The organism is Gracilibacillus kekensis (assembly GCF_900143085.1).
In the GTDB taxonomy this organism is placed as follows: Bacteria; Bacillota; Bacilli; order Bacillales; family Amphibacillaceae; genus Gracilibacillus; species Gracilibacillus kekensis.
Genome location: NZ_FRCZ01000004.1, coordinates 1 through 425,670, shown reverse-complemented (window position 1 = coordinate 425,670; position 425,670 = coordinate 1). Strand labels below are relative to the sequence as shown.

At 35.3% G+C, this 425,670-nt stretch carries 433 protein-coding genes, 1 other RNA gene, 2 pseudogenes, 3 riboswitches and 2 other annotated features; of the genes and pseudogenes, 161 read left to right on the top strand and 275 right to left on the bottom strand.

What is annotated here, in order from left to right:
• From BUC25_RS12380 to BUC25_RS12370, 3 genes are all read left to right on the top strand, one after another.
• The coding region (locus tag BUC25_RS12380) for an IS30 family transposase (protein WP_139251822.1) at positions 1–336 on the top strand (336 nt) is incomplete at its 5' end.
• A gap of 37 nt (positions 337–373) precedes the next feature.
• Positions 374–1,003, top strand: coding sequence for a transporter (locus BUC25_RS12375; RefSeq protein ID WP_073202171.1), 630 nt, complete (start codon positions 374–376; stop codon positions 1,001–1,003).
• 2 nt (positions 1,004–1,005) lie between these two features.
• Complete coding sequence (locus tag BUC25_RS12370) at positions 1,006–1,644, top strand: trimeric intracellular cation channel family protein (RefSeq protein WP_073202170.1); 639 nt, start codon at positions 1,006–1,008, stop codon at positions 1,642–1,644.
• Here the strand turns inward: BUC25_RS12370 and BUC25_RS12365 are convergent.
• Complete coding sequence (locus tag BUC25_RS12365) at positions 1,634–2,335, bottom strand: TerC family protein (RefSeq protein ID WP_244535177.1); 702 nt, start codon at positions 2,333–2,335, stop codon at positions 1,634–1,636. The two genes, BUC25_RS12370 and BUC25_RS12365, sit on opposite strands and share 11 nt — an antisense overlap.
• 190 nt (positions 2,336–2,525) lie before the next feature.
• Between BUC25_RS12365 and BUC25_RS12360 the strand changes: the two genes are divergently transcribed.
• From BUC25_RS12360 to BUC25_RS12350, 3 genes are all read left to right on the top strand, one after another.
• Positions 2,526–3,509, top strand: a complete 984-nt coding sequence (locus BUC25_RS12360; RefSeq protein WP_073202169.1) for a BMP family ABC transporter substrate-binding protein — start codon at positions 2,526–2,528, stop codon at positions 3,507–3,509.
• A 27-nt stretch (positions 3,510–3,536) separates the two neighbouring features.
• Positions 3,537–5,345 (top strand): sensor histidine kinase, encoded by a 1,809-nt coding sequence (locus BUC25_RS12355; protein WP_073202168.1) that lies wholly within the window; start codon positions 3,537–3,539, stop codon positions 5,343–5,345.
• Positions 5,346–5,429: 84 nt separating this feature from the next.
• Positions 5,430–5,861 carry a BrxA/BrxB family bacilliredoxin gene (locus BUC25_RS12350; protein WP_073202167.1) on the top strand — a complete coding sequence of 144 codons (432 nt, stop codon included), beginning with the start codon at positions 5,430–5,432 and terminating at the stop codon, positions 5,859–5,861.
• 119 nt (positions 5,862–5,980) lie between these two features.
• Here BUC25_RS12350 and prli42 read toward each other — a convergent pair whose 3' ends face one another.
• Complete coding sequence (gene prli42 / locus BUC25_RS19395; protein ID WP_156416115.1) at positions 5,981–6,085, bottom strand: stressosome-associated protein Prli42; 105 nt, start codon at positions 6,083–6,085, stop codon at positions 5,981–5,983.
• A 96-nt stretch (positions 6,086–6,181) separates the two neighbouring features.
• On the opposite strand from prli42, the gene BUC25_RS12345 reads away from it, so the two are divergent.
• Complete coding sequence (locus tag BUC25_RS12345; RefSeq protein WP_073202166.1) at positions 6,182–7,288, top strand: M20/M25/M40 family metallo-hydrolase; 1,107 nt, start codon at positions 6,182–6,184, stop codon at positions 7,286–7,288.
• A 163-nt stretch (positions 7,289–7,451) separates the two neighbouring features.
• Positions 7,452–8,558 carry a DNA polymerase IV gene (locus BUC25_RS12340; protein ID WP_073202165.1) on the top strand — a complete coding sequence of 369 codons (1,107 nt, stop codon included), beginning with the start codon at positions 7,452–7,454 and terminating at the stop codon, positions 8,556–8,558.
• A gap of 320 nt (positions 8,559–8,878) precedes the next feature.
• Here BUC25_RS12340 and rnz read toward each other — a convergent pair whose 3' ends face one another.
• Positions 8,879–9,793 (bottom strand): ribonuclease Z, encoded by a 915-nt coding sequence (gene rnz, locus BUC25_RS12335; protein ID WP_073202164.1) that lies wholly within the window; start codon positions 9,791–9,793, stop codon positions 8,879–8,881.
• A 16-nt stretch (positions 9,794–9,809) separates the two neighbouring features.
• Entirely contained in the window at positions 9,810–10,541 is a 732-nt protein-coding gene (locus BUC25_RS12330) for a glycerophosphodiester phosphodiesterase (RefSeq protein ID WP_073202163.1), read from the bottom strand.
• 164 nt (positions 10,542–10,705) lie between these two features.
• On the opposite strand from BUC25_RS12330, the gene BUC25_RS12325 reads away from it, so the two are divergent.
• Positions 10,706–11,494, top strand: a complete 789-nt coding sequence (locus tag BUC25_RS12325) for an SDR family NAD(P)-dependent oxidoreductase (RefSeq protein WP_073202162.1) — start codon at positions 10,706–10,708, stop codon at positions 11,492–11,494.
• A gap of 11 nt (positions 11,495–11,505) precedes the next feature.
• Complete coding sequence (locus tag BUC25_RS12320; RefSeq protein ID WP_073202161.1) at positions 11,506–11,832, top strand: iron-sulfur cluster biosynthesis family protein; 327 nt, start codon at positions 11,506–11,508, stop codon at positions 11,830–11,832.
• A 159-nt stretch (positions 11,833–11,991) separates the two neighbouring features.
• Here the strand turns inward: BUC25_RS12320 and BUC25_RS12315 are convergent, their stop codons facing one another.
• A complete protein-coding gene (locus tag BUC25_RS12315) occupies positions 11,992–12,906 on the bottom strand; it encodes an aldo/keto reductase (protein ID WP_073202160.1) in 915 nt (304 codons plus the stop codon).
• A 185-nt stretch (positions 12,907–13,091) separates the two neighbouring features.
• Between BUC25_RS12315 and BUC25_RS12310 the strand changes: the two genes are divergently transcribed.
• From BUC25_RS12310 to BUC25_RS12235, 16 genes are all read left to right on the top strand, one after another.
• On the top strand, positions 13,092–13,637 hold the full coding sequence (locus BUC25_RS12310) for an NUDIX hydrolase (RefSeq protein WP_073202159.1): 546 nt from the start codon (positions 13,092–13,094) through the stop codon (positions 13,635–13,637).
• Position 13,638: 1 nt separating this feature from the next.
• Complete coding sequence (locus BUC25_RS12305) at positions 13,639–14,805, top strand: endonuclease Q family protein (RefSeq protein WP_073202158.1); 1,167 nt, start codon at positions 13,639–13,641, stop codon at positions 14,803–14,805.
• A 116-nt stretch (positions 14,806–14,921) separates the two neighbouring features.
• A complete protein-coding gene (gene spoIIM, locus BUC25_RS12300) occupies positions 14,922–15,566 on the top strand; it encodes a stage II sporulation protein M (RefSeq protein ID WP_084543460.1) in 645 nt (214 codons plus the stop codon).
• A gap of 104 nt (positions 15,567–15,670) precedes the next feature.
• Positions 15,671–16,150, top strand: coding sequence for a ferric iron uptake transcriptional regulator (gene fur, locus BUC25_RS12295; protein WP_073202157.1), 480 nt, complete (start codon positions 15,671–15,673; stop codon positions 16,148–16,150).
• A 65-nt stretch (positions 16,151–16,215) separates the two neighbouring features.
• Complete coding sequence (locus BUC25_RS12290) at positions 16,216–16,434, top strand: DUF4227 family protein (protein WP_073202156.1); 219 nt, start codon at positions 16,216–16,218, stop codon at positions 16,432–16,434.
• A 12-nt stretch (positions 16,435–16,446) separates the two neighbouring features.
• Entirely contained in the window at positions 16,447–17,334 is an 888-nt protein-coding gene (xerD, locus tag BUC25_RS12285) for a site-specific tyrosine recombinase XerD (RefSeq protein WP_073202190.1), read from the top strand.
• 334 nt (positions 17,335–17,668) lie between these two features.
• Positions 17,669–18,865, top strand: coding sequence for a D-alanyl-D-alanine carboxypeptidase family protein (locus BUC25_RS12280; protein ID WP_073202155.1), 1,197 nt, complete (start codon positions 17,669–17,671; stop codon positions 18,863–18,865).
• 133 nt (positions 18,866–18,998) lie between these two features.
• Entirely contained in the window at positions 18,999–19,352 is a 354-nt protein-coding gene (spoIIAA, locus tag BUC25_RS12275) for an anti-sigma F factor antagonist (RefSeq protein ID WP_073202154.1), read from the top strand.
• The gene (gene spoIIAB / locus BUC25_RS12270) at positions 19,349–19,789 is read left to right on the top strand and encodes an anti-sigma F factor (protein WP_073202153.1); all 441 of its coding nucleotides are present in this window, start codon (positions 19,349–19,351) and stop codon (positions 19,787–19,789) included. The genes spoIIAA and spoIIAB overlap by 4 nt, the downstream gene beginning before the upstream one ends.
• Before the next feature lie 3 nt (positions 19,790–19,792).
• Positions 19,793–20,545: an RNA polymerase sporulation sigma factor SigF gene (gene sigF, locus BUC25_RS12265; RefSeq protein ID WP_073202189.1), complete on the top strand. Its 753-nt coding sequence runs from the start codon at positions 19,793–19,795 to the stop codon at positions 20,543–20,545.
• Between the two features lie 675 nt (positions 20,546–21,220).
• Complete coding sequence (locus tag BUC25_RS12260) at positions 21,221–21,838, top strand: stage V sporulation protein AA (RefSeq protein WP_073202152.1); 618 nt, start codon at positions 21,221–21,223, stop codon at positions 21,836–21,838.
• 4 nt (positions 21,839–21,842) lie between these two features.
• Entirely contained in the window at positions 21,843–22,262 is a 420-nt protein-coding gene (locus BUC25_RS12255) for a stage V sporulation protein AB (protein ID WP_425292871.1), read from the top strand.
• Between the two features lie 18 nt (positions 22,263–22,280).
• Complete coding sequence (locus BUC25_RS12250; RefSeq protein ID WP_073202150.1) at positions 22,281–23,747, top strand: spore germination protein; 1,467 nt, start codon at positions 22,281–22,283, stop codon at positions 23,745–23,747.
• A gap of 195 nt (positions 23,748–23,942) precedes the next feature.
• Positions 23,943–25,241, top strand: coding sequence for a diaminopimelate decarboxylase (lysA, locus tag BUC25_RS12245; RefSeq protein WP_073202188.1), 1,299 nt, complete (start codon positions 23,943–23,945; stop codon positions 25,239–25,241).
• A 12-nt stretch (positions 25,242–25,253) separates the two neighbouring features.
• Positions 25,254–25,688 carry a peptidylprolyl isomerase gene (locus tag BUC25_RS12240; RefSeq protein ID WP_073202149.1) on the top strand — a complete coding sequence of 145 codons (435 nt, stop codon included), beginning with the start codon at positions 25,254–25,256 and terminating at the stop codon, positions 25,686–25,688.
• 293 nt (positions 25,689–25,981) lie between these two features.
• Positions 25,982–26,347 carry a GNAT family N-acetyltransferase gene (locus BUC25_RS12235; protein WP_073202148.1) on the top strand — a complete coding sequence of 122 codons (366 nt, stop codon included), beginning with the start codon at positions 25,982–25,984 and terminating at the stop codon, positions 26,345–26,347.
• Positions 26,348–26,627: 280 nt separating this feature from the next.
• On the opposite strand, the gene BUC25_RS12230 is transcribed toward BUC25_RS12235, so the two are convergent.
• A complete protein-coding gene (locus BUC25_RS12230; RefSeq protein ID WP_073202147.1) occupies positions 26,628–26,711 on the bottom strand; it encodes a YjcZ family sporulation protein in 84 nt (27 codons plus the stop codon).
• 138 nt (positions 26,712–26,849) lie between these two features.
• Between BUC25_RS12230 and BUC25_RS12225 the strand changes: the two genes are divergently transcribed.
• From BUC25_RS12225 to BUC25_RS12160, 14 genes are all read left to right on the top strand, one after another.
• Complete coding sequence (locus tag BUC25_RS12225) at positions 26,850–27,584, top strand: segregation/condensation protein A (RefSeq protein WP_073202146.1); 735 nt, start codon at positions 26,850–26,852, stop codon at positions 27,582–27,584.
• A gap of 14 nt (positions 27,585–27,598) precedes the next feature.
• Entirely contained in the window at positions 27,599–28,180 is a 582-nt protein-coding gene (gene scpB / locus BUC25_RS12220) for an SMC-Scp complex subunit ScpB (protein WP_073202145.1), read from the top strand.
• A gap of 262 nt (positions 28,181–28,442) precedes the next feature.
• Positions 28,443–29,549, top strand: coding sequence for a D-alanyl-D-alanine carboxypeptidase family protein (locus BUC25_RS12215; protein ID WP_073202144.1), 1,107 nt, complete (start codon positions 28,443–28,445; stop codon positions 29,547–29,549).
• Positions 29,542–30,126, top strand: coding sequence for a nucleoside recognition domain-containing protein (locus BUC25_RS12210; RefSeq protein WP_073202143.1), 585 nt, complete (start codon positions 29,542–29,544; stop codon positions 30,124–30,126). The genes BUC25_RS12215 and BUC25_RS12210 overlap by 8 nt, the downstream gene beginning before the upstream one ends.
• Positions 30,127–30,149: 23 nt before the next feature.
• Positions 30,150–30,680, top strand: a complete 531-nt coding sequence (locus BUC25_RS12205; RefSeq protein WP_425292874.1) for a spore maturation protein — start codon at positions 30,150–30,152, stop codon at positions 30,678–30,680.
• A 158-nt stretch (positions 30,681–30,838) separates the two neighbouring features.
• Positions 30,839–31,555 carry a pseudouridine synthase gene (locus tag BUC25_RS12200; RefSeq protein WP_073202141.1) on the top strand — a complete coding sequence of 239 codons (717 nt, stop codon included), beginning with the start codon at positions 30,839–30,841 and terminating at the stop codon, positions 31,553–31,555.
• A 66-nt stretch (positions 31,556–31,621) separates the two neighbouring features.
• On the top strand, positions 31,622–32,197 hold the full coding sequence (gene resA / locus BUC25_RS12195; RefSeq protein ID WP_073202140.1) for a thiol-disulfide oxidoreductase ResA: 576 nt from the start codon (positions 31,622–31,624) through the stop codon (positions 32,195–32,197).
• Positions 32,198–32,214: 17 nt separating this feature from the next.
• Positions 32,215–33,840 carry a cytochrome c biogenesis ResB family protein gene (locus tag BUC25_RS12190; protein ID WP_073202139.1) on the top strand — a complete coding sequence of 542 codons (1,626 nt, stop codon included), beginning with the start codon at positions 32,215–32,217 and terminating at the stop codon, positions 33,838–33,840.
• A 25-nt stretch (positions 33,841–33,865) separates the two neighbouring features.
• A complete protein-coding gene (gene ccsB / locus BUC25_RS12185; protein ID WP_139251820.1) occupies positions 33,866–35,056 on the top strand; it encodes a c-type cytochrome biogenesis protein CcsB in 1,191 nt (396 codons plus the stop codon).
• A 332-nt stretch (positions 35,057–35,388) separates the two neighbouring features.
• Positions 35,389–36,108, top strand: coding sequence for a response regulator transcription factor (locus tag BUC25_RS12180; RefSeq protein ID WP_073202138.1), 720 nt, complete (start codon positions 35,389–35,391; stop codon positions 36,106–36,108).
• A gap of 2 nt (positions 36,109–36,110) precedes the next feature.
• Positions 36,111–36,291: riboswitch (cobalamin riboswitch) on the top strand.
• 98 nt (positions 36,292–36,389) lie between these two features.
• The gene (locus BUC25_RS12175; RefSeq protein ID WP_073202137.1) at positions 36,390–36,764 is read left to right on the top strand and encodes a DUF4430 domain-containing protein; all 375 of its coding nucleotides are present in this window, start codon (positions 36,390–36,392) and stop codon (positions 36,762–36,764) included.
• A gap of 4 nt (positions 36,765–36,768) precedes the next feature.
• The gene (locus BUC25_RS12170) at positions 36,769–37,257 is read left to right on the top strand and encodes an ECF transporter S component (RefSeq protein ID WP_073202136.1); all 489 of its coding nucleotides are present in this window, start codon (positions 36,769–36,771) and stop codon (positions 37,255–37,257) included.
• Between the two features lie 211 nt (positions 37,258–37,468).
• Entirely contained in the window at positions 37,469–38,011 is a 543-nt protein-coding gene (locus tag BUC25_RS12165; protein WP_073202135.1) for a sigma-70 family RNA polymerase sigma factor, read from the top strand.
• Positions 37,998–39,203, top strand: a complete 1,206-nt coding sequence (locus tag BUC25_RS12160; RefSeq protein WP_073202134.1) for a hypothetical protein — start codon at positions 37,998–38,000, stop codon at positions 39,201–39,203. The genes BUC25_RS12165 and BUC25_RS12160 overlap by 14 nt, the downstream gene beginning before the upstream one ends.
• A 136-nt stretch (positions 39,204–39,339) precedes the next feature.
• On the opposite strand, the gene BUC25_RS12155 is transcribed toward BUC25_RS12160, so the two are convergent.
• Complete coding sequence (locus BUC25_RS12155) at positions 39,340–39,594, bottom strand: ferredoxin (protein ID WP_073202133.1); 255 nt, start codon at positions 39,592–39,594, stop codon at positions 39,340–39,342.
• 161 nt (positions 39,595–39,755) lie between these two features.
• Between BUC25_RS12155 and BUC25_RS12150 the strand changes: the two genes are divergently transcribed.
• Genes BUC25_RS12150 through BUC25_RS12135 form a run of 4 tightly spaced genes read left to right on the top strand, consistent with a single transcriptional unit; the run spans position 39,756 to position 43,405 of the window.
• Positions 39,756–40,811, top strand: coding sequence for a YpbB family protein (locus BUC25_RS12150; RefSeq protein WP_073202132.1), 1,056 nt, complete (start codon positions 39,756–39,758; stop codon positions 40,809–40,811).
• On the top strand, positions 40,808–42,337 hold the full coding sequence (locus BUC25_RS12145) for a RecQ family ATP-dependent DNA helicase (RefSeq protein WP_073202131.1): 1,530 nt from the start codon (positions 40,808–40,810) through the stop codon (positions 42,335–42,337). Before BUC25_RS12150 ends, BUC25_RS12145 begins: the two co-directional genes overlap by 4 nt.
• Positions 42,334–42,921, top strand: a complete 588-nt coding sequence (locus tag BUC25_RS12140) for a CPBP family intramembrane glutamic endopeptidase (protein ID WP_073202130.1) — start codon at positions 42,334–42,336, stop codon at positions 42,919–42,921. The genes BUC25_RS12145 and BUC25_RS12140 overlap by 4 nt, the downstream gene beginning before the upstream one ends.
• Positions 42,905–43,405: a LysM peptidoglycan-binding domain-containing protein gene (locus BUC25_RS12135; RefSeq protein ID WP_073202129.1), complete on the top strand. Its 501-nt coding sequence runs from the start codon at positions 42,905–42,907 to the stop codon at positions 43,403–43,405. Before BUC25_RS12140 ends, BUC25_RS12135 begins: the two co-directional genes overlap by 17 nt.
• Positions 43,406–43,636: 231 nt before the next feature.
• On the opposite strand, the gene BUC25_RS12130 is transcribed toward BUC25_RS12135, so the two are convergent.
• Genes BUC25_RS12130 through BUC25_RS12120 form a run of 3 tightly spaced genes read right to left on the bottom strand, consistent with a single transcriptional unit; the run spans position 43,637 to position 44,703 of the window.
• On the bottom strand, positions 43,637–44,206 hold the full coding sequence (locus BUC25_RS12130) for a manganese catalase family protein (RefSeq protein ID WP_073202128.1): 570 nt from the start codon (positions 44,204–44,206) through the stop codon (positions 43,637–43,639).
• A gap of 18 nt (positions 44,207–44,224) precedes the next feature.
• Positions 44,225–44,494 carry a spore coat protein CotJB gene (locus BUC25_RS12125; protein ID WP_073202127.1) on the bottom strand — a complete coding sequence of 90 codons (270 nt, stop codon included), beginning with the start codon at positions 44,492–44,494 and terminating at the stop codon, positions 44,225–44,227.
• Complete coding sequence (locus tag BUC25_RS12120) at positions 44,491–44,703, bottom strand: spore coat associated protein CotJA (RefSeq protein ID WP_342039398.1); 213 nt, start codon at positions 44,701–44,703, stop codon at positions 44,491–44,493. The genes BUC25_RS12125 and BUC25_RS12120 overlap by 4 nt, the downstream gene beginning before the upstream one ends.
• A gap of 172 nt (positions 44,704–44,875) precedes the next feature.
• Between BUC25_RS12120 and BUC25_RS12115 the strand changes: the two genes are divergently transcribed.
• Both BUC25_RS12115 and BUC25_RS12110 read left to right on the top strand, forming a co-directional pair.
• A complete protein-coding gene (locus tag BUC25_RS12115) occupies positions 44,876–46,111 on the top strand; it encodes a Glu/Leu/Phe/Val family dehydrogenase (RefSeq protein WP_084543456.1) in 1,236 nt (411 codons plus the stop codon).
• A 38-nt stretch (positions 46,112–46,149) separates the two neighbouring features.
• Complete coding sequence (locus tag BUC25_RS12110; protein ID WP_073202125.1) at positions 46,150–47,136, top strand: YpdA family putative bacillithiol disulfide reductase; 987 nt, start codon at positions 46,150–46,152, stop codon at positions 47,134–47,136.
• An 88-nt stretch (positions 47,137–47,224) separates the two neighbouring features.
• On the opposite strand, the gene BUC25_RS12105 is transcribed toward BUC25_RS12110, so the two are convergent.
• A complete protein-coding gene (locus tag BUC25_RS12105) occupies positions 47,225–48,187 on the bottom strand; it encodes an asparaginase (protein WP_073202124.1) in 963 nt (320 codons plus the stop codon).
• A gap of 89 nt (positions 48,188–48,276) precedes the next feature.
• Between BUC25_RS12105 and prsW the strand changes: the two genes are divergently transcribed.
• The 54 genes from prsW (at position 48,277) to nth (ending at position 98,615) form a co-directional block, all read left to right on the top strand.
• A complete protein-coding gene (prsW, locus tag BUC25_RS12100; protein WP_073202123.1) occupies positions 48,277–48,930 on the top strand; it encodes a glutamic-type intramembrane protease PrsW in 654 nt (217 codons plus the stop codon).
• Between the two features lie 340 nt (positions 48,931–49,270).
• The gene (gene sleB / locus BUC25_RS12095; RefSeq protein WP_073202122.1) at positions 49,271–50,188 is read left to right on the top strand and encodes a spore cortex-lytic enzyme; all 918 of its coding nucleotides are present in this window, start codon (positions 49,271–49,273) and stop codon (positions 50,186–50,188) included.
• Between the two features lie 17 nt (positions 50,189–50,205).
• Positions 50,206–51,540, top strand: a complete 1,335-nt coding sequence (gene ypeB, locus BUC25_RS12090; protein WP_073202121.1) for a germination protein YpeB — start codon at positions 50,206–50,208, stop codon at positions 51,538–51,540.
• A gap of 238 nt (positions 51,541–51,778) precedes the next feature.
• Entirely contained in the window at positions 51,779–52,414 is a 636-nt protein-coding gene (locus tag BUC25_RS12085) for a flagellar brake protein (protein ID WP_073202120.1), read from the top strand.
• A gap of 28 nt (positions 52,415–52,442) precedes the next feature.
• Positions 52,443–53,105 (top strand): (d)CMP kinase, encoded by a 663-nt coding sequence (gene cmk / locus BUC25_RS12080; protein WP_073202119.1) that lies wholly within the window; start codon positions 52,443–52,445, stop codon positions 53,103–53,105.
• A gap of 12 nt (positions 53,106–53,117) precedes the next feature.
• Positions 53,118–53,696, top strand: a complete 579-nt coding sequence (locus BUC25_RS12075; protein ID WP_073202118.1) for a lysophospholipid acyltransferase family protein — start codon at positions 53,118–53,120, stop codon at positions 53,694–53,696.
• A gap of 96 nt (positions 53,697–53,792) precedes the next feature.
• Positions 53,793–54,938 (top strand): 30S ribosomal protein S1, encoded by a 1,146-nt coding sequence (gene rpsA, locus BUC25_RS12070; RefSeq protein ID WP_073202117.1) that lies wholly within the window; start codon positions 53,793–53,795, stop codon positions 54,936–54,938.
• A gap of 625 nt (positions 54,939–55,563) precedes the next feature.
• Entirely contained in the window at positions 55,564–56,211 is a 648-nt protein-coding gene (locus BUC25_RS19880; protein WP_425292873.1) for a YphA family membrane protein, read from the top strand.
• Positions 56,208–57,089 (top strand): YIEGIA family protein, encoded by an 882-nt coding sequence (locus BUC25_RS12060; RefSeq protein ID WP_073202115.1) that lies wholly within the window; start codon positions 56,208–56,210, stop codon positions 57,087–57,089. The genes BUC25_RS19880 and BUC25_RS12060 overlap by 4 nt, the downstream gene beginning before the upstream one ends.
• An 18-nt stretch (positions 57,090–57,107) precedes the next feature.
• On the top strand, positions 57,108–57,293 hold the full coding sequence (locus BUC25_RS12055) for a capping complex subunit for YIEGIA (protein WP_073202114.1): 186 nt from the start codon (positions 57,108–57,110) through the stop codon (positions 57,291–57,293).
• Between the two features lie 133 nt (positions 57,294–57,426).
• Entirely contained in the window at positions 57,427–58,737 is a 1,311-nt protein-coding gene (gene der / locus BUC25_RS12050; protein ID WP_073202113.1) for a ribosome biogenesis GTPase Der, read from the top strand.
• An 11-nt stretch (positions 58,738–58,748) separates the two neighbouring features.
• Positions 58,749–59,789: an NAD(P)H-dependent glycerol-3-phosphate dehydrogenase gene (locus BUC25_RS12045; RefSeq protein WP_073202112.1), complete on the top strand. Its 1,041-nt coding sequence runs from the start codon at positions 58,749–58,751 to the stop codon at positions 59,787–59,789.
• Between the two features lie 58 nt (positions 59,790–59,847).
• Entirely contained in the window at positions 59,848–60,108 is a 261-nt protein-coding gene (locus BUC25_RS12040; RefSeq protein WP_058307573.1) for a stage VI sporulation protein F, read from the top strand.
• A 333-nt stretch (positions 60,109–60,441) separates the two neighbouring features.
• Entirely contained in the window at positions 60,442–60,639 is a 198-nt protein-coding gene (locus BUC25_RS12035) for a DUF2768 domain-containing protein (protein ID WP_073202111.1), read from the top strand.
• Between the two features lie 23 nt (positions 60,640–60,662).
• Positions 60,663–61,391 (top strand): hypothetical protein, encoded by a 729-nt coding sequence (locus BUC25_RS12030; protein ID WP_073202110.1) that lies wholly within the window; start codon positions 60,663–60,665, stop codon positions 61,389–61,391.
• 832 nt (positions 61,392–62,223) lie between these two features.
• Positions 62,224–63,702 (top strand): stage IV sporulation protein A, encoded by a 1,479-nt coding sequence (gene spoIVA, locus BUC25_RS12020; protein WP_073202108.1) that lies wholly within the window; start codon positions 62,224–62,226, stop codon positions 63,700–63,702.
• A 351-nt stretch (positions 63,703–64,053) separates the two neighbouring features.
• Positions 64,054–64,326, top strand: a complete 273-nt coding sequence (locus BUC25_RS12015) for an HU family DNA-binding protein (RefSeq protein WP_058307577.1) — start codon at positions 64,054–64,056, stop codon at positions 64,324–64,326.
• 274 nt (positions 64,327–64,600) lie between these two features.
• Positions 64,601–65,383 carry a heptaprenyl diphosphate synthase component 1 gene (locus tag BUC25_RS12010; protein ID WP_073202107.1) on the top strand — a complete coding sequence of 261 codons (783 nt, stop codon included), beginning with the start codon at positions 64,601–64,603 and terminating at the stop codon, positions 65,381–65,383.
• A complete protein-coding gene (locus tag BUC25_RS12005) occupies positions 65,380–66,090 on the top strand; it encodes a demethylmenaquinone methyltransferase (RefSeq protein ID WP_073202106.1) in 711 nt (236 codons plus the stop codon). Before BUC25_RS12010 ends, BUC25_RS12005 begins: the two co-directional genes overlap by 4 nt.
• Before the next feature lie 18 nt (positions 66,091–66,108).
• Positions 66,109–67,080 carry a heptaprenyl diphosphate synthase component II gene (hepT, locus tag BUC25_RS12000; protein WP_073202105.1) on the top strand — a complete coding sequence of 324 codons (972 nt, stop codon included), beginning with the start codon at positions 66,109–66,111 and terminating at the stop codon, positions 67,078–67,080.
• A 13-nt stretch (positions 67,081–67,093) separates the two neighbouring features.
• Complete coding sequence (gene ndk, locus BUC25_RS11995; RefSeq protein ID WP_073202104.1) at positions 67,094–67,540, top strand: nucleoside-diphosphate kinase; 447 nt, start codon at positions 67,094–67,096, stop codon at positions 67,538–67,540.
• Positions 67,541–67,573: 33 nt separating this feature from the next.
• Positions 67,574–68,344, top strand: coding sequence for a CheR family methyltransferase (locus BUC25_RS11990; RefSeq protein ID WP_073202103.1), 771 nt, complete (start codon positions 67,574–67,576; stop codon positions 68,342–68,344).
• Positions 68,345–68,419: 75 nt separating this feature from the next.
• Entirely contained in the window at positions 68,420–69,586 is a 1,167-nt protein-coding gene (gene aroC, locus BUC25_RS11985; RefSeq protein ID WP_073202102.1) for a chorismate synthase, read from the top strand.
• The gene (aroB, locus tag BUC25_RS11980) at positions 69,587–70,663 is read left to right on the top strand and encodes a 3-dehydroquinate synthase (RefSeq protein WP_073202101.1); all 1,077 of its coding nucleotides are present in this window, start codon (positions 69,587–69,589) and stop codon (positions 70,661–70,663) included. It abuts the gene before it with no gap.
• A complete protein-coding gene (gene aroH / locus BUC25_RS11975) occupies positions 70,663–71,028 on the top strand; it encodes a chorismate mutase (protein ID WP_073202100.1) in 366 nt (121 codons plus the stop codon). The genes aroB and aroH overlap by 1 nt, the downstream gene beginning before the upstream one ends.
• 29 nt (positions 71,029–71,057) lie before the next feature.
• Positions 71,058–72,155, top strand: a complete 1,098-nt coding sequence (gene hisC / locus BUC25_RS11970) for a histidinol-phosphate transaminase (RefSeq protein WP_073202099.1) — start codon at positions 71,058–71,060, stop codon at positions 72,153–72,155.
• 2 nt (positions 72,156–72,157) lie between these two features.
• Complete coding sequence (locus BUC25_RS11965) at positions 72,158–73,258, top strand: prephenate dehydrogenase (RefSeq protein ID WP_170862692.1); 1,101 nt, start codon at positions 72,158–72,160, stop codon at positions 73,256–73,258.
• A 12-nt stretch (positions 73,259–73,270) separates the two neighbouring features.
• Entirely contained in the window at positions 73,271–74,566 is a 1,296-nt protein-coding gene (aroA, locus tag BUC25_RS11960) for a 3-phosphoshikimate 1-carboxyvinyltransferase (protein WP_073202097.1), read from the top strand.
• 672 nt (positions 74,567–75,238) lie between these two features.
• A complete protein-coding gene (locus BUC25_RS11955) occupies positions 75,239–76,513 on the top strand; it encodes a tetratricopeptide repeat protein (RefSeq protein ID WP_244535176.1) in 1,275 nt (424 codons plus the stop codon).
• An 18-nt stretch (positions 76,514–76,531) separates the two neighbouring features.
• Positions 76,532–77,095 carry a ReoY family proteolytic degradation factor gene (locus tag BUC25_RS11950; RefSeq protein ID WP_073202096.1) on the top strand — a complete coding sequence of 188 codons (564 nt, stop codon included), beginning with the start codon at positions 76,532–76,534 and terminating at the stop codon, positions 77,093–77,095.
• 84 nt (positions 77,096–77,179) lie between these two features.
• Complete coding sequence (locus BUC25_RS11945) at positions 77,180–77,638, top strand: DUF2487 family protein (protein ID WP_073202095.1); 459 nt, start codon at positions 77,180–77,182, stop codon at positions 77,636–77,638.
• A gap of 139 nt (positions 77,639–77,777) precedes the next feature.
• Positions 77,778–78,290, top strand: coding sequence for a QcrA and Rieske domain-containing protein (locus BUC25_RS11940; RefSeq protein ID WP_073202094.1), 513 nt, complete (start codon positions 77,778–77,780; stop codon positions 78,288–78,290).
• Complete coding sequence (gene qcrB, locus BUC25_RS11935) at positions 78,290–78,964, top strand: menaquinol-cytochrome c reductase cytochrome b subunit (RefSeq protein WP_058307593.1); 675 nt, start codon at positions 78,290–78,292, stop codon at positions 78,962–78,964. Before BUC25_RS11940 ends, qcrB begins: the two co-directional genes overlap by 1 nt.
• A gap of 26 nt (positions 78,965–78,990) precedes the next feature.
• Positions 78,991–79,779, top strand: a complete 789-nt coding sequence (locus tag BUC25_RS11930) for a menaquinol-cytochrome c reductase cytochrome b/c subunit (RefSeq protein WP_073202093.1) — start codon at positions 78,991–78,993, stop codon at positions 79,777–79,779.
• Between the two features lie 79 nt (positions 79,780–79,858).
• Positions 79,859–80,446 (top strand): lipoprotein heptaprenylglyceryl N-acetyltransferase LhaT, encoded by a 588-nt coding sequence (lhaT, locus tag BUC25_RS11925; protein ID WP_073202092.1) that lies wholly within the window; start codon positions 79,859–79,861, stop codon positions 80,444–80,446.
• Positions 80,447–80,522: 76 nt separating this feature from the next.
• Complete coding sequence (locus tag BUC25_RS11920; protein WP_073202091.1) at positions 80,523–81,239, top strand: sporulation protein YpjB; 717 nt, start codon at positions 80,523–80,525, stop codon at positions 81,237–81,239.
• Positions 81,240–81,310: 71 nt separating this feature from the next.
• Positions 81,311–81,988: a zinc metallopeptidase gene (locus BUC25_RS11915; RefSeq protein ID WP_073202090.1), complete on the top strand. Its 678-nt coding sequence runs from the start codon at positions 81,311–81,313 to the stop codon at positions 81,986–81,988.
• A gap of 568 nt (positions 81,989–82,556) precedes the next feature.
• Positions 82,557–82,904, top strand: coding sequence for a nucleotide pyrophosphohydrolase (locus tag BUC25_RS11910; RefSeq protein WP_073202089.1), 348 nt, complete (start codon positions 82,557–82,559; stop codon positions 82,902–82,904).
• Positions 82,901–83,701, top strand: a complete 801-nt coding sequence (gene dapB / locus BUC25_RS11905; protein WP_073202088.1) for a 4-hydroxy-tetrahydrodipicolinate reductase — start codon at positions 82,901–82,903, stop codon at positions 83,699–83,701. Before BUC25_RS11910 ends, dapB begins: the two co-directional genes overlap by 4 nt.
• An 11-nt stretch (positions 83,702–83,712) precedes the next feature.
• On the top strand, positions 83,713–84,105 hold the full coding sequence (gene mgsA, locus BUC25_RS11900) for a methylglyoxal synthase (protein ID WP_073202087.1): 393 nt from the start codon (positions 83,713–83,715) through the stop codon (positions 84,103–84,105).
• 131 nt (positions 84,106–84,236) lie between these two features.
• Entirely contained in the window at positions 84,237–85,367 is a 1,131-nt protein-coding gene (gene bshA, locus BUC25_RS11895) for an N-acetyl-alpha-D-glucosaminyl L-malate synthase BshA (protein ID WP_073202086.1), read from the top strand.
• Entirely contained in the window at positions 85,360–86,541 is a 1,182-nt protein-coding gene (locus BUC25_RS11890) for a CCA tRNA nucleotidyltransferase (protein WP_073202085.1), read from the top strand. The genes bshA and BUC25_RS11890 overlap by 8 nt, the downstream gene beginning before the upstream one ends.
• Positions 86,534–87,511: a biotin--[acetyl-CoA-carboxylase] ligase gene (locus tag BUC25_RS11885; protein ID WP_073202084.1), complete on the top strand. Its 978-nt coding sequence runs from the start codon at positions 86,534–86,536 to the stop codon at positions 87,509–87,511. The genes BUC25_RS11890 and BUC25_RS11885 overlap by 8 nt, the downstream gene beginning before the upstream one ends.
• Positions 87,512–87,523: 12 nt before the next feature.
• A complete protein-coding gene (gene panB, locus BUC25_RS11880; RefSeq protein ID WP_073202083.1) occupies positions 87,524–88,360 on the top strand; it encodes a 3-methyl-2-oxobutanoate hydroxymethyltransferase in 837 nt (278 codons plus the stop codon).
• Between the two features lie 2 nt (positions 88,361–88,362).
• On the top strand, positions 88,363–89,235 hold the full coding sequence (gene panC / locus BUC25_RS11875) for a pantoate--beta-alanine ligase (protein ID WP_073202184.1): 873 nt from the start codon (positions 88,363–88,365) through the stop codon (positions 89,233–89,235).
• A gap of 11 nt (positions 89,236–89,246) precedes the next feature.
• On the top strand, positions 89,247–89,630 hold the full coding sequence (panD, locus tag BUC25_RS11870; RefSeq protein WP_073202082.1) for an aspartate 1-decarboxylase: 384 nt from the start codon (positions 89,247–89,249) through the stop codon (positions 89,628–89,630).
• 697 nt (positions 89,631–90,327) lie between these two features.
• Entirely contained in the window at positions 90,328–92,973 is a 2,646-nt protein-coding gene (dinG, locus tag BUC25_RS11865) for an ATP-dependent DNA helicase DinG (RefSeq protein ID WP_073202081.1), read from the top strand.
• A gap of 59 nt (positions 92,974–93,032) precedes the next feature.
• Complete coding sequence (locus BUC25_RS11860) at positions 93,033–93,839, top strand: ComEC/Rec2 family competence protein (RefSeq protein ID WP_073202080.1); 807 nt, start codon at positions 93,033–93,035, stop codon at positions 93,837–93,839.
• Positions 93,840–93,956: 117 nt separating this feature from the next.
• Positions 93,957–94,130 (top strand): YpmA family protein, encoded by a 174-nt coding sequence (locus BUC25_RS11855; RefSeq protein WP_244535181.1) that lies wholly within the window; start codon positions 93,957–93,959, stop codon positions 94,128–94,130.
• Positions 94,096–94,623, top strand: a complete 528-nt coding sequence (locus tag BUC25_RS11850; RefSeq protein ID WP_073202078.1) for a cell wall elongation regulator TseB-like domain-containing protein — start codon at positions 94,096–94,098, stop codon at positions 94,621–94,623. The genes BUC25_RS11855 and BUC25_RS11850 overlap by 35 nt, the downstream gene beginning before the upstream one ends.
• 19 nt (positions 94,624–94,642) lie before the next feature.
• Entirely contained in the window at positions 94,643–95,824 is a 1,182-nt protein-coding gene (locus tag BUC25_RS11845) for a pyridoxal phosphate-dependent aminotransferase (protein ID WP_073202077.1), read from the top strand.
• Between the two features lie 20 nt (positions 95,825–95,844).
• Complete coding sequence (gene asnS, locus BUC25_RS11840; protein WP_073202076.1) at positions 95,845–97,137, top strand: asparagine--tRNA ligase; 1,293 nt, start codon at positions 95,845–95,847, stop codon at positions 97,135–97,137.
• A gap of 134 nt (positions 97,138–97,271) precedes the next feature.
• The gene (locus tag BUC25_RS11835; protein WP_073202075.1) at positions 97,272–97,949 is read left to right on the top strand and encodes a DnaD domain-containing protein; all 678 of its coding nucleotides are present in this window, start codon (positions 97,272–97,274) and stop codon (positions 97,947–97,949) included.
• A 9-nt stretch (positions 97,950–97,958) separates the two neighbouring features.
• Positions 97,959–98,615, top strand: coding sequence for an endonuclease III (nth, locus tag BUC25_RS11830; RefSeq protein WP_073202074.1), 657 nt, complete (start codon positions 97,959–97,961; stop codon positions 98,613–98,615).
• Between the two features lie 22 nt (positions 98,616–98,637).
• Here nth and BUC25_RS11825 read toward each other — a convergent pair whose 3' ends face one another.
• From BUC25_RS11825 to BUC25_RS19490, 3 genes are all read right to left on the bottom strand, one after another.
• Positions 98,638–101,412, bottom strand: coding sequence for a penicillin-binding protein 1A (locus BUC25_RS11825; RefSeq protein ID WP_073202073.1), 2,775 nt, complete (start codon positions 101,410–101,412; stop codon positions 98,638–98,640).
• On the bottom strand, positions 101,402–102,019 hold the full coding sequence (recU, locus tag BUC25_RS11820) for a Holliday junction resolvase RecU (protein WP_073202072.1): 618 nt from the start codon (positions 102,017–102,019) through the stop codon (positions 101,402–101,404). The genes BUC25_RS11825 and recU overlap by 11 nt, the downstream gene beginning before the upstream one ends.
• Before the next feature lie 234 nt (positions 102,020–102,253).
• Complete coding sequence (locus tag BUC25_RS19490) at positions 102,254–102,367, bottom strand: spore protein (protein WP_244535175.1); 114 nt, start codon at positions 102,365–102,367, stop codon at positions 102,254–102,256.
• A 153-nt stretch (positions 102,368–102,520) separates the two neighbouring features.
• On the opposite strand from BUC25_RS19490, the gene BUC25_RS19390 reads away from it, so the two are divergent.
• The 8 genes from BUC25_RS19390 to BUC25_RS11785 all read left to right on the top strand — a co-directional run bounded on the left by BUC25_RS19390 (position 102,521) and on the right by BUC25_RS11785 (position 107,589).
• Positions 102,521–102,673 (top strand): hypothetical protein, encoded by a 153-nt coding sequence (locus tag BUC25_RS19390; RefSeq protein ID WP_170862691.1) that lies wholly within the window; start codon positions 102,521–102,523, stop codon positions 102,671–102,673.
• Between the two features lie 165 nt (positions 102,674–102,838).
• Positions 102,839–103,222, top strand: coding sequence for a DUF1798 family protein (locus BUC25_RS11815; RefSeq protein WP_244535174.1), 384 nt, complete (start codon positions 102,839–102,841; stop codon positions 103,220–103,222).
• A gap of 88 nt (positions 103,223–103,310) precedes the next feature.
• Positions 103,311–103,613 carry a CotD family spore coat protein gene (locus BUC25_RS11810; protein WP_073202071.1) on the top strand — a complete coding sequence of 101 codons (303 nt, stop codon included), beginning with the start codon at positions 103,311–103,313 and terminating at the stop codon, positions 103,611–103,613.
• 787 nt (positions 103,614–104,400) lie between these two features.
• Positions 104,401–104,961, top strand: a complete 561-nt coding sequence (locus tag BUC25_RS11805) for an SLOG family protein (RefSeq protein WP_073202070.1) — start codon at positions 104,401–104,403, stop codon at positions 104,959–104,961.
• Between the two features lie 62 nt (positions 104,962–105,023).
• Positions 105,024–105,311 (top strand): cell division regulator GpsB, encoded by a 288-nt coding sequence (gene gpsB, locus BUC25_RS11800; protein ID WP_170862690.1) that lies wholly within the window; start codon positions 105,024–105,026, stop codon positions 105,309–105,311.
• Positions 105,312–105,392: 81 nt separating this feature from the next.
• An RNA gene (gene rnpB / locus BUC25_RS11795) (RNase P RNA component class B) lies at positions 105,393–105,773 on the top strand.
• A gap of 102 nt (positions 105,774–105,875) precedes the next feature.
• On the top strand, positions 105,876–107,006 hold the full coding sequence (locus tag BUC25_RS11790; protein WP_073202069.1) for a THUMP domain-containing class I SAM-dependent RNA methyltransferase: 1,131 nt from the start codon (positions 105,876–105,878) through the stop codon (positions 107,004–107,006).
• Positions 107,007–107,313: 307 nt separating this feature from the next.
• Positions 107,314–107,589 (top strand): DUF6123 family protein, encoded by a 276-nt coding sequence (locus BUC25_RS11785; protein ID WP_073202068.1) that lies wholly within the window; start codon positions 107,314–107,316, stop codon positions 107,587–107,589.
• Here BUC25_RS11785 and BUC25_RS11780 read toward each other — a convergent pair.
• The 3 genes from BUC25_RS11780 to BUC25_RS11770 all read right to left on the bottom strand — a co-directional run bounded on the left by BUC25_RS11780 (position 107,586) and on the right by BUC25_RS11770 (position 109,095).
• Positions 107,586–107,978 (bottom strand): ribonuclease HI family protein, encoded by a 393-nt coding sequence (locus tag BUC25_RS11780; protein WP_073202067.1) that lies wholly within the window; start codon positions 107,976–107,978, stop codon positions 107,586–107,588. The two genes, BUC25_RS11785 and BUC25_RS11780, sit on opposite strands and share 4 nt — an antisense overlap.
• Positions 107,979–108,028: 50 nt before the next feature.
• Complete coding sequence (locus BUC25_RS11775) at positions 108,029–108,718, bottom strand: queuosine precursor transporter (protein WP_073202066.1); 690 nt, start codon at positions 108,716–108,718, stop codon at positions 108,029–108,031.
• A gap of 176 nt (positions 108,719–108,894) precedes the next feature.
• On the bottom strand, positions 108,895–109,095 hold the full coding sequence (locus BUC25_RS11770; protein WP_058307618.1) for a cold-shock protein: 201 nt from the start codon (positions 109,093–109,095) through the stop codon (positions 108,895–108,897).
• Between the two features lie 336 nt (positions 109,096–109,431).
• Here BUC25_RS11770 and BUC25_RS11765 point away from each other — a divergent pair, with 336 nt between their 5' ends.
• The gene (locus BUC25_RS11765) at positions 109,432–110,280 is read left to right on the top strand and encodes a DUF72 domain-containing protein (protein WP_073202065.1); all 849 of its coding nucleotides are present in this window, start codon (positions 109,432–109,434) and stop codon (positions 110,278–110,280) included.
• Positions 110,281–110,299: 19 nt separating this feature from the next.
• Here the strand turns inward: BUC25_RS11765 and BUC25_RS11760 are convergent, their stop codons facing one another.
• Entirely contained in the window at positions 110,300–111,337 is a 1,038-nt protein-coding gene (locus BUC25_RS11760; RefSeq protein ID WP_244535173.1) for a C40 family peptidase, read from the bottom strand.
• Positions 111,338–111,461: 124 nt separating this feature from the next.
• On the opposite strand from BUC25_RS11760, the gene BUC25_RS11755 reads away from it, so the two are divergent.
• The 6 genes from BUC25_RS11755 (at position 111,462) to BUC25_RS11730 (ending at position 114,479) form a co-directional block, all read left to right on the top strand.
• A complete protein-coding gene (locus tag BUC25_RS11755; protein WP_073202063.1) occupies positions 111,462–112,415 on the top strand; it encodes a thymidylate synthase in 954 nt (317 codons plus the stop codon).
• A 16-nt stretch (positions 112,416–112,431) separates the two neighbouring features.
• Positions 112,432–112,923: a dihydrofolate reductase gene (locus BUC25_RS11750; protein WP_073202062.1), complete on the top strand. Its 492-nt coding sequence runs from the start codon at positions 112,432–112,434 to the stop codon at positions 112,921–112,923.
• 95 nt (positions 112,924–113,018) lie between these two features.
• On the top strand, positions 113,019–113,198 hold the full coding sequence (locus tag BUC25_RS11745) for a twin-arginine translocase TatA/TatE family subunit (RefSeq protein WP_073202061.1): 180 nt from the start codon (positions 113,019–113,021) through the stop codon (positions 113,196–113,198).
• A 32-nt stretch (positions 113,199–113,230) separates the two neighbouring features.
• On the top strand, positions 113,231–113,404 hold the full coding sequence (locus tag BUC25_RS11740) for a twin-arginine translocase TatA/TatE family subunit (RefSeq protein ID WP_058307624.1): 174 nt from the start codon (positions 113,231–113,233) through the stop codon (positions 113,402–113,404).
• Positions 113,405–113,480: 76 nt separating this feature from the next.
• Entirely contained in the window at positions 113,481–114,236 is a 756-nt protein-coding gene (tatC, locus tag BUC25_RS11735) for a twin-arginine translocase subunit TatC (protein ID WP_073202181.1), read from the top strand.
• Between the two features lie 21 nt (positions 114,237–114,257).
• Positions 114,258–114,479, top strand: coding sequence for a YozE family protein (locus BUC25_RS11730; protein ID WP_073202060.1), 222 nt, complete (start codon positions 114,258–114,260; stop codon positions 114,477–114,479).
• A gap of 19 nt (positions 114,480–114,498) precedes the next feature.
• Here the strand turns inward: BUC25_RS11730 and BUC25_RS11725 are convergent, their stop codons facing one another.
• The gene (locus BUC25_RS11725; RefSeq protein ID WP_073202059.1) at positions 114,499–114,837 is read right to left on the bottom strand and encodes a YolD-like family protein; all 339 of its coding nucleotides are present in this window, start codon (positions 114,835–114,837) and stop codon (positions 114,499–114,501) included.
• A gap of 110 nt (positions 114,838–114,947) precedes the next feature.
• Between BUC25_RS11725 and BUC25_RS11720 the strand changes: the two genes are divergently transcribed.
• The 12 genes from BUC25_RS11720 (at position 114,948) to BUC25_RS11665 (ending at position 126,797) form a co-directional block, all read left to right on the top strand.
• Positions 114,948–116,099: an exonuclease SbcCD subunit D gene (locus tag BUC25_RS11720; RefSeq protein WP_073202058.1), complete on the top strand. Its 1,152-nt coding sequence runs from the start codon at positions 114,948–114,950 to the stop codon at positions 116,097–116,099.
• A gap of 1 nt (position 116,100) precedes the next feature.
• On the top strand, positions 116,101–119,205 hold the full coding sequence (locus tag BUC25_RS11715; RefSeq protein ID WP_073202057.1) for an AAA family ATPase: 3,105 nt from the start codon (positions 116,101–116,103) through the stop codon (positions 119,203–119,205).
• Between the two features lie 562 nt (positions 119,206–119,767).
• Complete coding sequence (locus tag BUC25_RS11710; RefSeq protein WP_073202056.1) at positions 119,768–120,772, top strand: serine hydrolase domain-containing protein; 1,005 nt, start codon at positions 119,768–119,770, stop codon at positions 120,770–120,772.
• Positions 120,773–120,885: 113 nt separating this feature from the next.
• Positions 120,886–121,362, top strand: a complete 477-nt coding sequence (locus BUC25_RS11705; RefSeq protein WP_073202055.1) for a P-loop nucleotide/nucleoside kinase family protein — start codon at positions 120,886–120,888, stop codon at positions 121,360–121,362.
• Positions 121,363–121,415: 53 nt separating this feature from the next.
• Entirely contained in the window at positions 121,416–122,165 is a 750-nt protein-coding gene (locus BUC25_RS11700; RefSeq protein ID WP_073202054.1) for a class I SAM-dependent methyltransferase, read from the top strand.
• A gap of 83 nt (positions 122,166–122,248) precedes the next feature.
• Positions 122,249–122,614: a hypothetical protein gene (locus BUC25_RS11695; protein ID WP_073202053.1), complete on the top strand. Its 366-nt coding sequence runs from the start codon at positions 122,249–122,251 to the stop codon at positions 122,612–122,614.
• 70 nt (positions 122,615–122,684) lie between these two features.
• Positions 122,685–123,155, top strand: coding sequence for a VrrA/YqfQ family protein (vrrA, locus tag BUC25_RS11690; protein ID WP_073202052.1), 471 nt, complete (start codon positions 122,685–122,687; stop codon positions 123,153–123,155).
• A 261-nt stretch (positions 123,156–123,416) separates the two neighbouring features.
• Entirely contained in the window at positions 123,417–124,379 is a 963-nt protein-coding gene (gene msrA / locus BUC25_RS11685) for a peptide-methionine (S)-S-oxide reductase MsrA (protein WP_073202051.1), read from the top strand.
• A 63-nt stretch (positions 124,380–124,442) separates the two neighbouring features.
• Positions 124,443–125,492, top strand: coding sequence for an AbrB family transcriptional regulator (locus BUC25_RS11680; RefSeq protein WP_073202050.1), 1,050 nt, complete (start codon positions 124,443–124,445; stop codon positions 125,490–125,492).
• A gap of 80 nt (positions 125,493–125,572) precedes the next feature.
• Positions 125,573–125,776, top strand: coding sequence for a DUF6501 family protein (locus BUC25_RS11675; RefSeq protein WP_073202049.1), 204 nt, complete (start codon positions 125,573–125,575; stop codon positions 125,774–125,776).
• A 96-nt stretch (positions 125,777–125,872) separates the two neighbouring features.
• The gene (locus BUC25_RS11670; protein ID WP_073202048.1) at positions 125,873–126,448 is read left to right on the top strand and encodes a histidine phosphatase family protein; all 576 of its coding nucleotides are present in this window, start codon (positions 125,873–125,875) and stop codon (positions 126,446–126,448) included.
• Positions 126,449–126,557: 109 nt separating this feature from the next.
• Positions 126,558–126,797 carry a ferredoxin family protein gene (locus BUC25_RS11665; protein ID WP_073202047.1) on the top strand — a complete coding sequence of 80 codons (240 nt, stop codon included), beginning with the start codon at positions 126,558–126,560 and terminating at the stop codon, positions 126,795–126,797.
• A gap of 34 nt (positions 126,798–126,831) precedes the next feature.
• On the opposite strand, the gene BUC25_RS11660 is transcribed toward BUC25_RS11665, so the two are convergent.
• Positions 126,832–127,113, bottom strand: a complete 282-nt coding sequence (locus tag BUC25_RS11660; protein ID WP_073202046.1) for an acylphosphatase — start codon at positions 127,111–127,113, stop codon at positions 126,832–126,834.
• A gap of 64 nt (positions 127,114–127,177) precedes the next feature.
• Between BUC25_RS11660 and BUC25_RS11655 the strand changes: the two genes are divergently transcribed.
• On the top strand, positions 127,178–128,149 hold the full coding sequence (locus tag BUC25_RS11655) for a P1 family peptidase (protein ID WP_073202045.1): 972 nt from the start codon (positions 127,178–127,180) through the stop codon (positions 128,147–128,149).
• A gap of 105 nt (positions 128,150–128,254) precedes the next feature.
• Positions 128,255–129,754 (top strand): FAD-dependent oxidoreductase, encoded by a 1,500-nt coding sequence (locus BUC25_RS11650; protein ID WP_084543453.1) that lies wholly within the window; start codon positions 128,255–128,257, stop codon positions 129,752–129,754.
• Between the two features lie 160 nt (positions 129,755–129,914).
• On the opposite strand, the gene BUC25_RS11645 is transcribed toward BUC25_RS11650, so the two are convergent.
• The 3 genes from BUC25_RS11645 to BUC25_RS11630 all read right to left on the bottom strand — a co-directional run bounded on the left by BUC25_RS11645 (position 129,915) and on the right by BUC25_RS11630 (position 133,458).
• Positions 129,915–130,136, bottom strand: coding sequence for a hypothetical protein (locus BUC25_RS11645; protein WP_073202043.1), 222 nt, complete (start codon positions 130,134–130,136; stop codon positions 129,915–129,917).
• Between the two features lie 192 nt (positions 130,137–130,328).
• Positions 130,329–131,258, bottom strand: coding sequence for a prenyltransferase (locus BUC25_RS11640; protein ID WP_073202042.1), 930 nt, complete (start codon positions 131,256–131,258; stop codon positions 130,329–130,331).
• Positions 131,259–132,702: 1,444 nt separating this feature from the next.
• On the bottom strand, positions 132,703–133,458 hold the full coding sequence (locus BUC25_RS11630; RefSeq protein WP_073202041.1) for a hypothetical protein: 756 nt from the start codon (positions 133,456–133,458) through the stop codon (positions 132,703–132,705).
• Positions 133,459–133,763: 305 nt separating this feature from the next.
• Between BUC25_RS11630 and BUC25_RS19705 the strand changes: the two genes are divergently transcribed.
• Positions 133,764–133,889 carry a hypothetical protein gene (locus tag BUC25_RS19705; protein ID WP_280174057.1) on the top strand — a complete coding sequence of 42 codons (126 nt, stop codon included), beginning with the start codon at positions 133,764–133,766 and terminating at the stop codon, positions 133,887–133,889.
• Between the two features lie 82 nt (positions 133,890–133,971).
• On the opposite strand, the pseudogene BUC25_RS11625 reads toward BUC25_RS19705, so the two are convergent.
• The 8 genes and pseudogenes from BUC25_RS11625 to BUC25_RS11590 all read right to left on the bottom strand — a co-directional run.
• Positions 133,972–134,464 (bottom strand): annotated as a pseudogene (locus tag BUC25_RS11625) (DUF4256 domain-containing protein); the annotation flags it as partial.
• Between the two features lie 106 nt (positions 134,465–134,570).
• Positions 134,571–134,936 (bottom strand): DUF1360 domain-containing protein, encoded by a 366-nt coding sequence (locus BUC25_RS11620; protein WP_170862689.1) that lies wholly within the window; start codon positions 134,934–134,936, stop codon positions 134,571–134,573.
• Between the two features lie 64 nt (positions 134,937–135,000).
• Positions 135,001–135,741 carry a succinate dehydrogenase iron-sulfur subunit gene (gene sdhB, locus BUC25_RS11615; protein ID WP_073202040.1) on the bottom strand — a complete coding sequence of 247 codons (741 nt, stop codon included), beginning with the start codon at positions 135,739–135,741 and terminating at the stop codon, positions 135,001–135,003.
• Positions 135,683–136,075 carry a hypothetical protein gene (locus tag BUC25_RS11610; protein WP_073202039.1) on the bottom strand — a complete coding sequence of 131 codons (393 nt, stop codon included), beginning with the start codon at positions 136,073–136,075 and terminating at the stop codon, positions 135,683–135,685. Before BUC25_RS11610 ends, sdhB begins: the two co-directional genes overlap by 59 nt.
• Before the next feature lie 278 nt (positions 136,076–136,353).
• Complete coding sequence (locus BUC25_RS11605; protein WP_073202038.1) at positions 136,354–136,617, bottom strand: hypothetical protein; 264 nt, start codon at positions 136,615–136,617, stop codon at positions 136,354–136,356.
• Between the two features lies 1 nt (position 136,618).
• Complete coding sequence (locus BUC25_RS11600; RefSeq protein WP_073202037.1) at positions 136,619–137,689, bottom strand: hypothetical protein; 1,071 nt, start codon at positions 137,687–137,689, stop codon at positions 136,619–136,621.
• Positions 137,689–138,108 carry a hypothetical protein gene (locus tag BUC25_RS11595; protein WP_073202036.1) on the bottom strand — a complete coding sequence of 140 codons (420 nt, stop codon included), beginning with the start codon at positions 138,106–138,108 and terminating at the stop codon, positions 137,689–137,691. Before BUC25_RS11595 ends, BUC25_RS11600 begins: the two co-directional genes overlap by 1 nt.
• Positions 138,108–138,620, bottom strand: a complete 513-nt coding sequence (locus BUC25_RS11590) for an RNA polymerase sigma factor (protein WP_280174058.1) — start codon at positions 138,618–138,620, stop codon at positions 138,108–138,110. The genes BUC25_RS11595 and BUC25_RS11590 overlap by 1 nt, the downstream gene beginning before the upstream one ends.
• Before the next feature lie 208 nt (positions 138,621–138,828).
• Between BUC25_RS11590 and BUC25_RS11585 the strand changes: the two genes are divergently transcribed.
• Both BUC25_RS11585 and BUC25_RS11580 read left to right on the top strand, forming a co-directional pair.
• Complete coding sequence (locus tag BUC25_RS11585; protein WP_073202034.1) at positions 138,829–139,173, top strand: YuzC family spore coat inner layer protein; 345 nt, start codon at positions 138,829–138,831, stop codon at positions 139,171–139,173.
• 91 nt (positions 139,174–139,264) lie between these two features.
• On the top strand, positions 139,265–140,389 hold the full coding sequence (locus tag BUC25_RS11580) for a CAP domain-containing protein (protein WP_073202033.1): 1,125 nt from the start codon (positions 139,265–139,267) through the stop codon (positions 140,387–140,389).
• A gap of 34 nt (positions 140,390–140,423) precedes the next feature.
• On the opposite strand, the gene BUC25_RS11575 is transcribed toward BUC25_RS11580, so the two are convergent.
• The 6 genes from BUC25_RS11575 to tenA all read right to left on the bottom strand — a co-directional run bounded on the left by BUC25_RS11575 (position 140,424) and on the right by tenA (position 145,143).
• A complete protein-coding gene (locus tag BUC25_RS11575) occupies positions 140,424–140,735 on the bottom strand; it encodes a DUF2680 domain-containing protein (protein WP_073202032.1) in 312 nt (103 codons plus the stop codon).
• 74 nt (positions 140,736–140,809) lie between these two features.
• Positions 140,810–141,541, bottom strand: a complete 732-nt coding sequence (locus BUC25_RS11570; protein ID WP_073202031.1) for a YkgJ family cysteine cluster protein — start codon at positions 141,539–141,541, stop codon at positions 140,810–140,812.
• 93 nt (positions 141,542–141,634) lie between these two features.
• Positions 141,635–142,429 carry an energy-coupling factor transporter transmembrane component T family protein gene (locus BUC25_RS11565; protein ID WP_073202030.1) on the bottom strand — a complete coding sequence of 265 codons (795 nt, stop codon included), beginning with the start codon at positions 142,427–142,429 and terminating at the stop codon, positions 141,635–141,637.
• The gene (locus BUC25_RS11560) at positions 142,419–143,864 is read right to left on the bottom strand and encodes an ABC transporter ATP-binding protein (protein ID WP_073202029.1); all 1,446 of its coding nucleotides are present in this window, start codon (positions 143,862–143,864) and stop codon (positions 142,419–142,421) included. Before BUC25_RS11560 ends, BUC25_RS11565 begins: the two co-directional genes overlap by 11 nt.
• Before the next feature lie 4 nt (positions 143,865–143,868).
• Positions 143,869–144,459, bottom strand: a complete 591-nt coding sequence (locus BUC25_RS11555; RefSeq protein ID WP_073202028.1) for an ECF transporter S component — start codon at positions 144,457–144,459, stop codon at positions 143,869–143,871.
• Positions 144,460–145,143: a thiaminase II gene (gene tenA, locus BUC25_RS11550; protein ID WP_073202027.1), complete on the bottom strand. Its 684-nt coding sequence runs from the start codon at positions 145,141–145,143 to the stop codon at positions 144,460–144,462. It lies immediately after the preceding gene.
• A gap of 78 nt (positions 145,144–145,221) precedes the next feature.
• A riboswitch (TPP riboswitch) is annotated at positions 145,222–145,328 on the bottom strand.
• 160 nt (positions 145,329–145,488) lie between these two features.
• Positions 145,489–145,671, top strand: a riboswitch (Lysine riboswitch).
• A gap of 138 nt (positions 145,672–145,809) precedes the next feature.
• Here tenA and dapA (BUC25_RS11545) point away from each other — a divergent pair.
• Positions 145,810–146,700 (top strand): 4-hydroxy-tetrahydrodipicolinate synthase, encoded by an 891-nt coding sequence (dapA, locus tag BUC25_RS11545; RefSeq protein ID WP_073202026.1) that lies wholly within the window; start codon positions 145,810–145,812, stop codon positions 146,698–146,700.
• Positions 146,701–146,915: 215 nt separating this feature from the next.
• On the opposite strand, the gene BUC25_RS11540 is transcribed toward dapA (BUC25_RS11545), so the two are convergent.
• Entirely contained in the window at positions 146,916–147,611 is a 696-nt protein-coding gene (locus BUC25_RS11540; protein WP_170862688.1) for a CTP synthase C-terminal region-related (seleno)protein, read from the bottom strand.
• Between the two features lie 92 nt (positions 147,612–147,703).
• On the opposite strand from BUC25_RS11540, the gene BUC25_RS11535 reads away from it, so the two are divergent.
• On the top strand, positions 147,704–148,567 hold the full coding sequence (locus BUC25_RS11535) for a LysR family transcriptional regulator (protein WP_073202024.1): 864 nt from the start codon (positions 147,704–147,706) through the stop codon (positions 148,565–148,567).
• Positions 148,568–148,929: 362 nt separating this feature from the next.
• Here the strand turns inward: BUC25_RS11535 and BUC25_RS11525 are convergent, their stop codons facing one another.
• Complete coding sequence (locus BUC25_RS11525) at positions 148,930–150,075, bottom strand: M20 family metallopeptidase (protein WP_073202022.1); 1,146 nt, start codon at positions 150,073–150,075, stop codon at positions 148,930–148,932.
• Between the two features lie 106 nt (positions 150,076–150,181).
• On the opposite strand from BUC25_RS11525, the gene BUC25_RS11520 reads away from it, so the two are divergent.
• A complete protein-coding gene (locus tag BUC25_RS11520; RefSeq protein WP_073202021.1) occupies positions 150,182–150,613 on the top strand; it encodes a YaiI/YqxD family protein in 432 nt (143 codons plus the stop codon).
• 7 nt (positions 150,614–150,620) lie between these two features.
• Here BUC25_RS11520 and BUC25_RS19385 read toward each other — a convergent pair whose 3' ends face one another.
• Complete coding sequence (locus tag BUC25_RS19385; RefSeq protein WP_170862687.1) at positions 150,621–150,770, bottom strand: hypothetical protein; 150 nt, start codon at positions 150,768–150,770, stop codon at positions 150,621–150,623.
• A complete protein-coding gene (locus tag BUC25_RS11515; protein WP_073202020.1) occupies positions 150,767–151,570 on the bottom strand; it encodes an alpha/beta hydrolase in 804 nt (267 codons plus the stop codon). Before BUC25_RS11515 ends, BUC25_RS19385 begins: the two co-directional genes overlap by 4 nt.
• Positions 151,571–151,749: 179 nt before the next feature.
• Here BUC25_RS11515 and BUC25_RS11510 point away from each other — a divergent pair, with 179 nt between their 5' ends.
• Both BUC25_RS11510 and BUC25_RS11505 read left to right on the top strand, forming a co-directional pair.
• A complete protein-coding gene (locus BUC25_RS11510; RefSeq protein ID WP_139251817.1) occupies positions 151,750–152,031 on the top strand; it encodes a hypothetical protein in 282 nt (93 codons plus the stop codon).
• A 261-nt stretch (positions 152,032–152,292) separates the two neighbouring features.
• Positions 152,293–152,628, top strand: a complete 336-nt coding sequence (locus tag BUC25_RS11505) for a DUF3221 domain-containing protein (protein ID WP_073202019.1) — start codon at positions 152,293–152,295, stop codon at positions 152,626–152,628.
• Positions 152,629–152,762: 134 nt separating this feature from the next.
• Here the strand turns inward: BUC25_RS11505 and cysK are convergent, their stop codons facing one another.
• From cysK to BUC25_RS11455, 10 genes are all read right to left on the bottom strand, one after another.
• The gene (gene cysK / locus BUC25_RS11500) at positions 152,763–153,677 is read right to left on the bottom strand and encodes a cysteine synthase A (protein WP_073202018.1); all 915 of its coding nucleotides are present in this window, start codon (positions 153,675–153,677) and stop codon (positions 152,763–152,765) included.
• Positions 153,678–154,211: 534 nt separating this feature from the next.
• Positions 154,212–154,916 (bottom strand): LutC/YkgG family protein, encoded by a 705-nt coding sequence (locus BUC25_RS11495; protein ID WP_073202017.1) that lies wholly within the window; start codon positions 154,914–154,916, stop codon positions 154,212–154,214.
• On the bottom strand, positions 154,903–156,342 hold the full coding sequence (locus BUC25_RS11490) for a LutB/LldF family L-lactate oxidation iron-sulfur protein (RefSeq protein ID WP_073202016.1): 1,440 nt from the start codon (positions 156,340–156,342) through the stop codon (positions 154,903–154,905). Before BUC25_RS11490 ends, BUC25_RS11495 begins: the two co-directional genes overlap by 14 nt.
• Positions 156,342–157,067 carry a (Fe-S)-binding protein gene (locus BUC25_RS11485; protein WP_073202015.1) on the bottom strand — a complete coding sequence of 242 codons (726 nt, stop codon included), beginning with the start codon at positions 157,065–157,067 and terminating at the stop codon, positions 156,342–156,344. The genes BUC25_RS11490 and BUC25_RS11485 overlap by 1 nt, the downstream gene beginning before the upstream one ends.
• 115 nt (positions 157,068–157,182) lie before the next feature.
• Positions 157,183–159,249, bottom strand: coding sequence for a bifunctional aldolase/short-chain dehydrogenase (locus BUC25_RS11480; protein ID WP_073202014.1), 2,067 nt, complete (start codon positions 159,247–159,249; stop codon positions 157,183–157,185).
• A 101-nt stretch (positions 159,250–159,350) separates the two neighbouring features.
• Positions 159,351–160,604 carry an L-rhamnose isomerase gene (gene rhaA, locus BUC25_RS11475; protein WP_073202013.1) on the bottom strand — a complete coding sequence of 418 codons (1,254 nt, stop codon included), beginning with the start codon at positions 160,602–160,604 and terminating at the stop codon, positions 159,351–159,353.
• A 16-nt stretch (positions 160,605–160,620) separates the two neighbouring features.
• Positions 160,621–162,012, bottom strand: coding sequence for a rhamnulokinase (rhaB, locus tag BUC25_RS11470; RefSeq protein WP_073202012.1), 1,392 nt, complete (start codon positions 162,010–162,012; stop codon positions 160,621–160,623).
• Positions 162,013–162,216: 204 nt separating this feature from the next.
• On the bottom strand, positions 162,217–163,197 hold the full coding sequence (locus tag BUC25_RS11465) for an AraC family transcriptional regulator (RefSeq protein ID WP_073202011.1): 981 nt from the start codon (positions 163,195–163,197) through the stop codon (positions 162,217–162,219).
• 119 nt (positions 163,198–163,316) lie between these two features.
• Positions 163,317–164,576, bottom strand: coding sequence for a threonine ammonia-lyase IlvA (gene ilvA, locus BUC25_RS11460; RefSeq protein ID WP_073202010.1), 1,260 nt, complete (start codon positions 164,574–164,576; stop codon positions 163,317–163,319).
• 159 nt (positions 164,577–164,735) lie between these two features.
• Positions 164,736–166,745, bottom strand: coding sequence for a beta-galactosidase (locus tag BUC25_RS11455; protein ID WP_073202009.1), 2,010 nt, complete (start codon positions 166,743–166,745; stop codon positions 164,736–164,738).
• 152 nt (positions 166,746–166,897) lie between these two features.
• Here BUC25_RS11455 and BUC25_RS11450 point away from each other — a divergent pair, with 152 nt between their 5' ends.
• Positions 166,898–167,422, top strand: a complete 525-nt coding sequence (locus BUC25_RS11450; protein WP_073202008.1) for a DUF6944 family repetitive protein — start codon at positions 166,898–166,900, stop codon at positions 167,420–167,422.
• Here the strand turns inward: BUC25_RS11450 and BUC25_RS11445 are convergent.
• The 5 genes from BUC25_RS11445 to BUC25_RS11425 form a co-directional block, all read right to left on the bottom strand.
• A complete protein-coding gene (locus BUC25_RS11445; protein WP_073202007.1) occupies positions 167,419–168,195 on the bottom strand; it encodes a class I SAM-dependent methyltransferase in 777 nt (258 codons plus the stop codon). The genes BUC25_RS11450 and BUC25_RS11445 overlap by 4 nt on opposite strands.
• Positions 168,196–168,550: 355 nt before the next feature.
• The gene (locus BUC25_RS11440; RefSeq protein ID WP_073202006.1) at positions 168,551–169,474 is read right to left on the bottom strand and encodes a manganese-dependent inorganic pyrophosphatase; all 924 of its coding nucleotides are present in this window, start codon (positions 169,472–169,474) and stop codon (positions 168,551–168,553) included.
• A gap of 74 nt (positions 169,475–169,548) precedes the next feature.
• Positions 169,549–170,793, bottom strand: a complete 1,245-nt coding sequence (locus BUC25_RS11435) for a glutamate-5-semialdehyde dehydrogenase (RefSeq protein WP_073202005.1) — start codon at positions 170,791–170,793, stop codon at positions 169,549–169,551.
• Positions 170,786–171,913, bottom strand: a complete 1,128-nt coding sequence (gene proB / locus BUC25_RS11430) for a glutamate 5-kinase (RefSeq protein ID WP_073202178.1) — start codon at positions 171,911–171,913, stop codon at positions 170,786–170,788. Before proB ends, BUC25_RS11435 begins: the two co-directional genes overlap by 8 nt.
• A 55-nt stretch (positions 171,914–171,968) precedes the next feature.
• Positions 171,969–172,188 (bottom strand) — a binding site (T-box leader).
• A gap of 57 nt (positions 172,189–172,245) precedes the next feature.
• Positions 172,246–173,322, bottom strand: a complete 1,077-nt coding sequence (locus tag BUC25_RS11425) for a branched-chain amino acid aminotransferase (protein WP_073202004.1) — start codon at positions 173,320–173,322, stop codon at positions 172,246–172,248.
• Between the two features lie 133 nt (positions 173,323–173,455).
• Here BUC25_RS11425 and BUC25_RS11420 point away from each other — a divergent pair, with 133 nt between their 5' ends.
• Positions 173,456–174,190: a CBS domain-containing protein gene (locus BUC25_RS11420; RefSeq protein ID WP_073202003.1), complete on the top strand. Its 735-nt coding sequence runs from the start codon at positions 173,456–173,458 to the stop codon at positions 174,188–174,190.
• 8 nt (positions 174,191–174,198) lie between these two features.
• Here the strand turns inward: BUC25_RS11420 and BUC25_RS11415 are convergent, their stop codons facing one another.
• From BUC25_RS11415 to gltB, 3 genes are all read right to left on the bottom strand, one after another.
• A complete protein-coding gene (locus tag BUC25_RS11415; RefSeq protein ID WP_073202002.1) occupies positions 174,199–174,546 on the bottom strand; it encodes a DUF4260 domain-containing protein in 348 nt (115 codons plus the stop codon).
• Positions 174,547–174,664: 118 nt separating this feature from the next.
• Positions 174,665–176,161, bottom strand: a complete 1,497-nt coding sequence (locus BUC25_RS11410) for a glutamate synthase subunit beta (RefSeq protein WP_073202001.1) — start codon at positions 176,159–176,161, stop codon at positions 174,665–174,667.
• A gap of 16 nt (positions 176,162–176,177) precedes the next feature.
• A complete protein-coding gene (gltB, locus tag BUC25_RS11405) occupies positions 176,178–180,731 on the bottom strand; it encodes a glutamate synthase large subunit (RefSeq protein ID WP_073202000.1) in 4,554 nt (1,517 codons plus the stop codon).
• Between the two features lie 127 nt (positions 180,732–180,858).
• Between gltB and gltC the strand changes: the two genes are divergently transcribed.
• Positions 180,859–181,761, top strand: coding sequence for a glutamate biosynthesis transcriptional regulator GltC (gltC, locus tag BUC25_RS11400; protein ID WP_073201999.1), 903 nt, complete (start codon positions 180,859–180,861; stop codon positions 181,759–181,761).
• Between the two features lie 353 nt (positions 181,762–182,114).
• Here gltC and BUC25_RS11395 read toward each other — a convergent pair whose 3' ends face one another.
• On the bottom strand, positions 182,115–183,005 hold the full coding sequence (locus BUC25_RS11395; RefSeq protein ID WP_073201998.1) for a 5'-3' exonuclease: 891 nt from the start codon (positions 183,003–183,005) through the stop codon (positions 182,115–182,117).
• A 97-nt stretch (positions 183,006–183,102) separates the two neighbouring features.
• Between BUC25_RS11395 and msrA (BUC25_RS11390) the strand changes: the two genes are divergently transcribed.
• Positions 183,103–183,630: a peptide-methionine (S)-S-oxide reductase MsrA gene (gene msrA / locus BUC25_RS11390; RefSeq protein ID WP_073201997.1), complete on the top strand. Its 528-nt coding sequence runs from the start codon at positions 183,103–183,105 to the stop codon at positions 183,628–183,630.
• A 223-nt stretch (positions 183,631–183,853) separates the two neighbouring features.
• Here the strand turns inward: msrA (BUC25_RS11390) and BUC25_RS11385 are convergent, their stop codons facing one another.
• The 18 genes from BUC25_RS11385 to BUC25_RS11300 all read right to left on the bottom strand — a co-directional run bounded on the left by BUC25_RS11385 (position 183,854) and on the right by BUC25_RS11300 (position 197,405).
• Entirely contained in the window at positions 183,854–184,351 is a 498-nt protein-coding gene (locus tag BUC25_RS11385) for a P-loop nucleotide/nucleoside kinase family protein (protein ID WP_073201996.1), read from the bottom strand.
• A gap of 220 nt (positions 184,352–184,571) precedes the next feature.
• Positions 184,572–185,141 carry a hypothetical protein gene (locus tag BUC25_RS11380; RefSeq protein WP_170862686.1) on the bottom strand — a complete coding sequence of 190 codons (570 nt, stop codon included), beginning with the start codon at positions 185,139–185,141 and terminating at the stop codon, positions 184,572–184,574.
• A gap of 96 nt (positions 185,142–185,237) precedes the next feature.
• Positions 185,238–185,723 carry an NUDIX hydrolase gene (locus tag BUC25_RS11375; protein ID WP_073201994.1) on the bottom strand — a complete coding sequence of 162 codons (486 nt, stop codon included), beginning with the start codon at positions 185,721–185,723 and terminating at the stop codon, positions 185,238–185,240.
• A gap of 68 nt (positions 185,724–185,791) precedes the next feature.
• The gene (locus tag BUC25_RS11370) at positions 185,792–186,397 is read right to left on the bottom strand and encodes a hydrolase (protein WP_073201993.1); all 606 of its coding nucleotides are present in this window, start codon (positions 186,395–186,397) and stop codon (positions 185,792–185,794) included.
• A 123-nt stretch (positions 186,398–186,520) separates the two neighbouring features.
• Entirely contained in the window at positions 186,521–187,435 is a 915-nt protein-coding gene (locus tag BUC25_RS11365; RefSeq protein ID WP_073201992.1) for a phosphotransferase family protein, read from the bottom strand.
• Between the two features lie 100 nt (positions 187,436–187,535).
• Positions 187,536–187,694 carry a hypothetical protein gene (locus tag BUC25_RS19380; protein WP_170862685.1) on the bottom strand — a complete coding sequence of 53 codons (159 nt, stop codon included), beginning with the start codon at positions 187,692–187,694 and terminating at the stop codon, positions 187,536–187,538.
• A 22-nt stretch (positions 187,695–187,716) separates the two neighbouring features.
• Complete coding sequence (locus tag BUC25_RS19375; protein ID WP_170862684.1) at positions 187,717–187,869, bottom strand: hypothetical protein; 153 nt, start codon at positions 187,867–187,869, stop codon at positions 187,717–187,719.
• A gap of 441 nt (positions 187,870–188,310) precedes the next feature.
• Positions 188,311–189,093: a GNAT family N-acetyltransferase gene (locus tag BUC25_RS11355; RefSeq protein ID WP_073201990.1), complete on the bottom strand. Its 783-nt coding sequence runs from the start codon at positions 189,091–189,093 to the stop codon at positions 188,311–188,313.
• 40 nt (positions 189,094–189,133) lie between these two features.
• On the bottom strand, positions 189,134–189,844 hold the full coding sequence (locus tag BUC25_RS11350) for a nucleotidyltransferase domain-containing protein (RefSeq protein WP_073201989.1): 711 nt from the start codon (positions 189,842–189,844) through the stop codon (positions 189,134–189,136).
• A gap of 63 nt (positions 189,845–189,907) precedes the next feature.
• Complete coding sequence (locus BUC25_RS11345; RefSeq protein WP_073201988.1) at positions 189,908–190,702, bottom strand: alpha/beta hydrolase; 795 nt, start codon at positions 190,700–190,702, stop codon at positions 189,908–189,910.
• Between the two features lie 692 nt (positions 190,703–191,394).
• The gene (locus BUC25_RS11335; protein WP_073201986.1) at positions 191,395–191,604 is read right to left on the bottom strand and encodes a hypothetical protein; all 210 of its coding nucleotides are present in this window, start codon (positions 191,602–191,604) and stop codon (positions 191,395–191,397) included.
• A gap of 186 nt (positions 191,605–191,790) precedes the next feature.
• Entirely contained in the window at positions 191,791–192,438 is a 648-nt protein-coding gene (hisIE, locus tag BUC25_RS11330; RefSeq protein WP_073201985.1) for a bifunctional phosphoribosyl-AMP cyclohydrolase/phosphoribosyl-ATP diphosphatase HisIE, read from the bottom strand.
• Entirely contained in the window at positions 192,428–193,186 is a 759-nt protein-coding gene (hisF, locus tag BUC25_RS11325; protein ID WP_073201984.1) for an imidazole glycerol phosphate synthase subunit HisF, read from the bottom strand. Before hisF ends, hisIE begins: the two co-directional genes overlap by 11 nt.
• Complete coding sequence (hisH, locus tag BUC25_RS11320; protein ID WP_073201983.1) at positions 193,183–193,800, bottom strand: imidazole glycerol phosphate synthase subunit HisH; 618 nt, start codon at positions 193,798–193,800, stop codon at positions 193,183–193,185. Before hisH ends, hisF begins: the two co-directional genes overlap by 4 nt.
• The gene (gene hisB, locus BUC25_RS11315; RefSeq protein WP_073201982.1) at positions 193,797–194,384 is read right to left on the bottom strand and encodes an imidazoleglycerol-phosphate dehydratase HisB; all 588 of its coding nucleotides are present in this window, start codon (positions 194,382–194,384) and stop codon (positions 193,797–193,799) included. Before hisB ends, hisH begins: the two co-directional genes overlap by 4 nt.
• On the bottom strand, positions 194,384–195,667 hold the full coding sequence (gene hisD / locus BUC25_RS11310) for a histidinol dehydrogenase (RefSeq protein ID WP_073201981.1): 1,284 nt from the start codon (positions 195,665–195,667) through the stop codon (positions 194,384–194,386). The genes hisB and hisD overlap by 1 nt, the downstream gene beginning before the upstream one ends.
• The gene (hisG, locus tag BUC25_RS11305) at positions 195,664–196,284 is read right to left on the bottom strand and encodes an ATP phosphoribosyltransferase (RefSeq protein WP_073201980.1); all 621 of its coding nucleotides are present in this window, start codon (positions 196,282–196,284) and stop codon (positions 195,664–195,666) included. The genes hisD and hisG overlap by 4 nt, the downstream gene beginning before the upstream one ends.
• Positions 196,281–197,405, bottom strand: coding sequence for an ATP phosphoribosyltransferase regulatory subunit (locus BUC25_RS11300; RefSeq protein ID WP_073201979.1), 1,125 nt, complete (start codon positions 197,403–197,405; stop codon positions 196,281–196,283). The genes hisG and BUC25_RS11300 overlap by 4 nt, the downstream gene beginning before the upstream one ends.
• A 179-nt stretch (positions 197,406–197,584) precedes the next feature.
• Here BUC25_RS11300 and hisJ point away from each other — a divergent pair, with 179 nt between their 5' ends.
• Positions 197,585–198,391, top strand: a complete 807-nt coding sequence (gene hisJ / locus BUC25_RS11295) for a histidinol-phosphatase HisJ (protein ID WP_084543450.1) — start codon at positions 197,585–197,587, stop codon at positions 198,389–198,391.
• Between the two features lie 48 nt (positions 198,392–198,439).
• On the opposite strand, the gene BUC25_RS11290 is transcribed toward hisJ, so the two are convergent.
• The 4 genes from BUC25_RS11290 to BUC25_RS11275 form a co-directional block, all read right to left on the bottom strand.
• Positions 198,440–202,027 carry a dynamin family protein gene (locus BUC25_RS11290; RefSeq protein ID WP_073201978.1) on the bottom strand — a complete coding sequence of 1,196 codons (3,588 nt, stop codon included), beginning with the start codon at positions 202,025–202,027 and terminating at the stop codon, positions 198,440–198,442.
• Positions 202,028–202,412: 385 nt separating this feature from the next.
• On the bottom strand, positions 202,413–204,869 hold the full coding sequence (gene parC / locus BUC25_RS11285; RefSeq protein ID WP_073201977.1) for a DNA topoisomerase IV subunit A: 2,457 nt from the start codon (positions 204,867–204,869) through the stop codon (positions 202,413–202,415).
• A gap of 21 nt (positions 204,870–204,890) precedes the next feature.
• The gene (parE, locus tag BUC25_RS11280) at positions 204,891–206,846 is read right to left on the bottom strand and encodes a DNA topoisomerase IV subunit B (protein ID WP_073201976.1); all 1,956 of its coding nucleotides are present in this window, start codon (positions 206,844–206,846) and stop codon (positions 204,891–204,893) included.
• A gap of 74 nt (positions 206,847–206,920) precedes the next feature.
• Positions 206,921–207,334: a CoA-binding protein gene (locus tag BUC25_RS11275; RefSeq protein ID WP_084543448.1), complete on the bottom strand. Its 414-nt coding sequence runs from the start codon at positions 207,332–207,334 to the stop codon at positions 206,921–206,923.
• Positions 207,335–207,555: 221 nt separating this feature from the next.
• Here BUC25_RS11275 and plsY point away from each other — a divergent pair, with 221 nt between their 5' ends.
• The 3 genes from plsY (at position 207,556) to yidD (ending at position 209,470) form a co-directional block, all read left to right on the top strand.
• Positions 207,556–208,140, top strand: coding sequence for a glycerol-3-phosphate 1-O-acyltransferase PlsY (plsY, locus tag BUC25_RS11270; RefSeq protein WP_073201974.1), 585 nt, complete (start codon positions 207,556–207,558; stop codon positions 208,138–208,140).
• Positions 208,141–208,304: 164 nt separating this feature from the next.
• Positions 208,305–209,228 (top strand): GTP cyclohydrolase FolE2, encoded by a 924-nt coding sequence (gene folE2, locus BUC25_RS11265; protein WP_073201973.1) that lies wholly within the window; start codon positions 208,305–208,307, stop codon positions 209,226–209,228.
• Positions 209,229–209,236: 8 nt separating this feature from the next.
• The gene (yidD, locus tag BUC25_RS11260; protein WP_073201972.1) at positions 209,237–209,470 is read left to right on the top strand and encodes a membrane protein insertion efficiency factor YidD; all 234 of its coding nucleotides are present in this window, start codon (positions 209,237–209,239) and stop codon (positions 209,468–209,470) included.
• Positions 209,471–209,554: 84 nt separating this feature from the next.
• Here the strand turns inward: yidD and BUC25_RS11255 are convergent, their stop codons facing one another.
• The 6 genes from BUC25_RS11255 to BUC25_RS11230 form a co-directional block, all read right to left on the bottom strand.
• Positions 209,555–209,854: a hypothetical protein gene (locus tag BUC25_RS11255; RefSeq protein WP_073201971.1), complete on the bottom strand. Its 300-nt coding sequence runs from the start codon at positions 209,852–209,854 to the stop codon at positions 209,555–209,557.
• Positions 209,854–210,279, bottom strand: coding sequence for an acyl-CoA thioesterase (locus tag BUC25_RS11250; RefSeq protein WP_073201970.1), 426 nt, complete (start codon positions 210,277–210,279; stop codon positions 209,854–209,856). Before BUC25_RS11250 ends, BUC25_RS11255 begins: the two co-directional genes overlap by 1 nt.
• Positions 210,276–212,561, bottom strand: a complete 2,286-nt coding sequence (locus BUC25_RS11245; RefSeq protein WP_073201969.1) for an AAA family ATPase — start codon at positions 212,559–212,561, stop codon at positions 210,276–210,278. Before BUC25_RS11245 ends, BUC25_RS11250 begins: the two co-directional genes overlap by 4 nt.
• Before the next feature lie 20 nt (positions 212,562–212,581).
• Complete coding sequence (locus tag BUC25_RS11240) at positions 212,582–213,178, bottom strand: TlpA family protein disulfide reductase (RefSeq protein ID WP_073201968.1); 597 nt, start codon at positions 213,176–213,178, stop codon at positions 212,582–212,584.
• A 305-nt stretch (positions 213,179–213,483) separates the two neighbouring features.
• Positions 213,484–216,186: an aconitate hydratase AcnA gene (gene acnA, locus BUC25_RS11235; RefSeq protein WP_073201967.1), complete on the bottom strand. Its 2,703-nt coding sequence runs from the start codon at positions 216,184–216,186 to the stop codon at positions 213,484–213,486.
• A 173-nt stretch (positions 216,187–216,359) separates the two neighbouring features.
• Positions 216,360–217,451: an ATP-binding protein gene (locus tag BUC25_RS11230; protein WP_073201966.1), complete on the bottom strand. Its 1,092-nt coding sequence runs from the start codon at positions 217,449–217,451 to the stop codon at positions 216,360–216,362.
• 201 nt (positions 217,452–217,652) lie between these two features.
• Here BUC25_RS11230 and BUC25_RS11225 point away from each other — a divergent pair, with 201 nt between their 5' ends.
• Complete coding sequence (locus tag BUC25_RS11225; RefSeq protein WP_073201965.1) at positions 217,653–218,138, top strand: DUF2621 family protein; 486 nt, start codon at positions 217,653–217,655, stop codon at positions 218,136–218,138.
• Positions 218,139–218,160: 22 nt separating this feature from the next.
• Here BUC25_RS11225 and BUC25_RS11220 read toward each other — a convergent pair whose 3' ends face one another.
• From BUC25_RS11220 to BUC25_RS11195, 6 genes are all read right to left on the bottom strand, one after another.
• Positions 218,161–218,586 carry a Na(+)/H(+) antiporter subunit B gene (locus BUC25_RS11220; RefSeq protein ID WP_073201964.1) on the bottom strand — a complete coding sequence of 142 codons (426 nt, stop codon included), beginning with the start codon at positions 218,584–218,586 and terminating at the stop codon, positions 218,161–218,163.
• A 41-nt stretch (positions 218,587–218,627) separates the two neighbouring features.
• Positions 218,628–219,332: a cytochrome c biogenesis CcdA family protein gene (locus tag BUC25_RS11215; protein ID WP_073201963.1), complete on the bottom strand. Its 705-nt coding sequence runs from the start codon at positions 219,330–219,332 to the stop codon at positions 218,628–218,630.
• A 111-nt stretch (positions 219,333–219,443) separates the two neighbouring features.
• A complete protein-coding gene (locus BUC25_RS11210) occupies positions 219,444–219,668 on the bottom strand; it encodes a YneF family protein (protein WP_058307724.1) in 225 nt (74 codons plus the stop codon).
• 128 nt (positions 219,669–219,796) lie between these two features.
• Positions 219,797–221,797 carry a transketolase gene (gene tkt / locus BUC25_RS11205; protein WP_073201962.1) on the bottom strand — a complete coding sequence of 667 codons (2,001 nt, stop codon included), beginning with the start codon at positions 221,795–221,797 and terminating at the stop codon, positions 219,797–219,799.
• Between the two features lie 162 nt (positions 221,798–221,959).
• Positions 221,960–222,187, bottom strand: coding sequence for a DUF896 domain-containing protein (locus tag BUC25_RS11200; protein WP_073201961.1), 228 nt, complete (start codon positions 222,185–222,187; stop codon positions 221,960–221,962).
• Positions 222,188–222,304: 117 nt separating this feature from the next.
• On the bottom strand, positions 222,305–222,967 hold the full coding sequence (locus tag BUC25_RS11195; RefSeq protein WP_073201960.1) for a YneB family resolvase-like protein: 663 nt from the start codon (positions 222,965–222,967) through the stop codon (positions 222,305–222,307).
• A gap of 260 nt (positions 222,968–223,227) precedes the next feature.
• On the opposite strand from BUC25_RS11195, the gene lexA reads away from it, so the two are divergent.
• Positions 223,228–223,848, top strand: coding sequence for a transcriptional repressor LexA (gene lexA, locus BUC25_RS11190; protein ID WP_073201959.1), 621 nt, complete (start codon positions 223,228–223,230; stop codon positions 223,846–223,848).
• A 138-nt stretch (positions 223,849–223,986) separates the two neighbouring features.
• Here lexA and BUC25_RS11185 read toward each other — a convergent pair whose 3' ends face one another.
• Positions 223,987–224,820: an AraC family transcriptional regulator gene (locus BUC25_RS11185; protein ID WP_073201958.1), complete on the bottom strand. Its 834-nt coding sequence runs from the start codon at positions 224,818–224,820 to the stop codon at positions 223,987–223,989.
• Between the two features lie 110 nt (positions 224,821–224,930).
• Between BUC25_RS11185 and BUC25_RS11180 the strand changes: the two genes are divergently transcribed.
• Together BUC25_RS11180 and BUC25_RS11175 are read left to right on the top strand one after the other, a co-directional pair.
• The gene (locus BUC25_RS11180) at positions 224,931–225,923 is read left to right on the top strand and encodes a Gfo/Idh/MocA family protein (RefSeq protein ID WP_073201957.1); all 993 of its coding nucleotides are present in this window, start codon (positions 224,931–224,933) and stop codon (positions 225,921–225,923) included.
• 11 nt (positions 225,924–225,934) lie between these two features.
• On the top strand, positions 225,935–226,867 hold the full coding sequence (locus BUC25_RS11175) for an aldo/keto reductase (RefSeq protein WP_073201956.1): 933 nt from the start codon (positions 225,935–225,937) through the stop codon (positions 226,865–226,867).
• Between the two features lie 524 nt (positions 226,868–227,391).
• Here the strand turns inward: BUC25_RS11175 and BUC25_RS19370 are convergent.
• Positions 227,392–227,547, bottom strand: a complete 156-nt coding sequence (locus BUC25_RS19370) for a hypothetical protein (RefSeq protein WP_170862683.1) — start codon at positions 227,545–227,547, stop codon at positions 227,392–227,394.
• Between the two features lie 179 nt (positions 227,548–227,726).
• Here BUC25_RS19370 and BUC25_RS19700 point away from each other — a divergent pair, with 179 nt between their 5' ends.
• Both BUC25_RS19700 and BUC25_RS11170 read left to right on the top strand, forming a co-directional pair.
• A complete protein-coding gene (locus BUC25_RS19700; RefSeq protein WP_280174056.1) occupies positions 227,727–227,861 on the top strand; it encodes a hypothetical protein in 135 nt (44 codons plus the stop codon).
• Positions 227,862–228,136: 275 nt separating this feature from the next.
• Entirely contained in the window at positions 228,137–228,640 is a 504-nt protein-coding gene (locus BUC25_RS11170; protein ID WP_073201955.1) for a CotY/CotZ family spore coat protein, read from the top strand.
• Positions 228,641–229,231: 591 nt separating this feature from the next.
• On the opposite strand, the gene BUC25_RS19570 is transcribed toward BUC25_RS11170, so the two are convergent.
• Entirely contained in the window at positions 229,232–229,354 is a 123-nt protein-coding gene (locus tag BUC25_RS19570; protein WP_244535179.1) for a DnaB helicase C-terminal domain-containing protein, read from the bottom strand.
• 107 nt (positions 229,355–229,461) lie between these two features.
• On the opposite strand from BUC25_RS19570, the pseudogene BUC25_RS11160 reads away from it, so the two are divergent.
• Positions 229,462–229,671: pseudogene (locus tag BUC25_RS11160) on the top strand (site-specific integrase); the annotation flags it as partial.
• A 96-nt stretch (positions 229,672–229,767) separates the two neighbouring features.
• On the opposite strand, the gene glnA reads toward BUC25_RS11160, so the two are convergent.
• From glnA to smc, 113 genes are all read right to left on the bottom strand, one after another.
• Positions 229,768–231,099 (bottom strand): type I glutamate--ammonia ligase, encoded by a 1,332-nt coding sequence (gene glnA, locus BUC25_RS11155; RefSeq protein WP_073201954.1) that lies wholly within the window; start codon positions 231,097–231,099, stop codon positions 229,768–229,770.
• Positions 231,100–231,125: 26 nt separating this feature from the next.
• On the bottom strand, positions 231,126–231,521 hold the full coding sequence (locus tag BUC25_RS11150; protein ID WP_073201953.1) for a MerR family transcriptional regulator: 396 nt from the start codon (positions 231,519–231,521) through the stop codon (positions 231,126–231,128).
• Between the two features lie 281 nt (positions 231,522–231,802).
• Positions 231,803–233,026, bottom strand: coding sequence for a methionine gamma-lyase family protein (locus tag BUC25_RS11145; protein WP_073201952.1), 1,224 nt, complete (start codon positions 233,024–233,026; stop codon positions 231,803–231,805).
• Complete coding sequence (gene hflX, locus BUC25_RS11140; RefSeq protein WP_342039397.1) at positions 233,023–234,276, bottom strand: GTPase HflX; 1,254 nt, start codon at positions 234,274–234,276, stop codon at positions 233,023–233,025. The genes BUC25_RS11145 and hflX overlap by 4 nt, the downstream gene beginning before the upstream one ends.
• Positions 234,277–234,405: 129 nt before the next feature.
• Positions 234,406–234,630, bottom strand: coding sequence for an RNA chaperone Hfq (gene hfq / locus BUC25_RS11135; protein WP_058307736.1), 225 nt, complete (start codon positions 234,628–234,630; stop codon positions 234,406–234,408).
• A 121-nt stretch (positions 234,631–234,751) separates the two neighbouring features.
• Positions 234,752–235,687 carry a tRNA (adenosine(37)-N6)-dimethylallyltransferase MiaA gene (gene miaA / locus BUC25_RS11130; protein WP_073201951.1) on the bottom strand — a complete coding sequence of 312 codons (936 nt, stop codon included), beginning with the start codon at positions 235,685–235,687 and terminating at the stop codon, positions 234,752–234,754.
• Positions 235,688–235,758: 71 nt separating this feature from the next.
• Positions 235,759–237,585, bottom strand: coding sequence for a DNA mismatch repair endonuclease MutL (mutL, locus tag BUC25_RS11125; RefSeq protein ID WP_073201950.1), 1,827 nt, complete (start codon positions 237,583–237,585; stop codon positions 235,759–235,761).
• A gap of 6 nt (positions 237,586–237,591) precedes the next feature.
• The gene (gene mutS / locus BUC25_RS11120; protein ID WP_073201949.1) at positions 237,592–240,186 is read right to left on the bottom strand and encodes a DNA mismatch repair protein MutS; all 2,595 of its coding nucleotides are present in this window, start codon (positions 240,184–240,186) and stop codon (positions 237,592–237,594) included.
• Between the two features lie 226 nt (positions 240,187–240,412).
• The gene (locus BUC25_RS11115; protein WP_073201948.1) at positions 240,413–240,976 is read right to left on the bottom strand and encodes an outer spore coat protein CotE; all 564 of its coding nucleotides are present in this window, start codon (positions 240,974–240,976) and stop codon (positions 240,413–240,415) included.
• 823 nt (positions 240,977–241,799) lie between these two features.
• Positions 241,800–242,219 carry a YlbF/YmcA family competence regulator gene (locus tag BUC25_RS11110; protein ID WP_073201947.1) on the bottom strand — a complete coding sequence of 140 codons (420 nt, stop codon included), beginning with the start codon at positions 242,217–242,219 and terminating at the stop codon, positions 241,800–241,802.
• The gene (miaB, locus tag BUC25_RS11105; RefSeq protein WP_073201946.1) at positions 242,220–243,797 is read right to left on the bottom strand and encodes a tRNA (N6-isopentenyl adenosine(37)-C2)-methylthiotransferase MiaB; all 1,578 of its coding nucleotides are present in this window, start codon (positions 243,795–243,797) and stop codon (positions 242,220–242,222) included.
• A gap of 110 nt (positions 243,798–243,907) precedes the next feature.
• Positions 243,908–244,825: a dipeptidase gene (locus tag BUC25_RS11100; RefSeq protein ID WP_073201945.1), complete on the bottom strand. Its 918-nt coding sequence runs from the start codon at positions 244,823–244,825 to the stop codon at positions 243,908–243,910.
• A gap of 317 nt (positions 244,826–245,142) precedes the next feature.
• A complete protein-coding gene (locus BUC25_RS11095) occupies positions 245,143–245,403 on the bottom strand; it encodes a stage V sporulation protein S (RefSeq protein ID WP_003468886.1) in 261 nt (86 codons plus the stop codon).
• Between the two features lie 234 nt (positions 245,404–245,637).
• Positions 245,638–246,435: a TIGR00282 family metallophosphoesterase gene (locus BUC25_RS11090; RefSeq protein WP_073201944.1), complete on the bottom strand. Its 798-nt coding sequence runs from the start codon at positions 246,433–246,435 to the stop codon at positions 245,638–245,640.
• 324 nt (positions 246,436–246,759) lie between these two features.
• Complete coding sequence (gene rny / locus BUC25_RS11085; RefSeq protein ID WP_073201943.1) at positions 246,760–248,322, bottom strand: ribonuclease Y; 1,563 nt, start codon at positions 248,320–248,322, stop codon at positions 246,760–246,762.
• A 451-nt stretch (positions 248,323–248,773) separates the two neighbouring features.
• Complete coding sequence (recA, locus tag BUC25_RS11080; RefSeq protein WP_073201942.1) at positions 248,774–249,814, bottom strand: recombinase RecA; 1,041 nt, start codon at positions 249,812–249,814, stop codon at positions 248,774–248,776.
• A 192-nt stretch (positions 249,815–250,006) separates the two neighbouring features.
• Positions 250,007–251,254: a competence/damage-inducible protein A gene (locus BUC25_RS11075; RefSeq protein ID WP_073201941.1), complete on the bottom strand. Its 1,248-nt coding sequence runs from the start codon at positions 251,252–251,254 to the stop codon at positions 250,007–250,009.
• Entirely contained in the window at positions 251,254–251,832 is a 579-nt protein-coding gene (pgsA, locus tag BUC25_RS11070) for a CDP-diacylglycerol--glycerol-3-phosphate 3-phosphatidyltransferase (protein WP_073201940.1), read from the bottom strand. Before pgsA ends, BUC25_RS11075 begins: the two co-directional genes overlap by 1 nt.
• A gap of 161 nt (positions 251,833–251,993) precedes the next feature.
• Positions 251,994–252,893 (bottom strand): helix-turn-helix domain-containing protein, encoded by a 900-nt coding sequence (locus BUC25_RS11065; RefSeq protein WP_073201939.1) that lies wholly within the window; start codon positions 252,891–252,893, stop codon positions 251,994–251,996.
• A 280-nt stretch (positions 252,894–253,173) separates the two neighbouring features.
• Positions 253,174–253,431 (bottom strand): DUF3243 domain-containing protein, encoded by a 258-nt coding sequence (locus BUC25_RS11060; protein ID WP_073201938.1) that lies wholly within the window; start codon positions 253,429–253,431, stop codon positions 253,174–253,176.
• An 82-nt stretch (positions 253,432–253,513) separates the two neighbouring features.
• Complete coding sequence (ymfI, locus tag BUC25_RS11055) at positions 253,514–254,233, bottom strand: elongation factor P 5-aminopentanone reductase (protein WP_073201937.1); 720 nt, start codon at positions 254,231–254,233, stop codon at positions 253,514–253,516.
• 9 nt (positions 254,234–254,242) lie between these two features.
• Complete coding sequence (gene yfmH, locus BUC25_RS11050) at positions 254,243–255,526, bottom strand: EF-P 5-aminopentanol modification-associated protein YfmH (protein WP_073201936.1); 1,284 nt, start codon at positions 255,524–255,526, stop codon at positions 254,243–254,245.
• A complete protein-coding gene (gene yfmF / locus BUC25_RS11045) occupies positions 255,516–256,802 on the bottom strand; it encodes an EF-P 5-aminopentanol modification-associated protein YfmF (RefSeq protein ID WP_073201935.1) in 1,287 nt (428 codons plus the stop codon). Before yfmF ends, yfmH begins: the two co-directional genes overlap by 11 nt.
• A gap of 416 nt (positions 256,803–257,218) precedes the next feature.
• The gene (locus tag BUC25_RS11040) at positions 257,219–257,941 is read right to left on the bottom strand and encodes a GntR family transcriptional regulator (protein WP_073201934.1); all 723 of its coding nucleotides are present in this window, start codon (positions 257,939–257,941) and stop codon (positions 257,219–257,221) included.
• A 201-nt stretch (positions 257,942–258,142) separates the two neighbouring features.
• Entirely contained in the window at positions 258,143–260,461 is a 2,319-nt protein-coding gene (locus tag BUC25_RS11035) for an FtsK/SpoIIIE family DNA translocase (RefSeq protein WP_073201933.1), read from the bottom strand.
• Positions 260,462–260,612: 151 nt separating this feature from the next.
• Positions 260,613–260,831 carry a YlzJ-like family protein gene (locus BUC25_RS11030; RefSeq protein WP_244535171.1) on the bottom strand — a complete coding sequence of 73 codons (219 nt, stop codon included), beginning with the start codon at positions 260,829–260,831 and terminating at the stop codon, positions 260,613–260,615.
• Complete coding sequence (locus BUC25_RS11025) at positions 260,831–261,556, bottom strand: ClpP family protease (RefSeq protein ID WP_073201931.1); 726 nt, start codon at positions 261,554–261,556, stop codon at positions 260,831–260,833. The genes BUC25_RS11030 and BUC25_RS11025 overlap by 1 nt, the downstream gene beginning before the upstream one ends.
• A gap of 624 nt (positions 261,557–262,180) precedes the next feature.
• Positions 262,181–263,056 (bottom strand): 4-hydroxy-tetrahydrodipicolinate synthase, encoded by an 876-nt coding sequence (gene dapA, locus BUC25_RS11020; RefSeq protein ID WP_073201930.1) that lies wholly within the window; start codon positions 263,054–263,056, stop codon positions 262,181–262,183.
• Between the two features lie 216 nt (positions 263,057–263,272).
• Positions 263,273–264,487: an aspartate kinase gene (gene dapG / locus BUC25_RS11015; protein ID WP_073201929.1), complete on the bottom strand. Its 1,215-nt coding sequence runs from the start codon at positions 264,485–264,487 to the stop codon at positions 263,273–263,275.
• Between the two features lie 13 nt (positions 264,488–264,500).
• Positions 264,501–265,553 (bottom strand): aspartate-semialdehyde dehydrogenase, encoded by a 1,053-nt coding sequence (locus tag BUC25_RS11010; RefSeq protein ID WP_073201928.1) that lies wholly within the window; start codon positions 265,551–265,553, stop codon positions 264,501–264,503.
• A gap of 97 nt (positions 265,554–265,650) precedes the next feature.
• On the bottom strand, positions 265,651–266,241 hold the full coding sequence (locus tag BUC25_RS11005; protein ID WP_073201927.1) for a dipicolinate synthase subunit B: 591 nt from the start codon (positions 266,239–266,241) through the stop codon (positions 265,651–265,653).
• A 94-nt stretch (positions 266,242–266,335) separates the two neighbouring features.
• Complete coding sequence (gene dpaA, locus BUC25_RS11000) at positions 266,336–267,217, bottom strand: dipicolinic acid synthetase subunit A (RefSeq protein WP_073201926.1); 882 nt, start codon at positions 267,215–267,217, stop codon at positions 266,336–266,338.
• A 740-nt stretch (positions 267,218–267,957) separates the two neighbouring features.
• Positions 267,958–268,197, bottom strand: coding sequence for a YlmC/YmxH family sporulation protein (locus BUC25_RS10995; protein WP_082631288.1), 240 nt, complete (start codon positions 268,195–268,197; stop codon positions 267,958–267,960).
• An 18-nt stretch (positions 268,198–268,215) separates the two neighbouring features.
• A complete protein-coding gene (locus BUC25_RS10990; protein ID WP_073201924.1) occupies positions 268,216–269,436 on the bottom strand; it encodes a M16 family metallopeptidase in 1,221 nt (406 codons plus the stop codon).
• A gap of 105 nt (positions 269,437–269,541) precedes the next feature.
• The gene (gene pnp / locus BUC25_RS10985) at positions 269,542–271,659 is read right to left on the bottom strand and encodes a polyribonucleotide nucleotidyltransferase (RefSeq protein WP_073201923.1); all 2,118 of its coding nucleotides are present in this window, start codon (positions 271,657–271,659) and stop codon (positions 269,542–269,544) included.
• A gap of 223 nt (positions 271,660–271,882) precedes the next feature.
• Positions 271,883–272,152, bottom strand: coding sequence for a 30S ribosomal protein S15 (rpsO, locus tag BUC25_RS10980; protein ID WP_058307768.1), 270 nt, complete (start codon positions 272,150–272,152; stop codon positions 271,883–271,885).
• Between the two features lie 124 nt (positions 272,153–272,276).
• Positions 272,277–273,221, bottom strand: coding sequence for a bifunctional riboflavin kinase/FAD synthetase (locus BUC25_RS10975; protein ID WP_073201922.1), 945 nt, complete (start codon positions 273,219–273,221; stop codon positions 272,277–272,279).
• Positions 273,222–273,232: 11 nt separating this feature from the next.
• On the bottom strand, positions 273,233–274,144 hold the full coding sequence (gene truB / locus BUC25_RS10970) for a tRNA pseudouridine(55) synthase TruB (RefSeq protein WP_073201921.1): 912 nt from the start codon (positions 274,142–274,144) through the stop codon (positions 273,233–273,235).
• A 739-nt stretch (positions 274,145–274,883) separates the two neighbouring features.
• Entirely contained in the window at positions 274,884–275,237 is a 354-nt protein-coding gene (gene rbfA, locus BUC25_RS10965; protein WP_073201920.1) for a 30S ribosome-binding factor RbfA, read from the bottom strand.
• 21 nt (positions 275,238–275,258) lie between these two features.
• Positions 275,259–275,537 carry a DUF503 domain-containing protein gene (locus tag BUC25_RS10960; protein ID WP_073201919.1) on the bottom strand — a complete coding sequence of 93 codons (279 nt, stop codon included), beginning with the start codon at positions 275,535–275,537 and terminating at the stop codon, positions 275,259–275,261.
• Positions 275,534–277,615 (bottom strand): translation initiation factor IF-2, encoded by a 2,082-nt coding sequence (gene infB / locus BUC25_RS10955; protein WP_073201918.1) that lies wholly within the window; start codon positions 277,613–277,615, stop codon positions 275,534–275,536. The genes BUC25_RS10960 and infB overlap by 4 nt, the downstream gene beginning before the upstream one ends.
• A gap of 4 nt (positions 277,616–277,619) precedes the next feature.
• A complete protein-coding gene (locus tag BUC25_RS10950; RefSeq protein ID WP_073201917.1) occupies positions 277,620–277,940 on the bottom strand; it encodes a YlxQ family RNA-binding protein in 321 nt (106 codons plus the stop codon).
• 1 nt (position 277,941) lies between these two features.
• Entirely contained in the window at positions 277,942–278,211 is a 270-nt protein-coding gene (gene rnpM / locus BUC25_RS10945; RefSeq protein ID WP_073201916.1) for an RNase P modulator RnpM, read from the bottom strand.
• A gap of 12 nt (positions 278,212–278,223) precedes the next feature.
• On the bottom strand, positions 278,224–279,372 hold the full coding sequence (gene nusA / locus BUC25_RS10940; RefSeq protein WP_073201915.1) for a transcription termination factor NusA: 1,149 nt from the start codon (positions 279,370–279,372) through the stop codon (positions 278,224–278,226).
• A 14-nt stretch (positions 279,373–279,386) separates the two neighbouring features.
• Complete coding sequence (rimP, locus tag BUC25_RS10935; protein ID WP_073201914.1) at positions 279,387–279,860, bottom strand: ribosome maturation factor RimP; 474 nt, start codon at positions 279,858–279,860, stop codon at positions 279,387–279,389.
• A gap of 378 nt (positions 279,861–280,238) precedes the next feature.
• A complete protein-coding gene (locus BUC25_RS10930) occupies positions 280,239–284,525 on the bottom strand; it encodes a PolC-type DNA polymerase III (RefSeq protein WP_073201913.1) in 4,287 nt (1,428 codons plus the stop codon).
• 179 nt (positions 284,526–284,704) lie between these two features.
• On the bottom strand, positions 284,705–286,405 hold the full coding sequence (locus BUC25_RS10925) for a proline--tRNA ligase (protein WP_073201912.1): 1,701 nt from the start codon (positions 286,403–286,405) through the stop codon (positions 284,705–284,707).
• Positions 286,406–286,511: 106 nt separating this feature from the next.
• Complete coding sequence (rseP, locus tag BUC25_RS10920; protein ID WP_073201911.1) at positions 286,512–287,768, bottom strand: RIP metalloprotease RseP; 1,257 nt, start codon at positions 287,766–287,768, stop codon at positions 286,512–286,514.
• Positions 287,769–287,794: 26 nt separating this feature from the next.
• On the bottom strand, positions 287,795–288,940 hold the full coding sequence (dxr, locus tag BUC25_RS10915; protein WP_073201910.1) for a 1-deoxy-D-xylulose-5-phosphate reductoisomerase: 1,146 nt from the start codon (positions 288,938–288,940) through the stop codon (positions 287,795–287,797).
• A 26-nt stretch (positions 288,941–288,966) separates the two neighbouring features.
• Positions 288,967–289,749, bottom strand: coding sequence for a phosphatidate cytidylyltransferase (locus tag BUC25_RS10910; protein ID WP_073201909.1), 783 nt, complete (start codon positions 289,747–289,749; stop codon positions 288,967–288,969).
• Between the two features lie 14 nt (positions 289,750–289,763).
• Positions 289,764–290,531 (bottom strand): undecaprenyl pyrophosphate synthase, encoded by a 768-nt coding sequence (locus BUC25_RS10905; protein ID WP_073201908.1) that lies wholly within the window; start codon positions 290,529–290,531, stop codon positions 289,764–289,766.
• A 127-nt stretch (positions 290,532–290,658) separates the two neighbouring features.
• A complete protein-coding gene (gene frr, locus BUC25_RS10900; RefSeq protein ID WP_073201907.1) occupies positions 290,659–291,216 on the bottom strand; it encodes a ribosome recycling factor in 558 nt (185 codons plus the stop codon).
• A gap of 2 nt (positions 291,217–291,218) precedes the next feature.
• Positions 291,219–291,941 carry a UMP kinase gene (pyrH, locus tag BUC25_RS10895; protein ID WP_073201906.1) on the bottom strand — a complete coding sequence of 241 codons (723 nt, stop codon included), beginning with the start codon at positions 291,939–291,941 and terminating at the stop codon, positions 291,219–291,221.
• Between the two features lie 184 nt (positions 291,942–292,125).
• Complete coding sequence (gene tsf, locus BUC25_RS10890; RefSeq protein WP_073201905.1) at positions 292,126–293,013, bottom strand: translation elongation factor Ts; 888 nt, start codon at positions 293,011–293,013, stop codon at positions 292,126–292,128.
• 79 nt (positions 293,014–293,092) lie between these two features.
• The gene (gene rpsB / locus BUC25_RS10885; RefSeq protein ID WP_073201904.1) at positions 293,093–293,842 is read right to left on the bottom strand and encodes a 30S ribosomal protein S2; all 750 of its coding nucleotides are present in this window, start codon (positions 293,840–293,842) and stop codon (positions 293,093–293,095) included.
• Between the two features lie 155 nt (positions 293,843–293,997).
• A complete protein-coding gene (locus BUC25_RS10880) occupies positions 293,998–294,477 on the bottom strand; it encodes a DUF6115 domain-containing protein (protein ID WP_084543445.1) in 480 nt (159 codons plus the stop codon).
• A 16-nt stretch (positions 294,478–294,493) separates the two neighbouring features.
• Positions 294,494–294,799, bottom strand: a complete 306-nt coding sequence (locus tag BUC25_RS10875; RefSeq protein WP_073201903.1) for a hypothetical protein — start codon at positions 294,797–294,799, stop codon at positions 294,494–294,496.
• 124 nt (positions 294,800–294,923) lie between these two features.
• Positions 294,924–296,300, bottom strand: coding sequence for a flagellar assembly protein A (locus tag BUC25_RS10870; RefSeq protein ID WP_244535170.1), 1,377 nt, complete (start codon positions 296,298–296,300; stop codon positions 294,924–294,926).
• A 2-nt stretch (positions 296,301–296,302) separates the two neighbouring features.
• Positions 296,303–297,085: a FliA/WhiG family RNA polymerase sigma factor gene (locus BUC25_RS10865; protein ID WP_073201902.1), complete on the bottom strand. Its 783-nt coding sequence runs from the start codon at positions 297,083–297,085 to the stop codon at positions 296,303–296,305.
• Positions 297,086–297,116: 31 nt separating this feature from the next.
• Complete coding sequence (locus BUC25_RS10860) at positions 297,117–297,608, bottom strand: chemotaxis protein CheD (RefSeq protein WP_073201901.1); 492 nt, start codon at positions 297,606–297,608, stop codon at positions 297,117–297,119.
• The gene (locus BUC25_RS10855) at positions 297,608–298,231 is read right to left on the bottom strand and encodes a chemotaxis protein CheC (RefSeq protein ID WP_073201900.1); all 624 of its coding nucleotides are present in this window, start codon (positions 298,229–298,231) and stop codon (positions 297,608–297,610) included. The genes BUC25_RS10860 and BUC25_RS10855 overlap by 1 nt, the downstream gene beginning before the upstream one ends.
• Positions 298,232–298,234: 3 nt before the next feature.
• Entirely contained in the window at positions 298,235–298,699 is a 465-nt protein-coding gene (locus BUC25_RS10850; protein WP_073201899.1) for a chemotaxis protein CheW, read from the bottom strand.
• A 10-nt stretch (positions 298,700–298,709) separates the two neighbouring features.
• A complete protein-coding gene (locus tag BUC25_RS10845; RefSeq protein WP_073201898.1) occupies positions 298,710–300,743 on the bottom strand; it encodes a chemotaxis protein CheA in 2,034 nt (677 codons plus the stop codon).
• A 7-nt stretch (positions 300,744–300,750) separates the two neighbouring features.
• Entirely contained in the window at positions 300,751–301,800 is a 1,050-nt protein-coding gene (locus tag BUC25_RS10840; protein WP_073201897.1) for a protein-glutamate methylesterase/protein-glutamine glutaminase, read from the bottom strand.
• Positions 301,801–301,806: 6 nt separating this feature from the next.
• The gene (locus BUC25_RS10835) at positions 301,807–302,661 is read right to left on the bottom strand and encodes a MinD/ParA family protein (protein ID WP_073201896.1); all 855 of its coding nucleotides are present in this window, start codon (positions 302,659–302,661) and stop codon (positions 301,807–301,809) included.
• 3 nt (positions 302,662–302,664) lie between these two features.
• Positions 302,665–303,774: a flagellar biosynthesis GTPase FlhF gene (gene flhF, locus BUC25_RS10830; RefSeq protein ID WP_073201895.1), complete on the bottom strand. Its 1,110-nt coding sequence runs from the start codon at positions 303,772–303,774 to the stop codon at positions 302,665–302,667.
• Positions 303,771–305,804 carry a flagellar biosynthesis protein FlhA gene (gene flhA, locus BUC25_RS10825; protein WP_073201894.1) on the bottom strand — a complete coding sequence of 678 codons (2,034 nt, stop codon included), beginning with the start codon at positions 305,802–305,804 and terminating at the stop codon, positions 303,771–303,773. Before flhA ends, flhF begins: the two co-directional genes overlap by 4 nt.
• 88 nt (positions 305,805–305,892) lie before the next feature.
• Positions 305,893–306,972 (bottom strand): flagellar biosynthesis protein FlhB, encoded by a 1,080-nt coding sequence (flhB, locus tag BUC25_RS10820; protein ID WP_073201893.1) that lies wholly within the window; start codon positions 306,970–306,972, stop codon positions 305,893–305,895.
• Positions 306,973–306,974: 2 nt separating this feature from the next.
• On the bottom strand, positions 306,975–307,745 hold the full coding sequence (gene fliR, locus BUC25_RS10815) for a flagellar biosynthetic protein FliR (RefSeq protein WP_073201892.1): 771 nt from the start codon (positions 307,743–307,745) through the stop codon (positions 306,975–306,977).
• A gap of 3 nt (positions 307,746–307,748) precedes the next feature.
• Positions 307,749–308,018, bottom strand: coding sequence for a flagellar biosynthesis protein FliQ (gene fliQ / locus BUC25_RS10810; RefSeq protein WP_073201891.1), 270 nt, complete (start codon positions 308,016–308,018; stop codon positions 307,749–307,751).
• 25 nt (positions 308,019–308,043) lie between these two features.
• A complete protein-coding gene (fliP, locus tag BUC25_RS10805) occupies positions 308,044–308,718 on the bottom strand; it encodes a flagellar type III secretion system pore protein FliP (RefSeq protein WP_073202173.1) in 675 nt (224 codons plus the stop codon).
• The gene (locus BUC25_RS10800) at positions 308,711–309,352 is read right to left on the bottom strand and encodes a flagellar biosynthetic protein FliO (RefSeq protein ID WP_073201890.1); all 642 of its coding nucleotides are present in this window, start codon (positions 309,350–309,352) and stop codon (positions 308,711–308,713) included. The genes fliP and BUC25_RS10800 overlap by 8 nt, the downstream gene beginning before the upstream one ends.
• A 4-nt stretch (positions 309,353–309,356) precedes the next feature.
• The gene (locus BUC25_RS10795) at positions 309,357–309,719 is read right to left on the bottom strand and encodes a response regulator (RefSeq protein WP_073201889.1); all 363 of its coding nucleotides are present in this window, start codon (positions 309,717–309,719) and stop codon (positions 309,357–309,359) included.
• A gap of 23 nt (positions 309,720–309,742) precedes the next feature.
• A complete protein-coding gene (fliY, locus tag BUC25_RS10790) occupies positions 309,743–310,942 on the bottom strand; it encodes a flagellar motor switch phosphatase FliY (RefSeq protein WP_084543444.1) in 1,200 nt (399 codons plus the stop codon).
• Positions 310,932–311,933 carry a flagellar motor switch protein FliM gene (fliM, locus tag BUC25_RS10785; protein ID WP_073201887.1) on the bottom strand — a complete coding sequence of 334 codons (1,002 nt, stop codon included), beginning with the start codon at positions 311,931–311,933 and terminating at the stop codon, positions 310,932–310,934. The genes fliY and fliM overlap by 11 nt, the downstream gene beginning before the upstream one ends.
• 27 nt (positions 311,934–311,960) lie before the next feature.
• Positions 311,961–312,377 carry a flagellar basal body-associated FliL family protein gene (locus tag BUC25_RS10780; RefSeq protein WP_073201886.1) on the bottom strand — a complete coding sequence of 139 codons (417 nt, stop codon included), beginning with the start codon at positions 312,375–312,377 and terminating at the stop codon, positions 311,961–311,963.
• Complete coding sequence (locus BUC25_RS10775; RefSeq protein ID WP_073201885.1) at positions 312,367–312,591, bottom strand: flagellar FlbD family protein; 225 nt, start codon at positions 312,589–312,591, stop codon at positions 312,367–312,369. The genes BUC25_RS10780 and BUC25_RS10775 overlap by 11 nt, the downstream gene beginning before the upstream one ends.
• 43 nt (positions 312,592–312,634) lie before the next feature.
• Entirely contained in the window at positions 312,635–313,558 is a 924-nt protein-coding gene (gene flgG, locus BUC25_RS10770) for a flagellar basal body rod protein FlgG (RefSeq protein ID WP_073201884.1), read from the bottom strand.
• A 78-nt stretch (positions 313,559–313,636) separates the two neighbouring features.
• The gene (locus BUC25_RS10765; RefSeq protein WP_073201883.1) at positions 313,637–313,999 is read right to left on the bottom strand and encodes a TIGR02530 family flagellar biosynthesis protein; all 363 of its coding nucleotides are present in this window, start codon (positions 313,997–313,999) and stop codon (positions 313,637–313,639) included.
• Between the two features lie 11 nt (positions 314,000–314,010).
• The gene (flgD, locus tag BUC25_RS10760; protein ID WP_073201882.1) at positions 314,011–314,466 is read right to left on the bottom strand and encodes a flagellar hook assembly protein FlgD; all 456 of its coding nucleotides are present in this window, start codon (positions 314,464–314,466) and stop codon (positions 314,011–314,013) included.
• A 9-nt stretch (positions 314,467–314,475) separates the two neighbouring features.
• Positions 314,476–315,825: a flagellar hook-length control protein FliK gene (locus tag BUC25_RS10755; protein ID WP_073201881.1), complete on the bottom strand. Its 1,350-nt coding sequence runs from the start codon at positions 315,823–315,825 to the stop codon at positions 314,476–314,478.
• Between the two features lie 35 nt (positions 315,826–315,860).
• Entirely contained in the window at positions 315,861–316,493 is a 633-nt protein-coding gene (locus BUC25_RS10750; RefSeq protein WP_139251812.1) for a MotE family protein, read from the bottom strand.
• A complete protein-coding gene (gene fliJ / locus BUC25_RS10745; protein WP_073201879.1) occupies positions 316,450–316,896 on the bottom strand; it encodes a flagellar export protein FliJ in 447 nt (148 codons plus the stop codon). The genes BUC25_RS10750 and fliJ overlap by 44 nt, the downstream gene beginning before the upstream one ends.
• Complete coding sequence (gene fliI / locus BUC25_RS10740) at positions 316,893–318,212, bottom strand: flagellar protein export ATPase FliI (protein ID WP_073201878.1); 1,320 nt, start codon at positions 318,210–318,212, stop codon at positions 316,893–316,895. The genes fliJ and fliI overlap by 4 nt, the downstream gene beginning before the upstream one ends.
• Positions 318,187–318,948 carry a flagellar assembly protein FliH gene (gene fliH / locus BUC25_RS10735; protein ID WP_170862682.1) on the bottom strand — a complete coding sequence of 254 codons (762 nt, stop codon included), beginning with the start codon at positions 318,946–318,948 and terminating at the stop codon, positions 318,187–318,189. Before fliH ends, fliI begins: the two co-directional genes overlap by 26 nt.
• The gene (gene fliG, locus BUC25_RS10730; RefSeq protein WP_073201876.1) at positions 318,941–319,951 is read right to left on the bottom strand and encodes a flagellar motor switch protein FliG; all 1,011 of its coding nucleotides are present in this window, start codon (positions 319,949–319,951) and stop codon (positions 318,941–318,943) included. Before fliG ends, fliH begins: the two co-directional genes overlap by 8 nt.
• 15 nt (positions 319,952–319,966) lie before the next feature.
• Complete coding sequence (gene fliF / locus BUC25_RS10725; protein WP_073201875.1) at positions 319,967–321,562, bottom strand: flagellar basal-body MS-ring/collar protein FliF; 1,596 nt, start codon at positions 321,560–321,562, stop codon at positions 319,967–319,969.
• A gap of 43 nt (positions 321,563–321,605) precedes the next feature.
• A complete protein-coding gene (fliE, locus tag BUC25_RS10720) occupies positions 321,606–321,908 on the bottom strand; it encodes a flagellar hook-basal body complex protein FliE (RefSeq protein ID WP_073201874.1) in 303 nt (100 codons plus the stop codon).
• 28 nt (positions 321,909–321,936) lie between these two features.
• Positions 321,937–322,392 (bottom strand): flagellar basal body rod protein FlgC, encoded by a 456-nt coding sequence (flgC, locus tag BUC25_RS10715; RefSeq protein WP_073201873.1) that lies wholly within the window; start codon positions 322,390–322,392, stop codon positions 321,937–321,939.
• Positions 322,393–322,394: 2 nt separating this feature from the next.
• Positions 322,395–322,787, bottom strand: coding sequence for a flagellar basal body rod protein FlgB (gene flgB / locus BUC25_RS10710; RefSeq protein WP_073201872.1), 393 nt, complete (start codon positions 322,785–322,787; stop codon positions 322,395–322,397).
• Positions 322,788–323,386: 599 nt separating this feature from the next.
• A complete protein-coding gene (gene codY / locus BUC25_RS10705; RefSeq protein WP_073201871.1) occupies positions 323,387–324,163 on the bottom strand; it encodes a GTP-sensing pleiotropic transcriptional regulator CodY in 777 nt (258 codons plus the stop codon).
• Positions 324,164–324,179: 16 nt separating this feature from the next.
• Positions 324,180–325,580: an ATP-dependent protease ATPase subunit HslU gene (gene hslU / locus BUC25_RS10700; RefSeq protein ID WP_073201870.1), complete on the bottom strand. Its 1,401-nt coding sequence runs from the start codon at positions 325,578–325,580 to the stop codon at positions 324,180–324,182.
• Positions 325,581–325,594: 14 nt separating this feature from the next.
• On the bottom strand, positions 325,595–326,137 hold the full coding sequence (gene hslV / locus BUC25_RS10695; protein ID WP_073201869.1) for an ATP-dependent protease subunit HslV: 543 nt from the start codon (positions 326,135–326,137) through the stop codon (positions 325,595–325,597).
• A gap of 20 nt (positions 326,138–326,157) precedes the next feature.
• Entirely contained in the window at positions 326,158–327,063 is a 906-nt protein-coding gene (xerC, locus tag BUC25_RS10690; protein ID WP_073201868.1) for a tyrosine recombinase XerC, read from the bottom strand.
• A 484-nt stretch (positions 327,064–327,547) separates the two neighbouring features.
• Complete coding sequence (gene topA / locus BUC25_RS10685) at positions 327,548–329,626, bottom strand: type I DNA topoisomerase (RefSeq protein ID WP_073201867.1); 2,079 nt, start codon at positions 329,624–329,626, stop codon at positions 327,548–327,550.
• Between the two features lie 147 nt (positions 329,627–329,773).
• On the bottom strand, positions 329,774–330,670 hold the full coding sequence (gene dprA / locus BUC25_RS10680) for a DNA-processing protein DprA (protein ID WP_073201866.1): 897 nt from the start codon (positions 330,668–330,670) through the stop codon (positions 329,774–329,776).
• Between the two features lie 121 nt (positions 330,671–330,791).
• Positions 330,792–331,694, bottom strand: a complete 903-nt coding sequence (gene sucD, locus BUC25_RS10675; RefSeq protein WP_073201865.1) for a succinate--CoA ligase subunit alpha — start codon at positions 331,692–331,694, stop codon at positions 330,792–330,794.
• Between the two features lie 38 nt (positions 331,695–331,732).
• Positions 331,733–332,899, bottom strand: a complete 1,167-nt coding sequence (gene sucC / locus BUC25_RS10670; RefSeq protein ID WP_073201864.1) for an ADP-forming succinate--CoA ligase subunit beta — start codon at positions 332,897–332,899, stop codon at positions 331,733–331,735.
• A 654-nt stretch (positions 332,900–333,553) separates the two neighbouring features.
• Positions 333,554–333,841, bottom strand: a complete 288-nt coding sequence (locus BUC25_RS10665) for an EscU/YscU/HrcU family type III secretion system export apparatus switch protein (RefSeq protein ID WP_073201863.1) — start codon at positions 333,839–333,841, stop codon at positions 333,554–333,556.
• Positions 333,838–335,898, bottom strand: coding sequence for a hypothetical protein (locus BUC25_RS10660; RefSeq protein ID WP_073201862.1), 2,061 nt, complete (start codon positions 335,896–335,898; stop codon positions 333,838–333,840). The genes BUC25_RS10665 and BUC25_RS10660 overlap by 4 nt, the downstream gene beginning before the upstream one ends.
• A 3-nt stretch (positions 335,899–335,901) precedes the next feature.
• Entirely contained in the window at positions 335,902–336,678 is a 777-nt protein-coding gene (locus tag BUC25_RS10655) for a ribonuclease HII (protein WP_073201861.1), read from the bottom strand.
• A 423-nt stretch (positions 336,679–337,101) separates the two neighbouring features.
• Complete coding sequence (gene ylqF, locus BUC25_RS10650) at positions 337,102–337,956, bottom strand: ribosome biogenesis GTPase YlqF (protein ID WP_073201860.1); 855 nt, start codon at positions 337,954–337,956, stop codon at positions 337,102–337,104.
• Positions 337,957–337,982: 26 nt separating this feature from the next.
• Complete coding sequence (gene lepB, locus BUC25_RS10645; protein ID WP_073201859.1) at positions 337,983–338,534, bottom strand: signal peptidase I; 552 nt, start codon at positions 338,532–338,534, stop codon at positions 337,983–337,985.
• Positions 338,535–338,629: 95 nt separating this feature from the next.
• Entirely contained in the window at positions 338,630–338,974 is a 345-nt protein-coding gene (gene rplS / locus BUC25_RS10640) for a 50S ribosomal protein L19 (protein ID WP_058307835.1), read from the bottom strand.
• A gap of 121 nt (positions 338,975–339,095) precedes the next feature.
• Positions 339,096–339,839, bottom strand: coding sequence for a tRNA (guanosine(37)-N1)-methyltransferase TrmD (gene trmD / locus BUC25_RS10635; protein ID WP_073201858.1), 744 nt, complete (start codon positions 339,837–339,839; stop codon positions 339,096–339,098).
• Complete coding sequence (gene rimM / locus BUC25_RS10630; protein ID WP_073201857.1) at positions 339,839–340,345, bottom strand: ribosome maturation factor RimM; 507 nt, start codon at positions 340,343–340,345, stop codon at positions 339,839–339,841. Before rimM ends, trmD begins: the two co-directional genes overlap by 1 nt.
• Before the next feature lie 19 nt (positions 340,346–340,364).
• A complete protein-coding gene (locus BUC25_RS10625) occupies positions 340,365–340,751 on the bottom strand; it encodes a YlqD family protein (protein WP_073201856.1) in 387 nt (128 codons plus the stop codon).
• 707 nt (positions 340,752–341,458) lie between these two features.
• Positions 341,459–341,686, bottom strand: coding sequence for a KH domain-containing protein (locus BUC25_RS10615; protein ID WP_073201854.1), 228 nt, complete (start codon positions 341,684–341,686; stop codon positions 341,459–341,461).
• Positions 341,687–341,705: 19 nt separating this feature from the next.
• The gene (gene rpsP, locus BUC25_RS10610; protein ID WP_073201853.1) at positions 341,706–341,975 is read right to left on the bottom strand and encodes a 30S ribosomal protein S16; all 270 of its coding nucleotides are present in this window, start codon (positions 341,973–341,975) and stop codon (positions 341,706–341,708) included.
• A gap of 78 nt (positions 341,976–342,053) precedes the next feature.
• Entirely contained in the window at positions 342,054–343,415 is a 1,362-nt protein-coding gene (gene ffh, locus BUC25_RS10605) for a signal recognition particle protein (RefSeq protein ID WP_073201852.1), read from the bottom strand.
• Between the two features lie 12 nt (positions 343,416–343,427).
• Complete coding sequence (locus BUC25_RS10600; protein WP_073201851.1) at positions 343,428–343,751, bottom strand: putative DNA-binding protein; 324 nt, start codon at positions 343,749–343,751, stop codon at positions 343,428–343,430.
• Between the two features lie 78 nt (positions 343,752–343,829).
• Entirely contained in the window at positions 343,830–344,825 is a 996-nt protein-coding gene (ftsY, locus tag BUC25_RS10595) for a signal recognition particle-docking protein FtsY (protein WP_073201850.1), read from the bottom strand.
• 16 nt (positions 344,826–344,841) lie between these two features.
• Complete coding sequence (gene smc, locus BUC25_RS10590; RefSeq protein ID WP_073201849.1) at positions 344,842–348,408, bottom strand: chromosome segregation protein SMC; 3,567 nt, start codon at positions 348,406–348,408, stop codon at positions 344,842–344,844.
• A gap of 141 nt (positions 348,409–348,549) precedes the next feature.
• Here smc and BUC25_RS10585 point away from each other — a divergent pair, with 141 nt between their 5' ends.
• Entirely contained in the window at positions 348,550–348,777 is a 228-nt protein-coding gene (locus BUC25_RS10585) for a DUF1128 family protein (RefSeq protein WP_342039396.1), read from the top strand.
• A 595-nt stretch (positions 348,778–349,372) separates the two neighbouring features.
• Here BUC25_RS10585 and rnc read toward each other — a convergent pair.
• From rnc to BUC25_RS10540, 9 genes are all read right to left on the bottom strand, one after another.
• Positions 349,373–350,059, bottom strand: a complete 687-nt coding sequence (gene rnc / locus BUC25_RS10580) for a ribonuclease III (protein ID WP_073201847.1) — start codon at positions 350,057–350,059, stop codon at positions 349,373–349,375.
• 151 nt (positions 350,060–350,210) lie between these two features.
• The gene (gene acpP / locus BUC25_RS10575) at positions 350,211–350,444 is read right to left on the bottom strand and encodes an acyl carrier protein (RefSeq protein ID WP_058307847.1); all 234 of its coding nucleotides are present in this window, start codon (positions 350,442–350,444) and stop codon (positions 350,211–350,213) included.
• Between the two features lie 38 nt (positions 350,445–350,482).
• Positions 350,483–351,223, bottom strand: a complete 741-nt coding sequence (gene fabG / locus BUC25_RS10570) for a 3-oxoacyl-[acyl-carrier-protein] reductase (protein WP_073201846.1) — start codon at positions 351,221–351,223, stop codon at positions 350,483–350,485.
• The gene (gene fabD, locus BUC25_RS10565; RefSeq protein ID WP_073201845.1) at positions 351,223–352,170 is read right to left on the bottom strand and encodes an ACP S-malonyltransferase; all 948 of its coding nucleotides are present in this window, start codon (positions 352,168–352,170) and stop codon (positions 351,223–351,225) included. The genes fabG and fabD overlap by 1 nt, the downstream gene beginning before the upstream one ends.
• Positions 352,171–352,173: 3 nt before the next feature.
• Positions 352,174–353,178 carry a phosphate acyltransferase PlsX gene (plsX, locus tag BUC25_RS10560; RefSeq protein ID WP_073201844.1) on the bottom strand — a complete coding sequence of 335 codons (1,005 nt, stop codon included), beginning with the start codon at positions 353,176–353,178 and terminating at the stop codon, positions 352,174–352,176.
• Entirely contained in the window at positions 353,175–353,756 is a 582-nt protein-coding gene (fapR, locus tag BUC25_RS10555) for a transcription factor FapR (protein WP_073201843.1), read from the bottom strand. Before fapR ends, plsX begins: the two co-directional genes overlap by 4 nt.
• Before the next feature lie 98 nt (positions 353,757–353,854).
• Positions 353,855–355,888, bottom strand: a complete 2,034-nt coding sequence (gene recG / locus BUC25_RS10550) for an ATP-dependent DNA helicase RecG (protein WP_073201842.1) — start codon at positions 355,886–355,888, stop codon at positions 353,855–353,857.
• Positions 355,889–356,588: 700 nt separating this feature from the next.
• Positions 356,589–358,253 carry a DAK2 domain-containing protein gene (locus BUC25_RS10545; RefSeq protein ID WP_084543443.1) on the bottom strand — a complete coding sequence of 555 codons (1,665 nt, stop codon included), beginning with the start codon at positions 358,251–358,253 and terminating at the stop codon, positions 356,589–356,591.
• A gap of 47 nt (positions 358,254–358,300) precedes the next feature.
• Positions 358,301–358,663, bottom strand: a complete 363-nt coding sequence (locus BUC25_RS10540) for an Asp23/Gls24 family envelope stress response protein (protein ID WP_073201841.1) — start codon at positions 358,661–358,663, stop codon at positions 358,301–358,303.
• A 684-nt stretch (positions 358,664–359,347) separates the two neighbouring features.
• Here BUC25_RS10540 and rpmB point away from each other — a divergent pair.
• The gene (gene rpmB, locus BUC25_RS10535; RefSeq protein ID WP_058307859.1) at positions 359,348–359,536 is read left to right on the top strand and encodes a 50S ribosomal protein L28; all 189 of its coding nucleotides are present in this window, start codon (positions 359,348–359,350) and stop codon (positions 359,534–359,536) included.
• 56 nt (positions 359,537–359,592) lie between these two features.
• Here rpmB and spoVM read toward each other — a convergent pair whose 3' ends face one another.
• The 14 genes from spoVM to BUC25_RS10465 all read right to left on the bottom strand — a co-directional run bounded on the left by spoVM (position 359,593) and on the right by BUC25_RS10465 (position 373,546).
• Positions 359,593–359,670, bottom strand: coding sequence for a stage V sporulation protein SpoVM (spoVM, locus tag BUC25_RS10530; RefSeq protein ID WP_139251824.1), 78 nt, complete (start codon positions 359,668–359,670; stop codon positions 359,593–359,595).
• Positions 359,671–359,782: 112 nt separating this feature from the next.
• On the bottom strand, positions 359,783–360,436 hold the full coding sequence (locus tag BUC25_RS10525; protein ID WP_073201839.1) for a thiamine diphosphokinase: 654 nt from the start codon (positions 360,434–360,436) through the stop codon (positions 359,783–359,785).
• 562 nt (positions 360,437–360,998) lie between these two features.
• On the bottom strand, positions 360,999–361,652 hold the full coding sequence (rpe, locus tag BUC25_RS10520) for a ribulose-phosphate 3-epimerase (RefSeq protein ID WP_073201838.1): 654 nt from the start codon (positions 361,650–361,652) through the stop codon (positions 360,999–361,001).
• Position 361,653: 1 nt separating this feature from the next.
• Positions 361,654–362,535, bottom strand: coding sequence for a ribosome small subunit-dependent GTPase A (gene rsgA / locus BUC25_RS10515; RefSeq protein ID WP_073201837.1), 882 nt, complete (start codon positions 362,533–362,535; stop codon positions 361,654–361,656).
• Positions 362,536–364,524: a Stk1 family PASTA domain-containing Ser/Thr kinase gene (gene pknB / locus BUC25_RS10510; protein WP_073201836.1), complete on the bottom strand. Its 1,989-nt coding sequence runs from the start codon at positions 364,522–364,524 to the stop codon at positions 362,536–362,538.
• Positions 364,518–365,267 (bottom strand): Stp1/IreP family PP2C-type Ser/Thr phosphatase, encoded by a 750-nt coding sequence (locus BUC25_RS10505; protein WP_073201835.1) that lies wholly within the window; start codon positions 365,265–365,267, stop codon positions 364,518–364,520. Before BUC25_RS10505 ends, pknB begins: the two co-directional genes overlap by 7 nt.
• Before the next feature lie 24 nt (positions 365,268–365,291).
• Positions 365,292–366,647 carry a 16S rRNA (cytosine(967)-C(5))-methyltransferase RsmB gene (rsmB, locus tag BUC25_RS10500; RefSeq protein ID WP_073201834.1) on the bottom strand — a complete coding sequence of 452 codons (1,356 nt, stop codon included), beginning with the start codon at positions 366,645–366,647 and terminating at the stop codon, positions 365,292–365,294.
• Entirely contained in the window at positions 366,644–367,582 is a 939-nt protein-coding gene (fmt, locus tag BUC25_RS10495; RefSeq protein WP_073201833.1) for a methionyl-tRNA formyltransferase, read from the bottom strand. Before fmt ends, rsmB begins: the two co-directional genes overlap by 4 nt.
• A gap of 14 nt (positions 367,583–367,596) precedes the next feature.
• On the bottom strand, positions 367,597–370,005 hold the full coding sequence (gene priA / locus BUC25_RS10490) for a primosomal protein N' (protein ID WP_073201832.1): 2,409 nt from the start codon (positions 370,003–370,005) through the stop codon (positions 367,597–367,599).
• Position 370,006: 1 nt separating this feature from the next.
• Positions 370,007–371,206: a bifunctional phosphopantothenoylcysteine decarboxylase/phosphopantothenate--cysteine ligase CoaBC gene (gene coaBC, locus BUC25_RS10485; RefSeq protein WP_073201831.1), complete on the bottom strand. Its 1,200-nt coding sequence runs from the start codon at positions 371,204–371,206 to the stop codon at positions 370,007–370,009.
• Positions 371,207–371,515: 309 nt separating this feature from the next.
• A complete protein-coding gene (rpoZ, locus tag BUC25_RS10480; RefSeq protein ID WP_073201830.1) occupies positions 371,516–371,731 on the bottom strand; it encodes a DNA-directed RNA polymerase subunit omega in 216 nt (71 codons plus the stop codon).
• Entirely contained in the window at positions 371,728–372,348 is a 621-nt protein-coding gene (gene gmk / locus BUC25_RS10475) for a guanylate kinase (RefSeq protein WP_073201829.1), read from the bottom strand. The genes rpoZ and gmk overlap by 4 nt, the downstream gene beginning before the upstream one ends.
• Before the next feature lie 14 nt (positions 372,349–372,362).
• Positions 372,363–372,623 carry an extracellular matrix/biofilm regulator RemA gene (gene remA / locus BUC25_RS10470; RefSeq protein WP_058307871.1) on the bottom strand — a complete coding sequence of 87 codons (261 nt, stop codon included), beginning with the start codon at positions 372,621–372,623 and terminating at the stop codon, positions 372,363–372,365.
• 44 nt (positions 372,624–372,667) lie between these two features.
• Complete coding sequence (locus BUC25_RS10465; RefSeq protein WP_073201828.1) at positions 372,668–373,546, bottom strand: YicC/YloC family endoribonuclease; 879 nt, start codon at positions 373,544–373,546, stop codon at positions 372,668–372,670.
• A gap of 127 nt (positions 373,547–373,673) precedes the next feature.
• Here BUC25_RS10465 and BUC25_RS10460 point away from each other — a divergent pair, with 127 nt between their 5' ends.
• From BUC25_RS10460 to BUC25_RS19365, 5 genes are all read left to right on the top strand, one after another.
• Complete coding sequence (locus BUC25_RS10460; protein ID WP_073201827.1) at positions 373,674–375,389, top strand: Rqc2 family fibronectin-binding protein; 1,716 nt, start codon at positions 373,674–373,676, stop codon at positions 375,387–375,389.
• Positions 375,390–375,646: 257 nt separating this feature from the next.
• Entirely contained in the window at positions 375,647–376,423 is a 777-nt protein-coding gene (locus BUC25_RS10455) for an AraC family transcriptional regulator (protein WP_073201826.1), read from the top strand.
• A 144-nt stretch (positions 376,424–376,567) separates the two neighbouring features.
• Entirely contained in the window at positions 376,568–377,005 is a 438-nt protein-coding gene (locus BUC25_RS10450) for a VOC family protein (RefSeq protein ID WP_073201825.1), read from the top strand.
• Between the two features lie 54 nt (positions 377,006–377,059).
• Positions 377,060–377,509 (top strand): DUF1569 domain-containing protein, encoded by a 450-nt coding sequence (locus BUC25_RS10445; protein WP_073201824.1) that lies wholly within the window; start codon positions 377,060–377,062, stop codon positions 377,507–377,509.
• Positions 377,510–377,657: 148 nt separating this feature from the next.
• Positions 377,658–377,831: a hypothetical protein gene (locus BUC25_RS19365; protein WP_170862681.1), complete on the top strand. Its 174-nt coding sequence runs from the start codon at positions 377,658–377,660 to the stop codon at positions 377,829–377,831.
• A gap of 649 nt (positions 377,832–378,480) precedes the next feature.
• Here BUC25_RS19365 and pyrE read toward each other — a convergent pair.
• The 13 genes from pyrE to BUC25_RS10380 all read right to left on the bottom strand — a co-directional run bounded on the left by pyrE (position 378,481) and on the right by BUC25_RS10380 (position 392,376).
• Complete coding sequence (pyrE, locus tag BUC25_RS10440; protein WP_073201823.1) at positions 378,481–379,104, bottom strand: orotate phosphoribosyltransferase; 624 nt, start codon at positions 379,102–379,104, stop codon at positions 378,481–378,483.
• Positions 379,097–379,801, bottom strand: a complete 705-nt coding sequence (pyrF, locus tag BUC25_RS10435) for an orotidine-5'-phosphate decarboxylase (RefSeq protein WP_073201822.1) — start codon at positions 379,799–379,801, stop codon at positions 379,097–379,099. Before pyrF ends, pyrE begins: the two co-directional genes overlap by 8 nt.
• A complete protein-coding gene (locus BUC25_RS10430; protein WP_073201821.1) occupies positions 379,794–380,708 on the bottom strand; it encodes a dihydroorotate dehydrogenase in 915 nt (304 codons plus the stop codon). The genes pyrF and BUC25_RS10430 overlap by 8 nt, the downstream gene beginning before the upstream one ends.
• A complete protein-coding gene (locus BUC25_RS10425) occupies positions 380,705–381,466 on the bottom strand; it encodes a dihydroorotate dehydrogenase electron transfer subunit (RefSeq protein WP_073201820.1) in 762 nt (253 codons plus the stop codon). The genes BUC25_RS10430 and BUC25_RS10425 overlap by 4 nt, the downstream gene beginning before the upstream one ends.
• Positions 381,463–384,663, bottom strand: coding sequence for a carbamoyl-phosphate synthase large subunit (gene carB / locus BUC25_RS10420; protein ID WP_073201819.1), 3,201 nt, complete (start codon positions 384,661–384,663; stop codon positions 381,463–381,465). The genes BUC25_RS10425 and carB overlap by 4 nt, the downstream gene beginning before the upstream one ends.
• The gene (locus BUC25_RS10415; protein ID WP_073201818.1) at positions 384,663–385,754 is read right to left on the bottom strand and encodes a carbamoyl phosphate synthase small subunit; all 1,092 of its coding nucleotides are present in this window, start codon (positions 385,752–385,754) and stop codon (positions 384,663–384,665) included. The genes carB and BUC25_RS10415 overlap by 1 nt, the downstream gene beginning before the upstream one ends.
• A complete protein-coding gene (locus BUC25_RS10410; protein WP_073201817.1) occupies positions 385,751–387,031 on the bottom strand; it encodes a dihydroorotase in 1,281 nt (426 codons plus the stop codon). Before BUC25_RS10410 ends, BUC25_RS10415 begins: the two co-directional genes overlap by 4 nt.
• Complete coding sequence (locus tag BUC25_RS10405) at positions 386,991–387,920, bottom strand: aspartate carbamoyltransferase catalytic subunit (RefSeq protein WP_073201816.1); 930 nt, start codon at positions 387,918–387,920, stop codon at positions 386,991–386,993. Before BUC25_RS10405 ends, BUC25_RS10410 begins: the two co-directional genes overlap by 41 nt.
• Before the next feature lie 30 nt (positions 387,921–387,950).
• The gene (locus BUC25_RS10400) at positions 387,951–389,330 is read right to left on the bottom strand and encodes a solute carrier family 23 protein (protein WP_073201815.1); all 1,380 of its coding nucleotides are present in this window, start codon (positions 389,328–389,330) and stop codon (positions 387,951–387,953) included.
• 198 nt (positions 389,331–389,528) lie between these two features.
• A complete protein-coding gene (pyrR, locus tag BUC25_RS10395) occupies positions 389,529–390,074 on the bottom strand; it encodes a bifunctional pyr operon transcriptional regulator/uracil phosphoribosyltransferase PyrR (RefSeq protein ID WP_073201814.1) in 546 nt (181 codons plus the stop codon).
• 201 nt (positions 390,075–390,275) lie between these two features.
• Positions 390,276–391,190, bottom strand: a complete 915-nt coding sequence (locus BUC25_RS10390) for an RluA family pseudouridine synthase (RefSeq protein WP_073201813.1) — start codon at positions 391,188–391,190, stop codon at positions 390,276–390,278.
• Positions 391,187–391,660: a signal peptidase II gene (lspA, locus tag BUC25_RS10385; protein WP_073201812.1), complete on the bottom strand. Its 474-nt coding sequence runs from the start codon at positions 391,658–391,660 to the stop codon at positions 391,187–391,189. The genes BUC25_RS10390 and lspA overlap by 4 nt, the downstream gene beginning before the upstream one ends.
• A 131-nt stretch (positions 391,661–391,791) precedes the next feature.
• On the bottom strand, positions 391,792–392,376 hold the full coding sequence (locus tag BUC25_RS10380; protein ID WP_073201811.1) for a TetR/AcrR family transcriptional regulator: 585 nt from the start codon (positions 392,374–392,376) through the stop codon (positions 391,792–391,794).
• Between the two features lie 140 nt (positions 392,377–392,516).
• Between BUC25_RS10380 and BUC25_RS10375 the strand changes: the two genes are divergently transcribed.
• Positions 392,517–393,116 (top strand): HD domain-containing protein, encoded by a 600-nt coding sequence (locus BUC25_RS10375; RefSeq protein WP_073201810.1) that lies wholly within the window; start codon positions 392,517–392,519, stop codon positions 393,114–393,116.
• Between the two features lie 172 nt (positions 393,117–393,288).
• On the opposite strand, the gene ileS is transcribed toward BUC25_RS10375, so the two are convergent.
• From ileS to BUC25_RS10335, 8 genes are all read right to left on the bottom strand, one after another.
• The gene (ileS, locus tag BUC25_RS10370; RefSeq protein WP_073201809.1) at positions 393,289–396,048 is read right to left on the bottom strand and encodes an isoleucine--tRNA ligase; all 2,760 of its coding nucleotides are present in this window, start codon (positions 396,046–396,048) and stop codon (positions 393,289–393,291) included.
• 151 nt (positions 396,049–396,199) lie between these two features.
• Positions 396,200–396,417, bottom strand: a binding site (T-box leader).
• Positions 396,418–396,477: 60 nt separating this feature from the next.
• Positions 396,478–396,999 (bottom strand): DivIVA domain-containing protein, encoded by a 522-nt coding sequence (locus BUC25_RS10365; protein ID WP_073201808.1) that lies wholly within the window; start codon positions 396,997–396,999, stop codon positions 396,478–396,480.
• A gap of 87 nt (positions 397,000–397,086) precedes the next feature.
• Positions 397,087–397,860 carry a YlmH family RNA-binding protein gene (locus tag BUC25_RS10360; protein WP_073201807.1) on the bottom strand — a complete coding sequence of 258 codons (774 nt, stop codon included), beginning with the start codon at positions 397,858–397,860 and terminating at the stop codon, positions 397,087–397,089.
• 8 nt (positions 397,861–397,868) lie between these two features.
• A complete protein-coding gene (locus BUC25_RS10355; protein WP_073201806.1) occupies positions 397,869–398,132 on the bottom strand; it encodes a YggT family protein in 264 nt (87 codons plus the stop codon).
• An 8-nt stretch (positions 398,133–398,140) separates the two neighbouring features.
• Positions 398,141–398,578 carry a cell division protein SepF gene (locus tag BUC25_RS10350; protein ID WP_073201805.1) on the bottom strand — a complete coding sequence of 146 codons (438 nt, stop codon included), beginning with the start codon at positions 398,576–398,578 and terminating at the stop codon, positions 398,141–398,143.
• Between the two features lie 10 nt (positions 398,579–398,588).
• Entirely contained in the window at positions 398,589–399,269 is a 681-nt protein-coding gene (locus BUC25_RS10345) for a YggS family pyridoxal phosphate-dependent enzyme (protein WP_170862680.1), read from the bottom strand.
• A gap of 19 nt (positions 399,270–399,288) precedes the next feature.
• Complete coding sequence (gene pgeF / locus BUC25_RS10340; protein WP_073201803.1) at positions 399,289–400,083, bottom strand: peptidoglycan editing factor PgeF; 795 nt, start codon at positions 400,081–400,083, stop codon at positions 399,289–399,291.
• A gap of 64 nt (positions 400,084–400,147) precedes the next feature.
• On the bottom strand, positions 400,148–400,441 hold the full coding sequence (locus tag BUC25_RS10335; RefSeq protein ID WP_073201802.1) for a YlmC/YmxH family sporulation protein: 294 nt from the start codon (positions 400,439–400,441) through the stop codon (positions 400,148–400,150).
• A 142-nt stretch (positions 400,442–400,583) separates the two neighbouring features.
• Between BUC25_RS10335 and BUC25_RS10330 the strand changes: the two genes are divergently transcribed.
• The gene (locus BUC25_RS10330) at positions 400,584–400,769 is read left to right on the top strand and encodes a YfhD family protein (RefSeq protein WP_073201801.1); all 186 of its coding nucleotides are present in this window, start codon (positions 400,584–400,586) and stop codon (positions 400,767–400,769) included.
• Positions 400,770–401,429: 660 nt separating this feature from the next.
• On the opposite strand, the gene sigG is transcribed toward BUC25_RS10330, so the two are convergent.
• From sigG to BUC25_RS10220, 21 genes are all read right to left on the bottom strand, one after another.
• A complete protein-coding gene (sigG, locus tag BUC25_RS10325; RefSeq protein WP_073201800.1) occupies positions 401,430–402,209 on the bottom strand; it encodes an RNA polymerase sporulation sigma factor SigG in 780 nt (259 codons plus the stop codon).
• A 94-nt stretch (positions 402,210–402,303) separates the two neighbouring features.
• Positions 402,304–403,023 (bottom strand): RNA polymerase sporulation sigma factor SigE, encoded by a 720-nt coding sequence (gene sigE, locus BUC25_RS10320; RefSeq protein WP_073201799.1) that lies wholly within the window; start codon positions 403,021–403,023, stop codon positions 402,304–402,306.
• 24 nt (positions 403,024–403,047) lie between these two features.
• Positions 403,048–403,941, bottom strand: coding sequence for a sigma-E processing peptidase SpoIIGA (gene spoIIGA, locus BUC25_RS10315; protein WP_073201798.1), 894 nt, complete (start codon positions 403,939–403,941; stop codon positions 403,048–403,050).
• A gap of 823 nt (positions 403,942–404,764) precedes the next feature.
• On the bottom strand, positions 404,765–405,904 hold the full coding sequence (gene ftsZ / locus BUC25_RS10305) for a cell division protein FtsZ (protein ID WP_073201796.1): 1,140 nt from the start codon (positions 405,902–405,904) through the stop codon (positions 404,765–404,767).
• Between the two features lie 68 nt (positions 405,905–405,972).
• The gene (ftsA, locus tag BUC25_RS10300) at positions 405,973–407,268 is read right to left on the bottom strand and encodes a cell division protein FtsA (RefSeq protein WP_073201795.1); all 1,296 of its coding nucleotides are present in this window, start codon (positions 407,266–407,268) and stop codon (positions 405,973–405,975) included.
• Positions 407,269–407,402: 134 nt separating this feature from the next.
• Positions 407,403–407,792: a small basic family protein gene (locus tag BUC25_RS10295; protein ID WP_073201794.1), complete on the bottom strand. Its 390-nt coding sequence runs from the start codon at positions 407,790–407,792 to the stop codon at positions 407,403–407,405.
• A complete protein-coding gene (locus BUC25_RS10290) occupies positions 407,792–408,517 on the bottom strand; it encodes a DUF881 domain-containing protein (protein WP_073201793.1) in 726 nt (241 codons plus the stop codon). The genes BUC25_RS10295 and BUC25_RS10290 overlap by 1 nt, the downstream gene beginning before the upstream one ends.
• 5 nt (positions 408,518–408,522) lie before the next feature.
• On the bottom strand, positions 408,523–409,209 hold the full coding sequence (locus tag BUC25_RS10285; RefSeq protein WP_073201792.1) for a DUF881 domain-containing protein: 687 nt from the start codon (positions 409,207–409,209) through the stop codon (positions 408,523–408,525).
• Positions 409,199–409,990: a cell division protein FtsQ/DivIB gene (locus BUC25_RS10280; RefSeq protein ID WP_073201791.1), complete on the bottom strand. Its 792-nt coding sequence runs from the start codon at positions 409,988–409,990 to the stop codon at positions 409,199–409,201. The genes BUC25_RS10285 and BUC25_RS10280 overlap by 11 nt, the downstream gene beginning before the upstream one ends.
• Positions 409,991–410,096: 106 nt before the next feature.
• A complete protein-coding gene (gene spoVE, locus BUC25_RS10275) occupies positions 410,097–411,200 on the bottom strand; it encodes a stage V sporulation protein E (protein ID WP_073201790.1) in 1,104 nt (367 codons plus the stop codon).
• An 84-nt stretch (positions 411,201–411,284) separates the two neighbouring features.
• On the bottom strand, positions 411,285–412,631 hold the full coding sequence (murD, locus tag BUC25_RS10270) for a UDP-N-acetylmuramoyl-L-alanine--D-glutamate ligase (protein ID WP_073201789.1): 1,347 nt from the start codon (positions 412,629–412,631) through the stop codon (positions 411,285–411,287).
• Complete coding sequence (mraY, locus tag BUC25_RS10265) at positions 412,628–413,614, bottom strand: phospho-N-acetylmuramoyl-pentapeptide-transferase (protein ID WP_073201788.1); 987 nt, start codon at positions 413,612–413,614, stop codon at positions 412,628–412,630. The genes murD and mraY overlap by 4 nt, the downstream gene beginning before the upstream one ends.
• 45 nt (positions 413,615–413,659) lie before the next feature.
• Entirely contained in the window at positions 413,660–415,120 is a 1,461-nt protein-coding gene (locus BUC25_RS10260; protein ID WP_073201787.1) for a UDP-N-acetylmuramoyl-L-alanyl-D-glutamate--2,6-diaminopimelate ligase, read from the bottom strand.
• Between the two features lie 208 nt (positions 415,121–415,328).
• On the bottom strand, positions 415,329–417,254 hold the full coding sequence (locus tag BUC25_RS10255; protein WP_073201786.1) for a stage V sporulation protein D: 1,926 nt from the start codon (positions 417,252–417,254) through the stop codon (positions 415,329–415,331).
• Positions 417,255–417,333: 79 nt separating this feature from the next.
• Entirely contained in the window at positions 417,334–419,502 is a 2,169-nt protein-coding gene (locus BUC25_RS10250) for a penicillin-binding protein (RefSeq protein WP_073201785.1), read from the bottom strand.
• A gap of 10 nt (positions 419,503–419,512) precedes the next feature.
• On the bottom strand, positions 419,513–419,893 hold the full coding sequence (gene ftsL, locus BUC25_RS10245) for a cell division protein FtsL (RefSeq protein ID WP_073201784.1): 381 nt from the start codon (positions 419,891–419,893) through the stop codon (positions 419,513–419,515).
• Between the two features lie 24 nt (positions 419,894–419,917).
• Positions 419,918–420,868 (bottom strand): 16S rRNA (cytosine(1402)-N(4))-methyltransferase RsmH, encoded by a 951-nt coding sequence (rsmH, locus tag BUC25_RS10240; protein WP_073201783.1) that lies wholly within the window; start codon positions 420,866–420,868, stop codon positions 419,918–419,920.
• A 25-nt stretch (positions 420,869–420,893) separates the two neighbouring features.
• On the bottom strand, positions 420,894–421,325 hold the full coding sequence (mraZ, locus tag BUC25_RS10235) for a division/cell wall cluster transcriptional repressor MraZ (protein WP_073201782.1): 432 nt from the start codon (positions 421,323–421,325) through the stop codon (positions 420,894–420,896).
• 824 nt (positions 421,326–422,149) lie between these two features.
• A complete protein-coding gene (bshC, locus tag BUC25_RS10230) occupies positions 422,150–423,772 on the bottom strand; it encodes a bacillithiol biosynthesis cysteine-adding enzyme BshC (protein ID WP_073201781.1) in 1,623 nt (540 codons plus the stop codon).
• A 105-nt stretch (positions 423,773–423,877) separates the two neighbouring features.
• Positions 423,878–424,231 carry a DUF3397 domain-containing protein gene (locus BUC25_RS19875; RefSeq protein ID WP_425292872.1) on the bottom strand — a complete coding sequence of 118 codons (354 nt, stop codon included), beginning with the start codon at positions 424,229–424,231 and terminating at the stop codon, positions 423,878–423,880.
• Positions 424,232–424,445: 214 nt separating this feature from the next.
• Positions 424,446–424,895, bottom strand: a complete 450-nt coding sequence (locus tag BUC25_RS10220; protein WP_073201779.1) for an RsfA family transcriptional regulator — start codon at positions 424,893–424,895, stop codon at positions 424,446–424,448.
• Positions 424,896–425,670: the final 775 nt, after the last annotated feature.

The window sequence follows — 425,670 nt, the reverse complement described above, 5'->3', positions numbered from 1 at the left end:
CAAGCTATTAAAACGCTAAATGAACAATTACCCTCTGGTGCCTTTCAAACAGCCACAGTAGACAGAGGCAAAGAGTTCGCTTGTTATCGTACCATTGAACAAGATACCGACATCAAAGTGTATTTTGCGGATCCTTATTCATCTTGGCAACGTGGTAGTAATGAGAATGCGAATGGGCTTTTAAGAGAGTTCTTCCCTAAGCAAACGGATTTAGCCAACGTTTCCAATGATGAGTTAGAAGGAGCTCTATCTTTAATTAACAATAGACCAAGAAAATGCTTGAATTGGAAAACTACACACGAAGCGTTTCAGGAAGAACTGTTGCACTTAATTTGACAAAAGGTCAATGATAATAAGATTTGGTGTGATATACATGCAACAGAAAGCTCGTATAATGTATGATATAATAATGATTTTATTGGTGATACTTACGATCCTGACACTTTGGGTTGACCATACAGTAAATTCAACTATAAATTTCATTGTCTGGATCATATTTTTAGTAGATTATATTATTCGCATTTTTCTAGTTAAAAACAAATGGGATTTTATTAAGAAGAATCCGTTATTACTACTTGCTGTAATACCTTTAGATCAGTTGTTTCAAGTTGCTCGTATCGTTAGAATCGTGTATTTGTTTCGAATTAAAACCATTACTAAATACTATATTAGCCCTTATCTTAGAAAGCTTAGTTATACGAAGAAATTAATAATACTATTAGCGGTTCCGGTCTTGTTGTTCATCGAAACGGTTGTTATATGGCAATTGAATAACAACTTATCCTTTTGGCATGAAGCATTTATTATTGTATCTCAACATTTATTTATTTTTGCAAATAGTTTAGAGACGATTAATCATTTTCCTAGTATCATATTATTAACGATAACTTCAATTTTTGGAGTGATTATCCAAGGATTAGTCTTGCAATGGCTATTTGATAAATTAGAAAAATTTTGGCATGAACGTAAAAAGATATTCTCATCAATGAAAAGTGGGGGATAATCATGTTTTTAATAGAAGCATTTGTGTATATAGGAACTATTGCATTTGCGATTTCAGGTTCTTTAATTGCGATAAAGAAAAATCTAGATGTATTTGGTGTGATACTATTAGGTTTAACTACCGCCTTGGCAGGTGGTGTCATAAGAGATCTAATGATTGGGAATATTCCACCTACTAATTTAGCGGATCCGCAATATTTTTTAGTTAGCCTGTTAGCGAGTATCGCCACCATACTATTTTATGATAAAATCAACCGTTTTGAACATGGTATTTTGTTTTCTGATGCTATTGGATTAGGTGTTTTTACTGCGGTTGGTGCAAATGCAGCAATTAATTTAGATTACTCACAACCGTTTTTAATTGTTGCCATGGGCTTAGTTACTGGAATTGGCGGTGGTGTGTTGAGAGACGTTTTTGTAAGAGAAGTGCCATTAGTGTTTCGTAAAGAGATTTATGGGATTGCTTCTATTGCTGGTTCGATAGCATTAATTAGCACTTATGAACTCTTATCTCCGATAATAAGCTTGTATATATGCTTAACGATCACGCTAAGCATTCGTATCCTTGCAGTAAAATGTAAATGGAATGTACCAATTGTTCATAAAAAGACTGGGGTAAACAAACGAACCATCAATTCATAGCTTTATGGTTCGTTTGATTATTTGTAATGTATCCTGAAATAATAACTCCTAAGGTAATAATAAGGCTCATTATGATTGTAATCCATCCAGATTCCAATAGAAAAAATTGATGAACGATAGGTTCATGTACCATCATATCTACACCTGTATAGACTAATATTGCTGAACCTATATACATTAAATAAGGATAACGTTTTAGTAAATGCACAATAAATTTTGCTCCAAAAATCATTAAGGGAATACTGATCATAACACCAATTGCTAACAACGTTACATTACCTTTAGACGCACCAGCAATCGCTACTACATTGTCTAAACTCATAATGATATCTGCCATGATAATTGTGAACACGGCATGATATAGCGATTGATGTGATGTAATGTTTTGTACTTCTTCATCCTTAATCAATATCTTATAACCAATCCAAATCAACAGTAAACCACCTACTAAATAAATGAACGGGAACTTTAAAAGAAATATTATTCCGCTTGCAAATATAATACGTAAAATTATGGCACCTGCCACACCAATTAAGATGGCTTTATTCTGAAGATTTTTATTTAGATTTTTGGTTGCCATAGCAATAATAAGAGCGTTATCTCCTGAAAGAACAATATCAATAGTAATAATATGTAACAAACTCATCCAATCTATATTTGCCCAATTTAGCGCAATTAAAAAGGTAGTCACCGGTTAATCCCCCTTTACAATCCATCAATTATTGTACGTCTTCACTTTACTATATGCTTGTCTAATATTTAATTATTACTACTTTTTATATGCAATACATGTCGAAATATAATGAAATTTGTAAAAGTGTGTTCAAATCTTGTCTTTTTATGTATAATGAAAATGTTACTAATTACTAAGGAGTAGGCGTATGGAAGCAAAAAAGCAATTAAAATACATAATAGCAGTAACATTAGCAGTAACTTCTATTTTTATTGTGTTTCTGTTATTTAAATCAAATCAAATCATGAATAATATGAATGCTTCTGAAACAGACCCAATTAAAGTCTTAATATTATCTGGTGATACTTTAAATGATCAAAGTTGGGGAAGTTTAGCATATAAAGGTAAACTATTAGTAGAAGAAGAATATAATGCCGAAGTTGAAGTACTAGGTGAGATAGAAATAAGTACTGAAGTTTCTCCTACAGTTGAAGAATATGTAGCGGAAGGATATGAACTGGTAATTGGTCATGGCAGAGAATTTTCAGAACCATTTTACAGAATTGCAAACCAGTTTAAAGATACGCAATTTGCCACATTACATGGAGATTATTTGGAGAATAATTTGGCTGTTTATACGTTTAATCAAAATGAAATAGAAGTTGTTGCTGGAATGGCAGCAGCTTTAAAAACAGAGACCAAAAAAATAGGCTTAATTGATGCAGTAGATAATGAGCACTCTGATTGGGGATTTCCAAAAGGTATAAAAAAAATAAATAAAGATATTGATCTTATTTATGAAGTAGTTCCTGAAAGAACAGATAAGTCAACAGCAAAAAATGTAGCATCTGAAATGATTGACAATGGTGTGGACGTTATCTACTCAAAAGGAAACAGTTACAATCAAGAAGTAATTAACTATGCAAAAGAAAAAGGCATTTATGTTATTGGTTATCTTGAAGACCAATCCTATATGGCTAAAGATGCAGTGTTGACTAGTGTACTAAATAATGTTCCTCAAGCTTACATGGCAATCGTTAAAAATTATTTGAATGAAGATGAAATGATATCTGAGAAAAGAATACTAGACTCTAATGATGGGGTATATGGACTTGCTCCACTTGGCCCGATGTTTTCAGAAGAAGAAATATCGATTATGGAAGACTTAACAAATCAAATTATTGAATATTAAGGAATCAAGTAGGTTAGGAGAAATGTAATGGTAACCTTTTTTAATAAATTATCTTTTCGCAACAAATTATTGAGCATTCTCCTTATCGTTATGTTTATTTTTAGCGGTTTTTCTCTTTTATTAATACAGTCTATTGAAGACGTAAGTAAAGTAACAAATGCAATTAAAGATGAAAATATTCCAACCTTAATATGGTATAATCAGTGGGAAAAAGAATTAGAGATAAAAAAGCAGCTCGTTACAAATCACGTTAATGATAATTTTACTTCAGACTTTCAAGCTGATTTTTCGGAGCATGACATAGTTAAGAATAATACATCTTTACAAGAGGAATATCCAATCCCCAAAAATGTGGAGTCTTTACATAATCAATTGATGTTACTAGACTTTATTATTACAAATAAAGTCTTTGGATTACTCGAGTATAATGAAACTGAGGCAGCTGAAAATGTAATTAATAGTGAATACTTACCTAAATTAGAACTTTTAAAAGAACAAATTATTACGAAACGTAACTCGGAATTTAATGCACTTCAAAATAACACGAACACATATCCGAAGATAATTGAAAAATCACTTTATTTTTTATTGCTCATTACTGTTTTAGGTATTCTATTATCATTATATTTCTCTTTTAAAATGAGCAAAAGCATAACGAAACCTATAGAAACTATGGTAGGTAAAGTTAATAAAATTGCAAATGGAAACTATGGCGAGACTATAGGCAGCTCAACGCAAATAGAATTACAAAGTTTAGCTACCTCTATTAATCAAATGTCGACTAGTTTGCAACAGTCCTTCCAACAAATTGTTGAAGATAAGGTGAAGCATGAACAAACGTTGAACTCTTTACCAATTGGCATTATTACGTATGATAATAACGCAAAAGTATATTTAGCAAACTCCTTTGTTCGAGGATTATTTCACTTTGAAGGGGAAAAAATAAATGATAGTGATTTAATGGAGAAACAAGGTCAATATCCTATTTTTCAAATGTTATTGTCAGATGAATCGATTATAAATAAAAAGATTAATCTTACTATTGATGAAACGGATTATGTCTTTTTGGTATCACAAAGTAACTTAAAAGATCATAATCAGATAACTACTGGAAAGATCCTTTACTTTGTCGATATTACAGAATCGGCTATTTTAGAAAATCGAATAATTCAATCTGAGAAATTGGCATTAGTAGGAGAGATGGCAGCTAGTTCAGCCCATGAAATACGCAATCCATTAACTGTTATACATGGCTTTTTAACTCTTATGAAAGAGTCAATGTCATCTGAAGAAATGAAAAAATATAATTTCCATTTAATGATGAAAGAGATTGATCGATTATATTCAATCGTGGAACAAATGTTGTTGATGTCTAATCATCAAAAACCCGAAAAAGACATGATAATATTTTCTGAACTATTAAATGATTTATTACCGTTAATGTACAGTTCATTGGAAGCAAAAAATATAAAAGTTATTACAGATATACGAGATGAATATATACTAGCTGATCAAAAACAATTAAAACAAGTTTTCTTAAACTTATTTAGAAATAGCAAAGATGCTATTGGGGATAATGGTTTGATCACGATTGAGACACAGGTTGAGGATGATGAGTATGTTATTTATTTCTCTGATAATGGATCAGGTATTCCAAAATCAATCAAAAAAGTACTGTTTGAACCATTTTCAACCTCAAAATCGAATGGTACAGGTTTAGGTTTAAATGTAGTTCGTCGAATAATTAAGAATCATCAAGGAAAGATAATGTTAGATTCAAGCAATCCCAAAGGTACAGTCTTTAAAATTACTTTGCCTTTAATTAAAAATCAATAAAGAACTAGGCATTCGAATTGAAAATAGTTTCTAATGTTGTTACTATTTAGAAAAGGTATTTCCAAAAGAAAGGATTGATTGATAATGGAATTTAATCTGTTTATGGGTGATATAGTAGATTCGGCAAGAAATGAAATCAGACAGGCTGGCTTTGATGAGTTAACTACTACGCAAGATGTTAAAGAAGCTTTAGAAAAAAAAGGAACAACTTTAGTTATGGTAAATTCAACTTGTGGTTGTGCGGGTGGAGTTGCGAGACCAGCAGCTGCAAGTGCTATCCATTATGATAAGCGACCAGATCAATTAGTAACAGTTTTTGCAGGTCAAGACAGAGAGGCTACAGAATTAGCGAGACAGTATTTTGAAGGATATCAGCCTTCTTCACCATCTTTCGCTCTATTAAAAGATGGTAAAATTCAAAAAATGGTGGAAAGACACGAAATTGAAGGACATAGTCCTGTAGAAGTTGTAAATAAGCTTCAAGAAATGTTTGATCAACATTGTGAGGAATTATAAGAAGAAGGAAAAGACATCCAATCTATGGATGTCTTTTCCTGTTATTTTTTGAACAAACTATTACGTGTCTTAATAACTGCTACTAGTATATGTTCTACTTGATAGACAGAAATTCTGAATTAGTTTGCAAACATTGCTAAACCTGCGGTAAAAGTAGATAATACCATTGCAAGAATCATTATATATATAATTACTTTTATTCTTTTTTCACGTTTTGATGCCATTTCAAATCCTCCTTTATGCGCACACTACTCATTTATATTTTACATGTAATTAATCAAGAGGACAAGTAAATAATAATTAAAAAAGGAGCAAACATTGTGATTAATCGAGATAGAATAATTCAACAATTTCTAGAATTAGTACAAATTTCCTCTGAAACTAAAAAAGAAAGAAAAATAGCAAATTATTTAATTAAACTGTTTAAAGAGAATAATTTAGAAGTAATGGAGGATAAATCCCATCAAAAAACGGGCCATGAAGCAGGGAATATTATTGCAAAATTAAAAGGTTCAAATGTTGAAAAACCAGCTATCTACTTTACAGCTCATATGGATACTGTCGAACCAGGGAATGGAGTAAAACCGGAAATATATGATGATGTTATTTATTCAGATGGTTCGACCATATTAGGTGCAGACGATAAAGCAGGTATTTCAGCGATTATCGAATTGATTCATCTAATTAAGGAAAAACCTGTGGATCATGGCGATATATATTTTGCTATTATGAGTGGGGAGGAATCAGGTTTAGTTGGTTCTAAACATTTTAATATAGCTCATCTTCCTGTTCAGTATGGTTATGCATTAGATAGTGATGGGGATGTCGGCACCATCATTACGGGGGCACCAGCCCAAGTGAAAGTTTATGCTACTATTAAAGGAAAAGCAGCGCATGCTGGTGTTAATCCCGAAAAAGGTGTTTCAGCTATCAGTATGACGGCAAAAGCCATTACAAAAATGCCTTTAGGGAGAATTGATGAAGAAACAACAGCTAATATCGGTAGCTTTGAAGGGAAAGGACCAACGAATGTCGTCTGTGAACAAGTTTTATTAATTGCTGAAGCACGTTCATTATCAATAAAGAAATTAGATGAACAGGTAGAAAAGATGTGTGTTGCATTGAAGCAGACTTCTGAGCATATGGGTGGCGAGGCAGAGATTGATTTAAAATATATGTATCCCAATTATCAATTTAACGAATCTGATCAAGTAGTACAAATAGCAATGAAAGCTGTAAAAGCTATTGGAAAACAGCCTTACTTGAAAATTAGTGGCGGAGGAAGTGATGCTAATCACCTTTCAGGTAAAGGTATTCCAACTGTTAATCTTGGCGTGGGATATGAAAATATTCATACTAAAAATGAACGGATTCACATTTCCCACTTAACTGAGTTACCAGCCTTGTTATATGAGATAATAAAATGAGATACTTTATTAAAGGGATTTATAAACAGCCACAATGTTTGATGAAACATATCAGGTAGTTGTCGTCTGTTTATTGCCACACCAATTAAAGTTTAACTCTGAAGGTAGCGATATTACGGACGATGACACCGAATAAAAGAATCAATAAAATGAGTGTGATGAAATGAAAGAATGGTATCCAAAAAGTGGACGAGTCATTTTACACGTCGATATGAACAGTTTTTATGCTTCTGTGGAAATAGCAGATGATCCTAGCCTTAAAGGGAAACCTCTTGCGATTGCAGGAAACCCAGATGAAAGAAAAGGAATTATTGTAACGAGTAGTTATGAGGCGAGGAATAAAGGAGTAAAAACGACGATGTCTCTTTGGCAGGCAAAAAAGTTGTGTCCAAACTTAATTGTAAAGAGACCAAATTTTGAGCGTTATCGAGAAATATCGAGTCAAATATTTCGTATATTAGAAGAATATACCCCTTATGTTGAGCCTGTTTCAATAGATGAAGCCTTTATGGATATCACCGATAGTTATGAGTTGGGAAACCCGCTTGATATAGCTCGTGATATTCAAATACATCTAGCGAAGCAATTAGATCTCCCCTGCAGCATTGGTGTTTCACCAAATAAGTTTTTGGCGAAAATGGCTTCTGATATGAAAAAACCAAATGGGATTACCATATTAAGAAAGCGAGATGTAGCTACTAAGCTCTGGCCACTTCCGATTGAAGAAATGTATGGTATCGGTAAAAAAACAGCAGATAAGTTAAATAAATATCAGATCGAGACAATCGAGGACTTAGTCGAAACAGATACAATGTTATTAAAAGGCTTATTAGGAGTAAACGGAGAAAAGTTAAAAACAAGAGCTTTAGGGGAAGATCCAAGACCAGTGGATCCTGAAAGAGCAAGCAGCTTTAAAAGTATCGGTAGTTCTCAAACTTTCCCTATGGACATCCATCAATATGACATATTAATTGAACAATTAAAAATCCTATCCGATAGTGTGGAGAAACGTTTAAAACGGAAATCAGCTGTAGGCGATACCGTCCAATTAATGATTCGCTATAGTGATAGAAAAACCATTACCAGGAGAATGAAGTTAAATCGTTTCATAGAACTATCACAGGATATTTTATATTACGGAGAAATATTATTGGAAGAACATTGGAATGGTGAACCTGTTAGGTTGTTAGGCATTACCATACAGCATGCGATTCCTAAAGATAATCTAACGTATCAACTGGATCTGTTTCGGTATAAAGAAGAACTTTAGTTAAAACTCACTAAAATGGCTTGTAAGATTCAATGATGCTTGTACAATGCAATCGTGCTATCTTGCCCATTTCTTTTACCACTGACAGAAGTACAACATCTACAAAAGTAAAGCCTTAGAAGTGATTGCCATACAGTAAAATTTCCAGTCAGCTAACGATGTTAAGCACCGAACACAGCAAATAGCTGAGGGAATAACGTGAAAAGGCGAGAAGTAGTTGTAACTTTTGTTACTTCATTATAATTTCTCGACATTACTACTACTATGTAGAATGGTTCAGTGCACAGTAGATTCCTTACACAAGTTAATTAAGCCTAATTTTACAATTGATAAGAATAAAAGTCATAGGCTATGGTCGTGTTCTGAAAATGTTCTTTTGCTTCTGCTACTAATTGATCGATATCATCTGCTTGAAAACGTGAAGAGATATGGGTCAGTATTAATTTTTTTACATTCGCTTTTGCTGCAATCGATGCTACTTGTTCTGTCGTTGAATGAAAATAGTCTAAAGCGAGTTGCTCTTGATTCTGTGCAAAAGTTGCTTCATGAACAAGTAAATCTATTTTAGACAAAAAGGTAATTAATTCGGTTTTTGGTCTTGTATCCCCAAAGATGGCTACACTTTTACCTTTTTTCGATTCTCCTATATAATCGGCTGATCGGACGATTGTACCTGATTGTAATTCCACATATTCCTCCTTTTTAAATAACTGATAAACAGGACCGGGATCTATTCCATCCGCTTTAAGTTTATCAACTAACAGAGGTCCAATTGTATCTTTTTCATCAATTCGAAAGCCGAACGATTCAACACCATGATCTAGCTTCCTGGCAGTCACTATAAATTGCTCGTTTTCAAAAATAATGCCTTCGTCAATTTCTATGATATTGATAGGATAGGAAAGTTTAGATTCACTAAGTAATATAGTGGTTTCGATAAATTTTCTTATTCCAGTCGGACCATAAATCGTGATCGGTTTCTCTCCACCTTGAAACGAGCGACTACTTAACAGACCAGGAAGGCCGAAAATGTGGTCACCGTGAAGATGAGTTATAAAAATCCTTTCTATTTTCCTAGGCTTTATCGTAGTATGTAGGATTTGATGTTGAGTTGCTTCCCCACAGTCAAACATCCACATTGTATTATTCTCTTGTAATAAGTCTAATACGATGGAAGTGACATTTCTATTTTTGCTTGGTAAGCCTGCCCCAGTTCCTAAAAAGGTTACCTTCATATCTATAATCTCCTTTCTATTTTTTTCTTTGTTTTATTTCAGCCGCTAGTTCAGGCACATCGGTAAACATTGCGTGACATTCTAAACGCAGTACTTTAGAAATGGACAACGGGTTATTAACCGTATAAACTGCAACATATAAGCCATTTTGTTTAGCATTAGTTACTAAACGATTGGATAAAAGCCGGTAGCGTATATGTATTCCTTTTGCATGTATCTCTTTACTAAATGAAATTATACCAGAGGTTCGTTTACTGGTTAATAGCGCATAATCAATTTTAACGTTGAGTGAATCAAGCAAAGCAATGCTTTTATGATTAAAGCTAGAAATAACTGTATTTTCTACCATGTTATAACTCTTTAATTTTTCAATTACAATTTTTTCAATGTCGGGATAAGAAATAATATTATTTTTCAATTCTACATTTAATTTTAAGTTTTTTTCTTTATTCCATGCAAGTAAATCGTCTAAAGTCGGAATTTTTGTACCTTTATAAGAAGAGGATTTCCAGCTTCCTGCATCTAAAGTAAGTAATTCCTCATATGTAAAGTCTTTTACAGAACCAGTTCCGTTTGTTGTTCTATTGACAGTCTCATCATGGATTAAGACCGGTATACCATCCTTTGTTAACTGTACATCTGTCTCAATGCCATCAGCTCCCTGTTTGTAGCCAAGTTCAAAAGCTGGCATAGTATTCTCAGGCGCATGTTTGCTAGCCCCTCGATGTGCATAAATAATTGTAGACATTCTTTCACCCCATAATAGTTTATTACTTATTGATTGTCATTAACATCTAGTAAAAAGTCAACAATGGAATCTTTAATTCATAAAAAATATACAGTATCTTAACAATATGCAAGTTATTCTTTAAATTTTTTCGGATGTGATATGATGGAATTGGAGATGATCTTATGAATAAATTAAAAGGAAAACATATACTAATTACTGGTGCATCAAGTGGTATCGGCGAAGCTTTAGCATATAGAGTTGCAGAAAAAGAAGCTATACCCATCTTAATAGCCAGATCTGAAGAAAAATTGGCATCCATATCCAAACAAATGGAAGATCATTTTCATATAAAAGCGAGATATTATTCGGTTGATATTACCGATAGGGCTCAATGGAGCAATGTATTGGAAGAAATTCTAAGATCGGTGCAAACGATTGATGTATTAATTAATAATGCAGGTATTGGATACTTTGAGACATTTGAATCTTCCGATTGGAAACAAGTAGATAATATGTTGCGCCTCAATTTGGACGCTTTATATTATACTACATATCGATTGTTACCGATTATGAAAAAACAAACTCCTGCGCATATAATTAATATTGGATCACAAGCAGGAAAAGTTGCAACACCTAAAGCAGCGATTTATAGTGCTACTAAAGCAAGTGTAATAAGTTTTTCCAATGCATTACGAATAGAATTAAAAAACAGAATTTATGTAACATCCGTTAATCTCGGCCCAGTTAAAACAGCTTTTTTTGAAACTGCAGACCCCACTGGCAGATATCAATCAAATGTTGCCAAGTACATGTTAAATCCTGATGAAGTTTCTACTAAAATTATTAAACATTTGTTTACTGGAAAAAGGGAAATTAATTTGCCCTTTTGGATGCACGTTGGAAGTAGAGTCTATCAATTCTTCCCAAGATTAATGGAATTTATATTAAAAACTGCCTTTAATAAAAAATAAGGAGAGATAATATGAGATTAACTATTACTAATCAAGCGCTTGACAAATTAACAGAACTAGACAATAAAGACAATACTATTCTAGCCCTTTCATATGATACCGAAGGGTGTGGTTGTGGTGTAAACGGTATGCCTACAATTGCACTAATAGATGAAAAGGAAGAAAATCATCAACAAGTGATATGTGATCAAAGAGAAGTAGTGGTCCACAAACAGCAAGCCACTTTTTTCGCTAATGAAATGACCCTTGATTATAATGGTGCTACTTTCCGACTTACTAGCCCGAATGAAATGTTGAATCCGTTTATTCATGTCAGCACTGTGTCTGCAACTTTATAAAAATGCCTTGGTATATTGGCAGAGTATTATCATATGGTAATGCACCTCATGGGAACAGCTCTTTCTTCGCAGAAAATCACTAAAATTTTCTGCGAAGAACATGAACCCAATGGTTTCATTATATTAAGAGTAATGTACATTTACTTACTATTCTTAGCATTATCGATGTTGCTGGTACTTGTTAGCTATTGAAATATTTTGCACTTGCTTAAATTGCTCGGGTTCGAAGTTTTGATTTAACGCATTTACATTCTCTTTTAATTGTTCAATCGAGCTAGCACCTGTTACAACGGAACTTATTGCACTATTCTGTAGTACATATTGTAATGCTAGACCTGTTAACGTTTGGTTCCCTTGTAACACCTCTTTTAATTGTTTCACAGTTTGTATTAACGACTCTTTGTCGTAATCCAAATATCCTTTTTGTGCTTTCGTATTAGTAACTTCTAATCCGTTATTACTTAACATTCCTTTCGCAAGCGATCCTCTAGTTACAACACTGATATTATGCTGATCAAGTAACTGGAACATTTCTTCTTCCGGTCGCCTGTCTAATATGCTGTACTGCATCATTACACTAACAATTTTAGATCTTTCAATATATTGTCTAATAACATTTGGTCGAATTGAGGAAATGCCATAATATCTGATAATGCCTTCAGCTACCAACTCATCAAACGCTTCAATTGTTTCATCTATTGGATCTTCGATAGTCCCACCATGAAGTTGGTATAAATCGATATAATCAACTTGCAATCTTCTTAAACTATCTTTTACCTGGTCTTTGATATAAGATTTACGAGGATCCCAAAACCAACTTCCATCTTCTTTTAAATGATTTCCAACTTTTGTTCCTAAGATTACTTGATCGCGTTTATGCTTTATTGCCTTTCCGACTATTTCTTCGTTTTTTCCCTGGTCATATAAATCTGCTGTATCAAGATAATTTATCCCGAGATCTAATGCTTCATCAATAATATTAGTAGCTTTCGTTACATTCGTCCCTAACGACATACACCCCAGAGAGAGGGGAGATACATGTAATTTAGATTTTCCTAATTGATTTTTATTCATTTGTGGTACATCCTTTCTATCTGTGCTTAGTATATATCCATTGTACAAATCGCAAGAAAGAAATACAATAAAGAGAGACTTCTACTTAGTAGTTTTAAATATCCTACTAGTAATTACAAATATTAACAGAATGTTATAGAACTGGTTGATAAGAGGAATTGAAGTGAAAGAAGGGATGAAAATATATGAAGCATTTTGAAGAAAAAACAACGAATACGCAATCTATCTTTAACGGGAAAGTGATAGATGTTCAAGTAGATGACGTACTTTTGCCGAATGGAAAAAATTCTAAAAGAGAAATTGTAAAACACCCTGGAGCAGTTGCTATCATTCCGATTACACAGGATAATAAAATCATTTTTGTCAAACAATATCGTAAGCCATTAGAAAAGACGTTAATAGAAATTCCTGCCGGTAAATTAGAAGAAGGAGAATCACCTGACATAACCGTTTTAAGAGAATTAGAAGAAGAAACCGGATATACCACTAATCAATTACAATATATTACATCATTTTATACATCGCCAGGATTTGCCAATGAAATTATTTATTTATATGAAACCAATTCCTTAGAAAAAGTACTGGAACCTAAACCTTTAGATGAGGATGAATTTGTAGAATTAATGGAATTGTCCATCGGAGAAGCGGAAAAGTTGATTGCTACACAAGAAATTCATGATGCAAAAACGATGTATGCAATTTTATACTTAAAAAATAAAGGTATGAGATAAAATGTTAAAAGATTATTTTGTAGATTTACATATTCATGTTGGTCGCAATTTTCTAGATAAACCCGTAAAAATCACCGCTTCGAAAAATCTTACGATAACCAATATAATGGAAGAAGCGAGTGAGAGGAAGGGGATTGATGTTGTCGGTGTAATTGATTGCCATGCTCCTGCTGTTCAAACAGAAATTAAAAACGCAATTTCACAAGAAAAAGCACTAGAGCTGGAATATGGTGGTATTCGATACCGTAATACCACTTTGATTCTTGGTGCCGAAATTGAGGTGTATGACGATAATTGTAAGGGGCCAATCCACGTACTATGTTATTTTCCTTATTTGAAAAACATGGAACAGTTTACTAATTGGCTTTCGCAACGCATGAAAAATATCGAACTTAGTTCTCAGCGATATTACGGTAGTGCCATCGATTTGCAAAAGAAAACCCGCGATTTGGATGGTTTGTTTATTCCTGCCCATGTATTTACCCCTTTTAAAAGTTTGTTTGGTAAAGGTGTGTCTCGTTCTCTGGAAGAAGTACTTGACCCTAATTTGATTGACGCTATTGAATTAGGGCTTAGCTCTGATACAAAAATGGCTGATCAAATTACTGAATTACATTCCTTTCCTTATGTAACAAATTCTGATGCTCATTCATTAGGGAAAATGGCCAGAGAGTATCAACTAATGTACTTAGAGAAACCTAACTTTAATGAACTAAAATTAGCCTTAACTAAACGTTCAAACCGAAAGATTAAAGAAAACTTTGGTATGAACCCAAAATTAGGTAAATACCATGCAACCGCATGCGCAAACTGCTTATCTAAAATGGAGGAAGGTAAACCTTGCCCATCTTGTAATTCTATGAAGTTTGTGAAAGGTGTGTCAGATCGCATTCAAGAATTAGCCTCTAGTAAAAAAGTGGTAACAGACAGACCAAATTATACGTATCAAGTTCCTTTAGAATATTTACCGGGATTAGGACCAAAAACAATGGAAACACTATTGCAACACTTTGGAACTGAAATGAATATCATTCATTATGTTCCAGTAGAAGCTCTAATAAAAGTAGTAGGGAATAAATTAGCTGCAATGATTATAAATTTACGTGATGGTAAGGTGAATCTTTCAGAAGGGGGAGGAGGTAGGTATGGGAAAGTGTTAAAGAATTAATTGCCTACTGGTATGTACACAGTTCCGGCGATATTTCTTGATCTTCTTAATTAGTTCTATTTCTATTAATCGATTCATAGATTGTATGGAGAACTAAGTTGGAGGATGTGAAGCTATTGAAACCAGTTAAAAATAGAAAACCAATTACAACTCATTTCACTAAGTATCACACTATTTATATTTTTACAATAATCCTTTTTATAACAGGTATAATTTTCGGGGCGATTATTGTAAATAGTATGAATTTTGTACAAAAGACAGACCTATACTTTTATCTAGAACGATTCTTTCTTAGTTATTTACAAGAAGATACGGTTACACACCAAAGTTTATTTAAAAATGCTTTTTTTTATCATATACAGTTTTTATCTTTGCTCTTTTTTCTTGGAATAGCTGTTATTGGATTGCCTATTATTTGGGTGCTTTTATTCGTAAAAGGAGTTGCTATTGGGTTTACTGTAGGATTTTTTGTTAACCAGCTCGGCTTAAAAGGCTTAATATTTTCATTTTCTGCAATAGCTCCACAAAATTTAATTATTATTCCTATTTATATAATAGCCAGCAGTTTTGCCATGATCTTCTCACTAACATTATTGCAAAGCATGTTCTCTAAGCGATATAAACAACCTATTTTGCAAATATTCTATCGTTATATTATTGTGTTTACCGGTTTACTGGTAATAGTCAGCATTGCTGCTTTATTGGAATCATTCGTTTCATTTGAAACGATGAGAATAATATCTGACCGTATTATTAAATGATAATAATTATTAAGAAATAACACAAAAATCCCTTTTTTATAATAATTTTAATTGACACCTTACATTTGTCTCTTTATAATTATTAATGTAAGGAGGTCTTCGTTATGGAACATCGATTAGACCGGGTTAAAAAAGAATTGCACGCTCAAGGTTATAAATTAACGCCTCAACGAGAAGCGACAGTTCGTGTATTGTTGGAACGTGAAGAGGATCATCTTAGTGCTGAAGATGTTTATTTATTAGTTAAAGATAAAGCACCTGAAATTGGTTTAGCAACTGTATATCGAACTTTAGAATTACTTACTGAAATAAAAATTGTAGATAAGATAAATTTTGGTGATGGTGTATCTCGTTATGATTTGCGGAAAGAAGGTGCGAAGCACTTCCATCATCATTTGGTATGTACTGAATGTGGATCTGTAGAAGAAATTATGGATGACCTTTTAGAAGATGTTGAAACTATTGTACAAACAGATTGGGGTTTCTTAGTTAAAGATCATCGCTTGACCTTTCACGGTATATGCCAAAAATGTCAAGATAGAATATGTCGAAATTGTGAAGCAAAAAAATTAGCTGCAAAATAGGTATATTTTCGGATATTCTCGGTATAAATTCTAATAGAATCTAATTTTTATTAGGAGAATGCCGAATGCCATCCGTTTTTAAACTATTTGGAGAAATGATCAAGTTTTTTATTATATTTATTTTGTGTACCGTTTTATTTTATTATGTAATTAAAGCGGTACACAGTGAATATGAGAAATTAGATCGATACGAGTATCCACAAGGAAACGCAGTGAAAGTATTTCAACAAGAAGATCCAGATGTATGGGAGCGTTTAAGTATATTTTTTCGATTGGGTGAATAATACATGGAAGAGATGCAATATCCTATAGAAGAATTCTTTCATTTTTTGAGGATTGAGAGAGGATTGTCTACCAACACTATCCAAGCATATAAACGGGATCTATTGTTATATGTTGAATATTTGAAAGAACATCGTAGTATCACTCAATGGGAAGACGTTGGTCGCCAAGATGTAATGCACTTTTTGTATATGCTAAATGATAAAGGAAAATCCTCTGCAACCATTGCTAGAATGTTATCTACTTTACGCTTGTATCATCAATTTTTAATTAGAGAATATCAGTTGAAAGAGGATCCTAGCTTGCATATAGAAACACCGAAAGCTAATCGTAAATTACCAAAAGTTCTTTCACCAAAGGACATAGATAAATTACTAACTATACCAGCGACAGATAAATATACAATAAGAAATAAAGCCATGCTTGAAACTTTATATGCTACGGGTTTGAGAGTAACGGAATTAATTAGCCTGACAATGAACGATTTACATTTGACAATGGGTTTTGTTCGTTGTTTTGGAAAAGGTTCAAAGGAAAGAATTGTACCTTTAGGAGATATTGCAAAAGATTCTTTAGAGACGTACATAGGACAAGCCAGATTGCAATTTGTAAAACAGAAGTCAACAGAAACAGTCTTCGTTAATCATCATGGTAATCCATTATCACGACAAGGTTTTTGGAAAATCATTAAAGATGTTGCAAAAACTGCTGGTATAGAAAAAGAATTATCCCCCCATACACTAAGACATTCATTTGCCACTCATTTGTTAGAAAATGGTGCAGACCTTAGAGCTGTTCAGGAAATGCTCGGTCATGCAGATATCTCCACGACTCAAATATATACCCATGTATCAAAGTCAAGACTTAAAGACATTTATAAATCACATCACCCTAGAGCCTAAAAACGTCACTTGTAACATAGTGACGTTTTTTTTATTGCGCGGAAAATATATAACCGGTAGTATTTTGGTATTCAATTACCGTTTTAAATTTAACAACTAACTTGTCGGGATTTATGAACAATATGAAATGAAACGTCGCCCATATTAACACTTATCTCCATTTTAGCGGAAGCACTTTATATGGTGTAGAAAATGTAATTGACTCTATCTTTCAGATAACCTTTTAGAAATATACCACAGAGAATTTAAGTCTATTTATAAGTTTACTTTAAAAATGGTTATACTTTTCAGCTAATTTGGGAAAAATAGAAATGTTATTAATCGGAGGTGACGAATGTTGAAAAATAAAATAAGTTTAATGTTAGTATGCGCGCTGAGTATATTGTGTATCTTTAGCGGGAATGTACTTGCACACCATGAGGAGAATCATGTTTCAATGGAGGTTAATGAGAATAAATCTCTTGATCTTGCTAAACATTCTCAATCAGCAATTTTAATAGAACGAGATACAGGTAATATCATTTTTGATAAGAATGCAAATGAAAAATTACCACCAGCAAGTATGACAAAGATTATGACTCTATTATTGATCATGGAGGCTATCGAGAATGCTCAACTATCTCTTGACGAGTCAATTAGAATCAGTGAAAATGCGGCATCTATGGGTGGGTCGCAAATCTTTTTGGAAACAGGAGAAGAAATGTCTGTAGAAGATTTATTAAAAGGTATTGCCGTAGCATCAGGAAATGATGCAAGTGTCGCTATGGCCGAAAGAATTGCAGGCAGTGAACAAGCATTTGTAGAAATGATGAATAAAAAAGTGGAGGAACTAGGGTTAAAATCTACTAAATTCCAAAATTCCACAGGATTACCAGCAGATGATCATTACAGTACTGCACATGATATGGCGATCATGGCGAAAGCATTATTAAAATATGAAGATATTACCAAGTACACAAGTATCTACGAAGATTATTTACGTAAAGGTCAGGATAATGAGTTTTGGCTGGTGAACACAAATAAACTGGTTCGATTTTATGATGGAGTAGATGGTCTGAAAACAGGTTACACAAATGAAGCAAAATTTTGTTTAACAGCAACCGCAGAAAAGAATGAAATGCGGACTATTGCTGTTGTATTGGGTGCAGGAAGTACAAAAGAACGTAATAGTGACGTAAGCCAGTTACTTGATTATGCCTATGCAAAATATGAAACGAAACCACTTTATGAAAAAAATCAAGCTGTCACTTCTTTTGAATGGTTAAAAGCAGATAAGCAAAAAGTGAATGTCGTAACTAATGATTCGGTTTCCATTTTATATCAAAAGGGAACTGATTTGAACAAAATAGAAACAAAAATAACCATTAATCAAGATATAGATCTACCAGTCGAAAAAGGAAGTATGGTAGGTAAACTGCAAGTTATGGAAGAAGGAAAGGTGATCAGTGAAACAGATTTGATTGTGAAAGATGATATCAAACATGCGAATGTGTTTCAATTATTCAAGCGAACCTTTCAGTCTTTTTTTTAAGTATTAATTTTTCGACATCTATGTAAAAAATCAGCTTTTTAAGCCGATATTGTTCTAGTTTTGTCAATAAGCAGGATTGTTTTAAAGAGATATAGAAAATAGTACTACAGAAATGAATTGGGAGGGATTTTTGATGCAATTGCATTCACAATTTAATATTGTAGAGGATGTACTTATCGTTCGTTTAGATGGAGAATTAGATCATCATTCTGCTGCTCGATTAAAAATAGAATGGCAAGAATGGTTACAAAAAAAAGAAATAAAACATGTTATTTTAAATTTAAGTCAATTACACTTTATGGATAGTTCAGGATTAGGTGTAGTGTTAGGTCGTTATAAGGAAGTAAAACAGTTAGGTGGAGAAATGATTGTTTGCTCAGTCAATCCGGCAGTAAAAAGACTTTTCGACATGTCCGGCTTATTTAAAATTATTCGCTTAGAATCTGATGAAGTATTTGCTTTGACTAGCTTGGGGGTGGCGTCATGAATAATTCAATGGAATTGAAATTTAAAAGTGTAAGCGATAATGAGGCATTTGCTAGGATTTCGGTTGCTGCCTTTGTGTCTCAAATCGACCCCAATATGGATGAGCTTACAGAGATAAAGACAGTTGTATCAGAAGCCGTTACTAATGCAATCATTCACGGATATGAAGAAGATCCGACACAATATGTCTTTATTTCCTGTACTTTAACGGATAACAGTTTATCTGTATTAATAGAAGATAAAGGGTTAGGAATTGAAAATGTAGATTTGGCAAAAGAACCACTATATACTTCAAAGCCAGAATTGGAACGATCAGGAATGGGTTTTACGATCATGGAGAACTTTATGGATAAAGTTGAAATCATTTCTTATCCAGGTGAAGGTACCAAAGTGAAAATGACGAAAGATTTTCAAACTTCGAAAAGCATGTGTAATTAGGTGATGCCGATGAAAACAAAAATGTCGAATGCATCACCATTAGAGGATAAAGAGGTCAAACGGTATATTGCATTAAGTCAAGAGGGAGATGAAGAAGCAAGATCCTTATTGGTTGAGAAGAATATCAGGTTAGTTTGGTCCGTTGTTCAACGATTTATGAATAGAGGTTATGATCAAGATGATTTATTTCAAATTGGATGCATAGGCTTAATAAAATCAATTGACAAATTTGATTTAGCTTATGATGTAAAGTTTTCTACTTACGCAGTACCAATGATAATAGGCGAGATTCAGCGATTTATTAGGGACGATGGTACAGTAAAGGTTAGTCGTTCCTTAAAAGAAGTAGGTAATAAAATCAGGCATGCTACGGACGATTTAACTAAGGAATATTCCAGAGCACCAACTATCCAGGAAATTGCAAATAAACTAGACTTATCTCCCGAGGATATTATCCATGCTCAAGAAGCAACCAAGAAACCACAATCGATTCATGAAACGGTTTATGAAAATGATGGGGATCCCATTACTTTATTAGATCAAATTGCAGATGTAAATGATAATTGGTTTGACAAAATGACGATCGAACAAGTAATAAATGAATTAGATCAACGTGAACGGCTTATCGTTTATCTAAGATACTATAAAGATAAGACACAAACAGAAGTAGCCACTCGCCTTGGTATTTCTCAAGTACAAGTATCACGCATTGAAAAGAAAATACTAGAGAAAATCAAAGAGGAAATAAGCAATTAAGACTATCCATTCGGGTAGTCTTAATTGTTTTAAAAATCAGAATTAATTCATAAAAAAACTAAACTGCGAAGAAAGAGTCGTGATAATTTTGAAATGAATTGTTTATTAGTTATCCGCTCCGGCTGCCCACTTCCCTTTCCGTGGGGTTTTCCCTTCAGCTAACTTTTTCAAGCATAGACCGCTTGAAAAAGTGGATCTTCAGGTAAAACATTCCCACAGGAGTGAAAGTGGGCGGCCTACGCTATAAATAGATTCTACAACGGTTTTAACAGTTATAAATTCGGCCATTCCAGAAATGCTGAGATAGTAGTCATTATTTTAACTCTTGCATTCTCTGTAGAAATTTATCTAGCGCAGGCGTCCACTTCGACTCCTGGGGGATTAGCATGTTCTGAAGATCCACTTTGAAAAGTGTTTTTCTTTTCAAAGTTAGCTGAAGAGCATGCCCCCGGAAAGCGAAGTGGGCAGGCCGTAGCGGCTGTTACGCACATACTTTCATTCAAAATTATCACTTGCATTCATAAATAACCATCAGTTACTTCGCAGTTTGGTCTAATGTATACGAGTGATTTTTTTATGCATGTTTATGTGAAAAGTTCTCATACTAGAAATATATCATTATAAAATTACATTACCCTACATAAAAAAGGTCTGCTCAGAAAAAGGATGAGAAATATGCAGGATGAGAAGGTGTATCTTCGTCTAAAAAAGAAAATATCTGTTGATTCAAATCAACTTTTACGGCTGGGTGATATTTCTTATTTAACTGGAAATATAAGTTACTTAAATAAAGTTGAAAATTTAAAAATTTATCAAATCACTGAAGCAGATAAAAATGTGTCTGTAATTGATGGATTTCAGTTATTAACTACATTGGTGGATACGTATCCATTTTTAACGGTAGAACTAGTCGGAGCAAATCAAGTCATAGTGGAAATAAAAAAAAATCAGAAGAAAGCTAATGTTCTATTAATTCTTATCATCTGGTTACTTCTTTGTATAGGTTCTGCAATGGCAATAATGAATTTCCATTATGATGTCAGTATGGAAGAAGTACATAAAGGATTGTATTACTTATTAACAGGTGATCAAATTGAAAAACCGCTATGGATCCAAATACCTTATTCTATTGGCCTTGGTCTAGGGATGATTCTATTCTTTAATCATATTTTCAAAAAACGCTTTAACGAGGAACCGAGCCCATTAGAAGTAGAGATGTTTAATTATCAGCAAGATCTCGATAATTATTTAATTTATCATGAGAATACTTTAAATAATCAAAATGAAAATTGAACTTATGTATATATTGATCCAAACAATAGTGGGCTTTGGCTCAGGATTAATAGTCGGTTCAGGATTTGTAGCATTTCTAACGGTCTTAGGAATCATCCCTCGACTCGTACAGCTAAGTAAATCAATTAATTGGATGAATTACTACCAGGCAAGTGTGATCATAGGTGCTTTAACAGGCACTTATCTAACCTTCACAGATATGACGATCGACTTACCTAATCTTGTGCTAGTTTTTTGGGGTTTATTACACGGAGTTTTTGTTGGAATGCTAGCTGCAGCACTGACTGAAGTATTAAATGTATTTCCAATATTAATGAAAAGACTAGGTATTGATAAAGAATTATTATGGTTTCTAATGGCTATCGTCATCGGAAAAATAATGGGTTCCCTGTTTCATTGGCTTATTTTTGTAGATATTATTTAGAGGAGGAAGTAATTACTAGTGAAAAATAAAAATGCAACAAAAATATATCCGTCTATCGAAAAAAATCAAGAATTTCTTAAATCAAAACTTGGCATAGGAGTGTCATTTGATGTTGGGTTCCGCGAATTAGTTGTACTTAAGAAAAAAATCCAATTATATTATGTAACAGGATTAGTTGATACGAGTTTTATAATTGAAATTATGAAAAAGTTAGTCTCAATTAATGATGACGAGAATGTACATAGCAATTTATATGATGAATTAAATAATCGTATTGTTCATCAACAAATCGAAAAAGCAAAAACAATGGATGAGGCAATTGACCAAATGTTATCCGGACTGCTTGTAATCTTTTTGGATGGCGAATCTGAATGTTTCATTATCGACGTTCGTCATTATCCGGGAAGGGCGCCACAAGAGCCTGACACCGAGAAAGTTGTAAGAGGTTCCAGAGATGGATATACAGAAAATATTATCGAAAATACAGCACTAACCAGGAGAAGAATTAGAGATGAACGATTGCGACATGAAATTATACAAGTAGGTGAACGTTCGAAAACCGATATTTGTATTTCCTATTTGCAAGATGTAGCAGATCAAGGACTTGTAAAATTAATAAAAGATGAATTAAGCCAAATAGATGTAGACGGTATATCCATGGCAGATAAAACTGTTGAGGAATATTTGGTAAAACAAGGATTAAATCCTTATCCATTAGTACGTTATACAGAGAGACCAGATGTTGCTTCCACACATTTATTGGAAGGGCATGTGCTAGTAATGGTAGATACGTCTCCAAGTATGATTATAATGCCAACGACATATTTTCATCATGTTCAACATGCAGAAGAGTATCGAGAGGCTCCAGCAGTAGGTACTTTTGTTAGATGGGTTCGTTTTATAGGAATTACTGCATCGTTGATTTTACTGCCTATGTGGTTGTTACTAGTGTTAGATCCTACATTATTACCTGAGAATTTACAGTTCATTGGCCCTAATGAGACAGGTAACATTCCAATTATAGTTCAAATATTATTGGCAGATATTGGTATTGAATTTTTAAGGATGGCTGCTATACACACACCTACTCCGCTTTCAACAGCGATGGGTTTAATTGCTGCGGTTCTAATAGGTGAAATAGCAATTGAAGTTGGCTTGTTTAGTGCGGAAGTTATTTTATATGTCGCAATAAGTGCGATTGGAACGTTTGCCACACCTAGTTATGAATTAAGTGTTGCCAATAAGATGGCAAGAATCTTATTAGTAATTTTGACATTTGTTTTTCAAGTTAAAGGATTAATTATTGGAATGACACTATTTTTATTATTATTGATTTCTACCAGATCGTTACAGACTCCGTATTTGTGGCCGTTAATACCGTTTAATGACAAAGCCTTGTGGCAAATATTATTTCGGGTATCTATGCCGTTGTCTAAGACTAGACCAAGTATTGTTCATCCGAAAAATAATCAAAAACAATCATGAACTAGTAAACAAACACTTGAACTACGGAAGCGGCTGTGATAAATTTACTTTATACTTTGTAATGCTTTGTTGAAATGGGAATGAATATATCCCTTGTCCCCCCGTTTTTTGTGAAAAAAAGACGAGGATAAGGGATTTTTGTTTGAACAATCATTAACTGTGAAATTTGTTAAAGGTAGAAGGCGAGGTCAGAATATGTTACACCCGTTCAATGTCAATGCTCAAGGACATCTAACAATAGGGGGTCTAGATTCTATTGAGTTAGCTAATAAATATGGCACCCCCTTGTTCGTATATGATGTAGAAAAAATCAGACAAAACGCGAGGGCATTTGTTGATACTTTTCGAGAACAAGGTATAAAAGCACAAGTTGCTTACGCTAGTAAAGCTTTTTCGTCAATTGCTATGATCCAAGTTGCAAAACAAGAAAACTTAAGTTTAGATGTGGTATCGCAAGGAGAACTATACACAGCTCTAAAAGCAGATTTTCCTGTAGAAAAAATACATATGCATGGAAACAACAAGAGTATTGAAGAAATTGAGATGGCAGTTGAACATGATATTGGTTGTATTGTGATTGATAATTTCTATGAGATTGATCTGCTAGCAAAAACGCTACAAGACAGGCAAAAAGAAATGAATGTTTTGATCAGAGTTACACCTGGAATTGAAGCACATACCCATGATTATATTTTAACGGGTAACGAGGATTCAAAATTTGGTTTTGATTTATCAAATGGACAAGCAGAAGAGGCTATACAAAAACTAATGAATATTAATTCTATTCACATTTTGGGACTTCATTGTCATATTGGCTCTCAAATCTTTGAAACAGATGGTTTTACAATGGCGGTTGAACGTTTGTTTCAAACTCTAAGTGATTGGAAAAGTCGTTTTCAATTTGAATCAGAAGTTTTGAATCTTGGAGGTGGATTTGGTATTCGTTACACGAAAGATGACGATCCACTACCATTATCGATTTATGTTCAATCCTTAATTGATACGGTTAAAAAGCAAGTTCAAACGTATAGAATGGAATTTCCTGAAATTTGGATTGAACCTGGCCGTTCCATTGTAGGAGATGCCGGTTTAACATTATATACATTAGGATCTGTTAAAGATATTCCAAATGTAAGAAAGTATGTTTCAGTTGATGGTGGCATGACCGATAATTTAAGGCCTGCCCTTTATAACGCAGAATATGATGCAGTAATTGCGAATAATGTCTACAGTAAGAACAAGGAAGAAGTTTCAGTAGCAGGAAAATGCTGTGAATCAGGTGATATGTTAATATGGAATATAGAATTACCTATTGTTAAGAATAATGACATTTTAGCCGTTTTCTCAACAGGTGCATATGGTTATTCGATGTCCAATCATTACAACCGATTTCCTAAGGCGGCTGTCGTGTTCGTAGAAAGTGGACAAGATAAACTAGTAATAAAACGAGAATCGTTTGAAGACATGGTCCAAAATGACCTGTCCTACGAATAGGAGGAAAAAATAATGAAACAAGCTGTAATAGAATTTGAAAATGGTGAAAAAATTGAAATTGAATTATATGAGGAAGCTGCTCCAAAAACAGTAGAGAACTTTGAAAAGCTAGCAAATGATAAATTTTACGATGGTGTGATATTCCACAGGGTTATTCCTGGCTTTGTTGCACAAGGTGGGGATCCTACTGGAACAGGAATGGGAGGACCTGGCTATACAATTAAATGCGAAACAGAAGGAAATCCTCATAAACATGTGGCAGGATCATTATCTATGGCACATGCTGGTAAGGATACGGGCGGAAGTCAGTTTTTCTTAGTTCATGAAGCACAACCACATCTTGATGGTGTTCATACTGTATTTGGTCAAATCACAGAAGGTTTGGATATGATGCTTCGTATTCGCCAAGGAGATATGATGAAGTCTATACGTGTTACCGAAGTGTAAACTATTACTGCAATGGCATATTTAGATAAAGATTGACATCACTATGGGAATATACTATTGTAAACATTAGGTATGAGACGTAAAAAGACTCAAAGGAACGATCAAAATGCGCAAAAAAAATAGTATACTCTTTTTAGTATTATTGGTGTTGGCAATTGTATGGGGTTGTTATTATTGGTTTGAAATTGTATTATCATCCTAGTTTATGGAAAGAATATATAAATAGTAACTACTTTTGGATGAAAACATAACATATTCTATATATGATTGTTATGAATAATGAGGGGTTCAATATGTTAATTCGTTTTAAAAAAAGGTTTGAGAAAATTGCAATGGGTTTACTTTCTTTCATGCCAGATGAAAAAGAAGTGAAAAAACTGCAAGATACCATTAATGAGTACGAATCAAATGATAAATGGCAACTATTTTTGTGGAAGCATGAAGAAGATGTCTTAGGTGCTATTGGTGTTTATTTAGATGAGGACTCACAAACCGCAGTAGTGCAACATATCACTGTAAATCCTTCCCATCGAAACATGGGTATTGGAAAAGATATGGTCAATGCTCTTAAAAATCATTACGGTACATCTTATGAAGTGATTCCGAATGACTTAACAGATAAGTTCCTGCAAAAATGTTCGGAGAATTCAAACGAGTGAAAAAGAACCTTTGCTAACCTTATCTAGCAAAGGTTCTTTTATATAATTTACTAGTAATGAGATATTGCAGACGGGATAATTAATTGTCTTCACGGGATAAGTCCACTTATCCTGTGAAGAGAACCTATTATCCCGTTAAGCGCAGGGAATATCCCGTTAAGAAAAATCGATATCCTGTAAAGAACCTCTTCAAATGCTCCAATAACTTCACAGTCTAGTTTAATATTTCGTTATATTAAAAAAGCTTATCGTCATATGACGATAAGCTAGCAATTTCTTTCTAGAACCAAGCTGCACCTACGATAATTAATAAAATAAACAACACAACTATTAACGCAAAACCACCGCTATAAGAATATCCCATTTTAAAACCTCCTGTTGAGTTTAATTTAATCAATTTATAATTGATCTTTCTAGATTAATGTATGCATCATCGCTTAAAGGGTATAGGCACTTATAACAGATAGCCTATAAATTTGAATATTTAGTTGGAGGAACCGGTATGTCAGACCATTATCAAGTTAAATTAGAAACATTTGAAGGCCCTCTTGATCTATTGCTACACCTGATCAATAAATATGAAATCGATATTTATGATATTCCAGTCTCTGAAATAACATCTCAATATATGGCATATATCCACACGATGCAACAATTGGAGTTAAATATTGCTAGTGAATATTTAGTGATGGCAGCCACTTTACTTGAGATTAAAAGTAAATTACTTTTGCCGAACCCAACTCTGGAAATAGAAGAGGAGTATGAAGAAGACCCTCGAGAGGAACTGATGAGAAGACTTATCGAATATCGTAAATACAAAGAAGCTGCTGAACATTTAAAAGAACGAGAAATGGAACAGAGCCAAGTACATACTCGCCCTCCTATGCAAATAAGTAAAGAGGAAACACAAGAGTTGCCAGCAGGGGCTGCAAATATTTATGATATAATTGAAGCTATTGGAAAAGTGATGGAGAGAAGAAAATGGAATAGACCTATGGAAACATCTGTGAAGCGTCAGGAAGTATCCATTGATCAACGAATGGGTGAGATCATGGAAAAGATTAAAGATATCAAACAGCCAATATCTTTTTATCAACTTTTCCCTAATAAAACACGAACTTATATAGTAGCGACATTTATAGCTATACTAGAGTTAATGAAACAGAAACAAATTAATTGTAAACAAGAGAGTAATTTAGACGAATTAATTGTTTTTCGCTACGATGATATACGTTGATGGAGGTTAGCAATGTGGACATTAATGATATAAAGGCAATAATGGAAGGTTTAATTTTTGCTGCCGGAGATGAAGGTATACATAAAAAAGACTTGCGGAAAGTATTAGATTTGGATAAAGATATGGCAAACCATCTCTTAGAGGAGTTGAAATTTGAATATGAACATGCAAAAAGAGGTTTAATGTTAATGGAGTCACAGCAAGTTCTCTTTTTGACTACGAAACCTGAACATAGCGACTATTTTACGAAATTCAAGGAAACCAAAGTTCACTCTAAACTTTCGCAAGCAGCTTTAGAAACATTAGCGATCATAGCTTATTTACAACCAATTACTCGAACGGAGATTGAGCAGATTAGAGGAGTAAAAAGCGAAAGACCAACACAAACACTTGTAGCAAGAGCGCTGATTGAAGAAATAGGAAGAAAAGAAGGTGTGGGAAGACCAATACTGTTTGGAACTACAGTAGAATTTCTAACCTATTTTGGGTTAAGTTCGATTGAGGATTTACCACCACTCCCAGAAGATGTAAACGAAATCGAAGTAGAAGAAGAGGCAGATTTATTCTTTAGTCGCTTACAAGATATTAATAACTAGAAAATCGGACATAAGTGTATCGTAATTATTGAAATCCAAACGATTCGAATAGCTTTCGTTTGGATTTATGTGTATTTATCAGACAAAGTGGATCTTTGGATAAAACAATTCGCTGGAATGAAAGTTACCAAAAAGTATAAATAGATTCCACAATCACTGGAGAAACATAGAGTGTCTTAAACTGTTTTACATTTTTGGCATATGCATAGCCTGTCTGCATACAATGATACAAACGTAGTTGTCATGTGAGAAGAGGTGTGTCATGCGAAAAATCATCTATAGTATTTGTCTTATAACATGTTTTGTTATTTTCCCGAATGTGACTAAAGCTAATGTGCAAGTATCGGCCGAAAACGCCATATTAATGGATCAGAGTACAGGTAGGGTCCTTTTTGAAAAAGAGGCTAATACTCCCACACTTATTGCCAGTATTACAAAAATAATGACTGCGATTATTGCGATAGAATCCGGGAAATTAGAGGAAAAGGTGAAAATAAGTGATAAAGCAACAATAACCGAAGGTTCATCCATTTATTTAAAACAAGATGACGTCATTACCTTAGAAGAACTAGTCTACGGTTTGATGTTACGTTCGGGAAATGATGCGGCAGTAGCTATCAGCGAGCATGTTGGTGGCAGTGAAGAAGGATTCACGTATTTGATGAATGAGAAAGCAAAATGGATTGGTATGAATAACAGTCATTTTGATAATCCTCATGGACTTGATTCAGAAAATCACTACTCAAGCGCATATGATATGGCGATTCTAACAAAATATGCAATGGAAAACCCTGTTTTTCGTGAAATATCTTCTACATCTTCCTATTCAGCTAAATCTAGAGACTATCCTTGGATAAACAAAAACAAATTATTAACACATTTATATAAATATAGTAATGGAGGAAAAACCGGCTATACACGTGCTGCAGGTAGAACATTAGTATCAACAGCTGAAAAAAATGGACAAACACTGATTGCTGTGACTTTAAACGCATCAAATGACTGGCAAGATCACATTCAATTATTCGAGTGGGGATTTAAAGAATTCCCGCTTTATAAATTACAAGAACCAATTACATTTACACTGCCTTCACCTAGTAATCATTCTGAAGTAATCGAAGCTAGTATAAAAGAAGAAATATATTATCCATTAGCAGAGGAAGAACTAAATCAAATTCACCAAAAAAACTATGTAGTAGAAGAACCTTTATCATTTCAACAGATTGGCAAACGAGCATTCTATTTGAATGGAAAATTAATAATCGACACGGCTATTTATCAAACTTCCTCAACTGAAGATAATAGTCAAGGATTTTGGGAAAACTTTTGGCAACAGGTGCATCGATTCTTAGGTGATACTAGTGATTAATATTATTTGGGCAATGATGGCTATCATCGGAATTGTCTATGCTATGTTTAATGGTACAATGGAACAAGTAAATGAAGCCTTATTTAAAGGTGCTAATGATGCAGTGACACTTGTTATCAGTCTAACGAGTGTTCTGGTATTTTGGGTGGGAATTATGAGGGTTGCGGAACATGCAGGAATCTTAAGAGGCTTTGCGAAAGTTTCAAGACCAGTTGTTAGAAGATTGTTTCCAGAACTTCCTGCAGATCATCCGGCTATGGGTTATATCCTTGCAAATTTTTCTGCTAATTTATTCGGATTAGGTAATGCAGCTACGCCGATGGGGATAAAAGCAATGGAAGAAATGAAAAAAATAAGTCAATCTGATCGTGCAAGTAATTCGATGATAACCTTTTTAGTAATCAACACCTCCAGTATTACACTTGTTCCGACAACTGTAATTGCAATTCGAATGGAATATCAATCTGTTGCTCCGACAGAGATTGTTGCAAGCACAATTTTGGCTACCTTAATTACCACTGTTGCAGCAATTACAGTGGACCGTTTGTTAAGAAAAAGAAGAGATTCATTACTTTGATTACGAAGGGAGCGTCCAAAATGGTGGAGTGGTTGACAATCATCAGTATCTGGTTGGTTCCAATAACAATTATGATGATATTGCTTATTGCAATAATCAAAAAGGTCCCAGCATATGAAGTATTTGTTGAAGGAGGGAAAGAAGGCTTAAAAATGTCTATTTCTCTTCTTCCTTTTTTATTAGGAATGTTAGTAGCAATAGCCATTCTTAGAAGTTCAGGTGCTTTAGATGCATTTATTACTTTTCTACAGCCAGTACTATCAAAAGTAGGATTTCCAGCTGAAATTGCCCCGCTTGCCATTTTACGACCTATTTCAGGTACAGCAGCATTAAGTGTCACCTCTGAGATTATTAAAATTTATGGACCTGATTCTTTTCTAGGGAGATTGGCATCAACCATGCAGGGAAGTACTGATACCACACTTTATATATTAACCGTATATTTTGGTGCGGTTGGTATAAAAAAAATGGGGGATGCGCTAAAAGTTGGACTGATTGCCGATTTTATTGGTATAATGGTCTCGGTAATGATTGTTACGTGGTTATTTTTGTAGTAGCGTTTTTATAGCGCTACTCCTTTTCATGTAAAGATCATAAATGGATATGGACATAAGTATTTAAATAAAGTCAAACTTCAGTTAACGGGCTTTTGACTCGATGAAACTCTTCAGGAAGTTAATGATAGATAAATTATTAGAGAAAGTGTGAGAAGATGGAACGATTACAAAAAGTGATCGCAAAAAGTGGGATCACGTCGCGAAGAAAAGCAGAAAAATTAATTGAAAAAGGCTTGGTAGAAGTTAACGGTAAGACTGTAACCGAATTAGGAACAAAAGTTTCTGAACAGGATGAAGTGAAAGTAGAAGGAGTTCCAATCGAAAAAGAAAAGCATCTTTATTTTCTTTTTTATAAACCTAGAGGTGTAATTACAAGTGTTAGTGATAACAAAAATAGAAAAACGGTTATTGACTATTTTGAAGAATACCAGGAACGAATTTATCCAGTCGGTAGACTTGACTATGATACTTCCGGGTTAATAATTTTGACAAACGATGGGGATTTTACTAATTTATTATTGCATCCAAGCCATGAATTCAATAAGGAATATGTAATTAAGACAAAAGGTATTCCATCGAAAGAAAAATTACAGCTATTTAAAAAGGGAATTCGTTCTGAAGGCGACCTTCTAAAGGCTAAATATGTAAAAACAATGTCTGTTGATCCACAAAAGAAAACAGCTATTATTAAACTGGTCTTACATCAAGGTAAAAATAGACAGATCAGACGAATGTTTGAAGCTATTGGGACCCCAGTACAAAAACTGAAACGAGAAAAATTTGGATTTTTAACTTTAGATGGATTAATGCCAGGCGAACATAGAGAATTAACACCACACGAAATAGCGGAATTAAAGAAATTGGCGAAATAATTGTTAAATAACTGTCACAATTTTTGATCACTGTAAATGATACAATGATCGGAGGGAGTGAGTCTTATGAATAAAATTGAAAAAGCGAAACAAACAAAGAAAAATAAAAAGAGAAATCGCTTAATATTTCGCTCTTCTATATTAATTATATTATTCGCAGCATTATTATTTGCTGTAGTTTCCAACCTAACAGCAGAAGAAGATGCAGTTGTAAACATTGGAGATCAAGCACCGAATTTTCAATTGAAACAAGTAGCAACTAATAATGAAACAGCTATGAAATTATCTGATTTGGAAGGAAAAGGCGTCATGCTCAACTTTTGGGCAACGTACTGCGAACCTTGTGAACGTGAAATGCCTTATATGGAACAACTATACCCTGAATATAAGGAAAAAGGGGTAGAAATCGTAGCGGTCAGTGTTGATGCTACCGAAATAGTTATCGATAATTTCGTAGACCAATATAATTTATCGTTTCCTATTCTTCATGACAAAAAAAGTCAAGTTTTGGATGCGTATGGTATACGGCCATTGCCTACCACATATTTCATTGATGAAAATGGTGTAGTAGTGGAAAGGGTATTGGGAGAGTTAACACTTGAGAGACTAGAAGGTTACTTGAAGCAAATTGAACCGAAATGATGGTTAGGGGTTTTTGAATGAACACTATAACATGTAATACATGTGGTCATCTTAATAAAGAAGGCACCACCATTTGCGAAAAATGTGGAAATCCGCTAGATAATGACCAAAAAGGTAAATTGTTAAATATGCGTTATGATGGTAGTTCGATACGTTCCAAAACAAAAAACCGTTCTATCATTGATAAAATATGGAATTTTTTCTCTTCCGTTAAAATAGGAGTTACGTTAATTGCAATTGCACTGGTCGCTTCAGCGTTAGGAACTATTTATCCACAGCAAATGTACATTCCAAGATCAGTGGATCCGTCTGTGCATTATCGTGACCAATATGGAATTACTGGACAAATTTACTATCAACTTGGCTTTCATAATTTATATGGTTCGTGGTGGTATATGATTTTAATAGCTTTAATAGGTATTTCAATTTTTATTGTGAGCATTGATCGTGGGGTACCACTATATAAAGCTTTAAAACACCAAGCGGTAAAACGACATCCTAATTTTCTTAAAAGACAAAAATTGTTCGGGGAATATAAAGATTACTCAGTTGATGAAAAAAAACTATTGATCAGTAAATTAAAGGAAAATCGTTATAAGATTGCTGAGAAAGACGGCCACATACTAGCTGAGAAAGGCAGATTTTCCAGGTGGGGACCATATGTAAATCATCTAGGACTTATTATCTTCCTATTAGGTACGATCTTCCGTTTTGTGCCTTTTATGTATATTGATGATTATGTGTGGGTACGAGAAGGTGAAACGACCGTAATACCAAGTACGAACCAAGAATACTACATAGAAAATCAGGAATTTATCTTCGAAACATACGGTGAAGATGAAGAAGATGCTGTATTTGAAGAAGCTTTACAAAACAATAGTGGTCCTGTACCAAAACATTTTGAGACAAATGCTGTCATCTATCAGGATGTATCAGATGATATTGTCGGAACTGAAGCAGAATTGGAAGAAATAAAGCGTGGAGAAATAATTGTAAACGAACCATTGAAAATTAATGGGTTAGCACTCTATCAAGATAGTTATCAACTAAGTGAATTTGAAAGCATGTCCTTCAAATTACATGAAACAACAGATGAGGAAGAAGAAGCTATTGTAGAATTCACAGTTGATTTAACGGATCCTAAGCGTGAGTATAAGTTCGAAAACGGCTACCGTATCGAGTTAAATAAATATTATCCAGAATATGAATTAGATGATGGACAACCTAGATCAATTTCGAATTATCCTCGGAATCCAGGTTTTGTATTTTTTGTTTATGGACCGGATATAGAAGAACAAGAAGCAAGCTTTTTGGCAATTGGCCAAAATATCCCCTCAGGTGATAATCAGTATAAAATTGGTTTGACTGATTTTAGTGTCAGGGATGTAAGTGGTTTGAAAGTAAGGAAAGATTTAACATTACCTATATTAGGACTAGGTGCGTTTATTTTTATGATTGGTGTTATTCAAGGAATGTATTGGCAACACCGGAGGATTTGGATCCATCAAGGTGACGAAAAACTTTTAATTGCCTGCCATACAAACAAAAACTGGTATGGACTCACAAAAGAAATAGAAAAAGTAATCGAGGGTACGTCATTTAAAATGGTAGAAGATCAAGAAAATAAGCAAAAACAGGACTAAAATTAGGTGATGGAAGGAGGAGAAAATGTTGGATTATATTTCAATTAGTGGTGGGTTATTATATACTGCGTTTGTGATTTATTTAATTTCGATTGTCTTTTTCGCAGCAACTATTAGAGATAAACGAAAAGAGAAACAATTTACACTTGTTAATAAACTTGCTATAGGTACTACGATACTAGGATTTGTTGCGCAAGTAGGTTATTTTATCACAAGATGGATAGCAAGTGGGCATGCCCCAGTAAGTAATATGTTTGAATTTGTAACATTTTTCGGTATGATGCTAGTGTTCGCTTTTATCATTTTGTATTTGATCTATCGAATTGAACTACTAGGATTATTTGCTTTGCCGATAGCTTTATTAATTATTGCATATGCAAGCATGTATCCTACAGAAATATCACCATTAGTTCCTTCTCTCAAAAGTCATTGGTTATATATCCATGTGACAACCGTTGCTTTAGGAGAAGCTATATTAGCAGTTAGTTTTGTTGCAGGAATTATTTACCTTATCCGTCAAATCGATCAAACCAAAATAACATTGAAAACAATAGGGTTAGAGATAATCATGTATTCCGTGTGTGCAACCATTGGATTTGTGCTTATTACCAGTACATTTTCGGCAATGGATTATAATGCTTCTTTTTCTTATTCCGTAGACGGAAATGAGTCAACATTAAATTATCATTTACCTGCAATTTTTGGACCTGGTGATGGTGAATTATTAACAGAAAATAGAATGGAAGCTATGATTCCGACACCAGAGTGGATGCATGGAGCTGAAGCCCCACGTAAACTAAATACATTAGTTTGGTCTTTATTGATTGGTTTAGGTTTATATTTAGTAATGAGATTAATATTGCGTAAACGAATTGCAGCGGCGATACAGCCTATCTTGAAGAAGGCTAATCCAGAATTATTAGATGAAGTTTGTTATCGAGCAGTAGCTATTGGTTTTCCTGTCTTTACATTAGGTGGTCTGATTTTTGCAGCAATCTGGGCACAAGAAGCTTGGAACCGATATTGGGGTTGGGATCCGAAAGAAGTTTGGGCGTTAATTACGTTTTTCTTCTATGCTATATTTTTACATCTTCGTCTATCAAAAGGATGGCACGGAGAACGTTCTGCATGGTTAGCAGTTGTCGGCTTTACGATTATTATGTTTAATTTAATTGTAGTTAATTTAGTATTAGCTGGATTGCATTCTTACGCATAATCTACATCAACTTTTTTAATAAGGTAAGAAAGTGTAAAAATTCACAATGTCTAACTTCGAGCAACCAAAAACTAGGCGACCTTATGAAATAAAGAAGACTTGCCGATTGGAATACCTGTAGGCGAATGTCATTCGGTTCGTGATGGAAGAGCATTTGCTAAGTACACCTATGTCCTGTAGGCAACACAGGTGTTAACACTTTCTGTGTAGTCCGTCATTCCTTTATATCAGTTGATTCTGAAGTCGTAACGGTTCAAAATAAAAGTACAAGAGATAATTGTCTCTTGTGCTTTTTATAGATATACTATAGAAAGAGATAGGGGGGGAGAAGGGTGGAAAATGAAATAAAAAAAATATTAGTAGTAGATGACGAAGAACGTATTAGACGCTTGTTAAAAATGTATTTAGAGCGTGAAGGTTATCAGGTAGATGAGGCAGAAGATGGTGAAGAAGGCTTAAAACTTGCTCTATCTGAAGAATACGAAGTAATACTTTTGGATTTAATGATGCCTGGGAAAGATGGACTCGAAGTATGTAAGGATTTGCGCGCAAAAAAATCCACACCTGTCATTATGCTAACCGCTAAAGGTGAAGAATTAAGTCGGATTCATGGATTTGAAGCAGGGACGGATGATTATATTGTCAAACCTTTTAGTCCCAGAGAAGTTGTCTTACGAGTAAAAGCATTATTAAGAAGATCGAATAGTTCCACAATCATGAATTCTTCCAACCGGTCAAAGGATATGATTGAATTCCCACACCTTATGATCGACAATGACGCACATCGTGTTTTAGCTGATAATAAAGAAGTGAATTTAACTCCTAAAGAATATGAATTATTACTGTTTTTGGCTAAATCACCTGACAAAGTATTTGATAGAGAAGAATTATTAAAAGAAGTTTGGAAGTATGAGTTTTTTGGAGATTTAAGAACAGTTGACACTCATGTCAAGAGACTCCGGGAGAAATTAAGCAAAGTCTCAACAGATGCAGCGAAAATGATTGTAACCGTATGGGGCGTTGGCTACAAGTTCGAAATATCACAAACATAAAAAAATGAATTATGTTTAATGGTGACAATTTCTTAATAGGGAATCTGGTGTAAGTCCAGAACTGTCCTCGCAACTGTAAGTGCAGACGAAATAGCTGATATCACTGTACGTATTACGTATGGGAAGAGGCTAAAGTAGAAGTAAAGCACAAGTCAGGAGACCTGCCATTATTCATCTATATTCATGCTTCGAGGAATAAGCATGTGGTCTAGGTGTATACAGAAATACATACTATAACATAGCTTTTATCCTCAACTAATTTAAATTGAGGAGAATTATAAATGAAAAAAATAACACAAATATTATCTATTATTGTCTTAACAATATTATTAGCAGCTTGTGGTGAAGATGAAGCAATAACAGAAGAAGTAAATGTACAAATAACAATTACAGATCAAACGAGTGATACACAAATCAGTAATGAAAATATTACGGTCGAATCTGAAACAACACTCTTAACTGTATTAGAAGAAAATTATAATGTAGAAGTTTCAGAAGAAGGTTTTTTGACTGCAATTGAAGGACATCAACAAAATATCGAAGAAAAGCATTACTGGATGTATGAAATAAATGGTGAGATGGCGAATGTAGGAATAGCTGATTATGAGGTAAAGGATGAAGATCATATTACATTTGATTTGAAAGCAACTGAATAATCCAATGAATACTTACAAGTTGACATTAATCTCCTTATTGGCAGCACTATGCGTAATTGGAAGAATCAGTTTTCAATTTCTACCTAATGTCCAACCAGTAACAACAATAATTATCATAGCAAGTGCTATGCTGGGTGTTTTGCCTGGAATATTTATCGCAATTATAAGTACCTATCTGACTAACCTTTTTTTAGGAATGGGGATATGGACAATATGGCAAATGATAGCATGGACAGTTATTGCGATGTTATCAGGTTTACTGGGTAAATATGAAAAATCTAATAAAATGATAGCATTCCTTTTATTTTCTATATTGGCAGCTTATATCTATGGATTAGTAGTGAATATAGGGTCGTTTACTTATGCTGGGAGTTTTCTTGCGTATTATTTGGCTGGTATTCCATTTGATACTATGCATGCCATAGGTAATGGGGCTTTTATGCTCATATTGTATCCGATCTTAGTTAGACTATTTCAACATCAAAATGGATAATGTAACTTCAGTAAGAAATCGAATACGAAAAAATAATACCTGTAGTTGGCCAAGATTAATATATAAAATTAACACTACCACAGTATCTATTACTGTGGTATTTTAATTCTGTAAGCAAAAAAAGATATGGAATTCTTTTGTCAGTGTACAAAACTTTCGTAACTTTTTTTATAAATGTACGACAAATATTATATGAATAGGGGGTCTTATAGTGAAGACCACTTTTGAGAACTTATATGATAACTACCATCAGGATTTATTTCAATTCGTCTTTTATATGGTAAAAGATATACAACAAACAGAAGATATTGTGCAGGATGTATATATTAAAGTTCTTCACTCCTATGATAACTTTAAAGGTGATAGTACTGAAAAAACGTGGTTATTTTCAATAGCTAGGCATGTTACGTTCGATCACTTTCGAAAATTAAAACGGAAAAGAAACAAGTTTTTGGAATTTTTTAATTGGAGTGAAGATGGTGAACAATTGCGATCCTCACAGTTCGAACCAGAAGAATATTTACTGTTAGATGATCAAATGAAACAAATATATCACTGCTTGGAACAGTGTAGTGATGACCAAAAACAAGTGATCATTTTACGATACATACAAGATTTTAACATTAATGAAACAACAGAAATACTAGGATGGTCAACCAGCAAAGTAAAAACCACTCAACATCGTGCATTAAAAATCCTGCAACAATGTGTAAAAACATCGGAAAGAGAGGAGGATGATTATGGTGAAGTTTAAAAACAACGAAGAACATCTAAAAAAGCAATTACAGAAAATGCCCAAAGTAGCAGATGGTCGTTCAAAAGATGAAGTGTATCAATTAATCAAAAATAAATTAAACCACAGTGAAAATATCGCTATTAAAAAGCGAAGAAACAAATGGATTCCAACAATCGCATCTGCATGTGCAATTGTTATACTCTTTATTATTGTTTTAAGTCAAGAAAACTTCTCTAACCAATTTGATCAATCATCCTCTAACAAGGAAGATACTGCAATGGACAGTGCAGAAATGGAAAATTTCGATCAATCAAATGAAGCAACTGTAACGGGAGAGAACAGTGACCAAACATTAAATGATTTAGATGATAATGAAACTGTTGAAGAAGAAAGTATTAGCGCATTAGATCAAACGTATAACTACTTACTAAATAGAAAATTAGTTGATTCTGTTGTACGAACTGCTTTTGTTACAGAGCAAGCGCAATATATTGTTCCACTAACACTTACGAACACGGCGGATAAAGATTATTCAACCAATATTGATCTATTAAATACACATATCAATTTACAGAAAAATGGTTTATATGATATTGGAATAAGTGATATGGAATTTGAAACCGAAGATAACATAGTCCATGTACGATTTAAAGATTCATTTCAACTTGAATCAAGTGGTTCGAATGTTTCTAACTTTGAGAAAGTATTATCCTTTATGTTTAGACCATTAGAAATTAGAAATGTTAATTTTGAGGATAATCACCCAATTGTGGAACAAATAGGAGGAAATACTGACAACTATTCGTTACCAGACATTAGTCAAATACCTTATAAATACTTTCAAATGGAAAATAATACTATGAAGTGGTTAGTAGCTATAACAAATAACCAATATAAAACACTATCTTCCGCTTTAAAAGAGATGAAAGAAAATGAAGCAAATAATCAAGTGAGTGCAAGTATACCTACAGATGCAAATCTAAAAGTAGAAGATATGTCTGAAGATCACGTGTTTATTTCGGTTTCTTCCTCACAAATAGCTAATAACCAATTAACAGTATTCATGATTGAAGCAATTCTTGCAACGGCTAATTCGTATGGTTATCAACAAGTAACATTTGATATAGGGGTAGAGCAGGTAGGGAGATATGATTTAACCAAGCCATTAAAAACGACAAATCAAATCAATGTAATTGACTTTAACAAATAATGCTAGGTTAACGAAGACCGCCCGCCTCACTTCTGGAGATAAACCTACAGAAAGTGAAGCGGGCAGCTATAGCCGATATAAGATCTCAATACTATTATCACAAGTTTAATGTTGAAACAATAGAAAATACAATCATTTAGCTAGTATTAAGTGAGTATAGAAAGTGGTTAAGTTTTTTTTCTATTACTTTTACTGATTCTGTTGGACAACCTTCTTCTGCATCTAATAAATCATCTTCATATTGACGGGGAACTATTTCTCTAGCAGAGTTCTTATCACGTTTCGCGAAAGCTATTCCTTCTTCATCATAATCAAATAGTTCTGGAGCAGTCGCCCCACAGACACCACAAGCTATACATGTTTCTTTATCTATATAAGTGTAATAGGGCATGTTGAAGTCACTTCCCTTTATTTTAGTTTTCTATTATAAGAGTACCAAATCACTCTGCCTCTTACAATGAACTAGTATTAATTCTTGTCAATGCTTGTTAAAATAGACATAGAGACTTCACTTTATAGTTAAGAAATCAAAGTAGTGATAGAGGTGAATAAATGTTTAAATATCTTATATTAGACTGTATAAAACAATTAAATGGAGAGCGAACAATATATAATGTTTACCATTTACTAACAGCAAAAAAATCCGCACAGACTGTACAAGACAGTAATATATTTGGGTTAAAAAGTTATTTTGGTATATACAAGACCCTTACGAGAGAAAAATTCGACCGTTTCATTTTCCAACTAGAAAAAGAGCAATTAGTTGAATTTTCAAATAATCAAGCAATGTATCTTACCAAACGCGGAAGCAAATTATTGGATTCTTTACACAGGAAATTATCACCATTCTTATATTTCGATGGTGTTCGATTCTACGATACTTCCGATACTTTTTCCACACGATTAATTTTATTCATTCAAACACTAACTCAAATGCATCAGAAAAATTCTACATTTATTCCAATTATAGAAGATGTGTATGTTCAGAAGTTTGTCAAAAAAGTGTGGAAAGAGCGGAAGGAAAATTCATTAGTACTCCTTGAATTTATCTATCATGATCTGTTCAACGTGTTGCAGACTTTTCCTAGTGTGTACAGTGCCATTTTTGTAGAACATTTAACCACAGCCGAAAAAGTAGGATTAAGTAAAAAACAACTATCTGATAAATATAATCTTCCTATTCATGATGTATACTTATCATTGATCAATATCTTTCACTACATATCACATAAAATTGAAGAAGGAGAAAATCTCAAGGTTTTAACAAATTTGTATCCAGACCATATTGGTAACGGTATGCTTAGTGATTCCGCTACTAAAACATTGCATTTGCTAAATAAGGGTCTTGGTATTGATGAAATCGTTACGATTCGAAACTTAAAAGAAAACACCGTAAAAGATCATATCGTGGAAATCGCTTATATGGATAAAATGCCAAGCTGGGATCAATATATCTCCAAGCAACAGTATCTCTTAATAAAACAAGTACTGGATATTACTTCGACTAAGAGATTAAAAGATATTAAATCTCAATTAGCTGAATCGGTTACATATTTTCAAATTAAGCTCGTAATGGCATTGGAGCAAAGTGAGGGCTATAAATCATGAGAAAGTACACATTAGAAAATTATTTACAATTATATTTTGGTTATGCATCATTTCGACCAGGACAACGTGAAATTATTGAGAACGTATTAGCTAACCAAAACGTCTTTGCCGTTTTGCCTACTGGATCAGGGAAATCTATCTGTTATCAATTACCAGCAATCATTAATACAGGAACGGTCATAATAATTTCTCCTTTACTCTCACTTATGACAGATCAGGTGAAACAATTAAAATCTACGGGTTTTAAACAAGTAACAGCACTTAATAGTATGCTTAAATGGACAGAGAAAGAAGACATATTAAATAATTTAGAAAATTACCGATTAATATACCTATCACCTGAAATGATACAGAATGAAAGGGTTTTACAGAAATTATCTCTCTTACAGATAGATTTGTTTGTAATTGATGAGGCACATTGTATTTCTCAATGGGGGCATGAATTCCGTCCTGACTATTTAAGAATTAAACAAGTGTTTGATCACTTGAATAAACCTACCATTCTGGCCTTAACAGCGACAGCAACACCAGACGTTCAGCAAGACATCTTGAATACGTTAGAGATAGAAGATGCTAAAAGGATCATTTATCCAATGGATAAGCCTAATATTTCCTTTGTAGTCGAGAAGGTGGAACAGTTGAAAGATAAAGAAAATAGAGTCACTAATCTGGTGCAGGAATACAAAGTTCCAACACTTATCTATTTCTCTAGCCGGGATGAAGCTACAAAAGTTGCAACTATTCTCCAGACGAAAGTCCCGAATCGAAATATTGCTTATTATCATGCAGGCCTGGACAATCAAGATCGATTATTGATTCAACAGCAGTTTATGAATAACCAATTAGATGTTATATGTTGTACGAACGCATTTGGAATGGGGATTAATAAGAAGGATATTCAACTGATTGTTCACTATCATATTCCTACTCAAATAGAATCATTTATTCAAGAGGTTGGCAGAGCGGGAAGAGAAGGTCAGCAATGTGTCAGCGTAGCACTTTATCATGAAAATGATTCATTTCTTGCTTTACGTCTTCTAGAAACAGAACTCCCCGATATATCACTAGTAGATTATTTTTTGAAAAGAATTTATCAATCTGACATATCATTGAAGCAATTTAAAGAAGATTTCATTACACGCTCTGGTGGTATGGAGCCTCATTGGCGCTTTTTTCGTTATCAATTAGAACGGATGGGGATTCTAAAAGAGCGAGAAATTGTAAAAGAAGTGATAGATTATGAAGAAGCATTATCAACAATTGGGAATATAATAAACAGGCGGCTAACATATAAACATAAAAAAAGACTTGAAATGCTGCAATGGGTTCATACAGATACCTGTAGGAGAACAAAATTATTTTACCATTTCCAAGACGAGATTCAGACACCGACTTATATGTGTTGTGATTATTGTGATTTTAAATGGAATAACTGGAAACCAAAGGATATAAACAGTATTGAAAATAATAAAGATTGGAAATCACTATTAAAGGGTATATTGTATCAAGGTGACACACAAAAATGAAACAATCTGAAATCATAAGACATTTAACCAGTAAACAATTAAAACAACAGGTCTGGTTCTCACAATTATTATTGATCGTAATCGCTATCCTCTTAACTAATATTTTATTTCAGGATTGGTCGACTTTTTTGTCCTTGTTGAATGCTTCGTTAGATGAGATCCTATTATTTGGAGTGGGAGTTGCAATAGTTGTTGTAACCATTGATATTATTCTGATGAAAGTTCTTCCATCTAGATGGTGGGATGATGGAGGTATCAATCAAAAAATATTTCAAGAGGGATCTTACTTTGAAATTATAAGTATTTGTTTTGTCATTGCCATGAGTGAAGAATGGTTGTTTAGAGGTGTAATTCAAACTAATTTTGGTATAATTATAGCAAGTACCATTTTTGCTGTAATACATGTACGATATTTATCAAAAATCATTCTTTTTGTCGCTATTATCGGATTAAGCTTTTTGTTAGGCTTCGTTTATGAGTGGACAGACAGTTTAACAGTTGTTATAGTTTTGCATTTTTTTATCGATGTGTTGTTAGCAATTATGATAAGAACAGGGAGGTTTCGTAATGCAGCAGGATTATAAGGAAGATCAAGCAGAATCTCTAAGAAATCAAATTAATAAGGATCAAACTAAACATGAAGTTGATTCACTACCATCCAGAAAGGACGTTCATAAGTCAACTAAGAACAAAAATAAGTGGAAGCTATCCTTTCCTTTTATTCGCTTAATATTATTATTGTTTATTGTTATTATCCTTTTATTTTTAACGATTAAGTTTTGGGGAGAGGAGTATCTATCATCAGCCGAAACAACAAATTCTGATCATCGAGTAGAACAAGTGTTTATCAAATTAAATCAATCGAACACTAGTATTGATAGCTTCGAGAATGAAGAGGCGACCATTACTACACATGTAGTAGAACGCATGGATACGTTATTCTCCATTTCAGAAGAGTACTATGGGTCAAGCGAATATGTAAAAAAAATCATAGAGGCTAATCAATTAGAAAACGATACGCTGATAGTAGGAGAAGAAATAATAATTCCAAACATTGATGAACAATAAAAAATATCACTGTGACTTTCCTTTCCGTGGTAAAAACCGGTGGAAGCTGAAGGTCGTAGCTTTACTTATTTATCACTTTTTAATATTTTAAAAACAAAGGCGACTAATAATTGCGGTGTATGTTTCTTATATGTAAGTTAAATCCAAACGAAATCGAATCGATTCGTTTGGATTATTTTGATTAAAATCTTTTGTTATTTTCTCACTCGATATGCTTCTATTGTTCTTACTTTAAAATACTTTTTTTCGATCACGTTCTTCTTTTAAAATCTCGACTGCTTCATGGAATCGCTGGGAATGAACAATTTCTCTTTCACGTAAAAATTTTAGTGAATCATTGATCCAGGGATCATCTGAAATATCAATGATCCATTGGTAAGTAGCTCTAGCCTTTTCCTCAGCTGCAATATCTTCATACAAATCTGCTATTGGATCACCTTTAGCTTGTATATAGGTAGCAGTCCATGGTGAACCCGCTGCATTTTGATAATATAGTGCATGATCGTGGTTAACAAAATGAGGGCCAAGTCCAGCTTCTACAAGTTGTTCAGGTGTTGCATCTTTCGTAAGTTTATAAATCATTGTGGCAATCATTTCCAAATGAGCAAATTCTTCCGTTCCAATATCATTTAATAAACCCACTACTTTATCAGGAATCGTATACCTCTGATTTAAATAACGTAATGCTGCCGATAATTCTCCATCAGCACCACCGTATTGTTCGATTAAATACTTAGCTAACCGAGGATTACATTCACTAACTTTTACTGGATATTGCAGTTTTTTTTCATAATACCACATCGATTATTCCCCTCCTTTCTATACTTGCCAAGGCCATGGTGCTTCTTTCCAATCCCAAGGATAATTAGAAAAACTCTGTCCAAATTGCATTAAAGGGCCAAACTGTTTTTCAAATGTATTTTTCAATTGTCTACTTTCATATGCAGCTTGATTAAACTGTTTAATTGCGTCTAAGTCATCAGGGTGTGTGTCGAGATATAGAGTAAGTTCAACCAAAACAAAATCTACCGCTTGTATTTGTTCTAATAATTGGTAATAACTATCGGGCATTTGTTTTTGTTGTGTCATTCGATTATGTCACCTCGCTTCAGCAAATATGGGTCATATAAACAAGTCCACAAGGTGCCTGCATAAAGAGCATCCCTTGCGGTGGGGAATTGTTCTGTATTTCTTGGTTGGAAGGTTATATATAAATTTGGAGGGGTCGAATAACATTTCTTTAATACTGGTTTACAAGGGTCGAATCTGCTAACATATGGCGAGTAACATTTAACCATTGTATATGTCATGATGGTCTCCTTTCGGTTATACGAACTAAGTTATATGCTTCATTTACATATTATGGTTCCAAAACCTGTCCTATTCCATGTACAAGGATGTTAATTTCACTTTATCTCTTGTTCGTTGTATACTGTTTTTAGCATTTGTAAGTGGTGAGGAGTGAAAAAGGTGCAAAAAGGATATATCGATTTACAAGAAATGATGTTGGAGTTATTAAATAAAATGGGTTATCCACGTGAAATATATGAACTTTTAAAGGAACCAACAAAATCAATTAAGGTAAGAATTCCTGTCAGAATGGATGATGATTCTATTAAGATATTTACTGGTTATCGAACTAAACATCATAATGTGTTTGGGATAACTCAAGGAAACGTGCATTTTCGACCTGACTTAACAGAAGAGGAAATCTCACAATTAGCGATTTTAAGAAGTGTGAAAACAAGTAATATGCAAATACCATTAGGCGGTAGTAGTGGCGGGGTTATTTGTGATGTAAGAGAACTATCTTTTCGGGAACTGGAACGAGTTTGCAGAGGATACATAAGAGCTATACAAACTGTGATTGGTCCTGACATGGATGTATTATCCTCTGATGCTTCCATAGATCCGCAAATTATGGCATGGATGATGGACGAATACAGTCAGTTAAATACACAAGCGAATCCGAACTTTATAACTGGTAAGCCTGTTGTATTGGGTGGGATTAAAAATAAAGATACGGCAATTGAAAAAGGAATACTTTCAACAATTCAATCCTTATTACAAGATGATAAGAAGAAACATCAAGAGCAAGGAATTATGATACATGGCATTGGGCGCATTGGAAGTTATTTGGCGACATCGCTTCATCGATTAGGTTATAAAATCATCGGTATTTCTGATCCTCAGGGTGCAGTATACAATTCAGCTGGACTGGAGGTACCAAATATCCTAAAGAAGAAGGATAACTTCGGATTAGTTACTAAATCGATACCTGAAAGCATTGATTTAGATTCTTTCCTGCAAAAAGAATGTCATATGATGGTGTTAACAGCAAAAGGTGAACAAATCACTAATAAATCTGCAAGTCAAATAAACGCGAATTTACTATTAGAAAGCATTGCAAATTCAATTGAAAAATCCGCTTTAGAGGTTTTGTTTGAGAAACAAGTGTCTGTTATTCCCGAAGTTATAACAACCACTGGTGGTATTATATATGCTTATTTAGAGTGGCTTGAATATAAACAGGGAATTAAATATACAGCAGAAGAAGTGGATAAAAGATTGCATAACATTATCAATGAAGCAATTAGAGAAGTTCGCTATATTTCTGAAAATAAACATGTTAATATGTATATGGCGAGTTATATGGTCGGGTTAAAAAATCAAGCAGAAGCCATTCGTTTTAGAGGATGGATATAATTTTTAAGAATGTAAACATTGAAGGAGTGTCGTAAATAATGCAACAAGAAAAGGCCATTATTATTGGTGCAGGACCATGTGGCATGTCTGCAGCTATTGAATTACAAAACATTGGCATTGATCCATTGATCATAGAAAAAGGTAATATAGTAGAGTCAATCTATAAATATCCTACACATCAAACTTTTTTTAGTTCTAGTGATAAATTAGAAATCGGCGATGTAGCATTTGTAACAGAAAAAAATAAACCGGTACGAAATCAGGCTCTTGCCTATTATCGAACGGTTGCCATGAGAAAAAATTTAAGAATTAATAGTTTTGAAGAAGTTACCATCATAACTAAGGAGAAAAATCATTTTAAACTAGAAAGTGTAAATCAATTTAATGAGAAACAAACGTATTATTGTACGTATTGCATTTTTGCAACAGGGTATTATGGACAGCCAAATTATATTGGAATTAAAGGAGAAAAATTAAATAAAGTATCTCATTATTTTAAAGAGGCACACCCTTTTTACCAACAAGAGGTGACGGTAATTGGAGGCAAAAATTCTGCTGTCGATGCGACGATAGAGTTACATAAGGCTGGCGCTAATGTGACCGTATTATACCGTGGAAGTGATTATTCACCAAGTGTAAAACCATGGATACTGCCCGAATTTGCCTCTTTAGTGAAACATGGTAAAGTAATAATGGAATTTAACGCAACAGTTGAAGAAATCAGAGAACATGAATTAGTTTATCAATCAGATAATGAAAGAAAAACGATAAAGAACGATTACGTATTCGCTATGACAGGTTATCAACCAAATCAAAAATTTTTAAATCAAATAGGAATTGCCATCGATACAGAAACTGGAAAACCAGAATTTAATGACCAGACAATGGAAACTAATGTCGATGACGCATTCATAGCTGGTGTAATTGCCGCTGGATATGATAATAATGGAATATTTATTGAGAATGGACGATTTCATGGTGGGTTAATTGCTAAAGCAATCAAAGAGAAAGAACAAGTTAATTAATGCTATGAATTCTATGGGAGCAACTGGAAAATTAGAACGCTAAATCAATCCAGTTGCTTCATTTTCAGCTTTTAATACGGAGGATGCTTTAGTCTCTAAAAGCTCTCATTATTTCTTGTTGTGTGGCGTTGTTCTCAAGTAAAAGCATTAATTTCAGTCGTGCTTTTGGTCCATTTAAATGATTGGCAAAAATGACGCCTTCTTCAAGCAATGCTCGACCTCCTCCTATATAATCATAGGTTGGTTGAACAATACCTTTGTAACAACGAGACACAAATAATACCGTTACTCCTTGGTTTATAAGTTTTTTGATAGTGGGGACTATCATCGGCGGAATATTCCCTTGCCCTAATGCTTCCAGAATAATACCTTCAATGTTGGCAGACAAAAGATGTTCTATTGATTCATTGTCCATTCCCGCATAAGCTTTTAACAAAAGTACTTTTTTTGAAAGTGAAGCAACAGGAAATACTTCCTCATGATAGGTTTTTTGATAGAAGTATATATCCTGTTTCGTCACCATTCCAACAGGACCAAATTGTGGACTCTGAAAAGTGGAAACATTACTAGTAGAAGTTTTCGTTACATATTGTGCTGTATGTATCTCATCGTTCATCACGACCAAAACCCCGCGATTACTTGCTTTTGGATTTGATGCTACCCGAATAGCACAAATTAAATTATATAATCCATCAGAGCCAATCTCGTTGCTTGAACGCATTGCACCAGTAAAAACAATCGGAATGAAAGATTTAATAGATAAATCTATAAAATAAGAAGTTTCTTCTAGTGTGTCTGTCCCATGAGTTACAACGATACCATTATATAGTTGGGTTTCGACCTTCTCGCTGATAAAGTTGGCTAGTTGCAACATGTGATTAGGTGTTATATGTGGTGAAGGCAAATGGAATAGTTGCACCTCATCAATTGGAAATCTGTGTAAGGCTTCTAATTTCGATAATGGATGTGCTTCCGTTTCAACAACTCCTCCATCATGATTTTCTTTCATTGAAATAGTACCGCCAGTGTGAATAATTAGTGTTTTTTTCAAGATGTGACCAACTTTCTTAATAGTGTTTTTTACAGATGTCTATGGTTAGTATCCCATATTTTAGTGAAGTTAGAAAGTAGGTGGATGATATGTTTGCTCTAATCTCAGTTTCTATTGCTCCGGCATTTGCATTGCTCTCATTTTTTTATTTAAAAGATGAATATGAATTAGAACCAATTTTTTCTATATTTCGAACATTTTTATATGGAGCTTTATTAGTATTTCCTATTATGTTTATTCAATATGCATTTCAAGAAGAAGGGGTTGCTCAATCACTTTTTTTACAATCATATTTCGTATATGGTCTCTTTGAAGAGTTCTTTAAATGGTTCATATTCATTTTTACAACATATAAATATTCAAGGTTTAATACGGTTTATGACGGAATTGTCTATGGGGTTTCAATAAGTTTAGGATTTGCGACAGTTGAGAATATTCTTTATTTGTTTGCACATGGTATTGAGTTCGCCATTGGTCGAGCCATATTTCCAGTTTCATCCCATGCATTATTTGGAGTGATTATGGGCTATTATTTGGGAAGAGCAAAATTCAAAAATAATCGTGGTATTTCTTATTTATTACTTGCATTACTTTTACCTACTTTTCTTCACGGTACCTATGATTTTATTATTGAGAGTATCCGTGGGCAATGGATTTATGGTTTAGTTCCATTTATGGTATTACTCTGGTTATTAAGTTTAAGAAAGGTGAAAATAGCAAATGAAATAAGCCAAACTCAATGAAGAAAAAATATTGTGAAAATCTCATTCTTTAGAGAAATAAATAGGACTAAAATGAAATCCAAAAGATGATAGAAATTCTATGGTTAGAATTCATCATTTTTTGGATTTTTTTATGGATTCCAGAGGTTAAATCCTAAAATTAAAGTGGTATTTCAGGAAAATGTAATTGCTACGGTGTTATCTCTTCTCAACTTTTTATTAATGTCTAAGTTTATTTAATCTAGATTAAATGATGGTATCAAATATATTGTTTTCTAAGTTTTAATGAATAATTTTCACTATTTATTAAAAGCTATCCATAATAAGAAGTCTTTCAAAGAAAGTTTGGAGGTTAACTTTCATGGTAAAAAAGATATCCATTTGTATACTCACCTTTGTGATTTGTTCTGTTTTCTTTATGAATGCGGAAGAAAATAAGGTTAAGGCCTTCTCTGATCAAGTTATTCAGCAGGGTGCTACAGGTGATGATGTAATTGAGTTACAGGCGAGATTACAGTTTTTAGGTTTCTATAATGGCGATATTGATGGTGTATTCGGATGGGGAACATATTGGGCGTTGCGTAATTTTCAATATGAATTTGGTATGGAAATTGACGGAATGGCTGGACAATCAACTAAACAAAAACTAGAAAAAGCTAGCGAATTCGATAAAAATTATGTACATCAGCAAATCCAACAAGGAAAAGATTTCACACATTATGGTGGAGTGGATAAGCAAAAGCAAACAGAGCCAAGTCAAAATAAGACAGGTCAATCAGAATCAGATAAAGCGTCACCTAAGAATAATAAACAAGGCCAACAAGAGGCAGATCAACAGCAACAGCAAAATCAAAAAAATCAAGGACAACCGACAGCTACTGAAGAAGATTTAGAGCCAACTGCTGTAAATGTACCACAGGGATTTTCTCAAAACGATATTCAGATAATGGCAAACGCAGTATATGGAGAGGCTAGAGGTGAACCTTTTGAGGGGCAAGTAGCCGTTGCTTCCGTTATTCTAAATAGAGTTGAAAGTTCAACCTTTCCTAACACAGTTTCAGGCGTTATTTTTGAACCTCGTGCTTTTACAGCAGTAGCCGATGGTCAAATATGGTTAACACCGAATGAATCTGCAAAAAGAGCAGTTTTAGATGCGATTAATGGTTGGGATCCAACAGGAGAGGCATTGTATTATTTTAATCCAGATACTGCAACATCAAGTTGGATTTGGTCACGACCACAGATTAAACGAATAGGAAAACATATATTCTGTATGTAACATTTGGAGGTGAAAAAATGTATCGTTGGACACTTATTACGATTCTGAGCATAGCAATCATTGGTGTATCTGTATGGGGCTATCAAGAACATCAAGAAAAGAATGCGATTTTGATCCAAGCAGAGAATAATTATCAACGATCCTTTCATGGTTTAACGTATAACTTAGATTTGCTTCATGACAAGATTGGTTCAACTTTAGCGATGAATTCTCGAAAACAATTATCTCCTCAATTAGCAGAGATATGGCGTTTAACGTCAATGGCACATAATGATGTGGGTCAGTTACCGCTGACCTTGATACCTTTTAATAAAACGGAAGAATTTTTATCTGAAATTGGTGATTTTAGTTATCGGACAGCGATTAGAGATCTAGATAAAGAACCGCTTTCAGAAGATGAATTAGCCACATTAGAATCGTTATACGAAATGTCTGGTAATATTGAATCAGAACTTAGAAAAGTTCAAAATATGGCATTAGAGGAAAACCTAAGATGGATGGACGTTCAATTGGCATTAGTAAATAATGATGAGCAAGCAGATAATACGATCATTGATGGGTTTAAAACGGTAGAAAAAACAGTTGAAGGATATTCGGAGGGAAAATTAAATACAAGTTTAATGGGAACATCAAGTAAAAAAGATGGTTTTACTAGCCTTGGTAAAGAAAAAATAACGGAAGAAGAAGCAAAAAGAAAAATGCGAAAATTACTCCAAATTGACGAAAATACGGAATTAACCGTTGCAAGTACAGGAAAAGGTGCAAACATACCATTATTTAGTGGTTCCTTTAAAGAAGAAAATAAGACAGGATATATTGATGTAACACAACAAGGTGGCCATCCGATTACTTTAATGATAAATCGAGAAACGTCTGAATCAAAAATAAGTTTACATGAGGCTATGAAAAAAGCAAAAAAATATTTAAAGGATATTGATTATACTACCGATTTAGCTATGGTAGAAAGTAATCAATATGATCATGTTGGTGTCTTTCAATTCGTACCACAGATTGAAGATGTTTGGATTTATCCTGATGCCATTCAAATAAAAGTTGCATTGGATAATGGCGAGATTTTAGGATTTGTGGCAAAAGACTATTTAGAAAACAATCACAAGAGAGAAATTACTACTCCTGAAATAACGGAAAAAGAGGCACGCGAAAGTGTAAATTCTAATTTAAAAATTGAGGAACATCATTTAGCTATTACAGAAAATGATCTCGGAGAAGAGTTGCTAACTTATGTTTTTCTAGGGACTTTAAATCAAGACACCTATAAAATATTTATCGATGCTTCCAATGGAGATGAAGTTAGAGTCGACAAATTAAAACAAGCAGAAATCAAATATTAAAAAAGTAAGAAAGAAGGACTTCCCCTTCTTTCTTTTTTTTGAGATAATATAGTGAGATTTTAATAAAAAGATGGTTAAGAGTTCCACTAAACTCTATATATGAATTTTATCTGGAAGATAGCAGATGTTTATATCTATCTTGGGGTATTACAGAAGATACTATGTGTTACATAGGCTTTTTTCTATTATTTGTTCTAAATTTAATGCATAATTCCTAACAAAGAAAAGAGGATGAACATTGATCAAAATAGGTACATTCTTACAAATCGAAGAAAATAAGATATTTTATAAATGTCGCGTTGTTCATACAAAAAGCAATAAATTGTATATAGATTATCCAATTAATGAAAATACCAATCGGACAGAGTTGTTTTCAGTAGGTACTTTGTTTCGGATTAGTTTTATTGAAAAGAGCTCCGTTTATAGTTTTAGAAGTGAAATTATCGGTAAGGGAAAAATGAAAAATATTCCTACTTTAATATTATCCTTTGAACCAGAGAACCTTAAAAAAATTCAAAGAAGAGAATTTGTACGAATCGAAGCATTATTAGATCTTTCCGTAAAAACTAAAATAAGCTCTCAATCATTTACTACTGTTACACATGATATAAGTGGTGGAGGTTTATCCTTTATTGCTGATTCGGACAGTTCTATAATGGAAAATGAAGAAGTTGACTTAATGTTAATATTACCTCTTGATAATAAAATAGAGTATTTACATATCATAGGAAAAACAGTTAGAATACATGAGAGAAAAGAAGAAAATAATCTGGTATCGATTAAATTTGAAGAAATTAATCCTCATGATCAACAATTAATTGTGCGCTTCGGATTTCTCAAACAATTACAAGCACGTCAAAAAGGATTGTCGTAGTAAAAGTAGTGGAAGGATTGAAATAATAATGAGCAATAAGAAATTAGCCATCGCAATTGATGGACCTGCCGCAGCAGGAAAAAGCACTGTGGCGAAGATAGTAGCAAAAAAATTAGGTTATGTATATATCGATACAGGAGCTATGTATCGAACCTTAACCTATTCAGTACTTCAGCACAAGATTGACATCAGTAAGTCGAAAGCAGTTGTGCAACATTTAGAAGAAATTTCAATTGATATTAATGCACAACAAGAAGTATTCCTAAACTCTAAAAATGTAACGGAAGCAATACGATCTGATGCAGTTACGCAAAATGTTTCTGCGATTGCCTCTATTGCTGATGTAAGGTCGATCATGGTGCAAAGACAACAAATCTTAGCTAAAAATAGAGCAGTCGTGATGGATGGAAGGGATATTGGAACACATGTTATTCCAGATGCAGAGATTAAAATCTTCTTAATTGCCAGTGTCTCAGAACGCGCAAAAAGAAGACATGAAGAAAATGAAAAGAAAGGTTTTCTATCCAATCTTGAACAGATAAAAAATGATATTAAACAGAGAGATAAGATGGATTCAGAAAGAAAAGTATCCCCTTTAAAAAAAGCAGAAGATGCAATTGAGATTGACACTACTTCTATGTCTATTCAAGAAGTTGCAGAAAAAATATTAGCCTTTGTAAATACAAATTAAGGAGTTAAAGAAATGAGCTTTTATCGATTCGCTAAAACCGTGGTTAAGCTAGTTCTAAAACCTAAATACAAAGTAATAGGAAAAGGTTTAGAAAACATCCCTAAAGAAGGACCGGTAATTATATGTTCTAATCATATCTCCAATTATGATCCACCTATCGTTGGAATTACTTGTCCAAGACCTATTCACTTTATGGCGAAAGAAGAATTATTTAAGAATAAGATTTTTGGTTTTATCTTAAAGAAAGTCAATACGATTGTTTTAAAGCGAGGGGCAAGTGACCGTACTGCCTTGAAAAAAGGACTGGAAGTTTTAAAAGATGGAAATGTTTTAGGTCTGTTTCCAGAAGGAACAAGAAGTAAGACAGGAGAGTTAAAAAAAGGTTTGGCAGGAGCTGGTTTTTTCGCATTAAGGTCAAAAGCAACAGTTATCCCTTGTGCAATCGTGGGAAATTATCAAAGTAAAGAACCATTAATGGTTATCTTCGGCAAACCTGTCGAAATGGATATTTTAAGGGAAAACAAAGCATCTGCGCAAAAGGTGACAGATACAATAATGAATGAAATCAAAATGATAAAAGAAAATCATTAAGTTTTTGGTTATAACTTGACAAATCACGCTAAATGTTAGAAGTTAGAAAAAAGCACATTTATGTTTTTGTGTTGTAAATCGAAGGAGGTCTTTGTCATGGACGAAATGAATCAAGAAATTTCTGAAATTAAGGAGCTTTCAGTAGGTGATATCGTACAGGGAAAAGTAGTAAAGGTTGAAGAGAAACATGTCCTTGTAGATATCGGATATAAAGTCGAGGGAATAGTTCCAATTAGTGAACTTTCAGCATTGCGCATTGAAACTGCCAACGATGTTGTTAGTGAAGGAGATGAATTGGAATTACAAGTGAAAAAAGTAGAAGACGAAGAAATTGTTTTGTCTAAAAAAGCGGTTATTGCTGAAAAAGCTTGGGAAGATCTTAAAGAAAAATTCGAAAATGATGAAATTATTAATGCTACCGTCCGAGATGTTGTTAAAGGTGGACTTGTTGTAGATGTTGGTGTTAGAGGATTTATTCCTGCGTCACTAGTGGAAACACACTATGTAGAAGATTTTGCAGATTATCAAGACCAATCTTTGACATTAAAAATTGTTGAATTAGATAAGGAACAAAACAGAATTATACTTTCTCATCGTGCTGTTGTTGAACAAGAAGCACAAGAGAAAAAGAAAACATTACTAGATTCCATCGAAGAAGGGCAAGAAATGGATGGAACGGTTCAGCGAATTACTGATTTCGGTGTGTTTGTAGATATTGGTGGATTAGATGGGTTAGTACATATTTCACAATTAGCACACTCACATGTTGAAAAAGCTTCTGATGTTGTAAGTGAAGGAGATAGTTTACGAGTAAAAGTACTATCTGTAGATAAAGAAAACGAAAGAGTTTCTTTATCCCACAAAGCAACCCAGCCAGGCCCATGGGATCATATTGAAGAAAAAGTAGCAATAAACGATGTAGTAGAAGGTACAGTGAAGCGATTAGTAAACTTCGGAGCATTCGTTGAAGTTTTACCTGGTGTTGAAGGACTTGTCCATATTTCTCAAATTTCAACGGAACATATTGGAACACCTGGTGAAGTTTTAGAAGTCGGTCAAAAAGTAAATGTTAAAGTTTTAGATGTAAGTGAAGCAGATAAGCGAATATCTTTAAGTATTAAAGAAATTGAAGAAGAGCGTAACCAACGTGAAATAAAGAAATATGAGAACGATGACGATCAATCAGGATTTCAACTAGGAGATATGATCGGTGATAAACTAGACAAATACAAGAACGATTAATAGTAAAAACATGCTACTGTTACGTAGCATGTTTTTTTTGTGCAAAACTCAGTTGATGAACTAAAGAAGGATTATGCGACACTATTGTAGTGGTAATTATGACATTTTAGTACTGCGTAACAACCGTTACGGCTTGTCCGTTTCCCTTTCTGCGGGTTTTTCTCCTCAGCTAACTTTTTAAGCAAAGGTCGCTTAAAAAGTGGATCTTCGGATAAAAACTTCCCACAGGAGTGGAAGCGGACGCCTGCGCTTTTTGATGCTCTACAACTAAAGCAAGAGGATGCATTTTTGCTATAATCACAATCTTTTATGGAAATATTCATAGAGATAATCCAAAATATTAGCATTTACAAAAATGTAGAATCTCATTAAGCGTAGGCGTCCACTTCGACTCCAAGGGGATCAGCGCGATCTGAAGATCCACTTTGCGAAGCGATCCTCTTTACAAAAGTTAGCTGAAGACGCGCTCCCTGGAAAGCGAAGTGGGAATGCCGGAGCGGATACCACACTCATATATAATGTCAAAATTACCATCAGATTATGTTGCATTGTCCTTGTTTTGTTCATTACTTATTTCTTTATAGATAAATAGGTCTGTATAGTTTTGTGCGTTTTTTTATATGTGATGGTTAAAATGTTGCTAGTCGGTCCATACTGTTTAAAGGTGATGGAAATGTATCAATTTTTAATTGTCTGGTCATGTTGGTTGTTATGGTGTATTGCTACCTTTTTTCTGTCAAACAACAAAATAAGATTATTGTATTCGACAGGCTTACTCTTATGTTTGATTTTACTGCCATATCAAGTCATTATTATCGATTTACCATTGAACGTTTGTTTTATTTTTTTATTATTATATACAAGTTGTGGTGTCATATATCAGAAGCTTCCTATAAAAAAATATTTATTTATACTTTTTATAAGCTACATGTATGCAATATATTTTCTATGGCGTTTGACTAGTCCAGTATTAAATGATTTTGCATTTATATTAATTGCTGTAGTGAGTGTGTTTTTATTAACTCAGTTCACTTCTAAAAATAAGTATAATCAGATCATTATTTTAATTACAGGATTAACATTCGGACAACTCTTATTTGGTTTAATATGCCTTAATTATTTTCTTCAGTATACCATTAATTATTTTCATTATTTTTTAATATTATTCGCTGTTCTTCTACTAGTAGCTATCCAACATAGTTGGGAATTTGTAATAGAAAAAATAGAGAGTATTGTGAAGGTTATTGAATTTAAAAAGAGGTGGAATTCGTGAATGAATATACCTACCCCATTCTATTTGGCGTAACAATAGGGACATTTGCAAGAATGATTATGTTAAAAACAGATTATAGACAATATCCTACATATTTACATGGCAAAATTATACACCTTGCCCTCGGATTTATCGCTGCTGGTTTGGGATCTGTTGCAGTACCGGCAATTATGGAAAAAGAATTCACTGCTATCACGTTTTTAACGATAGCTGCATCACAATTTAGAGAAGTGCGTAATATGGAGCGAAATACATTATCTGAAATGGATAGTTATGAATTAGTACCAAGAGGGAATACCTATATAGAGGGTATCGCTGTGGCATTTGAAAGTAGAAATTACCTAGTAATTTTCACTTCACTCTTAACAACGATGGCTTATTTAGTATGGAACATTTACTTAGCACTAGTAGTAACCGTCATTTGTATTTATGTCCTTAGAAAATATATGAGTGGCTCAACACTGGGTGATATTGTTAGCGTTGAAGAAGCAGAAGTATCATTTGATGGGGCTGGTCTCTATGTAGATAATATATATATTATGAATATAGGATTACCGATTAGACAAAAAGAGATCATGAAATACGGAATGGGTTTTGTTTTAACTCCTAAGAACTTTGATGTTCGATCTACTATAGCAAACCTTGGACAACGACAAGCTATTCTACATGATGTATCTGTTTCTTTAGGAGTGATCCGCGATTCGGGAACACCTGCATTAGTACCATTGATTAAGCGGGATTTAGATGATGGTCGGATTGGAGTTTTTGTCTTGCCTCAAGACAAAGATGCTAAAAAGGCGATAAAAGTAATTAGGTCTGTACCGGTCCTGGAAAATGCAATTCGTATGCCATCGGAATCAAAAGCTCAAAATAAGTAATTATAAGGGGTGAAGTAGATGGTACTTGAAAAAGCCATATTAGCTACAATAACAACAAATGCAAATAAAGTAACTGCTGGTGCTTCGATTTTTATTTGTGATGACAAAGAAGAAATGGAAAAAGTAGCTGCCAACCTCGAAGCTATATTAGACGGTATCAGTCATGCCTTAAGTGATGAGTTGTATATTATAGTGAAACACTAAATGTTAACAATAATTATATTATGTTAACTATATTGAATTAACTTGTCTTCATTAGCTGAGTTGTGGTAATTTAGTAAAGTGACACTTTAGGAACAATTTTGAAATCAATACATTTTAGGAAGGATGTGCCTTCATGAGAAGTTCTGTAGTTGCTATAGTTGGAAGGCCGAATGTAGGGAAATCAACGATCTTTAACCGATTAGTTGGTGAAAGGATATCTATAGTAGAAGATATACCTGGAGTAACCCGAGACAGAATTTATGCAGAAGCAGAATGGCTAAATACAAATTTTCGCTTAATTGATACAGGTGGAATTGAAATTGGTGATGAGCCTCTTCTAATACAAATGAGAGAGCAAGCTGAAGTTGCCATTCGTGAAGCCGATGTAATTGTTTTTCTAGTAAATGGTAGAGAAGGAATTACTGCAGCGGACGAAGAAGTAGCAAAGATCTTATACAAATCAAATAAACCTATTGTTTTAGCTGTAAACAAGGTTGATAATCCAGAAATGAGAGAACAAATATACGAATTCTATGCACTTGGTTTTGGGGAACCTTATCCGATATCAGGTACACATGGTTTAGGATTAGGTGATTTGCTCGACGGTGTTGTTAACTTATTTCCGGAAAAGGATAATGAACCGGTTGATGAAGATGTAATTCATTTCAGTTTGATTGGAAGACCAAATGTAGGAAAGTCTTCTCTAGTAAATGCAATTTTAAATGAAGAACGGGTAATTGTTAGTGATATTGCAGGAACAACTAGAGATGCAATTGATACTAATTTCACCAAAGAAGATAGGGAATTTGTAATTATTGATACTGCTGGTATGAGGAAAAGAGGAAAAATCTATGAATCTACCGAAAAATACAGTATTCTAAGAGCTTTAAAAGCGATTGAGCGTTCAGATGTCGTTTTAACACTGATAGACGCTGACGCAGGAATTATTGAACAAGATAAAAAAATAGCTGGTTATGCACATGAAGCTGGTAAAGCGGTAATCATCGTCGTAAACAAATGGGATACCATTGCACAACACGATCAAGCAATAAAAGAATTTGAGGAAAAAGTAAGAGCACATTTCCTATTTTTAGATTATGCTCCGATTATTTATCTATCAGCAAAAACGAAGAAAAGAATCCATACTCTTTTGCCTAAAGTTATTGAAGCTAGTGAAAACCACACAAAACGTGTTGAAACAAATATCTTAAATGATGTAATCATGGATGCCCTTGCAATTAATCCAGCTCCTACTAAGCATGGAAAAAAACTTAAGGTCTTATATGCGACACAAGTAGCTGTGAAACCACCTACATTTGTTGTTTTTGTAAATGATCCAGAATTAATGCATTTTTCCTATGAGCGCTTTCTTGAAAATCAGATTCGTGATGCATTCGGTTTTGAAGGAACTCCTATAAAAATATATGCCCGTAGAAGAAGTTAGAGGTGAAATAAATGAAAAAAGTAGCTGTATTAGGTGCAGGAAGTTGGGGAACTGCGCTTGCGATGGTACTATGTGATAATCAACATGATGTCCGCTTATGGACCCATAATTCCGAGCAAAAAATAAAAATGGAAAAAGACAGAAAGAATCTAAAATATTTACCTAATATAGATCTGCCAGATTCATTACGATTGTTTGATGATCTAGCTAAAGCAATTGAGGATGTAGAAGCAATTGTTTTGGTGGTACCAACGAAAGCAATACGCGAAACATGCCAGAAGTTAAACAAAGTACTTAAACAAAAAATTCCGATTATTCATGGAAGTAAAGGGATTGAGCCGGATAGCCACTTTCGAATATCTGAGATGATTAAAGAAGAAATGTTGCCAGAATTAGTTGACGAAGTTGTAGCCTTATCTGGACCAAGTCATGCAGAAGAAGTCAGTGTCAAACATCCGACCACATTAACAGCGGCTTCTAAAAGCGAAAGGAATGCCATTTTTACACAGGATTTATTTATGAATGATTATTTCCGCGTATATACAAGCACCGATATTATTGGTGTCGAGTTAGGCGGGGCATTAAAAAATATAATTGCATTAGGTGCTGGTATATCAGATGGTTTAGGATATGGTGATAATGCTAAGGCTGCATTAATTACCAGAGGGTTAGCAGAAATCACTCGCCTAGCTACAATGAAAGGGGCAAATCCTTTAACTTTTATTGGACTGTCAGGAGTTGGAGACCTTATCGTAACATGTACAAGTGTACATAGCAGGAATTGGCGAGCAGGCAATATGTTAGGTAAAGGTTTGCCATTAAACGAAGTATTAGATCAAATGGGAATGATTGTGGAAGGAATTCGTACAACAGAAGCAGTGAATCAGATGGCAAAACAGGAAAAAGTAGAAATGCCCATTACTGCTGGCATATATAATGTTATTTTTGAGAAAAAAACACCAAAAGAAGTAGTGGATCATCTAATGACACGAAATCGCACAAATGAAATTGATGATATCTCTACTTTGCTAATTGATAGGTTTAAGCATTAACTGTTTAACTCCTCCATGCATACTATAAACATGACTATAGTAGTTAGGAGGAGTTATTTTGAGTGATTTTAAACAAAACATGTTTGATCAAATTCAAAAAAAATCTAATGTTCAACCAGATGATATTTTTAAAGTAGCACAATCTGTTCAAAATGCTGATTTTTCAGATGAAAAAACAGTACGACAACTGGTTAAACAATTAGCAAGACTTTCGGGAAAATCCGTTTCGAAGCAAAAAGAAGATAAAATTGTGAAAGCAATTACCAACAATAACATGCCGAAAGATATGAATACGTTAAGCAAATTATTTAAAAATTGACTTTATAGGCACATGAGGATGCAAGGTATTATTGCTTCGCATACTATAAATCGCACAAGCATTCACTTTCAGGGTGATTACGGGTACATTATTTAGTCATAACCGAAGTAGATTTTGCCCCTTCTACTTCGGTCTTTTAAATTTTTATAACGGCGCAGTCACATTTTATCAAGATATTATTAGTTGCATGCTAATGGAAAGAGTCTGTTCGTGGAATAAACGGAACCTACATTTCTTTTCGTACGGCTAATAATAATGATAGTGTACTGAATGCAGTCTCACTTTATGTTATAATGTAAGAATTAAGAATGTACTAGAGAGGATGGAGTACTGTTGTCTGATGCATTAATGAAAATGTGGATATCATTTGGTGGGATGGGGGCGCTAATTTTAGCCATGGTCCTTATACTACTAAGTAGATACAAATTAAAAGGAATGATTTCAGGGATCGTCGCGTTTGTCGCATATATATGTTTAGTTGTTGGAGGTCTCATTATTTTCTTAGTTGTGCTAAGTGGACCATCGGCCTAAATAAGAAGGAGATAAGATTCAGAATGTTACATAAAAGAATGATTCTAATACTTAGTATTTTCATTTTATCAGGATGTATGTATCCTTCCGAAAATCTAAGTCAAAATAAAATATCAAATGATGCACAATTGCAAATGGTTCAACAAGCCATTGAACAATATGCAGAGCAAAATAATGGATTGCTACCAATTTATACAAAAGAAAATGAAACACCACTATATCAGAAATATATGATTGACTTTAGCATGTTGAAGAGAAATGGACTTTTACAAACTGTACCAGGAACTGCTTTTGAAAATGGTGGCAGTTATCAATATGTTTTAGTGGATGTAGAAAAAAATCCAACCGTTAAAGTGATTGATTTGAATGTAGCTGATCAAGTACGCACGATCCAACAACGGTTAACCATTTATCGAGATGAACACACTTATCCTCCTTTTGGAGACATGGTAGAAGGTAGTGTGTATGAATTAGACTATGAAGAACTTAATTTAGAAGAACCTCCTCATGTGAAAAGTCCATATTCAGGTGAAAATTTGCCTGTATATATTGATACTGACGGGGAATTATTGATTGATTATCGCATCGATCTTTATCAAAAATTACAAGAAACAGACCATAATTACAAGAATGGTGAGGATATAAGGCCGATTCTGATAAAAGAACATCCAGTAGTACCAGCATATAGTATACCATTTACCGTAAAAGATAACGAACCAATTTTAGCGCCAGAAATCGAAGAAAGTTGGTAGCCTCAAGAAATGAAAGAAACTCGTTTTTATAATGCGAGTTTCTTTTTTATTCTAAATGTTGAATACGTTAAAAAACTAAACTGCGAAGTACCTGAAGTGGTAATTTTGAATGAAGGAATCTGCGTAACAACCGCTCCGGCTTGTCCACTTCGCTTTCCAGGGGGCGCGTCTTCAGCTAACTTTGTAAAGAAGATCACTTTACAAAGTGGATCTTCAGATCGCGCTAATCCCCTAGGAGTCGAAGTGGACGCCTGAGCTAGGTCAAATTCTACAATGAATGCGAGAATTGAGATAATGGCTTTTAAATCATTATCCCGAATAAATTCTTATAAACAGCTCAGAATGATCACTGTCGCAACCGTTGTAGAATCTATTTATAGCGTAGGCCGCCCACTTTCACTCGTGTGGGAATTTTTTCTCTGAAGATCCACTTTTTCAAGCGATCTTTGCTTGAAAAAGTTAGCTGAAGGGAAAAACACACGGAAAGGGAAGTAGGCAGCCGGAGCGGAAGTCTAGTAAATAAATCGTTTCAAAATTACTACTTCAGCAAATAAATATACAACAATTTACTTCGCAGTTTGTGTCAAATAAGAATTTGTGGTCACTATTTGGTTTAATGGGATCATTCGTCTTCGTATAAATTAAAATGGTATATAAACTTCATTCCTGACATATGGATGAGGTAGAGCTTGATTATTCGTTTTTGTTTGGGAAAGTATGAAAGTTTATTTAATGTGCGAATATTTAGCATAATTTAATAGGACAACATCATAGAATAGAATTGTCAAAGATTTGTAGGATGATGAGGTCGAATAGATCGGGAGGGGATCACTTGGAAAGGGTAGATATCTTTAAAGATATTTCAAAACGGACGAATGGTGATATTTATTTGGGTGTTGTTGGAGCGGTCAGAACTGGTAAGTCCACATTCATAAAAAAGTTTATGGAGAAAACGGTATTACCAAACATTACGAATGAAAGTGATCGTTTAAGAGCACAAGATGAATTACCACAAAGTGCAGCAGGTAAAACGATTATGACAACTGAACCAAAATTTATTCCAAATCAAGCTGTCTCATTAACAGTAGAAGAAGGTTTGGATGTAAACGTAAGATTAGTGGATTGTGTTGGTTATACAGTAAAAGGTGCTCAGGGATTTGAAGATGAAAATGGTCCACGCATGATTCATACACCATGGTACGAGGAACCTATACCGTTCCACGATGCGGCTGAAATTGGGACTAGAAAAGTAATTCAAGAACACTCCACCATGGGTATTGTTGTAACTACTGATGGAAGTATTGGTGAAATTCCTAGAGAAGACTATGAAGATGCAGAGGATCGAATAGTTAATGAACTAAAAGAAGTTGGCAAGCCCTTTATTATGGTCATTAATTCGGTTCGACCATATAATCAAGACACTGAATTATTACGCCAAGATCTAACAGATAAATATGATATTCCTGTTTTATCAATGAGTGTCGAAAGTATGACTGAACATGATGTTAACAACGTTATGAGAGAAGTACTTTATGAATTTCCTGTATTAGAGGTTAATGTAAACTTACCGAGTTGGGTATTGGTTTTAGATGAAACGCATTGGTTAAGACAAAATTACCAGATTGCGATAGAAGAGACTGTAAAAGATATCAAGCGGCTAAGGGACGTGGATCATGTCATTGGACAATTTGATCAGTTTGATTATATTCAACAAGCCTCTCTTGCAGGGATAGAAATGGGTGAGGGTGTCGCAGATATTGATCTGCATGCACCAGATGAGTTATATGATCAAGTATTAAAAGAAATCGTAGGCGAAGAAATAAGAGGAAAAGACCATCTTTTACAATTAATGCAAGAGTTTACGAATGCAAAAAAAGAATATGATCAAATAGAAGATGCTTTAAAAATGGTTAAGCAAACCGGATACGGTGTAGCTGCACCGGCATTAACTGATATGGCCCTGGAAGAACCTGAAATCATTAGACAAGGTCCAAGGTTTGGTGTTCGACTAAAAGCAGTGGCCCCATCCATTCATATGATTAAAGTAGATGTAGAATCTGAGTTTGCCCCAATAATAGGTACCGAGAAGCAGAGTGAGGAATTAGTACGATATTTAATGCAAGATTTTGAAGATGATCCTTTATCCATTTGGCAATCAGATATCTTTGGCCGATCACTAAGTTCTATTGTAAGAGAAGGAATACAAGCGAAATTGTCATTAATGCCTGAGAACGCTAGATTCAAATTAAAAGAAACGTTGGAAAGAATAATTAATGAAGGATCTGGTGGGTTAATAGCTATAATTCTATAAGGATTTTCTAAAAGCGTTGATGCCAAAGCATTGCGCTTTTTTTGTTGAATAAAACATCTAACTTTTGGTAATAATAGGTAACAAAACAATACAAACATCCTAATCGACCAAAGTATTATTATATCAACGTTTGAAAACACTTGCATAGACAAATGACATATGATAACATTCTTGATAACTTGGTAATTACTTAGCAGAAAAAAAATTTTTTCTGCAGAAACACGAATAATTGTTGAATTATCTTTAATTCTCAGTTATTATAAGCCTTGTCATCCTTTGAAAGATGGCAACTAGCTATATATATTTCATTCGATTGAAATATATAGCTTAAATTGGGAGGAGGTGAATATCATGAACAAGACAGATCTAATTAATGCAGTTGCAGAAAAAAGTGAACTTTCTAAAAAAGATGCAACCAAGACTGTTGACGCAGTTTTTGAATCTATCATGGATTCACTTAAAGATGGCGAAAAAGTACAATTAATTGGTTTTGGTAATTTTGAGGTACGCGAGCGTGCTGCACGTAAAGGGCGTAATCCACAAACTGGGGATGAAATCGAAATTCCAGCTAGCAAAGTGCCTGCTTTTAAACCAGGTAAAGCCCTTAAAGATATCGTAAAATAATATGATATTACATATGGGCAAAAAAGGGTGCAGATTGCACCCTTTTTTCATATCATCTATTCTGAATAACCCTCTGATTGTTTTCCTGCCATAAAGTAAGAGTTATCAGTTTGTAAACGTCCGTTCATTCTTCCATCAGCTTCTATCCTCATGTGTTGCGGATAATTATAATAACACCGTGATAAAACCAAAACTTTATCTATCCCGTAAGATGTAAACTTATGCTATACTATGTTAATATAGAATAGGATTTTGAAGAATTGTGGTGAGCCTAATGAAATATATAGAAATAATAAAGTATTATGAAAAACTGATAACAAAATCCATTAAGCAGGTTTATCTCCAAGAACATTTAAAACATCCTCTTATCGAAATACATAAAATAGTCGCGCTTAATGAATTAATAAAATCTGACAAAAAACAGGAAAACCTTGTACTAACTACTATGCTGGTGCAAATAGCTTTAAATACGCATGATCAAATTGGCAATCATTTTGATGAACGGCATAGTGAGAAAGAACAACAACTCACTGTCTTAGCAGGAGACTATTATTCAGGAATTTATTATCACATTTTAGCCTCTAACAATAATTTATCTTTTATTCGATTATTAGCAGATGGAATAAATGAAATTACTCAAAAAAAAATGCATGCATACTATAATACATATGAAAATATAGACATTTTTCTTAATGATTACGAACTAATAGAAGCAAAATTAATATCTAAAGTCGCAAGCTATGTAAATGAAAAGAATGCGATTCCGTACATAAGTAAATGGTTAATGTATAAGAAACTACAATATGAATTAGTTCAAATTAACAATGATAGAAAAACGTTCTATCAACAATTAATAATAGAAACTGTAATTGGTATAAACGGTAAAAAACAATTAAAGAACACACTTACTTATAGTCTTGAAAAGTTAGACCAGGATTTATCGGTAATGAATAAACATCAGTGGTCAAATACTCTCGAAAAAGATTTAGATCTTTATCACATTTCACTATTACAAAAAAAAGGGAATATGACGTTGGAAGAAGGATTATCAAAATGACGAAACAAACAAAAGAAGAAAAAGTACATCAAGTTTTCGAAAAAATTTACAGTAATTATGATAATATGAATTCTATTATTTCATTTCAAAGACATAAAAAGTGGCGGAATGATGTAATGAAAAAAATGAATGTGAAATCAGGTACGAAAGCCTTAGACGTATGTTGTGGTACTGGCGACTGGTCTTTTGCTTTGTCAGAGGCAGTAGGAGTAGAAGGGGAAGTAATCGGTTTAGATTTTAGTCAAAATATGTTATCAGTAGCCAAAGAACGCAAGGAAAATCATGATTTAAATAATCTGCAATTTGTTCATGGTAATGCCATGGATTTGCCCTTTGAAGATAATTCATTTGACTATGTAACAATTGGTTTCGGCTTGCGAAACGTCCCTGATTATTTGCAGACATTAAGAGAAATGCAACGTGTTGTAAAACCAGGCGGCATCGTTGTTTGCTTAGAAACTTCGCAGCCAGAAGGGACAGCGTTTCGGAAATTATATTATTTTTATTTCAAAAATATCATGCCATTGTTTGGCAGATTATTCGCCAAAAGCTACCAAGAATATGTCTGGCTACATGAATCAGCAAAAGATTTCCCTGGTAAAGAGCAATTAAAAAAAATATTTGAAGATGCAGGTTTAATAAATGTGGAATATAAAAGCTATACCGGTGGAGTAGCTGCCATGCATCAAGGTGAAAAACAAGTGTAGAAATAAAGGTGACGACAAATGAAGCTTGCTAAAACGTATGCATTTTTAAAAAAAGATTTATCACTCATAGAGGACGCCTTAGAAGTGTCGGTCTACGCAGATCAAGAAATATTGAATGAAGCCTCCCTGCAATTATTAAAAGCTGGAGGCAAAAGGTTAAGACCAGTATTTGTCTTACTCGCATCTAAATTTGGTGACTATAATCTGGAAAAGATTAAAAACGTCGCCAGCTCATTAGAATTAATTCATATGGCTTCACTTGTACACGATGATGTAATAGATAATTCTGATTTAAGACGTGGTAAGCCAACAGTGAAAGCGAAATGGGATAACCAAGTAGCCATGTTAACTGGTGATTACATATTCGCAAAAGCTCTACAGCAATTCACCGAGATTGAAGAGCCAAGGGCACATCAAATCCTGTCACACACTATGATTGAACTAACAATTGGTGAAATTGAACAGATCAAAGATAAATATAAAGTAGATCAAAACTTTCGAAACTATTTAAAAAGAATAAAACGGAAGACTGCTTTATTAATATCTTCCAGTTGTCAATTAGGAGCTATAGTTGCTAATACCGATAACAAATCAGAGAAAGCTTTGTTCAGATATGGTTATTATATGGGAATGTCATATCAAATAATAGATGATATTTTAGATTTTACAGCTTCTGAAAAAGAATTAGGCAAACCGGCAGGAAGTGATCTCATCAATGGAAACATCACATTACCGGTGTTATATGCATTAGAAGATCCACTGATTCATAAAGAATTAACAAATTTGTTCTCTAATAAAAAGCAAGTGACTAGTGATGCAATTAAACCTATTATATCTAAAATAATCTCTTCAAATGCGATTGAAAAAGCAAAAAAAGTAAGTGATATGTATTTACAGAAAGCATATGAATCACTTCAATTATTACCAAATAATCAAGCTAAAGAATCATTGGAGAATATAGCTAATTATATAGGCAACCGAAAAATATAAAGAGGTGAAGCAAATGGAAAAAACTTATGTAATGATTAAACCAGACGCAGTTCAACGTAATTTAGTAGGAAAAATAATAGCTAGGTTTGAACAAAAAGGTTATAAACTTGTTGCCGCTAAACTTATGACAATTTCTGAATCTCTTGCTAAAAAACATTATGCAGAACATGACGGTAAACCATTTTTTAAAGACCTGGTTTCTTTTATAACTTCAGGTCCTGTTTTTGCAATGGTCTGGGAAGGCGATAATGTTATTGAAGTATCTCGGAAAATGATGGGGAAAACAAATCCTCAAGAGGCTGCTGTTGGTACAATCAGAGGAGATTACGGCATTGTTACTCATCGGAACATTATTCACGGATCCGATTCAGTGGAAAGTGCCGAACGCGAAATTAATTTATTTTTCACACAAGAAGAACTACAAAACTACAGCAAAAATATCGACGATTGGTTATCATAATTATTAAACCATCTATCTTGAGGGAGAAGAGACATGTCAGAATATCAAGCTTTCATCGGTCACATACATAAAAAAACCGGCTTAGACTTATCACTATATAAAGAGGTCCAAATGAAACGACGCCTTACATCCTTACGTAATAAACGTGGATATGGCACGTTTCAGGAATATTTTACCGCTATTAATTCTGATCAACAATTATTACAAGAATTTCTCGACAAAGTAACTATAAATGTATCTGAATTTTATCGAAACCCGACAAGATGGAAAGTATTGGAAGATAATATTTTACCTTCATTTCAAAAGGAAAAACGAAAGATAAAGATTTGGAGTGCAGCATGTTCAACTGGTGAAGAGCCGTATACACTTGCTATAATTGCTAACCAACTATGGGACTTGAAAGATATTGAGATTATTGCTACAGATATTGATCCTAATGTGTTAGCAAGAGCCAAGCAGGGCATTTATAACGAACGAGCACTGCAAGAAGTTCCTGCCGCGATTAAAAAGAAATACTTCCACCAAGAAGGTGAAACATTTAAAGTGGATGAAAAATTAAGAAATGCTATAACCTTTAAACAGCATAACTTATTAGCAGATTCATATCCTAATAATGTAGACCTAATAGTTTGTCGAAATGTATTAATCTATTTCACAGAAGATGCGAAAAGTAAAATCTATCATAATTTTAACAAATCATTAGCCAGTCAAGGTGTCTTCTTTGTTGGAAGTACCGAACAAATTTTCAGTCCGGAAAAATATGGGTTTAAAGTTTTGGATACATTTTTTTATGGAAAGTTATAAAAACAGCAAATTTCTACACACATTTTTTGTGAGCTGTGTTATAGTAATACAAAAAATAAAATAAGGGGGATTACAATGCGTTATTTAACTGCAGGCGAGTCGCATGGTAAACAACAAACAACGATCATAGAAGGCCTTCCGGCGAAAATGCCAATTACTAAAGATGATATTAATGATTCACTTTTGCGTCGCCAAAAAGGACACGGTAGAGGTAAAAGAATGCAAATAGAAAAGGATTTGGTAGATATTGTTGGTGGAATCCGTCATGGATACACTTTAGGATCACCAATCGCCCTTGTAGTACATAATGATGACTTTAAACATTGGATAGATGTGATGGGTGAAGACCCAGTGACTGAAGATCAAAAAATCAGAAGAGTGGTAACTCGACCACGTCCAGGTCATGCAGATTTAAACGGTGCCTTAAAATATGGACATCGTGATATGCGAAATATTTTAGAACGTTCTTCTGCACGCGAAACTACTGCAAGAGTAGCTGCAGGAGCTGTAGCAAAAACATTATTAAAAAATCTTGATATTAAAATTGTAGGGTATGTTAAAGAAATTGCTGGCATTAAAGCAGAAGAAAATACGGAATTATCGATCGACGAAAAGATTCGTATTTCAGAGGAGTCTCCTGTACGTAGTCTGGATGAAGTAGCAGGAAAAAAAATGATGGACGCTATCGATCATGCTAAAAAGGATGGAGACTCGATTGGTGGAGTTTGTGAAGTTGCCATTGAAGGTCTTCCAGCTGGACTTGGGTCGTATGTACACTATGATCGCAAATTAGATGGTCGTATAGCTGGAGCTGTACAAAGTATTAATGCTTTCAAAGGAGTAGAATTTGGTATTGGTTTTGAAGCTGCTCGCAAGAATGGCAGTCAAGTACATGATGAGATCCTTTGGTCCGAAGAAAAAGGTTATTATCGTCGAACCAATCGTCTTGGTGGTTTTGAAGGTGGTATGACAACAGGAATGCCTGTAATTGTAAAAGGTGTAATGAAACCAATTCCGACTCTTTATAAACCATTGCAAAGTGTTGATATTGAATCGAAAGAACCTTTTAATGCCAGTATCGAACGCTCTGATTCATGTGCAGTTCCAGCAGCAGCTGTTGTTATGGAGCATGTTGTAGCATTTGAAGTAGCAAAAGCTATTCTAGAACAATTCCCTCATGATCAATTTCCAAAACTAAAAGAAGCAATTGATCAATACCGAGAGGAAATTAGGTGCTTCTAAATGCATAAGCAAACTATAACAACAAGTACTAATCAATATGATGTTATTGTTGGAAACGGCATTATTGATAAGATAGATGAATTTTTACCAAAAGAATATCACAACATTTTAATTATTACGGATACTATTGTAAATGATTTGTATTCGGACAGTGTAAAAAAGAATTTGCCGAGTTCTGCTCATATCTCAGTAAGTGTGGTACCTGCAGGAGAAGCATCTAAGAGCATTGATCAGTATTATCGTTTATTAACAGCTGCTATTGAACATCAGCTAGACCGCCAATCTCTCATTATTGCTCTTGGCGGTGGGATGATTGGTGACTTAGCAGGTTTTGTAGCTGCAACATATATGCGAGGCATCCACTTTATTCAAATACCTACTACAATCTTAGCTCATGATAGCAGTGTTGGTGGAAAAGTAGCAATTAATCATCCTGAAGGGAAGAATTTAATTGGTAACTTTTATCCTCCAGTAGCTGTAATTTATGATACAGATACATTGATTTCTTTACCAGATAAAGAAAAACGATCAGGCTATGCTGAGGTAGTAAAACATGGTTTTATAAGTGATCAAGACTTTTTGCATGATGTACTACAAACAGACATTACTTCACAGCTTCATGCAGCAAAACTTATTGATCACTTACAAAAAGGCATCGCTGTTAAAGCTAATGTAGTAGAAAAAGATGAAAAGGAATCAAATATTCGGAAATTTCTGAATTTTGGACATACTTTAGGTCATGCGATTGAATCCGAACTGGGATATGGTAAAATCACACATGGTGAAGCGGTTGCCATTGGAATGCTGTTTGCTATTCAAGTAAGTGAAAAAACGTATGATATTACGTTACCCTACCATCCATTAAAAAATTGGCTAGAAAAGAATGGATATCCTTTGAATATACCTTCTTTACAAGTGGAAAGATTAGTGGAGCGGATGAAAAAAGATAAAAAATCAGAAAATGCCACGGTTCAAATGGTATTGTTAAAAGGAATTGGAGAGCCGATAACAGAAAATATCACGGATCAAGCTTTATCCAATCTTTTAGAAAACTTTTTGAGAGAGTTGGGTTCATAATGATAAGAGGAATACGTGGAGCAACCACTGTCAGCAACAACGAGGCAGAAGAAATCATTGAACATACAAAAATAATGATTGAACAAATGGCTAAGAAAAATAATGTCGAACCGGACTCCATTGCCTCGGTGATAATTTCTGTGACAGCAGATCTAAATGCAACATTTCCTGCGAAAGCTTTACGCTTAATCGATGGATGGAAGTACGTTCCCGTAATGTGTATGCCAGAAATTGATGTTCCAAATAGTCTGCCACTTTGTATTCGTGTTATGATGACGGTGAATACTTCTAGATCACAAAAAGACATTGAGCATATATACTTAAACGAAGCAATAAAGTTACGACCTGATTTAGTAGAGGAATAGAAGCTTGATATATCAAGGGGGTATTTAATTTGAAAGCAAAGCAAGTATTTCAGGATATGTCACCATACACACCTGGTAAACAGATAGAAGAAGTCAAAAAAGAATATGGGTTAACTAAAATTATCAAATTAGCATCTAACGAGAACCCATTTGGTTATTCAAACAAAGTAAAAGAAGAGATTCCGAAAATGATTGATCACTTAGAGATTTATCCTGATGGTTATGCTGCAGCCCTCAGAAAATCACTCGCTCATAAATTAAATGTCGGTGAAAAACAATTAATTTTCGGATGTGGTTCAGATGAAGTAGTCGATATTATATGTCGTACCTATTTAGAAAAAGGAACAAATACGATAATGGCTACACCTTCGTTCCCACAGTACAAGCATAACGCTTTAATACAGGGTGCAGAAATTGTAGAAATCCCTTTAGTAAACGGGTATCACAATTTACCTGAAATGCTTAAGGCTGTAAATGAACAAACAAAAGTAGTGTGGTTATGTTCACCAAATAATCCAACTGGATCTTTAATCAATAAAGATACGTTAGTTTCCTTTTTAGAAAAATGTCCCTCCAATGTGATGGTTGTATTGGATGAAGCCTACTATGAATATATAGAAACTAGTAATGATCCGAATAGCATAAATTTATTAGGAAAATATAAAAATTTAGTCATTTTACGTACCTTTTCAAAAGCATATGGATTGGCTAACTTACGGGTAGGTTACGGTGTAGCATCAGAAGAAATTGCTACCTATCTCAATATTACACGCGGACCTTTTAATACTACATCAATTTCACAAATGTCAGCACTTACGGCTTTAAAAGACGAAACCTTTTTACAAAATACGTATCAAGAAAATCTTGTGAATAAAAAAGCCTTTATGTCTGCTTGTGACAAAATGAATTTAAATTATTATGATTCTGAAGCCAACTTTTTATTCGTTCAGTTACCTACTACAGGTGACGAATTGTTTGAATACTTATTAACAAAAGGATTCATTGTTCGCTCAGGTGAGGCGTTAGGTCATCCTAATGGCGTTAGAATTACAATTGGTTCAAAAGAGCAAATGGATGAATTACAAAGTTATATGAGACAATTTTTAGCATCACATAAAGGAGAATAATCGTGAAGCAAACGGTTTTAATAGCGGGTCTCGGACTAATTGGAGGCTCGCTTGCTTTAAGTATAAGAGAAACGGAAGATATCCGTTTGATCGGATTCGATTCGAATTATAGCAGCTTAGAATATGCCAAAATGAATAAAATTGTTGACGATGTATATAGTGACTTTGGTGAAGCGGTTGTACAAGCTGATATTTGTATACTAGCTGCACCTGTTTCAGTTACAGTGGAATTAATTCATCAACTGAATCATCTTTCATTCACTAATCCACTTATCATTACCGATGTAGGTTCAGTCAAAGGACCGATTATGGAAGCTGCTAATCAAATTAAATCAGAAAATATCGCATTTATTGGTGGACATCCGATGGCTGGTTCTCATAAAAAAGGAATCCAGGCAGCAAAAAAAAACCTGTTTGAAAATGCTATATATGTTTTATCGCCTACTACAAGTAGCTCGGAAGAAGATTTAGAGAAGTTACAAGCATTATTAACCCCAACGAAATCTAAATTTCTCATCCTAGAACCTGATGAGCACGACGAAATGACAAGTGTAATATCACACTTCCCTCATTTAATCGCCTCATCTCTCGTTCACCAAGCACGTAAATGGCAGACGACACATCCTTACATACCTAAATTAGCAGCTGGTGGATTTCGGGATATTACTAGAATTGCATCAAGTAACCCCTTGATGTGGCGAGATATTTTCTTTCAAAACCGGTCGAAAATAAGTCGTTTATTAGCTGACTGGATTGAAGAGATGATGCACCTGAAAACACTGATTGATGCAGGTGAAAAATCGCAAATTCAAGAATATTTAGAACAAGCAAGGGAATACCGAGATGGACTTGATAGTAGAAAACAAGGGGCAATTCCATCATATTATGATATTTACGTTGATATTTTTGATCAGCAAGGTGCAATATTAAAAGTAATTGAATTATTGGCTAAACATGATATTAGTATAAAGAATATCGAAATCTTAGAAATAAGAGAAGGGATCACAGGTGTCTTACGATTAAGTTTCCAAAACAAGAATGATCAGGAACTAAGCCAAGCTGTCTTAACGAAAAGTCGTTATGACACAGTGATTGAAGAATAGGAGAGGGTTATCTTGTCTAGCAAAGTATTAAAGTATCAACATGCATCACTTTCTGGTCAAATAACTGTACCAGGAGATAAGTCTATTTCTCATCGTGCAGTGATGTTTGGCTCTTTAGCAAAAGGTAAAACAAACATTACAAATTTCTTAGCTGGTGAAGATTGTTTATCAACAATTTCTGCCTTTCAATCAATGGGTGTTTCTATAAAAAGAGACGAGAATACAGTTTGGATCGAATCTGACGGTATCGAAGGATTAAAAGAGCCTACAGAGCCAATTGATTTAGGTAATTCTGGAACTACAGCTCGTTTATTAATGGGAATATTATCAGGTTTACCTTATCACTTCACATTGTTTGGTGATGAATCACTTTCAAAACGTCCTATGGATCGAATTGCTAATCCTTTAAGAGAAATGGGTGCAAAAATAGACGGTCGTAATAATGGTCGGCTACTGCCTATGTCTATCAGAGGTGGTAATCTTTCATCGATCGATTTTAAACCACCTGTAAAAAGTGCACAAGTGAAATCCGGTGTCTTATTGGCAGGGCTATTTAGCGAAGGTTTTACAACTGTGGAAGAGGAAACGAAAACGCGTGACCATACGGAGAATATGTTAAAAGCATTTGGAGCAGAAATTGACGTAGAGGGTACCACAGTTAAGATTCACGGCAAACAAAAACTCCACGGTTGCGATATTGAAGTACCTGGTGATATTTCTTCTGCTGCCTTCTTTTTAGTAGCTGCCGCAATTACTAAAGGCAGTAGTGTCACTGTAGAAAATGTAGGGTTAAATCCTACTCGAACAGGAATTATTGATGTTTTGGAATTAATGGGAATTTCCATTGAGGTAGTCGAAAAGAGAACAATCGGCGGTGAGCCAATCGGTGATATTAAAGTTGCATCCTCGACACCAAAAGCTGCTGTAATAGAAGGAGATGTCATTCCACGTATTATTGATGAAATTCCTATTATTGCATTATTAGCTACCCAAGCTGATGGCCAAACCATCATCCGGGACGCTGAAGAACTACGTTTTAAAGAAACGGACCGAATTGACTCAGTCGTTTCTACTCTTACGAAATTAGGGGCTTCTGTTAAAGGAACAAAAGACGGTATGATTATTGAAGGTAATACTTTATTACATGGGGCCGTAACAGAATCATTTGGCGATCATCGTATTGGTATGATGATTGCGATCGCCTCATTATTGACGGATGAGCAGGTGGAACTCCATGATGATGAGTGCATCGCTGTATCATACCCCACCTTCTTTGAAGACCTAGACAAATTAACGTCAATCAACTAAATGACACCCAAGAAATATCCAACAAGAAACTTTTGTTGGATATTCTTTTTTTAAAAAACCCACTTCTGTAACATAAAAACTAAACTGCGAAGTAACTGACATAGGATTATTGACAAAAGGATTGAGATGAATGCTAATCCTACGCTACGGAAAAACACTCCCTTTCCGGGGGCACGGCTGAAGCTAACTTGGTAAAGAAAAGCACTTTACCAAGTGGATCTTCAGCTCGTGCTGTTCCCCCAGGAGTGTCGCATTTTTCCTCCGCTTTGTTAGATATCTGTTGAAGTACGAGAAAATATGCTGTGATATCAACATTCTAGCTGATTATAAATGTGTAGAACACTATAGAAGCGTAGTCCATTTACGTAGACTCCAGCGGGAACAGCTACTTCCGAAGACCCGCAGGCAGTGATTTTCTGCCGAGGAGGCTGAGGTGACGCCCGCGGAAAGCGAAGTAAATGGACGGAGCTTTTGCCTAGCATTCATCATACTTTCAAATTTGTCACAACTTCGCAGTTTGTGTCAAATGTCTGGGATATTTTTTGTTATTGATTATGTTTAATATCACAATATACATCCTTATAAAGCTTTCTTAGTTGCTCGTGTTATGTTATTTCGTTACTATGGAGATGAGAAATATAAGATTATTGATTAGTAGAAAGGTTGAAACCATTGGAAAATCCTATCGAACAAGCGATCGAAATGATACATATAGGTGAAATAAAGGAAGCATTAACGCTCTTACAAGAAGCATCAATCACTGCTGATGGTAATACAAAATTAGAAATTGCCCAACTATTTATAGAATTAGGGAATCAGGATCTTGCAGAATCCGTATTAGAAGATATACTAAAACAAGAACCAGCTAATAGTGATGCAAAATTAATGTATGCAGATATAATGATCGACGATAATAAAGATGAGCAAGCAATAGAGTTACTTAACGAAGTTCAGGAAGACGATGATAATTATTTACAAGCATTGGTTCAATTAGCTGATCTGTATCAAGCTCAAGGTTTATTCGAAGTGGCAGAAAGGAAACTATTAACCGCCAAGAACATTGCACCGGAAGAACCAATAATAGACTTTGCTTTAGGGGAATTATCATTTTCAGCTGGAGAATATCATAAATCAGTCATCTACTTTGAAAAGTTATATAAAAACCATAAAGAATTCGCTGGTGTAGAAATTGCAGGACGATTAGCTGAGGCTTATGCTTTAAATGGAGAGTTTGAAGAATCTCTCTACTATTATCAGACAATCGACACAGAAGATCCTGAAATACTTTTTCGTTATGGTTTCTTAGCTTACAAATCAGAAAGGTATGAAATAGCGATACAAGCATGGGAGAAGTTATTAGAGGAAGAATTGGAATATCCATCCGTCTATTTATACCTTGCTAATGCATATGAAGAAGAAGGACTCGCTAAAGAAGCAATCGAAGCCGCGATGAAAGGTGTAGAGATGGACCCATTCAATAAGGAAATATGGTTCACCGCTGCCAGGCTAGCTTTGAAAGCAGGCGAAGCTGAGAAGGCTTTTGAATATGCCGATAAAGCAATCTCCCTGGATGGCGAATACCAAGAAGCATTATTATTTCTGATTGAAGCATATAAGACTCAAGAAGAACATTCTGAAATCATCACTCTGCTTACAAATAAAGTAGATATGGATCCATTGGATGGAATTTTTTATTGGGAACTAGCAAAAGCCTATAATGAGGAAGAAGCGTTTAAACAGGCATTAAATGCTTACCAAAATGCATACAATAAAATGAAGGATGATACGGACTTCTTAAAAGATTATGGATACTTTTTAATTGAAGAAGGGAGGAGCAAAGACGCCGTCACGGTCTTTGAAGAATATATAGCTGCTGAGCCATCTGATTTTGAGATTCAACATTATGTTCAACGTTTAAAGGAACAAAATAACGATACTCTCTTTTAAATGGAGGGGAAGTGGAAAGTGGAAACTTCTATTAGAACTGAAGATAAGAAAACATTTATTCAATGGTTTTTAGGTCATTATCAATTAAAAAAGCGTGAAAGTGTATGGATATTAAATTATTTATTGAATCATGATGCGATCCTACAACATGTACATTTTGTTCTAGAAGCTCGTTTTTGTCCAAGAGCTATGATTATATCCACACATTGTTCGAAAGAGATTGCATTTCGTTTTTATAAAAAACATATCGTAACAACTGATGCCGATAAGTCTTTTCATGATATTCGCTTACATTCGAAAGAACCAATCTTTATCCAGCTAAACTTTAAAGGTTCTAATCAAAGTATTCCTTATATGAAAGTATTAGAAGATAATCCATATATACCTGATGATTACTTTTTAACAAAAAGTGATAAAAAAATGGCAGAAGAATGGTTGGAATATGCTTTATATGAATACAAAAAAGAAGAGTTGGCTAACAAGATTAACGAAGCACTTGACCAAAAAGACCAACAATTATTTGAATATTATTCTGATCAATTGAAGGATTTGGAAAATTCCTATATCATAAAAAGTGAATAATACTTTTTAGCGGGAGAACCAACAGAATTTTGGTGAATTCCGTTTCTTTTTGTGTTAAATTCAACAGGGGCAGGAGGTGTGGCGATGAAATGGCAAACTAAAAACTTAGCATTGTATTTTCAATCACAGGAATATGTTGACACGCTCTGTATTCCTCTTATACCAATTGAACTTAAGAATGAATTAGAGGCTATAAAATTAGCAGATCAACAGAAATCCTTGCAGCTTATTTCAGATGAATTAGAAAGGAATTTTACGGGAAGAATATTTCTAAGTCCTTCATATACATATATTAAGGAAAGCGATTTTGATGCTGAGTCAAAGCGACTAAACCAATGGACAAGCTCTTTGTCGCAAAATAAATTTCAACATATTTTTTTCCTGACTTACGATGTGAATTGGAAAAAATACGAAAATAACCTAGAAGGTAGTTTAATATGGCTTACTGCTAACTCGATAGATGATTATCAATCCGATCAAACAAAGAATTGGATAAAAAGCCAAATAAATCAAATTAGTGAATTAATAAGAAGCTATTGGTAATAACAATTTTCAATAGAAATAAATAGAATAGATTAGATTTTATTGACCCTAGCTTTAGTTTACGCTATCATAGTAATGTCCTAGTAATATATGAGATATGAATCCATGAAGTCGGAATATGTGTAGAGGGGGGTAAACGATGTCAGAGAAAAAGCAACAAGTGTCCCGTCGCCAATTTTTAAATTATACATTAACAGGTGTTGGAGGATTTATGGCTGCAGGTATGCTTGCACCTATGGTTCGTTTTGCAATTGATCCTGTACTACAAGCATCTAGTGGCGGTGATATGCATGCAGTAGTTGACGTATCAGAAATTACAACTGAACCACAACGCTTTGATTGGACAATTGAACAAGTAGATGCTTGGTATACGTCAGATGTTACACATAGTGCTTGGGTTTATAAAGATGACAATGACGAAATTGTAGCTTTATCACCTACGTGTAAACACTTGGGTTGTGCAGTAAACTGGGCGGGTGATCCAGATCATCCAGATCAATTTTTTTGTCCGTGCCATGAAGGACGTTATTACAAAGATGGGGTAAATGTTCCTAACACACCTCCAAATGCAGCATTAGATTTGTTTGAATTTGAGGTAAGAGAAGGTACATTATATCTTGGAAATGCTATCGAAAGAGGGGGGGATAATTAATGCTACAGAAGGTTTATGATTGGATTGATGAACGTGTAGACATTACTCCACTCTGGCGAGATATAGCAGATCATGAAGTACCAGAGCATGTTAATCCTGCACATCATTTTTCCGCATTCGTTTATTGTTTTGGAGGCTTAACATTTTTTGTTACAGTCATTCAAATTCTTTCAGGGATGTTTTTAACCATGTATTATGTTCCAGATATTGAAAATGCTTGGCGATCTGTATATTATTTACAGACGGAAGTTGCACATGGTCAAATCGTAAGAGGTATGCACCACTGGGGAGCAAGTGTTGTTATTGTAATGCTATTTTTACATACGTTACGTGTTTTCTTCCAAGGGGCTTATAAGAAACCAAGAGAACTTAACTGGATGGTTGGAGTATTAATATTCTTCGTTATGCTTGCATTAGGTTTAACTGGTTACTTATTACCATGGGATAATAAAGCATATTTTGCAACAGTCGTAACACTTGAAATCGCAGAAGGTGTACCTGTTATCGGTGAGATGGCAAAAACCTTATTAAATGGTGACCCAAATATAGTAGGGGCCCAAACATTAGCTAGATTCTTTGCGATTCATGTGTTCTTCTTACCAGCAGCACTATTTGCACTGATGGCTATTCACTTTATTATGATTCGTAAACAAGGGATTTCAGGCCCACTATAGAATTTTGCTAAAAAGGAGGGATAGCAGTGAAAAGAGGTAAAGGAATGACGTTTGTTGGTGACTCACGTATACCTTCAGACAAAAAGAAGTTTATTCCAAAAGATTATTCAGAATATCCTGGTAGAACGGAAGCGTTTTGGCCAAACTTTCTTTTGAAAGAGTGGTTGGTTGGGGCAGTATTTTTAGTCGGATTTTTATGTCTAACCATTGCACACCCAGCACCATTAGAGAAAATGGCTGACCCAACAGATACTGCTTATTTACCGCTGCCAGACTGGTATTTCTTATTTTTATATCAATTATTGAAATATAAATTTGCAAGTGGTCCTTTCTTTGTATTAGGAGCGATGGTTATTCCTGGACTAGCATTTGGTGCGCTTTTCTTAGCACCTTTCCTAGATAGAGGGAAAGAACGTCGTCCACATAAACGCCCAATTTCAACAGGACTAATGCTGTTAGGTTTCATTGGAGTTTTCTGGTTAACGTACGAAGCTGCTGCACATGTAGATTGGGAAGCGAAAGCTGAAAATAATAAGCCCGTCTTACCAGAAGAAACGAGTGTTGAGATAGATACCGAGGATCCTGGTTATGCCGTTTATGAAAACAGTTGTTTACAATGTCATGGTGGAGAATTAGAAGGTGGCGCAGCTGCTCCAACATTAGTTGGTATAGAATATAGCGTAGATGAGATTAAAGATATAGCTGTAAATGGTATTAATACAATGCCAGCAGATCAATTCCAAGGTTCTGATGAAGAATTACAACAACTTGCAGAATTTATTGTTTCGGTAAATGAACAAGCTGCAGAAGAATAAGTTTGGTTCACCCTCGCTCGTGTGTTAAATGAGCGGGGGTTTTTATCTAGATGAGATGGAGGGAGCTCAGTCAATTAAAATGCTAAAAAATATATTGTTTCATCCTCAATTTATCATGATCCTATTTATCATTAACCTGGTTGGAACGATTTATGGTTATTTTTGGTATGGAAATCAGTTAGCCAATACGCCACTATATTTTTTACCATTCGTTCCAGATAGTCCTACTGCAAGTTTATTTTTTGCGATTTTTTTATTTTTTATTTTACAAGGAAAAAATGTCCCAATAATCGAAGCTTTAGCCTTTACAACACTTGTTAAATATGGTGTATGGGCTGTAGTAATGAATATCTTAACTTTACTTATTAATGGCAGCCTCAGTTGGCAGAGTTATATGTTAATTGCATCACACGGAGCAATGGCGATTCAGGCGTTCCTTTATGCACCACTTTATAAAATTAAATTATCCCATTTAACAATTGCAGCAATATGGTTATTACATAATGAAATCATTGACTATGTATACGATATGATGCCTACATACGGAAGCTTATCAGATTATCAAAATCATATCGGTTATTTTACTTTTTGGTTATCAATCCTAGTGATCATTCTTGTTTATCACATATCAGTAAAAAAACAGAATCAAGCTAAAAGGCTTGCTTAATAATTGAATTCAATGCATATCTAATTAGCACATTTCATACATTTAAAGAAAAAGCAAGATGGAAGAAGGGGTATGTGTGCGCATTAGAATGTACATTGGCATTTTATTGATTCTATTTGTTATACAAGCATTCCATTCAATTAGTATCACAGCACAGTCCAACAATAATTATATGCATACTTTTGAAAGACTTGTAGAAGAAAAGCGATATAAAGTTGCTGCTCAATTACTAGAAAACAATAAAACAACCATATTAGAAAATGTTAAAAATGAAAAGGATGCTTACCAGCCTATCATGGCACAATACTTGAATAATACTATCGCTAAACTAAAAGATGATACTTATTCATCAACTGATAAGTTAATCGCTACACAACAAACAGTTATCCTTTGGGATGCAATCATATATGAAAATGCACCACTATGGACAACATGGAAAAGGGAATTAGAAAATAAAATGGAAGTAGTATTAGAACAGAAGGAAGTTAGCACAAAAGATCTAGATGAAATTGCATATTATGTGAAAGTAATCTCCCCAGTTGCTCACTTACATTTAGATGATCAACAATATAAATCGTATCAAAAGTCATTAAACCTGCTAACTAATAATCAAAATGAATATTCTGAAATTGAACTTGAAGAAACATTTTCTCAAATATCTAAGTTGAATGTTGATACATGGAATCAGGCAAATTCGCAATACACCAATTGGTTGATAATGATTGTAATTGGATTTATTTTCTTGAGTTTATCTTATGTGGCCTGGGCAAAGTATAAAGGTGAAGCTAACTAATCATATCGATTGACATTTTTAAAAATTTGACTAAAATTGACCTTAGAAAGAGAATAGATGGAGGAATGGAAATGCTGGGTTATCTAATATATTTTGCCTTGTTGATGATCATTCCATTATGGGCGCAGTCTAAGGTGAAAAACACGTATAAAAAATATTCAAAAGTTATGAATTCGAATATGGTAACAGGAGCACAAGTCGCTCGTAAAATTCTAGATGATAATGGTCTTTATCATGTAACAATTGAAGAGACAAAAGGGACATTGTCCGATCACTACGATCCACGAAAGAAAACGGTTCGCTTATCAACTGATAATTTTCATGGCTATTCCGCTGCAGCAGCTGCTATTGCAGCACATGAAGTAGGACATGCCATTCAAGATGCAGAATCTTATGCATTTTTGCGATTTCGTCACAGTTTAGTACCTATTGCAGGTTTTGGGGATAAGATGTCTTTTATCTTCATCATCGCAGGTATTTTTTTACAAGCAACAAATTTAATTCTAATTGGTGTCATTTTCATGTCGTTTGCAGTGTTGTTCCAGCTTGTTACTTTACCAGTAGAATTCGATGCTTCGAACCGTGCAATGAATCAACTCGTTTCTTCTGGTATTATTCGTAACAATGAAGAACGTCAAACAAAAAAGGTGTTAAATGCCGCTGCCTTAACTTATGTCGCAGCAGCTTTAGTAGCAGTAGCCGAATTAATCCGCTTTGCTTCGATGTTTTTACTTGCAAACGATGAATAGTTTTAATTAAGATGTAAGAGAATGGGACAAAAATAATTATTGTAAATACAAAATCCAAACGATCAGGATTGAATCGTTTGGATTTTTATGCATAGTTGGAAAATACTCTGTAATAAACTTGCTACGGCTTGCCAACTTCGCTTTTACCACGGGCATAAGTCAACATCTGCTAAAGCAAGCTTTCGCAGTGTATCCTATACCAGGGGGCGCGTCTTCAGCTAACTTTGTAAAGATGATCACTTTGCAAAGTGGATCTTCAGATCGCGCTGATCCCCCTGGAGTCGATGTGGACGCCTTCGCTAATTTGATATTCTACAACGCTAGCATGAGGAAGCATATTGGTATTTTTATCATTTGAAAAAGTTAGCTGAAGGGAAAAACCCCACGGAAAGGGAAGTGGGCAGCCGGAGCGGGTGTTAACCAGGTGGATCAATTTCAAGATTACTACATCATTTACTGCACATTTTCCTTGTATTGTGCAAGAATAATTATTGCGTCGTTCGTATTTGAGGTTAGATTAATTATTTATGTCCCAGTTTCTTTTTATTTTGTCAATGGAGGGTGTGCAATGTATAATAAAGAAAGTATCCAAGATATGCAAGAGAGAGTAGATCAGTATATCTCACAGTTCAAGGAAGGTTATTTTTCTCCTCTAAGTATGATGGCTCGTTTCACGGAAGAAATTGGTGAATTAGCTCGAGAAGTAAATCATCAATATGGTGAAAAGCCTAAAAAGAATACAGAAGAGGAAAATACAATTGAAGATGAATTAGGAGATCTATTATTTGTTATGATATGTTTTGCTAATTCACAAGGATTTAGTTTAAGTGAAGCATTTGAAAAATCAATGAATAAAATAGAAACTCGAGACAAAAATCGATGGACAAGATTGGAACGACAGGAGGATAAAGAATGAGTAAAGTAAGAGTAGTAGTAGCTGGACCTCGAGGAAAAATGGGAAGTGAAGCACTAAGAATGATTGAAAAACAAGAGGATCTTGAATTGGTTGCTTGTTTAGATCATAAGTATGAAGGCAGAAAAGTTAGTGATTTTGAAGAACTTCCTAATTTGGATGCAATCTTTTATAGCGATATCAACAATTGCTTTCAATCAGTGAAAGCTGATGTGTTAGTGGATCTAACTACGCCTGAATTCGGATATTTACATACAAAGACTGCCATTCATTATGGAGTAAGGCCGGTAGTAGGTACCACTGGCTTTACGGAAGAACAACTTCAAGAATTAACTGATTTATCTGAGGAAAAAGGGGTCGGAGTCATTATTGCTCCAAACTTTGCTTTAGGAGCAGTTTTAATGATGCAGTTCGCTAAATGGGCAGCAAAGTACTTTCCAGATGTTGAAATTATTGAAAAACATCATGATAATAAGTTAGATGCACCGTCTGGAACTGCAGTAAAAACTGCAGCATTAATTAAAGAAGTAAGAGAAACTAAAACACAGGGACACCCAGAGGAGAAAGAAACGATATCAGGTGCAAGAGGAGCTGATGTTGACGGAATGAGAATACATAGTATGCGATTACCTGGTCTTGTTGCACATCAAGAAGTAGTTTTCGGATCATCTGGTGAAAACCTAACGATTAAGCATGACTCCTTTCACCGTGAATCATTTATGACAGGTGTAAAGCTTGCAATAGACAATGTTATGAAATTAGATATTTTAGTTTATGGATTGGAGAACATATTAGAATAGGAGCGAATGATATGAATATTGCTTTAATTGCACATGATAAGAAAAAAGTAGATATTGTAAATTTTAGTGTTGCATATTCTACTATCTTAAAAAATCATACACTTTTTGCTACAGGTACTACGGGGAAAAAAATAAGTGAAGCGACAGGACTTAAAATCGAACGTTTCCAATCTGGACCACTCGGTGGGGATCAACAAATCGGTGCAAGAATTGCAACCAATGAAATGGATTTAGTCATCTTTTTTCGTGATCCTTTAACAGCTCAGCCACATGAGCCTGATATAAGCGCTTTAATGCGTCTGTGTGATGTTTATCAGATTCCACTTGTCACAAATATAGGTGGAGCAGAAGTGATGATAAGAGCACTTGATGCAGGCTTTTTCGATTGGCGCAACATACAATAAATAAGCGCTTCAATCAAAACCATATTACCCCGTATAACTTCTTTGTTAAAGCTCGATTTTTGAAGCAGGGTAGTATAATACGAACGATTATAACGTGATAACAATCACGTAGAGTTAGGTGGGTAGCAATTATGTTAAAAATAGGAATTTTATGTTATCCATCTGTTGGTGGATCTGGTATTATTGCAACTGAATTAGGAAAAATGCTCGCAAAACAAGGACATGAAATTCATTTTATTACATCAAGTATGCCTTTCAGACTGGACTCATGTTATCCTAATATATATTTTCATGAAGTAGAGTTAAATCACTATCCTGTTTTTCAGTATCCACCGTATGACTTAGCATTAGCTACTAAAGTAGCTGAAGTAATTGATACAGAGAAACTAGACATCATTCATGCACACTATGCCGTGCCTCACGCCATTTGTGCTATATTAGCGAAACAAATGGCCCAGCATCCGGTTAAGATTGTGACAACACTTCATGGAACAGATATTACTGTCCTTGGAATAGATTTAAGTTTAAAGAAAATGATCCTTTTTGGTATCGAGCAATCAGATGCAGTAACTGCTGTTTCTCATAGTTTAGTAAAGCAGACACAAGAAATGTTAGAAACGAAGAAAAGTATCCATGTCGTTTATAATTTTGTTAATGAAATAGAGTACCAAAAAGAAAATAGAGATTTAAAGCAAAAATACGGAATTTCAAGTGAAGAAAAAATACTTATCCATATTTCGAATTTTCGAAAAGTAAAACGCTTAGAGGATGTTTTACATACTTTTGCTATTGTTAATAAACAGGAAAGCACCCGCTTATTATTAATCGGTGATGGTCCGGAATACGGTAGAATTCATGAAATGGTCAAAGAGCTTAAGTTAGACAAAGTGGTTCACTTTTTAGGAAAACAGAAGAATATTCCTGAACTATTATCCATTGCTGATATTAAGCTTCTTTTGTCAGAAAAAGAAAGCTTTGGTCTTGTATTGTTAGAGGCGATGGCAGCTGGTGTTCCTTGTATTGGTTCCAACGTAGGAGGTATCCCTGAAGTTATTGAACATGGTGTGACGGGATATATCGAAGAACCAGGGAATATTAAGGCTTTTGCAGCAAGGGTGTTAGAATTGTTAAATGATCCTGTTAAATGGGAGAATTTTTCTACTAAAGCAAAAAATCGTGTGATCGAACATTTTTCTTCGGATACAATTCGAAGGGAATATGAGACGATATACCAAACTGTATTAGGTGAAACCAATGATTAATAGTTATTTTCGGTTAGCACAACAAGTCCTGCTTCAGCTCGAAAAGAAAGGATTTCAAGCATATATAGTTGGTGGAGCTGTTAGGGACTCTATATTAAATCGAAAAGTAGTAGACATCGACATAGCAACGTCAGCACTTCCAGAAGAGGTACAGAGTATTTTTTCAAAAGTAATACCTACAGGAATACAACATGGGACAGTTTTAGTTCGTTACCAAAATGAATCATTTGAAGTAACTACTTTTCGTACAGAATCGACTTACAGTGATTCCAGACACCCAGATAATGTATCGTTTGTTTCTAACTTAAAGGAAGATCTTGCAAGAAGAGATTTTACAATGAATGCGATTGCGATGAACCGATCTTTTGATTTAATAGACCCTTTTCAAGGTCAACATGATATCGAATATAAATTGATTCGAACTGTTGGCCAAGCGAAGGAACGCTTTCTGGAAGATGCATTACGAATGATGCGTGCGATTCGTTTTCAAAGTCAGCTAGGTTTTAAAATAGAAAAATCAGCATTCATGGCTATAGAACAGAATAGACAAGGCTTATCGAAGATTGCAGTTGAACGAATCGCTGCGGAGTGGGAAAAAACCATTAAAGGGAATTATTTTAATGAAGCCATAAAAACCTTATTTTCTACAAGACTATATCAGAACCTTCCACTTATAGGCAATAACAAACAGCTGATACAAGCAATTAAAGAATTACATAAACCAATACCTAGTTTTGCCGCTTTTATAGCATATATGAATATATCTGTCCAAGAGATAGAAGTTACGGATTGGATAAAAGAGTGGAAATTATCGAATCAAATAAAAAAAGAAAGTAAGAAACTCGTTCAACTATTATCTCAATATCCGACAGAAGCATTGCGATGGGTTGTATATCAATTACCATATCATTTAATAGAGGACTTTAGTGTATTAACAGATTTGTGTTCAAGGAAGACTATTTCACAGCAAGAAGTGATAAAACTCCGAAAATCACTAAGCATTCAAAGTAGAAAAGAACTTGCGATTGACGGAAATGACGTAATTAGTTTCTTCCCTGAGCGCAACAAAGGTTCATGGATTCAAGATTTACTTTCTCAAGTTGAACATGGAGTTGTATTAGGAAAGATTGATAATACAAAAATAGCAATAAGAGAGTGGTTGAAATATGGTTAATAAGAAACGCCATGAATTAATAGCTATCTTGTCTCAAAATGAAAATCAATTTATTTCAGGACAAACGCTATCAGAAAAACTAGATGTTTCACGTACTGCGATATGGAAACACATCAATGAACTAAAAAAAGATGGATATCAATTTGAATCAGCTCCAAAAAAAGGCTATCGTCTGCTTACTAAACCTGACCAACTGAACGAAACCACCATCAAGTGGGGACTAGAAACCGAATGGTTAGGTAAATCCATTATTTTTAAAGAGAAGATCGATTCAACACAAGACGTAGCTCATAGATTAGCAAGAAAAGGTGCTGAACATGGAACGATTATTATAGCAGATCGACAATTGTCTGGGCGGGGAAGAATGGAGAGACAATGGATTTCTGATGATTCTGGCGGAATATGGTTAAGTATGATCTTGAGACCTCCCATTCCACCGCATCAAGCATCACAAATGACATTATTCGTTGCAGTTACATTGGTTGAAGCACTAGAACGAGCAACAGGACTGTCTATTCAAATAAAATGGCCAAACGATTTATTTATTAACGGGAAGAAAATAACAGGAATTTTAACCGAAATGCAGGCTGAATTAGAAGCAATTCAATATCTAATTATTGGCTTTGGAATCAATGTAAATCAAAATATAGACCATTTTCCAGAAGAAATTCGTGATTTAGTTACTTCATTACAGATAGTCTCAGGTAAAGAATGGAACAGGACGAATCTAGTTCAAACTATTTTGCAAGAGTTTGAAGAAGCATACCAAAACTATATTGATAACGGTTTTGAACTTGTTAAAAAAAAGTGGATTGCCCATGCTTACAAATTGCACGAGAAAATATGGATCAAAACGACACAAGCTTCCTTTTATGCAACCGTTCAAGGAATATCAAATGAAGGTGCTTTAATCGTAAGAAATGAGAATGGTGAGGAAAAATTGATTTATAGTGCAGAAATTAACTGGTAAGGAGTAATTTGTGTGAAAAATACAATACAGTTTCAAAAGATGAAACAAGAAAATGAAAAAATTACGATGCTTACTGCCTATGATTATCCTTCCGCTAAAATGGCAGAAGATTCGAAGATCGATATGATTTTAGTAGGCGATTCATTAGGCATGGTAGTACTTGGCTATAATTCAACCATCGAAGTCACAGTTAATGATATGATTCATCATGGAAAGGCAGTTACAAGAGGAGCTCCTAATACTTTTACAGTGGTAGATATGCCTTTTATGTCTTACCATTTATCGTTAGAAAAAGCGATGGAAAGCGCACAAAAAATGATGCAACAAACAAATGCACAGGCATTAAAAGTTGAAGGCGCTTCTAAGGAGACGCTACGTTTAGTAGAACGACTTACAGAAGCGGGCGTTCCAATAGTAGGTCATCTCGGTTTAACACCACAATCTGTTCATGTGTTAGGCGGTTATCGAATACAGGGTAAAGATAAAAAAACAGCTGAAAAATTAATTAGTGATGCTAAATCATTAGAAGAAAGTGGAGCATTTTCAGTAGTATTGGAATGTGTACCAGATCTTCTTGCAGCTCATATTTCTAAAAAGCTATCTATTCCCACTATTGGCATTGGAGCTGGTAAAAGTTGTGATGGACAGGTATTAGTTTTTCATGATATTTTACAATATGGAGTAGAATTCAAACCCTCTTTTGTAAAAGTTTATCATGAGCTTGATAACGATATAAAAAAAGCGGTTGAACAATATCATAATGAAGTGAAAAGCAAAACGTTTCCTGACTCCTCTCATACATTTGCCATGGATAAACAATTAGCAAAAGAGTTAAAATTGGAGGATTAATGGTGAAAGTAATAAGAACAATAAATGAGCTAACAAATATCACCAATCAATTAAAACAAGCAAACGAAACCATAGGATTTGTTCCTACAATGGGGTACTTACATGAAGGTCATACCACTTTAATGGAAGAATGTAAGAAATATGCAGATACTTTAATAGTTAGTATTTTTGTCAATCCTCTTCAATTTGGACCGAATGAAGATTTTGAACGCTATCCTCGTGATGAAAAACGCGATCAAACCATTGCGATGGAACATGATGTTGATTATTTATTTATGCCTTCCGTAGATGAAATGTATCCTGGGAATGATATTATTACACTCCACGTAACTGATCGTGTCGATGTATTATGTGGTAAGAGTCGCCCAAATCACTTCGATGGGGTTGTTACAGTTTTAACCAAATTATTTCATCTCACAAGAGCTGATTATGTATGTTTTGGATTAAAAGATGCTCAACAGGTAGCAGTTGTAAAAGGTCTTATTGATTCTTTCAATTTCACATTAAAAATAATTGCTGTACCTACAGTAAGAGAAATGGATGGCTTAGCTAAAAGTAGTCGTAATGTCTATTTATCAGATAAAGAAAGACATGAAGCTACATATCTATTTAAAGCCTTAAAAGAAGCGAAACAATTAATGATTGACGGTGAAAAAAATCCTGTTATGATAAAAGAGAAAGTAAAAAAATATATTAAACATCATACTAATGGTGAAATAGATTATGTTGATATTTTAACTTTCCCATCGTTAGATACCGTGGAGACGATTGATCAACAAATCATTATTGCAGTCGCTGTTCAATTTACTAAAGCTAGACTGATTGATAATATCATAGTGGACCATAGTGGTACAGTGCCTAATGCAATCATTTAGGGGGAAAGAAAATGTTACGAACTATGATGAAATCGAAAATTCATCGCGCTCGTGTAACAGAAGCAAATTTAAATTATATAGGTAGTATTACCATTGATCAGGATATCATAGAGCAGGTCGGCATTTTGCCGCATGAACAAGTACAAATTGTCAATAATAATAATGGCGCTAGATTAGAAACATATGTCATTGCTGGGGAACGTGGTAGTAAAGTGTTCTGTTTGAATGGAGCAGCAGCTAGACTAGTCCAAACAGGTGATATTATTATTGTTGTTTCATATGGTATAGTATCAGACGACGAACTTAAAACTTTTAAACCAAAAGTGGCAGTAATGGATGAAGATAATAATGTAAAACAGCTATTAGAGCAAGAATCACCATTCACCAGCCTCTAATTACCAAACTCTTATCCTTAACCGATAAGAGTTTCTTTATTAAAATCAACACATAATATCTAAACTGCGAAGTACCAAATGTGTAATTTTTAATGAAAGTGTATGCGTAACAGCCACTACGGCTTGCCCACTTCGCTTTCCGGGGGGGGCGCGTCTTCAGCTAACTTTGTAAAGAAGATCACTTTACAAAGTGGATCTTCAGATCGCGCTGATCCCCCAGGAGTCGAAGTGGACGCCTGCGCTAGGTGAAGTTCTACAATGAATGCGAGAATTGAAATTTCGACTATTTAACTCATTATTTAAATTAAATTCATATAGTTAGCTTAGAATGATAACTGTCGCAACCGTTGCAGAATATATTTATAGCGTAGGCCGCCCACTTTCACTCCTGTGGGAATGTTTTACCTGAAGATCCACTTTTTCAAGCGATCTGTGCTTGGAAAAGTTAGCTGAAGGGAAAACCCCACTGCATAGAAATCACTACGAAAGCTTGCTTGAGTAGATGTTGCACTTGTGCCCGTGGTAAAAGGGAAGTGGGCAGCCGAAGCGGATATCTAGTACACAACACATTTCAAAATTACCACTTAGGCTAATGAATTTTAAACAGTTTACTTCGAAGTTTGTGTCTTTTGTGTAGTTTTAGTTGGTTTTTGGTGAGATATGGTTAGAGTAATTTGAAAAAATCGGGGATGATCTTTTGCAAAAATTTGTTGTTATAGATGTAGAAACAACAGGACAATCTGCAACAAAAGGGGATCGAATTATCGAACTTGCTCTTGTTGTTATTGAAAACAAAGAAATTACAAAACAGTATAATCAGCTCATCAACCCAGGTAAATCAATCCCAACTTTCATATCCCAATTAACATCGATCACTGATGAAGATGTATTGGCTAAACCGATGTTCGAAGAGGTTGTTGATGACTTTAGTGAATTACTGGATGAGGCTATTCTTGTCGCACATAATGTCCCATTTGATTTGACATTTCTTAATGAAGAATTAGAGCGAGTAGGCAAAGATAAAATTAATCCATATGTTGTCGATACTGTAGAGCTAGCAAGAATACTACTTCCGCAAGCACCTAGTTATAAATTGAATGAGCTTGCAGAATTTTTATTAATTACTCATAACAATCCTCATCGAGCAATATCAGATGCACTAGTAACAGCTGATTTATTAATACTGTTAGTAAACAAATTAGAAGCATTACCACATAATGTGATTGAACAATTACTAGATCTATCCTCACCGCTAAGAACAGATCTATCGTTAATATGTAAACCAGTGGAGGAAAATTATAGAGATGATCTTGAAGAGTATCGAGGGTTTTCACTTAAGAAACCAAAAGAGTTTGATCAGGAGGAACAGGCAAAGATAAGTGAGGATTTTAACACCTATATAGAAAGTATGTATCATGAAAATGGAAATTTGGCACAAGCATTTCCTTCTTATGAAATCCGAAAGGGACAAGTATTTATAAGTGAGACGATCTATGATCATTTTCGAAAAAAAGAGCATGCATTAATTGAGGCAGAAACAGGTATTGGCAAGACGATCGGCTACTTAATTCCTTCAATATACGAGGCATTAGCTCACAATGAAAAAGTGGTTATTAGCACCACTAACACTAATTTGCAATCACAATTAATCGATCAAGATCTAAGAAAACTTAATATTCCAATTTCCACGAGTATAATTAAAGGGAAAAATCACTATTTAAGCTTGCAAAAATTCGAGGAATTTTTTCACGATTCCAGTTATCGTTCCTATCAAGATACATTATTAAAAGCAATGATCTTAATTTGGTTAACAGAAACTACATCAGGAGATTTAGATGAGATCCAATTTCCAATCGAGAAATACCCTATTTTTCATCAAATCGTCGTCAGTAACGAAAAAGCTAATGAAATATGGCAAGACTACTGCTTTTATATGAGGATGATTGATCAAGCTAATCACGCTAATATCATAGTAACCAATCATGCATTATTGGCAATTGATATGTTGGCCGAGCAAAAATTATTGCCTAATTATCAACGATTGATTATTGATGAAGCGCATCAATTAGATCAAGTCGCTACCAATTTCTTAGGCGCTTCATTAAGTTATTTTGAACTAACTGCTCTTTTTCAACAATTAGATAGAAATCATACGAATTACCCAGATTTTTTAAACTTATTAGTAGATGTAAAATATGAAATTGATTTATTGTTTCGAAACTTATTCCAATTTGTAAAAAATGAAAATCTACAAAAGAAAGCTGTGACAGATGTTGGAAGGCTAAAATCAGTGTGGGAAATCAACAATCAATCCGAAATTAAAGAAGTGATCGATCGTGTCAGTTTAATGGTGAGACAGTTATCAGCATTACTAAATGAAGACAACCAGCAGCACGATCAAGAACAGCTTATTCACTTGGAGAAACTTTTACAATTGCTACTAATTAATAATAAGGCAGAAGCAGTTACATGGCTTGAAATTGATCAAAATGGTGCTGAAAATGCGGTTTTTATTCACCGAGAGCCATTCTCCATCCAAGACGAATTACGCAATTATTTGTTTCAGTCGAAAGAGTCCATTATTTTGATAAGTTCGACACTTACAATGAATGAATCATTTGATTATATTAAAAGAAAAGTTGGTCTGGATTCATTAACGTCTAGTGAGTATATCGTTGATCATCATTTTGATTATCAAAATAATGTACAATTACTAATTCCAAAAGATCTTCCAGCCATACAGTACCCTAATAACGATCAATTTATTTATGCAATTAATGAGGCGATTATTTCAATATCCGAACAAACAAAAGGAAGAATGTTAATATTATTTACGTCTTATGATATGTTACGAAAAAGCTATTACATTCTAAAGGAATCAGAATTATTATCAGATTACATGATTATTGGTCAGGGTGTAACAACAGGAAGTCGCAACCGTTTAATAAAACAGTTTCAGGCATTTGATCAATCTATATTATTAGGAACAAATGCCTATTGGCAGGGGATTGACATTCCTGGAGATGATTTATCCTGCTTAGTAATTGTCAAATTACCTTTTCAATCACCACAAGACCCTATTTTCATGAAAAAAGCTGATTATCTAAAAAGAAAAGGCATCAATCCTTTTATAGAATTAGCATTACCACAAGCTGTGTTACAGTTCAAACAAGGTTTTGGCAGATTAATACGAAAAGATAGCGATCATGGAATAATATTTGTGTTTGATGAAAGATTAATGACCAAAAAATATGGTAAAACTTTCATAAATTCAATCCCCACCATCCCAATCAAATATGATAATATGCAAAACTTGTTAAAACATGTTGATAAATGGATTTGATAAAGTGACACCTTTTGTGAAAACCTATTTATATCACGAGATAGAAAGTAGGTTTCCGTATGCGCAGATTAACTATTCTCCTTAGCACTATATTCTTAAGTTACCTAATACTAATAAAATCAGTAAGTGCCATTCCAGATATTCCCGAATTGCAATCTGATCAATTAGATATTATTTTCTTTAATGTACCTCATGGGGAAGCAAGCTTAATAAAAAATAACAGAGGAGAGCATATATTAGTTAATACAGCAAGCAAACGAAGTCAAAAAACATTATATCAACAACTAAGTAAGCTTCAAGTAGACCAAATAGATACAATTATCATTACGAACCAATCAGAGGAATACACAGGTAATTTATTGTATTTTTTGGAGCATTACCAAGTCAATAATATTATTATTCCAAATCACATGAATGAAAGTTTCTCGGAAGATCTCAATGTGAATAAGTGGACAATGGATAGTGAAGTTGAATTATGGGAGGATCTCTATATTCAAACTCTTGATCAAACAAAAGATGGTGATATTTCATTTTTAATGGGCTATGGTAAACAATCGATTTTATTTTTAAATGATAAGGATATTGCAATAGAACAGAAGCTGATTAACCAAACGGTAAATGTTGATATTTTAAAAGTTGCAGCATTTGGAAGCGGTCATTCTCCGTCACAAGAATTTTTGGAACATATAGATCCGTATATGAGTATTATTTTTCCTAGTCAAACACACAAAATTAATGAATCCTTAATAGAGCGATTAAATGCAACATGGATCGATGTTTATTTTTTAAAACAGTCAGGTACTGTATTTGTGCGCTTAAGTAAGGATGATTACGAAATTCTAACGGAAAATAGCTCTGTAAGTTAAACACCTCGAAATTTGCGCATATATATTTGAATATCTTGCAAGTTTTTAGTTGAAAAAAAAACGAAAGTCTATCAAAATAAAGTATGGAATGTTTTATGAAAGTTGGAGGTGTCCCAAATAAATCACTCAAAAATAACCACATTATCCACTGTTCAATTAGATTATTCAGAAGATTTGTATAAAATTGTCGATAATTTAAATCGTACACTTAAAGAAGATGATCTCATGTTTGGACTAACATTAAGTGAGGAAAATGATGAAAAAGCTATCTTTACCATTTATCGAACATAATAAGCTAGTAGCAATTGCCGTTATCAGTATTATTATATTATTAGGAGTAAGTTATTATTTTTTTTCTCTTTATCAAGATGTTATGGAGAGTAAAACAAGTGAATATAAAGAGATGGAACTAATGGTCATTGATAATACTAATCTCTCGGAAGTTCATAGCATTGAAAGGTATCATGGTGACCAATTATACTATGTATTAGATGGTGTTACTGACAATAATGAGGAATCTTTCGTGTATGTGTCACAGAATGATCAGGACTGGAAATTCGAAACTTTTAATAAGGAATCTTTACATTCTGAAGATGTATTACTTAAAGAATGGGAAAATCGATGCCAAAATTGTGAATATTTAGGGTCAACAATTGGATTGGATAACAATACTCCCATACTAGAAATTAAATACTTAGATTCATCTGAAAGACTGGTTTATGAACATGTCATATTAGAGGATAAATCGCATTATCGATTAACATTAACGCCATCATTTCAATAATAGAAAGGTGATAAAAACAATGGAATTAGCAAACAGAGTACAAACATTAACTCCTTCTGCCACTTTAGCGATTACCGCTAAAGCGAAAGAATTAAAACAAGCTGGACATGACGTGATTGGCTTAGGCGCGGGTGAACCAGATTTTAACACCCCTGAGCCTATTCTAAAAGCAGCAGCTACAGCAATGTATGATGGCTTCACAAAGTATACTCCAGCTGGGGGAACAGCAGAATTAAAACAAGCAATCCAGAAAAAAATGAAAGATGATCAAAAACTTTCCTATGACTTAGATCAAATTATTGTTACTATTGGTGCCAAACATGCACTATACACTCTTTTTCAAGTAATTTTAAATAAAGAAGACGAAGTGATTGTACCTACACCCTATTGGGTAAGCTATCCAGAGCAAATTAAATTAGCTGAAGGCAAGCCTGTGTTTATCGATGCAATGGAAGCTAATGAATTCAAATTAACTCCAGAGCAATTAGAACAAGCAATTACTAAAAAAACTAAAGCAGTTATTTTAAATTCTCCAAGTAATCCTACAGGTGTAATGTATGAAAAAGAGGAACTAGAAGCATTAGGCAAAGTATGTCTAAAACATAATATTTTAATTGTTTCAGATGAAATTTATGAAAAACTTACTTACACATCAACAGATCATGTATCTGTAGCAGAAATATCTCCTGAATTAAAAGAACAGACCGTAATTATCAATGGTGTATCTAAATCTCACTCGATGACAGGGTGGAGAATTGGTTATGCAGTTGGAAATAAACAAATCATTAAATCAATGACCAGCTTGGCTTCTCACTCTACCTCAAATCCAACATCCATTGCACAGGTAGCTGCGGAAGCGGCATATACTGGTTCACAAGAACCTGTGCGTGAAATGAAGGAAGCATTTAGTGAAAGATTAGAAAAATTATACGAATGGTTAGTGGCCATTCCAGGAATTGAGTGTGTAAAACCAAAAGGAGCATTTTATTTATTTCCAAATGTGAAAAAAGCATCGGAAATGAACGGGTTTGATTCAGTTGATGATTGGGTTAAGGCATTATTGGAAGAAGAAAAAGTAGCCCTTGTTCCTGGTTCCGGTTTTGGTGCGCCAAATAACGTAAGACTTTCTTATGCTATTTCACTAGACCAACTAGAAGATGCAGCAAACCGCATTAAACGTTTTGTTGAAAATCATCAGTAACAGGTTGTGGAGGATGACAAATGAAAACAACAATTAGCCAATCAGAGACATATCTAAATCAAGAGGTAACGTTAGGAGTATGGCTTGCTAACAAACGCTCAAGTGGTAAAATTGCCTTTTTACAACTCCGTGATGGTACAGGTTTTATTCAAGGAGTAGTAGTAAAAGCAGACGTTACTGAAGAAATTTTCAGTTTAGCTAAATCATTAACTCAAGAATCTTCTCTTTATGTGACTGGAAAGATTGTAGAGGATACTCGTTCACCGTTTGGATATGAAATGCAAGTGAAGCATATTGAAGTCATCCATGAATCAAGTGATTATCCTATTACACCAAAAGAACATGGACCAGAGTTCTTAATGGACCATCGTCATTTATGGTTACGTTCTAAGAAACAACATGCTATTATGAGAATCAGAAATCAAATTATTCAAGCGACATATCAATTTTTCCAGCAAGAAGGTTTTGTTAAAATTGATCCGCCTATATTAACAAGTTCAGCAGCTGAAGGTACGACAGAGTTATTCCACACTCAATATTTCGATGAAGAGGCTTATTTATCTCAAAGTGGACAGTTATATATGGAAGCAGCTGCAATGGCTCTCGGACGCGTTTTTTCTTTTGGTCCAACATTTAGAGCTGAAAAATCAAAAACGAGAAGACATTTGATTGAATTCTGGATGATTGAACCAGAGATGGCATTTGTGACACATGAAGAGAGTCTTGCTATACAAGAAAGCTATGTTCAATTTATTGTAAAGTCTGTTTTAACACATTGTAAATTAGAACTGAGCACGTTAGATCGCAATATCGACATGTTAAAAAATATATTAAAACCCTTTCCACGTATTACTTATGACAAGGCGATTAACATGTTAAAAGAAAAAGGTTTTACAGATATAAAATGGGGGGAAGATTTTGGTGCCCCACACGAAACAGCAATTGCGGAAAGTTTTGAACAACCAGTGTTCATTACCCATTATCCAAAAGACATTAAAGCATTTTATATGAAACCTGATCCTAATCGTGAAGATGTTGTTTTATGTGCAGACTTGATTGCTCCAGAAGGCTATGGTGAAATCATTGGTGGATCCGCTCGGATAGACGATCTAGCATTAATGGAACAACGGTACCAAGAGCATCAACTATCAACCGAAGCGTATGGTTGGTATCTTGATCTACGTAAATATGGCAGTATTCCACATGCTGGTTTTGGTTTAGGATTGGAAAGAACCGTAGCTTGGATTACTGGTGTAGAGCATGTTAGAGAAACAATCCCTTTTCCAAGGTTATTAAACCGATTATATCCATAAGTTGATTTGACTGAACTGTTCGTCGTACAGTCTTTTAGCAGCAAGAGAGTATACCGTATAATCCTTTGCAATTTGTTGTAAAGGATTATACTATTTTAGTATGTTATTTATTCAATAGAAGGTGGCTTTATACGATGAATCAAAAGTTACAATATATACTTCAGGATCAGATTAATATACCAATGTTACTGATTGAAAAACATGCAGCATTAGGTATTACAGAGAGTCAATTAGCAATTATTTTACAAATTCATGTCACACAACAAAAAGGAAACTTTTTTCCTACACCAGAAGAAATTTCAGAGCATTTAACCATTTCAAGTGAGGAATGTTCTTCTTTATTAAGACAGCTTATTCAAAGAGATTTATTATCGCTTGAAGAAGACAAAGGGGACGAAATGATTAAAGAATCGTATTCATTAGAGCGATTATGGCTAAAGTTATACAGTGAGAAAGAATCCGATGTAAAAGATGAGCAGCATATGGGAGAAGTGTTTCAAAAGTTCGAAAGAGAGTTCGGTCGTCCATTATCTCCATTTGAAATTGAAATGATTAATAATTGGTTAGATGAAGACCAACATGACACTTCTATGATTTATGCAGCCTTAAGAGAAGCCGTACTAATGGGTAAAGTGAATTTTAAGTACATTGATCGGATATTAATGGAATGGCAACGAAAAGGGGTTAAATCTGTTCAACAAGCCCAACAAACAAGTAAAGCTTTTCATCATAATCGTCAAACGGTCAGTGCTGAGAATAAGAAAGACCATCCATATGATAAATCATTATATTATAATTGGTTAGAAGAGTAGGGGAGAGTAATGTTAACAAAAAGAGAAATAAATATTGTACTAGACCAAATTGAAAAAATGTTTCCAGATGCAGAATGTGAACTTGTACATGACAATCCATTTGAATTGTTAATTGCAGTTGTCTTATCGGCTCAGTGTACAGATGCATTAGTGAATAAAGTAACAAAAGATTTATTTAAAAAGTACAAAACACCTGAAGATTTTTTGAGTGTTTCATTGGACGAATTACAACAGGATATTCGATCCATTGGATTATATCGTAACAAATCCAAAAATATCAGAAAACTCTGTACAACGCTGATTGAAAAGTATAGGGGAGTTGTGCCAAATACAAAGGCAGAGCTCGAAAAACTCGCAGGAGTTGGACGCAAAACAGCCAATGTAGTAGCTTCAGTAGCGTTTGATGAGCCAGCAATTGCAGTGGATACACATGTTGAACGCGTATCAAAACGTTTGGGAATATGCAAATGGAAAGACAGTGTTTTAGAAGTAGAAAAAACACTGATGAAAAAAATACCCAAACAAGAGTGGAGTAATACACATCACCGATTGATTTTTTTTGGCAGATATCATTGTAAAGCGAAAAGTCCCCAATGCGACATATGTCCATTACTAGACTTATGTCGAGAAGGAAAGAAAAGAATGAGAAAAAGCAGCAAGGTATAAAAACCTCGCTGCTTTTTTGTTCTTACTGATTTCCCTGTTCCTGATTTTGATCGTCTTGTTCATGTTGTTCCTGATCATCATTACTGTCTCCATCTTCATTATTATCATTTGGCGTTTCATCATCATCTTGCTCATTTTGCTGTTCTTCTTGATCTTCTTGATTGCCATCTTCATTCTCATTCTCTTCTTCATTGCCAATTCCTTGAGTCGACACTTCGATACTTGCTGATGGACCACGGACATCATTATTTTTTAAGAAAGGTGTCACACTAATTGTATAACTCTTATTGTTTTGTAGTTGTTTAATATTTACTGATTTCTTATTTGTATTGAATTGATCAATAGTCTGACCGCCCTCTTGAACGGTAATTTCAAATTCAATTGGACCATCTTCATTATATTCCCAACTAATTAATGCTGAACGATTTGCAGGGTCAAAGGTTTGATGCAGCTGACTAACCTGTGGTAAATCTTCAGGTTCATCTTCTGGTACTTCAACGGTAACGGTAACTGGATCACTTTCCATATCATCATTTACCGCAATAACTTCAATAGTATATGTTGTTCCTTTATCCACATTTGAAATTTCCACTTGCTTATCATCAGTTTCTGTTAGTTCACTTAGTGAACCATCAGTTCCTGCTGAAACGTTAAATTGAACGTCATCTTCCTCATATTCCCATTTCGCCGTAATCATCTCTTCTTCTTCATCATACGAAGCTGATAAGTTGGAAACAGGATCTAATTTATCATATTTCTCTGACACTTCATTTTTACCAGGTTCTGTTCCTTTGACAAATAACTCTGTAACGATTTCGGAATCAGGTGTGAATTCACTTGGGCGCTTGGCCGGATTGGACCCTTTTTCCACTTGTACCTCAACTACGGAATCTGGTTTAACAAAATCCGCTGTTTCCACATCTTGAGAAATGAATGACATTGTTTCTCTAAACAGATCTTGCGCTACCTTGGTATTGTTAAGTGCTTTACGCTCTTTATCAATCCCTGTCCATACAGCAATCGTATAATTGGTGGTATAACCAGCGAACCAAGCATCAGGACTCCCACCGCCTTCTTCATCCGTAAGGTTTGTTGTACCCGTTTTCCCAGCAAGTGGTAAGTTAGATACATTAGCTCGTGTACCCGTTCCCTCAGTTACAACTGTTTTTAACATATCTGTAACCATATATGCCGTAGAATCTGACATGGCAACAGTAGATTCAGATTGTAATTCTTCTGATCTTCTATCCGCATAATCTACTCTTAAGACGGAAAATGGTTCATTGTACATTCCTTCATTCCCAAAAGCAGCGTACGCACCTGCCATTTCAACAGGAGTGACACTTGAACCAGCCCCACCTATAGCGTCTGTTATTGTAAAGTCAGCCTCAAAATCCATTCCAATTCCTTCAGCAAATTCTTTTGCAGTACTATAGCCTACTTCTTCTAGCGTTTTGACTGCTGGTACATTTAATGATTCTTGTAGGGCATATCGAATCGACATCCATCCTTGATAACTTCGATTCCAATTTCGGATGGATTCATCAGTCCCTGCAATTGGGTATGGCTTATCATCGTTGATTTGATGATAGGTAGACCATTGTAATTCCTCAATAGCAGGGCCATAAGAGATAATTGGTTTCATGGCAGAACCACCTTGCCGCCCATCACCGTCAATTGCATAATTCCATCCGTTATTACCACGATTTCTACCAGGACCAATCGCTCTAATAGCACCTGTTTTAGTATCTAATACAGTAAGACCCACTTGCATATCTTCATCTTCACTATAATCAATAGGATTATCCTCTGCATCACTTAATAACAACTCAACATGTTCTTGTGCTTCTGGATCTAGCGTAGTATACACATTTAGACTATCTTTATAAATGTCTGCACCTGTTTTTTCCTGTACTTCTTTTCTCACTTGTTGGATAAACCCTTCATATTTTACAAAGTCCGGTTTTTTCTCTGTTAATAACTCTTCAATATTTACTTCTCTAGCTTCATCAGCTTCTTCTTCGCTTATTTTGTTATGTTGCACCATTAGATTTAAAACTGTGTTCATTCTTTCTTTCGTTAAATCTGGATTAACAAAAGGATCATAAGCGCTTGGACGTTGGGGGATACCTGCTAGTATTGCAGCCTCAGCTAAAGTAAGTTCTTCTAAATCTGTTTTTCCAAAGTACACTTCGGCAGCCATCGCAACACCATACGCACCTGCTCCATAATAAATTTTATTTACATACATTTCCATAATTTCTTCTTTGCTAAACTCTCGATCTAATTTAAGCGCTAACCATTGTTCTTGTACTTTTCGTTTTAATTTTTTATCATTTGATAAAAAAGAGCCTTTTACTACTTGCTGGGTAATCGTACTGGCACCTTGAGATCCAAAGCCATCCCTAAAATTAGCGATCACAGCACCACCAATGCGTTTTAAATCAATTCCCATATGATCATGGAACCTTACATCTTCAGTAGCTAAAATAGCATCCTCTAAAACTGTAGATAACTCACTATATTGTATTTTTGTACGTTTTTCAGCTCCTAATTTTGCAAAAACTTCTTCGTTTATATCATATAAATTTGTTGAAGCAGGATCTGAAAGTAACTCAGCATCCAAAGGAGGGGCAGTACTAATATAATAAGTGAAGAGCACTCCGACTCCTAAACCTATTAAAAGAATAGCTATTAATGCATACTTCATTATTTTTTTTCCGATTGGTTTCTTTTTGGATTTATTTTGCTTTAATTGTTCTCTTCTGGCAATTCTGGATCGACTTTTATCTGCCATCTGTTGTTCCTCCGTTCTCCATATAATACTGATCAATAACAGCTAAATAATCCACTTTCGCTTGATATCGAATAGGTATTATATAACCTTGCTTTTTCACAGTTTCATAACGTAATGATTTTCTTCCATTATTCTTAAATTGCTGTTCCCAATATTTGAATAGATTCTCAGCAGGGAACAAATAGGTTTCCTGATAGACGCTAAATCGAATTAAGATAAAGCATATACCGTAATGGTCTATCACTTGTTTCATATGATCAATTTGATGTTGATGAATATTATGAAGTGGAAAGGAATGTTTATTTTTAGTTTCCTTTGCTTCAAAATCGATATATTTCCCTTTGTACACTCCATTATAATCTGTAGTCGAGGCTTGCTTAAAATATGCCTCTTTTATAACTGCTGCACTACGTTTTGGATAGTCAACTTGTACTATTTGAACAGGTGTTGGCTTCTTATGAATGATAGCTACATTATGTGATAAGTAATATTGATTTGTATCATTAATATCTTTTTCCAGTGACATCCCACGGTTACTGTATACTGTTTGTTTAACATTACCTTTGTTTCTAATTTGTGATGACTTTTTCCCATTTGGATATTGCATAAAACTCCCTCCTACATCACCTGAAAACCATTTTAATCAATCAATAATGGATAGATCCATCATACGCTAACCAACCAAATTCTTCAATCAAAACGGATGTTAAAGCTTGCTATAATAGGAATGTCCTAACTTTAATATTCGATATTTTGTAACATTTATATGGGGGGAGTTTCATAAATTGCATCTATATTTAGTTGAAAGTCGACATTACGGGAGGCAATGTCGACTTTTGTTCTAGGTTGATGGGCGATTTGGTCCATTAAGTTTTTTATCGTTTTGCGTAGGAATTTCTTTGTTTTGCTGTTTCTCACGTTTGTTATTCATTTTTCGCTTATTATTTACTCGCAAAATAAATCCCTCCTTCATAATTTAGTTTGACTCATTTTGTTTAAATAATACGTATTATGCACCGCTGTGTCATGTTATTTCTAGTTTTGTCAATAACAAGGTATTTCAAACCTTAAACTCGAATAATATAAAAAAAGAAATGGAGGGATTCAGATGGACAGCAATGATTTTATTTTTACTAAAGAAATATGTGAAAACAAGTTAGATCATTTGATCAATATAGTAGAAAAGATGGAATACACATTAGAAACAAAAATTTCCCCTGATAAGACCTATTCCTTTTGGAAGAATAAAGAGGGGGCTTAACAGTATTATTTTCTTTCGAATCATGTTACAGTAATGATGGTTATTAAGTGAGACTTCAATCAGTGGAAGTTTTCCTTCCTACTGATTGTTAGCGAAACTTATTAGGTCGTTATTTCTTCACCTATACGAAAAACGGACTTGGAGGGTATTACGAACGGTTATGCCATGATAACTGAGAAGAAAGGCGGTAAGTCATTGTTACTGTTAACATATATGGAAGAATTAGAAAAAGAGCTATCCTCGTTACAAGAATATTATCTTACACATGAAAAGCCAGAAAATAAACGTGATCCGGAATTTTTTGCATTTGTAAAAGAACAAACGGAACCTATATTTATTAAAGTAGATAAGTGGTATGAAGAAGCTTTAGTATTTGTGAAAAATCGAGATGTGCAAGTCCATCCCCAACAAATTGAGTCGACCGAAGAAAATATAAAATTATTGTTGCTCCATAGTTATTACATTGACGTACGAAAAAAACGGTATATGGAGTTATATCAATCTGTATTATATGTATTTGACTTGTTAAAGAATGACATAAGTTTATAAAAATTCGGACTAATAGGTTGATGTCTTAGACAATCTTCACTAGTATGACATACGCTAGTATAGAATAATATTAGTGAGGTGACTATTTATGAGACATCGAAGACCTTTTGGCTGTGGAATGCCAACACAAACAGTTGTCCATCCAACGAAATATAATCAAGTGAACACTTGTACCGAAAGTGAAGTAAAGCATATTCATCCATCACATACGAACTGTGTTAATCATCACCTTGTGAAAAACACTCATTATTTCCCACACACGACCTCTTATCAAAATACGGTAGATCAAGTTAACGTATATGGTGGACCAATGCAAGGACCAGGGCAATTCGGGGGTTTTAGTCAACCCGGACCAGGGCAATGGAACCCGCAAAACAATATGCCGCGCTAAATCAACAAAACTGTCATGATCCAATCATGACAGTTTATTTTTATTTGAAAAAAATATACTTATTTAATGAACAAAAGAAGGATTATAAGACACCACTTAGGTGGTAATTATGAGATTTTACAACTGCTTAACAGTCGCTCCGGCTTGTCTGTTTCCCTTTCCGCGGGTTTTTCTCCTCAGCTAACTTTTTAAGCGCAGTTCGCTAAAAAAGTGGATCTTCGGATAAAAACTTCCCGCAGGAGTGGAAACGGACGCCTTCGCTTTTTATATTCTACAACTTAAGTAACAATAATCATGTTGACTAATTCACTTTTTCCTAACAAATTGTAATTAAATTACTCATCATTGTTATTAATTTAATCTGATTTATTGTCTAATTGTAACCATCCAAGATATTAGCATTTGCAATAGTTGTAGATTCCCAATAAGCGGAGGCGTCCACTTCCACTCCTGTGGGATCGTTTTCCCTGAAGATCCACTTTTTTATGTGGTTTTTGCATGAAAAAGTTAGCTAAAGGGAAAACCCCACGGAAAGGGAAGTGGACAAGCCGAAGCGGTTACTACGCACATATATCCTTTCAAAATAACCTCTAGAGTTATGGCATTGTCCTACTTTTGTTCACTAAGTATATTTTTCAACTAATATATTTAGTGAGAGGGATCGAGGTTTATTCTTATAAATATTGCTATATACACATAGAAATTTTGACGATGACTAGAATATCATGGTGATATGTTTTATACTAGTACATAAAGTTTCTTCCTTTCGAGAAAGTAGTGTATAAAATTGAAGGTCATAACAATAGCAGGTAATAAACCGATGGAATTGAATATAAAAAATGAGAAGGATACGCGCATCGAATTTATTAAAACTGCTTTTAAACAAAGATTATTATCCCTAATCGATGAAGGCTTAGAATGGGTTATATTGTCCGGACAAATGGGAGTTGAGTTATGGGCGGCACAAGTGATCCTGGATTTAAAATTGATGTATCCGATAAAATTAGGAATATTTCCTCCATTTCTAGAATATGAATCTAGATGGCCGGAGGTTTATCAAGAAGCTTTTTTACAGGTAACTGAACAAGCCGATTTCTATCAGCCTTTATACAATGAAAATTACAAAGCACCATTCCAATTTATTAATAAAGATTATTGGCTATTAGAAAAATCAGAAGGATGTTTAATGCTTGTAGATGAGGATTATCCAGGTAGTGTTAAGTTTTTTTTGGATAAGGCTAAGAAGGAACAAGAATCTAATAATTATGTGATATTGTTTATTACACCAAATGACCTTGAAGACATCGTTAGAGATCAGCAGGAGAATAATGACATAGAATTAGATTAAAAATTGACAACTTATATCTTTTTTGAAAAAATGAGTAGTAATGATTAAATGAGGTGGAAATAATGGCAAATCAATTGAATGGAAAAGATATTTTAGAGAAAAGCTTTAAAACATCAATGAGAGGTTATAATCAAGAAGAAGTGGATGAGTTTTTAGATGTTATTATTCAAGATTACGAATTCTTTCAACAGGAAATTGTAAGACTACAACAAGAAAATGATCGTGTGAAAAAGCAATCCGACAATACAAGGATCAGACCCAGTACTTCCAATCATCAAGTTAATTATGATATTCTGAAACGACTTTCGAATTTAGAAAAAGCTGTTTTCGGAAAAAAGTATGAAGATTAAATTGGAAAGTTAAGATATGTTTTCCATTGACTAATAAAGGATACATGTTACAATAATGAAGGCTTAATCAGCGAAGGAATGAATGTTGAGTAATCGCTGCATATATTGAATATGTAGAGGAAAGTCCATGCTCACACAAGCTGAGACGCTTGTAGTGTTCGTGCTTGACGAAATCATAAGTCAAGGTAACCTAATATGGTTAACGGCAGGGAAAACACCTACGTCTTTTGATATGGTGTTACTACCTTGAAAGTGCCACAGTGACGTAGCTAAATAGGAAACTATTCAGGTGGAACGAGGTAAACCCCTCGAGTGAGCAACCCAAATATTGGTAGGGGCATCTTCTAGTAGGGAATTCAACCGAAAGAAGGACAAGTTTTTGCTTGTAGACAGATGATTACACCTTTGGTACGAGGCTGACCACCGTTTGGAGTACGAAAGAACAGAACATGGCTTACGGACATTCATTCGGTCATTTAATTGATGAAGAAGAAACCCCTTTTTTAATAAAAGGGGTTTTGTTATACATAAAGTGACACACATCAGAAAGAAAGGGATGCAGATATGAAAACGGTGAAATTAATAGCAACTGCAGCAATGGGACTTGAATCACTCGTCGCAAAAGAAGTACGTCAGTTAGGATATGACGATGTAACAGTAGAAAACGGGAAAGTTATCTTTAATGCTGATCATCATGCAATTGCCAGATGTAATTTATGGTTACGTACCGCAGATCGAATTAAATTAATTGTTGGAGAATTTGAAGCGACAACGTATGACGAGCTCTTTGAAGGAACCAAAGCATTAGATTGGGAGCAATACATTCCTGAGAATGGTAAATTTCCAGTTGTCGGCAAGTCACACAAATCCAAATTATTCAGTGTGCCCGACTGTCAATCCATTGTAAAAAAAGCGATTGTTGAAAAATTGAAGCAGAGGCATGGGATTGCAAACTGGCTAGAAGAAACCGGTGCTGAGTATAAAGTGGAAGTTGCCTTATTGAAAGATAAGGTGACGTTAACATTAGATACCTCTGGTGCTGGACTCCACAAGCGTGGATACCGTATTGGACAAGGGGATGCGCCATTAAAAGAAACACTAGCGGCAGCACTTGTTCAATTAACAAATTGGCGAGTTGATGAACCGTTTCATGATCTCTTCTGTGGTTCTGGAACAATTCCCATTGAAGCAGCCTTGATTGGACAAAATATTGCTCCAGGTTTTAATCGTTCATTTGCTGCAGAAGAGTGGGAATTTATCTCTTCCTCTGTTTGGGATAAAGCTTTAGAAGAAGCTGAAGATTTAGCTAATTATGATCAGCCGCTTGCCATTTATGGAACAGATCTTGATCCAAAAGTAATTGAAATTGCAAAAGACAATGCTATTGAAGCTGGATTAGCTGATCTGGTTAGTTGGAAGCAAATGCAAGCAACAGATTTTCATTCCCAAGAGGAGGGAGGATACATTGTTAGTAACCCTCCCTATGGCGAACGTTTAGGAGATAAAAAACAAGTAGAAGCTGTCTATCAAAAGCTTGGAAAAGTACTAAAAAATTACCCAACCTGGAGTATTTACATTCTAACAGCAAACGAAAATTTCGAATCATTATTTGGCCAAAAAGCTTCAAAAAAGAGAAAGCTATTTAATGCTTTTATTAAAACCGATTACTATCAATATTTCGGTAAAAAACAATAAATTAATTATGAATAATAAACTGCACCTCCCAATCAAAAACATTGGAGGTGCAGTACTTTTTTACATTTTTCTACCCGAATCTAGTATTAAGTAAGAGGGTATCCACTAGACTTCTAACTTAAAAAAATCTATACTAACATTAGAATCATTTTAAATCTGAGATAAAGTATAGTACCAACCAGTTGTTTTTTTACTACTGGTTGTTTGCGGATCTTACCAAGATGTTTTCGTCCATTTATCAACTTGAAGTATGAAATACGGACGGTTTGTACTGTATAAATAGTTTTACACGAGCGAGGGATTAGTAGTGAAGGACAGTGAAATATTGGCTCATTTTTTAGAAAAATTATGGTCAAAGGGATTTAAGCTTACAGATGAAGAAGTTCATTTTATTTATTTTGGACAAAAATATACAAATACTTCAGTTGATCATGTTGAATTGGCATTACTGTACACCTTACAATTACAAATGACATTTGATCGAAGCTTTTACATAAGTTTGTTAGAATTATTTGCACGTCACAATGTCAAAAATAGAAAGCAAGCCATTTTGATTCTTAAACAAAATGACTTGATGGATTAATTTTGATTCATTAAAGCTTTCCGTGCCAATATATCTGCACGTTTATTTTGTTTTTCTGGAATCCATTTAATAAAAAAATAGGGAAATATATTTGTTAAACTATTGATTCTATCTAAATAGATTTGATAACTTTTATTCTTTACATAATTTTTATCAATAGCATCAACTACTACTTTAGCATCCGAACGACAAGAAATTATTTCGGTAGAGAAATGTTCTCTACAATATTCTAAAGCTTTGATAACAGCAATAAATTCCGCTTCGTGATTCGTATATTCCCCAATATACTGTAATTCTTCTTTTTGTATTTTGCCATATTTGATATAGATGCCCACACCACTAGGCCCGGGATTTCCTCTACTGGCACCATCCGTATATACTTCAATCATAGCAGCCCTACCTCCTAAAAGATAAGAAAAATAGTTATTCATCTTTTACTTTATACATTTTCTTTAAGCTTTGGTTTCATTCTTTTTGCTATATATAAAAATGGTGTATCTAAGGCTGAAACTACAAATTTTATAACATAAGTGGTAAATAATATGCTAAGCCAAACATCAAACTCATACTCACTATAAAAAGCAATAGAGCAAAATATTAAAGTGTCTACAAATTGACTTATCATCGTACTACCATTGTTACGAATCCATAAATGTTTATTAGATGGGAGCAGTTGCTTCAGTTTCCCGTATATCCACACGTCTAAATACTGACTGACTACATAGGCTAGCATACTGCCAATTGCGATATTCGGTATTAGTTCAAATATTGTTTCTAATGCGCCTTGTGCAAAATCATCTGCATGTGGTGTAAATCTAATCGCAACTTGCATGACAATTGTCATTATCAGAAGGGAAGAAAACCCCATCCAGACTGCTTTTTTCGCTTCCTTCTTACCATGATTCTCGTTTAAAATATCGGTTGCTAAAAAGACGGTCCCGTAAGTGATATTACCGAGAGTTGCGACAAGTCCCACCATTTCAACGGCTTTTAATACTTGAATGTTTGCAAGTACGGTTGACATCCCAATCCATACGAATAAACCTGCTTTACCAAATAATCGGTACATAACAATTAAAAGTGCAAAATTTATAAGGGCAAAAATTAGCCATAAAAGTTCATTTTCCAAAAATATCCTACCTTTCTGTGCTGTATCTAAATTGATATGATATCTGTGTATACAGTCAATAAATAAAAATACCATAAATCGTGTAAATATGTAAGTGAAACATTTATATAAATTTTAAAAAAATTTCCAAAGCATTATAAAAGGCGATGAATAGATCATCGCCTTGGTCTTTATATTTATTTTTTCTCTACATTTGCAGCTTGTGGACCTCTTTCGCCTTCAACGATTTCAAACGTTACTTCTTGACCTTCCTCTAACGTTTTGAAACCTTCCTGTTGGATAGCAGAATAATGTACAAACACATCATTTCCTTCTTCCAATTGAATGAAACCATAGCCTTTCTCTGCGTTAAACCATTTTACTACACCGTTTTCCATGTTATCTTTCCTCCTAAAACCTTTCACGCAAAAACGTGGTAATACAAAAAAGATGATGACTAATGAAAAAGGTAGCAACTACAGAAGTTAAGGATCATCATTCCATAGACTTCCAGAGAAGCTACCTGATAATAATGAAACCAAAACATCTTCTTTGCTTGTAACCAATATAGCTTATTTTACCAATATCGTCAAGATTTCTTGTATGTAAAAAGCCCTTTATTGTTAAGGGAACAATCCTTTTCATATCATAAAAAAAATGGTATCTTATTAGCAGTAATTTATCCAAGTATGCTCTAATAGTTCACTATAGAAATCACAAATGAGGTGTCGAAATTGTCGATTTTAGTAGGCTTAACCGGGTGGGGAGATCATGCTTCCTTATATCAAAATGCTAAAGATAGACAAAATAAGCTATATACATATAGTTCCCAATTTCCAGTAGTTGAAATTGATAGTTCGTTTTATGCTATACAGTCGAAGGAAAATTACCAAAAATGGGTAAATGAAACACCCGAAAATTTTTCGTTTGTGATTAAAGCGTTTCAAACCCTTACTGGACATGACCGCAAGTCCCTAACAAATAGAGAAGCTAAACAAATAGTAGATGACTTTATCGAATCCATTACACCTGTGATTCGTGCGAATAAGTTAAATACAGTATTATTTCAGTTTCCACCTTGGTTCTCTGTGAAACAACGAAATCTTCAAAAAATTAAAAAAATTAAGCATTGGATGGGGGATATACCAGTCGCTATAGAATTCCGTAATCGTACCTGGTTTGAGGGATATCAAAATGAAACCCTTTCTTTACTAAAAGAATTAGGCGTTACACATGTAATATGTGACGAACCACAAGCGGGAGAAGGATCTGTCCCTATAGTAGAAGATAGTACAAATGATCATGTATTAATTCGTTTCCACGGTAGAAATGTCCATGGCTGGAATAACCATGGACAGGAAAACTGGCGAGAAGTTCGATTTTTATATTGCTATAATCAAAATGAATTACAGGAATGGGCGCATCGTATTCAAACATTAACCAAGAAAGCAAAATCAGTCACAGTACTGTTCAATAATAATTCAGGAGGGGATGCTGCTGACAATGCTAAACAATTATTAGAATTATTGGATATAGATTATAAAGGTTTAAATCCAAAGCAGATTGATTTATTTGATTTTTAATGTCATCTAACATTTTCACTTATTGAAAAGTTACGCGCTTTGCTCCTAAGTATCTTTCAGACCAATAACTGTTATCTACACTTGTAATTTCGACACCATTTGACTCTCCCGCATGAATAAATTGTCCGTTCCCTAAATAGATGCCGGCATGAGATGGCCCTGGTTTATATGTTTCAAAAAAGACAAGATCTCCCACAGAAGGCTGGTTTACTTTTTTAGTAGCATTCCATATGTCACTAACGGTACGAGGTAGTGCTACACCAATCTGTTGAAAGACATATTGTAAATAGCCACTACAATCAAACCCTGCAGTTGTAGTTCCTCCCCAACGATAAGGAGTTCCTATAACTGCCTTTGCATTTGTCAGCAATCCACCAAGATTTTCAGTATTAGTTGTTTTTTGCACTGATTCAGCTGTGGTTTTTTGCTCTTCTTTATCAGGTGACTCTGATGTATTTTCCTCCTGCTTTACTACTTCAACAGAAGCAATTTGTGGTTCAACTGTTTTTTCTTCTTTGATTTCTGCTTCAATGTGATGGATCTCTAAGCCTTTATCTTGCTTGTAAGCACGTAATGCCTGATCCGATTTTTCTCCAAATATACCATCGATATTTGCACGGTAATAGCCAAAATAGTGTAATGCTTCTTGTAATTCCTTGACCTCATCACCTGTGTCACCGATTGAAAACTCTAATTCATCATTTAACTGTTGAAGGTAGTATTTTTCTTCCTTGTCAATAATCGATTTGACTGTTTGCTGATCCGCCTTTCCATTTTGATCGAGTACTTGATCTTCTTGAAATTTCTTTAAGGCGTATTCCGTCAGGATACCAAACTCTCCATCAATCGATGAATCGTAGTAGGATAGCTTTTGTAATTTATGTTGTAGCATCCGAATTGATTCATGCTGCATGCCGTATTTGAGCATGTTCGACTGTTCCAGTATTTCATTTTGCATCATGGGATATGCGTCGACATAAAAAGAAAAAGGTTGACTAAATGCAAAGCTGTAAGCGACGGAGTGTTTTACTACTCGTGATATTTGATCTTGTAACATCATAAAACCACCCCTTGCGAATAGTATTACTTACAAAAAATTTATGTTAAAATGATAAAAATATGATTTTTTGTTAGTATTGTTACGAATTTGTAATAATTATGCACTAGGAAGGAAGAATAGAATGTCAATGAGTGAGAAAGCTTATTTGGATTTATGTGAAAAAGTCTTGGCAGAAGGCACAAAAAAAGATGATCGAACGAACACTGGTACATTATCTATATTTGGTCATCAAATGCGCTTTAATTTAGCGGAAGGCTTTCCTTTGTTAACAACTAAGAAAGTTCCATTTCGATTAATTGTCAGTGAATTATTATGGTTTATCAAAGGAGATACCAACATCCGTTATTTATTGCGTCATAATAATAATATTTGGAATGAATGGGCCTTTAAAAAGTGGGTGGAAAGTGAGGACTATAATGGTCCAGATATGACCGATTTTGGTCATCGTTCCACAAAGGATCCAACATTTAAAAAAGATTATGATAAGCAAATGGCAATCTTTAAAAAGAATATTCTTGAAGATGATGATTTCGCCGAAAAATTTGGTGACCTTGGCTCTGTGTATGGTTCACAATGGAGGGCATGGAAAACAACTCAAGGCGAAACAATCGATCAATTAAAAGAGGTTATTGATTCCATAAAACATAATCCTTATTCAAGAAGACACATTGTTTCAGCCTGGAATCCCGAAGATATACCAACAATGGCATTACCGCCATGTCATACGATGTTTCAATTTTACGTAGCGGATGGTAAATTAAGCTGCCAATTGTATCAACGAAGCGGAGATATCTTTTTAGGTGTACCATTTAATATAGCCAGCTATGCATTGTTAACTTATCTTATTGCAAAAGAATGTGGTTTAGAACCAGGGGAATTTATCCATACATTCGGTGATGCACATATTTACACGAACCACTTAGAACAAGTACAAACACAACTAGAGCGTGAACCTAAAGCATTACCTACACTTTCTATTAAAGATGGTGTGTCTGTTTTTGATGTAGAAATCGAGGATATTGATCTAAAAAATTATGATCCACATCCAAGCATTAAAGCGCCAGTAGCAGTGTAAAAGGAGGAGAAGTTGAATGATTTCGTTACTTTTTGCAATGGATAGAAATCGAGTCATCGGAAAAGATAATACATTACCATGGCATTTACCAAAAGACTTAAAATTTTTTAAGGATCTTACATTAGGTAATTCCATTATTATGGGTCGTAAAACATTTGAATCGATGAACGGTCCTTTGCCAAAACGAGATAACATTGTATTAACTTCAAATACAGATTTTCAACATGGAAATTGCAAGGTAATTCACTCGATTGAAAAGATAAAAGAATGGGACAGTGAAAACCCTGAGAAAGAATGGTTTGTGATTGGTGGGGAAGTAATATTTAAGCAAGTGATTGACTTTGCTGATCGCATTTATATGACCTATATTGATGAAGCGTTCGAAGGAGACACTTTTTTTCCTGACTTTGATGAATCCAACTGGACGGTGACATCTAAGGAAAAAGGGGAAAAGGACGACAAAAATAAGTATGATTATTATTTTATCCAATATGACCGTAAAAAATGATACTAATTTCATCGTTTGTAAAGACAAGCATGTTAAATCATGATAAGATGAGAGTAATTATGTTTTGACTTTTTATTAAAAGGGGCGCAATATATATGTTATCTCAAATTGGAATTCCTGGTTTAATTTTAATATTAGTGATTGCTTTAGTTATCTTTGGGCCGAAGAAATTACCTGAAATCGGCAAAGCAACAGGTGAGACATTACGCGAGTTTAAAAAATCAGCAAAAGATATCACAGAAGATGATACTGAACCAAAAGAAAATAAATCATAATAACTTTATGAATAATAATCGAGGTGAAAGTTATGTTATCTAATATTGGCTTTCCTGGTTTAATGTTAATATTAATCATTGCTTTAGTTATCTTTGGGCCATCTAAATTACCTGAGATTGGCAAAGCTGTTGGTAGTTCATTACGTGAATTCAAGAAAGCAACGAACGACCTTATGAATGACGACAAGGATAAATCAAGCAAATAATTTGAAAAAGGTGTAAAAGGACTTCTTTTACATCTTTTTCATGAATGCAAGTGTTTTTAATGAAGGGACGTTAATTATGGAGCAAGACAAGTCAATGCCAAATGAAAAAGAGATGGGGTATGTAGACCATTTCGCTGAACTTAGAAATCGATTATTATGGACCGCGTTTGTATTTGTCCTTTTCTTTGTGGGTGGTCTTTATTTTGTAGAGGATATTAGGAATTTCTTCTTGGATGACATTGATATAACTTTAAATCTAATTTCTCCTGAAGAAATCATCTGGATTATCTTTATGATTGCATTTGTTGTTGCGTTTGCGGCAACACTTCCATTTTTATGCATCCAATTATGGCTTTTTGTTAAGCCGGGGCTGACCAAGAGAGAACAACGGGTGTCATTGGGATATATCCCAATCGTTTTCGTGCTTTTTCTATCTGGTTTAGCATTTGGTTATTATATTTTTATTCAGCTTATTTTACCTTTTGTCTTATCTTTAAATGATGGCATGTTCGATACGATGTTTACGGTAGAAAATTATTTCCGTTTTATCTTCCGCGTTACATTACCGTTTGCGATTTTTTTTGAAGTGCCTGTGATCACGATGTTTTTAACCAGCCTTGGGATAGTAACACCGCATTTTTTAAGTAAAACTAGAAAATATGGCTATTTTATTTTAATTATTATCGGGACCATGATTTCGCCGCCAGATTTTATTTTGCAAATTGTTGTAGCGATTCCCTTAATCGTTCTATATGAAATTAGTATCGTACTTTCACGAATCGTCTATCGCAAAAAAGAAGAGAAGCATCAAGAATTTATGGAAAACCAATAAAAAAAGGAATGTTTGCACACAATGAAGTCTTTTTATCATTTTATGATGCAATATAGAGGGAATAAACAATTAGATGACCCAAAAAAGCTGGCAGATTGGATGTTTTATGATCACAGCTTTCCAAAACATGCGAAGGATTATGATGAAATTAGCGATTATATGGAGTGGCATACGCCATTTCCTGAAGCAATTGTAACGTTTGATCAGCTATGGGAGCTTTATATCGAAGAAGTAAGGCCATGAGTGATCCAACTCATGGCTTTTACTGATCATTTAGTATCTCAACAGCAACGACGTCTTTAAGCTGTATTACTCTATGCTCCTGCTCATTATAAAGACGGATAACTGAAGTTTGGTTATTTTTTATTTTATCTATTTTTCCAAAGAATGCCTTCAGTTTACCAGCCGAATGATACTCTATTTTAATTTTTTGTTTAACGCGTATTGCCTTTTGTAACGAATATTCCATTTCCAACAAATAATCTTCACTTAATATAGGTTTTTCAACTGGTCGTTCTTCTTCAAATAACTCCTGTAACATTGTGACGTGTTCTGGTAACATCAAAGATGCCCATTTAATTTTTCCTCGGTCGTGTACCACACTTATCACCTCATCAACAGTATACACAAACATACGTTCTATTTCAATAGACTTCGATACTTGTTCGTGTATAATATATTTAAAATTATGGAAGGGATGGTGAATGCTTCATGAAGATTTTACATACAGCTGATTGGCATTTAGGAAAGATTGTCCATGGCTTGCATATGACAGAAGAACAGGATCTTGTTTTACAACAATTGATAGATATCATTCAACAAGAAAGGCCTAACGTAATTATTATTGCCGGTGATTTATATGATCGAGCGGTTCCACCTCGGGAAGCAGTAGAAATATTAAATCGTTTTTTTACGAAAGTATCTGTAGAATTAGAAATCCCGATTCTAGCTATCGCGGGAAATCATGATAGTCCAGACCGATTAGGTTTTGGTACTAGTTTATTTCGATCTCAACAATTATATTTAGCGACATCGATCAAAGAAATATTTGATCCAATCCAATTTACCGATCAGGACACAGATTATTATTTTCACTTAGTACCTTACTTAGAACCAGAACAAGTGAAAAACTATTTTGAAGATGATTCCATTACCACGCATCACGATGCGATGAAACGTATTATTGAAGAAATAAAAAAAGACATGTCAGAAGATGAGAAGCATATTTTAATTGGACATGCTTTTATTGCTGGCGGAATGGAATCCGAATCAGAAGAAAGGTTAACGATGATTGGTGGATCACCATATATCGAGGCAGACTTATTTCGTTGTTTCGATTATGTAGCACTCGGACACCTTCATCAAGCCCAACGCATAACAAATGACTTTATCCGCTATAGCGGCTCTATTATGAAATATTCGTTCTCAGAAGCACATCATAACAAATCCATCACCATTATTCAACTCGATAAAGATGAAAAACAACTGAGAACAATACCGTTAACATCTCCACGAGATTTACGAATAGCGGAAGGCTATTTTAATGATTTATTAGAAGGAAAAGTTATCGAACCAACGGAAGACTATTTACAAATACAACTATTGGACGACGGACAGATTATAGACCCCGTTTCAAAACTTAGAAAACATTTTCCGAATGTCTTACGGTTAGAAAGAAAACACCAACTGGTCCATCAATCATTAAAAGAAATTGAATCTATTAGAGAAAAGCAAGAAATGACCCACGAACAGTTATTTGCGGCCTTTTATCAGGAAATTAAAGGAACTGAGTTAACAGAAAAACGTGCAAAATATCTTAAAGAAGTCATCCAAGACGTAATTGTCGACGAAAGGGGGAAATAACATGCGCGCATTAGAACTAGAGTTAACGGCATTTGGACCTTATAAAAACAAACAGCAAATCGACTTTACACAACTTGGCGATGAACCGATCTTTTTAGTAACAGGACCAACAGGTGCCGGTAAAACAACGATTTTTGATGCTATTTGTTTTAGTTTGTATGGAAAAGCTAGCGGAACTGAACGTGATCAAGACGCATTTCGCAGTCATTTTGCCCCTCTGTCTGAACTTACAACGGTTACTTTCACCTTTGAATTGCACCAAAAAAAATACCGTATAACAAGAAGCCCAAAACAACAAAAACCGAAAGCAAGGGGAGAGGGGTATACGGAAGAAGTAGCTAGTGCTAGCCTATATCGCGAAAATGAAAATAATCAATGGGAATTACTTGTTTCAAAAATAAAAGAAGTAAATGAAACAATAGAAGAGATGATTGGTCTTGATTATGAACAATTCAAGAAAATGATCATGATTCCACAAGGTGAATTCAGAAGGCTTATCTCTGAAAACAGTAAGGAACGAGAAGAAGTGTTACAGAAAATATTTCGAACTTATTTCTATAAAGATATGACAGATAAATTAAAGGATAAAGCTAAAGCATTAAAAGAACAAATGGAAAAATTAGAATGGCAATACAATCAGGAAAAAGATAAGCTACCTGAAGGATATGTTGATGAAGAATCAGAACAAGAAGTTAATGTTCAATTAGAAAATCAACTAACAGAGCTTTCTGAACAAAGAGAAAACTTAAAAGCCGATTTTAACAATGTCGCAAATCAATTAAGCTCCTTACAAGAAAAATATTATTACCAGAAACAGCTCGTTGATTATTTTAATGAGTATGCACAACAAATCGAGAAAGAGAAGGAATTCGAAACAGGCGAACAAAAAATAAACCAACTTCACAGACGGTTAGAACTAGCCAAAACAGCTGATAAAATAAAACCAGTAGAAGATTTATTGAATACTAGAAAACGAGAATGGTATGAACTACAAACGAACTATAGAAAATTAGAATCGGAAAAACAAAACCAGCAAGAAATGTTTGAAAAAGCAAAACTACAATATACAGAAGAAAAGCAAAATGAAAAAAAACGAGAGCAACAACAATTCGATCTAAAGGAACAAAAACAGTTATTATCGAAATTGGACAACTTCCAAACCACCACAAATCAATTAAAAAATGCAAAAGAAAATATCCAACAAACAGAAACAAACCTGTCAACCTTAGAGCAAAAAGTCACTGAATTAGAAAAAGCGAAAGAAGAAAGTTATCAAATTCGGGATCAAATACATCAAAAGAACGAAGTGGTTCAAAAAGCAATTTATGACTTAGACCAGTTAGAAAACAAGTTAGATAATGTAAAAGAATTACTAGCAGAATTTCATTATTTATTAGTCCTAAGAAAAGACTACCAGCAATATAACAAAGTAGTCGATAAATTAAATAAAGAAACTACTCATCAAAAGGAACTTTGTGAAACATTAGAACAAGAACGTAAAAACCATTTAGCTAGTCATCTTGCACAACAAATACAAGAAGGAGACGCTTGTCCTGTTTGTGGTTCAGAACAGCATCCTAATCTTGCTAACTTTCCCAAACAAGCTACTTCCGATGAGAGAATAGAAAAAGAAACAAGAAAATTAGCTTCGTTGCAAGAAGAAACGAAAGAAATGGAAATGAAAGTATTACAGATTAAGGAACAGGGAGAGGGAAAGAATCAGCTAGTCTCTCGCTTATTGAAAACGATCAAACTTGAGAAAGAACAGTTATCCGAAGATGCCTTAAGTAACTTAGCAGTATCCTTAACAAGTGAAGTATATTCGAAGAAACAATTAAAGCAGACTCAAATGAGTGAGTTAGAAAAACTACAAAGGAAATTAAAACAAACTGAGGAGATGCTTACAAAACTTGAACCTTTGAAAGTGGAACAGAAAAAATTACAAGCAAACTATCAACAGTTTTCACAAGAATATCATCAGCTTGATGCTACCTATACACAACTAAAAGCACAATTACCGAATGATTTTGAATCTGTTCAAGCCTTTCAAGGCAAAGTAGCTCGATTAGAAAAAGAGGTCCAAGCTGCAATTCAATATTGGAGAGACGTACAAGATTATTATGAGAAGGCATTAGAACAAAAAAATACAACAACAACCAAGAGTGATGAAGCAAAACATTACATGATTCAAGCTCAGCAAAAGTTTAAGGAACAAGAAGATAAATTTAAAGAAGTTCTGGATCAATATCAATTCTCATCGCTTGAATCGTATCAACAAGCCGTGTTGGTGAATGAACAACAGAAAAAAATAGAAAACGAGATTAATTACTTTTACGAACAGAAACATTTAGTGGAAGATCGTTTAAAAAGATTAAAAAATGAAATTAAGGATGCTACTAAACCAAACTTAACGATCGTGGAAGAAGCTATCCGAACGAAAACGAAAGAAAAAGAAGAGATAACCAAACAACAACAGACAAACTCGATTCATCTAGACCAATTAATGAACTCGATCAAACGACTAAAGACAATAGAACAACAGATGCAGGAAATTAATGATGACTATTACCATGTTGGCGAATTAGCAGACCTTGCCAAAGGCGACAATACAGCAAGACTTTCATTTGAAAGATTCGTTTTATCTACTTTCTTAGATGAAATTCTACTACAGGCAAATATCCGCCTCGCTCAAATGAGCGATCATCGCTATCAACTCATTCGCAGTGATGAGATCGCCAAACGCGGAGCTCAAAGCGGGCTTGACTTAGAGGTTCTTGATCATTACACAGGCAAAAGGAGATCTGTTAAAACATTATCGGGAGGAGAAGGCTTTAAAGCGGCCCTCAGTCTTGCACTTGGAATGGCGGATATTGTCCAAGCACATGCTGGTGGTGTACAGTTAGATACTCTATTTATTGATGAAGGGTTTGGAACTCTTGATGAGATCTCCCTTGAGCAAGCAATCAAATGTTTAAAAGATTTACAACAAGACAACCGGATTATCGGTGTTATTTCCCATGTAGCGCAATTAAAAGAGGAAATAAAAGCCAAATTAGTAGTAGAAACCTCTCCAAATGGATCTACTGCATCCTTTAAAATTGGTTAGACAGTCAAAAGCTAACAAAATCCAACATGAATCTTTTCAATACTGTCAAATCATGCGCTTGCCCAGGAAATATTATTAACCAAGCCTGTTGATCTTTATTTTAATTAATAAACATAGCTATAACTGTTGATCTTACAGATAAAAAAGATAAATTAACACCATGAGTAGTTCAATTTTTGAGAGCAACTGCATAGTTTGCACTCTTAAATAGAACTACTCTTTTTATGTAAAATTCTTTTAAATTATAATTAGATTTGCATTAAAGCCCTCACAAATCATAAGAGTATTTAAGGGCACATGGTGTTTTTATGGTAAAATAAGTTAAGGAAATAATGTTCAATGAAAAAGGTTATTTAAAGTAGTTAAATTGAGGACAAGGTAACAGAAGAAAATTGATGAAGATCTACATGTTCGAGAGGAATGAATTTAAGAGAATTAATAAAGAAACGAATTATAGTCACCGAAGACGAAATAAAAGAGGTAATTCCTTTGCCCATATGAACATTGTAACTTCATTAAGTGAACTGATTCATCTTAATATTAGGTAAAGGATGTAGAGAGCGTGCAAAACAAATTTCTAAAATTAATTTCATACGTTGAGGATATAAAAGAACGCAATAATAGCAGTGCTTCGTCTTTAGTTATAATTAAAGATAACAATATTATATTAGAACACTATAGCGGTTATCACTCTAACTCACTGGATTCACTACCAATTACTCCAATTTCACAATTTAATATAGCTTCTGCTCGAAAAAGTTACTTAGGTCTAGCGATATCTTATGCCTTATATGAAGGTAAAATTAGGGATATTGATGATCTAGCAATAGACTATTTAGAAACTCCCTATAAGAAAATATTTGCTGGTACAACAATAAGGCATTTAGTTACGCATTCACACGGATTAAATCAGAAAGAAGACGGAACGATTTACCGTGAATTTAATCCTGGAGAGAGTTGGGTTAATAGAGGAATTAATGTTTTAATGATGTCTCAGCTTATAAACGAACTGTATGGTAAAAGCTATCCTTTATTATTAAAAGATAGGATATTTTCACAACTTGGATTTAAAGAAACCTTTTGGCACATAAAACCTAATGAAAATTTAGTGCCAGTAATAGAAAATCCTGAGGTCAAAGCAAATTTTAAACTGGGTAAATCTATTGATGGAACTGAACCCAACCTACATACCTCAACTCGTGAGTTTGCGTTATGGGGCAACCTTCATTTAAATAATGGATTTGTGAATGGAAAACAACTTGTTCCAAAAGAAGTTATACAAATGGCGACTACACTTCATAGTCCAAATTATAAAGATAATCAATTACCGAAAAATGGATTTTTTTGGTATGTACAAGACAAGCCATCGTTAAAAAGCGAAATTGGTGAAAGAGTTCCTAAAGGTTCATATCAAATACTGGGAATTACAGGACCAACATTGTTAGTAATTCCTGAGTATAACCTTGTCGTATCAAAAATGTACAATAAAATGTATAACTATGGAGGTGACAATTATCTTCATTACTTAAGAGAATTCAGTAATCTAGTAGTTGATATTTTTAAATAAAGGTATTACCAGGATATTATAGGTATATATATCGTAAAAAAAATTGTTGGTTCAACACATGATTGTTCTAATTAGCACTCAATAGTTTAAATAAGAATAGGGTTTGGTATAACATGACAACTCTCCACCTAATGGTCGGGCTCCCTTGCAGCGGCAAGACTACCGATGCTCAGAAACTCGAAAATAAATATTCAGCTTTACGACTTACTCCTGATGAATGGCATACGCGATTAGGTCATGATTTCGGATATAACATGACAGAAGTGGATGAGGCTATCCACAACAAAAGACATGATGCGGTGGAATCTCTAATGTGGGATATTGCAGCTAGAATGTTAATTCTTGGTGTTGATGTTATCTTAGATTTTGGATTTTGGACTAAAAAGGAGCGGGAGGAATTTCGTTTTCGTGCTAATACATTAGGAGTTACATTAAAAATCCATTATAACGATATTTCAAAGGATGAATTATTTGAACGTTTAAGATCTAGAAATGCTCAGAAACCTGAAGCGACTTTTATTATTCCTAAAGCAAAACTAGAGGAATGGATAAAAATCTTCGAACCACCTTCAGCAGACGAGCTTGACTAATACAAAACTAGTGCATGTTGTTTTATATTTTGAAGTTTAAAGGCGGTTACGTTATGAATGAATTTAATTATGAAAGTTTCTACAATAAGATCGGAAAAGTTAATGGTTGGGATTTTAGCAATGTAAAGTCTTTCACTGAAGGTGTTACGTGGGACTTTTATGATGAAGTTCAGAAAAGAAGTAAACAAACGGATGTACTATTAGATATAGGTACTGGTGGAGGAGAAAATTTAATACGAATTTCATCTTCATTATTGTTCTCAATTGGAATAGATTTATCAAAAGGAATGTTAGAAACTGCAGCAACCAACCTTAAAAATGCTGATGTTTCGAATGTGAAATTTTTTCATATGTCATCTGACTATTTGCAATTTCCCTCTGGCTTTTTTGATGTCGTTTCAAGTCGCCATGCACCATTTTCTTCTACAGAATTATTTAAGGTATTAAAAAGTGGTGGATGGTTTCTGACACAACAAGTAAGTGAAGCAGATAAATTAAATATAAAAAACACCTTCGGTCGCGGGCAAGCTTATGATAAAACGGACGGAACATCAAAAGGAAGATATATTCGTGAACTTAAAGAAGCAGGCTTTTCTGAGGTTCAATCTGTTGAGTATGATGCCATTGAATATTTTCAACGACCAGAAGACCTACTCTTTTTACTGACTAACACACCAATTATTCCTGGTTTTGGGGAAGATAGGAAAGACTATAAAATATTAAATGAATTTATTAAAAACAATCAACATGCAAAAGGGATACGAACAAATTCTAAGAGGTTCCTCATTATTGCCAAGAAGTGAATTAAATAAATATATTAATTAGAGGATAAAGACTTATTTTACTATAAGTCTAGAAACGGCTGATCATTAGGGAGGAAAACTTTATGAATAAATTAATTAAGGTTCTTTTAGTTGTGACCATAGGGGTATGTTCTATATTTATTTTAATTGGAATAGTTTCTTTTTCTTCGATTTCCAAGACTGAAAACCAACTGCCAATTGAGATGATCGCCTTCAATAGTCTGTCTGATGAAGAAAGTGATTTAATACCAGCAAGCCCAAAGGATTCCATCGTAAAAAATATACCCGTGAATAACGAAATAAAAAAATCTATTTCAAAAACTTATAATAAAGACAAGGTTTATTCTGTTACTTTTAACCATACGGAGACAGATACTACTGGAAACCTTGTAATTTTTGTTGGTTTAGATAAAAAAACGGTTGTCGGCAGTAAATATCAGCCTAAATGACGATGCCTATACACATAATGGTCTTCCTACATAGACTATAGCAACATGTATACGGAAAGGAGAATGAGTCATGTTTCGACCACCTAATCAACCACCGTTTTTTTCCCAGCAACAAATGCCACCACAGTCATTCCTTAATGGGTTCCCGCAACGATCAGCTCTACCAAGCCAAATGACAAATCCAACAGGACTACAAGGAATGCTTCAGAGAATTTTTCCTTCACAAGCTGCTAACGTAGCTTCAACTGCTGGTGGAGGCTCAAATTTAATGGGTACGTTGAATAATGTGCAGCAAGTTTTAAAAGTTGCACAACAAGCTACACCGTTAATAAAAGAATATGGTCCAATGATTAAAAATGCCCCAAAATTAATTAATATGATGAAAGCTTTAAATGATATAAATAATGAAGATGACGCAGAAGAGGAAGCATCAATGAATACAGAAGAAAAAGCTGAAACATCATCTGAAAAACAAACACAAACGAACTCCACTCCTCAAAAGATAGAAACAAAAGGGTCACAACCAAAACTTTTCATATAATAACCTAGAATAGCGCAGAGCCCCCACTTAGAAACGTAGCGACTAAAGCAGAAATAAAGGAATCACGGTGAGCTTTCGAGCCGATGATTCCTTTCACCAATTGTCAAGTCTTCTTTATCGTAGATTGATTCGTGAAGGCTCGGAACTAGACACCAGCTAAAATTTTATACTTTTCAAATGTAATACTAAAAACAGAGCACTTGCATTTTTTTACTGTGAAGAGCACAATAAAAGTAAATAGATAAATAGGAGGCTTTTTCTATGACAAAGCAATCTTTAGAAACTGCAATATTCGCAGGTGGCTGTTTCTGGTGTATGGTGGAACCATTTGATCAACAACCAGGTATTGAACAAGTTGTTTCAGGTTATACAGGAGGAGACAAGCCTAATCCAACATATGAAGAAGTTTGCACCAATACAACCGGCCATCGCGAGGCCGTAGAAATCACTTATAATCCTAATGTTTTTCCATATAAAAAATTATTAGACCTCTTCTGGCAACAAATTGACCCTACAGATCCAGGTGGTCAATTTCATGACCGTGGTGAGTCCTACAAAACCGCAATCTATTATACAACGGAGCAACAAAAACATTTGGCAGAAACATCGAAGCAACAATTAGAAGAAAGTGGAAAATTTAATAAACCAATTGTAACTGATATTTTACCAGCTAAAACGTTTTATGAAGCAGAAGAGAAACATCAAGATTATTATAAAAAGCAACGCTTTCATTATCAGATGTATAAAAAAGGTTCAGGACGAGCGGATTTTATTAAAAAAAATTGGAGTAAATCCTTCACAAAAGAAGATTTAAAAGAAAAGTTAACCCCCATCCAATACCATGTTACACAAGAAAATGGAACGGAAAGACCTTTTGACAACGAGTATTGGAATAACCAAAAAGAAGGTGTCTATGTAGATATTATTAGTGGTGAACCTCTTTTTACAACTAAGGATCAATATGATGCTGGATGTGGTTGGCCAAGCTTTACCAAACCATTAAATCGGAATGCGATTGAAGAGAATATGGATACTTCACATGGTATGCGTCGAATTGAAGTAAGAAGTGAAGATTCAGATTCTCATTTAGGTCATGTCTTTGACGATGGTCCAGTCGATAAAGGTGGAATGCGTTATTGCATTAATTCAGCTGCTCTCCGATTTATCTCAAAAGATAAATTAACAGAGGAAGGGCTTGACCACTATTTATCATTATTTGAATAACTTCCCGTCCAAGCGGGGAGTTTTCTCTATTATAGAGTGATCCGTTTAAAGGGTGTGCGACAAATGATCAAAAATATATACTATCTGTTATTAATGTATGCCGTTTCATTGATTACAACTGGTTTGTTTATCGTATTACATATTCCGTTGCCGTGGATATTAGGGCCATTAGTTGCTGTATTCTTATTAAATTTTCTGACCAAATTTCACTTGGAACAAAATAAAACCATCTTAAATGTAAGTTTTCTACTAACGGGTGCTCAAATTGGTTCTACTTTTACGTCTACCACATTAAAAGGAGTAATTCCTTATTTTATTCCATTTTTAATAATTACCATATTATTAATAGTCATTTGCATTCAAAGTGGAACACTCTTAGCTAAATATGCGAATATAGAAAAAACGACTGGCATTTTAGGCAGTGTTCCCGGTGGTTTATCGGTGATGGTTGCTATGAGTGATTCGATGAAAGCTAATACAGGTTTAGTTGCTATATTTCATACAATCCGCTTAATGGCTGTCTTATTTATCGTACCCTTACTAGCTTCCTTCTTCTTTACTGATAATCATGCAGAGCTAGCTTTACCAAATGAAACACCTTCAGAGTTCAGTGGGTGGACATTTGTAATATATGTATTACTTTTTGGTTTAGCCTTTTTATTGCGTTTTAAAATTCCTGCTTCATATGTTTTGATACCGATGATGATTATTGCCGTAATCAAACTATTATCACTGCCAATAAGTGATGTACCAATAAGTTTGTATCATTTTGCTCAGTTATCTATCGGAATACATCTGGGATTGTCTATCAGAATGGCAGACTTAAAAAAAGCGGGTAATTTTTCCTGGATTTTCTTCTTATTTACTTGTTTTATTATTTCAATATCTACCGGATTAGGATATATATTTGCGCTATTTTCCGAATTAAGCTTTGCTACAGCTATGTTAAGCTTAGCACCTGGAGGTTTAGTGGAAATGGCAATTACTGCCGGGGAAGTTAATGCAGATCCTGCTATTGTTGGTTCACTTCAGTTAGTGCGAATGCTTTTTATTATTTTACTATTGCCATTTTTGTTAAAGAAAATGTACATCCTTCCAATAGATAGACAATAATAATATTATGTTAACTATTATAGAAATCCTTGTATAATCAACGATTAATGTTTATGATAAAAGAGAGGAGGGAAGTTGGCATGATTCATCAAAATTGGGAGAATAACGAAACAATTAAGAAAATAAAATGTATCCACACAAACGCAAAAAAATACAAAGTGAATTCTGTTCTTACAGAAGGAAAAATATATGATGTAAAAAATGAAACAGATGAGTTTTATTTTGTAATCGATAATACAAATCGCATAGCTGGATTTAAAAAGGACTATTTTCAACATGTATAATCTTGTTTATACCTGCAAATTGTTGGGAATAAATAGATAATAGACTTATTCGTATCTTTCTAAACTTTTCAAAGATTCTCCATAGGAGCTGATAAAATGAAAAGAATTCTTATGATCCGTCATTGCCATGCCATAGGTCAGCACAGTGATTCACCTTTAACAAAAAAAGGAAATCAGCAGGCTTATGAATTAGCAAGAAAATTAGAACAACTTAGTTTTCCAATACACCGTATTATTACTAGTCCGTATTTACGTGCGCAAGAGAGTATAAAACCATTTGCCACTCGTCAAAATATATCTATAGAAATAGATGAACGTCTCAAGGAACGCTTATTAAGCGAACAACCAATCGATGACTGGATCGATATTTTAGAAGAGTCTTTTCAAAATTTCCATTTTAAATTACCTGGGGGAGAATCTTCGAGTGATGCCTATAGTCGATCAGAGGCATTATTAAAAGAATGTATGGAAGATGTAGAAAATGAGAACATTATAATCGTAACACATGGTAATCTACTTGCTTTAATGTTGCAAAGATTTAATATTGATTTTGGATTTCAAGAGTGGAAGACCCTTACTAATCCTGATGTGTTTCTTATCCAACGAATTGGCGGAGAATATATAACAGAGCGTATTTGGGAAGAAAATCAAACAAATGATTTTAAATATTGATTGCAATCTCTAGGAAATGAGCTATAATGGTATTCGAACTTTCGAAATTATGATAGAATAACTATGTATAGAGATACATAACGATGAATCGTTAAAGGAGGGGATCGTCTTGGCATTTGTAATAACATCGCCTTGTAAAGAAGAAAAAGCAGGAGAATGCGTAGAAGTATGTCCTGTAGATTGTATAGAGGAAGGGAAAGATATGTTTTATATCGATCCGGATATTTGTATTGATTGTGGGGCATGTGAAGCTGTATGTCCTGTAGAAGCAATCTACATGGAAGATGAAGTTCCGGATAATGAAAATGAATATATTTCATTAAACCGCAAATTTTTCGAGGAAAAATAAGATATAAAAAAAACCGCTATGAGTTAGCGGTTTTTTAATACACAATTTCGAATTTTTGATAATTATGAACTGTTTCACACTCAGTTACTTCTATATTTTTGACCTTAGCAAAAAATGAAGGACCTTTCTTCACTTTTTTTATAAATTGATCTACTTGTTTATCTTCACCTACTGCTTCAACCTCAACTGCGCCATCAGCGAGATTTCTTACCCATCCAACAATATCGTTTTCAATAGCTGCTTGTTGCGTATAAGCCCGAAAACCTACACCCTGAACTCTACCTGACACAACTAGATGTATACGTCTCACTAACATCACCTCTTAGGAAAATACTATCATTCTTTCCATTGAATTTCAAAGCTTAGAAAGGAGTATTATTTTGAAAAAACTATTTGTAGATGAATTACAAGACTTTAGAATTGGCCATCAACAAGATACCGATGCTCTAACTGGCTGCACAGTTATTATTTGTGAAGAGGGTGCTACAACTGGAGTTGATGTGAAAGGTGGTGCACCTGGCACAAGAGAAACGGATCTATTAGCATCAGAGAATACCGTAGAGAAAGCACATGCCACATTTCTATCAGGTGGCAGTGCCTTTGGGTTAGATGCAGGCAGTGGTGTTATGTACTTTTTAGAGGAAAGAGATATAGGATTTGATGTTGTATTTGCAAAAGTTCCAATAGTACCAGGTGCGATACTTTTTGATCTTGGAGTTGGTTCTCCATCAATAAGACCAGACAAAATGATGGGATATCAAGCATGTGTAAATGCTTATGAAAATACAAGTGTATTCGGAAATGTTGGAGCTGGATGTGGCGCGACCGTTGGAAAAGCTTTGGGAAATGATTATAGTATGAAATCTGGTATTGGATTTGCAGCATATCAGTTGGGTTCATTACAGGTCGCAGCAGTAGTTGCTGTAAATGCGATCGGTGATATTGTGGATCCTATCACAAATCAGACGATAGCTGGATTATATGATAAAACAAAACGACAATTTTTATCATCAGAGGAAACTTTAATTTCACAGGCGGAAAAGAAATTATTAGCTCAAGATCGCTATTCGGGAAACACTACAATCGGTACTATTATGACTAATGCTAACCTAACAAAAGCACAAACTAATAAGATAGCTAGTATTGCTCAAGATGGAATTGCAAAAACAATAACCCCTTCTCACACTTTAATAGATGGGGATACCTTATTTATGATGGCTTCCGGTAAGGTAGAAGCAGATCCAAACGCAATAGCAATAATAGCAACAAAAGTAATACAGGAAGCAATTATTGATGGTGTAAAAAAAGCAACATCAGTTGCAGGAATTCCCAGTTATAATGATATTTTTTAATGATGAGCAGATAAACACTGCAAATAGTTCATATATTCAACCTTCTTGGGTAAAGCTATTATAAAAGGAGACTTTATAATCTTATCTAAAAGGAAGGGTATGACGATGCATAAAACAATCTGGCAAGATACTTATAACCTTACTCCATTTTCAGCTTTAAATAAAAGTTTATCAACAGAAATAACCATCGTTGGAGGAGGTATGACCGGCATCCTTACTGCTTATCTTTTAAGTGAAAGGGGTGTAAAAGTTATATTAATAGAGAGAGATCGGCTGGCGCTAAGTACTACGGGACATACTACTGCTAAAGTTACGGCGCAACATGGATTGATTTATCATGAATTAATCGAGCACATGGGGTTAGAAAATGCTCAACATTACTACCAAAGTCAGTTGGATGCCATAACCCTTATTCAAAAGTTAATTGAGGAAAATGAAATACATTGCAATTTCGAAGAACAGCAGGCGATATTATATACCAATGATGATAAAAACAAAAAGAAGTTATTACAAGAAGCAGAAGCATATCAAAAATTAAAAATAAGTGGTCAATTGAAAGATAATATTCCTTTCCCAATCCCAGTAAAACAGGCATTGGTAATGAATAAACAAGCACAATTTCATCCATTAGCATTTTTAGAAGTGATCATCAAGAAACTGATGAGAAATGGAGTGGAAATTTACGAAAATACCACTGCAGTTGATATTGATGTACAAGAACAAACGATTGTCAGAACTGCTCGAGAATATAACATTATATCAGAAAAAGTGATCGTTGCTACTCAATTTCCGTTCTACGAAGGTCAGGCATTTTATAGTACAAGAATGTATCCTTCAAGATCGTATTGTTTAGGATTTACTTCAGAAGATAATTATCCGGGTGGAATGTACTTAGACATAGACCAACCAAAGCATTCCTTGCGATATGTAAAGCATAACGAAGAAAACATATGGTTATTGGGTGGAGAATCACACAAAACAGGGCAATATAATAAAGAAAACCATGATCCATATAGTGACTTAGAGAAATACGCTTACAAATATCTACCTGTTAAGGAATGGAAATATCAATGGTCTGCACAGGATTTTACAACTTTAGATAAAGTTCCTTATATAGGAATTTTAAATAAGAAACATCCAAATATTTTTGTAGCGACTGGATATCGAAAATGGGGTATGACGAACAGTGCGGTTGCCGCACAAACATTAACAGATTTAGTTACAAATAAAGACAATCCGTATCAGGAATTATATAAGCCACAAAGATTCCATGCAGATCCTGACTTAAAAAAGTTTGTCAGTAATAATACGAATGTAGCGAAAGAATTTATTAAAGGAAAAGTGATGAAAAAGCCAACAGAACAAATAGAACGGAAACAAGCAACAAAAACAAAAATAGATGGACAAACAGTTGGCTTATACAAAGATAATAATAATCAAATTTATGCCGTCGATACAACATGTACACATTTAGGCTGTGAATGTAATTGGAATCAAGTTGAACTAAGTTGGGATTGTCCATGTCACGGTTCGAGATTTTCATTTGATGGTAAAGTAATCGAAGGTCCAGCAACCAAAGATTTAAAACAAGTTGACTATAAATAATAAATTGTCTCAATATCTCAAGTATACTTTGAATTTGAGATGTTGAGACCAATTCTATATTTAACTTCCGATAATATATATTATGTAAACTAGAAATAAAACTGAACAAAATAATAACGAGCCGTACGAATCTAATAATTATGGTGGATGACCCTATAACCTATTTGATTCGATAATAAATGTATGATCGGAACAATTTTTTTTCTACTTTCATAAGTACTAGGTACTCGTCAATTGCATCAATAAGTGTACGGAGCTGATTGATTTTACGTTGATCCCGCCTTAAATAATACCAGAATACATTCAATTCCTTACTATTCACTGAAGCAATATCATTGTTTTTAAATTGTTCTTCTAAATAACTTAAATCAATAATTAACATTATGCGGATTTGTTCTAGTATTATGTTAATGGTCCTATGAATAGAGAGATTAGGTCGGATATATATCATGAGAATAATAAACAATCAAGAGTAACTGGAATCACTTCTTCCACTGCCTTTGATTCATCTACCTTACTCCTTTAATCACTTACTTAACAGGCCTAAACCCCCACCGATGGAAGTCTCACTTTATTATAAAAAAATACCTAACCATATTGCGATAGCAAGAGCGAGGCAAAGCAGCCGCTTCTCAACTGCTGTTAATTCCTCTACATTCTCTCCATTTACTCTTAAAACAATCCAGATTGCATAAACTAAGATAATACCAACACCTATTGCGGCAACCGGACGCGTACAAGCAATCCAGATGAATAGCAATCCTACAATCATAAAGTAAAGTAAAACAGGAAATTTGGCTCCTTTAGTTCCCATACGTTCTACTGCCCATACGACAGACGTTCGTTTCATTGGTTTTGCTTTTTGGTCTGCATGTCTGTCAGGAATATGATGAAACATGACCCATGCCATGCACCAAACGGCATTAACGAGCGCATTTTGCCATGCCCAAGCTGGTATAGATTCTAGCATTATCCATGGCAAGGCAATGGCTATCGCTAGCATGGTAGGAAATAAGCTGAACCATTCTCCTATAAAAGGAATATAAGCAAATTGAAATGGCTTCAAAGAATACGACACTGCACCCCATATACCAACTAAGGTTAAAATGGCGAATTCTAGATAACCGAATACAGTAAAGAGAAATGCCATGAAAATTAAGAAAACACTCATCAATGTGCCAAGCTGCTTTAGCATGGTTACCGTCATTGCATTCGTTTGGATCACTCTACTTCCACCAGAAAGTATGCCTGGACTATATTGATCTGTTCCCGATTGATGGTCCGCTATATCATTTAACACATGCGTTAATACACCATGAATCAAAATAGCACCTACCAAAAGCACAGAGGTGGTTCCCAATAAGGTTAACCACGAAACTTGATAATAGAAAATCAGTGGCAGGAGCATAGATAAAATCGTTGCTACACTGGAGAATACAACGGCAACTAGACGTAATAACATAGCAAATCCTTTTAGACTAAATGCTGATTGAACTGGAATCATAGCAAACATCCTTTTTATTTTTAATTATGGGGTACAGACAACATTTTAACGAAAATATACGCTAAGACGATATTTTGAACAAATTTTAATATATCAACCAGTACCAGGTCATGAAGAATACATATCGCAGCACCTGGACCCATTTATGAACCAGCAATAGAACCAGCAGCTCCAAATACGGCTTTCCCCATCCTATTCGTAATTTAACCAGGTTTCAGCATACGTTCAGCACGAGTCGTTGTACCAGTATCCGTTCCAGTATTTACGCCAACCGTTTTCTTTACATCTGGACTATCTTCGTTTCCATCCTAAATCTCCTGAAATCACCTTTTCTAGCTTTGCGATGACTTTGATGACTTCTTTCATATTAGGTTCAATCATGAATACAACTCCCTTATTCCAAATAAGCCCCCCGTTAGTGACTACTTTAAATCGTTTGAGGGCTTTATTTTCTCTTCATAATCGTCCTTAGTAATCTCCCAAATGTCGAAGTCCACTTTCTGAAGACGATTTTTAAATATGTATTTCATACCCTCACCCACTTTATAATTTTAGGTCTTAAATATTATTCTACAAACACCCAATCACTTCTTTCTTCAATTTACTGCTAGTTAGCTCAATATCTGTGTAATTTAATTTTAACATAACATTCCCTCGAATCATCCACAAAAAGAAAAGACCATCATGTTAATGATAGTCTTGGTTCAACTCTTGCCCCCGTTTGTTTAAGTACATTCTTTCACAAACATAACCCATAATCTTCATTTGTTACAGTAATGCTTCACAGTATGTTTTCACTATAACTAGCACTAAGTATAATCCACCAGAAATCAGTTTTCTCTGTTTTTAAGTTGTAGACGATTTAGAATTGGAAATCCCCATCCTTCTTTAGCAAGACTTCAGTTCCACCTTCTTTAATGCCCACTACTTTCATATCCTCGGTACCAAAGGTCACATTGACTAACAAAAGCGAAGTATTAGACCCGCTGCCTTCAACTCTTCTTCAGATTGGTCAATGCCATTCTGAATATTGGGAGGAGATGCATTTCCGATTCAATATGACGGGCTTACGTAAAAAATGGATTCAATTTGATTTTACGGAATATTTAATGCGTTCAAAAAGCAAATAATTGGCCAGTGAAAAAGATTAACCCACACTTCGTTCTCCCTACATATTTTTTTGTAATAGTGTCTACTGTTATATTAGGTATGACAACTATCTACTTCTATATTCCCATCCAAAAGCAAAAGAGGACAGAAATCTCTGCCCTTCTTTTCAAAGACTTATACTTTTGTAAGGTTACAATAACAACAGAAATTATAATTTTTTTGAAGCCAATAAATAAGTTCTCGTCTAACTCTAGCCCTTTATTCCATACAAAAATGCTACAACAGTTGACTACCCTAAGGAAAATTTCCTCACTCTTTTTTTACTCTAATATTATTATTGTGAAATAATATGTTTAATCGCTTCCTTAGATGTTCCGAATTTAGGGACGTTATACAAACCTTTTTCAATTGCTAGACTTTGAGCTAATTCAGGTTTAACCCCCACCATAAAAGCTTCAATCCCCATAAGAGATAAACAGCTGCTCATTTCATTAATTTTATTGGGTAGTTCTTTATTCCATTTCTTTATCCCACTAAAATCAATGATTACATATTCAGTATCTTCTTGTTCACACTGTTTTATTAATTTCTTTAATATAATTTTAAAACGGCTTTTATCTACAATTCCTAATATAGGGATAGCTAGAGTATTATCCCATACATGTAGAATAGGAGCTGATAGTTCTTGAATGATTTCTTCCTTTCTTTGCTCTTCTTCTACAACAGTAGTCACGTCCATTAACATAACAACATAACCAACAATGGTTTTATCACTTTTAATTGGGTTAATAATTATATCAGCGACATATTCATTTTTTATATTTATTCTTGAGGAATGAGTATCAAGTAAGTTGTCCATAATTTTTTTTTGATAATCTGGATTTCGGTGGAAGTGACTCATATTAATTCCTATTATGTCTTCTACCTTTTCAACATCAAAAAATGAAATAACCTTTGTTAACAAGTTAACTGCTTTAGGATTAATCCAAACTATATTATAATTCACATCAGCAACGATAATATTTTCTCCAATAGCTTCTAATATTTTTTTTGCGTCACTAAAAGAGGATAAGGTTCCAATTGAAGTCATTATATAAATCCTCCTCGTTTTTTTAAAATCTCATAATATTAATTTCATATTATATCATTTTTAAACAAGAATTTCGATTGAGAATAATTCGCTATAAGAAAAACATTAACTTGCTTCGAATACTTCACCCGTTATTTGCCTACAAAACGATTCCTTTATTGTGTATGTAGGCTTTTTTATTCATAACACACCCGAAAAGGTGGTGATGTGGATAAAAACATTAAAAGAGTGCTTTTACTATTCTATATTTAATTATCATGTAGTTGCTTTCGAGGATAATTGTTGGGTGGAAGATAGGGGTAAATATGAAAATAGAGCTACAGTTATGTGCTTTACGAATGGCGATTATTGCACGTCAACTGGAAGCGAGCTTAATACACCATTCAGATGAAAATAAGCATGAGTCGGACAGGCACTATGTAAATAACTGAATGGTTCCTAAATATATAAGGCTCTTTAAATTGATTTTTTTGTGTTTATACTCAAATTCGAGATTAGTTCTCTGCGTAAATTTTAGACCCTTAGAGAGCCGTGTAAACCTCTTGAAGCATAATAAGGATTCTGCTCCATTGTGGTACATAAAAACCGTGTCATAGCGACGATCACAAAAGATGGCAGCGCCTAGTTCTCTAATATTACCAGGCGTTTTTACCCAGCTCGATGTTTTTCTATCAAAGCTATCAAATTTCTGTGGCTCACGGTATTGTTCTTCCGTTAAAAGTTCAATTCCCATGTCATCTGCCATATCAATAGCGCTATTTTCTGGTTTGTGTTTTTTCCTTGATTCTAGAGCTTCACGATCGTAACAAACACTTCTACGGCCCTTAGGACTTCCCTCTGCACAATCATAAAAAATGAACTCATCATTCTTCTTATCATAACCAACAACATCTGGTTCACCGCCAGTTCTTTCCATTTCACTAAGTGCCCATTTCTTGTCCGGATTGGCTTCCAGTTTTGCTTGAACTTTGGCCCATTCAACATCTTTAGGGCGGTGCGTGTTTTTTTAAAAACCGATCTTTCAATGCTAATGCTTTATTATAACATGAAGAAGAACGAATCACCTTTATTATCTCAAGTGCCTTCTATTATTAAATAATTGTACAATACTATCAATGATCACTAAACCATTTCGTAACCTTGGTCCCGACACCTACAAAGGTTTCTAAAATAGCTTGTGCTCCTGCAATAGATAATATAAAAATTACTGGCCATGCTAAATCTGGAATCATCATAAAAGCAATAGTTATAATAATTGCACTCCAAACTCCAGCACACCAATAACAATTAAGAAGATAGCCGAATTTAGATGTTGGAACGTTTTTTGTATGCTCCAATCCACTACCATCTTTTGTTTTCTCTTTTTTTAAAAATGGTTTTCTGATAAATTCTGTTATTTTGTCAAATACAATCAAGTGTGTAAAGCGATAGCTTGCTAATATAATAATTAAATAAGTTAGCCAATCCATGTTTTGCAACTATTATCTATCCTTTCAAACGTTCATTAGTAAATAGTTTACATAATAATATTACTGTAAATTATTAACCGAAAAACTCTTTAAAGGCCTGCTTAGTAGCTTCACGATTTATTTTTGCGATTGAAGTAGTTAACGGAATTCCTTTAGGACAAACTTGTACACAATTTTGCGAATTACCACATGATCCTAGTCCTCCGTCTCCCATAAAAGATTTTACACGCTCACCTTTCTGCATTTCTCCGGTTGGATGAATATTTTTCAAGTCGATTTGTGCAAACACAAATGGGCCTAAAAAGTCAGAGCTATCATTCACATTCGGACAAGCTTCTAAACATACACCACAAGTAAAGCATTTCGATAATTCATAACCCCATTGACGTTTTGTCTCAGCCATTCGTGGACCAGAACCGATATCATATGTACCATCTATTGGAATCCATGCTTTTACGCGTTTTAAGGCGTCAAACATTCTCTGCCTTTCTATCACTAAATCGCGAATCACTAGAAAAGTTTCCATCGGTTTCAACCGAATTGGCTGCTCTAATCGATCAACTAACGTAGAACATGCTTGTCTTGGTCTATCGTTAATGATCATAGAGCATGCTCCACACACTTCCTCTAAACAGTTCATATCCCATTGTACAGGAGCCGTGTGTTTACCTTGTTTATTAACCGGATTTCTTCTAATCATCATTAATACAGAAATGATATTCATATTAGGTCGATATGGTACAACAAACTCTTCCTCATACGGATTTGATTCTGGATTGTCTTGTCTTTGAACGGTAACTTGTAAGTTTTCCATTGTGTCTCTCCTTATTGACCTTATATATAAACCAATCATCCCAGTTTAACGAAATTATCTCGGAAGCAGAAAGTTGGCCTGATCTTGCTTTCTCCATCTCCTGATCTGACAGTCTGATGTTTAAAACGCCAAATACTTTCTGTTCTGTTTTTTCTTCCTTCCAATCACCAAACACTTGGATCAGATTATATAATGTGTATACGGATAAGCTCTCAGCGTAAAATTCCCAATAAGTATAATGTTGTTGATCACAATCTCTTTTAAAACGAACCCTATTCTGCTTAGTAAACTTTTCATGAGGTTTGAATGGGATATCTAAAGGTTGAATATGCATGGTCCGCCCTCCTTTGCTTCTTCATAGTGTGAGACAAATAATTCCATATTATTCATCTTTTAAGAAGTAAGACGGAAAAAACAGCTATAAAAATAAAAAACCTAAAATGAAGATACTACTCGTCGTTTTAGGTTTGAGGGAATACTTATGCTATTTGTCCATTTTGTAACCGTAAGTAATACCTTTGCAGTATACGATTAAAAAAATCTATAGAAAAGCTTGATCTATTGGGAAGAAATCTCTTTTAAATGATACATATTTCCAAATTTTAATGAATGCTAATAGGCTCCAATAGAACCAAATCCAATAAAAAGGATAATCAGTATTGAAAAAAAATCATATTTGACAATTGGTTGTTCTTTCTTTGAAAAAATTAAATAGATCATGATTTCAGCACCTAATATTATAATTAAACTCGAAAGCCACAATTGGAATAGCATCACGATATCCCAACTAGTATTGAATTGAGACAATAATAAAATAATTCCTAAGCCTATTAATGTCATTCCCATTGATATCGATCCTACCCGCCATTGTCTCATTCTACATCCTCCTTCTTGGTTTTTTTGAACCAATAATCAATTTGAAACCACCACCAATTAATAATAAAGCAACAATAGTTACTTGGAAATATTGGTGGTAATAATGCCAAATATCCACGTTAAACAGCTCTCTAATCGTATCTGCCATAGTTGGTAATAGAACGGCATCAAATAAGTAAAAGAAACCTAATACCAGTAAACCTATCCCGATCCATTTTTGCTGATTTACTAAGTATTTTATTACAGGTACATCATCCACAATTTCATATTCTAATTTGTTTGCTAATTGGAGCGCATCAAAAAAACTGAAAAACCATATGATTGGAATTAAAAACAAGAAAATAGATAGATTTAATACATCCAAAATATAGATCGATAGTAAAAAGGCCACCATTAATTGCAGACCACGTTTTTGCAAACCTAAGTACATATGTCCAGCCCCAGGAAAGATAGATAATGCGGTAGCTAACATTTTACTTTTCTTACCTTCTTCTCTAAAGTCATCAAAATCATCCATGATCGTTTTATCTTTTACTGGATCTCCTATTTGCTTTTTATTTAAAAGTTGTATTGCGTCAAACATACTATAGACCCATATTATTGGGAGTGCTAATAAGAAGATTAAAAATACAGCACTCGTTATGAAACTCACAAAAAATACCATCGTTATAATACCGAAGAATGCTGTCACAATCGTTAATCCCCTATGTGTTAAACCTAAATAAAAGTGGCCAACACCAGGGATTAATGATAATAAAATGGTTGAAAAACGCTCATTTTGCTGTAGTTTTTCTTCACTAGAATCTGCTTGTTTAAGTTTAGAATCTATATTGGACCTTGTTATCAATGTGAGGACAATGTCAATCATATTTACAATCCAGATTAAAGCTGCTACTGCAAAAAAGAATAGAAATATAGTATCGCTATATACCAATACTCCTGTTATAAAGGCTAAGCCTAACACACCAATAAAGAAAAATGGATACAGTACACCACGAACTTTAAAACCTAGATATAAATGGCCGAAACCAGGGAAGATCGCTAAGAAAAATGCTAATATTGGTGATTTCATTAATTATCTACCTCCTTAATTTGATCTAATAATTGATTTGTTTGATGCATGAGTTGTTCAGTTATGGATGGTCTACCTTCCAACTGTTGATCATTTGTTACCTCTATAAACACCTGAAAGACTCCCGTTAACATTAATACAACAGTCAAACCGGCCGCTATAATGTAATTAGCAATTACTTTTTTTGGACTTAATTGGCGAGGATTACTTTTGGGATGTTGCTTTTCAGCTTTTTCTACTACTTGATTAGTAAAATCATCAGATAAAGTAATAGATAGTGAATGATTTTCTAAAAATGCAAAATAAGTATCCATACAACCTTCACATTCATATAAATGATTTTCTATGATTTCTTGATGATCAGCATCTAAATCTCTACTAATAAACTTCCTCAAGCAACTCTCCTTAATATGACTCATCAAAAATCCTCCTCCTTCCAATGTTGCTTCATCCAATTTCTCGCTCGATATAAACGCATTTTAACAGTAGACTCTTCTAGCATTAGCTTTTCTGAAATTTGCTTATAACTATATCCTTTTAAGTAGTAATAATGAACAACTAATCGTAATTTTTCTGGAATTTGCTCGAGTGAATCTCGAACACGCATTATTTTTTCCTTTTCCAAAACTTCCTTCTCAACATGGTTTCCTGTACTCCATTGATAGTCTTGATCAAAAGCGGTAAGCTCTTCTTTTTGACGTTGTTTTTTTCTTTTATAATCGATTGCTTTGTGGAGTGCGATTCGGCTTATCCATGTTTTAAATCCTTGTGACTGATAGGTGGAGAGTGCATCGATCATCTTTATAAATGCTTCCTGTGCAAGATCTTCTGCATCTTTTTCATTATGTACAACACTTAGAGTTACTTTAAATACATGATGTTTATATCTTTCGATAAGCATTCTTAATGCTTGCTTATTTCCTGCTTGTATTTTTTTAATTAACAGCTCATCGTGAATAGCACTCTCCCCCCTTTCATTTTATTCCCACTTCTATAGACGATATAAAATTAAAAACTACTACAAATTTTCAGTTATTTTTTTAAAGTTCACCATAAAACTCGCCACTATAGTGAAGAGAGGTTCATAAACACACATCTAGAACATGAACATACACTATCGATAATAAAGGAGAGATTACATGTATTATCATAAATATCAGCCCTTTTATAATCCGACTTATTACAGATCCTATCCGGATATCGATTTAACTATGTTTGAACAATCTATTCAACAATCACAAAAAATCGCAAATGATTGTCTCATTATGTTAAATACATTTTCCAACAAGGAATTCGCATATCAGGTAATGTCAGCTGCGCAAAATGGGAATCAACAAGAAGTTGATCGACTCTTAGAATCAATTGGAGTTGACTCCTCTATTACTTCCACATACACTCCTAGTGGAATATCGCTAAAATTGCATACAAATGCTTATGAATCTCCCTGCTGTTTCTTTACGATCTTTTTAAAGTGGGGCGAATAGCTTGAACAGGTACAATTCTTCGGTTAAACTTATAAATTATCTTAAACATGCTATAATGTAGTAATAGTAAAATGACGTCAGGAGTGAGGAATTGCCTAGAATAAGAAATCTACTATTTCTATTAATAATTGTGGGATTTATTTGGTTTCGTTATGGTGATAATTATCAGACAGCAGGAATTGATAATGTCTGGCAGGAGATGCAAAGTGATTTTCAAGCTGTCAAAGAAAGCCCTGTTGTTACAAGTGCAGTTAACAATATTCGATTTCAAATCGAACGTTTATATAGTATGATTACGGACGATCAAGAAGAGATATCCGCTCCTCCACAAGTCGAAACCCCGAAATTAGATCAACCTGATAAACAAAGATTTTCTATTCATAATGTAGAAATAACGGATACTAAAGATGAAGTAGAAAAATTACTTGGAGAAGCTAAGCGTACTTCTATAAATGAATATGGAGTTGAATGGCATACTTACCATGAACAGTATCAAAACTTTATAATGGTTGCCTATAACTCTGACAATCAAGTGGCTGGTCTATTTACTAACCAGGATCTGATTCGTTCAACCAGCGATATTCGTTTAGGAAGTACGAAGGATGAAGTAAATAATCAATTAGATGAACCACTTGATTCTATTCAAAAAGGTTTTGTGAAATATCGAATTAATGATGACAGCGAACAGGATACCTATTTAATCGACGAAAATTATGTGACCATCTTCTATGATGTTCATCAAAATAATAGCGTAGCTGCAGTTCAAATCATATCGAAACAATTAGAAAATCAAAAAGAAGATTATTTTGCCAAAGCAAGCAGCGATTTAGCGGATGGTTTGGAATATCAATTATTTGATTTAACTAATGCGGCACGAACTAAGTTTGAACAACCATTGCTAGATTGGCATGAAGAATCTCGCAACACTGCTGAAAATCATAGTAAGGACATGGCAGTACAGAATTATTTTTCTCACACCAATTTAGATGGCCAGTCTCCTTTCGATCGACTGGAAGAGGACAACATCACTTTCCGTATGGCTGGAGAGAATTTAGCAGCTGGACAGTCAAGCAGTATTTTTGCCCACCAAGGTTTAATGAATTCAAAAGGGCATCGAGAAAATATCTTAAAAAGCGAATTTCGTTTAATGTCTGTTGGTGTAGCATTTAATGAAGATGACCAGCCTTTCTACACGGAAACATATCTCACAAAATAATGCTTACTTGAAAAAGTAAGCATTATTTTAATCATTAATTATCTCTCTTTTTGTGATGCTTACGATCCCACTTCGGAATAAAATTGTTTTCTTCTAAAGTTTGATATCTTTCCTCGATGTGTTGGATAATTTTATCACCTTTTTCTTTAGAGAAAACACCGTATTCAACATATTTAGAGATGATCGATATTTCGTTTTCAAGTGCTTGTTGTTGTAAGATTTTCATTTCTTCTACCTGTGCCTCTGTTAATGTCACCTCATCACTTTTTTCAGCATAAACGGTATTAATTGCTCCAACAGACAACATTAGTGTGATGCCTATTACCAATAGTTTTTTGGAACGCATAAAATCACTCTCCTTTTATGATTAATATGTGCTGCATTTGTAGCACTATACACTAAAAGAGAGTGATTTTATGTTTAAGAATGGAGTTGCACATCCTTCATCCAATTTATCAGTAGATCCTCACGATATAAATCATCTGGATAGGTCACCATACCAGTATCCTCTTCTTCATATAGATATTGCAAAAATTCATTGAGTGCTCCCATATATTCTTGATAAAAAAATTCATAACTAATGGTTTCTTTAGGCATCAGATTAACTTCGCAAACTTTAGGAGTAATATAGTTTACATACGTTCTACATGGTATCGGTCTTATTTCATAGGCTAAACACTTATTTTCCTTCGTATCTAACATGACACAAGGTAACATTTTTTTCTTATAGCTATATTTAAAATCATCATCCACTTCATCAACGGCATTAACTTGTTGTAACTCACTTTTATACGTTTTATAGTAGTCATTAAAATGTTTCTGTAATGCTTGTTGACGTTCTTCTGGAAACTGTTTCATAGACGCTTTCATTATTTTTGCTTCCATCTCATTAATAACAATTGGAAAATAACAGCAAAAAGCACATCCCATTTGACAGGTTGGCTGTAAATCTACCATTTTTTCGATTGCCTTGATTTCATTGCTAACCACTTGTAATAGTTGCTGATAACTAGCAATTAACTTTTGATCTGTCGACAAATCTGTGTTTGCTAAATTTTCAATTACCGAATAAAACTTTTCCTCTTCTATTTGGTATTTCTCATTTAATTGCTGACATTTATCGATCACTTCCTGATAATCCATATAACGCATTCTAAAATCCCCTATTTCTAATGATTGAATTTGCACGTCCGCTTTCACGTATTCTCTATTATAGCAAAAAAGCCACCACTTAAGTGGCAGCTTTTAATCCATTCTAACATTATCGACCGGAAATACTGGATAGATAGTACTTAACCAAATAGAAAACACAATAATAGTTACTATCAAAGTAATGAAATAAAGATCCTTAAGAGAATATGACACCTGATAATAATACGTTCTGTCGTTAGAAAATTGCTTGGCTTCCATGGCGATCGCCGTTCGGTGAGCTCTACGTATACTTTGAGCCAGTAAAGGAATGGAAAAACGTTGGATTCGTTGATAGAAACCTTTTACCCCTCTATCGTACGTAACACCCCTCACCTTTAAAGCATTGCGTAAGTTTTGAAATTCACTCACCATAATCGGTAAAAGGTTGATAGCGGCCATAAATGCATACGCATATTTTGGATTTAATTTAAGACTTTGCATAGAGGAATAGAATAATAAAACGGGTCTAGTTGTTAATGCAAAAAGTAAACCCAATAAACCAAAGAGTATACCTCTGAATCCTAAATGAAGACCACGGTAGAAACTTTCCTCTGTGATATGAATCAATCCGAATTGATACCATGTTGTATTACCCTCCCCGAAGAACATCATGGATGTGGCGGAAGACACAAATATAATAAAAAAAGGTATCGACAATAAGCTAATCAATTTGAGTGAATGACCAGTCCAACCAATGTATAAAACTCCAAAACCTATTAGCAAATATAACAAAATAGTAGGATTATGGATGAATAATATCGCAATAAACAGTACAAGCACTATGATAAACTTCAGAACCGGATGAAGCAGATGTAGCCAGGTTTGTTGATAATTTAATTCAAAGTGCATGACTGCTTACACCTACCTTTTCAGATTGAAACAGATCATGGTACTTTTCCTCTACTAATTGCCCTTGATCTATTTTCCATTCCTTAGTAGCAAAATGATCGACAATTTGCTGATCATGTGTGACCATCACTATGGTAATACCTTTTTGTCTCAGTTCTTCTAAACAATCTAGCATCATAAACGTATTGATAGCATCTTGTCCGAAGGTTGGTTCATCTAAAATTATGATATCATCTACCTTAATCGTCGCTGTTGCCACACTAAGTCTGCGTTTTTGTCCGACCGATAACTGATATGGATGATGATCATTTACTTGTTCCAAACGATATCGCTTTAAATGTTCTTTTATTTTCGCTTTTTTATCGGTATCTTTCGATGTTAGAGAAAAAGCCAATTCCTGATAGACGCTATTTGTTACAAATTGCAATTCTGGATTTTGAAAAACAAATGCTATTTTTTGATAAATAGGAAGGTTTTGTTCAGCAAAAAAGTAATGTATCGAACCTTTTGTATTGATTAATTGCATGATCATCTGTACTAAGGTGCTTTTTCCAGACCCATTAGGCCCTGTTATCGCAATCCAATCACCTTTGTTTATGACAGCTTTATCTACTAAGATTTCTCTGTTTTTATGATAGTAACCACTAGCGGAATCTAATTCTATTAATGTATGAGCTGTTCGGTCATTTCCTTTGTGTTGTGGAGTTCGAGAAACAAGATAATCGCTCCATGATGATGGATGCCAAATACCAAATTGATCAAACATTTGTTTATGATCTTGGAACACACGAGTTGGTGAACCATCTGCGACCAACTCCCCCTGATCATCCAACATTATCACACGATCAACGATATCGCTGACAAACTCGATTTTATGTTCAATAATTACGATGGTTTGTTCATCTTGAATTGATTTGATCGTATCCCATACCTGTTTGGTTCCTTCAGCATCTAATAAAGCAGTAGGTTCATCCAAAAATAATACATCTGGTTGCAATGCTAGTGCACAGGCGATAGCCAGTCGTTGTTTCATTCCTCCAGATAATTGATTGATCGGCGTATGGATATCCTCAAGCTGTAAATCCACACGTGCTAGTATTCGCTGAATCTTTTCCTTCATCTCTCTAGAAGGAACCTGTCTATTTTCAAGAACAAAAGCAATTTCTTCATCTACATATGGCATACAAAATTGTGAATCAGGATCTTGAAAAACCATGCCATAATTAGAATCTACCTGTAATCTGTCCGCTTTTAACGGAACTTCTATCACACTCGGTATAAGACCTGCCAGTATTTGTAGTAATGTTGATTTCCCTGACCCAGAAGGACCGACAATCAAAACTTTCTGACCAGAAGGAATCGAGAGTGATAGATCTTTAAATATAAAGTTTTTCCTATCCGGAAATATGACTCGAAGTTTCTCAATCTCTAACATATACTCACCCTGTTTCTTTTTCTAATGATTGATAGTCCTTGGATGACAATGGACGGATTAATTTTGTTACGCCTGTTTTTTCTAAAGCTTTGACAATATAGAATGCAAATACGCCTGTAATCAAAATCGCACCAATCAAACGAGCCACAATTAATAAGGTTAAATTCCATAGTGCAAGTTGATCAATATAGCCATAGAAAATGTCTAACACTAACGAACCAATGGTCGCACCAACTGCTGCTAAACATACGGTTAGCAAATGGTAGCTTTTATATTTAAAAATAGCGAAAACGACTTCACAACCAATACCCTGTACGAAACCATAAAGTAATAAGGAAACACCCCATTGACCACCAAACAAGAATTCTCCTTGAGCGGCTGCAAGTTCTGCAAGTAATGCAACACCAGGTTTTCGAATGATTAAAAAAGCAACCGTTGCTGCCATAAACCACATACCGTAAATTAATTGATCGATATGTAAGCCAAATACAGAGAGTACATTATATAAAGGACCCCATATTTTATAAATCACACTAAATATCAACGCAATCATGATGGTTACTAAAATATCAGTTCTAGTAAGTCCTTTTCTCATTTATTTTCTCTCCTTTGTTATGAGGGAATGCCAATCTTCTTGTTGATAAGCCATTTCCCAAAACATTAATTCATAGTGGCTACTTAACAAGAAATGTTCTTTCATTCTATCTTTATCTTTGTCGTTCACTTGTTCTGCTATATCATCTAATCGATTAATTTGTTCTTCCACAAGCATTCTAAACCAATCTTCTCCATATGCTTCTATCCATTTTTGATAAACTGGATGATCCGGTTCACAATGCTTTAATTGTTCACCCACTTCATAATAAACCCAATAACAAGGTAATATCGCTGCAATTACGTCTCCTAAGTGTCCTTGATATGCTGCACGATACATATGTGACGTATAGGCATATGCGGTTGGAGACGGCTTAAAGTTTCGTTTCTCTTCTTCCGTAATCCCAAGCATATCTGTAAAGGTTCGATGTAAAGCTAGTTCCGCTTCATATGTTCCTTGTGCATGTGCTGCCATACTTTTTGTTACTTCTAATGTTTCTGCTTTTGCGGCACCAAGAGACTGAATACGAGCAAAATGGGATAAATAATACGAATCTTGTAGTACATAATACTTAAAATTTTCAATTGGCAAGGTTCCATCACCTATCCCTTGGACAAATGGATGAGTTAAGCTAGCTTGCCAAATTGGATCCGCTTCTTGTCTAATTACTGTCGAAAATTTCATGAAAAAGTTCCTCCTAAAAACGCAAAAAACCACTATCCATACGCAGACGTAAAGATAGTGGCTATACTTATATATAAGTATCACTTCTTGCCACTTCCCTACGCTGGTATAAACCAGATCAGGTTCTAAGGGTCTTAAAGTAATACTTTAATCTCAGTCTTTAAAAGACACCCCTAGTGGTTTCTCGCTTTATTATTTTATTCCCATTCATCATATCAAAATTTTCCAGTATGTCAAGAAAGAATTTCATTTAATCTAAAACCCTCTTGCGTAGCAATAAAATATTTGTTACAATTCTACATAACGTAAAACAATTTCATAATATTTTACTTCAATATTAATTGAAGTGAGAATAGAGGTGCAAAAACCATTAGTAAATAATCGGAGGACGATGTAGCCTGTGATGATTATTGAAAGGGGAATTTGCCGAAGTGATTTAGAATTACATTCTTCTCTGTCACTGGTCCTACATTGAAAAAATGTCGGGCTGTCATATAGTGCTACACTATATGGAGGGCTATCTCACGCATCGATACCATGTGAATCCAAGATGCAGCAATGAGACCCTCATTGTTGCATCTTTTTGTTTGCAATGGTGATGAGATACCCTCTATTCAAACGAAAATTTCGAATTGTTTTAAATCTTTGAATAGAGGTGGATATAACATGAATTTTGGTCGTGTATTAACAGCAATGGTAACTCCATTTGATTCGAACGGAGAGATTGATTACGGAAAAACAGAAAGATTAATTCATCATTTATTACAAAATGGAACAGATGCATTAGTTGTGGCTGGAACTACCGGTGAGTCACCAACTTTATCAAAAGAAGAAAAAATATCTTTATTAAAATTTGTCGTAAAAATAGTAAATAATAGAGTTCCGGTGATTGCTGGTACAGGGACAAACAATACGAGAGAATCGATCGAACTTACCAAAAAAGCCGAGCTCATTGGTGTAGATGCGATTATGCTTGTTGCACCATATTATAATAAGCCGTCACAAGAAGGTTTATACCAACATTTTAAAGTAATTGCAGAAGCCACAACATTACCAGTGATGATCTATAATATTCCTGGTAGAACGAGCGTGAACATTGAACCGGCAACTATTATTGATTTATCTAAAATTGAAAATATCGTATCTGTTAAAGAAGCTAGTGGAAACTTAGATGCAATGGCTACGATCATTCGTGAGACAGACGATAATTTTTCTCTATACTCAGGTGATGATAATCTAACACTACCTGCAGTGGCAATTGGGGCAAACGGAATTGTATCAGTATCGTCCCATGTTGTTGGCAATGAAATAAATGAAATGGTAGCTGCTTGTCAACAAGGTGATATGCTTCGAGCTCAAAAACTACATCAGTACTTATTGCCTATTATGAAAGCTCTTTTTATGGCTCCAAGTCCCTCACCTGTCAAAGCTGCATTAGCGATGAATGGAATCGATGTCGGAAGTGTTCGGTTACCATTAGTAGCATTAAATGAACAGGAAATGAGCTTATTACGTCATGAATTACATTTTACTCATGAGAAATATAATGTAGGATAGAATAAAAAAGACGCAGATTAGTATCATAACGGGTTCGGTTTTGGAGTACAAAACAATAAAAAACCGTGGAAATAGATCCTTAAATGGTTAAGAACTAATGAAAATGACATATCAATTAACAGTGAAAATAACACAATAAAAAGGAGCTTGATTATCCAAGCTCCTTTTCCTATGTTTTTAATTGTCGCCTTCTTCCACTAACGCAGCTCGTTAGCTTAAGAGGATAAAATTTGTTTTATAAATTCAGTAATTAAAGGGTGGGGATTTTCAACAGTTGATTTTATTTGTGGTACAAATAATGTACCAATAAAATATTTGTGATTTTTTAACTCTAAAATTCTTGTTTCACCGTTTTCATCTTCACCAACAGTTAACAAGCCCGATTCATCTAATGCACCCTTGTATTCATGGTTTAAGCCAAAATTACAATAGTATTGTTCTACAATTTTATTTGAATTGTAAATTTGATGAGTTTTAGATAGTTTGTCTGTCAAATTAATTTCTAAAGATTTTCCAGCAAGAGAACACACCAAATGATTTATTACCAATTTTGATCCATAAGGGTCATATTCAGCGTGTTCTGCATCAGTTATATTTAATACATTACGTGCAAATTCAATAACAATATGTTGAAACCCTCCACATGTACCAAACAAAGGTACATTATTTTTTCTGGCAAATTCTATGATTTTTAATGCACCTTTCATACTTTTGTAGGGGCTACCAGGCGAAATCCAAAATCCTTTATACTGCTTAGTTATATCCTGAAAATCGGATTCAGCTATTTCGGTAGGCACCCATTCTCCTTGAAGTTCTGCATTCAACAGTTGACAAGAATGTACTATTGCTTCATTTGTTGTTACATGCGGAATAAAATCAGGATTAAAATCACCAATAATTCCAAATTTCACTAATATCACCCCATCCTTTTCTTTAATCATAAAAGTAGTTTATAATATTAGTCAAATTAATGTTTTTAATATTAAGAATGAGGAGAATTCATATGAACATTACTCATCTACAAATATTATGTGCAGTTATTGAAACTGGTACTTTTACAAGAGCAGGGGAAAAACTTAATATTACTCAATCTGGAATTAGTCATGGTGTTTCTGCATTAGAACAAGAATTAGGAGTTTCATTATTAGTGAGAGATAGGAGTGGAATATATCTAACTGAAAGTGGAGAAAAGGTTCTAAAACATGCAAAAGAAATTCTTAACCATATAGATGGTATTAAAGAAGAGACAAAATTACTGTCTAATTTAGAATCTGGTAAAATTCGAATTGGGAGCTTCCCCAGTGCTTCAAGCAGTTTTTTACCAAAATTATTAGCTTCTTTTCAAAGGAAATATCCCAAAATTGAAATTGTATTATTTGAAGGAACTGATCAAGAGATTATAGAGTGGATTAATAATCGAATAGTTGATGTAGGTTTTACGACACTTCCACAAGACAATTTAGATACTTTTCCAATTGGTAAAGACCGTTTTTTTATTATTTTGTCTGATAAACACCCTTTAAAAAATAAACAAGAATTATCCATCCAAAGTGTAATTAAAGAGCCATTTATATTATCTAAGGGAGGTTGCGAACCATTAATTACTAAGGTATTCAAAGATAGAAAAGTTTCTCCTATCATTAAATATGAAGTAAAAGATATGGCAACAATTTTGGCTATGGTTAAAGAGGAGATTGGGTGGACGTTGGTTCCAGAAAAGGTTCTACCAAATGAAATTATTGAGTATCATGCGATTCCTCTTGATCCACCTTTTTGGAGACAATTAGGATTAGCTGTAATTTCCTTATCAAAATGTTCTAATGCCGTTCGAACATTTATTAAAGAGAGTCAAGTTTTATATCCATAAAATTTGCTAACAAGTATTTTCTTATTGTAGTATCCTGCTTCGTTAGTTGAGCAAGCTTATTCAGTTCTTATATATTCATTTTAACATAAAATTTCCATTTACCTTCAAAAAATAGAATAGTCCACATTCCTTCCAGTGAACTATCTAAGATATATAATATCTTCCAAAGAAAATTCTTTATCTGTTATCCCTAATCTTTGGGCAGGGGTTTTTACGGTTGTCTGTTTACCTTCCTTGGTTTTGAAAGGTAAACAGAAGTTGCGGGTTTTAAAGCTATAATCCATTCCAAAATTACTACTAAAAAGATCGGGTGGGCTTTCCCAGTTTTTCTTAGTATAGTTATCTATGAAAGACATTACCGATTATTCTTTTTTCGCTAATTCATCTATCACATAAGCAAGCAGTACGGTTCTAGGTACAAATGAGTTTAATTCTAAATATTCACTTTCACGATGTGCCCGTCCTCCAATAGGTCCTAAGCCGTCAACGGTTGGTATACCAAGTGCAGATGTAAAAGAAGCATCCGACCCACCGCCTGTTTCGGTATCTTTAATAAAAATATCGAGTTCATCCCCTACTTTTTTGATAATACGCAAAAGTTGTTCGGTTTGCTCTGTTTTTTCCATTGGCGGACGATTAATATCGCCTTCGATCTTTACTTTCGTTCCATCGACTTCCGTGCTTTCAATGATTGATTTTATTTGCTCTTTAATTTCGACTACTTGTTCTTGTGTTCGAAAACGCACATCGATTTGAGCGGTGGCATGATCAGAAACCGTATTTACCGAAGTTCCACCTTCAATCAAGCCTACATTAACATGAATACCTTCTTCCTCATCGGTAATCTCATAAAATTGAATAATTTTATGTGCTAGTTCTTCGATCGCACTTCTCCCCTTCTCGGGTTCAATTCCTGAATGAGCTGCTTTACCAATCACTTCTAACGTGTAAAGCCCCTTACCCCTACGCGCTGAGACAATTGCTCCATTTTTACGAGCTGGTTCCATTACTAATGCATATTTTTTATCCGCTGCACGTTTCTCAATTATTTCCCTTGACGTTAACGAACCTATTTCTTCATCACTTGTTAATAAAATTTCTACTTGATAAATTGAATCTTTTTCACTATCTAACAATGCTCTGATAGCAAAATAGACAGACACAAGGCTTGCTTTCATATCAATCACACCTGGCCCATATGCACGACTTTCATCCATTCGAAAAGGTCTTTCATTTACTGTACCTTTTTCAAATACGGTATCCATATGAGTCATAATTAAAATGGTTGGTTTTGTATTGTCTGTGTTTTTCTTTTTTATGATTAAATGATTACCAAACTCTTCTTGTTCTATTTCCGTAATATCAAAATCAAGCTCTTGATATAATTTTTTCATAAAGTTACCTACTTGATCTACACCTGCTTTATCGTAGGAACCACTATCAATATTTACTAATTTTTCAAGCATTTGTACCATTTCATCGTGATGTTTCTCTATATACGTTTTCATTATGTAATATCCCTTACTTTCTTTATGGATTAACAAAATCATACTATAATTTGCTTGTTTTTGCTATACTAATCGTAACTCTACTATTAAAGAAGGAGATTTCCAAATGCACATTTTTGTAGATGCTGATGCTTGTCCGGTTGTAGATATTATTATCGCGGAAGCTAACGCAAAGGAAATTGAGGTAACATTAGTAAAAAGCTATAACCACTTTTCCATGAAAGAGCATCCAGCTCATGTTACGGTTAAGTATGTAGATGATGGCGCAGACTCAGCAGATTATCGCATTGTCCAAATGATTCAGAAAAATGACCTTGTAATCACTCAGGATTATGGATTAGCTTCTTTATGCTTAGAAAAAGGATGCTTCTGCATGCATCATAAAGGTTTTCGTTATACAAAAGAAAAAATGGATCAAATGTTGCAGGAACGACATATAAATGCAAAAGCCAGAAAAGCTGGATACCGAACGAAAGGACCAAAAAAATTTACAGAAGAGCAAAAAGAAAACTTCCGTAACAAATTACGAAGGTTTTAATGAATCATTAGTTATCTTCCTTATTCTGTGAAACAATCTCAGCAATTCTGCTTACTTGCCAGCGTTTTGCTGTTTCCTCGTTCACTTCATAAATTTTGCCTACGCGCAATAATTCTTTGTTATACGTTGATTGAACCAACATTTTTACTTTTGTCATTCTGAATCCTCTCCTTGATGTATATAACCATTTAGCCAATCAAGACAAGCATTCTTCCATTCTCTTGTGTTTGGGTGTTCATCTGCAAGACCTAAGCCATGTCGGCCATCTTGATAAATATGTAATTCATAAGGAATGTCATGCGCTTGCAATGCTTCTGCATATTTTAAACTATTAAATGCAGGTACTGCTTCATCATTAGCCGTTGTCCAAATAAATGCTTGTGGTGTATCTTTATGCACAATTTTTTCGCAAGAGTACTTATCAATTAAATTCTGCTCAGGATTTGAACCTAATAAATTCTCTTTACTGCCTTGATGCGTATGTTTTTCCATTGTGATCACAGGATAACATAAAATTTGAAAATCTGGTCTAGAAGAATATGTATTAGACTGATTATCATTAACAGAATTTTCGTTATAATGATTACTAATAGTTGCCGCTAAATGACCACCAGCTGAAAAGCCTAGTACACCTACTTTAATATCACTGAATAATCCCCATTCTCCTAAACTAGAACGAATCATCTGGATTGCAATTTGTCCTTGTTCAATGGTTATTTGATTTTGTATCGGCGCTATCTGATACCTTAAAACACAAGCATGATAACCATTTAAGTTAAGCCACTCGGCAACAGGCTCTCCCTCGTGATAAGCACGATGCTGATAACCACCGCCAGGAATCACTAAAACTAGAGGAGCATCTGGTCGATTCTCTAATAAGTAAGGTGTAATACTCGGACAATTTTGATGTAATGCATCCTCTTCCCAATTAACTTCTTTTTTATCTAAGATATTCAATGGAACAAACCACCTTTATATACCATTTTGTACTAGTATATCATAAGGGATCTTAAGATGTATCTAGTCAAAATCATTATAAACTTCTCGTTATATAGGTGAATACCCTATCCATTTTGATAATGTTGCATAGGCTACTATCAAGTGATGAAAGTTTATTGCAGGAAGGAGAATTCATCATGTATCATCAGCAACCAATGAGACCACAACAATTCAGGCATCAACCACACCCGCAAGAGAGGTTTTTTGGCCCAATTGGCCCCTTAGGTGCAGGTTTATTAGGGTTTGGTTTAGGCTTTTTAGGTGGAGAATTAATCGATGGACCACCTGGCCCCTATCCATATCCACCTTACCCACCCTATTACAATTATCCACCATACGGACCACCTTTTCCTCCAGGACCAGGTATAGGTCCGGGGCCAGGCCCATATGGACCGGGACCTTATTTTGGACCTTTTTAGTCTGTCATGATAAGAAAAGTGCTCAGATTTTGTTCATCTGAGCACTAATTCATTTCTTTTCATAAAGTACCTCATTATTGGTATTTAACCCTCTTTATTTTACCGCATATGTATTCTCCACCTCAAAATTCTTTTAGCTCGCATACTGGTGCTCTGCTCCCTTTTCAAAATCATACTAGAAATAAACACTGACAGACAATCTAATAACGAAACCTATTTAATGTTAAATTCGTCTTAACATGTAATGGGAGGAGTGTATCTATGAAAAGAAAGCTATTCATTGTTTTTACTGTTCTATTGTTAAGTATTTCAATAGTAGGGTGTGGTAATTCTGATATGGAAGGAATTATTTTAGAAGTAACAGAAAATGAGTTATTACTTTCAAAGAATCTTTCTCTGGACAAGTATGAAGATATGAAAAACAAATCAATTTCAGAGATACAGGAAGAAGAAAAGGGTATTTTTTTAATTTATTTAACACATGACAATACAAAGGAATGGTCAAAAGGTGATGAAGTAAAAGTATGGATTGATGGAGATATACTTACCTCCTATCCTGAACAAGCTAAGGCTAAAAAAATCCAATTTAAAAAATAAGTTTCTCAACAGTCCGGGGTAATTAGCCAGTAAAAATCGTATAGCATTAACTATACGATTTGACATTAATTATTTAATTAAGTGAACTATTTAACAAAATAACCTGTCCACATATACGTGCAACAATCTAATTTCTAAAACAAATGCATGCTTAAATAACGTTCTCCTGTATCAGGTGCGACACAGACAACTTTTTTGCCTTTACCAAGTTTTTTAGCAACTTGTATCGCTGCAAATACTGCTGCACCTGCTGAAGGTCCGACAAAGATACCTTCCTCTGATGCTAATCTTTTGAAGGTATTAATCGCATCTTCATCACCTATTTGAATGATTTCATTATAAATAGACGTGTTTAAAATATCTGGCACAAAACCTGGACTTGTGCCCACTAATTTGTGCTTACCTGGTTTACCTCCTGATAATACAGGTGAACCTTGAGGCTCGACAACTGCTATATGTAAGTGTGGAAGCTTTTCTTTTAAGGTTTCACCAGTTCCGGTAATCGTACCACCTGTACCTGCAGTTGCTACAAAACCATCTAGTTGTGCATCCATTTGTTCTAGAATTTCTAATGCAGTTGTTTTTCGATGAATATCTGGATTTGCTTTATTTTCAAACTGTTGCGGTATAAAACTATTAGGAATTTCATCCACTAGTTCTTTTGCTTTTTTTATCGCTCCTGGCATTTTTTCACTACTAGGTGTTAATACCACCTTTGCACCAAAAGCCTTTAAAATATTTATTCGTTCCTGTGTCATGTTATCCGGCATTACCAAAATTGCCTTATATCCTTTTGCTGCCGCTGTCATCGCTAAACCGATGCCAGTATTACCACTGGTAGGCTCAATAATGGTTGAATCTTCTTTTAATAAACCCAATCTCTCTGCTTCTACAATCATATTATAAGCGGCACGATCTTTGACGCTTTTCGAAGGATTAAACATCTCTAATTTTACATATATATCTGCTGCATCTTCAGGTACGATCCGATTTAATTTAACCATTGGTGTATTTCCAATCAACTCTGTCATATTTTGATATACATTCATATTTTGAACCCCTTCCTAACCATATAAGCCCATCTTACCAATAATTAAAGATAATACCAACGATCATGCTTTGATACGTTCAAAAGAAAACACTACAAATGCTTGCTTGGGAAGATGTTGCACTTGTGTGCACACTTCTCCTTTTAGGCGATATATATTCTTTTATCGGACACTTGGGTAGGTGCGCACTTCTCCTTTTGGGCGATATATTCTTTTATCGGACACTTGAGCAGATGCACACTCCTCCTTTTGGGCGATATATTCTTTTATCGGACACTTGGGCAGGTGCACGCTTCTCCTTTTGGACGATATATACTTTTAATAAACTATTTCGGTTAGTGCACAGTAATTTAGGAAAATGGGGATACCCATGGTAAATGGAAAGTGGACAGCGGGAGCGGAGGTTAACCATTTAAGACTATTCCAAAATTACCGCACAGTTTATTGCTAGTATCTTCCTTATACGCAAGAAAATCCAAACGATAATAATCGTTTGGATTCTTCTAATTCCAGGTTCTTTTTTGCTGTATTCTTTTAAATGTCGTCTACTACAATGTAAGCAGCTCTGATCGGTCCGTGTACTCCGACGACAAGATTCATCTCAATATCGGCACTATTACTAGGTCCTGTGATGAAATTTATACAGGATGCGATATTCTCGTCATTCTCAACTTTTTGATGAATGTAATCTGTCGCTTGGGTCATTCTTTTGACAATTGTTGATTTAGGTATAATCGCGATATAGTTAGCCGGTAATAAACTAACGGATCTGCCCTGGCCCTTATCATTTAACAAAACCACTGTACCCGACTCTGCCAAAGTTATATCACTAAAAGTAATACCAATTTCTGCACGCTCTGCAAATTTAATAGAAGACTCTCGATCCAGTCGATCCCACTTAAACGAATCTAATTGTGCCAAAAAATCAGAAATATTGGTTTCTTCAAATCGTTTATCTTCAGAATACACCACTGTTTTTGATTGGTATTGATTCATAATTGACTCGATAGTTGCGGATAGTTCATTTACATTAGTCTGAAAAAAATCGGTATGGATATTGTCACACTGATCTTTTAATACTGTAATTAACTGATCTTGGTCATAGCCTTCTAATACATTACGTTGTGGGGTAACAGACCATGTTGGTTTCTCCACTGGTTTGTCAGAAGCTATTCCACCAATTTTTGCTCTAATATTTTCTAAAAAACGATCACGATTGATAATATTACCTTTTGGCATCTTGTTCACCTCGTTTCTCGCGATTCTTAAACCAATCACGAAAACGTTCATTCTCCGGTTTTGGAAAATCTCTTGCATGTGTCCAGTGTTTAAGTGGACCCGGTCCTTTGGTGATCATTTGTTTCCTAGCAAATGGTGTGGACATAAATGGCGCCATTTTTGTTGCTGTCCGATAAAGACTTGCTGAATTCATTAGCTGTTCAAATCCTCGCATAGCAACTCGCTCTGACAATGTTGTTCTTTTCTCATCCTCAACCATTTTACGTCGATGCATGATCAGTTGTTCATGAAGTGGAATTTTAACTGGACATACTTCCGTACAAGCTCCACATAATGAGGAGGCATAAGGCAACTCTTTATATTCGTCATAATCCGATAAAAGTGGTGACAGTACAGCACCAATTGGTCCGGGATAAATCGATCCGTAAGCATGGCCTCCTACATGACGATAAACAGGACATACATTAATACAGGCGGCACAACGAATACAATGTAATGCTTCTTGAAATTCTGTACCTAAGATTTTCGAGCGACCATTATCGACAATCACTAGGTGAAACTCCTCAGGGCCATCTGCTTCTTCTAATTGTTTTGGTCCGGTTAAAGCTGTAATATAACTTGTCAGCTTTTGGCCAACAGCTGCACGTGTCAATAAACTGACGACGACATCTAGCTCTTCCCAACCAGGTACAATACGTTCCATCCCCATCACCGTAATTTGTGTTTTCGGTAAAGCAGAGACCATTCGTGCGTTTCCTTCATTGGTTACCAAAGCAAATGAGCCTGATTCTGCGACAGCGAAATTACATCCCGTGATGCCCAGATCAGCCGAAAGAAACTCTTCACGTAGTTTCTCACGTGCAAATAGTGCTAATTCTTCTGGTTTTTCAGTCTTCAAATAACCTAATTTCTCATTAAATACATCCCGTATTTGCTCTTTATTTTTATGAAGTGCTGGTGCAACTATATGTGATGGAGGATCATGATCATCTATTTGCAGAATGTACTCTCCTAAGTCTGTCTCTATCACTTCACACCCTATTTCCTCCAGTGCCTCATTCATCGAAATTTCTTCGGTTACCATCGATTTCGATTTCGCTATTTTTTTTGCTTCTTTTTCTTTTGCTATTTTTTGGATATACTCATTTGCCTCTTCGCCTGTTTCAGCAAAAAAGACATGACCACCTAATTCCGCAACTTTTTCACTTAATTGATTTAAATAATAATCGAGATGCTCAATCGTATGGCTACGAATCTCTGAACCTAGTGTACGCCAATCCTCCCAATCTCCTAACTCATCTGCAGCTGTTGCACGCTTATCCTGTAATCTCCCTTGAGCTGAGCGCACAGCACCACGCATGAAGTCATCTTCAATTCCTTTTGTTACTCGTTTTTTAAAATCTTTTTCACCAATGTGCATCGGCATTATACGTCACCTCTGCTATTCAGAATTTCTGCAATATGCTTCACTTCAACTGGACTTCCATTTCTGGATAAACGCCCTCCGATATTCATCAAGCAACTGCCGTCAGCACCTAATAAAAGATGTGCCTTCGTCCCTTCAATATGTGCTACTTTTTCATCTACCATTTGTTCCGAAATATCACTCATTTTAATTGAAAAAGTTCCACCAAATCCACAACAATCATGACGATTCGGCAGGTCAACTAATTCCAAGCCTTTTACATTTTGTAATAATCGAAATGGTGCTTCCTTCACACCTAATAAGCGAGTCATATGGCAAGAAGTATGATAGGTCGCCACACCTTGATAACTTGCACCGACATCGTCTACCCCTATAACATCTACAATAAATTGTGTTAATTCATAGGTTTTGTCTTTTAAAGCAATCGCTCGTTTTTGCCAATCTGATCCTTCTTCAAATAACTGCGTATATTCATGTATCATATAAACACACGAACCGGAAATACCAACAACATATTCCGCATGTTCGAATGTTTCGATCAAATGTTTTGCTACTTCAATCGTTTCTTTTCGGTAACCGCTATTATAAGCGGGTTGACCACAACATGTTTGGGCTCTCGGAAAATCCACCTCACATCCAAGACGTTCCAATAACTCAACCGCTGCTTTTCCCGCATTCACATAAAACATATCCCCTAAACATGTAATAAAAAATGACACCTTCATTTTGTTTACTCCCCTTTTAGGAACAAGCCTTAGCCTTTTGTCTATTCTAGCACGTTTTAGCTATATAGTAGAATGGATAAACCCTCTAAAACGAGAGTTTATCCATTCTCTTTTACTATCGTGTGAATGCTGCTGCAACTCCGCCATCTACTGTCACCATACAACCTGTCGTTTTAGCAGATTTTGATGAAGCAAGGAATGCAATTGATTCTGCAATATCCTCTGGTAAAATGTTCACATTTAATATCGTACGTTTACGATAATGCGCTTCTAAGTCTTCTGTTCCAATACCATAGGAAGATGCACGTTCTTTTTTCCATGAAGAATCCCAGATCTTAGATCCTCGAATAACCGCATCTGGAAGTACAGAGTTAACACGGATTCCTAAAGAACCTCCATCCGCTGCAATCGTGCGAGCTAAGTGCACTTCAGCAGCTTTTGCCGTACTGTATGCTGCTGCATTTTTTCCAGCATAGATTGAATTTTTTGAACCGATGAATACCATATTCCCACCAATATCTTGCTCCTTCATCAGTTTGAATATTTCGCGAGCTACCAGGAAGTATCCTGTTACTAGTACATTGATATTTAAGTTCCATTGATCGATTGTCGTTTCTTCAAATGGACTGGAACTTGCAAGACCTGCGTTATTTACTAATATATCGATACCACCATATTTACGGACCGATGCTTGGATTGCGGCTTGTACTTCTTCTTCTTTTGTTACATTCATCTTGACTGCGAATGCACGATTTGCTCCATATTTTTCATTGACTTCATTCGCTAAATTCTCAGCACCTTCTAGGTTAATATCTGCAATAACAACATGTGCTCCTTCGTCTAGCAAACGATACGTTGTAGCAGTACCAATTCCGCCTGCACCACCGGTTACAAAAGCTACCTGACGTGAGAACTCTACTTCAGGGGGAGCTAAGCTTAGCTTATAAAGCTCAAGTGGCCAATATTCCACACCATAGGATTCTGCTTCATCTAATGACACAAAGTTCCCTAAAATAGTAGAACCTGTCATTACCGCAATCGCACGGTGATAAAGTTGCTCACTAATATTAGCAGCAGTCCAGCTTTTACCGGTATTGACCATTCCAAGACCAGGTATCAGAATAATACGTGGTGCTGTCTCTACTAGTTGGTCACCTTCATTTTTGTTTCTTTCAAAATAGGCTGTATATTCTTCTTTATATGTTGCAAGACCTTCTTTTATTTTTGATTTCAGTGAGTCTAGGTCTCCAGATTGTGGATCCCAATCGATAAATAATGGTACTCGTTTCGTGTGTACTAAATGATCCGGACAAGCTGCACCAACTTGTGATAATTCTTTGGCATCGTTACTATTAACGAATTCTAGAACGCTATCATTATCATTATAGGTTGTTAGCATTTTTTTATCTTGACTAACCTGTCCACGAATAACAGGCATAACTTCAGCAAATAAAATTTCTCTTTTTTCAGGGGAAAGAGATTGGTATTTAGCGCCACCAAATAGGGTTTTAGCGGCAGCTTTTTGATTAATATAGCTCTCTGCTTCATTAATAATATCAATCGTTTTATTGTAGCTTTCTTTAGAAGTTTCTCCCCATGTAACAAGACCGTGCTTCTCCATAATCACTAATTCTGCATTCGGATTGTTTTGAACACCTTCCGCAATCATTTTCGAAAGTTTAAAACCTGGGCGGATATAAGGAACCCACACATAACGATCGCCAAAAATCTCATTTGCAATTTCTTTTCCATTATCTGCACAGGCAATGCTAATAATTGTATCTGGGTGAGTATGGTCCACTTGTTTATAAGGTAAAAATGCATGTAAAAGTGTTTCTATCGATGAGCGAGGGTGTTTCGCATCAATCATACAATGTGACAGGTATTCCACCATTTCCTCATCTGACATATCATCACGCTCAAGAAGTGGACGTATATCATCCAATTTTAAGCCAGTAAAATTGGATGATTTCATGGTAGCCAAATCTGATCCACTACCTTTCACCCACATTACCTCCACATCGTCTCCTTTAAAATCTTTCTCGATCGTTTTTGAAGAAGTATTGCCTCCGCCAATATTTACGACAGAACGATCTGAACCTAATAAATTTGAACGGTACACTAACGATGCTAACCCATCATCTTGTTTGATTTTACTATCATCCCATTTGTTTTGAACCAAAGGAATTCCTCCTCTTAATCTTTGTTTATTTTTATATTATACTACTAAACAAAAATAAATCAACACAAACAAATGTTTATATGTTGATTTATTTGTGAATTTTATCGTTGTGATAAAACTTCCTTCTCATAAGATTTTACTTCATCCAACCATTTCTCCTGTGCGGGCACTTCCATTTGTTCACAATAATAGTCCCAGATCGCACCGAACGGATAGGTTTTGAATTCTTCCAATAATGCTAAACGGTCGGTGAAATTTCCTTCCTCTTGAAGTTGTTTCAAATGAGTGTTAGGTAATAATAGAGCATATAATAATGACTTAATCATATTCCTTGTACCTATTGTCCATGCTGCGACACGGTTGATACTCGCATCAAAGAAATCCAAGCCAATCATTACTTTATCCAGTGCATCGTTGCGTACGATCTCAAGACCGATTTCACGTAACTCATCATCCAATATCACCACATGGTCACTATCCCAACGAACTGGTCGTGATACATGTAAAGCTAATTGATCACTAAATAAAAGCATGGCAGAGATTTTATTAGAAACCACTTCTGTTGGGTGGTAGTGACCTGTATCAAGTAAACACAATTTATTGTTCTTCAAAGCATAACCCATATAAAATTCATGTGACCCTACGACGTAAGCCTCTGAACCGATACCAAATAGCTTACTTTCAACAGCATCTACGTTTAGTGACTCATCAACATCAGCTGCAAAAATCTCGTCTAGAGAATCTTTTAATCGTTTTCTTGGTGTTAGACGGTCACTCGGGATATCTTTATATCCATCGGGAATCCAAATGTTTGTTAATGCCTGCTGTCCTAATTCTTTTCCAAAATACTCTCCGATTTTGCGTGATTGGATACAATGTTTAATCCAGAAATCACGAATTTCTTTATCAGGATTTGTTAGAGTTAAACCATCTTCTGCTTTTGGATGGGAAAAAAGCGTAGGGTTAAAATCCAATCCTAAGTCATTTTCCTTTGCCCATTTCACCCAATTCTCAAAATGTTTTGGTTCTAGTTGATCACGGTCAACCACTTCGCCTTCCGTTTCTGCATAAATCGCATGTAAATTTATTTTATGTTTTCCAGGGATTAACGATAACGCTTTTTCCAAGTCACTTCTCAGCTGTTCAGGAGTAGTCGCTTTCCCGGGATAATTACCAGTAACGTCAATGCCGCCTGATAACTCTTGTTGGTTCACTTCAAATCCTCCAATATCATCACCTTGCCAACAATGAATGGAAATCGGTACTCTTTTTAATTGTTCAAATGCCTCCTCGATGGAAACTCCCCATTTTTCATATTGTTCTTTTGCTCTTTTAAAATTATCTTGTACACTCATTATCTTCACCTCTTGATTAAAATTTTTGAATATCAAACGATTGATTAATAATTTGTTTGGATTCTGCGATCGATTTAATCTGACCTGTTGCTATCATTTGAGCTAATAGATTCCCTATCGCTGTCGCTTCACCTGGACCAGTGTAAATTTGCTTACCTGATATATCAGCTAACTTTTCATTCATATAATTGTTTTTACTGCCACCCCCAATAATATGAATCGTGTCGTAGCTTTTACCTGTTAATTGTTCAATTTCTCTGGCAGTTTGATCGTAGCTGTAAACTAAGCTATCAAAAATACATTTTGCAAATTCACCAGCTGTTTCTGGTATGGGTTGATCTGTCTCTTGACAGTATTCCTGAATAGCCTGCTTCATGCTAGATGGACGTAAAAATCGTTGATCATTGACATCGACTGTAGATGAAAAGTCTTTCGTTTGGTAAGTCATATCCACAAACTCGCTGAAGCTGATCTCCTCATTCCATTCTCGTTTTACTTCTTGAATCATCCATAGTCCCATGATGTTTTTCAAGAAACGAATGTTACCATTTGCACCACCTTCATTGGTGAAATTGTAGTTAAATGCCTGAGGTGTACTGATCGGTTCGTCAAGTTCAACTCCCATTAAAGACCATGTCCCAGAGCTGATGTAAATCGTTTCATTGCTAGGTACCGCCATAACAGCTGAAGCAGTATCATGTGTACCTGGAAGCACTACTTTAAGGTTACATTCTAGTTCCTCTTGTAACTCTTTTGTGAGCGTGCCGATTTGTTGTATTGGTTCTTTGGGTTCTGCAAACAAATCGTTTGGAATCCCTAATAAGTCTAAAAAGGAAGTATTCCATTTTTTGTCTTTTGCGTTTACTAATTGCGTGGTAGTAGCATTCGTATATTCATTCGTTATCGTGCCTGTTAATAAATAATGGAGATAATCTGGAACCATTAAAAAATGTGCCGCTTTATTTAAAATGTCTGGATTTTCTTTCTTCAAGGCAAATAATTGATAGATAGTATTAAATGGTTGGAATTGTATGCCTGTCTCTCGATATAGTTTCTGCTTATCAATGTGTTGAAGTACTTCTTCCATCACACCATCTGTCCGGTGGTCTCTATAAGCGACAGCATCTGTTATCCTTTTCTTCTCTTGATCTAATAAAACAAAGTCAACCGCCCATGTGTCTATACCAATGGAGACTGGTTGATAGTGAAGAACCATGCTTTGTTTTATTCCTATCTTTATTTCTTGAAATAGCCGATCAATATTCCAACATAAGTGACCTTTCTTTTCTTCCATTTTGTTTTCAAAACGATGAATTTCGTCTAAAATAAGTTTACCATTCTCGAGATAGCCAGCAATCACTCGACCACTAGATGCACCGATATCCACTGCCAAGTTACATTTTTGCAACTGTATCACTTCCTTCTTGTAAGCGATTTATAAACTTATCATATCGTGTTTTCTGCTTTATATTAATATCGAAAATTACCTATTTATTGTCCTTTTTTGCAAGTGTTTTACAAATGAGATCTATAAAATTCGATGGATCAATATAAAAAACACTATGAAAGACATGTGTGTGCACTCTTTCATAGTGTTTTTGAATCTAGAATGTTATTCTTTTTTAAGGAGTTGAGTTTGGTATACTTTTGGAGTCATTTTATATTTTTGTTTGAAAATTCGGTAAAAATAACTGATATTTTCATAGCCTATTTCTTCAGCAATTGCTTGCATAGACAACTCACTGTATAGCAATAAGTTCTTCGCCACTAACAATCTTTTCTCCTGAACCAGGTCCTTAAAATTTTGATTCGTTAATGCTTTAACTTGTTTACTTACCCAATAGGCAGTTTGATTAAATTGTTTGGCTAATGCTTGTAAGTTTGCTTCTCGATAGTTTTCTTCTATATAGCGAAATACTTCCGTTAGAAACGTATGTTTTTCCGTATAGAAATTATTTTGCTGTGTCTGCTTCTGTTGCTCAATCAATTCTAAAATTAAAAGTCCCATAAGAAATTTTATTTTTGATTTAGACAGAATCGATTCCTCAAACATCTCTTCTAATAATTGGCTCATAATCTCCTGAATTCGAATCGAATCGGAAACTGGATAATACAAAAATTGACCGGTCTGATTATAATCAAATATGCTATTCATTAAAAAATGGATCATCTGACTCTGAATAAAACCTGTAGAAAGATTGGATAGGATATAATCAAAAAAAGCCGGGTGAATAATAAAGTTAATAATAATATCCTCTTTTTTACAAGCTGTTAGCTCATGTTCAATGTGCTGATTGAGTAGCAATATATCTCCCTGTCTTAAAGTCATTGACTGGTTTGCGACTTTTTGATGAAATTGACCATTAAACACATAATTCATTTCAATATAATCATGCGAGTGTTTCGGAAAATCGATATATCTAGGATGCTTACGAATCATAATTAAATCATCTTTTAAAAATTTCTCGCTTTGGATGATAAAATCTGAGGTTAAGTTTGTATAGATTTCCTTATTAACCGCCTTATCGCCCCGCAAGATCCCACGTTCCTCATCTGTTTCCAACATCAGCTCATTTAGTAAAGTCTTATTCAAAACGAGTCTCCCCCAAACCATACCTTATCCTTTACTTTCAAAAAAAGCTCATCACCATATCGAATGGCGACAAGCCTGTCATTTAATTTCAATTTTTCATATCGTAAATTAACGCAAAATCAGATTAATAATTGGAATAGTTGTTCATCTTTATTGATTTCGATATAAGTAAATCCTTTTTTCTCCATACGCGATATAATCTGATGATAATCTTCAGCTCTTTGCAACTCGATGCCTACTAAAACTGGCCCCTTATCACGATTATTTTTCTTGGTATACTCAAAACGAGTGATGTCATCGTCTTTTCCTAGTACTTCATCCATAAATTCTCTTAGTGCACCTGCGCGTTGCGGAAAATTAACGATAAAATAATGTTTAAAACCTTCGTAGATTAACGAACGTTCTTTAAATTCCTGCATACGATCGATATCATTATTACCGCCACTTACAATACATACAACGTTTTTCCCTTTTATTTCATCACGGTAGTCATCTAGTGCTGAGATTGGTAACGCTCCTGCCGGTTCTGCAACAATCGCATTTTCATTATATAAATCTAATAGGGTAGTACATAGTTTACCCTCTGGTACAACTGCGATATCATCAATAAAATCTTTGGCAATATCAAACGAAATATCCCCAACTCTTTTGACGCTTGCACCATCCACAAATTTATCAATTTTATCTAATTTAACAACTTCATCTTTTTCTAAAGCAGCTTTCATTGATGCTGCTCCTTCAGGCTCTACTCCGACAATCTTCGTATCTGGACTGATACTATTTAGGTACGAGCCGACACCCGAAATCAAGCCGCCACCGCCAACTGCCATAAAGACATGGGAAATCGGCTCTTCCATACAATCTAAAATTTCAAGACCAATAGTACCTTGTCCCGTAATTGTCCGTGTATCATTAAAAGGGTGAATGAATGATGCATCATGTTCATTACAGTATTCCATTGCTTGATCGAATGAATCATCGAAGGTATCCCCGATTAAGCGAATTTCAACAAATGGTCCGCCGAAAAATTCGACACGGTTTACTTTTTGCCGAGGAGTTGTACTCGGCATGAAAATGACACCTTTCACTCCTAATGCCTTACAAGAATAGGCAACACCCTGCGCATGATTTCCCGCACTAGCACAAACCACTCCATTGGCCAGTTCTTCCTGGGTCAATCCTTGCATCAAATTATACGCCCCTCGAATTTTAAAGGAACGTACGACTTGAAGATCCTCTCTTTTTAAATATACATTACAATCATACTTATCAGACAGAATCGGATCACGCTGTAATGGTGTTTTAACTACCACATCTTTTAAAACTTGATTTGCGATAATAATATCTCTAACTTGAATTGGATTAACTTTTGTACTCATAATTTGAACCCTTCCTACTTCAATTGTTAGATTTATACTAACATAAACAAGCAAATTAGAAAATATTTTTATCCTAATATGTAAAGCTTCTTAAAGTTGAAGTTAACAAACCTCCGCTTCCATTACTTATGAAGCGGAGGTATATTAAGTCCAATCTTTTCAATAGGTTAGGATTGCTACATCCGTATGACCTATATGAATTTCATCTGTAACTTTTTGTTTGTTTAAGCAATTCGTGTAGGTCACACCTTTATCCAGAGAAATCGTTACCGGATCCGTATTGTGATTTAAAATGAACAGGTAAGTTTCATTACTATTTTTCCTTTCCACAACTTCCACATTAGTTGGCACTGAAAGAGGTGCGGAAATACTTAATTGTTGCAAAATCCCCTCAAATAAATTATCTACATACGCTTCAGATGGATTGGTACCAATATAAATCGAACTACCTTTACCATACTGATGAATCGTCACTGCTGGAGAGTCTTGATACCAATTTTCTTTAAATGTTGCAATTGATTTAGCACCTTCCAATCTAATAATATCAGCCCATGTATCAACAGTTGACGGTTCTCCATTTGCAACAATCGTATTAGTTTCTTCATCAGCCATTGGAGCAAACTCCTCAACCGTTAAGCCCAATAACTTACGAAGAGGTGCCGGGTATCCACCTAAGTGAATATGGTCCTGTTGATCAGCAATTCCACTAAAAAAGCTTACTACTAGTGTACCCCCTTGATCGACAAATTGTTCTAAATTTTTTTCTTCTCCGTCTCGAATCATATATAGCATCGGAGCGACAACTAATTGGTAGTCTGAGAGATCACTTGTAGGATCTACAAAGTCTACTGCAATATTTTTCTCATAAAACACGCGATAATATTGATAAACTTGATTTAAATAGGATAATTTATTATGTGGCTTTCCTTCTAATTCCACTGCCCACCAATTTTCCCAATCAAATACAATGGCCACTTTCGCATTAGTTCTAGCATCAACTAGTCCATCAAGTTGCTTTAACTCGTTCCCTAATTGTTTAACCTCCTGATACGTACGACTCTTAGGGTTATTCGAGTGCGGGACCATTGCACCATGGAATTTTTCTGCCCCAGCTCTACCTTGTCGCCATTGGAAATACATGACCCCGTCACCGCCTCTTGCAACGGTTGAGTAACTCCACAGTCGCATTTCTCCTGGTTTTTTTGTCAGATTAATATCTCGCCAATTCACATGAGAGGTTACCTGCTCCATTAAATAAAAAGGTTGACCATGCTTCAAACTTCTCATTAAGTCATGATGCATTGCATGTCGATATGGTTTTCCTTCTCTTGGATCTGGGTAGGAATCCCAGGTTACTAAATCCATATCTTTCGCCCATTCAAAGTAATTAAGTGGTTTAAATTCATACATGAAGTTAGTGAAAACAGGGATCTCTGGTGTAATATCTCTAAGTACTTCTTTTTCTGTTTTATAAAGTTCAAAAATCGCTTCATCCATAAAACGCTTGTAATCTAACTTCTGACTCGGGTTATAAAAAGTTGGTAAATTTGCTGGAAATTGAATCTCATCCCAAGCATTATAGCGTTGACTCCAAAAATTTGTACCCCATTTCTTGTTCAAGTTATCCATTGTATGATATCTATCTTTTAACCAAGTACGGAACGCTTGCAAACTTTCCTCACTATAGCACTCAGCTAGATGGCATCCATATTCATTATTTATATGCCACAATTTAACTGCAGGGTGATCTTTATACCGGTTGGCCATTTCTGTAACTAACTGTTTAACAGCATATCTAAAACGCTTACTATTTGGCGAATAATGCTGTCTGGATCCAACTTGGAAAGGTACACCATTTTCTTGTACAGCTAATACTTCTGGGTATTCTTTGGATAACCATGCTGGTGGAGAAGCAGTTGCAGTCGCCAAAGCCACTCCGATTCCATGACTATGTAAGATATCTAAAACCTTATCTAACCAAGCAAAATCAAATTGACCTTCCTTTCGCTCGATAACAGACCAGCTAAATATCGCAACAGAAACAAGGTTTACCCCTGCTTCCTGCATTAATTTTGCATCCTCTAGCCAAACCTGTTCATCCCACTGTTCTGGGTTGTAATCTCCACCAAAGGCTATATGTGGCATGACCTCTTTGATTTGCTTTACCATATATATCTCTCCTATCTTTATTAATTATATTTATTAACTATTACGTACATCTTATAAGAAAACGTTGTCATAATCAACTATTTATTATTTTTCAATTTTGAATCCAAGGCAATTTGAGATAATTTTCATATTATAATTTTTGAGGTGATCTTATGTCAGAGGATAATGATAATCTATTATTTGGAGGATGGGTAGTAGCAATCGGCACCGTTATTTCTGCTTTAGCAAATACACCTAGTTTTTCGATCACACCTTCCGCAACAAAAGATTTAAAAATCATTGGAAATTCTCTACAAGCAACCGGAAACGCTATTCAAGTTGAACGACTTACTTCAGTACAGTTAGAAAATATCGCAAATGAAATCCAGGCAATAGGTAACACCACCGTTATAAGTTCACTAATACTACAATTAGATAAACAAACAAAAAATGCACTTAATAAAAAAGGTAACCTGCTTCAAGCACTCGGAGGAAGTATCAGCTTTTCGGAGGACTGGAATAAAAAACGAACAATTAATGTTTTGTATAGTGGTATCGGTAATTTGTTACAAGTAATCGGTAACAGCATGCAAGCTTTGTCAACACAAAGAAACAATAGTGAGATGGAGTGGAATACAATTGGCAACTGGATTCAAGCAACGGGAGCACTAATGACAGCAATAGCTGTTACAATTTAATGTAATTCAATCGTCCCGTAATGAAACTGTGCCGTTTTGCGAATATGCCGGGTAAAGCCGTAATGCCTAAAACGTTCACTTTGCCAATGATCTTTTAGAACAATCCGTTGTTTTGCGACACGTCTTGCTTCTGACAATATTTTATTCGTAAGATCTGTATTTACGGCAATCATTCGTAAAGGAGCTATACCATCAGATTCTTTGATTTCTTGTTGAAACATAGGGTCAAAATAAATGACATCGATACTTTTAGTTGCTGCATTTTTCAAAAAATGATAATGGTCCTCATTATGTACTTCAATATTCCTCATTGCTTGATCAAAAAAATCTAACGAACTTTCGAATCGCATTAATCCTTCCTTCACAATCATAGATATCATTTTACTTGCTTCCACTCCAATAACTCTTCCAGAATTTCCAACAGCTATACTGGCTATGATACTATCAGCTGCTAAACCAAGTGTGCAATCTAAAAAACTCATCCCTTGCTTTAACTTTGTAACTTCCAAAAATGGTTCCCTTTCTCCTTTAATAAAACGTTTAGCACGAATCATGGAGAGGTTAGGATGGAAGAAGATTTTTTCATCGGAATCGATAGGTGATATGTATAATTCGTCATGACTAAACACAAGAATATCTGTTTTATATTCTTGCTTTAATTTTCTTAAAGAACGTTGATTTCTCACTACATATTGCAAGTGATACTGATTCGCTAATGCTTTTGCATCTCTTTCCAATTTAAACTGTTTGCGAGAAGCTGTTGTTATAATCATTGTTTTTCATTCCCATATGTCATTTCTTTTAAGATAAACCAGGTAATTCCCTGTTCCTTTTAGTAGTAATTTTGAAATGGATAATAGACTTAATACTCGCCATGGCTTACCCACTTCGCTTTCCAAGGGAAAACGCCACTGCATAGAAAACACTACGAAAGCTTGCTTGAGTAGATGTTGCACTTGTGCCCGTGGTAAAAGGGAAGTGGACAGCCGGAGCGGTGGGTAACATCTACTATATTTCAAAATGGCTACATTTAAAAAGCGTTGTTACCGCAGATTATCTTTCCTTGCTTATGAAAAAGGATGTTAACCAATACATGATTAACACCCTTTAATGCATTAACTTGCCGGTTTAAAATACATTTTGCAAATTCGGTACGACTTGTTTTTTACGTGATACTACGCCTTTTAATGTTGCTGTTTTGTTCTCAAGTGTTACATCAAATGCTTTTGCTACTTTGTCTTCTGCTTCCCCTACTGCAAGAACAACAGAGTCATTGTTAAGAATGTCGGTAATAACAAAGACAAATAGCTTTAAGCCTTTATCTGCAACAGTTTTCTCAATAGCCGGTTCGATTTCGCTGCGAAGTGCTAATACATCGTCAACTTCCACTGTATTTACCTGAGCGATTTCTACTTTACTTCCATTCATATCGAATTCCTTAGCATCCATAGTGATTAAGTCTTGCGCTGATTTGTCACTTAAGTCTGCACCTGCTTTTAACATATCCAGACCGTATTTTTCAATGTCGACACCTGCAATTTCCGCTAGTTCTTTGGCTGCTGCTACATCTTGATCTGTACATGTTGGAGATTTAAATAATAATGAGTCGGAAATAATTGCTGACAGCATTAGTCCTGCTGTTTCTTTCTTTATTTCTACATTGTTCTCTTTATATAGCTTATTAAGAATCGTTGCTGTACAACCAACAGGTTCTGCACGATAATAGACCGGATCTTTTGTTTCAAAGTTCGCAATACGATGATGATCAATTACTTCTAATACTTGCACACGATCAATGTCTTCTGCACTTTGTTGTCGTTCATTATGGTCTACCAAAATAACTTGGTCGACTTCATCTGACACATTCTCTACCATTCGAGGTGCAGATTGATTAAAATGATCTAATGCATATTGGGTTTCGTTATTAACTTCTCCTAATCGAACTGCTTCTACTTCTTCACCTAAACCAGTTTTTAACTCGGCATAGGCAATTGCAGAACAAATTGTATCTGTATCCGGGTTCTTGTGTCCAAAAATTAACGTGTTTGCCATGTTTAAAACTCCTTTTTTTACCATTTATATGTTCCAGTTTTATTATACAGGAATTATCCTCAAAGAAAAATTATTTACTTAATTTGACCAGTTCCATGCAATAGGTATTTTGTAGACGTCAATGCTTCTAACCCCATAGGTCCACGTGCATGCAATTTTTGCGTACTAATGCCGATTTCAGCCCCAAAACCAAACTCAAAACCATCTGTAAAACGAGTGGAAGAATTATGATAGACTGCAGCTGCATCTACCTCATTCATAAACGCTACCACATGTTCCTCATTCTCTGTAATAATTGACTCTGAATGATGGGTACCATATTTGTTAATGTGATCAATCGCTTCTTGAACAGAATCAACAATCTTTAGAGCAACTATGTTATCCAAATACTCGGTTTCGTAATCTTCTTCTGTCGCTTCAATAATATTTTCGCCTTTTGAAACAGCAAAATCGTCACCATGGATTTCCACATCTGCTTTTTGTAAGGAAGTAATTAATGATTCCAAGTTATTTTCTGCCCATTTCTTCTCGACTAGTATCGTTTCTATTGCATTACATACAGAAGGTCTTTGTGTTTTGGCATTAATCGCTATATCAATGGCCATTTGTTTCTGCGCTGTTTCGTCAATAAATAAATGACAATTTCCTGCTCCAGTTTCGAGAACAGGAACAGATGCATTGGCTACAACAGTGTCAATCAACTTCTTGCCACCACGTGGAATTAAAACATCTAAATAGTCATTTAATTTAAACATTTCAGATGCTGTCTCGCGGCTTGTATCCTCAATTAATTGGACTGAATCATTTGGAAGTTCAGATTGTTTTAAGGCATCATGAATTACTTTTACTAAAGCTGTATTGGAATGAATGGCAGACGAGCTCCCACGCAGTAGTACAGCATTTCCAGTCTTTAAACAAAGACTAGCTGCATCAATCGTGACATTTGGTCTTGCTTCATAGATCATTCCAACTACTCCAATTGGAACTCGTGCCTTCTGTATATTTAATCCATTTGGACGTGACCATTCTTCCATAATTTCACCGATAGGGTCCTGTAATTCAACAAGCTCTAATAAAGCATCGGCCATATCATCGATCCGTTCTTCATTTAAAATCAAACGGTCGATTAACGATTCATGTAACCCGTTATTTCTTCCTTGTTCAATATCACGATTATTTTCTTCGATAATAAACGTCTTTTGTTCCTTTAATTGTGCAGATAATAGTTCCAGTGCTCTGTTCTTTTGTTCTGTCGTATTGGTAGCTAAAGCTGTTGTTGTTGCACGTACTAATTTAGCTTTTTGCAATAAATCACTCATAATTATAGGCCTCCTTAATTGATAAAACGAGTCGGTCACGATGAATGACTTCCGGTCGTTTTCTTGCTGATTGTTCCATCGCAATCTTACTCGATTCTCCTTTTGATTTAATTAATTCCTCTGAGGAATAATTCACCTGTCCTTTTGCTATTACATCATCATCAAAGACAATTTCAACAACCGAACCTACGTTAAACTCTCCATCCACCCATTTAATACCTGCTGGTAATAGGCTTTTTCCTTGATGTAAGATAGCTTCACTTGCGCCTTTGTCAACATGTAGTTTTCCAGAAACGGAAGAATGGAAAGCAATCCATTGTTTTTGTTTGCGAAAACTACTGGTAAGTTCTTCGCCAATATAGGTACCATCACCTTGGTTATTGATAATTCTGACAAGCTTATCCTCTCCTTTACCTGTTCCGACAAATACGCGAACACCTAAAGAAAGAGCAGTTTTGGCTGCAAGAAGTTTGGACTTCATACCACCTGTTCCAAATTTAGAACCTGATTCATGTTTGGTTTGTTGCAGAATTTCAGCTGTTAATTTTGGTAGTCGATGATATTTTTTAGCAGTTGGATCTGTCTTAGGATTCTTATCATATAAACCGTTAATATCGGTTAGCATCATTAAAAAGTCTGCATGTACCAGCCCGCTTACTAAAGCGGACAACATATCATTGTCGCCAAACGTTAGCTCATCGATGGCTACTGTGTCGTTTTCATTAATAATCGGTATCACGTCTCTTTTTAATAATTCGGTTAAGGTGGCGTAAACATTACTGTACTGCATTTCATTACTAAAGACATCTTTCGTCAAAAGTAGTTGCGCAGTCACCATGCCATATTGACGAAAGGCATCTGTGTATGCTTGCACTAATAATCCTTGGCCCACTGCCGCTGCTGCTTGTTTTCCTGAAACGGTAACAGGTCTTGTTGGGTAACCGAGATCAAAGAATCCAGCAGAAACTGCTCCCGAGGAAATTAATATGACTTCATAGTTCTCTTTTTTTAAGGCGGCAATCGCTTGAGCATGCTCTTTTAATTGAAGCAAATCTAAACCACCATTTTTATTTGTTAGTGAACTACTCCCTATTTTGACTACGATTCGCTTTTTTGCCATCCTATTCACGCCTTCGTTTATTTCATCTATCAAAAAAGACCCTCTCATCCTTCATACAAAGGACGAAAAGAGTCTTTTCCGCGGTACCACCTTAGGTTGATCATATTTTTAGATACGATCCACTTACCTCTTTAACGCAGAGCGACGATTAAGTTTATTCTTAACAGTTCTTAGAGTAGGTTCATTCGTGTATTGGGTGTTGGAATTTCCCAGCCTTTGAATTCCAATCTCTTATCACCATTTCACCAACTACTGGCTCTAATCATAACTTTTTTATTTATTCTATTGCTATTATAGAAAATAGTTGCCAGAAACTCAAGTGTTTCCGCTTATTAATATTTCACTTTAACAATCCAGTTAAATGGATCTTTTTCTTCCCCATATTGGATGCCTGTTAATGTATCATACAACTTTTTGGCAATCTCACCTGTTTCACCATTGTTAATATGCATCTTCTTGCCTTCCCAGGCTAATTCTCCAACTGGTGAAATGACAGCTGCAGTTCCGGATCCAAACGCTTCTTCTAATTCACCTTTTTGATAATGATCATAAAGTTCATCCATGGTAATTTTTCGTTCATTAACCGTGATATCCCAATGTTTTAATAATTCGATAACAGAATTCCTCGTAACACCTTCTAAAATACTGCCGTTTAAAGCTGGTGTAACGATTTCTCCATTAATTTTGAAGAATACATTCATGCTACCTACTTCTTCAATGTATTTTTTCTCGACACCATCTAACCATAAAACTTGAGCATAACCTTCGTCAGCTACTTGTTCTTGCGCTTTTAAACTTGATGCATAGTTACCAGCTGTTTTCGCTTCCCCTGTACCACCTTTTACGGCACGTACAAATTGATTCTCAACTGCAATTTTTACAGGATTAATCCCTTCTTCATAATACGCACCAACCGGTGATAAAATCACAATAAACTGATAGGTAGCAGATGGTGATACTCCTAAGTATGGTTCAGTAGAAATAACAAACGGTCTTATGTATAAAGAAGTGCCAGGTGCATTTGGTACCCATTCTTGATCAATATGTACAAGATGTTTAATCGCATCAATCGCAAACTCTTCATCAATTTCAGGGATACACATTCGATCATTGGAACGATTCAAGCGTTCCATATTTTTATCAGGACGGAATAATTGAATCTTATCACGTTTGGTACGATATGCTTTTAATCCTTCAAAAACGGTTTGACCATAATGGAAGACGATCGCAGCAGGATCTAGCACTAATGGCTGATAAGGTACGATACGTGGATTATGCCAACCCTTCTCCGGATTATAGTCTTGAATAAACATATGATCCGTAAAATATTTTCCGAAAGAAAGCTGATCTGATTGCGGCTTTTCTTTTGGTTGTTCGTTTTTAATATAAGTGATTGTGTACTCTGACATAAAAAGACTCCTTATTTGAATGAATTCGATACATGTTTGGCAAAATAACCTATAACCTATATTTTATTACTAAACAAGTCAATATGACAACCATTAAATTTGAAAATTTTCAAACAATTGAAGGAGTATGACCATGGCGTTTGAATTATCCGAAAGATTTGAAACAGCATTTAACCAAATACACGACAAATTATGTGATTATGTTAATGAACATAATAACCATGCTTCTTTTACAGAAGTCTTAACTAAAGCAAAAATTCAACATCCGGTCATCGAGCAATATTTTGACCTTTTAAAACAATGCAGCAAATTAAGAAATGCAATTGTGCACCGTAAAATTAAGGAGGATTTCTATATTGCAGAGCCGCATCAAGAAGTGGTCCATGAATTAGAAACATTGGCTAAACTTTTAAGAGAGCCTCCTTCTGCACTCTCCATTGCATCTAAACCAGTAGAATTTTTCTCCTTAGATACTCCATTTAAAAAAGTAATGGATTGTCTAATAAAAAAAGGTTATTCCCAATACCCAATATATCACGAAGATCGATTTGTTGGGCTTTTAACTGATGGAGATATAGCTCACTGGTTTGCTGAAAATATGGATAGCGGCAAAAAAATATCATCCGATCAAGCAATAGGAGACTTTTTTAAAATGGAAAATAATGTGCACACAGTCATAACCCGAAAAGAAACAAGTGTGATAGAAATTGAAAGCATGTTTAAAAAATATATAGAAAACAATCAAAAATTAGAAGCAATCATCATTACTGAGACAGGTAATAGTAAGGAATTGCCGATTGGACTTATTTCCTCATGGGATTTAGTCCGACTGAGAAAACACTCATTTCCGCTATTAAGACATACTTAGGTAATATTTTATACACGATTTAAATGAGTATCTTTAAAGTGAGTAGGATATTTTAAGCCATAACCAAACATTCTGTCCATACCAATGTGAGATGACAAGATTAATCCAGCAGCTAAAAAGATTGAATTTGATAAAAATATTCCAATCAGAAAAATGAGTATTGCGACGCTTAAGGTATGTATGAAGTTATAAACCATCGAACCCACCTTATTATTGATCAGATATCCCAGCATAAAAATATCCGGGCTTAACAACAAAATAAAAAACCAGATCCAGCTAAAACCAAAATAAAAGTAACCATACAAACTTAATAATAATATTGCCAACCCTTCTACATGTAATAGAATTTTATTCATATTAATCATCCACTTTCCATTTACTTATATATTAGCACAAACCTCATATTATTTTACTTCGAATTTTTCCAAATAAAAAGGATACAAATTAACTTGCAATTTGTATCCTTTACTTTATTTACATATTCGCAACCGATGGCAATGCTGTCTCTCCCATTAGGAACTCATCAACATGACAAGCTACTTCTCGGCCTTCGTTGATTGCCCATACGATTAGACTTTGACCACGTCTTGAATCACCTGCAGCAAAAACATGGTCTACATTCGTGCGGAAGTCTCCATATGCTGCATCCACTCGATTTCTTTCTGTTTTCACATTGAATGCCTCAAGTACTGGATGTTCAGCACCTTCAAAGCCAATTGCAATTAATACTAATTGTGCTGGCCATACTTTCTCTGTTCCAGGAATTTCTTCAAATACAAACATTCCATTCTCATCACGTGTTTTCTTCATTTCCACTGTGTGTAATTCTTTCAATTTGCCATTATCATCAGTAACGAATTTCTTCGTTTGGATCGAATACTGACGAATATCCTCTCCAAATTTCTCTTTCGCTTCTTTGTGAGCATACTCTAAACTGAAAACTTGTGGGAATGCTGGCCACATATTATCATCTGAGCGTTTAATCGGTAATTGTGGGTGTTTACCGAACTGGACAATACTCTTTGCTCCTTGACGAAGTGCTGTCGCTATACAGTCAGCACCTGTATCTCCACCACCAATTACAATAACGTCTTTTCCGTCTGCATCCAATTCACCTTCAACAGTAAAACTGTCATCTAAAAGCGATTGCGTTGCTTTTGTTAAATAATCCATCGCAAAACGGACACCTTTACTGTCACGACCTTCGATAGGTAAGTCACGGTGCTTTTGAGCTCCTGTACATAAAATAACGGAGTCAAACTGCTCTTTGATTTCGTCAGCAGCAATATCTTTACCCACTTCCGTATTTAATATAAAGGTAACTCCTTCATCACGCAATAACTGCACACGTCGTTCTACTACATCCTTATCTAACTTCATGTTAGGGATACCGTATGTTAAAAGTCCCCCTGCGCGATCGGCACGTTCATATACCGTTACCTTGTGTCCTGCTTGGTTCAATTGATCTGCAGCAGCTAAACCAGCAGGTCCAGAACCGATAATCGCTACGGTTTTGCCTGTACGTTTAACTGGTACACGAGGTTGAATCCAGCCGTTTTCAAAACCTGTATCAATGATTTTCTGTTCAATATTTTTGATCGTAATTGCCGGGTCGTTAATGGCTACTGTACAAGAGCCTTCACATGGTGCTGGACAAACTCTCCCGGTGAATTCCGGAAAGTTATTTGTTTTCATTAAACGATCCAAAGCTTCTTTCCATTTCCCTTTGTACACCAAATCATTCCACTCAGGGATGAGGTTATAGACAGGGCAACCAGAAGTTGCCCCATCAATATCCATCCCAATATGACAGAATGGTGTACCACAATCCATACAACGTGCTCCTTGTGTTTTTGCTACTTCATCTGAGAAAGGAGCAGAGTATTCTTTCCAGTCATGAATTCTTGTTAACGGATCACGCTCATTTGCCGTTTGTCTTTCAAACTCCATAAAACCTGTTGCTTTCCCCATATCATCTGTCTCCTTTCTATTTCATCACAATTTCTTCTCTATTTATTTCTACTGTCATTTTGTTTTCTTTTTTTGCCGTAAATGCTTCTAATCTCGCTTCTTCCTCAGAAAAACCTTGAGCTTCAAACCATTCGATTTGTTGTAACATTAATTTATAATCAGTAGGAATAACTTTTACGAAATTGACTACTTCTTCCTCCCAGTTTTGTAAGGTAATCATAGCCTTATCACTATTTGTATACTCTTGGTGATTCATAATTAATTCTTTCACTTCCTCAATTTCATCTGGATCTGTAAGTGATTCAAACTGTACTAATTCATCGTTACATAGACGTTTGAATTTTTCGATATTATCAGGTTTCACGTAAGCAATCCCGCCAGACATACCTGCTGCAAAGTTTTTACCTACATTTCCTAAGATGACAATGCGTCCACCTGTCATATATTCACAACCATGATCTCCAACACCTTCGACTACAATGTTGGCTCCACTGTTTCTTACAGCAAATCGTTCTCCTGCATATCCTTGAATATAAGCTTCCCCGCTAGTTGCACCATAGAAGGAAACATTACCAGCGATCACATTGTTACCAGGATCAATGGTAGACTTTTCGGATGCACGTACAATCACCTTTCCACCCGATAAACCTTTACCAACATAGTCATTGGCATCTCCTGTTACGGTTAGTGTCATACCAGAAGGAATAAAGGCACCAAAACTTTGGCCTGCTGAGCCTCTGAAATGAAGATTAATCGTATCCTCCGGCAATCCTCTTTCACCATATTTTTTCGAGATTTCACTACCAACAATCGTACCCACTACTCGATCTGTATTTTTAATCGGGAAAGAGGCTTCTAATGCTTCTCCTGTTTCGATCGCATGTTGTACAGTCGGTAAAATGTATTTAAGGTCTAATGATTGATCAAGCTTATGATCTTGTTTTGTTGTATTGGTACGAGTACCCTCTGCTTGATATAATAAGGTGGTTAAATCAAGATGTTTTGCTTTCCAGTGTGCCTCCGCACGTTCAGAAACCTCCAAGACATCTGTTCTTCCAACCATTTCATCTATCGTTCTAAAACCAAGTTCAGCCATGATTTCACGAACTTCTTCGGCAAGGAATGTCATGTAATTGACGACATGGTCAGGGTTTCCGGTAAATTTCTTGCGTAGTTCAGGGTTTTGGGTTGCTACCCCTACTGGGCATGTGTCATTATGACAAACACGCATCATGATACATCCAACAACAACCAATGGTGCTGTTGCAAATCCATATTCCTCTGCACCAAGTAGTGCAGCCATCACGACATCTTTACCTGTTAATAATTTTCCGTCTGTTTCTAAAATGACTCTATCTCTAAGGCCATTTAACATTAATGTTTGATGTGCTTCTGCAAGACCTAATTCCCACGGTAAGCCTGCATGTTTAATACTTGTTTTAGGTGAAGCACCAGTACCACCGTCATAACCAACAACAGAGATAACATCTGCACTGCCTTTTGCCACACCTGCAGCGATCGTACCTACACCAGATTTTGCTACTAGTTTGACACTGACACGTGCATCACGATTGGCATTTTTTAAATCATGAATAAGTTGTGCTAAATCCTCAATCGAATAGATATCATGGTGTGGTGGAGGTGAAATTAAGTCAACGCCTGGTGTGGACCCACGAACATCTGCTACCCATGGGTATACTTTCATGCCTGGTAACTGTCCACCTTCACCTGGTTTTGCCCCTTGCGCCATTTTTATCTGTAATTCTTTGGCATTCACAAGGTAATGGCTTTTGGCACCGAAACGTCCTGATGCTACCTGCTTGATTGCACTAGAACGTAAGTCACCATTCTCATCAACCGTAAAACGATCCGCATCTTCGCCACCTTCACCACTATTACTTTTTCCACCTAAACGGTTCATTGCAATAGCCAATGCTTCATGGGCTTCCTTGCTTATCGAACCAAATGACATTGCCCCTGTTTTAAATCGTTTGACAATCGAATCAACGGATTCCACTTCTTCAATTGGAATACTATTCGATTTCTTGAAGTCGAATAAATTACGCAAAAAGCCAATTCGCTCTTCATTCGCCGTTTTCGAGAATTTTTTAAATAACTTGTAATCGCCACGACGGCATGCCCATTGTAATGTATGAATCGTTGTTGGATTAAAGGCATGGTGCTCACCTACTTGACGCCATTGGAAATCACTTCCTGATTCTAGTGACTGTTCAATCGCTTTTTTATAACCGTCTTTATGACGTTTTTCTGTTTCTTCTTGAATCACGTCTAGATCAATACCATCGATTTGTGAAGCCGTACCTGTAAAATGATCTGCAATCACTTGTTTGCTGATCCCTACTGCTTCGAATATCTGTGCACCACGGTAACTTTGAACTGTTGAAATACCGATTTTTGACATTACTTTGATAATACCTTCTGTTGCCACACTAATAAATTTATCTTGAACCTGTGCTAAATTCATTTTTAGTTGATTGTTTAAAATCGTTTCATAATAGGTTTGGTACACTAAATACGGATGAATCGCATCAACACCATAACCCAGCATTGTCGCAAAATGGTGTACTTCACGGGCTTCACCAGTTTGTGCTATAATACTTGCCTTTGTACGCAGTCCTTCACGCACTAAATACTGATGTAAACCACTAACAGCTAATAGAGTAGGAATCGCCTTAGAACTTGCATCCATATCTTTATCACTAAGAATAATGATATTGCTTCCTGCTTTTATCGCTGCTTTTGCATCTGTAAACACTTTATCAAGGGCTTTCCCCATATCTTTTGTAAAAAGTGTGTCGATCACAGTCGCCTGAAATCCTTCGATTTTATTGCTCTCTAATTTTTCGATCTGAGAATTAGATAAGATTGGCGAATCTAATCGAATTCGATATCCCTTTGTATTTGTCGGGTCAAGAATATCTCCCTCTCCACCTATCCATGTCAACATTGATGTAACTAATTGCTCACGGTAAGCATCGATTGGTGGATTTGTCACTTGTGCAAATAATTGTTTAAAATAATTGAACAAGCTTTGCGGACGTTCTGATAAAACAGCTAATGGCATATCATTTCCCATTGCACCAATTGGATCTTTTCCACCTTCAATCAGCGGAAGCAAGTATTTCTCGACATCTTCTGTTGTATAACCAAATGCTTTTTGTTTTTGTAGAAGCTGAGGATCTAAATACGCATCATCTTCCGCATCCACTTCTAATGGCACAATTTGTTCCTCTAACCATTCTTGATAAGGATGAGCTTCTGAAATTTCCTCTTTTATCTCTTTATCTGAGATAATTCGTCCTTCTTCAATATCTACTAATAGCATTTTGCCTGGGCTTAAACGTTCTTTTAATAAAATATTTTCTTCTTCGTAATCAATGACACCAACTTCTGAAGAATAGATAATATAGTCATCTTTTGTCACATAATAACGCGCAGGTCGCAACCCGTTACGGTCAAGGATTGCACCGATTTGCTTGCCATTTGTGAATGTAATCGAAGTTGGTCCGTCCCACGGTTCCATCATCATACTATGGTATTGATAAAAGGAACGTTTGTTGGGATCCATGTGTGGATTTTTCTCCCATGGTTCCGGAATCAACATCATGGCAGCATGAGCTGGCTTACGTCCGGCTAAAGTGAAAAATTCCAGTGCATTATCTAATGTTGCTGAGTCACTGCCCCCGCCATTAATAATCGGCATAACTTTTTGCAAGTCCTCACCAAACGCTTTCGAAACAAATTGTTGTTCTCTTGCACGCATCCAGTTTACATTTCCTCGCATCGTATTAATCTCACCATTATGAATGAGATAACGGTTAGGGTGAGCTCTTTCCCAAGATGGAAATGTATTCGTACTAAATCGTGAGTGTACTAACGAAAATGCTGATACAAAATCTTTCTCTTGAAGATCTAAATAAAATTTATCAACTTGATCCGGCGTTAGTAGCCCTTTATAGACAATCGTTCTACTTGATAAACTTGGGAAATAAAAACGATATTCTTTTTCATTTGCCCAATTTTCAGCTTGTTTACGGATAATATATAACTTTCTTTCAAATGCAAGATCATCTTCTAATTCGTTTGCCGCCTCAATAAATACTTGACGTACATTCGGCAATGTATCAATCGCACCTTTACCAATGTCTGCAGGATCTACAGGCACATCTCTCCAGCCGATTAGTTTTTGTCCTTCCTGTTCAATTAATTGATTGATTTTATCGATCGCTTCTTCTTGTTCTTTTTTATTTTGAGATAGAAATAACATACCAACTCCATAACGACCTACAGCTGGTAGTTGAAAGTCTTTACATACTCTTCTAAAATAAGAATCAGGGATCTGTACCATTAATCCAGATCCATCACCTGTAAGTGGATCACTCCCTTGTCCACCACGGTGTTCTAATTTGCATAACATGTCTAAACCTTTTTTTACGATATCATGTGTTTGTTTCCCTTTTATATGCGCATATAAGCCAATACCACAAGCATCATGTTCAAAATCCGGATGGTATAACCCTTGGGCACTAGGCAAATCTTGATACGTCATATATGTCGCCCCCATTCAAATATACTTTAAGGTGTCTATTAACATTGTAAGTTTTATTATTGATCGAAACAATATATAATAAATATGATATTGTTCTAATTCTGATATATATTATGAGGTGAAACCTGTGGAGTTACGTCAATTGCGTTATTTTGTTGAAGTAGCGGAGCGTGAACACGTATCAGATGCGGCAGCGGAATTGCATGTTGCTCAATCTGCTATAAGTAGACAAATTGCTAATTTAGAGGCAGAGCTAGGTGTGGAGCTCTTTGAAAGAGAAGGAAGAAATGTGCGTTTAACACATATAGGGAAGATATTTTTAACACATACCAAAACGGCATTAAAAGCAATCGACCATGCAAAAAAACAAATCGATGAATATATCGATCCAGAACGTGGCTCGATTAAAATTGGTTTTCCTACCAGTTTAGCAAGTAATTTGTTACCAACAGTGGTATCGGAATTTAAAAAGAAACATCCTAAAATTGCTTTCCAATTGCGACAGGGATCGTATAACTTTTTAATTGAATCAGTCGAAAACCGTGAAATTGATGTTGCATTTTTGGGACCTGTACCAACAGAGCATCCCGATATCTTGGGTGATATTTTATTTACGGAGAGCTTTTATGCATTAGTTCCAAACTCACACCCTATCGCCGAACAGAGTAGTGTGAACTTAAGAGACTTACATGATGAATCATTTGTTTTATTTCCAGAAGGGTATGTTTTGCATCAATTAGTAATAGATGGATGTAAACAAGCTGGATTTACACCAAACATATCATCACAAGGGGAAGATTTAGATGCGATTAAGGGGTTAGTCGCTGCAGGTATTGGTATCACATTATTACCGGAAAGTGCTTTTAACGATTTGAATCCATATTACAGTGCAAAAGTAGCAATACAGAATCCAGAATTAAAACGTACTGTAGGAATTATTATTCCAAAAAACAGAAAGCTTGCTCCATCTGAACAAGTATTCTATGAGTTTATTAAGGAATTCTTTTCTATTTTACAACGGTTTCAATAAGCGGAATAAAAAAACAGAGTTATTTAGCCAAAATAAAAAACCGAACTTTTTGTAGTTCGTTTTTTGGGTATTTTCTACATTAAATGTCGTGGTTAATTCTACAACAATATGTGATTGATATGTTCACGGGATAATACCCTCTCTTGACGGGATAAGACTCTCGCTTAACGGGATAATTAGAGTTATCCCGTTAAGCGAGAGTCTTATCCTGTGAAGAATATTCTTACATTAGATCAAAGCTATTTTATCATTTTCACGATTTAATGACTTAACTCTAAGAAGAGTTACAACGATTCTTTCCTCTGTCGTAAGTGATGTCCCATCCTCTTTCGTAGAACATATATATTATTCGTTTACTTCGCCATTTGTAATTTACCTAACCAGCGTTCAGGATTCTTAAATTCTAAGTCTTCTAATAAAAAGGTGTGGATACTACTGTGATCTTTATTCCATAAGGCATCCTCAATCGAAAATGTTAATGGTACCTCTGTATATATTTCTGCTAGTTTGCGAGAAATTTCAAGATCTTCTGCATATTGATCCAATTTATTTTGCATCCCTTTTGTTAAATTATCTTTATCAGCTAGCATGTTATCAATCGTTTCATACTGCTGTAGAAGCTTTAATGCAGTCTTTTCACCGACACCTTTAATGCCTGGATAATTATCGGAGGAATCGCCCATTAACCCTTTCAATTCAATAATTTGAGCTGGGGTAAGCCCTCTTTTTTCATAAAAGTTATCAATATTAAACACATCATAATTGCCTTGTCCTTTCTTCATGATGGCAATATTGATCTGCTGGTCTACAAGCTGCAGTAAATCTTGATCCCCAGTTACTACTGTCACTTGATGATCTGCTTGTAGTTGTTTTGCTAAAGTACCAATACAATCATCTGCTTCATACCCCACAATTCCTACATTGGGGACTTGAAATGCAGAGACAATATCTTTTGCCAAATCAAACTGTGGAACCAACTCCTCTGGTGGTGCATCACGGTTTGACTTATAGCCTTTGTATAAATCATTTCTAAAAGTTTGACTTCCCATGTCCCAGCAACAGATAACATGTGTAGGCTGAAACGTTTCTATCGCATTACAAAAGTAATTTAGAAAACCAAACAATCCGTTTCTTGGGATCCCTTTACTATTTACCATAAAATTACCGGTAAATGCTGTTGCAAAGAAACCTCTAAACAGCAACGCCATTCCATCTATAATTAAAACATTTGATTTGTTTGTCATTCAATTCACCTTCTAAGATTAATTAATTTACTTCTACATACATAATTAGTATATTAAATGCTAGACTTAGATTTTGCAATATAAAGGAGAAAGATTGATGGATAAAAAATTCGAAAAAGCGACATTTGCTGGTGGCTGCTTCTGGTGCATGGTAAAGCCTTTTGATCAGTGGGATGGTGTCGAAAGTGTTATTTCAGGTTACACTGGTGGCCATATCGAAAATCCCGTATATGAAGAGGTCAAAAAAGGAACAACAGGACATTATGAAGCTGTTCAGATAACATATGAGCCAGAAAAAATTAATTACCAACAAATATTAGATTTATATTGGCCACAAATCGACCCAACTGATGATGGTGGTCAATTTCACGATAGAGGTCCTCAATACCGGACAGCCATTTTTTATCATAATGAAGAGCAACGATCACTTGCGATAGATTCCAAAAAAGCATTAGAAAACGAAAATAGATTCCAGAAAGAGATTGTTACTGAAATTTTACCAGCAGCTACCTTTTATCCTGCAGAGGAATATCATCAGGAGTTTTATAAGAAAAATGAAAAGGAATATAAATTAGATCGTGAACAATCTGGTAGAGACGAATTTATTGAGAAGCATTGGGATTAATGATATATACAGCCAAAGTTTAATTAGTATGCCGTATTTTAGGCATACTATTTTTATAAAATAGAGCTGCCATAATCGACTCTCTCTGTTTAACTATTGTAGCCTTAAATCGATTTTAACATATATATTTGAGACTTTTCGTACTCACATTTCATTTTATATCTTATTGAGTACCATACAGTAATAGAAGGTACTCTATACACAGGAATCATTGAACTCATTGTTATTCTCGTCCGCTTAATTCCAAAATATTTAAACCCTCGGATGGCTCTGGTGCTTCAAAAAATTTAGTAACATGATTAAACACCTCTTCCGTGTCAAAAGCCCTTCTTTCGGGTTGTTCGTTACGTCTTTGTGCAATATGACGTAAGCATTTCTCGTTATTTAGATTAAGGAAAATTAGTTGATGGCTTGCATTTATCTCTGACACCATATCCAAAAACCACTTTCGCTGTTTTTGAGTGTTAGCCGGAAAATCCATCACTACATCTGTACCAACACTTAATATGTTTTGGACATGCTTTTTCACCAACGGTTTAAGCTGTGCTGAGAATTTTAGATAGTCTTCAAATGTTTCAATCTGATTTGGATAAAGAAATGACAGCCATTCATCCTCAGACATCAGTACTGCATGTTTTTCTATAGTCAATTGTTTTGATTTAGTTGATTTTCCTGCACCCATTTTTCCACAGAAAAAGTATAGCTTTCCCAATCGTTTCATATACTAACCTCCCAGGCTTATTTATTGGATAACTCTGTCCATTAGCTCAAAAAGCAATAAAACACGCGACATCAACAACACCTCGTTCCACTAAAACATTCCGTTAGCTTAATAGTCCAGTAGATTCAAAATCTCTATTAAACATTACATACCCTAAACTTGCACCGACAAAAAAAGGGAATATTTCAGGAATTATATACACCTTTAGTTGAAGAGTATCTTATATTGAATTAGCTATTTTAATTAACTCGTCTTCTAATTCCTTAGTGTCCTCACTATAATACATTATTTGTAAATTATATTCTATCTTTCCATCAAACCAATGTAATTCAGCTCCACTGATTTCTTTGTTTAACTTAAACAAACCAGTTATATCATCACCTATTTTAATTTCATCATATCCATTCATATCTGCATACTCGCTATAATACCTATCGAAATTTGCCACAGTATAATTAACATTCGGTATAGCTGGTTGATAGATGGAACCTTCATTCCATCTATCATCTTCTTCTATCGAAGGGTATCTAATAGATGTGACAATCTTTTCATTGCTGTCTTCCCATCCCACAATAGCTACATTTGTTTCTTCGTGCTCAAAAGGGAAATATGTCGGGTACTCAATTTCATATGGCAATACTACTTCTGCTTTTTTCTTATCTACGGGTTTATATAATATGTTTACATCTTCTTCTGCCACTTCAAGTTTCCTTGTGTCCAGTTTTTTTTCAGATGTACAAGCACTCATAATAAGCAGTAGGAACATTATCCAAACAAATCTCTTAAACAAAATTACACCCCATTAAAAATATACTTCTTATTGTACTAAATTGCCCGTTAGTTGAATACTGATGAATAAATAACCTAATTAGTTAATTCATTGTTCTTATATATTTTTCTTAAATTTTAATTCAAACTTTGGCTTAGTTATATAGTCCATATAATGGACACTTCCGTTATAATCTAAATATGCTTGATAGCGTGTACGCAATGCAGGAGCTGAGACCATATCTAGAACTTGCTCTTTACTAATCCAGCAACTTTCTGATGTTTCATCCGATGTTGTCAATTCCCCTCCTATGGGTTCACATACAAAATCAAACATAACTTTTGTAGGTACTATCTTTACCCCACTATGTCCCTCATATGGTGCTCTATTAGAGAAAACTCCTACCAAATGAGATACTTTAACATCAATTCCACTTTCCTCTTTAACTTCTCTTCTTAACCCATCTATTAAATTTTCCCCGACCTCCACTTGACCTCCTGGAAATACCCAGTGACCATCTCGACGGGTTTTTACTAATAATATTTCGCCTTTGTCATTTTCTACAAAGCCTCCCGCAGCAACAATATGTACTGGCATTTGCATTGAATATTCCCCCATTATAATATGAATTTCTTCCACAATCCTGCCCGCTAGTTCAATAATAACCAACTTTAACTTAAGGATTTAATGCAGATTAAACCCTTATCAGCTGAAGTCTCAATATAACCGATAATCTGTTCAAGTGTGAATACATTTAGTGGCTGCTCAAGTTCATCCTTACCATAATTCATATCGCCTATAACATATGGGATAAATTTGTTTATATCACTAGATTTTACCTCTTCTGTTTCAATGATAGTACCATGTTTACTTAATGCTTCATTTAGTTGTTGAGTGAAGTCATAATAATCTAATAATTTTCCATTTAGTAATCGAAAATCATTGTGATACCTATTGAATACGTTTTCATCTTCCTCCATTCTGTTTTTTAACCAAGGTAAATAAAAACCTTTCAGCCATATATCATCGGCAATTAGGTGAGTATAATATCCCTGTATAAAGTGAGAATTCATATTATAGTTATGTTTATGTATGAATTCTTTGTAGTCAATATATCGTGAATAGTCTTTTACGTCACCGTTGTAAAAATGAGATTTGTTTTTATGTGAAACTGCATCTGCTGCAATGCCCCCTAATAGAAATGATGTTTTATCTTTTATTGATAGGTCATCAGCAATTCTATTTGCAATAACCAGGTGCATAATTCTCGAACCCAATTTAATTCCTCCTTCACTAACTTTTATTACTAGAACAAACTGTCCGTTAGTTGAAACTGTAATTAGATATGCTATATCGATACCCCTTTATTACTATCCCTTTTAATCTCAAATTTTAATTACCTATAATTCTTTCATAAGTTTATCAAGATCGTTAACCAATCCAGGAATCCATTCACGTGCAACCGAGATAGCTTTAACACCATACTCTAAAAGCTGCCGAAGTACATAAATTATCCAGCAGATACCACCAATATTTATTTGCCACTCAATATCCTGTGACAAATTATCATCTATCCCCTCACAATAAGCATCAATCAAATCGGTTGATTCTATATTGCTTTCTGATGCGGAAGAAATTAAGCAGTATAGATCACCGAGGTGGGGACTAAGTTTTGCTGATGCCCAATCAATCACTGCTATTCCGTTATTGTTTTTTATTATATTTTTAGAATGATAATCATTATGTGTAAGTGTTACTGGAAGAATTTCATACAACTTACCGATATGATACGGTAAAACTTTTAGAGCTTTCTTTAAAATATTAACTTGACTAGTTTCTATATATTCACATTGTTGAATTATAAATCTTAAATCGTCTATTATATTTTCTTCTGAAATGTAGTTCTCCAAATACGTTTCATTAGTTAGCCTTTTATCTATAATTCCTAAGTTTGCCTTGTTACGAATTTTTGCTAAATGTTTCGCAGCCTCTACAAAGTCTTTATGCTGAGGGTCATATTCTAACGTCTTTCCCTTTAAATCTTTCATAATTAATATACCAGTAGCAATATCTTCATAATATTTATATATGGTTGGTATATCCAATCCAAGCGGAGTCAATAAATGTTTATAGACTGAAACTTCACGTGAATTTTCTCTTGTTCCCTTTTTGACAATAAAAGAACTTCCATCCAGCTTGCCTACTCTCCACACTTCGGAAAGTGACCATTGGCGCAGCAGTTCCCAAGAAGTTGCCTCTTTCCAAAACGGAAGTAAGTCTGTGTATTCAACAAGTGACGAAGGAATCTTGTCCATTTCTTCCTCCTCGGCAAACCTGTATTCAAAAGAGTAGCTTATACATTTATACTTATACAGTTATAATATAAAATTGCATTTTTCACTTAACCGATATCCCCTATTTGTATAATATGATTTTTTCACGAATGCACATTGCAGTTAATCCATTCATTTCTGTAGAAAATCCAAATTTCTCGTAAAATTTTACATTTCCTGGAGTTGCTACTAAAGTAGGCATTAATTTATTTTCAGCCAATAGACACATAAACTCTTCCATTACAGCTGTTCCAATTCCTTTTCTACGGGTACTGAGGGTGAATAAGCAAATGTAATACATATGCATGTTGCAAGCTATCAGAAAATGCACGTACAAAGCCAACTAGCATCCCATCCTCATCTCTAGCAGTAACCCATCCCCATGTTTTATTTATTGATGTTTCTAACTTATTCAAAGGCATTCCATTTTTGTGTAGCTAATAACTCATTTAGCTCAACAGGATTTATTGGTTCATTTCTAACAATCTGCATAAGTATATCGCCTCTATCTTAATAATTTGAGATAAATCGGCATCCATCTGGACATGAGAACTTTTGTTCCATCCTTGCAAATTTCAATGACATTTTTGTGTAATTGTTCACCAAAATGTCCAACACATCTTCAGCATCATTATATAATTATCGTTCGTTCCAAATATGCACTCCACCAATTTAAGAATTAATTATTTTTTAATAGCCTTTAATATAAACACTCCTATTCCAACAAACATTGCTAATATAATCAATATGAGTAATAATCCAGGCACTCCAAAACTACTTATCATATTAATCCTTCCACTATAATTGTTTAATTTACTCTTAAAGTTCTATTTACCAAAATATAACTATAATTTATTTTATTCAAGAAAAAATAACAGCTCCGTTTTTTCACCTATTTTCATAAAACCATTCTTTTTGTACATTTCTTTTGCAGTATCCGCACTATCAGTAATAAGATAAGCAATTTCGATATTATCGTTATAAGCAATTTCTAATAAGTGCTTTAAAACGAATGTTCCAAATCCTTTCCTTTGGTGTTCCTCTATGATATCGAAATCCTCTAATTTTATCATTCCGTTAAATGGCATATACTCGATACTACCGATAGGAACCCCGTCACAATAGCAAACAAAAAATTGTATCTCTTTATTATTATCACTATAAACTTTAGCTTTCCTATTAATTCGTCTTTGTGCAAAATCAAGACCCATCTCTGTTTGATTGGCTATTATATCCACGTTCATTCCATCTTCTAAAACCTTATGATCTTCTGCACTGAATATATTACAAGCTAGGTTTCCTTTCAGTTGTGAGAATTTATTAGTTTCAATATACATTAAATCATAGGTACATATTTTGGGTTTAACAGGGAAACTTTCAATTAGTTTGCTACTTATCGGATATGGTGTCTCTATCCTGAAAAATCCTTTTTCTTTTGTATCGTGTTTCTCTATTTGTTCAGTGACAAATTCACCCAAACCTTGTTTAGAGTTATACCATATAAAATTGTGCGTATGCATATCCGGCAACGCAGAGTCAATGTATCTCATCGTTCCATCGTTTTCAATTGCTCCAGAAAATAAACCCACATATTCCTTTTCCAATTCTAACATTTGATCTAACAAAGGACTTTTATGCATTTCGAGCTCTCCTAATCTATCAAATTTTAATTTTTTAATTTTAATGTTTCCCTAAAGAAAAACCTTCAAATAAACGTCCACCATAAAGCTGTAATACATTATCAACCAATTGAATCACTGTCTTTTTCTCTTCAGTTTCGTAAAAAGCATTAAATGCTACTATAAATTTTTCAGTAAATTTCTCATCATACTGTTTCAAAGCACGAACAATCCATTTTGAGGAACCTATCCACTGACAATTTGTTCGTAAAACAAATTCATGGACTAGTTCTGCCAAATTGTTAGCAATAAAGATGTCTTCAGCTCGGTTAGTGCTGCCTATGAAATCATCTAAAGCATCGGTGATAAAATATCGCTTCTGTGTAATCATTTCATCAGACCATTTTTCAGGACCTTTCTCTAATTTCTCTTTCGCTTCCTTTTTTATAGCTACTAAGATTCCTTCATCTTTTAATATAATACCTTCAGAAATCATTCTCGCCATTGAGGGTTTCCCTGCTTTGCAGTCCATTTCGATAAAATATTTATAGGAAGTTAAATTATGAACGAAAATCTCTATTGGCCATCCATAATCAATCATAGACTCCCTATATGAAGCAGTAAGGTTTTTATCAAAAATCACAATATCAAGATCCGATGTTGCTGTTTCTTCCCCACGGACAACACTTCCAGCTAATAGAGCACCCTGGCTATGTGAAAAATTCTGATTCATAAATTGCTTAGCTGCTTCCATTGAACTTATTTTTCGCATTCAATTCCCCCTTTAATCTCATCTATTTTTCTAATAGTCGTTTCCCAACATTTTATCAATTAACTACATAATAATCTTTATTTCGTGTAAATATTTAACAATTTCATAGTTTGTTAAATGGAAATATTGGTTCAGATGTCTCCCATAGTTAAAAAAACCATGTTCCATTCCTTTAAATGTTTTTAATTTTATTTCGTTACCTTCTTGCTTCATCAGCTTAATAAACTCTTGATTATTTTCATAATCTAAATCCGATGTTCCGCATAACCATAATGTTTGAGGTAAACACTTCTTAATATTATGTATTGGTGAAATATCAATCGCTATGTCAAGTAATTCAGGATAGCGTCTGCTCATTATATCCACACCATCCATGACTCCTGCAAAAACAACTAAAGCGTCGGGAACATGTTTAATCCTTTTATTATCATATTCCTGTTCATCATTTAAATCATCAAACATAATAGAAGACACAGCAATATATGCACCTGCAGATGAACCACATACAACTATCTTGTTCGGGCTTACTCCCCATTCAGAAGCATTTCTCCTTATCCATCGTACAGCAGACTTAACATCACAAATTGCTTGGGTTGGTAAGAAACCTTCATCCGACCCATTTCGATAATCAACACATATAGCAACCATGCCTTCAGAAGAAAAGTAATTTGCTTGATGTTGGAATTGTACTGGTGATTTTGGGTCTTTCTTAAAGCTAGCTCCATTAAAAAATAAAATTGCTGGCCTGTCTACTTGTTGCTTTAATTCAGACTCAAATATAAATAATTTTAATTCTCTTTTCTCTACTGTTTTATAAATTTTTTCCGTCACAGGATAATCAAAATTAAATTTCTTCATTTCAATCCCCCTCTACAGTATCGTAATTAATTTATAATGGGAATTTTGCAAATCATGTTTTAGTTCCACAACAAGCTAAAAGAAATACCATCATAGCATATGAATCAAGGTTACTTATAAATTATCATACAATTTTTAAACAGCTGAAAGTAATTGTAAGATAACATTCTGATAAAAACCATCACCTATTTTTAGATTGAATTAATCCTTTAACCCTTCTTTTCCTAATAATTAACTATGAATCGAAATCGCAACCAAATCGATGGTAAAAATTCTGCCATTTACATTAATCTCCGTATGGTTGGTCAACTTTTACTTAATATACTCTAATACCATCATGAATACGGATACACTAATGATAAAAGCCGCAGTGAATGTTGATAGAACAAAATATTCTTTTTTACCGGTAACTATCATTTCAATTACTCGAACTACATAAGTTAGCCCTAGACAAAAAAACATGACGCTCGATAACAAAGTCGGAGAATCATCGGTTGTATTTGGGTTGACTAAGCCAGATATAGAAATGAATAAAACGTGAATGGCCAAGTACAACACTAATAGAGTTAATAGTATATCCAAAACTAAAAATTTCTTATTTCTCTCACTAGCTTTTTTACGAATCTTCGCTACTATGTTCAACTTTTATCACTCCCGATCTTAAGATCAACATACAATATGAGTGCAGATTCTTATCTGTTACTTAATTTCCTTCGTTTCCAAGTATATAAGAAGGTAATACACGAACCTACTAAGATTCCTATTAAAGCAAATAAGGACAGATTCCACATTTCTCCGAACCAATTACGCGTAATGTCCTCTGTAAAGAGCATTATCAAGACAATAATGAACCCAAACCATTCCATTAACTTGTAGTCATTTATTTTAGTAGATTCTTTCACTTATAACCCTCCTGATCAAACATTTGAAAGGAAACATTGCATTTTATTAAGATGCCTTCATTATAACAAAACTAGAAAAATATGTATAAGGTAATTTATATTACATAAGATTTTAATTATGAATATCCATATCTTCTCGTGCAAAACAAAAAAACACCCAGATAGTCTGGGTGTTTCTCACGCATATTACCATTTTTCAATTTCTGCACGGTCGCCTTTGTTGTTCCCTTTTTTAGCGAATCGATTGGATAATTCTTGTTTGACATCTTCTAATGAAACTCCTTGATTCGCCATCATCACGAAGGTATGGTAAAGCAAGTCACTTACTTCGTTTGTTAATTCTTCTTTATCCTCATTTTTAGCGGCAATTACTACTTCGCCGGCTTCTTCAATTACTTTTTTACCAATCTTATCGACACCTTTGTCATATAAATAATTGGTATAGGAATTTTCAACACGTTCTTGTTTCCGTTGTTCCACCTCTAGCATCACGTTATCAATAATCGAAGCATCATAGTTGGTTTCCTTTTCAGCCACTCTGTTATAAAAGCATGAGACCTCTCCCGTGTGACAGGCTGGACCTGCTGGTACCACTTGAATCAATAATGTATCCTGATCACAATCTAAATCAATTGATTGGACTTCTTGTGTGTTACCAGACGTTGCACCTTTGTTCCATAATTCATCACGTGATCTGGAATAAAACCATGTTTGTTTTGTTTCTAATGTCTTTTGATACGCTTCTTCGTTCATATAGGCAAGCATTAATACTTCTTTTGTATGATAATCTGTTACGATTGCTGGTACTAACCCTTTCGAAAAATCAGGCTTCACGAATATTCACTCCTTGCTGTCGGCATACATCTTTTACTTGTTGTACCGTAAAGGTGTTCTCGTGGAAAATAGAAGCTGCTAAGCCTGCAGATACGTCTGTCTTTTTAAATACTTCAGGAAAATGCTCAGGCTTTCCAACTCCACCAGAAGCAATCACTGGTATTCTTACCGAATTTACTACTGCCTCCGTTAGAGCAATATCAAATCCATCCTTTACACCATCTGTATCGACACTGGTTAGCAAGATCTCTCCTGCTCCCCTTTTTTCTGCTTCTTTTACCCACTCAATCGCATCGATACCAGTATCTTTACTGCCACCGTGGGTCATTACATGCCATTTATCACCGACTCTTTTGGCATCAACAGCAACAACCGTGCATTGGGCACCGAACCGATCCGATGATTCTGTTATTAATTGGGGGTTTTGAACCGCAGCAGAATTCATACCGACTTTATCTGCTCCTGCTTTTAATAAGCGATTGACATCTTCAATTGTTTTAACGCCGCCACCGACTGTAAATGGCACAAATACTTGCTCTGCAGTTTGCTTTACTATATCCACCATGGTTTGGCGCCCTTCATTGGTTGCTGAAATATCTAAAAAGATGATTTCATCTGCCCCTGCTTTGGAATAGTTGGATGCCATGGCAACAGGATCACCTAATTCACGTAATCCGACAAAATTTGTACCTTTTACCACTTTTCCTTCCTTGACATCAAGACAAGGAATTATCCGCTTTGCAATCATGCTTCCAGCCCCCTAACAGAAGTGGTTTGTTCCATAAATACTTTCAACAAGTCTACGCCAACTTCTCCACTTTTTTCTGGGTGAAATTGCATGCCGTACACATGGCCATTCTGAACAATAGCAGGAACCGTAGTACCATAATCTGACGTGGCGACCAGATAATTTTGTTCAGTACGCGCTTGAAAAGTGTGTACAAAATAGACATGCTTATCTTGAAAAACTTGAAAAGCTTGATTATTATTCTCTATTTGCAGCTGGTTCCAACCAATATGAGGTAATATATATTCAGTTTCTATTACATTTACATCACCTGGAATTAATCCTAAACCATCTGAAATGCCATTCTCATAACCTTTTTCAAATAATAATTGCATGCCTAAACAAATACCCAGAAAAGGTTTTTGCTGTGCTAATTTTCTTAGTGGTTCAGCCAAATTACGTTGATTGATCTCCTCTACGGCTGCTTGAAAAGAACCAACACCAGGTAAAATAATGTGCGAGGCTTGCTCTAATCGTTCAACGGAGTCGGTTATTTCTACTTCATACCCTAGACGTAAAAAAGCGGTTTTAACACTTGCGACATTACCCATGCCGTAATCTACAATAGCTATCATTCGATTAACCCCTTTGTAGAATTAACCCCTTCAATATCCGGATTAATTCGGACTGCTTCACCTAAGGCTCGACCTAATGCTTTAAAAATAGCTTCAATTTTATGATGTGTGTTGTCCCCATATAATACTTTAGCGTGAAGTGTAATCGCTGATTGGAAAGCAAAAGCTTGTAGGAACTCCTGAACTAATTCTGTATCAAAATTGCCTAATTTCTCGTTTGAAAATTCTGCATCAAATACAAGAAAAGGTCTTCCACTAATATCTAATGAAACAAATCCTAATGCTTCATCCATTGGTACGTAAGCAGTTCCGTAACGATTGATTGACTTTTTATCACCTAATGCTTCTTTTACTAATTGACCCAGTACAATTCCGACATCTTCTACCGTATGGTGACTATCAATGTGCAAGTCACCTTCTGCTTTGACCGTTAAGCCAATGCGACCGTGACGAGCAAAAGCATTTAGCATGTGATCGAAGAAGCCAACCCCCGTATCAATGCTTACTTGACTTGGATCATCTAAATTAACGGCTACTTCAATTTTAGTTTCAAAAGTTTCTCTTTTTTTAGTCGCAGTTCTCATTATTTCTCCTCCAAACGTTTACTTACCGCTAAGCCGTGTCCTTCTAGCTGCTCTTGGTTTGCAATCTGAATGACGTCCTGACTTGCCTCACGTAATGCAGATTCAGAATAATATAAATACGTTGTTTTCTTAACAAAATCATCGACAGATAAACCAGACGAAAAACGAGCTGTACCTGAAGTCGGTAAGACATGATTCGGTCCTGCATAATAATCACCGAGTGCTTCAGGGGTATAGTGTCCTAAAAAGACAGAGCCTGCATGTCTTACTTTGCTTAGATAACTTAAAGGATCAGCTACCTGAATTTCTAAGTGTTCTGGCGCCAACTTATTGGAAACGGAAAAAGCCTCTTCCAGTGACGGTACAACAACACTTGCTCCTTTATCTTGGAGAGATTGGGACGCAATTTCTTTTCTTGGTAGCACGTCACATTGCTTTTTAAGTTCTTTATTCACTTTCTCAACTAACGCTTCCGAAGTTGTAATTAAAAAGGCGCGAGCAATCGTATCGTGTTCTGCCTGAGCAATTAAATCTGCAGCTACATATGTCGGGTTAGCTGTATCATCTGCTACGATCGCTACTTCACTTGGTCCAGCAATCATATCAATTCCTACATCACCGTAAACTAATTTTTTGGCTGCGGCCACATAAGCATTACCCGGACCGACAATTTTATCTACTTTCGGAATCGATTCAGTTCCATATGCTAAAGCAGCAACGGCTTGCACACCACCAACTCGATAAATATTGGTTACACCAGCTATATCAGCTGCTACCGCCAATATCGGTGCAAGACCTTCCCCGTCTTTCACTGGTGTAGTCATATTTACTTCGCATACTCCAGCTAGTACGGCCGGGATGGCGTTCATTAATACCGAAGAAGGATAAACAGCGGTGCCGCCAGGGACATAGATGCCGACACGGTCTATCGGACGATATAATTGCCCAGAAATAATATCACCTTCTGCTTGCATCATACGGGAATTTGTTAATTGTTTGCGGTGAAAAGCTCTGATATTGTCTGCTGCACGTTGTAACGATTGAATTACGTCATTATCGACTATATCCCAAGCAGCCTTTCGTTCTTCTTCTGAAACAAGAAAAGATGCTGGTGCTTTTCCATCGAATTTTTCAATATACTTAACGACAGCTTGATCACCATCTTCTTGCACATCTGCAATAATACTACTGGCAGCTTGCAAGAATTTTTGTTGGTCGCCACTGTTTGTTTTCTCAGGTGCTGCTTTTTCTAAAAACTTCTCGATTGTTAATAAAGGAATCATGCTTTTTTTGCTCCTTCCTTAAATCGCTCAATGACAGGAACTAATTGATCTCTCTTAATTTTTAGTGAAGAACGGTTGGCGATTAATCGTGCACTAAAGGATATAAATTCGTCTTCAATTACTAAGCCGTTTTCTTTTAATGTTGTACCTGTTTCAACAATATCAACGATGGCATCTGCTAAGCCTAGTATTGGTGCAAGTTCAACAGATCCTTCTAGCTTAATAATATCAACGGACTCTCCTTTATCTTTAAAATAGTTCTTAGTGATATTGGTAAACGTACTTGCAATTCTTTTCTTCTGTTCAGGCCACTGATAGTTTGCTTTTGTCGCCAAGGCCATCCGACAATGACCAAATGGTAAAGGAAATAAATTATATACATCCGGTTGGTGCTCAATTAAAATATCGCCACCCACAATTCCGATATCGGCAATTCCATTTTCAACGTAAGTGGTGACATCGACTCCTTTTGCGAAAAAGAAGGAAAATTCACTCGTTTCAATTTGAAGTTTTCTCCCCTTTTCTAATAATGGGTCTACTTCAAATCCTAACTCAGCAAAAAATTTCAAGAATTGTTTTTCTAATCTGCCTTTCGTTAGTGCTATTACCGGCTTCATTTTTCAACCACCTTATACTGACTGTCCTCTTCGACAACTTGATAGATTTTTTGATAATTCGCATCACTTTTTAATTGGTATTGGATATCGACCACTTGTTCTTCCATGTCGATTCGAAACTGTTCTGCAACTGCATGAGTAGCAGGAGTTGCAAGAATACAAATTTTTTCCGGCTCTTGTTCTGCATTCATATGCTTTGCTAAAGTATCAACATCAAATGCTAACCCGACTGCCGATGTTTTTTGTTGGAATTGTTCATATAATCGGTCATATCTTCCGCCAGAAAAACAGGTGGAACCATCATTTGTTAGAAAACCTCTGAACATAATGCCATCATAATATGGCAAATTTTTAACGCGACCAAGATCGACAATTACTTCTGTTACACCTGCAGATTCTAATAAATCCATTAGTTTTTCTATATGACTCAATATATCTAATAAATCTTGATGTTTCTTCCAGCGCTCACGGTAAGTATTTATGATTTCTCTAGACCCGTATGCATCAATCAGAGCTACCAATGGTTCTGCTAATGCTGGATGTCCTGCTTGTGTAACAATCTCTTCGACAAGGTCAGATCGCTTATCATGCATAGCGTCGAGTAGCACTAACTCTTGTTTTTCATCAAAATGATACGGTCCAACAATCGCATCAAAAATACCAGTATGACCAAGTTCGATTACGTAAGTATCAATCGTTAAATTTTTCAGGTAAGCAATCGCTGTAAGAAGGCTTTCTGCTTCACCTAAAAATTGATCTGCATGAACAATTTCGATGCCTGCTTGTCTATTCTCTGTTTCGTCCTTATCAAAGCGAAAGACACTGCCTTGATAGGACCATTTTTGTTCGGATGGGTGTTGCCCTGCAATGGCTCTTGCAATAGCTGCTGTCCAATCTGGACGCAATACTTCGATTTCACCCTCGGCATTAAACCATTTTAACATCGAGTGTAAATCCATCCCTGCCATTTGATTCGTGAATGTATTAGCATATTCCACAACAGGTGTGGAAATAGTTTTAAAGTTACGTTTTTTGGTCACTAAGCGAAAACTCTCCGCCGCTCTTAAACGGTTAGAGATTTGAATTCCCGTTTCATCTTGACTTCCTGCTGGTAAAAACATCTCGTTCACATCCTATTTACACTTTATCAATTTACCACTCTACCGTGGTAAAGCGTTTGTTTGTAATCTAACCTTATCATATCATTTTGTTGTCTGTCAATCCTCACTTTTAAATTATATCACTTCAGTTTACAATAGAATAAGTATCTAACTGAAAATAGACGAGAAGGAGTAGTGTCATGACAATCAAAGGAGATTATCACATCCATACACCATTTTGTCCGCATGGATCGAATGATGCCATTTTTATGTATATCGAACAAGCGATAAAAAAAGGACTGACGGAGCTTTCATTTACTGAACATGCTCCATTACCTAAAAGCTTTACTGATCCAACACCTGAAAACGATAGTGCAATGGCTTTGGAAGATCTTGCAGCCTATGTCCAATCAATTAAAACAGCCAAAGAAAAGTATCAATCGAACATAAAAATAAATCTTGGATTTGAAGTAGATTATATTGAAGGCTATGAAAAAGAAACAACTTCTTTTCTTAACGAATATGGAAATGTGATCGATGATGCAATTTTATCGGTACATATGCTCCAAAGTCCTGATGATGGTTATGTATGTATCGATTTTAGCAGTGATGAATTTGCCCGTATTATTCAACAATTTGGCAGTGTAGAAGCGGTCTATGATCAATATTATAAGACGTTAGAAAAAGCTGTTTTATCTGATCTTGGACCTTTCAAGCCTAAGCGTATTGGTCATCTAACATTGATTCAAAAATACCAAAAAAAATATGCAGTTGATCAAAGTTATCAAGCTACCATTGATCACCTGCTAAATCTGATACGACAAGAACAATTAGAGTTAGATATAAACACGGCTGGTCTCTATAAAGAAGATTGCCAAATGCTTTATCCAACAGAAGAAATTATCGAACAAGCAATCGCAAAAGGCATTGTACTTAAGCCAGGATCTGATAGTCATGAATCCAAAACAATTGCTAGAGGATTCGATCTTATTGCTCGTTTTTTTTAGAGAAATAATTCACGAGATAAAAGAAAAACTTATCTCGTGGTTTTTATTCTAAGTTAGCATTTCTTTTAATGTTTTGTTGATTTTTTCTAATTGTTCTTTATTTTCCTCTTGCTCTTCAATGCCATCGATCACTTGACGGTAGTAGCTTTGAACTTCTTCTAGATAATCGTTGAATACTTTTTGTTCGTGATGATTCCATTGTTGATGATAAAAATTCAATAATTCTTTTTCAATCTGAAAGATTTTCTCTTGCCATTTAACGCTCAAAAAGGCAGAGACCTGCTCTTCTAATTGCTTTCTGCCATCTTCTGCAAAAAAGCTTTTCGTGTCTTTGTAAAACTGGCTCCATTTAGATAACAGTGATTCATCCGTACTTATTGCTTGTAGTTCGACTTCTGGTGGATCAAGGCGAATATCCTCGAACTGTGACAAGGAAAAGGTCGAATCGATCTGGATTAATTGGCGTTCGATATCTTTTTTCATTTCATGCAACGATTGATTCCATGTTTGTTCAATGCGAATGGAGATCGCTTCAAATTCATGCTTCATACGATTATGAATCGTTTTGAACAAAGCCCGAATCGCTTCTTCCAATTCCTTCTTTCCTTTTCTTCCATTGGTTTGAATAGCACCTGGATGAATATGATCTTTCCAAAGATCTGTAAACTGAATCGAGAATCGTTGTTTGGCATAGAAAGTTTGCTTATTTAATTTTTGGGCTACCATTTCTAGATAGTCTTCTGATTTGCGCGCATGTAGCACATTTTTCATTTCTGTCTGATATCGTTTGTTTTGTTCAATCAGTCGATCTTTTTCCTGCTGGTCACTATTAATCATCGATAACCAGTTAGAGACTAAGCTATTAGCTCTTGCTAAATCGGTATAAATGGAACGCATCGACATTTGTGTTAACTCTTCCTTAACAAAACGATAGAAATGATCTTCGAATTGTGGGAGTCCACTGCGCTCACTCTTATCGTCGATTGCCAGTTTACTTGAGACAGGGAACATTCTTGGATTTTTGATATCAAATCGCTGCAATTCATTACGAACATAATCAACGACTAGATTTTTTTCGTCTTCATTTTTAGCAAGATCAATCGCATTTATCATAAAGAACATTTTATCTAATTCAAAGGCATCCTTCACTCGACCTAAACGCTCCAAAAACTGTTGATCTGGTTTCGAGAATGGATGATTATAATACGTTACAAATAAAATAGCATCTGCGTCTTTGATATAAGAGAACGCCAAATCTGTGTGTCTAGCATTGACTGAGTCAGCACCTGGTGTGTCGACTAAAGTGACATGATTGTTTGTCAGTGGACAATCATAAAAAAGTTCCATTTCTTTCACAAAACATGCGATCGTTTCCTCACGAATGTAGCGCTCGAATTCTGTAAATCCAATGATATAAGACGTTCCAATTCGATCTTTTATTTCTTGATAACCTTGATAAAATGCACTAAGGAAAGACTTATGTTGATCCGGAATATCTAATTTTGCTAGTTTTGTTTTTTTAATCCACCGATATCCCTCATCTAATTGGAGAAAGTCTTTTTCGGTAATATCATTGATATCCGCTACTAATTCTTCTTTATTTTTCAATATTACGTATACATCTTTATGCTGATAGCCATCCCTTACAGGACTAATTTTATTAATAGCGGCAGTCGTTGGGTTTGGTGAAACCGGCAACACTTTTTCACCAATAAGTGCATTAGCAAACGAAGATTTTCCAGCACTGAATGCACCAAATAAAGCAATCGTAAAATGGCGATCCGTTAGCCTGTCTTTTTTGTTAGTAAGTTCTTGTCTGAGCGAGTCCAAGCCATTAATTGGTTCCATTTGCCGATTAGCATTCTCTGCATCCGTTAATGTTTGTTGATAAGAGTATGTCTTCGCTTGTTCGATGTTGTTTTCTATATTTTCTACCTTCGTTTCTTTTGTATCATTCGATGTAATGGCATTTATATCGACTATTTTGTCTACTTTTCTTTCTCTTAGCTTTTCCTGTATTGCTGTGAGTTCAGCTTGATTACCTATCAATTCCCTATCACAAATGGATTCCAATTGATTCTTATATTCAATAAATGCTCGTTTAACTTCTGAAATTTCGTTCTCTATATTGGTGTATTGTTGATAAAACTCTAAATAGGTTTTGTATTCTTTTAGTTTTTCATCAAGTGGTGATAATACGCTTTGTTGGATCTCTTGCCATTTATTCTTATAAAATTGACGATACATTTTCTTAATCGAAGCGGCTACCTGATCTGTGTAAACTAAGATGTATTCACCATTAACTGTAGCACCCTCTTCTATTAATACGATTAAATGCTCCGCCTGAAATTGCTGTTCAAAGAGTGATTCCGATACAGTAAAAGAAATGTAAGGATTCAAAAACTCTGATACCTTATCGCGTAACTTCCATTCTAAGCTAATTTCAGCCTTTTCTTTCAATACTTTATATAAATTGTTTAATCGTTTTTCACGCTCTTCCTCTATTTTTCTGCGGTTACGAAACATGCCGGTTTTAAATTTTGGTTCATAAGATTCCAGTAAAATTCTCGCCTTTTCACGAATTTCAAAAGGCATGATTTGGGCATTTTTTGTAGTTTGCTCGATCATATGCATGAATTCTTTTTCAATATTATCTCGCTCTTCTTTTAGTGAATCATAAGTAGACTGAATGGAATTAACGTTAACATCACTAGGTAAATCAATACTCTTTAATCTTGCATCAAGTTCTTCTATTGCATCATCCATTTGTTTTTGCTGTTCCTGAATACTGGATTGTACCGTATGGTTCGTTCCGTGTATCAAAGTCTCTTCTAAGGTCATTTGATGGTTATTACTTACAATTTGATGAACACGTGCTTGTAATGAAGCGAATTCATTAATTCCTGTGTCTCTACTATTAGCCATGGATGTATAAAAAACATGTTTTGGGCGGATATGCCATTGCTCAAATACACTTTCTAAACTACGCTGGAATTCAGTGAAAGTTATTTCCGTTTCATCGTGTTTATCCATTTGATTGATAATGACATAATATGGCTTGTTCATGGCATCTATCTGCTTAAGGAATCTGGCGTTTACTTCTGATTGAACATGATTATAATCCATAACATAGAACAAAACATCGACTTGATGAAGTGCTGATTCTGTCATTAATCGATCTGCATCATTTGCCGCATCAATGCCTGGCGTATCCATTAACGTTACACCATTAGGTAATTCAGCCATTTCTTTATAAATTTCGACCTTTTTAACTTCATCACCGTCTCTGCATAATTGGTGCAATTTTTCCATTGATGGCAGAGTCTCCATTTTAATCGCTGTTTGATGGTTAAAATGAACGATTACCTGCTCTTTACCTTGTTTAATTTCAACAATATTTGCACTTGTTGGAATAGGACTCTGAGGTAATAGTTCCTCCTTCATCAAATTATTGATTAACGTTGACTTTCCTGCCGAGAAATGTCCACTAAAACAAATATGAATCATTTTTTTTTCTAATTTCGCATAATAGTCTACGATTTGTTCCTTGTATTTTTTTTCGTTTTTTTGATCATAAAAATGGTGCAAGTCTGCTAATTGCTGTTTATCTACAGCTTTTTTACTCGTTGTCAACATTATATAAACTCCTTGATTGATCATTCTATTTTCCCATTATACGGTTTTTTTCTTATTATTGCTATATGTAAGGGGTTAGAATTTTAGTTTGGAGAAGCTAAGTAATCTGAATGTAGAGTATTTTTATAGATTTCTTATTTATCTTACACGAGCACTATCAGGCTTAGCTTCTATTGGGTGATATATTCATTTATCGGACAGAAGCACCTTCCATTTTTACTTCTTTTGGGCGATATATTCATTTATCAGACAAAAGCACCATCTGGATTCCTTCCTTTTGGGCGATATATAACTTAATATAGCATAATCGTTTAAAATAAAAAAAAGTAGCTCAATTAAGTGTACAAAATGTCTTCTGTACAACAAAACTGAACTACATTTTCGATTATTCATTTGATTGATGATCAAATGCTTTCGAAAGGCCTCTTTTCTGATGAATCGATGTTACTTCACCAGTAAGATCTGTATCAATTACGTACGAGCCATTGCTATAACGATCACTAATTGGAAGATCCATCGGTTTTACTGTGTGGTGTTCTCCTTTTATGGTCATTAATTTGATCACATCATCTGTCTCGACCAGATCAAAACCAACTATACGGTGAGGTTTTGATTTTAACTCACGTAACATTACTAAACCTTTCTTAGCACGGGAGGATTTTTCAAAACGGTCGATCGTCATTCTCTTACAGGCACCACGTTGAGTAGTAACGAATAATTGCCTTTTCTCCTGTAACTCATCCATCAAAACACCATTTACGACAAATTCATCTGATTTTAACTGGATCGCCTTAACCCCAGCTGCTCTTTGACCGATCACCGATACTTCTGTTTCATGGTACCAGAGGCCGTATCCTTTACTCGTTGCAACAAATATATCTTGATTACCATCCGATAAATGGACATTAACCAACTGGTCCTCTTTTTTTAGATTCAGTGCAATTAGCGGTCTCGTATAGCGTTGAGAATAATATAAATCTAGTGTACTTCGCTTCACCATCCCATTTTTAGTAAAGAATACCAGATATTTATCTTTTGAAAACTCTCTAATTGGGATTGCTTTAACGATCGTTTCTTCTTTATCGAGTGAAGCTATATTAGATAAGTGCTGACCAAGATCTTTCCAGCGAATGTCCGGCATTTGGTGTACTGGAATAGGGATATACCTTCCTTTATTCGTGAATAAAAGGAGGTGGTCTGTGGTATTTAGTTCGTATAACGAAATTAAATGGTCATTATCTTTCATCGTAAAGTCGTCATCCGTTGAAGCTGTATAAGATCTAATACTTGTTCGCTTCACATAGCCTTGTTCTGTAACAGACGTAATAACATCTTCACTAGCTATCGTAACTTCGACATTAAATGTTAATTCTTCGATTTTTTCTTCGATTTTTGTTCGACGATCCTCTGCATAAAGCTTTTTCATTTGTTTTAAATCTTTTTTAATTACAGATAATAATTTATTCTCATCTGCCAAAATGGCTTGATAACTGGCAATCGCCTTTTGTAATTCCGCTGCTTCTTTTTCTAAAGCGGTAATATCCGTATTGGTTAATCGATATAGCTGCAAGGTTACAATTGCTTCTGCTTGTGTTTCGGTAAAACCATACGCATCCATAATTCTGTTTTTTGCGTCTTGTTTATCATTCGATGCTCTGATAGTTTGAATTAACTCATCCAGTATCGAAACAGCCTTGATAAGGCCCTCTACAATATGTGCTCTTCTTTCCGCTTTGTTTAAGTCAAAACGTGTTTGACGAGTCACCACTTCTTTCTGGTGACCAACATATGCATCGATCATTTCAGTTAAACCGAGCAATTGTGGTGTCTTGTCTTTAATCGCAACCATGTTGAAGTGATACGTGATCTGAAGATCTGTGTTTTTATATAAATAATTTAAAACACCTTGGCTATCTGCTTCTTTCTTTAATTCAACAACTATACGTAAGCCAGTTCGATCCGTTTCGTCGCGAACTTCTGCAATACCTTCCACTTTTCGATCTAAACGTAATTCATCCATTCGCTTCACAAGGACAGCCTTATTCACTTCATAAGGAATTTCATCAATAACAATTTGTTCCCTGCTACCTTTTAACGGTTCAATCTTTGCTCGACCTCGAACTACTACTTTCCCTTTACCAGTTTCATAAGCTTTCTTAAGTCCCTCATAGCCTTGAATAATACCGCCAGTAGGAAAATCTGGTCCTTTAATGATTTGAAGCAATTCTTCGACCGTGACAGATGGTTTATCCATCCGCTTTATGACAGCTTCAATTACCTCAGCTAGATTGTGTGGAGGAATCTCTGTCGCATAACCAGCAGAAATCCCTGTCGAGCCATTAATTATAAGGTTAGGAATTCTAGCAGGTAAAACAACAGGCTCATCAATCGTATCGTCAAAGTTCGGAATATAATCGACGGTTTCTTTATCAATATCTCGGATTAATTCGGATGAAATTGCAGAAAGTCGCGCTTCCGTATAACGCATTGCAGCTGGTGGATCGCCGTCCACACTACCGTTATTTCCATGCATTTCAACTAAAACGTTGCGAACTTTCCATGTCTGACTGAGACGAACCATCGCTTCATACACAGATGAATCACCGTGTGGATGATAGTTACCGATTACCGTACCCACCGTCTTTGCAGATTTACGAAAGCCTTTATCGTGCGTGTTTTTTTCTTCATGCATCGCAAAAAGGATACGGCGCTGTACGGGTTTTAACCCATCTCGTGCATCTGGCAAGGCACGATCTTGAATAATATATTTACTATAACGTCCAAATCGATCACCCATCACGTCCTCAAGCGGGAGATCTAAATACTTCTCTTCTACTGCCAACGGTATTCCTCCTATAAAGCACTAAATTTGTATATTCTCATTGTCAATAATATTTTCGTCTTCTTCTAGGCTAAACTGCACATGTGACTCAATCCACTTACGACGCGGTTCAACTTTGTCGCCCATTAAAGTAGTCACTCTTCGCTCTGCTCGTGCCAGATCATCAATCGTAACACGAATTAGCGTACGAGTATCAGGATTCATGGTTGTCTCCCATAACTGGTCCGCATTCATTTCCCCTAGACCTTTATAGCGCTGTAACTGATATCCATTTTTGAATTTTTTTGTTATATCTGATAATTCGTCTTCTGTCCAACAGTATTCAATCCTTGCTTTAGCACCTTTCCCTTTCGATATTTGGTATAAAGGCGGCAATGCAATAAATACTTTACCCGCTTCGATTAATGGTCTCATATAACGATAGAAAAAGGTAAGCAATAATACTTGTATATGAGCACCGTCCGTATCAGCATCAGTCATGATCACAATCTTTTTATATTGCACATCGTCTAGTGAGAATTCACTTCCAACTCCTGCACCAATGGTATGGATAATTGTTGAGATTTCTTCGTTCTTCATAATATCTACTAATTTCGCTTTTTCAGTATTAATAACTTTACCTCTTAATGGCAAAACAGCCTGGAATTTCCGATCTCGACCTTGTTTTGCTGAACCACCAGCAGAGTCCCCCTCTACTAAGTAAAGTTCGTTTTTATCTGCATTACGAGATTGTGCTGGAGTTAATTTCCCGCTTAGAAGCGAATCTTTACGACGCTTTTTCTTGCCACTACGCGCTTCTTCTCTTGCCTTACGTGCAGCTAAACGTGCCTCTTTCGCACGAACCGATTTTTTAATTAGCATCGATGCGATATCAGGGTTTTCTTCTAAGAAATATAACAGGTGCTCTGCTACTACAGCATCGACAGCTGAACGAGCTTCAGCAGTTCCTAATTTCCCTTTAGTCTGCCCTTCAAACTGTAGTTTTTCTTCAGGAATTTTCACCGAAATTACAGCCGTAAAGCCTTCTCGAATATCATTGCCATCTAAGTTCTTATCTCGTTCTTTTAAAATATTTACTTTTCTGGCATAATCGTTGACCACACGCGTAATCGCAGTTTTAGCACCAGATTCATGGGTTCCGCCATCTTTAGTCCGTACATTGTTAACAAAAGACAAGATATTTTCGGCGTAACCATCATTAAATTGAAAGGCAAAGTCCAGTTCCATCTCTTGTTGTTCGCCCTCAAAAGCAACCACGTCATGAAGTGCATCTTTTTCTTCATTTAAATATAAAACAAACTCTTTTAATCCATCGGGATATTGATAGGATTCCTCTACGCGTTCTTCATTTCTTTCATCAATTAATTCTATTGTTATTCCTTTTAATAAAAAAGCAGCCTCTCTCAATCTCTCTGCTAGTATTTCAAACTGAAAAGTATCCGTAGAAAAAATAGAACGGTCTGGTTTAAATGTTATCGATGTTCCAGTTTTCTTTGTTTTGCCTTTTTTCTCTAGAGTTGTTACTGGTTTTCCACCGTTTTCAAAACGTTGTATAAACATGTTTCCATCTCTAAAAATTTTCACTTCTAACCATTCGGACAGGGCATTAACAACAGATGCACCTACACCGTGTAATCCACCACTTGTTTTATAGCCACCTTGCCCAAACTTACCGCCTGCATGCAAGACTGTTAAGATAACCTCTGGTGTCGGTCTTCCTGTTTGATGTATTCCAGTTGGCATGCCACGTCCATTATCAGCTATTGTTATACTCTGATCAGGATGTATCGTTACGTTTATATGTTCACCAAATCCAGATAATGCTTCATCAACTGAATTATCTACTATTTCAAAGACCAGATGATGTAAACCTCTCGCATCTGTACTGCCTATATACATACCCGGTCTCTTTCTAACTGCTTCTAGTCCTTCTAATACTTGAATGGAATCGTCACTATATGTTGTATTATTACTCATTAAATTCTCCCTGCTCCTTCCCTGCACAACCAACTTATATCAAAATGATAGAACATTCGTTCTTGTTTGTAAAGTTATCGCATTAAAACAGAATGTGCTACTTTTATACATCGGTCCATTATGACTTGTTTATTATGTTTCGTTAAATAATCATATGCTGCTTGATCTGTTACACCTGGTTGCATCCAAACATAATCAGCGTCCGTCTTTACAATTTCTTTTGACAGGTCATATAAATAAACCGATCTTCTGAATACATTAATCAACTGAAAGTCTTCTTTAACATCTAGAATTGCATTATATGCTTTTTCCCCTAGTGCTTCTTCTACATTCGGATTTACAGGAATTATCTTGTAACCCGCTTGTTGCATTGCTTTTGCAATTTGATAGGAAGTTCGTGATGGTTTGTCAGATAATCCAATTACTGCAATTGATTTTGTATTATCTAACATTTTTTTCATCAATAATTGTTCCTTATCGTTATTCATAATGTTACACCTCATTTTTATTGATTAAACCATTTAATAAGCTTTCACGCAAGTAAACTTTTAAAAAAATCAAACTAAAGACCCATTAAATTCTAACCTTACCCCTTATCTTTAACACAGTTTAACAAAAAATTAAATAATCGCTGTACTCTTTTTTATCATAACATGCTAAAATAATAACATCCGTAGCAATGATAACATTATATTTAAGGAGTTTGACGATGGAATACATTATTTTTATCTTATTAGCCTATTTATTAGGTTCAATCCCAACTGGATTAATTGTTGGAAAACTAGGTTACAAAAAAGACATTAGGGAACACGGAAGTGGTAACTTAGGTGCTACTAACACCTTTCGTGTACTCGGAATAAAAGCTGGAATAATTGTAACAGTCGTTGATATTTTAAAAGGGACACTCGCTGCTGTGCTACCAATTATTTTTCAAGTGGAAACAGTTTATCCACTAATCGTAGGTATCTTTGCTGTTATTGGACATAGCTTTCCAATATTTGCAAAATTTAAAGGCGGTAAAGCTGTTGCTACTTCTTCAGGTGTCATATTAGGTGTAAACCCATTGTTGTTTGTGATTATGGTCTGCAGCTTTTTAGTAATCCTTTATCTAACAAAATATGTATCCTTAGCATCTATGTTAACAGGCCTTATCACTATTATTGTAGCGATTGTACTGCAGGAAATCGCATTAACTATCGTAATTTCAATTCTAACAGCATTTGTAATATATCGACATCAAGCAAATATCAAACGTATTTTTAATAAAACAGAACCTAAAATAAAGTGGATGTAAGGATCTAACCTCCTCGTTAGATCCTCTTTTTGCGTATTTAATTCCACTTCGAACCGTTTTATACCAAATTAAGGAAAAAAGTTTCTGTTTTAAGATTTTTAAATTGAATATTAATAAAAGATTAAGTATACTTTGATATAGTTGATGACGAAAGGGGTCTAATCATGAAAGAAGCAAGTTCCAAACAACTTCCAAACAAATCAGTGAGACATAAATTGTTTGGCTCTGTTCAACCTGGTGAAAAAATTAAACCAACAGAAAAAGAAAAAATGCCAGATTTGCAAAACACAAAAAAAGATTTTTTATTTGATATAGATCAAGTCGGAATTGCCAATGTTAAACACCCTGTTCAAGTGTTTAGCAAAACAAAACCTTTGGCACAAACAACGATAGGTACTTTCAAGATGACTTCATCGATTCAAAAGAATCATAAAGGTACAAATATGAGCCGATTTACTGAAATGATGCAAGAATACAGTGAAAATAGTACATTTGATTTATCGATCGCATCATTAAAAACCTTCACCAAAGAGATGGCCGAACGATTGGAACAAGATGACAACCAAATTACGGTTTCTTTTCCGTGGTTTTTTGAACGAAGTGGACCTGCCTCAGATATGACTGGTATGAACCATGCAGATGCTGAGATTACGATACTCTATGAGAAAAATGCAGGATATCATGTCACGGTCTCCTTACAAGGAACGATAACTACGTTGTGTCCATGCTCGAAGGAAATTAGTGAATACAGCGCCCACAATCAACGTGGTATAGTTTCGATGAAAACAGAACTAACTGGAGAATATAATGAAGATGAGATGGACTGGAAGCTAGCACTTCTAGAAGCAGCTGAAAGTAATGCAAGTGCAAGAATTCATCCAGTGTTAAAAAGGCCTGACGAAAAAATGGTTACGGAACAAGCATATGAAAACCCTCGATTTGTCGAAGATATGGTTCGATTAGTAGCTGCTGATCTTTATGAATTGCCATTTGTCCAAAAATTTTCGGTAACATGTCAAAATGAAGAATCGATTCATTTACACGACGCCATTGCAACGATTTCTTATGATAAATCATTGCACAATTGAGGTGAATGATGCGAAAACTTTTTATATTATTTATACGTTTTTATCAACATTTTATAAGCCCGATGTTTCCACCAAGTTGTCGCTTTCAGCCTACCTGCTCACATTACAGCCTGGTATGCTTTCACCGTTATAATATTTTTAAGGCTATTTATTTATCAGTAAAGCGGATATTAAAATGCCATCCATTTCACCCAGGTGGTTTTGATCCAGTTCCAGATAAAAATCATAAGCGTAGTAATTAATCCAAACGATTAAATTTAAGTCGTTTGGATTTTTCATGGATAAAAAGATAATACACAATAATATAGTGTTTCTCCATTAGAATTCTACAGTTTAAATCTTTTAATTTGTTCCCATTGTTCTTCTTGTTCTAAAATTTCTTTCTGGCGTTCTCCAAATAAATCAAAATGAGGAAAAGTCGGATCTTGGTGGATCCATTCTTCTCTCAGCCCATATTTTTTACCCCAGCTAATTAATTTTGGATAATTTGCACATCCCACTTTTGTAACGGTATTACAACCTGGAAAGCGATCATCTAACCAAAAATGTGTAAGAAAGGCAATACGTCCCTCTTGTACATCCTTTTTCCAGGCCCTTAAAGTCTTGCGGTCAATACCAAATGCCATTATTCTTCATATCCTTCTAATGCACTCTGATAAGCATGGTGCCACTTTGGAAATTTCTTTTTTAAGGATAGGGGGCGAAAGCTATCCTTTTTGACAATAACGTGTTGTGTTTCACCTGTTACAGCAGTATTTTTATCTTTATCAAGTATTTTATAACCATAGGTTGTTCGAATCCCATTATAGGATTGAACCCAGGTTTCAACAAAGGCATCATCACCGTAGCGGATTGGTTGCTTAAATTGAATCTTTGCATCTATTACAGGAGAAACAACACCTTCAGCCTCCATCTCATGATATTTGAATCCTAGCTCCTCAATAAAGGCAGTTCTTCCAATTTCAAACCATATTAAATAATTGGCATGATACACGACACCCATTTGATCTGTTTCTTGGTATCTTACTTTAATTGGTGTGGTTACTTTCATTGCTGCTCGATCCCCCTAATTGTTTTCCAGGCTAATTCAAAATCTTTTTTTGAAAGCTGTTGAAATAAACCTCTATCCTCAGATTCCATATTTAATCGTAATGCCTGATATTGTATTGCTTCATTTATCAAATTAACAACAAAGCGGCCATTCCCTGTTATCACAGTGTCTTCAAACTGTTCGGATAAATAGTTTTCAACAGCATTACTTATTTGGTATTGATATTCTGTAGCATGATGATGAACCATCTTTAGTAATTCTTCTTTCGAATAGTCTTGAAAATGAAAATATTTTTTAAATCGCGATTCTAACCCTGGATTACTGGAGATAAAACGGTTCATTTCACTTTTATAACCAGCTAAAATAATAACCAGATTTTCATTGTGTTTTGTCATTTCATCAACTAACGTATCAATTGCTTCTTTGCCAAAATCTTTTTCCCCACGATATAAGGAATAAGCTTCATCGATAAACAATACGCCACCTAATGCTTCCCGCACTTTATTTTTCGTTTTAATTGCTGTCTGTCCTACATATCCTGCAACAAGATCACTTCTTGATGCTACAACTAGATGTCCTCGCTTTAACAGCCCACATTGCTTTAATATTTGAGCAAAAATTTTGGCAACTGTTGTCTTTCCAGTTCCAGGATTTCCAGAAAACACAGCATGTAATTGAATAGGAATACTCGGAAGATAAAGAGATTTTCTTTTTTGCTGTACTTGTACAAACGCTGACAATTTTTTTACTTCCTGTTTCACATTCTCTAATCCGATTAATTGTTCCAATTGATCCATTGGTTCTGTCGATTCATTTTGGTCGTCTAGTGCAGCAATATCTTCTTCGGTAATTCGCATATGGTCAATCCAGTTATTTTCTAACGGGAGTCGATGATTAGCACCGATATAGAAGATAACCTTTAACACAAGATCTTTTACAGTTCTCGCATTACCGAATGACTCATCAACACGTGATTTGTCAATTAAGGATTGGAAACGATGTCGTGCTTTTTCGGTAAAAAAGTAATCATTTTGCAACGCTGTTTCTTCAGCTATCTTTAATAACTCTTCATTTGAAAAATCAGGCAGCTTAATAAAATTCCCATCTGGAAACCGGCTTCTTAGCCCTTGGTTTGACCATAAAAAGTGTTGCATCTCTTCTGGATAACCTGCCATTATAACAGCAAACTTATTTGCATATTCCTTACTTGTCATACTGGACACTAACGTATCAATCACAGCTTGACCATAATCATTTCCAGTTTGGTCTTCTCTTTTTAAATTATACGCTTCATCAATAAATAGAACGCCACCTAATGCTTTTTTAACATAGTTTAACGTATTTTCTTCACTTTGACCCATGAACGACCCTACTAATTGTGATCGATTCACTTCAATTACTTCATTCGATTCTAGTAAATTGAGACGATAATAGATATCTGCCAGCAAACGCGCCATAGTGGTTTTACCTGTACCAGGGTTACCGGTTATAATCATATTTAATCCTTGCTCATCTACCATTTGAAAGCCTGCTTCTTTTCGCTTTTGTTGGTATTTTAAGTATTGATAATAATGGTTAATATAGTCTTTTATTTCTTCTAGACCAATCATTTGGTTCAACTCATCCAACGGATCTGATGATTGATTTTCTTTAATAAATGCTGGGAATGCATCATAGAAGATCGTGATATAGTAGGATAGCTTCTCTATTGCATCATTATAGGGCTGAATTTCTTTAGTGGATTTCCGTTGTTCTAATGTAAAAACCATAACTTCTGCAAGATCTTCTATTTTTTCTATTTGTTTAAAAATTTGATCATATGCCTTTTTAAGCTTACTAGTAGAAGCTGCCTGTATTGATTTCAATTTCGTTAAACGATCCATCTCTTCTAATAGTGCCTTTGCTTTTTTTAATTTTACCGGATCAAAATCAGTCTCACGAATGTGATATTGTACCAGCTCTACATCATGTAATACATTGAAAATGTGAAGATAATGTTTCAAAGCTTGAACTTCAGTAACCATAGGATGTTCACTATCTTTTTTCAGAACTTCTAAATGACGATTTAAATGATCATCCGTAACGTTCCGTTTTAAACGATAAAAGGTAAGCATACTATACAGTATTGCCTTTGAATCTACTTGTAATGAAAAAGTAGCTTGTTCAACCTTATCAAGAATTCGTAGTATTTCAATTTCTGTATATGGCGGAATATCATCTAGTGTATTCCAACGTTGAATTTTATTTTCTATTTCATTCCATTTTATTGTTGACACAAACATACTCCTTCCTTTTCTTTTCATCACGTGTTTAGTTCATCAAAAATTTGTTCGAGCTGCTCAAGGGAAACAGCTCCATTGATTCTTTTCATGATTGTCTGATCACTTGTCCTTATAATAAAACTAGTAGGCATATTAATAACAGAATAACGATCATACACCGCGTTTTCTCCATCTAAGACAACCGAAAATGTGAATGATTCTTCCTCCACAAAATTTTGAACTTTTGACACCGATGTTTCTGTTTCAGTAACATTTACTGCTATGACTTTTACTAAGTCTGGATGTTGATTTTCAAATGTTTGTAAGTCCGGTAATTCTTCAATACATGGCGGACACCATGTTGCCCAAAAATTAACTATTACATATTCTTGATTATGATTTAAGGCATTTATAGATTCATCATTAAGGTTAGGTAATGTAAAATTAGTTGCAGTTTCTCCTTCTTGAAGCTGTTTCACATTGGGTCCAGTAATAGTTACACCGTCTACAGAAGTATCACCTGTAACATCAATTATATTTGGAGTTGACTGCTTTTCTCCAATATCAGTGAAATTCATTACTAACAAAATGACAACTAATACTAGCACAACTAATATAGAGAAAAAGTTCTTTTTCATGTTATGACATCCTTTATTTTAGCGCTAACACCTATTATATAAGATAAAAGCTGGGTCGTCTAATTATCGAAATTAAATAAAAATTCTTCTGTTGTCCTCCTAATTTTCTAGACTAAAATGTTAGGTTATCTATGGAGAATGCTAGGTTAAATTTAAGCGATAATGTTTCATTTCTTACATTTCGCACAGTTCTCCTTGCAGGATTTTCTTCTCTTCTTGCATTTCACACAGTTCTTCTTGCAAATTGCTTTCGAATGTATAAAAAAAAAGATAGCCATTGTTTTGGCTATCTTTTTCATAATTACTTATGCTAGTTTGTTGCGTAGTACCATTTGAAGAATACCACCGTGACGATAGTAATCCACTTCTACTTCACTTTCAAAGCGTGCAACTACTTCAAATTCTGTCACTTTACCATCTTCAGCAGTAGCTTTTACTGGTACGATATCACGTGGTTTAACAGATTCATCTACCTGTACCTCAAACGTTTCCTTACCATTTAAACCTAGCGAATCGGCGCTATCACCATCTTTAAATTGAAGTGGCAATACACCCATCATTACTAGATTTGAACGGTGGATACGTTCAAAGCTTTGAGCGATTACGGTTTTGATTCCTAATAGATTCGTACCTTTTGCCGCCCAGTCACGAGAACTTCCCATACCATAGTCATTTCCAGCTAATACAACAAGACCTGTGTTAGCTTCTTGGTATTTCATAGCTGCATCATAAATAGGCATTACATCACCTGTTGGCCAGTAAGTAGTGTATCCACCCTCTGTACCAGGTGCTAGTTGGTTTTTGATACGGATGTTGGCAAATGTACCACGCATCATTATTTCATGATTACCACGTCGTGAACCATACGAGTTAAAGTTACGAGGTGATACATCCTTAGACTGTAAATGTTTACCTGCAGGCATATCTTTAGCAATCGCACCTGCTGGTGAAATGTGGTCGGTTGTAACGGAATCACCGAATTTACCAATGGCACGCATTCCTGATAAAGGTTCTACTTTACCTGGTTCTTTAGCTAATCCTTCAAAGAATGGAGGGTTTTGAATATAAGTAGATTCCTCATTCCAAGTATATAATGGTTCATCGGTTGTTTCGATTGCATTCCATTTTTCATTTGACTCAAATACATTCGCATATTCTTTACGGAAGATTTCTGGAGTAACTACTTTCGCTACTTCATCACGTACCTCTTCCATAGATGGCCATAGGTCATCAAAGAATACATCATTACCATCTTTATCTTGTCCAATTGGTTCATTTTTAAGATCGACATCAACAGTACCAGCTAAAGCGTATGCTACTACTAATGGTGGTGATGCTAAGTAGTTCGCTTTTACTAGTGGATGAATACGACCTTCAAAATTACGGTTACCAGAAAGTACCGAAGAAACAGTTAGGTCATTATCAGCGATTGCTTTTTCAATCTCTTCTCTTAAAGGACCTGAGTTACCGATACATGTTGTACAACCATAACCTACTAAGTTAAATCCAAGTTGGTCTAAATAATGCATTAAACCTGAGTCTTCTAGATAACTTGTAACAACTTTTGAACCAGGTGCTAGTGATGTTTTCACATATGCTGGCACTTCCAAACCTTTTTCAACTGCTTTTTTCGCAAGCAAGCCTGCTCCTAGCATTACGTATGGATTCGAAGTATTTGTACAAGATGTGATCGCTGCAATTGCAACTGCACCTGTCTTCATAACAGATTTACGTCCATTTGGATGATCAATCTCAACTTCTTTATCGAATTCTGCTTTATCCAAACCAAAGCCTTGATTACCCGCAGGCGCAGTTATAGCCTCATTAAATGATTTCTTCATATTTGATAATGGAATTAAATCCTGTGGACGCTTAGGTCCTGAAAGATTCGGCTCTAATTCAGAAAGATTTATTTCCACTAATTCTGTAAAGTCAGCATCTGCTTGATCTGGTGAATACCATAAGCTATTTTCTTTACAATATTTTTCTACTAATGCAATCTGTTCTTCACTACGTCCTGTTAAACGAAGATAGTTTAATGCTTCTGCATCAACTGGGAAGAATCCACACGTTGCACCATATTCAGGTGCCATGTTAGAAATCGTTGCACGGTCTGCTAATGGCATATCCTGTAATCCTGGTCCAAAGAATTCAACAAACTTACCAACTACTTTTTTCTCACGTAATACTTGTGTTACTTTTAGAGCTAAGTCAGTAGCGGTAGTTCCATTTGGAAAGCTTCCAGTGAATTTAACACCGATTACATCAGGCGCCGGGAAGTATGAAGGTTGGCCAAGCATACCAGCTTCTGCTTCAATTCCACCTACACCCCAACCAAGTACACCTAAACCATTAATCATGGTAGTGTGTGAGTCAGTACCTACAAGTGTATCTGGGAACGCATCGATTTCACCATTATCATTTTCCACACCATGGACAACATTGGCTATGTATTCCAAGTTCACCTGGTGTACAATACCTGTTGCTGGTGGAACAGCACGATAATTATCAAATGCTTTTTGTGCCCAATTTAAGAACTCATAACGCTCTGCATTACGTTCAAATTCTAATTCCATGTTCGCTTGAAGTGCATTTCTTGTTCCGTATTCATCTACTTGCACGGAGTGGTCAATGACTAAGTCTACAGGTACCTCTGGATTGATTTTATCTGGTGAACCTCCCATATCAACCATTGCTTTTCTTAATGAAGCAAGGTCAACTACTGCTGGAACACCCGTAAAATCTTGTAAGATTACACGTGAAGGTTTGAATGGTACGTCTTGTCCCTTCTCTTTTCCCCAGTTTGCTAGACTTTTTACATGATCATCTTTAATAACATGTCCATCATATTGACGAATTAATGATTCAAGTAATACACGAACAGAAAAAGGCAAACGATCAATATTACCAATTCCTGCTTCTTCTAAAGCCTTCAATTGGTAATAGTTATACGTTTTTCCGTTCAGATCAAATTGTTTTTTTGCTTGAAATGGATTCTGATTTGTCATCTCGTCTAGTTACCCCCTTAAAAAATGTTAGACCGAAATCGGATCTCTCGTCTCTAAATACTATATCAAATAGTATGCACCATACTATTTTAATTGAAATCGGTTTATAAGTAAAATGTTTCACAACAAAAAATCTATAAAATCTATATTAATAGCTTTATTGCTTATTATCCTCACCGATAAGGAAGATATATACAAAACCTACTTCCTTTACCGTTTTCTGATTCGATCTCTAATCTGCCTTTATGATTATCAATAATTTGATTGGAAATCATTAAACCTAATCCAGTTCCGTTTTTCTTAGTGGTAAAAAAAGGCTCTTTCAATTTATGGATAAGATGTCTTGGTATACCTGGTCCTTCATCTTGAATCGCTATTAAACATTCGTTGTCTATTTTCTTCATTAATACATGTATTTTTCCACCATCTGTCATTTCCTCAATTGCATTCTTAATTAAATTTATAAAAACTTGCTTAATTTGAGAGCGGTCACAATGCACAATTAATTCGTCATCCACTTCTAATATGAGGTCAATATCATAGAGATTTGCCTGTGTACGTAACAATGTCATTACATCAGACAACATTTCATAAATATTTTCATCATTTTTATCGTCTGTCATTGGCTTAGAAATGAACAATAATTCTGAGGTAATGGAATTAATTTTATCAATTTCATCAATCATTATTTTATAATACTCACTTTTGCTATCAACACCGCCTTGCAGTAATTGAACAAATCCTTTAAGTGAAGTAAGCGGGTTTCTAATTTCATGAGCTATCCCTGCAGCAAGTTGACCAGCAATAGACATTTTTTCGGAACGTATAAGCATTTCTTCTGCCTGCTTTTTATCCGAAATATCTCTTGATAATGAAAGAATTCTATTTTGTCCTTCCCACCTAATAACTTGCATCACTGTTTCAAATGCGATATATCTTCCGATTTGATTACGAATATGTATATAAAACTTCTGCTCTTCACTATTCTTTATGTCGAAATACGTTCTTAGATATTTTTGATCATCCCTCATAATATACCGAAACACAGACTTTCCAAGTAACTGTAATTTTGTAAAACCGAGTACCTGTTTAACCGATTCTGATATATAATTAATTTTCCCAGCATCATCACTAATGCAAATCAAGTCAAAACCATTGACTTCAATTTTGTTTAGGACATCCTTTGGTAATTCAGAAAGCATGATGTTAATAGTATCTTCTTCATTGACACTTGTGCCTTCAGGATGGTCGACATAGTTTAGCAAGGCCTTTCCCCCTAACTTTGAATATGTATCGTTTATAAATACATGTAATCATGCTATAATAGCAACGTTCTTGTAATTTATATGAGAAATTTAGGTTTTTATGACTGAATATATGAGTCATTGTTATATTACTATATTTTACCTAAAAATAAAATGCTCTTTCTATTAATTAGCAATATTAGTAAACTGGGGGTGTAAATAATGACGTTTAGTTATATGATGTTGATTGTATTTTGGACCTTTATTTTATTAGGTTTGATGACCATAGGTGGCTATTTTATGTTTCGGAAATTTTTAAAAAGTCTACCAAAAGATGATGGTAAATCTGATTTAGATTGGGAAAAATTTTATATCAATAAATCAAAACATTTATGGAGAGAATCCGAGAAAGCCTTTCTAGAAGAATTAGTATCTCCCGTTCCAGAGTTATTTCGTGACGTTGCGAGGCAAAAGATTGCTGGTAAGGTTGGTCAGTTAGCTTTGGAGAAAAAGGAAAAGCAGATTACACAAGAAACTCTTATTCAAGGCTACATAATGGCTACCCCAAAGCGGGATCATAAGTTCCTGCGAAAAAAATTAAAAGAAAAGAACATAGACGTTGTACCTTATGAAACCTATTTTCATTACTCTCCGGAAGACTATCAAAATAAAAAATACGCAGCAAGATCACGTAAAGAAACCCCTTAAACGTGTCTTGCTGCGTTTTTCATTACCGGTCACTTGAAATCGTCAGTACAATTGTCATTGTTACACCAATAACTGTTAAATATACTCCTAAATCAAATAGCAAAGCAGTAGCTAATTCCATTTTCCCAAAGATAGGAAAATTAAAATAATCGTACGTTTGACTAAGGAACGGTTCACCAAACAAAAAAGATCCAACACCAGTAGCAATCGCAATGAGCAAACCAATCGTTAGTAGTGTGCGATAATTTATTGGTAGCACTTTATTAATTGCTCTTTCTCCATATGCCATGTACATCAAAATAATAGCAGCTGCTGTCATCAAACCACCAATAAATCCACCACCTGGTGCGTTGTGACCTGCAAAAAATAGATTAACCGAAAAACCGAATAAAATAAAAGAAATTAATACCGTCATCGTTTTTAATATTAAATCATTTGTTTTCACCATATACGAATCCTCCTAGCAATTATGTTCTCCAAAGTGTACCTTTAGAATCCTTGAAAATTAAAAAACCCGGCAAGAAAAGATGTTAATTTCGTCATAAAATCAAAAAACAAGAAAAAGCCCATAAATATCATCACGTAACCACCAATTTTTACAAGCTTTTGCGAATGACGTTTGATCCATTTCATTTTACCAACAAAGAAAGCTAAAATAAAGAATGGAATAGAGAATCCTAACGAATAAGCTGTCATTAACAAAATACCTACTTCTGTATTCGTCGCAGCTAATGAGATCACAGCCATTAGTATCGGACCTGTACAAGGCGTCCAGCCCAAGGAGAAGGCCATTCCAATAATAAAGGAACCGAGAAATCCTGCTGGTCGATTCTTGAAATGTACTTTCTTTTCTTTCATCAGAAAGTCAAAATTCAATGCCCCGATAATAATCAATCCAAAAAAGATTATTAATATCGCTCCAACTTGTCGTATTAGATCATCCCATCTTGTTAGAAATTCCCCGATAAAACTAGTAGTGAAACCGAGAATTATAAATATACTTGAAAAACCGATCAAGAAAAATAATGTATGTAAGATACTTTTATAGTTAAACATGGCATTCTCTTGTTTTATATCGTTTACACTCATTCCTGTGATATAGGATAAAAAGGCAGGATATAGTGGTAGTACACAAGGAGATATAAAAGATAAAAAGCCGGCACCAAATGCAATAAAAATGTTCACTTCTGTCAAATTGGTCACTCCAAAATAGAAAATTATAGTTATGTATTTCCTATAAATATAATAAAACCCTTGCTGTAAATAAGCAAGGATTCTAATTCGACAATTATGTTACAATGCGTTTTATTTGTTATCCATTTGATTATTCATCGAACGCATCATTTGTTTAATTTTCTTTTGAGATGGTTTCTGACCCATCTGCATCATTAATGTTCGTAGCATTTGTTCGTTAATTGGTGGGTTTTTCTTTAAGTAATTCATCATATACTTTCTCGCAATAAAAAAGCCTAATGCCACACCAGCAATTAGAGCACCTACTGCGATAAGTATTACCCAAATTGTACTCATTCACTGTTCCTCCTTCAACTCGTCTCTTATACAGTATAGTAAAAGTTATCTAATAATACAAGCACTTGTTTAAGAGATCTCATGCAAAAAAACAGGACGAGGAACCCGTCCCTCGTCCCATTTATTATTTAAAATAATTCATTCACGTGTTTAACAACATTCTCTACAGTGAAACCATATTCTTCAATAATTTTGTTCCCGTTTGCCGAAGCACCAAACGTGTCAATTGTAATGGTTTTACCTTCGATACCTACGTAGCGTTCCCATCCAAGAGATGCAGCCATTTCGATACCTACTCGTTTAGTTACTGTTTTTGGAAGTACAGCTTCTTTATAAGCAGCATCTTGCTTATCAAAGCGATCCCATGATGGAATGCTGACAACACTGACATCTTTACCTTGTTCTTTTAGTGCTGCTTGTGCTTTGACTGCAAGTTGAACTTCTGAACCAGTTGCAACTAAAATTGCATCTGGTGTTTCTTTTGAAGCTGGACTTACTACGTAGCCACCTTTTTTAACACCTTCATATGCATTTTTAGCTGTACCTTCAAGTGTCGGTAGACCTTGACGTGTAAGAACTAATGCAGTTGGCTGGTCTGTTGATTCGATCGCTAAACGCCAAGCAGCTTGAACTTCATTTCCGTCAGCTGGACGAATAACAGAAAGGTTTGGCATGGCTCTGAATGCTGCTAATTGTTCAACAGGCTCATGAGTTGGTCCATCTTCCCCTACTGCAATTGAGTCATGAGTTAATACGTATGTGACAGGTAGATTTTGAATCGCTGATAAACGAACAGCTGGACGTAAGTAGTCACTAAATACAAAGAACGTTCCACCGAATACTTTTAATCCGCCATGTAATGTCATACCATTTAACGCAGCTGCCATCGCAAATTCACGTACACCAAACCAGATATTACGCTCTTCTGGAGTAGCTGCAGAAAAATCACCAGCATTGTTAATATTCGTTTTGTTAGAACCAGCTAAGTCTGCACTACCACCAAATAATGTTGGTACTGCATCAGCGATTGCATTTAAAACTTCTCCTGAAGTAGCACGTGTCGCTGCTTCGTCTTTTCCAGCTTCATATACAGGGAGATTTTTATCCCAACCTTCAGGTAACTTGTTATTGATTGCGTCGTCAAGCTCTTTTCCTACTTCAGGAAAAGCTTTCTTGTATGAATCAAACAATTCGTTCCATTTTTGTTCAGTTTCTTTGCCTTGTTCTACGATTTTTTTGTTGAAGTCCTGGTAAACTTCATCAGGTACATGGAAATCTTCGTGTTCCCATTTATAAAATTCTTTTGTAAGTGCCACTTCATCAGCACCCAGTGCTGCACCGTGTGATGCTGCAGAACCTGATTTATTAGGTGAACCATAACCAATAACTGTTTTCACTTCAATAAGTGTCGGTTGGTCTGTGTTTTGCTTTGCCTCTTCAATTGCTTTTGAAATGGCTTTTGTATCATTACCATCTTCTACACGAATGACTTGCCATCCATAAGCTTTAAAGCGATCTTCTACATTTTCAGAGAATGACTTATTGAGCTCTCCATCTAATGAGATATCATTAGAATCATAAAGTGCAATAAGTTTGCCTAATTTTAAATGTCCTGCTAATGATGCCGTTTCGTGTGAAATACCTTCCATTAAATCACCATCACTAACAATAGCATAGGTGTGATGATCTACAACATTGTAGTTGTCTTTGTTGTATTTTGCTGATAAATGTTTTTCAGCCATAGCCATACCTACACTCATCGCAATACCTTGCCCTAGTGGACCAGTAGTTGCTTCTACACCATCTGTATGGTGAACTTCAGGATGGCCTGGTGTTTTAGAATCCCATTGACGAAATCCTTTTAGGTCATCAATAGAAACATCATAACCTGATAAGTGTAATAAGCTGTAAAGTAGCATAGAGCCATGACCTGCAGAAAGTACAAAACGGTCACGATTAAACCATTTCGAGCTCTTTGGGTTATGGTTCATGTGTTCAGTCCAAAGTGTGTAAGCCATTGGGGCAGCGCCCATTGGTAAACCTGGATGACCAGAATTAGCTTTTTCAATCGCGTCTATAGACAACGTTCGAATTGCATTAATAGACATTTGTTCCGTTTGGTTTGACATGATTTTTCCCCTTTCGATATGCAAAATATGTACGCACATTTATAATCCTATAACGAAATGATGTTAAAGACAAGTATATCAATAAAAAATGCAACATTTTTCTATATTTTTATCAGTTTTTGCTATATTAATGACAGTATAAGGTAGAAAAAGAACAACTCATTACTTTTTCTTTGACTGCAATTTCTTTAATTTTTCAGGAGTTACATCATTTCCGTTTGGATCAACAACTGTCATGCCTTTCATGTGGTTCTTAAAAGATTTTCGGACGTTTTTTAAATAGGCGTCCCGTAAGGTTTTTTGTTCTTTTTTTTCTTCCTCGCTCAATCCTTCGTTCTTTGATTTATTTGCTAGTTCATTAATACGAGCAATTTTCTCCTTTGATAACATGAATAACACCTCTTTTCTCTCGTATTATTTTATTTATTGTTTCAAATTATTAAGATAAAATTATCTGACTCAGCTAAACAAAAAAGAGTATACACAATTGGTATACTCTCCTTTATTTTAATCCTCATTCTGTAAGTTTTCAAGTGTTTGATATTCTTGGTAGCGACGATGAACCGTTGCTTTTGAAACTTCATAGCCCATTCCATTTAATACAGAAGCAATTTCTTTAAAGGTTAAATCATTTGATTTAAGCCGTGCTACTTCATTAATAGGAAATTCCTTGCGTTCTCTTCCTTTAGCTAAATGTTGATTCGAAAGATTTTCAGCGGGATTGAAACCATTGCTTACTGCTTTTCTCATACCTCTTTTTATTTTAGCATTATGGAGTTTTCTCTGGTACTCTTCCACGATGGAAACGATTTGCAACACCATCGAGTCTCCTTCTGAAAGTTGTAATTCTCCATTATGTGATAGAGTATAAATTGATATATCTAACTTATTTAATTGATGAAGTAACGCTACCTTTGTATTTCCTCTACCTAGTCTGGTTTCATCTTGAATCAGAAGCGTATCTGCTTTCTCATTCTGAAAATCATCCAGTAATTCAAAAATACCTTCTCTCTCGATTTCATAGCCACTTTGTTTCTCTTCGATAACTTTTAATACTTCTATATGATAGCGATTGGCAAAAGAACGTAATTCCTCTTGCTGACGTATAAGAGATGTTTCCTGAGTGTGTTTGTCTGTACTTACACGACAATAAATGATAGCTTTTGGCATTGTGTTCTCCTTCATTCTATAAACTAGTAATTGCTGAAAAGTAAAAGAAGACAAGAGCTAGAATAAAAGCTACCAAATAAAATACATCGACTTTTGATAAATTTTTTAACATATAAATCCCTCCACAGAACCTTTGTTCGTACTTTCATTATACACGAACAAACGTTCATGTCAACTATTTTTTCGAACGAATGTTTGTAATACTTACGATGCTGTGCTATAATTTGGTTAATAAATAATACGCATGAGGAGATTTAAATATGACAAATCTATCAAAACGACAAGAGGAGATACTAGCTTATATTAAAGAGCAAGTAGACCTTAAAGGCTATCCCCCTTCTGTGAGAGAGATAGGAGAAGCAGTAGGATTAGCTTCAAGCTCAACTGTTCATGGTCATTTAGCTAGACTTGAAAAAAAGGGTTATATAAGAAGAGACCCAACAAAGCCACGTGCAATTGAAGTTCTTCAACAAGAAGGAGAATTTGACATTCCAAAAACGGAAGCAATGTTCGCTCCAGTGATAGGTAAAGTAACTGCCGGTCTACCAATTACAGCTGTGGAAAACATTGAAGAATACATTCCCATTCCAAATAATGAAATGCATGCGAGCGAACAATTATTCGTTCTTATCATTGAAGGGGATAGTATGATTGAGGCCGGTATACTAGACGGTGATAAAGTGATTGTTAAACAGCAAAACACAGCAATTAATGGTGATATCGTAGTAGCAATGACAGAAGATAGCGAAGCAACCGTTAAACGATTTTTTAAAGAAAAAGACCATATCAGACTACAACCAGAAAACGCAACAATGGATGCCTTAATATACGAGAATGTTAGCATTTTAGGCAAAGTCGTAGGATTATATAGAAGTTTATAACAAAAAGAAGTGCGTACAAGTTTACTAACGCACTTCTTTTTTATTTCATAGCGAAGTGAAACAATTAATGGCTTACAGCTGTTCCTTTCACTTTAACCTTCATTCACATGATATCGCACAAAATCTCCTTCCCTATCTTTAGAAATACATTTGTCGATATTTTGTCGGGGTCAATCCTTCATTTTCTAAAAACAGCTTATTATAATAACTTGGATTGAGGTATCCAGATCTTTCAGCAATTTCCTTGATCGTTAAATTCTTTTCTTCTATCAGTAATTTCTTACTCCATTGCAAGCGACACAATGTTACAAACGCCATCGGAGTCATCTGTGTGACCCGTTTGAACAATCGACAGAAATAATATGTGCTTACACCTGTTTCTTTTGCCCAGTATTTAAGATCAAAGGCCTCTGGCGCTTTTAGTTGCATTTTCGGTAATAGTGATTGTATCCTCTGATCTAGCTCTTGTTTAGAAGCAGATTCTCTAGGCATCGCACTAGTAGTAAATGTTGTTAAGAAGGAATAAGCTAGTGTAGATAATTGTGATAGTTTTAAAAAGCTATTTACTTCTGCTTCTTTTAATAATTGCTCATGCTTCGCTTCTAATATCGTTAAATCCGGTAATTTCCACAAGGTATACCTTCCAAAACCTATTTCAGACAAAAATGTGTGTATCGTATTTCCATAAAAGTGAAGCCATCTAATACTCCATGGATCATTCTGGCTACTATAATATTTTTGTTCCTGGTGTGGGTAAAAAAGAAAGGCATCTCCTTTCCTTAAGGTATATTGCTTTCCATCGATTTCTACATAACCAACACCAGCTAAGACAAAATGAATGCTGAAATTGTCTAATGAACCTGCTGCGCGATAAACCTCATGATTTATAGCTGATCGATACGACCCAACTGACTCTGGCAGGATCATATATTCATGTTTCTTTAATGTTGGTAATAATACTTGACGGTCCATTTCTTCACATCCCAGGACAATATTGTTTTATCTTATAGCAAAAAGCTTCTATTTTAATATTAATATGAATCGATTATAATAACAATAAAGTTATAGAAGGAGGATAAAAAATGCCAATTAGATGGGGAGTTATAAGTACAGCTAATATTGCTCAAAAAGCTGTCATTCCAGGAATAATCGAATCAGAAACCGGAGAAGTTGTTGCGATTGCCAGTCGGAATTTAGACAATGCAAAGGAAATTGCAAAAAAATTAGATATCCCAAATACTTATGGAAGCTACGAAGATTTGTTAGAAGATAGCAATATTGATGCCGTTTACATTCCCTTACCAAATCATCTTCATAAAGAATGGGCCATTAAAGCAATGGAAGCAGGTAAACATGTGCTTTGTGAAAAACCAATTGCATTAAATGCTAAAGAAGCACAAGAGATGGAAGAAGTAAGTAAAAAAAATGATGTTATTTTAGCAGAAGCCTTTATGTATCGTTATCACCCGAGATATCAAATGATCCAGGAATTGATTGAATCCGGAGAAATCGGAGAAATTCGTGGTATTCATGGAGCATTCACGTTTAACAATGCATCAGATAAGACTAATGTCCGCTACAAAAAAGAATGGGGCGGTGGTTCCCTGTATGATGTAGGAGTATATCCAATAAGCGCTGCTCGTATGATCTTAAAAGAAGAACCACAAGCTGCGACCGTTCATGCATACTTCTCAAAAGAGCACGATAATGTTGACATGATGGCCTCAGGCATTTTGGAATTTAAACAAGGTGTTGCACTCACTTTTGATTGTGGGATGTGGGCTGATTTCCGTAATCAATTAGAAATTTTAGGTACAGAAGGCAGAATCGAGGTACCGTCTGCTTTTATGGTTAATCAAAATGAACAAGATCATTTTTATGTCCATACGAGTAATGGGGCTAGAGAAGTTAAAGTGCCTTATTTAAATCAATATGCATTACAGGCAGATGCACTTGGAAATAGTATACAAACAGGTACGCCGTTACCTTTCTCTAGCTCAGATGCATCTTTAAACATGAAAGTATTGGATGCATGCCTTATCTCTGCAGATGAACGTAGAAGAGTAGAAATATAGGGAGGATAAACATGAAAACAATTCAAATTAATGGGCTAGATAAACCTGTTACTACTTTAATTCAAGGATCTGATTATTTTAAACCAAGTATTTATGATAAAGTTTGTCAGGTTTTAGACCGTTATGTCGCGCTTGGCGGTAATACAATTGACACGGCTTATGTATATTGTGGAGGAGAAAGCGAAAAAGCCATTGGAATGTGGCTAAAAGAACGCAATAAGCGAGAAGACATTATAGTATTAACTAAAGGAGCACATCATGACGAAAATGGGCCAAGGGTAAATCCTGAAGCTATTAGGCACGACCTTTTTAAAAGCTTAGAAAGACTTGGAACAGATTACATTGATTTATATGCGTTACACAGAGATGATCCGAATGTTCCGGTCGATGTGATCATCGATGAATTAAATGAACATATCAAAGCTGGCAGAATCAAGGCAATTGGTGGATCTAACTGGACCACAGAACGAATCCAAGCAGCCAATGATTATGCAGCTGCCAATGGTTTAGTAGGCTTCTCATTTAGTAGTCCAAATCTTAGTTTAGCTAAAGCAAATGAGCCATTCTGGGAAGGCTGTGTTTCCACAGATAGTGCTGATTTAAATTGGCATCAAGAAACGCAATTACCTATACTATCATGGTCTTCACAAGCAAGAGGATTTTTCACAGGCCGTTTCACTCCTGAGGACAGAAGTAATGAGGATCTAGTTCGAGTGTTTTATAGTGATGCCAATTGGGAGCGTTTTAGAAGAGCGGAAAAATTGGCAGAGGAAAAAGGCGTTACTGCGATCCAAATTGCATTAGCATATGTACTAAATCAATCTTTTCCAACTTCTGCATTGATTGGAGCTCAAAGTGAAAAAGAATTAGTCTCATGCGTAGAAGGATCTAACATTGAGTTATCTCATGAAGAAGTAGTTTGGCTAGAAACTGGTGAAGAATAATACTTAAGCTGACAAATTTCAAAACAAAAACCCTTGGCACATATTGCGCCAAGGGTTTTTTCTTATTAATAACTAGACATATATTGTTCTCTTTCCCAAGGGTGAACTTGAGTTCTAACAATACGTATTAATAGGAAGAAACTCAATCAAATAGATTCAAATGATTGATAAATCAGTATTTTTTGTTATGTAGTAAATCAAACATTTTCACCTTTATTTACAAAAGTGGGGCAAATATTATATAAAGCACCTACTTCGGTAGGTGCTTCTTTTTATTTTACAGGTTGTAAAATGATTGGAATGTTTGCTTCAATTTCTTCACCTTCTAAGGCTTCAAGGGGTATCTTGTAAAAGTCTTGGCAAGGACTGAACACAATGATAAGGAAGCAATAATCCCTTGTTCAGTATAATAGTATATCTTAAATTGATTAACGAACTCTTCTCTCTTCTGACGGTTCCTCATCAAGATCTGGTTCTTCTTCATCCATAAATAGAGTTTCAGTATCGTTTGATCTTCTGATATCTCAATTGTCCGAGTTGTTATTTTGATCTGAACGGTTTGGTTCGTAATTCATGTTATTTGGATCTTCATTCATATTATTTTCATTGTCCATGCCGCATGCCGTTAATACTCCTAGTGAGATAGCTACAGATATAACAAATGTGATTATTTTTCTCATAAGATCCCTCCTCTTCTCTATTATTCAAAATTCATAATTAGCTTGTGCTAATAATATTATTTTTAGTCAATGATTTTTTTCAAGTACAATGAAATGATTCCCATACATTTTTTATTATGATGGTCACAAAATAGTAAAGGCTTCAAAAGCTAATTATTTAATTCCTGGAGGTGTATATAATGAGAAATATGAATTGGTTATCAATTATTGGTTCTGTTGGTATTGGTATTGCAGCTTATAATATGATGAATGGGCAAGGGAAACAGATGCAAGAGTCAATCTCTAACCTCACAAACATGGGAAATCAAAAATAATAACAGTTACACGACGACCTATCTATTTTTTAGGTCGTCTTTTTGCAGTTAAAAACCCATCACTATGAAATGATGGGGAGAAAGGGGATATGGCAGTGGTCGGCAATGAGGATCACTGCTTTTTTAGTGTGTGCAAAATATTTTGTAAATATGCAGGCACGTTGTTTAGATTCCTTTTTTTATTTTTAGAAACAAGACATACATCTATACAAACGTACAATCCTTTCATAGAATATGACTGTTAAAGAAATATTTCTTAGTAGGAGTGTTTAATAGTGAGTAAAAATAAAGTTGTTGAAGATGTTGGCAGTGTAATCAATAACGAAAAGGACTGTGTCTGTGATGTGGTCCGTGCCATAGCTGACGCACAAGATAATGTTGTAGACCAACACTGTGATGTTAGCTGTGCACAATCAATTCGTGATTTAGTATCACCAGTATCAGGAAATGGTTTAGACACTGTGCCTTTCATTTTATATGATAAAAAAGGGAAACCTTTTAAAGGGTATGGTGCTGAAGTTCGTACACAAGGTGGAGGTCCTGCTCGATTTGACTGCTTTGACAGCTTCATTTTTCGCGTCAACGAAGTAGATGCGGAAGATTGTTGTGCGGTATTAGAACTATTAGTATTTGATAATGATGAATCTGCAGGTCATGATCCATGTGATCAAATTGACAATGAACAAGTGTCAGATTTAGAACGCACTGGCATCTGTATTACAGTTGACTTAAATTGCTTCTGTGCTATTACTTGCTTACCAGCAGTTTCTGTATTTTAATGGTTTGTTTTATTCTTCTCTAATTTAAAATAAAAGCATAACTTTGGAAATAGGGAGAAATATGATTCAAGCACCGGTTTTCCTCGCCGGTGTATTTTTATATATCATCGGTTCAAGTCATAATTTTAATAGTTTTTTCACCTTGATTATATTCTTATGGATCCCTCGAGACAAAGTTATCTATTTGCACGAATGAACCTTATAGCTACTGATTATAAAAAATTTTCAATTTTTATCTTTATCCTTCAAGTAATCAATTATATATAAAGATTGAGTTATTAAAATAGATAACATTATTATTAATAAGGTTCCTAATGAATATAATACTTAAAAAGATTTTGATGTATTTTTTCATAAAAAACCCTCCTTTTGTAAATTAAATCATATTTAACGATTATTTGTAGCAAAAAAAGGAGGACAAGTCTGTGTCTTCCTATTATTAAAATAATTAATATCTGACCCATCTTCTCAACTCTCGTTTATTTCTTTGAAGTTCAAATTCTAAATAATCTATTTCTTGCATCAGAGATTGATAATCTTTTCTATTCCTACATACCTCATAGATATAGGCATTAAAGGGATTACGGATGATCAGAAACAATGCAGCGCAGGTTTCTTAACATTTTCACTCTCTCGAGTCATTTGACTCAACATCATGAAACAACAATTCATTTCCCTAGCTATTTGTTTAGCTGTACCAGTTACATTACCGATTGATTGCCTGCGCTCTTGTTTCCTGTTTCTTTTGAGTAAAGCTCATGATCTGTAAATAATCAACTGCAATCATGGCAATATTACCATATTGACGCTTGTATCTTTAAGCTGACATAACTAGTATACCTATTCATTCCCATAGTCATACTCATGCAGTTTTATTATTGGAAGCTGGAAATGATATGAAAATCATTCAAGAAAGATTAAGACATGGTAGTTATCAAATTACTGCAGATGTTTATTCTCATATTTCAAAAAGATTGGACAAGGAATCAATGGAAAAATATGAATCGCACTTTAATGTGATTAATAAATAATTTTTTTGGGGTGAGACTTGGGGTGATGGAAATATCTAAATTTCAATCTCAAAAATAGAAACCCTTAACACCAATGGCATCAAGGGTTTCTTCTTATTAATAACTAGACATATATTGTTCTCTTTCCCAAGGGTGAACTTGCGTACGGAACATATCCCATTCGATTTCTTTAGATTCAATGAAGTGTTCGAATAAGTGCTCTCCAAGAGCTTCGACAATTATTTCGTCTTTTTTCAATTCATCTAAAGCGTCCGCTAATGTTGCTGGTAAATCTTTTACTCCATTCGCTTCACGTTCTTCTTTGTCCATAATATAAATGTTACGATCAACAGCTTCTGGTGCATCAAGATTGTTCTCAATCCCGTCTAAACCAGATGCTAATAATACAGATAGTGCTAAGTATGGGTTCGCTGCCGGGTCTACACTACGTACTTCTACACGTGTACTTAAACCACGAGATGCAGGCACACGGATTAATGGACTACGGTTGGAACCAGACCACGCTACATAACAAGGCGCTTCATATCCAGGTACTAAACGCTTGTATGAGTTTACTGTTGGATTTGTTACAGCAGTAAATGATAAAGCATGTTTTATAGTTCCTGCAATAAACTGGTATGCTGTTTTGCTTAACTGAAGTGGACCATTTTCATCTAAGAAAGTGTTGGTTTTCCCTTTGAATAACGACATATTACAATGCATACCAGAACCGTTCACACCAAATAATGGTTTAGGCATAAATGTAGCATGTAAACCGTGTTTACGGGCAATTGTTTTAACTACAAGCTTAAATGTTTGGATATCATCTGCGTGTTTAACCGCATCCGAATATTTGAAATCAATCTCGTGCTGACCTGGTGCCACCTCATGGTGAGATGCTTCAATTTCAAATCCCATTTCTTCTAATTCAAGTACAATGTCACGACGGCAATTTTCACCTAAGTCAGTAGGTGCAAGGTCAAAATACCCACCTTTATCATTCAATTCTAGAGAAGGATCCCCCTTCTCATCCAATTTGAATAAGAAAAATTCAGGCTCTGTACCGATGTTGAAGGCTGTAAAGCCAAGGTCCTCTGCTCTTTTCAAGTTACGTTTTAAATTGTAACGAGGGCACCCTTCAAATGGAGTACCATCTGTATTATAAATATCACAAATAAAACGTGCTACTTTCCCTTTTTCAGAAGTCCACGGGAATACAACGAATGTATCCAAGTCTGGATAGAGCTTCATATCTGATTCCTCAATACGAACAAAACCTTCGATAGATGAACCATCAAAAACCATTTGATTGTCTAATGCTTTGTCCAATTGACTTAGTGGAATCTCAACATTTTTGATTGTACCAAGTAAATCAGTAAATTGAAGACGAATAAACTTTACATTTTCCTCATTAATTTTTTGCTTGATTTCTTTTTTAGTTAATCCCATTGATTACACTCTCTCCTTTATTATTTTTAATGGAAGAATCGTGATAACTCTCCCTGTCTTAACGAAGCTTTACCTAATCTGCCAGCATCTAATAATTCTTTCTGTAAGATTTTTCTTAGATCTTTCTCAGAAATTTCGGATGCTTTTTTATCTGAAGCTGATTTTCCAGTCTTCGGCAAATCTTTCATCAACAGGACTTGCTTAATACCTGCTAAGTTCAAACCTTTTTCAATTAATTCTTTAATTTCTAGTAGACGATCTACATCATTAAAAGAAAAAAGTCTTTGATTTCCTTCTGTTCGAGATGGATGTATCAATTGATGCTGTTCATAATATCGGATTTGTCGAGCAGTTAACCCTGTTAGTGATTTTACAATTCCGATCGAAAACAAGGGCATGGAACGTCTATCTAAATCACCCATTTCATTCACCCCTCTCATCTGTTTTCTATAACTATATTATACATGGTGTAGTTTTTATGTCAAGAGATGTAAGGTAAGTTAACATGAAAAAGTGTATATTTTAATAACAAGGAGTACATTTATTATGTATTCCCTATTCTGCTTTAAATCACACGCGATTTTTATTAAGATATTTCCTTACAAAAAAAAGCAGTTCTAGTATGGATTACAACACCACTTGTTGTCTTCCAACACCGAACTGCTTTATTCTAAATCCAAATCTTTTTTACTTGAATTCTCTTTTATAAGATTAATTCTTTTGCAGCCTCTATAACGGCTAACTTAACATGACTATACGTAAGTCCACCTTGGACAAAGGCAATATATGGCGGTCGAATTGGTCCATCTGCTGTTAATTCTAAACTTGCTCCCTGAATAAAGGTACCTGCTGCCATAATAACGTCATCTTCATAGCCAGGCATTGGTGCTGGATATGGTGATACATGTGAATTAATTGGTGAATGTTTTTGGATTGCTTGACAAAAGGCAATCATTTTCTCCGCATTTTGGAAAATCACAGATTGGATAAGATCAGTGCGTTTCGTATCATACGCAGGAGATGTATGATAGCCTAATTCTTCTAAATACGCAGAAGTGAAAACGGCTCCCCTTAATGCCTCACTAACCACATGAGGAGCTAAAAATAAGCCCTGATACATCTCCTGTAACATGCCGATACTTGCACCAACTTCTTTTCCGATTCCCGGTGCAGTTAACCAATTGGCTGCCATCTCAACGTATTTTTCTTTCCCAACGACATATCCTCCCATCCTGGCAATTCCCCCACCAGGATTTTTGATAAGCGAACCTGCAATTACGTCTGCACCAATATCTGTTGGTTCAATGGTTTCAACAAACTCTCCATAGCAATTATCGACAAATATAACTGTGTTCGGATCTATCTGCTTAATTTTCTCTATGACTTGTTTCATCTCATCCATTGTAATTGACGGACGATCATCATAGCCTTTTGATCTTTGTATAGCAATTACTCGAGTTTTGCTCGACATCACATTTGGCAAAGCTTCTACATCTATTTTTCCATCTTTTAAATCCATTTGACGATATGTTATACCAAAGTCCACCAGTGATCCAGTAACATGCAGTTCATGGCCAATCACTTTGTTTAAAGTATCATACGGTTTTCCAGTAATATATAGTAGCTCTTGCCCCGGTCTTAAGATACCAAACAGCGCTGTACTAATCGCATGTGTCCCAGAAGTGATCTGTGGCCTGACAAGGGCATCTTCCGCTCCAAAAACACTTGCATATACGGCCTCTAACTTATCCCTGCCAAAATCATCATATCCATAGCCTGTCGTAGGATTAAAATCACTATCACTAACTTGATGGTTACGGAATGCTTTAAGTACTTTCTCTTGATTATTTAATTCTATTTGATGAATATTTGTAAAAATGGGTTCTATCTTATTCTCGATTCCCCTAATGAGTACTGCTTCGTTCATTCTTGATGAAACTCCTTTATCTCTTTCATAATGGCATGGTTCGGGTCTACAAACCCTTCCACACGGTATGCAAATCTTTCTTCATGATACTCTTCCTTTTCCAGTATCGTGTACTGACGGATTTTCGCTAATTTAGTTGATTCATGTTCTGGTACAAATCCAGAAAAGTATGTCCATTGTAGCTTGATAAGTGACTCTGTTTCCATCTTCACTTTTTTAACATCTTCCATATCTAAGGCACTAATGAGTAAATATGGATGGGAACCTGGTACAAACTCAGCATCCTCAATTAAATCTTTCTTGTTATAGATGGTGAGCATGGGAATTTGATCTGCGCCTAATTCGGTTAATAACCGATATACCGTTTGTTCCTGCTCTTCTTTATTCGGTGCCGCTACATCAATTACATGCAGAATAATATCCGCTTCTTTTACTTCTTCTAGTGTGGAACGGAATGCAGCAATTAATGCTGTTGGCAAATCTTGAATAAAACCAACAGTATCTGTCAGTAATACTTCTAAATTAGAAGGTAACTTCATTCGTCTGGATAATGGATCAAGGGTGGCAAAGAGCTTATCTTCAAACAGTGAATCGCTTTTTGTTAAACTGTTAAACAATGTCGATTTACCTGCATTGGTATAGCCAACTACCGCAATTTGAAACAATTGCTGTTTTTTTCGATTTCCACGATACTGGTCTCGCTGGTTTACAACTTGTTCTAACCTTTTTTTAATATCGTCCATGCGCCTTCTAATATGTCGACGATCGGTTTCTAATTTTGTTTCACCAGGACCTCTCGTTCCGATACCCGCACCAAGTCTTGATAAATCGGTACCTTGTCCGTGTAACCGTGGAAGCATATACGTGTATTGAGCTAATTCTACTTGAAGTTTCCCTTCTTTTGTCCGAGCTCTTGCTGCAAAAATATCTAATATTAATTGACTGCGATCAATAACGCGAACTTCAAGATGTTCCTGAAGATTTCGAATTTGACCACCAGACAATTCTTCATTTGTAATAACAACTTCTATTTCATTCTCTTCTAATTTCTCTTTTATTTCTTCTAATTTACCTTCACCTACATAAAAAGCACGATGTGGCGTTGGTCTTTTTTGAATAATGGTATCGATCACTACTCCTTCAGCCGTTTTAGCTAAAGCTTCTAATTCATTTATTGAATAATAAAATTGTTCCTCATCACTCTTATCATGCATGACAGCTACTAATAATACCTTCTCGATAACAATCACCTGCTTACTTTTCTTATTATCACGATGTAATCCATTAAAACGTCGTGTTTAAAGTTTATTTTGACATCCCTGCTTATTTTAATGCATAGGAAAAGGCGCTACTTCTTCATAGCGCCTACTATCATTCATTTATTCCTTATCAATCGTAACATTTTTAGATGGAACAAAAGTAGATATTGCGTGTTTGAAAATTAATTGTTGTTTACCATCTGTTTCAAGCATGACCGTGAAGTTATCAAAAGCCTTAATTACACCTCGTAATTGAAAGCCATTTGTTAAAAAGATAGTCGATGGAATACGCTCTTTCCGAAGCTGATTGAGATACTGATCTTGAATATTTACTGATTGAGACATGGTAGATCCTCCTCTTTTTTCTCTATACTTTATCACAGACGTAAAGCTTCCTGATAAAATTTGCTAACCACAAGTGATAGAATTAAAATACATCACATATGGAAGTCTCACTTTATTTATTCTATCTTTCTTTATAGAATCCTTCTAAATCTGATAAAATAGTTTGAAAAACTTGATCTTTGGTTTCTACTGTAATCGGATACCATTCAACTGGCATTTTGTTTTTAAACCAAGTATATTGACGTTTAGCAAATCTACGAGAATTACGCTTCAATAGATCTACCACAACTTCTAAGGATTGCTCCCCTTTTAGATAAGGAATAATTTCTTTATAACCAATTCCTCTCATTGCTTGGGCGTTTTCTAATCCTCTTTGATAAAAATGGTTGACTTCATCTATTAAGCCATTTTCAATCATTTTGTCTACTCTCTCATTGATACGATCATATAACAATTTACGATCCATTTCTAGTCCAATTATCCGAAAATCATAGTTTGACTCCATTTGTTGTGTTTTCTGATAATCCGTCATTGTTATTCCAGTACGATCATAAACCTCTAGCGCTCGAATGACTCGACGATGATTATTCGGATGAATTTTTCCCGCTTGCTGTGGGTCAACACTTTTCAACCGGTGATAAACCTGTTCTATACCATTCTGTTCGATCTCTTCTTCAATATTTTGTTGATACTGATTAGATCGTTTACTATCTGAAAACTGATAATTGTATAGAACAGATTGAATATATAACCCTGTTCCACCTGCGATGATCGGATTTTTATCCTTTGCCGCAATCGTTTTAATATTTTGGTTTACCCGTTTTTGAAAATCAGCTACGGAAAAAGATTGAGCCGGATCTAAAATATCAATCATATAATGAGGTATTCCAGTCTTTTCCTCATCCGTTACTTTTGCAGTACCTATATCTAATCCTTGATAAACTTGCATCGAATCTCCACTGATTACCTCACCATCAAAAGCCTGAGCCACCTTAATAGATAAGGCAGTTTTTCCTACTGCAGTTGGTCCAACAATCACTACTAATTTCTCTTTCAAGTTATCACTTCCAATGGTGACTTTACATTCTTTGTTACAGTATACATTAATTTAGCCAAACCTTCATCTATTTACATGACTCGCTTGAACATTTTTTCCATTTCATATTTGGTAAATTGAATAATGATTGGTCTACCATGTGGACAGGTAAATGGTTCATGACACTGACGCAAATCATCAAGTAACCGTTGCATATCGTCCATATTTAAATAGTGGTTTGCTTTGATCGAACGTTTACACGACATTAAAATCGCAGCTTCTTCTCTTAATTTGTGAACATTCACTTGTTTATCATGAATTAATTGATCTACCATATCGCGAACAATTTCTGTTTCCTCCCCTTTTGGAAACCAATAAGGGTGTGAACGAACGATATAGGCATTTTGGCCAAATGGCTCTAAAAATAAACCTACTTTCTTAAATTCATCCAAGTATTGTTCGATAAGGAGTGCTTCTTGTTGGGTGAATTCAAACGTTAAAGGTACTAATAAGTCTTGAATATGACTTTCCACTTCTCCAATTTTGTCACGGAAAAATTCGTATTTAATTCTCTCCTGTGCAGCATGTTGATCAATAATATATAACCCTAAATCATTTTGAGCCAAAATATAGGTTCCGTGATGTTGTCCGATTGGATACATTTTAGGAACGCGATCTATTTCTTCAGCAGTGGTCACAGCTTCTACGTGTGTCGGTTCTTCGACTATATCTGTCTGTTGTTTATAAGTTGTTTCTCTACTTACACTATTCCCTACTTGTTCAGCTTCCCTAATAAACTCACTGTCTAAGTTTGGTTCCATTTCTATCTTTTGTTTGGCAAAACTATTAGTAATTGGTGTTGGTTGATCAAATTCAAATTGCGGTTGATCAGACTTTTCTTTTTTAACGCTAGTTTTTTGACCACTAGGTATTAATGTTTGCTGGTGTAATGCATCCTTGACCATCCGTTCCACCGCTTGATATAACTCTTTTTCTTTACTAAAACGAACCTCTAATTTTGTTGGATGAACATTAACATCTATTAAATAAGGATCCATTGTTATATTTAATACAACGATCGGTTCCCTGCCAATTGGTAAAAAGGTGTGATAACCATTTGTTATTGCTTTTGCTAATCCAAAACTTCTAATAAACCGACCATTTACGATTGTTGTTATATAATTTCTTGAAGAACGGTTTACTTCCGGTTTGGCAATAAAACCTTTAATTTCGTAATCAAGTGTGCTTGTTTGAACCGGAATCATTTGTTTCGCTACTGACATACCATAAACAGATGACGCAATTTGCCTTAAATCACCCTTACCCGTAGTTTGAAAAATCCGTTTATCATTGTGTGTTAATTCAAAGCGAATCTCAGGATGGGAAAAAGCCATACGATTAATGATATCAGTGATGTGCCCTAATTCAGTGTGAACAGTTTTCATATATTTCAGTCTTGCCGGTGTATTAAAAAAGATATCTTGTACCGTGATTTCAGTTCCCTTTCGAGCATCACTGCGAGCTTCTTCCTTAATATGACCACCTTCAATACTCATTTTTGTTCCAGCTTCTTCACCTGTTGACGTTTTAAGCTCAAGTCGACTAACCGCAGCAATACTTGCTAAAGCTTCCCCTCTGAAACCTAAAGTGCGCACATGAAAAAGGTCATTTTCACTTTTTATTTTACTTGTCGCATGACGTAAGAATGCTTTTTTACATTGGTCATGTGGAATACCTATACCGTCATCCGTTATTTTTATTTCTTGTAAGCCTGCTTCTTTAATATCAATTTTAATTGATGTACTTTTGGCATCCACACTGTTTTCCACCAATTCCTTCACAACAGATGCAGGACGCTCAACGACCTCACCTGCTGCTATTTTATTAGCTAAATAATCTGGTAGTTCGTTGATTTGCATCTAGTTTCACTCCTTTTTTCCTTCAACTTTCTTCTGTAATTGGTATAGTTCATTCATGGCGTCCATAGGTGTCATATCTAACAAATTCCATTGTTTTATCGTGTTGAAAATCGCTTGATTCTCCCTGCTTTCTTGCTTCTTTGTCGGTTGCTCCTGTGCAAAAAAGGCCATTTGTTCCATTGCCAATGCTTGCTCTTCCTTTTTCTTATCAGTTTGTGGTTTTTCTTTCGTCATGCTTTCCAATTGAGATAAAATCACATTTGCTCTATTTATTAATGGATCCGGTAAACCGGCTAATTGTGCGACATGAATACCATAACTCTCATCCGCTGCCCCATCATGAATCTGGTGAAGAAAAACGACTTTTCCTTCAATTTCTTCCGCACGAACATGAATATTTTTCATAGCAGGCAAATGATCTTCAAGGCTTGTTAGTTCATGATAATGTGTTGAAAATAATGTTTTTGCCTTGATGTGGTCATGAATATATTCGATAATTGCCTGCGCTAAGGCCATACCGTCATATGTGCTGGTACCACGGCCAATTTCGTCTAACAAAATCAAACTATCTTTGGTTGCATGCTGAATCGCATGGTTTGCTTCTAACATTTCGACCATAAACGTACTTTGACCAGAAACAAGATCGTCGGCTGCACCAATACGAGTGAAAATTTGATCGACAATAGCTATTTCTGCTTTCTTTGCTGGAACAAAGCATCCAATCTGAGCCATGATAACCGTTAAGGCTAATTGTCGCATAAAGGTACTTTTACCAGACATATTGGGCCCGGTAATTAACAATAAATGCTTATCCTCAGATAAATCAATTGTATTTGGAACAAATTCGTCCTTCATGACCTTTTCAACTACCGGATGACGACTTTCTTCTAAATAGACACGATCATCCGTTGTAAACATTGGTTTCACATAATTATTTTCTTCACTTACAGTTGCAAAACTCTGTAACACATCTATTTCACTGATAATATCAGCTAAACGTTGTAAACTTGGAATGAAATCTTTTACCTTTTCCCTAATTTCTAAAAAGAGTTGATATTCTAAATCAACGCTTTTTTCCTCTGCTTCCAGTATCAATGTTTCCTTTTCTTTCAATTCCTCTGTAATGAATCTTTCCGCATTTGTTAATGTCTGTTTTCTTTGATAACGACCTTCCGGAATTAATGGAAGGTTTGGTCTCGTTACTTCAATGTAATAACCAAATACTCTGTTAAAGCCAATTTTTAATGATTTAATATTTGTTTCTGCTTTTTCCTTTTGTTCTAATTCAGCTATCCAGTGCTTCCCATTTGTGGATGCATGGCGATATTCGTCTAAGGATTTGTTATAACCGTCCTTTAAAATTTTGCCATCCATTATCGAAATAGGTGGATCCTCTGCTATTGCTTGGTCCAATAAATCAAACAATGGAGGTAAACCATCGATACCTTCCGCTAACCCTTTTACCGCTTCATTATCAAATTGTTTTAATTGCTCTTTAATAGTTGGAATCTTCGCTAACGAGCGTTTTAATTGGATCAAGTCACGTGCATTCACATTACCAAATGATACTCTACCTGATAATCGTTCCATGTCGTAAATGGATTGCAGCGCTTCTCTAATTTCTTCACGTTCAAAAAATTGATCATAAAATCCTGTAACAAGGTCAAGTCGTTTCTCAATTAAGGATTGAGTCAACAATGGACGTTCTAACCATTTCTTTAATTTCCGAGCACCCATTGCCGTTACAGTCCGATCAATTACCCATAAGAGACTTCCAAACTTTTCTTTGCGCATTAAAGAAGCAGTTATTTCTAAATTTCGTTTAGAATACATATCTAATGTCATATATTCTTCCAATTCGATAACTTGCGCTTTTTTTAAGTGTTCAATCGCACGTTTCTGAGTATGGAATAAATAATTATAAAGCGTAAGACAGGTCTGTTTTAAATTTCTGTCTTCCACATTTTCAACTAATAATTGCATATCATCTGGCAGTTTGATCTCTTTTGCATAGGAAACCGTTAATTGCATTTTATCGGTTAGCTCGCTAACGTAATTTTCAGATAGACTTTGCTCCACAACAATTTCCTTAATTGGCCTATTATATAACTCACTTAATACCGCATCCCATCCACGCTTGATATCCATAACAAACGTTTCACCGGTCGACATATCTGTATAGGCAAACGCAAATTGATGTTCCGTTGTTTGTGTTACCGCTGCTAAATAATTATTTTCTTTATCATCTAGCATATTACCTTCCATGACGGTCCCAGGTGTGATCAGTTGAACTACTTCTCTTTTGACAACCCCTTTAGCAACTTTAGGGTCTTCCACCTGCTCGCAAATGGCTACCTTATATCCCTTTTCAATTAATGCTTTTATGTAGTTTTCTGCAGAATGGTAAGGCACACCACACATCGGTATCCTTTCTTCTCCTCCACCATCCCGGCTTGTTAGTGTAATTTCAAGTTCAAGGGCAGCTTTTTTTGCATCCTCGAAAAACATTTCATAAAAATCGCCTAAACGGAAAAATAAAAAGCAGTCTTGATAATCTGCTTTGACTTTTAAATATTGCTGTATCATTGGCGTAAAACCCATTATAGTATCCCCCAACATCCTATCATTCTTGTAATATTATAGCATAGATGAACTTGGTAGATAAATAATTATAACGCCAACTTAAAACGAACTGCTATTAATAATCTTTTTTATTTTTTTAATCATTATAATACCAATTACAATCATTCATAACCTAACAAAACCACTGATTAATATCTTTTTTAAAATAAAAAAATACAGTGTGAGCAGCCCCACACTGTAGGTATTATTCTTCTTCTAAGTCATCAAGGAAATCTGGTTCTATTTCATCCAGTTCGTCATCTGAAATTGCCAGGTCCCAATCTTCATCATCGTATACTTTTCCTTCAGGATCAACTTTGACACAGATCTTAGTTTCACCAATTACTTCAACTAAAAATTCTCGTTCAACGTCTACCTTAATTTTATTGCCCTTTGTTTCAATACTGCACTCTAAACAATTTGGCTGTTGAATCACTTTCGCAAGTACTTCACACTCATCACCAATGTGGTGTTTATCACGAATGGATAATGGAACATAATCACAATATTCTACGCGCTCTGTTACTACCTCTGTTTTTGTATTGTCATTAAATGCATACCAAACATTAACATCATAGTGACCTCGGATTTCTACTGTTTCTTTTTTTACTAATTTTGCGTGATAGTTATGATTGATGATCCAACAACCTAGTATACTTGATGGACGGTGTGATGGTGTAATGGTGTTCGTATCTTGCTTAAACTTTCTACCCTTGCCAATGACCGCTTTTGTTATAATTTCTCGGTATTGTTGGTCTAAAAAAGACATGGAATTATAACCTCCCTCTTATTTCAATTCCATCATATGCGAGATATTCGTCTATAGTGCCATCATTCTTTTAAGAATATGTTAACCATAGATTCTACTCCATCCTATGCAGAAGCCTAGAAAAGTGTACTTGATTTCCAGGCTAATGACATCGTTTATATATCCACCAACCACAAACAACATTCACATATAAGATTATAGTTTAAAAAAGAAGAATTATGTGACATAACCCTAGTGGTAATTATGAGATTATAAATGTGCGTGAAAATCGCTGCGACTTGCCCACTTCCCTTTCCATGGGCTTTTTCCTTCAGCTAACTTTTCCAAGCAAAAACCGCATGGAAAAGTGGATCTTCAAGAAAAACGATCCCACAGGAGTGGAAGTGGCCGCCTCCGCTTAATGAAGTTCTACAAAGATTACAAGTGCTAGAATTTTGTATTGTTACAGATATGAACATATTTTGTGCATTTGGATAAGTAATCTAGATACAAATTCATACTTGATATGGATTAATTTATTCTTAATTTAGTTGTAGATCATTAAAAAGCGCAGGCGTCGGCTTCCACTCCTGCGGGATGTTTTTATCCGAAGATCCACTTTTTAAGCGTACTTTGCTTAAAAAGTTAGCTGAGGAGAAAAATCCGAGGAAAGGGAAGCCGACAAGCCGAAGCGATTGCAAAGCACATATAATATCTTATAATTACCACCACAATAGTATCGCATTGTCCTCCTTTCATTCACCAACTGGCTTATTTGTTCTTAACAATGATTTCCTAACATATAAAAAACCACGATCAACAAGTATGTTGATCATGGTTTTCATTAGCAGTGGCTTTTTCCTTTTTTGGAGCCTGTTTCTCCTGATAATACATCGCCATCGGTGGAACGAATGACTTCGTTGGTAATCTCTCTTGCTATTGTATTGGTAACTAGTTGCAAGATATCATTAATCACAACTTGTGATTCTTTAAACTCTTGAACAACAGGAATTTCATCGATTTCTGCTTGTAATCGATCAATCTCTGCTTCTACCCGCTTAAGTGCCTCTTGCTTACCATAAGCTTGAAAGTTCACAGCCTGTTTTTGTAGTGCTTTTATTTTTTTTATAGAACTTTGAATCTTATTATTATCATTTAATTTAGCTTCTAAATGTTTAAAGCGATCAATCTCTTCAATGTTAGCCATTTTGTTTGCCAAATTGTGTGCTTCTTCAATCACTTCTGCTCTTGTATATTTTGCCATTTAATTCACCTCAACTGCTGATTCGACCATTTCGCCGTCTAATGTCCACGTTTTTGTATTTACGATTTTAACTTCTACAATTTCACCAATGATAGACTTTGGTCCTCTAAAATTCACCAATTTGTTACGCTCCGTGTATCCAGATAATACTTCAGGATCTTTTTTACTTTCACCTTCTACAAGCACCTTAACTGTTTGACCCTGGTATTGCTGCATTGCTTCTGCGGATTGCTTGTTAACTAACGCATTTAAACGCTGAAGACGTTCCTTTTTTACTTCCATAGGAATATTATCTTCCCAACGTGCAGATGGAGTTCCCTCTCTTGGTGAATAAATAAATGTATAGGCACTTTCAAATCCGACCTCTTCCATAAGGGTCATCGTTTCTTCAAACTGTTCATCCGTTTCATTTGGAAATCCTACGATAATATCCGTTGTTAATGTTGCATTCGGCATTTCTGTTTTAATTTTTCTTACTAATTCAAGATACTGTTCTCTAGTATAACGACGGGCCATCACACGTAAAACGTCTGAACTTCCAGACTGTACTGGTAAGTGAATATGGTCTAACAAGTTTCCACCTTTTGCTAATACTTCAATTAAACGATCATCAAAATCCCTTGGGTGGGATGTAGTAAAACGAACACGTGGTATGTCTATTTTACTCATTTCTTCCATCAAGTCGCCAAGTCCATATTCAAATTCCAGATCTTTTCCATAGGCATTCACGTTCTGACCTAATAGTGTGATTTCTTTATATCCTTGTGCTGCTAAATGACGAACTTCCTGAATGATGTCCTCAGGCATACGGCTTCGCTCTTTACCTCTTGTGTAAGGAACAATACAATAGGTACAAAATTTATCGCAACCGTACATAATATTTACCCAAGCCTTGATCTTTCCTTTACGGACTTTCGGAAGGTTTTCAATAATGTCGCCTTCTTTTGACCAAACTTCTACCACCATTTCTTTTCCGAACATTGCTTCATTAATCAATTGTGGCAATCGATGGATATTGTGAGTACCAAATATCAAATCAATAAAAGGATGCTTCTTAAGGATTCGATTGACGACAGATTCTTCCTGAGACATACAGCCACAAACACCTAAAATAACATCTGGATTTTCTAATTTTAGCGGTTTTAAATGACCAATTTCTCCGAAGACTTTATTTTCCGCATTTTCACGAATTGCACAGGTATTTAGTAGAATAATGTCTGCCTCTTTGGTATCTTCTGTTGGTGTATAGCCCATGTTAGTGAGAATACCTGCCATTACCTCTGTATCATGTTCATTCATTTGACAGCCGTAAGTACGGATAAGGAACTTTTTACCTTTTCCTATTGCTTTCATTTCTAATGGTATATCGAAATCATAATGAACATCGACATCTTTTTTCAAACGTTTCTTTGCTTTTCTCATATTCGGTGGTTCATATGTTGTTTGAAAATATTTAGAAATTAAATCATCACTAGATAAGTTCTTTAATCGATCCAAATTATCATTCGTATCGGATTTTACGTCCGTTGAATTCTTTTGGTTGATTTGTTGACTTTCTAGTCGTTGTTTTTCATTCATTTTGTTTAACTCCTTTCTTACCCCTATTCTATCTTATAAGATAAAACTACTTCATCTATTATAGGGGATAACCCCTTGAAATACAAAGCGTATTTCCTGGATTTTATTAATTAGGATGGAAAATGTCTCAGAAAGTTCAAATAACTTATTTTCTGACACTGTTTCAGAGAAAATCTTTGATGGAGTGTTAATTGCAATGACCAATAATTATCGATAGCGGATAAGTGCTCTATAAATTGATCCGTTCCATCAAAGTCAGAACCAAATACTATATGGTCCTCAGCACCCATCTGAATAAAATGTGCAATATGATAAATTAAATCTGCAATTGTGGCTTTTTCTTTCTTCACAACGAAATCTTTCACAAATGTAATACCAATGAGTCCATTTTTTTCGATGATTTTTTTTATCTGTTCATCATCGAGGTTTCTGGCATGATCACAAATTTTTCGACTATTAGCATGTGAAACAATGACATGATTCGCTAATTCGATAGCATCATTAAATCCCTGCGTAGAGATATGAGCTAAGTCTATCCACACTTTTTCTTGATTAGCTAGTTGAATCACTTTTTTTCCAAAATCAGTTAGTCCCGCAGCTCTTGATTCGCCTATACCGTCTACGGCTAAATTAGCTGTGTTCCAAGACATACCAATCATCTTAACTCCTAGTCGAATGAGCAACCTTAATTTAAACAGATCATTCCCTATACAATCAAGTCCTTCTAAGGTTAGCATTGCTCCTTTCTCATATGATTTTAATTCTTCTATATCTAATTTTTGTTTTATCCATTTTATATCTGAGTACGGTTTAATAATTTTCTCAATAAACAGATCGATCATTTCGAGTGCGATGATAAATTTTGACTCTGTCGGAATATGTTCTGGAACATAAATTGCAAAACATTGAACCCTTACTGGACTGTTTATCCATTTTTGTCGATTTACATCTAACACGACATCATCAATGAAATCCACTTTATGCAACCACATTTTTAACAATGCATCACAATGGCAATCAATGATCATCCGTTTCACTCCCAAAAGCTTGATTGCAATCTATTTTCATGAGTAAAGAAAGTGTATAATCCGCAGTATCAACTCTTTTTCAATGTAGCTTTTTTGAAATATAGTGACTATTAATCCACCGCTTCGGCTGTCCACTTCCCTTTCCATGGCGTTTTCCCTTCAGCCCCTTGGAAAGCAAAGTGGGCAAGCCGAAGCGGGTGTTTTACCTATCTTATATTTCGAAATTACCACTAAAAGGACCGGGTGGGCTCCCGCTTTTTCTTAAATACACACAAAAACCTGTTTGTCAGCAACAAACAGGTTACGAAAAATTACTATTATCTTGGTTCTACAATTAATTTGATTGCAGTACGCTCTTCATTATCAATCATAATATCAGTAAAAGCTGGAATACAAATGAGATCCACTCCACTTGGAGCAACAAAACCGCGTGCGATCGCAACTGCCTTCACTGCTTGATTAAGTGCACCAGCACCTATCGCTTGGATTTCCGCTGAACCACGTTCTCGTAATACATTTGCAAGTGCGCCTGCTACAGAATTCGGGTTTGATTTTGCTGAAACTTTTAATATGTCCATTCCTGGTACCTCCTTCAATTGCTATTGTTATCCCACTTTAACTATATTCATGATAATGAAAGATATTCCTTTTAATTATGAAGGATAAAATCAAAAATTTCAAATAAAGCGAGCATTCTAACAAAGGAGATTATTAGATCTCATTGAATGGTAGAGAATTTTATCAGATGGTAGTGCCATTTACCTTAAACCTTAACATTCGGAATATTACGAAAGACTACACCGTGATAGAGGTTATGAGAAAAATGGATGGTCATCGTTTATTTGTATTCGTTCAATCTTAGAAGCTTTACCGGTAGATGCCTCTACATCAATTAGAACTCCACTTAATTGATTTCGACCTGTTTTTGGAACTTCAAAACGGACGGGTAGTCCAGTCAAAAACTTCTTAATCACTGCATCACGTTCCATACCTAAGATACCGTCATATGGACCAGTCATACCAACATCAGATATGTAGGCAGTACCGTTTGGTAATATGCGATTATCTGCTGTTTGGACATGTGTATGTGTTCCTACAACAACACTAGCTTTTCCATCTGTATACCAACCAAAAGCTTGCTTCTCACTTGTAGCTTCTGCGTGAAAGTCAACAAAAATAATGTTTGTACGTTTTTTTGCTTGTTCAATTAATTCATCTAGCTTGCGAAAAGGATCATCGACAGGCTGCATAAATGTTCTGCCTAGTAAATTTATTACAGCTATTTCTTTTCCGTTTGATTTAATATAAACAATTTCATTTCCTGGTGTATCAGGTGGCAGGTTCCCAGGACGAACCATATATGTAGCATCATCAATAAAGTTAAAGATTTCTCTTTTATCCCAAGTATGATTCCCCATCGTTAATGCTTGTGCGCCCCACTCTAATAAGCTTTTATAAATCTTTTCGGTAATACCCTTTCCTGCTGCTGCATTTTCACCATTTATTATGGTTACATGTGGCTGATATTTCAATTTTAGTTTCGGTAAGTACTCTTGTACCATATCTCTTCCAGGTGAACCGACAACGTCACCAATAAATAATATCTTCATGAACGTCTACCTTTCTCTTATAGTAACCATAGTTTTGCATACAATATTGTAAAAGTCAAAATATCTAAGAAAAGTGAATCATGATGTCATTCTCCTAAGAATAGAGAAGGTGAAAAAGGATCTGGTTTTACCATCTTCAACTTTACTCTAACGCAGAAGCCGATTTATAAAGTAGCCAACTTTTTAGGAAGTCCATATCTTGTCTTTACTGATAATTGTATTGATTCAAAAAGCTCTCTCAAACATGAAAAATCCAAACGATGTATCGAGATCTAGTCGAATATCGTTTGGATTTTATCAATTACAAAAAGTTTGTACGAGTTTTTATTTTGCGTATTCTACGGAACGAGTTTCACGAATTACCGTTACCTTTATGTGACCTGGATAATCCAACTCATCTTCAATTCGTTTTCGGATATCTCTTGCAATTTTAGTAGATTCGGCATCATCAATTTCATCTGGTTTAACAATAATTCGTACTTCTCTACCAGCTTGGATTGCAAATGATTTCTCTACTCCTGCATAAGATTCGGAAATTTCTTCTAACTTTTCTAGACGTTTAATATAATTCTCTAACGTTTCACTACGTGCACCAGGTCGAGCTGCAGATAATGCATCAGCTGCTGCAACGATCACAGCGATCACAGAAGTTGCTTCCTCATCGCCGTGGTGTGAAGCTATTGAATTAATCACCACTTCATTTTCTTTGTACTTCGTTGCTAGTTCCTTACCAATCTCGACGTGACTTCCTTCTACTTCATGATCGATTGCCTTACCAATGTCATGTAATAAACCAGCACGTCTGGCAAGCGTTTGATCTTCTCCGAGCTCAGCAGCTAATAGACCGGATAAATAAGCTACTTCCGTAGAGTGTTTAAGCACATTTTGGCCATAGCTTGTACGATATTTTAATCGACCTAAAATTTTAACTAAATCAGGATGAAGACCATGAACTCCTATTTCAAATGTTGTCTGCTCTCCAAAATCACGAATATATTCATCGACCTCACGTCTTGATTTATCCACCATTTCTTCAATTCTAGCTGGGTGAATTCGTCCATCTTGCACTAGTTTTTCTAATGCAATTCGAGCAATTTCCCGACGAATTGGGTCAAAACCAGATAGGATAACTGCTTCTGGTGTATCATCAATAATTAGATCAATTCCTGTAAGTGTCTCTAAAGTACGAATATTTCGACCTTCACGACCGATAATTCGACCTTTCATCTCATCATTCGGAAGATTGACAACGGAAACAGTAGTTTCAGCAACATGATCCGCAGCACATCGTTGAAGAGCTAAGGATAAAATATTTTTGGCCTTTTTATCCCCTTCTTCTTTCGCGCGATTTTCTGCTTCTTTGATGATCATAGCTGATTCATGCGTAACTTCTTCTTCCACACGTTGCAAAATGATTTGTTTTGCCTGATCAGTGGTATATCCTGAAATCCGCTCTAATTCTGCTTGTTGCTCGCTTAGCATTGCTCCAACTTTGCTTTCCATTTCCTCAATTTGTTGTTGTTTTTCTGTAAGCGAACTTTCTTTCTTTTCTAGCAATAGCTCACGCTTGTCTAGAGTTTGATCTTTACGATTTAGATTTTCTTCCTTCTGCATGAGACGACTTTCAAGCTTTTGAATTTCTGCACGACGTTCTCGTAACTCTTCATCAGCTTGTTGACGAATTTTATGGTTTTCGTCTTTCGCTTCTAACAATGCTTCTTTTTTGGCCACTTCTGCGTTCTTATGACCTTCTTCCACAATTTGTTTAGCTAACTCTTCAGCGCTAGAGATTTTCTTCTCCGCTAATTTCTTTCGAATCAGATAACCAACAACAATACCGACAAATGTAAGCAAAATGGAGATGACAATAAATAGTAGATCTTCCACACCTTCACCTCCTCTTGCTATAAACTTGTACAATTTTTTTAAGTCGGCATGTACAATGAATACTGTTTAATAAATTTAAGTGTATAATATTTTTAAATTATACATGTTAATTTTAATCTTCTATTACTAGGATGTCAAGGAATGTAAAGGATATCACCCTATAATATTTAAGCTCCGTAACCATTGGCTACGGAGCTTTGTTCTAGTTTAGCAGACTTGTGTATAAAGCTTAACATATATATACGTGTCAAGCTCTGAGCGCAAAAACTAGGTAACTCTCGTAATGATAAATCATCATCATGATAAATCATCATCATTTCGTAAAGTGAGGAGCATCTGCTAAGTACGCCTACGTCCTATAGGCAACACTTCCTGTGTAAGTTAGTGATTTCTTTATTTTAGTTAATTACGAAGTTGCTACCTTTTTTACCTGCACTCTGCATTTTTGTTCTTATTCATCTAGCAAACTTTGAGGTGCTTCTTCATTTCCCTCTGTTTCTTCTACTTCATCTAATTCATAATGTGCTCGTATTGCACGGTGAATTTCATCTTGAATCTCAGGATTTTCTTTCAGAAATTGTTTTGCATTTTCCCTTCCCTGACCAAGTCTTTCATCATTGTAGGAATACCATGCACCACTTTTAAGCACAATATCTAAGTCAGAGCCAATATCTAGAAGTTCTCCCTGTCTTGAGATACCTTCTCCATACATGATATCTACTTCAGCCTGTTTGAATGGTGGAGCTACCTTATTCTTCACCACTTTAATACGGGTTTTGTTTCCGACCATATCATTACCAATTTTTAATGTTTCAGCACGTCTAACCTCTAAACGGACAGAGGAATAGAATTTAAGTGCTCTACCACCTGGAGTTGTTTCAGGATTTCCGAACATTACCCCAACTTTTTCTCGAATTTGATTAATAAATATTGCCGTAGTTTTAGATTTATTAATAGCACCTGATAGTTTACGCAATGCTTGAGACATCAGTCGTGCTTGTAGACCGACATGGGCATCACCCATTTCACCTTCAATTTCGGCTTTCGGTACTAATGCTGCTACCGAGTCAATAACAACTATATCCACTGCACCACTACGAACTAATGCTTCAGCAATTTCTAATGCTTGTTCCCCGGTATCTGGTTGAGATAATAATAATTCATCTACATCAACACCTAATTTTCTCGCATATATTGGGTCTAGCGCATGTTCTGCATCAATAAATGCAGCTTGTCCACCAGCCCGTTGTGCTTCCGCAATCGCATGAAGCGATACCGTTGTTTTACCTGAGGATTCCGGACCATATATTTCAACAACTCTCCCTCGTGGATATCCACCAACACCTAACGCAACATCAACTGCGATTGATCCACTGGAAACAGTAGCCATTTTCTGTTCTGCTTGTTCCCCCATTTTCATAATGGAACCCTTACCGAACTGTTTCTCAATTTGTTTTAACGCCATATCTAAGGCCTGTTTTCTATCACTCACATTTATTCCTCCTTCATATTCCTATTACTATCTTACATCCTTTTTTCGTGTTTCACAAGTAATAAATCGAATAAACGTTCCCTTTTTTTCACCGAAATTACTTATATAAGTTGAAATTCCCATAAGGAAAGCATTTTTTCACGTATAAATCTCATAAAAAAATGCTTTTTTATTAGTTTTAAATTTTTTCTTTCATTCTTTTAAATAATTAAAAAACAGTTCATATGCTTTTTTTACCGCTCTATTTCGAATCGCTTTACGGTCGCCATTAAACTGAAATTTCTCTGTGTAAAAAGTATTATCTTCAGCACAAATCGATATATATACCGTACCAACAGATTGATTCTCGATTTCCTCAGGACCAGCTACACCTGTAAAGCTAATACCTATATCAGAGTGATAGACTTTCTTTACATGGGATGACATTGCCTCCGCACACTCTTTACTTACAGTACCATGTGTCGACAATAATTCAGAGTCAATTTTTAGTGCAGCTGCCTTTGAATTAGTATGGTAAACAACAGCAGCTCCTTTAAAAAGGATGGACGCCCCTTGATGATCTACAATACTAGAAGCAAAGGCACCACCTGTCAGGCTTTCAGCACTAGCGATAGTAAGCTTATTATGTGTTAAAAGATCCAATACTTTTTGTTCAATATTTACTTCATCATAGCCATAGAGATAATTACCGACTATTTTTATAATTTTTTGCTCAACGGTATCAATCATTTGTTCCGCTTCCGAAGCATCTTTCGCTTTTGCCGTTAATCGTAACGCAACTTCCCCTTCTGAAGCTAATGGGGCAATCGTTGGATTTGTTTGATTTGATATCAACTCTTTCAACTCAAATTCAAGTTGTGACTCACCAATTCCGATAAAGCGTAACATCCGAGAACGAATTACCGTTTCTAATTTAAATTGTTTCGAGAGAAATGGAAGAACTTCTTCAGTCATAATCGCTTTCATTTCCCGAGGAACACCTGGCATAAAGACCCAAATTTTTTTATTATATTCCACAATGATACCAGGAGCAATGCCTACTGAATTTTTTAACACAGTTGCTCCTTCAAACACATGTGCTTGTTTGAGATTGTTCGGTGTCATCTGACGATTGTTTTTAGCAAAAAATTGGTCCATTTTTGTTAATGTTGCTTGATCGTAAATAATCGGCAAATCAGAAATATTTTGAAATGCTTCTCGTGTTAAATCATCTTCCGTCGGTCCTAGACCACCAGTGATAAAAATAACATCAGATCGTTGCTCTGCTTCACTAAACACAGTCGTTAAACGTTGTTCATTATCTCCTACTACCGTGTGATAATAAACGGAAAGCCCGTTATCTGCTAAACGCTGTGATATCCAGGCTGCGTTTGTATTTACAATTTGTCCTAATAAAAGTTCTGTTCCAACAGAGATAATCTCTGCTTTTATCTCTCTCATTATTTAGAATCCCCCATTACATGCCAATTTTTCACAAAATATTCTAATCCAGACCAAATAGTAATAATCAATGCTGCATATAATAGGATGGTATCCATAGGTAACTCCATTGCAGAAAAAGGGATATTATGTAATAGCATAACAATGATAGCTACAATTTGCAGTACCGTTTTTAATTTTCCCATTTGACCTGCAGCAAGTACAATACCTTCACCTGCAGCCACTAGTCGCAATCCGGTTACTGCAAATTCACGGCTGATAATCAAAATAACTACCCAGGCAGGTGCCATTTCTAAAGCAACTAATAAAATAAAAGCTGCTGAAACTAATAATTTATCTGCCATCGGATCAAGAAACTTTCCAAGATTGGTCACTAATTTATATTTTCTTGCATAATAACCATCCAGCCAGTCCGTCGCAGAGGCAACAGCAAATATAATTACTGCTATTAAGTGAGATACAGGAAGCGATTGATCTGCAATTGACAATTGCCCCCAATCAAATGGGTAGGAAAGTAATAAAATAAAAATTGGGATTAACATTATACGTGAAATGGTAATTCTATTTGGAATATTCATTCGGTACACTCCTTCTTTATCAAACACATTTATCTTAGATTCTTATTCCCGATCATAAGTTTTGCAAACTGTGGAAATCTTGTATAAGTTATCTTTATTTTGTAAACAGAGTAAAAACAAACCCTCTTTCTTTTTAGCAAAGAGGGTTCTTTCTAATCGTATTATTGTTCATCGAGGGTTATCCAAGCTTCCTGTACAGTTGAAGCTTGAATTTCATCTGACAATGTTAAATCTATCTCATTAATGCTAATATTTATCGATTGAGGTTCAGCAAATTTAATATAAACTTCTCCCATATCTGAAATATTTATCTCTGTAGGACTATTATCAGTAGTTAACATTTCATAAAACAAACGTTCACCGTTTTCATCCTCAACTTCTACCCAGTTTTGATTCTCCGTGTTTAGCACTAATTCCACATTATCTTCTGAAGTCGTGACCGTATAATACGATTCATTATTTTCGTAATTATCCAGGCTTATTTCTGTTTGAGGTTCAGGTTCCTCTAATTCTTTTTCTTCTACTTCTTCTTCATCTGAATCTTCAGAAGTGTCCTCTTCATTGTTACCATTGGTATTTTCATCTTGTGATGGGCGTAATTCAACTGACTCGCCAGCATTAGAATCATTATCATCAACTGGTGTTGGATCACCATCATTGTCGCTCCCAAAATAACCTTGTTTAAATAACCAAACAAGTACGATGATACCAATGATCAATAAAACAACAATAATACTTGGTAAAAATGAAAAGATAGTAGGTGAATTTACAGTAGGTTTATTTTTTTTGCTACTTTTCACTCGGGTTAATGCAATATTTTCTTCCTTTTCAAAAGGCAGATCATTTTTATACTCATCCATTAATTCTTCAGCATTTATGCCCAATACATTGGCATATTCTTTAATAAAAGCCCGTACATAAAAAGAACCCGGCATTACATTAAACCGTTCTTGTTCAATAGCATCCAAATATCTTGCTTGTATTTTCGTCATTTTTTGGACTTCTTCTAAAGTCATATTTTTAAGTTCCCGTTCTTGCTTTAATCGTTCTCCGATTCCCATATGTAACACCATCCATCAATCTTTAATCTATAGTTTTAATTTAATGTTCTTTTCTATTCAAACTTAACTCTATTATATATGACGTTTAATCATTGCTTATCGTTTCATGTAAATAACATATCTTCATCATATCTTAAAATAATACGAATGAAAAGTGATATTTTTCTGGAAAACAGGAAAAATAAGAAATTTCTTACTTTCCATTTACATCCATGCTTATTTTAGCAGCTCTAAAAATTGAAAAACCCTATAAAACATAAAGTTCTATAGGGCATGAAAACTATTTTGTACCTTCATTTTGGACTAGCTTTACCATTATATTAGCAATGGCATGCTGTTCTTTTTGATCTGCTGCATTCCATAAGTCTCGCAGGATCTGTTCTTGATCATTTTTTGCTTCCACTTCTGTTGATAAGTAACCACCAATGTCATAAGCAAGTTCAGATATTGCCTGGTTACTTATTCCATTATTCTCTGCATCATGTAATCGATCACCTAAAAAATCTTTCCATGACTCAAAATTGTCAATAACAGACATGTTCATTCCTCCTTTATCAGCATACATTACTATCTTTCGATAATTTCTGAAAAATATGCATACTAACAAATAGAGAATGTCATCATCCCCACGCGCCATTCACTCGAATTATTTCACCTTGAATATATGTTGCACTGTCGCTACACAGAAATTGGACAGCTCCCGCTACATCCTTAGGAGTTCCAGCACGTTGTAAAGGAATGTCTTGGATGAGTTCAGCTTTTTCTTCTACTGTTAACGTGTGATTCATCTTTGTATCAATGAACCCAGGGCTTACTCCATTTACATATATATTACTTGGACCAAGTTCTTTTGCCAACGATTTAATGTAAGCCTGCTGTCCACCTTTTACAGAAGAATAAGCGACCTCACAACTTGCTCCAATTTCACCCCAAATAGACGTTATGAGCACCATTCTGCCGAAACTCTGTTGTATCATATTAGGAATCAACCGCTGAGATATCTTCCACGGTGCTTTTAAATGAAGGTGCAGCATCTCATCCAGTGTTTTATCGTCCATATCTTGAAACAAACCATAATAGGTCGCACCACTTGTAAAAATAAAATGGTCCAATTGAGATGGCAGTTGCTCAAGAAATTGATCCAGCCCATTCGGAGTTGATAAGTTGGATTGGATAACTTCAATAATTTGTTTTGCTGAAATGTGATTAAGAATATCATCGATAGCAGCTCTGTTTTGATGATAATGCAATACCAAAGAATGTCCCTGTTCAGCTAATTGTATTGCAATGGCTTTTCCAATTTCTCCACTCGCACCCGTAATTAACGTTCTTTTTTTCATGATCAACCTCTATTCATTTGTGACAAAACACGTTGATAGTTGTTGCTCACTGATCCACGTTTTCGTAAATGAAGTAATGTCTTCATAGGTCAATTGTTCTAACCACTTTACGCTTTCAAAAAAGTCAATGCCTAACAATTGATAATGTGTATATTGATTCGCTATAAATTCAAGAGAATTCATAGCACGTAACAATTGGCCAATTTTTTTTCGTTTGATACGTTCGAAGCTATCTTGATCTATTGGAGATGTTTTTAAATTTAATAATTCTTCTTTTACTAATTGTGCTAATTTCTTTGGATCCTTTGAATTGCCACCGATTATACTGAAACCAAAATTGCGTTCCAAATGTGACTCACAACTAAAGGACTGATCAATTAGTCCAGCTTCATACAATCTCTCATATGCAACACCACTTCTTGAGAACAAGTGATCTAGCGCAATGTCCATCATCCATTCCTTCAACATAAAGGTTTTGGGGTCCTCAGGAATCTGATTTTCCTTAACTCCTATTAAAGCTTTTGGTACAGAGACGGGCATTTTGATTTCAAGTTCTTGTTCAGCTACATGATCAGGTTCATTCGGAAATTTTCTCGTAATTGGGCTTGGTTCGTCAAATTGCTTTTGCTCTTGATTTTCTTTTATAAATGACATTGTTTCCTGTGGATCGACATTCCCAGCTATAAATAACACCATATTATTGGGATGATAAAACGTATTGTAGCACGTATATAAATCATCTTTAGTAATATCATTAATGGATTCCACTGTGCCAGCAATATCGATTTGAACCGGATGGTGGTGATATAAGCTTTTTATCGTACCAAAAAAAGCTCTCCAATCAGGCTGATCATCGTACATTCGGATTTCTTGAGCAATAATCCCTTTTTCTTTTTCGACAGATTGCTCTGAAAAGTATGGATCTTGCACAAAATCAACAAGTGTTTTCAAATTTTCCCTGATTTTAGATGTTGCAGAAAATAAATATGCTGTTTTAGTAAAGGAAGTAAAGGCATTTGCAGACGCTCCTGTTTTAGAGAAGTCTTGAAATACATCACGATCTTCTTTCTCAAATAGTTTATGCTCTAAGAAATGAGCAATGCCATCTGGTACTGTTTGAACATCCTGTTGATTAAGTGGCACGAAACTTTGATCAATCGATCCATAATTTGTTGTAAAAATAGCAAATGTTTTAGCCATTTCCTTCTTCGGCAGGATAAAAACACGTAATCCATTGGGAAGCGTGTCAGAATATATATTTTCTTCAATCTGTTGATAATAATTATGCTTCATTTTGTGCTGCCTCCTTACTAGTCAAAAGATAAACCGTGTCTAGCTGAATTTGATTAGCTACTTCTATCACTTGTTCTTTCGTAACATGCTTTACATTTTCTAATAGATTATTTGGTGATAATGTAGATTGAGCTAAAACGCTTTGATAATGAAGTTCAATCATTCCTTGAGGATTATCTAACGTTTCTCTTAATTGATTAATTGTCATTTCTTTGGTTTCAAGTAAGTCTGTATCCGTAAATTGTCCTTGTCGCATCTGCTCCATTTGCTCTAAAATAATTTCTCTTGCTTTGTCATATTGATCTGGACCAATTCCGCTAAATACAAACATTAAACCTTTATGACTTTCGATTCTTGACGCTGCATAATAGGCAAGACTGTGTTTTTCTCTGACGTTCATAAATAATTTGGAACTAGGAAACCCTCCAAATAAACCATTAAATACATGCAGTGCTGGATAAGCAGGATCGTCATAGGTAATATTTGTTCGATAACCAAAGTGTAACTTAGCTTGGTTTAAGTCGTCCTCTTCGATAATGGTTTGTTCGGTCGGCTGAACAACTTTCTTATCCTTTTGAATAGCTGGCTGTCTTCTACCACCATCAATCAGGTTCGTGATTTTTTCTTCTACAGGCAAACCTTCAATGTCCCCTAACACAAATACATCCAGATGGTCATTCTCTAACATATTTGTGTAGTATTTATACATGTCTTCTGCTGTTATATCATCCAGATCCTCTTCATAACCATGAACACGTAGTCGATAAGCTTCGTCTTTACACATTTCCTCAATCATTCTATTATTAGCAAAACTCATTTTATCTTCTTTCAATGCATCTATTTTATTTTGTAACGTTTGCTTTTCGCGAGTAACAATTGCTGAATCAAAGGATTGATCTTCAACTTTAGGTTGATAAAGCACTTCTCTTAAAAAGTCAATTCCGTTATTTAATAAATCCTGAGAACCAGCAATGTACTGTTCATTCGGTAGTTCCAGTCGAATGGTTAATATATGGTTTTCACCTTTTTTACTGCTATCTATCGATAAAACCGTTCCATATAATTCATCCAAATGTTGTCTTAATTTTATAGCTGTTGGGTAATTTTTTGTACCTTGCTGCAAAATATAAGGTAAAAGCGCTCTTTTAGTCACATTCTCTCTAGTCAAGGTTGTCGTAAATTTTAATGACAAGTGAATTGTCTTAAATTTCTTAGTATGTATAAGGTGTACATCATAACCATCTTGTTCAATAATTCTCTCTAATTTGTCTACCATTAACATTACTCCTTTTTATTAAAATTACGTTATCTTGTTATATTCTATCAAAAAAACCCAGATATTATGCTTCCCATCAAAAAAGACCCTTAATTTTATTAATAGACCAAAAAAAGCAAAAGACACTAACTGCGAAGTTGTGACAATTCATAAAATTTGGTCCCCTTCACGGGATATGAGGTATTGTAGACAGGATAATCGATTGTCTTAACGGGAAAAAGTGATCGCTTCACGGGATAACTCTTGTTATCCCGTGAAGGAAACCAAGTATCCCGTGAAGCGATAGGTATATCCCGTCAAGAGAAGTCATTATCCAGTGAAGAACATTTTTCATATATCTTAATTACTTCACAGTTTAGTTTTGTTGTGATATTTTTGTTTTGAAAAAGATCTGGTAAGGTACCAGATCTTAATGATTACAATCGTTTTCGTAACACATAAAAACTAAACACATCTGCTCTAAAGAAGTTTGCCGAATATAAAACTGGTTCATTTTCTTTGGTATAATGCATTTGTCGTAACAATAACAAAGCTTGATCGGGTTCACAATTTAATATTGGTGAAATTCGTTCATGGTAACCAATAGGTTCAATATAGGCCACCGCATAGTCTATATCTTTTTTAGCATATGTCTTAAGTGCTTGAAAAATTGACTCCTGGCTATGGATTAGTTCCAATGGCATAACTTGATGATCAACACGATCAATACAGTAGACAACAGGCTCACCATCCGCGGTCCTAACACGCTCTAATTGAGCGAACTGATCAATTTCTAATGGCTCGAACCTTCGCTTATCCTCGTCCGTAGGTTCTGTGAGATCCGCAGATATATATTGTACACCAGGTACCTTACCGGATTTTAATATCATCTCAGTCACACTACCTAGTTGTTCTATTCCTGAAGATAGAATCGGTTTCGTGTGCACATAAATGCCAACACCAGGACGTCGAATTAAAATATTTTCCTCTTCTAAGATGGAAATAGCGTCTTTTATTTCTTTTCTTGAAACACCTAAATTTTTTGCTAATTCGTATTCTGTAGGCAATTTCTCTTTCTCTTTATAATGCCCTTCTTCTATTAATTTTTTTATATATTGAACAGCAGTAATCGTTGATCCATTATTTAAATTAGATAGCATAGTTTCCCCCCAACCAATCTATATTCAACTGTAATAATAGTATTACAAACAAATATAACACTTTTAAATCTAATAATAAAGCGAGACTTCCATCAAAGGGAAGTTTTAACTCGATAAACATCACTTAATAAATGTTAGCACCCTTCACCTTATTTTGTGTAGAAGACATATATTAAAATTATCAAGGTTTATTTTTCCTAATTAATTGGTTGAGTTTGTTGCCATATCATCTGTTGATTGACTTTGTAATACTGTTCTTGGTTTAGAGCCCTCATATGGACCAACGATTCCTCGCGCTTCCATGGCATCTATTAGGCGTGCAGCGCGTGTATAACCGATACGAAAACGGCGTTGAAGCATCGATACACTTGCACTTTGCATCTCTAGTATTAATTGAACGGCATCGTCATATAAATCATCATCTACTTCCTGAACAACTTCTGTTTCTTCTTCTGGAATCATCTCGTCTTGATATTGCGCTTTTTGCTGTTCAATACAATGATCTACCACACGTTCTACTTCATCATCTGAAAGGAATGCACCTTGAATTCGAACTGGTTTTGATAAACCTACAGGAATAAACAACATATCCCCTCTACCAAGTAATTTCTCAGCACCACCTGAGTCTAAAATCGTTCTTGAATCAGTTTGCGACGAAACACTAAAGGCAATTCTAGAAGGAATATTCGCTTTAATTACACCAGTGATTACATCGACTGATGGGCGTTGCGTAGCAATGATTAAATGAATACCAGCAGCACGAGCCATTTGAGCTAACCGTGTTATTGCATCCTCCACTTCATTCGATGCTACCATCATTAAGTCTGCTAATTCATCTACAATCACCACAACATAAGGTAGCTGTGGCTGTTGATCTTCTGAATCAGTGTTATGTCGTTTAATAAATTCGTTATAACCTTCAATATTTCTTGTGCCAGTTTCCGAAAATAAATCATATCTTCGTTCCATTTCAGCCACCACTTTTTTTAGTGCGCGTGATGCTTTCTTCGGATCTGTCACAACAGGTGTTAATAAATGGGGTATACCATTGTATACATTAAGCTCTACTTTTTTAGGATCTATCATCATCATTTTTACTTCATGCGGTTTTGCACGCATTAGAATACTGGTAATGATACCGTTAATACAGACACTTTTACCACTTCCTGTTGCCCCTGCTACTAATAGGTGGGGCATTTTGTTTAGTTCAGATATGACAGATTCACCTGAAATGTCTTTTCCTAGAGCAAACGATAGCTTATTCTGCACTTGATTTTTCTTCGTTTCTAATACCTCTCTTAACGTAACCATCGCTGTTTCTTCATTTGGCACTTCTATCCCAACAGCAGACTTACCGGGAATAGGCGCTTCAATCCGAATATCCTTTGCAGCTAATGCCAGTGCTAAATCATCATGAAGGTTAACGATTTTACTTACTTTAACACCAGCTTCTGGATATACTTCATATTTCGTCACAGATGGACCAACATGAACCTTGGTTACACGGGCTTTTACACCAAAGCTTTGAAAAGTTTTTTCTAATTTTCGAACGACTCGCTGAATATGCGATTTTTCTTGCTGTTTCCCATGATTTTTGGGTAATTCTAGAATATTCATTTGCGGTAATTTGTAATCTTGATTTTCGAACTCAGTAGTTGGTAATTGGTCCGTTTCCGTAGTTTCCCAATTTTGAATAGAATCATTCACATTGCTATCCACAGTTGATTCAGATTTAGGTTTTTCTACTGGTGGTTCCTCCTCAGCTTCAACCACTTCTAGTTCCTGATTAGCATACGCAATTGCCGGTAATTGATCATCTTCATTACTGCTATTTTCTTCTACTATGACTTCATTCTCATCTCTGGATTTATTTTGTTCCGAGCGATTATTTTTCCAATCCAAGAAACGCTGTTTGATCGTTTTCAGCCATTCTTGTATTTTATGAAAAATCTTTGAAAGCATATCTCCTATTGATAGATTACTAAAGATAATAACCCCAATTACTAGAAGAAAGAAAGCAAAAATCTTCGCTCCAATGTTAGAGAATAAGAAGTTACTTATCGCAAATAATAGAGCAGCATATATTCCTCCACCAAGATAAGCAGAAGCTCGAACTCCTTGTAAATATTCCACATAAAAAGCATAACTTTGACCGATAATTGATGGGTACTGCTCAGGTGAAGAGTAAGCTGATTCAAAAGTTTGGATATGTGTCCATAATAGCACTCCTGAAAAAATAAGAAGTGTGGCAACCCATTTTCTCGTTTTTAGTACGGGCAATTTCCTTTTTATCATCATATAAATACCTATAAACAAAAGAAGTAGAGAAACGAGAAAATACCAGGTACCAAAGAAAAAACGAAATACGTTTTCTAATAAGGAAGATACCGCTCCATCGCTGATCATGGTCGCACCACTTCCAAATATAGCTAGAAAAATAAATAGCAACCCGATTAATTCCATTTTTATATTAGTTTTTAATGTTTGTTTTTTTCGTCTTGTTTTTTTCTTTTTAGCCATAAAGGACACTCCTCAAATACTTTAAACTACATGATTGATGTAAACTAAGATTGTTATGTATGAAATACCCTTGCCAAATGTCAGCAAGGGCGTGATCTTCCGTGATTTCCAACTATTATTATAGCATAGTTTAATGAATAGAACGAACATTCTATTGAGAAGTTCTTTGATTTGATATGATAGTACCAGGAATAAAATCATTTAACAAAAAATCATTTGGATCAGTGGATAATAATTGAACTAATCTCATATCTCCATTTTGCATCCGTTCGATACAGCATTGTTTATTTTGGTACTTGATTACCTCATATTGTTTGTATTCATCACCTAAACCATTTATATCTTCGTAACTTAAAGGTGTGTACAGCATTATTGAATCAGCTCCTGGGAGTCCTTTTGCGCATCGATTAATGCATTAAGTTTAGCCAATGCGCCACTTATACCGCCCTCTTCGTCTATTAAACCATATTCTACTGCATCTTTACCGACTACATTTGTACCAATATCCCTAGTAAGGTTACCTTTTTCAAACATGAGTTCCTTAAATTTTTCTTCTTTAATATTAGAGTGTGCTGTAACAAACTGAATTACGCGTTCTTGCATTTTATCAATATATTCGAATGTTTGTGGTACACCTATTACTAATCCCGTTAAACGTATCGGATGAATTGTCATAGTGGCAGAGGGGGCTATGAAGGAATAATCTGTTGAAACTGCAATTGGCACACCAATGGAATGCCCTCCTCCTAAAACAACAGATACGGAGGGTTTGGATAATGAAGCAATCATCTCGGACAAGGCAAGTCCTGCTTCCACATCGCCACCTACCGTATTTAAAATAACTACTAGTCCTTCTATTTTAGGATTTTGTTCAATCGCTACAATTTGCGGAATAAGATGTTCATATTTTGTTGTTTTATTTTGTGGTGGTAATTGAACATGACCTTCTACTTGTCCAATTATCGACAAAACGTGAATATTTGAGTCAGGTGCATTCGGTATTGTGGATTGACCTAATTGCTGTATTTTTTCTACAAGTGATGATGAATGAGATTCTTTTTCTTTTTCTTTTGTTTCCTGTTTTTGTTGGTTCATGGCCTACAACTCCTTTACGCAATATTATTAACTAGTATGAACTACCTCAGAAAATTCATACCGAATCACGTAAAAATAGCCAATCCATTCAGATATATTTTAAGAAAAAATAACATAAGACAAAAACTGCGAAGAAATGAAAACTTCATCACATAAAGAATAATGATGAGTGAACTACCACCGCTACGGAAAAACACTCCCTTTCCGGGGGCACGGCTTCAGCTAACTTCGGAAAGAAAACCACTTTCCAAAGTGGATCTTCAGCTCGTGCTGTTCCCCCAGGAGTGTCGCATTTTTCCTCCGCTTTGTACAGATTTCTGTTCAAATATGATGAAATAACCTTTATTAACAATATTATAGCTGTTACTGACTTTGTCGAACTTTACTTAAGTGTAGTCCATTTACGAAGACTCCAGCGGGAACAGCGCGAGCTGAAGATCCCGCAGGAAAAGCGTACTTTGCTTTTCTGAGGAAGCTGAAGCCGTGCCCGCGGAAAGCGAAGTAAATGGACGGAGCTTTTGTATTCCACTCATCAAAATTTCAAAGTGAGCAGTACAGGTACTTCGCAGTTTAGTTTGACTCCGCTTTTTGACAAAATAAAAGTGACTACGGTTAGGTAGTCACTTACTGAAAGGGATCGATTACTCTGAATAGGTTTTGTTCTTCGAAAGGTGATAATGGTACTAATGGTAATCGTACAGATCCTACTTCAATTTGTTGATATTTTAACGCAGATTTTACTGGCGAAGGAGATGGTGCCATAAATAACGCACGCATAACTGGTAATAGTTTTCGATGCATTTGTCCAGCTTCTCTAACTTTGCCTTGTTCAAATAAAGCAATCATTTCTCTCATTTCTTTTCCGATAATATGGGAAGCAACCGATACTACTCCAGATCCACCTATGGAATGAATAGGTAATGTTAAAGAATCATCCCCACTATATACTGTGAATCCAGCTTCTACTTGTTCTAGTATCGAAGCAATACCGTCTAAATCACCTGTAGAATCTTTTACAGAGACAATATTTTCGATCTGTGACAGAGCTACCACAGTTTCAACATTTAGACGCACTACTGCTCTGGAAGGAATATTGTATAACATAATAGGTAGCTTCGTTTCCTCTGCAATTGCAGCAAAGTGTTGATATAATCCTTCTTGATTAGGCTTATTATAATATGGAGTCACTATTAATGCTGCATCGACACCTATTTGTTCTGCTTCTTTCGTTAATTCGATAGATGCTTGTGTATCATTATTTCCAGTTCCAGCGATAATAGGAACTCGCCCATCTACTACTTTAACAACATGTTCAAACAATTGCATCTTTTCTTCATGACTCAATGTTGGAGACTCTCCAGTAGTCCCAGCAACAACGAGTCCTTCAGAACCTGTTGCCAGCAAATGCTCCACTAATTCTGTTGTAATATTTAAATCCATGCGGTTATTCGTATCAAAAGGTGTTACCATAGCTGTTAAAAGTCTTCCAAAATCCATAATGTCACCATCTCCTTTCCAATCTCCTTCACCTTATCATAAAACGGTAAACATTTTTTGATTAAATTACTATATTTATTTGTTTATTGATTACATGTTGATGGTTTTCATCAAGTAAAACTCCTCAGATGGAAATTTCACTTTATATAGAAAAATGGCGAACATAATTATGCCATGAATAATCAATTTCATCAATAGGAAAAAGAAAAAGAATTTAGATTATTTCTCTAATTGAAAAGCAACGTGCAATGCATTCAGTGCCGTTTCTAAATTCTTGTTTTGTATGAGTACCCAAATGGTACGATGACTGTCAGCAGATTGCAAAATTGGAATCTGTTTATTTGTTAAAGTTTGCACTATTTTTGAGGTTACTCCGGGTAAACCAGACATTCCAGCACCTACTAACGAAATTTTAGCACAATCTTCTGTATAAGTTGGATTAACTTTTAATTCTTTTAAAACTTCTTTTGCTAATGGCTCATCTCTTTCAAAAATCGTATATACCACACCATTTGGAGATATATTGATAAAGTCCACTGAAATCCCAGCTTCAGCCATCGCTTTAAATACCATGACATGTAGTTGCTGTGGCTCTTTTATCTCTTGTATACGGATTTGAGTAATATGGTTAACATATGCGATACCTGTCACAAGTTTATCATGAATACTCTCGGAATAATCCGCTTCTGGTGCATTTGTTATAAGTGTTCCCTTGTCTTTTAACATCGTTGATCGTACTCGGATAGGAATATTTGCTTGCATGGCAATTTCGACTGCTCTTGGATGAATTACTTTGGCACCTTGATAAGCTAAATTACAGATTTCCGTATAGGAGATCGCTTCTAATTTTTTTGCATTTGATACGACTCTAGGATCCGCAGTCATGATGCCATTTACATCAGTAAAAATATCTACAAACTCAGCTTGTAATGCAGCTGCTAATGCTGTGGCAGAGGTATCGCTGCCACCCCTGCCAATTGTTGTAACTTCATTATTTTCTGTCTTTCCTTGAAAACCTGCCACTATTACGACTTGATGTTCCTTCAATAATTGATGAATATATTGAGTATCGATCGTTTTTATCTGTGCATTAGAGAAATTACTAGTCGTAATAATTCCTGCTTCTCCACCACTAAGAGCAACAGATTCAATTTGGTTTTCCAGTAGATCATGCGAAAATACCGTAGCAGATATTGTTTCTCCACAAGATATCAGTAAATCTTTTTCTCGATTACTTAATTTTGACTGATTTCCATTGATCAATGATAATAAGGAATCCGTTGCATAAGGATCTGGAAATCGCCCCATTGCAGAGACCACTACAACTATTTTATAGCCTTCTGATAAAGCTTCTTTTATATGACGGATTGCATGTTGTCTTGATCGTTTACTTTTTACAGAAGTACCACCAAATTTTTGAACCAGAATCCGCATGAGTACACCTCATTTATTTTTGTAGCCAGTTATTTTTAATTAACGATTCAGCAATCTGAACAGAATTCCAAGCAGCACCTTTTAATAAATTATCGGAGACTACCCATAAATGGAACCCTTTTTCATTATCTAAGTCTTTACGAATACGGCCTACAAATACATCACATTTTCCTGCTGAAGAAAGCGGTGTAGGATATACTTGATTTTCAGGATCATCTTCTAATACAATACCTTCTGCATTGCTAATTGCTGATTTAAATTGATCCGCTGTGACTCCTTCTTTATTCACTTCCACATATACACTTTCTGCATGAGAAGTAAAGAATGGTAATCTTACACAAGTTGCGGCAACGTGAACTTTATCATCATGCATGATTTTTTTCGTTTCATTGATCATTTTCATTTCTTCAAACGTGTAGCCATTTTCCTGAAATACATCAATCTGAGGTAAAGCATTAAACGCAATCGGATAATGATGTTTCTCACCTGATACCGGTAATAATTCGGCTTCTAAGTTTTCACCTTCCAAGAATGCTTTTGATTGTGTACGCAATTCGTCAAGTGCCTCATTTCCCGCACCAGAGACTGCTTGATAAGTAGACACAATGACTCTAGACATACCAAATTGATCTTGGATCGGTTTCAATGCGGCTACCATCTGTATTGTAGAGCAATTAGGATTTGCAATAATCCCGTTATGTGTTTTAATATCTGCTTCATTAACTTCAGGTACTACTAACGGAACTTCTGGATCCATACGATATGCACTTGTATTGTCGACCACTACAGCACCACGTTTTACTGCTTCAGGAGCAAATTTCTTTGAAACAGATCCTCCAGCAGAGAATAAAGCAATATCGATCCCTTCAAAGCTTTCTGGTGTTGTTTCTTGTACAGTATATGTTTTCCCTTGGAATTCTAGCTCTTTACCTGCTGAGCGCTTTGACGACAAGAGGTATAATTCATTAATAGGAAAGTTCTTTTTGTCTAGTGTTTCTAGCATTTTTGCTCCTACTGCACCAGTAGCACCTACTACTGCTACATTATATCGTTGTGTTGTTGTCATGTTATTTGTCCCCTTCCATTGGATTCAATGAGTATTTATTAGATTATCTTTTTTATCATAACATATTAACGGCAATTCTTTAATTATTTCATCATATTTAGCGATTTCTTTCAATGATTACCGGTTGTATTTGTTTAAATTCTAATGCTTCTTTCACTGTCTCTGGAATAAGTGTCATATCAGATACTAAAGAGTTTGGTTTTTTGTATGGATCATCTTGACCATAGGGTACAAAGTAAATTAGTTTTGTTGCCATTAACCTCATTAAATTAACCCCGTTTAAACCTAAAGCATCATTTGTTGATACTCCAATTACTACTGGATTTCCATTTCGTATCGTTGCTTTAGTAGCCATTAAAACTGGACCATCTGTAATTGCATTTGCTAATCGACTCATAGAGTTACCTGTTAAAGGAGCTAATACCATAACATCTAATGGTTCAATTGGACCTAATGGTTCCGCGTCAACAATAGTCGATATCGGTTCTCGACCCGTGATTTCTTTCACTTGATCCATATGGTCTTTCGCTCTACCAAATTTACTATCCGTTTCTTTAAATGTATGTGAAACAACTGGCACCAACTCAGCACCTAATTCAACTAATTTCTTCATTTGCGGAAAGACTGCCGCATACGTACAATGAGAGCCAGTAAGACCAAAACCAATTTTTTTACCTTTAAGTTCCACAGAATCCCTCCTAAGCATTACATGCCTAACCATTTGTATCTGATTAAGCATTGGGCTAGTTATATGCCCAGTATATGCCCAAATTAAATAGGTGTTACTGGGAGCTTAGAAGTAAGGTTGCGATACGGTCAGCTAAAATTTCACCAGCAGTTTTTGGTGCTACCATTCCAGGTAGTCCTAATGCATGGATGGCTTGAATGCCTCTTTTTTTAGCAAATTCAAAATTAACTCCACCTGGCTTTGATGCTAAATCTATAATGATAGCTTGACTATTCATTTTTTCTAACAAAGATTTGTCTATGACTCGTGCAGGTATTGTATTAATTAATATCTGACACTTTTCTATTTCATGCTCGATCTGATCAATAGAGTATCCTGCCCATCCCTTCTGATATATTCGAGCTAAATCTGATTCACTCTCGGAAATAACAGAGATATTTGCACCAAGACCGGCAAAGCTATCTGCAGTAGTTTCTCCAACCCTTCCATATCCAAAAACAAAAACCTGAGCATGATGTATTGTAATATCGGTATGTTGAATAGCGAGCATAATCGCTCCTTCAGCGGTAGGTATTGAATTATAGATAGCCACATCATTTCTTTCCATTAGTTTAACCAAAGAAACATTACTTGATGAAACAAATTCATTTAAAGTATTATTTGATATTCCTGTAAACACACGGCAATGCTTAGGCAAAGATTGAAACCATTGTTTAGTTAATTGTATAGGCTGATTGGAGAACATAGTTTCAACGTTGCCTTGATTATCAACACCAGTAATCGGCAGTATAACCCCGTCAAGATCAGATGTCTCTAAACTATCTATCGTTGATTGCATTACGCCTGTGTAGCTTTGTTCAACTTGCTCAAACCCTAATATTTGAATTCGAAAATCACTCATTTTATTAAGTGCATGTATTAGAGGTAAATAACGAGCGTCTCCCCCAATAATGGCAATATTTTTCTTTTTCTGCATCATTTCACCTCACAAAAATCAAAAACATTTTATTTCATTATCTAACCTATCATATGTAAGCAGGGTACAGAAGTGAAGAGGCAAGTATCACGGTTCGTCTTCAATTTCAAAAAAAGAAAAAACCAGGCAAACAAGCCCGGCTCCATTAAACATATTAGACACAAACCGCGAAGTAAGCAGAGTGGTAATTTTGATTGAAAGTATGTGCGCAATAGCCGCTACGGCTTGCCCACTTCGCTTTCCATGGGGCATGCTCTTCAGCTAACTTTGAAAAGAATAACACTTTTCAAAGTGGATCTTCAGATCATGCTAATCCCCCAGGAGTCGAAGTGGACGCCTGCGCTAGCTAAAGTTCTACAATGGATGCAAGAGTTAAAATAATGACTACTATCTCATTATTTCTAGAATGACCAAGTTTATAACTGTTAAAACCGTTGTAGAACCCATTTATAGCGTAGGCCGCCCACTTTCACTCCTGTGGGAATGTTTTACCTGAAGATCCACTTTTTCAAGCGGTCTATGCTTGAAAAAGTTAGCTGAAGGGAAAACCCCACTGCATAGAAAACACTACGAAAGCTTGCTTGAGTAGATGTTGCACTTGTGCCTGTGGTAAAAGGAAAATGGGCAGCCGGAGCGGATGGCTAATAGACAAATAATTTCAAACTTATCACGACTCTTACATCGCAGTTTAGTTTTTATACGAACAATAAATAAGATAAGAGCTTTAAAATTGAAGTTTTTTAGATTTGATCGGTTTCGACGATGATCATATCATCGCCTACTTTTTTTATTTGCTTCCACTCGATTCTCGAATAAGTTTCGGACTTTCTTAAACCGAACATACTATACTGCGGAATGGTAAATGAAAGAATTTGACCTGTCTTTTCATCAATTTCTAAATCCGTTTGTCCTAGTACCCCTAGTCTCGAACCTGTGGTTAAATCAATCAACTCTTTACTGCTCAAATCATTAAAACGCAACAATAACACCTCCATTTCCTAGTTAGGTGCAATAATGGCTGAAGCCGATTTATTCGCATTTAATAACTCTAAAACTCCATTTATATCATTTCGATTTACCTTATCAATTTTTTGCAAAATATCATCTAATGAAGGATGTTCATGCAAAAGCAACTCATTCCTGGCATTACGACTCATTTTACTATTAGTACTCTCAAGACTTAACATATATAAACCCTTTAGTTGCTCTTTACTGTTCTCCCACTCTTTTTCCGTGAATCCTTCAGATTGCAATTGTTGTACTATTTTTTCTATTTTTTCACGGACTGTCACTAATTGATGTTTCGATGTACCAGCATAAATGGTTAATAATCCACTATCTAAAAATGAACTATGGTAGGAAAAAATAGAATATGCCATGCCTTCTTTTTCTCTAATTTCTTGGAATAAACGAGAACTCATACTACCACCTAAGACATTATTAACCATCATCATTGGATAGATTTGATCATCTTCAATACCCACTCCCTCATAGCCTAAACAAATATGGGCTTGTTCCGTTTCTTTGGTTTGTGAGACGTGATTTGAATAAAATAAAGGTTTTTCAGTTTCAATCTTCGATAGATCACTACTATGAGTGTTGAAAGATAGAAGATGTTCTACCGTCTTAATAAAATCGTTTTGCACATTACCTGCAATGGAAACAACTATGTTTGAAGGAATATAGTGTTCTTTTTGATATTTAAGTATGTCTTCTTGGTTAAAATGAGCAACAGTTGATTTCGAACCTAAAATAGGCATTGCTAAAGTATTTGATTTATATGCTGCTTCTGCTAATAAATCATGAATAATATCATCAGGTGTATCTTCTGTCATATTAATTTCTTCTAACACAACTTTTTTCTCACGTTCCATTTCTATAGGATCAAAAGTGGAATGTAATAGCATATCTGAAAGTATTTCTATCGCAAGATCTTTATGAGAATCAAGTACTTTTGCATAATAGCATGTATATTCTTTCGAAGTGAACGCATTAATCTCTCCTCCAATACCATCAAAGGCTTCTGCAATTTCTTGAGGAGAGCGAGTTTTGGTTCCTTTAAATAACATATGCTCTATAAAATGAGATATGCCGTTTTGTTCTGCTGTTTCATCCCTTGATCCGGTTTTTACCCATATTCCAATTGTTACCGAGCGCACTGTATTAATCTCCTCTAATACGATTCGCATTCCATTTTGACATTCTTTACGATGTAACAAAAAACAGTCCTCCTAGTATATAACTTCTTTTATTAAAACTTCTTACTGCAGCGTTGACATTTTTTATGTATAAAAAAGAAACTGGTTATCCAGCTTCTTTTTGTATTACTTATTTTTATTTTCTTTTTCTTTCTGGTCAAGAAGTACAGCTTTTCGAGAAAGATTCACTCTTCCCTGGCGGTCAATTTCTTTTACTTTAACCATAATCTGGTCACCGATTGAAACAACATCTTCTACCTTGTCAGTTCTTTCTTCTGCAAGTTCAGAAATGTGTACAAGACCATCTTTGCCTTTGAAAAGTTCAACAAAAGCACCAAATTTTTCAATGCGTTTGACTGTACCAAGATACATTTGACCTGGTTCAACTTCACGAACAATATCTTCAATTAATTTTTGTGCTTTTTTATTCATTTCACTATCTATAGAGGAAATAAAGACATGTCCATCTTGTTCAATGTCAATTTTAACGCCTGTTTCTTCGATAATTTGATTGATTTGTTTACCACTTGGTCCAATCACATCACGAATTTTATCAGGTTTAATATCCATCGTTAAAATTTTAGGAGCATAATTTGAAAGCTCTATTTTCGGTTCTTTTATCGTTTCTAACATATGAGAAAGGATATGCATTCTACCTTTTTTCGCTTGTAATAAGGCTTCTTCTAGAATTTCACGAGATAAACCTTCAATTTTTATGTCCATTTGAAGAGCCGTAACACCATTTTCAGTACCTGCTACTTTGAAGTCCATATCCCCCAAGAAATCTTCCATACCTTGAATATCACTTAGTATCGAATAATCTTCACCTGATTTAACTAGCCCCATTGCAATACCAGCGACCGGTGCTTTAATTGGAACACCTGCATCCATCATCGCCAACGTACTAGCACAAATACTAGCTTGAGAGGTGGACCCGTTTGATTCTAATACTTCTGAAACAAGTCGAATCGTGTATGGAAATTCTTTTTCGTCAGGAACCACTTTTTCTAAAGCACGCTCACCTAATGCCCCATGACCGATTTCACGACGACCAGGTCCTCTTATTGGTCCTGTTTCCCCAACACTGAAGGACGGAAAATTATAATGATGCATGAAACGTTTTGATTCTTCTGCATCCAGTCCATCTAAAATTTGCACATCACCAAGTGCACCTAATGTACAAATACTTAATGCTTGAGTTTGTCCACGAGTAAACAATCCTGAACCATGAGTTCGCGGCAAAACACCAATACGAGATGAAAGAGGTCTGATTTCATCTATTTTTCTTCCATCTGGACGAACTTTTTCTTTCGTAATCAGACGACGCACTTCTTCTTTAACAATCTTATCTAAAACATTTGCTACTTGTTTAAGCTTGTCCGCATCTGCTTCTGCTTCTTCATATTTGTCCATTACATCTTTTTTAACTTGATTTATTGCTTCTTCGCGTGCACTTTTTTCAAAGACTTGAATTGCTTTTACTAAATCTTCTTTTGTTGCGTTTTCCACTTCTGTAACGACATCTTGATCTAATTCAAACAATTTGATTTCCATTTTTTCTACCTGAACCGCTTGAATAATTTCTTCTTGGAATGCTATCAAACGTTTGATTTCTTCGTGACCAAACATAATAGCCTCTAACATAATTTCTTCGGGAACTTCATTCGCTCCTGCTTCCACCATGTTAATCGCGTCTTTTGTTCCTGCCACTGTTAGATCAATATCACTTTTTTCACGTTCTTCTAAGGTTGGATTCACCACAAATTTGCCATCTACTCTACCTACCACTACACCAGCAATTGGTCCACCGAATGGAATATCAGATACACTTAATGCAATAGAAGATCCAATCATTGCTGCAATTTCTGAAGGTAAATTTTGATCCACACTCATTACCGTACTTATAACCTGAACTTCATTACGAAAGCCATCAGGGAACAATGGGCGAATAGGACGGTCAATTAATCTAGAAGTCAATACCGCTTTCTCACTTGGTCTACCTTCTCTTTTAATAAAACCTCCTGGTATTTTACCTACAGCATACAATCGTTCTTCATAATTTACAGTAAGCGGAAAGAACGGTAAGTCTTTTGGTTCTTTTGACGCTGTCGCAGTCGCCAATACTGCTGTGTCACCATAATGCACCATACATGCACCATTTGCCTGTTTTGCCAATTCGCCGATTTCAACACGGAAAGGTTGGCCAGCAATTTCTGTTGAAAATACTTTTTTCTCTTCTACCATTATAGTACTCCTCTCAAAACAACTGTGCTTGTTCTTCACTATTCCTTATTTTAGCACGTTGTTTCCTCATATGTAACTAGTTCCATTTATTTAAATACAATTTTAGATAATACTAGTATTTTCTAATTTGCATGGAATTAATCAATTTAATTTTGATTTGTTTAGAAACCATTGCGATTTTTACATACAGAAAAAGCGGGATCACTCCCGCTTTTAAAGTAGTTTATCGACGTAAACCTAATTTTTGAATTAACGTACGGTAACGTGCAACGTCATTGTTACGTAAATAGTTCAATAAGTTACGACGTTTACCAACCATTTTCAACAGACCACGACGTGAATGGTGATCTTTTTTATGAATACGTAAGTGGTTATTCAAATTATTGATTTCCTCTGTAAGGACAGCAATTTGAACTTCTGGCGAACCAGTATCGTTCTCATGTGTTTTGTATTCACCAATGATTTCATTTTTACGTTCTTGAGTGATAGCCATCCTGTTCACCTCCTAAAATATCGTGAAACACCAATCCCCTAGCAATCGACGGAGAAATCAAATTGCCAAGCAGATGGTTCCCACATAAAAGATTACAACTTTTCGACTTGAAATGCAAGTAGTATTAATCATTTATCGAAAAAAATTCCCGCGATTTTACTTCATCTTCTCTAATCTTGTCAATTAATTCATCAACACTAGAAAATTTCTCTTCGTTTCGGATATACTTTTTCCAATAGACTACTACATTCTCACCATATATATTCGCATCAAAATTGAATATGTTTACTTCTAATTTCGCGTTTTCTCGATCATCCGAAAATGTTGGATTATAGCCAAGATTGGCCATGCCATAATATATATCATTTCCGACCATTATTTGTACTGCATAAACACCTATTCGAGGTAAAAAATAGTAATCTTCAATTTTAATATTTGCTGTTGGATAACCAATTGTTCTGCCACGCTTATCACCATGAATAACCTCTCCTGCTATTGAATAAGGTCTTCCGAGTAAACGTTCAGCTTCTTCCATTTCACCTTGTCCCAATACTTTTCGAATTCTAGTCGAACTTATTTTTTTGTTGTTCAGATCTAACCGACCTACAGTTGTTACTTCTGTTTCATCGTTTATTAAATTATGAATATTATCCATATTTCCTGAGCCTTTATGACCAAAGGTAAAATCAAAGCCAGCTACTATATGTGTTATGTTGATCTCTTCAATAAAATGTTCGATAAATGCTTGTGGTGATAGCATTGCTAATTTCTTATCAAAGCGAATAATATAAAGATAATCGACTCCCAGTGATTCGACATGCTTGATTTTTTCTTCAATGGGCGTAATATACCGAACTGTATCTTGTTTATTCTGTAAAACGACAGATGGGTGTGGATCAAAGGTAATAACTGCAGCTTTTCTATCCGATTGTTTTGCGATTCTAATGGCTTGTTGAATCACGGCTTGATGTCCCAGATGGACACCATCGAAAAAACCAATGGCAGCTACCGTATTTTGTTGTTTTTCCTTGGTTATTTGATGTGGATACACTAGAGAATGTACTTCCATCTGTTTGTCACCTACTTTCTATCTTCAAATCTAAATACGCGAGCTGGCTTTATTTCTTGATTATTGTCATGAATTTGATAAATTGCTACGATTTGTTCTTGAAAAAGGACTCTAAAAAATTTTGTTTTAGGTATTGGATTAGGTAACGGTAGCTTTTGACCGTGAAAAACTTTCCGCATCGTATCCATGTCAACATTCAAGTAATCTAAATGTGGTAAACCTTGGTCAATAGCTAAAAGCGGTAAGTCTTGCTCAGAATCAATCATATCTTGAAGCGTATTAAGTGTGACTGTATCTTTTTCAAGAAAATTTCCTGTTTCTGTTCTAATTAGAGCTGACATATGAGCAGGATAACCTATTTTTTTACCAATATCTAAGCATAAGGTACGGATATACGTCCCCTTTGAACACGAGACATCAAAATCGATTTTTTGTGTCTCATTTACTTTATCATATGTAGTGTCTAAAAAACGAATATTGTGTATATGGATTTTTCGATAAGGTCTTTCTACTGGTTCATTTGCACGCGCATATTCATAAAGCTTTTTTCCATTTACTTTTATTGCCGAATATAATGGGACTTGTTGTGTGATCTCTCCTTCGAAACTTTTTAATATATTTTTGATTTCCTCAGCGGAGAAAGCGGACTTTAATTTTTTTTCTTCCTTCTTTATTCCAGTTTGATCTTCTGTATCGGTAGAATATCCCAATAAAGCAGTTGCTCGATATGTTTTAAAAGTATCCGTAAGGAATGGAACAATTTTAGTCGCTTCACCTACACAAATAGGTAAGACACCTTCTACTTCCGGATCAAGTGTGCCAGTATGACCTACTTTTTTTGTTTTTAGCATTTTTCTCACCTTAAACACACAATCATGTGATGTCATCCCTTTTTCTTTCCATAATGGTAAAATCCCATCCATTGGCCACCCTCCCTTTAATCAATCATTACACATTAATTAGATCACAATCACAATTCCAAATATCACTTATCGTAACAAAAAGAACCAAAACATACCACTTTCCTTAACTTCAAACACAAACGTTGAAATATATTGATAAGCAATATAACGGTACTGCTCAGTAAATGATGTAGTATTTTTGACTGTATATATGAGGGTACCCACCGATTAGGCTTGTCCACTTCGCTTTCCGGGGGCATGCTCTTCAGCTAACTTTGAAAAGAAAACCACTTTCCAAAGTGGATCTTCAGATCATGCTACTCCCCCAGGAGTCGAAGAGGACGCCTACGCTAAGTAAAGTTCTACAATGAATGAAAGAGTTGATATAAAGATTTTTATCTCGTCATTTATATGACATACTATTAGAAAATTCAAAATGATAAATGTCAAAATCGTTGTAGCATCTATTCATAGCGAAGGTGTCCGCTTTCACTCCTGCGGGATGTTTTTATCCGAAGATCCACTTTGGTAAGTGATCTTTGCTTACCAAAGTTAGCTGAGGAGAAAAACCCGCGGAAAGGGAAGCGGACAGCCGTAGCGGGTGTTAACCATTTAAATCAATTTCAAAATAACCACATCAGTTATTGCCTATTATGCTCTTTATATGTATGAAAATCCAAACGACATATCGATGTCTAATCGAATAATCGTTTGGATTTTTAATCACTACAAATTATTTGTTCCAGTCTCTTAGCCATTCTTATTGCTCATTTGTGTCATTTAATTCTCTCAAAATATGCTCAATACGATTTCCTCGTTCAATAGTATCATCAAAATCAAACATTAATTCAGGTGTCTTTCTTAAACGAATTCGTTTCCCTATCTCAGAACGAATGAACCCTTTTGCTTTAGCGAGACCGATTAAAGTCTCCTGTTTTTTATTTTCATCACCTAGAACGGAAATAAATACTTTTGCTTGTTGAAGATCTCCCGTCACTTCTACATCCGTAATTGTAACAAAACCAACCCTTGGATCCTTGATTTTTCGAGAAATAATATCACCAAGCTCTTTTTTCATTTGTTCGGCGACTCGATTAGAGCGTAATTCACTCATCTATATCACCTCTTTCCAACGCTATCTTAATTCTACATTTGTGATTGTTCTTTCTACTTCCGTAAACGAATCGATCACTTGAAGTGCTTGTTGTATAACATGTTCTCCAATTTCACCTGATTCAGAAACCGTTACAATACCAAATTTTGAGCGTTGCCACAAATCTTGAAAATCTAATTCTGATAGGGCGATGTTTAAGTCTTTTGTTAGACGATTTTTTAATCTTTTTAATATCGATCGCTTCTCTTTTAATGAATGACATTCATATAAAAAGATTTCTACTTCGGCATACGTGATCATTTCACTTCAATTTCCTGCATCACATACGCTTCAATAACGTCGCCTTCTTTAATATCATTATAATTTTTAATGGTTATACCACATTCATAATTTTGTGCTACTTCTTTCACATCATCTTTAAAACGTTTTAGTGTGTCAATTTCACCTTCATAAATAACAACACCGTCACGAATTAGGCGAATACCTGCATCTCTGGTGACTTTACCATCTGTTACATATGCACCAGCAATGGTTCCAATTTTGGAAACCTTGAAGATTTCTCTTACTTCTACTTGACCAATTACTTTTTCTTCAAACTCAGGATCTAACATACCTTTCATTGCTGCCTCTACTTCTTCAATTGCTTTGTAAATAACTCGATGCAAACGAATATCCACTTTTTCAGATTCCGCTGCTTTTTTCGCATTATTGTCAGGACGTACATTAAAGCCGATAACAACTGCATTCGATGCAGAAGCTAAAATAATATCAGATTCTTTAATTGCACCTGCGCCAGTGTGAATAATATTAACTTTTACACCTTCTACATCAATCTTCTTTAAAGATGCCGCTAGAGCTTCTACAGAACCTTGTACATCTGCTTTAAGAATGACATTAATATCTTTAATATCACCTTGTTTAATTTGTTCAAATAAATCATCTAAACTAACACGAGACTGACTACCGCGCTTTTCTTCGATCTGTTTTTGTTGTCTCATTTCACCAATCTGGCGTGCTTGCTTTTCATCTTTAAAGACAACAAACTGATCACCTGCTTGTGGTACATCATTTAGACCAGTAATCTCTACAGGGGTAGAAGGACCAGCTGATTTAATTCGTTTACCTAAATCATTAACCATTGCACGCACACGACCAAACGTATGTCCAACTACAATTGGATCCCCTACTTTTAGTGTGCCGTTTTGTACTAATAATGATGCAACAGAACCGCGACCTTTATCTAATTGTGCTTCAATTACAGTACCATTTGCGCGACGATCAGCATTAGCTTTAAGTTCTTCCACTTCTGCTACTAACAAAATCATTTCTAATAAATCGTCAATACCTTCACCTTTTAGTGCAGATAACTGTACGAAAATGGTTTCGCCACCCCAGTCTTCAGGAACAAGCTCATATTCAGTTAGTTCTTGCATAACACGATCTGGATTAGCGCCTTCTTTATCCATTTTGTTAACTGCTACTATGATTGGTACTTCGGCTGCTTTCGCATGGTTAATAGCCTCAATCGTTTGTGGCATAACGCCATCATCCGCTGCTACGACTAAAATAGCGATATCCGTTACTTGTGCACCACGTGAACGCATGCTTGTAAACGCTGCGTGACCAGGTGTATCAAGAAAAGTTACTTTTTTATCATTTTCTCTTACTTGATATGCACCGATATGCTGAGTAATACCGCCCGCTTCCCCTGCAGTTACCTTCGTATGACGAATCGAATCTAATAACGTTGTTTTACCATGGTCTACGTGACCCATAATGGTTACAACTGGTGGACGTTCTTTTAATTTATCCGCATTTTCTTCTTCGATATAAGTGGAAAGATCTGCTTTATCTACTTCCACTTCTTGTTCAACTTCGACTCCGTACTCACCACATATCAACTCCAGAGCATCTTCATCAAGGTCTTGATTTTTCGTCGCCATAACTCCTAAGAACAATAATTTCTTAATAATTTCATTTGTTTCTTTGTTTAACTTATCTGCTAACTCAGATACAGTTAATGTTCCTGAATAAGTAATTTTACTCGGCTCTTTTGGTTGTTCTTTTTCTGGTTTTTTTGCTTCTTGCTGATTATCTTGTGGCTTATTTTGCTGTTTGTTCTTATTCTGCTTCTTTTGATTATTGTTTTGTTTAGTATTCTGTTTAGGTTTACTTTTTTGGTTATTAGATGCCTGGTTTTTTTGTGTATTTTTCGACTTTTCAGGCTGGAAAGATTGATCCAACTTCGCTTTCATATCATCTGAAAGTGTGGACATGTGGTTAGAAACAGGTAGCTCCAACTCTTTTAGTTTATTGATAATTTCTTTACTTGATTTGTTTACTTGCTTTGCGTACTCATATACTCGTATTTTTGACATACGTTCACCCCCGATTATTTTCATCAAGTAATGTCATCAACTTCTTCGCAAATCCTTGCTCATGAATTGATACTGCTACACGACCTGATTTACCAACTGCTTGTGAAAGTGTTTCACGCTCATCCACAAAGAAAAAAGGAATATTATAAAAAACACATTTATCCGTTAACTTCTTACGTGTCTGATCGCCTGTATCACTTGCAATTAATACTAACTTTGACTTTTTAGATTGAATTTCTTTTACAATTAATTCTTCTCCGAATGTGCATTTACCAGCACGATTCGCTAATCCAATTATATTTAAATAGGCACTGTTACTTACCATATTATTTGCCTTCAATCTGTTTTCTTAACTCTTGATAGATCGTTTCAGGAACTTTCATTTCCAGGTGTTTTTCTAAGGCACCATTCTTCTCAGCTTGGTCCACTACCTTTATATCTTTTGAAACATAGGCTCCTCTACCATTCTTTTTGCCAGTGGGATCTACAAAAATTTCGCCTTCTTTGGTTTTCACCACTCGAATTAACGATTGCTTAGGCATCATTTCTTGACTTACCACACATTTTCTTAATGGGATTTTTCGTTTTTTAGTCATATGAATTCCTCCTTACTTGAACAGATCTTCATCCATATCTTCGTAGGAATCTTCATAATCTAAGTTATCCTCATATTCAAGCTCTTCTAAACTTTCTTGTATTTCTTCTTCGGTAATTAAACCTTCTTCTTTTGCTTCTGTTTCACTCTTAATGTCAATTTTCCAACCTGTTAACTTGGCTGCCAGTCTTGCATTCTGTCCACGCTTACCTATAGCAAGAGAAAGCTGATAGTCGGGTACAATGACAGTAGTTGCTTTTTCTTCTTCGTTAACATTAACTTGAACGACTTTTGAAGGACTAAGTGCATTGGATACATAGACTACTGGATCTTCAGACCACTCTACAATATCAATTTTTTCGCCTTTTAATTCATCCACTATGGTTTGAACACGCTGACCTTTTTGCCCAACACATGAACCAACCGGATCTATTTCCGGGTTTTCTGCATGCACAGATATTTTCGATCGATCTCCTGCTTCACGTGCAACTGATTTTACTTCCACAGTACCGTCATAGATTTCAGGAACTTCCATTTCAAATAAACGCTTCAGTAACCCTGGATGAGTTCGAGAGACAAAAATATTCGGTCCTTTATTTGTGTTTTCTACCTTTGTTACGTACACTTTTATTCTGTCATGTACATTATAAGTCTCAGTAGGCATACATTCAGATTCAGGTAATTTTGCTTCCACCTTACCTAAATTGACATAGATAAATCTACCATCCATACGTTGAATGGTCCCATTCATAATATCTTCTTCGCGATCAATATACTCATTAAATATAATACCACGTTCTGCTTCACGTACTCGTTGTGTCACCACTTGTTTTGCTGCTTGTGCTGCAATACGACCAAAATCTCTAGGCGTAACTTCAATTTCGACTACATCACCAATCTCGTAAGCAGGATTAATGGTGTGGGCTTCTTCAATTGACATGTGCTGATTATGATCTTCTACTTCTTCCACTATTTCCTTTTGTGCAAATACTCCCATGGTCCCTGATTCTGCGTTCAAATCAACACGAACGTTTGTAGCTGATTTAAAATTTTTCTTATATGCAGAAATAAGTGCAGCTTCTAGGGCTTCCATCAATACTTCTTTATTAATTCCTTTTTCTTTTTCTAAATAATCCATTGCATCGAACAATTCTCTGTTCACAAATTTCTCCCCCTTTAATCAAAAGTAACAGCTAAACGAGCTTTCGCTATTTTCTTAAACGGAATTTCAACTTCTTTCTTTTTTGCTTTCTCCTTATATTGGATCCACACATAACCGTCTTTAAAATCAATTAAGTCTCCTGTAAATTCCTTTTCGCCACTAATTGGCTCGTATAACTTAACATAGACATGTTTACCGATATTAGATTCAAAATCTGCTTCTTTTTTTAGAGGTCTTTCCACTCCAGGTGATGAAACTTCTAAAAAATAGGCGTCTGTTACCGGATCTGCATCATCTAACTTTTTACTTAGTTGTTCTGATACCTGACCACATTCCTCTATGTCTACTCCGCCTTCTTTATCGATATATACTCTTAGAAACCAATTAGGGCCATCTTTTTCAAAAACAACATCGACTAGTTCTAATGAAAGTTCATCTAAGATTGGTTGGACTAATTCTTCTGTTTGTTCTGTGACTTTATGTGACATCTTGATACCTCCTCTACTGCTTACAAACTCTTTATGATATAATTCCCATAATTGCTAAATGATACACATGTATAACTATGTACTAGGGAAATGGAATGATAAATCCCTTGCCATGAATGGCAAGGGATTTATCAAAACCCTATATCGTTGCAACGTTGATAGGTAAGAAGAAAGAGTGGGTATCCCCACTCTTTTTTCGTCCGCATCAAATGAAATCTGTATAAAATATAGCATGGATTTCTAATAAATGCAAGGAATTTAATGGATTCTTCACAATAAAGTGATACTTGCACCAAAAAAAATGAAATCCTTCAGGAGATTACGTCCATTTATCCTACACATAGGCTCTTGCGATAGTTTCAGTAACAGAGAGCTTTATTAAAACAGGGATAGTTGGTTTTTGTCTGCCATTCCTTCTAAGCATCCGTGCTGATCAAGATATTCTAAGACAGTCTTAGAGATTCTGCTTCGTTCTCTTAAGTCTTCCTTAGAGAGGAATTCACCATCTTCTCGAGCCTTCTCAATATTGATCGCAGCATTCGTACCTAGACCGTCCACAGCATTGAATGGCGGAATTAAACTCTCACCATCCACCAAGAATTCTGTTGCAGTCGATCGATATAAATCAACCTTTTGAAAATGAAAACCGCGTTCATTCATTTCTAGCGCGATCTCCAAAACCGTTAGTAAACTTTTTTCTTTCGGTGGTGCGTCATTCCCTTTATCCAGAATTTCCTTAATTCTCATCCGAATTGCTTCAGAACCTTTAACCATTGTATCTAACTCAAAGTCATCTGCTCTTACAGTAAAATATGAAGCATAAAAATAAAGTGGATGATGAACTTTGAAATAAGCAATGCGAATCGCCATTAATACATATGCAGCAGCATGTGCTTTCGGGAACATATATTTAATTTTTTTACACGAATCAATATACCAATCAGGTACATCATGTTTTTTCATTTCTTCAATCCACTCTGGATCTAAACCTTTCCCTTTTCGCACAAACTCCATAATTTTAAATGCTAATGAAGCATCTAGCCCTTTGTGCATTAGGTAAACCATGATATCGTCACGGCAACCAATAACATCTGGTAAACCACAGATACCATTATTAATCAATTCCTGTGCATTTCCCAACCAAACATCGGTCCCGTGACTTAAACCTGATATGATGACTAATTCGGCAAAAGTTTTCGGTTTGGTATCCTCTAACATTTGGCGAACAAATCTTGTACCAAACTCTGGTACCCCTAATGTCCCTGTTTTGCACATGATTTGATCGGCAGTTACACCAAGAACGTCAGGGCCTGAGAATATTTTCATAACTTCTTCGTCATCCGTTGGAACCGTTTGTGGATCAATTCCACTTAAATCTTGAAGCATACGAATCATCGTCGGATCGTCATGACCAAGTATATCTAGTTTTAACAAATTATCATGAATCGAATGAAAGTCAAAATGGGTCGTTTTCCACTCTGAATTCCGGTCATCTGCTGGAAATTGAATTGGAGTGAAGTCATAAATTTCCTTATCATCCGGTACAACTATTATCCCACCAGGGTGTTGACCTGTAGTACGTTTTGCCCCAGTACATCCTTTAACAAGACGATCAACTTCAGCTTGTTTAATCGTTAATTCTTTATCACTCGCATACCCCTTCGCATAACCATATGCTGTTTTTTCAGCAACTGTACCAATCGTTCCTGCTCGATATACATTGTCCTCACCAAACAACACTTTTGTATAATTGTGTGCTTTTGGTTGATACTCACCAGAAAAGTTCAAGTCAATATCAGGTACCTTATCCCCCTTGAATCCTAGAAAAGTCTCAAAAGGTATATCTTGTCCATCTTTTTTCATTGCTTCTTGACACTCTGGACAGTTTTTGTCTGGTAAATCAAAACCACTACCAACTGAACCATCGTCAAAAAACTCGCTATATTTACAAGATGGACAAACATAATGGGGTGGTAATGGGTTCACTTCAGTTATTTCAGTAAAGGTTGCAATTAAGGATGAACCAACAGAACCCCTTGAACCAACCAGATATCCGTCATCTAACGATTTTTTTACTAGTTTTTGAGAAATTAAATAGATAACGGCAAAACCATGTCCAATAATACTTTTCAACTCTTTTTCCACTCGTTTTTCAACGATTTCAGGAATAGGATCGCCATACACGGATCTTGCAAAATTGTAACTTAGTTCACGGATTTCCTCTTCCGCTCCATCAATATTCGGCGTATATAAATCTTCTTTTACCGGCTTCACTTCTTCGATTCGGTCTGCTAATTGATTCGGATTAGTGATGACAATTTCCTTCGCCTTCTCTTCACCTAAAAAAGAAAATGCCTCCATCATTTCAGCGGTGGTTCGGAAATACGTGTTAGGTAAAGTTTGCCTATTTAATGGGTTACCACTCTGAGATGAAATTAAGATCTGCCGGTATAATTGATCGTTTTTTTCCAAATGATGAACATTTCCGGTTGCTACACAAGGTTTACCTAAATCATCAGCTAATTGGACGACGTTGCGAATAATATCCATCAGCTGTGCCTCATTTTGTACTAATTCTCTATCATATAAATGGACAAAATTACTAGTTGGCTGGACTTCAATGTAATCATAAAACTTAGCTACATTTTCCGCTTGTTCTTTTGATTTTTGCATCATTGTTTCAAAAACTTCCCCTTGATCACAAGCTGTACCGACGAGAATACCTTGTCGGTACTCTTGTAATTTTGATCGAGGAATGCGCGGAACACGGTAGAAATAATCGATATGTGCCAACGAGACAAGTTTATAGATGTTTTTTAATCCTTCCTGATCCACTGCAAGTAACGTCACATGGAAAGGTCTTGAACGTTGGTAAGCATTGCCTTCTCCCATATGTTGATTGAATTGATTATGATTTACAATATCACGTTCCAATGATAGCTTTATAAACTTCCACAATAAATAACCCGTTGCTTCAGCATCATATATCGCACGATGGTGTTGCGTTAATTCGATATCTAACTTTTTACATAATGTATTTAAACGGTGATTCTTTAATTCGGGAAAAAGTAAACGCGCTAATTCTAACGTATCAATTACGGGATTACTTGCATCTTGGTAATCGATCCGTTTAAAGCCAGTATTTAAGAAGCCCATATCGAAATCTGCGTTATGTGCTACAAGAATGCCATCTCCCATCCATTGATGGAATTCCTTTAGCACATCTCCTACTTCTGGAGCATCTTTCACCATGTCATCTGTGATGCCCGTTAAATTAGTAGTTGTTTCAGACAATGGATGATGCGGGTTAGCGAATGATTCATATCGATCAATAATTTCGCCATTATGTACTTTTACCGCTGCTAGTTCAATAATCGTATCATAAATAGCAGATAGTCCTGTGGTTTCCACATCAAAAACAACATAGGTAGCTTCCGCCAAGTCCCGGTCCGCATCATTATAAGCAATTGGCACACCATCATCGACAACATTTGCTTCTACTCCATACAAAATTTTCACACCATGTTTTTGACCAGCTGCATATGCTTCAGGATAAGCTTGGGCAACAGCATGATCGGTAATTGCGATTGCTTTATGACCCCATTTACCCGCTTGTTCAATCAACTTAGATGCGGACACAACAGCGTCCATTTGACTCATTACCGTATGTGCATGTAACTCTACTCGTTTTTCATCATGGTAACCAGGATCTTCTCTGGTAATAGAAGGTACTTGTTGGATATCTTTGGCCATCATTGTTAATTCATTCGAAAAATTATCGGTTTGAATCATCCCCTTGGCTTTTACCCACATACCTTCTTTTAATTGCTTAAATTTTTCTACATCCTGATCACCTTTTGAGAACATTTTAATTTGAAATGAATCGGTATAGTCAGTTACTTTAATTATTAATAAATGTCTTCCAGATCGCAATTCCCGTATGTCCGCATCAAATAAATAACCTTGGAATACGACACTTTTCTCTTCTTCGACAATTTCTTTCATACTGATCGCATTCTCTTTAATCGGGTAGCCTAACTGGACAGGGCCAGTAGGACTTTCTGGTTTTGATTCTTTTGCTTTTTGCTCTTGTGCCTTAAAGGCTTCTTCGACTCTTTTTCGATCTTCTATCGCTTTTTCTTGTTGGAATTTTTCTAATTCTTCTTGTTGGTTACCAATTTCCAACTGAATCACATGTTTTGGTATGCCTACTTTCGTACAAAATTGGTCAAACCTTAACTGAATATCTTTATTCATTTGTTCTTCTATCTGATTGCTTACAGTTAACATAATATTATTATTGTTAAATAGAGGTTTTTTATTTTCAAATGTTCGGTATTTAGGTGAATCTGATGTCAGTTCAGATAAGAAGATTTGCCAATATTGATTGGTTTCTATTTCATCGATAGCAGGATCATTTACGTTTATTGTCCAAGAAACCTTTGCTATTGAAGAAAACGCCTCAGTTAATTTTAAAATAAACATTTGATAGACATCCGCAGGGATTGACTGATCTAAATTAAAATGAAAATGCCACTTCTGATTAGATCGATACACTTCCAGTTTCTCTATGGAGCCTTCCTGAAGGTACTTATTTTTCATGTCATCTGCTATCCCGATTTGTTGCAGGAGTAATTTAAACTTTTCTTTATTAGAGATACCCATTTTCGATCTCCTTTTCACAATTTTTCTAATAATCAACTACCTATTCATTCAAATTGAGCTCTAAAGTTTATGACTAACTTGACTACTCTACTTTATGCTCAACTTAAACCAATACAAGGCGATAAACGATGCGTATAAATTAAATTCCCTTGCCTAGTAGTTGTGACAAGGGAATTTTGTTATTTAATCAATGAAGAGATTCTCTCAACTAGGTCATTAACATGAAGATCCTCTTGTTCTCCATTCTCTCTAAGCTTGCATTCAACTATACCTTCTGAAGCTTTCTTACCAACCGTTATTCGAACAGGTAATCCAATTAAATCACTATCTGCAAATTTAACACCAGGTCTTTCTTTACGATCATCAAATAATACGGAGACATCATTTTGTTGTAATTGTTCATATATCTGCTCAGCTAGATCTAGTTGTTCTTGGTTTTTAGGATTCACCGCAATCAAATGCACTTGGTATGGCGTTATTTCTTGAGGCCACATTATACCATTTTCATCATTGAATTGCTCGACGATAGCAGCAAGTGTTCTTGATACGCCAATTCCATAACAACCCATGATCATCGTTTCCTGTTTGCCTTGCTCGTTTAAGTATTGAGCACCTAACTTCTCAGCATAAAACTTACCTAATTTAAAAATGTGTCCAACTTCAATACCTTTTGCAAATTGAATTGTACCCATACCATCTGGTGACGGATCACCTTCTTGTATGAACCGTATATCTTCATATGATGATATATTAAAGTCACGTTCAACATTTACATTTTTATAATGCTTGTCCGTTTGGTTTGCACCACAATAGGAGTTACGCATGGCAGCAATTGCATGATCTGCGATAACTCTAATATCTTTCTGAACCCCTATTGGACCGATAGAACCAACTTCAGCTAGTAACTGCTGTTGTGTCTCCTCTTCGGTTGCTAACTCTACTTCCGTAACACCAAGTGCATTTTTAAGTTTTATATCATTTACTTCATGATCACCACGAGTCAACACCATTACATACTGATCATCTGTTTTAAAAAGTAATGATTTAATCCCTTTTTCCATTGGTAGCTGTAAGAATTCAGAAACTTCTTTCATTGTTTTATATCCTGGTGTATCTACTAACTGTAATTCCTGTAAACTCTCATTACTTTCTTCATACGATACATTGACAGGTGCCATTTCGATATTGGCAGCAAAATCTGATAGATCAGAATAGGCAATTGTGTCTTCACCAATCTCTGAAAGTACCATAAATTCATGAGTGTCTTTACCACCCATAGCGCCTGAATCAGCGATTACGGCTCTAAAATTCAAACCACACCGGCTAAATATATTTTTATAGGCTGTGAACATCTTCTCATACGCTTCATCTAAGCTTACTTGAGAAGTATGAAATGTATAGGCATCTTTCATCACAAATTCTCTTCCTCTTAATAAACCAAATCGTGGACGTTGTTCATCTCTGAATTTAGTTTGGATTTGGTAGATACTAAGTGGCAGTTTTTTATAACTCTTTACTTCCTCTCCAATTAAACTTGTAATGACCTCTTCATGAGTAGCTCCTAAAGCGAACTCTCTATCATGACGATCATGCAGTCGCATTAATTCAGAACCTAGCTTATACCAACGGCCTGTTTTCTTCCATAACTCGGATGATTGCAAAGCTGGCATGAGCATTTCAACTGCCCCAGCTTTTTCCATCTCTTCCCGAACAATCTTTTCCACATTCTTTAAGACTTTATTTCCTAATGGTAAAAAACTATAAACTCCCGATACCGTTTGTCTAATAAAGCCTGCTCTTAATAAAAGTTGATGACTCCTTATTTCAGCATCTGCAGGTGTTTCTTTTAGTGTTGGAATTAATGTCTGGCTATGTCTCATCTTTCTTTTCACCCCATTGGTTCGATATTTGCTCATGTTATAGTTAAAATGGTTATAATTGTTAGTAATTTGAATTTATTTCGATATATGTTTGTTGCATACTATTCTACAAAAATAATCGTTGTATGTCATTCCACGTAACAACAATCATCAGCAGCATCAATAACGCAAAACCGACAAAATGAACGACACCTTCTTTTTGTGGGTCAATCGGTTTTCCGCGTATTGCTTCTAAACCAACAAATATCAACCTGCCACCATCCAAAGCTGGTAATGGAACCAGATTTATAATACCTAAATTGACACTTAATACCGCCGTCCAAGTTAAAAAGTTAAGGAATCCCGTTTTAACTACTTGATCGGTCGCATCATAAATACCAACAGGTCCTGATAGCATGTCGATCGAAAACTGACCGGTAACGAGCTTACCAAGGTTGGTCAGAATCAATGTTGACCATCTATATGTTTCTTCCAAGCTATATGGTATAGAACGGATAAATGATTTCTCTAGCGCAAGAGTCACACCTACTTGACCAATGTTTTGTTCCGGTGTTTCAATCGATGCTGGTGTAACTTCTAACGGTATTTGTTGATTATCCCTTAAAACCATCATCTCTAAAGGTTCCTCAGGATTTGCCTGTACAATTTCTTGGAACTCATCCCATTCACCAATAGACTGGCCCTCAATCTCAATAATCGTATCATCTGCTTTGAAACCAGCTTCTTCAGCAGGACTATTTTCGACTACGGAACCAATTCGGACATCATCAACTGGCACACCTTGAATATTGGCTAAAATAAGAAATATAACTACGGTTAAGACAAAATTCATTAGTGGACCCGCAAACAATTGTAAACCTCTTTGTCCAACTGTTTTAGATGCAAATTGACGGTTGTATGGTGCAATTTGTGTCGCTTTTTCATCCATGATAAAATCAGCTTTTTCGTGGACGCGGAAGGAATACTTGGTTTCTTCATCGATTTCGTAACCTTCAATAAAAAGGTGATGATCAAGATCAATGCGTTCTACTTCAATAACTAATGCATCGGGATGTTTTGCTTTATTGTTTACAATAATTTGGTCAACTTCGCCAGCATCATTAAAAGTCAAACCAATATGCTGACCTGGCTTGATATCAATTATTTCGGGATCTTCACCTGCAACCCGAACATAGCCTCCCATTGGTAAAAGTCTTATCGTATAAAGTGTTTCATTCTTTACCGTCGAAAATACTTTTGGACCAAATCCGATTGCAAATTCCCGAACAAGCATCCCTGTCTTTTTAGCTACATAGTAATGACCGAATTCATGAACAAATACAAGCAGGCCAAACATTAATATAAAAGCAATTACTGTATTCAAATAAAGCTCTCCTTCCACTTTACCAATTAACGATAACTTTCATTTATTTTACTTCGTATTTCTAAATCAATAGCATTAATAGTTTCCAAATTAGGATTTTGTATATTATTGTGCGTTAACATAGCGTGTTCGATAATATTCTCAATTTCTAAGAATGTTATCTGTTCATGTAAAAACAAATCAACGGCTGTCTCATTTGCAGCATTCAAAACGGTAGGCATGGAGCCACCTGTTTTTCCAGCTTGATAAGCAAAGTCCAAACATGGAAAACGATTTAGATCCATTTTTGAAAAGTGAAGTTCACCCATCTCAACTAAGTCAAGACTTTTGGAAGATGATAAAGATAATCTTTGCGGATATGTTAAAGCATATTGAATAGGTACACGCATATCAGGTGTTCCAAGCTGAGCAATCACACTTTTATCAGCATATTCCACCATCGAATGAATAATACTTTCTTTATGTTGAATAACTTCAATCTTCTCATATGGCATATTAAACAACCAATGGGCTTCAATGACTTCCAAACCTTTATTCATCATTGATGCAGAGTCTATCGTTATTTTTGCTCCCATACTCCAATTAGGGTGTTTTAAAGCATCAGCAACCGTTACACCTAATAATTCTTCTCTGGATTTATCACGAAAGCTCCCACCTGATGCTGTTAAAACAATCTTGTTTATGTCACGATACGACTCACCATTTAACGCTTGAAAAATAGCAGAATGCTCACTATCAACCGGTAGCAAATCGACTTCATATTTGTCGGCTGCATCCATGACTAGATGTCCAGCAGTAACTAAGGTTTCTTTATTTGCAATAGCAATTTGTTTTCGATGCTCAATCGCTGTCAAGGTTGCTTCCAATCCGACACTTCCCATTACCGCGTTAACTAAGACATCAGTATTCGGATCAGCGCTAACCTCTTGCAACGCTTCTTTTCCAACTAAGAAAGTAGTATAACTGTTATGTATTTGTAATGCTTGTCTAATTGTTTCATCAAGTACAACCACTTTAGCTGGATTAAATTTATTTATTATCTCTTGAGCTTTCTTAATATTCCTGCCAAATGCAATTGCATACAATTTAAATTGATCTGGATGTTCTGCTATGACATCCAATGTTTGCAAGCCAATCGATCCTGTTGCTCCCAACAGTGTTATGCTTTTCATCTTTAAACGCTCCAATTACTAATAGTCTATGATATAAAATGGATAAAATGTAACAAAGGAAAAACAAATAACCAACTATCAAAGCGATCTAATATACCACCGTGACCTGGTAATAATTTCCCTGAATCTTTTACATGATAGTGTCTTTTAATTGCTGATTCTACAAGGTCACCTATCTGAGCAAATATGGATGCAATAATGGTAACCAGAATAACTAATAGTAGTGAATCATGTACCGGAAAAAAATAATGGAAAATAATCGCTATAATACAAGCTACTAGGATACCACCTAAAGCTCCTTCAATTGTCTTCTTTGGACTAATCTGTGGCCATAATTTATGTTTCCCAAATGCCCTCCCAAAGAAATACGCTCCAGTATCTGTTGACAGTATCACTAGAATAGCATAAAAAATATAAACTAGTCCATTTTCCACTTCTCTGGTTTGGATAAAATAATAAAAACCTAAACCTACGTATATTGCTGATAGGATGAGGAATCCAGCGTCTTCGAATGTGAATTTATTTTTAACTAATACCGTATATCCTAATAAGATTAGGACAAAAAACATCAGCAGTTCTAGTCTAGTAGAAAAAAAGATATATTCATCCTGGAATAATAATGACCATGTTAAAATAACACCTAAAACAGTAGGAATAGGATACTGTGTCATATCTCTCATATGTAATAATTCTAAGAAGCCAATAGTGGCAATAAAATACATAACAATTTCAAATGGTAGACCACTTAAAAATATAAATGGGAAGAAAAGTAATATAGCAACTATTGCTGTGATAATTCTTGTTTTCATTATATTTTCACACCTTATATTCCACCATAACGACGTTTTCTTTTTTGAAAATCGTTGATAGCTTTTTCGAATTCTTCAAAACTAAAATCAGGCCACAATGTGTCAGTAAACCATAATTCCGTGTATGCTGCTTGCCACAGCAGAAAATTACTTAAGCGTAATTCACCGCTTGTTCTAATTAATAAATCAGGATCTTTAATATGGGAAGTATATAAATGTTCACCTAACGTAGCTTCTGTGATATCATCAATTTCATACTTTCCATCTACAACTTCTCTGCAAATATCTTTAATCGACCTTATCATCTCAAAACGACTACCATAATTAATGGCAATGTTTAAAATTAACCCTGTATTATTTGCTGTTTGATCAATTGCCCTCATAATAGCTGCTTTTGTATTCTTGGGTAGATCATTAACTTCTCCAATTGTCTGGACTCTGACATTTTCTGCTATCAGTTCCGGTAAATAATGCTGTAAAAAATCGATCGGTAGTTTCATAATATATTCTACTTCTTTTGTTGGCCTTTTCCAATTCTCCGTTGAAAAGGCATATAACGTCAAAATTTCTGCTTTAAAGTAATTGGCTGCTTTTACAATTCTTTTAACATTATCCATGCCTTCCTGGTGTCCAGCAACTCGGGGAAGTCCTCGCTTCTGAGCCCAACGTCCATTACCGTCCATAATAATTGCTATATGCTTTGGAATGTTATCTATCGGAATTGTACTCTCAAATGAATCATGATTTTTTTTATTTTTAAAAGGAAGCTTAAACAAACGCATAAATTATCCTCCACCATTCAAAAACCGTTCTTTTCATATAGTTTAGTTTATCTATCTTTTAAAGTGCAAAAACCCTCTTCTAATAAGAGGGCTTTAACACTCACCATATATTCTACCTTTTTTTTGCTTAAACTTCCATAATTTCTTGCTCTTTTTCTTTTGTTAAATCATCAATTTTCTTAATATGTGCATTTGTTTCGTCTTGAACATCATCCTGGAAACCTTTTAAATCATCTTTTGTAATATCTCCATTTTTTTCATCTTTCTTCAACTGATCGTTGGCATCTCGACGAATATTTCGGATTTGCACTTTAGATTCTTCCGCATACTTACCTACTACTTTGACTAGCTCTTTACGACGTTCTTCCGTTAATGGAGGAATGCTAATCCGAATTATATTTCCATCATTGGAAGGTGATAATCCTAAGTCTGCTTTTTGAATAGCTTTTTCAATATCAGACAATGATGATTTATCAAAAGGTGTAATCACTAACAATCTCGCTTCAGGTACCGAAATAGAAGTTAATTGATTTAATGGTGTTAAAGCACCATAATATTCAACCTGAACACTGTCTAGTATAGCTGGATTTGCTCTTCCAGCTCTTACAGTTGCTAAACTTTTCGAATAGGCTTTTACAGCTTGATCCATTTTTGCCTTAGCATCTTTGATTAGTTGTTCTGACATATTTAGTTCCCCCTTATAATTGTTCCGATATCTTCACCGATTACGGCTCTTTTAATATTGCCTTCTTCTGAAATGGAGAATACGAGTAAAGGAATATTGTTATCCATACACAATGATGAAGCAGTTGAATCCATCACACCTAAACCTTCATTTAAGATTTCTAAATAGGACAACTCCTGGTATTTCTTAGCATCTTTATCGACTTTAGGGTCAGCGGTATAGACACCATCCACATTGTTTTTAGCCATCAGAATCACGTCTGCTTCCACTTCTGCTGCTCGCAGTGCCGCGGTAGTATCTGTAGAGAAATATGGATTTCCTGTACCTGCTGCAAAAATAACAACACGTTTCTTTTCTAAATGGCGTATCGCTTTACGTCGAATATAAGGTTCTGCCACCTGGCGCATTTCAATAGATGTTTGAACTCTTGTTGGAATTCCTACATTTTCAAGGCTGTCCTGCAGTGCAAGTGAATTCATAACGGTAGCTAACATGCCCATGTAATCAGCATTAGCACGATCCATTCCCATTTCACTTCCTACTTTACCTCGCCATATATTGCCACCACCAACAACTATTGCAACTTCAACACCTAATTCCACTATGTCTTTTACCTGTTTTGCAACAGATTGAATAATGGTTGGTTCAAGGCCAAAGCCTTGCTCACCACTCAAAGCTTCACCACTTAATTTCAAAACAATTCTTCTGTAGTTAGCAGTAGCCATAATTACCTCCATATATGTAAATATTATAAAATAAAATGTCTTAATACGCCACAGATAATGATGACATTTGTATGTTAGTGTTATTCTATTATCTATACTGGTTAGTTTGCAATAAAATTATCATTTATGTAGATTATTGTCAAAGAAAAGGGACACCTTGTGCCCCTTTTCTTTACACTATCAATTATTTTTTGTTAACTTGGCTCATTACTTCTTCAGCAAAGTTATCTTCACGTTTTTCAATACCTTCGCCTACTTCATAGCGCACAAAAGATTTTACTTCTGCATTTGCACCTTTAGCTACTTGCTTCACTTTTTGGTCTGGATCTTTGACAAAACTTTGCTCTAGCAAGCAAATTTCTTCGAAAAATTTATTTAAACGACCTTCTACCATTTTTTCAACAATGTGCTCTGGCTTACCTTCATTTAATGCTTGTGTTTTAAGTACTTCACGTTCTTTTTCGACATCTTCTTCTGATACGGCATCACGTGATAAATATTTTGGATTAACAGCTGCAGCATGCATTGCAATATCTTTTGCAACTTGCTCATCTGTTGTACCTTCAAGTACTGTAACAACACCAATATTTCCACCCATATGGATATATGCACCAAACGCATCTGCATCCGTTTTGGTAAATAGTGTGAAACGACGCAGTGATAATTTCTCACCAATTTTAGCAATATTACTGTTAATGAATTGCTCTAAAGATTCGCCGTTACCATGAAGTGGTTGTTTTAGAGCATCCTCTACAGATGCTGGTTTTTCAGAAAGAATGTGTTTAGCAAGTTCTTGCATTAATGTTTTGAACTGATCGTTTTTTGTAACAAAGTCTGTTTCACAGTTTACTTCTAAAAGTACTGCGTCATTCCCAGAAACTTCCACATATGCAGATCCTTCTGCAGCAATACGATCTGCTTTTTTAGCCGCTTTTGAGATACCTTTTTCACGTAGATAATCAATTGCTTGATCGATGTTGCCATCTGTTTCTTGTAGTGCTTTCTTACAGTCCATCATTCCTGCACCGGTTTTTTCTCTTAGTTCTTTTACTAACTTTGCTGTAATTGCCATTAAAGATTCCTCCTTAGATATCATGTATTGCTGAAAAAAAGGTGATAAAAGGTCTCCCTCTTATCACCAAAACCTTTGTTTACTCTTCTACAGACTCCGTTTTTTCCTCTGTAGCTTCTGCTTGTTCAGGAGCTTCTTCTGTTACTTCTCCTTGCTTCGCTTCTAAAATCGCATCCGCCATTTTACCAGTAAGAAGTTTCACAGCACGAATTGCATCATCATTTGCTGGAATTACATAATCAATTTCATCTGGATCACAATTAGTATCTACAATACCTACGATCGGGATATTTAATTTATGTGCTTCTGCAACAGCAATACGTTCTTTTCGTGGATCAATAATGAATAAAGCATCAGGAATTTTATTCATTTCTTTAATACCGCCTAAGAATTTAACTAGACGCTCTTTTTCTTTAAGAAGACCTACTACTTCTTTTTTAGGTAAAACTTCAAAAGTTCCGTCTTCTTCCATTTTTTCGATATGTTTTAAACGATTAATACGTTTACGAATAGTTTCAAAGTTAGTTAATGTTCCACCTAACCAACGTTGATTCACAAAATACATTCCAGAACGAATTGCTTCGTCTTTCACTGATTCTTGTGCTTGTTTTTTCGTACCGACAAATAAAACAGTTCCGTCATTTTCTGCGATTTCTTTCACAAAATTATACGCCTCTTCTACCTTTTTAACTGTTTTTTGCAAGTCAATAATGTAAATACCGTTACGCTCCGTGAAGATATATTTCTTCATCTTTGGATTCCAACGGCGTGTTTGATGTCCAAAATGAACACCAGCTTCAAGTAGTTGTTTCATTGAAATAACTGCCATGATGTTTCCTCCTAATAAATTGGTTTTTTATTCCTCCGTTTGTTTCATGTAGCACAAGGACTAATGAACTAGCACCACTCGCACTTTCCACAAACGTGTGTATTTAACACCAAAAACAAATATACCATAACAAAAATGTGCAATCAAGCATTAAATCATTTTTTTTGTTGGAATTTCAATAATAGTTCAACTTCTGTCTTTCCTTTATTTAACTTTTTTGCAATTTCTTCAACAGTAAAGCCCTCAGCATTTAAATGGAGAATAGATGCTGTTGTGGAGTTTTCCACTACATCCTCTACGTTCTCAACCGGCGAAATAGGCTGATACTCTTTTGTTTGCTGAGTAGACTCTTTATCAAATGTCTTAGATTCAATTGGCGTATCTTCATTCATTTGTTTTTTTGATTCTGTTGCTTGAGCAGATAGATCCACCCGTTCAATCTGTTTCATAAAATGCTCGTTCTCTTCTTTTAGTTCGACTAAATAAATGGCAAGCGTGTCTTCCATATTTTTTACTTGCTGACTGACGTTGTCTTCAATTGTCTCTAAGTTATCTTGTTTCATTTTTAGTTGCTTAATGATAATAAATGTGATGACATGAATTATAAAACTAATAAGTAATAATAAATATAGCATAATCAACCTTCTCTTCTTATCCGCTGAAGTCTACTCGATTTCCTAGATAAGGATGTTTATATTGTGGATGTTGCTGATCTGTTTTTTCCATAGAATGATTTGTTTCTGGATCATTTGCTCCGCTTCTCTTTTTATCATTTTTTAACTTTTCACTTGCTTCTTGTTCTAAAACCTGTTTTCTTTTTCTAAGTTCATCGTTTGCCAGTTTTTGTGCCAACTGATTCTGGTCTATTCGGCCTTGTTGCTGCATCTGGTCTTGTATTTTTCCGGCATCTTGAGTTCGTGGTAACGCCACCTGCATTTCAACAGCTTTCCAACTCATAGGATGACCTCCCGCATGTAGTGAAAGAAATTTAATACTACACTTATTATAAAACGAGACTTAAGTCAATGAAAGTTAAAATTTCACTTGACTGTTAGCGAAACGTATCTCAATGACAGTTTTCTTATAAGGATGTAATCGTAACTTCTTTCTCCTCTAAATATGCTTGAAAGTATTTATGTTCTTGATGCAAGACACGTTTATATTTACCAAAAATTAATTCGACATTTTCATAGGCTATATTTTTTACAATTAATTTCATATCTTGAAAATTACCAATTTCATATTGAAGTTCTTTTAATTCTTCTTCAACCGCTTGTAATTGCTCAATTGTTTTTTCATACATATTACGTTGTTTCAGCAACATAATACGTTCTTTAGTCAATAACTCACCAACCGCATCTTTTTTTTGCTGGAGCTGGTCACCGAGCATTTTTAATTTTCTTTTATTATCTTTTAATTCCTTATTAGTGTTTTGTAGATACGTTACACGATCAACAACTTTTTTACTTACACCAAAAGCTAATTCAGTTTTTGAATTAGCCACATTTCCTATCGTTTTTACTTCTATAATCTTACCTGCCGAACAATTACCTCCTATAATGCTTCCATTTGGACAAAGTATATCACCCTGAGCTACACATGTGGAATGCATAATGGATTTTCTAACTTTCAGATTATTTCCTGCATATACTTCGGCTTGATTGATATATCCTACCTCTATATCTTCACCAGCAGTAACAACAGCTTTTTCCATACCGGCAATTCCTTCTCTTATTAAAACGTTACCCCCTGCTTCAATAAAGGATGCTTCCACAATACCATATACCGCCACGTCCCCTTTTGCTTTTACTCGATAGCCAGTTGGTATATTACCTCGAATTGTAACAGATCCATTAAATTCAATGTTACCGGTTTCAAGTGATAAGTCGCTCCTTACTTCATAAAGTGGGTATACATTGATACTTTGATCACCTACAGATAATTGTCCAGATAAAGTAGCAAAAAAGGTTAAATCATCTTCATTGAAAGTGACATTTTCACCTGCTCTACATTTAAATGCTTTGCCTCTTTTTTGTTTTAATGGTTGATTTAACACATCTATTCCAGGTTCACCGTCTGTTGGTGGTATTAGTTGCGCTAACACATCATTTTCATCGACCATCGGAATTTTACCAACATCTCGAAAATTTGTTTTTTCATCTTCACTAACTGCATTTTCGGTAGATTGTTTCACAATTAATCGACCATTTTTACCGTTCTTAGGTTTTAAACCTTCAGCAATTATGAATTCATATTCATCTTGTAATTTTTGTTTCCACTCCATTTGATTCCAAGGTAGAATGCCATAAGTTATCTTATATTCAACCAGTATTTTCTCTACTTCTTCCTCTGTTAATTCTTCCAATTGATCAATATCTTTAATTATTATAGTTGCTGTCAATCGATCTTGTGATATTTTAATATCAATTTTTTCCTTTAATTCTTTTATTTCACTCATGGTCAAGCCCCGCCTATACTATTATAATTTTGATATAACTGACGAACTTTCATTATGGCCTGTTTATGAATCTGTGAAATTCTTGAAGTCGTTAAGCCTAATATTTTTCCTGCCTCTGTAAAAGTTAATTCTTTCTCGTAAAATAAGCTTAATACCATTTGTTCATTTTCATTTAACTTTTTAATACATTGTGCTAATTCGCGATAATTTTCTTGCTGGACAATATTATTTTCTGGTAAAGGCTCCCGTTCATCAGGAATCAAATAGCCTATTCCTTCTTTAGTATCATCTGTATTATGCTTACTTTTTTCTTCCATTGATAAAAGATTAGCAAAGAAACTATCTTTCAATACCTCTTCAACCTCTCCAGGTTTCAGATTTAAATATGCCGCAATATCCTGTGCAGTTACTTCTCTTTGCAATGATTGCTCTAAAATTCCAATGGTCTGATCTATTCTTTTAACCTTATCTCTAGTTGTTCTTGGTAACCAATCCTCTTTGCGCAAGCCATCGATTATTGCACCTTTTATACGGAATGAAGCATAGGTATCAAATTTCAGATCTCGACTCGGGTCAAATTTTAAGATCGCATCGTACAAACCAAATAAACCCAGGCTTTTTATATCGTCCTTATTTACACTTTTAGGTAAGTTGATAGCAATTCGTTGGACATGATAATTTACTAGATACATATAATTTTCAATTAATTCGTTTGTGTTGTCCTCACTTTTGTTGTTTAACCATTTTCTCCACAAATTATCTTCTATTGTTGTATCCTTGACCATCGAATCACCTCAGTTCAAAATTTCTTTAACATTATATCTCACTAACACCGCTATTGACTGTTCTTACTTCTAACATACCTTTTTCAATATCAAAAACAATCGTTCTACCTTTGTTGCCTCCGACATCCTCAGAGATTACAGCTATTCTATTTTTAGCCAATTTTGTTTTTACTGCCTCCACATTACGATCTCCGATTTTCAACATATTGTTATCCGATTGAAAAGAAAACATATGGGCCCCACCAGCTATTTTAGCTTTTAATCTGTTTCTTCTAGCACCTTCATTTATTAGTAATTCTATTAGTATATCAATCGCTGTGTCCGCATATTTCATTTCATTCTGTATACCCTTCTTCGATGCGGTTGAATCAGGTAACATTACATGCGCCAGTCCAGCCACTTTATGATCAAAAATGACCACCCCTACACATGAACCTAAGCCAGATGTCTTTAATGTATTTGGAATTTTAGTTACTTTTAAATCTGCAATTCCAACTTTTACAACGGTTGTTGTGATTGTCATTAATCTTCGACCCCTAGTGCTTTAAAAATTTTATCGAAAGAGTCGGGGTCTGGTAATAAGAAAAAATGACCTTTCACCGACTCGTTTGACTGATCTTCCTCTTCTATCATTGTATCAATAATAATGGCATAATCACTTTCTTGTGAAATCTCAATAAGACCTTGCATTAAAATTGCGGCCGCCATATCTATTGTTAAGTTTGGTACAGTTGGCTGCAAATTAATCGAAGTAAAATCAGATAAAGCAGATAGATACGATCCAGATAAAATATTACCTATTTCTGATATAGCCGAAATTGCTAATTCGTTATCCTCAAGATTGTCTGCAGGTGTTCCGATTAATTGTTCTACTAATGAATGAGATTCTTCTGGGGATAATACAAAGAACATACTACCCGGTGCTTCCCCTTGGATTCGTAAAAACACACTGACAATTACCTGCTCAGGACCACCAACATATTCCATCAGTTCATTAAAATCCACGATTTTAATTGAAGGAATAGACATATCAATTTTTTTATTTAATAAACTTGATAAAGCAGTTGCCGCATTCCCAGCACCTATATTTCCAACTTCTTTTAATACATCTAAATGCTGTTGAGATAGATTATCCATATTTACCATTGTTTAACCTTCTAGTCCTTTAGCATTAACAAAAGATTCTTGGGATAGCACTCTATCTAATTGCAATAACATGATTAATCGTTTGCCAACTTTCGCCACACCTTCAATATAGTCTGCATCAACTGTTCCAATCACTTTTGGTGCCGGCTCAATGGATTCTTCTGGAATATCCAACACATCATAAGCGGCATCCACAATAAAGCCTACAGAAAAGTTTTCCATTTGAACAATAATAATTCTAGTACTATCTGTTGATTCAATACTTGACATTCCGAAACGTTCTCTTAAATCAATAATTGGTGTTACCACGCCTCGAAGATTAATCACACCTTTAACGAAAGAAGCCGTTTTTGGAACTCTTGTTATATGCTGCATTCGTTCAATTGCTCCTACCACTTCTACCGGAATTGCATATTCTTCTTTATCCAATTCAATTACAATAGATTTATAATTACTTACTTCTTCCATACTAACCCTCCTAATTAATTAATGTATTGGTATCAACAATTAAAGCAACTTGTCCGTCACCTAAAATCGTAGCACCAGAAATCGCAAACACATTACCTAAATAATCGCCAAGTGATTTTAAAACGATTTCTTGTTGACCGATAAATGTGTCAACTACCAAGCCTGCCATTTTGTCACCTTTACGAATGATTACTACAGAATAAAGCTCATCGTCTTCTTCCTCTGTCGGAACCTCAAAAACGTTTTTTAGGTCTATTAGTGGTACCACCTTACCTCTAAAATCAATCACTTTTTTGTTATGAGCATTTAATATATCATTCTTATTAATAATTGCTGTTTCGATAATCGATGATAAAGGAACTGCATACTTTTCTTTTTCGACTTCGACTAATAACACAGAAATAATTGACAGTGTTAAAGGTAACTGGATCGAAAATAGCGAGCCCTTGCCTTCTTCTGACTCGATTGTTATGGATCCACCTAACGATTCAATCGTATTTTTGACAACATCTAATCCTACACCACGACCAGAAACGTCACTAATAACATCTGCAGTAGAAAAACCACTGGACATGATCAACTGATAAACTTGCTTATCTGATAGTTGACTTGCTTCTTCATCTGTAATAACTTTATTAGCTATTGCTTTACTTACTACTTTGTCACGATTAATGCCTGCTCCATCATCAGATATTTCTATAAATACGTGGTTACCACTGTGATAAGCCTTTAAAAGTAAGTGACCTTCTTCGTTCTTACCATTTGCCTTACGATTTTCAGGTGTTTCCACCCCATGGTCTAGCGCATTTCGTATTAAATGCACTAATGGATCCCCTATTTCGTCAATAACTGTTCGATCTAATTCTGTTTCTGCGCCAACAATTTCAAGATTTATTTTCTTTCCAAGATCTTTCGATAATTGTCTTACCATTCTAGGGAAACGATTAAACACTTGTTCTATTGGCACCATACGCATATTTAAGATAATATTTTGTAAATCTCCTGATATACGGGTCATGCGCTCCACTGTTTCTTGCAGTTCCGCATGTTTTAAACTGGATGATATCTGTTCCAATCGACCTCTATCAATGACTAATTCTTCAAATAGATTCATCAAACCATCTAATCTATCAATATTCACTCTTATTGTTTTGCTAGTTACAGCCTTCGTCGTTTTTTTCTTATTATCTGTTTGTTGTTTATTTTCTGTACGATTTTCTATACCAGCATCTTCAGCTTCGCTTTCAGTAGTACTAGAAATAGATTCTTGCTTATGATGATCAAAAACAGAAACTGTTACTTCCTCTATCTCTGAAACTTTTAAAATTTTCTTTTTTACTTCTTCTGGAGTATCTTTCGTTACTAAAAGCACATGAAATTCAAGCTCGAAATTCTCTTCTTCCAACTCTTGTACGCTCGGATCGGATTTAATTACTTCCCCGACCTGTTCCAAAACTTCAAATACCATATAAACTCGAGCTGCTTTTAATAAACAGTTTTCATTAAGTTTCACTTTTATTTCTAAGTTGTAGTGACTACTTTCTAGTGATTGGTCTAAGATAGCCGTTTCGAATTGATCCAACTGATTGAAGTGTCCGTAAATGCTTGGACTAGTTTTTTCATTTGTTGTTGGAGCTTCTTGAGTATTAATTGACTCTGGATCCTCTTTCGATTCTATTGCCTGTAGTTTATTGACCAAACCTTGCACATCAGATGAACCATCACCACCGTCAACTATATCTAAAACCATACCCTCTAATTGATCAACTGCCTGAAAAATGACATCTATAATAGCTGTTGTAATTTTTAATTGATCATTTCGAACTAAATCCAAAACATTTTCCATTTTATGAGTTAAATCTGCTAGATCTTGATACCCCATTGTAGCTGCCATACCTTTTAATGTATGAGCAGATCGAAATATTTCTCCAACAGTGCCCATATTTTCTGGTTCTTTTTCTAAAATTAATAATTGATCGTTTAATGATTGGATATGTTCCTTACTTTCCTCTATAAACACTTCAAGGTATTCATTATTTTCCATGACTACTTCACCTCTTCTTAGGAATTTTTTGTACTAGTATTTCACTTATATTTTCTAAATCCTTCACGTAATCTACTAAACCGGTTTTTTCAGCTGACTGCGGCATCCCGTACACTACACACGTATCTTTTGATTGTGTAATTGTAATTGTCCTTGGATGCTTTTTTTTCAGTTGTATAATACCTTTGGCTCCATCACTTCCCATTCCTGTTAACACAACGGCAATTGGATGACAATCAGATAATTCTGATATGGATTCAAATAATACATCAACTGCAGGTTGATGACCATTCACTGGTAGATCTTGTTTAACTTCTGCAACAAATTGGTGATTGACTTCTTTCACTTTAAATTGTTTTCCTCCTGGTGCTAAATAGACATTACTTTGCTCAATCAGATCTCCATCTTCTACTTCCTTAACCGAAACATTTGAGAGTTTGTCTAAACGTTCTGCTAATGATTTAGTGAAACCTTTTGGCATGTGTTGAACAATCACAACAGGTGCTTTCAGGTTTGTAGGAAGTTGAGTAATAATTTGTTGCAAGGCACGAGGACCTCCAGTTGATGATCCAATAGCAACAATTGGGCGATTACTTATAATTGGCTTATAGGTGTTTTTATCTACTTTTTGTGTTTGCTTTGTAACCAAATGATAATTGGCTTGGGTTGCATGTTCGACTTTCTTTACTATTTTTGCTTCAATATCCTTAATATTTAAGGAAATAGATCCAGAAGGCTTTGCTATAAAATCAACTGCACCGTAGGACATTGCTTCTATTGTTTTATCGGCACCCGATTTTGTTAAACTCGATAACATTACAACTGGTGTAGGTATCTCTCGCATAACGGCTCGCAATGTTGAAATGCCGTCCATTAGAGGCATTTCAACATCCAAGGTAACCACATCCGGCTTCAGTTTCTTTACTTTAGCCAAAGCATCTTGTCCATTTCGAGCAGTATCAATAACAGCTAAAGACGATGAAGTATTAATAATATCCGATATCATTTTTCGCATGAAAGCTGAATCATCAACAACTAAAACGTTTTTTTTGTTCATAGATTTCTACCTTTCTGTTATTAATCTTTTAAGTTTACTTAGAAATCCTGAATTATCTTTTATCTTTGGTATCTCCCCTAAAAACTGTTTTGTTACTTGCTCAATTGCTTTAGAAGCTTTTGCTTTAGGGTTATGTAAAATAAACGGCTGTTGATCAATTACTGCTTCTACAACAGACTCGTCATCTGGAATAGTCCCAAGTGGTGTTATATCATGATGCAAAAAACGTTTGATTGCACTTGACATACGATTCATGATATCGATTCCCTGTTTTTCGCTTTTTGAACGATTAATAATAAGATGAAATTGAATCGACTGTTGGGATAAAATGTGCTTCACCATGGAATAAGCATCTGTCATCGATGTTGGTTCTGGCGTTGTGACAAGAATACATTCATCAACAGCCAATATATAATGGATAGTTTCTCTTGTAACACCCGCCCCCATATCAAAGATAATATAATCGTACTCACGAAATAATAGTTCTAACTGCTCAAGAAAATAGTCTAGTCTTTCATCGTCCAAATAAAAAATATGATCCTGACCACTACCACCCGCAATATAAAATAGTGAATTTGGTCCTGATTCTATAATATCATAAATCGACAAATTATTCTCGAACATATTTATGATAGAATACTTAGAAGATTTACCTAATAAAATATCAATATTTCCCATACCAATATCTAAATCAAAAAGAAGTACTTTTTTCCCCTGATTTGCAAGAGATAGTGAAAAGTTAAGGGCAATGTTAGATTTTCCAACGCCTCCTTTACCACTAACAATTGCAATCGTTTTAGCATGAAACTGACTGTTTAGCCCTGTTATTTTTTGTCTTAACTTTGATGCTTGATCGGACATTGTTTAATCACCAACTATTAGTTTTGCCATTTTTTCGATAGAGAGTTCTTCAATATCATCTGGTACATCTTGACCATTAGTAATATATGCTACTCCAATGTTGTGTTTCAAACATAGATTTAACACGGATCCATATGTCTTCGTTTCATCTTTTTTTGTAAGTATTAATTGCTTTAAAGGAATGTTATGAAATTGCTTGTAGATATCTTCTAAATCACTTCCTCTAGTCGTTAATGATAATACAAGAAAAGTGTCTACTTCATGGTTCAAATCTACAATTTTTCCTAGCTCTTTAATATATTTCTCATCTCTAAAGTTCCTGCCCGCAGTGTCTACAAACACAAAATCATAATCATGAAATTTATCTTTGGCTTTTTGATAATCGTCTAAATTATAAGCGATCTCAATCGGAATATCTAAAATCTTAGAGTATGTCTTTAATTGTTCGATCGCTGCAATTCGATAGGTATCTGTTGTGATAAAAGCTACTTTTTTCTGTTGTTTTAAAACACAATGTGCCGCCAGTTTAGCGATGGTTGTTGTTTTACCAACACCAGTTGGTCCTACTAAATGAATATACTTCTTATCAAAAGTAGTCATTCCAAATGTACCTTTATTTGAAAGACGATGTTTAATTTCAAAAGATATCTGTTTCCATATTTCGCTTTCTTCTATCTCATTCTGATTTAATCTCGCTTGTATGGTCTCGATTAAATCATAGGCGATTTCTTGATCCACTTCTTGTTTTAACAATTTTTCGTATATAAGTTGAAAAGTGGGGAGAAATTCTGACGTTTGGTTATTATTTTGCTGCATCCACTTTTTCATATCCCGTAATTCTTTCAACACATCATCTTGATTAGATGTAGCCTTATTTGGCTGTACTTTTGATTGTTTCACATCTGGCATTATGGATAGATCTGTTTTCTTCTTCGGTAGACTTGTTTGATCGATAGCAGCCAAAACTTCTATTTTCCTTTTTTTGAATAAACCTAAGAAGCCACCTTCGTGTATCACTTTCGAATTTAATATTACTGCATCTGATCCTAATTCTTTTCGAACAACTTGCATGACTTCGGGCATTGTTGCTCCTTTAAATTTTTTCACCTTCATGCTACATTCACCATCCCGATGCTTTGAATTTCTGCTGTTGGTTCAATTTCGTTATAGGATAATACAATAACTTGCGGATAAAACCGATCTAGCAATTGTTTGAAGTACATTCTAATTGTCGGCGAACATAAAATAACAGGGGTTTCCTCTTGCAAGCTAATGTTCTCTACATTTTCTGAGACAGATTGAATCACCTTTTGTTGGGTATCCGGATCCATTGCTAAGTAGCTGCCATGTTCTGTCTGTTGAATGTGTTCTGCGATCAACTTTTCAACTTCTCCTGAAACAGTTATTACTTTTAACTGTTGTCTGCCTTGCACAATATCATTAGTTATTTGTGCAGATAAAGACTGTCTGACATACTCTGTTAATAAATCAGTATCAGATGTCATTTTTGCAAAATCTGCTAATGTTTCAAAAATAACTGGTAAATTCTTGATGGAAACATGTTCTCGTAATAATTTTGCTAACACTTTCTGTACATCACCGACTGCTAATGGTTCTGGTGTGACCTCTTCTACTAAGATCGGATTACTTTCTTTCAAATGATCGATAAGTTGTTGTGTTTCCTGACGACCAATTAATTGATGAGCAAATCGCTTAATTAATTCTGTTATATGTGTTGATACCACTGATGGAGGATCTACCACAGTATAACCAGACATCTCTGCATCATCTTTAGCATCCTCAGTAATCCACTTTGCAGGTAAACCGAATGCTGGTTCTACAGTATCGATTCCTTCTAGTTCATCTTCTTCAATTCCAGGACTCATTGCAAGGTAATGATCTAAAAGCAATTCCCCACGTGCCACTTCATTACCTTTGATTTTTAACCGATATTCATTTGGATTGAGTTGAATATTGTCCCTGATTCGTACAACTGGTATAACTAAGCCTAATTCTATTGCAAGTTGTCGTCTAATCATTACAACTCGGTCTAATAAATCTCCCCCTTGATTAGAATCTGCTAGTGGAATAAGACCATAACCGAACTCAAACTCAATCGGATCCATATTAATAAGACCTACCACATTTTCTGGTGATTTCATTTCTTCTGATTCGGATTCATCTACTTCATCAGGTGTTGGCGGTTCTTCCACTTGAGATTTTCTAGTTAACATATAAGCACTACCGATTAATACAAGAGCAATCATAGTTGTTAACATAAAATTAATTGGTGTAAGTCCTAGGAAAAAGATCGTACCACCAGCTATGTACAACAAGGTAGGATAGCGCAACAACTGTTTAGTTACATCTGCACTTAAATTTCCTTCAGATGCCACTCTCGTTACAACAATCCCTGTTGCTGTTGAAATAAGCAAGGCAGGTATTTGACTTACTAAACCATCACCAACAGTAAGACGCATATAGATATCAATAGCTTCATTAAAACTTAAACCTAATTGAGCCATACCGATAATAAGCCCGAATATAATATTGATCAGTACAATAATAATACCTGCAATAGCATCACCTTTAACAAATTTACTGGCACCATCCATTGCACCATAAAAATCCGCTTCATGTTCTATTTTTTCCCGGCGATCCTTTGCTTGCTGTTCGTTAATCATACCTGCATTTAAATCTGCATCGATACTCATTTGTTTACCAGGCATTGCATCTAATGTAAAACGTGCAGCAACCTCTGATACACGTTCACTCCCCTTCGTAATTACAAGGAATTGGATGATTACTAAAATAACAAACACTACAAAACCTACTAATGGATTATCACCAATTACAAATGTACCAAATGTTTCAACTACTCCACCCGCGTCTGCTTCCGAAAGAATCGAACGTGTAGTCGATACGTTTAAACCTAATCGGAATAATGTTAATAATAATAATAAGGACGGAAAAACGGAAAATTGCAAAGCTTCTGTTGTATTCATTGACACCAAAATAACAATTAACGCTAGAGATATATTGATTAAAATTAATACACTTAATAACCACCCAGGTAAGGGAATAACTAACATAATAATGATCGATATGACACCAAATAAAACGGAAAAATCTCTAGCTTTCATTTTCTTACAACTCCTTTAAAGTAACACTTCCTCTGAATGCACCGGCGATTCGTGGTATTACTTTTCCTTCAAATCATACATTGCAGTATTAAATCTTTTTTTGGATTCGGTAAACATATGCCAGTATTTCGGCAACTGCTTTGAAAAAATCCTCTGGAATTATGTCATTAATCTCTACTTGGTCATATAATGCTCTTGCTAAAGGTCGATTTTCTACCATGACAATGTCGTGATTTTTTGCTATATCTTTAATTCTCATTGCGACGAAATCAACACCTTTTGCAACAACATATGGCGCATCTGCTTTGTTTTCATCATATTTAATAGCAATCGCATAGTGCGTAGGATTGGTAATTACCACATCTGCATTTGGAATTTCACTCATCATCCTTTGCATCGCCATTTGCCTTTGCTTTTCTTTAATTTTTGATTTAATTAAAGGGTCACCCTCGATGTTTTTATGTTCATCTTTCACATCATTTTTCGACATTTTATTCTGCTTTTCATAGTCGTATCTTTGATATGTATAATCAATTACAGAAATAATAAGTAAGCCAATGGCAGCTGCTATTCCCATCTGAATTGTCATTTGTCCAAAGAAAGCTAGTGCACTGTTCACCTCTTTATCTGCTAACATCATCATTTCGTCACGATTCATCCAAATAATCGAAAAAGTAATAGCTCCTACCAAAGTAATTTTCAGTAAAGATTTAACTAATTCTACAAGTGCTCTTGCCGAGAAAATTCTTTTAGCACCTTGAATTGGATCTATTTTATTTAGCTTCATTTTTAACGGGTCGGCTGTAAATAGAAAACCAATCTGCAAAAAATTCGAAGCAAGTCCAGCAACGATCGCGATTAACATAATCGGTGCAAGCGCAATACTGATTTGTGTCAGAACATCCCATAACATGCTAAATACTTCTTTTTCTGTTACTTCATGATGAATATATTCGGTGAAAGATTTACTATACATGCTTGTCATTGTATCCTTTAATGAACCACCTGTTACCAATAAAATAATAAAAACAAAAAATAACAGAATAGCAGTATTAACATCCTGACTTTTAGCTACTTGACCTTTTTTTCTAGCGTCCTGTCTTTTTTTCGGAGTTGCCTTTTCAGTTTTTTCACCAGCGAAAAATTGCAGATCCAACTGTAATCTCATTGTTAAGCACCTCCGAACATTTGCATTAGATTTTGCATCGTCTCTAGTGTGAATTGAAATAATTTCTCAACAATCATCATATAGAAAGTCACAAACATAAACAAAACAAGAAAAGACACTAAAATTTTTAATGGAAGACCGACTACAAAGACATTAAGTTGTGGAACTGTTCTAGCAATAATACCTAAGGCAACATCGACTAAAAACAAACAACCGACAACTGGTAAAGCCAACTGAAATGCCATGAGAAACATCTTACTGAAAGTTTGTAGAATCAACTCAATATTATTAAACTCTATCAATTGATCCAGTGGTATTTCCTCAAAACTATACATGATACCGTTAATAAATAAATGATGCCCATCAACAGTTAACAAAAAGAGAATCGCAATCGTGTAAAAATATTGTCCAATTAATGGACTTTGTGCCCCTGTCTGTGGATCCACCACATTAGCGATGGCAAAACCCATTTGGAAATCGATAAAACCACCAGCGATTTGAATCGCGCTCAAAATAAGATAAGCAATTAATCCAAGAAACAAACCTATAACGGCTTCTTTCATTATATATAATAAATACATACCATCAAAAGCTAATTCCGGAACCTCAAGTGTGTAAAACATAATCCATGCTATAAATACACCAAACCCAATTTTTAAATGAGTAGGTATATTTCGGTAAGAAAAAATCGGCACAGTTGCAAAAAATGATAATACTCTTATTAAAATTAATATAAATGCTGGAAAACGATTAATATCTATTAATTCAAACATATGTTATCCTACAAACTGATTTAAATTTTGAAATAAATTAGCAGCAAACTCAACCATCGTTGACAACATCCACGGTCCAAATACTAAGACCCCTAATAAGACAGCAACAATTTTCGGAATAAAAGCAAGGGTCTGTTCTTGTATTTGAGTAGTAGCTTGGAATATACTAACTAATAAACCAACTACTAGAGCAAGTAATAAGAGTGGCCCTGTTACTAATAGAATTGTAAATATTCCTTGTTCAGCCAATGAAATGACAAATTCTCCACTCACTCTATCTATCCCCTCTCAATACCTGTCAAAGCGGTAGAAACCCATCTAACAACGAATGTGTTATCAAATACCAGCCATCCACAAGCACAAATAATAATATTTTAAATGGCAATGAGATCATTACTGGTGGTAACATCATCATCCCCATGGACATTAAAACACTTGCAACAGCCATATCAATAACGAGAAATGGAACAAATATCATGAAGCCCATTTGAAAAGCTGTTTTTAATTCACTGATCGCGAAAGCAGGCACTAATGCCGTTAGTGGGATGTCCTGAATGGTTTCAGGACGTTCTATTTCTGCATAATTCATAAACAAAGCTAAATCTTTTTCTCTTGTATGTTTGGACATAAACTCTTTTATTGGAACACTTGCGTTTTCATATGCTTCTTCTAATGTTACTTCTTCTTCAAATAATGGTTGTAATGCTTCTTCATTCACTTGTTGAAAAGTTGGGGCCATTATAAAGAAAGTCATAAAAAGAGCTAGGCCTATTAATACTTGATTCGGTGGCATCTGTTGTGTCGCTAATGAAGTTCTAACGAATGATAAGACGATCAAAATCCTAGTAAAACTAGTCATTAATATTAATATACTAGGAGCCAAGGAAAGTACCGTCAATAATAATAGTAATCGGACAGAAGTCGATACACTTTCTGCATCGGATCCTGAAAAGACATCAATTAGACTAATCATCATAATCTTGTTTTCTCTCTCTCAGCTTTTTATATACGTTTTTTCGGCCTTCTTTCATAGTATGTAGCTCCTTACTAAACAACTTTTCGAAATTATTTTTATTTTGATCTTGAGAGTAGGAAGTGGACTTTGTTATCTTCTCTTTTATCTTACTGATTGAGTCATTTGTGTTTTCTTCCTGAGAAAGAAGCTGTTCAATCGTATTATTATCAGTAATTTCCATAAGTAATTCAATATTATCTGCTACACCAATAACATAGAATCGATCACCAATTTTAATGGTTTGAATGGATTTATTGGAACCTACTGTAATTCCACCATAATTCTCAATCACTTTATGTCTCTTAAGAAAACCATTTTTTTTCTGAAGAAACTTTGATATAAAGATAATGAGACCTATAACTAAAGCTAAAGCAATCAACAGTTGTAAAAAACTAAAAAATAGATTTGGTGAATCAACCACAGGTTCTTCACCACTATTTTCATCAGTCTCACCTTGTTGTTCACCTTGATTCTCAGCTGGTTTTTTATACATATCTTCTACTGTTGCATAAGTCACAGCAGATGGAAGTTGAAAAAACAAAAATGTTACTGTAACTAGAAAAAAAATTAATTTACGGGTAATGCTGACCACCTCATTAACCTATTACTTTAGAGATTGCTTCAATTACTCGATCTGCTTGGAACGGTTTAACAATAAAGTCTTTTGCACCTGCCTGAATAGCATCGATAACCATCGCTTGTTGCCCCATCGCTGAACACATAATAACTTTAGCGTCTCCATTAATACTTTGAATCTCTTTTAGTGCTGCAATTCCATCCATTTCTGGCATAGTGATATCCATTGTTACTAAGTCTGGTTGTAACTCTTTATATTTTTCAATAGCATCTTGGCCATCCTGTGCTTCTCCAACAACATCATATCCATTTTTAGATAGAATATCCTTAATCATCATTCTCATAAAAGCTGCATCGTCTACAATTAATACTGTTTTAGCCATTTCATTACATCCTTCCAAATTATCTATTTTAATTGTTTCAACCTGTCTTCTTTACTTACAATATCTGTGACTCTAACACCAAAGTTTTCATCGATCACAACAACTTCACCTTTAGCTATTAATTTCTGATTAACTAATATATCTACCGGTTCACCAGCTAATTTATCTAATTCAACAATAGATCCAGAAGACAATTCTAAAATTTCTTTCACAGTTCGCTTTGTTCTTCCAAGTTCAACTGTTACCTGAAGAGGAATATCCATTAATAAATCTAAATTTCGCTTTTCGCTTTTTTGTAAAGGAACGTCTTCAAAATTTGAAAATGATGCTGCTTGTACTTCAGGATTTACTCCTGCCATATTTCCACCAATTTGTTTTGGCTGATGTGGCTGTGAGCTTGATTGTGTTTGTTGCATTGGTTGTTCTTGTTGCTGAGAATTCTGAACGTTATGCTTCTCTATTTCCTGATTACTGTTGTTTTGGTCATCCTCATTCATTTCAACAGTTGGTTCATTTTCTGTTTCGGGTTTATCCGACACACTTAAAAGCTGATCAACTAAATCTTTCGCAAACGTAACAGGTAATAACTGCATTATTTTAGAATCGATCAACGTACCTATCTTTAATTGAAACGAAACTTTGATGAATACATCATCATCAGGTTTAAGTGATTTTGTTTCTTCTGCCGTCACATCCATTACAGATGTAGTAGGTGGTGAGATATCAACCCTTTTATTAAATACGGTCGACATACTGGTTGCAGCAGTCCCCATCATTTGATTCATCGCTTCCTGTACCGCACTTAAATGAATGTCATTCAATTCATTTGTATCTGGTTCCCCATTACCACCTAACATTAAATCAGCTATTATTGCTGCATCTTTTGATTCTAATATAAATAAATTTGCTCCGGTAAAACCTTCTGTATATTTAACTTCTACTCCTACATACGGGACTGGAAATTCTTCTTCTAACTCCCCTTTATGAATTACACTTGTGGTTGGAGTAGTAATTTCTACTTTTTGATTCAAAATGGTAGATAGTGTCGTCGCTGAACTGCCAAAAGAGATATTACCGATTTCCCCTAATGCATCCTCTTCTATTGATGATAAATACTCACCTGTGGAAGGAGTTTCATTTGAAGTAACCTCTTCATCGGTATCATCTGATCCATTTAGTAGTGCATCAATTTCATCTTGGGATAACATTCCATCATTCATCATCTTGGTCCCCTCCCTTAATTTCATCTAATACTTGAACAGCCATTTTGTGTTTGTTCTTACCCGGCTGCACATAAAACTTCGGTTCTCTATCAACCATTAAATCTAATGGTTGATTTATACTTTTATTAAGTACAATCGTGTCACTATTTCCTAGAAACATCAATTCTTCTAACGTTATTGTCGTTTCACCTAAAATTACAGATACATCAAGGCTCGTTTGTTTGATATTTCTTGATAAAGATTGATATTCTTCAGGCTTACGTTCTTTAGAATTTTCATTTTGCATCCAATAATGTACGGAGAGTTTAGGGATTATAGGTTCCAATACGACATGTGGAATACAAATGTTGATCATACCACTACTATCTCCGATTGTTGTATCTAATGAGACTACCACTACGGTTTCATTCGGTGACACTAATTGTAAAAACTGTGGATTTACCTCAAAATCTTCTAACATTGGATCGATATCTACGACTGAACCCCAAGCTTCCTGTAAATTATCTAGTGCTCTTTCAAATAATTGTGACATTAAAGTAGTTTCTATTTCTGTCAAACTATCAATTTTATTTACACTACTTCCTTTACCACCAAGTATTCGATCTAACATTGCATAAGCGATATTAGGATTAAATTCAAATATGATTCTGCCATCTAAAGGTTCAACACTATAAACATTTAAAATCGTTTTGGTTGGGATCGATCTGATAAATTCCTCGTATGGTATTTGATCAACAGATGCAACTGAGATATGTACATACGTTCTTAATTGCGCTGAAAAATAAGTCGATAACATTCTTGCGAAATTATCATGAATTCTCGATATACTTCTAATTTGGTCTTTTGAAAAACGTAGCGCTCGTTTAAAATCATATACCTTTACTTTTCTTTCCTTTTCTTCTTCTTTTAGCTGATTAGCATCCATTTCCCCTGAAGATAATGCTGATAACAGGGCGTCAATTTCATTTTGTGATAGCACTTCATCTGCCATTTTCCCACCTCCATTCCGGAGTTTAAGTTACTGAATAACTTTACTTGTTATTAATACATCTACGATTTTTCCTTCAGTCATTTTTTCATTTATTGCATTTTGCATATTATCTTCTATTTCTGTTAAATTTTCTTGTAAGTCAGTAGCTGTTAAATCAACAGATTGTTTGATAAATACATTCTTTACTTGAAATTCTCTTTTTTCAATCTCATTTAGTGCATCTTTGCTGTTGGTGATAAACTGGAATTGAATAAGTACAAAATTTCCATCATTTAAATCTGTTCTGATTTCTTCAGTTGTGTATGAGTATTTGACCATTTCATCTAATGTCATTGTTTCATTATCATTTGAAGTGTTATTTAATAAAAAGTAAAGCGTGATCGCTCCAGCTATTGTTATTACTAATAGTACTGCTACTAAAATTTTAACTAATTTAGGATTCATTTTTCTGTTCACCTACTTCTTTTTGAAGTTGATAAAGACCTATCATTTTATAAAAATCTATCATCATTTCTTTAACTTCATTTTCTGATTCTTTGACAAATAGTTTCTTCTGATTTACAAGTGTGATAGTTGTATCTGGAAACGATTCAATACGCTCTATGTATATTGCGTTAACAGTAATCTGATCATTATTTATTTTAGTTAAAGTTATCATGGTTTGTGAGAGTTAAGGGATCCCTTAACTCTCATCCTCCCTTTTATCGTTTTAAGTTAACGAGTTCTTGTAAAATTTCATCTGATGTCGTAATTATTCTAGTATTTGCCTGAAACCCACGCTGAGCGGTAATCATTTCAGTGAATTCTTCAGATAAATCAACATTAGACATCTCTAATGCACCAGCAACTATCGAAGCTGTACCATCTGATTCTGGTTGAAAAAATAAAGTTCCATTACCAGCACCATCTAATTCACCAGTTTCAATCTGCCCATCATTTGGACTAGTTTGAAACATGTTAGAACCTACTTTTTCAAGACCTCCAGTATTAGAAAACTTAGACACCGCAATTTGACCTGCGACATATGTTTCACCATCTTGAATATAATTAACAATACCATTACCTTCAATACTGAAACTTGATGCAGAGTCTGGTATCTGAATTTGTCCAACAGCACTATGATCAATATCGTCTAATGAGGTTGCCGGTGTCGGTGGAGTAGTAGTATTATCCATCGGGGCATCAAAACCCATTAAGTATTGACCGTTAGCATTTACAACATAACCATTATCATCTAAATACATGTTACCTGCTCTTGAGTATTGAAGTTCAACATCGTCATTATAAGCATCACCTGGTGCCATATTTCTACCAAAGACAAACATTCCATCTCCTTCTAACTGAAGATCTAATGGTCTTTCTGTAGTTTGGCGATTCCCTTGTGTATGAATATTATCTATTGAACCTAATTGTGCACCTGTACCAACCTGTGCTGGATTAATACCACCTCGAATATCTGTTGGTGCGCTTGCTCCTTGAATTGGTTGACTCATCATATCCTGAAAAGTTGCTCTTCCTTTTTTAAAACCAGCTGTATTAACGTTTGCAATATTATTACCGACTACATCTAACTTAGTTTGAAAACTTTTCATCCCTGAAATGCCTGCATACATTGATCTTAACATTGTATTCCGCTCCTCTATTTTCGAATATTTGTCGCTTCTGTCAGTCCACGACTTCAGGCTTCTCTTTTCGAGTCCAGCCTAATCTATTAATATCGTTCCATTGATATTGGTGAAAATTTTACTTTTCATTTCTGATTTTTCCATTGCGGTTATTACCGTTTTGTTTTTAGCATTTACAATAAATGCTGCTTCGTCGGTAATTACTAACGAATCCCGGACACCTTTCTTGCTCGCTTCTTCTAGCTTGCTCTCCATCTCATACCATTTGTCTATGGTGATTTCAATATTACGTGAAGCCATTCGTTGCTCGGCATGCTTACTGATCTGTATAGGTTGTTGTTGTCCTAATATTTCTTTAAAAGATGTTTCAACATTCTTTTTCTTATTATTTTGTTGATTTGGAAGGATAGTTGGATGTAATGCATGAATTCGATGATCCATTGTCTCCCCCCTTATTCTGCTTGACTTTCTTCTTTGATTCTTAAGACTTCATCTGTATAAATTTTCACATCATTTTCTAATTCTATTACAGCATATCCTTCCTGCTGCGAAATTGCTTTCACCTGTCCAGTTACAATTTCCTTCGGTTCTGCAATTTCACCGGACTCTTCATCAATCCGATAATGTTCGACTTCCTTGCCAATTAGATGACTGTATTGAATCACAGGAGACACAGTCTGATTCTGCACTAATGAATCGATTGATTTGGACATGGACATCATTTGCTCTAAGGAAGAAAATGTCGCCATTTGAGAAATGAATTCTTTATCTTCCATCGGATTTAACGGGTCTTGGTTTTGCAATTGTGTCATCAAAATTTTTAAAAATTGATCTTTCCCTAAACTGCTACTTGCTTCTCTTGACTTAGTCTGATTAGCGAGATAATAGGTTGGATCTATTGTAGTCATATTTATCACCTACACTTTCGCGTCCATTAATAAATCATGGAAATTTATTTTGTCTTGTTCCTCTGATTCAGATTGCTCTCCATCATTTTGGTCGTTTTCACTTTGACCTTTGTCATCCAATGAATCCTGATTTTCATCGGTTAATTTTTCTTGACCTGTTTGTGTTAATGTATCTTGACGTTCAATCAACACTTGTTGTGGAGAGAACATATGCCGAAGTTGATTTAAGTTCCCTTCAAGTAATTCTTTAGCACCTTGTGATGCAACCATCATTTTTACAACCATTTCCCCATTCACTTGTGTCAGTTTCACCATAACATCACCTAAATGTTCTGGTTGCAATCTCAACATTAATTGATTCGTACCATTTGGCATTTTCATAAAATTACTTTTTTGAATGGCCTGTTGAAATTGATCAATTAATTGTTTCTGTGCCACTTGTTGTTCGGTATTTGTTTGTTGCGTGTGAATCACATATTGCTGTACCTTTGAATTGACTTGTTGGTTCATCAAAGTTTGCAACTCGCTTCTTGTTTGAGATAGTGCCTGTTCTTGATTCATGCTACTACCTTGATTTTCCATTGCACCGCTAATCCATTTGGCAATATCTTGTTGTGTTACTTTTTGACTCTGACCATAGTTTTTTTCCATCGCCATACGATTTTGGAAATTTTCTAAAAGTTTGTTCCAGATTTCATTAGTTTTCGTTGGTGTCATTGCTGCTAATAAAGCTTGTGCATTACCTTTCGCATTGCTATCAAGTTGTGACCATTGCCTCAACATTTCATTTAATTGTTTGAAGTCGTGCTGCGAAAGTTTATTTTGCTCTAATTTAGTAAGAAGTACTTCCACTTTTTTTACCATTGCATCAATTTTCGTTGCATTGCTTTCACCATTCACGTTGTTCGATGGAGCCAATAAAATTTGGTTGATAAAGCTATTATTCACTTGCTGTTCATGTGCTGAAATTACTTCCATAATTTGTCCGAGGATACTAAGCTCGTGTTCTTTGTTGCTATTATTGGAATTGTATCCTTTCAATAGTGTCAATTGTTCTTCTGTGAACATGGATGATATTTCTTCTGAGTCTGCATTCTCAAGAGTTGAGATAAGTTTTTCTAGATCTAAATCCAAATTATTTAATACATCTTTTATTTGTTTTAATGTTTCAAGATCAAAACCTTCGGGTAATTTAGATAATAGAGTTTCTAATTCATTTTTGTTTAACTCAGCTGTTTGACTATTGCTTATACTCAATAACTGTTTTTGAAAGGATGTATTACCATTCAGCTCAGACCTGATGGGTCCTTTCATTTCAGGAGTTACAGGATTAATTAATAAATTGGCTGCGACATGCATATTTTTCACCCCCCTTCAAAAGATAAATAAAATAACTATTCATTTACTAATAAATCACTATAATCAGCTGCAATTTCAGGTTCCATTTCACCTAAAATTTCACCACGTATTTCTGCATCTAGTTCTCTTAGCAGTGGTAGAGCGATTGTATTTTCCATATTCTCAATGATAGGTGCAGCAACTTTAGGTTTCATAGCTGAAAATGACTCAGATAATTCTTGATAACCACTACCAACATCCGTACTTTCCGTAGCTTGTTGTTCAAGCTCAGCTAATTGTGTAGTTAGATTTTCTATTTCCTCTTCTAGCTCTGAGATCGTACTATCTTTTCCTTGTGCTTCATATTGTACGACTTCTAGTTCTTCTTCCAGGTTAGAAATCTCTTGATCTTTCTTTGCTAAATTATTTTCAAATAATTCTTCTGAGTCCGTTGTTACTTGCTCTTCTATAAAAGGAACCTTATTCAATGTTTCTTTGGTGTATTTGCTAATATCAATACCCATTGTTACTAAAATAATGACTGTAATTAAAGCAGCGAATAGAAGTGAAACAAATATAACGATCAGCCATTGAAAAATTCCTGCCTTTTTTTCTTTGTTCTTTGATGGATTGGGAGCCATTTCTTCACCTATCCTTACTTTCTGAATACTTACGAATGGATAATTCATCCATAAACATCAAGTCTTTTCTTTTTTCGAATTGATTATATTCACTTTGTTTTTTATCAATTATTTTTTCGATCTTTTTCACTTCGATATATTGTTCAGTAACTCGGTCTTGCAATTCATTCATTTTATTTCTAGCCTTTTCCACTTTTTGCTGTGTGTTCAATATACTTGGTGTTAAGAAGTCAAGATATTGATGATAGGATTGTAATGTTTCCACCTGAGATCGATCAGCTAAAGATTGTTTGTAACTTTCCTCTATTTTTTCTTTCTTTTTCAATAAGTCATATAAGTTCGTAGCATGTTGTTCAAACTGACCTGCAGCTTCTTGATACATTAATTGAATTTCCTTTTTTTGGTTATCTTTCAACAGTCTTATTTTTTCATATCCACCTAGTTGTTTCATGAGGAGTTACTCCTTTTTACTAATTGCTCTAATTGTGAGAATCCAGTCTGATCATCCACATTTTCATCCATCCCCTGTTTCAAGGCGTTCATAATGTGTGGTTGGAGTAATATTGCTTCGTCTACAACTTTATTAGATCCTCTTTTATAAGCACCGATTTGAATCAATTCTTCATTATCATTATAAGTTGCTAATACCGTTCTTATATTTTGAACAGTATTCAACCTGTTCTTAGATACAATTTCTGGCATAACTCTGCTTACAGATTGCAGAACATTAATTGCCGGGAACTGACCTTTCTCGGCTAGCTTTCGATCCAATATGAAGTGACCATCCAGGATTCCTCTTGTTGTATCTGCTATTGGCTCATTGAAATCATCACCATCGACCAACACCGTGTAAAATGCTGTAATTGAACCATTCTTACTCGTTCCTGTTCTTTCCAGTAACGAAGGTAATAAGGCAAAAACAGAAGGAGTGTACCCTTTAGTTGTTGGCGGCTCACCGATAGCAAGTCCAATCTCTCGCTGTGCCATGGCGACTCGAGTTACCGAATCCATCATCAAATTAACGTTATATCCAAGATCACGAAAATATTCACTAATTGCTGTTGCTGTATACGCTCCTTTTATCCTCATAAGTGCGGATTGGTCTGAAGTTGCCACAACAACAATTGATTTTTTCAAACCTTCAGGACCTAAATCACGTTCGATAAATTCTTTTACTTCTCGACCACGCTCACCTATTAAGGCAATGACATTAATGTCTGCACTACTATTTCGTGCTATCATACCTAGCAATGTACTTTTTCCGACACCACTACCGGCAAAAATTCCAATTCTTTGACCTCTTCCAACGGTTAACATGGTATCTATTGCTTTTACGCCAATTTGAATTGGTTCATTTATTCTCGGTCGCTCTAATGGATTAGGTGGTGCCTGTTCTGTTGGATATTCTTTTAATCCTTTAGGTAAATTCGAACCATCCAACATTTTGCCTGCAGAATCAATTACTTTTCCAATTAATGATCGCCCAATCTTAATTTTTAGAGAGTGTTTAGTCGCCTCTACTAAACAACCAGATGCAATATTTTGCAATGAGGAATATGGCATTAATAACACTTTCTCTTCGTAAAATCCGATTACTTCTGCCATTATTGTCTCGTTAGCCATCTTAGTATGGATATAACAAACTTCTCCAATTCTTGCCTCAGGACCTCTTGCCTCGATTAATAATCCGACTACTCGATCTACTTTTCCATATCTTTTGTATGAATCCACCCGTTCAATTTCATTTAGTATCATTTGTGTTTTCACGTGTGATCTCCTCCACTACATGAAAAAGTCTAGTTCTAATTTCTTCTAACTGAGTATCAAGTGAAGCGTCAATTCTACCAAAAGGGGTTTCAATTAAAACTTGTTCTTCCTTTAGGTCGGCAGAAGGGTAAATCATGAATTCCATCTGATTATGAAGAATAGAGCTAAGCTCCTCCTTATTTTCTAGCAAGAGAGTATAATATTTACTTGAAACCAACAACTTTATATGTGGATGATCTTTCACTTGGTTTATTAACGAATGAACTATCCCTAAGAATTTTGCAGGGTCTTCTTCCAGCACTTGATGAAGCACTTTTTCTGATGTTGCCATTGCGATTTCAAGTACAGTCTCGTCACTCTCGGCAACAATGTTGTAATACTCTTGTTTTGCATTGTCTAAAACATCTACAGCTTCAGTTATGATTGTGTTATATTGAGTTAAACTATCTTTTTGACCTTGTTCGAATCCTTGTTGATACCCTTCTTGCTGTGCTTGTTCGATATATTGTAGCTTTTCCTGTTCCCAATTCTCTTTCGCTGCTTGTATCTCTTTGTTTGTTGCTTCTTGCATTTTTCGCTTCTCTTCTATAACTTTTTCAAGTTCTGCGTTAGCTGACTCTATCTGTTTATACATTTTTTGCAGCTGATTTTCTGCTTCTTGTTCTGAGTAGTTCTGTTTTGGAATATCAATCTTACGCAAATGAATTTGCCTATTTGGCAGGGGATTGTTAGACAATAATATCATCTCCTCCACCTCTGGCGATGACAATTTCTCCCACTTCTTCTAAACGTCGAATTGTAGAAACAATTCTGGATTGTGCTTCCTCTACATCACGCAAACGAACAGGCCCCATAAATTCCATCTCTTCTTTAAAGGTTTCCGCCATTCGAGTAGACATGTTATTAAAGACGATTTCTTTCACCTCATCACTTCCAACTTTAAGTGAAAGCCTTAAATCATCATTTTCCACTTCTCGAATCACACGTTGAATCGCACGGTTATCGAGAGTAACAATATCTTCAAATACAAACATGCGCTTCTTAATCTCTTCAGCAAGTTCTGGATCATCTATCTCCAATGTGTCTAATATCGTTCTTTCTGTGCTTCGATCAACACCATTTAAAACTTCCACAACTGCTTGAATACCACCAGTTTGTGTATAATCTTGAGAAACAGTAGTAGATAGCTTTCTCTCAAGAATTTGCTCCACTTCTGCAATAATCTCTGGTGAAGTCGAATCCATTACTGCTATTCTTTTGGCGATATCTGCTTGCATTTCTTGCGGTAATTCTGACAGAATTTGTGCGGACTGTTCAGAATCCAAGTAAGATAAAACGAGTGCAATGGTTTGCGGATGTTCGTTTTGAATAAAATTAATGATTTGGCCTGGTTCTGCTTTTCTTGCAAAGTCAAATGGTTTCACTTGCAATGAAGATGTTAACCGGTTAAGCAATTCTCCGGCTTTATCTTCGCCCAATGCTTTTTCCAGAACTGTTTTTGCATAACTAATCCCACCTTGCGAGATATAGTCCTGTGCCATCGCTATTTCATGAAATTGCTCTAAAATTTCATCTTTTTGTGAACCTTCTACTTTTTTTACTGATGAAATTTCCAAGGTTAATTTTTCGATCTCTTCTGGTGTTAAATGTTTATAAACTTGTGCTGAAACATCTGGGCCTAAAGAGATTAATAGAATAGCAGCTTTTTGCTTTCCATTTAGTTGTTGTCTTTTTGCCATGCTAATTAACCTCCTTTAATCCTCTGATATCCAACTTCTTAATAATTTGGCAAACTCTTCTGGCTTATCTTCTGCATATTTCTCAAGTTGTTTACGTCTTACAGATGAGTCTGAATCATCCGTGTGTGTAATTGGTGGAATTTCTCTTTCTTCGACCGCAGTTGTCTCCACTTCTTCAACGACTTCTTCTCTTTCCCGTTTCCTTCTTAGCATGATCATTAATATAATAATAGCAACTAACAAGATTCCTAATGCAACATACACCCATCCAGGAATAGCCGGAGATACGGTTGTGTTAGGTGTTATATTAGTACCTTCAAATGGTTGCAGGACAATCGATACTTTCTCTTCAGGTGAAACTTCACCGTATGACTTATCAATTGTTGTTGTGATAATCGAATCTAAAATAGATGCTACACTCTCTTCGACTTGTGCTTGTTCTTGTGGCGATAACTCCTCCACTTCACCATTATCCAATTCTCTCGTATTGTCGATCGCTACCTGAATTCCTAAATCTCTAATTTTATATGGGCTTTCTACGATATCTCGTTGTATTCGATTAAACTCATTGTTAACCGATTCTTTTACCAATTCATAATCGCCAACATTTCCATCAAGTCCAGCAGGATAATTCGCGATTTCACCTTCTTCAACACCAGCTGCTCCATCTTCTGGTTGAGCACCTGTAAATGATTCAGTAATTGTTTCAATACTTACTGGTAATGTATCATTCTCTTCATCCACTGGCTCCACTAACTGTTCTGTGCGTTGTTCCTGCGTATAGTCGATATCAGCTGTCGCAGAAATTGCTACTTTATTCATACCTATCATAGAACCTAGCATGCGCTGAACACGTCGTTCGATATCTTGCTCGATATCACTCTTGATGTGTTGTTGAGAAGTATATGTATCCCCACTAGCAAAAGAATTTTCGTTATTTAAGTCAAAATACTCAAAATGTTGATTCATAATGACGATATTATCAGTAGGTAAATTTGGTATTGACTTTGATACCAAGTGATAAAGTGTACTAATTTGAGTTGGCTCAAATTGATATCCAGGTTGAGTTTCAATCACAATCGATGCAGTTGCTTCCTGTTGCTGATCACTGATAAACACAGGATCCTCAGGCATGTTTATCATAACCTCAGCAGCTTCTATCCCATTAATCTGTGTAATTAATGTAGATAATTCCGTCTGCATTGCATCCAGTTTCATGACATCAAATTCATTATCTGTCACACCCCAGGAACTATTTTCAGCAAAGAAAGAATAATCAATACTACCACTATCAGGTATACCCTGAGCAGCTAAGTCCACTAAAAGTGAATCGGCACTCGCTTCAGGAACTTGTACAGCTGTTCCACTACCTGTGATATCGTAAGCTACTCCTCTTGCATCTAACTCTTCTTTGATTTGACCAACTTCCGGTAAGGATAAATCATTGTACAATGTTACCATTGAACCTTTAGAAGTAGTCAATACCGTTATAAGAATAATTAGAGCAACCATTAAAGTTATTCCGCCAAAAAGTAACCTTTTTTGCAATTTGGACATCGATGCGTAAAATGTAGTTGCTTTTTCCTTGTATAGTTTGAATTTCTCGTTCATTTTGTGCCCCCAAAATCATTACTTGCTTACAACTATTTAACTGTTAGACTTGCATTCTCATTACTTCGTTGTAGGCATCGACTACTTTTTTCTGAACTTGTACACCCGTTTGTAACATAATACTTGACTTTTGTGCAGTAACCATGACATCGTGTAAGTCATCTATCTCTCCTCTTGCAAGAGCTTCTGTTTTTTGATCAGAAGCTTTTTGAGCATGATTGATACTATTGATAGCTTCTTTTAGATTGTTTGCAAATGCTTGTTGTGATTCACCAACTGTTTGTTGATCATTAGTATGTATTTGATTAGGACTAGCTTGAATATTTTGTAAAGAATAAATGTTCATTAGTCTTCTCCTCCTTTGCTTTTAATAGTTACTTACCAATTTCCAATGCCTTCATTAACATTGTTTTAGTAGCATTTAAGGATGTGACATTTGCTTCATACGACCTAGTCGCACTCATCATATCCACCATTTCTTTTAAAGGGTCAACATTAGGCATCTCCACATAACCATCTTCATTAGCATCAGGGTGGTTAGGATTAAATACAAGTTTAAAAGGTTCCTCATCTTCTGCAATCTCTGAAACTTTGACGCCAGAACCTTCGTCTTGACCTCTATGGGTTGTACGTTGGAGGATCGAAGAAAAGCTTTGATCCTTCGGAGAAAATACCGCTATTTTTCTACGATATGGTTCGTATTCACCGTCTTCATTAATAGTGGCTCTCGTACTATCCATATTTGCAATATTTGATGAGATTGTATCCATTCTCAGTCTTTGAGCGGTCAGACCACTAGCACTTGTATTAATGCCGCTAAAAATTGACATAATTAATTCCCTCCTCTTATAACACTTTGTAAACTATTAAATTTTCCATTGATACGATCGACTACAGCCTGGTAATATATCTGATTTTTTGCTAACTCGGACATCTCTTTATCAATATCTACATTATTCCCATTATGGTTATACATGGTCGAACGATCAGTAGTAACTTTAATGTTAGAATTATTTGTTGAAAAAGGAAGATGTCTTTCATTTGTTTGTTTCGCTTCAAATTGATTCGACAACTGATTTTTAAGTACCTCATTAAATTGAACATTTTTAGCCTTATAATTTGGTGTATCTGCATTCGAAATATTATGAGCAATGGTTCTATTTTTAACAGATGCATAATTTAATGAATTCTCTAAAGTTTGAATTGTTCCAGAAAATAATGACATTATAGAGAACCTCCATTTTTTTAGAATTAACCGTCATAAAAAATCTTTATCTATCGAACATTGTATGATAAATTACAACAACTGTCTATGACTTATCGTCATATTCTTACTAAAGTAGGGTAATTTTTTTGTTTGTTTAGGTCTAAAGTCTTGCATTTACTCAATGTTTTTGTAAACTTTTGATAATAAATGTCGAAGAAGGACTAATGAGTGAGACGAAATGGGTGCTCTAAATAGACTGAAAATGGGACAAAAGTGATGTATGAAAGATTAAATCTCACAAATAATAGGATATTGTTCAACAACAGAGGTTATAATTGACAAATGTTAAGAGTGGAAGCGGACAAACCAGAGTGGTTACAAAGCAAATAGAATAACTTATAATTATCTCAAAGCTATGTCACATTTTTCATCTAATACGCATAAAATCCAAACGATTCGATCGTTTGGATTTTTCTAGTTAAATAATTCTTTTGTTCTATCCTATGGTTAAAAGCGAAGTGGGTAAGGCGTAACGGACGTTTAATCTATTATCCATTTCAAAATTACTACTAAAAAACTGGTGGGCTTTGCCAGATTTTCTAATAATCTTTTTTCACTTAAATATGACTATGTTTTAGTTCAAATAGAAACTTGTCATTTAATACTTTTATATACGTACCTTTCATACCTAATGACCTAGATTCAATCACACCGGCACTTTCTAGTTTTCTTAATGCATTAACGATAACAGAACGCGTAATACCAACACGATCCGCTATTTTACTCGCTACTAATAATCCCTCGTTACCATCGAGCTCTTCAAAGATATGGACAATTGCTTCAAGTTCACTATAAGATAACGAACTAATTGCCATCTGAACTACCGCAGTACTTCTTGCCTCTTTTTCTATTTCTTCTGTTTTTTCGTGTAATATTTCCATCCCAACCACAGTTGCACCGTATTCACCTAGTATTAAATCATCATCATTAAAACTATCTGACAACCGACTTAATATTAAAGTTCCTAAACGCTGGCCACCACCAATAATGGGAACTATTGTTGTTAATCCCTTTAGAAACAAATCACGGTTTTCAACAGGAAAAGCTGTATATTCACTGTCTATAGTTAAATTAGTTGTTGTTGAGGTAATATTAAATAAGTTTTCAGTATAGTTTTCAGGAAATTGTCTTTCTTCCAGCATTTTTTTCATACGTTCATTTTCAATTTGTTGATTAATTGAAAAACCTAATAGCTTGCCACTTCTACTCACAATAAAGATGTTTGCACCGATTACGTCACGCAATGTTTTTGACATTTCTGTGAAATCAACGGATTTTCCTTTTGTTTTCTGAAGCATTGCATTAATTTCTCTGGTTTTTTCTAATAATCGCATTTTTTCACCATCCAAGTTATAAAATAAATTGACTTAAATCTTTATTTGTTGCAATCGTTTTTAGCTTTTCATTTACATAGTGTTCTGTAATTTCAATATTTCCGACACCAATATCCGACGCTTCGAATGATAGTTCCTCAAGTAACTTTTCTAAAATGGTATGCAACCTTCTTGCTCCAATATTATCTGTTTCTTGATTAACTTCGTAAGCTATTTCTGCCAAACGGTGAATCGCTTCATCTGTGAAAGATATTGTAATACCTTCTGTTTCTAATAATGCTTTATATTGTGTCAACAGTGCATTTGATGGTTCTTTCAATATTCTCTTAAAATCAGCAATTGTTAGCTTTTCGAATTCAACTCGAATTGGAAATCTACCTTGTAATTCTGGTATCAAATCAGAAGGCTTAGACATATGAAAGGCACCTGCAGCGATAAATAGCATATAATCAGTTCTCACTGAGCCATATTTTGTAACAATCGAAGAACCTTCAACAATTGGCAGTATATCACGTTGAACACCTTCTCTTGATACGGCAGCAGATTGCTCTTGTTTGACTGCGACCTTATCGATCTCATCGATAAAAATAATACCCGTTTGTTCCGCTTTTTCAATAGCCTGCTGAGTGACTTGATCCATATCAATTAATTTATTTGCTTCCTGCTCTCTTAACACTTTTCTCGCTTCTTTAACAAAGAGAGTTCTTTTTTTCTTCTTTTTAGGAAATAATGAACCTAATGCATCTTGCATATTCATTCCCATTTGTTCCATACCTGATCCTTGTAACATATCAAACATATTGGGAGTTTGCTCTTCAACTTCAATCGTTACTTCACGATCTTCTAACTCTCCTAGATCTAGTAATTTTTTCATCTGCTTCCTTTGTTCTCTAATATTTTCCTTTTCTTCTGAATCATTCGCTTGTTCATTACTTGATTGCTGTTGATTTGGATTCATAAAAATATCAAAAGGGTTTTTTGATGTGTTATTTTTCTTTTTGGAAGGTACCAATAATTCAACCAGTCGTTTATTTGCTAGAGTTTCAGCTTTTGCTTGTACCTCTTTCATTGCATCTTCCTTTACCATGCGGATGGAAGTTTCAACTAAGTCTCTAACCATTGACTCAACATCACGACCGACATATCCTACTTCTGTATATTTAGTAGCTTCCACTTTAATAAATGGTGCTCCCACTAATTTTGCCAACCTTCGGGCTACTTCTGTTTTCCCAACACCGGTCGGCCCGATCATTAAGATATTTTTCGGTACAACTTCATTTTTTAAATCCTCAGTTAATTGCATCCTTCGATAACGGTTTCTTAACGCTACAGCTACTGACTTTTTGGCACTTTGTTGCCCTATTATATATTCATTTAGTTTCTCAACTATTGCTTTAGGAGTTAAATTGGTTAACATAAACTCATCCTTTCTTACTCTAGCTCTTCTAGAATTAATTGATCATTTGTAAATACGCAGATTTCTCCAGCAATTTCAAGAGATGCTTTAGCAATTTCTTTAGCTTCCATATTAGATGCATGTTTTTTTAATGCTCTTCCAGCACTTAACGCATAGTGTCCACCAGAACCTATTGCTAATATACCATCATCCGGTTCAATTACTTCACCTGTACCTGAAATAAGTAATAATTCTCGTTTATTCATTACGATCAACATTGCCTCTAATTTTCTTAAGTATTTGTCATTTCTCCAATCTTTTGCTAATTCTACAGCCGCTCGAGAGAGATTCCCATCATATGTTTCTAATTTTGTTTCAAAACTTTCAAAAAGAGTAAATGCATCCGCTACTGACCCAGCAAATCCTGCTAAAACTTGGTTTTGATATAACCTTCTTACCTTTTTAGCCGTATGTTTCATAACGACTTGGTTTCCGAATGTTACCTGGCCATCACCGCACATAGCAGATTTACCATTATGTTGAACTGCAAATATTGTTGTTGCATGAAATGCATCCATTATAATTCCTCCTCACCATTTTACCGCTTAGCACGTGGGTGTGCTGTTTGATATACTTTTCGTAAACGATCTTTAGAAACATGTGTATAGATTTGTGTAGATGATAAATGTGAATGACCTAATAATTCTTGAACGGCACGCAGGTCAGCACCATTGTCTAATAAATGTGTTGCAAAACTATGTCTTATTTTATGTGGATGTATATGTAATGTCAGTGCTGCCTCATTCACTTGTTTATTAATAATTAGGCGTACTCCTCTAGAAGTTAGCGGATTCCCTCTTGCATTTAAAAACAAGAAGTTTTGTGGTTGACTTTTAGCAGTTACCAATTCTGACCGGCTTTCATTAATATATAGTTGTAATGAATTACGCGCAAACTCTCCAAATGGTACATATCTCTCTTTATTTCCTTTTCCTAAAACTAATATTGTTTGAAGGTCAAAATCAATTTGGTCCAGTTTTATTTGTACACACTCACTTACTCGAATTCCTGTGCCATATAAAACTTCTAATAATGCCGCGTTTCTTTTACCCAATTTTGAACTTCGATCAATCGAATCAAACAGTTTTTCGATTTCCGCTTGATATAAAAATTCTGGAATTGTGTAAGAAGTTTTAGGTAAGTGTAAATGAACAAAAGGATTTTCTATAACAGTTTGCTCTCTAACAAGAAAATTATAAAAAGTTCTTAAAGTTGAAATGTGACGGTTTATTGATTTAGTAGCCAAACCTTGTTCATGTAATGTTGTTAGGTAAGTACGAATAATCGCATAATTTACTGCGGCTAAGCTATCTAAGTTTTCAGATCTTAAAAAACGAAAAAAATGAGCTAAATCTTTTTCATATGCTACTATTGTACTTTTGGAAGCATTTTTTTCAATTTGTAAATAATCTAAATACATTAACCAATCTTTATAAAAATTCATTCAGCCACCTCTAAATGCGTTAAAATACTAACACAACAAGATATATACTGCAATTATGTTATATTATCACATTTTATTAAAAATATAATTAAATCAATAATTCCCTTAATAGTGTAAATGTAAACAGATATTAGTTGAATAAGCTCTATTTTCGAGCCATCACAATTATTGAAAAACAGAAACTCCTTATACCTATCATAACATTAAATAATACCCAAGAAAAATCTGACATCATCTAACGACAAGTATGTTAAATGCTATTTTTTAATTATAGAAGTTATAGTCAAACCTATCTATTCTCTTTATCTATTTTAGTATCTTATTTAGTACAGGTATTACTTAATTTTCACGTGATTTAGTGTAATATAAAGTACTATTTTTGATTTCAGCATAAAAAATCCAAACAGAACCGAACATTCATTCGGAAACGTTTGGATTTTATTATATACCAGCTATTTCGGTTTGGAACTCTGCTCTTCCATTATCATTGTTGTTCTTGTTCTTTATAATCACATGAAGAACATTGAACTTGTGCTTTTTTCTTTGATTTCTTCTCGACAAGCATTTTATTACATTTAGGACAGCTTCTTCCGACCGGTTTATCCCACGAAATAAACTCACATTTGGGATAATTATCACAACCATAAAATGTTCTTCGTTTTTTTGTTTTTCTTTCTACAATGTTACCATCCTTACAATCTGGGCATTTAACACCAATTTCTTTTAAAATTGGTTTTGTATTACGACAATCCGGAAAATTAGAACAAGCTAGAAATTTTCCATACCTGCCCATTTTATAAACCATTTCATGTCCACATTTTTCACAATCAATGCCAGCAGGTTCATCTCGAATTTCGACCTTTTCCATTTCTTTTTCTGCTTTTTCTAATCGTTTATCAAAACCTTGATAAAATTGGTCAATGATCTTGATCCACTCTGTTTTACCTTCTTCTACCGCATCTAAGTCACCTTCCATTTTTACAGTAAAGGCTACATCAATAATCTCAGGGAAAAATTCTTCCATTACATCTGTAACAATTTCTCCCAATTCGGTCGGTACAAAACGCCGACTATCTAAAGCCACATAACCTCTTCTTTGGATCGTGTCTAAAGTGGGTGCATAGGTAGATGGTCTACCAATCCCCTTTTCTTCCATTGTCTTCACTAATCTTGCTTCTGTATATCTCGGTGGAGGTTGCGTGAAATGTTGATTTGGTGAAATTTTTTCTGATTTTACCGTTTCGCCTTCTTTCAAATCTGGCAGCCATTTATCTTTTTGTTTTTCCTGATCATCCGAGCTTTCAATATAGACCGTCATAAATCCTTTAAATTTAATTTTCGAGCCTGTAGCTCTGAATTCAACACCATGATTGGTTAAATGTACTGTCATTGTATCCATTACAGCTGGGGCCATCTGACTTGCAATAAATCGCTCCCAAATGAGTTTATATAATTTAAATTGATCCCTGGACAATACCGTTTTTAGTGATTGAGGATCTCTTAGTGCATTCGTTGGTCTAATTGCCTCGTGAGCATCTTGAGCACCTTCTGCATTTTTAGATTTTCGATTAAAACCACTATATTCTTTTCCATATTTATTTTCAATGTAATCTTTAGCTTGATCTTTGGCTGTGTTGGAAACTCTGGTTGAATCTGTACGCATATATGTGATCAGACCATTAATGCCTCCATCTCTTTTGCCTAAATCAATACCTTCATATAGTTGTTGCGCTACCATCATCGTTTTACGTGCTCTGAAATTCAATTTTCTTGCAGCTTCTTGTTGTAAGGAAGATGTTGTAAATGGTGGAGATGGATTTCTTTTACGTTCTCTTTTGTTTACTTTATCTACTAGAAACTCATCACCTTTTAAAGTTGATATGATCTGATCAACATCAGCTTTAGAATGCAAAGCTTTTTTCTTACCATCCACACCATAAAAAGCTCCTTCAAAAGATTGTCTCCCTTTTTTAAATAGTGATTCAATACTCCAGTACTCTTCAGGTTTGAAGTTTTTAATTTCATTTTCTCTATCAATGATCATTTTAACTGCTACCGATTGGACACGACCAGCACTTAAACCCTTTTTTATTTTTTGCCATAATAAAGGACTGATATTGTATCCCACTAATCGATCTAAAATTCTTCTTGCTTGTTGGGCATCAACTAAATCCATATTAATTTTTCTTGGTTGCTTGAAAGAATCCTTCACTGCCTCTTTCGTTATTTCATTAAATACAACACGACAATCGGAATCTAAATCGATATTTAGACTATGTGCTAAATGCCATGCGATTGCTTCCCCTTCGCGATCGGGATCGGCTGCGAGAAAAATTTTATCCGCTTTTTTTGCAGCAGTCTTTAATTCTTTTAAAACAGGACCTTTTCCACGGATGGTTATATACTTCGGTTCATAATCATTTTTTACGTCAACACCTGTTTGGCTTTTTGGTAAGTCTCTTACATGACCCATTGATGCTTTTACTTTATACCTTTTTCCTAAATATCTTTCAATAGTTTTTGCTTTTGCTGGTGATTCAACGATAACAAGATATTGTGCCATAATTTTTCAAACCCTCCCAAGAGGTAATTTCAAGTTCAAATTCTTTTATCTATAGTATTCTGTTATTAGATATGATAAATCTTCCCTATTATTAAATACTTTGTTAGTGTTTGTCAAACAAAGCAACAGAAAAAATGTTGAAAATGATTAATTTTTTATTGCAAAAGATGGTGTTAATTCGCATTCCTCTAATATATCATTGCTAGTTTGAATCAATTTCGCCCCATCTTGAATAAGTTGATTACAACCTGAACTTGTCTCTGCAAGAATAGACCCTGGTACTGCAAAAACTTCTTTGCCTTGCTCTAAAGCTTGATCCACTGTAATAAGAGTACCACTCTTTTTTTTTGCCTCGATCACAAGCGTTCCAAAACTTAAACCACTTATGATTCGATTTCTTTCTGGAAAATGATACTTCTTTGGAGGCTGATCTGGAGGATATTCTGATATAATTAGATTTTCTTTCGACAGCTCGTTAAATAAATGTAGATTTTCTTTTGGGTAGATATGGTGAAATCCACCACCTAAAACAGCAATTGTAGGATTATTATGTTGTAATGCTAATTGATGAGCAAATCCATCAATCCCTTTTGCCATACCACTTGTTATTACAAAATTGTAATTAAATAATGGAATTAAAATTTGATTCATTATAGATAAAGCATGTTTAGAAGGGTACCTGGTTCCTACAACACTAAGATTCGGTGAATTATTAAGTAATGACGGATTGCCTTGGAGGTATAGTACGAGAGGTGGATCTGGGATGACTTTTAAACTGGTGGGATAACTCTTACTAAAAATAGTCATGACATTATAAGACTTAACATGTTGAACTACTTTTCTTTGAATAGACTTATCGTTAAGTTGCTGTATAATAGATTTTGCTTTCTGGTCACTTAATTTAAATAGTTCTTGCCATTTTTCCATTTTCCAATGATAAATTTGCTCTAAATCAGGTTCATAATTGATTACTTTTCTTAATTTTGATCTGCTTATTTCTTTAATATGATGAAGGTGTATGAGCCGCCATTCTCTTTTATCCATAAAACCACATCCTTTTTAGAAACATTGACACATTATGAGCATCAAAGTTTTTTTATTATATACAACGAACAAGTGAAAATAAGTAATAAGCTAGGAAAACTCCTAGCTTATTACTTATTTATTAATGTGTTTTACATTTATCGTATATACCTTTATCTTTTAATACACCTATAAGTGTTTCACCCATAACTGATGGTGTTTCTGCTACTTCAATACCACAGCTATTCATTGTTTTAATTTTTTCTTCGGCAGTACCTTTCCCACCAGAGATAATTGCCCCTGCGTGTCCCATACGTTTTCCAGGAGGTGCTGTAGCGCCGCCAATAAATCCTACAACTGGTTTTGTCATATTGGCTTTTACCCATTCTGCAGCTTCTTCTTCTGCCGTACCACCGATTTCACCTATCATCATAACTGCCTCAGTCTCAGGATCTTCATTAAATGCTTTTAAAGCATCAATAAAGTCTGTTCCGTTGACAGGATCGCCACCGATCCCTACCGCAGTTGATTGACCAAAGCCATTTTCTGATAATTGATGTACTGCTTCATACGTTAAAGTACCTGAACGCGATACAACACCAATATGTCCTTTTTTATGAATATAGCCAGGCATAATACCAATTTTACATTCTTCAGGCGTGATAACACCTGGACAATTTGGACCTACTAATCTTGTTTTCTTTCCTTCCATATAACGTTTTACTTTTACCATATCCATAACCGGAATATGTTCTGTGATACAAATAACCAAATCTAATTCAGCGTCTACGGCTTCAATAATCGCATCTGCTGCGAATGGTGCAGGTACATAGATAACAGTGGCATTTGCGCCTGTTTCGTTCACAGCTTCAGCAACTGTGTTAAAGACAGGTACACCTTCTACTTCTGTCCCACCTTTTTTAGGTGTTACCCCACCAACAATTTTCGTACCATAATCTAACATTTGCTTTGTATGGAAAAGTGCTGTAGAACCGGTGATACCTTGTACAAGCACTTTTGTATCTTTATTAATAAATACACTCATGTAAATGGATCCTCCTTTTTTCCTTTAGAGATAAACTTTTAGTTTTTGTTAACAAGTGCAACAATTTTTTCAGCACCGTCTGCCATTGATTCTGCTGGTGTAATATTCAAACCGGAATCGGCTAAAATTTTCTTTCCAGCATCAACATTTGTACCTTCAAGACGAACTACTAAAGGAATGGTTAAACCAACTTCCTTGGTTGCTGTTACGACACCTTCTGCAATAACATCACATTTCATAATACCGCCAAAGATATTAACAAAAATACCTTTTACATTATCATCGGATAAAATGATTTTGAATGCTTCTGTTACTTTCTCTGCAGTGGCACCGCCCCCAACATCTAAGAAGTTAGCCGGATCGCCATTATAGTGTTTGATAATATCCATAGTGGCCATTGCAAGACCAGCACCATTAACCATACAGCCGATATTGCCATCTAAAGCAATGTAGCTTAAGTCATATTTAGATGCTTCGATTTCTTTTTCATCTTCTTCATCCAGATCACGATACTTTACTATATCTTTTTGACGGAATAAAGCATTATCGTCAAAATTCATCTTTGCATCTAAAGCTAAAACATTACCATCACCAGTAGTCACTAATGGGTTAATCTCAGCAATTGAACAATCTTTTTCAACAAATACTTGATATAATCCCATCATAAATTTAACTGCTTTAGATAAATATTCAGCAGGAATATTTATGTTAAAAGCTAATCTTCTTGCTTGAAACGGTAATAGTCCTGTTACAGGATCAATCACTTCCTTAAAGATTTTTTCAGGTGTTTCAGCCGCCACTTCTTCAATTTCTGTTCCGCCTTCTTCAGACGCCATCATGGTTACTTTTGAAGTAGCTCTGTCTAATACAAGGCCGACATAGTATTCTCTTTGAATGTCACAACCCTCTTCAATTAGTAAACGCTTTACTTCTTTGCCCTCTGGACCTGTCTGATGTGTTACAAGTGTTTTACCTAGAATTTCATCAGCATATGTACGGACTTCATCGATATTCTTAGCTACCTTCACACCGCCTGCTTTTCCTCTACCCCCAGCGTGAATTTGAGCTTTTACCACTGAAACCTTTGTACCCAATTCATTCGCAGCTTCCACAGCTTCATCTACTGTATATGCAACTTTTCCATTCGGTACAGCTACACCGTAACTACGCAAAATCTCTTTGCCTTGATACTCGTGAATATTCATCTTTCATCCTCCCATCAATTAATCACTGCATTCTCATTGTAAGAAAACTATCGACAATTGTCTAGAAAATACTATGATTATTCCAATGTTTTTTTGAGATAGCAATAAAAGGGCTATTTTTTAAAAGAAAATATCATTTAAGGGACGGAGAAACTAAACCTGCGAAGTATCTGCCTTGCTCAGTTTGAAAATGTCTTGAGTGGAACGCAAAAGCTCCGTCCATTTACTTCGCTTTCTGCGGGCGTCACCTCAGCCTACTCAGAAAAGCCAAGTACCGCTTTTCCTGCGGGGTCTTCGGAAGACGCTGATCCCGCAAGAGTCTTCGTAAATGGACTACGCTTTATTAATATTCTACAAATAATGTAATTGCTAGAATATTGATAATTGAAATCAAAAGTTATTTCCTCGTACTTGAACAGAAGTCTCTACTTAGCGGAGGAAAAATGCGACACTCCTGGGGGAACAGCACGAGCTGAAGATCCACTTTGGAAAGTGGTTTTCTTTCCGAAGTTAGCTGAAGCCGTGCCCCCGGAAAGGGAGTGTTTTTCCGTAGCGGTGGTAGTTCACTCATCATTATTCTTTATGTGATGAAGTTTTCATTACTTCGCCGTTTTTGTCTTTGCTGAAGTTATGTTAGTGAAGAGGTAAGGTATACTAATTGGTCTTTTTTCCTACTTTTTGGTCGACTTGGTAGATATAAGCGAAGACTTCTGCTACCACTTGATATAGTTCTTCTGGAATGTTCTCATTTATATTTAACTGTGAAAGTAACTCTACTAATGTTGGATCTGATTGAATTGGGACATTGTTTGCTTTCGCTTTTTCGATTATCTCTTCTGCTACATATCCTTTACCGGTTGCCGTAACTTTAGGCGCATCATCACTTTCAAAATCATACTGTAAGGCTGCCGCTCTTTTTCGATATCTATCCTGTTCATTCATACTCTAAAATCAATCCCTTCTGTTGGGGCTGTGGGATAAGTTTCGCGGGAAGAATGTGTTCCTGCTGATGAAGCTTCAGAATCACTTAATAACTTATTGGAAACAGAAGATAATTGATAATCCAATCCATCTAATTTCTGTTTTAACAATGGCTTAAATTGATCGATTAATGGTTTAAGTGCTTGAGAATCATTGTACACCGTGATATTTATAACTCTTTTTTGGATCGATAATGTCATCATCGTTTCACCAAGATTATTTAAATCAAGATGGAACAATATACGACAATAATCGGGATCTATCTCACCAGTTTCATTTTTTTGTTTTCCTTCAAACTGCATACGAATATCATGCGCTAAACCAAATCGTTCACCAGGTATTTGAAAGTTTTGTTGTAATAGTGTTTGATCATCTTGAACCATGTTGATTTGCATACCTGTTATAGTTTGAACGAGACGTTGAATTCGATCACCGGCAAAATCTATTGTTTGTTGGTTTGCTTGGATTAAATTTTGTTTTAAGGATAAATCTTGGTCACGTAATTGTTGAATAGATGAATCTGATTGAGAAAAGAACTGCCGAATCGCTTGCATAATTTGTTCTTTGTTAAATGGTTGATCTGTCGTATCTAAAAGTGTCAGAAGATTACGGACCACATTCTGCTCTACTTGTGGTAACTGTTGTACATTCATGCGGTGAAGCATATCAGTGATTTGCTGATTTTGGGCAGCAGATGGTTGTGTCTGTTGTAACCATTGCTGAAATGTTTGTTGTTCAGCAGTGGGTAATACGCTTTTTATAGACTGCATAAGTGCCACCATATTAGCTGGTGAGCCATTAGAAGAATTCAAAGTATTTGCTATACGCGTTTCATCTTGAATGCCGCTAGTGTTGACAAAATGTTTAAGTACATGAAGAAACTCATCACGTACACTTAGAGTATCGTTATCCACTTGATTCATATGTAATAAAAGTGTGCGTAGCATATTTTGATTTTGTTGTGTTAATTGCTGACTTGCAACATTCTGTAATATAGATAATGTTTGTTGTTGCTGGACTACTGAAGACTTAGGTTGCTGCAACCATTGCTGTATTTGACTTTTATCTTGTTGTGACAATACTTGCATTACTTTTGAAAAGAGGGGATTTTGTTGAAATATATGTTTTAATGAATCTGTAGCACCCTCTTGTTGGACTACTTGACTAAAACGATTCAAAAAGGTCTGAAAGGTTTGCATTTTATTAGAGCTTAAAGGCAATTGTTGCTGTAAAACTTGGTGTATCTGTTGGGCAGTATCTTGTAGTTGTGTACTTGCTAATCCATTTCCGGATGACATTTGTTGTAAGATTTGAGCACTAACTTGATTCGTATTTTGAAGTGCCTGTTGATTCGTCTGTATGAATTGACGCAGTATCATTGCTGCATCTCTATTATTGGCTCCGAAAATAGCTAATTGTTGTTGTAAGTTAGCCATAGATACTTGAGATTGTCCTGGTTGCTGTAATGCTTGTTGAAGTTGACTGATTTGTTGACCTAACTGTGATGACTGATAGCTTTGTAAATTTTTAAATACACTCTCTGATAATGGAAATCCTTTTTGTAACATCATTTGCATTAATTCACGATTACTACTCGATCCACCGAATTGTTCGATTAAATTCGCAATTGACTGCGCCTCTTGAAAGTTAAAAGGAATATTTTGATTCATTACCTGTTGCATAAATGCTTTTAATGCACGATTATTTGGAAGTCCAATTTGTTGCATGATTTGATCACTTAACAACCTGTTTTGAATAGGAGCTTCACTTATTTTTTTTAAACGGATTAAATCTCCAACAGAGGTTACTTGAAATAAATAATCCTGTTTAGAAGATAGTGCTGTTTCCAATTGCGCGACGATCTGAGAACCACCAAGCTGAATCGAAGCTTTTTGATTCGGATATAATTCCAGTACTTTGCCAGTTAACATTTGACCAGCTCTCAAGCTCGCTTGGGAATTGTTTAAACGTGTATTCTCAACCCGTAGCGCATTGGAAAAAGACTGCATGTTTACCATTTTTCAGTTACCTCCTAATTGTAGAGACTTTAAAAAGCTCCGACGATGATATCTGGTTAAACCATTCTCTTCTATCGCTTTTAAATGAACTTTAGTTCCATACCCACTATTTTTGTGAAAGTCATAACTCGGGTATTTTTCATGTATGTTTTCCATCATTTTATCCCGTGTTACCTTTGCAACGATGCTTGCTGCTGCAATTGACATACTTTTCTGATCACCTTTTATGATCGCATTACTTGGAACTGATAATTTTTCTAATTTAACCGCATCAATTAACACATAATCTATTTTCATTAGCCCGTTGATTGCATGGTACATAGCTTTCTTTGAGGCTTGTAAGATATTAATTCGATCTATTTCAGCTGCATCTACAACTCCTACACTATAATCGGTCGCGTGTGTTGTTATATAGTGATAATATAATTCTCGTTTTTTCTTCGACAGTTTTTTCGAGTCGTTTATTCCTAATAATTTGAAGTCGCTTGGTAAAATAACTGCTGCAGCGACTACAGGTCCTGCTAACGGACCTCTGCCTACCTCATCGACTCCTGCTATATGTGTAAGCCCATTTTTCCACAGTTCCTGTTCAAAACGGCTTATTTTAAGAAAATGATCTTCTTCTGCTTGCTTTGCTGCTAATCTATTTTCATATTGATTTAGCATTTTTTTTACACCAATGCGCTGATCACAATATAATTTTTTCAAGAGATCCTCTGAAGGTTTTTCATCACTAAATAAATAATCTTTTATTTGATTGATTGTCCACTTATCTGTCAATTTTATTACCTCATTTCCTAAAATATCGGCATTTTCTCAAAAAAATGAAGAGCCTGGAACCTAACATTTTTCTCAACTTCATATAAGTATGAGAAAATAGATATTGTTACACTATAAACATCCACAAAGAATGTAAGTAGTAAAATTATATATTTGCAAAATTTAATAAAGTCAAACGGATAGCTGTTTGAAATTTTTAACATTACATCATAAAAAAGCTGACCTCTTTCACTCCTATGGAAAGCTTATAGGAAAAGAAAGTTGCCAGCCGAAGAGGGTATTAAACAATTAATACAATTTCAAAATTACGATTAGAACTTTATACACAGCATCTTCTTAGCATGTATAAAAATCCAAACAATCATGCTATTCGGATCATCGTTTGGATTTTACTAATTAAAAGTTATGGCTGTCCTAATTTTTTTATTCTTCATTATGAGGATTCTCCAGCGTAATTCTACCGAGTTTTCCTGATCGAAGGTCTTGCAGAATCACATCTGCAGTTTTTTCATAATTAACATGCCCACCTGATTCAAGGCAGCCTCTTCGTTTACCTATTTGTTCAAAAACATCCTTCATATCGATCACAGCTTCTTGCAAATTGTATCGTTCAATTAAAATACTTGGATAAAAATCTTGGAGATATTTAATTACAAATGCTGCTATATCTTCAATTGGCAATAACTGATCTTTTATTGTCCCAATTGCAGCTAATCGATAACCTACTATTTCTTCTTCAAACTTGGGCCACAATATACCAGGAGTATCTAAGAGTTCAAAGTCTTTCTTGACTTTAATCCACTGTTGGTTCTTCGTTACCCCTGGTTTATCACCAGTTTTGGCTATTTTTTTTTGGACTAGACGGTTAATTAATGTAGACTTACCAACATTGGGAATACCTATAATCATCGCTCGCGCTGGCCTTGGTCGGACACCCTTTTTTTTGAGACGCTCCATTTTGTCTTTGGCAGCTTCTTTAGCCGTGTTAACCACCTTCTGAATATCCTTTTGCTCATTAACGTTAACGGTGATCGCTTTTATCCCCTGGTTAGAAAAGTAATTCAACCATTCACCTGTCCAAGATGGATCAGCTAAGTCATCTTTCATTAAAACAATCATTTTAGGTTTCTGGTTCAATATTTGTTGTAACAAAGGGTTTTGCGAAGACCTTGGGGTTCTTGCATCTACAAGCTCGATCACAAAATCAACTAATTTTAGTTTTTCTTGTACTTCTCTTTTGGCTTTCGCCATATGTCCGGGAAACCATTGAATTGGCATACATAACCACCTCCATGATGCAAAAACTATTGCACTAATCCTATGTTCTCAAAGGGCCAATACGTAACCCCTGCTATACCGACGATCTGATCTAGCGGTATATAACCTAAGTGTCTACTATCCGTAGAATTTGGTCTATTATCACCGAGAACAAAAACATGTCCTTCTGGAACTATTTCTGAATTACCTGCTATATCTTGTAAAGTAAAATTAGCAGTGTATCTTGATCGATCTTTAGCTATTTCTTTGTCAAGAAATGGTTCAGAAACAGGCGCACCATTTATGTATAATTGATCATCTTTATATGTAATTGTATCTCCTGGTAGACCGATCACCCTTTTTATGTAATCCTTCTTTGCAGTAGCATGAAAAACGACAACATCAAAACGATCTGGTTCACTAAACATTAAACTGAATTTATTAACAATCAATCGATCTTTATTTTCTAATGTGGGAAGCATTGATGGACCTTCAACTACGATCGGCACTGCAATAAACATACGAAACAAAACCACAATGATTGCTGTAATAATTATTGTCTTTAACCAGTCCACCCAATCATTCTTTTTTGTTGCCATGTAATTAGATCCTCCATCATCGTTCCTAGATTTATAAAGATAATTATATAGAAGAAAAAGGAGCCTGACAATGCAAGCTCCTTTTTATCATACACTTAGCGGATTTCTTTAATACGAGCTGCTTTACCACGTAAATTACGTAGGTAATAAAGCTTAGCACGACGAACTTTACCACGACGAGTTACTTCGATTTTCGCAAGACGTGGTGAATGCACAGGGAACGTACGCTCAACCCCTACACCGTAAGAAATTTTACGAACTGTAAATGTTTCACTAATACCACCGTTTTGGCGTTTAATGACAACACCTTCAAATACCTGGATACGCTCACGGTTACCTTCGACAACCTTCACGTGAACTTTTACAGTATCACCTGCACGAAATTCAGGTAAGTCCGTTTTAAGTTGATCCTTTGTAATTTCTTCGATTAATTGTTGCATTCTGATACACTCCTTCCAAACTAATGCTCTTACCGAAACTATACGATAGCGGAACATCGTTTTTATACCTTAAGCGTTCACTTAAGCACAACTATCAATATATCACAACAAGCATTAGTTTTCAACTATTTTCTTGAGAGGTTTGCCATTCTTTCAACCATTTTTGATCTTGATCTGTTAACTCCTGATGCTCTAGTAAGTCGTTCCTTCTAAAATACGTTCTTTTTAATGCTTCCTTGCGTCTCCATTCGTCAATATGAGCGTGATTCCCCGATAGTAAAACGTCAGGTACTTTTAAACCACGAAAATCTGCAGGTCTCGTATAATGCGGGTGCTCTAATAAACCGGTAGAAAAGGAATCTTGAATTGCAGAATCATCATTACCAAGCACTCCAGGTAATAATCGAACCACACTATCCATCACTACCATTGCACCTAGTTCTCCACCAGTCAGCACATAGTCTCCAATGGAAATTTCATCCGTAACAAGATTTGTACGTATTCGTTCATCATAGCCTTCATAGTGACCACAAATAAATATTAAATGTTCTTCCTTCGCCAATTCTTCCGCTTTTTTTTGATTGTAGGGTTGCCCTTGAGGACACATTAAGATAACACGTGGCTTTTTCGTTGTTTTCTGCTCAATAGCTTCCACCGCATCAAAAATTGGCTGTGGTTTTAAAACCATTCCTGCCCCCCCACCATAAGGATAATCGTCTACTTTATTATGCTTATTATCTGTATAATCACGAAAGTTTACATAATTATATTGAAATGCTCCAGATTGGTGGGCTTTTTTCAAAATAGAAGATTGTAAAACTCCCTCAAACATTTCTGGAAATAACGACAGTATATCAATTCTCATTATTCAAATAGCCCTTCCATTGGTTCTATTTTAATTAATTGCTCGTTTGTATCCACTTCTTTCACTACTTGTTCAATATAAGGAATTAAATATTCTTTTCCCTTATTGTTTTTAACAACCCATACATCATTAGCACCTGGTGACAGTATTTCGGTCACATTACCAATTATTTCACCGCTCGTTGTTTCAACACTGCAACCAATTATTTCATGATAGTAGAATTCATTATCATCCAATTCAGTTGCTTCCTCTTTTTTAATGAATAGAAATGCACCTTTATACTGTTCCACATCATTTATGTTTTCATAGCCCTTTAGGTGTAATAAATCGAAGTTTTTATGAATGCGATGACCGTCAATGGTGACTTCCAATAGATTATCATTATCTTTTATCACTAACTTTAATCCTAACTCAAAACGATCCTCAAAGTCCGTTATTCTTAAAACTTTGATCTCACCCTTTATACCATGTGTATTGACTATTTTTCCTACCTTTAAAAGCTCCATTTATTTCAAAACCACCTATTTATGTAATTTTAGTTATAATGCCATCTTTGACAATGATTGTTTTATGCTCAGATAAATCATCCCAATTCATACCTTCTTCAATTTCAATCATTGCTTCCACTTCTCCATCGTTAATTTCGCTGCCAGTTGGTAAAATCTCTAATTGCTCTAGTTTGTATTTGTTCCATTTTATCTGATCTTTGCGATTGGATATTTCTTTATAAAATCGATGCGTTATGTCTGCTTTCTTATTGGTTGCCTGATGTTCTAATTTTTTCTGTTCAAATTTTAATCGCTCACACTCTTGTTCCAATTTAAAAATTTTCAGTTGATATTCTTCTCTTAGCTGTGCCTTACTATCCTCAGTAACAATTTTTTTAACGGCTACCTTTTTTATAATATTCATATTTAGCCTCTCCCTCATACCAGAAAAGTATGGACATACCTAACAAAAGAATAGCACGTCAACAAACCAAAGCGCAAGTGCCTAAAAAAACAGAACCAACTAATAATAAACTAATAAAACATCATATATTATGTCACAATAGACACAAACTTCGATGTAAATTGTTGTAAATTAATTAGCTGAAGTAGTAATCTTGAAACGATTTATTTACTAGACATCCGCTCCGGCTGCCCACTTCCCTTTCCGTGGGTTTTTCCCTTCAGCTAACTTTTTCAAGCACGCTTGAAAAAGTGGATCTTCAGGGAAAACATTCCCACAGGAGTGAAAGTGGGCGGCCTACGCTATTAATAGGTTCTACAACGGTTGCTACAGTGATCATTCTGAGCTGTCTATAAGAATATTGGGATAATGATTTAAGAGTCATTATTTCAATTCTCGCATTCATTGTAGAATTTGACCTAGCGCAGGCGTCCACTTCGACTCCTTGGGGATTAGCGCGATCTGAAGATCCACTTTGTAAAGTGATCTTCTTTACAAAGTTAGCTGAAGACGCTCCCCCTGGAAAGCGAAGTGGGCAAGCCGGAGCGGTTGGTACGCATACAATTTCATTCAAAATTACCACATTTGGAACTTCGCAGTTTAGTTTTTATATACATTTTTACAGATTATTTTTACACAAAAAAGAGGGTGGTTGCCCGCCCTCTTTTTTACATGATATCTAAGTAGATTTTCTTGTTAGATTTCATTCCAGCTGCGTATACAACTGTTCGTATTGATTTTGCAATGCGCCCATTTTTACCGATCACTTTACCAACATCATTTTCATGCACTTCGAGATGGTAAACAATTTTGTTTTCCTCTTCTCTTTCCGTGACAACAATTTCTGCCGGGTGATCGACTAATGGTTCTACTATTGTTTCAATCAAAGATTTCATCGCGAATCACATCACTTTGTTATTGATTTTTTGATTCGTGGAATTTCTTCATGATGCCTTCGTTTGAGAATAAATTACGCACCGTATCACTTGGTTTCGCACCTTTTGTCATCCAATCAAGTGCTTTTTCATCATCTAATTTCACTTCAACCGGGTTAGCAACCGGATTATATGTTCCAATTTGCTCGATAATACGTCCATCACGTGGTGAACGAGAATCCGCAACTACGATACGATAGAAAGGATTTCTTTTAGAACCCATACGCTTTAAGCGAATTTTAACTGCCATATATAACACCTCCATATAAATATCTCACACAAGATAGAATTGTATCAGATTTATTTTAGTCTGTAAAGGGTTTTTACCTTACATGAATGGAAAATTTAATCCTTTTGGTTTTTTACCCTTTTTCCCTTTCTTCCCTTGTTGCATATTTGTCATCTGTTTCATCATTTTCTTCATCTCTTCAAACTGTTTTAACAATCGATTTACTTCTGAAACAGAACGTCCGGAACCTTTAGCTATTCGTTTTCTTCTACCTGCATTCATTAAACTAGGATCTTGACGCTCTTTTGCAGTCATTGATTGAATGATCGCTTCTACATGGGCAATTTGTTTCTCATCAAAGTCGACATTTTTGAGACCTTTCATCTTGTTTGCACCAGGAATCATATCCATCAATTCGTCAAGTGGTCCCATATTTTTCACTTGACTCATTTGTTCTAAAAAGTCATCGAATGTGAAAGTAGCTGAACGCATTTTCTCTTCTAGTTCTTTGGCTCTTTTTTCATCTACATTGTCCTGGGCCTTTTCGATTAAGGACAGAACATCACCCATCCCGAGGATCCGAGAAGCCATACGCTCAGGATGGAACACTTCGATTTGATCTAATTTCTCACCCATACCAGCGAACTTGATCGGCTTATCTGTAACAGCTTTAATGGAAAGAGCAGCACCACCACGAGTATCACCATCTAGTTTCGTAAGCACCACACCTGATACTTCTAACTGTTCGTTAAAGCTTTCCGCAACATTTACAGCATCTTGACCAGTCATCGAATCGACCACTAAAAATACTTCATCAGGATTTACATTTTGTTTAATTTGAACTAATTCATCCATTAGATCATTGTCGATGTGCAATCGACCAGCGGTATCGATTAACACATAATCCAAATGTTCTTCTTTGGCATGTGCCATTGCGTTATTAACAATATCGACCGGATTTGCATCGGTTCCCTCAGAATATACCGGCATGCTCAACTGTTTACCTAGTGTTTCTAATTGGTCGATTGCTGCTGGCCGATATACGTCAGCAGCTACCAATAATGGTTTACGGTTATATTTCTTTCGCAAAAGATTGGCCAGTTTACCAGTTGTGGTTGTTTTACCTGCACCTTGCAGACCTACCATCATGATGACAGTAGGGGGTTTATCAGCAACAGCAATTTTACTTTCATCGCCACCCATTAAAGCTGTTAATTCTTCTTTTACTACTTTAATGACTTGTTGACCAGGTGTTAAGCTTTCCATAACTTCCTGTCCAATTGCACGTTCTTTTACTTTTTTAACAAAGTCTTTCACAACTTTGAAGTTAACATCCGCTTCTAAAAGTGCTAGTCGAACCTCTCTAGTCATTTCTTTGACATCTTGTTCGGTTACTTTACCTTTTCCCTTAATTTTCTGTATCGTATTCTGCAGGCGGTCGGCTAAACCTTCAAATGCCATAGACAATGCCCCCTATTCCATTTCAATTATCTTACTAATTTTATTTTTAAATGTTTGATCTTTATCGCCGATCATGTCGCTCAATTCAAGCAATAATTCTTGTCGTTTCAAAAATTTCTGATATAAGCCTAATTTCTTCTCATATTCCTCTAACATTTGCTCTGTCCGACGAATATTATCATATATCGCTTGTCTTGATACATTTGCCGTCTCAGAAATTTCTCCTAGAGAAAAATCTTCTAAATAATACATCTCCATATAATTTCTTTGTTTATCTGTTAGTAATTTGTGATAAAAATCATAAAGAGCATTAATCCTTGTCGTTTTTTCTAACATAGAAAGGACTCCTCGTTAAGTAAAATACCTTTACACTAAAGTCTACTCATGATAAACAAGCACTGTCAAGCCTAAAGGTTATTCCTCTTCCAGCATATCAGCAAATAGTCCATAAACAAAGGCATGGGGATCAAACTCTTGCAAATCTGTCATTTTTTCACCCAATCCTACCAATTTAACTGGAATACCGAGCTCATTTCTAATTGCTAACACGATACCACCTTTAGCTGTACCATCTAGTTTCGTTAATACAATACCAGAAACATCGGTTGCTTGAGAAAATGTTTTAGCTTGACTTAAAGCATTTTGACCAGTAGTTGCATCTAAAACTAATAACACTTCATGAGGAGCATTAGGAACTTCTCTCTCTATTACTCTTTTCACTTTGGATAATTCATTCATAAGGTTCACTTTATTTTGCAGGCGACCTGCTGTGTCACACAATAACACATCTGCTTGTCGTGATTTTGCCGCTTGAATACCATCATAAATAACTGCTGCCGGATCACTTCCTTCGCTATGTTTAATTACATCGACACCGACACGCTTACCCCATTCATTTAATTGCTCAATGGCACCAGCACGGAAGGTATCACCAGCCGTTAATATTACTTCTTTACCTTCTGATTTCAATTGATGCGCTAATTTTCCAATCGTAGTAGTTTTTCCTACACCATTTACACCAACAAAAAGAATGATCGTCAATTCATTTTCTTGCAAATTTAAGTCTGTATGATCCTCTTGATCATCATCACCTTGATAAATTTCAACTAATTTTTCTGAAATAACCTGCTTAACTTCTTTCGTATCTTTGATGTTCTGTCTTTTAACTTCCATTTCTAATTCTTCAATTAACTCCATTACAGTAGATACACCAACATCAGCAGAAATAAGTACTTCTTCTAGGTCTTCAAAGAATTCTTCATCTACTGTGCGATATCGTGCAACGAGATCATTAATTTTTTCAGAAAAAGATTTTCTCGTCTTACTAAGGCCATCTTTATATTTGTCAGATACTTCTTCATTTTCTTCATTTGTTTGGAATTTTTCTTTTAATTTTTTAAAGAAACTCATATTTTTACCTCCTTTATTATGTTTTTAATAACTCTGGTGCTTCTTCTAATTTCACAGATACCAATCTTGATACACCAGATTCTTGCATCGTAACACCATATAATACATCCGATTCTTCCATTGTACCTTTTCGATGGGTGATCACAATAAATTGTGTGTTTTCACTGTAATGTTTTAGATATTGCGCAAAGCGAGTAACATTTGCTTCGTCTAAAGCAGCTTCTACTTCATCAAGTACACAAAACGGAACAGGACGGACGCGTAATATTGCAAATAATAAAGCAATAGCGGTCAAAGCTCTTTCTCCACCTGATAATAAACCTAATTGCTGCAGCTTTTTCCCTGGTGGTTGAGCAATAATATCGACACCCGTATCTAATAGTTGAGCTGGATCCGTTAATTTTAACTCGGCATGTCCTCCACCAAATAAGCGTTGGAAAACCACCGTGAATTCATCTTTAATTTGGGTGAAAGTCTCTTCAAAACGTCGAGTCATTTCTTCATCCATCTCAGCTATAATATCATAAAGGGTTCTTTTTGCTTCTACCAAGTCTTCTTGCTGGCTAGTTAAAAATTCATATCTTTCTTTTATTCTTTCATATTCATCAATCGCACCTAGATTAACATTACCTAACTCTTCAATCGATTTCTTAATTAATTTCACTTGTTGTTTTGCCTCATCTAAATGTTCAGGTTGTTCGAAATCAATTTTAGCTTTCTCAAACGTAATGTTGTACTCTGTTTCTAAAAATTGCAAGCGATTTTCCAAATCGAGATCAAGTCTGTTTCGTTTAATTTCAATCGATTGAATTTCTTGTTGCAAATCGGCTATTTCCTTTTGCACTTGCTTAATCGATTCTTCTAAAGTTGTTATTTTTTGCTGTGTTTCTGAACGATTATCCCGAATTAGTTGAAGGTTCTCTTGTTTTTTATCTTTTTCTATTCTTTTTTCTTTAATTTCTTGAACAATCTCTGCTTCTGTTTGTTGATTATTTTTTACTTCAATTAATTGTCTCAGTTGATTTTGTTTATCTTCTAGAGCTAATTTAATTTCTGTTACGTCTGCTTGGGCATTTTCTGCTTTTTCCTTTTGATTCGATAGTTGACTTCTTGTTTCTGCTTGCTGCACGCGAAGAGCTTGTAACTTTTGTTTTAATTGTTCCTCTTGCGCCTCAAAATTTTGATGTTGATCGGTTAATTCTTCGATTTGACTATCCAACGATTTTAATTTTTCTTGCAACGTTAGTAAACTTTGCTCTATTTGATCTGCTTGCTTAACTAAATATTTACGATCTTCTTCCTGTTGCATTTTATCTTGATCGTAAATGGATAACTGATCATTTAAATGTTCGAGAGATAGTTTCCACTCTTTATAGTTACTGTGGTGTAATTGGTAGGTCGCTTTCATTTCTTCTAATTGTTCAAGTTGTTCACTCTTATTCGCCTCAAGACGTTTTAACTCCTCTTTTTGGCTATTGATTTGACTTTCATAATCTCTTACTCGTAATTGATATTCTTTATACTTTTTAGATAAGTTTTTCAACTCACGATCACGAGTGAATAGTGACTGGTTGTTCTTCTTTTTAGCTCCCCCTGACATCGATCCTCCCGGATTCACAACATCACCATCAAGGGTCACAATTCGGTATCTTCTTCCAGTCTGTTGAGCAAATTTATTAGCAGAAGCTAACGTGGTCGAAATTATCACATTTCCTAGCAAAGCTTGCATAACAGCTTTGTATCTGTCATCAAAATTAATGAGATCTACCGCTACTCCTAGATAGTCCTTATCATCTTCTAACATACTAATCATATTACTTGGTAATTGTTTTGGTTTCATCGAAGTGATTGGTAAAAAAGTTGCTCTACCCTTATTTGTCTTTTTTAACCACTTAATTGCTTCTCTTGCAGATTTTTCTGAGTCGACTACAATATGTTGTGCTTGTGCACCCAATGCTGTTTCCATTGCATCTACGAGATTGTCATCAAATTCGATAAGCTCAGGAATGGCCCCATGAATTCCTGACAGCACCTTTTGTTCCCTTGCTTTTAATACTTCTTTTACACCATAATAGAAACCTTGAAAATCTTCTTTAAGATCTTCTAGCATTTCTTTCTTAGACTTTAAATTCTCTACCATTTGGTATCCCTTGAACAACTTTTGTTGCATATCATCCAAAAGCTTAGATTCCACCGTGATTTTTCGATCTACTTGGTCATATTCGGTTTGAAACTTATGTAACTGTTGTTCTTGGTTATTTAATGTTCCCTCAACTTCTTCAACATTATCTCTTAATTTTATTCGCTCTTGGTGAAGGTGTTGCCATTTTGATGACTGGACACTCTCTTTACCTTTCATTCGATCTAACTGTTGCTGAATCGAATTTTTTTCATTTCGCTTTGCTGCTTGTTCATTCAATAATTCGATATAATCGCTTTTTAATGATTCGATATCTTCCTCAATCGTATTTTTTCCTTTTTCTAACTGTTCTTCTGCTAATTGTATTTGTTTAGAAACCTGTTGATTTTGTTGTCTACTTTGCACTAATAATTGTTGTTCATCTTCTACCTTTTGAATAAGTATCTCTTTTTTCTTTTCTGTCTCTGTAATTTCTTGTTCTATCTTCTCTTTATTTTCTTGAAAATGATGAAGGCGTTCACGAAAGATTTTTTTATTTCCTTCTAAACCTTCAAGTTCTTGTGTCACAACAAGCAACTCTTCTTGCAGTTTTGTAATTTTCTCATCCACTTGGTGAATTTGTTCCTTATATTGACTATTCTCCGAGTACCTTGATTCAACCCATTGTTGTTTGTTTGTTAACGATTGTTTTTTTTCATCTATATCTTTCTGAGAATGTTCCCATTGATCATTAAGGTGTTCGATTTCCTTTGCTAATAATCCTACTTCAATATTTTTCAAGCGTTCTTTTTGAGTTAAATATTCTTTAGCAATGGTTGCCTGCTGTTCTAAAGGCTCCAATTGACCATCTATTTCATAAATAATATCTTCTACACGATTTAAGTTCTCTTGTGTTTCAGCGAGTTTATATTCGGCTTGCTTTTTACGATTTTTATATTTTAATACTCCAGCCGCCTCTTCAAAAATAACTCTTCGTTCTTCTGATTTGGAACTTAATATTTCCTCTACTTTACCCTGGCTAATAATCGAGAAAGCTTCTCGACCTAACCCTGAATCAAGGAAAAGTTCGGTAATATCTTTTAGGCGGCAGGGTTGTTTATTCATTAGAAATTCACTTTCACCAGAACGATACACTCTACGTGTAACACTGACTTCCTGGTAATCTACAGGTAATCGATTATCAGAATTATCTAAGACTAATGTTACCTCTGCAACATTTAACGCTTTTCGAGTTTCACTGCCTTGAAAAATAATATCCTCCATCTTTACTCCACGTAAAGACTTGGCTGATTGCTCACCAAGCACCCACCGAATGGCATCTGTAATATTACTTTTTCCACTACCATTTGGTCCAACTACTGCAGTGACACCAGTTACAAATTCAATTTTTACTCGTTCTGCGAAAGATTTAAAACCAATTGTATCTAATTGTTTTAAATACATGTTAAAACCCCTATTTTTTTGTCTTTTGAAGACGAATCTAATTTTGAAATACAATTTACCCTTTGCATTTCAACCTATTTATTTTATCATAAAGAGTAGAGTGTGAGAAGGAAGATTACTAAAATACGAATATAGGAGTGAATGTACTTGAATTTAGAAGAAAGAACCGAAGAAAACTTAGCACATATTATTCATGAAATGGGAAGAATGCTTCAAGTCGTAAACGAATCCATTATGGACCCAAAGGATTACGATATTAATAAATATGACGAATTAAAAGGATTATACGACCTTTTAAAACAAAAAGGAAAGCTAACAGTAGCCGAAACCCAAGCATTCATCGCAGAACTAAAAAACTACCGAAAATAACAAACACCTAAGAATCTAGCCATAAGCAAACAGCGATATTATATCTAAACTGCTGCGAAGTACCAAATGTGGTGATTTTGAATGAAAATGTATGCGTAACAACCGCTTCGGCTTGCCCACTTCGCTTTCCAGGGGGCGCGTCTTCAGCTAACTTTGTAAAGAAGACCACTTTACAAAGTGGATCTTCAGATCGCGCTAATCCCCTTGGAGTCGAAGTGGACGCCTGCGCTAGGTCAAATTCAACAATGGTCGAGAATTGAAATAGTAACTTTTAAATAATTGGCCTAAAATTCTTATAGTCAGGTCTAAATGATCACTGTCGCAACCGTTGTAGAACCTATTTATAGCGTAGGCCGTCCACTTTCACTCCTGTGGGAATGTTTTCCCTGAAGATCCACTTTTTCAAGCGTGCTTGAAAAAGTTAGCTGAAGGGAAAAACCCACGGAAAGGAAAGTGGGCAGTCGGAGCGGATGTCTAGTAAATAAAACATTTCAAAATTACTACTTTGGCTAATAAATTTACAACAGTTTACTTCGCAGTTTGTGTCTGCTATATAAAAAACACCCTCCTATTTGTTTGAAATAGGAGGGTGTTTTTAGTTTGGTAATGCGTCTAGGGCTTGTTTGGCAGCGCGTTGTTCTGCCTCTTTTTTTGTTCTGCCTACACCTTTACCTGCAGTTTTACTATTAATTGTCACAACAGCAAAAAATTCGCGGTCATGAGCAGGACCTTTTTCATCCACGATCGCATACTCGACTAACTTATTTTTATGTTGCTGTACTGTTTCTTGCAATTGACTCTTATAATCCATCGTATGCGAAAAAGCACCGGTTGTAATTTGAGGATAAACATATTTGGTTAGGAAAGTAATGACTTCTTCATATCCTTGATCTAAATATAATGCACCTATAAAAGCTTCAAAGACATCTGCCAGTAAAGCTGGACGATTGCGACCACCAGTCATTTCTTCACCCTTACCAAGTAAGACAAATTTACTAAAATCTAATGATTCTGCAAATTTGACTAAGGCAGGTTCACATACAATCGAAGCTCTAAGTTTCGTCAGATCCCCTTCTTCAAGTTCATTATATTCTCTGTAAAGATACTGAGATACTCCTAATTCCAATACCGCATCACCTAGAAACTCTAGTCTTTCATTATCCAATAAATTTCTTTTCCGGTGCTCATTCACATAAGATGAATGTGTAAAAGCTTGCTTCAATAATTTTTCATCATTAAAGCGTATCCCCAATTCTTCCTGAAACAATGTAAAATCTGTCAAAATTTTCACCTACCAACCTGAAATCACTCATTAAAATAATTATATAGGAAACTTAGCGGATCGCCAACCCTTATTTGTAATACTTTTTATCTATACAATAGATAACAGAAAAGCCTTACATCAGTAAGACTTTTCTATCTTTAGACAAAAATTATTGGTTGCTGTTTATGTAATTTACAGCATCACCTACTGTAGAAATCTTTTCTGCATCTTCATCTGCAATTTCTAGGTCGAATTCATCTTCAAGCTCCATTACTAGCTCCACCACATCTAAAGAATCTGCTTCTAAGTCATCTTTAAAGGAAGCTTCTAATGTTACTTTATCCTCATCCACATCAAGACGATCGACAACGATTTGCTTTACTTTTTCAAATGTATCTGCCATTTTTCCGTCACCCCCTTTCAAAGAGTATGTTTATCATATTACATAACCATTCCACCGTCTACCTGAATGGTTTGTCCTGTAACATAATTGGATTGCTCTGATGCCAGAAACAATGCTACATTTGCTACGTCTTCTGTTTTTCCTAATTTATTTAGAGGAATTAATGAAAGCATTTGTTCTTTCTGTGCCTCATCAAGCTTCTCTGTCATATCTGTTGCGATAAATCCAGGTGCAATCGCATTAACAAGGATATTTCGTGCAGCCAATTCTTTTGCTGTCGTTTTGGTTAAACCAATCACACCTGCTTTAGCTGAAACATAATTTGCTTGACCAGGATTGCCACTGATTCCGACTACTGATGAAAGGTTGATGATACGTCCGCTTTTTTGTTTCATCATTTGTCTGGAAGCTGCTTTTGTACATAAAAACACGCCTTTAAGATTAATGTCAATCACATCATCAAAGTCTGCTTCTGTCATACGCATTAATAAATTATCTTTGGTGATACCAGCATTGTTTACTAAGATGTCTAGATTACCAAAGGTTTTTGTCGTTTCTTTTATCATCGCTTTTACTTCGCTTTCGTCACTAACGTTTGCTTGTATTTTGATAGCTTCCCCGCCATTAGACTCGATTTCATCCACTACAGCTTGAGCTTTATCTTCGCTACCAGCATAATTAACAACTACTTTCGCACCATTTTTTGCAAGTGTTAAAGCAATTTCACGTCCAATTCCACGAGAAGCTCCTGTTATGAGTGCTACTTGATTTTTTAACATTACTTTTCCTCCTTGGCCCACTGGATAAATTCCTCTAATGATGCCTGATCTTGTACTGCGAAAGTTTTCGTTCTCCTATTCACTTTTTTCACAAGACCTGTAAGCACTTTTCCACTTCCAACTTCTACAACGGCGTCCAGTTCATCTTCTACAAGCTGTTCAATGATCTCTTCAAAACGAACAGGTGAATAAAGTTGTTCCACTAACAAATGTTTTATAACTTCTGCTTCCGTTACTTTTTTAGCTGTTACGTTAGCATAAACAGGTATGTCTATGTTGGACCAGTCCATTTTCTGTACTAATTGTTCAAAATCCTTTGCAGCTGGTCTCATTAAACTCGAATGAAATGGTCCACTTACTGGCAAAGGAAGCACTCTTTTGGCGCCTTTAGATTTTAATTGATCTACTGCTTCGTCAATCGCTGTCTTTGTTCCAGAAATCACGATTTGCCCTGGGCAATTAATATTCGCAATCTCTATCACTTCATTTAATTCATCTCTCACTTTTTCTAACTCTGTTGAGAGTGTTTCCTTATCCATCCCTAAAACAGCTGCCATCGAGCCTTTTCCTTCCGGATAAGCATTCTCCATTAATTTTCCTCGCTCATGTACTAATGTGATTGCATCCTGAAAAGAAATTGCTTTTGCAGCAACTAGTGCGCTATATTCTCCCAGACTATGACCACTAGTAATGGATGGATAGATATTATTTTCTGCTAATAAATTTGTTATAGCAGTGCTAACTAATAATAAAGCGGGTTGTGTGTTTTCCGTTTTTGTTAAAACTTCTTTAGGGCCGTCAAACATTATTGAAGTCAAATCATAGCCTAATTGTTCATTTGCGGTTTCAAAAAGTTCTTTAACCTGATCAAATTGATCATATAAATCTTTCCCCATCTCTACTGCCTGAGAACCTTGCCCAGGGTAGATAAATGCTATGTTTTTCAAGGTTTACTCCTCCTCAGTTGAAACTTGTAAATGTTTCACTTCTGATTCGATCGTTTCTATTACGTTTTTTTCTACAATTTCCATCGTTTGTTTTATCGCGCTGAAAATAGCCTGGGCATTAGATGAACCATGTGCTTTCACAACAGGTGCACTAAGACCAAATAAAGCTGCACCACCATATTCTGAATAATCTAACTGATCCTTTAGCCCCTTTAATTCACTTTTAGCTAACACTGCTGCTATTTTTGTTTTGGTATTGACCATAAATTTCTCTTTTAGCATAGAAAATAAAGTTAGAGCTGTTCCTTCTACCGTTTTCAAGGCAATATTTCCACTAAAGCCATCGGTTACTACTACATCTGCAACACCATTCAATAAATCTCTTGCTTCTACATTACCAACAAAATTAATTGGTAGTTCTTCTAACAATTCAAAAGCTTTTTTTGTTAATTCATTACCTTTACCATTTTCGGTACCTACATTTAATAATCCTACTCGTGGATTTTCTATTTTTCGCACGTTCTCCATATAGATAGATCCCATTAAGCCGTATTGTTGTAAATGTTGAGGTTTTGCATCAACATTTGCTCCTACATCCAATAAAAGAAAACCTCTTCCATCTACAGTCGGAAGTGTTGGACTTAGTGCAGGTCGGTCAATCCCTTTAATTCTACCTACGATAAACAATCCCGCACTCATCAGTGCACCCGTATTACCTGCTGAGATACAAGCATCTGCTTGATGTGATTTTACTTCGTTTGCCATTAAAACCAACGACGCTTTCTTTTTACGACGAACTGCTTTAACTGGTTCATCATCACTTGTGATCTTTTCTTCGGTATGAATGATACTGATTGATGCATGGTCTTTTGTGTATTTTTTTATCTGTTCTTCGTTCCCAACAAGGGTAATGTTAAGATTATCAAATTGATTTACTGCCTTTAATGCACCTAATACTATTTCTTTTGGTGCATGGTCTCCCCCCATTGCATCGATTGCGATTCTCATTGCTGAATCCCTTCTTTCTCTTCTTTAGATCGAAACATCTCAAAAACACCAGTAAACACTGTTTCGCTATCGACATGACTATGTACTTCTACTACGGTGCGATTGTTTATCTCTGTACCTACTACCTTCGCTTTAGCAATAACCCGCTCCCCTTCAACCACCTGTCTAGTAAACTTAATATCAGCATTGGTTGTTAACGCAAGTTGATCATTTATGACAGCTACAGCTAATGAATTAGCTTGTGCAAAAAGATGATGCCCCCTTGCAATTTTATTCCGTGAGAAGACATGTTCAGCAGTTATATCTAAAATCGAGATGGCACGCTGATCTAATTCTAAATCAATTATTTCCCCGATAACTTCATCTATTGGTAGTGCTTTTACTGTCTCATTCCACGTGGATGTTGCGACAGATTTAATCCGTTCACGTAATTCAGGAATATTAAGCTCCATGCGATCAAGTCGAATGGTCTGAATACTAACATTAAAGAGTTTCGCTAATGCATCATCCGTAATAAACGGTTTTTCTTCTATTGTATCTTTCAACAAAGATTGTCTGTCTTTTTTGTTACGTTTCAATTTATCCACCGTCCATCTTAATGCGTCATCTATTCTGTAATATTATGACTAGGTACTAATAGTAATATATAATACCATTACAAATTATGCAAGTGTCTCTAGTTTAATAATTTCGCATCTATTTTGATTTCGTTAACTAAATAGTCCATTAAACCTTGATATTCAGGTAGTTTCCATTTTTCATCTGCTACAATTTCGATTGCATCTGTTCTTGCTGTCTCTAACGCTCGGTAATCATGAACCATATCGGCAAGTTTAAATTCTGGTAAACCACTTTGTTTTACTCCAAATACATCGCCTGGCCCTCTCAATTCTAAATCCCGTTCTGCTAAAACAAAACCATCCGTTGTTTCCGTCATTATTCGCATTCTTTCTTTTCCATTCTCGCCCTTAGGGTCTGCTACTAGGATACAGTAGCTCTGTTTATCTCCTCTTCCTACTCGTCCTCTTAATTGATGTAATTGCGATAAACCAAATCGATCCGCATCCTGAATCATCATCACCGTGGCATTCGGCACATTTACACCAACTTCTACAACCGTCGTAGAGACTAATATTTGCAGGTTATTCTCTGAGAATTCTGTCATCACTTGTTCTTTTTCTTCCGTCGATAATCTACCATGCATCAGACCTACAGTTGCCTTGCCACTGAGAACCTCTTGAAGCCTGTGAAACAGATCCAATGCATTTTGAATATCTAATTTATCGGACTCCTCAATTAATGGACATATCACATAAGCTTGTGCGCCCGCTTTTATTTCTTTATAAATAAAGTTAACCGTTCTTTCAAACATATTTTGTTTTACCCAATATGTTTCGATTGGTTTTCGTCCTTTAGGCATTTGGTCTATTTTTGAAACATCCATATCCCCAAATGCTGTAATGGATAACGTTCGCGGGATTGGTGTAGCTGTCATAAATAATATATCAGCTAATATCCCCTTTTCACGTAGTGTATTCCGCTGTTGTACACCAAAACGATGTTGTTCATCAATAATAACGTAGCCCAACTGACCGAAATGGACATCATCTTGAATAAGTGCATGTGTTCCTATTACAACATCACAACTACTATCCTCAATTTCTGCCAATATAGCTTTTCGCCTCTTCCCTTTTACTGAACCCGTTAATCGACGAACCGTTATATGTTCTGGTAAGAATTCACGTAACGATGCCTCGTGCTGTTCTGCTAGAATTTCCGTTGGCACCATAAAGGCAACTTGTTTTCCGGCAGTCACAGCCCCGTACAAACTAATGATCGCTACAGCGGTTTTTCCTGAGCCCACGTCCCCTTGTAACAAACGATTCATTCGATACGGAGATTGCAGATCCTTTATAATCTCTGCTAACGATTTCTGTTGAGCGGACGTTAATGCAAAGGGAAAGGTGTTAATCAATTCTTTGACTTTATTTAAGTTTATATTTTGAGCATTACCTTCTGTTTCTTCACGATTCCGTTTACGATAAAGCTGCATTTTAATTTGAAACAGTAATAGTTCTTCATAGATAAACCGTCTTTTAGCATGTTTTAGATGTTCAAATGATGCAGGAAAATGAAGTTGGTTTAACCCTTCCATACGATCAGGTAATTTATATTGTTTTAAAAATGACGGCGGAAGTATTTCAATTATTTGTTCACAGTAGGTAGATAATGCATTTTTAATGATTTTTTGAAATTGTGCATTTTTAATCTCACCTTTTGAAGAGTATATTGGGGTTATCGGGCTAGTCTCATCAATGTTTCCTTTTTTGTAATTATCAATCGTTATTTGTAATCGATGCTGATCCCATTTTCCATTCACAGATACCTCTTCACCGGGTATGAAGTGTTTTTTAGCGAATGCGCGGTTAAAAAGCACACCTTTGACTACCACCCCATCAACACTTAATGTCACCACAAGCCTTGATTTCCGTCTTTGGTAAAACTGAACAGTGGGTTCATGGATAACTTCTCCAACAATTGTCACTTTTTCCTTATGTATTAGTTCATGGAGTGGTTTTTGTTGATAATGATCATACCGATTAGGGAAGTAATACAGAAGATCTTCTACAGAGCGAATTCCAATTTGATCTAAGGCCTCTGCTAATTTAGGACCAACACCACTCACTTCTTGAACTGACGCATCAACCATAAGTCTCACACTCTCTTTTATTTATAATTCAGCTATCTAATAAATTGACCTCAAACACATTCAACTATACTATTTAACATTGCACAGTATATGGATACTGCGCAGTATGTTTATTTGAATTGTAGTGATTTTGAAAGAAATTATGTGCGTAACAACCGCTACGGCTTGCCCACTTCGCTTTCCGAGGGGCATGCTCTTCAGCTAACTTTGAAAAGGAAAACACTTTTCAAAGTGGATCTTCAGATCATGCTAATCCCTCAGGAGTCGAAGTGGACGCCTGCGCTAGATAGAATTCTACAATGGATGAAAGAGTTTAAATAAAGACTTCTAATGCATAGTGTATACGTAAATACTTATAGAAAGTTCAAAATGAGAGCTGTGACAACAGTTGTAGAATCCATTTAGAGCGAAGGCGTCCGTTTTCACTCCTGCGGGATGTTTTTTCCCTAAGATCCACTTTTTAAGCGAACTTTGCTTAAAAAGTTAGCTTAGGGAAAAAACCCGCGGAAAGGAAAACGGGCAAGCCGTAGCGGTTGAAAGCACAAATAAAATTTCATAATCACCACTCAATTACCACTTAAGCTATGTCGCAGTATTTTCCTAATATGTATAAAAATCCAAACGATATTGAAAGGTTATTCGAATAATCGTTTGGATTTTACTAATTATAAATTACTTCTGTCCCAGTGTCTTTGTTCGTTTATTCAATCGAGAAGATGTAAGAATAAATTGGTTGGTTACCTTGATGAACTTCGACTTCAATATCTTCAAAATGATTTTCTATAAATGCTACAATTTCTTCTTCCTCTTCATCAGAAGTTTCTTCCCCGCGAATAACCGTTACAATTTCATCTTCTTCGATATCAATCATATCTGTCAATAATTCTTTGATAACTGTTATATGATCAGCATTTGTGACTTTAATTTTTCCATCAGCAATACCCATATAATGTCCGTTTTCAATCGTCATACCGTCAATTTGTGTATCACGAACAGCATATGTAATTTGTCCTGTTTTTACTTCTTCACTTGCTTCTATCATTCCTTGTTTATTATCCTCCAGTGTTGCTTCTGGATTATAAGTTAGCATCGCCGACATCCCTTGTGGAATGGTTTTAGTAGGTACAACTGCAACGTTCTCTTCTGCAAGCTCTGCAGCCTGCTCTGCAGCCATTACAATGTTTTTATTATTCGGTAAAACAATAATATTTTCGGCATTTGTTTCTTTAATAGCATTGGCTAAATCCTGTGTACTAGGATTCATTGTTTGACCACCCTGAATTACTACCGTAGCACCTAAGCTCTTGAATAATTCCGTTAATCCATTACCCATTGCTACTGTTACCACACCGAATTTTTGTTTTTCCTGAGGTTTATCCTCTATTTTATCGACGATATTCGAATGTTGTTCCCTCATGTTTTCTACTTTTAAATTTATAAAACTCCCAAAACGTTGTCCTAAATTAAAAACATCGCCAGGATATTCTGCATGAATATGAACTTTGACAATTTCATCATCGGAAACTACTAGTAATGAATCACCATGCTCACTCAATTCTTCTCTGAATTTCGCCTCATCATAAGGATGATCTTTTAGTTTGTTTTCCTCAAAACGAACCATAAACTCCGTACAATAGCCAAACTCAATGTCATCTGTATTCATATAGTCTTGCGCCAGCTTATGATGCTCCGCGTTAACAAGATCATTTAAATCCATTGTTTCGTCGTGAGAAGCTTCTGGTACTTCTTCACCTTTTAATGCTGCTAAAAAACCTTCATAAATTACAACTAAACCTTGTCCACCACTATCAACTACTCCAACTTCCTTGAGAACTGGCAGCAAATCCGGAGTTCTTTTTAATGACTTTTTAGAAGCTTGGACTACTTTTTCAAAAAAGGCAATAATATCTTCCTCATTTTCAGCTATTTTCTTAGCTTCTGCAGCAGTGTCCTTAGCTACAGTAAGAATAGTACCCTCTACAGGCTTCATAACTGCCTTATATGCCGTATTAACGCCACTATCAAGCGCTTTTACAAAACTTTCGATATCCAATTCTTTCTTGTTCTCTAATCCTTTAGCAAATCCTCTGAATAATTGGGAAAGTATTACACCAGAATTACCTCTTGCACCCATTAATAAACCTTTGGCAAATGCATTTGCTACGGTTGCAACACTATCTTGTTCGGCCTTCTTTACTTCGTTAGCCCCTGAAGTAATCGATAAGTTCATATTAGTTCCAGTATCCCCATCAGGTACGGGGAAAACATTTAATGCATCAATTCTTTCCGCATTATTTGTTAAAGAGTTAGCCCCAGCTAACACCATATTAGCAAACATCTCACCATTTATATTTTTTTGATTCACTTGTTGCTTCCTCCCTCTACTCCATTTAACAAAAACTCCAATTTGATCTAATCTTGAATGACTCGAACACCCTGAATAAATATATTAATGGATTTTATTTTTAAACCGAGTGTTTTTTCAAGATTATATTTTACTTGTGATTGTACATTATGTGCTACTTCCGAGATTTTTGTCCCATAACTTACAATAATGTACATATCAATATGAACATTTTCTTCTTCTTGGCGAACAACAACGCCTTTTGCAAAGTTTTCTTTTCGCAGAATTTCTGCAATTCCATCTCGCAACTGATTTTTGGAAGCCATTCCGACTATGCCGTAGCACTCGATGGCAGCACCACCAGCAATAGTAGCTATGACTTCATTGGTTATTGTTACAAAGCCATTCTCTTTTTTTAATTCTATGGACATCCTACATCCTCCTTTTAAATCAGTGAAAAAAAGCATTTATAATTACCTAACATTGCTTTTATTATATCAAAAATAAACCTATTCCATTATAGAATGTATGAAAATAAAGCGTATGTCAAGCATTCCCCACAAACCCACCACCATCAAATAAACAAAAAACAATATATACATAAAAAACAAACTGCGAAGTAACTGTCGTGGTAATTTTGAACATAAACAAGTGCGTAAACAGTCGCTCCGGATTTCCCACTTCGCTAAATAAGGTTCTACAAAGGATGCAAGAGTTGAAATAATTTCTTCTAATTCGCCATTTAAAAGAAACACATTTTGAAAGCATAAAGTGGTAACTGTTGCAACCGTTGTAGAATCTATTTATAGCGTAGGCCGACCACTTTCACTCCTGTGGGAATGTTTTACCTGAAGATCCACTTTTCCAAGCGATCTTTGCTTGAAAAAGTTAGCTGAAGGGAAAAACCCACGGAACGGGAAGTGGGCAGCCGAAGCGGATGTCTAGTAAATAAATCGTTTCAAGATTACTACTTCAGCTAATTTATTTACAACAATTTAGGTTCCATCATGGGTAAAAGTTGATTTTTGTTGTAAATTCTAAATTGCAAAATGCTTTTATATATGATAAATTATATAAGTATGTATTGAGTTAGTGTAGTAGGAGGGAACGAAATTATGGGACGTAAATGTGTTGTAACTGGTCGTAAAACGACTTCAGGAAATAACCGTTCACATGCTATGAATGCAAATAAGCGTAATTGGAAAGCAAACGTACAAAAAGTTAGAATTATGGTTGACGGTAAACCAAAACGTGTGTATGTTTCTGCTCGTGCGCTTAAATCTGGCAAAGTAGAACGTGTTTAATTCGTATAATAATTGCTAAGTTAGAAAAAGGCCCCTTTAAATAAGGAGCCTTTTTCTTATTTTTTTCCAGATCCCAATAGTGCACGAATAAAACCACCTAGAAACCGCGGGAGCTTAATTGTATAGAATTTCATCATACCCCTCCTCTTCATCTCCTGAAGAAAACAATCGTTTGAAAAAGGATTCTTATATAGCTTATGTGTAACTACCCATATAATTGCAAGCTTTAAAGAATTTTGTGAGTGTTTACGATAAGTTATCCTCCTCCGTACTCTTTATCATTATTAATATGCCATGATTGAATAAAAAAGTACCATGTTGTTTAATTAGATGATTAGAAATACAACGAGTGCTGCCCCAGGAAATCGTTTCATTAGATAATGGGTAATAAAAACCTTCTAATGTTAAGTCTTGTACTGTAGAGCTAAAAGGTATGAATGAAATCTGATTATTATGATTTGAGCATACTTGATATTTACCTGGTTTAAACATAGCTATTTCATTTTGACGATCAATGATCACTGCTTTCGTATTTTGATCTAATAGCCGATATAGCAATTGAATGTTAGCTAATTCATGATCTAATCTTCCAGCAGTAACTCCAAATAAGAAAATGGAGTCTGGATCATAAGTTAAAGCTTTTTCTATTGCTAATTCCAGGTCTGTTTCGTTTTTTTCGATGGGATATTCTTTATAAATGGACGCACTATATTTGATTTTATTTTTAGTATTATGATCGATAGAATCAAAGTCACCGATGGCTATATCTATAGTTATATTTTGGTCTAATAAATAGGATGCTCCTAAATCAGCTCCAATCCAGAGATCTACTTTATCTTTATAAATAGCAAGATCAGCAAGAGCTTCTTGTGGACCACCCGCAACAATTCCAATATTCACTTAAACCAACCTTTCCTACGGTCATTGTATACATATCATTTAGATTTGCACTAGGAAAATACTGCGCAAAAAACATTTTGGTAATATTGAAAGCATTAGTGAGCTAACATGGCGCTCCGGCCGATTGCTTCGCTTTCAGCAGGAGACTTCGCAATCGGACTCCGCTATTTGAAAAATTCAACAATGTTTTTACCAGCTAGCATTTTGTACTTTTAAGCCAAGTAACGAATTCTTCAAATGATAGAAATACCAATAAGTTTCCTTATGCTAGCGTTGTAGATTATCAAAATAGCGCAGGCGTCCACTTTGACTCCTGAGGGATTAGCATGGTCTGAAGATCCACTTTGAAAAGTGCCTTTCTTTTCAAAGTTAGCTGAAGAACATGCCCCTCGGAAAGCGAAGTGGGCAAGCCGGAGCGGTTTTAAGCACAAACTTCATATCAAAATTACCACATCATTTGTTACGCAGTATCCGTATAATGCGCAATAAAAATTTTTAAGTTATTATGTTTAAAGTGAATAAAAAGATTATTTCCCCAGTCATGGAAACTTCATTTACAGCACTATTTGCTTTGTCTTATTTTTTCAATCGCTTGTTTGCGGTCTTTTTCATTGAATATTGCACTTCCGGCGACAAGTACATCTACGCCCGCGTCTATACATTGCTTTGCCGTTTCTGGGTTAACGCCACCATCTACTTCAATTTCAAATGACAACCCTAATTCTTCTCGCCACTTAGCAGCCTTATTTACCTTGTCTAACACCTCAGGGATAAATGACTGTCCACCAAACCCTGGATTAACAGTCATAAACAATACAAGGTCAACATCTTTTAGAATAGGTTTTATCATTTCTACTGGTGTCGCTGGATTAATGACAACCCCAGGTTTAACACCCGCTTCTTTAATCATATGAATCGTTCGGTGTAAGTGCGGAGCTGCTTCTACATGGACAGTAATAATGTCTGCACCTGCATTGACAAAATCTTGAACATATTGATCAGGATTTTCTATCATCAAATGAACGTCCAATGTAGCATCAGTAATTGGTCTAATCGAAGATAAAACTAGGGGACCGATAGTGATATTTGGTACATAATGACCATCCATTACATCAATATGTATGTAATCTGCTCCTCCAGCTATTACATCTTCAATTTCTTCTTTCAATATAGAAAAATCTGCTGATAAAATTGATGGGGCAATTTTCGTGCTCATGTTAATACCTCGGCTTTCTGTTTTTAATTTCTTCTACATACTGTAGGTAATTCTGGTATCGATCTTCTAATATATTGCCATTTTCCAAGGCTTGCTTTACAGCACATTTTGGTTCTTTTATATGCATACAACCTCTGAATTTACATTCATCCTGCAATGCTTGAAATTCAGGGAAACAATTGGGGAGCTCGTCTAATTGTATTTCTTTAAAATCGAGTGCACTAAAACCAGGAGTATCTGCCACCAAACCATTTTCAACTGGAATCAATTCAACGTGTCTTGTAGTATGCTTACCTCTACCAAGACTTTCTGAGATATCATCCGTTTCTAATTGTAAACCAGGTACAATCCGGTTTAATATCGAAGTTTTCCCCACCCCTGACTGGCCGGCAAATACAGACACCCTGTTATTCAGATGGATAGATAGTTGCTCAATCATCTCTTTATCTCTCGTAGATAAAAATTCTATTGTATATCCTATCCTTTGATAATAAGCTAATTTTCCCTTCACTGTAATAGCTTCTTGTTCTGTTAATAGATCCATCTTAGTGAAAAACAATAAAGGCTGAATTCCTTTAGATTCGACCAAGACAAGAAACTTATCTAACAGATGTAAACTTAGATCAGGTTGTTTTACAGAAGTAACAATAATCGCTTGATCCACATTAGCTATTGGAGGTCTTGTCAATTGGTTTTTTCGTTCATCAATTGACAAGATATACCCCTCCCTTTTATCTTTATATTCAAATTCAACATGATCGCCAACTAAAGGAGTGATTTTCCTTTGACGAAAAACTCCTCTGCCACGACATTGTATCTGCCCACCTTCATAATCTACATAATAAAATCCACTTAGAGCTTTTACAATTTTTCCTTTTGGCATTTACTCACCCTCTACATCTTCATAGGATAATGTTTTCTCAATAATTAACTCATCATCTCTTATCACTTTGTATGTTGCTTGTTCATCAGGTGCGATCGTTAGTTGGATTGTAAATGGTGTATCTTCCGTTATCATTTCTACTTCTTGATATAATTCAGAAATTTGATGGTTCATATCTTCTACATAAATACTAACATCTTGTGGCTGAGGTTCGCCATCATCAGATAGCTCACCCGTATACTCAACTTCAAATGATTCTGAATGCGTAATTTGTGTTTTTGGTTCTGGTCCGGTTGATACTGTTAACGTAACAAGATCTCCTTTTTCTAACTGTTGATTTGCTGATGGAGATTGTTCAATGATATATTCTTCCTCTACCTCATCATGATTTTCCTCTTTAATATCGACGGAAAGATCATGATCTGCTAAATATTCTGTCGCTTCGTCCACATGAAGTCCAACCAACCTGTTTAATGTGATTTTTTCTGGGCCTTTGCTGATTTCGAAAATAACATTCGTATCTTTAGGTACTACTTCACTCCCTGGAGAAGGTTGAATTTGTGCTATAATTTCTCCAACAGGTTGATCTGAGAACTCTTCATAATATTTGACATCATTGAAGCCTTGATCATTAAGGATTTTTTCGATTCTATCATATTCACTGCCTACATAATCATCAAACTCCACTTTTTCTGGCCCCAAACTTACATAAACAGTAATTTCTCTACCTTCCTTTACTGTTTCATTAGCACGTGGAATTGTTTCGATCACATGATTTTCTTCCATATCCTCATCAAAGTCCTCTTCCTTTGTAACAATCAGTTCTAAATTCGTTAATTCCTGTTGTGCTTCTTCATAACTTAAGCCTGTTAAGTCAGGAATAACTACATCTTTAGGCTGAAACAAACTAGGCAAAACAAATAATGCAATTAAAATCGCCCCAAATAGAATCACAAACAAACTTGTTACCCATATAAATGTCTTTTTACGTTTCTTCTTTTTCATCTCTTTAGGTTCTTCTTGATTAATAGAATTTGTTTGCTTGATAATGGTAGATGTTCCATCTTCTAAAGTTTCAGGCTCAACTGTGTCCTTTTGCATAATTGGAATCGCTTTTGTTATCGTATCATCTGATTCAGGTGCTTTAAATTTTGCAACATGCAATTGGCTAGGGTCTAAAGCATGTGTTAAGTCATCTTCCATTTCATAAACAGATTGATAACGATGAAAGGGATCTTTCGTTGTTGACTTTAATACTATATTCTCTACGGATTGCGGAATTCTTGGATTGAATTCTTTAACAGATGGGGTTTCTGATTGTAAATGTTTTAACGCAATTGAAACTGCAGATTGACCTGAAAATGGTAAATTTCCTGTTAACATTTCAAATAGCACAATGCCTAATGAGTAAATATCCGATTTACGATTAGCTTTTCCGCCTCGTGCTTGTTCAGGAGACAAATAGTGCACAGATCCTAGAACAGAGTTTGTTTGAGTCAAAGCTGTTGCACTTAATGCCACTGCAATTCCAAAGTCTGTTACCTTAATTTGTCCATAGGAATCAATTAAAATGTTCTGTGGTTTAATATCACGATGTATTAGCTCATTATCATGGGCATGAGCTATTGCTGAAGTAATCTGTGTCATTATATCCATAACTTCTTCTACTTCAATCGGCGCATGTAACTGTATGTATTGTTTTAATGTCATACCATCAACATATTCCATTACCATATAATAAATCTGTTCCTCATCACCAACATCATAAATATTTACGATATTTGGATGTGATAAGCTAGTAGCAGCCTGTGCTTCTCGATGAAATCGCGTTATAAATTCATCATCATTAGCATATTCTAAACGTAACACCTTAATCGCAACTTGTCTTTCTAGGATTGAATCATTTCCCAGGTATACATTTGCCATACCTCCGCCACCGATTAGCTTAATGATTTCATAACGTTCGTTAAGTACTTTTCCTTCTAGCACGTTGGATCACCAACTTTATCTCGTTGATCAATAATCGCTAAAGATATATTATCTTCTCCACCACGATTATTAGCCATGTCAATTAAGGTTTGGCTTATTTTCTCATTGTTGGTATGCACAATAACTTCATGTAATTCCTGATCGGTTAATTTATTTGATAATCCATCAGAGCAAATCAACAATCGGTCATACTCATTCCACGAAGTAACATACATATCTGGTTCCAAATTCAGTTCTGTTCCTAGTGCTTTTAAAATAACATTTCGTCTTGGATGAACTTCTGCATCCTCTTGAGATAATTGGCCGGTGCGTACTAATTCACCTACTAAAGAATGATCTTCTGTTACTTGCTGCCATTCTGACTGATTCATTAAATACGCACGACTATCTCCAATATGTCCTATAATTAGATAGTCTTTAGTGCAAATTGCTGCAACAACAGTTGTCCCCATCCCCTTACACTCAATGTCAGACTGTGATTTTTGGTAGACAGTATTGTTTACCTTGATGATAGTTTCTCTTAACCATTTCTCGAAATAATCTTTTGCTATGGTTCCCTCAAAAGCTAACCAATACTTTTCGAGCTCATCAATAGCGAGTTGACTGGCAACATCTCCAGCTTGGTGCCCCCCCATACCATCAGCAACAATTGCTAAAATTGCTTCTTCATTTGAAAATATAGCTACCGCATCTTCATTCAATTCACGTATTTTTCCTTTATCAGATTGGTACAAATACCTCATTGTTTATAACACCTCTTCTCCCCTTCAACTGTGCCTTTTTAATCTCGTAATAAAAAATCCATCACTGTTAATATCTTGAGGAAAAATTTGAACGCCAAATGGACTTTGGCCCATACTCTCTTTTAGTTGTTCTGGTAGCTCTTCAAAAAAGTGAGGATCTACCTCAACATCTCGGTTGTTTTCTAAAAATGTTTTAATCACATTTTCATTTTCTTCCTTATCAACGGTGCAAGTACTATAAATCAATTTCCCATCACTTTTTAACAAAGGCTTTACATGATCCAAAATTTCTAGTTGTATAGTAGATAACTTTACTATGTCTTCTTCACTTTTATTATATTTTATATCAGGCTTACTTCGAAGTACACCTAAACCTGAGCATGGGGCATCTATTAAAATTCGATCAAATGTACCTTCAGCATGTTTTTCTTGTAATAAACGTGCATCAGACTGGGTAGCTCGAATAGTAGTCAGCCCTAATTCTTTGGCTTTTACATTTACCAATTGAGCCTTTTTCTCATGTAGGTCATAAGCATATACGGAGCCATTATCATGCATTTTCTCTGCGATATGGGTAGCTTTCCCACCAGGGGCACTGCAGGCATCTAATACTTGCATTCCTCCCGCTAATTCCATCATCTCTGCAACTAACATCGAACTTTCATCTTGAATGGTGAATAACGCCTCATGAAAACTTTTGTGCTTCAACACATTACCTTTCTCAATCACGATACCTTGCTGTGAAAAGTTGGATGCAGAAGCCTTAATACCATCCTTTTGAAACTGTTCAATTAATTGATCACGAGTGATCCTTAACGGTTGAGTTCTAATGGACATTTTTTTGTGAGTAATATTGGTTTGACACATTTCTTCTGTTATATCGAATCCATATTGCTTTACCCATCGATTCACTAACCAATATGGATGACTCGTTTCTATACTAATTCGTTCAATTGGATCATTGATGAATTGATAATCCGGCAAACCGTTGCGTTGAGCAGCGCGTAATATACCATTGACAAAGTTCGCAATACCTTTGTGCCCTTTATATTTAGCAATCTCTACAGCTTCGTGAATAATGGCATGATCGGGTACTTTATCTAAATATTTCATTTGATAAAAAGATAAATAAACTAACCATTTCACCCAGTTATCCATTTTTTTCTTGGTATTTATAAAGGATGTTAGATCGTATTCTAATGTTAATTTACGTTGCATTGTTCCATAGACAATCTCTGTTAGTAACGCACCGTCTCTCGCATCAAGGTGATGTTTTTTTAAAATTTGATCGATTAATAGATGACTATATCCACCTTGATCGCCGATACGAACTAATAAATCCAGTGCTAATTTCCTTACGCTGTTTGTCGGTTTATTCATTCGCCTAAGATCTCTCCTACTTCCATTTTACTTCCAACACCTCGCAAGAAATCGGAAGCTGACATTTTTTTCTTCCCTGCCGGTTGGACCATTGTTAGTATTATTGCTTGGCTATCGCCAGTTGCAACAATCAAACCATCTTCATTTGTTGCTACAATTGTACCGGCTTTAGCCGTTGTTGATTGATTGGTTTTGGATGCCTCATATACTTTAAAGACCTTCCCTCTCCATGTAGTGAATGCTACTGGCCATGGATACAGACCACGAATATGATTATAGACTTTTTGTAATGATTGATTCCAATTGATTTTTTCTTGTTCTCGAGTAATATTAGGAGCAAATGTTGCTAATTGTTCGTCTTGCGGTGTAGCATTAATTTCTTCGGAAAAAATTCTTGGAATCGTTTCTGCCAATAAATCACTGCCGACAACAGCCAGTTTTTTATGTAGACTACCAACATCGTCATTATCAGCGATTTTGATCTCCTGTTGACTAATTACGTCACCTGCATCTAGCTTTTCTGCCATATACATGATCGAAATCCCAGTTTTTTCATGACCTTCAAGGATTGCATAATGAATAGGAGCACCACCTCTTAATTTCGGCAATAAGGAGGCATGAACATTAATACATCCATAGGAAGGAATATCTAATAAACCTTTTGGTAAAAGCTGTCCAAATGCAGCTGTTACGATCAAATCAGGATTTCTTATTTTTATTTCATCATAATTATCCTTGATTTTTTCTGGTTGAAAAACGTCTATATCATGTTTTTCAGCTGCTACTTTAACCGGAGGTGGGGTTAGAATTTTCTTGCGACCTCTTGGGCGATCGGGTTGTGTCACTACTAAATCGATTTGATAACCTTCCGTGATCAGTCTTTCTAACACTGGCACAGCAAAGTCTGGAGTTCCCATAAAAATAATTTTTTTCATACCTATTACCTCACTTACATTAATGAATATGGTTCAAAATCCACTTGAATTGTTAAATCGTTACGGTGAATATCATCATAATAATGTTCTTGTATTTTTCGGATGATTTCTCTTTGATTTGGTTCGTCTTTGTATTTTACCATGCACTGATACCGATATCTATTATTTATACGAACAATAGGTGATGGAGTCGGCCCTAAAATGGTTGCTTCATCTGATAAATGTTTAAATAATAGTTTACAAATGGTTTTGGTTACCTCTTGTGCTTTTAGTTGATTAGGATGTGAGACATTTATTAATGTTAGAAAATAGTATGGCGGATAACGAAAACCTCTGCGGGTCTGCATCTCTTGATGGAAAAACTGTTGATAATGGTACTGACTTGCTAGTTGAATACTGTAATGTTCCGGTGTATAGGTTTGAATAATAACTTCCCCTGGTAACTTATGCCTTCCAGCCCTGCCGCTTACTTGTGTTAACAATTGAAAGGTTTTTTCAGAAGAACGAAAGTCTGGCAAGTGTAACATTGCATCAACAGCTAATACTCCTACTAGTGTTACATTTTCAAAATCTAATCCTTTTGCTATCATCTGTGTTCCTAATAAAATATTTGCCTCTTTATTCCCAAACTTCTCTAATAGTTTTTTGTGGGATCCTTTTCGTCTTGTGGTATCAACGTCCATACGAATCACTTTTGCTTCTGGGATATGTTCACGTAACGCTTCTTCTACTTTCTGTGTTCCTGTACCGAAATAACGAATCGTCTTACTATTGCATGCCTGACATTCTTTTACCATCGCTATTTGATAATCACAATAATGGCATTTTAATTGGTGGGAACTTTTATGATAGGTTAGGGCAATATCACAAGCAGGACATTTCATCACATCCCCACATTCACGACACATAACAAAGGTTGAATAACCTCTTCGATTCAAAAATAAAACAATTTGTTCTTTTTTTTCGATGCGTGTCTTAATAGCTTCTAATAAATTTCGTGAAAACATGGTACGATTTCCCGCATATAGTTCATCTCTCATGTCGACGATTTCTACTGGTGGCATTTCTCCCTCATTCATTCGATCTGGCATCTCCAATAAATGATAAACGCCTTTTTTTGCTCTTGCATAAGATTCCAGCATTGGTGTGGCACTACCTAGCACAACTGGACAATGATGGTAATTCCCTCGTTTCTTTGCCACTTCTCTAGCGTGATACCGTGGCTGTTCATCCTGTTTATAACTTGTTTCATGCTCTTCGTCAATAATAATAATACCGATATTTTCAAAAGGGGCGAAGATTGCTGAACGAGCACCCACTACAACGTTGACTTCTTTTTTATGAATTTTTGTCCATTCATCAAATTTTTCACCTGCTGATAGCGCACTATGTAATACCGCAACCTGAGAACCAAACCTACTCTTAAAGCGCTGGACCATTTGTGGTGTTAATGCTATTTCGGGAACCAGAACAATAGCTTCCATCCCTTTATCCAATACACGCTCAATCGCTTGCAGATATACTTCCGTCTTGCCGCTTCCAGTCACACCGTGGAGTAAAAAAACCTCGTCCTGTTTTTCTTCGATGGCTTGCCATATTGGCTTGATCGCTGTTTGTTGTTGACCGCTCAAAGGCAATGATTTACTACGTTCAAAATCTGTATCCTGAAAAGGATCACGATACACTTTTTTTTCTATCTTTTTTAGCAGATTTCTCTCTACCAGCTGATTAATCGTTGCTGTGGTGGTGCTTAGTTCCGTAATTAACTGTTTTTGTTCGATTGGTGTTGTTTGCTCTAGAAAGTATTCTAGAATTCGTTTCTGTTTCTTTGCTCGATTTGATGTATCTTCTAACGCCTCTTCTAGTAAGTATGGCTCTTTATTTGGTGCAATAAACACTTTTGTTTTATTCGTTTCTTTCGATTTCACAATATAGTTAATCTGAACATGACCATTTTTCACTTCTTTTAATAACAAAGAATAATTGCCATTTCGTTCAACAAACTCTTCGAAGTCCATCACTGCTCTACCTGCAAAAAGCTGTTGTAATTCTTCAGCAATCTCAACATCTGTTAATACCTCAATTTCCTTTTTGTATTTTGCCTTTAAAATCTGAGGTAACATCGCTTGAAACGTCTGAATATAAAAACTAACCGTCTGTTCACTGATCCATTTGCCTATTTGCAATAACTCCTCCGTTAATACTGGGGTCAAATCCATCACTTCATCAAGGGGTTTAAGTTTATCAAACTCGGAATGATCACTAACTTCCAACACAAAACCCATGACTTTCCTTGGCCCAAACGGAACCGATACTCTCATGCCTTTTTGCACGATATTTTCCCATGATTCAGGAATTAAATAATCGAATGTGTGATTTGTTTGGCTTGTCGAAACATCGACAATCACCTTCGCTACTCGCATACTAACCCTTCCCTATTTCATTATCGATTAGATGAATAATTTGATCAGCTATTTGTTTTTTACTTGCCTGTGGAACAAATTGTTCATTACCGGCTCTCGTTAAAAAAATCACTTGATTTTGATCGGAGTCAAATCCGATATCACTTTGACTTACGTCATTAAGTACAATGGCATCGAGATTTTTGGATACTAATTTTTTTGTACCATATTCCTTAAGATTTTGCGTTTCCGCAGCAAATCCGACTATAAATTGATTCCGCTTGTGTTCACCGAGATAATGTAAAATATCCGTCGTTCGTTCCATTTCTACTGATAATGGTTCATTATTTTTCTTTATTTTATGTTCTACTGTTTGCTTAGGCCGGTAGTCAGCCACTGCAGCAGTTTTAACAACTATATCAACCTCATCATATAAATGCTTGACTGTTTCAAACATTTGACTTGCACTGGACACATGGAAAACTCGAACATTTTGCGGTTCTTCTAAATGGGTGGGACCTGAAACTAAATAAACCTCTGCTCCATTTTCCATTGCAGATTGGGCTAACGCATACCCCATTTTACCTGAAGAATAATTGGTAAAGTAACGCACGGGGTCTAGTGCTTCCCTAGTTGGACCTGCTGTTATTAATACCTTTTTCCCCTTCCACTTCGTCGTACGATTGGTATCCATTTCTAATAATTCTACCATTTTTTCTGGCTCTTCTAATCTACCTTTACCAATATAACCACAAGCAAGATAACCATCACCTGGTTCAATAAAACGATATCCCCAGCTTTCAAGTTTCTTCATGTTTTCCACAACTGCTGGATGCTGATACATGTGAACATTCATTGCTGGTGCCAAATATACTGTTGATTGCGTTGCTAAAAGAGTGGTCGAAAGCATATCATCGGCAACTCCGTTAGCAACTTTTCCAATTAAATTAGCAGTAGCTGGCGCCAGAATAAAAATGTCCGCCCAATCCGCTAAATCGATATGTGCAATTACAGAAGAATCTTTTTCATCAAAAGTGTCAGTGTAGACAGGATTTCTGGATATAGCCTGAAAAGTAAGTGGTGTGACAAACTCTGTAGCATGTTTCGTCATAATGACCTTTACCTCTGCACCAGATTGCGTTAGTTTGCTCGTTAAAGCAATTGCTTTGTATGCCGCAATCCCCCCAGATACACCTATTACAATTTTCTTTCCTTTTAACATCTTAGGAAGCCCCTTTCTTGTACTATAGGAAATTATAAAATTTCGGCTTAAGGATTACATTTATAACCACTGCAGCTCTGAACACCAAGACCTAGGTTTATTTCTCGAATCGCCTTATTACTTTATGAACTCGAAAAGGAAGATCTGCTGGGCACCGATTTCAGCACTTCTGGTAACAGTCAGTAGGCCTGTTATCGCCGTTTATTCCGAAGTCTACATTTTCAAACGAACGTTCTAAGCTTTTATTTCTATAGAAGAAACCCTCGCAAGCTAAAAGCAATGCGAGGGAGTACGTTCAATCAAACTTCATTATTCATTCGGCATCACATAATCAGGATGAACGATTAATTTTTCTTCTAAGATCTCTTCTAAAGCAAGTCCTACATATGTTGCAGAATCTGGGTTTTCGACTTGATGTACTTTTGTATCTTGAATTTGTCTAGCTCTTTTCGCCGCCAGTGTTACTAACGTATACTTTGAATTAATTTTGGTTTGTAATTTATCGATCGATGGTTCTAATATCATTTGTCATCTACCTCCAGTAATGCCTTATATTGTTTTGCAACTCGTTCTCTCTTACAATGCTCACTTTGGACAATCGCTTGTACTTTTCTTACTGCTTCGTCTATATTATCATTTACCACAACATAATCATATTTGTCCATCATTTCGATTTCGTTTCGCGCTTCTTTTAATCGATTCATAATTAAATCTTCGGTTTCCGTTCCTCGATCAACAATCCGATTTTTTAGCTCTTCTAAACTAGGTGGTATCAGAAAGATGAAGACACCTTGCGGAAAGTTTTCTTTTACTTGCAATGCTCCTTGTACTTCAATTTCAAGAAAGACATCATGACCCAGTTCAATCATTTCTTCTACATATTGTTTCGGTGTGCCATAATAATTACCAACATATTCAGCGTATTCCAGCATTTTCTTTTCAGATATCATTTGTTCAAATTGTTCTCGTGTTCGGTAGAAGTAATCAACACCTTCTTGTTCACCTTCACGCATCGCTCTTGTTGTCATCGAAATAGAATACTTTAGATTTGTATCTTGTTCAAATAATGCTTTGCGAACTGTCCCCTTCCCTACTCCAGATGGACCAGATAAAATGAACAGTATCCCTTTTTCATCTATCAATATAGCTCCTCCTACTATTCTTCACTTATTTCATCATGACTAATCACTCGTTGTCCAACTGTTTCAGGTTGAACAGCTGATAAAATGACATGATCACTATCTGTAACAATAACTGCTCTCGTTCTTCTCCCATATGTAGCATCTACTAATTTATTATTGTCACGAGCTACTGTAATAATACGTTTAATAGGTGCAGACTCTGGTGATACAATTGATATTATTCGATTTGCAGAGACCACATTTCCAAAACCTATATTAATTAATTTCAAACTCATTTCGAGCTCCCCCTTAAAATTATCAAACAACTATTTTTAAATAATTATTCTAAATTTTGTATTTGTTCTTTCATTTTCTCTGCTTCACTTTTGAGGTAAACAATTTGCTCACTTATCCATGTATCATTCGACTTAGAACCAATGGTATTTAATTCGCGATTTATTTCTTGTACAATAAAATCTAACTTTCTACCGATTGGCTGACTTTCCTCTATGATGTGATGGAACTGTTTTATATGACTATGTAATCGTGTTAATTCCTCCGAAATGTCACCCTTTTCAGCGAGCAGTGCGATTTCTTGATATAATCTAGATTCATCGTAAATAGAAGTATTTTCAAGATATTTGTTTATACGTTCAAGTATTCGCTCCTGATACTCTATTATAACAATGTTTCGCCGTTCACCCAACTGTTTTATTTTATTTTGTATTTTTTTAGAACGCTCAGTTAAATCTTTCTTTAATTCGGCACCTTCATTTAAACGCATTTGATTCGCTTTTTCGACTGCTTTTTGCAATGCAGATGTAATATATTTTTCTATGATAGAGTCGGTCTCTTCGTGCTCTTTTATGTAAAATATATCTGGGAACTTTCCGAGTAACTCCATTGTTATATCTCCGGATAACTGATAGGTTGACTTTAACTGGTTCAATTGATCTATATATTGTTCAGCTAAATCCCAGTCCGTTTGTAGTTGTTTCTGATTTATCTGCTGTCCAAAAGTATATATTGAAACAGTGATTTTACCACGTTTCATTTTTTTCTGTATGATACGTTTTAATTGGTCTTCTATATGTAATAAGGCTTTAGGAAGGTGAAGAGTAATGTCTAAATAGCGGTGATTAATAGTTTTTATTTCTACACTGATGTCCAGATCTTCTTGTTGAACATCTTCTCTCCCATAACCGGTCATACTAAGCATCTATTTATCACATCCATCAACTATAGTATTCATTATCATATCAAAAATTCATAGGACAAGACAAATTAAAGTATTGATTATTTTTTAGAAATCAGTCATGTTATAATGAAAGAATGAGGTGATAGAAATGGCTTTTGATGGAATTGTAACACGTGCAGTATCACATGAATTAGATCATGAAATGTCATCAGCTCGTGTATTAAAAATATACCAGCCTACTGAAACTGAATTACTTTTTACTATACGTAAATTTGGCACGAATAAACAGTTATTAATAAGTGCTCATTCTAGTTATGCACGAATTCATTTTACGCAAGATACCTATGACAACCCTGCAGAACCATCGATGTATTGTATGATGTTAAGAAAATACCTTAACGGAAGTTTTATCGAAGCTGTGGAACAAGTAGAAAATGAACGGATTATCCATATTCATTTTAAAACAAAAAATGAAATTGGCGATGAAAGTAAAAAGACATTGGTAGTAGAACTTATGGGTAAGCACAGTAATATCATTTTAGTGGACGATGAGCGGCAAGTGATCTTAGATAGTATTAAACATGTATCAAGTGCACAAAACCGGCATCGATCGATTTTACCTGGAAGTGGTTATATAAGTCCTCCTAATCAAGGGAAAATAAATCCTCTTAGATTAGATGGGGAAACTTTTTTAAAAAAGTTAGACTTTAATGCAGGACGAATCGATCAACAAATCGTACACACATATATGGGGTTTTCACCAGTAATAGCAAAAGAAATTGTTTCCAGAGCTGGCTTAGGTAAAGTAACGGCATATATGGAAGCATTTGAATTGATTCAACAAACCGTGCTTGAGCATCATTATCAACCGTGCATTTTCAAAGGTAGAAAAGAAAGTTTTTATGTACTGCCTCTGGTAACCAAAGAAGAAGAAGAAAAAATTTCATATTCTTCTGTCAGTGAAATGCTAGATGCATATTACTCAGGAAAGGCTGAACGTGATCGGGTTAAACAAAAAGCAGGCGATCTTATTAGATTATTAACCAATGAACAAAAGAAAAACAAGCGTAAATTGGTAAAGCTTGATCAAACATTAGAAGATGCCAAACATGCGGATCGCTTTCAGAAATATGGCGAACTGCTGACAGCTCATATGCATTTGGTTAAACAAGGCGATAAAGAAGTTGAGGTAATTGATTATTATGATCCCAATCAGGCTAAGATTACAATAAAGCTAAACGAAAACAAATCGCCAAGTGACAACGCACAAACACTTTTCAAAAAATATCATAAACTAAAAAAATCGAAGCAAATGGTAGAAGAGGAAAAAAAGAAAGCTTTTCAGGAAATCCATTATTTAGAAGAGATTATCGAACAGATTGATACCGCAAGAGAACAAGATATTGAAGAAATACGGGAAGAGTTACAGGAACAGGGTTATTTAAAGAAAAAAGTAATAAAAGGAAAAAAGAAAAAGAAGGCATCTAAACCTGTTCCAGATGTGTATAATAGTTCAGATGGTACTGAGATCTTAGTTGGAAGAAACAATAAACAAAATGAATTTTTAACCAATCGTCTTGCCCGTAAAGACGAAGTGTGGCTGCATACAAAAGATATTCCCGGTTCCCATGTTGTGATTCGTTCAACAGAACCTAGTGAGGATACTTTAATTGAGGCTGCTCAATTAGCTGCTAATTTCAGTAAATCAAAGAATTCCTCATCGGTTCCGGTTGATTATACATTAATTCGACATGTGCGTAAGCCTAATGGAGCCAAGCCTGGATATGTTACGTATGACAATCAAAAAACCTTGTTTGTAACACCAGACAGCAGCTATTTATCGAAATTAAAAAAGCAGAAATAATTTTTAATTAGGAGTTGACTCTCACGGGTCAACTCCTTTTATCTAGATAGGGCTACTATTACATAGATAGCAGCTTTCTAACTCACTTTATGCATAAACGAATTCTATTTATACTAATAGAGTATGAAATGTTCAAATCTATTATATTTTAATAATAAGCTTAAAAACCTGCTCTGCTTCGTCCTCATTACGTTAGGCCTATTGTAGTAAGCGCTTATCTATTATATAATTTGGAAATAATCTAGGAGGTGAACAGAATGAGCAGTAGAAACTCAGAAATGGAAGGGGTGATTGCATATATTCATGATCATCTGGATGAACCACTTCCTCTATCCCGATTAGCTAAACGCGCAGCCTACAGCCCTTTTCATTTTACGCGTATTTTCAAAGCAAATACCGGACTGTCCCCTCATCAATATGTAGCCTCATTAAAAGTACAAAAAGCAAAAAGCCTATTAGTTAATACGAATTTGACAATACGCGATATAAGTATGGAAATTGGTCAACAAAGCTTGGGAACCTTCACGACACGCTTCACTGAGAAAGTAGGGATCAGCCCTATGCAATTCAGAAAAACTCCAAGACAAATCAGCAATTACATGGCATCTCTTCAAGAAAGAAACAACTGGTCTCAACAAACTAAAATGAAACACTCCTATAATAAAGTGGAAGGAACAATTGATGCAGATATCGCACTTGAAGGAGTTATTTTAATTGGTCTATTTAACAAACCAATACCTGAAGGGCTACCTCAATACGGAACACTATTGTCATCATTGGGATATTTTTGTTTTACTGATGTAAAACCAGGAATCTATTATTTGATGGCTACCGCAGTCTTCTGGAATATGCAGGCAAATGAAATACTTGTACCGAATCAAACACTACGTGCGAAAGCAGATGCTCCCATCTATGTAAAAGCGGAAACAGCTATACCTTATCAGTCACTAAGACTACGTGGACCACGTCTTGACGACCCACCCATTCTCATTTCTTTGCCTCTTTTGATGAAAAATTACTTAAATCGTACATAAGTAGCAATTCTTAAGAAATTTACTATATTTTCTTGTGTTAGTATATTGGTGGAAAATAATATTATCATTTTTCTAAAAGGGACGGTTAGGATATTTATAATATTATCTAATTCAATTATTTAAAAATAACAGGAGGTAAAGATTATGAAATTCAATAGAATCGATCACGTAGGCATAATTGTAAATGATCTTTCTGCTGCTAAAGAGTTTTTTCTTGATTTAGGACTTGAAATGCTAGGGGAAGGAGAAGTAGAAGGTGACTGGGTTGAACAAATCATTGGACTTAATGACGTTAAAGAGACGGTTGTAATGTTAGGATTACCAGATGGACAGTCTACTTTAGAGCTAGGCAAATTTCATACACCTTCAGATGAAAAAGGTATTCAAAATTCTTTTGCAAATACATTGGGTATCCGGCATATTGCATTTTCTGTTGAGGATATTGATTCCATTGTTGCTAAATTGAAAAAGAAGGGAACGGAACTCATTGGCCAGGTACAAAACTATGAAAACGTTTATAAGCTAGGCTACGTTCGTGGACCAGAAGGGATTATTTTAGAATTAGTGGAAAAAATTAATTAGTGAAAATGAATGCAAATGAATATAACATTCATTTTGTAAAAGGAGTAGTTTCACTTGAAGAATATTTTTAATCAAATGCATTCTGTGGAAATCTTAAACCGTATCAACAATTTAAGCACAAATTCACAACCTCAATGGGGAAAGATGAATGTTGCACAAATGTTGGCACATTGCTCATTATTTCAAGACGTTGCAACGGGGAATGCTTCTACTAAAAGAAGTTGGTTAGGGATAATAATAGGAAAGTTTGTAAAGCCCATCTTTTATAATGACAAGCCCTTAGCTCATAATATGTCCACTATTCCAACCATTTTGATTGTAAATGAAAAGGATTTTGAAACAGAAAAAGAAAATCTGAAACAAAAAATTATTATCCTCCAAAATAATGGGCCAGAACAATGTACAACACAGACACATCCTTTTTTCGGCAGACTAACCTCCGAGCAATGGGGAAAAGGGCTATACAAGCACCTTGATCATCATTTGAAACAGTTTGGTGTTTAATTATTCCAGAAATTCTTAAAGACAACAACTGGATAGAAGAGTAATGAAATAGTTGATATTAAGATACAATTTTTTCTTGAATTAGATTTAAAATTAGTGATAATATAGAAATGCTAATAAATGGAAAGCAAAAAAAGGAGTTATAATTATGGTCGAACAGTATAACTTGGAGGGAATAGTAGTTCTAATAATCTTTATAGGAATTATTATTGGAGTTGCCTATTGGGTTATTCGTGCAATAAAGAAACCTCCAAAAGCACTTTTGCAAAGAATAAACAAATTAGATAAAGAAATAGAAGAATTAAAAGACAAAAAGCAGTAAAGAGATTATACTTAGTTTTATCTAAATTAAAAGTATAAAAAGAATTCATTTTGTCACCTTAGTTTATATATAATGTTTGCAGGCTTTTACCATTATGATAGAATTCAGAGTAAATATTTTTATACATTCTTCGCCTTATAATAAGAAACTGAAATGGATAATAGATTTAAAACCCGCTCCGGCTTGCTCACTTCGCTTTCCAGGGGGCGTGTCTTCAGCTAACTTTGTAAAGAAGATCCCCCAGGAGTCGAAGTGGCCGCCTGCGCAACTAATGCGCTACAATGGGTGTAAGTAGTGATATGGCGACTTCCATTTCATATTGTTAATAAACCTCGACAAGTTAACTGTCACAAATGATGTAGAACTACTTTATAGCGTAGGCCGTCCGCTTCCACTCCTGTGGCATTCGTTTTCCCTGAAGATCCACTTTTTTGAGCGGTTTGTGCTCGAAAAAGTTAGCTGAAGGGAAAACGCCACGGAAAGGGAAGTGGACAGCCGAAGCTATGGATTCATATACACTATATTTCAAAATGGCTACATTGAAAATACATTAATACAGCGGATTATATGTTTTCTTATAACAAAAAAAGACAGGTGCACTGTCTTTTTTTAGCGAATCACGTATTTTGTTGCGGTTGCCCGGGAAATATTAGCTATTTCCTAATTCATTTCTCCATTGTAATAAATCCGTCTTTTCTGCTTCCGTTATTTCTTTATTTTCTACTAATGCATCTGCCAAAATATCAAAGTTTGTAATAGTTGAAAAAGGTACATCAGCATCTTTAAATTGGAGATCGGCTTTTGCTAATCCATAACTAAAAATAGCTAACACATTTAAAACCTTAGCTCCTGCTTCTTTTAAAACGACAGCACTCTCGATAGATGAACCACCAGTAGAGATTAAGTCCTCAATAACAATGACTTTATCTCCTTTCTCGACCTTACCTTCTATCTGATTTTGTTTTCCATGTCCTTTTGGCTTCGAGCGCACATAAACCATTGGTAAATTTAAATAATCTGCCAGCCAAGCAGCGTGCGGAATTCCAGCAGTCGCACATCCGGCAATAACGTCTGGTTTTTTATCTAATTGTTCAATCATATTTGCGAATTGTTCTACAATTTGCTTTCTCACTTTTGGATAGGACATGGTTAATCGATTATCACAATAGATTGGTGAGTGAATCCCTGATGTCCAGACAAAGGAGCGATCTGGTCGAATTTGAATCGCTTCTATTTCGTATAACGCATTGGCCATTTCTTTTGATTTAAGCATGATTCCACTCCTCTACTACACGTTGATAATTTATTTGGGGGTTGTCTGCTTTTGTGATACTTCTGCCAATCACTAAATAATCAGCCCCATTTTGTTTTGCAAGTGTTGGTGTAGCTACTCTCTTTTGATCATTCTGATTGGAGTCGCTTAAACGTATACCTGGAGTAACCGTTAAAAAAGAATCCCCACAAGCTTTTTTAATTGTTGGAACTTCATGAGCAGAACAGACAACACCATCTGCCCCACTTTCTTTCGTTAATAATGCCAGTCTTTCCACTGCATCACTTAGCGGCTGTTGAATATGCAATTCCTCTTGCAATACCTGCTCATCCATTGATGTTAACACAGTTACCGCTATTAATTTTGGAATCTCTTTCACTGCTCCCGCTTCAAGTCCCCGTTTAGCTGCTTTGATCATTTCACTGCCACCTGAAGCATGTACATTGACGATATCTACTCCAAGTGAAGCCAAATTATACATTGCTTTTTCAACGGTTGTTGGGATGTCGTGCAATTTCAAATCCAAAAAGATCGGATGACCTTGTTTGTTTAACCAATCAATAATCGGTCTACCTTCACGATAAAATAACTCCATCCCTACTTTTACCGGAACACCAAACAAATCATGATCCTTAATAAAAGTCTTTACATCATTTTCCGTGCGAAAGTCTAGTGCTAAAAAGAACGGTTTATCCATTAACATGCCCCTTTCCGATTGCTTCTTCTACAGATTGGAATCCATACTGTTCTAATACGCGTGGTAATTCTTGAATAATCTCAGGACAAGCGAGTGGATTTTGAAAATTAGCCGTACCAACAGCTACAGCATTTGCACCCGCAAGCAAAAATTCCAGGGCGTCTTCTGCTGTTATAATGCCACCCATTCCAATAATCGGAATATCCAAAGCCTGTCTTACTTCATAAACCATACGAATCGCAATCGGTTTAATAGCAGGACCTGATAAACCACCTGTTTTATTCGCAATAATTGGTTTACGCTGCTTCAAGTTAATCTGCATACCTGTTAATGTATTAATCATTGATAAACCATCCGCTCCAGCATCTGTTACTGCTTTTGCCATTGTTACAATATTAGACACATTCGGAGATAATTTGACATAAACAGGGTAATTACTAGCTTGTTTTACTTGATAAGTTACTTCTTTTGCAAGCTCGGGATCTGTACCAAACTGAACGCCACCCTCTTTAACATTGGGACACGAGATATTTAATTCGATCGCAGCAATATCTTGAGAATGATTTAAGGCTTTCGTTACCTGGACATATTCTTCCACTGTACTACCTGCCACATTTGCAATCACAGGTGTATCATAAGATCTTAAAAAAGGTAATTCTTCTTTGATAATGGCATCTACTCCTGGATTTTGCAGACCAATTGCATTTAACATACCACTAGTAGTCTCAGCAACTCTAGGTGTCGGATTCCCGTAACGCGCCTGACCTGTAGCAGCTTTTACAATAATCGCACCCAAATCACTTAAATCATAAAATTGACTATACTCTTTGCCAAAACCAAAGCAGCCAGATGCTGGCATGACTGGATTCTTTAAAGATAAACCGGGTAAAGTTGTTGTTAAATTCATGTTAAGATCACCTCATTTGCGTAAAAGACCGGGCCATCTTTACAAATCTTCTTCGATTGAGTTGGATCTTCTTTTAATGGCACAACACAAGCGTAACAAGTGCCAACTCCACAACCCATTCGTTCTTCCAGAGAAATATAGCCTTTTTGTTCTGCTAATTGATTGGTGACCGCTTGAAGCATAGGTGTTGGCCCGCACGAAAAGTAATAATCTATTGTTGGAGAAAGCTCAGAAATAATATCTGTAACAAAGCCTTTTTTGCCATAAGTTCCATCGTTTGTAGCGATATAAGTATCTCCTAATAGCTGAAACTTTTCTTCATAAAAAACGTGAGCTTTCGATTGAAAACCAAGTACTGTTGTTACTTTAACTCCCTTTTCTTTTAATGATTTAGCAAGGTAGTAAAGAGGAGGGACTCCAATCCCTCCACCAACAATCAATGCGTGATCTAATTCTAACTCCTCAACAGGATAATAGCTGCCACATGGCAAAATTACATCTAAGTGATCTCCTGCCTGGTACCTACTTAACGATTTCGTTCCTTCACCAAAAATCTTAAAAACTATTGTAAAGGTTTCCGCTTCTGCATCCACATTCGCTACCGAAACGGGTCTTCTTAACATATGATTTTTTAGTGCAACATGAACAAACTGACCTGGCTTTAATTCACGGGCTAATGTTGACTGCAAAACAACTTCAAACGTATCTTCGGCAATTCGCAAATGACTTTTTATCTCAATCAATTGTTTGGTTATCACAGTACGATAGCCTTCCCTTCCACTGCAGGTTTTGCAGTAAATGTCGTAGAGTCAATTACATTTACGATCGCTTCAGCAGTATCTAAACTAGTTAAACAGGCGATTCCATGTTCTACTGCCTCACGACGAATTCTAAATCCATCAGACCGTGGCTTCTTACCTGATGTCAGACTATTTACTACTACTTGTACTTCTCCCTGTTCAATAATGGAAAGAACATTTTTACCTTCTGTACCTACTTTACCTACTTCAGTGACTGGTAAGTTTAAGTTTTTAATTGCTTCCGCTGTACCTGCAGTAGCATATAAATGGAATCCTAATTCAAAGAAACGTTTAGCAATCTGACATGCTTCTTCTTTATCCTTATCAGCAACAGTGATTAAGACAGCACCCTCCATTGGTATTTTTAATCCTGATGCAGTTAAACCTTTATATAATGCTTTTTCTAATGTTCGATCACGACCGATCGCTTCCCCAGTAGATTTCATTTCAGGCCCAAGCATTGTATCCACACTGCGTAATTTCTCAAAGGAGAAAACAGGTACCTTCACAGAAACGGTTTCTGGTTCTGGTAATAAACCACTCTGATACCCAATATTAGCTAGAGAATCACCGATAATACAACGTGTAGCTAAATTCGCCATCGTTACTCCGGTAATTTTACTCAAGAATGGTATCGTACGACTTGCCCTTGGGTTCACTTCTAAAACGTACACTTCATTTTTGTGGACAACGAATTGAATATTAATTAAACCTTTCACACCTAGCTTTTCTGCGATTTTAATCGTTGTATCGACACAGGTTTGTTTAATTTCTTCTGATAATCGCTGTGTTGGATAAACTGCTATCGAGTCACCTGAGTGAACTCCTGCGCGTTCGATATGCTCCATTACTCCAGGAATAATCGTTGTTTCCCCATCACTTATTGCATCCACTTCCACTTCGATTCCAGTTAAATATTTGTCGATTAGAACGGGATGTTTATGTTTAATATGATTGGTTTTCGCTAGATAGCCTTCAAGCTCATCCTCGTTATAAACAATCTCCATTTGACTTCCGCCAATCACATATGATGGACGAACTAATACAGGGTATCCGATTGATGCTGCCGCTTCTTTTGCCTGGTCTAATTGACGTACACTTTTCCCTTGTGGTTGCGGAATATTTAGCTCTTGTAATAATTGTTCAAATCTGTCACGATTCTCGGCTGTATCGATTGCTTCAAGTGGTGTTCCTAAAATTTTTACGCCTCTGCGTTCCAGTCCTTCCGCAAGATTAATCGCTGTCTGCCCACCAAATTGAACAATTACACCTTCAGGCTGTTCTAATTCTACAACATGCATTACATCTTCAAGAGTTAATGGCTCAAAATATAATTTATCGGAGACACTAAAGTCTGTTGATACGGTTTCCGGATTACTATTCATAATTATTGCTTCATATCCCGCTTCTCTTAGAGCTAATACGGAGTGAACCGTTGCATAGTCAAACTCAATACCTTGCCCGATTCGAATTGGACCAGAACCAATCACTACTACTTTCTTGCGATCTGAAACAACCGATTCATTTTCTTCTTCATAGGAACTGTAGAAATAAGGTGTTTCTGATTCAAATTCTGCTGCACACGTATCTACCATCTTATAAACTGGCATTAGCCCGGCTTCTTTACGAGTATGGTAGATATCATCTACTTCTACATTCCACACTCTTGCAATTTGTGTATCAGATAATCCGATCTCTTTTGCTTCTTTTAGAAGTTTTCGATCTTGAGGATGGTCAGCCAATTTTGATTCAAGATCAATAACGTTCTTCAATTTCTCTAAGAAAAAACGATCAATTTTTGTTAATTCGAATATTTCCTCAATACTCATGCCTTTTCGCAAGACTTCAGCAAGTACATAAATGCGTTCATCGTCTGCTTTGACAAGACGTTCTTTCAACGTTTCCATCGACAGGTCAATTAGTTTTGGCAAGTAAAAATCTTCACCACTTATATCTAGTGAGCGAATCCCTTTTAACATTGCTTCCTCGAAATTACGACCGATTGCCATCACTTCTCCAGTTGCTTTCATCTGTGTTCCTAATTGACGATTGCCTAATACAAATTTATCAAAAGGAAAGCGTGGGAATTTCGATACTACATAGTCTAATGCCGGTTCATAGCATGCATACGTTGTACCTGTAATTGGATTCATAATTTCATCCAATGTCATACCGATTGCAATTTTTGCGGCAATCTTAGCAATTGGATAACCAGTTGCTTTTGATGCGAGTGCCGATGAACGACTTACTCGTGGATTTACTTCAATAATATAATACTGGAAGCTATCCGGATCGAGAGCTAACTGGACATTACAGCCACCTTCAATTTCTAAGGCACGAATAATTTTTAATGAAGAGGAGCGTAACATTTGGTATTCACGATCACTAAGAGTTTGAGATGGTGCAACAACAATCGAGTCACCTGTATGAATACCAACTGGATCAATATTTTCCATATTACAAACAACAATCGCTTGGTCATTTTTATCTCTCATTACTTCATATTCAATTTCTTTGAAGCCAGCAATATTCTTTTCGATAAGACATTGGTTGACTGGTGATAACGATAAACCATTTCTGGTAATCTCTTTTAGGTCATCCTCGTTATAACACATCCCCCCACCAGTTCCACCCAATGTATAAGCCGGACGGACAATTAACGGATAGCCAATTTCACCTGCAAAATCTAATGCCTCGCCTACTGTCGTCACAATTTGACTCTCTGGTACAGGTTCGTTAATTTCATTCATTAGCTTTCTGAATTTTTCACGATCCTCTGCATTCTGAATCGCATCTAATTTGGATCCTAGTAATTCAGCATTAAATTCTTCTAAAATACCTGATTCATCTAATGCCACTGCTAAATTCAAACCTGTTTGACCACCAAGTGTTGGTAACACTGCATCTGGTCTCTCTTTACGAATGATTTTAGACAAAAATTCCACAGTTAGTGGCTCCATATACACCGTATCTGCAATCGTATGGTCTGTCATGATTGTCGCTGGGTTGGAGTTAGCCAATACAACAGTATACCCTTCTTCCTTTAACGATTGACAGGCTTGTGTACCTGAGTAATCAAATTCTGCTGCTTGTCCTATTACTATTGGTCCAGATCCAATAACTAAAATCTTCTGAATATCAGTTCTTTTTGGCATTAGGCTTCCTCCTTCTGTGCTGCTTGGTAGTTAGCTATATTTTCAATAAAACGATCAAATAAATAGTTTGTATCATCTGGCCCAGGGGAACTTTCTGGATGATACTGTACGGAAAAGGCAGGATATACACTATGTTTGACACCTTCCACCGTTTTGTCATTTAAGGCGATTTGTGTTAATTCAAGATCCGTATGGTGAATCGATGCTTCGGTAACAGCATAACCGTGATTTTGCGATGTTAAATACGTGCGTTTTGTTTCATAATCATAGACTGGATGGTTAGAACCGCGATGGCCAAACTTTAATTTTGCCGTATCCGCCCCACATGCTAAGGCAAGTAATTGATGACCTAAACAAATTCCAAAGGTTGGAACAGTTGGTATCACTTGTTTAATCATTTCAATCGCCTCTGGCACATTCTTCGGATTACCTGGACCGTTGGTTAGCATAATACCGTCTGGTTTTAAACGCAAAATGTTTTCTGCATTATAATTATGTGGTACCACCGTTACATGACAGTTTCGTAGTGTTAATTCTCTTAAAATACCATGCTTCATTCCGAAATCGACTAATACAATCCGATATCCTCTTCCTGGAGATACATATGGTTTAACCGTGGATACTTGTTCTACTTGATTTGTTAAAGGTTCAGCTTGTCTTACTTTTTCTACTGCTTGTTTATCTTCATATTCTGCTTTTGTTAAAATACCACGCATTGTACCGTGTTTACGTAGGATTTTCGTAAGTTTTCTCGTATCAATTCCAGCGATTCCAGGTATATGATTAGCCTTAAGGTAAGTATTCAGACTTTCATCACTTCTGAAATTCGAAGGAGTCTCACAAAATTCTTTTACAACAAAACCAAAAATCGATGGATTAATCGTTTCAAAATCATCACGATTAATACCATAATTGCCAATTAAGGGATAGGTCATAGTAACAATTTGTCCACAATAAGAAGGGTCTGATAATGTTTCCTGGTAACCTGTCATACCAGTGTTAAATACGACTTCTCCAATTCGTTCTTCTGACGATCCAAATGCCACACCGGTAAACGTTGTACCATCTTCCAGTATTAGTTGTCGTTTCATTGTGTAACCTCCTGATATACTGTTTCACCTTTATAAATGGTAGCGACTGGCTTACCAGTTACTTCCCATTGATGAAATGGTGTATTTTTTCCTTTTGACAAAAAGCTATCTTTATCGATCGAATAAGTAATTTCGATATCTAATAGTGTTAAATCAGCACTTTGTCCAATTTCAATAGCTCCGAAAGGTAATTCAAATGTCGAAGCAGGTTTGACTGTTAACCAGTCAATTAATTGTTTAAGGGTGAAAATACCCTTTTTTACAAAATGGGTATGTAATAGTGAAAAAGCTGTCTCAAAGCCAACGATTCCAAAAGGGGCTTCTTCCATTCCGTGTGCTTTTTCTTCATGTGTATGTGGTGCATGATCGGTTGCGATGAAATCTATCGTACCATCGAGCAGACCATCGATTAAGGCTTGTTGATCTTCTGTTGCACGTAATGGCGGATTCATTTTATAATTGGCATCATTCACATGAATGACATTTTCATTAATTAAAAGGTGGTGAGGGGTTACTTCAGCCGTAACATGGATTCCTGCTTTTTTAGCGTCACGAATGACACGTACAGATTCTTTAGTACTCACATGACATACGTGATAATGACATCCTGCTGCTTCTGCTAATAACACATCTCTAGCAATTTGGACAGATTCACATACAGAAGGGATTCCCGGTAATTCTAATTGCTGACTTACTTCACCCTCATGCATAACACCACCATGAATTAGCGTATTGTCCTCACAATGTGCAACTACCGGCATATCTATCGCTGCAGCGCGTTTCATCGCTTGTAACATCATGTCCGCTGACTGGATACCAACACCATCATCGGTAAAAGCAAAAGCTCCTGCTTCTTTTAAGCCCTTCATATCTGTTAATTTGTCGCCAATTAACCGTTCCGTGATCGAACCATATGGTAATACACGAATCGATGCCGTTTCTTCTATTTTTTGTTGAATTGATTGTAAAACTTCCACTGAATCTGGAGTGGGCTGCGTATTTGGCATCGCACAAACCGTTGTATATCCTCCTCTGGCAGCTGCTTTGGTACCGGTAGCGATTGTTTCTTTTACTTCACCACCTGGTTCACGCAAATGCACATGGACATCGACAAAACCTGGAGACACAATATGCCCTTTGCCATCGATAATTTCTGCATCTGGTTCATGTAACTTGTTTCCAATAGCCGCTATTTTTTCATCTTCAATTAATATTTCACACAGGAGCGTTTCTCCATTATCCAATATTCGCTTGACGTTTGTTAAAATTTTCTTCACTATAATTGCCCCCTTGATTCAGTAGTGATTCGATAACTGCCATTCTTGCTGCCACACCATTTTTCATTTGTTTAAAAATACGAGATCGTTCACATTCGACTAATCTAGTGTCTATTTCAACTCCACGATTTACTGGAGCAGGGTGTAGGATAACCGCATGTGCTTGCATCCTAGCTTCTCGATCAATCGTTAACCCATAATTCTCTAAATACTCTGCTTCAGTGAATGTCTGGTGCACATGATGTCGTTCGTGTTGAATTCGCAACAACATAAGTACGTCAGCAATTTCAACTGCATCATCCATCGAGATATACGGAAAAGGTAATGTGTTATCTTGCCAGTCATTCATTCCGGTTAAATAAACCTGACACCCTAATGTAGAAAGAGCAATCGCATTGGATCTGGCAACTCGACTATGCTTTATATCCCCTGCAATGACTACTTTTAATCCATTAAATTGGCGGAATTCCTGATAGATCGTAACTAAGTCTAATAAGCTTTGGGTCGGGTGCTCGCCAGTACCATCGCCAGCATTGATAACAGGGATGGATAAAGATTCAGCTAATTGATTGGCGATATTTTCCTGTTGGTGTCGGAGCACAATTAGGTTTGCACCAATGGATTCGAACGTTCGCGCGGTATCATAAATACTCTCACCCTTAGTCACACTTGAAATATCCGACATAAAATCTAATACTTCCATTCCCAACCTTCGTTGTGCCACCACAAAACTCATTTTTGTCCGTGTACTTGGTTCAAAAAAGAGATTTGCTGCAAAAAATTGTCCGGTCAGTGGTTTAACACCCTTCTGACTAATAACGTTCGCTCTTTTGACTAATTGGAGAATTTCTGTTTCAGATTTTTCTTTCATCGATACAAAATGCTTCATCTTTTGTCCTCCCTTTTTGAAATGTACTAGTTATTCTTGATCATCAGGCTCAGCAAACATTTGACCATTTCCATACCCAGACTCTTTATCAGGTAATACAAGGTTTAAAACAAGACCAATTAATGCGGAAAGTGCCATTCCAGCTATTGTTACATCAACATCTCCTAGCGGTATATTTATATAGGCACCACCTATCCCAATAACCAAAATGACTGAAGAGATTACTAGATTTCTCTTAATACCTAAATCTATTTGATTATCAATAAGCATTCTTAGCCCACTTGAAGCAATGATACCAAATAATAGAATGGAGACCCCACCCATTACCGCTGTTGGAATCGATGCAATCAATTCTGTGATAATTCCCACAAAACCGAACAGAATAGCCAATACCGCAGCCCCACCGATGACAAACACACTGAACACTCTAGTAATTGCAAGCACACCAATGTTTTCACCATACGTTGTATTAGGAGGACCACCTAAGGCGGACGCTATCATGGTTGCGACACCATCACCTAATATCGATCGATGTAATCCAGGCTTTTTGATAAAGTTTTTTCCTGCAATTTTGGACAATACCATTTGATCACCAATATGCTCTGCTACAGTTACTACTGCTACAGGTACCATCATCCACACGATACTCCAGCTAAACACGTCTGCTGGATTATAGTTGACGAATGGGATAACAAATTCCGGTACTAAGAAGATCGATTGGATTGCTTCTCCAAAGGAACCTGCATTCATAATTTTATCCCATGCCGCTTGAACACCACTTGTATCTAATATTTTGTTAGATGTAAATATACTGATAATTAAGGAATATAAATATCCACCAATAATACCTATTAAAATTGGAATAAGTCCGAAGAATCCTTTGAAGAGTAGTGAGCCTATTACCGTTATTAATAATGTGACAATCGCTGCACTAAAATGGATGCCACTGTACTCACCATCGACATTCATCGCCATATCTATTGCTGTTGGTGCTAACCCAAGTCCGATAACAACAATTACTGGGCCAACTACAATCGGAGGTAATACTTTTATAATCCAATCGGTACCAAAGGTTGCGATTAAAAGTGATAGGATTCCGTAAACAACACCTGCTAAGAAACTTCCAATCATTACTCCACCTGTTCCACCGATCGCCATCGCACTAGTGATCGGTGCAATAAAGGCGAAACTTGACCCTAAATATGCTGGAATCTGTCCTTTTGTAATAACTAAATATGCTAACGTACCAAGTCCACTTGAAACCAATGCTACTGCTGGTGACAGTTCTGTTAAAAATGGTACAAGGATGGTTGCACCAAACATTGCGAATAAATGTTGAATACTAAACAATATCCATTTTGACGTTTTTGGAACGTCTCTAATACCTAACACCATATTTTTATCTGACATGTCGATCTCCCCTTTTTCTCTGTATTAGATAATTCGCCATTCTCTTTACCTTTTAACGAGTGACGGTGTTATAGTAGTGCGTTGTACTTCCCTATAAAAAAACCCCTTTGCTGGTCGCAAAGAGGTAGACGTGTTAATACATACACGCATCCAAAATCTGCGACCTTATAAGTATCTCTGTACTTGGTTAAAGGTCTTTTATTCTTTTTCGTAAATACTTACACTATCTTCCTGATCAATTTCAGCTAATTCCACTGTAATAATTTCATTTTGTGAGGTGGGAATATTTTTTCCAATAAAATCTGCTCTGATCGGCAATTCACGATGCCCCCGGTCCACTAAAACCGCAAGTTGCATTTGTGAAGGCCTGCCCTGATCCATTATTGCATCCATTGCTGCGCGAACGGTTCTTCCCGTATATAAAACATCATCTACTAAAATGACATTTTTACCTGTCACCTGTTCTTTGAGATTGGTATCATTTAATTGTGGTTCTTGTTGTTCATCTACATGCGACAGATCATCACGATATAAGGTAATATCAAGTTCACCGATTGGCACCTTTACGCTTTCGATATCCTGAATTCTTTCCTGAAGTCGTTTGGCGATCGGAACACCTCTTGTTTTAATACCTACAAGCATTAATCCGTCTACACCTTTGTTACGTTCCAGGATTTCATGAGCAATTCTGGTTAATGCTCTGCGCATTGCAGCTGCATCTAATACATTAGCTTTTTTATTCATCACAAACACCTCACTTCTGCTTTATTAAATAGTAGGAATATTTTACTAAAAATGGTCATAAAAAAATCCTTATTCTCCGTGGGAGTATAAGGATTTGGACATACTTATCGTACTTTATCCGTGTTCCTTTACAGCCTCACGGGACTGTGTTTAAAGGTCTTTATGATATTGAGTTAATTATGACAAAAAGTGCAGGTGAAGTCAATAACTTTTACGGATATTTTCTAATACTTTTGTAAATTTAGTTGGTAACGGGGCTTCAAATTCTAAAAGCTCCTTTGTTATTGGATGTTCAAACTGTAAATGATAAGCATGTAAAGCTTGGCCATCCACATCAATACTTTTACGTTGACCATATTTTGGATCCCCTACTATTGGGAAGCCTATATATTTCATGTGTACTCGTATTTGGTGGGTTCTGCCTGTTTCCAAAACACATTTCACAACGGAAAATTTTTCATGTAGTCTTTCAATCACTTCAAAATGAGTCACAGCAGATTTCCCTTTTTCTGTGACATCCATCAGCTGTCTGTTTTTTTCACTTCGACCAATCGGTGCATCAATAGTTCCATAATCATGAGGAATATCACCATGCACAATAGCCTTATAATCCCTCTTCATTGATTTCTTTTTTAATTGTTCAGCCAATCCTTCATGCGCAAGGTCATTCTTAGCTACCACTAATAAACCACTTGTATCTTTATCAATACGATGGACAATACCAGGTCTTTTCACCCCATTAATTCCAGACAAGTCATCACAATGATACAATAGGGCATTTACTAGTGTATCTTCCTGATGACCTGCAGAAGGGTGAACAACCATGCCACTGGCTTTATTTACCACTAATATGTCTTTATCTTCATAGACGATATCAATTGGTATGTTCTTTGCTACCACATCAAGTGGTTCAACCTCTGGTACCATCCACTCTACTTTATCTGCAGTTTGACATTTATAGTTTGGTTTGACAGTTTTGCCGTTGACTGTCACTAAGTTTTTGTCAAACCATGTTCTTATTTGAGATCTCGAATAATCAGAAGTAACGTTTGTTAATAATTTATCAATTCGAGTCCCTTGTTCCGCTTCATTGACGATATACTGTGGTTCACTCATTTAACTTGCTCCTTCTTTTTGTTTCTTTCATCGATGATTGTATAAATAAAAATAATGATCACGCCCACCACTAGTGCAGAATCCGCTATATTAAAAATCGGGTAATTGTATGTAGCAATATAAATATCAAAGAAATCAACAACTTCTTTGCGAAATAGACGATCAATAAAATTTCCGATTGCTCCACCAAGTACAAAAGCTAGCGCAGTACCTAATAGTACACTTTCTTTTGCGTATTTCTGGATGTAATAAATAATAAACCCAACCACAATAATAGTGATAATATAGAAAAAGCTCATTTGCCCTTGTAGTATACCCCAGGCTGCTCCTGAGTTTCGATGTGATGTTAAATAAAAAAAGGATTCAATAACGGTGATTCTTTCCCCTAGTTCCATATTTGTTACAATTAACCATTTAGTTACTTGATCGATCACGATTACTGCTAATGCAATTACATATACACGCCACATAACGTACCTCCGAAATATTCAATTCAAACCCAATAATTTACCTACATATTATACCATTATAAATCGAAATTGAAAAAGATTGTAGGTAATCAGATTTTAAAGTTCTATTAGCTTGTATTTACCCTGTCAATTTACAGCATAAGTAGATAACTAAGTACCTGCTGCTTACTGGAAGCAATGTACATATTATCTTTTTCCAGTTTACTGATCATAATACTCCCTTCAAAACTGGCAACAATAAAAGAAGCTACTGTTTTACTATCAATGTTACGATTTAACTCTTTGTTTTGAATAGCTTCTTCGATAACCTTTTCAATTTCACTGAGGAATTTATGAAAAACAAAAAGCGCTTTGTTTCTTAAAACTGGATTCGTATCATCACTGTCAACAGCTGTATTAAGCAAAGGACAGCCCCCTTTTACCGGGGGATTATTTACCACATCTTCATATACATCAAACAAAGAACCGATTTTTTCTAATGCAGTATCAGCTTGTAACATTGCATCTGAAAATCGTTTAGATACAATATCAAAAGCATAATCAAACGCCTCAGCAGCAAGCTCATCTTTACTTTTGAAATAGCGATAGATTCCACCTTTTTGTAATCCTGTAGCCAACATAATGTCATTCATTGAGCAGCCAGCGTACCCATATTGATTAAACAATTCTGCAGATTTTTGAATAATGAATTTTCGAGTTATATCCCCTTTTCGCATTTTATCCTCTCCATTTCTTTATATTTTTTGGAAAATTGTAACATAAATTAGTTGTGTATTAATAGAGAATAAGTTATTCTAAAAAAGACCGATCGGTATTTTATTGAAAGCTAGCGTAAATATTTAGGAGGAGAAAATAGATGAATAATATTAATATTCCTGATAGTAAAATAGCAAAAAGAGCTACAAAATTAGTTTACGAGATTTCTCCGAAATTTCTCTATAATCACTGTTTGCGAACTTATGCTTTTGGTGATGTGTTAGGAAAAAACTATGGGTTAAAATATGACCAAGAGTTATTTTATCTCTCTTCTGTTTTACATGATGTGGGTCTGACAGAGCAAGTTTGCAGAAAACATTCATTTGAACATGAGGGCGCTGATTATGCTGAGAAGTTCCTTTCCGCTCACAACTTTTCATCAGATAAAATTGATGTGGTACGTGAAGCGATTCTGTTGCATACGTCAGAGATTGCCGAAGATAGACAACCAGAAATTGCTTTAGTTCATTTCGGTGCGGGAATGGATATATTTGGCCTGCGCATAGAAGATATACCAGAGGAAGCCTTTCGTTTTATAATAGAAACTTTTCCTCGATTAGGTTTCAAAAAATCCATAATTGAACTCATTCAATATGATTCTAAACTTAAAAATGTACAGCAGCAACCAGATAATTTGAGTTCTTCTCTTCTTCGTAAGGGCTTTGTTGATTGGGTTATGAATGCCCCTTTTAAAGAATAGACAAAAAGCATCACCAGATATACAAGGTTGCAATCCTTGTTTGTTCCCCACACCAAAATTACTAGAAAGTGAATGAACACACTCATTCAACAGATGATTGTTCAGATAAATTATCAGCTGTTTTAGAAAAGCCATGTTCCTTGTGGGAAGGGACATGGCTTTCGATTTGTTTTTAATCGGTTAAGTCTGCATAATTTTCTTTTACTACGGTTGCACATCGTTTACATAGTGTCGGATGATCTTTATCTTCGCCAACTGTATCAGAGATTACCCAGCAACGTTCACATGTTTCGCCTTGATGTTTCTCAATTTTTAGGCTAACATAATCATATGTTTTGCCATCTTCTAAATTGTTAACTAGTTTGACATCTGAAACAATCAATAATTGGTGTAAATGTGGCACTTCACTTAATAAATTTGCCACTTGCTCATTATTTGCTTTAATCGTGACCGCTGCCTCTAATGATTTACCAATTACTTTTTCAGCACGTGCTTCTTCCAATGCTTTTAAAATGTCATCGCGTACGTCCATAAATTGCGACCATTTCTTAGCTAAGGCTTCCTGACCTTTGATCTCTCTTGCTTCAGGCATATCTGCTAATTGTGCATATTCTTCTTTTACATCTGGAATGTAGCTCCAAACTTCTTCCATCGTATGCGTCAAAATTGGTGTTAGCAATTTAACCAAAGATGTCAGGATTTCATAATATACGGTTTGAATACTGCGTCTTCTATGGTTATCCTCCGCTTCAATATATAAAATATCCTTAGCAAAATCTAAATAGAATGAACTTAAATCAATCGTACAGAAATTATGAATGGTTTGATAGACCGTTGAGAAGTCATATGCATCATATGCTTTACGAGATTTATCAATTACTTGTTGTAAACGTAATAACATATACTGATCCATTTCCTCTAATTTTTCATCATTGACATAATTTTCTGTAGTAAAGTCTTCTAAGTTTGCTAACAGAAAACGGAACGTATTTCGGATTTTACGATATCCTTCAGCTGATTGTTTAATAATCTCATCTGAAATCCTCACATCTGCTTGATAGTCAACAGAAGCAACCCAAAGACGTAAAATATCTGCACCATATTGTTTCATGATTTTCGATGGTACCACTACATTACCAACAGATTTACTCATTTTGCGACCTTGACCATCTAATGCAAATCCATGACTGATAACTGTTTCATAAGGAGATTTTCCTGTTACTGCTACTGCAGTTGAAATCGACGAGTTAAACCAACCACGATATTGATCAGATCCTTCTAAATATACGTCTGCTGGCCGCTGTAATTCAGTCCTGCTTTCCAACACACCTTCGTGGGAGCTACCAGAGTCAAACCAGACATCCATGATATCCGTCTCCTTCGTAAACTCTCCATTAGGACTATGTTCAGATGAAAATCCTGCAGGTAATAAATCTTTCGTATCCCATTCAAACCAAATATTTGAACCATGCTCTTCAAATAATTTTGCTACATGTGAGATCGTTTCATCATTAATAATTGGTGTTCTATCTTCTCCGTAAAATACCGGAATTGGTACACCCCATGTACGCTGTCTTGAAATACACCAGTCTTCACGATCGCGAACCATATTAAATAATCGAGTTTCTCCCCAATTTGGAAGCCAATTAATACGTTTAATTTCCGACAAAATCTCTTCACGAAAATCCTTAATTGATGCAAACCATTGATTAGTTGCTCTGAAAATCGTTGGTTTTTTTGTACGCCAATCATGGGGGTACGAATGCGTAATAAAATTCAATTTAAGTAATGCATTATTTTCTTCTAATTTTTCCGTAACCTGCTTATTGGCTGCATCATAGAACAAACCTTCAAAACCAGGGGCTTCTTCCGTGAAATAACCTTTCTCGTCAACAGGACATAAAACATCCAAGTCGTATTTCTTACCGATGATAAAGTCATCTTCACCATGACCGGGAGCTGTGTGTACAAGTCCTGTACCACTTTCAGTTGTTACATGTTCACCAAGGATAATTAAAGAATCTCGGTCATAAAAAGGATGTTTCGCAACTAAATGCTCTGCCTCTTTACCTTTAAACGTTTTTACAACCTTTGCTTCGGTCCATTCTAATGTTTCTTTTAGTGACTCCAGCATATCTTGTGCTACCACATATCTTTGCCCATCAACTTCTACAACTGCATACTCTAAATCTGGATGAACAGAAATCGCTAGGTTAGCTGGAATCGTCCATGGTGTGGTGGTCCAAATGATAAATTTTTCATTGCCGTTTAGTAAGTCTTTTCCATCTATCACATCAAATGCTACATAAATCGACGCAGATCGCTTATCTTGATATTCAATTTCTGCTTCAGCAAGTGCTGACTCCGATGACGGTGACCAATATACAGGCTTACGTCCTTTATAGATATAACCCTTTTTAGCCATTTCACCGAATACTTTAATTTGGGCTGCTTCGTATTCTTTGTTTAAGGTAATATACGGATTATCCCAATCCCCACGTACACCTAATTGTTTAAATTGAGTACGCTGATTGTCAATTTGCTTTAACGCATACTCTGCACATTTCTGTCTAAATTCAGCAATCGTCATTTTTTTTCGGTTTACTTTTTTCTTCGCAAGTGCTTGTTCAATCGGTAAACCGTGTGTATCCCAACCAGGCACATATGGTGCGTGGAACCCAGCCATTGATTTGTACTTCACAATAAAATCCTTTAACACCTTGTTCAGTGCATGCCCCATATGGATATCTCCATTGGCATATGGAGGTCCATCATGTAGTACAAATAACGGCCTTCCTTCTGTACGAGTTTGTACTTTTTCGTAGAGCTTTTCTTCCTCCCATTTTTCCTGTAATTGCGGTTCTTTGTTTGGTAAATTACCACGCATAGGGAAATTTGTTTTAGGCATATTTAATGTCTGTTTATATTCCATACTTTTGTCCTCCTTAGTTAATAGATCAAAATATATTCGCATTCGGCCCGCCTTTTAGCGTGTACCGACGTGTTTCATTACCTACGTATATTCAATATACTCACTTCGTCATTTACACAAACGCTAAATATAAAAAGCCCTTCACATCCCTGGAAGGGACGAGAAGGACTCGCGGTACCACCCTTATAGTCAGCTCTTACTTGCTAACCACTTTGAGATTCGTAACGTGAATGGACGTTTACACTTACTTTTAAATTCAGTGTAACTACTCCTGGGTGATCTTCAAATAAGGCACTACATTAGGCTCCCACCATCCCTAAATCGCTATGCTAGAAAAACTTATTCTACTATCCCATTCGCTGTATTTATATTTTATCTGTAAAATATTGATGTAAGAATTATATGTAATAATTCGATTTTCGTCAAGAATTAATATTGACTTGACTGCTCTCTTTGATTATCAGATTCCTCTTCTTCATTATCGAAATCCATTTCAAATAATCCATCCCAGTCATTATTCTCTACTAAATCTAGTTGTGCTTCGACTAACATCTTTAATCTGGTTCGGAATACTTTTGCTTGTTTTTTCAATTCTTCAACTTCTAATGCAATCGATCTTGATTTATGTAACGCTTCGTTAATAATTCGATCGGCATTCTTTTCAGCTTCTTTTATAATTAACTTCGATTCTTTTTTAGCATTTTCTTTTACTTCTTCAGCTGTTTCCTGAGCTACTAATATCGACTTGTTTAGAGTTGTTTCGATATTAGAAAAATGACTAACGCGTTCATTAAGTTGTTCTACTTTGTCTTTCAACTCTTTTTTCTCACGCATCACCGTTTCGTAATCTTTAATGACCTGGTCTAAAAACTCATTTACATCATCTTCATCATAACCTCGAAAACCTCGTGCAAATTCTTTGTTATGAATGTCGAGCGGTGTTAAAGGCACATCGGCCACCTCCTAATTGATGTCATCATACTTTATACATATATTATCATACTTTGTTGACAAATCACTATCTAAAGTTACAAAAAATTATAATAATTTTTCAAAAGTGATTCTTATTTTATCTTTTTTTGTTCGGCCTTGTATTTCTTTAATACGAGTGCGGCCCTTTCCTCTTATCGAGATCAGGTCCTCATCCTCTAACAGAAAGGCTTGCTGATCTATCGTTTGAAAATTAACTTTAACATACCCTTTTTTGATTAAATTTAAGGCTTGTTGCCTAGACATCTGATAAATCTCTTTAATCAATACATCTAATCTTAAAGAAGCGCAAGTAGTGGTACGTTCTTGCCATTTATCTTGAGATGGCAATCTTTTAGTCAATGGTACCCTTTCAAATAAAACGCCAGCTTTTTTTATAGAAGTGACATTAGCGATTAAATATGTCGTAATATCTTCTGCTACCAGTATCTGAATCGTGTCTTCATATATTACGATGTCTCCAATTTTTTTTCGCTTTATGCCGGCTGATAAAAAAGAGCCTAATACATCCGGGTGTTCAATGGAAACAAACTTCTGTGGAAAGGTTGCTTGTAATAGAACAACTTCAAAGCTATCCGTATTTACTTCATCATAAAACGGTGCCAAAACCGCTCTTTTTCTCTCTGCCTGTTCCCAACCACCAAAAAATTTTAATTGTAAGTCTTCATCATTCCCAATAATCGTATCAAATATCCTTTGTTCTCGTGGATGTAAAAAATCAATCACTTTACTTTCATAACGATTGGTTACATGGTCACGCCAAGATAACACCTGATCGATAAATGGATATTCTTCTTTTCTAAAATGCTGGTATAAATCCATGTCATCACCTAAATTAATCTAAATAAAAAATCTAAACCTCTCATAGCCATTTGTAATACAATAATAGCTACGATTGGTGATATATCAATCATTCCGCCAATAGGTGGTATGATCTTTCGGAACGGCTCTAAATATGGCTCTACAATTGAGCCAAGCATTTGACCAATAGAGGATTCCCTTGCTCCTGGAAACCAGGACATTAAAATATAAATTATAATCGCATACGAATAAAGCATCATAACGTACGCTAAAATTTGATGAATCAAATCCATTGTTTACTTTACCACCTTTGTTCTGGATCTACTTCTTCCATTATTTCAGTAATATTACCTGATATTTCAATACTGTCTGGTGTACATAAAAAGGTTTGGGAGCCTAGTTTTTTGATTTGGCCAGAAACTGCATATACAGTACCACTCATAAAATCAATAATTTGTCGTGCTTGTAAGGTATCAACTCGTTGCAGATTTATCACAACAGATCTTCGATTGACGATATGGTCTGCTATATCCTGTACTTCATTATAGGAGCGTGGTTCACACAATACCATTTTATTATTTTTTTGAACGGACGATAAACTAACCACATTCCCTTTATCATCTTTTTTTCCACTACGTGTTGGAGGCGTATATTCATCTTGTCCCACTTCTTCTTCGACAATTTCATATTCTTCTTCATCAATACCGAAGAGATTTCGAAACTTGCCTTTCATACTCATATTTTCACCTCTATTCTTCGTATGGACCCACTAAACTTGAACCAATACGTATGTGGGTAGCGCCTTCTTCAATTGCAATTTGATAATCATTACTCATTCCCATTGACAAGTAGTGACAAGGTGCATGCTCCCATCCTTCATCTTGAATCTTATCACGTAACTCTCTTAAAGAACGAAAAATCTCACGCAATCGTTTTTCATCATGTATTAGTGGAGCCATTGTCATTAAACCTACAACTTTTATATTCGGATAATTTCTTAACGTGTCAACAAAAGTTTGTACTTGATTGACATCTAACCCATGTTTAGACTCTTCTCCACTTACATTAACTTGTACAAAGCATTTTTGTGGTTTATTTGTTCGTTTATTAATTTCCTTTGCAAGAGATTTACGATCAAGTGAATGAATATAATCAACTTTATCAATTATTTCTCTTACTTTCCTGGATTGCAAGGACCCAATAAAATGCCATGTTGCTCCTGTCCCGATTGATTCGTATTTATCAATTAAACCTTCCATGCGATTCTCGCCTAAATGGTTAATCCCTACTTTTAAAGCCTCTTGTGCTCTTTCTATTGTAACATATTTAGTAACGCCTATTAGTGTAATGTCATCAGGATCCCTATGAACATTTTCGCACGCCTGCTCAATATTTTGTCTGATATTAGCTAGATTGTTTGCAACCGTCATGATCGTCTCCTTTCCTTCCTTATAAAATAGCGATAAATCCCATCATTCTTCCTGTAGGATGTTGTTCTCTTCTATGTGAGAAAAAGAGCGAATGATGTGACGTACAATAATTGGTTATATGTATGTTATTTGCTTGTATTCCTTCATCCAACAAAAGATTTTGATTTAACTTTTTCAAATCTAAGTGATAGTTATTGTTTTTACCTTCATAACAATCACTATATTTCGGATCGATGTGCTGAATTACATGGTCGTTTACCTGATAGCATGTCTTACAAATGCTCGGTCCAATCACTACTTCGATATCTTCCACATATGAAGATTTTTCCTTAAATTGTTCTATTGTTTTTTTAGCAATATTTGCAACAGTACCCTTCCAGCCTGCGTGCGCTATAGCAACTGTACGATTCTTCCTATCAAAAAAGTATAGTGGCACACAATCAGCATATAAAGCAGTACACATCACATTCTTTGTCGAAGTAATTAAACCATCTGTTGCTTCAAGTGCGTTATCTTTCGTATAGATGCCCCTGCCTTTGTGTTTTTGATTAACGAATTGTACATAATTATCATGAACTTGATCCGCCATAACCCATTGATTGAGCGGAATATTAATATGCTCTGCTACCTGTTTACGATTTTGCAGTACATCATCAGGATTGTCCTCAACATGAAATCCTAAATTATTACTATGATAGGGAGGTAAACTTCTGCCCTTTTCTCTTGTTGTAAATCCTGCGACAATATTTGCATCTTCCCATGGTTTAACCCACAAAATGGGGTCATTATTTTTTTGAAAGAAAGGCTCACTCATCATACCCCTCCTATTTCAAATCATTTTATCATATTTTAGCACATCTTAACAATTAGATTATCAGTTACTGTTGATATGTGGCGGTGTCTTCATCTTTAGGACTAATTTGAACGGTAGGAAAAGCACCATTTTTCTTTACTAAAATGACGTCATGACCAATTTTCATCACATGTTCCCATGGAATAACAATTTCTCTTGATTCACCAAACATACCAAATACTTTTGTTTTTGTTGCTACAACCAGATTTATTATTTTACCGATATCCACATTTATTTCAATATCTGTTAAATTACCTATTTTTGTGCCATCCTCGATATAAACAATATCCTTCATTTGCAAAGACGATAATGTGATCATATTAGTAATCCCCCTTTTTATCAATATATGTAGATCTATTTTAAAATATGGTTGGAGAAGGTCATAAATAACACAAAAGTCTGTATCTAATTTATTTTTATAAACAAACTAATCTTGATATCAAATAGAGAGGAGGATGGATATGGGTAAAGATGAACATAAAAAGAAGGTTGGAAAAAACTTCTTAGCGCAGACCCCTGAGTATGAAAAAGCTGATGGAATCGATGTAGAATTCGCCTCTGAATTAGCAGATGCAAATGATATCGAGGCAAAGAATAGAAGTGAACGTGCAGATAAAAGAGCTAAAAAAAATCTAGAACAAAAGTGATTTGATAAATAACAAAATCCAAATGATCACGCGAATTAAACCAATAATTCGCCATCATTTGGATTTTCAATTGCAATACGACACTATTGTAGTGGTAATTATGAGATATTATATGTGCTTTACAATCACTCCGGCTTGTCCGCTTCCCTTTCCGCGGGTTTTTCTCCTCAGCTAACTTTGGTAAGCAAAGACCACTTACCAAAGTGGATCTTCGGATAAAAACTTCCCGCAGGAGTGAAAGCGGACGCCTGCGCTTATTAATACTCTGCAACTCAAGCAAGAATAGTCATGTTGGCGCGTATGCACTATTTCTCATCAATTTATCATTAGATTACTTATCAATATAACCTGATTTATTGTCTAATTGTAACCACCCGAAATATTAGCATTTGCAATAGTTGTAGAGCCCCACTAAGCGTAGGCGGCCACTTCCACTCCTATGGGATCCTTTTTCCTGAAGATCCACTTTTCCATGCGGTTTTTGCTTGGAAAAGTTAGCTGAAGGAAAAAGCCCATGGAAAGGGAAGTGGGCAAGCCGCAGCGGTTTCTATGCACAAAAATCATTTCAAAAAGGTTAGCTCAGTTATGAGGCATAATTCTTATGGTATTCATTTATTATCATTTTCTGAATGTGTATTATCATTGATATATTTTGCTTTTTTATTCAAACATTTCTTTGTTCATCTCTTTAATTGCTGCTTTTTCTAAGCGGGAAACTTGAGCTTGTGAGATTCCGATCTCTTCTGCAACTTCCATTTGTGTCTTACCTTGGAAGAAGCGTTTGTTTAAAATTAACTTTTCACGCTGATTTAAACGTTGCATTCCCTCTTTAATAGACAAATGGTTTAACCAATCATTATCCTTTACATTATCATCACTAACTTGATCCATTACATATATTGGATCACCGCCGTCGTTAAAAATAGGTTCAAATAATGATACCGGGTCTTGTATGGCATCAAGCGCAAAAATCACATCTGTTACAGGCACATCAAGCTCATCAGCAATTTCCATAGGAGAAGGATCTTTCGATGTTTTATTTAACAACTTTTCTCGTGCGTGTAATGCTTTATATGCAATGTCTCTTAATGAACGTGATACTCTTATTGGATTATTATCACGCAGGTACCGCCTTATCTCGCCAATGATCATAGGCACTGCATAAGTAGAAAACTTTACATTTTGGCCCAAGTCAAAATTATCAATAGATTTTAGTAATCCTATACAACCGACTTGAAATAAATCATCTCCATATTCACCACGATTATGGAATCTTTGAATAACGCTCAATACTAATCTTAAATTACCGTTCACTAACTTTTCTCGTGCAGACTGATCCCCATTCTGCATTGATCTAAATAAGATTCTCATTTCCTCGTTCTTTAAAACTGGTAAGGTTGCTGTATCTACCCCACAAATTTCAACTTTATGTCTTGTCATTTTGTACCCTCCCAATTGGAGATCCTTCTCAAAAATAAGTATCACCAATCGGGAGTTTTTTATGCATTAACCATCATTTACCAACTACAAGCATTTACACCATTTTATTAAACTCTTTTTGTAATCTTTTTATAATTTTTTTTTCTAATCTAGAAATATAGGATTGTGATATTCCAAGCATATCCGCTACATCTTTTTGGGTCATTTCTTCATGGTTTGCTAATCCGAACCGTAATTCCATTATTTGTTTTTCTCTACCGTTTAGTTGTTCTAAAGCTTTACGTAATAACGATTTATCAATACTTTGTTCTAAATCTTTAAATGTAATATCTTCATCCGTTCCTAATACATCGGATAATAATAATTCATTACCATCCCAGTCCACATTTAATGGCTCATCAAATGATACTTCTGTTTTTAATTTATTGTTCTTGCGTAGATACATTAAAATTTCATTTTCGATACACCTAGAAGCATATGTGGCTAATTTTATTTTTTTTTCTGGATTAAAGGTATTAATTGCTTTAATAAGACCGATTGTTCCAATACTAATCAAATCCTCGATATTAATTCCTGTATTTTCAAACTTTCTTGCAATATATACGACAAGTCTTAAGTTTCGTTCAATTAACATAGCTCTTGCAGCTTTATCACCTACGGGTAAACGATGTATTAATTCATATTCTTCTTCTTTTGAAAGTGGAGGTGGTAATGCTTCGCTTCCCCCAATATAATAAATTTCATCAACAATATAACCCATTTTTTTTAAAATTTTGTAAAATATCATTTTGTATTTTTGTTGTACAATTAACATACCTTCCACTCCTCCAATATAATATCACCCTGTTTGTTGAAATAATTTAGGGTGTAATAAACAATGGTAGCTGTTATCAGACACTAAATTTCCGAACTGAATACCAACTAATACTTTTTTATTGGTTACATGTCTGTCTTTCATATGTATTCGAACATATTCAGGTTTAAATGCAATCATAAAATCCTGATCACCATTCACCCCTTGATACGGAATTAACCGAAATAAATCTGTAGTTAATTCATCATCTTTTCCTAGTAATATATTTTGAAAAGATTGCTTTAACTGAGCCAACTTCTGATCATTAAACCAATTTATAAGAACTGTCTCATCCACAATAATTACTGGTGTTTGTGTAAAGGGATCTACCAAATGATTACCACTATCTAAATACCCTATCGTTTCCACTTCTTTTTTCTCCCAATAAAGTACAACTTTATAATGAAATTCTTGATGAAATTGCTGCATTTTGTGCTTGTCCATTCGATGCTTCGTAAATAAAAAGATGATAGGAAAGCAAATGATTACAAATATACCGTGGATATGAGTCGCTCCTATAGAATCTGCTAAAATGAAATTTTGCTCACTTATTAATAAAAAATGAATAGCAAATAAGCCACCACCTATGGAGAATGTCATAAAATAAAAAGTACACAATACTCTTAAAAAGATGGCAACGTTTTGAAAGCCAAATGCAATCCATATAATAATAAAAGAGTGAGTTATTTTTATTATCCAGGAATCAATTGGATATGCAGGTAATAAAAAAGAAATCGGGACAACTAGGGAGCCAAATAAACTAGCAAGAATAAGTTTATACCATTTTGAAATTCGAGTTGTGACAGATTGTGTTAATAGTAAAATCATCCAATCTATCATAAAATTTAGCAGCCAAATAACTTCTACATAAATAACCACCTGTTCCTTCCTTTCCACCAACTTTGCTTATAACCTTTACTTGTCTACTAAGTAAAGTATAAAGAAACAATGAAAAGAAGTCTGTCACAGTTTGTATGCAAAAACCCTCTAGTTTTAAGAAAAAACTACAGAAAATGTAGAAACCTATCCATTCACCCTTAACCAAAAACCAATAATCACCAAACAAAATATTCGGATATTTTTTCGTACAAGCAGGATTATACAACATAACTCTGGAGGTAATTTTGACATGATGTATGAATGTGGGATCCGCTACGGCTTGGCCACTCCCCTTTCCATGGGGTTTTTCCTTCAGCTAACTTTTCCAAGCAAAAACCGCATGGAAAAGTGGATCTTCAGGAAAACGAGTCCCATAGGAGTTGGAGTGGCCGCCCCCGCTCAATGTGATGCTACAATTTTTGCAAATGCTGTTATTTTGGATTATTTCTAGAATATTTATCACAAAAGATTGTGCGGATAGCAAAAATGCACCCTCTTGCTTTAGTTGTAGAGTATAAAAAAGCGCAGGTGTCGGCTTCTACTCCTGCGGGATGTTTTTATCCGAAGATCCACTTTTTAAGCGCACTTTGCTTAAAAAGTTAGCTGAGGAGAAAAACCCGCGGAAAGGGAAGCCGACAAGCCGGAGCGATTGCAAAGCACATATAATATTTCATAATTACCACTACAATAGTGTCGTATAATCCTGCTTATACGTATATATATATGTTTTTTTGTGAGGCTGCTCGGGGTTATGGTACTTTCGTTTGGTCATGGATTTTAAGGTATAAAAAAAGTTGCCAATTGGAGTTGGCAACTTTTCTGTCTATCTTCTTCTATTACGATTACGTAAAAATGTTGGTATATCTAATGTATCCTCTTCTTGTTTTGGTCTCGGTTGAGACTGTGGAGAGGCTTGAGGTGATTCTTGCGATTTCTCTGGTTGTCTTTCTCTTTTTGCAGTATTAGCTTGTAAAACAGATTTCGGTTTGTTCTGAGCATTTTTCATTTGTGTTTCATCAAATCCAGTTGCTATCACGGTAACAACAATTTCATCTTTTAAATCTTCATTGATAACAGAACCGAAAATTACATTCACTTCTTGGTCTGCAGCAGATGTTACAATATCAGCTGCTTCTTGCACTTCATAAAGACTTAAGTTTGTTCCACCGGTAATATTCATTAAGACTCCATGAGCACCATCAATAGAGGTTTCAAGCAATGGAGAAGAAATGGCTTTTTTAGCCGCTTCTGCTGCTCTACTTTCACCTGTTGCAACACCAATACCCATTAAAGCAGATCCTTTATCAGCCATAATCGTTTTGACATCGGCAAAGTCTACGTTAATCAGACCAGGGGTTGCAATTAAATCCGAAATACCTTGTACACCCTGACGCAAGACATTATCCGCTTCACGGAAAGCTTCTAACATCGGCGTATTTTTATCTATTATTTCTAATAAACGATCATTTGGAATAACAATTAATGTATCTACGCTGCTTTTTAAACCATCAATACCAGAAACAGCTTGAGTTGCTCTCTTTCTACCTTCAAATGTAAATGGACGGGTAACCACACCGACAGTTAGTGCTCCTAATTCTTTTGCAACTTGCGCAATCACTGGAGCAGCACCTGTACCAGTACCACCACCCATTCCAGCTGTAACAAACACCATATCTGAACCTTTTAAAATTTCTTCTATTTGTTCTTTACTTTCTTCCGCTGCTTTACGACCAACTTCAGGATTTGCACCTGCACCTAGTCCTCTCGTTAATTTCGTTCCAATTTGCATTTTAACTTCTGCTTTCGATAAATTTAAAGCTTGAGCATCTGTATTAACAGCAATAAATTCAACACCCTGCACACCATGCTCGATCATTCGGTTAACAGCGTTACTTCCGCCACCACCGACACCGATTACTTTTATCGTAGCTAGTTGGTCCATATTCGTATCAAAGTCTAACATGCCATTTCCTCCTATTTTGCAAGATTAATAGTTTGTCTCATTCTACGTCTCTAATTACTTCATTTTTCTTAATCAAAGAAATATTTGAAGAAGTTCGCTAATTTCGGTTCTTTCTTTTCTTTTGTTTTCTGTTTCGGACTATGTGTCTTTTTCGATCGTATTGGTTTTTCTTTTTCAACATGACTCACATTATTTTGTTGAGAAGTAACTGCATTTGAAAACTCTTTCCCTTGTATTTTCGCATTCTTATAAGCAAATTTCAAGATACCAATACCAGCAGTAAATTGAGGTTCGCGAACCCCTATGTAATCTGGGATAGCAATTCTCACGTTGCTTTGAAATATGTCTTGTGCTAAGTCTGCAGCACCAGGCATACTCATAGAACCACCAGTTAGTACAAGACCTCCTGGAATCTCATCATATCCCATTTTCTGAATTTCACGAGCACTATAAATCAATATTTCTTCTAATCGTGCTTCCATTATTTCTGCTAAATCTAATTGATTATAAGATTGTCTTTGGTTACTACCAATTATATTAACTTCAAAGGCCTCTTCTTCGTTAGCATCATTTATAAATGCATGACCATGTTCCAATTTAATGTCTTCTGCTTCTTCACTTGTAGTACGTAACCCGATCGACAAATCTTTGGAAATGTTATATCCGCCAAGAGGTACTACACGGGTTCCTACTAAGCCGTCATCTTCAAAGACAGATACGGTAGTACTTCCACCACCTATATCCAATAAAGCTACCCCTAAATTTTTCTCATCTTGAGATAAGGCAACTTCCCCTGTTGCTAATGGCTGTAAGCAAATATCCATTATACTTAAACCAGCCTTTTCTACACATTTCAATATATTATGTAACATAGTTTTGGAACAAGTAATAATCGTGCCTTCCATTTCTAAACGTACACCGATCATACCTCGTGGATCACGTATTTCGTCTAGACCATCTACAATGAATTGTTTCGGTATAACATCAACAATCTCACGTTCAGGCGGAATTGACATTACTTGTGCTGCATCCATTACGCGATGGATATCTTCTTCTGCAATCTCTTTGTTATCACTTGATACAGCAACCACGCCATGACAGGCTTGAAGTTGCACATGATTCCCATTAATTCCAACTAATACTTGATCAATTTGTATATCTACCATGCGTTCAGCTTGTTCAACTGCCGCACGGATGGAATGAACTGTCTCATCAATATCAACGATAGCACCTTTCTTCATTCCTAAAGATTTAGCCGTACCTACACCAATAACATTAAGAGAATCACCAAGGATCTCCCCAATAATCACTTTTATTTTTGATGTACCTATATCCAAGCTGACTAAAATTTCACCGTTGTCCATGAGGCACCTCCTATTTCTATGCATTTATCTGCGAAACATTTCATATAATAAATTGTATTAAACACTATTATAATAAAAAACTCAATATTTTTCATGAATATATGTAAATTTATCTTAAAAATATTAAAATTTATTTATTTAAGGGTGGAATTTGTCGAAATATCATTGCTTTTCTTAGATTTTTTATAAAGATAATATTTATCAAGTAATATTCTTCTTATGATCGCTAAGTTTTGAAAAAGCCTTACCCCAAAAGCGAAGATCGCGGCTAGATAAAGGTCAATCCCTAGCTGAACACCTAAAAATGCTAAAAATGCAGCTAATGAAACATTAAAGAAAAAACCCGAAATAAATACTTTCTGATCAAATTTTGCTTCAAGCTGTGCTCTTATTCCTCCAAATAATGTATCTAGAGCAGCTAGAACAGCGATGGATAAATAATTTGAATAAACATCAGGTATTGTGAAGTTAGTCATAAAGCCCAACAACAAACCTATAATTAAAAACAATGCAGGCAATAGCATTAACTTTCACCTTCTTCTGGGACGTCACCAAGCTGAACATCTTTAAAATTTATTGTACCTTCATATTTTGGAAGTTTAATCTTTTCTTGTTCTTTAAAACTAATTGTAACATTTTCTAGTGCAAAATAATCATTTATTTCACTTACTTCAATATGATTTATTAATCTTTCTGTGTCTTTGGTTAATACACGAATCTCTACTGGTAAGCTACCTATAGAACTATTGTTCACATATACTTCACCATTGACATCTCTAATTGGAGTAATATTGACGATTCGTTGATTACCAACCGCCATTTCATTTGCTCCATATGCATTTAAGTCATTTATAAATAACTGTAATAATTCTGCATTTAGAGAGGGGAATTCTTGATATCCTTCATCTAAAAACAGTGGCTCAATGGTTAAAACTACACCGTTACCCACAATTTCTGTTAAACCAGCTTCTTTTTGTAGCGCTTCTATAGATTCTTTTAAAGAATCTATTTGTTGATGTTCCGTCTGTTCTTGATATTCAAGTAACATTTTTTCTGCAATTGCAATTTCTTGATATAAGTTTTGTTGCATTTTTTGTTCTTCTTGAAGAGCACTTCTAATTTCCCAAGTATCTCTAGTCTCTCGGTCGACTGGTTGTTGATTCGTATTAAATAATATTGCAACCATAAATCCAATTAGCAGACAAACAAATCCAATCATAAGCTTTTGCTTAGTGATAACGTTCTTCATTTCTGTCACATATCCTTTGCAAACATTTCAATATTTGTTTCTTTTTCGACCGTTACCTCAATATTGTCTTGCACAAGCATATCGATTACACCATTTTTCAAGTTTAAGCTTACTTCTAATATTTCCTGATCTCCAATAGCAGAGATAACAAAGGGTGCAGGATGAACCGAACCGTCAACCGAAACTACTGGGCCCACACATGATATATAGCTATTGCGGTAAATTCTTTGTCCATTGATAGCAATAGCTTTAGCTCCTGCACTATAAAGTTCGTTCACCGTCTTATGAATATGCCGGTCATGAACAATATACTGATTTGCGTGATCTTCAGAAGGAATATAACTTGCGTCCGATAGTGTAATTGCTACACCGTCTCCAACGATCGGCAATTCTCCGGTTAATTTTTGAAGATTTGCCTTTGTTTCAACCAAGTCCTTTAAATCAGCAGCACCATTTGCTAATTCTTGTTCAGTTTCCTGGACCTCTTGCCGAATCTTATTAAGTTCATCTCTCAATTGTTTATTCTTTTCTTCCATATCAATCAGCTGTTTTCGATAGTAGTAATCTCTTTCCCATTCCTGATCATTGACTTGCACAATTTCAGCAGTTGATTTTGTATGTTGATAACTAAATGTTAATAAAAATCCAAGTAGCAAGAATACAAAAGCGAATATAAGTTGTTTACTCTTCATTTTCTTCTTCGATATCCTCCTCTTGCGCTTCCAGTTTATATGGTGTAAAAACTGCCCCACTTTCATCAATCTTAATGACTCCCTCACTCTTTGGATCTAATTGTGTAACAATAGAGGGGTAGCTATTTAGTGTAGAAGATAGATTTCTTATAGACGATTCCACTTCCTGTCCATCTGTCATATAAAGCTTCACTTTATACGGATTAGAATCCGATGGAATCCAATGTATTTCAGAAATTAGCACAGAGACATAAGCAGATAAATCACCAATCTCTTCAGCTAATTCCTTTAGATAATGATTATCCTTAAATCCTAATAATAAAGGAACTTCCCCGATTACAGCTGACCAATTGACTTCCGATAATAAATCACCATTTTCTAAAATTGGGTGCAATTTATTGTTAATATCCACATAACCAATGTGCATTAGTTCATCTATTTCTATAACAATAGTGTTAGGAAATGATTTAGAAACATCTACTGCGGTGACCTGTGGATGTGAAATTATAGCTTGTTCCATTTCTTTCGAATCCGCGCCCCAAAAATTTGTGTTCTTTTCTATCTTGCTGAGTTGGATTATTTCTTCTTTCTCTACCCAATTCAATCCATTTACTTTTACGTTCTTTACATAACTCATAGGGGATTGTAAATAAACAACGATAAAAATTAATACAAAAAAGATGAGCAAATAAAATATTAATTTTCTATTTGCTTTTTTGCGTCTTTCATTTTTCAGTTTTGGAATACGATCTTCAATTGAAACAACTCTTTTTTGTACCATAAAAAAACTTCCTTTTCTATTAATCCGGTTACTAAATATTGTATTCTGTCTAGTTTAGATTATATCACAGGAAACAACCGTAAGTAATCATCCAAATCTCCCAAGTTTATTGTTTATATTTACTAATATTGATTAATATCCCCACAGAGCAAAGTGTTAAAGTTAAAGAAGATCCACCATAACTTAAAAACGGAAGTGTAATTCCTGTTACCGGTATTAATCCAATCACAACACTGATGTTGATCATTACTTGAATCATGATCATGCTAACAATACCGATGGCTAGTAATCTGGCAAACAAATCTGGTGCGTAAACTGCCGTTAATATACCTCTCCAAATAAATAAGAAGAATAATAAGATAACAAAAGCAGCTCCGATAAACCCTAATTCTTCTGCAATAATCGCAAAAATAAAATCATTATGTGGTTCAGGTAAATAAAAGTATTTTTGCAAGCTATTACCGAAACCAACTCCAAACAAACCACCAGGACCGATCGCATATAGAGATTGAATGATCTGAAAGCCGGTTCCTAAAGGATCTTGCCAAGGATCTAAAAAAGCAGTTATCCGATTCATTCTGTATGGGGCGGAAATAATAAGCAATAAAAAACCAATAAACCCAAATCCTGCAAGAAAGGAAAAATGGATAATTTTTGCACCAGCTACAAAAATCAGAAGAAAACAGGTTAAGAGGAATACCATACCGGTACCTAAATCAGGTTGAAGCATAATAAATAAAAAAATAAGAATGGTAAAGAATAGTGGAGGTAAAAACCCTTTTTTAAACTCTGTTATTTTGTCTTGAAGATTAACTAAATATCCGCTCAGGAACATGATTGATGCCAATTTTATAAATTCAGCTGGCTGGATGCTAAATGCGCCGACCCCTATCCAACTTCTCGCTCCACCTCTAACCATTCCTATACCTGGTATAAGAACAGCAATTAATAACAAAAAACAAAGAATAAAGATCCACTTTCGATATTTTATCCATAGAAAGTAAGGAATATTGGACACTAAAAACATAGCAACGACTCCAACACCAGCGAAAAGTAATTGTCTCTTTAAAAAATAAAAAGAATCATCAAATTTATACAATGCCCAAATTGAAGAAGCACTATACACCATCAGTGTACCAATCGATAATATAGCTAAGATTATAACAATTAAAAAATAATCAGGTTTATGATCTTTCACCATTGATTGCATAAAAAAACCCCCAAATTCTATAATGAATTAGGGGCTTAGTATCAAATGAAACTATCTGAGTATTATAATAGACAAGCCCCTCTATTATAACTTATGCACAGATTCCATAAACATGTTGCCTCTCTCTTCAAATGTTTTATATTGATCCCAACTCGCACAGGCTGGGGAGAGTAAAACAACGTCCCCCTCTTGTGATAAGCGAAATGACTCTTTTACAGCTTCATCCATAGTGTCGACCAAATGAATGTTTTTTACTCCATTTGCTTTTCCCACTCGTTCTAGCTTAGGTGCTGTTTCTCCAAATAAAACAAGTGCTTTTACATTTTTCATAACTGTACGAAGATCATCAAATTCGTTACCACGATCAAGTCCACCTGCCAATAGGATAGTAGGTTGTTCAAATGCTGACAAGGCTTTTTGTGTAGCTAAAATATTGGTTGCTTTTGAGTCATTATAAAAGGATATCCCCTTTATTTTTTTTACGAATTGCAAGCGATGAGTAACCCCAGTGAATGTGGTTAAAACTTCATATATTACTTGATTGGATATACCTTCAACTTTCGCTACAGATATAGCTGCTAAGATATTTTCAATGTTATGTTCACCAACTAAAACAATAGCATTAAGATCAATTATTTTATCACCTTTGAAATAAATCGCACTTTCGTTACAATATGTTCCATCTAATAGTTTCTGTTTTCGACTGAAAGGTATTAGCGTTGAACATGCATTTTCAACGATTCTTGCAACACGTTCATCATCATAATTATAAACAAGCACGTCTTGGCTTGTTTGATTTTTAAAAATATTAGCTTTTGCATTTTGATAGTGTTCCAATGTGTGATGATAGTCCAAGTGGGCTTCAAAAATATTTAAAAGTACTGCAATACTAGGCTTGAAAGTATCGATTCCCAGTAATTGAAAAGAAGATAATTCGGCCACCATTGTTTGATTATTATCCATATGTGCTGCTACTTCTGAGGCAACATGACCAATATTACCTGCTAAACTTACAGGCTTCTCTGCTTTTGTATACATTTCATAAATCAATGTTGTCGTAGTTGTTTTTCCATTTGAACCTGTTATTGCAACTAGTTGTTCAATTCCAAAATATGAAATTAATTCGATTTCGGTTAACACTGGAATATCTTTTTCGATGGCTTTTTCTATTAAAATATTTTCATAGGGTATGCCTGGATTCTTAATAATCACATCCACCGTCTCAATTAATTCGAGTGGGTGTTCTCCTACAATTACAGGAATCCCTAACGAACGTAATTGTTGTACATTATCATTATGCTCAGAGGCTTTTAAATCATTTGCTGTAACCTCAATACCATTTCTTGATAACAATTTGGCTACAGCCGTCCCGCTTTTTGCTAATCCTAAAACTAATACTCTTTGAAATGCAAAGTTTTTTAAGTTTCTCATGATGATAACACCTCAATATAAATGCCTAAAACGGCAAACAATACACCTACAGTCCAAAAAGTTGTCACTACACGCCACTCTGACCAGCCTTTTAATTCATAATGATGATGAAGCGGGCTCATTAAGAATATCCGTTTACCTCTTGTTTTAAAAGAAATGACTTGAATCATTACAGATAAAGTCTCGATCACAAATACGCCACCAATAATAACTAATAAGATTTCTAATTTTAATAAAATTGCGATAGCTCCAATAGCACCACCAAGTGCTAAAGACCCTGTATCACCCATAAATACTTTTGCAGGGTGTGCATTAAATACCAGAAAGCCTAATAATGCCCCTACAACAGACAGGCTAAATAATGTCACATTTAAATCAGGAGTCCCATACCACGCTAAAATAGCAAATGCACCAAACGCAACAGCTGCTGTTCCGGCTAATAAACCGTCTAATCCATCTGTCAAATTTACTGCGTTAGATGCTCCAACTAACATAACAATGATAAAGATAGGGTAAAACCATCCTAAATCAAATGAAATGGAGGTTCCAGGTAGCTCAAGGCTCGTTGAAAAATCTTGCTGTAATAATACAACGTAAAAAATAACAGCAATCACAATTTGCCCAAGCAGTTTTTGTTTGGAAGTCAAACCTAAATTTCTCTTAAGGACTACTTTAATAAAATCATCTAAAAATCCTAAAAGTCCAAAACCAATTAAAACAAGTAATAGTAAATAGATCTCATAGCCTAATCCGCCTTGGTTTATTCGCGCAACCACTAATATACTTGTGATGGTTACACTAAGTATGATCATTACTCCGCCCATAGTAGGAGTTCCTGATTTTTTCTGGTGTGACTTTGGTCCCTCTTCTCTAATACTTTGACCGAATTTTAACCTTTTAAGAAAAGGAATTAAAATCGGGGATAGTAGAACAGTAATCAAAAATGCGATCGCTACTGTAATTAAAAATGTATATTCATTCATCAATTCTCTCTCCAATCTCCTATCCAAATGGTGCGTCGTTTCTTATTATTCATTTAGAAATTCTAGTGCTGCCTTTTCATCATCAAAGTCTAAAACTTCATCTCCAACTATTTGATATGTTTCATGACCTTTACCAGCGATAAGCACAACATCATCTTTTCTTGCCCGTTGAATCGCCTGCTGAATTGCGTTTTTACGATCTATTTGTATTTGATAATTTTGTGAACTGATTCCCGCTACCATATCATCAATAATCGCTTGAGGTGATTCAGAACGCGGATTATCTGATGTAAAAATAGCATAATCGGCATATTGACATGCAACTTCAGCCATCAGTGGTCTTTTACGGCGATCACGATCACCACCACAACCAACTACCACATGTATGTCACCTTGACAAAAACGTTGAATCGTTGATAACACATTTTCCAGTGAATCAGGGGTATGAGCATAATCGATAATGACACTGAAGTCTTGTTGATGTTCGACAGGTTGGAAACGTCCTTTCACACCGGTGGTTTGATTCAAAACCGTTTGAATATCGGTTAATGCAATGCCCGAAGCATACGCAGCAGCAGCTGCTGCCAGAATATTATAAACACTAAACATCCCCATTAATTTGCTATGAATCGCAATAACACCTTCTGGGGTATTCATATTAAATGTGACACCAGCTGACTTCCACTCAATTTCTGTTGCTTGGAATGTTGCTTCGTTTTTCACACCATAGGTTAGGATAGGCTGGGCCGTTGCTTTTATTAAGAAATCCGCATTAGAATCGTCTAGATTAATAATAGCATATTTCGCTTTTTTCTGGTTGAGGCTATTACCTAGTTGAGAAAAAAGTAAACTTTTTGCATATAAATAATGGTCCATCGATTGATGATAATCAAGATGATCTTGTGATAAATTAGTAAATACGGCTATATCTACATCAACACCATGTACTCTCCCTATGTCTAATGCGTGCGATGATACTTCCATTGTGACAACGTCCACGTTTTCGTCTACCATTTTCCGTAAGTTCTTTTGTAAAAACAATGCATCTGGTGTAGTGTTCTTCACTGGATAATTTTGGTCTTCAATAACCATTTGTAACGTACCAATAAGCGCGGTTTTTAGTGAAACATACCGGTGTATTTCATCAATTATATGAGTAACTGAAGTTTTACCGTTTGTTCCCGTAACTCCAATCACTTTCAAATCCGCTGATGGATGCTGATAAAAGGCATTTGCCAGTTGGGCTAGTGCTCTTGATGTATCAGGAACAATTACGACAGGTACTGAAACGTTTAATTCTTTTTCAGATACAATTAAGCTAGCACCATTATCAACTGCCGCTTGTGCAAACTGATGACCATCAACCGTATATCCCTTAATACAAATAAACATCGCTTCATTAGTAATTTCCCGATGATCCATTTCAATATTTTTTACGATGACCCTATCTAGTTTTTGATCACACTTAAATTCCGACAGTATATTTATTAACTTTTCTGCATTCATTTTTTCACCTTTTCGTTATTAATTAAATCAATATAGTGAGAATTTTGACCTTTGAAGAAATACAACTCTCAAAATATCCTTACAAAAATATATCAGGTTCGTTAGTAACTATGATTCCGATTTTTTATTAGCTGAAACTATATGTTTTATGATAAACAACTATATAATTATATCAGAAGGTTAAGCACTTTACGATAATAATTTATTACTATTTATTACCTAAAACAAGCCTAATTTTACTTCCTTCCTCAATTTTTTCACCAGCAGAAGGAGCTTGATCAATTATATAATCCCCCTCACCAACTACATCCACCTGTAAAGACAATAAATATTGCTGTAAATCCTTTTTATTCAATCCAATAAGATCAGGCACTTCCACCAATGGTGTGTCTGGCCACTGATATTCCTTTTCTAGTCCATCCTTCTGTTTAGGTATCCCTAAAGCTCGTAGGCTATCGTCAATAATATTACCAACAATTGGCGCAGCTACCACTCCTCCAAATTGTACGACATTCTTAGGGTTATCAACAGCTACATATACTACGATCTCTGGGTCATTTGCGGGCGCAAACCCTATAAAAGATACAATATGATTATTCTCCAAGTACCTACCATTTTCTCCTACCTTTTGTGCCGTTCCCGTTTTACCTCCAACTCGATATCCTTCCACATATGCACTTCTACCTGTACCTACCGCCACCACTGACTCTAGTGTTTCCCTTATTTCTTTTGAAGTTTCACTTGAAATGACTCGATCCTTTAGAACTGGCTCCATCTCTTCGATTGCTTCACCAGTTATTGGATCTAAGAAAGCTTTTGCAACATATGGTTCGTAAAGATATCCTCCGTTTACGGCTGCCGATACAGCCATAACTTGTTGAATAGGAGTTACAGATACACCTTGACCAAAAGAAGTTGTTGCTAATTCAACTGGTCCCACATTTTCTAAATCAAATAATATCCCTGTTGCTTCGCCTTGTAAATCCACTCCTGTTTTTTCCCCGAAACCAAATTGATCTATATAAGAAAAAAGTTTCTCTTTTCCTAGTTTTTGTCCTAGAACAATAAAACCGGGGTTACAAGAATTTTGAACGACTTCCAGAAAAGTTTGATGGCCGTGTCCTCCACTTTTCCAGCAGTGAAGATGTGTTCCCCCAACTTCAATGTCACCATCATCAATATACTCATCTTCTAACAAATCTACCAACCCTTCTTCTAATGCCGCTGCAAGGGTAATGATCTTAAAGGTGGAGCCTGGTTCATAGGTACTCCATATTGGTAAATTACGATTATAAACCTCTGCACTTAGTTCTTTATAATTAGCAGGGTCGAAGTTTGGCCTTGATGACATCCCTAGAATACTACCGTCTTTAGGATTAACTGCAATCGCAATTGCTCCATCTGGATTATATTTTTCCTCTGCTATATCCAACTCTCTTTCAATAATCGTTTGTACCCGATTATCAGTAGTTAACTGTAAATCATATCCATCCACAGGAGCGGTATATTTGTCTGCCATTTGCGGCATTCTTTTCCCTTTTGCATCACTATAAAACGATAAACTACCAGGTGTTCCACTTAAATAATCTTCATAATAGAGTTCCAGGCCTGTTAAACCTTGATTATCGATACCACTAAATCCAAGCACATGCGACAAATACGCACCATTTGGATAATGTCTTATTGAATCTTCAGAGATATAAACACCTTCCAAATCTAAAGTTTGAACGGCAAGGGCTTTCTCTTCTGAAATTTTTCTTCCTTCTGGATGAAGTCTTACGATACGCTCATTTTTAGAAATAGCTGTTAATGCATCTTGATAAGACATACCAAGGACGTCCGATAAAGCTTGTGCAGTTTCTTCTTTCTTTGTAACTTGACGAGGCACAACCATCACAGTAGGAGCCGAAATGTTTTCTGCTAGTACCTCTTCGTTCCTATCGACAATTTTGCCTCGTTCTGGCTCAAATACAATATCTCTACTCCATAATTCCTCTGCTTGAGCTATTAAAAAATCGGACCAAATAAATTGCACATAACCAAGCCGGAAAATAATGATCGCCATAACTAAAAAGGCAAAAAGAAACACAGTGACTATTCTGCGCTGCACCATCATATTGGTAATACGTTTCATAACATTTCTCCTTTAAGTCAAGAACTGTTTGTCCCAATATATGATTGTGATAATTCGAATAGAACACTGTGATACTTTGTTAGGATGTTTCTTCATCATTATTGTTTGGTTCTTCTAATTCTAACATTAAATAATCGCCTTTTTTAAATGCTTCTCCTTTTTTGATGCTCTGTTTAACAATATATCCACTTCCTAGCCATTCTAAATCAAGATCCATAAAATCTCGGAATATTAGAGCATCTCGGAATGACCACCCTGTCATGTTAGGCATTTTCAGGTTATCTGTTGCTATAAAAACCTTTTGTCTCGAAGTTACTTTCGTTCCAGCTTCAAGGTTTACGTTTGTTATCTTATCGCCATCTCCAATAACTATCGGTTTAATACCCATTTTTGTTAATTCATTAACATATGACTCAGTATCCTCACCTTGCCAGTCTGGTATTTCAGATACTTGAACAGGTTCTGTTGCTTCCTTATCAGGTTGAATTTTCAAATACCGAAGACTATTTTCCATTACATTTTTGAAAATAAATGAAACTGGAGCCGACCCGGATTCTGTCACTTCCAACTCAGGTTCTTTAACAGATACATACATAATCAGTTCAGGATCGTCAGCAGGTGCCATACCTAAGAAGGAGAACACATAACTATCTCTTCCTGTTTTATATTTCTCTGTCTCTGGATCCACAAAATTAGCTGTTCCTGTTTTTCCTGCTACGGTATAATCATTTAAATTATAAATATTGTGGCCTGTACCTTTTTCCGATGTAATAACAGTCTCAAGGACTTTTAACGTCTCAGATGCCGTTTGAGCTGAAATTGGTTCGCCTACTACTTCTGGTTGATTTTCTGTCAACACCTCATTTGTGTCATGATCAATCGTTCGATCAATAATATAAGGCTTAAGCATTTTACCATTATTAGCAATAGCGGTAGCAGCCTTCATCAGTTGAATAGGTGTGGTGGTAGAACCTTGACCATACGAAGTAGTAACTTTTTCATCTGTATATTGATAAAGAATCCTTCCCGCTACTTCACCTGGTAAATCAATTTTCGTCTTTTGATCAAAATCAAATGCTTTTAAATATTCTAAGAATCGTTCTGGCCCAATTTTTTCATATGCTAATCTTGCTGCTGCAACATTTGAAGATCTTTGAATTCCTTCAAGATAACTAATCGTTCCCCAACCTCTGTGTTGGTTATGATCACCTATGGTACGTGAATAGTCCTCTGCCTTATATGTACCAGATTTAAAGGTCTCCTCAGGATTCCATACACCTTCTTCAATCGCCGAAGCTAGGGTAAATATTTTCATAGTAGAACCTGGCTCAAATGGTGTGGCTATCACGTCATTGTACCAGTTATCTACCTCACCTAGATTATTCGGATTATAACTCGGCCGATTACTAAGCGCTAGAACCTCGCCTGATTTTGCATTCATTACCACTGCCGTCATTCGATCCGGGTTATACTCTTTATCAACCTCTGACATCGCGTCTTCTAGCAATGTTTGTATCTTTTGATCCAAAGTAAGATAGACGTCATCACCATTTTCTGGCTTATTAATTACCTCTTTGGGATTCAATAATTTAAAGTTAAACTTATCACGCTGATAGGAAATAGATCCATCAACACCTGTTAACAAATCATTCATGTAACCCTCAACACCATTAATTCCGACTATTTGATCTTCTTGCTTATCTGTTAACCCAATAGTCTGTGAAGCAAACATACCATTTGGATAAAAACGAATAGGTTCTTCAATAAAATTTATACCTGGTAATTCAAGAGATTCAATTTCTTCCTTCTGATCTTGATTTAATTCGCGGCCTGCGGAACCAAATTCTACCTGGAACCTACCGTTCGTTACAGCTTCTTTTAAGCGTTCTGCGATATCACTTTCCTCGATCTCAAGAATAGGAGCGAGCTTTTTTGCAGTTTCACTAATATCTTTCACATGCTTTGGGTTTAATGGATTAGAAGTATGAGCTTCATCCACTATTGCATATACACGGTAAACGACATGTTCTTGAGCCAAAGACATGCCGTTTCGATCATAAATGGTTCCTCTACTTGCTGGTATGGTAAATTGATTCGTTCTTTTCTCATCGGCTAGTTCTTGTATCGAGACCCCTGCTACCTCGCCAGAAACTTGAATATATAAGAACCTGCCTGCAATAGCGAGAAATGCAATTGAAAAAAATACCATCCATACAGTTGGCATTATTTGAGTAATTTTACTTTTCATGATTAAACACCTAATCTGTTATCTCAGTTGCTTGTTTCACTTGGGTATTTTTTACTTCCAAGCCATTCTTTTTCGCAGTTTTTATTATTCTTTCAGGTTGACTTAACTCTTTCTTTTTATATGCCAAATTTTTATTATGTACATTTTGCTGATCTATCTGAGTGTTTAACGATTCAATATTTCGATTTAATTGGTCTACCGAAGAACTAAAGGAAACAATGTAAGCAGAAACAGCAAGGAACATCACTGCAAAAATAATATACATTAGCTTCTCCCCACGCGTTACCCATCGTTTCTGTACTTTTACTTTCTTTCTAACGACGTTAGGTTGTTGAACTTGTTGTCTCTGTTGTTCTTCTGTATGCCATACTCTAGCGTGTTGACTACTCATTGTATTTCCACCCTTCTATTTTATCTATTCTTCGTCCATATCTTTTATTTTTTCAATAATTCTTAATTTAGCAGATCTCGATCGTCTATTTTTTTCTAATTCTTCTTCTGATGGCAAAATAGGCTTTCGGTTGATTAAATGAAATGCTGGTTTATATTCTTCTGGTATAACAGGAATATTTTTAGGCAATGGAGGAACAGTACTCCACTTCTTAAAGGTCTGCTTACAAATACGATCCTCTAAGGAATGAAAGGTAATGACAGAAATCCTGCCTCCAATAGATAATGACCTACCAGCCTGAGTTAAAACATCTTCAAATGCCTGTAGTTCATCATTTACTGCTATTCGAATAGCTTGAAAAATTCGTTTAGCAGGATGTCCACCTTTTCTGCGAGCAGGTGCTGGAATTGCTTCTTTAATAATCTCTACTAAATCAAAGGTCGTTTCAATTGGTTTATCTTCTCTAGTTGCTTCGATTTTACGAGCTATTTGTTTTGAAAACTTTTCCTCACCATATTTGAAGAAGATAGATACTAATTGCTGATAGGACCAACTATTAACAAGTTCATACGCATTTAACTCACCATCTTTATTCATGCGCATATCTAATGGTGCATCATGTTGATAACTGAACCCTCGCTCTCCTCGGTCTAGTTGTGGAGAGGATACCCCGAGATCGAATAACACGCCATCCACTTCAGAAATGTTTAATTTCTGTAACTCTTCCTGCAAATATCTAAAATTACTTTTAACATATGTTATTTTCTCTTCATGTTTTTGTAATCTTTCCTTTGCTGCATCTATGGCATCTTGATCCTGATCGAAGGCAATCAACCTACCTCCACTTTCAAGCTTCTCCAGTATGTATTCTGAGTGGCCCCCTCCACCAAGCGTACAGTCAACATAAATTCCTTCTGGTTGTATGTTAAGTCCGTTTACTGTTTCTGTTTTTAGTACTGTGTAATGGTCAAACATGGGCCCCCTCCTATCTTGTTGTCTTTTATAAATCAAAATCCATCATATTTTCTGCAATTTCTGCAAATGATTCTTCTGAAACATCTACAAAATCATTCCATTTATCATCTGCCCAAAATTCTACACGGTTTGAAACACCTATTACAGCACATTCTTTCTCAATGCTTGCGTATTTACGTAAAGGTGCGGGTATGTTTATTCTTCCCTGTTTATCCAGTTCACATTCAACTGCTCCAGAGAAGAAAAAACGGGTAAAAGCCCGTGCATCTTTTTTAGTTAACGGTAATTTCTTTAGTTTTTCCTCTAATTGGTGCCATTCGTTCATTGGATATGCAAACAAGCATTGATCAAGTCCGCGAGTGACAACAAACTGTTCTCCTAGCCCATCCCTGAACTTAGAAGGTACAATAATACGGCCTTTTGTATCAATGTTGTGTTGATATTCTCCCATGAACATACCCTAGCACCCCACTTTCTAACTTTATCGTACCACATTCCCCCACTTTTCACCACTAAAACTTTAAAAAAATAACTATTTTATTGTAAGCGCTTTGATTATTGAGGAAAAACACTGTAATAACAACTATATATTTAGCCGATATTTTATTAGAAAGCACACATTAAATCACATAAGCAGGATTATTCGACACTATTGTAGTGGTAATTTTGAGATATTGTATATGCTTTGCAACCGCTCCGGCTGTCCGTTTCCCTTTCCGCGGGTTTTTCTCCTCAGCTAACTTTTTAAGCAAAGTGCGCTTGAAAAGTGGATCTTCGGATAAAAACATCCCGCAGGAGTGGAAACGGACGCCTGCGCTTTTTAATGCTCTACAACTAAAGCAAGAAAAATCATATTTGTGTTATTCACTATTTACCATCAAGTTATCATTAGATTACTTATCAATATAAGCTGATTTATTGTCTAACTGTAACCATCCAAAATATTAGCATTTGCAATAGTTGTAGAGTCCCACTAAGCGTAGGCGGCCACTTCCACTCCTATGGGATCTTTTTTGCTGAAGATCCACTTTTCCATGCGGTTTTTGCTTGGAAAAGTTAGCTAAAGGAAAAAGCCCATGGAAAGGGAAGTGGGCAAGCCGAAGCGGTTTTTACGCACAAATCATTTCATAATTACCAACCAGAGTAATGTCGTATAATTCTGCTTATCTGTAACATGATAAATCATTTTTTACTATGACAAAGTTATGTTATTAGGACGAGGGTTAACTTATAGTAATAAAAAAAGGTAATCAGCTGTTATAGCTAATTACCTTTTGTCAATTATAAGTACGCGATATAATGTTGTTTTTTCCAATCAAAGGAATATTCATTTAATTCTTTTAACCAATCATCCCCGTAATGGTTTAGAAAATAGATAATATTCCATACTCTTTCCTGTAAACCACCGAAAGGCTTTACATGCATTTGTACATAATCAAATTCTTTGAGATGAATATCATATTTTTGTGAAAGTTCATGATTGATTCGACTAGTCAATTGATCAACATGAGCAAAAATTAATTCCAAATTTTTATCAGCAAATTGTGAAATGTCACTTGTAAGATGATTAGTAATTTCTTTCATAGGTGAATGGCCTTGTTCTATCAGCGCTTTAAACTGATCCGCCATTTCTTCAACAGGTGTATGCGATTGTGCATTGAGCCAATTTTGTTTATAGGAGTACACTCCCTTATTTATTACCTGTTCAATCGAGATACTGTATTTATTTACTAGTTTTGATACCTTTTGATCTATAAATGTTATTGATACACGCGGCAGAACTGGTGGCATCTTCATCTCTAAATGATGAAAAGCCTCTTTAAGTATGGACCAATAGGCAGCTTCACTCGGTCCAGCGAAAAAAGCTAATGTCGGAAACAATTTTTCTTGCATTAATGGACGTGTTACCACATTATTACTTAATCTTTCCGGCGTTTCTTTTGCTACAACCAAAAGTTCTTCATAAGTATATTGGCACTCATTATTTTTACCTACCCATTTATTCTCTTCTTTTTGCAATAAGATACGTTCTCCGTTTTCTTCAATAAATAAATTACCGTCTTTCTCTTTTACATCAACCGAAACATGGTAGCCTTTTGTTCTCACCGATTGTAATGATTTATAAACATCTTCATTAATTCTTTCTTGTTTTCGTATCATTTCTTCAAAATGCATCGATTCCAACTGTCGGACATGTCTGTTCCCTGAGTCGATCAGAATTAAACCTGTATCTTTAAATATCTGATGGATAAACAGTGCAAAAAAATCAGTGAAGGTCTCCGCTTCATGCATATGACGTTCCACATTAGTGATTAACTCCTTTGTATAAGCGGTTTCTTTTAACGTACCAAAAATAGATTGAACCCATTCAGTTATTACACTTGTGTCTAATGAGCGATTGGACACAGAGACCCTTTCCGCAAACTCATCTCGTAATGAATGTTTTTTTAGTTCAGATACATCTTGTAGATAAATATGGTTCACTTCATCGTAATCATGATCTTCACCAGCTATCCAGAAAACAGGTAAAACAGGTACCCCAAGCTCTTCTTGTTGTTGTTTTGCTAACGAAATAATTGAGATTATTTTATTTACTGTGTAGAGTGGTCCAGATAAAACACCTGCCTGTTGCCCCCCTATTACTACTACGCTGTTTTGATCACGTAAACTCTCAATGTTCTTAAATGTTGATTTACATGCATTCCACTTAAGATTTAATTTGTATAAGACATCCGCTAATGCATCCCGATTGAAATTTTGTTCCTTTAAATCACTAACACGTTTTTTAAAAACATTATTTTCGTAGGGATTATAATCAAAATGGTCTAATAAAGATGTATTTTGTTGTTCGTATTCATGAATAAATTTATTATGTAAATCGAGTCTTTTGGATTCGATACGCATTAATGAACTGCCCCTTTATTTTCAATATGTACAATTGTAATCCATTAGTATTGTACATAATAGCGACGATAAAAGCACATAATTTGTTTAGAAATTTAACTTCACTTATAAAACCAAGTTAATATTGTAAAATAAACCGTAAAATATCGATACTAAATGTAATGTAAAAAATAATAAAAATGTTATTTTCCAAAACCTTTTCCATACATGTTTAAAAATAATATCTGTATAGAGTTTCCAATGGATAAAAATACAAATAATAAGCATAAATGATAACAGTATCAAAATGTAACCAAATGGGTTAATAGAAAATATAGAATAAATTATCGTGCCAAACGAAATAATATATAAAACAGTTGTTGTGTTGACAGCTAGGTGTATCGAATACCACTTCTTTTTAAATACCTTAAATGAGAGTAAATAAACGGTATAGGTGATAACGAAAGGCAGTGTTATCATAAAAGCTATTATATAAGATAAACTATCTACCATAGGTTAACCTCACTTCTATTGTAGTAATTACTTTTTTACTATTACTTTTGGTCATATTCTTTTTTTATTATATAAGACTTTTTCACTTGTGCAAACATTAAAATTACAAAAATAGAAAAACCTCATCTAAAAAATTGATGAGGTATTATGATAGATTATTATTCTTAAGAAGTAGTATAAATTAATGCGAAAGTTTCTCAAGTGCTTGATGAACCGTTTGGGCAAATTCTCGATAATTTTGCAGTTCTTGTTTGATTCTTTTATTCTCATCCAGTACACTACGTAATTCTTCCCGATGATCGATTTGTTGATAAAAGCTTTGTAATCTTTCTAAGGTCTCAATTACATCGTGAATGTTTGGTTGTTCGATTGTCTTATTTTCAATTGTGTCAGTAGTACTAAGTGGTAGTTTCTTGCGATTTCTTTTTGCAAGTTGAATAGCTTCTTCATATTGTTTTCTTAGCGTTGCATTCCATCTAAATCCGCAGGCTGCAGAAGTACGCGATAATCTTCCACCTACTTCTTTAAAAGCTTCTAATTGTGTTTGCCCCTCTCGAATATAGCGCAATACCGTTTCTGCTAATAAAATATCCTCATCATTTGTCCAAGCATCTTGACGGTTTCCCTGCATAATCTCCACCTCCTAATCCTTGTTATCAATTTATGCAACTAATAGAAGAGATAGACATAATGTTCATATAAAAACAGAAAAATCAATCAACTTCTTTCCATTTACTCTCTTGATATTTACTTGCAAAATAGATCCAAATTATGAGATATTATTTGTGCTTTGCAATCGCTACGGCTTGCCCGCTTCCCTTCCTTTCCGCGAGTTTTTATACTTTACAACTAAAGTAAGAATAATCATATTGGCGTTATTCAATATTGCTTATGGATTTGTCTTTAGATTACTTATCATTATTAACAAAACAAGCTCATATCTGTAACAAACCAAAATGCTAGCATTTGCAATATTTGTAGAGTTTCATTCAGCGTAGGCGGCCACTTCCACTCCGTTGGGATCGTTTTCCCTGAAGATCCACTTTTCCTCGCGGTTTTTGCGTGAAAAAGTTAGCTGAAGGGAAAACCCCACTGCATAAAATCACAACGAAAGCTTGCTTGAGTCGATGTTGCACTTGTGCCCATGGTAAAAGGGAAGTGGGCAATCCGAAGCGTTTTCTATGCACATTTATCATTTCAAAATGGATACCAAAGTTGTGTCGCATAATCCTGCTTATACGTTACAAATTGAAATTATTCTTAAGAATTCGAGTGTGAATGCAATTAATCGTAGCACTGTATACTTTTTTATATGACCTTTTGTCAAATTAAGTGCAACAGTTCTTCCTGAAACGCTTCGTGTGTAGTTTTCCAATTCAAGCATTTTCTTGGTCTATTGTTAATTA

What these genes read in the sequence shown, in the direction of transcription:
- BUC25_RS12375 (WP_073202171.1), top strand. Translation starts at nt 374, where the DNA reads ATGCAACAGAAAGCTCGTATAATGTATGATATAATAATGATTTTATTG.
- BUC25_RS12370 (WP_073202170.1), top strand. Translation starts at nt 1,006, where the DNA reads ATGTTTTTAATAGAAGCATTTGTGTATATAGGAACTATTGCATTTGCG.
- BUC25_RS12360 (WP_073202169.1), top strand. Translation starts at nt 2,526, where the DNA reads ATGGAAGCAAAAAAGCAATTAAAATACATAATAGCAGTAACATTAGCA.
- BUC25_RS12355 (WP_073202168.1), top strand. Translation starts at nt 3,537, where the DNA reads ATGGTAACCTTTTTTAATAAATTATCTTTTCGCAACAAATTATTGAGC.
- BUC25_RS12350 (WP_073202167.1), top strand. Translation starts at nt 5,430, where the DNA reads ATGGAATTTAATCTGTTTATGGGTGATATAGTAGATTCGGCAAGAAAT.
- prli42 (WP_156416115.1), bottom strand. Translation starts at nt 6,085, where the DNA reads ATGGCATCAAAACGTGAAAAAAGAATAAAAGTAATTATATATATAATG.
- BUC25_RS12340 (WP_073202165.1), top strand. Translation starts at nt 7,452, where the DNA reads ATGAAAGAATGGTATCCAAAAAGTGGACGAGTCATTTTACACGTCGAT.
- rnz (WP_073202164.1), bottom strand. Translation starts at nt 9,793, where the DNA reads ATGAAGGTAACCTTTTTAGGAACTGGGGCAGGCTTACCAAGCAAAAAT.
- BUC25_RS12330 (WP_073202163.1), bottom strand. Translation starts at nt 10,541, where the DNA reads ATGTCTACAATTATTTATGCACATCGAGGGGCTAGCAAACATGCGCCT.
- BUC25_RS12325 (WP_073202162.1), top strand. Translation starts at nt 10,706, where the DNA reads ATGAATAAATTAAAAGGAAAACATATACTAATTACTGGTGCATCAAGT.
- BUC25_RS12320 (WP_073202161.1), top strand. Translation starts at nt 11,506, where the DNA reads ATGAGATTAACTATTACTAATCAAGCGCTTGACAAATTAACAGAACTA.
- BUC25_RS12315 (WP_073202160.1), bottom strand. Translation starts at nt 12,906, where the DNA reads ATGAATAAAAATCAATTAGGAAAATCTAAATTACATGTATCTCCCCTC.
- BUC25_RS12310 (WP_073202159.1), top strand. Translation starts at nt 13,092, where the DNA reads ATGAAGCATTTTGAAGAAAAAACAACGAATACGCAATCTATCTTTAAC.
- BUC25_RS12305 (WP_073202158.1), top strand. Translation starts at nt 13,639, where the DNA reads ATGTTAAAAGATTATTTTGTAGATTTACATATTCATGTTGGTCGCAAT.
- fur (WP_073202157.1), top strand. Translation starts at nt 15,671, where the DNA reads ATGGAACATCGATTAGACCGGGTTAAAAAAGAATTGCACGCTCAAGGT.
- BUC25_RS12290 (WP_073202156.1), top strand. Translation starts at nt 16,216, where the DNA reads ATGCCATCCGTTTTTAAACTATTTGGAGAAATGATCAAGTTTTTTATT.
- xerD (WP_073202190.1), top strand. Translation starts at nt 16,447, where the DNA reads ATGCAATATCCTATAGAAGAATTCTTTCATTTTTTGAGGATTGAGAGA.
- BUC25_RS12280 (WP_073202155.1), top strand. Translation starts at nt 17,669, where the DNA reads ATGTTGAAAAATAAAATAAGTTTAATGTTAGTATGCGCGCTGAGTATA.
- spoIIAA (WP_073202154.1), top strand. Translation starts at nt 18,999, where the DNA reads ATGCAATTGCATTCACAATTTAATATTGTAGAGGATGTACTTATCGTT.
- spoIIAB (WP_073202153.1), top strand. Translation starts at nt 19,349, where the DNA reads ATGAATAATTCAATGGAATTGAAATTTAAAAGTGTAAGCGATAATGAG.
- sigF (WP_073202189.1), top strand. Translation starts at nt 19,793, where the DNA reads ATGCCGATGAAAACAAAAATGTCGAATGCATCACCATTAGAGGATAAA.
- BUC25_RS12260 (WP_073202152.1), top strand. Translation starts at nt 21,221, where the DNA reads ATGCAGGATGAGAAGGTGTATCTTCGTCTAAAAAAGAAAATATCTGTT.
- BUC25_RS12255 (WP_425292871.1), top strand. Translation starts at nt 21,843, where the DNA reads ATGTATATATTGATCCAAACAATAGTGGGCTTTGGCTCAGGATTAATA.
- lysA (WP_073202188.1), top strand. Translation starts at nt 23,943, where the DNA reads ATGTTACACCCGTTCAATGTCAATGCTCAAGGACATCTAACAATAGGG.
- BUC25_RS12240 (WP_073202149.1), top strand. Translation starts at nt 25,254, where the DNA reads ATGAAACAAGCTGTAATAGAATTTGAAAATGGTGAAAAAATTGAAATT.
- BUC25_RS12235 (WP_073202148.1), top strand. Translation starts at nt 25,982, where the DNA reads ATGTTAATTCGTTTTAAAAAAAGGTTTGAGAAAATTGCAATGGGTTTA.
- BUC25_RS12230 (WP_073202147.1), bottom strand. Translation starts at nt 26,711, where the DNA reads ATGGGATATTCTTATAGCGGTGGTTTTGCGTTAATAGTTGTGTTGTTT.
- BUC25_RS12225 (WP_073202146.1), top strand. Translation starts at nt 26,850, where the DNA reads ATGTCAGACCATTATCAAGTTAAATTAGAAACATTTGAAGGCCCTCTT.
- BUC25_RS12215 (WP_073202144.1), top strand. Translation starts at nt 28,443, where the DNA reads ATGCGAAAAATCATCTATAGTATTTGTCTTATAACATGTTTTGTTATT.
- BUC25_RS12200 (WP_073202141.1), top strand. Translation starts at nt 30,839, where the DNA reads ATGGAACGATTACAAAAAGTGATCGCAAAAAGTGGGATCACGTCGCGA.
- resA (WP_073202140.1), top strand. Translation starts at nt 31,622, where the DNA reads ATGAATAAAATTGAAAAAGCGAAACAAACAAAGAAAAATAAAAAGAGA.
- BUC25_RS12190 (WP_073202139.1), top strand. Translation starts at nt 32,215, where the DNA reads ATGAACACTATAACATGTAATACATGTGGTCATCTTAATAAAGAAGGC.
- ccsB (WP_139251820.1), top strand. Translation starts at nt 33,866, where the DNA reads ATGTTGGATTATATTTCAATTAGTGGTGGGTTATTATATACTGCGTTT.
- BUC25_RS12175 (WP_073202137.1), top strand. Translation starts at nt 36,390, where the DNA reads ATGAAAAAAATAACACAAATATTATCTATTATTGTCTTAACAATATTA.
- BUC25_RS12170 (WP_073202136.1), top strand. Translation starts at nt 36,769, where the DNA reads ATGAATACTTACAAGTTGACATTAATCTCCTTATTGGCAGCACTATGC.
- BUC25_RS12160 (WP_073202134.1), top strand. Translation starts at nt 37,998, where the DNA reads ATGGTGAAGTTTAAAAACAACGAAGAACATCTAAAAAAGCAATTACAG.
- BUC25_RS12155 (WP_073202133.1), bottom strand. Translation starts at nt 39,594, where the DNA reads ATGCCCTATTACACTTATATAGATAAAGAAACATGTATAGCTTGTGGT.
- BUC25_RS12150 (WP_073202132.1), top strand. Translation starts at nt 39,756, where the DNA reads ATGTTTAAATATCTTATATTAGACTGTATAAAACAATTAAATGGAGAG.
- BUC25_RS12145 (WP_073202131.1), top strand. Translation starts at nt 40,808, where the DNA reads ATGAGAAAGTACACATTAGAAAATTATTTACAATTATATTTTGGTTAT.
- BUC25_RS12140 (WP_073202130.1), top strand. Translation starts at nt 42,334, where the DNA reads ATGAAACAATCTGAAATCATAAGACATTTAACCAGTAAACAATTAAAA.
- BUC25_RS12135 (WP_073202129.1), top strand. Translation starts at nt 42,905, where the DNA reads ATGCAGCAGGATTATAAGGAAGATCAAGCAGAATCTCTAAGAAATCAA.
- BUC25_RS12130 (WP_073202128.1), bottom strand. Translation starts at nt 44,206, where the DNA reads ATGTGGTATTATGAAAAAAAACTGCAATATCCAGTAAAAGTTAGTGAA.
- BUC25_RS12125 (WP_073202127.1), bottom strand. Translation starts at nt 44,494, where the DNA reads ATGACACAACAAAAACAAATGCCCGATAGTTATTACCAATTATTAGAA.
- BUC25_RS12120 (WP_342039398.1), bottom strand. Translation starts at nt 44,703, where the DNA reads ATGGTTAAATGTTACTCGCCATATGTTAGCAGATTCGACCCTTGTAAA.
- BUC25_RS12110 (WP_073202125.1), top strand. Translation starts at nt 46,150, where the DNA reads ATGCAACAAGAAAAGGCCATTATTATTGGTGCAGGACCATGTGGCATG.
- prsW (WP_073202123.1), top strand. Translation starts at nt 48,277, where the DNA reads ATGTTTGCTCTAATCTCAGTTTCTATTGCTCCGGCATTTGCATTGCTC.
- sleB (WP_073202122.1), top strand. Translation starts at nt 49,271, where the DNA reads ATGGTAAAAAAGATATCCATTTGTATACTCACCTTTGTGATTTGTTCT.
- ypeB (WP_073202121.1), top strand. Translation starts at nt 50,206, where the DNA reads ATGTATCGTTGGACACTTATTACGATTCTGAGCATAGCAATCATTGGT.
- cmk (WP_073202119.1), top strand. Translation starts at nt 52,443, where the DNA reads ATGAGCAATAAGAAATTAGCCATCGCAATTGATGGACCTGCCGCAGCA.
- BUC25_RS12075 (WP_073202118.1), top strand. Translation starts at nt 53,118, where the DNA reads ATGAGCTTTTATCGATTCGCTAAAACCGTGGTTAAGCTAGTTCTAAAA.
- rpsA (WP_073202117.1), top strand. Translation starts at nt 53,793, where the DNA reads ATGGACGAAATGAATCAAGAAATTTCTGAAATTAAGGAGCTTTCAGTA.
- BUC25_RS19880 (WP_425292873.1), top strand. Translation starts at nt 55,564, where the DNA reads ATGGTTAAAATGTTGCTAGTCGGTCCATACTGTTTAAAGGTGATGGAA.
- BUC25_RS12055 (WP_073202114.1), top strand. Translation starts at nt 57,108, where the DNA reads ATGGTACTTGAAAAAGCCATATTAGCTACAATAACAACAAATGCAAAT.
- der (WP_073202113.1), top strand. Translation starts at nt 57,427, where the DNA reads ATGAGAAGTTCTGTAGTTGCTATAGTTGGAAGGCCGAATGTAGGGAAA.
- BUC25_RS12045 (WP_073202112.1), top strand. Translation starts at nt 58,749, where the DNA reads ATGAAAAAAGTAGCTGTATTAGGTGCAGGAAGTTGGGGAACTGCGCTT.
- BUC25_RS12030 (WP_073202110.1), top strand. Translation starts at nt 60,663, where the DNA reads ATGTTACATAAAAGAATGATTCTAATACTTAGTATTTTCATTTTATCA.
- BUC25_RS12015 (WP_058307577.1), top strand. Translation starts at nt 64,054, where the DNA reads ATGAACAAGACAGATCTAATTAATGCAGTTGCAGAAAAAAGTGAACTT.
- BUC25_RS12010 (WP_073202107.1), top strand. Translation starts at nt 64,601, where the DNA reads ATGAAATATATAGAAATAATAAAGTATTATGAAAAACTGATAACAAAA.
- BUC25_RS12005 (WP_073202106.1), top strand. Translation starts at nt 65,380, where the DNA reads ATGACGAAACAAACAAAAGAAGAAAAAGTACATCAAGTTTTCGAAAAA.
- hepT (WP_073202105.1), top strand. Translation starts at nt 66,109, where the DNA reads ATGAAGCTTGCTAAAACGTATGCATTTTTAAAAAAAGATTTATCACTC.
- ndk (WP_073202104.1), top strand. Translation starts at nt 67,094, where the DNA reads ATGGAAAAAACTTATGTAATGATTAAACCAGACGCAGTTCAACGTAAT.
- BUC25_RS11990 (WP_073202103.1), top strand. Translation starts at nt 67,574, where the DNA reads ATGTCAGAATATCAAGCTTTCATCGGTCACATACATAAAAAAACCGGC.
- aroC (WP_073202102.1), top strand. Translation starts at nt 68,420, where the DNA reads ATGCGTTATTTAACTGCAGGCGAGTCGCATGGTAAACAACAAACAACG.
- aroB (WP_073202101.1), top strand. Translation starts at nt 69,587, where the DNA reads ATGCATAAGCAAACTATAACAACAAGTACTAATCAATATGATGTTATT.
- aroH (WP_073202100.1), top strand. Translation starts at nt 70,663, where the DNA reads ATGATAAGAGGAATACGTGGAGCAACCACTGTCAGCAACAACGAGGCA.
- BUC25_RS11945 (WP_073202095.1), top strand. Translation starts at nt 77,180, where the DNA reads ATGAAATGGCAAACTAAAAACTTAGCATTGTATTTTCAATCACAGGAA.
- BUC25_RS11940 (WP_073202094.1), top strand. Translation starts at nt 77,778, where the DNA reads ATGTCAGAGAAAAAGCAACAAGTGTCCCGTCGCCAATTTTTAAATTAT.
- qcrB (WP_058307593.1), top strand. Translation starts at nt 78,290, where the DNA reads ATGCTACAGAAGGTTTATGATTGGATTGATGAACGTGTAGACATTACT.
- lhaT (WP_073202092.1), top strand. Translation starts at nt 79,859, where the DNA reads ATGCTAAAAAATATATTGTTTCATCCTCAATTTATCATGATCCTATTT.
- BUC25_RS11915 (WP_073202090.1), top strand. Translation starts at nt 81,311, where the DNA reads ATGCTGGGTTATCTAATATATTTTGCCTTGTTGATGATCATTCCATTA.
- BUC25_RS11910 (WP_073202089.1), top strand. Translation starts at nt 82,557, where the DNA reads ATGTATAATAAAGAAAGTATCCAAGATATGCAAGAGAGAGTAGATCAG.
- dapB (WP_073202088.1), top strand. Translation starts at nt 82,901, where the DNA reads ATGAGTAAAGTAAGAGTAGTAGTAGCTGGACCTCGAGGAAAAATGGGA.
- mgsA (WP_073202087.1), top strand. Translation starts at nt 83,713, where the DNA reads ATGAATATTGCTTTAATTGCACATGATAAGAAAAAAGTAGATATTGTA.
- bshA (WP_073202086.1), top strand. Translation starts at nt 84,237, where the DNA reads ATGTTAAAAATAGGAATTTTATGTTATCCATCTGTTGGTGGATCTGGT.
- BUC25_RS11890 (WP_073202085.1), top strand. Translation starts at nt 85,360, where the DNA reads ATGATTAATAGTTATTTTCGGTTAGCACAACAAGTCCTGCTTCAGCTC.
- BUC25_RS11885 (WP_073202084.1), top strand. Translation starts at nt 86,534, where the DNA reads ATGGTTAATAAGAAACGCCATGAATTAATAGCTATCTTGTCTCAAAAT.
- panD (WP_073202082.1), top strand. Translation starts at nt 89,247, where the DNA reads ATGTTACGAACTATGATGAAATCGAAAATTCATCGCGCTCGTGTAACA.
- BUC25_RS11860 (WP_073202080.1), top strand. Translation starts at nt 93,033, where the DNA reads ATGCGCAGATTAACTATTCTCCTTAGCACTATATTCTTAAGTTACCTA.
- BUC25_RS11850 (WP_073202078.1), top strand. Translation starts at nt 94,096, where the DNA reads ATGAAAAAGCTATCTTTACCATTTATCGAACATAATAAGCTAGTAGCA.
- BUC25_RS11845 (WP_073202077.1), top strand. Translation starts at nt 94,643, where the DNA reads ATGGAATTAGCAAACAGAGTACAAACATTAACTCCTTCTGCCACTTTA.
- asnS (WP_073202076.1), top strand. Translation starts at nt 95,845, where the DNA reads ATGAAAACAACAATTAGCCAATCAGAGACATATCTAAATCAAGAGGTA.
- BUC25_RS11835 (WP_073202075.1), top strand. Translation starts at nt 97,272, where the DNA reads ATGAATCAAAAGTTACAATATATACTTCAGGATCAGATTAATATACCA.
- nth (WP_073202074.1), top strand. Translation starts at nt 97,959, where the DNA reads ATGTTAACAAAAAGAGAAATAAATATTGTACTAGACCAAATTGAAAAA.
- BUC25_RS11825 (WP_073202073.1), bottom strand. Translation starts at nt 101,412, where the DNA reads ATGGCAGATAAAAGTCGATCCAGAATTGCCAGAAGAGAACAATTAAAG.
- recU (WP_073202072.1), bottom strand. Translation starts at nt 102,019, where the DNA reads ATGCAATATCCAAATGGGAAAAAGTCATCACAAATTAGAAACAAAGGT.
- BUC25_RS19390 (WP_170862691.1), top strand. Translation starts at nt 102,521, where the DNA reads ATGGACAGCAATGATTTTATTTTTACTAAAGAAATATGTGAAAACAAG.
- BUC25_RS11815 (WP_244535174.1), top strand. Translation starts at nt 102,839, where the DNA reads ATGATAACTGAGAAGAAAGGCGGTAAGTCATTGTTACTGTTAACATAT.
- BUC25_RS11810 (WP_073202071.1), top strand. Translation starts at nt 103,311, where the DNA reads ATGAGACATCGAAGACCTTTTGGCTGTGGAATGCCAACACAAACAGTT.
- gpsB (WP_170862690.1), top strand. Translation starts at nt 105,024, where the DNA reads ATGGCAAATCAATTGAATGGAAAAGATATTTTAGAGAAAAGCTTTAAA.
- BUC25_RS11790 (WP_073202069.1), top strand. Translation starts at nt 105,876, where the DNA reads ATGAAAACGGTGAAATTAATAGCAACTGCAGCAATGGGACTTGAATCA.
- BUC25_RS11780 (WP_073202067.1), bottom strand. Translation starts at nt 107,978, where the DNA reads ATGATTGAAGTATATACGGATGGTGCCAGTAGAGGAAATCCCGGGCCT.
- BUC25_RS11770 (WP_058307618.1), bottom strand. Translation starts at nt 109,095, where the DNA reads ATGGAAAACGGTGTAGTAAAATGGTTTAACGCAGAGAAAGGCTATGGT.
- BUC25_RS11760 (WP_244535173.1), bottom strand. Translation starts at nt 111,337, where the DNA reads ATGTTACAAGATCAAATATCACGAGTAGTAAAACACTCCGTCGCTTAC.
- BUC25_RS11755 (WP_073202063.1), top strand. Translation starts at nt 111,462, where the DNA reads ATGTCAATGAGTGAGAAAGCTTATTTGGATTTATGTGAAAAAGTCTTG.
- BUC25_RS11750 (WP_073202062.1), top strand. Translation starts at nt 112,432, where the DNA reads ATGATTTCGTTACTTTTTGCAATGGATAGAAATCGAGTCATCGGAAAA.
- BUC25_RS11745 (WP_073202061.1), top strand. Translation starts at nt 113,019, where the DNA reads ATGTTATCTCAAATTGGAATTCCTGGTTTAATTTTAATATTAGTGATT.
- BUC25_RS11740 (WP_058307624.1), top strand. Translation starts at nt 113,231, where the DNA reads ATGTTATCTAATATTGGCTTTCCTGGTTTAATGTTAATATTAATCATT.
- tatC (WP_073202181.1), top strand. Translation starts at nt 113,481, where the DNA reads ATGGAGCAAGACAAGTCAATGCCAAATGAAAAAGAGATGGGGTATGTA.
- BUC25_RS11730 (WP_073202060.1), top strand. Translation starts at nt 114,258, where the DNA reads ATGAAGTCTTTTTATCATTTTATGATGCAATATAGAGGGAATAAACAA.
- BUC25_RS11720 (WP_073202058.1), top strand. Translation starts at nt 114,948, where the DNA reads ATGAAGATTTTACATACAGCTGATTGGCATTTAGGAAAGATTGTCCAT.
- BUC25_RS11715 (WP_073202057.1), top strand. Translation starts at nt 116,101, where the DNA reads ATGCGCGCATTAGAACTAGAGTTAACGGCATTTGGACCTTATAAAAAC.
- BUC25_RS11705 (WP_073202055.1), top strand. Translation starts at nt 120,886, where the DNA reads ATGACAACTCTCCACCTAATGGTCGGGCTCCCTTGCAGCGGCAAGACT.
- BUC25_RS11700 (WP_073202054.1), top strand. Translation starts at nt 121,416, where the DNA reads ATGAATGAATTTAATTATGAAAGTTTCTACAATAAGATCGGAAAAGTT.
- BUC25_RS11695 (WP_073202053.1), top strand. Translation starts at nt 122,249, where the DNA reads ATGAATAAATTAATTAAGGTTCTTTTAGTTGTGACCATAGGGGTATGT.
- vrrA (WP_073202052.1), top strand. Translation starts at nt 122,685, where the DNA reads ATGTTTCGACCACCTAATCAACCACCGTTTTTTTCCCAGCAACAAATG.
- msrA (WP_073202051.1), top strand. Translation starts at nt 123,417, where the DNA reads ATGACAAAGCAATCTTTAGAAACTGCAATATTCGCAGGTGGCTGTTTC.
- BUC25_RS11680 (WP_073202050.1), top strand. Translation starts at nt 124,443, where the DNA reads ATGATCAAAAATATATACTATCTGTTATTAATGTATGCCGTTTCATTG.
- BUC25_RS11675 (WP_073202049.1), top strand. Translation starts at nt 125,573, where the DNA reads ATGATTCATCAAAATTGGGAGAATAACGAAACAATTAAGAAAATAAAA.
- BUC25_RS11670 (WP_073202048.1), top strand. Translation starts at nt 125,873, where the DNA reads ATGAAAAGAATTCTTATGATCCGTCATTGCCATGCCATAGGTCAGCAC.
- BUC25_RS11660 (WP_073202046.1), bottom strand. Translation starts at nt 127,113, where the DNA reads ATGTTAGTGAGACGTATACATCTAGTTGTGTCAGGTAGAGTTCAGGGT.
- BUC25_RS11650 (WP_084543453.1), top strand. Translation starts at nt 128,255, where the DNA reads ATGCATAAAACAATCTGGCAAGATACTTATAACCTTACTCCATTTTCA.
- BUC25_RS11645 (WP_073202043.1), bottom strand. Translation starts at nt 130,136, where the DNA reads ATGTTAATTATTGATTTAAGTTATTTAGAAGAACAATTTAAAAACAAT.
- BUC25_RS11640 (WP_073202042.1), bottom strand. Translation starts at nt 131,258, where the DNA reads ATGATTCCAGTTCAATCAGCATTTAGTCTAAAAGGATTTGCTATGTTA.
- BUC25_RS11630 (WP_073202041.1), bottom strand. Translation starts at nt 133,458, where the DNA reads ATGACTTCAATTGGAACCTTATCCTCTTTTAGTGACGCAAAAAAAATA.
- BUC25_RS19705 (WP_280174057.1), top strand. Translation starts at nt 133,764, where the DNA reads ATGAAAATAGAGCTACAGTTATGTGCTTTACGAATGGCGATTATTGCA.
- sdhB (WP_073202040.1), bottom strand. Translation starts at nt 135,741, where the DNA reads ATGGAAAACTTACAAGTTACCGTTCAAAGACAAGACAATCCAGAATCA.
- BUC25_RS11610 (WP_073202039.1), bottom strand. Translation starts at nt 136,075, where the DNA reads ATGCATATTCAACCTTTAGATATCCCATTCAAACCTCATGAAAAGTTT.
- BUC25_RS11605 (WP_073202038.1), bottom strand. Translation starts at nt 136,617, where the DNA reads ATGAGACAATGGCGGGTAGGATCGATATCAATGGGAATGACATTAATA.
- BUC25_RS11600 (WP_073202037.1), bottom strand. Translation starts at nt 137,689, where the DNA reads ATGAAATCACCAATATTAGCATTTTTCTTAGCGATCTTCCCTGGTTTC.
- BUC25_RS11595 (WP_073202036.1), bottom strand. Translation starts at nt 138,108, where the DNA reads ATGAGTCATATTAAGGAGAGTTGCTTGAGGAAGTTTATTAGTAGAGAT.
- BUC25_RS11585 (WP_073202034.1), top strand. Translation starts at nt 138,829, where the DNA reads ATGTATTATCATAAATATCAGCCCTTTTATAATCCGACTTATTACAGA.
- BUC25_RS11575 (WP_073202032.1), bottom strand. Translation starts at nt 140,735, where the DNA reads ATGCGTTCCAAAAAACTATTGGTAATAGGCATCACACTAATGTTGTCT.
- BUC25_RS11570 (WP_073202031.1), bottom strand. Translation starts at nt 141,541, where the DNA reads ATGCGTTATATGGATTATCAGGAAGTGATCGATAAATGTCAGCAATTA.
- BUC25_RS11565 (WP_073202030.1), bottom strand. Translation starts at nt 142,429, where the DNA reads ATGCACTTTGAATTAAATTATCAACAAACCTGGCTACATCTGCTTCAT.
- BUC25_RS11560 (WP_073202029.1), bottom strand. Translation starts at nt 143,864, where the DNA reads ATGTTAGAGATTGAGAAACTTCGAGTCATATTTCCGGATAGGAAAAAC.
- BUC25_RS11555 (WP_073202028.1), bottom strand. Translation starts at nt 144,459, where the DNA reads ATGAGAAAAGGACTTACTAGAACTGATATTTTAGTAACCATCATGATT.
- tenA (WP_073202027.1), bottom strand. Translation starts at nt 145,143, where the DNA reads ATGAAATTTTCGACAGTAATTAGACAAGAAGCGGATCCAATTTGGCAA.
- dapA (WP_073202026.1), top strand. Translation starts at nt 145,810, where the DNA reads ATGAATTTTGGTCGTGTATTAACAGCAATGGTAACTCCATTTGATTCG.
- BUC25_RS11535 (WP_073202024.1), top strand. Translation starts at nt 147,704, where the DNA reads ATGAACATTACTCATCTACAAATATTATGTGCAGTTATTGAAACTGGT.
- BUC25_RS11525 (WP_073202022.1), bottom strand. Translation starts at nt 150,075, where the DNA reads ATGAAAACGTATATAGAGAAACATCACGATGAAATGGTACAAATGCTT.
- BUC25_RS11520 (WP_073202021.1), top strand. Translation starts at nt 150,182, where the DNA reads ATGCACATTTTTGTAGATGCTGATGCTTGTCCGGTTGTAGATATTATT.
- BUC25_RS19385 (WP_170862687.1), bottom strand. Translation starts at nt 150,770, where the DNA reads ATGACAAAAGTAAAAATGTTGGTTCAATCAACGTATAACAAAGAATTA.
- BUC25_RS11510 (WP_139251817.1), top strand. Translation starts at nt 151,750, where the DNA reads ATGTATCATCAGCAACCAATGAGACCACAACAATTCAGGCATCAACCA.
- BUC25_RS11505 (WP_073202019.1), top strand. Translation starts at nt 152,293, where the DNA reads ATGAAAAGAAAGCTATTCATTGTTTTTACTGTTCTATTGTTAAGTATT.
- cysK (WP_073202018.1), bottom strand. Translation starts at nt 153,677, where the DNA reads ATGAATGTATATCAAAATATGACAGAGTTGATTGGAAATACACCAATG.
- BUC25_RS11495 (WP_073202017.1), bottom strand. Translation starts at nt 154,916, where the DNA reads ATGCCAAAAGGTAATATTATCAATCGTGATCGTTTTTTAGAAAATATT.
- BUC25_RS11490 (WP_073202016.1), bottom strand. Translation starts at nt 156,342, where the DNA reads ATGCCGATGCACATTGGTGAAAAAGATTTTAAAAAACGAGTAACAAAA.
- BUC25_RS11485 (WP_073202015.1), bottom strand. Translation starts at nt 157,067, where the DNA reads ATGAAGGTGTCATTTTTTATTACATGTTTAGGGGATATGTTTTATGTG.
- rhaA (WP_073202013.1), bottom strand. Translation starts at nt 160,604, where the DNA reads ATGAGTGTACAAGATAATTTTAAAAGAGCAAAAGAACAATATGAAAAA.
- ilvA (WP_073202010.1), bottom strand. Translation starts at nt 164,576, where the DNA reads ATGAGTACAAAAGTTAATCCAATTCAAGTTAGAGATATTATTATCGCA.
- BUC25_RS11455 (WP_073202009.1), bottom strand. Translation starts at nt 166,745, where the DNA reads ATGGTAAAGCAAATCAAAGAGGTCATGCCACATATAGCCTTTGGTGGA.
- BUC25_RS11450 (WP_073202008.1), top strand. Translation starts at nt 166,898, where the DNA reads ATGTCAGAGGATAATGATAATCTATTATTTGGAGGATGGGTAGTAGCA.
- BUC25_RS11445 (WP_073202007.1), bottom strand. Translation starts at nt 168,195, where the DNA reads ATGATTATAACAACAGCTTCTCGCAAACAGTTTAAATTGGAAAGAGAT.
- BUC25_RS11440 (WP_073202006.1), bottom strand. Translation starts at nt 169,474, where the DNA reads ATGGCAAACACGTTAATTTTTGGACACAAGAACCCGGATACAGATACA.
- BUC25_RS11435 (WP_073202005.1), bottom strand. Translation starts at nt 170,793, where the DNA reads ATGAGTGATTTATTGCAAAAAGCTAAATTAGTACGTGCAACAACAACA.
- proB (WP_073202178.1), bottom strand. Translation starts at nt 171,913, where the DNA reads ATGGCAAAAAAGCGAATCGTAGTCAAAATAGGGAGTAGTTCACTAACA.
- BUC25_RS11425 (WP_073202004.1), bottom strand. Translation starts at nt 173,322, where the DNA reads ATGTCAGAGTACACAATCACTTATATTAAAAACGAACAACCAAAAGAA.
- BUC25_RS11420 (WP_073202003.1), top strand. Translation starts at nt 173,456, where the DNA reads ATGGCGTTTGAATTATCCGAAAGATTTGAAACAGCATTTAACCAAATA.
- BUC25_RS11415 (WP_073202002.1), bottom strand. Translation starts at nt 174,546, where the DNA reads ATGAATAAAATTCTATTACATGTAGAAGGGTTGGCAATATTATTATTA.
- BUC25_RS11410 (WP_073202001.1), bottom strand. Translation starts at nt 176,161, where the DNA reads ATGGGGAAAGCAACAGGTTTTATGGAGTTTGAAAGACAAACGGCAAAT.
- gltB (WP_073202000.1), bottom strand. Translation starts at nt 180,731, where the DNA reads ATGACGTATCAAGATTTGCCTAGTGCCCAAGGGTTATACCATCCGGAT.
- BUC25_RS11395 (WP_073201998.1), bottom strand. Translation starts at nt 183,005, where the DNA reads ATGACAAACAAATCAAATGTTTTAATTATAGATGGAATGGCGTTGCTG.
- msrA (WP_073201997.1), top strand. Translation starts at nt 183,103, where the DNA reads ATGGATAAAAAATTCGAAAAAGCGACATTTGCTGGTGGCTGCTTCTGG.
- BUC25_RS11385 (WP_073201996.1), bottom strand. Translation starts at nt 184,351, where the DNA reads ATGAAACGATTGGGAAAGCTATACTTTTTCTGTGGAAAAATGGGTGCA.
- BUC25_RS11375 (WP_073201994.1), bottom strand. Translation starts at nt 185,723, where the DNA reads ATGCAAATGCCAGTACATATTGTTGCTGCGGGAGGCTTTGTAGAAAAT.
- BUC25_RS11365 (WP_073201992.1), bottom strand. Translation starts at nt 187,435, where the DNA reads ATGGACAAGATTCCTTCGTCACTTGTTGAATACACAGACTTACTTCCG.
- BUC25_RS19380 (WP_170862685.1), bottom strand. Translation starts at nt 187,694, where the DNA reads ATGGAAGAGTTTATGTGTCTATTGGCTGAAAATAAATTAATGCCTACT.
- BUC25_RS11355 (WP_073201990.1), bottom strand. Translation starts at nt 189,093, where the DNA reads ATGCATAAAAGTCCTTTGTTAGATCAAATGTTAGAATTGGAAAAGGAA.
- BUC25_RS11350 (WP_073201989.1), bottom strand. Translation starts at nt 189,844, where the DNA reads ATGCGAAAAATAAGTTCAATGGAAGCAGCTAAGCAATTTATGAATCAG.
- BUC25_RS11345 (WP_073201988.1), bottom strand. Translation starts at nt 190,702, where the DNA reads ATGAAGAAATTTAATTTTGATTATCCTGTGACGGAAAAAATTTATAAA.
- hisF (WP_073201984.1), bottom strand. Translation starts at nt 193,186, where the DNA reads ATGATTGCAAAGCGGATAATTCCTTGTCTTGATGTCAAGGAAGGAAAA.
- hisH (WP_073201983.1), bottom strand. Translation starts at nt 193,800, where the DNA reads ATGATAGCTATTGTAGATTACGGCATGGGTAATGTCGCAAGTGTTAAA.
- hisB (WP_073201982.1), bottom strand. Translation starts at nt 194,384, where the DNA reads ATGAGAACTGCGACTAAAAAAAGAGAAACTTTTGAAACTAAAATTGAA.
- hisD (WP_073201981.1), bottom strand. Translation starts at nt 195,667, where the DNA reads ATGATTCCTTTATTAACAATCGAGAAGTTTTTAGAAAAAGCAGCACCT.
- hisG (WP_073201980.1), bottom strand. Translation starts at nt 196,284, where the DNA reads ATGAAGCCGGTAATAGCACTAACGAAAGGCAGATTAGAAAAACAATTC.
- BUC25_RS11300 (WP_073201979.1), bottom strand. Translation starts at nt 197,405, where the DNA reads ATGTTTTTACCAGCAGGAAGTCAAGATGAAACGGGAATTCAAATCTCT.
- hisJ (WP_084543450.1), top strand. Translation starts at nt 197,585, where the DNA reads ATGACAATCAAAGGAGATTATCACATCCATACACCATTTTGTCCGCAT.
- BUC25_RS11290 (WP_073201978.1), bottom strand. Translation starts at nt 202,027, where the DNA reads ATGTTGACAACGAGTAAAAAAGCTGTAGATAAACAGCAATTAGCAGAC.
- parE (WP_073201976.1), bottom strand. Translation starts at nt 206,846, where the DNA reads ATGAGTAATAATACAACATATAGTGACGATTCCATTCAAGTATTAGAA.
- BUC25_RS11275 (WP_084543448.1), bottom strand. Translation starts at nt 207,334, where the DNA reads ATGAATAACGATAAGGAACAATTATTGATGAAAAAAATGTTAGATAAT.
- plsY (WP_073201974.1), top strand. Translation starts at nt 207,556, where the DNA reads ATGGAATACATTATTTTTATCTTATTAGCCTATTTATTAGGTTCAATC.
- folE2 (WP_073201973.1), top strand. Translation starts at nt 208,305, where the DNA reads ATGAAAGAAGCAAGTTCCAAACAACTTCCAAACAAATCAGTGAGACAT.
- yidD (WP_073201972.1), top strand. Translation starts at nt 209,237, where the DNA reads ATGCGAAAACTTTTTATATTATTTATACGTTTTTATCAACATTTTATA.
- BUC25_RS11255 (WP_073201971.1), bottom strand. Translation starts at nt 209,854, where the DNA reads ATGGCATTTGGTATTGACCGCAAGACTTTAAGGGCCTGGAAAAAGGAT.
- BUC25_RS11250 (WP_073201970.1), bottom strand. Translation starts at nt 210,279, where the DNA reads ATGAAAGTAACCACACCAATTAAAGTAAGATACCAAGAAACAGATCAA.
- BUC25_RS11245 (WP_073201969.1), bottom strand. Translation starts at nt 212,561, where the DNA reads ATGTTTGTGTCAACAATAAAATGGAATGAAATAGAAAATAAAATTCAA.
- BUC25_RS11240 (WP_073201968.1), bottom strand. Translation starts at nt 213,178, where the DNA reads ATGAAAAAGAACTTTTTCTCTATATTAGTTGTGCTAGTATTAGTTGTC.
- acnA (WP_073201967.1), bottom strand. Translation starts at nt 216,186, where the DNA reads ATGACAAATCAGAATCCATTTCAAGCAAAAAAACAATTTGATCTGAAC.
- BUC25_RS11225 (WP_073201965.1), top strand. Translation starts at nt 217,653, where the DNA reads ATGACGTTTAGTTATATGATGTTGATTGTATTTTGGACCTTTATTTTA.
- BUC25_RS11220 (WP_073201964.1), bottom strand. Translation starts at nt 218,586, where the DNA reads ATGGTGAAAACAAATGATTTAATATTAAAAACGATGACGGTATTAATT.
- BUC25_RS11210 (WP_058307724.1), bottom strand. Translation starts at nt 219,668, where the DNA reads ATGAGTACAATTTGGGTAATACTTATCGCAGTAGGTGCTCTAATTGCT.
- tkt (WP_073201962.1), bottom strand. Translation starts at nt 221,797, where the DNA reads ATGTCAAACCAAACGGAACAAATGTCTATTAATGCAATTCGAACGTTG.
- BUC25_RS11200 (WP_073201961.1), bottom strand. Translation starts at nt 222,187, where the DNA reads ATGTTATCAAAGGAGAAAATTGCTCGTATTAATGAACTAGCAAATAAA.
- BUC25_RS11195 (WP_073201960.1), bottom strand. Translation starts at nt 222,967, where the DNA reads ATGCCAAAAGCTATCATTTATTGTCGTGTAAGTACAGACAAACACACT.
- lexA (WP_073201959.1), top strand. Translation starts at nt 223,228, where the DNA reads ATGACAAATCTATCAAAACGACAAGAGGAGATACTAGCTTATATTAAA.
- BUC25_RS11185 (WP_073201958.1), bottom strand. Translation starts at nt 224,820, where the DNA reads ATGGACCGTCAAGTATTATTACCAACATTAAAGAAACATGAATATATG.
- BUC25_RS11180 (WP_073201957.1), top strand. Translation starts at nt 224,931, where the DNA reads ATGCCAATTAGATGGGGAGTTATAAGTACAGCTAATATTGCTCAAAAA.
- BUC25_RS11175 (WP_073201956.1), top strand. Translation starts at nt 225,935, where the DNA reads ATGAAAACAATTCAAATTAATGGGCTAGATAAACCTGTTACTACTTTA.
- BUC25_RS19370 (WP_170862683.1), bottom strand. Translation starts at nt 227,547, where the DNA reads ATGAGAAAAATAATCACATTTGTTATATCTGTAGCTATCTCACTAGGA.
- BUC25_RS19700 (WP_280174056.1), top strand. Translation starts at nt 227,727, where the DNA reads ATGAGAAATATGAATTGGTTATCAATTATTGGTTCTGTTGGTATTGGT.
- glnA (WP_073201954.1), bottom strand. Translation starts at nt 231,099, where the DNA reads ATGGGATTAACTAAAAAAGAAATCAAGCAAAAAATTAATGAGGAAAAT.
- BUC25_RS11150 (WP_073201953.1), bottom strand. Translation starts at nt 231,521, where the DNA reads ATGGGTGATTTAGATAGACGTTCCATGCCCTTGTTTTCGATCGGAATT.
- BUC25_RS11145 (WP_073201952.1), bottom strand. Translation starts at nt 233,026, where the DNA reads ATGAACGAAGCAGTACTCATTAGGGGAATCGAGAATAAGATAGAACCC.
- hfq (WP_058307736.1), bottom strand. Translation starts at nt 234,630, where the DNA reads ATGTCTCAATCAGTAAATATTCAAGATCAGTATCTCAATCAGCTTCGG.
- mutL (WP_073201950.1), bottom strand. Translation starts at nt 237,585, where the DNA reads ATGCAAATCAACGAACTACCAGATTATTTAGCTAATAAAATAGCAGCA.
- mutS (WP_073201949.1), bottom strand. Translation starts at nt 240,186, where the DNA reads ATGGGTTTTACGCCAATGATACAGCAATATTTAAAAGTCAAAGCAGAT.
- BUC25_RS11115 (WP_073201948.1), bottom strand. Translation starts at nt 240,976, where the DNA reads ATGTCTTTTTTAGACCAACAATACCGAGAAATTATAACAAAAGCGGTC.
- BUC25_RS11110 (WP_073201947.1), bottom strand. Translation starts at nt 242,219, where the DNA reads ATGGCAAAATATACAAGAGCAGAAGTGATTGAAGAAGCACACAATTTG.
- miaB (WP_073201946.1), bottom strand. Translation starts at nt 243,797, where the DNA reads ATGAATGAAAAACAACGACTAGAAAGTCAACAAATCAACCAAAAGAAT.
- BUC25_RS11100 (WP_073201945.1), bottom strand. Translation starts at nt 244,825, where the DNA reads ATGATCATTGATTGCCATTGTGATGCATTGTTAAAAATGTGGTTGCAT.
- BUC25_RS11095 (WP_003468886.1), bottom strand. Translation starts at nt 245,403, where the DNA reads ATGGACATATTAAAAGTTTCAGCAAAATCAAACCCGAATTCTGTAGCA.
- BUC25_RS11090 (WP_073201944.1), bottom strand. Translation starts at nt 246,435, where the DNA reads ATGAAGATATTATTTATTGGTGACGTTGTCGGTTCACCTGGAAGAGAT.
- BUC25_RS11075 (WP_073201941.1), bottom strand. Translation starts at nt 251,254, where the DNA reads ATGAGAGAGATAAAAGCAGAGATTATCTCTGTTGGAACAGAACTTTTA.
- pgsA (WP_073201940.1), bottom strand. Translation starts at nt 251,832, where the DNA reads ATGAATATTCCAAATAGAATTACCATTTCACGTATAATGTTAATCCCA.
- BUC25_RS11065 (WP_073201939.1), bottom strand. Translation starts at nt 252,893, where the DNA reads ATGGGAATCGGAGAACGATTAAAGCAAGAACGGGAACTTAAAAATATG.
- BUC25_RS11060 (WP_073201938.1), bottom strand. Translation starts at nt 253,431, where the DNA reads ATGTCTGTTATTGACAATTTTGAGTCATGGAAAGATTTTTTAGGTGAT.
- ymfI (WP_073201937.1), bottom strand. Translation starts at nt 254,233, where the DNA reads ATGAAAAAAAGAACGTTAATTACGGGTGCGAGTGGAGAAATTGGAAAA.
- yfmH (WP_073201936.1), bottom strand. Translation starts at nt 255,526, where the DNA reads ATGAAGCATAATTATTATCAACAGATTGAAGAAAATATATATTCTGAC.
- yfmF (WP_073201935.1), bottom strand. Translation starts at nt 256,802, where the DNA reads ATGGTAGACAAATTAGAGAGAATTATTGAACAAGATGGTTATGATGTA.
- BUC25_RS11040 (WP_073201934.1), bottom strand. Translation starts at nt 257,941, where the DNA reads ATGCTATCTAATTTAAATAATGGATCAACGATTACTGCTGTTCAATAT.
- BUC25_RS11035 (WP_073201933.1), bottom strand. Translation starts at nt 260,461, where the DNA reads ATGGCTAAAAAGAAAAAAACAAGACGAAAAAAACAAACATTAAAAACT.
- BUC25_RS11030 (WP_244535171.1), bottom strand. Translation starts at nt 260,831, where the DNA reads ATGCTGTACACACCTTTAAGTTACGAAGATATAAATGGTTTAGGTGAT.
- BUC25_RS11025 (WP_073201931.1), bottom strand. Translation starts at nt 261,556, where the DNA reads ATGAACCAACAAAAACAGGAAACAAAAGAAAAAGAAAAAGAATCTCAT.
- dapG (WP_073201929.1), bottom strand. Translation starts at nt 264,487, where the DNA reads ATGCGGATTCTGGTTCAAAAATTTGGTGGTACTTCTGTAAAAAGTAAA.
- BUC25_RS11010 (WP_073201928.1), bottom strand. Translation starts at nt 265,553, where the DNA reads ATGACAACAACACAACGATATAATGTAGCAGTAGTAGGTGCTACTGGT.
- dpaA (WP_073201926.1), bottom strand. Translation starts at nt 267,217, where the DNA reads ATGCAGAAAAAGAAAAATATTGCCATTATTGGGGGAGACGCTCGTTAT.
- pnp (WP_073201923.1), bottom strand. Translation starts at nt 271,659, where the DNA reads ATGGTAGAAGAGAAAAAAGTATTTTCAACAGAAATTGCTGGCCAACCT.
- rpsO (WP_058307768.1), bottom strand. Translation starts at nt 272,152, where the DNA reads ATGGCTATCACTCAAGAACGTAAAAATGAAATCATTGGTGAATACAAA.
- BUC25_RS10975 (WP_073201922.1), bottom strand. Translation starts at nt 273,221, where the DNA reads ATGGAAGTACATTCTCTAGTGTATCCACATCAAATAACCAAGGAAAAA.
- truB (WP_073201921.1), bottom strand. Translation starts at nt 274,144, where the DNA reads ATGGATGGGATTTTACCATTATGGAAAGAAAAAGGGATGACATCACAT.
- rbfA (WP_073201920.1), bottom strand. Translation starts at nt 275,237, where the DNA reads ATGAGTGAATTACGCTCTAATCGAGTCGCCGAACAAATGAAAAAAGAG.
- BUC25_RS10960 (WP_073201919.1), bottom strand. Translation starts at nt 275,537, where the DNA reads ATGATCACGTATGCCGAAGTAGAAATCTTTTTATATGAATGTCATTCA.
- infB (WP_073201918.1), bottom strand. Translation starts at nt 277,615, where the DNA reads ATGTCAAAAATACGAGTATATGAGTACGCAAAGCAAGTAAACAAATCA.
- BUC25_RS10950 (WP_073201917.1), bottom strand. Translation starts at nt 277,940, where the DNA reads ATGGTAAGTAACAGTGCCTATTTAAATATAATTGGATTAGCGAATCGT.
- rnpM (WP_073201916.1), bottom strand. Translation starts at nt 278,211, where the DNA reads ATGACTAAAAAACGAAAAATCCCATTAAGAAAATGTGTGGTAAGTCAA.
- rimP (WP_073201914.1), bottom strand. Translation starts at nt 279,860, where the DNA reads ATGTCACATAAAGTCACAGAACAAACAGAAGAATTAGTCCAACCAATC.
- BUC25_RS10930 (WP_073201913.1), bottom strand. Translation starts at nt 284,525, where the DNA reads ATGGGTATCTCTAATAAAGAAAAGTTTAAATTACTCCTGCAACAAATC.
- BUC25_RS10925 (WP_073201912.1), bottom strand. Translation starts at nt 286,405, where the DNA reads ATGAGACATAGCCAGACATTAATTCCAACACTAAAAGAAACACCTGCA.
- dxr (WP_073201910.1), bottom strand. Translation starts at nt 288,940, where the DNA reads ATGAAAAGCATAACACTGTTGGGAGCAACAGGATCGATTGGCTTGCAA.
- BUC25_RS10910 (WP_073201909.1), bottom strand. Translation starts at nt 289,749, where the DNA reads ATGAAAACAAGAATTATCACAGCAATAGTTGCTATATTACTTTTCTTC.
- BUC25_RS10905 (WP_073201908.1), bottom strand. Translation starts at nt 290,531, where the DNA reads ATGCGTTTGTTTAAGCTTCCTTTTAAAAATAAAAAAAATCATGATTCA.
- frr (WP_073201907.1), bottom strand. Translation starts at nt 291,216, where the DNA reads ATGTCAGAACAACTAATCAAAGATGCTAAGGCAAAAATGGATCAAGCT.
- pyrH (WP_073201906.1), bottom strand. Translation starts at nt 291,941, where the DNA reads ATGGCTACTGCTAACTACAGAAGAATTGTTTTGAAATTAAGTGGTGAA.
- tsf (WP_073201905.1), bottom strand. Translation starts at nt 293,013, where the DNA reads ATGGCAATTACAGCAAAGTTAGTAAAAGAACTAAGAGAAAAAACCGGT.
- rpsB (WP_073201904.1), bottom strand. Translation starts at nt 293,842, where the DNA reads ATGGCAGTTATTTCAATGAAACAACTACTTGAAGCTGGTGTTCATTTT.
- BUC25_RS10880 (WP_084543445.1), bottom strand. Translation starts at nt 294,477, where the DNA reads ATGCTATATTTATTATTACTTATTAGTTTTATAATTCATGTCATCACA.
- BUC25_RS10875 (WP_073201903.1), bottom strand. Translation starts at nt 294,799, where the DNA reads ATGAGTTGGAAAGCTGTTGAAATGCAGGTGGCGTTACCACGAACTCAA.
- BUC25_RS10870 (WP_244535170.1), bottom strand. Translation starts at nt 296,300, where the DNA reads ATGAGTGAAATAAAAGAATTAAAGGAAAAAATTGATATTAAAATATCA.
- BUC25_RS10865 (WP_073201902.1), bottom strand. Translation starts at nt 297,085, where the DNA reads ATGGTCAAGGATACAACAATAGAAGATAATTTGTGGAGAAAATGGTTA.
- BUC25_RS10860 (WP_073201901.1), bottom strand. Translation starts at nt 297,608, where the DNA reads ATGACAATCACAACAACCGTTGTAAAAGTTGGAATTGCAGATTTAAAA.
- BUC25_RS10855 (WP_073201900.1), bottom strand. Translation starts at nt 298,231, where the DNA reads ATGGTAAATATGGATAATCTATCTCAACAGCATTTAGATGTATTAAAA.
- BUC25_RS10850 (WP_073201899.1), bottom strand. Translation starts at nt 298,699, where the DNA reads ATGGAAGAAGTAAGTAATTATAAATCTATTGTAATTGAATTGGATAAA.
- BUC25_RS10845 (WP_073201898.1), bottom strand. Translation starts at nt 300,743, where the DNA reads ATGGAAAATAATGAATACCTTGAAGTGTTTATAGAGGAAAGTAAGGAA.
- BUC25_RS10840 (WP_073201897.1), bottom strand. Translation starts at nt 301,800, where the DNA reads ATGAACAAAAAAAACGTTTTAGTTGTTGATGATTCAGCTTTCATGCGA.
- BUC25_RS10835 (WP_073201896.1), bottom strand. Translation starts at nt 302,661, where the DNA reads ATGTCCGATCAAGCATCAAAGTTAAGACAAAAAATAACAGGGCTAAAC.
- flhF (WP_073201895.1), bottom strand. Translation starts at nt 303,774, where the DNA reads ATGAAGGTGAAAAAATTTAAAGGAGCAACAATGCCCGAAGTCATGCAA.
- flhA (WP_073201894.1), bottom strand. Translation starts at nt 305,804, where the DNA reads ATGAAAGCTAGAGATTTTTCCGTTTTATTTGGTGTCATATCGATCATT.
- flhB (WP_073201893.1), bottom strand. Translation starts at nt 306,972, where the DNA reads ATGAGATTACAGTTGGATCTGCAATTTTTCGCTGGTGAAAAAACTGAA.
- fliR (WP_073201892.1), bottom strand. Translation starts at nt 307,745, where the DNA reads ATGTTTGAATTAATAGATATTAATCGTTTTCCAGCATTTATATTAATT.
- fliP (WP_073202173.1), bottom strand. Translation starts at nt 308,718, where the DNA reads ATGATTAGTCTAATTGATGTCTTTTCAGGATCCGATGCAGAAAGTGTA.
- BUC25_RS10795 (WP_073201889.1), bottom strand. Translation starts at nt 309,719, where the DNA reads ATGGCTAAAACAGTATTAATTGTAGACGATGCAGCTTTTATGAGAATG.
- fliY (WP_084543444.1), bottom strand. Translation starts at nt 310,942, where the DNA reads ATGATGAATGATGGAATGTTATCCCAAGATGAAATTGATGCACTACTA.
- fliM (WP_073201887.1), bottom strand. Translation starts at nt 311,933, where the DNA reads ATGGCAGATGAAGTGCTATCACAAAATGAAATTGACGCCCTGTTATCA.
- BUC25_RS10780 (WP_073201886.1), bottom strand. Translation starts at nt 312,377, where the DNA reads ATGAATCCTAAATTAGTTAAAATTTTAGTAGCAGTACTATTAGTAATA.
- BUC25_RS10775 (WP_073201885.1), bottom strand. Translation starts at nt 312,591, where the DNA reads ATGATAACTTTAACTAAAATAAATAATGATCAGATTACTGTTAACGCA.
- flgG (WP_073201884.1), bottom strand. Translation starts at nt 313,558, where the DNA reads ATGTTAAGATCAATGTATGCAGGCATTTCAGGGATGAAAAGTTTTCAA.
- BUC25_RS10765 (WP_073201883.1), bottom strand. Translation starts at nt 313,999, where the DNA reads ATGGATCATCGAATTCATGCATTACATCCAACTATCCTTCCAAATCAA.
- flgD (WP_073201882.1), bottom strand. Translation starts at nt 314,466, where the DNA reads ATGACTACAATAGATCCAACCTATTATCTCGCTAATCAGACTAAGTCA.
- BUC25_RS10755 (WP_073201881.1), bottom strand. Translation starts at nt 315,825, where the DNA reads ATGCATGTCGCAGCCAATTTATTAATTAATCCTGTAACTCCTGAAATG.
- BUC25_RS10750 (WP_139251812.1), bottom strand. Translation starts at nt 316,493, where the DNA reads ATGAATTATCCATTCGTAAGTATTCAGAAAGTAAGGATAGGTGAAGAA.
- fliJ (WP_073201879.1), bottom strand. Translation starts at nt 316,896, where the DNA reads ATGAAACAACTAGGTGGATATGAAAAAATAAGACTGTTGAAAGATAAC.
- fliG (WP_073201876.1), bottom strand. Translation starts at nt 319,951, where the DNA reads ATGGCAAAAAGACAACAACTAAATGGAAAGCAAAAAGCTGCTATTCTA.
- fliF (WP_073201875.1), bottom strand. Translation starts at nt 321,562, where the DNA reads ATGAACGAGAAATTCAAACTATACAAGGAAAAAGCAACTACATTTTAC.
- fliE (WP_073201874.1), bottom strand. Translation starts at nt 321,908, where the DNA reads ATGAACATTTATTCTTTACAAAATATTCAAGCTAGTCCTAATCAAATA.
- flgC (WP_073201873.1), bottom strand. Translation starts at nt 322,392, where the DNA reads ATGTCAATTTTTAGCGGCATTAATACAAGTGCTAGTGGTCTGACCGCT.
- flgB (WP_073201872.1), bottom strand. Translation starts at nt 322,787, where the DNA reads ATGTCATTATTTTCTGGAACAATTCAAACTTTAGAGAATTCATTAAAT.
- codY (WP_073201871.1), bottom strand. Translation starts at nt 324,163, where the DNA reads ATGCGATTATTAGAAAAAACCAGAGAAATTAATGCAATGCTTCAGAAA.
- hslU (WP_073201870.1), bottom strand. Translation starts at nt 325,580, where the DNA reads ATGTTAACCAATTTAACTCCTAAAGCAATAGTTGAGAAACTAAATGAA.
- hslV (WP_073201869.1), bottom strand. Translation starts at nt 326,137, where the DNA reads ATGGATGCATTTCATGCAACAACAATATTTGCAGTTCAACATAATGGT.
- xerC (WP_073201868.1), bottom strand. Translation starts at nt 327,063, where the DNA reads ATGAATTTTTATAAAGATTGGTTAATGTATTTAGATTATTTACAAATT.
- topA (WP_073201867.1), bottom strand. Translation starts at nt 329,626, where the DNA reads ATGGCACAATATCTTGTTATCGTTGAATCACCAGCAAAAGCAAAAACT.
- dprA (WP_073201866.1), bottom strand. Translation starts at nt 330,670, where the DNA reads ATGGATAAAAGAGAATGGCGGCTCATACACCTTCATCATATTAAAGAA.
- sucD (WP_073201865.1), bottom strand. Translation starts at nt 331,694, where the DNA reads ATGAGTGTATTTATTAATAAAGATACAAAAGTGCTTGTACAAGGTATC.
- sucC (WP_073201864.1), bottom strand. Translation starts at nt 332,899, where the DNA reads ATGAATATTCACGAGTATCAAGGCAAAGAGATTTTGCGTAGTTACGGT.
- BUC25_RS10665 (WP_073201863.1), bottom strand. Translation starts at nt 333,841, where the DNA reads ATGAATGAACAGGATAGATATCGAAAAAGAGCGGCAGCCTTACAGTAT.
- BUC25_RS10660 (WP_073201862.1), bottom strand. Translation starts at nt 335,898, where the DNA reads ATGGTAAACATGCAGTCTTTTTCCAATGCGCTACGGGTTGAGAATACA.
- ylqF (WP_073201860.1), bottom strand. Translation starts at nt 337,956, where the DNA reads ATGCCAATTCAATGGTTTCCCGGACATATGGCGAAAGCCAAAAGAGAA.
- lepB (WP_073201859.1), bottom strand. Translation starts at nt 338,534, where the DNA reads ATGGCAACAAAAAAGAATGATTGGGTGGACTGGTTAAAGACAATAATT.
- rplS (WP_058307835.1), bottom strand. Translation starts at nt 338,974, where the DNA reads ATGCAACAATTAATCGAAGAAATTACAAAGGATCAACTTAAAACGGAC.
- trmD (WP_073201858.1), bottom strand. Translation starts at nt 339,839, where the DNA reads ATGAGAATTGATATACTGTCGTTATTTCCAGAAATGTTTGAGGGAGTT.
- rimM (WP_073201857.1), bottom strand. Translation starts at nt 340,345, where the DNA reads ATGGAGCTTTTAAAGGTAGGAAAAATAGTCAATACACATGGTATAAAG.
- BUC25_RS10625 (WP_073201856.1), bottom strand. Translation starts at nt 340,751, where the DNA reads ATGAATATTATAAAAAAGGTAGCCGTTAAAAAAATTGTTACTGAGGAT.
- BUC25_RS10615 (WP_073201854.1), bottom strand. Translation starts at nt 341,686, where the DNA reads ATGAAATCTTTGATTGAAACAATAGTAGAACCATTAGTCGATCACCCG.
- rpsP (WP_073201853.1), bottom strand. Translation starts at nt 341,975, where the DNA reads ATGGCAGTTAAAATTCGCTTAAAGCGTATGGGTTCTAAAAGAAATCCT.
- ffh (WP_073201852.1), bottom strand. Translation starts at nt 343,415, where the DNA reads ATGGCATTTGAAGGTTTAGCCGACCGCCTGCAGAATACGATACAGAAA.
- BUC25_RS10600 (WP_073201851.1), bottom strand. Translation starts at nt 343,751, where the DNA reads ATGTTAGAAAAAACGACAAGGATTAATGCTCTTTATGATTTTTATCAC.
- ftsY (WP_073201850.1), bottom strand. Translation starts at nt 344,825, where the DNA reads ATGAGTTTCTTTAAAAAATTAAAAGAAAAATTCCAAACAAATGAAGAA.
- smc (WP_073201849.1), bottom strand. Translation starts at nt 348,408, where the DNA reads ATGTATTTAAAACAATTAGATACAATTGGTTTTAAATCTTTCGCAGAA.
- BUC25_RS10585 (WP_342039396.1), top strand. Translation starts at nt 348,550, where the DNA reads ATGTACTTGAATTTAGAAGAAAGAACCGAAGAAAACTTAGCACATATT.
- acpP (WP_058307847.1), bottom strand. Translation starts at nt 350,444, where the DNA reads ATGGCAGATACATTTGAAAAAGTAAAGCAAATCGTTGTCGATCGTCTT.
- fabG (WP_073201846.1), bottom strand. Translation starts at nt 351,223, where the DNA reads ATGTTAAAAAATCAAGTAGCACTCATAACAGGAGCTTCTCGTGGAATT.
- plsX (WP_073201844.1), bottom strand. Translation starts at nt 353,178, where the DNA reads ATGAGAATCGCAATCGATGCAATGGGGGGAGACCATGCACCAAAAGAA.
- recG (WP_073201842.1), bottom strand. Translation starts at nt 355,888, where the DNA reads ATGGTTGATGCGTCAGTTCAAGAAGTGAGTGGTGTTGGTCCTAAATTA.
- BUC25_RS10540 (WP_073201841.1), bottom strand. Translation starts at nt 358,663, where the DNA reads ATGTCCATAGAATTAAAAAAAGAGAATGGCTTTGTAACAATAACCAAT.
- rpmB (WP_058307859.1), top strand. Translation starts at nt 359,348, where the DNA reads ATGGGACGTAAATGTGTTGTAACTGGTCGTAAAACGACTTCAGGAAAT.
- spoVM (WP_139251824.1), bottom strand. Translation starts at nt 359,670, where the DNA reads ATGAAATTCTATACAATTAAGCTCCCGCGGTTTCTAGGTGGTTTTATT.
- rpe (WP_073201838.1), bottom strand. Translation starts at nt 361,652, where the DNA reads ATGAGCACGAAAATTGCCCCATCAATTTTATCAGCAGATTTTTCTATA.
- rsgA (WP_073201837.1), bottom strand. Translation starts at nt 362,535, where the DNA reads ATGCCAAAAGGAAAAATTGTAAAAGCTCTAAGTGGATTTTATTATGTA.
- BUC25_RS10505 (WP_073201835.1), bottom strand. Translation starts at nt 365,267, where the DNA reads ATGAGGTATTTGTACCAATCTGATAAAGGAAAAATACGTGAATTGAAT.
- rsmB (WP_073201834.1), bottom strand. Translation starts at nt 366,647, where the DNA reads ATGAATAAACCGACAAACAGCGTAAGGAAATTAGCACTGGATTTATTA.
- fmt (WP_073201833.1), bottom strand. Translation starts at nt 367,582, where the DNA reads ATGAAAAAAATTATTTTTATGGGAACTCCAGACTTTGCTGTGCCAGTG.
- priA (WP_073201832.1), bottom strand. Translation starts at nt 370,005, where the DNA reads ATGCGAGTAGCGAAGGTGATTGTCGATGTTTCGACAAGCCAAACAAAT.
- coaBC (WP_073201831.1), bottom strand. Translation starts at nt 371,206, where the DNA reads ATGTTAAAAGGAAAGAAAATTGTAATAGGTGTATCTGGGGGGATTGCG.
- rpoZ (WP_073201830.1), bottom strand. Translation starts at nt 371,731, where the DNA reads ATGATATTAGAACCATCGATCGATAAATTACAAACCAAAATTAATTCA.
- remA (WP_058307871.1), bottom strand. Translation starts at nt 372,623, where the DNA reads ATGAGTTTGAAATTAATTAATATAGGTTTTGGAAATGTGGTCTCTGCA.
- BUC25_RS10465 (WP_073201828.1), bottom strand. Translation starts at nt 373,546, where the DNA reads ATGCTTAGTATGACCGGTTATGGGAGAGAAGATGTTCAACAAGAAGAT.
- BUC25_RS10460 (WP_073201827.1), top strand. Translation starts at nt 373,674, where the DNA reads ATGGCTTTTGATGGAATTGTAACACGTGCAGTATCACATGAATTAGAT.
- BUC25_RS10455 (WP_073201826.1), top strand. Translation starts at nt 375,647, where the DNA reads ATGAGCAGTAGAAACTCAGAAATGGAAGGGGTGATTGCATATATTCAT.
- BUC25_RS10450 (WP_073201825.1), top strand. Translation starts at nt 376,568, where the DNA reads ATGAAATTCAATAGAATCGATCACGTAGGCATAATTGTAAATGATCTT.
- BUC25_RS19365 (WP_170862681.1), top strand. Translation starts at nt 377,658, where the DNA reads ATGGTCGAACAGTATAACTTGGAGGGAATAGTAGTTCTAATAATCTTT.
- pyrE (WP_073201823.1), bottom strand. Translation starts at nt 379,104, where the DNA reads ATGCTTAAATCAAAAGAAATGGCCAATGCGTTATACGAAATAGAAGCG.
- pyrF (WP_073201822.1), bottom strand. Translation starts at nt 379,801, where the DNA reads ATGGATAAACCGTTCTTTTTAGCACTAGACTTTCGCACGGAAAATGAT.
- BUC25_RS10430 (WP_073201821.1), bottom strand. Translation starts at nt 380,708, where the DNA reads ATGAATTTAACAACAACTTTACCCGGTTTATCTTTAAAGAATCCAGTC.
- carB (WP_073201819.1), bottom strand. Translation starts at nt 384,663, where the DNA reads ATGCCAAAAAGAACTGATATTCAGAAGATTTTAGTTATTGGATCTGGA.
- BUC25_RS10415 (WP_073201818.1), bottom strand. Translation starts at nt 385,754, where the DNA reads ATGAAACGACAACTAATACTGGAAGATGGTACAACGTTTACCGGTGTG.
- BUC25_RS10405 (WP_073201816.1), bottom strand. Translation starts at nt 387,920, where the DNA reads ATGAAGCATTTTGTATCGATGAAAGAAAAATCTGAAACAGAAATTCTC.
- BUC25_RS10400 (WP_073201815.1), bottom strand. Translation starts at nt 389,330, where the DNA reads ATGTCAGATAAAAATATGGTGTTAGGTATTAGAGACGTTCCAAAAACG.
- pyrR (WP_073201814.1), bottom strand. Translation starts at nt 390,074, where the DNA reads ATGAATAAAAAAGCTAATGTATTAGATGCAGCTGCAATGCGCAGAGCA.
- BUC25_RS10390 (WP_073201813.1), bottom strand. Translation starts at nt 391,190, where the DNA reads ATGAGTGAACCACAGTATATCGTCAATGAAGCGGAACAAGGGACTCGA.
- lspA (WP_073201812.1), bottom strand. Translation starts at nt 391,660, where the DNA reads ATGTGGCGTGTATATGTAATTGCATTAGCAGTAATCGTGATCGATCAA.
- BUC25_RS10380 (WP_073201811.1), bottom strand. Translation starts at nt 392,376, where the DNA reads ATGCGAAAAGGGGATATAACTCGAAAATTCATTATTCAAAAATCTGCA.
- BUC25_RS10375 (WP_073201810.1), top strand. Translation starts at nt 392,517, where the DNA reads ATGAATAATATTAATATTCCTGATAGTAAAATAGCAAAAAGAGCTACA.
- ileS (WP_073201809.1), bottom strand. Translation starts at nt 396,048, where the DNA reads ATGGAATATAAACAGACATTAAATATGCCTAAAACAAATTTCCCTATG.
- BUC25_RS10360 (WP_073201807.1), bottom strand. Translation starts at nt 397,860, where the DNA reads ATGGATTTATACCAGCATTTTAGAAAAGAAGAATATCCATTTATCGAT.
- BUC25_RS10355 (WP_073201806.1), bottom strand. Translation starts at nt 398,132, where the DNA reads ATGGATTTGATTCATCAAATTTTAGCGTACGTTATGATGCTTTATTCG.
- BUC25_RS10350 (WP_073201805.1), bottom strand. Translation starts at nt 398,578, where the DNA reads ATGAGTATGAAAGGCAAGTTTCGAAATCTCTTCGGTATTGATGAAGAA.
- BUC25_RS10345 (WP_170862680.1), bottom strand. Translation starts at nt 399,269, where the DNA reads ATGACGGTTGCAAACAATCTAGCTAATATCAGACAAAATATTGAGCAG.
- pgeF (WP_073201803.1), bottom strand. Translation starts at nt 400,083, where the DNA reads ATGAGTGAGCCTTTCTTTCAAAAAAATAATGACCCCATTTTGTGGGTT.
- BUC25_RS10335 (WP_073201802.1), bottom strand. Translation starts at nt 400,441, where the DNA reads ATGATCACATTATCGTCTTTGCAAATGAAGGATATTGTTTATATCGAG.
- BUC25_RS10330 (WP_073201801.1), top strand. Translation starts at nt 400,584, where the DNA reads ATGGGTAAAGATGAACATAAAAAGAAGGTTGGAAAAAACTTCTTAGCG.
- sigG (WP_073201800.1), bottom strand. Translation starts at nt 402,209, where the DNA reads ATGACAAGACATAAAGTTGAAATTTGTGGGGTAGATACAGCAACCTTA.
- sigE (WP_073201799.1), bottom strand. Translation starts at nt 403,023, where the DNA reads ATGTTAATTGTACAACAAAAATACAAAATGATATTTTACAAAATTTTA.
- ftsZ (WP_073201796.1), bottom strand. Translation starts at nt 405,904, where the DNA reads ATGTTAGACTTTGATACGAATATGGACCAACTAGCTACGATAAAAGTA.
- ftsA (WP_073201795.1), bottom strand. Translation starts at nt 407,268, where the DNA reads ATGGACAACGGTGAAATTTTAGTCAGCTTGGATATAGGTACATCAAAA.
- BUC25_RS10295 (WP_073201794.1), bottom strand. Translation starts at nt 407,792, where the DNA reads ATGCTATTGCCTGCATTGTTTTTAATTATAGGTTTGTTGTTGGGCTTT.
- BUC25_RS10290 (WP_073201793.1), bottom strand. Translation starts at nt 408,517, where the DNA reads ATGAAGAACGTTATCACTAAGCAAAAGCTTATGATTGGATTTGTTTGT.
- BUC25_RS10285 (WP_073201792.1), bottom strand. Translation starts at nt 409,209, where the DNA reads ATGAAGAGTAAACAACTTATATTCGCTTTTGTATTCTTGCTACTTGGA.
- BUC25_RS10280 (WP_073201791.1), bottom strand. Translation starts at nt 409,990, where the DNA reads ATGGTACAAAAAAGAGTTGTTTCAATTGAAGATCGTATTCCAAAACTG.
- spoVE (WP_073201790.1), bottom strand. Translation starts at nt 411,200, where the DNA reads ATGCAATCAATGGTGAAAGATCATAAACCTGATTATTTTTTAATTGTT.
- murD (WP_073201789.1), bottom strand. Translation starts at nt 412,631, where the DNA reads ATGAGAAACTTAAAAAACTTTGCATTTCAAAGAGTATTAGTTTTAGGA.
- mraY (WP_073201788.1), bottom strand. Translation starts at nt 413,614, where the DNA reads ATGAATGAATATACATTTTTAATTACAGTAGCGATCGCATTTTTGATT.
- BUC25_RS10260 (WP_073201787.1), bottom strand. Translation starts at nt 415,120, where the DNA reads ATGAATGCAGAAAAGTTAATAAATATACTGTCGGAATTTAAGTGTGAT.
- BUC25_RS10255 (WP_073201786.1), bottom strand. Translation starts at nt 417,254, where the DNA reads ATGAAACGTATTACCAATATGATGGTGCAGCGCAGAATAGTCACTGTG.
- BUC25_RS10250 (WP_073201785.1), bottom strand. Translation starts at nt 419,502, where the DNA reads ATGAAAAGTAAAATTACTCAAATAATGCCAACTGTATGGATGGTATTT.
- ftsL (WP_073201784.1), bottom strand. Translation starts at nt 419,893, where the DNA reads ATGAGTAGTCAACACGCTAGAGTATGGCATACAGAAGAACAACAGAGA.
- rsmH (WP_073201783.1), bottom strand. Translation starts at nt 420,868, where the DNA reads ATGTTTGACCATTACACAGTACTAAAAACAGAAACAGTAAACGGACTT.
- mraZ (WP_073201782.1), bottom strand. Translation starts at nt 421,325, where the DNA reads ATGTTCATGGGAGAATATCAACACAACATTGATACAAAAGGCCGTATT.
- bshC (WP_073201781.1), bottom strand. Translation starts at nt 423,772, where the DNA reads ATGCGTATCGAATCCAAAAGACTCGATTTACATAATAAATTTATTCAT.
- BUC25_RS19875 (WP_425292872.1), bottom strand. Translation starts at nt 424,231, where the DNA reads ATGATAACACTGCCTTTCGTTATCACCTATACCGTTTATTTACTCTCA.
- BUC25_RS10220 (WP_073201779.1), bottom strand. Translation starts at nt 424,895, where the DNA reads ATGCAGGGAAACCGTCAAGATGCTTGGACAAATGATGAGGATATTTTA.